The sequence below is a fragment of the Dethiosulfovibrio peptidovorans DSM 11002 genome, from assembly GCF_000172975.1.
Taxonomy (GTDB): Bacteria; Synergistota; Synergistia; order Synergistales; family Dethiosulfovibrionaceae; genus Dethiosulfovibrio; species Dethiosulfovibrio peptidovorans.
Map to the genome: position 1 here is coordinate 782,501 of NZ_ABTR02000001.1, position 461,373 is coordinate 1,243,873.

The following is a 461,373-nucleotide window of genomic DNA, read 5'->3' on the forward strand; positions in this document are numbered from 1 at the left end:
TGACCAGCGCCGAAACGGCGGCGGTCATTATAACCGGGCCTAGAAACATCAAACTCAACACGCTCCTTCCAGATAGCGAAAAAATAGAGATCTCGGTGGAAATTCTAGCAAAAAAACGGACAGGAGACTTCCCGTCTTCGGCGAGGTGGAGCGGTAGAGCGGTGGATTTGCTCTTGCAAAGGAATAGAAACGGACTATAATGTAACTTAAACGGAACATGGATCCGCCATGCGGAATCAGAATACCAAAAAAACGAGGAGATGAGACCATGATCCTGGAAAACTTCTCCCTTTCGGGGAAAACAGCCCTGGTAACCGGAGCCAGAACCGGAATCGGTCAGGGTATAGCGGTAGGTCTGGCCCAGGCGGGGGCGGACATAGTCGGTCTGGGACACAGCGCCATGCCGGAGACAAAAGAAGCGATCGAGGCCCTTGGCAGAAAGTTCACCCTCTACGAGATGGACCTGGTCGGATCGGATAGATCCGGACTCAACGGGATGGTCGACCGCATATGGGACGAGGTCGGAGGGTTGGACGTGCTCGTCAACAACGCCGGAATAATCCGCCGGGACGACCTGCTCGATTTCGGCGAGAAGGACTGGCACGACGTCATCAACATAAACCAGAACGCTCTGTTCTTCCTTTCCCAGGCCGTCGCGAGAAAAATGGTAAAAGACGGCAGAAAGGGCAAGATCGTCAACATAGCGTCGATGCTCACCTTCCAGGGAGGCATAAGGGTACCGTCCTACACCGCCAGCAAGTCGGCGGTCGCCGGGATCACCAGGGCCATGGCCAATGAGCTTTCGCCCCAGGGCATACAGGTCAACGCCATAGCTCCGGGCTACATCAGCACCAACAACACCGCGGCCCTCAGGGCCGACGAAACCAGAAACGCCGAGATACTGGGCCGGATACCGGCTGGACGGTGGGGAACACCGGAAGACCTGGCGGGAATGGCGGTCTTTCTGGCCTCCGCCGCCTCGGACTACGTCACCGGATCGATATTCCCGGTGGACGGAGGCTGGCTATCCCGCTGAGCACATGGACAACTAGGAGGACTTTAAATGGAAAAACAGGGGATCCGGGTGCTACAAAGGCTTTTCGACATACTCTCCTACCTGTCCGAACGTAACGACTACGCCGGAATAAAAGAGATATCCGAGGGAACCGGGCTATCCAGGACCACGGTACACCGCATCCTGGGAACCTGTGAGGACAACTACGTAGTTCTGAAAGACGAAATCGGTCGCTACCGCCTGGGCCCCAGAAGTCTGGAGTGGGCTAACTCCTACCAGCTCCAGACGGGACTGGCCAAGATCGCCAGGCCCCATCTAAAGGAACTCATCCAGGACCTGAAGGAGACGGTTCACCTCTTCATCTATGAAAAGGGAGAGGCCTTCTACCTTGAAAAGATGCACAGCTACAGCCCTACCGGGATGGACTCCAGAATAGGCTCGAGGCTCGAACTCTACAGCACCTCGGCTGGCAAGGCCATACTGGCGGCCCTGCCGGAGGACGAGTTCGAACTCTACATGGAGACCACCGAGTTCCAGCCCAAGACGGAGAAAACCGAGGTGGACAAGGACCGGTTCAGATCGGAGATAGCCCAGGTCAGAGCGAGAGGCTACGGGATAGACGACCAGGAAAACGACCTGGGAGTCCGATGCATAGGGTCGGCGGTAATGGATAAATCCGGATACCCCGTCGGGGCGGTCAGCCTGACCGGCCCCATATTCAGGATAACCGACGAGAAAATAGAGCCTCTGGGAAAGAGGATTCTGGCCACTGCCAGGCTCATATCCTATCAGCTGGGCTACAGCGCCAGCTGATCTACGGAAAAGAATAAGACAGGAGGAAAAACATGAAATTGGACGTCAGACACGGGGTACACCCCCAGGACTTCAAATGCTACGACACGGACCGACTGAGGAGAGACTTCCTCATAACCGACCTGTTCGTGCCCGGAGAGATCTCCATGGTCTACAGCCACGTGGACAGAATCATCACCGGAGGGGTCTGCCCCAAGAAGCCACTCAAGCTTGAGTGCGGCAAGGAGCTGGGCGTCGGCTACTTCCTGGAGAGGCGGGAACTGGGAATCATAAACGTAGGAGGGACCGGATCGGTTACGGTTGACGGACAGACCTTCGATCTCAAGCCTCTGGACGGACTCTACCTCGGTATGGGACAGAAGGACGTCACCTTCTCCAGCGACGATCCGACAAACCCGGCCCATATGTACTTCAGTAGCGCCCCGGCCCACACCAACTACCCCAACTGCTACATCGACATAGAGAAAGCCAAGAAGGTAAAGATGGGCGAGCCGGAGAAGGCCAACGTCCGCACAATCAACCAGTACATCCATCCCGAGGTCTGCACCACCTGCCAGCTCATGATGGGGCTAACCCAGCTGGAGAGCGGGAACGTGTGGAACACCATGCCCTGCCACACCCACGACCGGAGGATGGAGGTCTACTTCTACTTCGACCTTCCCGAGGACGGCCTTGCAATGCATCTCTTCGGCGAGCCATCCGAGACGAGACACATCATGGTCCGCAACGAAGAGGCGGTAATAAACCCCAGCTGGTCGATCCACAGCGCCGCCGGGACCTCGAACTACAGTTTCATCTGGAGCATGGTCGGCGAGAACCAGGAATTCACCGACATGGATCATATACCTATGGAAGAGCTGCGTTAATAGAACCGGACGTTTCACCAATACCCATTAAGGAGGATTGTGTGATGAGAAAAGCGATAACGGTGTTGTGCACAGCTATATCCCTCCGGCCAGCTGGGAACCGAGATGGATACCCTCGAGGCGGTAAAACTCGGCTCGGTCGAGGGCTTCCGGAGCGGAGGATTCGAGGAGGCAGCGCCTCTTCTGGAGATCTACTCCATGCCGTTTTTGTTCTCCGACATGGAGGAAATCCACAAGATCACCAGGGGCCCCCTCGGCGAGGAGATCGCTAAATCGGTGGAGCCGGCGGGAATGGTCATACTCGCCACCGGCGACTCCGGACTCTTCCGGCAGATAACCAACAACGTCAGACCTATCACACAACCCTCGGACCTCAAGGGCCTCAAGATGAGGACCCCGCCGATGTCCACCATAGTCAAGACCATGGAAGCTCTGGGAGCCAACGTGGTGTCCATCCCCTTCATAGAGACCTACATGGCCCTAAAGACCGGAGTGGCCGACGGCGAGGAAAACCCCCTCACCAACATAGTCTCGATGAAGTTCTACGAGGTCCAGAAATACCTCACATTGGTGAACTACCAGTATCACGCCGAGATGTTCTACGTAAACAAGGCATGGTTCGACGGACTTGACGAGAAGGACCAGAAAATCCTGAAGAACGCTGCTAAAGAGATGATGCTGGTCAGCGACAAGATCGTGGCCGAGGACGACGCCAAGTGCATGACCTTTCTGAAGGACAAGATGGAGATCAACTCCCTCACATCCGAACAGCACCAGGCCTTCGTAGAGGCGGTTCAGCCGGTCTACGAATACTACATAGACAAGGGAATGTTCACCCAGGAGATGATCGACAGAATTCGAGAGGCAGCCGCCAAATAGAGAGACAAAGACGGCATCCGGCAGGAGAATACTGTCCATCGTTCAGATAATAGTCGTCATAGCACTTCAGCTGGTTCTCCTGAAGGTCTGCATCAACTGGATCGACAAGGTCGGCGACACACTGACCCCGGGCCTCAGGATACCCAAGAAATATATCTACTTTCTATTCCCGGTCAATCTGGTACTGGTCACCGTATTCGAGGCGGCCAGGCTGGTGGAACTTCTCAGGAGCAAATCATGGGCATAACCATCCTTCTGGGCACATTCCTGGTATTCGTCATCATAGGGATTCCCCTCTGCTACTCCCTGGGGGCCTCAGCCGCGGCCTATTTCATAATCGCAAAACCGGCCTTCATGGGCATCTTCGCCCAGAGAATCTGGTCCGGATCGTGCAGCTACGTCCTCATAGCTCTGCCCCTGTTCATACTGGCGGGAGAGCTCATGAACAGCGGAGGGATAACCAGACGAATACTGAATTTCAGCCTCTATTTGGTCAGGCCCATAAGGGGAGGACTGGGTGAGGTCAACGTAATAGCCAGCATGATCTTCGGAGGGATAACCGGATCCTCCGTGGCGGACACATCCGCCATAGGATCGGTGCTCGTACCGGAGATGGAGAGGGCGAGATACCACAAGGGATTCTCCGCCGGGGTCACAGTCGCCTCCTCCACCATGGGGATGATAATTCCTCCCAGCATACCGATGCTCCTCTACGCCATGGTATCCGGCGCCTCGGTGGGATCGCTGTTCCTGGCGGGGCTAATCCCGGGAATACTGATAGGGGTAAGCCAGATGACTCTGGTCTGGATGATATCGAAAAAGAGAGGCTACCACCCGGAACCGACGCCCTTCGACCGATCCGACTTCGTGAAAACCGCCAAGGACGGGATCCTGGCCCTGCTGATGCCGGTGATAATAGTCCTATCGGTGTCCTTGGGTATAGCCACCGCCAGCGAATCCGCCGGGGTTGCGGTGCTCTACGCTGCTCTGCTGGGATTCTTCGTCTACAGAGAACTGGAAATGGGGCAGCTCAGGGAAATCCTCAAGAAGACCGTCCTAAGCTCCAGCGCAGTGATGTTCGTGGTAGGATTCTCCACCATATACGTCTGGATACTGTCGGTGGAACAGGTCCCGGCCACTGTGGGCAGCTTTCTCCTGAACCTGGACGTAGACAGAATATGGATCCTCCTGCTGCTGGACCTGGTAATACTCCTGGTGGGAACCTTCGTCGACGTGGCTCCGGCCATACTCCTGCTGTGCCCCATTCTCCTGCCCGTGATGAGGGGGATCGGAGTGGGCGAGCTTCAGTTCGGCGCCATCATGATAACCGGCCTGGCGATAGGGCTGGTAACCCCGCCGGTGGGGATGTGCCTGAACGCCTGCAACAAGATCTGCCGAATGTCAATAACCGACCCTGATGCTGGTATCCGCCAGAGTCAGGCATGTAGCTTCCACCCAGTGGGGTAAGAGAGCCTACATGAACATGGAGCATCTCAGAGAACAGATACTGGAGCAAGAAAATAATGCCATCGTAAGCTGACACAGAAAGCCTTAAAAACCGAACATAGCCCTATATGGGCCTGCTGAGTCAAATATTAATGTGCGAAACATACTGGACAGTACCCCTTCGTGCTATACTGTTACATGGAACTCTGGTTCGTCGAACGGAACAGAATCGCAAAATAAGGAGGAATGGACCTATGAAAAATTTCGTCTACGAGAGCCCTACTAAGATAATTTTCGGAAAAGGCACCGAACTACAGGTCGGACAGGAAATCGTCGAAAAAGGGGCTAAAAAAGTACTGCTCCACTACGGTGGAGGCAGTATAAAGAAAACCGGCCTCTACGACAGGGTAGTAAAATCGCTTGAGGAAGCGGGAGTATCCTTCGTTGAACTCGGTGGGGTCGTACCCAACCCCAGGCTATCTCTGGTCTATAAGGGAATAGAGCTGTGTCGGAACGAGTCGGTGGACCTTGTCCTGGCCGTCGGAGGCGGCAGTGTCATAGACTCGGCTAAGGCCATAGCCGTAGGGGTTCCATACGAAGGCGACGTATGGGACTTCTTCGACAAGGGAATCGTGCCCGAAACAGCCCTTCCGGTGGGATGTATACTTACCATCTCCGCCACGGGCAGCGAGACCAGTGCTTCGTCGGTCATAACGAAGGAGGAGGGATGGCTTAAACACGCCTTCCGTTACGACCGCATCCGTCCGACCTTCGCCATACTCAATCCGGAACTGACCATTACCCTTCCGGCATACCAGACCGCTTCCGGAGGGACCGACATAATGGCCCATCTGATGGAGAGGTACTTTACCAACGAACCCAACGTGGACCTTACGGACAGATTGATAGAGGGAACGCTTCAGACCGTGATAAAATACCTTCCCATCGCACTGAAAGATCCGGAGAACTACGACGCCAGGGCCGAGTTGATGTGGGCCGCCACCATAGCCCACAACGGCATACTGGACACTGGACGTATAGGAGACTGGGCATCTCACAGAATAGAGCACGAGATAGGCGCAATCTACGACGTGGCCCACGGAGCCGGTCTGGCGGTGGTTTTTCCCGCTTGGATGAAGGCGGTCTACAGTCACGACGTGGCCCGTTTTGTCCGCTTCTTCCACAGGGTATGGGGTCTGGAACCCGACTTCTGGAATCCGGAGAAGACCGTTCTGGACGGAATCGCCGTCATGGAGAACTATTTCAGGAGCATAGGCATGCCGGTAACCCTGGAGGAACTCGGCGTTCCGGACGACCGGCTGGAGGAAATGGCCGAGAAGAGCAACTGGAACGGCCCGGTAGGCCAGTTCGTACCGATCACCACGGAAAAGGCGTTAGAGATACTGAAACTGTGTAGAGGTCACATCTAAAACTAACGTCCGAGTCTCCTCGGAAAGGTCGTCCCGCCTCCGAGGAGCAGAGGGCGCCCGGATCGTCGATGAGATCCGGGCGCCCTCTTTATTCTTACCCGGTCGAGATTAAGGCCGGGGAGGCTTGGAACTGTACATTTTCTTGTCCGCCTCTATCATGAGATCGGAAAGGCTGGATCCTGAACCAGACTTTCTCCTGTGTATTCCAACGCTCATGAGCATGGGATAAGGGCACCGTTCCGGATTGCGGTTCACCGACTCCAGCTTCTCGTCGATCCTCCGCTTTACGCTCTCCTCGCAATGCTGTCCGTCGTCGAGGAGGATAACGGCAAACTCGTCCCCTCCGACCCTGCCGACTATATCCGATTCCCTGAAGATATCCTCCAGGGCCTGAGCCGCCTCTTTGAGGACCTTATCGCCCTCGTCGTGGCCGAAATCGTCGTTGACCCTCTTGAAACCGTCCAGATCCGCGAAGACGCAAAGGACATCCAGCCCCCTCTCGTCGGCCATCTCGATGATCCTCTGTCCCATGGTCATAAAGCCCCTTCTGTTATAAAGACCGGTAAGGGCATCGGTGGTGGCCTCCTCCTCCAGCCTCTTTCTGAGACAGACCGTCTCGGATATATCCCTTAAGGTCGCCAGCCTCACCAGATCTCCGTCCCAGTTGGATCCGACCACCCTCATGTCCACGTAGATCTCGCCCTTCGAGGTTTTTATGGATATCTCCCAGTCGCCGTCTTCGTCCACGTCGTAGGAGAAAGGATTGCCTATCATCTCCGAGCTGGAACTCTCGAAGAGCAGCTCCGCCGCGGGATTGACGTAACGGACCAACCCGGCATCGTCCACAACCACTATACCGTCTCCGGTGGTCTCCATTATGGTCTGGAAGTTGGCCTGAACCCTCTTCACGTCGTCCAGGGCACTACGATAATCTCCGGACAACTTTTGAAGCTGACTGTTCTGCATCACAGCTGCCTCGAAGGTCGACAGAAGCAGGTCGACTATCTGTATCCTGTCGGCGGTCAGCTTGTGATATTCCCCTCCGAAAAAAACCTCGACGCTCATCTGAGCCTGTCCGGACCGTCTGAGATCCAGGTTGGTCAGTATATGCTGTAGCCTGCGAAGGAGGTGCTCGTCCTGATAGGGCTTGGTAAGAAAGTTGTCCGCTCCACATTGAAGACCCTTTATGACGTCCCCCGGATCGGATAGGGAGGTCAGTATCACCACCGGGATATCCTTAAGCTCCGGATCGTCCTTGATCTTCCGGCACATCTCGTAGCCGTCCATCTCCGGCATCATGACGTCGGTTATAACCACGGTAGGCTTCACCTTGCCTGCCATCTCCAGCCCCAAAGCTCCGTTACGGGCCACTGTAACCTCGTAACCATGAGATCTGAGCAACCTCTCGAGCCTTTTCGCTTGAGTTAAACTGTCCTCGACGATCTGGATCACGGGAACAGATTCGCTAAAAGTCATGAAAATATTCATCCTTTCCTGGCACAGAGAGATAGGGCCTTCCCGATCTCCTCGGGAGACAGCACATTGTCGGCGGCGGATAGCCTGACCGCCTCTCCGGGCATACCCCATATCACCGAGCTCTCCCTGTCTTGAGCGAAAGTGATGGCTCCGTCGTCCTTAAGATCTCTGAGTTCCCGGGCTCCGTCCATCCCCATCCCGGATAAGATCACACCGGCCGAAACGGACCGCAGAGACAAAGGAATAGATCTAAACAAAACGGAGACCGACGGCCTTACTCCGTGTTCGGAAGGTCCGTCGGATAGGTGGATTTCCCTGTCGGAGACCTCCATATGACGCCCTTCCGGAGCCAGGTATACCGTTCCGGGAGACGGCCTCTCCCCGATATTCGCTACCTTTACCTTCAAGTCGGTACAACTGGATAGCCACTGGGACATCCCCTCCAGGAAACCGGAGGCTATATGCTGCACCACGAAAACCGGGGCGGGAAAATCCCCTGGCATGACCGACAGCATCCCGGCCAAAGCCTGAGGTCCTCCTGTGGAGGCCCCTACTACCACCGCCTTTATGGATTTACAATCCACCTCGCCGAATCTATCGATACGGCATGAAAGAGGTTTTCCTACGGAGGCAAGAGAGGCGTCTTTTATAGTCCTGCGAAGCTGCTCTCCGTAGTCCTCGAAACCTCCGGGCCGATGGGACGGCTTGGGCAGAACCGCCACCGCTCCGGCCTCTATGGCCCTGAAGGTCTTTTCCACATCGTCCGGCTCTAGACAGGAGCTGACCACCACCACAGGCACCGGTTTCTCCTCCATTATCCTCTTGGTAGCCTGAAAACCCTCCATCACCGGCATCTGTATATCCATGGTTACCACGTCCACAGGGTGAGAGAGGACGAAACTCAGTGCCTGCTCACCGTTTTCGCACTGACCAGCCACCTCTATATCGGGATCCTTGACCAGCAACCGGCAGATCAGCTTTCTGAGGACTATCGAATCGTCCACCACTAAGACCCTTATCATAGGAACATCTCCTTAGAGCAACCGCCTCATGACATCCAACAACTTCGTCTGGTCGAAACTGCTCTTGACTATATAGGCGTCGGCTCCCGCCTCCACCCCTCTCTCTCTGTCCTTCCGGCTGTCCAAAGAGGTCACCAGCACCACGGGGACCTCCCCTTTCGACCCATGCGACCGTATAGCCCTGGTCAGCTCGAAACCGTTCATCCCGGGCATCTCCACGTCCGAAACCACTATATCGAAAGATTCCCTTGAGAATAGATCAAAACCCTCTCTGCCGTCTACCGCAGTTTGTACCATGTATCCCGAGGCGGTCAGTATATTCTTCAGCAAGGTTCTAGAGGTTATGGAATCCTCCACGAGCAGCACAGAAGTAGGTTTCTCCTTGGGCTCGACGGTGGTCGCGACGGTGGATTTCCTCTCGGAGGCCCTCTGAATGAGGTCTTTGACCCTCAAAACAGGAGCCACCTTTCCCGACCCCATCACGGTGGCGCCGGAGACAAAGGGAACCTTTACCAGCTGAGGACCCAGTCCCTTGAGAAGGATCTCCTGCTCCCCCACGACGGCCCCTACGGCAAAGGCAAAGGACACACCTGTACCGGAGGAGACCACCACGACAGGGAAGGCCTGGTTTTTATCGTTATCGTCCTTACCGTTTCCGGAAAGATCCAAAACCGCCCCTAATCTGGCCAGAGGATAGGTCGTCCCGTCGACGTCAACAGCTTCCCTCCCCTCGAGACTCCGAACCGAATCGGATCCGACCCTGGTCACCTTCACCACCTGAGAGGTGGGGAGCACGAAGAACCTTCCCCACTCCTCCACTACAACCCCTCTGAAGGTCGCCATAGAAAGAGGAAGCTTGATTCTGAAGGAAGTTCCCTCGCCTGACTGGGACGAAAGGGATATGCTCCCTCCCAATAGCTCCACGTTCTCCCTGACTATAGACATCCCCAGTCCCCGTCCGGATACGTCGGTGATAAGCTTGCTGGTCGAAAAACCGGAACGGAATATCAGATCCAGAACCTCGCCGTCCTCCATGGACAGAACCTGATCCTGGGAAATCAGACCGGAGATCACCGCTTTTTCCGCTATCCTATCCCGGTCCAGACCTCTACCGTCGTCGGACAGCACTATCTCGATCTGACCGCCATAGGTATAGGAAAAGGAAAGAGTCAGAGAAGCCATGGGGTTCTTGTTCGAGGCGACTCTCTCGTCGTGGTTCTCTATGCCGTGATCCAGGGCGTTCCTTATCAGATGGATGAGGGGATCCTTCATGCCCTCGAGAATCCTCTTGTCCACCTCTACGTCCCCGCCGGTCATCCGGAAATCGACGTCCTTTCCCATGTTTCTGGACAGATCCCTTACCATCTTGGGGAAAGACTGGAGAAGGGTAGAGGACGGCAGCATCACCACCGCCTTGGCATCGCTCAGAAGACGATCCAGAAGCACCCTGGCCGATCTTTCGTCCATGGAGAGAGCCTTTATGGTTTTTCTTATCTCGCCCTCCACTGCGTAAAAGAACGACCTCAGGGCCTCCATGTCCTCCTGGTGCAGGGCCTTCTTGCAATCCTCCACCAAAGACAGCAGCTCCAGCCCCTCCTTTATCCTCTGGTCCATCGCTAGGTTGACCGAGATCATCTCCTCCGCCTGGAGAAGCAGCGAATCCACCTTCGACGACTTAACCCTCACTGTGTCCCCTATCGTTCCCTTCGGCTGCTCCTCCGACGGAGGCGAAGCCTTCTCCTCCGTCGGCATGGGAGAATCTATCTCTTTGGGAGAACCGCCCTTCAGATCGTCCATGGACTTGGCAAGAGCCCTGGCCTCCCGGTCGTCCCCGTCGGGATCCTCTATCAGGACGGATAGACAGTCCACTGACTTCTGAAGTAGATCGTAGTCCTTTTTTTCCAGAAAGAGGCTTCCTTCCTTGACCCTGGAGAAAACCCCCTCCATAGACTGACACAAAGACGCCACCTTGGACATCTCGACCGCGTGGGCCGCCCCCTTCAGGCTATGGGCCGCCCTGTATACCGACTCGACGACTTTTTCCCCGGGGACCTCGGATCGCTCCAGATCCAGAAGCCCCGACGTTATTGTCTGAATATGTTCCTGAGCCTCCAGGAGAAAGTCCTGCCGCAGCTCCTGAAGAAACTCCAGATCGGAGGGATTCAACTTCGACTCTCCGTATTCAAGAGACTAGACCTGGTATCGGTCGATCAGCTTCGAAAGGGTCTGCCCCATATCCCTAAGCCCCTTAGCCGAACTCTCGACATCCTTCATACCGGCCAGGTTCTGAATTCCCGCTTCCTTGACGTTCTCCATGGCTATCAGCACCTGATCCACGCCGTCGAGAAGCTCGTTGTTCGACCTGGCTATGACCGTAGCGGCCTGGGCCATCTCCCCGAAACCCTTGGTGATTTCCTGGATAGAGGCCCTGGATGGAACGGCGTCTTTTCCTCCCTCCTCCACCGCCTTGGCTCCCTGTTCCGTCGCCATCACGGCGGCATCGGTAGCCTTCTGGATATCCCTGAGGATCTTCTGAACCTCCTTGGCCGACTGCTTGGACTGCTCCGCCAGGGCTTTTATTTCCTGGGCCACCACGGCGAAACCCCTGCCTTCCTCTCCGGCCTTGGCGGCCTCCACCGCAGCGTTCACCGCCAAAAGGTTGGACTGTTCCGCCAGGTCCTCCACCGTTCCGGTGATCTCGCCGATCTCCTGGCTCTGCTCGCTCAGACGCACTATGGTCTTGGCGATGGAGTTCATCTGATCCCCTATTTTCTTCAGGCCGCTCAGTAGTTTTTCGGTGGCGTCTTTCCCCTTTTTAACCACCTCTATGCCATTTCTGGCACTCTCAGCCACGTCGGTACTCTTTTTATCGGTCAGCGCCGCGGTGGACCGAACCTCTTCCATGGTGGCGGTGGTCTCTACCACCGCAGTGGAGGTCTCCTCGGCACTGGCAGTCACCTGAGAGACAGCGGCGGATATCTGATAGGCCGAGGCCGAGAGTGAAGTGGAAACCTCCGCCATGGCCAGTATCTGCCGTCTCATATCCTCCGTGAGAGCCTGTATGGACCGGGCAAGCTCGCCGACCTCGTCCTCCCTTTCGAGAAACTCCTTCGGCACATCCTCCCGAAGGTCTCCGTTCTTAAGCCTGACGAGAAGAGCCACCCCCTCGGCGATGGGATGTGCTACGGACGAAATTATGCCGTATGCCAGCATAAATCCAAAGAACCCTCCGAGGACAACGGCGACGAGGCTGACGGTAGAGAGCTGATGGCCCAGATTCTGCTCCGAGGCCACCTCGAGGTCTATTTCCTCGTTTATATCCGAGGCCAGACCATCCAACAGCTCTCCTAGGGAATCGGAGGTGGAGATAATCGACAGCACCGCCGAGCCATACTTTTCGTAGAGGGCCTTTCTCTGATCGGAGGTATCGTTCAATATGGAGGCGATGATACGGTCGAGCTCGACATGGGCGGCCCGCCACTGTCTATATACCTCCCCCACCTTCTCCTTGGTAGCCTCGTCCACCCCTAGCCCCGCCGAAAGGGATATCAGGTCGCTCCATAGCCGGTCCATCCTGGAGAACAGATCCCTCCTCCTGCTGGCTATGCCGTTCAGCTCCCGGAGGTCCATGCCCTCTCGCACCGAAACGCTCTCCACCCTTAAGACCATCCTGTAAAACTCCAGATCCTTCAAAATCCTTATAGCAGGAATCTTGCTATCCTTTATCTCCTCCATGGTGTCGGATAGGCGGGATATGCCGTAAAACCCCAATCCACCTAGGGCAAGGGCTATGGCCACCATCGCTCCGACCCCCCAAAGAGCCTTGTCCCTTATCTTAAGTTTTCTCATAATAAAGCCCTCCTACACTACAGGTCTCCGTCTACGGACAACTTCTTATCGAAAAGTATCTTAGCCCCGTTCAACACTATAACGTCTCCGGATATCCCCGATATATAGTCCATAGCACCGGAGGAACTCGGTATGGGAGGAATCATAGAGTCGGACGGCACGGTCATGACGTCCACAGGAGATCCCACCAGAAGGCCCATCTCCATCGAGTCGAAACTCAGCACCAGGACGAAACGGTCTAAATCGACCTCGCTCGGAACGTCCAGAATAAGGGCCAGGTCGTTTACCGATATTATCCGTCCCCTCAGGTTAACCACCCCGACTATGAAGTCGGGAACTCCGGGCAACTCGGCTATATCCTTGACCGGAAAAACCTCTCCGACCCAATCGGAGGAGACACCGTAGGTCTCCCGTCCCAACCTGAAGGTTATCAGCTTGTACGACGTCTCCGTCGAGGAGGTCCCCCTTCTCGACGCCAAAACCTGAGCCCTGCTTTTGAGGACCGCTGACACGTCCCTTCTCATATCACTCACCTCGCATCACAGATCCTTCAAAGCCGCCAGCAGATCTCCCACCGTGGCACCCTCGCCGTAGGGAACGGCCTCGTCCTCCGCCATCTGCAGCAGAAGCTCCTCTACGTTTCTGATGTGCCTGGCCCTATCCCTATCGTTCGACTGGGACACCGCTATTCCCAGAAGGGCGAAATGGGCCATCACGAAAGACGGCTGGAGAAAAAGGGCCTTCCTGAGGCAATCCTTGGCGGAATCGAGCTCTCCTCTGTCCTGATATATCACCGACATCAGATAGTGGACATAGGGGTCGGTGGAGTTCTCCGATGAAAGACAGAGTTCCAGTGCCTCATCCGACATTCCCCTATCCGCCAAAGACCGAATCAGATCGCCGTCACAGGACGGGACAGCCTCGATCTCCGGCTCTATCTCCGGCTCCGTTTCCGACTCGAGATCAAACCACACATCGGAAACAGCCTCGACCTCCGGCTCGATTTCCGATACGGCCGAATCCAGAAGATAGCGCTCAGGAGGGACAGAAGGCTCCTCCTCGACCGTGAAAAAGGTCTGTTCCCCTACTCTGACCGGGTGAAAGGGAGATCCGTCCAATATGGGAGTCTCGCAGGCCGCCACGACCAGCCATCCGTCCGGTGAAAGGGCCTTCCTGAAGCTATGAAGGACCTTCTTTCTGTTGGCCTCGTCGAAATACATCATCACGTTACGGCAGAATATGACATCCATTTTGTCCTCCCGCCGCAGAGGACTCGAGGAAACCAGGTTGGCCGACTCGAAGGACACTCTGGACCTATAACGATCTTTAACCTTGAAACGGTCGTCTCCGACAATATCGAAATATCGCGATATCTCGATATCGCTCATCCCTCGAAAGGACCAGCGACCATACATACCCTGACGAGCTTTTTTCAAGCTACTTTCGTTGAGATCCGTTCCGTAAACCCTGAAACCTCCCGCCAGTCCCAAAATGGAATGATCCATTATCATGGCCAGTGTATAGGGCTCCTCTCCGGTGCTGCATCCGGCGGACCAGACGTTAATCGGCCTCTTAGCCCTGGAGGCCAGACGGGGAACGATCTCCCGACCAAAGGCATCGAGAGCCTTTCTATCCCGAAAGAAAAACGTCTCACCCACCGTTATGTGAGGCGAGATCATGTCCATAAAGGCCTTGTCCGACCTCTTCCGAATCAGACGAAAAACCTCCTCCGGTGTCTCCCCCAGTTTGCGAGAGAGCTCCCCGATCAAGGAGGCCGCCTTATCCCTAGCCTTTATTTCGTCCCACCCCATGACCAGTCCGAACCTGCGGGATAAAAGGGAAACCACCGTATCCAGATCGGGATCGGACAACCGACCGAAAGCTTCGGACATTATCGGGCGACCCTCTCTGCCAGGTCCATTATCTCCTCGGAGGACACCACCGACAGGGCAAAAATATCGTCGTCGAAGACCATGGAGGCCATCCGCTCCGACCCCGGCAGCTCGACGGGATCCTCCGAAAGGGAGACCACGTCGTCCACCCCGTCGACCCACAGGGCTACGGATTTGTCCTTCCAGGTAATCAGTATGAAACGATGGTCCAGCCCCATTTCGACCTGGGGCTCTCGATAGACACGGCGAAGATCGTAGAGAGGCACCCCTTCGCCCTCGACGTTGATCATCCCGGCCACCACCGGGTGGGGTTCGTTCAAAGGGGATACGGCCACCGCCGGAACTATTCTATCCACCTCGTGCACGGGGAGTGCCAAAACCCTGGCCCCCACGTAAAATTTCAAAAAACACCCCATATCGACACCCCCCCTAAAAAGACATAAAACTAAAATAAGTATAGCACCCAAACAGACCGAAATCGCCTAGGCAGAACCGGTTTAGCCGACACTAAAAAAAGAGGCCCCGGCTTTGCCGGGGCCTCTGTCTCTTCGTCTTTCCGTCCTCTACTTACAGGGCGAGTAGCCGCAGCTGAAACAGTACTCGCAGCCGCCTACCATCTCCATGGGAGAGCCGCACTCGGGACACTTGGGAACATCCTTTATCGTTTCTCCGCCCAGTCCGGAAAGCTTCTCCATGAGGATGGCTATACCGTCCGGGATCGAACGGACGACCCTGTCGTCGTCGCACTCGAAAAGCCAGTACTCCTTGCCGGAAATACCCCTCAAGGTGGAGATGAAATCCTCCAGCCTGCCGCCGCTGCGCAAACCTATGGAGATCACCCGGGACAGGGCCTCGGTCATGCTCTTCATCTCCGAACCGCTCTTGCCCAGAGACGCGAAGACCTCGAAGGGATCGTCGCCGTCGTAGTTTATGGTCACGTACATGCTGCCCCAGGGGGTCACGTCCTTTATCGTCTTGCCGAAAACGATGCTGCCCGGACGCTCCTTCACCTTGGAACTGAGGTGCCGCTTCTCCGGCTCGTCGGACTTCTTGGCCTCTATGGGCTGATCCGACCGGGAACCGTCGCGATATATGGTGATACCCTTGCATCCCATGCGGTAACAGTCCTCGTAGACCCGCCTGACATCGTCCACCGTCGCCTCCGATGGCAGGTTCACCGTCTTGCTGATACCGCTGTCCACCACGGCGGCGAAGATCCCGGTAACCTCCACGTGGGAATCGGTGCCTATGTCGTAGGCGGTGACGAAACGGGGGTCGGAGATCCCGCCGGTGCGGCGGAACTCGTCTTTATGCTCCGCCGTCATCAGACGGTGGAAATATTCCCTCGTCTCGTAGCCTCCGTCCCCGGTGGAGGACATCACCTTTCTGCTCCAGCTCCAGGCGAAATTGGGCTCTATACCGGGGCTGGCGTCCAGCAACATCGAAATGGACCCGGTCGGAGCCACGCTGAGACGACGGCTGTTTCTCATCCTGCCGGAGAAAAGGGCCTCCAGCACCTCTCGGACCAGCCCCATCCCGTCGCCTTTGTGAACCGAGGCGGCGCTCAAGAGGGCCTCCAGGGTGTTCACCAGAGTATAGGGAACCGTGTCGGTCCGCCTCATACGCTCCAGCAGCTCCCTGAAACCGCCCTCGTCCATCCGCTCGAGCCAACGATCCACCGCATCGGGCAACCCGGCCTCGCAGCGGAAGCTCTCCATGAGCTCCGACACCAGCCGATGCTCCGGGAAGGGATCCTTTCCCTCCTCAGACACTATCCTGACCGTGGCGGCCAGGGCTGCCGAGGCCATGGTTCCTCCCAAAGAACGGCAGAACCGGTTGAAGCTCTCCGAACCGTAGGAGATCCCGAGCATTATGGCGGCGTCGGCAAGCCCCATCAGGCCGAGCCCTACGGGACGTATCATCTTCGTGCGATCGGCGATCCGCTCCAACGGATAGGACGTGGCGTCTATAACCAGATCGAGATAGTAGACCGACCGAAACACCTGGTCCACGAAGGAATCCATGTCGAAGACCGCCTCTCCGCTGGACTCGCTGGACACGAAAGCCTCCAGGTTAACCGATCCCAGGTTGCAGCTGGTGTAATTAGGCAACGGCTGCTCGCCGCAGTTATGGACGTAAAGCCCGTTGGCGTCGAAGGCGTTTACCCCCGGCACCTGAACGTCGAAAACCGCCTCCTCCCCGCAAGGAACCAGGGAATCGAACATCGCTTTCGATATCTTTTCTTCGCCGGAATGATCGTGAAGCCTCAAAATACTTCCCTCGGAAAGCTCTCCCGCAGGAATCCAGCTCCATTCTCCATCAACATCGACCATAACCTTATGATCGGCGGTTAGTTTTAGGGAATGTCCTTCCTTGGTCTTCAGCTCGAAGACGGGCTTTACGCCTGTGGAGAAAAAGCCCTCCGTTTCGTGACCCTTGCCGTCCACCAGCAGAGTCGTCGGCCTTCCGACCAGATCCACCGCCTGCTTGGGCCCCTCGTCGGTCATAACCCAGGTATCTCCGGTAACGCACGGGTTGGTGGACTCTATGCGCCATTGGGGGGCTTTCTTCAGTATGTTGTCCACGTTGGCCCTGTCGCCGAAGAACACGCCTGGGTCCCCTCTACGCCAGGCGTTGCGACACAGCTTATTCCACAGATCGGCGGCCTTCACCGTCTTGGCGACGGAACCGTCCGCCCTGGAGCGGAGGTGAAAATCCCCTCCCTGGGCTGCCTTGGTCAGAAGCTCATCCGAGACGGAAACGGAAATGTTGAAATAGGGCAGCTTGCCGTCCTCCACCTTGGCGTCCATGAAACGCTCCACGTCGGGATGATCGTCGTAAAGCATCCCCATCAAAGCGGCCCTGCGGCGTCCTCCCTGGACCACCACGGACCCCATGGTGTTCCAGGTCTCCATGAAGGAAACCGGACCGCTGGCCTTGCCGCCGGTGCCTCCCTTTATATCCGAGCCGAACTCCCTCAGATTGCCGAAATTGCCGCCGACCCCTCCGCCGTACTTGCTTATGACGGCGGCGTCCTTTACCGAATCGAAAATCCCCTCAATGCTGTCCTCCACGGAGATAACGAAACAGGCGAAAAGCTGCTGGCTCTCCGTCTTGCCGTCTCTCACCGCCACGTAATCCGAATAGGACATATCGTCGGGCGACCGGTAGATCAGCTCCGACATGGCCGGATCCACGGTCATACCGGCACCGGCACCGAAAAGGCAGGGAGAGTTGAACAGAAAACGACGGTTCAATATATCGGAGAAAAGATTCTTCTCTAGAACCCTGATCCAGTTCAGATCGTCCTCACCCACGTATAAAGTCTCCACCGAGGCTATGACACGAGACACCCTTCGGGCGAACTCCTCGAAGGACGCCTCCTTTCGAACCTTCCCCTCCGCCCGGTCGTAGCGGCTCAGAAGATACCTCTGATCCAGCAGCCAGGCGGCGTTCTCCGACTGCCTCGGGATAAGGGGATTCTCCAACATGTTAACGTCGACGGACGGATCGAAACGGTCCCTGTAGCGCCTATCCTCTTTGGTCATGACACATCCTCCATATCCTTAATACATCATAATTAGAGTATAAAAACGAAAAATACCCCTACATATAGGGGCATAGACGACTTAGCATCCTCATTATACTTCAAAAAAGGCGAGAGGCCCGATATATTGACCGAGCCTCCCGCAAAAGAATCGCAACCACTAAAAACCGGTCGCTACGACCAACTACCTCCGGATCAAAGGCAGAGCTCCCAGCAACAGCAACAGAGCGCTCACAGGGGTAACTCCGACGGAACATCCGCCACCGCCGCCGGAAGAAGACTGAAGATCTCCCTCGGAGGTCGTGCCCCCTACCACGAAGACATTGCCCTTTGGAAAGGCGATATCGTTAGACTCGTTGTCGAACGACACCAGAAAATCTCTCCACGCCGACTCCACATCTCCGGAAATCGTAACCTCCACATCGTCTACCTGTATAATCAGTCGAGAGGCTTCTGCCTTATCGGAAACGAAAGAGACGGAAAGAAGAAAAAACGCGCAGAGCAGAAACAGAACTTTAAATATTCGGGAACAATATGATTTTGACACAAAAAAACCTCCTCGACCGCCACAGTGTCGGCAGGTTCATCGCCTGTGGATCAGTATATCACCATCTAAACCGATCTTCCTTCCTCACCCTTTACCTATCGGGGCACATATCGTAAAATCCAACTACAAAATTGAAACAATCAGCGATACCCCTGGAGCAGGAAGCCGGTGAAAAACCGGCACAGCCCCGCTACGGTAAGGCCGACGAAGAGGACACTATGCCACTGACCGAAAGGTCGGGAAGGCGTTCTCCGAGGAAGAAGCCGAGTCCGGACACTCTCCAGCCAGGTTCGAACCGTTCGTCTCTTCGAGGGAAGGGACGGCCATTTTTGTTGAGGAGGTAAAAGTATGAAAACCGTCATCCGCTCTGTATCGTCTCTACTGACGGCAATAACCCTGATCCTCCTGTCCCTCTCCCCGGGATGGGCCGACCCCATGCTTCTCTACGTCACCAGCGACTTCCACACCGGAACCTTCGGGTCGGTGGACTCCATCAAGGGAACAGTAACCGCCACGCCCAACCGGAGAGTGAACCTGAACGGCGACCCAAAGGTGTTCACCTACAGCCACGACGGCTCCCCCTACGTATGGATCGCCAACGGAAGCAGCTGGGGAACCGACCAGGACCTGGACCAAGTGTACGTATATCCCCTGGGATCCTACGACGACGCCAGCCGGATCTTCGCAGGCAACAAAGGCACCAACGTCTACGACCTGGCATCCCACAACGGCAGGGTCTACCTGGCCAACTACGCCAACCTCAGCATGTCGGTCTATCAGGGAGACGACCTCTCCAGATTAGACTCTCTATATCTGGACTTCTCAACCATACTTTCACTTCCCAAATACGTTCCGAACTACGTAGCGGGCTACTTCAACGCCATGAAAATCGTCGACGGCTATATATACGCCCTTTTCATGTGCTCCGACAGCCCCTCGGACTACTACGGCAACGACGGCCCGGGCGTACTCCTCAAAATAGATCCTCAGGACAGCTCGGTGCAGGCCTACGCCAAGGTCGGCAAAAACGCCAAGCACCTCAGCCACTATAACGGAGCCATCTACGTCACCTGCTTCGGCGGCTCCATGGGCTACGGCAACGTCGCCCCCACAAACGAAACCAGAATAGACAAAGTAGACATAACCTCCGACTCGGAGGAAATGCCGGTAACCACCTTCCTGAGCAAAGACGCCATAACTAAAGGGGTGGGCGAACACTACGCCTTCGAAAACTTCATGGTGGACGACGGAGGCACAGCCTACTTCATAGCCTACCTCAACGACGGAAGCTGGCCCTCGGTCAACAAACTCTGCAAGATCGACATGGCCAAGCCCTCCGAAATGCAGACGGTCTACACCGGCCCCTGGATGAACGCATCCGCCATGGACAGGGAGAGAGACATCATGTGGATATCCTGCCGGGGAACCGGAGAGGGAGACAGCTACATAAAGGGATTCGACCTCAAAGGCGACCAGATAGCCTCCTTCGACGGATCCGACCTGGGCAACATGCCCTACTCCCTGGCGATCGTTCCCATCTCGGCTGGAGGAACCGCACCTGCCAAGGCCTCCATACTGTCTCCCGCCGATGGAGCGACAGTCTCGGCCGACGCCGTAACCTTCAAATGGTACTCGCCCGACGGAAGCGACGGCAAGAAATACTCGATCCACCTCGGAACCGCCGCCGACGAGCTCTATCCCGTTCTGGTGAACTCGGCCAAAACCGAGATAGATCCCGGCACGGTAAACCTCCTCTCCGGCAAAACCTACAGCTGGAGAGTTGACGTAACGGCAAACGACGAAACCACCAAGGGCGACGTATTCAGCTTCAAGACCGTTTCCGAAGCCTACGTAGTATCGCCCGACATGGGAGTAGCCTTCCTGGAGGACTCCATAAGCACCGACATCGTCAGCTACGACAGGGCCGAACTGGAGCAAAAGGACATCACGATACAGGTCGCCTCGGCGGACGTTCCTCTGGCCGGATCGAACGAAACCTATTTCAGAGACGAATCTCGCAAGATAGAGATAACCCTCTCCGACGACACAGGCATCTACAGAACCCCCACCATGGAGGTATGCCTGTCGGTGGACCTGCAGACCAAGGCAGCGGACACCTACGAAGAGATCAAAGACGAAATCGCAGGAGGATCGGGAACGCTGGTCAAGGCCGTATTGACAAGAATGGCCTTCTACAAGCAAATCCAGGGAACCACCTACGACCTGGCAGCCCTGGCTAAGAAACAGGACTCGGCCGACTACGACAAATACTTCTCCGTGGAGCTGAAAGGCGGCATCCTGTCCATCACCACGAGGATAGTGCTCACCAACGCCGACGGAGGATCGAACGTCGTATCGACCAAGGAATCGGGAACCGAAAGATTCTTACTCGTCCACTGCGACAGCAAAACGGAGAGCGGGAAAACCGTCTTGATAGACCCGCTCTGGCTGGGCATAAAGGACACCTCCTCGGACGACCCCGGTAAAACCGGCGTATCCGGAGGAGGCTGCAACGCCGTCGGCTTCTCCGGCGGAACTCTGAGCCTTCTACTGCCCCTTCTGATACTGCTGAAGAAACGCTAGAAAGGTACCGCTGAAAAAGGGAGGGCGAAGACATCGCCCTCCCTTCACATAGGGAGGACCACATGAAAATCGGAAAGAAAACGAAAAGGGGAACCCTGGCCGCCCTGACCATAGCGACAGCCACAGCCATGACCGTCCCCTCCTGGGCCACGGAGACAACCGTATCTCCCGTCGTCGTCACAGCCTCAACCCTCATGGAGGACCAGGAAAAATCCGCCGGCTCCGTCACGGTCATAAAACCGGAAAAGACCAAGGGAGAGTTCAAAACCCTGCCGGACCTGCTGGAACAATCGGCGGGAATACACGTCATAGAGGCCAAGGGAAGAGGAGGCTACTCGGTAGCGTCGGTAAGGGGAAGCACCGCCGCCCAGGTAGCGGTCTACGTGGACGACATACTGGTAAACCTGGGAAGCGAATCGGCGGTGGACCTGTCGGCCATACCGGTGGAAAACGTCGAAACAGTGGAGATCTACCGGGGCTACATTCCGCCTAAATTCGGCGTAGCCGGAATGGGTGCGGTCATAAGCATAACCACGAAAAGGCCGGAAAAAGGACAGGGATCGGTAACGGCAGGGGGGGGATCCTTCGGAGAAAGACGACTCAGCGGCAACTACGCCACCCCGGTAGGAGAGGGCAAACTCTCCATGGCATTCGAGCTGGGAACCGCCGACGGAGACTTTCCCTACACGAACCGCCCCGTTCCGGGCAACCCGTCATTGAACTACGACACCTACAGGACCAACAACGGATGGGACGACAGAAGCCTTGCCCTCCGCTGGGAAAACTCCGACTGGGACCTGGGCTACTCCTACAAAAACAGAGACAGAGACATACCAATGCCGGCCCCGGGATACGACAGCACATCGACCAAAATAGCCAGAACCGACCAGACCACCACAAGGCAGGACCTTTTTCTGGGCAAAAACCAGGGAGACTGGGAATGGCGGATCTCCTATGGAACCCAGGACAAAACCTTCAGGGACCCCGACGGCGACCTCGACTCGATCGTACCGGGCAACCACCGCACCGAATACGACACGGAAAGACTGAACGCCGACCTGAACGGATCGTTCCTGGCGGGAGAAAGACACTTCTTCGAATGGGCCGCCCGATGGGGACAGGAAACCCTGGACATATCGGAAGACGAAAACTACTTTCGGATAAACAAAGACCTGAAAAAATACCACTACAGCCAGCACTCCGCCTCTGCCACCCTGCAGGACACGATAATTCTGGACGAAATGGGAAACCTCCTACTGATACCTATGGTGAGATGGAACTACCAGGACGACGAGGACCACACATCGTGGAGCCTGGGGCTGAACTGGAAACCCGGAGACGACTGGCTGATCAAGGCGACCTACGGCAGATACAACAGAGCCCCGAACATGTACGAAAAATACGGCGACGGAGTCGGCATAGCTCCCAACACCGACCTGGAATGGGAAGAGGGAACCCACTACGACCTGGGGATACACAAAACCTGGGAAGGGGAAACCTGGAGCGGCAGAACCGGCCTGACGGCCTTCGTCCTGGACACGGAAAACCTCATAGAGTTCATACAGCTCAACCAACGATACAGCATGTATCGCAACATAGGAAAGGGACACGTCGAAGGGCTTGAGCTGGAAAGCGCATTCGACTGGGGAAGATGGAGACTAAACCTGGCCTGCACCTGGATGGACGGAGAAAACCGCTCCGCCGGAGTCAAAAACGGCAAAAAGCTGAGAAACCGTCCGGAGCTGGCCTGGTTCGCCAGACTCACCCACGACCTTAGCGAAAAAACACAGATCTTCGGCGAATACACCTTCACCGGAGACAACTACTACAGCGACGACGACACGGCGATCTACGACGACCTATCCATAGTCAACGCCGGAGTGAGATACAGACTGAACGACGACAGCCTTCTGGTCTTCGGGGTGGACGACGTCTTCGACGAAGGCCCGGAACGGATGATAGTTCCCGCCCCGGGCTACTACGGCAACGAGAGGCAGCCCTGGTATCCCCTTCAGGGACGGACCTTCCACCTCTCATACTCTCTCAAATTCTGAAAAACCGACGGGGCCCTACTGAACCCCTAAAAGGGCCCCGTCCTCCTTCACCCTATACTCGCCTGTTATGTAATCGTACAGACTGTGACTGCGGAGCACCTCGTCGTGGTAGGACGACCTGCCCCTCAGGGAACGGCCGTAATCGTCCAGGGCAAGATAGAGATTCCGCCTCAGCAGCTCCGGTCTAAGCTGACCCAGTAGCTGCTCAGGCGTCTTCCAGGCGCCGGGGATGCGACCGGAATAGAAACTCCAGGAAGAAAGCAACGTAAACTCCTGGTGCCAAACGGTGGAGGTATCCTCCCCCATCCAATCGCCGAACCACATATCCGCTGGCAGATCCAGCATCATCCCTATGTTGGTGTAACTTTTATCGGGAGCCTTGACATCGGTGTTGGTATAGTAAAAACCGACGGACCGATCGTCCCAATGTCTCGTCACGTCGATTCTATAGCCCTTATCGTCGTCTATGAACTTTCCATACATACCCTTCAGATCTAGATCGTAAACTCCGTCGTGATAACCGCCTTCAAGCCACATGGCGTTAGCCCAGTCGTTCTCGCCGTTGGCGGGATCTATACCTCCGTACAGATTCACCTTGTAATCGGCCATGGACGCAAACGAATAGGGATCTCTTTCCTTAAACATCGAAAACCTGCCACCGGCCCAGAAATCTCCCATGTACCAACGAGCCCAGACGTTAGCTCCGAACCAGCTCTCGTCGAGCCAACCGACCTCGGCGAGGCCGAAAACCCCGTTGCCCATAGGATGAAGGTAGCTCAAGACACCCTTCCATATCCTGGTTTCATCGTTCGCTGACGGTTCCCACCATATGTCTATGGAATTCTCCAAAGGCTGTCTTATCTGAAGGTAGACCTCCCAACCGGAAGAGCTTCTAAGCCTGCCTATGTAATCCAGGCTCCAACGATCCATATAATCCTCGTCCAGGGTCCTGTCCAACCTGGGTTCGTAGGCCAAAGCCACTTTAACCTCAGCAGCTCCGTTCCTGCGGCTTTTACCTGGGCCGACCATGATATTCCAAGTCTCGCTTTCCTTTGTTCCCCAAAGGGACCGGGAAACCCAATAGAAATCGGCGGCGTTACCATCGTATCGATTCAGCTTTCCCATTCTGAGCAACCCCAACTGAGAACCGGACACATCCACTCTGGAGGTAGCCCTGCCTCTAACCCTGGGGACGGCGGAAAAAGTCTCGATATCCCAGGGCAGATTCCAGGAAGAGATAACCATAACCCTGGCCAATGCCTCGGCCTGAGAGGAAAATCCTATATTCTCGTAGGCCACCAAGACCCTCTTGTCCCCGACGAAAACCGCCACATCCCTCAAGCCGGAACCCTTAGTGCCTAGAATCTCCTGAAGCCTCTCGGCCATCGCCTGAAGATCCACTTCTTTCCAAGAAGGCACATCGCGATCGGGATCCTCCACTATAGGCTTGTCCCTCTCCTTTCCGAAAATAGGCTTGCTCAGATCGAAGGAATAATAAAACCCGTAACAGAGCTCCTCGCCTCTTTGATAACTGACAGTGGCGTTGATACCCCATGGAGACTTTAAAACCGCTCCGTAGTTGAAATCGGACTCCGCGGGATCGGGGTGTAGATACTTACCGGACACATAATCCTTCGTGTAGTCCAGAGGGCTATACTCCGCCTTGAACTCGAGCCAGTCCAGCGCCTGCCAGCTTACCCCACCGAAAAACCCCTCATAAGAATCGGTAGCATAACCCAGGGAAAAAGCCCACTTATCGAAGGTATAGGTTCCCACCGCATAATAGGCCTTCCGTATCTCCGTACCGGTCATATCCATAGTGCCCACCGCTATATTCGGCAACCAATCGGCCTGAGAGAAAAGCAGACACTTAAGGTCAACCGCCTTATCCTTATAGCGACCGTATCCCTCGCTTATCAGAGGCCCCGTAGCGAACCTGGTCAGACGCAGATTGTACTCCAGCCAGGGCAGGTATCCCAATGTGACGTAATAAGACCTGTAGGGCGCAAACTCGGACCATCCAACCCATCCCTTACCGTCCCCGGCCATCTCAGCCGTGGGATACTCCCAAAGCCCGGTAAAGCCGCTGTTGGAAGGACTGACGGCAAAAACGGGGCAGACGAACAAAGATAAAGATAAAAACGCCAGGGCCAAAGACAAAAACGCCCTTTTCATAGTCCACATACCTCCCATGCCCCGAACGAAAGGGGATCAGATGGAACAAGCATATCAAAAAAGCCCCCCGTTAGGGGGGCTGCGACGTCGCGTGTTTGGAAAAATTACTTCTTCAGGAAGAACAGAGGCAGACCAAGAAGCAGGGCCATAGGAGCGAAGCCCACGTTACAACCGGAGGAGGAAGAACCGGAGGAAGCAGGAGCTTCAACCTTGGCTATAACCACGTCGTTGCTCGAGAAGAACAGGTCAGGAGAGTAGATGGAAAGCTTCACAAGGTCTCCAGACTCAGCCAGACTCACAACGGGCTTACCACGCCAGTTATCCTTGCTGACAGTGTAAGTTTTCTTATCGACAGACACCTTACCGGAAGTGTGGGCTCTCAGGAAAGCCTGATAACTGGCGTTCCAATCCATTGAAAGGCCCAAAACCAGAGGATCGTCTACACTAGCGACATCAACGCTCAAGGGCAGCTTAGTAACCGGGGTAACCCTCTGACCTTCAGCAACCTTATTGTCGTCATCGATAAAGATATCGTTCGAGGTGAAACCAGGAAGGTTGGCCAGCTCGGTGGCAAGCTTCTCAGGATCAGACTCCATATCCGCAACAACAAGCTCCACTCCAACTGGCGCATCCTTCAAAACGTCCGTGCTGATAACCGTTACGTCCTCACTGGTAGGAGTCTTAACTCCCGGAGTAGTAGGATCGGTATGTCCAGCGTGACCGGTATCGACAGCCAACACCACGCCTGCCATGGACAGAACCACGGCTACGGCCAAAAGGCTTACAAGAAACTTCTTCATACAACAACACCTCCGTAAAATATGTACTTCGTATTCAGACATTAAAACGACGCGACGCTTAGAATATACCCTGTTCCGCCCTTGGTATCAAGTATTTCAACCGAAAAAAAGTAAAAAAAACGCATACATGAAAAACGGGCTACGAGACTGGTGCAATATAACATAAACGCATATAATCGACACACCGTTTTCGAACTATCTTTGGGAGGGATCACCCTGTGTCACATCACAATAAAAGCCATCGAAAAATAAAAGATCACTTTATTTCCCATCTGGCGGTACTGTTTGTAGCGACCGTCCTGACGTTACTCTCTCCATGCGCAAAAACCTACGGCGATGAAACAAGTCAGCCGGACATAGAGGGAATGCAATCCATAGCCGCTCCCAGCCTTGTAGAAAGCGACAGCGCGTATATGAAGGGACCGGATGTCGTATCGAAAGACAAAACACTAAAAGACAGACAGATAGAGCCCTTCTCAGAGAAAAACCTGTCGCAAGACCAGCAAGAACCGGAAGACTTTCTGCTTGGAGGAGAAAAAAACCGCTTCACCTCCAAGTTACCCCGCTATGGCGACAGCTTCTTCAAAACCCCTCAGTCCACCTTCGCCCCGGTCCAAAACGTTCCGGTAGGTCCGGACTACGTGGTGGGTCCTGGAGACGAAATCCGCGTCTCCGTCTGGGGCCTGGAGGAAAGACACTTCTCCGTAACTGTGGACAGAAACGGATCCATATCCCTGCCGGTGGCGGGGGTAATAGGAGCGGCAGGGCTGACCTTCGGACAGCTCCAAAACGCCGTCGAGAGAGCCTACGCCCGTTTCCTGAACGAATTCGACATAAACGTAACCATGGGCAGGCTGCACTCCATAACGGTATACGTAACGGGCAACGCCAGACGCCCCGGAGCCTACACAGTATCCTCTCTGTCAACACTGGTCAACGTACTTATGGCGTCAGGAGGCCCTTCCAGCTCGGGAACCATGAGAAACATACAGCTTAAGAGGAAAGGAAAAACCATAAGCACCTTCGATGCCTACGACCTCCTTATGAAAGGCGATAAAAGCAAAGACGCCAGGGTCATGGCGGGCGACGTCGTATTCATACCCACAGTAGGCAACCTGGCGGCCATAACCGGAGACATCCGCACCCCAGGGGTCTACGAGATGAAGGGAAAGAACATCCCTCTGGCCAAACTGATAGACATGGCCGGTGGACTCACCCAGAGGGCCTACAAAGGCCGAGTCCAGATAGAGCGCTTTCAGGACCACCAGCAGAGAATAGCCTTCGAGGGAAACATCGTGAACCTCGACGCCGACGCCCAGGGTGGAATACCCCTTCAAAACGGCGACCTCGTCCGCATATACCCTGTTCCTGTGGCCAACGTCACCATCAACCTCACAGGAGCGGTGGCACAGCCGGGAGAGTTCGCCATAGAAAAGGGAATCACCAAGCTCTCCGACGTCATTCAGAGGGCCGGGGGACTCCTCTACATGGCCTCGGACACGGCGGAGATAACCAGGGTAAAGGTAACCCAGCAGGGCCCGAAAACCGAACACATAACGGTAAACCTAAAACAGGCCATGAAAGGATCTCCGGCCGACGACATAAAGCTGGATACAAACGACTACATCTTCGTCCGAACCGTTCCGGAGTGGGACCTGTATAAAACAGTAAAAATAGAGGGAGAGGTAAGATACCCCGGAGTCTACACCATCGCAAAAGGAGAACCGCTCTCAAACGTCCTGGAAAGAGCCGGAGGCTTCACAGACAAAGCCTTCAGAAGAGGGGCCATCTTCACCAGAAAGGCGGAAAAGGAAAGACAGCAGGCCCACATAGACGAAACCATATCCAGACTGAGACAGGAACTGTCCATGGCCACGATGAACGCCGTCAACAGCGCCACGAAGTCGGACACGGCGGACGCAGCCAGGTCGCAGCTGGACATGCAGAAACAGTTCCTGGAAAACGTGCAGGGACTCAAGGCCACGGGACGAATAGTCATAGACCTGCCCAAAACCGTCGCCATGCTGAAAGGCACGCCCTACGACATAGAGATGACCGACGGAGACAGGCTCATAATACCCACCAGGCCTAACACGGTGCACGTACTTGGAATGGTCCAGAGGGCCACCAGCCTGGTCTTCCGGCCGGGACAGCCCTTCAGCACCTACGTAAAGATGGCCGGAGGCTACGCCAGCTACGCCAACTGGAAGAAAACCTACATACTGCGGGCCGACGGCAGCACCGTCCAGGCCTACAGAAAAAACAGACCTGCCATAGTGGAAGAAGGGGACGCCATAGTGGTGCCTCAGAAAATACTCAGCGGCATAGGAGCCAGACAGACAAAGGACCTCATAGAGATGATCTCTCAGATGGCCATGTCCTTCGCCGTGATAGACAACATAGTGAACGACTGACATGAAGGAGAGCAATCGAGAGATGGACGAAAACAAAACGCCCAGGCCCCAGGAATACTACGACGAAGACGAAATAGACCTGCTGGACCTGCTGCTGGTGCTGGCCAGAAGAAAATGGTTCATAATAAAGACTACCTTCATTTTCGCCGTTCTGGCGATAGCCTATGCCCTTCTGGCCACACCGATCTACAGAGCGGAAACCCAGGTAATCCCTCCTCAAAGCGGATCCGGAGCCATGGCGGCGCTGGCTCAGATGGGGGTTCCCGACTTCGCGGCGGGAATGCTTGGGGTAACCACCCCCAGCGACACCCTGGTGGCGATAGTCAAAAGCCGCCCGGTGCTGGACAAGGTAATAGACAAATTCGGCCTGATGGACAGAGAACCGGAACCGGGCCCTCTTCCGGTCGAGGCTATTAAAGAGGGAATCAATACCTTAAAGGAAAAACTCCTGCCCTCCAAGGAATCGGCCTCCGAGGAGGAGAAACCTAAATTCCGGTCCGACATAAGAAGAGGGTTGGCAAACGCAACTTCGGCCACGGCAGATACGAAAAGCGGCATAATAACCATCTCAGTCTCGGACACCTCGCCGGACCTGGCGGCAGAGATAGCCAACGAATACGTGGCTCAGCTTCAGGAACTCATGCAGAGCCTTGCCTTCAGCCAGGCCTCGCAGCAGAGGCTCTTTCTGGAAGACCAGGTAAAAGACGCCCAGTACAACCTTCTTCAGGCTGAAAGAAACCTCTCTGAATACCAAATCCGAACGGGAATACTGGACGTAGGAGAACAGACCTCGGCGGTGATGGAAGGACTTATAAAACTGAGGGCGGAGGTAACGGCAAAAGAGGTGGAGCTGAGGTCCACCCAGACCTTCGCCACGGCCAACAACCCCAAGGTAAAAAGGCTGCAATCGGAGCTGGCGAGCCTGAAAGAACAGCTGAAGCGGATGGAGGCCAGCACGGGTTCCACCATGCCATCGGACATATCAATAAAAGACCTTCCCGACGCGGGGCTGGAATACCTCCGACTGATGAGAGACATGAAGTTCAACGAAACCCTTTACGGAATGCTGCTGAAACAGTACGAAAGCGCCAGGATCTCCGAGGCCCAGGAACCCAGCGTGGTCCAGGTGCTGGCCCAAGCGGAACCGCCTGAAAGAAGATCAAAACCAAAAAGAAAACTAATAGTGGTCCTGGCAACGGTGCTCGGAGGCTTCATAGGGGTTTTCGGGGCCTTTTTGAAGGAGTTCGCAGCCAACGCCCAGTCCGATCCGGAACGCAGCGCCAAGATGACGGAGCTGAAGAAACATCTGTCTCTTTTCAAAAAAAGATAATCCCCTTCCGAGGTGTTCAAGTTGAAGAAAAAAACGCTGATAAAACTGATAGATCAATGGCATAAAATCGGCAGCAACAACAAAATTTTAACCGTATTGGACGCCTCTCTGCTATTCTTTGCGGTGTTCACGGGCTATGCTCTCAGGTTGAGCATCAAAATCCCCAGTGAATACCTGCCGGAAATGGTTTTTTCCGGCATCGCTTTCGGAATAACGATACAGATAGGGTTTTACCTGGGAAGGCTCCACCGAGTTTACTGGCCACAGGCAAGCGTCGAAGAGTTTTATCGGATGTCCTGGGCCTACGGAATATCATCGGTCGCCTTCACTCTGATGTCTCACTTCGTTCTTCCCTTCGAGGTGCCTCGAACCAGTTTGGCTATATCCATATTTCTGGGTTTCATCTTTTTGTGTATAGAAAAGGCATCCCTCAGATTCGTATACATCGGCACTCCCGAAACATCGTGCCGAACATCGGAGGGAAAGGCGTTCATCGTTGGGGCAGGACAAGCCGGCTGCCTGCTGGTAAGGGACCTTAAAAGATCCGGGTCGGGCTTCAAGCCGGTGGCCTTTTTCGACGATGACCCCGGGAAAATAGGCAAATCCATGGCGGGAATTCCCGTTTTGGACAACATAGAAAACCTGCCCAGACACATAAGGAAATACGAGGCCAACATGGTCCTTATAGCCCTGCCCTCCCTCTCGGGAGGACAGATACAGGATATACTGGCAAAAATAGAGAAAACCGGACTGGAAATCAGAGTTCTTCCGGGGCTTTACGAGCTAGCGGAAGGATCGGTTACGGTAAATAGACTCAGAAAGGTTCGAATAGAAGACCTCCTTCGGAGAGAGCCTATCAAGCTGGACCTAAAGGGAATAGGAGAGGTAATAACAGACAAAACAGTCCTCATAACCGGTGCGGGCGGATCTATAGGCAGCGAAATATGCCGCCAGGTTGCGACACACAGACCTACGGAAATAATCGCCTTGGGACACGGGGAATTTTCCATATACACACTTCTGGAAGGGCTGGAGGAAGAGGGCGTAACCGTTCCCATTCATCCTATAATCGCCGACGTTGCCGACGAAACGAAGATGTCCAAGGTGTTCGAAAAATACTCTCCGCAGGTCGTCTTTCACGCGGCGGCCCACAAGCACGTTCCACTAATGGAGTGCAACCCGGATGAGGCCATAAGGGTAAACTGCTGGGGAACCTGGACCATAGCCAGACTGGCAGGAGAAAATAAAGTCGAAAGAATGGTAATGATATCCACAGACAAGGCGGTCAACCCCACCAGTGTGATGGGAGCCACGAAACGACTTGCGGAAATGCTGATTCAGGAAGCTCAGGATAAGTTTTCCGACACGGCATATATGGCGGTCAGGTTCGGAAACGTTCTGGGAAGCAGAGGCAGCGTAATACCTAAATTCGAAAGACAGATAGAAAGAGGCGGTCCCGTTACGGTAACCCATCCCGACATGAAACGTTATTTCATGCTAATACCGGAAGCGGTAAGCCTGGTACTCCAGGCCTCGGCCCTAGGGAAAGGAAACGAGCTTTTCGTGCTGGACATGGGTGAACCGGTCAAAATCGTCGATTTGGCGGAGATGATGATAAGATCCCACGGCTACGAACCAGGCAAAGACATACCGATCAAATTTTCAGGAATAAGACCAGGAGAAAAGCTGTTCGAAGAGTTGTTCTACAACCCAAACCAAATAGACAGGACCGCTCACGAAAAAATATTTTTGTCGAAACTAGACAAAGCAGCAAGCAGCTACACTCCAAGTTTAAGCACAATAGTTTTCCAACAAAAAACAACAGATCCTATTTTGCTTCTAGAAAGCCTGGATAATATACAGGCTCAAGAAAAAACGAGGAGATTAGGATGAAAATACTCTATCTTCATCAATATTTCAACACACCAAATATGTCCGGAGGAACCAGATCCTACGAAATGGCCCGTAGGATGGTCAAGAAAGGACATGAAGTCCACATAATAACCAGCGATCGAGAAACAACGAAAGAAACCTATGGATGGCGGGAAACCTCGGAATCAGGAATAAACGTCCATTGGTATCCTGTGCCATATAATAATGAAATGTCCTATGTAAAAAGACTAAAGGCGTTCTTTTTATTTTCGATAGCTTCCGCACTTAAAGCCGTTGAGATAGGGGGAGATGTCTTATTTGCGACAAGCACCCCCTTAACAATAGCCTTACCTGGCGTATACGCCTCTAAAAGACTAAAAATCCCGATGATTTTCGAGGTAAGAGACTTATGGCCAGAGATGCCCATCGCTGTAGGAGCTTTAAAAAACCCCTTGCTAATATGTATAGCAAAGAAACTGGAGATATTCGCTTATAAAAACTCTAAATACATCGTTGCCCTTTCGCCAGGAATGAGAGATGGCATAACCAATACGGGGTATCCCATCGAAAAAGTCTCGGTAATACCAAACAGTTGCGACGTTCAACTTTTTGACGTTCCCAAATCAACAGGCAAAAATCTACGCAAAAAGACAAAATGGCTGAACGATAGACCTCTTGTAGTCTATATAGGGACTTTCGGCATAATAAACGGAGTTTCCTACATGGTAAAAATAGCCGAACAAATGCTGAAGATAAACCCTCAAATATGCTTCGTAGCCATAGGCTCAGGTAAGGAAAAAGAACAAGTTATATCTCTCTCAAAAAAGACAGGCACTTACAATAAAAACATGTTCATTCTAGACCCCGTACAGAAAACAGAGATACCGCAATGGCTCTCTGCATGCAATCTAAGCTTATCTTTATTTACTAATACAAAAGCGATGTGGAAAAACTCAGCCAACAAGTTTTTCGACACTCTAGCAGCTGGTCGTCCAATCGGGATAAACTATGGCGGCTGGCAAAATAATTTAATCTCCAAACATCGCATCGGACTCGCCTTAGACCCTAAAAACATAAAAATAGCAGCAGATCAAATAAACAAATTTATCCTTGACACACAAAGGCAAAAAGAAACGTCTGCAGAATCAAAACAATTAGGCATGGCATTGTTCGACAGAGATCTTCTTGCCGATAAATTGATATCTATAATTGAAAATCAAGCATAAAAATAAATAGAACCTAAGGAGCTGAATAGATGCACATCTGCATGATAGGAACTGGCTACGTCGGACTCGTGACGGGAACCTGCCTTGCCGAGGTAGGGCACAGCGTCTGGTGTGTCGACGTGGACGGATCCAAGATAGAACGACTTAAAAACGGAGAGATTCCCATATACGAACCGGGCCTGGAGGATATGGTCTCCCGTAACGTAAAACAGGGAAGGCTCAGATTTACCACCGACCTGAAGGAAGCCTTGGACGACAGTCCTTTCGTTTTCATCGCCGTGGGAACGCCTCCTGGAGAGGATGGCTCCGCCGACCTCCGGTACGTTTTAGATGCGGCCAGACAGATAGGATCGGCCATGGAAGACTACAAGGTCGTGGTGGTGAAATCCACCGTTCCGGTGGGAACGACGGAAAAGGCGAGGCTGTGTGTTTCGGAGGAACTAGGGATAAGGGGACGGGACGACCTCGACTTCGACGTGGCGTTTTGCCCCGAGTTCCTAAAGGAAGGCTCGGCAATAGATGACTTCATGAGCCCCGACAGGGTGGTCATAGGGACGGACAATCAGAAAACCGCCGATCTTCTGGGAGAACTGTTTTCCGCCTTCAGCTTCAGGGAAGACCGGATAATATTCATGTCCATACCATCGGCGGAGCTCACCAAATACGCGTCCAACTCCATGCTGGCCACCAGGATCAGCTTTATGAACCAGCTCGCCCGTTTTTGCGAGAAAATCGGAGCGGATATAGACCAGGTTCGCCACGGAATGGGAAGCGACGGTCGGATAGGATCGGCCTTCCTGTATCCCGGGGTGGGATACGGCGGGTCCTGCTTTCCCAAAGACGTTAAAGCCCTCATTCACTCCGGCAGAAGCCATGGAGTCCCGATGACCCTTCTGGAATCGGTGGAGGAGATAAACAAGAGCCAGAGAAAGTGGTTCTTCGATAAGATACTGAGCCACTACGGAGCGGACATATCGGGCAAGATCTTCGCCGTCTGGGGCCTCAGCTTCAAGCCCAACACGGACGACATAAGGGAGGCCCCTGCGCTGGACATAATTCCATGGCTGCTTGAAAAAGGGGCAACTGTCAGGGCCTACGATCCGGTGGGGCAGGAAAACGCCAAGGCGGCGTTGCCGAATACGGAGAACATAGTCTACTGCGACGATAACTATCAAGCTTTGGAGAACGCCGATGCCCTGATCCTGCTTACCGAATGGCTTCCATTTCGCCGTCCCGAGTTCGACAGGATGAAGGATCTGATGAGGGAGCACGTTATTTTCGACGGAAGAAACCAGTATCGACCGGACCGGATGGCGGATCTGGGTTTCGTTTATTATGGAATAGGCAGAGAATAGACAAAAACCCACCAAGGAGACATTAAATTGAAAAAAATAACCCACATAACTTCCGTCCACCCGAGAGAGGACACGCGAATTTTCATAAAAGAATGCTCTTCTCTAGCTCAAAATGGCTACAAAGTTTCTCTGGTGGTTGCCGATAACAAAGGTAATGAAAATAGGAATCGTATATCTATCGTAGATGCTGGTGCGAAAGAAAAAAGCAGATCACTAAGAATAATAAAGACCGCAAGAAAAGTTGTGGATAAAGCCATCGCAACAAAAGCTGATCTTTACCATATACATGACCCAGAACTATTGCTGTTCTCTAAAAAACTACTGAAACACGGAAAGGTTATATACGATGCACATGAGGACGTTCCGCGACAAATTCTGAGCAAGGGCTGGATTCCCCGGCCGCTACGCAGGCCTCTTTCTTTTATCACAGAGAAGGTGGAAAACCACTACGTGAAGAGGCTGAACGGAGTGGTTACGGCGACGCCGTTTATAAAGAAAAGATTTATCAAAATAAACACCCATAGCATCGACATAAATAATTACCCTAAACTAAAAGAGCTGGGAGATATTGAACACGCCTCAGAGAAAAAACGACTTATTTGCTATGTAGGTGGAATATCTACAATACGTGGAATTTTCGAGATGGTACAGGCTATGCAGTACGTAAATGGGAAGCTACTCCTCGCCGGAAGTTTTTCAAATCAAAAAGAGAGGGATTTGGTCAAGACTTTTCCCGGGTGGAGAAAAGTTATCGAACTTGGCTATTGTGACAGAAAAAAGGTAAAAAAGATACTATCTCTATCTAGAGCTGGTCTTGTAGTTTTAAGACCAACAATAAATTATATAGATGCTCTCCCTGTAAAACTATTTGAATACATGGCTTCCGAAATTCCAGTGGTGGCATCGTCCTTCCCCTTATGGATAAAGATCGTCTCCTCCTCAAAGTGTGGAATATGTGTAAATCCCTTAAATCCTAAAGAAATCGGTAAAGCCATAAACTGGATATTGGATAACCCCAAAAAAGCGGCATCCATGGGCCGGAAAGGAAGAAAGGCAACTCAGACTAATTACAACTGGGAGACAGAGAGCAAAAAACTACTGAATTTTTATAGAAATGTAGTAGCCTCTCCTACCTGTCAAAATAGGTGTCGCATGATAGACTAGTTTAGCGAGTCGAGAGAGACTCCCCTGGAGGTGCGACTATAGTGGACCCGGAAAAATGGACCACCGAGTAAGTTGCTGGGTTAAGGTCAAGAACAGGCTGCTGTATCATAGGTCTCAGAAAGAGAGGGGGACATAATGGCAGCCAAACGACAACGACGTTCACCGGAATTCAAGACCAAAGTAGCCCTGGCAGCTCTGAAGGGCGACAAGACCCTGATGCAGCTCTCCAGTGATTTTGGAGTCTCCACAGTTCAGATCGGACAGTGGAAAAAACAGTTACTACAAGGGCTCCCGGAAATCTTTCAGCGTAAGGGAAGCCCTGTAGATGTCGACGCCATAACAGCCCCTCTCTACCAGGAGATCGGTCGGCTCAAGGTAGAGCTGGACTGGCTTAAAAAAAATCAGGTGTTGACTCTTGAGGAAAAACGGGCCTGTGTGGAACCGAATCATCCTCAGATCAGTGTTCGCAGACAATGTGATCTTCTCTGTTTGAACCGTTCCAGTTTTTACTCTCCCCCGACGCTTGGGAGAGAGAGTTTAGAGAACCTGGAGATCATGGAATGTATAGATAAACAGTACACTGACGTCCCAACCTACGGTAGCAGGCGAATGACCGCCTGGCTTCAGGGTGGGGAAGCCCAACCAGGTCTGGAGTACGGATATCACGTACTGTAGACTCACCTGTGGGTTCATGTATCTCGTAGCTGTTATCGACTGGTACAGCCGCTACATCCTCTCCTGGGAGCTATCCAATACTCTTGACGCTGAATTCTGCATCGTGGCTTTGAAGAAAGCTCTGGAGATGGGCAGGCCAGAGATCTTCAATACCGACCAAGGCTGTCAGTTCACCAGCAAGGCCTTTCTGAAGCCTCTGAAGGAACGGTCCATCAACATAAGCATGGATGGTCGTGGTCGAGCTCTGGACAATATTTTCGTCGAACGGTTCTGGCGGACGCTCAAATACGAGTGGTTGTACCTGAATGAATATGAGCGAGTTGCCGATCTATCTCGAGACTTACAGAAATACCTGACATTCTATAACAGTGAGAGGCTTCACTCCTCACTGGGATACCGGACACCGCAGGAGATCTACTTCGAAGAGGAAGACCTATAGCAGTCTGACCTAAACTAATCTAGGCTAAAAAATGGTCTTGACAATGGGGTCCACCATACTTTTTGATGGTCAGATTCTCTTTCTTGTAGCAATGACTGGATGGTTAGCAAAGATAAAACACGAAACAGAACAAATAAAACCCAGAAAATCGAAGGGGTCATTAAATGACAAAGCATAGCAGTCAAAAAATATTTATTTTTACAATAATATGGACCTTTTCTCTAATGCCTTCGGCTCTTTCATGGACATGGAAGATTCGGTTTACAACAGCATCTCTTTTCTTTTTGTTTTTTATAGCCACCAAAAACTTAAAAATAAATTCGATTTCTCTTATGTTTCTTGGCGTATGCATTACCACCCCTCTTCTTTCTTTGCTGAATGAAATGTTTTTTTGGGGAGAGTCTACAGTAAATGACTTTAAAATATCGTTATTGTCAAATCTATTTTTTTTGTTTTTTTCTACGACAGCCTGCTCGTTATTGTCAAAAGATAGAGACAATAGCCTGCAATTATTTTCTATAAATAACTTTACCATTCTTGGGGTTATTCTAAGCCTGATCTCCCTTCAACAATTTTTTGACCTTTTCCACTTAAATCAAGTTTACATACCAAACTTGGCGCCTTCCGATTCAATTCATATAAAAAATTTTCTTACTTCCCCCTTTCCGAGGACAATAGGTACTGTAGCAAATCCCAATGAATTTGGTTTCCAGCTAACTCTTTGTGCATCAGCTAGCTTGTTCGGCTTTTTTAACTACATCAAGAAACCTTTTTATATGTTCTCCTTTTTATTGAGCTTCATTGCTTTGTGCTTAACAGCTTCAAGAAGTTCAATTTTAATGCTCCTGGCAATAACAACTGTATTGTATTTTTCTAGTAAAACACTTAGACTAAAATTTATCTTTATCGGAGCAATTTTAACATTAATGATTTCAATAAGCCTTTTTTTAAAGAAAGAAGGATTTGAATTCAAACACATGAATAGGATAATGGCAATTGCAAATATAAGCAAAGACAACAGCTGGAACGCAAGAAAAAATCTTTACTGGGAATTTAATATAGACTGGTTTATAAAAAGTCCTCTTCTTGGAGTTGGGCCTTTAAAAACACAATCACCACAAGCTAGCGATAACGAATGGCTATTGCTACTTAGACAAAGAGGGATCATTGGAGTTACCGCAATGTTCTTGTTTTTTACTTCTTCCATTACGACAAGAAAAAAACAATACTTATATTTCTCTTGGGGGATTCTTTTAGGAGGATCTTTATACATGATACCAGCAGCATTTATATCTTCCTCTTCTCTTTATCCAATGTGGGGCATTCTTTTTTTTACAATCGGAGGTATAAAAGTAAAAAGTTAAGATAACGTACAATATCTTTCGCACATTTACTTGAGGCAAAACTTGGCAGTAGCCCCCACCAATAGTTGTCGCATGATAGACTAGCTTAGCGAGTCGATTGAGACTCCCCTGGAGGTGCGACACATGGCTAGGTACAGCAAAGAACAAAAAGAGAATGATACCGCCGGAGAACATGTCCATACCTAAGTTATCGAAAGAGACTGGCATAACGGTGACCACCCTCTACAACTGGAGAAAAGAGCTCCGTGCGTCCGGTAAGGCAGCTCCCTGCGAAGAAGATAGACCGGACAGCTGGAGTTCCAGAGACAAATTTCTCATAGTCCACGAGACCTATACCATGAACGAGGAGGAGCTGGCCCGGTACTGCAGGGAAAAGGGCCTGTTCGTCGAACAGGTTATAAGCACTATGTGCCAGGATATATGTCGCGTCTCCTTGAGATGGTAGAGTAATAGAGTTGGAGGTGCGAGAGATGATACGGTACAGCCAGGAGTTTAAAGAATCTGCAATTCGCAAGATGTTGCCTCCGGAGAACAGGTCGATATCGGAACTGGCAGATGAAACGGGAGTAACCAAAACAACGCTCCGCAAGTGGAAAAAAGAGGCCCAAGTCGTAGGAGCAGCAGCCCCGGGTAATGAAGAGCGGATAAGTCGCTGGAACGGGGAGGATAGGCTCCAAATCGTATTGGAAACCTACGGTCTCAACGAGTCGGAGCGTAACGAATATTGTCGTGCTAAAGGCCTGTACCCGGAGGACATCGAGGCATGGCGTAACGCCTGTCTCAAGGCCACAGTAGGACAGACCAGCGGTGACGATAAGAGTCAACAAGAAGCCCGTGTGTCGAAGAAAAAGTGTCAGGACCTCGAAAAAGAACTTCGTCGCAAGGAAAAGGCCTTAGCAGAAGCGGCAGCCCTCCTGGTACTCAGAAAAAAAGCCCAGGCGATCTGGGGGGACGAAGAGGACGAATGATCAGTGCCTCGGATCGCCGTAACTGGAAGATCTACGCCGAAGAATCGGGAGAGCTGGCGTCGGAGGTGGTCACCAAAGCGGTCCTGTCGGAAAAGATCCGCCTTGCCGACAAACCGCTGATCCTGCACGCCGACAACGGAAGCCCAATGAAAAGCGCCACATTGAGGGCCACCATGGAAAAACTGGGAGTACTGTTCTCCCACAGCAGACCGAGGGTAAGCAACGATAACCCCTACAGTGAATCGATCTTCAAGACCCTGAAATACAGACCTGCCTTCCCCAGCGGAGGCTTCAAGGACATAGAGAACGCGAGAGCCTGGACCTACCGGTTCGTGTCCTGGTATAACCATACCCACCGTCACAGCGCCTTAAACTACGTGACACCGGAGCAGAGGCATAAAGGGAAAGCCCCGGAGATACTAGCGAAGAGGAAGAAAACCCTGGAAGAAGCCAAGAGAAAACACCCGGACAGATGGAGAAACAGACCGATAAGAAACTGCTCCATCGAGGAGACGGTCTATCTGAACCCGGAGAAAGAGTCCCGGGAAAAGCGCAGAGACTGAGGCATTCCAATTCGATCTTTTTGCGACTTCTCGCTTGACAGGCTCCGGGTGTCCGTCTCGTCACCTCCGATAAAAGCATGGGACTCCTGGAAACCCTGCCTCATTTCTTCCCTTAAGCTCTATGGCAACGTTGCATAGTTCACTTTTACCGCAACGTCTACAGTGCCGTCCCGAAAGGGAAGGCACGAGAAGTAAGCCCGATGCTGAAGGCGATACACAACCAGGAAGACCTGAAAGCAGCCAGAGAAAAAGCTGAAGCCGTGGTCGAAAAGCTGAAGGCCATGAAACTTCAGAAAGCCGCCAAAATCGTTCAGGAAGGGTACGAGGAAACCCTGAGCTACTTCCATTTTCCCTCGGAACACTGGACGCGGCTCAGAACCAACAATTCGCTGGAACGACTGAACCGAGAGATCCGTCGAAGGACAAAGGTCGTAGGCAACTTCCCCGACGGGGAATTGGCCCTGATGCTGGTATCCGCCAGAGTCCGGCATGTAGCTTCCACCCAGTGGGGTAAGAGAGCCTACATGAACATGGAACATCTCAGAGAACAGATACTAGAGCAAGAAGGGCACCTCTAGCAACCCCATATTTAGCGGTCTGAGCAGACAAAAAAGCCACAGACCAGAAACAGCGACAAATTAGGCTAAATCAGCGTTAAGATGATTCTCTATTGTCGCTCCGGTGACCTGAACAACTCGGCTTTTGCCGTCATTTGGGCACGACAAACATCGCCCCTGACTTCATCATCAGGAACGAGAATCGAACGATGTTATAGGCCAGGTTTCTCAGTCCTATGGTGGTTGAGGCCCTGGCTTTCCCGATAGCTCGAACGATTAGGTTACCGGCCTTCATGGCTTGGGCTCCGAATACGTGCTCCACCCGGCTTCGGACTTTGGATCTCGTTCTGTTACCCTGTTTTTCCCACCACGTGATGGGTTTGCCTCTGTATCCTTTTCGTTGGATCTTCGGTCTGTAGCCTTGTTCTTCAAGCCAGGAGATTTTCTCATGGCTCCTATAAGCTGAGTCGGCATAGACGTCCTTGCTGCTGTTACTGGGATCGATGAGTTCCTCGAATACGTTGCTGTCGTGGACCGATGCCTCGGTTACGCTGTATTTACGGATGATCTTGTTCTGAGAGTCAATCTCTATGTGGTTCTTGTAGCCGAAGGAGCTTTTGCCGTTTTTCTTCGTCCACCTGGCATCGGTGTCTTTTTGAAGTCTCTTGTTGTCGGGTCAGTCCTCCGGTGGTTCTCCGTCCTTGATCTTGCGGTTTTCATCCTGTTTGTTCCTCTGAATCGGGACCTTCACTAGATAACGTACAATATCTTTCGCACATTTACTTGAGGTAAAACTTGGCAGTAGCCCCCCACAAGGGTTATGTTTTAGGTGACCAAAGCCAAAAACATATCGTCCCGAGGGAGGGCTACCGCAAATGTACGATACCACAGATAACACCGGGAAGACAAAGGGTGAATCCAAGATCATAAGGATCGACGAACAGGAGATCCGTTCCCATCCCTAGACCGTCTGGACACCCTACCGCAGGAAGTTTCAGACCAAAGCCGGTGAGGTGCAGCTGAAGGTTCCGAAGCTCCGTAAACTGCCCTTCGAGACTGCGATCATCGAACGTTACCGTCGCCGTGAGAGCTCGGTGGAAGAGGCTCTGGTGGAGATGTATCTGGCCGGAGTCTCGGTCCGCAGGGTCGAGGACATCACCGAGGCCCTATGGGGAACCCGGATAAGTCCATCTAACGTAAGCGATCTGAACAAGAAGATTTACGGCAGAATCGACGACTGGAGAAACCGTCCTATCAAGGGTGAGCATCCCTACGTGTTTCTTGACGGTATCTGGCTCAAAAAGAGCTGGGGCGGCGAGATCCATAACGTCTCAGTACTTATAGCCATAGGGGTCAACCAGATGGGCTATAGAGAGGTTCTGGGCGTATGCGAAGGCAGCCGGGAGGATAAGGAAAGCTGGTCATCCTTCCTGAGGCATCTTAAAGAAAGAGGCCTAAAAGGGGTCCGTCTCGTCACCTCCGATAAAAGCATGGGGCTCTTGGAAACCCTACCCCATTTCTTCCCTGAAGCTCTATGGCAACGTTGTATAGTTCATTTCTACCGCAACGTCTACAGTGCCGTCCCGAAAGGGAAGGCACGAGAAGTAAGCCGCCAAGATCGTCCAGGAAGGCTACGAGGAGACCCTGAGCTACTTCCATTTTCCCTCGAAGCACTGGAAGCGGCTCAGAACCAACAATTCGCTGGAACGACTGAACCGAAAGATCCGTCGAAGGACAAAGGTCGTAGGCAACTTCCCCGACGGGGAATCGGCCCTGATGCTGGTATCCGCCAGAGTCCGGCATGTAGCTTCCACCAATAAAAACCGAACATAGCCCTATATGGGCCTGCTGACTCAAATATTAATGTGCAAAACATACTGGACAGTACCGCCAACTCCACAATCAACTATCAAAATTATAGCATCATTCGCCAATCAGATTTTGGATTATACCCTTCATGACCTTGCTTTCTTCCTCGAAACAAAGCTCTCTCGCTGCAATGTCGCTACATCTCTTAGCCCTATCTATATCCTCGACAGAAAGACTGTTAAGAGCCTTTGCCATAGACTCAACCGAAAAAGCTTCCGACACTACACCACAACCGTATTTTTTTACCAATTGGGCCATGTCAGGCGAGGGACCTATGGCTACCATAACCCTGGCCTGAATATATTCAAAAAATTTATTAGGAAGACAGTGCATTACGTTAAAACCATCAGATTCGTAATAAAAAAAACCTATGTCATATTTACTTATTGTGGGAATTATCGCATCGAAAATTACAGGCTTCATAAATCGAATTCTAGAATCATTGGAAGCCAGTTTCTTTAGCTCAGACTGATATCCAGGGCTTCCCACCAGGAAAAAATCCAAGGAGAAACGACTATCCAATAATCCCAAGATCTCGATCAGATTTTCAAGCTGACGATTCCTATTGGCCGCCCCATGGTAGACCATCTTTATGTGATCTTTATCCGTGAGCCTGACAGGCATATCCACGTAAGAAGGAGTGCTTCTATAAAGGACGGAAGAGATACCAAACTCTTCCTTAAATGCCTCCCTCAAACCTTCCGAAACGGTCACAACAACGTCGCTCCTAGCCATATAATTTCGACAAAGCTGAATACGCCTGGGCTTCTCTACAAAATTAAACCAAAAACTTTCCTCATTTTGTTTAGGATAATACTCTCTTGCATCAAAGAGGATTCGTGCATCTTTTTTAATTTTAAAAGCCAAGGGCAACAGTTCTAGGTTTTCTATAATAATCAGATCGAAAGAAGATGCGCCTAACTGGTCCTTAAGCCCTAATAATCCAAAACGGCAACTCTCAAGTAAAATTCGTAAAGACTCAAAAGGAGAAATAGATATAGCCAATCCCAATATTCGTCGATAAAGTTTAAAAAAGAAAGTATTTTTAATTCTTTTTATTTTAAAAAATTCAACCCCATCCATATCTCCAATAAAAGCAGCTAAAGACAAATCAAAGGAATCATACTCCATTAATAGTTGAGACATCCTTCTGAATCTGGCATAAAATCTAATATCACCAAGACACATGATTAAAATTTTTTTCATATTAACCCTCTATTCTTCTAATATTTTTCTGTATAAATCAATCATTTTATTAGAACAAAGGTGATCGTTGTGCCATAACATAGTAAACACACCATCATAATTTAGACAGGCTTTCTTAAGGCAGGATATATAGTCGTAGGCCTTATCGATCGGGAGATTCATATATTTTTTCGCCAAGACGGTACATTCCATGACTATCAGAGGATATTCCCATAAATCAAGGGCTTTCCTGGTCTTGAAGTCGAAAACCTGATATGGATAGCAAGTTCCACATCTAAAGCCAGAATGATCGGCAAAGGAGAGGGTGGTATCATAGTTCAATCCAGCCTCGGAGTAAGCCCTCCAAGTGGTAGGGGCCTCCCATCTCAAATAATGCTGTCGCCCTCCCCAGACTTGCTGCTCTATGCCTATCGATGATGCAGCCTCTTTTAGGACACGAACCTCTTTTTTAACCCTCTCGGGGTCTTTATAGGTCTCATAGCTACCGTGAAAACCTACGTTATGCCCCCTGTTTTTGATATGCTTCATAAGGTTCAGTATAGGGGTGTCGGTCATTTTGTAATTACCGTCAAAAGGGCTGGTGTTCAAAGGAATAAAGTAAAAATCGTCCACTATGCCATGTTGCTCTCCTATATCCATTATGAGATCAAAAGAATAGGCGGAATCCAACCGAACATCTCCCCTGAACCTCAACCTGAACCAACTCAGGCCTCTAGATAAGGCCCTTGAGACATCCCGCCTTTTTATAACATCTCCTCCCATGGATTTTATAACCCTTCCAACAGAAGAAAAAAGAACTTCAAAGGGTGAGTCTACATCGTGAGTAAGCTTTATCTGAAATTCCCTCTTTTTTCGCTCCAGACCAGGCCATAGGACCTTCAAACACCCACAGAGAATCTCTACCATCTCGTTCACTACAGGACGGTGAAGATAGCCATTTTTAAGGGCGTGAGACGCCGAAGCTGGAAAGCGATCGTGGGAGTCCCTTTCAGGGTTTACGCTTTCCTCCACTCGGGAAAGGATATAAAAAGCGGTGGTAAAAAGATCGAAGTCCAGGGTGATGATATCGCCATCTCTGGTTATAGAACATCTCTCTGAAGACCCCTTCACAGTCAAGACCGGAAGGTTTTTCTCCTCCGGTTTTGGTATAACCCCACAGAATTCCATAGGGAGACAGCGTAGTTCAAAAGCCTCCCAAGGGATAGCTTCACCGCCATTCCATGGCTCCAGGATATTTTTCACCAAGAGCGCCCTTGAATCGTCACCGCCAACCGATATACGGACATAAGGAGAGTTTAGACCCGAGACAGTCATGGATAGCCCAAGGAAGTCGTTTAAAAGCAAATCCATTACGTAAAGAGATTCGTTTATACCTGCATTGGTAGTATTAAACAAGAGACTCACAACAACACCTCCCAGAAAACCCCTTCGCCAAGCTTATTTACATAAAACGATCCCTTTGTCTCTTAATTGAATCAAGTCTTCTGCAAGGGCCTCATAATCGTAAAAAGAAATCGGGCTACCTTTAAGCATTGTCAATTTAACTGCTGAGGAGCTGAGCTTTTTTCCAAACCAAAGTTCTCTAGATTTATACTTATTATTTCTACGGTAAAAAGACTTTTTTATTTTATTGCCATTTTTATTTATCAACACGCACTCAAAGGGACCTTCGTGAACCGCAAGAGGATATCCTTCTGGGTCAATATCTTCAACCCAATGATGAAAAGTCAAAGACTTTCCCGGCATTAACCCTAAATTAATCCCCTTAGCCTTGAAAAGTCTCAACCGATCCCAGGGAGAACCCAGACCATCCGCATAAACACAGTTTTCGTGCCCTTCAAGTATCTCTTCCGCCATAGGGCCAAACCCACACATGGAGTGTCTAGGATGCAGGCTACGTATAACACCAGAGGTATTACGAAATATCTCCGGAATTATCCCCGTATAGGTCATCTCCCTTAACACATCAAAATCCCTTGGAGGAATGGAAGACATGTTCGTGGATAATCCCGGCATCAACAAGGTACCTTTAGATCCAACAAGATCAAAAAGAACCTCCATAAGCTCGGCAACCGAGCCTCCATAAGTCAGCATCCCCTCTAAAGAGCAATGGACCATCAATATATTTCCGGGAGCTATGCCGTTTTCTCTACAATGAAAATAAAGATCTTTTTTATTAAAAAAACCAAATTTTTCAATGGCTGCTGCCTTTTTTATTTTAAGAGTTCTTCGTAAAAAGGACTTCCTCTTTTTTCTCAGTTTCGACACTATTCCATAAATAATGGAAGATTTTTTTAACAGCGGACGGAGGTTATTTAGCATAAGAATATCCTCCATCAATCACCAACGTCGATCCAGTAGCCCACCGGCCACCTTCACCTACAAAAAAAGCGACCGCTTTGGCGACGTCCTCAGGTAGACCTAGTCCCAAGGGATGTTTTTTCACTATACCGTTCTCAAAAGAGCTTTCATCGGGATAGAGCCGTTTTGCCCTTTCCAGCATCGGAGTCTGGACGTATCCGGGACATATGCAATTGAAGCGTATGTTTTTGGCTGCATACTCGGCTGCCAGACTTTTAGTCAGGGAAACCAGGGCTCCTTTGGAGGCGGCATAGAGAGAGTTACCCGCTATGCCGGATAAAGCTGCCACAGATCCGATGGCGATCACTCTGGAGTCCTCTTTTTCGTGGTTCTTTTTCTTTACGAATTCCTGAGCAAGACACCAGAAGGATTTAAAGTTCAGGTCCATCAGTAGGTCCAGTTCCTCTATGGTTATGGTACGAAACGGCTGGGTGTTGTCCATTCCGGCACAGTGGATCAAACCATAGAGGGGGCCCGATTCGGAGGTTATCCGCTCGATCAGAGCCGATATTTCCTTCAGTTTCAGGAGGTCGAAGGGGTATATTTGATGTCCCTCTCCGTGCAGAGTTTCCCTTATTTTTTCCAGTTTGGACTCGTCTCTGGCGACGAGGATACAGGAGGCGCCGAGTTTCGATACTTCCACCGCGGTGGCTGCTCCTATTCCGGAGGATCCACCTGTTATCAGGATTCTCTTTCCCTCTAGTTTCATGGCGTAGGGGGTTATTCTTTCTCCGTCATGAAGGCCAGTATGTCGGAGACGGTTTTAACGTCCACCAGCTGTTCGGCGGTGAGCCTTACGTCGAATAGACGGTCCAGCATGGCGATGATCGCTATGGTTCCCATCGAGTCCCATTCGTCCAGGTTTTCAAGTATGGTCTCCGGTCTCAGTTCTTCGTCGGTATCCAGGGCTTCCGCTATGAGTTTTATTTTGTCTTTGAGGTCCATTTTCGTTTCTCCTTCCAGTTGTCCGTTTTAGGGTTACAGTTGAAGTATTGTGGCTCCCCAGGAGTATCCTACCCCAAAACCGGCGATGAGGATTTTCTCCCCTTTTTTTATACGGCCTTTTTCCATGGCCCGTTTTATCGCTATAGGTATGGTCGGACTGACTGTGTTTCCCGTTTCCTCCACGTCTATGACGAATTTTTCCTCCGGGATGGATAGTTTGTCTCTCAGGCTTTCCAGTATAAAACGGTTGGCCTGGTGGAATACGAAGTGGTCTACGTCTTCCTGTTTCAGGCCGTTTTTCTCCAGCACTCGATGGATCATGTCAGGGACGGTTCTCAGGGTAAAGGAGAAAATTTCCGGTCCGTTCATGTAGAGGTTGTCTTGGGATCGAATGTTGCCGCTTTCGTCCGTCTGCTCTTTTGCCGTTTCCTCCGATCTGGGAATGGCCATTCCCCCGGACGGAACTATGAGGTTTTTGTAACCGCTTCCATCGGTCCCCAAGACGAAGTCGCCTATGTTCGGCAGATCTTCTCGGGATATAAGGACGGCAGCCGCTCCGTCTCCGAATATGGTCCTGGTGCTTCTGTCCATTGGATGGATGTGCTTGGTGTATGCTTCGGAGGTTATCAAGAGGACGTTTTCGGCTATTCCTCCCGATAGGAGTCCTTTGGCAAGAGATAAACCGTATACGAAACCGGAGCATCCCAGATTGAAGTCCAAGGCCCCCGACGTGGTTGGTAATCCCAACCTATCCTGAACTATACAGGCAGTGGAAGGAAGATAGTAGTCCGGACTCTGGGTGCAGAGAAGAAGAAAGTTCACTGTGGATCTGTCTATTCCGTTTTCCTCGAAAAGTCCTTCTGCGGCTTTCACCGCCATGTCGGATACGAGCATGTCTCCCGATATGGAACGGGAGGAGATGCCGGTTTTACGGAGGATCTTCTTTGCCGTCCATTTGGGATCGGAGTAAGCTTTTTCTAGGTCTGCGTTGTCAAGAAGGATTTCGGGGCAAAAGCAAGAAAAAATCATGATTGACCTCCAGAATCTACTTTTTAATATTATACAAATTAAGAACTTAAAAACTCGACGCGGCTCTTACTTCTATATATATCCTGACACATAGTGATACTTAACTTATAAACAGCAAGCTATTTAGCACCTATAGCACCTTGCATACTGAGGAACAGATTTTTTATTGTCCTAGATATACCCAAAAGCTAGCTCCTATCATAATCAATACCATAAGATACACAAACGGCTGACCTAGATTTTTTCTCCAAAGCAGACTGCCTATCACGCTCTTAAGGACCATGAAGATAATATAGGATATCGCCGTGGCTACGGAGGCTCCCATTGCCCCGTAGAGTGGAACGAGGATCCAGTTACCTATTAGGTTGGATAAAGCCGCGACGCCGGAGGCCAGAAGGTGAAACTCCGATCGCCTTGAGAAACCTATCCCTATTCCGGTAACCTCGGACAGAAGATACATGATGGGCACGAACATCAGAAAAGGGACTAGGTCGGATGCTGCACGATATTCTGGCCCGAGCAAAAGGACTATTAAGTTTCTGGCTATAGTTAGAGAGATGGCCAATACCGTCAGTGATAAGGCGAGATATTTTGCCACTTTATCAAACCTATCTACGGAAACACCCGATTCGAACCATCTGTAGGACACAGGAGCCCAAAAGGTAGAAAAAGCCATATTCACTATGCTGAGGACACCTACGATCTTGAACCCGGCACTATATACACCCAGATCCTGAAACGTGCCCCAGTGCCTTAAGGCGATCTTGTCCATGCCGTTTAAAACCCACATCATTATGGATGCCGGAACTAGAGGAAGACCGAACCGTAAAAGAGGCTTCAGAGCAGCCCCGTTGAAAACACTCCTCCAGGGAGAAAACCAATAATTTCTAGAAAGGAAAATCCCCGCGGCAGAGGATAACGCGATGGACAAGACGGAGGCAGATATCAGGGTTATGTACCCTCGAGAGAACAACTTCAAAAAGATCAGAGTAAACCCTAACCGCAGGGCCTGTCTAAAAATGAGGATAGAGGAATAGGTCCAAGCCCTTTCCTGCATTCTTATGACCAGACTCGCAAACCTGTCAAAAACCGAGAAGATAAAGCCGAGACAGAGCAAGGAGGAACCTAAAAGAGTGGGACTTCCCCAGAGCAAGGTAGAAAAATAGGAGTAACCAAGCATAAAAACGGTGGAAAAGAGAGAAACCAACACCAGAGGAATCGCTATACACCTTCGAAAAAGCGATGTTTTATCTTGAGAACAGGAATATTCACGAACGAATGCCTGGTCGAGCCCCGCATAGGAAATCAGGCCCCCCAGGGACATAACCACCGTGTACATGGACATCCGCCCGAACTCCTCCGGTGCCACCATCCACGTCGTGATAGGGACAATTATAAAAGAGAGCAACGCAGATATAGCAGGCCCAACTAAAAAACCAGCAAACACGAAAATTGTTTTTTTCAAAGGCAAGTAGACACCCCTAGATAAAATCAAACTTTGGTAACTATTCAGTCGCCCCATCCAGGAAGAGAATCTGACCATCTATAGCCATAGACATGGCCTCGAAGATGTTGATCGAGTTCTTCTTCGCCATAATGAGAAATGACATTATTTTGGCATAGTTGTCAGCCCCTTCCAGGGTTCGGAAGCAGCCCAATATTTTAAGCTTCGCTTTGAAGTTGCGGATATTTCGTTCAAAACTGCTTTCTTCAACTAATCTAGCTATTCTTAATTATTTCATATTTTAACTAACACCAGCCCGTTAATTAAACCTAAAAACATAAAAAATAGGCTTTAATAAATAACCGAAATTACAATACATCTTTACCACGCTAACATTGTTTGAGGATATATTGCTTTTTAGATGGCTCAAATTACTAAAAAGAGTAATTGGAGCTGACATAAACGAGAGTGGGGCAATCGGATCATTTATATCTCCAAAAACACCTCCTAATAATAAATCAGCGTTATCTCCAATTTTTCTTGCGACACCAAATCCTACTGTTTCGTTTGAGACAGAGAATTCGTAGGGTACTATGTTCTCGTCAAAAAAGATGTCCGATATCCAGTTTTTGTATCTAATAGCGGATAAACTCATTCCATTCGCTCCCCACATAGGATCAAGACAAACTCTATCAGTGGAGAACATTCCAGGGGTAATTCTATCTTGCAAGGTCAATAAATTTTCTTGCTTTTTTTCTATTGGCTTAACGCCTGTAAGCTGAAGGAAACCTTTAATGTCATTAGGGAACTGGTAGCCAGATAATTTTAGAGAAACTTTTATCTGACACTCTAAAAATCTTGCCCCTAACTCCTCTAAGCTGTGAACTAGTTCTAGATTGCCAACAGGCACTTTTATGTAAACTAGTCTATCGTCGGAACAGATGTCCTTTATTCTTGCCAGAGAATTTTGTTTATCTGAAACATCGTCCTTGCCCATTTCTATCTCTATTGTTTCAATTCCTAGATTTCTCTTCTCCCAGACAGCATCTATTATTTTCAACTAATATCTCCTCCCTAAACTTGTCGAATAGAGCGATAAAGTTCGACACAAACCCGTTCAAAAGGTATTCCTGGAGACATTGGCAACCTAAGAGCTTTTCCTGATATCTGATCGGAGAGCGGCAATTCGCTAGGGACCGATTTACTGAACTTTCTCCCAGCTTCGGCGGAATCCAGCGGTATGTAGTGAAACACCGAATGGATGCCCTGTTCCCTCAGTCGATCCATAAGGCTGTTTCGGGCTTCCTGGTTTTCAAGAACTATATAATAAATATGTCCGTTATGCTGGCATTCATCGGGTATGGTTGGCCGTTTTAGTTTGCCCTTTGCTTCTAGGATTTCAAGTTCCGAGTGATAAGTGTTCCATATATAGATCCTTTTAGAGATAATATCCTCTGCATCCTCTAACTGAGCCCAGAGAAAAGCTGCAGTCATCTCGTTTATAAGGTACGAAGACCCCAGGTCTACCCAGGTGTATTTGTCTATTTCGCCACGGAAGAATTTGCTCCTATCGGTTCCCTTTTCCATCACTATTTCCGCTCTTTCGATGAAGGCGGGGTCGTTTATAAGCAAGGCTCCCCCTTCTCCGCAGTGGATGTTTTTGGTCTCGTGAAAGCTCAAGGCTCCCATCTGGCCTATCGATCCAAGTGGGCGATTTTTATAGGAAGCCAGAATTCCCTGAGCGGCGTCCTCTAAAACCAGAAGTCCGTGTCTTTCGGCGATCTCTAAGATAACGTCCATCTCGCAACCAACCCCTGCATAGTGGACCGGAGCTATGGCCTTTGTCCTCGGAGTTATGGCCGACTCAATTAGAGTCTCGTCTATGTTCAGTGTATCAGGGCGAATGTCAACGAACACCGGAGTTGCTCCCCTCAGGACCACGGCGTTGGCGGTGGAGCTAAAGGTGAATGAGGGCATGATAACCTCATCCCCAGGGCCTATGTCAGCCAGAATCATCATCATCTCTAGAGCAGCAGTTCCAGAGGGGGTCAGAATGGCCTTAAGGCAGCCGGTCTTTTCCTCCAGCCATTTCGCACATTTTTTGGAGAAAGTTCCGTTGCCCGCAAAGCGTTCGCTTTCTATTACCTGTTGGATGTAACCCAGTTCTTTACCGGTAGTGTAGGGCTTGTTGAATGGTATAGTCAATTGGAATCACTCCTTTCCCGCTGTGTCTTTCAGGTAGCGTCCGTAGGATGTCTTGGATAACAGGTCGGCTCTCTCCAGCAACTGTGCCCTACCTATCCATCCGTTAAGGTACGAGATCTCCTCAAGACAGGCTATCTGGTATCCCTGGCGTTGCTGGACAGTCTGGACGAACTGGGCCGCGTCTATGAGACTTTCATGGGTTCCAGTGTCGAGCCAAGCGAAGCCTCTGCCCAGAACCTCTACCCTGAGATCTCCCCTTTTCAGATACTCCCTGTTGACGTCGGTTATCTCTAGTTCTCCCCTTGCGCTGGGCTTTATGCTCTTGGCTATGGAAATGACGTCGTTGTCGTAGAAGTAAAGCCCTGTCACCGCTAGGTTGCTTTTAGGGTTTGCAGGTTTTTCCTCCAGGGAGGTTACGTTTCGACTCTCATCGAAGGCGACAACGCCATATCTCTCAGGGTCTTTGACCTGATAACCAAAGACAACCGCCCCATTTTCGATGGCGGCAGCCTCTTTAAGTTTAGGGGAGAATCCCTGTCCGTAGAATATGTTGTCTCCTAAAATGAGACACACCGAATCGTCTCCTATAAAATCCTCTCCAAGGATAAAAGCCTGTGCAAGGCCGTCTGGAGATGGCTGAGCTACGTAGGAAAAGGATACTCCAAACTGAGATCCGTCCCCTAGAAGCCTTTTGAAGGCCTCCTGTTCGTGGGGCGTTGTGATAATCAGGATCTCCCTTATCCCTGCGAGCATAAGGACGCTTATGGGATAGTAAATCATCGGTTTGTCGTATATAGGGAGCAGTTGCTTGGATACGGCCTGGGTTATGGGGAAAAGCCTGGTTCCGCTTCCTCCTGCCAGCACTATGCCTTTCATTTTTCATCCCCCAATCCCAGCCGTTCCATCCTGTAGGAGCCGTCGGTGACCCTGTTAACCCAGTCCTGGTTGTTCAGATACCAGTTGACGGTTTTCTCCATGCCGGTGTTGAAGGTCTCCTCCGGGGTCCAGCCCAGCTGCTCTTTTATCTTGGAGGCGTCTATGGCGTACCGTTTATCGTGGCCGGGCCTGTCCTTTACGAAGGTTATCTGATCCCTGTAGCTTCCGTCGGCTTTGGGTCTTTTTGAGTCCAGGAGGTCGCACAGGGTGTGGACTATCTGTAGGTTGGTCCTTTCGCTGTTGCCGCCCACGTTGTAGGTCTCCCCCGGAATGCCTTTTCCCATGGCGGCGGCCAGGGCTTTGCAGTGGTCCATGACGTAGAGCCAGTCCCTGATGTTTGAGCCGTCTCCGTATATAGGCAGGTCCTTTCCCGCCAGGGCGTTGTGGATCACCAGGGGGATGAGCTTTTCCGGAAACTGGTAGGGGCCATAGTTGTTTGAGCAATTGGTTGTGACGGTAGGCAGGCCGTAGGTGTGGTGGTAGGCCCTGACCAAGTGATCCGACGATGCCTTGGACGCCGAGTAAGGCGAGTTAGGGGCATAGGCGGTGGTCTCGGTGAATAGGCCGCTGTCCCCTAAGGAGCCATAGACCTCGTCGGTAGAGACGTGGAGGAACCTAAAGGCCCCTTTATCCTCTGTAGAGAGTCCGTTCCAGTAGGCCCGTACCGCTTCCAGCAGGACGAAAGTTCCCATCACGTTGGTCTTTATGAACTCCGCCGGTCCATCGATAGAACGGTCCACGTGGCTTTCAGCCGCCAGGTTGAATATGCCATGAATCCCTCTGTCGGTGAGGATATGGGATACCAGAGGACCATCGCCTATGTCGCCTTTTATGAAAAAGTAGTTATCCTTGCCCTCAAGATCCGCAAGAGAATACAGGTTTCCTGCGTAGGTCAGAAAATCTAGCACCGTTACGTTATGTCCCTGTTCCACCAGCAGGTGGACCAGGTTACTTCCTATAAATCCGGCTCCGCCTGTGATTAGGTAGTTCATCAGATCACCTCATGCACTCGTAGTAGATCTTCTCCCATAGTTCTCGAGATTTTTGGGTGGAAAAATTCTTAAAAACACAGTCTCTATTCGAGACAGCCGTTTTTGCTGAAAAAATAAAATCCGAAGGTAGACACTCTCGTAGTATTTTTTTTGTGTCGTATACTTTAAAGCCCATAGAGGAATAGTCCTTGTAGGTTGTCGTATCTGACCTAACAAAAACTTTTGCACCTAAAGAAAGGGCAAGATTTAAATTACCCAGTCCCTGTTGTCTCTTGTGGTTTAAAATTAGACAGTCTACAGAGGAAAGTTCCCTGACATAGTTGTCATAACTCATAAAATCAGTTAAGGGCCTAAAGCTATCTCCCCACATCTCTTTTCCTACCCTGATAACGTTAGTGGCATAGTCTTGGTCACCGTAAGACAAAGGACAAAGGATCTCAAAGTCTGAGCCAAGATGTCCTTTTATGGCTCTAAAAACCTCCAAATGATTATTGCTAGGATCGGCAGAGTTGCCAATTTGGATCTTAATTTTTTTTCTGCCATCACCGCGATTTTTCAAAGCAAGATCTATGTCAAAAGGGATGCTCTCATCCAAAGTAGGATAAACAAACCGATTAAAAACAAGCTTTTTATTGTACAACTTACGAGCAATGGAAACATCACCCTCAAGAGCAGTATGAACGTGTTTAAAACGTATCAAACCAACTTTCTTGATAAAAAAACCGATTTTTTTTCTAAGGGTAAAGGGTGGCAAAATACTAGAATATAAATCCCCGCCCCAAATAATCCAGTGAAAAGTTACACCACGCCTTGCAAAAAAACAGATTGATATCATATTATCTATCGAATGAAAAAAAACATGGTCATACTTGTTCACAACATCAAGCAACTTAAATAACCTTTCCGATCTAGACCGCGGTTTTTTTTTAAACAGACAGGGAATATCGGAAAAATTATTTTTATAATCATACAATACAAAAAAATTCCCTGCATAGTCCTTTGTTAATTTAAAGAAATATTGAGAATATGTGGAATCAGGCAAAACATGTAGAATTTTCTTAGCCATAAGCCCTCTCCAACACCTCTACGGTTTTCCTCCCCTCTCTGGCCGTCACGAAGCCGTAGGATTTGCCCGTTCCGTCCAGCATTCCCGGAAGGTCTCTGTACAGGACGTAATGTCCCCCTCCGTAGACGCTCTTGGGGTCGTAGCTTACCGAGTCAAGCTGGTCGTCCATTTTATGGGGTGCGTCGAAGTCCCAGATCTCCACCTTGTTCATGGCGACTCCGCCTATTTTTGCGGTACCTCTGTCTCCCATTATGGTGATACTTCCCTCCAGGTTTCTGGGGTAGGTCAGCACCGATACGTTTATGTTTCCTATGGCTCCGTTTCTGAACTTGAGGCCGACCGTTATGGTGTCCTCCGCCTCTATACGTCTGCCTAAGGTGGAAGAGAAGGAGTGCACCTGTTCCACCGCCCCGCCCATCCACTGGACCATGTCCACATAATGGGCGGCCTGGTTGGCGAGGCATCCTCCGTCAAATTCCCAGGTTCCCCGCCAGGGGGCCATGTCGTAGTAGTCCTGTGGCCTTGTCCAGAGGACGTTGGAGGTTATCATATGAATTCGGCCGAACCGCCCGGCCTCAAGGGCCTGACGAAGCAGCACTATGGTGGGGTTTAGCCGGTTCTGCTTCACCTCCATGTAGAGCACCTTGGCTCTGTCGCAGGCCTCTATGGCCCGATCCACCTTTTCGAGGCTCGTGCCGAGAGGCTTTTCGGACAGTACGTTTACCCCTGCCTTTGCGGCTGTTATGGCGTGGTCCGGGTGCATTCCCGAAGGGGTGCAGAGGGCGATCATGTCTATGCTTTCGTTTTCAAGCATTTTTTCGTAGTCGGTGTAGGCGGTACAGCCGGTCTTGGCGGCGGTTGCGGCGGCCCTTTCCTCCAGTATGTCGCAGCAGGCCACGAGCTTCAGGTCATTTACCTTTTCTATGGCGGCTACGTGGCTGGCGCTTATCCTGCCGCAGCCCAGTATGGCTATGTTGTGCATTTTCTCTCCTCCCAAGCTACAGCAGATAGGCGTTTTCAAGCTCCGACGGATCCAGTCCAAGAGCCGGTGCCAGAACGTTTTTGGTGTCGAAGACGAGGCTGGAGTTGTCCGCCACCAGCTTGTAGTCTACCTTGTGTTTGTGGGCGGTGGTTATGACCACGGCGTCGTATTCCTTCAGGCTTTTTTCCGTGACGTCGACGGAACTCACCTTTTCGCCTTTCCAGTCGACCTCGGGGCAGTAGGGGTCGTGATAGCTCACCACCGCTCCTTTGCTCTCCAGCTGCTTCCACACCTTGAGGGACGGAGATTCCCTGAGGTCGTCTATGTCGCCTTTATAGGCCACTCCCAGCAGAAGTACTCTGCTGCCTCTGAGGGGTTTGGATCTGTCGTTGAGCAGGTCCATGAGTCTTTCGACTACGTGGTCCGGCATGGAGTCGTTTATCTCTCCTGCCAGCTCTATGAGTCTGGTATGGTAGTCGTATTCCCTGGCCTTGTAGGTGAGGTAGAAGGGGTCCAGAGGGATGCAGTGCCCGCCTATTCCAGGGCCGGGATAGAAGGGAACGAAGCCGAAGGGCTTTGTGGAGGCGGCTTTTATGACGTCCCAGACGTTTATTCCCATTTTGTGGCAGAGTATGGCCATTTCGTTTGCCAGGGCGCAGTTTACGATGCGGAAGGTGTTTTCCAGTATTTTGGTGGCCTCCGCCTCTTTGGGGCTGGATACGACGAAAACCGGGGCGTCCAGCACCGATTCGTACAGGGTTTTGGCTATTTCGGTGCACTGGGCTGTGCAGCCTCCAACCACCTTGGGGGTGTTGTGGGTTTTGTATGTCGCGTTGCCCGGGTCCACCCGCTCGGGGCTGAAGGCCAGGTAGATGTCTGTTCCCACCTTAAGGCCCGACGCCTCCAGGAGGGGCTTAAGTATTTCCTCGGTTGTTCCGGGGTAGGTGGTGGATTCCAGCACCACCAGCATGTCTTTATGCAGCCTTTTCGCAACCTCTTTCGTGGAGGCCTCGACGTAGGAGAGGTCCGGCTGTTTGAATTTGTCCAGAGGAGTGGGGACGCATATGGCGACGACGTCGCAGTTTTTAAGGCCGTCGAAGTCGATGGTGGCCTTTATGAGGCCTTTGGAGACGAAGTCGGAGAGCTCTTCCGGAACTATGTCGCCTATGTAGTTTTCACCTCTGTTGATCTTGTCGCATTTGTCCTGCTGAACGTCGAAGCCGAGGACGGAGAAGCCCGCCTTGGCTTTTTCCACGGCCAGGGGAAGGCCTACGTAGCCCAGGCCTATTACTCCGATTTTCGCCGTTTTGTCTTTTATTCTGTCGATCAATGCCATGGTTGGGTCGGTCTCCTTTATCCTTCGTAATATGTCTGGTTTTCTATGAGCTGATCTTCCGGTACCGGTTTCATTTCTTTGGCGGGGCATCCTGCTACCACCGTTTCGGATGGAACGTTTTTGGTGACCACCGCTCCAGCAGCGACGAGGGCATCTTTGCCTATTTCCACTCCGGGAAGCAAGGTGGCGTTGGCCCCTATTCTGGCCCCTTTTCGGAGGACCGGTCCGGCGAAGTGTTTTTTACGCTCTTCGGTGCGGCCCAGGTAGTTGTCGTTGGAGAAGGCCACGCAGGGGGCTACGAAGCAGTAGTCCTCCACGGTGCTCATGGCGGTTATGTAGGCGTTGCTCTCTATTTTGCATCTTTTGCCGATGGTGGTCTTGTTCTCCACTGTGGCGCCTCTGCCGATTATGGTGAGTTCGCCGATGGTTACATCCTCTCGGACGGTGGCACAGTCGCCGAAGAAGACGGAATTTCCAATTTCGGCCCCTCGGTAGATCACGCAGCAGGCCCCTACCGTTACAGATTTGCCGAGTACCAGAGGGGGAAGTTCCACGGCCTCTCCGGTCGTAGCGGAGAGGCCCGCCTTGGCGGGGCATTTGCCCAGTATGGCTCCGTCCAGGATGATGGAGCCGTCGCCTATATGAACGCCGGATCTTATGACCACGTTGTGGCCGATCCGGACGTTTTCACCTATACGAACGTCTTTCTCTATAACCACGTTCTGCCCGATCGTGGAGCTTTCGGGGCAAGGGCTGTCTATCATGGGGTGGCTCCTTTCAGTACATTTTCGATATGCCTTCTAAGCTCGACCAATGCTGGTTTAAAGTAAAAGGTGCAGTGCTTGGCTACATTATCCGGCTCCACACTATGCAACATTTCAGGGCCATCGTGTTTTTTTGAAAAACTGCCTCCATGTATTTTTATGATTTCGGCAATTTTATCGCTAAGTTTGGGGTCACAGAAGGTTTTTCCTGAGTCCTCTTTACGGACTCCAAACTGCTCTATGTTATCTACGGAATATATTAAAGAAATAACTTCACGCCTGAGCTGGTTTGCCAGCTCAGGATATTGCTTTCCAAAGCCCTTTTCCCAGTCGGACACAAACCAAGCCTCTATCTCCGGCGAAGCAAAAAGGGGTAAAAAGGGAATTTCTGAATCTAAGATCCGAGAGATTTCCTTTTGTCGCTCGTTTTTCCATCTTATCCGGTTAGAAGCTTCGTCATTCCCGTAGCGGAAACGGCAATCTGCATCGTCCACGAGAACCACGGCAGATACTGTACTATACGCCTTTTTGTATTTATCCAACCTTTTTAGCATCTCTCCGTTTAAGTCATCTCCACTGATTCCGGAAACTTTTCTGAGTTTCGGACCTGGTTTAAGTTTTGCCGGAAAGGCACGAATCCAGCTCACGGAGGAGGAAGAGGTTATTTTTTCGAGAAAGTTCTGGATAGCTCCTAGTTCGGTATATCCGTCCGAGCAAAAATAGGCTATTTCCATCTGGTTCAAAACGGCCATCCTCCTAGCATTGGCTCGCCCACTCTGTAAAGATCCCCAAGCTCCCATCCTTCCTCGAAAAACGACTCCAAATCCGCAGGTTCGACCGATTTAAAAGCGTACTTTCCAGATGTTTCGCCCTTTACGAATATCTTGAGGTCTTTAGAGCCATCTCGAAAGGCCTCGGTAAATCCGTCCAGAAGGTCCGGCGAATGGGTGCTGACGAAGATCTGCCTGGAGACACTTCCTGCTTTCAGGATTTTTCCGGCCAGTCCTCCCAGCCAAGCGGGGTGCAGGTTAAGCTCAGGCTCATCCAGGCTTAGTGCGTCCATTTTAAGGGGAGAGGTCAGCAAAAAAAGGTGGACCAGGAGTTTTTTTGTGCCATCGGAAAGCTCGTTAAGCGAAAAGACACTTCCATTTATGGTGCAGTACAGCTGGACTGTTCCGTCGCTTCTTTCGTCGAAGGAGAACCCCCTCAAACCTTTTATGAAAACGGAGGCGTTCTCGGAAAGATCGTTTAGGTATTCTTCGTTTTTCTGCTTTAGGGAAAAGAGGACTCTGGCGAAATTAGATCCGTCGAAGAGCAGATATCTGTCCTCGTCCTCCATTTTTGAAGCAAACCGCATCAGGTCCAGACGAATATCGGTACTCGAGTATGAACGAAAGACACCTAAAGATTCCCTGGCTTTTTCAAGACCATCGCTGAAGACAGGATAGAGTTCGTTTCTGAAACCGCTGTTTTTGAGCAGCTCTTCGTCCTGTCTGAAGACGCTCTCCGCTCTTTCCAACGCCATAGGAGGAAACTCTTTTTTTCCACTTCTTTTGACGGAGAAACGACCTGTCTCTGGACTTTCTCGTTTGAAGAAGCAAAACGGTTGATCGTATCCTTCATTAGCATTTTCATACATGAGACTCTCTCTGGATATGTAAAAGCCGTGGGGTATGTCCAGTTTTTGACCTGCTTCAAAAGACATGTCGTAGACCAACGGATTATTCCAGTTCGGGGCATCCAGGGTATATTTTATCTTTACCGATCTTGACGATTGAGCCCTGTTGGGTATTTCATCCCAACCGTTGCTATCGATAAAATCCAAAAAGGCGGTACGTTTAGGAGCGATGTCTTTGCTCACCATTCGAGGGAGGAAATGGACGGCCTCAATCAGGGTTGTTTTGCCACAGTTGTTGGGCCCCAGAAACAGATTCACCTCACCAAACTCCATCTCTTCGTCCAAAAGGACTCTGAAATTTTGCACACAAAATTTCTTAAGCATAAGACCACCTCGATCTATATGATGCTATTCAAAAACAGATTTCAGTTTCAAGACTATCTTTTCCGCCGCGTGTCCGTCGCCGTAGGGGGTGGGCGGTGTCGTTCCGTCGGTTTGGGAGATGGAGAGTCCTTTTTTTACTATGTCCTCGGAGTTAGGCTCCGCCAGGAGGTTCCAGCCGCAGTCGGTAAGCTCTCTCCAGCCGGTGTCGGGCATTATAACCAGGGCCCTTTTTCCGGCAAAGACGGCTTCTTTCTGGAATCCGCCGCTGTCGGTAACGGCGAAGACGCAGTTTTCCGCCAACCCCATGAGCTGAAAGTATCCTACGGGAGGAACGATCTTGATGCCGTCCATCAGGCCGGAGAGGCCGAACTCCTCTATCCTCTTCGACGTTCTGGGATGGGCGGGGAAGACTATCTCCAGATCGAGGGTCTTTCCCAGCTCGGAGAGGCCCTTTAGGATCTCGCCGAGCTTTCGTTCGTCGTCCACGTTGAAGTCCCTGTGAAGGGTCACCAGCACGAAGCGATTCGGCTTCAGGCCCAGTTTTTCCGTGATGGCCCCGTCGAAACTGGAACGCATCATGAGAAAAAGGTCGTACATAACGTCTCCTACGTTGTGAACGCCCTGGGTTACTCCCTCTTTCGCCAGGTTGTCTGCCGCTGTTCGAGAGCAGGTGAAGAGATATCTGGACAGATGGTCCGTGACGACCCTGTTTATCTCCTCCGGCATGTCCTTGGGGTTTTGCCTTATGCCCGCCTCTACGTGGGCCACGGGGATTTTCAGCTTGGAGGCGGCCAGGGCTCCGGCCACGGTGGTGTTGGTGTCGCCGTAGACAAGGACCATGTTGGGCCGTTCTTTCAGCAACACCGCCTCGAAGCGCTCGAGGGCGCGGGCCGTCATGGCTCCGTGGGATCCGCTGCCTATGTCCATGGAATGATCCGGATTTTTTATGGATAGCTGATCGAAGAAGGCTCCGGACATGGAGGCGTCGTAGTGCTGCCCCGAGTGGACCAACACGTGATCCCAGGCGGAAAGACGGCGCACCTCTTTGTATATCATGGCCTCTTTGACGAACTGGGGCCGGGCTCCTACGAGGGAGATTACCTTGGGCAATTCGAGTCCTCCTTCAAACTTTATCCCTATATGAGTCAAAATACTACTCGAAACGGCTTCTATCAAGCTCAAGATCCGAGTTTTTCCAACGAAAAGGTCACAGTGGGTTTATATTATCATGCTAGGTAGGTATATCACACCATGGAATTTTTAGAGAACAAAAAAGACCCGGCCTTTCGGCCGGGTCTTCATCTTTTGAGGATGTCGGAGTGGGTGCCGGTTCTGATCAGTGAAATGGTTTGTTGGTCGACTTTATATATCAGGATCCAATCGGGTTCTATGTGAAGCGAGCGATGGCTGTCCCAGTTTCCTAGCATAGGATGATCATTGTATTGTTCGGGAAGTTCCTTCCCTGAGACTAGGATTTGGAGTGCCTTCTTCAGCTTGTCCGTGTCTTTGCCCCGTTTTACCTGTAGTTTTACGTCCCGTTTGAACTGACTTGATCGTTTCAGCTTTGGCATCAGATACCGAGATCTTCATACAGGTCGTCTAGAGACTGAAACTTTTCTCCTTCTCCGGAAGCAATCTCGGCCATAGCCTGCCTGGTTTTGGCGTTGGGGATCTCTACCGGAAATGGAAGTCGTCCGCTCGTTCCGATCTGTACCAGCGTCATCCTGACGGCGTCGGATATGGATAGCCCCATCTGAGAGAGGGCTTCCGATGCTTTCTGTTTGGTTTCGCTGTCTATGCGAACTCTGATAGAACTATCACAGGCGGTCATATTTATCGCCTCCTTGTAGCCACATTGTATCAACGTATCGGGAAATGATCAATTGCTAGAGCTGATCCGTCAGAGCCGGAGCCTGTCAAGCGAGATGTCGCAAAAAGATCGAATTGGACTAACTCAGTCTCTGCGCTTTTCCCGGGGCTCTTTCTCCGGGTTCAGATAGACCGTCTCCTCGATGGAGCAGTTTCTTATCGGTCTGTTTCTCCATCTGTCCGGGTGTTTTCTTTTGGCTTCTTCCAGGGTTTTCTTCCTCTTCGCCAGTATCTCCGGGGCTTTTCCTTTATGCCTCTGCTCCGGCGTCACGTAGTTTAAGGCGCTGTGACGGTGGGTATGGTTGTACCAGGACACGAACCGGTAGGTCCAGGCTCTCGCATCCTCTATGTCCTTGAAGCCTCCACTGGGGAAGGCAGGTCTGTATTTCAGGGTCTTGAAGATCGATTCACTGTAGGGGTTATCGTTGCTTACCCTCGGTCTGCTGTGGGAGAACAGTACTCCCAGTTTTTCCATGGTGGCCCTCAATGTGGCGCTTTTCATGGGGCTTCCGTTGTCGGCGTGCAGGATCAGCGGTTTATCGGCAAGGCGGATCTTTTCCGACAGGACCGCCTTGGTGACCACCTCCGACGCCAGTTCTCCTGATTCTTCGTCGTAGATCTCCCAGCCGACTATCTTTCTGCTGTAGAGGTCTATTATGAGGTACAGGTAGTAGAACAGGCCCTTGGCCGGTCCGCAGATGTAAGGGCACCTCTAGCAACCCCATATTTAGCGGTCTAAGCAGACAAAAAAGCCACAGACCAGAAACAGCGACAAATTAGGCTAAATCAGCGTTAAGATGATTCTCTATTGTCGCTCCGGTGACCTGAACAACTCGGCTTTTACCGTCATTTGGGCACGGCAGATATCGCCCCTGACTTCATCATCAGGAACGAGAATCGAACGATGTTATAGGCCAGGTTTCTCAGTCCTATAGCGGTTGAAGCTCTGGCTTTCCCGATAGTTCGAACTATCAGGTTGCCGGCCTTCATGGTTTGGGCTCCAAAGACGTGCTCCACTCGGCTTCGGACTTTGGATCTTGTTCTGTTACCCTGTTTTTCCCACCACGTGATGGGTTTGCCTCTGTATCCTTTTCGTTGGATCTTCGGTCTGTAGCCTTGTTCCTCAAGCCAAGAGATTTTCTCATGGCTTCTATAAGCTGAGTCGGCATAGACGTCTTTGCTGCTGTTACTGGGATCGATGAGTTCCTCGAATACATTGCTGTCGTGGACCGATGCCTCGGTTACGCTGTATTTACGGATGATCTTGTTCTGAGAGTCGATCTCTATGTGGTTCTTGTAGCCGAAGGAGCTTTTGCCGTTTTTCTTCGTCCACCTGGCATCGGTGTCTTTTTGAGATCTCTTGTTGTCGGGCCAGTCTTCCGGTGGTTCTCCATCCTTGATCTTGCGGTTTTCATCCCGTTTGTTCCTCTGGATCGGGACCTTCACTATGGAGGCATCCACTATCTGCCCTTTTTTTGCCTCGAAGCCGCTTTTACGGATGTGACCGTCAAAAAGATCGAACAGAGGCTTCATCAGTTCCGCCTTGGTCAGCTGCTCCCGAAAAAGCCATATAGTCTTGGCATCAGGGACTTTGGCTTCCAGGGAGAGGCCGAGAAAACGTCTGAAGGAAAGCCTGTCCCTTACCTGAAACTCCATTGCGTCGTCCGACAGGTTGTACAGTGCCTGAAGCACCAGGATCTTGAACATGAGAAGAGGAGGGAAGGGCTTTCTTCCTCCCAGAGAATCCTTCTGTCTGAGCCCTTCGCGGAAGTCCTTCAACGGCTGCTCGAAGATGGACCAGTCCACCGCTTTCTCTATTCGTACCAGTGGATCGTTCACCTTTTCAAGGCTATCGTAGGCTATTTCTTCCGCAAAGAGGCTCCGCTGTTTCAAGGGGATCCCATCCCTTCTCGAGAATTTTTGGTTACAACCGGTATTTTAACATCCCAGCCTAAACAGGGGTTTTTCTCCCTGCCAGTTAGGGGAGTTTTTAGAGATGCCCGTAAGTTATATCCCAGGACCACAGCTGGTTAGGACCGTCGGCTTTATGGGTTGTTATAGGTTTTTTTACCGGAGCCGCCGTTCTGCCTCTATGGTTGATCTGTCTGTGTTTCCTGAGTATCCTGTAGAATGTCGATTCAGAGGCGATGTATATGCCTTTTTCCAGTAGATCGTTCACTATCTGGGCTGGCGGTGCGCTGGCGTATTCCGGGCTGTTGGCTATCTCTAGTACCTTTCGTTCTTCCTCTTGCGATAGCTTCTGAGGCGTCTTTCTGGGAGCGTGAGGTCTTTGGTCCTCTTTTACCTGGCCCTCTTTGCACCATCTCTGGAAGGTTCTCTCAGTGATGCCGACCTCTCTACAGGCTTTAGCCTGGGTAGCTCCGCTCGATACGGCTTCTTCGATCAGTTCTACTGCTTTACGGCGATCCGAGGCACCGATCAGTCGTCCTCGTTTTCCCCCCAGATCGCCTGGACTTTTTTTCTCAATACCAGCAGGGCAGCCGCTTCAGCCAGGGCTTTGTCCTTACGTCTGAGCTCCTGTGCCAGCTTCTTGTGATCCTTCTTTACCTGGCTTACCTCATGCATAAGCTCCCTGACCTTGAGGCTCTGGCCATCGTTTGCCTCCTCGCAGGAGTTTCGCCAGCTTATAACCTGTTCGACGTACAGTCCTTTTTCCCTGCAGTACCGGGCCAGCTCCTCCTCGTTCATGGTGTAGGTCTCGTGGACTATGAGGAACTTGTCTCTGGAACTCCAGCTATCCGGTCTATCTTCGTCGCAGGGAGCTGCTTTGCCGGACGCACGGAGCTCTTTTCTCCAGTTGTAGAGGGTTGTCACCGTTATGCCAGTCTCTTTCGATAATTTAGGTATGGACATGTTCTCCGGCGGCATCATTCTCTTTTTGATTGCCTCTTTTTGTTCTTTGCTGTACCTCGCCATGTGTCGCACCTCCAGGGAGCCTCTCTCGACTCGCTAAACTAGTCTATCATGCGACACCTATTTTGGCAGGTAGGGGTATGTAATCGTTGTAGTTACAGACCTGTATTGGAAATTCACTTCCTGTTTTAGGCGATACATAGGGGCTTTTGATTCGATGCTGGATATATCCTGCGATGGTTTTTCTCGGCACAGCTTTCTGTATATCGGATAGATTTTCGTCTCCTTGGTTGACGATTCCCCCGAGGAAAGTCAGAGAAGAGTTAGACTGAGGGCACAGGTCTATCACGAGTACCTTTTTAGCCCGATGGTTTTTAGCGTATTCCGAGGCTAGCTGGAATGTCAGGTAGCTTTTTCCAACCCCACCTTTGTTGTTCCACACAGCATATACGATCATAACGCAATTCCCCCTCCTGTTTTAAGGAAATTGTAGCAGGGAAAGCCTCTTTACTGTTAATAGACCTGAAAGCCGGTAGAACAAAAAGGACCCGGCCTTTCGGCCGGGTCTTTGGGGGTTACAGCAGGTCTTTCAGAAAATCCTCCAGCTTTTTTCTCAGCTTTCTGACCATGACGCTGACGTTCTGCTGGGAGCATCCCAGGTCTTTCGCTATTTCCTTTTGCCTCAGGCCTCGAAGAAGGCCTTCAACCAGCAGAAATTCCTGGGGATCTATGGGTATTCCCGCAAGCAGAAGCTTGGGGTCTTGGGGTTGTATAGTGGGTTTGGATCCTCCGGCTCGTAGCCGGTCTCGGCCATTTCCTCGAAGCTGCCGTGGTCGGCCTGACGACGGAGCTTTTTCGCGGCGTCTCTTACCCTGCCGGGGAGCATGTTGGACAGGTAGAGGGGCAGAGGTTGTTCGTCCGGACACTGTATTATGAGCTCCAGAGCGTGACAGGCGGCCTCGCCCAGGAGTTCCTCGAAGTCGGCGCCCCGCCCGGCATAGCGTTTCGCCAGGGTTTTTATGAGGGGCAGGAATCGAAGCACCAGTTCCTCCAGATCGAGTATGTCGTCGGTTCCGTCGCAGGGGCAGTCCCCTCCGATGATTTTGCTTTCGTCTATGGGTTTTATGGTTTTCTTTTTTTCCTGGTGCATCTTATATAAACCTCCTTCGGTTTTATACAGCTAGATGGACGAATCCCCTGTCTCGATAAGGCAGGATCGACTCGAAGCCTTCTTCTCTCGCTACGGCGCAGAAGAGTTCCTGACGGTTTCTCGAGACCACCACGTCCGCCGCCGCACCTTTCATGTGTCGGCTGCGAGGCACTCCTCCGACCTCGGAGTTATGCCTTGGGCATCTGTAGCCGCTGGTTATCCTCAGTGGACCCCAGCGGCCCCGGAGGGCCTCCAACCGGCTCAGAAGCTCCGGTTGGAGACGCACCGTGAGGCAGCAGGGACACTGAAACTCTCGAAGCGAGAAGTGGGGCGCTATTCGGATGTCGTTGTCATCCACGGCGACCTTCCTCGACTATGGCCAGTTTCAGTTCCTGTATGGCCTGGCTGAGCCCTTCCAGCCTGCTTTCCATGCGGATCAGCAGGTAGGCTGCCACCGCTATGGAGAAGCCGTTCTGGGCTATGCCGGCCAGTAAGTCTTCCATTTATCTCTATCCTCCTCGCTACTGGGTTATGATCTCCTCCACGGTGCGGTCGATAAGCTCGGCCTCTACTATGGTGGTTACCGCCGGAAGAACCGCTCCGTTGTCTATGACGGACTGCATGGCCGTCCTGACCTCGGTTTCCGTGAGGGTTTCCTTGGCGTGCTTCAGGGAGATGCTCTTTTTTGTTCCGTCCGATCTCCCGAAGGTCATCTTAACGGTTTTCATTTTTTCACCTCCTCTCCTGTGCGCTTAAGGTCCGAACGGTCCGGTTAGTCCGAGACTATGTCGGTGTCGATTTTGTGGACTTCCACGACCGGGACGTCCAGAAGGGTTCCCATGGCGGCAGCCACGGCGTCCAGCTGGTCGGCGGTCATGGCGGGGTTGGCCCTGGAGATGGACAGACTCCCGAGCTTGGGAGCGCCGTCCGCCGAGGTTCCCACCTGGCAGCGAAGCACTACTCTGCTGCTTGACGGTACGAAGGATGCCATTCGAGCACCTCCTTTCTTCTTGGGGTCTATTATGTAAAGTGGGCTCGAGAGGGGTTTTATACAAACAGATTCATAAACGACTTTCTCCAGGGCGTTTACTCTATCCTTGATTATAGTAAATCGAGCAAAATTTAACAAGATCTTGATTATAAATAGTTTATAATCAATAATGGGGAGTAGCAATACAAAAAAAGCAGTCTTGACTTTGTCTGAAAAGTCAAGACTGCTCCATTAATGAATCTAATCGTTCGGTCTGGCTATCATTCCGAGGTTTTTTTCGTTTCCTCTGACCTTAGCATTTCCACAAAGTTGACGGGGGGGAGGATCAAGGTGCTATCGGTATTCGCCATCAATGTGATCTGAGAGATTATAGATCTTACGTATGGGAACAGAATCGCAGCGGCGTTTGTTTCTATAAGCTTGTTTTTTAGATCTAGACCGACGCTGTCGTCCACTTGAAAAAAGCCTGAAACGGTAACACCGACGGAAAAAGGATAATTATTTTCTCTTGGTTTTTCAAATACATCGACGGAGATCGATAGAGAAAAACTATTTTCGCTTATGCTTTTCATCTCACGGTTTAAGCTTAAATCTAGAGGAATCATCCCTTCTATTTTTTCATAGTTTGGATTCCTCTCAAAGCAAGCCCGTTCAAGCTTATAATCCGTAAATTTAAGAACACAACCGGTCGAAATCGTCATTTTACGAAGCAAGAGCAATCTGATCGCATCCGTCGACCAAGGTTCCTTTGAGGGAAAAGGACGTGTCCGACAGTGCATATTTCAGGGAAGTTCCATGAAGAGGGACATCGCTATCCGGATTTTTCCAGATAACCGATTCGATCTTATCTATTAGTACATCGAAAAGTTCCCAGTCTCCATCGGAGGATTCAACCTCTACGGTGTAAAAAGAGCCCCCCGAACCTACATGGACAACGGTTCCTTCAGTACCGTCCCTCAGCTTAACCATGTCAAGCTCATCTATTTTTGCATACATGTATCGTCACCAACCTTAAAGTACTGCCTATTTTTTGCCAAGCTGTTAGCACCTTAGCTACTCGACCGTTTTCTCCCTCAATTTCGAGTATCAATTCATAACGCAAAGATCCATCCGGAGTACGACCCTTTTCCGTTAGTCTGTCTACATTTTGCAACACGGCAGCCTTTATTTTTTCTATCAGCTTATCTCCATTAGACGAATTAAAGCCTAATACCGATTCGAAAACAAAAGCCTTATGTTTCCCCGAAGGGTGCTGCTCGTTCAGAGCATACCTGAAAATCTTAGCCTCAGGTATCTCTATGGTCAGATTATTTAAACTAGCCAAAACGCCTCCCCCTCAGGAGATCTCCACCGTCTCTATATTCTAGATCCTATTACCCACCGCCGATCCCGTCAAGAGAGGTCAGACAACTCGATCTGTCTCGGTGATCCTATGCTCGTCGTTCCTCCAGCTGACCAGCGTAGTGGCAGGCTACCCAGCGGCCGGGTTCCATCTGACGAAGTTCCGGGGTCTCCACTGTGCACCGTTCCTGGCGAAAGCGGCATCGTCCGGCGAAGCGGCATCCCGCCGGGGGCTCTATGGGGCTGGGAACGTCTCCCTCCAGGAGGATTCTGTCTCTGTCGACGTCGACCTTGGCTATCGGTATGGCCGAGAGCAGGGCCTGAGTGTAGGGATGGAGGGGGTTCTTGAATATGGATCTGTAGTCGGTGAGCTCCACCATCGACCCGAGGTACATGACGGCGATTCTGTCAGAGACGTGTTTGACCACCGAGAGGTCGTGGGATATGAAGAGATAGGTCAGTCCCAGCTCTTTCTGGAGGTTTTTCATCAGGTTGAGTATCTGTGCCTGGATGCACACGTCCAGAGCGGAGACCGGCTCGTCCTGAACTATGAATTCCGGGTTCAGAGCGAGGGCCCTGGCTATGCCCACCCTCTGGCGCCGCCCTCCGTCGAGCTCGTGGGGGTAGGCGTTGGTGAGTCTGGTGGCCAGTCCGACTATGTCCATGAGCTCCCTGATTCTGGCGGGTCGCTCGGTTTTTCCGGTGTAGCGGTTGTTGACCTCCAGGGGCTCGGATATGAGCTCCGAGACGGTCATTCTGGGGTTGAGGCAGGAGTACGGGTCCTGAAAGACCATCTGCATCTTGGTCCTGAGGTTGGCCAGCCTTTTTCCCGAGGCGGAGAGAACGTCTTCTCCGTCCATGAGGACCTGTCCCGCCGTGGCCTCCAGCAGCCTTATGAGGACCCGGCCGGTGGTGGATTTACCGCAGCCCGACTCTCCCACCAGGCCCAGGGTTTCGCCTTTGTCTATGTGAAAGCTGAGGTCGTCCACGGCGTGGAGCATCCCTCTTTTGGTTTTGAAGTATTTCTTGAGGTTGTTTACCTCTATGAGTTTGTTTCCTACTGCGACCATGACGGGCCCTCCTCAGTCTTTCTGGTGCAGGAAACAGGCCACGAAGTGGCCCGGCCTGGCCTCGGTCCAGCGGGGACGCTCGGTGCGGCACCGCTCCATGGCATGGGTGCACCGGGGGTGGAAGGGGCATCCCGACGGAAGGTTCGTGGGGTCCGGTGTCAGTCCCGGTATGACCTTGAGGAATTCCTCGTCGTCGTCCACGTCCGGTATGGAGTTGAACAGTCCCACCGTGTAGGGGTGAAGAGGCTCGGTGTAGAGAGGCCTCTTCTCGGCGTATTCCACCACCGAACCAGCGTACATTATGGCGACCTTTTCGCATATGTCGGCGACCACCCCCAGGTCATGGGTTATCATGATTAGGGCGGTGTTGAATTTGCGCTTGAGGTCTTTCATGAGCTCCAGCACCTGGGCCTGGATGGTTACGTCCAGGGCGGTGGTGGGCTCGTCCGCTATCAGCAGAGCCGGGTTGCAGGCCAGGGCTATGGCTATGACGACCCTCTGTTTCATGCCCCCGGAGAACTGATGGGGATATTCGTGGGCCCTTTCGGAACGGATTCCGACGACCTCGAGCATTTCCACAGCTATCTTGAGGGCCTCTTTCTTGCTGACGTCGTTGTGGAGCAGCACCATTTCGGCTATCTGTTCGTCCACCGTTATTACCGGGTTGAGGGAGGTCATCGGGTCCTGGAAGATCATGGCGATCTTTCCTCCCCTGACGGAGCGCATTTCCTCTTCTGAGGCCTTGAGCAGGTCTTTTCCCTGAAAGATTATCTTTCCGTCGGTTATCTTTCCAGGCGGTTCGGAGATGAGGCCCATTATGGAGAGGGCGGTGGTGGTTTTTCCCGCTCCGGTCTCTCCGACGAAGCCCAGGGATTCGCCCGGGGCCAGCTTCAGTTGCAGGTCCTCCACAGCCCGGACGATTCCGTCCTCGGTGGTGTAGCGAACCGAGAGGCCCTGTATGTCCAGCAGCATTTTATCGTTCATTTCCGGTCCCCCGTTCTAGTTCTTCAGCTTGGGGTCCAGGGCGTCTCTTAGTCCGTCGCCCAGGAAGTTGAGAGCCAGTATGGTTATCATGATCGCCAGTCCGGGGAACATGGTCATGTAGGCATGATCCCGGATGTATTCCCGTCCGCCGGAGAGCATGGCTCCCCATTCGGGGATGGGAGGCTGTATGCCCAGGCCGATGAAGCTGAGCCCAGCGGCAGTGAGTATGGCGAAGGCGACCCCCAGGGTGCCCTGTACTATGATGGGGGCCATGCAGTTGGGCAGTATGTGTCTGAAGATTATCTTGAGATCCTTGGCTCCCACCGATCTGGCCGCCTCTATGAATTCCTGCTCTCTTATGGAGAGCACCGAGGCCCGGACCAGTCTGGCGTACTGAGGCACGGAGGATATGCCGACGGCTATCATGAGGTTGAAGAGTCCCGGTCCCAGCGAGGCCGCCACGGATATGGCCAACAGGAGCTGGGGAACGGAGAACAGGACGTCCATGAACCTCATTATTACGTTGTCTATCCATCCTCCGTAGTATCCGGCTAGGGCTCCCAGGAAGCCTCCGATCAGTATGGAGAAGCTGACCGCGACGAATCCCACCTGTAGGGAGATTCGGCTTCCGTAGACTATGCGGCTGAAGATGTCTCGGCCGAATTCGTCCGTTCCGAACCAGTGGGTCGCCGATGGGCTCTCGAAGGCCGCCATGAGGTCCTGTTCCTCGTAGGTGTAGGGGGCTATGAAGTCGGCGAAGATGGCGGTGAAGGCCAGCACTATTACCACGAACAGGCCGATCATTGCCAATCTGTTCTTTTTGAGCCTTCGGAATACCTCGGCCCAGGGGTTTTTTCTCTTGGTCTCTTTGATTACGGTTTCGCTCATTACGGGTTCGCTCATTCCGATGCACCTCCTAGGAGACGTACTGGGCCTTGATTCTCGGGTCCAGCCAGGCGTAGACGAGGTCCACCAGGAGGTTGACCACACAGAAGGCCACGGCAATGAAGAGGACGCCGCCCTGTACCACAGGGAAGTCCCTCATCTTGATGGATTCGACCATAAGCCTTCCGACTCCAGGGATGGAGAAGATCAGCTCTGTGAGGACGGCCCCACCCAGAAGAATGCCGAACTGTATTCCGCTTATGGTTACGACAGGTATGAGGGCGTTACCCAGGGCGTGTTTCCAGATGACCACTCTTTCCCTCTGTCCCTTGGCTCTGACGGTGCGGATGTAGTCCTGCCTTATGACCTCGAGCATGCTGGATCGGGTCATCCTGGTGATGATGGCCACGGACTGGGCTCCCAGGGTCAGGGCCGGTAGGATCATGGTGGAGACGCTGTCGAAGCCCGACGGGGGAACCCATCCGAGCCTGACGGAGAAGAGCAGTATGAGCAGTATTCCCAGCCAGAAGACCGGCATGGATATGCCGATCATGGCGAAGACGGTGACTACGTTGTCGAACAGGGAGTACTGCTTTATGGCCGACACTATGCCGCAGGGTATTCCCACTATCATGGCTATGACCATGGCCATGGCGGAGAGTTTCAGGGTTACGGGGAAGGCGGCCCAGATTTCCTGGACCACCGGCCTCTTGGTGATGTAGGACCGGCCTATGTCTCCGTGGACGACCGCTTTATAGACGTAGCGTCCGAACTGTACGAAGAAGGGGTCGTTCAGACCCATCTCCTGTCTCAGCTCGTCCACCGATTCCTGCGGGGCCTGCTCTCCCAGGACCATCCTTGCCGGGTCTCCCGGGGTTATGTAGAGCATGGAGAAGACTATAAAGGTCACCCCTATGAGCACCGGAACGAGCATGAGTACCCGTTTGAAGATATATTTGAACATTCCGTTACCTCCCAATGCAGAATGGAAAGCAGGAGCACGGACGAGCCATGCTCCTGCGTCGGGTGCTTAGGTGCTTGAGGTCTTCAGGCTATTTGCCGTCGAAGGTCACCTTGCTGAGATCGTGGAAGCCGAAGGGGCTGACGGTGAATCCCTTGACGTAGTCCTGGGTCCCGATGATCTGCTCGTCGTTGTACAGGAACACCCAGGGTCCCTTGTTCCTGAGGGCGTCCTGAATGTCGTAGTAGATCTGCTGGCGCTCCGGGCCGTCGGGGGTGACTCTGCCCTTTTCGAGAAGGGCGTCTACCTCATCGTCGCCGAAGAAGGTGAAGTTGTTGTTGCCCTTCATGGACGAGTGGAAGGGAGCGAAGACCGCCATGTCCGGGTCGGGAGTCTGGCAGGTCCAGCCAACGATGAACATGTCGTGCTTCTTCTGGGTGAGTCCCTCAAGATAGGCGCCCCACTCGAGAACCTGGATGTCCACATCGACGCCGATTTTCTTGAGCTGGTTCTGGGCGATGGTGGCTATGTCGATTCTGGCCTTCTTATCGTTGGTCCAGATGGAGGCCTTGAAGCCATCGGGATACCCCGCCTCGGCGAGGAGGGCCTTGGCCTTCTCCACGTCGTAGGGCATGGGCTTGAGGTCCGGGTTGGCGTATTTTACGTTGGGAGCGATGGGGCCGACCGCAGTGGCTCCGACTCCTCTGAGGACCGCCTTGATGATCTGGGGTGTGGGCAGAGCCATGGTGATGGCCTGACGGACCCTGACGTCGTCGAAGGGGGCCTTCTCGCAGTTGAAGCCGAGATAGGTGGTGGAGTTGTCGATGAGCCTGAGAAGCTTGAGCTCCTTGTTGGCCTCCACCCTGCTGACGTCGTTGGTGGTTATCTGATAGGCGATGTCGACGTTGCCGCTCTCGAGCTCGATGGTGCGGTTGGTCCCCTCCGGGATGGCCCTGATTATGAGGGTCTTATAGGCCGGTTTGTCGCCGAAGTAGTCCTCGAAGCGCTCCATGACCATCTTGTCGCCGCGGTTCCACTCGACAAGCTTGAAGGGACCGGTGCCCACCGGGTTCATGCCGTAGTTGTCTCCCGCCTCGGTGACTGCCTTCTCGTTGAGGATAGCTCCTCCGCCCATGTGGGTCATGGAGGGCAGGAAGGCGGCGAAGGGGAACAGGGTCTTGACCTCGACGGTGTAGTCGTCCAGGGCCACTATGCTGTCCGGGTCGATGGCTCCGACGATGTGCTTGACGGCACCGCTGGAGGGCGACAGGGATCTCTTGAGGCTGAAGACAACGTCGGAGGCCTTGAGCTCCTCGCCGTTGTGGAATTTGACGCCCTTACGCAGATAGAACCTGTAGGTAAGGTCGTCCACCTGCTCGAATTTCTCGGCCAGGTCTCCTACCACTTCGTCCTTGTCGTTGAGCTTTACCAGACGGTTGTAGATGTGGAGCATGGCTCCTGAGGAGGCCACGTCGTTGGTCCCGAATGGATCCAGGGTCTTGGCGTCGTAGACGTTGGCCACCGTCAAGGTGTCCGGGTCTTTCTTTTCCCTGGCGATGGCGGGATTTCCCGCCAGTAGTCCGGCGGAAAGAGCGGCTGCGCAGAATGCCGCGCAGAGTTTGATGCCTTTTGCTTTCATTGTATTCCCTCCCGTATTCAAATTGGTATCCGTTTTAACGCACCCTGCTGACACTTTATAGGGCCTGCTTGAATTCGTCAACTGTTCTTTATTTACCTCTACAGTGCCGACTCTCCATTCACGAGAACCAATTCGGGGGCGTTCCTTACGTCGAAGGGGTCGCCGCCCCAGAGAACCAGGTCGGCGTCCTTGCCCGGCTCGATGGAGCCCATTCTGTCGTCCACCTCCAGGTGTCTGGCCGGAGCTATGGTGAGGGCTTCCAGGGCCGTCTCGGCGTCCAGTCCGGCCCTTATGGCAAGTGCCGCTGCGACGGGGAGGGTCTCTATGGGGATTACCGGATGGTCCGTTATGAGGCAGAAGGATACACCCGCCTTTTTGAGGGCCAGAAGGGTTTCCCAGCCCTTGTTTTTGACCTCTTCCTTGGTCTTGCTGGTGGCGGTTGGTCCGACCGCTGCCCGGACTTTTTTCTCCGCCAGGTAGTCCGCTATGAACTGTCCCTCGGTGCAGTGCTCTATGGTATAGCGAAGGTCGAATTCGTCGCAGATTCTTATGGCGGTGCAGATATCGTCGGCCCTATGGCTGTGGATTCTCATGGGCACGGTGCGGTTCAATACGGGAAGGAAGTGCTCCATTCCCTGGTCGACGGAGAAGTGTTCCCCTTTTTCCTCCGCCCGTTTCTTTTTGTCCCTGTAGTCGAAGGCGTCCTGTATGGCTTTTCTCATACAGGCGGCGTTACCCATTCTGGTGGAAGGGAAACGTCCCTTGCCTCCCTGCCAGTTGACCGGGTTTTCGCCCAGGGCGGCCTTCATTCCCGAGTGGGCCCGGACGACCATTTTGTCCACTATGTGCCCCACCGGTTTCAGGATGGTCCCGATTCCTCCTATTATGTTGGCGCTGCCCGGGAGTATCTGCATGCAGGTGATCCCTGCGGACAGGGCGTTGCGGAAGGCTTCGTCGGACGGGTTGATTCCGTCGATTGCCCGCACCGACGGTGTGACCGCCCCGGTGTCTTCGTTGACTGCGTTCATCGCCCCGGGAACGGCCTCCTCGCATATTCCCGCATGGACGTGGGCGTCGATGAAGCCCGGGGTGAGTATCTTGCCGGTTCCGTCGATGACCTCGGCCCCCTCCGGCACCGCTCCCCCGGCCTGGACGGAGACGATTTTGCCGCCGTCGACGACTACCGTCGCGTTTTCCACGATTCCACCTGTAACGGTCCAAGCCTGGACCTTCGTTATCGCTTTCAACTGTGATCCCCTCCTGTTTTTGGATACCTTGCCTAGGAGACCATTGTATAACAGATGGTATGAACTTACATCGCCTGTAAGGTTTTCACCAGCTTGAACAGCACCAGATTGACCGGGGCGGACAGCCCCAGTTTTTCCGCCTCGGCGACCACCGCCCCGTTTATGGCGTCTATCTCTGTTCGCCGCCGGTTCATGACGTCCTGAAGCATGGAGGAACGGTTCTCCGCCGTGGACCGGCACACCTCTTCGACGTGTCTTGCCGGATCGGGATCGTTCAGCACGATGCCCTTTCGCCGGACCACCTCGAGGACCTCTTCCACCGCCATCCTCATGAGCTCCTTCGTGTCGGGAAAGTCTAGCAGGCGACCGTTTCTAAGGCCGGTTATCGCGGTGAGGGCGTTTATGCCGACGTTCACGATGAGTTTTCCCCATATGAGACCCATGACGTTTTCGGAGATCTGAACGGAGAACCCCGCCTTTTCTAGGATTGCTGCCAGATCTTCCAAAAAGGGATCGGTCTTCCCCGAGAGGTTTCCGATCACTGTGAGGCCCTCTCCTGCGTGTTTTATCGATCCCGGGCCGAGAAGGGTGGATCCGTGGGCGGTGGTGCCTGCGATAAGGCGGTCGGGACCTACTATGTCGCTCAGGGCCTCCACGTTTCCCAGGCCGTTTTGCAGCGTCAGGACCCTGGTGCTATCCCCCACCAATCGGAGGGCTCCCTCCATGGCGGTTTTGGTGAGGGTGGCCTTGACGAACACCACCACCAGATCGACCTGCCCCGCCCGGTTTGGATCGGTGACGGCCTTTATGCCCTTTACTATCCGCTTTCCTCCTATACCTTCGATACTGAGTCCGTCGGAGTTTATGCCTTCGACGTGTTCTTTCCAGACGTCTACGATGGTTACGTCGAATCCAGCCTCGGCGAGTCTGCCGCCATAGAGGCAACCCATGGCTCCCGATCCGAGTATGGCTATCTTCATGGCTTCGGCCTCCTGGCTCAGAGGATGAGACCGTCCAGGTCTTCCCGGGTTATCCCTCCGAACGCGTGTTCCTTCGCCGGGAAGGCTCCGGACTTTATCTCGTCTCTGTATTTCTCCAGTCCCTCCACTATCTGATCGCCGATGTTGGCGTACCTTTTTACGAATTTGGGGACGAATTTGTCGAACATTCCCAGCATGTCGTGATATACCAAAACCTGTCCGTCAGTGTGGGCTCCAGCCCCTATTCCTATGGTCGGTATGGAGACCGCCTGGGTGATGGCCCTTCCCAGCTCTTCCGGAACGCACTCCACCACTATGGAGAAGGCTCCGGCCGCCTCCAGGGCCTTGGCGTCGTTCACTATTTTTTGAGCGGCTTCGAGGCTTTTGCCCTGGACCTTGAAGCCTCCGAGAAGAGAGGAGGTCTGAGGGGTGAGCCCTATATGGCCCTGTACGGGGATTCCCGCCTCGACTATGGCTCCGACTATGTCCGGACGGCCGCCCTCCAGTTTGATCGCGTCGCAACCTCCCTCTTTCATGAGACGGTTGGCGTTGTGAATGGCCTGCTCACGGCTTTCGTTGTAGGATCCGAAGACCATGTCCCCCACTATCATCGGGGTAGGGGCTCCCTTGACGACCGGCTTTATGTGGGCGATCATCTCGTCGGTGGTCAGGGGTACGGTTCCCTCGTTGCCCAGAACGGTCATGGACAGCGAGTCTCCCACCAGAATTATCTCTATGCCCGCCTTTTCGACGAAGCAGGCCTGGGGATAGTCGTAGGCGGTTACCATGGAGATTTTCTCTTCCTTTTGCTTCATTTCCCGCAGTTTCTGGATCGTTACCTTAGTCATGTCGTTCCCCCCCGTTTGTCTTTTAAAGAATGGATCACGAAAAAAGAGAGCCCGAGGGCTCTCTTTGAGTATAAGGCTAAATCCTTCCGTCATGCGGAAACTCGTCTAACAAGAAGGCGATTCAGGCTACGAAATAGGAGGTTCTTTTCGGGTTTATCTATTTCCTGACGAACAGGGCCAACATGGGAAGGCCGAGGAGGAGGGCCGCCGGAGCGAAGCCTACGGAGCATCCGCCGCCGCTCCCGAAGAGAGACCGTTCTTCCTCCGCGGTGGAGCTGTAGGAGTTGCTCACCCCGGTTACGACCGGGTAGGTTTCGGGGGTCTTCTCCTCCCAGCCGGAGGGCATGTCGAAGGTGACGGTGTATTCACCGGGATCGAGAGAGAGGCTCCGTCCCGAGGCATACCAAGTCGTTCCTCCGTCTACGCTCCAGCGAGCTCCGGCGTCGGCGGCATCTTTAGGGGTTATGGTTATCGTCAAGGACCCCTTCGCGGTGGTCCCCGTGACGGTTCCCAGCGCCTTCAGACACACGTTGGCGGTATCGTTAACCGACGTCATGTCCTCCCAGTATGTTCCGTTCGAGGAGAAGTAACTCTGGCCTGCCCTGGTGGAGGCCTTATCCGAGTACCCCTTCACAAGGCTCTCTGAAGCTATGGGATAGTCGTATCCAGGCGTTTTGACCTTGACCACGACGGAGAACTTGGTTCCGGCCTTTACCGAGACGGCGGAGGACAGGGGAACGGTATGATAACCCGGCTCCGGGAGGGTTCCAGTTTGGGACGATATGGCCGCGGTTCCCGTCGTCGGGCCACCGGTGACGCCGGTGTAGACAGATATCTCGTAGGTGTTGCCCACACCTCCGACGTAGAGGGAGACCGCCTTTATGTCGGTGTCCACCGTGGCGGTGAATACGTTGGCCATCCATGCGGTGTTGTCGACCATGCCGGCAGGTGAGTAGGAATCACACCATCCGAAGGGGTCGTACTGGTATACCCTGTCGTACCTGGCAGGATCGCCTCCTACGTAGGCGGCACCGGTGTCCAGTACTGCGTCCTCGTAAGACAGGTAGAAGTAGCCTCCGTCGCCCCAGCTGGAGCCCCATGAGTTTTTCACTATCCAGGCTCCGTCGGAGGACGGCTGGTTGGCCGGATTGAAGTTGGTCCTGGAGTAGCTGTCGTCCCAGCCGACCACCGTGACGGCGTGATTGGCCGACCCCACTGAAAGCCCGTCGGGGTTGCCAGAGGGGATATAGGACGCGTAGGTGGAGGGGTTATAGTAGGAAGAGTCGTCCCAGTTTCCACCCTGAGGGTCTCCGGCGTACATTCCCACCGACACGGCCCCGTGGTCCATGAGGGCGGTCTTTATGTTCTCCACGCTGGCCTTCTGATATCTGGTTGAACTGTCGTAATAGAAGTAGTAGACGTCCCTGAGAGCCCTGGACACGGGAGCGTCGGAGCTGGGGGCGGTCGAACCGTAGGGTGCGTCCGCCTCGTTTACCGCTCCGGTTCCACGGGCCAGCAGGGCTATGGCTCTGAAGTCGTCTCCGCCGTTGTCCATAATGCCGGGGAAGTCGGAGGCGGTGTAGTTTCCGAATCCCACCAGCTCGGAGGACTGATCGACGTAGCCGTAATAGGCTATGAACTGCTCGGCGTAGTCCGGACTGACTACCCCGGCCTTTAGGGCGATGGACTCCATGGAGGCCATGGCGCTGAAGGTCCAGCAGGCTCCGTAGGGGCTCTGGTCTCTAACAGGGGAGACCAGACCAAGTGTTCTAAGGTCGTAGCTTACCGGAAAGGACGGAGCGGTTTTTCCGTCCGACCGAAGCACCGATACCCCGGCCAGGTGGCTGAGGTCTACCGGAGAGGGTATACGCCCTCCTAACACAGCTCCGGAACCGGCTCCATCGTTGTTTTTCTGGTGTATGCGCTCCATGTAACTTTCGAAAGCGGGATTCAACGGAGCCATTTCGGCCCATCCCGCCGCCGCGACCAACGTTACGATCACGGCACACAGAAGGATCTTTCCCCAATTCTTCATGTATCCACTCCCTTTTCTCGTTCTCTTCGAATAACTCTCGTCACCTTAAAGACGAAGGGCCTCCGACATCGGAAGAGGCCCTCCTTCCTCATTTAACAACGACACCTAGGAAAGTGTCAAGAAAAATACGACATCTCGCCTGGTCACCACGGTTCATTTACCATATCGACCTCTAATTCTTCGAGGCAAGGAACGTCGGTAGACTTGGCTTCGGCGATCGATACGCAAAGCGATAATTATAAAACGCTCGTCCTCTATATCACAGATTACACGTATATCTCCGATTCGATACCGCCAGTAACCTCTAAAATTACCCGTCAAGGCCCGTCCCCGATCACGAGGGGTCTCCAATGTGAGGAGTTCGTCCAGATAGCTCCCTACTCGTTTACGATCTTCATTAGATAGGGCTTCAAGTTCCTTTCGCGCTTTTGACGAGAGCTCAATCGTCCAGGCCAAGACGGGACCTCACGTCCTCCCATCTATGGGTCTTAAAGTTATCTGCCGCCCAATCTTTATATCCCGCTTCGGCGGCCTCTATGTCTTCAAGATCCTCCAGGTACTGGATCAATCCTTCCCGGACGTAAAAACTTTTGCTTCTGCCTTCACGGGCCGCCCGTTCGGAAAGCATACGGTTTAACTCTTCATCGAGCTTTACGGTGATCACGCTTTTCATCTACGACACCTCCAAGTCATCCGTGGTATTACCTATACTACCACGGCGATATATCCTTGAATAGGCTCGTCACCAGGTAGCCACGGTTCCGTCCGCTCTGGGCTCTGTGGCTCCCACCAGGCTACCTTTGTCGGTTTTCAGTATTATCTGTCCTCTGCCGAAAGAGTCCGGTTCGAGGACCACCGTTATGTGGTGACCCATCCGGGAGAGGGCCCTAGCCATGTCGGACGGGAAGGATTGCTCCACCGAGACGTCCAGCCCGCCGGTCCACTGCCATCTGGGGGCGTCAAGAGCCTCCTGAGGGTTCATCCCCCTCCGGACCAGGTTGGTTACGACCTGAAGGTGCCCCTGAGGCTGCATGTAGCCTCCCATTACACCGAAGGGCCCCAGGGGTTCGCCGCCCTTCGTGAGAAAGCCGGGAATTATGGTGTGGTAGGGCCTTTTTCCCGGCATGATCTCGTTGGGATGGCCCGGCTCCATCGAGAAGCCCAGCCCCCTGTTGTTTAGGGCTATTCCCGTTCCGGGGACGACGACGCCGGAACCGAAGCCGGTGTAGTTGCTCTGTATCATGGAGACCATGTTGCCGAAACCGTCGGCCGTCGCCAGGTAGACGGTGCCGCCCGAGTGGGGATCGCCGGGCTCGGGCCGAGCGGCCCTGTCTCCCAGCAGGCGACGCCGTTCGGCAAGATAGCCGTCGGATAGCAGACGATCCACCGGGACATCCGCCATGTGGGGGTCGCATATGTAGCGGTGTCCGTCAGCGAAGGCCAGCTTCAGGGCCTCTATGGAGCGGTGGACCGACTCGGGCGAGTTAGGATCGGAGGATTCCAGGCCCTCCAGTATCCCCAGGGCCATCAGGGCGACCATGCCCTGGCCGTTCGGCGGCAGTTCCCATACGGTAAGGCCTCCGTAGTCCACGGAAAGGGGCTCCACCCATTCGGGAGAGTATCCCTCCAGGTCCTCGGAGGCGAGGAGACCGCCTGTTTCGGAGGCGAAGGTCACGATTTTATCGGCCAGCTCGCCTCGGTAAAGGTCTCTGCCGTCTGAACTGGCTATCAGCTCCAAGGTTCTGCCGTGGTGCACCAGACGGACGATATCTCCCGGCTCGGGGGTTTTTCCGTCGAACACGAAGGTATCTTTCCACGGCGAAAGGGCGGGGTCGCCGGAGGTTCCGTATTTTTCCAGGGCCAATCTCCAGTTTTTCGACACTGTGGGAGGCACGGCCACGCCCTGTTTCGCCAGATCCACCGCCGGGGCCAGAACCTCCGATAGGGGCAGACGGCCCATCCTCTTGGACATGGCCGCCCAGGTTGCGACGGCTCCGGGAACACATACGGGAAGCCACCCCATAGAGGGCAACCGGGAAAGTCCCTTCCTATTTAATAGGTCTCTCGTCAGGGCCCTGGGGGAAGGTCCGCTGCCGTTTATGCCGTAGAGCCTTCCGTCTTTGCATATTATGGCGAAGGCGTCGCTGCCCAGGCCGTTGCTGGTGGGCTCCACCACCGTCAAGGCCGCAGCTGTGGCGATTGCCGCGTCGACTGCGTTTCCCCCTTTTTTGAGTGTATCCAGACCGGCCTGGGCGGCCTGAGGGTGGGAGGTAGCCACCATTCCACGGGAACCATAGACCAGAGCCCGTCTGGACGGATATCTGTAGCGCTGAGGATCGAAAGTCTTCATTCCTTATCTCCCTCCTTGTCTCAATCTCCGACTTCATCTTTCATTATACGATGGAGGCAGAATATCGATAGGAAATCGTAAGGTTTTTGTCTTACAATAGCCCAAAGGGGTGATGGACATGAACAAGGGTTACCTTTCGTCGGTGACGTTGAAAAACCTGACCGCCTTCTCCTCCGTCACGGGACGTTTTTCGCCGGGACTGAACGTGCTGGTGGGAGAGGGAGGTTCGGGTAAGTCTCACATGATGAAGTTTCTCTACGGAGCCTGCGAGGCTTCGCTGGGCCAGAGGAGTTTTCCCGAGAAACTGACCAGGCTGTTCATGCCCCTGGGCGGACGTATCGGACGTCTGGTGCGGCGGGGAGAGGAGCTCTCCTCCGGTGCCATAGAGATCAGGAAGACGAGAGACGGCGGAGAGGACCACATTCTATGTTCCTTCGACGATAGCACGGATAGCCCCGGCGAGGTGGAGATGGTGGGAGAGAGGGAGTGGCTGGCCCACCCCCTCGAGAGCGTTTTTCTGCCCGTTAAGGAGATGCTGGTCCACGCTCCGAACTTCACGGCGCTTCATCGGGCGGGACGGCTGGCCTTCGACGATACCTATGCCGACGTAATAGAGAGGGCGATGGCCCAACCGGCCGCACCTCTGGACGAGGATATGGCGGAGCTGGCCCTGGATCTGGAGCGGCGTATAGGCGGCCAGGTGGTGGAGAGAGAGGGAGGCTTTTTCCTTCAGTCCGAATACGACGACCTGGAGTTCCCCCTGATGGCGGAGGGGCTCAGAAAGCTCGGCGTTCTCTGGAGGCTGATACGAAACGGAACCCTTACGGGAGGGAGCGTCCTCTTCTGGGACGAGCCGGAGGCGAACGTAAATCCGTCAGCCATAGGGCCGATGATGGAGGTCGTCCTGGCGATACAGAGAAGGGGGGTCCAGGTTTTTCTGGCCACCCACGATTACGTGGTGCTCAAGGAGCTGGACCTCAGGTCGAAGGAGGAAGACGACGTCCGTTTCCACGCCCTGTTCCGAAACGGCAGGGGGATAGACATTTCCTCCACGGAGGATTATCCGTCGCTTCACCCCAACGTAATCTCCCAGGTATTCATGGACCTCTACCACAGGGACGCCACCAGGGCCCTTCTGGAATCGGAGGGGGGAGAAAGTTGAGCTGGACCAGGGAGAAGGAGCTGTTCCTAAACCTCTCGGCGGCGGAGAGCTGGATAAAGCTGGACGAGCCGGGAGAGGCCCGTCCCATAGGAATGGCTCTGGTGGACTTCGTCATAGTGGAAAGGGAACGGACCATAATGGTGGAGGTGAAGGATCCGTCGGACCAGGGTGCCCCGGAGAGGGAGAGGCATTCCTTCGTGAGACGACTTTCGGGAGACGAGTATCTGGCGGGAAGGCTGATCCCCAAGGCCAGGGACAGCTACTGCTACCTGCACCTCATGGGACTGGATGATAAGCCCATCCTTTTCGTGCTTCTTCTGGGTCTGGAGAGGACCCCTGTGGAGGCGGCCCAGCTTCTGGCCACCAAGGAGAGGATCCTCTCCAAGCTGAGATGGGAATCCGACCGGCCCTGGAGCCATCCCTACGTGAAGGACTGCGCCGTTGTGACGGTGGACGGCTGGAGGCGCTATCTGCCGAAATACCCCATAAAGAGGTGCGCCCCTAGAGGACGATGACCCCGTAGGCCACGGCGGCCAGTATCAAGAGGGGGTCGGGTATCCTGCGCAGGCGGGTCTGTAGCCACAGGAAGAGGCAGAAGAGCCAGACACACTGCAACCCCGACGATATAGCCGATTGTCCCGGGAAGGAGGCTACGGTATGAAAGGTGGTCTCCATAAAGGAGATGAAGACCGACAGGAATATGGCCATGAGAACGGGAAGGATAAACTTGGTCATGGCCTTCATACCCGGAGATCTCTTTATCCTGTCGAGACAGGAGAAGGCGACCAGCGAGTTCGTGACCGCCGGGAGCACCATGGCGACCACCAGGATGGCCCCTCCCGCCGACGCCCAAAGCCAAAGGGGACCGGAATAGGCTGTTCCCGAATCGGCCACCCTCCGCACCATGTCCCAGCCGGAGACGGCGGAGAGCTTGGATATTATGGGAGACGGCAGGGCGTTTACTATAGCTATGTATTGCATGAGTCTTTCCTTGGTGTAGAGGAATATCTGAGACGACGGCCCGGCCAGAAGCCCTATGGCAAGTGGGATGAACACCGGCCCGCCTCCGAAGGTCATGAGTCCGGTAAAGGTCATCCCGGCCAGCAGTGCCAGATAGGCGGAGGATCGAAGAAGGGGACAGAACATCACCAACGGCACGCAGACCGCCAGAACCACCGCCCAGATCCGCCCGAGGTCTCCTAGAACCGGACGTAGCCCAGCCTCGCCGGTCGAGTCTGGAAGCCCGTTTTCCGCAGGGGTGGTCCAAAGCCCGACGGCCCCGGCTACCAGAAGCCCCAGCACCACCGACCATTCCAGGTAATCCGGAACGGTCATGCTCAACGTCGAAACGAGGTCGCTGTGGACGAAAAGCAGAGTCGCAACCGGCACCACCATGATGTAGCAGAACCACCTGGGCCAGGGAGCAGCCGAGGTGATCGCCAGGGAGATCATGGCCAATATGACGAAGCCGTTGTCCACCCCCAGGTAGAGAAGAGCCAGACATACCAGAGAGAACAGCACCGTCCTGACGGGACCTATGGCCTCCGACCCCTGACGGTAGAACTTGAGCATCAGCCGACAGAGCATGGCCGACACCAGGGGGAACACGGCCACGGTGCTCCTCTTCAGGAGCAACATCTTGTCGGCGCTCTCCCCCACGGCGGAGAAGATCCAGGATATGAGGACCACAACCAGCACAGCCATGGGGACCACCAGAGCGGAGACGGCCGCAAGCATTCCGCCGATCCCCGCCGCCCTGTAGCCTATGACCGCCGACATCTGAGGGGCCGCCGGCCCCGGCAGGGTGTTCGACAACGCCAGTACGTCGTTGAAGGTGCCGTCGTCCACCCAGCCGTATCTATCGACAGCCTCTTTATGTATTGCCGGGGCTATGGCGGCCCCTCCTCCGAATCCCAGAAAACCGGCCCTCAGAAAAGCCGCAAAAACCTTGAATAACAAAAACCTCGCCTCCTCGTTCGTCGATTATTCGTCTGTGACCCCGTGAAACACCGAGTATAGCACCGGCACGACTATGAGGGTCAGGAAGGTGCCGACGAAGAGGAGGCTCGTTAAAGGGCCGCGGCGGCTCCGGCCTTTATGGCCTTCGCCATGGTCTCCAGCGATTCGTCCGAGGCGGTCACTCCTATGCCGTAGACCACCGCCCTGGAGAGGATTCCCTCTGTGACCGCCATATCCTCCGGAAGATACTCGGGAGCGTCTATGCCCCGGGCCCTCGTCCTTTCGGCCCAGTCCCTCAGGGAATCCCAATGCCTGGCGTAGTGCCAGGTGTTGCCCGAGAGGATACCGCACCCCACTCCGGCCTCGCCGGAGGCGGCCTGGAATCTCTTCGCCGACTCTCCGTCCGGAAGGATGTAGACCAGCTGAGTGGCTATCTCACCATCCTGGTCCGCGAAGGACCGACGGACAAGGCCGGGGATGTCTCCCACCGATTTCAGGACTTTGGCCTTGTTCTCCCTGAGGGCCTTTACGGCCCCCGGCATTTTGTCCACCTGGACTAATCCGATGGCACCCTGGATCTCGCTCATCCTGAAGTTCATTCCCAGACCGCTTTTGCGCTCGGCGCCGCGATCGATCGATTTGTCGTGGACGTGACCGTGGTCGTGGGCGTATTCCATTGTCCGGTAAAGCTCCTCGTCGTCCGTGACCACGAGTCCTCCCTCTCCCACGGTGAGAAGCTTGTAGGGATCGAGGCTGTAGGGCCCCCAGGCTCCGATAGTTCCGACGTATCTGCCCTTGTAGGTGGCCCCCATGGCCTGGCACGAGTCCTCCAGGAGGGTCAGGCCGTGGGCGGAACATATTTTCGCTATTGGGTCCATGTCCGCCGCGGAGCCGAACATGTGGACCGGCATCACAGCCTTGGTCCTGTCGTCTATGAGGGGCTCGACAGACCGGGGATCCATGTTCAGGCTTTCATCCACGTCGGCGAAGACAGGCACGGCGCCGCACTCGGTTATGGCCTCCACCGTGGCTATGAAGGTGAAGGGAGAGGTGATTATCCGGTCTCCCGGCTCTATTCCCATGGCCTTGAGTCCGACGTAAAGGGCGGCAGTTCCACTGCTGACCGCGAGGCAGAAGCGGGATCCGACCATTTCGGCCACGGCGTTCTCGAACTCCTCAACCCTGTATATGCCGTCACGGCAGTCGTTGAAGGAGTAGCGATGGACCATCTTTCTGCCGATGACGTCCGCTACCGCGTCTATTTCTCTGTGATCGAAAAGCTCGAAACCGGGCATTTAAAAGGCCTCCTCGTAGATAGATATGACTTGCTCCAGAGTTATGTCCCTGGGGTTGTTCTCCATAGGTCTGGCGACGGCCATGGCCCTTTTCGCCATGTCTTCGAAGTTCTCCGGGGCTATGCCGACCTCCAGCTCTCTCAGGTTCGTCGGCAGATCCAGGTCGTGGACCAGCTCGTCCAGCCTATCGGCACAGTCGACGGCCCTGTCGAAGAGCCCCTCCGAGTAGTTAGTTCCGCCCAGGAGTTCCGCGGCCCTGGCGAATTTCTCCGGCGCCGCCATGGCGTTGAAACGAACCACATAGGGAAGGAGCAGTGCGTTGGAAAGACCGTGCCCCACCCCGAAGACCGCGCCCAGAGGGTAGGCCATGGAGTGGCAGGCGGTGACTCCGGCGTTGGCCAGGGCGACCCCTCCGAAGAGAGCGGCAAGCATCATCTCGCTCCTGGCCTCGATATCGTTCCCATTCAAGGCTGCGACCCTGAGGTATCTGCCGATCCTGGCTATTGCAGCCTCGGCCATCGTATCGCTGAAGGGAGATGCCTGGCGGCTGGTGTAGGCCTCCAGGGCGTGGGCCAGGGCGTCCATGCCGGTCTCGGTTGTGACCTTTTTGGGCATGGATAGGGTGAGCTCCGGGTCCAACAGACTACAGTCCGGATATAGGTAGTCCGAGTTTATTCCGCCCTTGACTCCGTCGCTCTTGCGAATCAACACGGCGGTAAAGGTGACCTCCGAACCGGTTCCGGCGGTTGTCGGTATGGTTATCTTGGGGATGCCGGGCTTCTCGACCAGACCCAGTCCCTGATAGGCCCCGGCGGAGCCCTCGTTGGTGGCCAGGACGCTGACCGCCTTGGCAACGTCCATAGAGCTTCCTCCTCCCAGCCCCACGACGAGGTCGCATCCTGTGGCCTTGAGCCGGTCCGCCGCCAGGTCTACCGTCTCCACCGACGGCTCGGGCTCCACTTGGGAGAACGTCTCTACGGAAAGGCCCGCCTCCTCCAGATAGGAGGTTATACGTTCAGCCGTTCCTATGGAGACCATGGTCTCGTCGGTCACCAACATGACCTTGGAGGCTCCTAGAGCCTTCGCCTTTTCTCCTACCGTAGCCGACACTCCGGCACCGAAGGAGATCCTTCCAGCCATGAACATATCGAAATTCATTCGTCCTCTACCTCCTGAAGATATCTCTCTAGGGACTTTACGTCCTCCATGGTGTCTATCTCTATAGTGTCCCTGTAGGTCTCCACGCACCTGATGGGGTATCCCCTCTCGAGGACCCGGAGCATCTCCAGGCTCTCTGAGCGCTCCAGTTCGGTCTGATCCCAGCTGGAAAAACGCAACAGAAAGTCTCTCCTATATGCGTAGGGCCCTATGTGCTTATAGCAGGCAGCCTCTCCTACTCTGCGGTACGGTATAGGGGAACGACTGAAATATAGGGCGTTTCCCCTTTTATCGAAGACCATCTTCACTATGTCGGGCGAGTCGATCTCCTCGGGCCGCTCTATCCTCTTGGCCAGCACGGCGAGGGGCACCGAGGGATCGCTCTTAAGGGCTTCCATCAGGGGATCCACCATCTCCGGACCGACCAGGGGGTCGTCTCCCTGGATGTTCAGCACGTATCTGGACTCTATTCGCTCCGCCACGTAGGCCACCCGATCCCCTCCGGATGGAAGGTCCTTCGGAGTCATCATGGCCTCTCCTCCCCAGTCCTCGACGACCGAGGCGATCCTATCGTCGTCGGTGGCCACCAGGGTCCTGTCCACGCCACGGCACCTCAGAGCGTTGCGAAGCACCCTGATCACCAGAGGGACCCCTCCTATTTCCATCAAGGGCTTGGCCGGAAGCCTCGTGCTGCCGTACCGAGCGGGTATCACCGCCAGGGTCTCGATCAAGTCTTTCACCTCCATCTTTTTTCCTTTCACGTAGAAGTATCACAGACTAGGGGCGATAGTGGCACGAATAAAACGTTTGAGATGGGTTACAATGACTCGGTAGGGAGAGAAATTACGTTGAAGAAGGAGCGAGGATTATGATAGAGAAAGTCGACCTGAATAATTTTGGCCCTCTGAAACACCTGCATTGGCCCGATCTAGGAAAGATAAACCTGGTCATAGGCGAAAACGGCAGGGGGAAGACCTTCCTCTTGAAGGCCCTTTACAGCGCCGTCCGCTCCATAGAGATGTCCGGACGAGGCGACGACAGACAGTCCTCACTGGCGGATCTGCTTGCCCGCAAACTACACTGGACGTTTCAGGCCGAAAAGATCGGCGATCTGGTGACGAAGGGAAGCGACGAAAAACTTCGGATGAGAGCCGTCATAGACGGGGACGAGCTGGAATATTCCTTCGGCAAGGACACCACCAAACAGATAACTAAGATAGGCTGGGAAGGCTCCTTCAGAAAGGACAATTCAATATTCATCCCGGCGAAGGAGCTCCTGTCCATCCATCACGTCGTTCTCAGGTCTAGAGAGGTAGACCAGGTTTTCGGTTTCGACGATACCTATTTCGATCTGGCCAAGGTCCTCTCGATAAAACCGACTAGGGGAAAAAACTTCACCGAATTCGCCCAATCTAGAGAAAACCTGAAAGGTCTATTGGGGGGACGGGTTGAATACGACGACGAGGCTCGACGCTGGTCGTTCAAGGTCGGCAACGAGAAGTTCGCCATAGGAACGACAGCGGAGGGGATAAAAAAGATAGCCATTTTGGACACCCTTTTGGGAAATCGTTATCTCTCTCCAGGATCGGTGGTCTTCATAGACGAGGTTGAGGCCGCCCTGCATCCTAAAGCCATATCTGATTTCTTGGATATCTTGGCCGTTTTGGCCGATCGAGGTATTCAGTTTTTTCTCGCAACCCATTCGTACTTCGTGCTTAAAAAGGCACTTCTGATGAGTAGAAAGAAGGAGATGTCGATTCCGGTCATGTCCATATCCGAATCCGACTGTAGCTCGGCAAACCTAATCGATGGCATGCCGGACAACCCGATAGTGAACGAATCCATCCAGCTGTATCAGGAACAGGTGGAAATGAGCCTATCATGACCGCCTCCAACGACACCCTGACGATAGAGGAATCGGGCATATCGTTTGGGCCTTTCGATCCGAAGCTCGTTTACCCGATAGAGAATAGCACCCTCTACGAGAAGACAAACCAAAAAACGGGAAAGTCCAAATAGCGGAGTTCATACTGCTTAAGGACGTGGATAAGTCGACATCGAAAGCCAGATTTATGTGGATGGTGGAGCCTAAATCCTCAAGCCCCGCCCCGAAGGACAAGACATCAAAAAGACTGGAAAACCCTTTTGAGGTTTACATGGAGAAGGTGACGAGTAAACTCAGCAATACCCTCCAGCTTTTGATCTCCGGGGCAATAGGACGGCACGGAGAAAGCTACGACGCCCCCTCTTTCTTTAAGAGACAGGATTACGGGGCGATAGAGATCAAGATAGTTTTAGTCATCAAAGACCATCCTCTGGAATGGCTCGAGCCCATCAGCGACAGTTTAAAGAAAAAACTAGCCCCTTTCACCCGGATATGGCGGGTAAAGAGTGAGAACGTGGTCGTCATCAACGAAGAGATGGCTAAAAAATTCGGTCTAGCGAGCTGAGTTCCTTAAGATTAAACTAAACAGGACGGTTACCCATTATTTGAGTAGCCGTCCTGGTATAACAACACTCTACATACAGTTCGGTATATGGCGGTTAGAGTCCCAAAATCAGAACGTCAGTTTCTTGAACTTCTCTATCTGTTCCTTTATGGCTACCTCGGTGGGCAGTCGCTCCATGCTGCTGGCTCCGTAGAAACCGTTGATGCCGGTGCATTTTTCTAGAACGTACTGGGCGTCGTCGGGCATGGCTATAGGACCTCCGTGACAAAGCACGATGACGTCCTCACGGACCTCTCTGGCGGCTGCGGCCCACTGGTCGATCAGCCCTACACAGTCGTCCAGGGTCTTGGAGGTCTTTGCGCCTATGGATCCCTTGGTGGTCAACCCCATGTGACAGACTATTATGTCCGCCCCGGCCTCGGTCATAGCCGCGGCGTCCTCGGCGCTGAACACGTAGGGAGTGGTCAGGAAGCCCGCCTGAGAGGCCTTACGGATAGCCTCCACCTCCAAGGCGTAGCCCATGCCGGTCTCCTCCAGGTTCTGGCGGAAGACGCCGTCTATGAGTCCTACGGTCGGAAAGTTCTGTACCCCTACGAACCCCAGCTCCTCCAGCTCACGGAAGAACATATCCCATATGACGAAGGGATCGGTGCCGTTGATGCCGGCCAAGACCGGGGTGGATCGAACCACCGGGAGAACCTCGTAGGCCATCTCCTTGACTATCTCGTTGGCGTTGCCGTAGGCCATGAGCCCCGCCAGGGAGCCTCGACCCGCCATGCGGTATCGTCCGGAGTTGTATATGACTATGAGGTCGATTCCTCCGGCCTCCTCCCACTTGGCGGAGATCCCCGTTCCAGCGCCACCTCCCACTATGGGCTTGCCCTCGGCGATCATGTTACGGAAATTTCTGATGAGCTCTTCCCTTTTCTCGACAAGTTTCACCGTAAAACCTCCTCTTTATTCGGATATTTCCCTAAAGTTATCCACAAGTGCCTGGGCGAACTCCCTGTCGTTGACGTGATAGGGAAGCCTCAGGAGTTTTTTGGCCTCGGTCTGGACGAAGGTATCCTCCAAGGCGGAGAAAAGCGCCTCATCCGCCTCCGGATCGTAGAAGGGCATTCCCGGGGCGTCTATCATGGAGACTCCCTTCTCTGGTAATAGGAAGCGGACCGGCCCGGTTAGGCGGTTGAGCTTTTCGCCTATCCATCTTCCCATGGTCCGGTTTTCCTCATCGGTTGTCCGCATCAAGGTTACCTGAGGATTGTGGACGTACAGGTTGCGCTCCGAGTATCTCTCCGGAACGGTGTCCATAGGACCGAAGTTGACCATGTCCTGGGCCCCTACGGAACCGACGTAGGGTATGCCGGTCCTTATGAAGGCACCCAGGCGATCCTCTCCGGCGGAGAGGACTCCTCCCATGAGGTGGTCGCATATCTCCGTCAAGGTGACGTCTATAACCGAGGTCATCATTCCCGAGTCGACCAGCTTCTCGAGCGACATGCCGCCCGTTCCGGTTGCGTGGAAGACCATGCATTCGTATTCGTCGCCTATTATCTCCCTTATGGTCTCGACGCAGGGGGTGGTGACCCCGAACATGGACAGCCCCAAGAGCGGTCTCTCTCCGGCGACCTCCGGAATAGGCCGAGTCATCATCCCCGCCAGGCCGTGAGCCGCGTTGCCTATGACCCTTCGGGAGATCGAGTTCAGACCTGCTATGTCGGTTACGGAATATACCATGCAGATGTCGTTGGGACCCACGTAGGGAGACACATCTCCCGATCCCATGGTGGAGACCATCATCCTGGGAGTTCCTATGGGCAGTACCCTCATACCCTGGGTGACCAGGGAGGTATTGCCGCTTCCTCCCATTCCCAACACCCCTCCGACGTCGTCCCGACTGAGCAGAAATCTTTCCAGAGCGACTCCCATGGCGGACACGGTTTTACCCCGATCGGTAGGATCTGCGAGAAAATCCGCTCCCTCCGGATGGAACGACGCTACCTCCCGATTCGTGATATCCACCGGAAAAGCGTGTTCCATGCTGCCGACGTCCACTAGAACGGTCTCGATTCCGGCCTGGTCTATCAACCTCCGGCCATAGTCAAGTTCGGCGAACTTGGTGTCGCAGGTACCGATGATGAAGGCTTTCTTCAATCTCTATCCCTCCTTCTACACATAGGAAACATGGCTGAATAAACGCAATGGACCTTTATATTCCACTATCATGATACCACCAAACCCGCCGGGGTCGTCCGAGGTAAACCATGACATTTCTTTACGGACCGAGAGTTCCTTTACGAGTATTATATGAGTCGAATACGGACAAGAGGAGATGATCCCTTCATGATCGATAGAGTGACCGGATATCTGATCGCCGCTCTGGCGACGGTGACGATAGCGACGGGGGCCGCATCGGCGGAGGCCAGGATACTTACGCTGGAGGACTGTCTCAAGATGGCCTCCACCCACCCGGATCTCATTTCCGCGGAGGGCGACCTGGACGCAGCCAGAGCCAGGGTATCCGGCTCCGGCTCCAGCTGGAGAACCACCATATCGGCCTCGGACCAGTACAGCCGCTCCGAGGGAGACGACGGAGGCCACTCCGGCTCGGTGGGGCTGACCCAGCGTATATTCGACTCAGGTCAGACCAGGCTCTCGGTACAGGCCAGCAGGGAGGGAATGATGTCCACCGAGGCCGACGGCATCTCCACCCTTCAGGGACTCAGATATTCCATAGTCGAGGCCTACTGCGACCTGCTGGACTCTCTGGAGGCCCGGTCGATCGCCGAGGAGATAGTCAAGCAGGACGTCAAGCATCTGGAGATAGCCAAGGGGTTCTACGACGTCGGGGAAAAGGCCCTGATAGACGTCACCCAGGCCAGGGTCAACCTGAGCAAGGCTCAGCTCGACCTGGTAAAGGCCCAACACGCCGTGGAGCTGGCTAGGCATCAGCTGAACCACTCGATGGGCCGTCCGGACATGGAGCCATACGAGATAGCGGACCTTGCTCCGGAACGCCGTCCGGTGGAGACCCTAGCCGAGGCCATATCGACGGCCATGGCGGAACATCCGGACCTCAAGTCCTACGGCCACTCTGTGGCCAAGGCCAAAAGCTCTCTGAAGCTGGCCGCCAGAGGGCTGTCCCCCACGATAAGCGCGACCGGAGGCTTTTCCTGGAACGGAGACGCTCCCTTCGAGGACGGGGAATGGTCCGTAAGCGTCAAGGGGACCGTTCCCATATCGGACGGAGGCCAGACCGCGGCGGATACCGACGAGGCCAGAGGAAACCTCAAGTCCGCCAAGGCGAAGGCAGAGTCGGAGCGTCAGAAGGTGGAGCTGGCTGTTAGAAAGGCCTGGCTGGCACTGGACGAGGCGGACCAGAGCGTGATGGTGGCAAAAGAGACGGTGAAACAGGCCGAGGCCAACCTGAAGCTGGCCAACGGACGGTACGAGGTGGGAGAGGGAAGCCCAACCGAGGTGGCCGATGCAGTGACGACCTACGGAGAGGCGAGGCTCTCCCTCTCTCAATCCAGATACGACAGGGAGACAGCTCTGGCCGCTCTGAAACAGGCCATGGGAAGGATGTAGGATCATGAAGAAGCTATTTGCACTGATTCTGATCGCGACGATCGGAGCGGGGATCTGGTGGTATCGGGGCGACGGAGAAAAGCAGAGGATTTCCTACAGGACCGAGTCGCTTCGAAGGGGCGACATGGTGAAGACGGTGTCCGCCACCGGGACGCTGGAGGCGATAAACACCGTTCTGGTCGGAAGCCAGGTGTCGGGCAACCTCTCGGAGGTGCTGGTGGACTACAACGACGAGGTGACCAAGGGACAGCTCCTGGCCAGGATAGACCCCACTCTGTTTCAGGCGAACGTGGACAAGGCAGAAGCGGCGCTTCTGACCGCCCAGGCCGACCTGGCCGAGGGCAAAGCCTCTCTGGCACACGCAAACAGGGCCCTGGCGAGAAAGAAAGAGCTGGTAGGGCGGAACCTTATAGCCAAGGTGGATCTGGACGACGCGGAGCTCTCGGTTGCGACGGCCAGGGCCACTCTGAGGGCTCTGGAGGGCAAGGTAGCCCAGGCCAGGGCGGCACTGAGCAGTTCAGAGATAGATCTGGCCCACACGGAGATAGTGTCCCCCATAAACGGGGTGGTGACTGCCAAGGAGGTGGACGAGGGACAGACGGTGGCGGCCAGTTTGTCCGCCCCGGAACTCTTCACCATAGCGGAGGACCTGAGACGCATGAGGGTCGAGGCCGACATAGACGAGGCCGACATCGGATCGGTGAAGGAAGGTCAGGACGTCTCCTTCACCGTGGACGCCTACCCAAACAGAACCTTCTCCGGCAAGGTGGACAGGATAAGGCTGGCTCCTACGGAGACGGACAACGTCGTCACCTACACGGTGGAGATAGGGGTCTCCAACGACGACCTGTCCCTCTACCCCGGCATGACGGCGGAGGTGGCGGTGGTGACGGACCGTCGAGAGGACGTGCTCATGGCCCCGTCCGCCGCCCTCAGGGTGGATATACCAACACAGGAAGGAGAGCCCCACGGCGGATCCCTCAACGGCAACGGGATCCTATTCACACTGTCCGGCGACAGTCCCGTTCCCATACCGGTGAAGACCGGTCTGGCCGAGAACAGATGGGTTCAGGTTTCCGGAGAGGTGTCCGAGGAGACCCAGGTGGTGGTCGAGGTATCCTCCGACGGATCGTCGGAGAAGAAGGGGGGCGGACTCTTTGGACCAAGCCCTGGTAGACGTCCGTGATCTGCGGAAAAGCTACGTCCTTGGAAGCCAGGAGGTCCACGCCCTTCAGGGGGTCAGCTTCGAGATAGACCGGGGCGAGTTCGCCGCCATAATGGGGCCCTCCGGCTCGGGAAAGTCCACCATGATGAACATGCTGGGATGTCTGGACGTGCCCACATCAGGAAGCTACGTTCTGGACGGCAGGGACGTTGCGGAGATGAAGCCGGACGAGCTGGCTCACGTCAGGCGTGACTCCATAGGCTTCGTCTTCCAGGGCTTCAACCTGCTCTCACGAACCAGCGCCCTGGAGAATGTGGAGCTGCCCATGGTCTACGCCGGGGTGTCCCCTTCGGAACGCCACAGGAGGGCCGCCGAGTCGCTGGACCTGGTGGGACTGGGAGACAGGATGGATCACATGCCGCACCAGATGTCCGGAGGACAGCAGCAGAGGGTGGCCATAGCCAGGGCCCTGGTAAACCGGGCTCCTCTGATACTGGCCGACGAGCCCACGGGGAACCTGGACAGCGCCAACAGCGAGGAGATAATGAGGCTTTTCAGGACCCTCAACGACGAGCAGGGGATCACGGTAATACTGATAACCCACGAGCCCGACATGGCGGTGTTCGCTAGGAGGGTGATAACCTTCAGAGACGGCAGACTCGTCGAGGACAGGAGGCAGGAATCGTGATATCCCCTATCCAGACCGCCCATATAGCCACCAAGGCCCTGTGGGCCAACAAGATGAGGTCAGCCCTGACCGTGCTGGGCATAGTGATAGGCGTGGTGGCGGTGATCATAATGTTCGCCGTAGGGACGGGGGCCAGGGAGGAGATATCGGCAAAGATGAACTCCCTGGGGAGCAACATGCTCTTCATACGACCCGACGTGTTCCGTACCGGAGGGGTTCGGTCCGGCTCGGTCCAGACGCTGAACGTCAAGGACGCCGAGGCGATAGGGATCGAGTGTCCCTCTGTGACGGCGGTGGCCCCTGTGGTGAACTTCTCCGCCCAGGTGGTACAGGGCAACACGAACTGGTCCACCAGGATAACCGGGACCACCGGTCCGTTCCTCACGGTCAAGGACTGGGAGATCGAGGACGGACGGAACTTCACCTCCACCGAGGAGAGAGGGGCCGCCAAGGTGTGCCTTCTCGGAGAGACCGTGGCGGACGAGCTTTTCGGTTCGGCTGACCCCATAGGTGCGTCGGTCCGAATAGGGAAGGTTCCCTTCAATGTGATAGGCCTGCTGAAGAGCAAGGGAGAGTCCATGATGGGAGACGAGGACGACATAGTCCTGGTTCCCTTCACCACCGCCAGGAAGAGGCTGTCCCCCTCCAGGACACCCGGTCGGGTGGGGTCGATATTCGTGAAATCGTCCTCTCCCGAAAGGCTCAACGCCGCCCAGAATGAGATAGAGGCGCTGCTCCGGCAGAGGCACAGGATAAAGGAGGGCGAAGAGGACGATTTCAGGGTGCAGAACGTCACTCAGATGGTCGAGGCTACCAAGTCCGCCACGGGTGTTATGACCATGCTATTAACCGCTGTGGCGTCTGTCTCTCTTTTGGTGGGAGGCATAGGTATAATGAATATAATGCTGGTCTCCGTCACCGAGAGGACCAGGGAGGTAGGCATACGGATGGCGGTAGGAGCCACCGCCACGGACATAAGGATCCAGTTCATGACGGAGGCGCTGCTTCTGTCTCTGATAGGCGGTCTGGTAGGGGTTGCCCTGGGCTGGGGAGGGGCCCTCTCCATAACCAAGGTCACCGGCTGGAACACCTCCGTGCCGGTCTTCGCGGTGGTTCTGGCTGTAGGGGTGTCCGCCGCGACGGGGATGTTCTTCGGCTACTACCCGGCGGCCAAGGCAGCAAGGCTGAACCCCATAGACGCTCTGAGACACGAATAAAACCAGCTCCGTAGAAAAGGAAGGGAGGTCCATGTCATGACGCTCGACCGAGATGAAAAAGACGGCGATACCGCCCATGGAAAAATCGCCGTCGGCCAGGTATGGACCAAAAGCCTGATCTCCGTCTCGAAAATTCCCGGCGTGGACTTCACGGTGAACCCCTACGTGGGATGCCCCCACAAATGTATATACTGCTACGCCGAGTTCATAAAGCAGCACACCGACCACACCGAGGATTGGGGCGACTTCGTGGACCTCAAGAGGTGTCACGCCAGGCTCCCCTACAAGAAGATGCAGGGAAAGACCGTGGTGATGTGTTCCTCCACCGACGGCTACAACCCGCTGGAACTTCGCTTCGAGGCCACCAGAGAGATACTGGAGGACATGGTCTTCAGCCAGTGCGATTTCGACCTTATGATACTGACCAAGGGATACGCGGTGGTCCGAGACATAGATCTGCTTTTGAAGCTGAAGGCCAAGGTGGGAATCTCGATGAACTCTCTGGACGAATCGTTCAGAGTTAAGGCGGAGCCCAGGGCCTCCTCGGTAAGGAAAAGACTGGAGGCCCTCAGGCTGCTGAGAGAGGCGGGGCTCGAGACCTGGATCTTCATGTCCCCCATCTTTCCGGGAATAACCGACTTCAGGGCGGTGATCGATGCGACCAGACCCTGGACCTGCGAGTACGGTTTCGAGAACCTGAAGTTGAACGGCCCCTTCAGGCCCAGGGTGCTGGAGATGATACGGAGGGAATATCCCGAACTGATCCCGCTGTATCGCCGAATCTTCGTGGAAAAAGACTACGGCTACTGGGACGAGCTCTCATGGGAGATCCGCTCCCACTGCAGAAAACTGGGACTCAGGTTCGGGGTGTATTTCTGAAAACCATAAAACACATCGGATTTTTTCGTCAGTAAAACGACCTACACGGCGCACTCCCAGTCCTGCGCCTTCTCCTGGGCCTCCCACAATTCGCTGTAGAGACCACCCTTTTTGAGCAGATCGTCGTGTTTTCCCGTCTCAACTATCCTGCCGTCCTTCAACACCACTATTCTGTCGGCGTTTCGGATCGTCTTGAGATGATGGGCTATTACCACCACCGTCTTGCTGGCGGTCAGGTTGTCTATAGCCCTCTGTATCTTGACCTCGTTTATCGGGTCCAGGCCGCTTGTCATCTCGTCCAGAATCACCAGAGGAGCGTCCCTGAGCAGTGCCCGGGCTATGGAGATCCTCTGTCTCTGTCCACCGGAGAGACCCACTCCGTTCTCCCCCACCGGGGTATCGTAGCCCTTGGGCAGTCCAGCTATGAAGTCGTGTATCATGGCCTTCTTGGCGGCCTCTACGACTTCCTCCCTAGAGGCGTTTCTTCTGCCTATCCGGATGTTCTCGAAGATGGTGTCCTCGAAGAGAATCACGTTCTGCATCACGACGCTGACGTTGGACAGAAAGTCGTCGTAGTCGATTTCCCTTATGTCCACTCCTCCCGCCAGTATCCGACCCTTCCTCACGTCCCAGAACCGGAGGATGAGGTTGGCGATGGTGCTCTTACCCCCTCCGGACGGACCTACCAGGGCGATCAGAGAGTTGCCCTCCACGTCCAGGTCCACGTTCTTTAACTCGAAGTCCTCCTTGCCGTAGGAAAAGTCGACATTTTGAAAACGAAGGTCCATGCCGACGGGGCTTTTTCTACGGGATGCCGGTTTTATGGTGGGAGCGTTCAGCACCTTGGAGATTCTGCCGTAACTGTCCTTTCCCTTTATGAAATTGATCCAGTAGTTCTCAAGCTCCGCAAAGGGCCGGTAGAACTCTCGGCTGAGGACGACGAACAGGATGTAGTCGAAGACCTCCGCCTTGCCTCCGAAGACCAGCAGGGCCCCCACCGTCACCATAACGCCGTAGGACAGGTCCAAAAAGAGAAAATATCTGCCCATATATCCTGCAACCGATCGGGATATGGCTTTGCTGCTTTCGCCGAATTTCAACATGCTATTTCCGAGCTTCTTCTCGAAGGACGAGCTTGCACCGAAGGCCTTAACCAGAGGGATCCCCTTGGTGTACTCGACGAAGAGACTGACCATGTCGGCCAGGTCGTTCTGGGTCTCTTTCTGCAATCTGCCGCTGGACTCGATACCGGAATACATCACGAACAAAGCGACGGGGATCAGTGACACCATGGCCAACCCCATTCTCCAGTCCACGTAGAAGAGTCCGCCTCCCACGATCGCCGCTACGACGATGCTGCTGACCGTCTTGGACCAGAAGTGGACCACCACCGGCTGAAGGTTCCCCACGTCTTTCTGGATAACCGTGTTAAGCTCTCCTATTCTTTCATCTGTGTAGAACCCAAGATAGATCCTCTTCATGGTGCGGATGAGCCTCTCCCTGACTGTCGCGACCGTGTCGAAACCGGCCTGATGCTGGGCTATCTCCGCCACCAGGTTGGCGACTCCCTTGGCCACGAACAACCCGACGAGCTCGAAGGCGAAACGCCACAAATCCAAGGGCATTCCCATGCCTACCTGTCTGAGTCCGTCCAGGGCTGCCATGGTTATCCCCACGTTTAAAAGGGATCCCACTGTGAAGGACGCCATGGCCAGCGACATACACAGTTTAGACTCCCCGGTCAGATCCTTTATCAAAGCCGCTAACATGCCTTCGCCTCCTCTTTCAATCTCCACCGATCAGCATCGATCCGGGAGTCGAACATCTCCCGGTAGAGACGGCTGGTCTTCAGCAGATCGTCGTGGGAGCCTCTGCACTCCACTCTGCCGTCCTCCATCACAACTATCGAATCGGCGTTCCTGATGGCCTTCAGGTTATGGGCTATTACTATGACCGTTTTCTCCTTCGTCAGGCTGTCCAAGGCCATCTGAATAAGGTGTTCGTTGTAAGGATCTATGGCGGCGGTGGCCTCGTCCAGGATGACGATGGGGGTGTCCTTCAATATCATTCTGGCGATGGAAATCCTCTGCTTCTCCCCGCCGGACAGCCTGGATCCTCCCTCTGCTAAATAGAAAAGTAATCACATAAGGAATACCCCCTTGTCGTAGAGTCAGAGGGGGTATTCACCGCAGAAATCAGGAACGAACTTTTTCTCTCACCCATTTACTGGAGATATCGCAGAGGTAGGGGACCATCTCGGCAAGCCAATCGGGAACTTCTTCCAGATGCCTTTTCAGAGGAAGCAGATCATCGGCAAAGATAGGCTCGGCTCCCTCTACCGCCGTGCCCTGTTGAGCTCCTACAACGCCTTTGGAGGAAAACTCTATGCTGTTATTCCTTCGTTCTTCGTGTTTGCCGAAGTTCAACCGCTTTTCCAGAAGTTTTTCGTGCAGAGGAGCGTCGAAGGTGGCCTCCATGGACACCCATTCATCCGAAAGTCGAACCTCCGGATAGGTGTGCAGGAAGCTATCGGGCCACAGTTTATAGGCTCCCGGATGAAGAAGATCCTCCAAGGCCTCCTTCCGAACCTCCATGAAGTGCAGTCTGGATGGGATACCCGCGGCTTTCGCCATATCCTTCAGGAGAACCGCCTTGTTCATGCAGGAACCACGACCCATCGTAAGGACCTCATCGGAGGACACCAGCATTCCGGACATCATGTCGAAGACTATCTCGTCTCTCACGAAAAGATATATTTTTTCCATCTTCTCGATGTCCGTAGAGCAATCCTTCACCAAATTCTCCGTTATAGTAGTTACCTTGTTCAAGATAAAAACCCCTTTCTTTAGCTGCTATATTTGATCGTTTCGAACCGCCTTCGTGCCGACAAGAACTCTGATCAGCCCGAGGAGTCGGGCGAAAACGCTTTTTTCCGGATAGAGGACCCTGTACATGGCGGGAATCACGAAGAGGGTCAGTGCGGTCGAGGCACACAGACCGGATATCATGGCCCAGGCCATGGGAGGCCAGAGGTTGGACGAGGAGAAGGCCAGAGGGAACAGCCCGGCCGCGGTGGTTCCGCTGGTCAGCAGTATGGGACGGATCCGTTCCTCCACCGCCTTCGTGAGAGCTTCATGAACCGAAAGACCTTTTTTACGCCGAAGCTCCACCACGTCCAACAGCACTATGGCGTTGTTCACCACTATTCCGGCCAGGGCTATCACCCCAAGCAGGGACATCAGGCCGAAGGGTTCCCCGGACAACAGAAGCCCCGGTATGACCCCCAAAGACGCCAGCGGGATAGTTGCCAGGACCATGCCGACCTTGCGGAACGAGCGGAACCCCGCCAGAAGTATGCCTACGAGGACTATCAGTCCGAAAGGAGCGGCCAGGCTGAAGGAGCCCTGAGCCTCTCCGGAGGCCTCCGCCTCACCTCCTATCTCGAAACGGACTCCTTCGGGGAGATCCGTCTCAGAAAGAATCGGCAGCAGCCGAGTCATTACGTCGCTGTAGACGTAACCGTCTTCCAGATTGGACTGAACCGCCACGTATCGTTCCCTGTTCCTTCGGGATATAGCCGAGGGATGCCAGGCGATTTCAGTGGGAGCCACGGTCTGAAGAGGAACACCGGTGGAAGAATCCATCAAGACCGAGGAGACACGATCGGCACCGAAAAACACCCCCTTCTCGGAGCGTAGGACTATAGGCACCGGCTCCTCTTCCTGGCGATATTCACCGGCGGGCAGTCCCAGCGTCCGCCCCGAAAGAACCTGAGCCACCTGATCCCTGTACAGGCCGTAGCGAAACGCCGCCCCGGAGGAAACGTCGAACTCCAAAGACGGGTTTCCGTTTCCCAACGTATGCCTCAAGTCCACCATTCCAGGGATCCGTTTCATCGCCTCCATGACCCTCTCCGCTCCGAATCTCAGGTCTTTAAGGGAGTTTCCGTACAGCCGGATCTCCACCGGAGCGTCCACAGGGGTTCCCAAAACCAGTTCCTGGACCACCGAGTTCACCTGAGGAATTTCCTCTCCCAGGTAGGAGCGTATCTCACCTACGACCGAGTGGTTTTGCGACTGAGACGTCGTGAAAAGTATCATCTGGGCCCTGTGTGGATTTCTGGGGGCCGGTACGATGTTGGCGTAGAATCTGGGAGCCCCTCTGCCTATGAAAGAGGCCACCCGTGAGACCGACGGGACCTCGTTTTTCAGATGTCGTTCCACCTTCCCCACTATGCCGTCTATGGCGTGGATGTCCGCACCTTCCGGAAGAAACAGGTCTACCATGACCACGTTGCGGTCGGCGCCGGGGAAGAAATTCTTGCGGACGTGCTTGCCGTAACCTCCGACTACCAGCAAAAGGGAGAGACTCATCAACAGGATCAGTACGGCGTGCTTGGAGGAGAAAGCCCCTATGGCCCTGCCGAGATTGAACCGTCCACCGTAGTCGGCCGTGTTTCCTCGGCTTTTTCTGAAGGCCAGTGCCGCCAGAGTAGGGGTGACGATCATCGCCGCCAGCAGACTCAGGAAAAGGGTCAGGGTAACGACCTGAGGAATGGCTCGAAGAAACTCGGCGGCCTGACCGTGAGCCATCCAGAGAGGAAGAAATGCCGCGACGGTCGTTCCAGTAGCGGCGAGAAGCGGCGATCCCAGCTCTCTTACAGAATCCACCGCCGCGTCCATTCCGCCGCTGCCGTTTTTCATCCTCACCTCAACGCTCTCGGCCATAACTATGGCGTTATCCACCAACATGCCAAGGGCTATCACGAAGGCGGCTATGGAGATCTGGTTCAGCACCCCTCCGCAGAGTGCGTAGAAACCCAGAGAGGAGAGGACTATCAGTGGAATCACCGAGCTGACCACCATTCCCATTCGAAACCCGACGGAGAAGCACAGTATCCCTCCGACCAGGACCATGCTCATCAAAAGGGAGTTGGACAGACCCTTGAGCCTCAGATCGACGTAGTGAGGCTGAAAGGACACCTCCTCTATCTCCAGGGGAGAAAGTTTTTCCCTCATCCTCTCCAGGATTTTTCTTACGTCCTTGCCGAACTCGATGGAGTTGACCGGCGTAACCGGAACTATACCCAGACCTACCGCCGGATTACCCATATATCTCATACGATCCCGAGCGGGCTCGGAGGGACCGTGTATGACCTTGGCTATGGTTTTCAGAGGAACGGTTTCTCCCGACGGAAGTCTGACCGGGGTGTCCTCTATCTCGACGATGCTCTTGAACTCCGTATGGGCCTGAAGTGCGGCGCTCTTTTCTCCCATTACCAGGCTTCCTCCCGGCATGGTCCTGTTCTGCATGGACAGAGCCTGACGAAGATTCCGAGGGCTCAGCCCCATACGTTCGGCTGTGGAGTCGTCGTAGGCCACGGTTATCTGTTCACCCGGATCGGCGATCCTCAGCACCCGAGACACCGACGGAAGCCTCAGAAGCTCCTTTTCCAGGGCTATGGCGCCGTTTCGAAGCTCGAGTAGATCGGACGTTCCGCCTATAGCCACCACGATGGACTCGTAATCCATCATGCGGTCGTCCAGAACCAGACCGGTAACCTCCGACGGAAGATCGGGCCTGGCCTTTTCCATAGCCCGACGGACCTCGTCCCAGGCGGCGATGCTGTCCATCACTTCGTCGTGAAGGTGAATGAGAAAAAGAGCGCTGCCCCGACGGGCGGTCACCTTGACCCTCTTTACCTCCTTCACCTGAGAAAGCCGACGTTCCAGCGGGATCACCACCAGTCGTTCCACCGACTCGGCATCGGCCCCGGGAAAGACCGCCTGGATCATGCCGGCCCTGTAGGAGAGAGGAGGATCCTCTTCTCTCGGCATGGAGACCCAGGCCAAAACCCCCAACAAGGCGGCCCCCAGAAACAGGCTGTAGACGACCTTGCGCTGCCGTAGAATCCTTACGATCCATTCCATAGCCGAACCGCCACGATATCGCCGTCGGAGAGAAAGGCGTGTCCGCCTATTATCACGAGCTCTCCTTCTTTCATGTCGCCCTCTACCGTCACCGAATCACCTATCGCCTCCTCGGGCCGAACCGGAACCCTTACGGCGACTCCGTCTCTGACCACGAAGACCGAGTTGCTCTCGCCGTCTCCGTTGCATACGGCCGCCACAGGAACGAGGAAACGCCCTTTAACCGGTAGCTCGAAGATCGCCTCGGCTGTCATGCCCGAACGAAGCCATTCCACCTGAGAGAGCCCTATCTTCACCGGAAAGAGGACCCCTTTCTGGTCGTCTCCCAAAGCATCTCCCACTGAAAGGACCTTTCCGGAGATCTCCTTCTCGCCGAGCATCGGGAAATTGATCTTTAGGGTTACCCCCTTTTTCACCGAGCCCAACATGGTCTCTGGAACGGATATCTGTAACTCGACGTCTCTATTTGCCAGCTCGACTACCGGGGTTCCCGGAGTCAGATATTCTCCCGGCTCGGAACAGACCCTTGTCACCACTCCGTCGAAGGGGGCTCGGATATGGGTCTCCTTCAGCTTTCTCTCCGCCTCCTTCAACTGGCTTTTCAGGACCTCGCAGTTGGCCCGGAGCCTGCTAACCGAGGTGCTCTGTCTCTCCATATTCTGGGTGGAGACGACTTTTTCCCGATATAGCCCACTGGTCCTCTCGAGATCGGCCTCTCCCTGATTCAAAGCGGCCATCCCCTCGGAAAGAGCCGCCTTTTTCATCGCCACTAGATGGGAATACTCGCTCGAGTCGATCCTGGCGATCTCCTCTTTGGAACGAACGGCGTCTCCCACCTCGACCGATCGGCTATCGAGCCTTCCGGACACGAGAGGAGCTATGACCGCCTGCTTCAGAGAGCGGGTGACCCCGAAAAAACGCACCTCCCTGAACGGCGGAGCCGCCTCGATCGATATAGCCATGACAGAAACGGCCTTCGTGCCTTCCTTTCCCTCCGCCGAGAGGGTCTCCAGGGCATTTCCGTTCTTATACAGGACGAAGAGACCCCCTATCCACAGGCAGAAACCGCATGCGACACCGAACTTTCTCAGCAGGGAGCCGACGACGGACCGCCTTTTTTCATCAGAAGAAATCCTCCTGAAAAACATGTTCATCACCTCCGATGGTGCGTATCAAAAGCTCTCTAAGGGCCTCGGAGGCCCTTTTACGGGCCTCTTCACCCTCCCATTGGTCGACGCTGTGCTCAAGCTCCGCCACCAAAAGGACCAGATAGGTGGCGGTCTCTCTGGGCCGGGATATATTCATCTGGCCCGCCTCAACTCCCTCCTCTACCAGCGAGGTAATCAGAGGAAGAAAAAGCTCTATCGCGTCATCCTTCAACTTGTCGTGTATCTTTCGATGGATCACGTCGTGCAGGTCCATCCGAAACTCTTGGCCTTCGTGAATGGTCAGAAGGTATTTGACTATCCTAAACAGACGTTCCTGAGGAGAAAGCTCCTTCATCGCAGCTATTTCCCTTGATCCGGACAGCATCTCCTCCTGTACATCCTCCCCTAGATAGCGAAGGATATCCTCTTTCGACGAGAAATAAAGGTAGAAGGTTCCATGGGATACCCCGGCCCTATCGGTCATGTCGTCTATGGTGGTGCCGTCGAAACCCTTTTCCCCGAAGAGCTCCCAGGCTGCCTTGACGATCTCCCTCCTGCGTCTAGTCTTTTTGTCCTCTTTCTTCCCCTGCATGATGTCTCACTCCCAAAAAGTATTATTCATCAAACTCTCGAGCCGAATTATGACTGACTGTCAGTCATATGTCAAACACAAAAAAAGAGATCCACCGAATTTAATTCGGCAAACCTCTATTTTTGCCTCGCTATATGATACATTTGGAAACTCTCGTCCGAGCGTTTTAAAGGTGTCCTATAGCCACTTTTTCCTCCTGAAGTAGGCCACCATCCCGGCTCCGACGGCTATCATAACGATCCAGACCACCGGATAGGAAAAACGCCAGTCCAGCTCTGGCATGTACTTGAAGTTCATGCCGTAGACCCCGGCTATGAAGGTAAGGGGAATGAATATGGTGGCTATCACCGTCAGTACCTTCATTACCTCGTTCATCCTGTTACTGACGCTGGATAGATATGTATCGTGCATTCCGGTCAGAAGCTCCCGGGAGGACTCGACCATGTCTATAACCTGGATCGTGTGGTCGTAGAGATCCCGAAGAAACGCGTCGAGGTCGTTTCCAAAAAACGATGCATCCGATTTCTGGAGTTTTCCCACCGCCTCCCTGAGAGGCCAGACCGCCTTTCTGAGGGTCATGACGTCTCTCTTGAGTTCGTGTATCCTCTGGAGATCGTCGGACCTGGGGTCGCTAAGCAGCCTGTCGTCCATGTCCTCTATGACATCTCCGATACGCTCCACCGAAAGGAAGTAATGGTCCACCACCGCGTCCATAAGGGCGTAGGCCAGGTAGTCCGATCCGTTGCCCCTCAACCTCCCCCTGGAGGCCCTCAGCCTCTCCCGAACCGGCTCGAACACGTCTCCCTCTTTTTCCTGAAAGGAGAGTACATATCCCTCTCCTAGGATCAGGCTGACGTGCTCGACGTCCACCGAGTTGGTCTCGTCGTTGTAGTTCATCATCTTCATAACCAGAAAAAGGTAGTCGGGAAAAACCTCTGCCTTGGGCCTCTGAGACGTGTTCATCAAGTCCTCTATCGTCAGAGGATGAAGGCCGAACCTTTTGCCCAGAGCATCCATCACCTTCAGGTCGTGAATGCCGTCCACGTTGATCCATGTGACCCCTTCCGATCGGTATGGCCTATGAACATCGTCGAGGGAGAGGGCACCCTTCTCGACCAGATCTCCCCTATCGTAACTGATCGATCCTATTCGGACGGCCTCGGACCTGGATTCTCCGATGAAGACCGGAGTTCCCGGAACGGTTCCTCTTTTGGAGCTCTGACGGGCAGACCACTTTTTTCTCTTTCTTTTATTCATCGTTCATTCCCCCCTAGATCATTTTATGTTATCCGGCACTTGTGCAATATACCCCATGGTGGTATATTGCCTCCAGATATTCTGGAAGGAGAGTGGTCTTGGTGGAGAAGATCGTTATTTTAGGAGGAGGCCCGGCTGGTATAACCGCCTCCAAGATGTTGAGGAAGAACAAGCCGGATTGGGACGTCACCATGGTGAGGCCCGAGCCCTCCAGCCTGATCTATTGCGCCATTCCCTACGTGGTCGAGGGGCTTTTGGAGGCCGACGGGGTGTGCAAGTCGGACGACATAGTCACAGAGACCGGGACCAAGCTGATAAAGGACAGTGCCACCGAGGTGGATTTCGACAAGAAGACGGTGAAGGTCTCCTCCGGCGACGAACTGCCCTACGACAAGCTTCTCATCGCCCTGGGAGCCAGGCCGGTTATGCCCCCTCTGGAGGGAATGGCAGGGGCTAAAAACACCTTTCCCGTAAAGACCGAGGAGGATCTAAGGGCCATACTGAAGGCAATAACCCCCGGCTCTCGGAAGGCTTTAGTTATAGGGGCCGGAAACATCGGCATAGAGATGGCCCAGGCCCTCAAAAAGAGGGGGCTGGACACCTACATGGTGGAGATGGCGAAGCACGTTCTTCCCGCCATGATGGACGGAGATATGGTCTCGGAGGTCGAGGCAGGGCTGAGGGATAAGGGAATAGATCTGATCACCGGAGTGGGGGTAGATTCCCTCGAGAGAAGAGGCGAGGTCGTATCCAAGGCCGTTTTGTCCGACGAAAGGGAGATCGTTCTCAACGACGAAGGGGAGGACGATCTGATCATAGTCTCCGTAGGAGTAAGGCCCGAGGTGGACATATTGAAGGGAACGGAGATCCCCATAGGGCCTATGGGGATACTGGTCAACGAGAGGATGGAGACAGGAGTTCCCGACGTATGGGCCGCCGGGGACGTGTGTCAGTATCGATCCTTCCTGGACGAGGAGATCATCGGAGGCAAGCTGGCGACCAACGCTGTTCCCATGGCCAAGGTGGCGGCCAGAAACATGATGGGAACGAACTGGACCTACGACGGCTTCGTCAACGGAGCAGCCACCGTCGTCGATCCCCTGAGAATCGGAGGAGTGGGCTTTTCCGAGGAGACCTGCGTAAAGAAGGGGATGAAGGTGGTTACGGGAAAGGGTAAGACCACCACCAGGTTCCCCATGATGCCCGGAGCCACCGAGGTGACGGTGAAGTTGATATTCACCGAGGAGGGCAAACTGGTGGGGGGCCAGGTTGTCGGAGGCGAGGCGGTAGCGGAGAGGATCGACACTCTGACCATGGCAATAAAGGCCGGTTTCTCCGTGAAGGATCTGATGTCTTTCGACTACTGCTCCCAGCCCTGGCAGACCTTTTTCCCAGCCTCCAACGCCATAGTGGCGGCGGCAGAGGACGGATGGAGCAAGCTTTAAAGGCACCTCTAAAAACTAACATCCGAGTCACCTCGTAGAGGTCGTCCCGCCTGCGCCCTGTCTCGCCCGAGCGTCTTTTCGACCTGCCTGTTTCGTACGGACCGCCTCGGAGGGCACGTCCTGTGCCCCCTCGGCTTGGGGCGACGTCCTGTCGCCCCATTCGTACTACACGACGGCAGGTCGAAAAGACGGGCTCGAACGGGCTCCGTCGGAACGACCTCTACGAGGATCAGCGTTTTTAGATATGCCCTTAAAGCAAGACCTTGGTGACGTAGGAACTGGTACTGGCGGCCAGAACCCCTCCGTAGGACAGGTCGAACTCAATCACGTCGCCTATCTTCAGGTCCCTCTCGCCGTCGGTCACGTCAAGTATCATGTGGTCGCTGCTGGCTCCGAGGATATCGGTCTTCTTGTCCCTCGGAGAGATGGCGTCGAGCCTCATGTCCTGCTGACCCACCGCGACGATGGCCCTCTTTCTGAGACCTCTGTCCTCGAAGACCGGCTCGTGACCGAAGGCGTCCAGTCCCTTTTTACCTATGGGGATCGATGGCTTGGTCTTGAGCTCTATGACCTCGGCGGCGAAGGTGAAGACGTCGCTGTGTAGCCCGGGAATCACGGTGCAGTCGGCGGTCTCCTTGCCTATGGTCATGGACTCGCCCAGGCGGAGCATGTTGATCCTCTCCGGGATGCCCCCTGAGAGAAGCAGTCTTATGGAGGACGAGTTTCCTCCGGAGACTATGTCGAGATGGATTCCGCATTCGGACTCTATGGAGTCGGCGACCGAGACAAGCTGTCCCAGGTTTTCCGGACTGGGAAGCACCGCTCCGTAGCAGCTGAGGTTGGTCCCGATTCCCTTCAGGATCAGCCCCGGCATGGACGCTATTTCCCGGGCGGTATCCACAGCCCTGTCGGGCCAAACCCCTTCCCGGAGGTCTCCTACATCCACCATGAGCAGCACCTGGTGTTCCTTTTTCATAGCCACTGCGGCCTTCGACAGGGCCCGGCAGGTGTCCACCTCGGAGACGAAGCTCATGTCGGCGAGCTCTACCGTCTCTCGGGCCTGGGAGATCATGGGAAGCCGGAGGAGTATCTTTGGTATGTCGATATCCCTCATCTTGGCCAGGTTCTCCAGACGACTGTCGGCGATCCAGTCGACTCCCGACTCTGCCTGGACCGAGGCTATCTCAGGCATTCCGCAGTACACCTTGCTGACCGCGGCGACCTTGATCCCCCGATCGTGGCACTCCTTGGCGAGCTTCGAGGTGTTCTCCTTAAGCTTCTCCCTGTCCACTATAAGCGCGGGATATCTCATTACCTTTCCCTCCTCGGTTCAGTCTTTCTCGTCCCAGTGCAGGCTCGAAAGCATGAGCTTCAGGGCGTCCTCGGGATAGCGTTTTGACAGCACTCCCAGGGATGCCATTATGTAGTCGTTGTCCACCAGTATCTTAGCGTCCGATTTGGGGAACAACTCCAGTCCCTTGCCGTGGGTGGTGGCGGTGGAGAGTATCTTTCTGTGCTGAGGGAGTCTGGTGAGGGCCCCTCCCGTTCCTATGACGTATTTTACCGCGGTGAGGTCCTTGCCCTCGGCGATGGTCCTCTTGCCGGAGGCACCGTAGAGCTGGCGAAGCCTTCCGGCGTGTCTCTCCATGGCGGTCAACATGGCTTCCTGAGCCAGCCTCTCGACGAACACCTTGGCCCGATCCGTGTCCGGTATGGCCTTGGCGCTCTCCAGGAGTTCGTCCAGGTCGGGGAAGTCCTTGATCAGCTCGTCTCGACCCATGGTCTCGACTATGTGTCTCATGTTGACGTAGACTCCCAGGTCTCCCTCGACGGTCCTCTTGGCCTCGGGCTCGGGGCTCACCAGAAGCCGGGAGATCTCCTCGCTTCCCTCTGTGACCGAGTGGACGTCGGTGGTGGCTCCGCCGACGTCGAAGATGACCAGGTCGCCTATGGCTTCCTTGAGCACCTTGGCGGCCTCCATGACCGCCCCGGGGGTCGGCAGGATGGGGCCGTCTATCATGTCTCGAACGGTGGTCATTCCGGGAGCGTGGATGATGTGCTCCTCGAAGACCTGCTGAATGACCGCTCTGGTGGGCTCGACGTTGAGCTGGTCGACCCTGGGATAGACGTTCTCCACCACGTAGAGTCTGATTCCCTTTTCCTCGGCGATCTCTTTTACCTCTTCCTGGTTTTCGACGTTTCCAGCGTATATGACCGGGATCTCCAGTCCGAGCTCCGCTACCAGCTCGAAATTATGAAGCGCCGTGTCCCTTTCGCCGTAGTCGACCCCTCCGGCCACAAGTATTATGTTGGGCTTTATCTCGGAGATCTTTTTCAGGTCGGTACGACGCATCTTTCCCGCCGTGACGTGCTTGAGTATACCTCCCGCACCGAGGGCCGCCTCCTTGGCGGCTCTCACCGTCATGTCGTAGACCAGGCCGTGGACGCTCATTCTGAGACCCCCGGCGGCGCTGGAGGTGGCAAGCATCTCGTCCCAGGATAGATCTTCGATCCCCAGATTGGATTTCAGGTCTTCTACGGCGCCTCTCAGGCCGACGGTGACATCGCCTTCCAGTACCGACGTGTAGGACTGTCCCTGCCCGATGAAACTGGGGCAGGGACCGCCGATACCGTCGAAGGCGTTGACCACCGTGGTGGTGCTCCCTATTTCCGCGACCAACACGGCTACTTTCATCTTTTTAGTCCACCTGTCCTCTACGGTACTTGATAAGGAAGCTGGCTACGTCGATGCCCTTGGATCCCCGGCCGAAACCGGCGTCCATTCCGGCGTCCTTGGCTATCTCGTTGGTAACCTGGGTTCCGCCGCAGGCCAGTATCACCTTATCCCGGATGCCCTTCTCCACGCAGAGCTCGTGAAGCTTGCGCATGTTCTTGATGTGAACGTCGTCGTGGGTGATTATGGTCGAGGCCAGTATGGCGTCGGCGTTGGTCTCTATGGCGGCGTCCACCAGTTTCTCCACCGGACAGGAGGTGCCGAGGTAGAGGTACTTTATGCCGTATCCCTCGATTCCACCGTGTTTTATGTCCAGGGTTTCCTTCAGTCCGACCGAGTGCTCGTCCTGACCGACCGTGGCGGCTACGACGAAGATCGGGTTCTCGGCTATGTCCGCCCGGATCTCCTCCTCCGACAGGGTCTCCTCCTTCTCGGGGATGACCAGTTCGTTTATGTCTATGTCGAACTTGACCTTGCCCTTGAACTCGACATAGGTTCCCTCGGAGGGGTGCATGGCCAATTTATGGACGACCGTGACGTCCTCCAGGCCCATCTTCTCGCCGCACTTTATGGCAGCGAACTCGGCGGTGCGCTCGTCCACCGGCAGGAAGAGGTTGACGGCGATTATTCCATCCGCCCTCCACTCGACCTCGGGCTTGATGAGGTTGGTCTCGTAGTATTTCTCCAGATCGGCGAGACGGACGTTGACGTTGTCGTGTTCGTCCAGCTCGTCTATGAAGATTATCTTGGAGGGATCCTCGAAGGTGTCTCCCCCTATGGCGGCGGAGGCCTTGCCGTCGAACTCCTCGGGGATGCAGTTGTAGCCGTAGTGAACCGACACTGGGGCGAAGTAGTCAGGATCGCGCTGGAAGAGCATTCCCGCTCCGACTCCGCCGTCGGCCTGGCGGGCTATTCCGTCGCCGTTACGCTCGGGATAATAGCCGCTGTCGACGAAGAAGCCGTCCTCGACAGCCTTGAAGTAGCCTCCGACCTCCAGGATCTCCTCCATGAAGAGGACCGCCCTCTCTTTCAGCTCACGGACGACGTCGCCCAGAGGTCCCTCTCTGTCGAGCTTGACCATCTCTCTGAATCCGTCGAGACCGTTGAGGGCGTGTCTGGCCGTGTTGACCCCCGCCACGTTGTTGTAATGCCACGGCACGTTACGGCCTTCGTCGGGGGTTATGGTGGACTGGATGTCGGCGCTGGTGAGCCTGGAGATGACCAGGTTCAGAGTGTGGGTGACAGAGGCCTCCCTGAGGTCCGACTCCATGTACTTGGTGTTCTGCTGGGCTCTCATCTTGTAGTCGCTGAAAAAGTCCCTGAGAGCCACGGCATAGGGCAGGTCGAGCCTCATGCAGGGGGCCGGAGGAGCGGTCGGAGGAACGGTGGAGAGAGCGATATTCTCCGGTTTCAGCCCCACCTTACGGGAGAAGATGCTGTTTATGGCATGCTGCACCATGAGTTCCGGACGGACCTTCCAGGCCTTCATGGCGGTGGCGTTGGCGTTGTGGGCTCCGTCGATCTGGAGGATGTCCGCCCAGGCCATAATCTTCTTGGCCTCGCAGGCGTCCACGAAGCTCCTGACCATGTTGACGTTTCTGTAGAGGATGTTGTATTGGGGATCCTGATGGGCTCCGTTGACCCCTTCCTCGGCGAACATGACGGCTATGTCAGGTCCCGCGACGCCGGAGATATAGGAGTGGAAGTTTATGAGACGCCCCACCTCTTCCTCGACTGCGTCGAGGGCCTTTCTGGTGGCTCTAACCTGCTTCCTGGTAACGGCTATTCCGCCGATACCCTGGGTGGTTCCCTCTATGAGGGAGTCTATGTGAGACTGTCCGGCGGTACGGATGACCATGAGGTGGTCCGCTCCGTGCCAGGCGGCCATACGCATCCTGCGGATGTCGTCCTCGAAACGACCGGAAGCGATCTCCGTGGTGATGACGCAGTCCGGCTGGGGGTCGATGTAGCCGAATCCCCGGCTGCCGGGAAGAGGGATCGAGTTCTTGAGTCCCTCGGAGGTCTCATGATACTCGAAATCTCCCACGGTACGGGGCTCGTTTCTGCCCTCTCTCCAGTGCCATCCACGACGCTTCGGTCTGTAATTCTCCAGGTCCTTGAGGATTTCCTTTACGTCCAGCCTCTTGTTGGGATCGAGATTCATGGTCATGGTCCTATCCCCTTTCCTCGAAGAGGGTTTCCGCTTCGTCCCAGTGCTTACCCTCTGCCAGAGCCAATCCAGCCTCTCTCGGCGACACTCCGAGCTTCTTGGATAGACGCCAGACCACGTTGCCCGCTCCCTTGGGCATGAGCCCCTTGGCTATGACTCCCTCGACTATGGGTTTTGCCTCCAGGCTGGAGAAACCCATCCTGAGGAGGATACTACGCTCAACCGCAGGGGTGGTGTGGGTCCTTCCCATCTCCAACATGGGATCGACCATCTTCTCGGCCAGCTCCCAAAAACGGGCCTTAAGTTCTTCTTCGGTCAGGTTCGCCAGGTGTTTACGCCTGGTCTCAAAATCATCGGTTCTTTTCATGTTTTCTCTTTCCCCCCATACTACGAAATAGAAATACCAAAACGGGCCACGGGGCTCCGTCGAGACTCCCGTGGCCCATGTCATCAAAGATCGGTCAGAACGGAACGGACGAAGCCCTCGTCGGTTTTGGTCTCGACGGCCAGGAACGAGACGTCCTCGGCCGATACCTCGCCGGTAACTCCGCACTTAACGACGGAGTTGCGGATGTAGGATCTGCGGGCCTTCTCCAGGTCGAACTCCCTGAGCTTGATGGAGCCGGGGTCGTCGGGGAAGACTATGTTCTTGCCCGGAACCTCGCTGTCGGGATCGCCGAAGAGTACCTCCACGCCGTTTTGCTTGGCGAAGCTTATCTGAGGCATAGGGTGCTTGCCCGCTCCGGTGTACTCGGTCTCCTGGACCACGATGGTCTGATCCATGTCCATCTCCTGGGCCAACACGAAGGCGGCGGTCAGGGACGTGTTGCCTGCCGGTCCCCTCTCCAGCCCTTCCAGCACGGCTAGAGCCTCGGTCATGTAGAAGACCTCGCCCTGCTTGACCAGCAGATAGCGGTCCATATAGCGCAGAGGACGGGCGGCGTTTCTCGGCACATCCGCCCGATCGGGCCATGTGGCGAAGGGTATGCCGAAGCCGGTGTGGCCGGTGGTGAAGGACTTGCGGTTGAAGTCGTGATCCGAGGCCATGTGAAGCCCGGAGAGATCCACCGAAGCACCGATTATCCTGGTCCCCTCCGACTTGGCCTTGATCAGCCCTCTGGCCGTTCCGGTAAGGTTGCCGCCTCCGGCGTTGGTGACAACCACGGCGTCGGGATCGGAACCTATTCTGTCCCTGAACTGCTGGGCTATCTCGTATCCCAGGGTCTCCACTCCGGCTATCCCGAAGGGAGTATAGAGGGATGCGTTGAAGTAGCCCGTCTCCTCCAGAAGACAGAGAAAGGTATAGAACAGCTCGGGACCTACCGTGAGCTGGACGACCTCGGCACCGTATGCCTCGCAGGCCCTCTGCTTCTCCAGTATCTCCGGCTGACCTATCATCCTACTATCATAACATTCCTGAATTATTATGCATTCCAGACCATGCATGGCGGCCTGAGAGGCCACGGCGGCTCCGTAGTTGCCGCTGGTGGCGGCTATGACGCCCTTGTAGCCGTGCTTCTTGGCGTGATAAACGGCGGTGGCGGCCCTGCGGGCCTTGAAACTGCCGGAGGGGTTAGCCGCCTCGTCCTTGACGAAGATCCTGGCTCCCTTGCCCTTCGGGGCGTATTTCCTCGCCAGGGCCGTGATGTTCTTCATCTCCAGCAGAGGAGTGTTCCCGACACCCGTCTCTCCCTGAATATCCTGGATCTCTTCGAGGGAGTAACCGGCCTCCTTCATCATCCTTTCGTAGTCGAAGGAGATGCCGCCGCTCTCGAAGCCGGTATAGTCTATGCCGATGGCCTTCTTCATTATTTCGTTCTTGCGGCCCATTACGGCCTCATAGGACATGTCAAGGGTCATCTCGCCACCTCCCCCTTCATGAGCTTCTTGAGCTGGACGTCCACCTTGAGGAACTCGGGAACGAAGTCGCCGAAGTCGTGGACGTAGCGGGGATCGATGGCGCAGAGCTCTCCCGTTACCTTCCTGCCGGTCATGGTCTCGACGGTTATATCGTCTCCGATCTTGCCGTCGGACTGGGCGAATCCCTTCACCCAGAGCAGAAGAGGGGTCTTCTTCGTGTCGTCCGGCACCTGAGGCGCCCTACCTTCGGGGGTCAGGACCGTCTGGCGGACCTGGACCCAGTCTCCTTTTCTTGCCTGTTCCATGGTTGCCTTCACTCCTTCCGAACTTAGCGAGGAGTAGCTAATCCTCCTCGATCATGGCCCTGACGTCGCCCATTATTGCTCTGGGCACCGGCAGGTCCAGCATGGTCTTGAGACCCGGACGGGAGTTGATGACGTGAGGGATCATGTTGACGCACATAGCGATGGTGCCAATTCCACCAGGGATCTCCGGCTTGTTGGCCATGTTGACGTCCGGGGTGCCCTTTATGATGACGTAGTCTCCGGTGTCGACTCCGCCGAGCTGGGGCTCTATCTGCTGGGGGTGATCCATCTCTATTTTGACCTCGCCGTCGACAGTTCCGAAGCCCTTCATGGAACATCCGGCCACGTCTCCGGCCTTGGCGAAGCCGTAGGGAGACTTGCGGTCCACATGGGTGACGATTGGCTCCATGGTCTGGGAGAACTTCTCGACCTTCCAGCCGATGGCGTCGGCGATCATGTTGATCGATTCGGAGAAACCGACGTGTCCGGCCAGCTCGCCGTTGGCGCTCTTGGTACGGAACTCGTCCTCAGTGATGCCTATGCCCTGTTCCTCCATAACGGCCGGACCGAAGGGGGACAGGCTGTTGACCCTGCGGGCTATGATGTGGTCGACCGATTCGCAGGCACCGGTGAAGAGGACGACCAGCAGGTCCATCATCAGGCCGGGGTTGATGCCGGTGCCGAGGACGGTGACTCCGTTGGCCTTGGCCAGCTTGTCTATTTCTGCGGCCAGCTCCGGCTCCTGAGCCTTGGGATAGGCCATCTCCTCGGCGCTGGAGACCACGTTGATCTTCCTCTCGACGACGAACTTTATCTTGTCGAAGGCACCCTTGACGAAGGAATCGGTGCAGAGAAGCACCACATCGGCGGCTCCGGGAACGATGACGTCCTCGGCGGCTCCGATAAGGACGTCGGGGCGGTCCCCTCTGGGCATATCGAGGAAATCGTACATGCTCTTGCCCAACTTGGCACCGCGGCCTACGACGCCGACTATCTCGAATCCGGTCTTCTTGAGCATCATCTCCGCCATACCTCTGCCCATCGCACCAAGACCCCAAATGATTACCTTAACGTTCTCCTTACGCATCTCGTGAACCTCCCCTGAAAATTGTGTCCCCATCGCAGCGACGATCCGCTGTCTCCATAGACCATGGCCTCAACTTAAAACCCTAAAAATGAACTTTAGATCAAAAAAAGTACAATCTCTAGGCACAACATACACCGAATTATCGAAACTGTCCAGCCCCTTAAAAAAGGTCTATTCAAAGTTTTTTTCCAGACCTTCAGCCTTCCCCGATCCCTTGCCCCATGGGAGCTCGAAAAAAAACGATCTCTGTCATTTCACAATAATGGGTCTATTGTGCTATTATGAATATACGTCGCGAAACTAGGCTTTTCCGGGCCGGCCTATCTCCGAATCTCCGAGAGATAAGCGAAACCCCTAGAGAAGATGAGGTCATGTTTCACACTACGGCGAAGGTCCCGGAAAAAACCTACCGTCTGGAGGTGTTAATCTCGAGAGACAGAACGACAAAAGATCCATAAAAGACGCTAAGAACGCTTTTGAAAAGGGGAAAGGAAAGGGTATCTCTATATATCGAAAGGAGGCATTACATTCAAATGAATGCATCTGAAGGCCGAAGACCCAGCTTTATGGAGGCGGCGGTACTGCTGATCATCTGCGCCGGTCTCATAAGCTACGGGGTTCTGAAACTGGGGGCGGACGCCCATATTCCCATCATACTGTCCGCCGTACTGGTGTCGCTCTGGGGCGCTTTCGTTCTCAAGTTTCCCTGGCAGTCCATAGAGGAAGGCATCATTCAGGGAATAACCATGGCCCTGCAGGCCATTTTGATACTTATGATGGTAGGTCTGGTCATAGGCTCCTGGATACAGAGCGGAGTCGTTCCCAGCCTGATCTACTACGGGCTTGATATTCTATCTCCCAAGATATTCCTTCTCGCCACCCTGGTTATCTGTGCCGTGGTCGCCCTGGCCACCGGTACGTCCTGGGGCACCTCCGGAACCGTCGGCATAGCCCTCATGGGGGTCGGAGCCGGACTGGGCATACCGGCACCGGTTACCGCCGGTATCATCATCTCCGGAGCCTACTTCGGAGACAAGATGTCCCCTCTGTCCGACACGACCAACCTGGCTCCCGCCGTCGCAGGGACCGACCTCTTCACCCACATAAGGGCCATGATCTGGACCACCGGCCCGACCTTCCTCATAGTGGCAGCCATAACCATCTTCCTGGGCAACAAATATTCCGGCGGAACCCTGGACATAAGCAAGATCCAGGCCATCCAGGCAGTCATGGCCGGAGAGTTCCACATAAGCCTGATGGGACTGGTTCCGCCTCTTATCGTCATAGGTCTCGCTGTAGCTAAGATCCCCGCTCTGCCGGGACTTTTCGCCGGAATCCTCTTCGCCTGCGGTATGTCCCTCTTCCAGGGATTCGGCTTCGGCGACGTAATAGGAGCCCTTCACTACGGCTACGAGGCCACAGTTTCCGGCCAGATAGCGGCGGCGGAGACAATCGACGCCGTATCCCAGCTCATGGCCCAGGGCAGCATCACCGGGGTAAGCCCCGAACTGGCCAAGGACGCAGGGGTTATGCTGTCCGACCTGCTCACCAGAGGCGGCCTGGATTCCATGATGTGGACCATCTCTCTAATACTCTCCGCCCTTTCCTTCGGCGGTATCATGGAACGCTGCGGCTTCCTCGAGGTCCTTCTCCAGACCATCCTCAAGGGCGTCAAGAGCGTCGGCGGAATGGTTACCTCGGTTCTGGCCTCCTGCTTCATCTGCAACCTGTTCCTTGGAGACCAGTATCTCTCCATAGTCATGCCAGGACGTATGTTCAAAAACGCATTCGAAGAAAAGGGACTCCACGCTAAAATGCTCTCCAGGACGTTGGAGGACGCCGGTACTCTGACATCGGTCCTCATTCCGTGGAACACCTGCGGGGCCTACAACGCTTCCGTCCTTGGAGTTCCCACGCTGGAGTACCTTCCCTACGCCTTCATGAACTACCTCAACCCCATCGTGGCCATAGTCATGACCTACCTGAACATCGGGGTTTTCTGGCAGGAAGGCAAGGAGCCCAAGAAGGCCTGATCTATGCCGGAAAGGGATAGCTCAGAGGTGTTCTGCCTGTCCAAATCCGGATACTATCCGGGCTGGATGAAGAAGTCCGCCTTCGCAACGGGATTGCTGCTGACGTCGGCGGGGCTCTGGAGGCTTTTCGGTCCCTCCGCCGGCGGCTTCGGCAGGATCTACCCTTACGTCTTCGTCGGGCTGGGACTGGTGTACTTCTCCGGCACGACCAAGAGGATCTACCTTTCCGAGGAGGGGGTGATCCGGGAGACCGGAAGCTTTCTGTCCAAGGGGAAGCAGGTTTTGCCCTGGAACAGGGTGGTCCACGTGACCTTGGTCACCAGGAAAAAGCAGTTCATGGCCTTCTTCGAGAAGGCTGGGGAGATAAAGGGGCTCAAGGTGCTCTTCGACATAGACCAGGAGCCTCAGGTAAGGGCCATCCTCAAGAACAGCTGTCCCAGAACGAAGATAAACACGATAACTCAATGATAAAAGCACCCCGGACCAATGTCCGGGGTGCTTTTATACGTCTCTTTTAGAATTTCACCGTTTTACGAAGGGAAAGACCGATCCTCCGTGAGGTATGACGTAGGCAGATCCTCCTTCGGGATGGAGCCTTGAGACCTCGGCCATGGCCTCCTCGACGGAGTTCACGGCGATTATCCCCGACCCCTCCAGGTCCGACCGTCTCAGCTCGGACACCAGAACGATGTTCGCCTTCAGGGCCTGATCGGCCAGCAGATAGCCCACGTAGCGAGGTATGGAGAACCTCTCTCTGAGCACCTTTTCCCTCGCCACCTGGTCGGGATAGCCGGTCAGTATCTCGAAGCACTCGTCGCTGCCCGATCCCTCGTCGCACATGGCCAGGACCACCAAGGTGCCCCCGTCTCTGACGGCCTCTATGGAGTTGAACACCGTCTTGGACGACTGATACAGGACCATGTCCTTTGGATATCCTCCGGCCGATGCCACCACCACGTCGGCCTTTCGATTCACCGTCACGCCGTTCAGGTCGTTCACCAGCTCGGTGCCTTTCAGATGTGCGGACCTCCACTGTCCCGACACGGCGGCGGCGATCCTTCCGTTTCCTCCCATTACCACGTTGAAGACGAAATCAGGATTCACCATGGAACAGGCCTCGTCCATGTCCAGGTGGAGGGGGTTGTCCTCCATGAAGGCGCAGCGGCATCTCATGTCCCTGCCCGTCTCGGGAGCCGATTTCAGCGCCAGAACGTGGTTGGCCTGTATGGCTTCGTATGAGGCCACCCCGGGAAGTATGGACTTTCTGCCCCCTCCCCATCCGGCCATGACGTGGTAGGTGACGGCACCGGTCAGAATCAATCTGTCGCACTCCGTAACCATGCGGTTGACCTCTACAGGGGTTCCTCTTGAGGTGGTCCCCAGAGAAACCAGCGAGTCTACGTCCCTGCAATCGTGGTCCACCACCTGAAAGCGGTCCGCCAGGTCTCCCAGAAGCAATCCGTGTTCCTCCGGCGTCTGGGATCTGTGGGTTCCGGTCGCGGAGATAAACTTTACGTCCTCCTCCTTAACCCCTCCCGCCAGTATCTCGTCCACCAGAAAGGGAAGGTAGACCGACATCCTCTGCCAGGCCCTTGTGACGTCGGAGACCACCACGCAGACGGTCTCGCCCGGAGAGAGCAGGTCCCTCAACCTGGGCGAGTCTATTGGATTTTCAAGGCCATCCAGGATGATTTCCTCCTCGGATACATCCCGAGGCGTCGGAGGTTCCAGCACCGATTCGAGTTTCAGATTTTCCGGAAGGCCCAGGGGAAGCTCCCCTTTTCCGTAGGCGAGAGTGAACTCCAAACTCATTTTAGTTCCTCCAATTGAGTCAGGCCGAACTCGTCGGAATAGCGCCTGAGCATGTCCTCCGTGGCCCGATCCAGCTCTATTCCCTCTCGGACGGCCCTCTCTCTGGCCTCTCTCTCCTTCTCGCCGTGGATGAATATCCTGTCGTGGCCGTCGGCCTTCTCGCTGCGCCGGACCGATTCCAATATGGAGGATACGCTGTCTTTTATGGCCGACTCGTCTCCGAAGACATCCAGCCTGGTGGCGGCGAAATAGTGGGTTATACCGCTTCCGCTACCGGGTTCCTGGAACGTCTCGGGGCTCCACCGTCCCAGAGATAGAGCGGAACATAGAAGCTCGACCATCAGCCCGAGCCCGTACCCCTTATGGCCTCCCAGCTCCTCGCCCTCTCCTCCTAAAAAGAGATGCCCTCCCAGAGATGATTCGCTCTTGAAGAGGTCCTCTATGTGGGACGCGTCGTCCGTGACGCTGCCGGTCTCGTCGACCACCCATCCCAGAGGCATGGGCTTTTTCCTCCTGTCGTAGACCTCCACCTTGCCGTGGGCCACCACCGGTGTCGCCATGTCGAGGAGAAACATCTCCTCTCCCGATCCAGGGATGGCCACCGCTATGGGGTTGGTTCCCAGCAAACGCTCCTTGCCGAAGGTCACTATGCAGCATTTCCTGGTGTTGGTCATGGCCACTGCCATACAGCCCCGCTTTGCCGCCCGTTCCGCCCAAAGCCCGGCCATTCCGTAGTGGTTCGAGTCGCGGACCACGCAGGAACAGGTTCCTATCTCCAGCGCCTTGTCCACGCAGCGGTCCATGGAGAAAGCCGCCACGGAGGGACCTATGCCGGATTTGCCGTCGACCACCAGGGAGACCGGCGTCTCGCGGACCACCTGAGGCTCCCTGTCGGTGAAGGCGAATCCCCCCTCCAGGTTTTTCCTGTAGAAGGCCAGCCTGGCCACCCCGTGGGACGGGACGGCCCTAGCGTCCGCCTCCACAAGCACCTCGGCGGTTATTCGGGCCTGAGATTCGGTATAACCCAGCCCTTTTTCAAGTATGTCCATAACATGTCTAGTCAGTCCGTCGTACGAAACTATCACTGTCGTATCTCCTTTCCTATGCCCTGTCTTCTCCGATTATCCTTCCGGCGGGCCGTCTGTCGATCAGTGCTACCAGCAGGAACACCGCTATGCACACCGGCCACTCCAGGTATATCACGTGGGAGACCACGTGGGTAGCGGGAAAGAAGGTCCATCCGGCCCATACGATCAGAGATGCCAGTATAGTCCAGAAGCCCGACCCCCTGCGGCACAGGGAGGGAATGAAGAGATCGGCAAGGATCAGAAGGGTGAAGGACGCCGTGACAGCCAGTGCGGAGGTAAGGGTCTTGAGGATGCCCACCACGGAGAGGGCCAGAAAAAAGGTCAGCACGCTGACGATCACAACGCAGATCCGGGAGAGAAATACCTCCCGTTCGGGATCAAGCTCCTTCTTCTGAAAGAAAAGGGGCTTCACCAGGTCCTCCAGGGTGAGGGTGGCGCTTCCCAGCAGAAGGCCTACCGCTGTGGATATGTCGGCGGCCCAGAGACCGGCCAGAAGCAATCCTCCTATGGCGGGGCTTATGGAGGTCACAAGGGCGGGCAGAGCCATGGCGGAGTTCTCCAGTCCGGGAAACTTGGCGGCTGCCATGACGCCGAAGAGGGCGCAGAGAAAGCCCACCGGAAGGATTATTATTCCTCCGAGGATGAAGCCGTTTCTGGCAGACCTGCCGTCTCTGGCGGCGAAGGCGATCTGGTTTATGGCCTGCACCGAGAACGCCTGGGTTATCATGACCGCCATCCAGGCACACACCATGGCGGTTCCCATGCCGGAGGTCCAGTCCAACCAGATATCCGAGGGAGGAAGCTCGGCCATTATGGGGCCGAAACCTCCAAAGGTTCCGGAGGCGCTGACCAGAGCGGCGATTATCCCTCCGTAGATGACCACCACGTTTATGACGTTGACCAGACCTCCAGCCAGATATCCGCCTATGAGGGTGACCCCGATGAAGATGGCGGCGGTGGCCATCATTCCGGTCTGGAAGGTGAATATGTCCGGAAGCAGAGCAGTGAGGACCGCTCCTCCCGCCACGTACTGAAGGGAGGTTATGACCATCTGGATGACCAGCTGGGCCACAGCTCCGAGAACCCTAGCTCCGGGGCCGAACATACGCCCCATCATCTCAGGCACGGTACGGACGTTCATCTTGCGGAAAAAACCCGCCGCCACGAGGCCTACGACGATTCCCGCCACACCCCAGGCGGCGTTGTACCAGCCGGCGGACAGGCCTTTGGTGTAGGCGTTTTGGGCCACTCCGACGGTGGAGGCCCCTCCGATGGCGAGACCGGCCAGCATGGCGGCCACCACGACGGGAGGCAGGTTGCGTCCGGCCAGGAGATACCCCATGGCCCCTTCGATATGGCTCCGTCTCTGTATCTGAAGGGCCTTGAGAGACACCCCGAAGAGAAGCGCTATGTAAGCTATCAAGATAATAAGTTGAACGTTCATTTTCGACATCCTTTCGCCGCTTTCAGGCTTCCCTCTAGGGTTCCACCCGTCCTCTTCCACCAAACGCCTTTTTTCTATATCCCCTCTCCTCTCTGTCGCTTCGCAGTTGTGCTGAAATAAAACAGGAAGCATAAAAAAAGGGACCGATCCCAGAATGGGACCGGTCCCGGAGATTCCAACGACGTCTAGACGTCGGTCCTCCCGAGAGGTCCCACGCATCTAAAGTAATAGCCGTACCAAAAAAGGCGATTGTTCGATACAGACGTCGAAATCATGGTTTTTCCTTTCCGCGGCTCGCAGCCGCAAAAAACGGTTGAGATGATATATACCACCTATCGGGGGGTTTTGTCAACGATAAAAAACATAACCCTCCGGTGGAAAGCTCTCCGATACTATCTTTCACCCATTTAGTAACACGATGAGGCTTTTTTGAGGCAAAAAACGCCAAATCGTGCTACCATACCCTAGTTAGCTAAAGCAAACAAAGGAGAGCGATAAAAGATGAAAAACGTAATAGAGGTATCGAACCTCTGTCATAGTTATGGATCCCGTTGGATATACAGAGGGCTCGATGTATCGATTTCCCCCGGCAAGGTCTACGGACTTCTTGGTAAAAACGGGGTCGGCAAGACCACCCTCATAAAGATCCTCATGGGATTTCTCCGTCCATCCTCGGGAAGATGTACCGTATTCGGCGAGGACTCCCACGACCTGAAACCGGCCACCAGAGCCAGGATAGGGCTTCTTTTCGAGGGACATCTGGCCTACGATTTTATGACCATATCCCAGATAGAGAGATTCTACGCACCTCATTATCCCCTATGGGACAAATCGAGATACTACGATCTGGTCGACCTGCTGGGGCTAAAGCCTAATCACAGAATAGGCGATATGTCCTGCGGCCAGAGGTCCCAGGTGGTCCTTGGTCTGATAATGGCCCAGCAGCCGGAACTGCTGATACTGGACGACTATTCCATGGGACTCGACGCCGGATACAGAAGGCTTTTTCTGGACTATATGTCCGAATATCTGAGAGGGACGGGACGGACGGTGTTCCTCACGTCCCACGTGATACAGGACATGGAGGGTTTCGTGGACCAGGTGATCTTTCTCGAGAGAGGCGGAGCCGTCAGGTCCACCTCGATAGAATCGTTCAAGGAGACCTTCCGATGTTACGAGCTTCCCAGAGACGAAGGATCCAGAGCACCCGAACCGAGAGGTCCGGTGAAGAACGTCGAGACCCACGGTGATCGGTGGGAGCTATTCGGATTCGCCGGTCCGGAGGAGATGGAGACGGGGCTCGACGCCCAGGGAGTGGACCCCTTCGGCCTGACTCCCCGGGATATGACCTTGGAAGACGCTTTCATAGGCTATACCGGGAGGTATTGATATGCTTCGATCGATAATATACAAGGAGCTTCTGAAGACCTGGAGAGGTTGGACGGCCCTGATGTTTCTGAATATGGCCGTCATTGCCTATATAGCCGCCGAGACCCGTAGTATGTTCGTGATGGACCATCCCGAAATAGTCTGGTACAGAGTGATGTATTTAGGATCCGTCCACTTCGGGAGCCTAAGATCCATTCCCCTTTTAACGGGAGCTCTCCTCGGAGCGGCCCAGTTTCTGCCGGAGATGAGAGACGAGAGGTTCCGGCTGTCCCTTCACCTTCCGGTGGAGCTTCACAAGGTCGTAACCGCACACGTGGCATTCGGGTTGTTCGCCCTCGGAGCCATCCTGCTGACCGACATGGGAATACTGGCTGTCCTGACAGCCAGCTACTTTCCCCTAGAGGCCGTTACGATGTCTCTCTGGACCGCCGCCCCCTGGTGCCTGGCCGGTTTCGTGGCCTACCTCGGGACGGCCCTGGCTTTGCTGGAACCAAAGTACCATTTGAAAGCGGCCCTTATAGCTGTGGCGATAGCCCTTTCGGAACTGTACATGTATAGGCCCTCTCCGGGGTCCTATCGAACGATTCTATCGACACTGGCCCTGTTCTCCGCGTTACTCGTTCCGGGAGTTCTTCTTTCGGCCTACAGATTCCGCTTCAGGAGGCTTTCTTGATGAGAAGGATATCCGCCGCGTCTCTGATCCTCCTCATAATCTCGGTCTCGTCCATATATCTTCCCATGGGGTACAGAAAGCTCTTCATACCGGATACGGAGAAGACCCATCTGCTCTTCAGCCCCATGACTAAGAATTTCGTCTACCGGGAGCAGCTGATAGGGGATATACCTGAGGAGGTGAGGTCTAAAGCGGACGATCACCATTCGGAGATCGCCTACGGAGACCAGGACGGCAACTACTACGGCAGGCTCGATTTCGAGAGGATGCTGCCTTTCATATATTCGAAGAACATGGATATGCTGGGGCTTCTGCCGATAGAGATAGACAGCCGATCTTTCGACATCGAGGAGATAAAGAGGGGCAGACAGGTGATGGAGATGACCCCGGAGAAACTTCGGAAACACAGCACCAGGCCGTCGGTGTGGCCCCTTCTGGAGACAGACTCGGGACAGGCGAGACTTGTCCTTCCCGACGACGTTTTCAGGATGACCGACGACAGGATGGAGTTCGTCAACGCCGACAGCAACCAGGTGGACCGGGAGCTTACGGAGAAATTCACCCGGGCACTGCTGAAGGAGGGATTCTCCTTCCCCGCCCGTTCCGTAAATTCCAGGGTGACGGTGCTGAAACCATTCGACGACGGCGTGTTCATAGTGGACCACGACTACGACGTGTTTCACGTCAAGAGGATGAAGGGAGAGCCTTTCGTCAGGAAAACCTCTATCGACCGGGACATAAAGACGAGGTACGTTCTCGTCTCGGAAAACCTGAGGAAGGTATATCACGGCCTCCTCATAGGGCAAGACGGCCGAGCCTGGCTGCTGGGATTCGACGATTACGAGACCATCCCCCTTCCGCTAGAGGGCTACAACCCGGACGAGATGGACTTGAAGATACTGACCGACCCTCTTTACGTGACCGCCACCTGGTCCGACGAGACGACCATACACGGCCTGGCGATGGATCGCTCCTACCGGCCCGTGGCTTCCTTCGACCATACCATGTCCAGGGCAGCGGACACGAGGGCGAAGAAGATCTACAGAGCCCTCTTTCCCTTTTCCTTAGACCTCGGACACAGACGGAGAGGAAATATGGAGATATCCTTCCGACTTGGAGATAGGACTGCCGTAGTAGGGATAGTTGCAGCTCTGACGGCGCTTCTTACCGTCGGTTCGTCGATCCGGAAGAGACGTCCCAAACCCTACGAGATCATCTTGGTGGCCCTGACCGGCCTGTACGGCCTGATAGCGGTCTTTCTGGTGGACCCGGAGAGATAGGACCGGAAATACTTGATCGATTGGAAGCCCCCGAGGAAAAACATCCTCGGGGGCTTCCAATCTTCTTTTATCGGCGAAAGCAATTATTACTCGAGCCTTTTTATACCGAAATCGCTCGGAGAAAACTTCGCCCCTCCAGCATCGTAAAGAAGCCAAGCGCTGACGGATTTATTCTGCTCTATGTACCTTTCGGCCTCTTCTCCCGTAAGTCCCAACTTCACACCTCCCATATTCTTCGCCAACTCGTCGAAACGAGGATCCTCGTACGCTTTTTCAAAAGCATCACGCAAAATTTTGACTCTGTCTTCCGGCGTACCTTTTCTGACGAAAGCGCCAAAAAAAGCACCCCATGGAAGATAGTTCCTATAATCATCGTAGAATTCGGTAACGGCAGGAACAGACTCCACGCTGGGAAGTCTCTTGGAGGAGATAACGGCCAAACCTTTCAAAGACCCTGACTTGATAAAGCTCTCTCCTGCGAGCAAGCCGACCACGACCGCATCTATGTGCCCTCCCATCAAAGCCGTTATACAGGGACCCTCCCCATCGAAACGAACTTTATTGAACGATTTTATCCCATGAATTTTCTCTATCATGGTGTTCGCAACGAAAGGCAATCCTCCAGGACCGGTAGAGCCCATCTTTATGCTCTTGCCGGAGAGGGCGGCATCTATGAAGTCCTCATAGCTCTGATATGGGGACTCCTGTCCCACCAGGACCACCCCGACATTTGCCATCATCAATAAAACGGGATCGAACTGATCGTAATCTATTTTCGACAATCCCGTCACCTTATAAAGATTGGGGTTTTCCGCTCCATAAAGGATACTGTATCCGTCGGCACGTTGATTAGCGACAAACGTAGTCGCCACGGCTCCGGTAGCTCCAGTACGATTTTGAAGAATGATCTTTTTATTCAGGTATTCCTCCGCTATGGGGGAAATAGCGCGGGCTACGTTGTCCATAGCGCCCCCGGCACCCCACATTATGTAGCCATGGAGGTTCTTTTCCGGGTAGGCGGACAAACCGACCCGAGCGTTCACGACCAAAAACAAAAACGCTAAGAAAATCCTTTTCTTCATAGGGAAACCTCCTCCGATTACTCAGAAAATATTACCTGTACTCGATGTCCGGAATAAAAACCGGACATCGAGTAATTAAATCATTTTTATTTTTTAGCTGACTCGCTAGCCTTAATTATGGAGTCGACAACACCGTCTCCCACGTTCTTACGGATCATGTTCTCGACCGTAGCGGCTGCCTTCTTCAGCTCCGCCTTGAGCTCGGCGTTCGGGGTCTCGACGTTCATGCCAACCTTCTCGAGAGAGGCCAGCATCTCGTCGTTCTTGGACTTGGCCAGGTCGAAGAGAAAGTCGGAGGCCTCTTTCATGCTCTCGTCGATGATGGCCTTGTAGTCGTCGGGCATGCCGTCGTAAATATCCTTGTTCATCGTGATGCTGAGAATGAACGCTATATGATTGGTGTTCGTAAGATATTTCTGCACTTCGTAGAACTTGCTGGCCCATATCACCTCATAGGGATTTTCCTGAGCGTCCACCAATCTCTGCTGAAGAGCCACGTAAAGCTCGGCGAAGTTGAGAGGGGTGGGATTGGCCCCGAGAGCCTTCCAGAAGGCCATGTGATACTCGTTTTCCATGGTCCGTATCTTGAGTCCCTTGAAATCGTCTATTTTTTTCAGCGCCTTGCTGCTGGTGGTCTCTCTGTAATAGATGGGTTCGAACAGGAGCAGTTTGAGTCCGGCCTTCTCGTACCATTCATCCAACTCGGCCCTGAAGGGACCGGTGAAGGTCTTTCTGGCCACGTCCAGATCGTCGAACAACATGGGGATATCGAAGACGGCCAGCTCGGGAATGAAGGCAACCTGGGGTGCGGTGGTCTGGGAAACCATGGAGATATCGCCGAATTGACAGCCTTCCAGGATTTCTCTGTCTCCACCAAGCTGATTGTCCAGATAGATATTAACGGTGATATTGCCTCCGGACTTGGCCTCGATCAGCTCTTTTATCTTCTCAGTAGCCAAAGCCCTAGGAGTTCCCCCGGTGGAAGGATAGGCTCCTGCCAATTGAAGGGTATATTTTTTCGCCGCCATGCTCTCGTCGACAAATCCGAAAAAAAACGTAAGAACCGCAACCAAACCCAGGAACACGAAACCGCGTTTACCGTTGATCATTTATTGCCCCTCCTTTGTTTTCGTCGATCATGAAAATATGCCCATAAACCTTCAGAACAAAACGATACAAAACGATACTCTAAAAAGACTTCTTCTCCCACCTCCAAACTATTTCAGCCTTGCGGCAACCATTATCCGAGCAGGATGAGGCTGAGCTGAGGAATGTAGGTTATCAACATAAGGGCGACTATGAAGGCCAGTATGAACGGTATGGCCTTTATTCCGACCTTCATGACCTGCTCTTTTATCAGAGGAGCGGCCACAAAGAGATCAACCCCGAAGGGGGGCGTCGCCATACCTATAGCCAAGGTAACCACCATGATGATGCCCAGATGTATCGGACTGACTCCCAGAGCGACAGCGGAGGTAAGCATCATGGGAGCCAGTATGGCTATGGCCGGTCCGACATCCATAAACATACCCAGGATTAGTAATATTACGTTGAGTGCGAAAAGGAATATGTACTTATTTCCGGCGAAGTTTGTAAGCACGAAGTCCCTCAGCACCACAGGAGCCTGCAACAAGGCCAGTACGCGACCAAAGACTATCGCCAGAGAAAGAAGGACCACTATAGGAGCGTAGGACTTGACGGTATCGGTCAATATATCTCCGAGAGAGCCAAAAGTCAGACTTCTGTATATGAAGATGCAAACGATAAGGGCATAGAACACCGAGACAGCAGCCGCTTCCGTCGGGGTGACGATGCCTCCGTAGATACCTCCAAGTATGATCACCGGAGCCAGAAGAGCCCAAAAGCTCTCCTTGAAAAGCACCCATAGACCGCACGATCTGAGGCTCCTGACCTTAAGGGATATTTTTTCCCTGTCCTCGCCGTGGATCTTAGCGTAGATGTAAGCATATACCATAAGGCTTAATCCTATTAAAATACCCGGGATTATCCCGGCGATGAATAGACTGCCGATGGACACCCCGGTAACGACACCGTAGGTGACAAAGGGGATACTTGGAGGAATTATGACTCCCAGGCTACCGGCTGTCGCTATGAGAGCGGCACTGTAGACCTTGTCGTATCCCAGGGAAGTCAGAAACGGGATGGCCATTCCCCCTACAGCCGCAGTAGTCGCAACGCCGGAACCCGAGATGGCCCCGTAGAAAAGACAGGTGACGATGGCGGTCATGGGAATCCCCGCCGGGAAATCCCCTATGAAATATGCGAAGAAGTTGAACAGTCTCTCGGAGATTTTTCCTTTGGTCATTATATTTCCGGAGAGTATGAAAAGTGGAATGGCAAGCATGGGAGTGCTGTCGAGGGCGCTGACCACGCTGCGAACTACGTACTGTACGTTGGCGGTGAAGGCCGAGTCCAGCAGGGAGGGAAGAATGGTGGAGAAGCCGAGGGCCACCGCTATGGGTATCCCCAGGATAAGGCCCCCTAGAAGGATGAGAATCATGGATAAAATCATGTCTAAAGCTCCGCCTTTCCGCTCGAATCCTTAAAATCGGCTCTGAGACGCTGAACCGCTCTGAAGGTGGCGAGGAAAAAACCCAAGATGGCGGCCAGATAGATCCATCCCATGTGGACCTTGAGAGCCGGGCTGGTCTGACTGCTCCTCATCACCCTCTGGACCGCCGGCACGGCAGATATGGACAGGTAGCCGAAGAAAGCCACCACGGTCAGATTTCCCAGATTGGTCATCAGGTTTCTGAGAGGTCTGGGAAGGGCCTCTATCAGGGTATCGACTCTCAGTATGTTTCTCTCTTTGATGCTGTAACCGATGCTTATCAGGGCGGACCATATGAAGGCGTAACGAGAGGCCTCCTCAGCCCAGGAAAGCGAATTATTGAACACGTATCTCATGATCACCTGTAGCATCATGACACCGGCGATCACAACCAGGAGCCCGCTCAAAACGTACTCCTCCAGGTGATCGTTAAGCCATCGGATTATCTTCACCTACATCACCTCCGCTGGGGAATCGATCGACGATAGTGACGATCGTCCCGGAAAAGACGCTTCGCCAAAATGACCGCCGCCAAATCACGCTATCTTCAGAGTTGCACAGACTTTCCCTCTTCATCGGAAAGATAGGCTCCATAGATCACTTCCGTTACTTGTTTGGCCAAATCGAAGTCGGAGAGAGGTTTTCTTCCAGTTGACACACATTCCATAAAATCCTGGAATTGACCGACATAACCTCTCAGGATACCTTCCGCTACAAATGGATTCTGCCAACCAACTTTGGAAGGCAACAGTTCGGATATATAGACATCCTCAAGTCCATCTTCGTCCAACATGTAGCTCGCGAGGTTATTAGAAGGGGTTATCTTGCAATCCAAAACCGCATCGTTAGAGTAAACTTCGATGTAATTTTTGGTTCCACCAAGCATGACATCCCCTGCAATAATCAGAGCCTTTGTACCGTCGGTAAATGTAATTATCAACGATGCGAAGTCTTCGACGTCTTCCGGCCTCACGTCGATGTGTCTGTGTTCATAGTCGCTAAGAGAGGGGGTCATCCTAGCAGTATCGCATATTACGCTTTTAACGCCTATCTTTTCGCCCCTAGCCTGGGCTTGCTCTCGCTTAAGCCATAAGATACCTCCAATAGGGTGACAACCGACACGAATCAGAGATCCTCCACCTGTTTTGTTCCATAAACCAGCAACCGGCGACGTCGATCCCTTTAGGCTCTCCTCTCCCTTCATAAACAGTATCTTGCTTTTCTTCGCACGTATTATCTCGGCAGCTTTCAACACATTCGGAGAATAGATATAGTTCTCGGCATACATGAAGAGGTTATTGCTAGACTTAACCGTTTCCTCGATTTCTGCAAGTTCCTTTCGAACTTCCCGAAACATCACGGATTTGGGTACGGTATCACCTACGGAGGAAACGGCTCCTTCTTTTCCGAAATAGCCGGTTAGAGGTTTTTCGCATATTACGTGCTTCCCCGCTCTCAATATCTCCGAAACCATGGAAGAGTGCAAAAAAGGAGGCGTACATATATGAACGACATCTATCTCCTTGTCATCCAAAATTCGTCTGTAATCGTCATAGTAGCTTCGGAAACCATATGTATCAGCGACCTTCCGAGCTTTTTCAATGTCGATATCGGCTATAGCTCTCATATCGATAGAACATCCAGCCACCTGAGCCACATACTTACAGTGAAGATGAGATGCAAACCCGCTCCCTATTATCCCGATAGATATCTTCTTCATAAAATCACCCCAAATTATCTATCTCTAAAAACCAGAGACCCTAAGCATGGAGCTGTCTCCGGGATGACCGACGTATTCCTCCACCTTCCGTGCCACGGTCAACACCTTATCCAGATCGAAACCGGTGCGGACACCCATGGTCTCCAGCATATTGACCACGTCCTCGGTGGCGACGTTTCCGGAGGCTCCCGGGGCAAAGGGACAGCCCCCCAGACCGGCGAAGGATGCGTCGAAATGGGACACACCTGCGGTCATCGCAGCGTAGATGTTGGCCAGCGCCATACCCCTGGTGTTGTGGGGATGGAGCGTCCAGGTAACGTCGGGATAACGGCGGATCAGGTCGGTCATGTATTCGTAGACCTGGCCGGGATGGGCCATTCCGGTGGTGTCGGACATGGATATCTCCCTTATCCCCAGGTCCAGATAGGCGTCCACTATGGGGTATATCTCCTCCAGAGGTATGATCCCCTCGTCGGTGTATCCGAAGGCGGTGGAGATGGCTCCGCTGAGCTCCCTCCCTCTGTCGGAACAGAAGGCGGCGCATTTTCCGAAACCGGTTATGACCTCTTCCGGCGTGGCGTTGCTGTTTTGCCTCGAGTGGGTTCGACTGGCCGAGACGCTCACCTTGACCTTGGTAACCCCGGCCTCGCAGGCCCTCTCGACTCCCTTGAAGTTGAGGGCCAGACCTCTGTACTCGACTCCGTCGATCTTCCTGAGCCTTTTGACTACCTCGTCGGTATCGGCCATGGAGGGAACCGCCTTGGGATGGACGAAGGACCCGACCTCGATGCTCTTGGCCCCGGCGTCGATTATTCCCTCTATCAGGGCCAGCTTGTTCTCCACGGACAGAAGGGTGCTCTCGTTCTGAAGTCCGTCCCTGGGGCCTACCTCGCAGATGACGACCTCGCGGGGAAGAGATGGAGAGGACATGGCTATCCCTCTTTTCTGGTCAGATGCTCCAACATGGTCTTGGTCATGATCTCCACGTCGGGCTCCTTTCCACCGGTCCAGCGGCGGAAGGCCTCCGCGCCCTGCCAGATGGTCATCCAGTATCCCATCAGGGTCCTGGCTCCTTTGGCCTCGGCTTCACGGAGCATCTTTGTATCGTGAGGAACGTAGACGAGATCGCACACCATGTGACGGCTTTCCAGATAGGAGGTGTCGAAGACCGTGGCGTCGGTGTTGGGGGCCATCCCGACGGAAGTTCCGTTTATGACCAGCTCGTTTTCCTTGAGAAGGTTCGGTATATCCCCCGCCTCGGTGGACTGCACCTTACAGACCCCGACCCGATAGGAGTTCAGGTCGCTGGCCAGCTTCTGAATTTTCTCGTATCCCGACGCTCTTCCCCAAAGGGTTATGGAGCTGATCCCGGCAGCGCAAAGGGCGAAGGCAACTCCTCTAGCGGCTCCTCCGGCTCCGAAGAGAAGGCAGTGTTTGCCGGTGGGATCGTATCTTCCCTGTTCCTTCAGCCCGTGGACGAATCCGACTCCGTCGGTGTTGGATCCACATAGCTTGCCGTCCTTCCAATAGACGGTGTTGACGGCGTTACAGAGAGAGGCGATCTCGTCCAGCTCGTCAAGGTATTTTATTATCTCCTGCTTGAGAGGCATGGTGACGTTGAGCCCCTTGAAACGCATGGCTCCCAGCGCCGGAACAACCTTTGGAAGTTCCTCCGCGGTCACCTCGTAGGGGGTGTACACTGCGTTCATTCCCAGGGATTTGAAGTTGGAATTGTGCATGGCCGGAGAAAGCGATTTTCTTACCGGGCTACCCAGAAGGCCGAAGAACTCCGTGTCGGCCCAGAAAGTCTTTTCTTTAAGCATGATAGCAACACCCTTCTTTAGTTATATTTTATACAAAATCAATCTAACAACGACACCTCTTGAGCCGACATCGTTTTCTTACAACGCCAATTTCTCCACCAAGAAGTCTGGGATATCACCAGGTAGACGATACAAAGGGTGAGAAATAGAGAGAGAGGATTTCTGACGAAATCCATGAAAAAAGGAAGGAGTTCTTCTCCCACGGATTGCATCGCCCTTCTGTAATTCGAGTCCAGCAAAGGGCCTAGAATTATCCCCAGCACCATAGGCGCCGTACTGTAATCGTAGGCTCTCATGAAATATCCCAAAACACCGAAACCTATCATCCAAAAAACGTCAACCAGACTGTTCTGTATGGAATAGGTCCCTATTATCGACAGGATAACCACCACCGGTAGAATTATCCTTTTGGGTACCTCTATGATTTTGCTGAACATCTTGACGCTCATAAGTCCTATTACGAGTAGAGCTATGTTTCCCATCAAGAGCAGCGATATTATCGTCCAAAATATGTCCGGATTTTCTATCATGAGCATCGGTCCAGGCTTCAAACCGTGAATGAAAAGAGCTCCTATTATGATGGCGGTGACGGCATCACCGGGTATTCCCAAGGTCAACATAGGAATGAAAGCCCCGCCGATAGCCCCCTTGTTCGCCGATTCAGGGGCGATTACCCCCTCTATAGCTCCTTCTCCAAAAGGACATTCAGGATTTTTAACCGATCGCTTGGCCTGATCGTAGGCAAGCAACGCTGCCACGTCCCCACCCGTTCCCGGAAGAGCCCCTATCCAGACCCCTAACAGACCGGATCTTAGAGCAAGAGGAAGGTGTTTAAAGAAAGTCTTGAGATCAGGGACAATTTTATCGAGCCTCTGCTTTACCGCCGTCTTATGAGGGTCTCTCAGCTGAAACAAGACCTCCGAAACTCCGAAAAGGCCTATCATGGCCGTGACGAAATTGATACCTGCCATCAGGTAAACGTTGCCAAACGTATATCTCAGTTCGCCGGTAGAGGGATCCATCCCTACCATACTGAGAAGAACCCCAACTGCCCCGGCCAGAACCCCTTTGACCGGATCACCGCTGCCGATGCTTCCGATAAGAAGAAGCCCCATTAGAGCCAACAGGAAGTAGTCTCTGGGAGCCACTTTCAAGGCGAAGCTTGCTACCAAGGGGGCTGCCACCGCAAGAATGGCGATACCCAAAAGGCCTCCGAATATAGACACCGTGGTCACCAATCCGATAGTTCGGCCCGCCTCGCCCTTCTTGGCCAGAGGGTGTCCGTCGAAGCCTGCCGCTATCGCCGCTGGTGCCCCGGGAATATTTAGGAGAATAGACGTAATGGCTCCTCCGTAGACACCGCCGACGAAAACTCCGCATATCAACGCCAATGCGCTGTTAAGCTGCCAGGGGAAGGTAAAGGAAATCAGAAGGGCGCTGGCCATTGTGACGGACAGACCGGGGACAGCCCCGACCCACACTCCCGCCATCACGCCTATCCAGACCAGGGCTATCATCTGCGGATTCAGAAAAGGCGCTATAAAACCGTGCAGTTGTTCCATTTGTTTCTCTCCTTCTCTAAGTCAGTTAAACGACGACAGGTCGAGGCCGCTAAGGCAACATAACCTGAAAAACATACTTGAACACTCCTACCAGAACGACCACGGTCCCCAACGATATAGCGGAGCAAAGACCTATCTTTTTCCAATGGTGCAGATACAGTAGGGAAAGAAAAAGAAACAGAAATGATGCCAGTGGGAAATGCAATATCGGAAGAAAAAACGAATAAAGAGCCAACAACACAAGAACGAAAAGTATCTCCCGGGTGAACAGGAAGGAGAAGAGATTACCAGCATTCACACCCTTCCCCTGTTTTCTAGATCCCTTCCAAAGTTCGATGGTCCCCATCAGCATTATCACCGAGGAAGCTATCTTGGGAGCTACCGAAGGAGAAGAATACTTACCGCTGGTCATATCCAAGGCGAAATAGAATCCGAGAGCCCCGAAAAGGATAAACAAAAAGGCGAAACCTATCTCTCCGGGTCTTCTTTCGTTTGAATTGGACTGTTCCTGCATGGAATTTAAAAACTCCTTTCCGATGTAGCTGTCCCCTCGAAAAAAGGAGACAGCTACGCTACATAATCGATTAAATTATGGCTTCGGTATACCCAGTTCGGCGGGAGACACCTTTGTAACTCCGGCCTCCTCCAAAAGCCAGGTAACGTTAGACTGATTTTTTTTGAGGAATTTATCCGCTTCCTCGCCGGAAAGGGCAAGTTGGATCCCGTTAAGCCTCTTGATGAACTCTACGAATGCAGGATCTTTAACAGCCTTCATATAAGCCGCTTTCAACTCGTCCACTATGGGCTGAGGGGTTCCCTTTTTGACGAAAGCGCCGTAGAAGTGACCTATCGGCAGATATTTGGAGAACTCGGGATAGATCTCGGTTATAGCAGGGACATCCGGTAACTGCTCTACCCTCTCGTCGTTTATGACCGCAAGAGCACGAAGCTTTCCGGTCTTTATAAGATCCACCGTGCCCGCTCCCATCATGCTGATAGGCATGGCCTCGACGTGACCGCCGAGCAACGCCGCCATTCCGGAACCGTCGCCGTCGAATCCGACCAGGTTGAACTCGACGTCCTTCATAGCTCTAAGCATGGAGGCTATGACGAATGGAATCCCGCCGGTACCGGTGGAAGCCATCTTTATCTTTCCCTCGTTTTCCTTGGCCGCTTCGATAAGATCCTGAAGGGTCTGATACGGAGTATTGGGGTTGACGCATATGACATCCACACCGAAGACCATAAGACAGAGGGTATCGAAGTCGTTGTAATCGTATTTGCCCAATCCCAATACCTTGTAAAGCGCCGGACCTTCCGCATTGTAGAGAATGGAATAGCCATCCGCCGGCATATTGGCCACCAGGGTCGTAGCCAAAGCTCCGGCCGCCCCCGGTTTGTTCTGAAGTATGATCTTTCCACCTATGATCTTCTCCACTAGAGGCGTCAGAGCTCTGGAAGCGTTGTCCGTACCTCCACCGGCACCCCAAGAGATATATCCGTTGATGTTCTTATCCGGGTAATCGGCAAAAGCTGGTGCAACCAAGAACACCCCAAGGCTGCAAAAAACCGTCATAAGCGCAAGCAAACGTCTCATGATTAATGTCCTCCGATTCATTTTCATATTCTCTTACTGAAAAGGATACGCATAATGCTATCAACAGGAAAAAGTTACGTCTTACCTCACTTTGCCGTTTTACTGCGGTTTCTTTTTCGAGGGATCGAAGAACTCCCCGAAGAGTATCGCTTCGTCGGGCTGGTCCTTCATTATGGGACGAGCCACCCAGGTACTCTGCATATAGTGCTTCAGTGAGATGTTTTCCGACACCATGTTGCCGCCCCATACGCCGCATCCCATACTGGAGGTCATGGGCATGCCGTTCTCGGCACTGCCGGCGTTGGCCTTGGACTGAGGCTGACGGACCATTATGCGGGTGACGGGAGCCCTCAGGGCAAGACGGTCGATATGGTCGTCGTCGTGGCTGTAGATCCCGCAGGAATGGCCTCTGCCTCCGACCTTGTAGATCTCGTCCATCATCTTCAGGGCGTTCTCGAACTCGCCTTCGTAACGATGCAATGTCAGCAGGGTGGTAAGCTTCTCTCCGGAGAACTTATGCTCCTTGCCGATTCCGTCGCCGACGACCATTATGAACTTGCGGTCCTCCGGGATCTCGAAACCGGCGGCCTTGGCCAGCTTCTGAGGAGCCACGGCGACGGTCGCTACTATGCGGTGGCCTTCCTCGTCCCACATGGCCTTCTTCAGCATCTCCCTCTGCTCGTCGGTGGCCAGATAGCCCCCTTCTTTCTTCAGGGCCTCTACCATGGCGTCGTATATCCCGCCGTAGATAACCAGGTTCCCGTCGGCGGAACATCCGGAGCCGAAATCGGATGTCTTGCTGATCCTGGTGTTCCTGGCGGCTATCTCGACGTCGGTTGTCTCGTCGAAGATCATGGTGGCGTTTCCGGCGCCGGAACAGTAGGCTGGCTTGCCCGAGCTGTGGGCAGCCTTGGTCATGGCGGGGCCTCCCGTAGCCATTATAAGATCCCCCATGGTCATGATCTTGTTCACCATGGCCATGTTGGGAGACTCGACGCACTGGAGGAAGTCCTCCGGCTCGCCTATGGCCTTGAGGGCCTCTCTCATCAGACGGACGACCTCGAAGGTGGTTTTCTTGGTTCTGGGATGGGGCGAGAATATGACCACATCTCTGGCCTTGAGAGCGTAGATTGCGGTAACGATAGGGGTGAGCTCCGGATTCGTCATGGGGATGAGGGACACTATCAATCCCGCCGGTTTAGCGTAGCGGGCCAGTCCCTTCTCGGGGTTGAACTCCACCATTCCAACGCTCTTCTGTCTCAGAGCGTCCCTTAGAACTCCTAGGATCTTGTGTCTCTTGCCGTAACGTCCGTTCCAGTCTCCCGCTCCGCTCTCCTCGACTCCCATCTTGCCGAGTCTGTCGAAGTTCTCCGGATTTCCCGCTGCCCAGGCGACGGCGCGGCACATGCGGTCGACCCTCTCCTGATCGTAGTTCTCTATAATTCCCTGGACCCGGCGGGCCTTCTCTACAAGTTTCTCCAGCACCTCGAGCTGTTCCGGAGTTATCTCTTTACTAGCCATAACAAATCTCTCCTTGCAATAGTAAATTTTTAATCTATAAAATTCCGTTTTCGACCATGTAGTCCTTGGCAGTAGACAGACAGCGCTTGGCGTGTTCCATCGATCCCCAGCTTCCCTCTCTCTTAAGATGGGGTAGCTCTATGGACAGGACCACGTCGTCCGGAAGACGGCGGACTATGTCGGCTATGTCGATGGCACCTTCGCCCACGTAGTAGCGTTCATCCCTTCCGGTGTGTATCAGGCTTTCCTTGTCGTCCCAGTCGGGGATCTCCGCCGGGCCGTCGCAGATATGGGCCATGTGGAATAGCTCCTTAGGGCAGTCGTCCAGCTCCGCCGGGTCCACCCTGGACCTGTACAGATGAAGGGTGTCTACCATGATCCCGGCGTTGTCCCTCTTGACCGTGTCTAGGACCTCTCTGGTCTCCTTAAGGGTGCGGATCGACGCCCAGGTGACGAACTCCAAATTCACCGTGATGCCGTATTGCTTGGCCAGATCGCACAGAGTGGCGAACTGATCCAGATAGAAGTCTTTTTTGTCGGTCCATATGCTGCTTATGACGTTCTTTACTCCCAGCTCCGCCGCGGCCTCGAAGGGGCCCTCGTAGTTTCGGACGTCAACTCCGTCGGCTATCTTGGCCAGCTCGATATCGTTTATGACCACCCCGGTCTCGTCCATAGCCCTGCGGGTCAGGTCGAACATCTCCCTGTTTCTGTAGATGTCGTAGTCGTTCTCGCCCTTGACCCCCATGGTTATGGACCTTATCCCGACGCAGTCGTAACCCAGGGTGTGGGCGTTGTAGATCATCTCGGGTGGAGCCCATCCGAGAACGGTAAGCTGAGCCAGAGAATACCTGTGTGCCATCTTCTTTTTTGCCTCCTCGACTAACGGTAAAGTAGATCGAAGGCCCCGCGCATCCGCTCCACCGGGATCTGTCCCGGGGCGGACTCGGCGCTTCCGACCGCGAATGTGAGGTCCGATCCGTAAAGCCCTCCAGCCAGACGGCTGACCTGTCCCAGAGCTCCCATGGACATGGTTATCAGGGGAACGTCGGGGAAGTCCCTGCGAACAGCCAGGGTGGCCTCGAACACCTTCAGAACGTCCTCCTCCGATCTCGGCATCAGTGCCACCTTGGCGACGTCGGCGCCGAAACGGATCTGGGTAGCCAACTGAGAGTAGATGAAGGAGAGAGAGGGGGTCCGGTCGAAGTCGTGATAGGAGACTATAAGTCCTATTCCCGCCTTCTCCGCCAGGGCCTTGACCTCCGAGAGCTTCTCGTAGCCGTAGGTGAGTTCCTTGTCCACCAGCTCGACCAGCCTCTCCGAGATCGCCCCTCTGTATATGCTGTCCTTGGCCGACTCGGACACCTCCTTGATACCGCCCTCCCAGTGTCCGCGACAGGTGAGGATGATGGGAAGATCTCCCACGGCGGAGCGTACCTTGCGAAGTAGGTCCATCGACGAGTCAAGATCCTCGACCACGTCCCAGGCGTCTATTCGCAGCTCTATGATGTCCGGGTTTATGGAGGAAAGGTTCTCCACCTCCGCCATGACGTCCTCCCCGGTCGAGCCGACCAGGGGGACGCATACCAGGGGAACCTCTCCGCCCAACAGGGCGTTTCGGACCTTCAAGGGCTTTCCGGGAAGAGGACGGACCATCATTCCCACACCCTTCCGGGTTTGCTGCCGCCTCTCTTGACGTAGATATCGTTTATATTCCAACATCCGGCTGTGACCACCGGGGCGTTCTCCATGCTGACGTCAATGAGATAGGGCTTGTTGGATGCCAGGGCCCTCTCCAGGGCGGGCTTGAAGTCCTCGGCAGACTCGACCTTCTCGCCCTCTACGCCGTAGGCTCTGGCTATGGCGGCGAAGTCGGGAGAGTAGGGCTCGCCTTCTCTGGTGAAAAGGGTTCCGAACTGGTGCTCGTAGTGCTGATATTCCAGTCCAGCTATGGTTCCGAAGGCGCAGTTGTTCATGACCACCCATACCACGGCTATGTTCTTCTCCGCAGCTGTGGCCAGAGGCGAAACGTTGGTCCCCATTCCTCCGTCGCCGATGAGAGCGACCACCTTCTTGTCCGGACAGGCCACCTTGACCCCCAAAGCGGCGGAGGGACCGTATCCCATGGTGCATAGCCCGCCGGGAGCCACGAAGGTTCCCGCCTCGTATATGGGGAACTGCTGGCCGACTCCGTTTTTGTTCCAGCCGACGTCGGCTACCACATAGCCGTCTTTGGGAAGGGCCTCACGAAGGTCTGCCAGGATTCTCTCCGGCCTCATGGGGAACTGTCCGGAGGTCTGAGCCTCCATCAGAGACGCCCGGTAGGCGTTCTTGGACTCGGAGATCGACTCGGCCAGTCCCGGTCTCTTCACTCCATCGGGATATATCCTCCTGGCTGCGTCGAGAATGGCTTCGAGGGCCTTCTTGGCGTCGCAGATGGCGCCTATCTCGGTCTTGTAGTTGCGTCCGATCTCTTCCTGGTTTATATCTATGTGGACGAGTTTCGTCGGAGGGATGTTGAATGTCTCGTCTCTGTACCAGGAGCTGCAATCGGCCTCGGAAAGGCGGGTACCGACCGCCATCATGACGTCGGCCTTCATCGCCATGGAGTTGTTGAACTCGGTTCCCCAGAAGCCGGTCATACCTACCGCCATGGGGTGATCGTCCGAGATGGATCCCTTGCCCATAAGGGTGTAGAGTACGGGAACGGTAAGATGCTCCGCCAGCTCGGTTAGGGCCCTTGAGGCCCCGCTGGATATTACCCCTCCGCCGGGGTAGAGTATGGGGTTCTTGGCTTCGCCCAACATGCGGGCTATCCTCTCGGCGTCGGAGACGTCCATCCCCGGCTTGGGCAGCTCGGGCATGTTGTCGTAGCGACGCTGGAAGAACTTAACGTCCAGCTCCATGGAGAAGATATCCATAGGTATCGACACCAGCACCGGACCGGGACGGCCTGTGACGGCAAGGCGGAAGGCCTTGTCCATTATCTCCGGCAGGAGCTCGGGGCGGTCGACCCTCCAGGCCCTCTTGACGAAGGGCTTGTATATTTCGAACTGGGTCGCGTCGCCGTGCATATTCACTTCCTGATGGGGATGACGACCGTAGTAGCTGCTGGGGACGTCTCCCGCTATGACGACCATGGGAATGGAGTTCAGCCCGGCCTCGGCCACCCCGGTGGTGGCGTTGGTCAGTCCAGGCCCGAGATGGGTCATGAGGACTCCCGGAACTCCCTTATTCTTGCCCCTGGAGTAACCGTCGGCGGCGTGGGCCGCTATCTGCTCGTGCCGAACCGAGATGTACTCGATCCGCTCGCTCTCCCTGAAAGCGTCCAGGAGACCTATGACCGTGTGGCCGCACAGGCCGAAGACCTTCTCCACCCCTCGGGACTCAAGAAAACGAACTAATTGAAAAGCTACCAAATCTCTGTTCAATGGGATCTCCTCCTGAACTTTGGTTACTTGCCGTACTTCCCGAACTAGAACCTCGTCGGGAAAATCGTGCGAAAGGGCTTTACATAGACTGAGATTCGCCCTAAAATCCCACCACATGGCAATAGATACTGCTCAATGGAATATACTTGAAACATACATCAGTCTTTTCTCCATGTCAAGGAATTCGCGCACTTTTTCAAAAGCTATCCGCTTGATCTTTCCGAAATCGACGTTTAGGATCGTAACGTTCCGGACAAAACGAGGCTAAGCACAGGAAAGAGCGGGATAAAGGTCATATGGGAGGGGTTTATCATAAAAGAAGGCAACGAAAAATCCGTAAGGGTTCTGGACAGGGCGATATCCATTCTGGACTGCTTCACCCTTGACGACACCCATTTAACGTTAAAGGAACTCTCGGAGAGGGTCGATCTCTCCACCAGCACCGTCTCCAGATTGCTCAATTCACTGGTCGCCCTTAAACTTCTCCATAGGAACGACAGGGATAAGTCCTACTGCCTGGGGCCGAAGCTCTACCATTACGGTTTTCTGGCCAAGGACAACATATCGGTGGTGAAACATGCCTACCCTCTGATGAAACGGATAAGGGACAAGACCAAGGAGGCTGTTACCCTCTACGTCCTGGAAAACGACTACAGGGTATGTTACGAACACGTGGAAAGCCTGCTATTCATGTCATGCGTGGTTAGGGTCGGAGACCGCTTCCCCCTCTGGGCCGGTGCCGGAGGAAAGTGCATCCTGGCCTATTCGGACGAAACCTATGTTCTGAATGAGATAGAGAAGGCCTACCCCATAACGGGAGCGACCATAACGGACCGGGAATCGTTTCTGTCGGAGCTGGCGTCCATAAGGGAAAGGGGTTACGCTATAAGCCACGGAGAGAGAGAGGAAGGGGTCATCTCCGTGGCGGTTCCAATATTCGAGCCACCCCACAGGATATTCGGCTGCCTTTCCGTGGCGGCCCCAACAGTAAGGTTGGACGAGAAAGCCATAGAGGAGCTCATTCCGGAGCTCAAGGACATCTGCTCCAGGATATCCATGAACCTGGGCATATAGAATAGTCAAAAAGCGGAGGTCTCGTGATTTCATGAATCGTATCACCGACAAGAAGCACCTGATCCTGGCGGCCCTGCTGTTATTTCTTGGCTTCGTCGCCACCAGCGTCGCCAACTACACCGTATCTCTGTACTCATTGAGAAAGGAGATCGTCAACAACGACCTTCCCTTGACGGGAGATACTGTCTACTCGGAGATACGAAGAGACCTCCTGATACCCGTATTCATATCCTCCTCCATGGCCCACGACACCTTCGTGAGGGACTGGGTGCTGGACGGAGAGAGAGATCCCTACAGGATGACCCGCTACCTAAAGGAGATACAGATCAAGTTCGACGCCATAACCGCCTTTTTCGTCTCCAATAAAACGGAGATCTATTATCATGCCGACGGAATACTGAAGAGGGTATCTCCCGACGCAGAGAGAGACGTGTGGTTCTACAGGGTCAAGAAGATGGGGAACCCCTACGAGATAAACGTCGACATAGACATGGCCAACGACGACACCATGACGATATTCATAAACTACAAGGTCTTCGACTACGACGGCAATTTCATCGGAGCCACGGGAATAGGCCTGACGGTCAACGCTGTGACCAAGCTGATAGCCCAGTACAGAGAGAGGTACGACCGGGAGATCTACTTCACCGATGGAGAGGGGACCATAACCCTACGTGCTTCGGACGACGGAACCGACGGCAGAAAGACCCTGTTCGACCGTCTGGAGAGGAACGAAATGGCCAGGGAGATCCTGTCCAGAAGGGAAGACGTTCCCATCTCCAGGACCTTCGATCGGAAGGGGCACACCATTCACCTGGACAGCCGCTACATCCCCGAGTTCGACTGGTATCTGTTCGTAGAGCAGAACGAAGACGACGTAACGAAAGCAATAAGGCACACCCTGGCCATAAACATCTTGGTAGGAGGGCTCATAACCCTCGTCGTAACCTCCCTGGTCGCCCTGATAGTCAGAAACTACGAGCGGAGGGTCGAGAGGCTGGCCTCGGTGGACGAGCTGACCGGCATGTGGAACCGCCGGGCATTCGACCTGGCTTTCGCTCATCTTCTGGAAAAATTCGAAGGCCAGTGTTCCGTGACCATGATGGACATAGACCACTTCAAACACGTCAACGACACCTACGGTCACCTGATGGGAGACAGGGTTCTGGGACACGTGTGCGACGTGGTGACTAAAGCCATAGGGCCGGACGATGTCTGCGGACGTTGGGGCGGAGAGGAATTCATCGTCCTTCTCAAGGGCAGAAAAAAGGGAGACGCCGTCAAGACCGCGGAGAAGATCCGCCGGGCCGTCGAGGCGTCCCCCTACGAGGACGGAGACGTTGTCTTACCGATCACGGTCAGCCTGGGAGTGGCGGAGCACCACCCCGGAGAGTCCAGAGAGACCACCATCGCCAGGGCGGATCAGGCTCTCTACAGGGCCAAGGAATCGGGACGGAACAGGACGGAGTCGGCCTAGGCCTCTCCGTGGTGGAGCCTGTGCATGTCCCTCACTATGAGTGACAGGTTGTGGGCGTGATCCCCTATCCTCTCGAAATTGCTGAGAATATCTATGAAGACCACTCCGGCGGAGGGGGAGCAGGTTCCCTCGTTCAGACGGTGTATGTGGCTCTTGCGGAGCCTCTGCTCCATCTCGTCGATCTCCTCCTCCAGGACCTCGGCCACCTCGTTGGCCTTGGCCAGGTCCTCCTTCTCTATGGCCTCCAGGCTGAGGGAGAGGGAGCGTCTCACCAGATCGTACATCTGCTCGAACTCGGCCATTCCAGTCTCGGAGAAGAACAGTTTGTGCTCTCTCTTGTACTCGTACATCTCGATGAGATTCTGTGCGTGGTCGCCTATCCTCTCTATATCCCCCAGGCCGTTGACGTAGGAGGACAGCACCTGGGACAGGTCGCTGGAGACGTGATGCTCCCAGAGCTCCGAGGCGTAGTTGGCGATCCTGTGGGTCATCTCGTTGACTATCTTCTCCGTCTGGTTGACCTGGTCTATCATCTTGGGATCGTCCTCCACGAAGGCCTTGTGGACGTCTCCCAGCATATCCAGGGCGATGTGTCCGAGCCGAAGGACTTCCTTTCGGACCGCGTCGGCCGCGGCAGCGGGAGCGGCGGATATGAGCTTAGAGTCCAGATAGAGCGGGCCCGATTCCATCTCCTTGGCGTCGGAGGGTATTATCCTCTTTATCAGGGCCACGAAGGGCGTGGTGAAGGGCAGGAATATCAGTGTGTTGGTGACGTTGAAAAGGGTGTGGGCGTTGGCTATCTGCCTTGCTATATCGTGGGAGGTGGACAGCACCACGTGCTTGAATAGAGGCATGGCGGCCAGGAAGATACACACCCCCAGCAGGTTGAACAGCACGTGAGACGCCGCCGCCTGTTTGGCCGAGCGGCTGGCGCCGAAGGATGCCAAGATGGCAGTTATGGTGGTTCCCAGATTGTCCCCCATAAGTATGGGAATCGCCGAATCCAGGGGAAGCAGACCCTGAACCGCCATTGCGATTGTCAGGCCGACGGTGGCGGAGCTGGACTGTACCAGCATGGTAAGCCCGGTACCGGCCAATATGCCGAGAAACGGGTTGTGTCCGAAGGCCAGAAATATGTCCTGACGGCCACGGAGAAATTTCATAGAGTCCTCCATGGTAGTCATGCCGAGAAAGAGCAGGCCGAACCCCACCAGACCGTTCCCCAGATACTTCTGCCTCTTGCTCTTTCCGAAAACCGCCAGAATCATACCGACTCCCACTATGGGAAGGGCGTAGTCCTTTATCTTGAAGGCTATGAGCTGGGCCGTAACGGTGGTGCCTACGTTGGCCCCCATTATCACCCCGACCGCCTGCTTCAAGGTCATCAGACCGGCCTGAACGAAGCTGACCGCCATGACGGTGGTTCCACTGCTGCTCTGGATAAGGACCGTCACCAAAGCTCCTATTATGACACCCTTGACAGGAGTGCTAGTCAAGGAGGCTATAAGCTGTCTGAGTCTGTCGCCCGCCAGATCCTGAAGGGCGTCGCTCATCAGCTTTATGCCGTAGAGAAACAGTCCTATTCCTCCCAGAATCTGGAAAAAATTCGCCGTACTCACGTCTACCAATCCCCCGATTGAAATAATTACGACACAAAAAAACCCAGCATATTCTAAGGGAAAATCCCCTAAAGCGATACAAAAAAACTCGGTTTAGCTATTTTCGAGATATAATGGCTCTCCGTGAGGCAAAGAGAAAGGCACCACGGATCAAAGGAGCTGACAAAAGATGAAAAAATACGACTTCGACGAAATCATAGAACGACGGGGCACCGACTGCGAGAAATGGGACGGCCTCGAGGACACCTTCGGCAGCAGGGATCTCACCCCTCTTTGGGTTGCGGACATGGACTTCAAGGCCCCTTCGGAGATAATAGACGCCCTCAGAGACCGGGTGGAACACGGCATATTCGGCTACACCCGCTATCCCGACAGCTGGTACGACGCCTTCAGAGACTGGGTCGGCAAGAGACACGGCTGGGAGATAGAGAAAGACTGGATAACCCATTCTCCCGGAATCGTCACCGCCATGGGCCTTTCCCTGATGGCCTTCACCGAGCCGGGCGACAAGGTCGTTATCCAGCCCCCAGTGTACCATCACTTCGAGGAGGAAATACGGCTCAACGCCAGGACCCCCCTGACCAGTCCGCTTAAATACGAAAACGGCCGCTTCACCATGGATCTGGAGGACCTGGAGAAGAAGCTCGACGGGGCGAGGATGATGATCCTGTGCAACCCCCACAATCCGGCGGGCAGGGTCTGGACCGAGGAGGAGCTCAGAGCAGTGGCGGATCTCTGCGTCGAACACGACGTCGTGCTTGTGAGCGACGAGATCCACTGCGACGTGATCTACAAAGGCCATGTCCACCGTCCGATAGCTACCGTCTCCCCTGAGATAAAGGAAAAATGCGCCGTCTTCATGGCTCCCAGCAAAACCTTCAACATAGCGGGCTTCAAGGCCTCGGCCGTGGTCATCCCGAACGAGAAGCTGAGGGAGAAGTTCAACTCGGTACTGGATTCGGTCCACGTCGGGGGCGGATCCTGCATGTCCATACCGGCCTTCGAGGCGGCCTACAGACACGGCGGTCCCTGGCTGGACGAACTGCTCGACTACCTGGAGGGCAGCCTGGACATGATAGAGGAATTCCTCACCAGGGAGATCCCCTCCGTCAAGCTGGTGCGTCCCGAGGGAACCTACGTGCCTCTGGTGGACTTCAGAGCCCTGAGCATGTCTCCGGAGGAGCTGCACGAGTTTCTCATTAACGCCGGGGTGGCCATGAACAGCGGGGCCATGTTCGGCAAGGGGGGAGAGGGCTTCGCCAGGTTGAATATCGCCACTCCGAGGTCCATACTGCAAGAGGGGCTGAAAAAGATAGCCTCGGCAGTTAGGTCGTTGAGCTAGAAGGAATCCGATCGATAAGGGGAAAGGGGAGTCGGGCGGTGACCAGCCACACCATAGTGATTTGCATGGGCAGTTCCTGCTTCTCCAGAGGAAATCAAGAAAACCTCCAGGAGATAAAGACCTTTCTGAAGGACAACGACCTGGAAGACCAGGTCCTGCTGAAGGGCAGCAGATGCGAGGGAGAATGCCTTAAAGGCCCCAACATAACCGTGGACGGAAGGCTTTTCAACGGGGTTAAGAGGGAAAATATCCTTTCCATCCTGGAGGAGACCCTTCTAGGAGGATCTAAACCATGACCCCTGTAGCCGCGGATCCCAAAACTTTCCCCATATACACGGTCAAAAACGACTGCCAGGACTGCTACAAGTGCGTCCGGGCCTGTCCGGTAAAGGCAATAAAGATCGAGAACGGACACGCCCAGGAGATATCGGACCACTGCGTCCTCTGCGGAAGATGCGTCGAGATATGCCCGGTAGGGGCGAAGAGGATAAGGGACGACAGGCCAGAGGCGGAGAGGCTTCTGAGATCGGGAAAACCGGTGTACGTTTCCATAGCTCCATCCTGGGTGGGCGAGTTTCCCGACGTGTCTCCGGGAAAGATGATCCGTGCCCTGAAGGCCCTGGGTTTCGCAGAGATCGGGGAGACCGCCCTGGGAGCCCAGGAAGTGACGGCCTCTCTGGCGGAGTTTCTCAGGGACGCCGGACCGGGGTTGTATCTGTCCACCGCCTGCCCCAGCGCGGTGGAGTACGTCAGACGGTATCTTCCCCACCTTACAAAATGCCTCACCCCGGTGCTGTCGCCCCTTCTGGCCCACTGCAAGCTGATCCGGCAGGCCGCCGGACCGGACGCCCCTATAGTGTTCTTCGGTCCCTGTATAGCCAAGAAGGTCGAGGCCGACGGTCACGGCGACATTCTGGCCTGCTCCCTGACGTTCAAGGACCTGAGGTCCTGGCTGGAGGAGAAGGGCATAGACCTGGATCGCATCGAGGACGGGCCGGAGGAATTCTTCCCGATCAAGGCCGACGAGGGGACCCACTATCCTATAGAGGGCGGAATGATAGAGACCATAAAGGCATCGGGAGAGTTTCCCGATGTCCGTTTCCTGACCATATCCGGGATGAACTCCCTTCAGAGGGCTCTGGACAAGGTAGATCCCAGGGGCTTTTCCGTTCCGGTTTTCATGGAGTGTCTGGCCTGTCCGGGAGGGTGCATCAACGGCCCGGGCTCTCAGAAAAGCCATTCCAGCCTGTCTAGATGGATGAACGTCAAGGACTTCGCCGGACCTCTGGAGAAGGCCCCTACCCGCATGGTCTCGGTGCCGGTGGACGAGCCCTACCTACCTCAGGGATCGGACGAGGGAAACGTGACGGAGGAACAGATAAAGCTGGCCCTCAGGATGATAGGCAAGACCTCCGAGGAGGACGAGCTGAACTGCGGCGGCTGCGGTTACGACACCTGCCGTGCCATGGCGAAGGCCCTGGTGCTGGGACGGGCGGAGGTCACCATGTGCGTTTCCTACATGAGGAAGAAGGCCCAGAAGAAGGCCAACGCCCTCCTCAGGAGCATGCCCTCCGGCGTCGTCATAGTTGACCACGATCTGAGCATAGTGGAGTGCAACGAGAGGTTCGCCAACCTGATGGGCCCCGAGACGGAAAGCCTTTACGACCTTTCCGACGGCCTCAAGGGAGCGAGACTGGCCCGGATAGCCCCGGCCTTCGCCCATCTGGTCGAGGGAGTGCTGGACACCGACGAGGACGTCCACTACGACCATTTCAGGGCCGGGGAAAAACTCTTCGAGATAACGGTATTCTCCATAGAGCCTCATCTGACGGTGGGAGCGGTGATACTGGACGTCACCCGCCGAGAGATACGAAGAGACCAGATAGCCCACAGGGCCAACGAGGTCATAAGGAAGAACCTGGCGACCGTGCAGGAGATAGCCTGCCGCCTGGGAGAGCACATGGCGGACACCGAGATACTTCTCAGGGACATCGCCGAGGGTTACGGATCGGAGAGCGACCCGGACCCTAAATCCAGGGGGCGAACCTCTTGAACGGGCCTCTCTTTCTGGAGGTGGACGTGGCACAGAGGGCCAAGGAGGGGCAGTGTATCTGCGGAGACTCCTTTCTAAGCCACCGCATGGCCGATAAAAACCGGGTGCTATCGGTGCTCTCGGACGGACTGGGCAGCGGGGTGAAGGCAAACATACTTTCCTCCATGACGGCCACTATGGCCCTCCGCTTCGCCGCCAGCGACATGGACTTCCTCCACTCGGCGGAGATAATGATGGAGGCCCTTCCGATCTGCCAGGTCAGGAAGATAAGCTACGCCACCTTCACCGTGGTGGACAGCGTCCTGAAGGGATGGACCAGGATGATAGAGATGGACAACCCGTCCTCCATAGTGATCCGGGACGGCGAGGTCCTTCCCCTGTCGTACCGGGAGGTCGAGTCTCCGAGGTGGAACGACAGGAAGATAAGGATGTCCGAGATACTGACCAAGCCGGAGGACCGCATAATAATCATGTCCGACGGCATAACCCAGTCCGGAATGGGCACCTACTCCCACCCCCTGGGCTGGGGAGAGGAGGGGTGTCGCTCCTTCGTGCTGAAGACGGTAAGGCGAAGACCGGACATATCCGCCGGAGATCTGGCGGTCAGAGTCATGGAGGAGGCCATCTCCAAGGAGCCGTCCAGGAGAAGCGGCGACGACATGACCTGCGCCGTGATGTACTTTCGAAGGCCCAGAAATCTCATCCTGCTTACGGGGCCTCCCTTCTCGAAGGACAGAGACGGAGAGTACGCCGCCGCGTTGAAGGATTTCGAGGGAACCAAGGTGATATGCGGCGGAACCACGGCGGAGATAGTGGGCCGCAGGCTGGGCAAGTCCATAGAGACCGACCTCGAGAGCTGGTCCCCCGGAGTTCCGCCCCGGTCCTCCATGGAGGGAGTGGACCTCATAACCGAGGGAATACTCACACTGACCGAGGCCAAGAAGATACTGGAGAGCCAGAGAGGCCTGAGGGAAACCAACCCCGCGGCCGAACTAGCCAGGCTGCTGCTGGACAACGACGTAATAAACTTCGTGGTGGGAACCAGGATAAACGAAGCCCACCAGGATCCCACCCTGCCGGTGGAGATAGAGATAAGACGCAACATAGTAAAGGCCATGGCGACGGTGCTGGAGGAGAAACACCTCAAGGAGGTCTCCATAAGATACTTTTGACGAAACCCGTTTTCTGAACTGAAAAAAAGAACGAATTGAAGACTGGAGGGCTCTTTTTCGAAAGAGCCCTCTTAACTTTCTGAAATATTAGCCTTCGGAGCTTTGTTTCACCCCTTGGATCTGGTACAATATTTTATGTGAAACTCTGAAGTATCTTTATCATCAGAAAGGGGAGAGAGTAAACTTGAGGAAATTATTTGTTCTCTGTATGGCCGTCGCTCTTTGCTGCACAATGGCAGCCGGAGCCATGGCGGAGGAAACAGTCAAGATAGGGTATCTGGCAGCTCTGACCGGCGACTGGGCAGCATACGGTCAGACCGAGAAGAACACGGCGCAGTTGGCCGTAGACGAGATCAACGCCAAGGGCGGTATCGACGGCAGGAAGGTCGAGCTGGTCGTCTACGATTTCAGAGGTCGTCAGGAAGACGCGGTCAACGCGGTCCGTCGTCTTCTCGAGGAAGACAAGGTATCGGCCATAGTCGGAGCCAACGCCAGCGGCATAAACATAGCCACGGCGGCTCTGGTCAACAGGGCCGAGGTTCCCCAGATCGGCACCGTCTCCACCAACCCGATGGTAACTGTCGACAGAAAGGGCAAGGTTCGCCCCTACAGCTTCAGAATATGCTTCACCGACCCCTACCAGGGCAAGCTCATAGCCTGGTTCGCCGCCAAGGAACTCGGCAAGACCAAGGCCGCGGTGCTCTACGACATAGCCAGCGACTACGCCCAGGGACTTCGGGAGTTCTTCATAAAGAGCTTCGAGGAGTACGGAGGAGAGACCGTCGCTGACGAGGCATTCAAGGGCGCTCAGGACGTGGACTTCCGGGCCCAGCTCACAAAGATCCGCGAGGCCGGAGCCGACGTACTCGTCCTTCCCAACATGGGCAAGGAGATGGCCCTCATAATGAAGCAGGCCAGAGAGCTCGGCATGGACGACCTGGTATTCGTCGGCGGCGACGGCTACGCCGAGTTCATGTGGGAGATCGCCGGCAAGTCGATGGAGAACTCCTACTGGATCAACCACGTCTCCCCCAGCGACCCCAACATGGCCAAGTTCTTCGAGGACTACGAGGCCAAGTACAACGACGAGTGCAAAGAGTTCGTCAACGGCATCCTCGGATACGACGCCATGTATTGGCTCTTCGACGCCATCGACAGAGCCGACTCGACCGATTCGGTGAAGATAGCCCAGGCCCTGGCCGATACCAAGGACCTACAGCTTCACCATGCCACCATCACTATGGACGAGTTCCACAACCCCCTCAACAAGGACGGCATAGTCCTGATAGCCAAGGACGGCAAGGGACAGTTCTTCAAGAAGATCAAGCCCGAATAAAAACGGCGAAATAAGCTTATCCCGAGGCGGGTGTGCCGGGAGCACACCCGCTTTTTCATAAAGACCTCACGAGAGGAGGCTGGGAATGTGGCAACGCTGATACAACAGATAATCAACGGTCTTTCCCTGGGCTCCATCTACGCCCTCATAGCCGTCGGCTATTCTCTGGTTTATTCCATACTTATGTTTTCCAACTTCGCCCACGGCGGTTTTCTTATCATAGGTGGCTATCTCTGTTATTTCGCCCTGAACTCGGCGGGGTTCAACATCTGGGTAGCCGGATTCGGAGCCCTAATAGGAGCGGGGTTCGCCGCCGTAGCGACCGAGAGACTGACCTATAAACCCATAAGGGAGAGGACCTCGGTCACCCTTTATCTTCTTATAGCCTCGATGGGCATGAACATAGTCATCGAAAACATATTCGTAATAGTAGCGGGAGGACGGTTCAGAGCCCTGCCGCCTGTCATACCGACGACTCCGGTTCACCTCTTCGGAAACGCCACCACCAGCGCACTGGACCTGATATCGCTGGTGACGGCATTCGTCTTTCTGGGGGGGCTTCAGCTCTTCCTCACCAAGACGAAGTGGGGACTGGCGATCAGGGCGGCGGCCTGCGACCTAAGGGTAGCGGGATTGATGGGGGTCAACACCAGCAAGCTGATCTCCATAGTGTTCTTCGTCGCCGGGCTTCTGGCGGCTGTGGGAGGAATATTCCTCTCCGTCCGCTACACTCTGTACCCCCAGCTGGGAATGATCACCATAAAGGCCTTCGTGGCGGCGGTCATAGGCGGTCTTGGATCCCTTCCCGGAGCCGTCGTCGGCAGCCTGATCCTGGGGCTTTCGGAGATGCTCACGGCTGGTTTTCTGTCCAGTCAGCTCAGAGACCTAGTGGTATTCTCGCTGCTTGTCATAACCCTCATAGTCCGTCCGACCGGCCTCTTCGGCAAAGACGTCAAGGAGAAGGTGTAGCCATGTCAGCGTATGCCGAAGGTATTTTCATACTGTTGCTCATAAACGCCATAGCGGCCATGGGAGTGTCGCTCCTCACGGGGTTCACCGGGATATTCACCCTCGGTCACGCGGCCTACCTGGCCCTGGGCTCCTACACAACCGCCATACTCACGCTGGACTACGGCATCGCCTGGCTACCGGCAGTCCTGGCCGGTGGAATAGTCGCCATGGTAGTGGGCTATCTCATAGGACTTCCCACCTTGAAGCTCATGGGAGACTACTACGCCATAGCCTCCATAGGTCTGGCGGAATCCATAAGGCTCATACTGGAAAACTGGCAGAGCCTGACCAACGGAGCCAGAGGTCTGGCCGGAATAGACACCTTCACCACACTGCCTGTGGCGCTGTCGTTTTTCATAGTGATGGCGATAGTGGCGTTCTGTCTTATAAACGGACGGTTCGGCCGATCCCTCAAGGCCTGTCGGGACGACCACGTCGCAGCGGCTCTTCTCGGATTCGACGTGGCCAAGATAAGGGTAGCCAGCCTGTCCATATCGGCCCTCTACTGTGGCCTGGCCGGAGGGCTCTACGCCGGGTTCATATCCTTCATACAGCCCATGATGTTCGACATGCTCAAGTCCACCGAGATGACCGCCGTGGTGGTCTTCGGAGGTCTGGGCTCCATGAGCGGCTGTATCCTGGGAACGACGGTCATAACCATGGTCACCGAGCTGTTCCGACCTATCTCTCAGTACAGGATGCTAATCTACGGTCTGGTTCTGGTTCTGGTTATGGTCCTCCGTCCCGAAGGAATGATGGGACAGCACGAGATAGGAGGCCTTTTGAAACGACTTTTCAGGAGAGGCGGTGATCGCTCATGACCGCCATACTCGAACTGGACAACCTCAATAAGTTCTTCGGAGGCGTACACGCCGTCAGGGACGTGTCGTTCTCCCTGGAAAAAGGGGAGCTGGCCGGGCTCATAGGCCCCAACGGCGCGGGAAAGACCACCATATTCAACCTGATAACCGGCGTCTATCCCCTTGATTCGGGACATATCGTCTCGAACGGCAAGGAGATCAACGGGCTGAGAACCTGCGACGCGGTCGGACTGGGAATAGCCAGGACATTCCAGAACCTGAGGCTCTTCAAGGGCTCCACAGTGCTGGAAAACGTCATGACCGCCGGACAGAGACACCACCGCTACTCCTTCCTCGAAGCAGCCACCCATCTGGGGCGGTGGAAGAAGACGGAAAAGACCATTCGGGACGAGGCCATGGAATACCTGGAAAAGGTAAACCTGGCCAAAGACGCCGACAGGATGGCCGGAACCCTTCCATACGGGCACCAGAGAAGGCTGGAGATAGCCAGAGCACTGGCCCTCAGACCCGAGCTTCTTCTGCTGGACGAACCCGCGGCGGGAATGAACCCGGAGGAGGTCCAGGCCCTGAACGGCCTTATAGTCGGAATACACAAGGAGTTCGACCTCACCATACTGGTCATAGAGCACCACATGGAGCTGGTGATGGAGATATGTCCTCACGTGGTCTGTCTGAACTTCGGTGCCGTCATAGCAGAGGGACCGCCGGAGGAGATACAGGGCAACCCGGAGGTCCTCAAGGCCTATCTCGGCGAGGAGGTGGAATGATGGACGGCAAGAAACCGCTTCTCTCGGTCAGAGGACTGGAGGTAAGCTATGGAGCCATAAAGGCGCTGCTAGGAGTGGACCTGGACGTTTACGAGGGAGAGATCGTCTCTGTCATAGGGGCCAACGGCGCCGGAAAATCCACCTTGATGAACGCCATTATGGGCGACGTGGCCAGACAGGCCGGAGAGGTATCCCTGGATGGCAAGCCTCTCTCCAGCAAAAGCTTTCAGGTTGTTCACCAGGGAGTGTCCCTCTCTCCGGAGGGACGAAAGGTATTCGCACCCCTGACGGTTGAGGAAAACCTCATGATGGGCGCCTTTCCCAGACAGGACAGACTGGAGATACACCGAACCCTGGCCCATGTCTTCGAGCTATTCCCCAGGCTGGAGGAAAGACGGCAACAGTACGCTGGAACCCTCTCCGGCGGGGAACAGCAGATGCTGGCCATAGGAAGGGCCCTCATGTCGACCCCAAGGGTGCTCCTGCTGGACGAACCGTCACTGGGACTGGCTCCCATAGTGATAAAGGACATTTTCAAGGAACTCAAGACGATAAACGAGGGTGGCATGACCATCCTGTTGGTGGAACAGAACGCCAGACAGGCTCTCATGCTGTCCCACAGGGCCTACGTCCTTCAGACCGGAAGGGTAATCATGGAGGGACCGTCGAAGGAACTCCTGGCCAATCCAGAGGTCGAGGCCGCCTACTTGGGAACGGGTCATCACTGAAACCAGCATAAAAATCGATAAGCGCTATAAAAAGAGCCGAAAACCTCACATGCATGGGGTTTTCGGCTCTTTTCGCTCAAAAAAAATTTTTTCACGATCCCTCCGACCTATCTTGTCGCACCTAATGGGTACAGTAGTGTAGACGACAACCTATTAAAGGAGGGAAGAACGTGAATCGTACAGCTCAATTTCTCGATCCTTCCATCAAGAAAAATATAATCAAGGAACTATCCGAACTCTCCCGAGATATGGACTCCACGAAGGGTCCGCTCAGTGGCGTCATAAAATCTAAGATAGACCACAAGATAGAGTACTTCCGCAAATGGATGTCCGGAGACATTCCGTCGGACTCGGGGCAAATATTGATGGAGACAGAGACCATGGAGCTACTGGTCGAGATAGCCATCAGGAACTGCCGCTCCAACCTTTCGGAGACGAGCTCGGATAGGATAAGAGAACGTTGCAGCAGGATATCCAGAACCGTGAGGCGTATAGCCGGGCAGACCCCTTAAAGATGGGTAAAAGCACATCTTCCGCCAGAGCCGTGAGGCTGAACAACATAATGAGACAGCTTCTCTTCCACAGAGAGGTCGACGGAGATGCGTTGATGGAGGCCTCCTGCGCAAACACAAGGAGAACATTCGAGAGGGATCTTCAGTTCCTGCGAACCGAACACTGTGCAAACATAGTCTACGACCCTTGGAAAAAAAGTTACCGCTTAGAGAACAGGGGATCGTTCGTGCCGACCTTCCCGGTAAGCGAAAGGGAGGTGATGGGACTCATGGCGGGCATCAGGATGGCCGCTCATGTCCTTCCCTATCTGAAGGACGAGATGACGTCACTATGGAGCAGGATCAAGGCAGTTCTCCCAGAGGAACTGGCCCAGAAGGGAGAGGCTATAGGAGAGGCATCCGTATTGGCCCTACCGATAACTTCGCTGGACCCGAGAATCTTCGAGAGTCTCGTCGAGTCCATCAGGACCAAAAGAACGGTCAGACTGGTCTGCTCCACCGTCGAGACCGGCGATCTGATCGTATCGCCCTGGGAACTTTTCTTTCAGGGCGACTACTGGTACCTGTGGGGCAGCCACGACGACCGTCCCGAGGGATATACCTACCCCCTCCACGAGATAAAATCCCTGATCGTATGGGATAGGGATAATTACGCCACTCCTCCCGACGAAGGTATTTTATGTTCCGCTTGCTGGACCGGCCCTCCCGGAACGAGTCAACACGAGGTGAGCATACTGGTTCTGCCACCACTTTCCTCTGTGGTCAACGCCACGCTGTGGCACCCTACACAGAGGATAACCCGCCTGTCCAGAGACGCGGTTCTTCTAGAAGCCACTGTCGGGTCCAACGCCCTGGAGACGGTTGCCCGATGGATAATGGCGAGAGCCCCCCTGGCGGTACCGCAATCGCCGGAAAAGTTGGTGGACAAGGTGGAGAGAATGCTATGCGGTTTGAGGCGAAATATGGACAGAGACTACCAAGATCTCACCGATCTGGGGGAGGCGGGAGACTGATCCTCCGTAAAAGGCTAAAATAGTAACATATATGCTTGAACACAGAACGGAAAGGACCTTATCGATGCCCAAAGAGATCGGATCAAACAGGATAAAAAGGCTGAACTCCATAATGGAGAAACTCTGCTCCCGCACGGTACTCCCGGGAAAGGAGATCAGGGGAACCGCCGAGTCGGTCTCCGCCAGAACCCTACAGAGAGACCTCAGATATCTCAGAAACGAGTTCGGAGCCAACATCCTATACGATCCGTCCTCCGACTCGTACAGCCTAAAGAACAGAGGAACCTTCGTGCTCCAGATACGGCTGAGGGAATCCCAGATAGAGGGACTGGCGGCCGGTATCAAGATGGCCTCCCATTTCCTTCCCCATATGGAAGAGGACCTGAAGGACCTCTGGGCCAAGATGGCATCCATATTGCCTCCAGACCTAGTCCGAAAGGGCGAGGCTCTCGGCCTAGCCTCGGTAGTCTCCACCCCGGTGTCGTCCATGGATCCCAGAACCTTCCACCTTCTGATAAAGGCGATACAGGAGGAAAAACCGGTCCGCTTTTCCTATCGATCGCCCTACGACGATAACCCCGACGACAGAGACAGATTCGTATCTCCCTGGGGAGTCTTCTTTCAGGCCCACGCCTGGTACCTATGGGGAAGCCACCCCAAACTGCCCCAAGGGGCGACATACCGCATATCCCGAATAGACAGGGCCCTCCTCTGGCCCAACACCGATTACGAAAGCCCTCCGGAAAATCAGGGTCTTTCCGACTACGCGTCCTCATGCTGGTACGCCTACAGAGGCGGAGAAGAGGTGGACGTTAAGCTCAGGATAGACCCGCCACTCTCCCGGGTCATACCGGAGACATCCTGGCATCCCAGCCAAACCTTCGAGGAAAGAGACGACGGCTCCTCCACCATGACGGTCAGAATCCACGAAAACGCCCTGGGATCGGTGGCAAGGTGGGTCCTGGCCAGCGCGCCCTTCGTGACCGTCGAAAGCCCCTTAAAACTGGCGGATCAGGTGGAAAAGCTGCTTAACCGATTACAGGAAAAAACGACAACAAAAGTATTGCAAGACTAACTTTTTGAGAGTAGAATCGGGGCATCTCGTGGAAAGACGGTGATTGACATGGGAAAGGAGCTGCTGCTCGACTCTCTTGCCTTCGGCCTCTTCGTGGTGTGTCCCAGGATGGCCGGAATGATGCACGTCATATCGGGGCAGGAAAGCCTGTCGATGATGAAGACCGTACTGGTCGGGACGCTGTTTTCCGTGCCTCTGTTGATGCTGATGGTTTTGGTGTTCGGCAAGTTCGGAGTCTGGGGAGCTCTGGCGGTGTGCGTTCTGACCGATCTGGGAGCCGCTCTGGTGATGGGATCGGTGAGCCCCAGGGCCGGGGTTGAGACGGCCGTGATAGCCCTGTTCGTCATATTGGGAGTTAAGGTGGCACCGCTTATCTCAAGGGCTTTTTTCTGACATCGAGTTAAAAGGCGGGCCCGGAATCGGGGAAACACCTCGATTCCGGGCCCGCCTATTTGCTACGCCCAACCGGTTTCTAGAGTACGGCGGCTCCGAGTACCCGATATATATCCTCTATGCTTGAATCCTTTTTGAACTCGTAGGTAAGAGGTATGTCCTGCCCTCTGACCCAGATCTTGAGCTCCGCGTCCAGATCGAAATGGCCGGCGCTCTCCTTGGAGAAACAGACTATGCTGCCGTATGGAACGGTCAGATAGGATACCTTTTTCCCGGTCATACCCTGTTTATCCATAACTATGAGCCTCTTGTCGGTGAAAACGAACATGTCCCTGACCAGCTTGTAAGCCGCCTGAACGTCCTCGCCCTCGATCAACATGGATGCGAACTCTTCCCGAACCTTTTCCAGATCGGTCTCGGCAGCGTGCCCCATCAACCCTCTTATAAGTCCCATGAGCGTCCTCCTCGAATAAAAACGATATAGGCCTTCTTATTCAGCCTTTACTACTCCAACATCATAAGCGATTATAGAACATCTGGAAGGGAGGTAACTCAATTGGACGTAAGCTTCTACGAAAGACCCTGTTTTGCCGTAGCCAGAGAGCTTCTGGGATCCCTACTTGTGAGCTCAGCGGGAGGGGAATCGACGATCGGGAAAATAGTGGAGGTGGAGCCTTACGTCGGGGCCTACGACAGAGCATCCCACGCCTGGCCCATGAAGAGGACCCCCCGCACCGAGGCCATGTTCGGTCCCGGAGGGAGGGCCTATATATTCTTCGTCTACGGCATGCACCATCAGCTGTGCGCCGTGACAGGGCCGGAGGGAACGCCGGACGCTGTGCTGATAAGGGCTCTGGAACCCATCGAGGGGATCGACGTCATGACCCGTCGGAGAAATCAGCCCATGAAAAGGCTCTGCGACGGCCCAGGGAAGCTGTGCTCCGCTCTGGCGGTCACCTCCGAGCTGTACGGAATCGACCTGACCGACCCCTCGTCGCCCCTCACGATAATGAAGGGAAATCCGATCGGAGACGACCGGATCCTGGCGGCCCCCAGGGTCGGTGTGGCCTACGCCGGACCATATGCCACGGTTCCGTGGAGGATGTATCTTAAGGACTGCCCTTGGGTCAGCGTGAAGGACCGCTCCGCCGTGCCCTACCAGTCGCTTCCGAAAAACACCTTCGGACCTAGGTAAAAATTTAAAAGTCGAATTCGATATATGATCCTTACTACTAGGTCGAAAAGAAGAAAAATGATATCCTTCTCTCTAGAAAAAGGAGATGGTTGCCATGTTGATCAACTTGACCCTAAACAATTTCAGACGTTACGAAAAGGCTCATTTTTGTTTTCACCCCAAGATGACCATTCTTGTAGGGGAGAACGGAAAAGGAAAGACGACCATCCTGGATGCTATAGCCGTCATGTTAGGGACCTACTTTCAGGGCTCAAAAATAAAAACCGGCCAAAGTACCGTTAAAAAAGACGACGCCCGCCTGTTGTCCGTAGAGCTCGGTGGGCAGTTCAACCTTGAACCACAGGACGACGTGTTTATACAGGCCCGGTCGACGATCCGGAACGAAACCATAGATTGGATCAGAGAAATGGGAGACAGAGGGGGAAAAGCCAAGGATATCGTCTCCATAGGAACTCAAGACCGAAAAAAAGCGGTTAAGGGGGAGCCCATCGATCTGCCTCTTTATCTGTATTACGGCTCAGGGCGTCTATGGGATATACACAGGAACGTGAAGACGGGAAAACCTGGATCTCGATTGGACGCTTACAGATTCTGCCTCGATCCCAAGTCGGATCAGAAGGCCTTCGAAGAATGGTTCAAGAAACTGACGCTGGCGGAGCTTCAGAAAAAAAACAGCTTCAAAGGCCTCCAGACCGTTCGAAACACCGTTCTCCGGTGTATTCCTAATTCCAGCGATTTCTACCACGACGTAGAAAGAGACGAGCTTATCATCGTGACAGACGAGGGCCCCATGCCTTTCGATCATCTTTCCGACGGTTACCGTAACATGGTGGCGATGGTGGCAGACATAGCCCATCGAGCCTCCAGGCTTAACCCCCACCTAGAGGAAAAAGCCGCCACAAGGACGAAAGGCATCGTGTTGATCGACGAGATAGACCTGCACCTACATCCCAAGTGGCAGAGGCGGGTCGTATCCGACCTTCAGGAAGCGTTCCCGGAGATTCAGTTCATAGCCACCACCCATTCGCCGTTTATAATACAGTCCCTTGAGCCAGGACAGGTCATAGATTTGGAAGCAACCGAAGAAAAAGCAGAAAGAACCTGCGACACCGGGGAACAGGCCTCACCTGGCACGACCGCTCCATACTCCAACAGGTCTATAGAGGACATAGTCGAGGATATAATGGGGGTCGACATTCCTCAAAGAAGCGAGAGATATCAGAAGATGTACGATGTTGCAAAAGAATACTATAAAACATTACGAGAGGCCCGAGACGCCGATGAAACAAGGAAAAAAGAGCTTAAAGAAAAGCTCGATCGCCTAGCAGCCCCGTTCAGCGAAAACGTGGCCTACTACGCCTTTCTGGAAGCGGAACGGATAGCCGCCGGAGTCACATCCGAAGAGGAAAAACGGGAAGACAAAAAATGCGACCGGTAGTTAGAGGAAAGCGTCCAAAAGAAAAGGGCAAACCTATCGAGTTAAAAAAGTATGGCTATGCCAGAGGACACCTAATACAGAGGATCGGAGAATACTGCTCATACTGCGAGACAAAATTAAACACCTCTCTGGCTGTAGAACACGTCTTGCCCAAAAAAGCGACGGAGACATCCGAAGAGGAAGGTAAAAGGCGGGAGCTTGATTGGGATAACCTCTTGCTCGCCTGCACCAACTGCAACTCGACGAAATCGAATCAGGAAGTTTCTAGAGAGAAATGTCTCTGGCCTGACCGAGACAACACCTTCATGGCGATTGAATACTCTGAAGGCGGTTTGGTATCTCCCAACCAAGACATGCCATTGAACATAATTGAAAAAGCGGAAAAGCTAATTCAACTGGTAGGACTGGATAAAACCCCGTCGGATGAACCTATATACAGGTGGGAGGCTTCTGATCGTAGATGGCTCCACAGAAAAGAAACTTGGGATATGGCGACAAGAAAAAGAGATCAGTTAAAGAAAATCGAACCAAGCAATGACGAAACATTTAGGAACATAATCGTCGACTTAGCTAAATCAAATGGACGCTGGAGCATTTGGATGACGGTATTTCAGAACGACGAGGACATGTGTCGACGATTGATCGACGGTTTTAACGGTACGTGTAAGGGCTGTTTCGACGATAACATGAAGCCTATACACCGAGAAGGCGGACTATGCTGACCGACCCGACAGGTAGAATCATCCATCGGGCCGGTCTTTTAAAAATCACCCCTCAGGACTGAACCCTATTCCCCATTCGGAGGCCTTCAGGTCATCCTCCAGGGTCCATACCCGGCGGTGAAGCTCCGCCAGGGCGGCGGGATCCTTGAGAAGCTCCATCTTATCCCCGGAGCCAAGGGAGCCTGGGCCCTCGGCGATGGCCCTATCCACCAGGGGAAGCCTATCGGGCCTTATCCTCTTTCCCTCATGGCCACAGGACTCAAGCAGTGAAACATGGAGGCCGTGAACCCTGGGATCGGTGACGGCCCTGAGAAAACCCTGCCTTTCCGACAGCGAAAACGGACTGTAGGGAGGCCTGTCTCCGTCGAGATGGTCCTTCACCTCCGCCAGCTCTCGGGGAAGCCGAATCTCCTCGGGGATCACCAAAAGACCTAATCGTCTGAGAGATCTGCCGACCGAGACCCTGCTGGTGAAGACGGAGAGTGGGACCGAAAAGGCCAGAGACAGGACTATAGGGGAAATCCAGGGGAAAAACGACGGATTGACCAGATACAGCAGCCCTCCCCAAACGATCCCTAGAAGGGTCGACCACCAGTGGACCGACGCCGCATCGACCCAGGCGGTTCCTCGATCGTCCCTGGACTGGGTTCCCCATCCGACGTCCTTTCCCAGCAGGGTTCCGATCACGAATAGGCTGTGGTGGATCATCCTTATGGGAGCCAACAGGGTGGACAGCAGAACCTCTACCAATATTCCACCGGCGAGCTTGCCTCTTCCTCCGAAGGAAGAGGCTCCGGGATCCTTCAACAGCACCAACGAAAAGCTGAGCAGCTTCGGCAGAAACAGAAGCACCGCCGTCGAACCCAGCAGAGCCAGGGCCCAATGGGGATGCCAGACCGGCCACTGGGGAAATAGGGTCTTGGTCTCCAGGAAATAGCTTGGCTCCAGTACGACCTCCGCCAGAGCCTGCACCGAGCTTATGAGGAGAAAGATCAGCCACAACAGGGCGGATCCGTAGGACAGAACCCCGTTCAGAAACAGGGCCCTGTGGGTCGGGAAAAACCCCGGGGTCCCTCCCTTCGAGGGAAGCACCGAGGCCATGGTGCGACAGGCCGCCGCGGTCGGGAACAGTATAAGGGCCAGCAGAAGGGCCCTCCTCCATGCGGCACTACGATACCAGAGGCTCTGCGAAAACTTCTTAATCGACATCGGCCTACCTCCTCAGACCGAACAGATCGTCCCACCAGGACCTGAGAGCCCTGACGATGGCGGTCTTCCAGGGAACCAGGTCCATCTCCTCCGAGACCATCACGGCCCTGTTCAGAGGAGGAACCGACGCCCTGGGTATCGATTTTTCCGTACCGATCGATTCCTTCCTCTCTTCCAAGACATCCCAAAGGGATTCCATGGCCTCCTTCGGAGAGGACGAACCGCTTCGAGATAGCCCCTCCAGTGCCAGATCCAGTCCTATCTCCGCTGGAACGTCCAGGGATCCGGCATAGAGCAGCGTTCTGTCCCTGGTCATTCGACGAAGCTCCTCGGATCTAAGGACGCCACTCATAGGTCCAGGTCTCCGTGAGGGGGTCGGTCAGGTTCTCCCCTTTTTTAAGTAAGGCGGACAGCTCTATGACGGGGCGGTTTCCCATCGAGGGGAACAGCGCCCTGAGGGACTCGTCGACGCCGGAGGTAACCCTGAAGGAGAGTCTCCAGCCCCCTGTCACGTCGTTTTTCACGAGCTGCTTGTCCACTAGTTTGGCTCCCTCCCCGACGTAGACTATGCTGGACAGAGGTCCGTCCTCGGGAACATCGTCCAGGAGCCCTCCCTCGAAATCCACCACGAAGCGAACCGTCTTTGGGTCCCCTCCGTCGGCCATCCTGGTGGCTGCCACGCGTCCCAGGGGATGGACCGCCTCTCCGGGAGCCATCCAGCCCATGCGATAGGAGAAGGAGAGTTTTTTCGGATAGGTCGGGACCTCTCCCTCGGGTGCTTTCATCTTGTCCGGTATCCAGTAGGCCACCACGTTATCGTGAATCTCGCTGTTCGTGGGGATCTCCACCAGCTCGACCCGACCCTTTCCCCACCCCTCGGCAGGCTCTATCCACAGAGACGGACGTCTCTCGTATCGGGCCTCCAGGTCCTGGTAATGGTCGAAATCTGCGTCTCTCTGGATCAGTCCGAATCCGACGGGATCGGCCATCTCGACGGAGGACAGTGAGAGCCGTCTCGGGTTGGACAGTGGACGCCAGAGCCACTTGCCCTCCGAGTCACAAGTCAGCAGGCCGTCCGAATCGTGGACCTCGGGACGGAAGTCGCCGGGCCGTCCGTTGTCGTTTTCGCCGTACAGGAACATGCTGGTAAGGGGCGCTATCCCCAGCTTTGCCACGTCCCTACGGAGAAACAGATCGCATGAAACGTCCAGCTCGGTGATTTCTCCGGGATCTATCACGAAACGATAGGCTCCGGTCATTCCGGGACTGTCCAAAAGGGCGTAGACGGTCATAACGTCGTCGCTAGCCTTCGGCCTGTCCAGCCAGAACTCCCTGAAATAGGGAAACTCCTCACCGGACTGCAACGCCGTGTCCACAGCCAGTCCTCGAGCGGAGAGCCCGTACTGAACTCCTTTCGCCACCGCCCTGAAATAACTGGCGCCGAGGAAAACCGCCACCTCGTCCTTGTAGTCGTCTTTGTTGAGATGGTGATGGACCCTGAAGCCTGCGAAATCCATGGAGACCGCCGCAACCCTATCGGCCAGGGAGCTGTCGCCGTATTCGAACATATCGGAGGAGAAGGCCACAGGCTCGACCCTTCCCCCGTCCACCACGTTCACCCTGACAAAACGGTTGTAGAACAACCCCGGGTGAAAGAACTGGACCTCGAAAGGCAGATTATCCCCTCTCCAGAGGGACTCTTCCAGTCTAAAGCGGGTCTTTCTCCAATCGTCGTAGCTGAGATCCAGCAGAAAACCCGGCACGACCCCTTCTGGATCCTCAAAATCCGAGGAGGCCAGTTCCTCCGCCATATCCCTCAATACACGGAAGGAGAAGACGTCGCCGGACAGGTCGCCCGACGTCGTCTCCTCCGCTATAGCCGGCCCAGAGACCGACAGACAGGCCGCCCCTAAAAGGACCGACAATATGAGCCCACGGAAAAACTTGAGTCTTTCGATAAAATTCAAATGAGACTCCCCCTAATCTTAAAGGATGGCCTACATAGTACATCGACACATCCCGCAAGGACAAGGGTATTATTTCCTATATAGGTAAAACTACTGACTGCCTTAAGACCTACTCAGCGGCCTATAAGCACGGCCAATGGCAGAAGCAGGAATGCCCAGCCCGGCTCCATTCCCGCCACGGAGCAGCCTCCGTCTGAACCGGAAACCGTCTCGGTGGTAATTTTGGACGTTTCGGACCAATCGGTCCAGCCGGATTTCTCGAAGAGAGGACGAACCCTTATGTAGTAGTCCGTTCCGTAGGTCAGTTTACCTTTAGGTACGGAGAGGGACGCCGTCTCGGACAGTTTTTTGGACTTTGTCGAAATCGAAAGACCTTCGTCTTCCTGAAGATCGCTATCGAACACTATCTCCTTGAAGCCGTCGTCTTTGGCTATCTGCCAACGTATTTTTTTCAGGGTGTCTCCGGCAGGCACCGGTATCACTACCTTGAGGACTGGAGAAAGAGCGTCCCCCGATACTTCGTCGGAGGATACTGGAAAAGGTTTAATGGGCTCGGAAAAGGTCGTCAGCTCGAAGGATCCCATATCGACCCCTTCTCCCTGAGGTCTGGGCACCCCTCTCTGATCGACCGACGGCACCGAAACGGAAATGCTTTCCCAGCTCTTGCCCGACCACACCGAGTCTCCCGACAGGAAGTCGCAGGAAAGTATCTCTCCCACTCTCCAACCTCCGTCCAGGGCGGCCCCTTCTCTGGAGATGGAACAGGTCATGGAGAAACCTCCGTTATCTCCGATCTCTCCGAGAGATGGATCGGAGACTTTTATGTCGGAGGATACTACGTTTATCCCTCCCCGAACGTCTCCGGATCGAACGACCGAACAGTAGATAGCCGAAGACGAATCTCCGTCGTTGAAGATCTCCCCCCCACGGTTACCCCAGAACACGGAGTTGAGGACCACCGGATTGCTTCCCTGTCCAAGGGCACAGGACGTGCTGCTGGAACAGCTGGTGCTGTACATTCCGCCGCCGTTCTTGCTGGCGAAGTTGTCCTTCAAGGTGCAGTTGACGAGAAAAGGATCGCTGTTCACCCTGTTGTATATGGCTCCGCCGTTTTTCGCCCCGTTTTCCACGAAGGTACAGTTGACCACTACGGGGCTGCTCTTGGCGTTGTACAGGGCTCCACCGGATCCTTTATCGTCGTCGTCGATGTCGGCACTGACCGTATTGCCCAAGAATGTCGTGTCGGTCAGGATCAGATCGCTTCCGGTGTTGTATATCGCTCCTCCCTCCACCACAGAGGAATTGTCTCTGAAAAGGCAGGAGACTATCATCCCTTCGTTCCCGACGCTCTCGTTTCTGAGGGCTCCGGCGTTATGGGAGGTTCTGTTGCCTTCGAACACGCACCGCTCGATCCTAGGGGTGCAGCGTTGATTGTAGACCGCGCCCCCACCGGCTCCGGCCTCGTTACGACGGAAGCTACAGCCTATCAAAGTGGGATTTCCCCTTCCGTTGTAGACCGCCCCTCCGTTACCGACGCATTCCTTGGGTACGGAAGACCCCGCTCCGGTCCGGTTATCCTCGAAAGTACAGGATACGATCTTGGGATCGCTCAGGATGTTGGCCATTGCGCCGCCGTTCGTCCTGATGCCGGCTCGGTTCCAGGAAAAAAGAGAGTCGTTTATCTCGGGGGCCCCTTTCTGGTTGAGCATGGCTCCTCCCATTCCGGCGGCCCTGTTTCCCCGGAAAGTACAGTTGGAGACCTTGACGCTGGAACTGACGTTGACCATGCCTCCGCCGTTTCTCCCGTCCCCTCCGGTGATCACAAAACCGTCGAGGACGGCCGTCTCGACGTTTTTAGTGGTAACCACGGCGATACTGTTGATACCAATTACGGCATCGGCACTCACCGTAACGCCCCGGTCGTCGCTTATATCGTCCAGATACAGATCTCCTGTGAGGATGGTCGGATTTTCACGGTAGTTTCTCTCGTCGAGACTGTCCTCCACCCCGGAAAACCCTCCGTACAGGGAGACCCCTTCCGGTATGACAAAGCTCGCGCCCCTGTCGGCCGAAGCCTCTTCCGAGTCCAGCGAAGGACGGTAGATCCCCTCGGCCACGAAAAAAACGTCTCCCGAAGAGGCCTCGCCGACCTTGACTCCGAACTGAGCTTCGTTGAAGGCACCGTCCCAGGAGGCTCCGTCTCCTCCGGAGAGGTTGTCTTTATCCACCATGAAAACCGCCCCGTCGGCAGACTGGAAACCGATCAGAGGCAACACAACGGCAAAAACACAGATATATCTTCCGAAAAAGCCTTTAAAACGACGAAACAAAGCGTTCACTCCTTAATTCATCCCGAAAAAAAGGGACCCGAAAGGATCCCTCGTAATTTCCATCATTCAGTTACAGGAAATGGACTACTTCGCCATAGGTTCGATCTTATTGGAGGGATCTTTCTGCCAGTCGATTATGCCTCCCTTGTAGTTCTTCACCGACTGGTAGCCCATCTCGACCATCTTCTTGGCCATGGCACCGCTTCTCTTGCCGCTGTTGCAGTAGGTTATCACGGTGACATCCTTCGTAAGCCCCATGGAATCGAGCTGAGCCTGGGTCATCGAGTCGAATTCTTTGTCGAAAACGTCGATGGCTCCGGGAATATGGCCTCCCTTTATGCCTTTTTTGGGAGATTCACCGTTGAAAACCTCCGGAGATCTCACGTCCACCAGAACGAATCCCGGCTTGCCGACATGCTCCTTGACATAGGCCTGATCGACTATCCCCACCGAAGCAGCAAAGGCCACAGAGGCGCAGAGAACCGCGAAGGCGCACATAGCGACATACTTCAGATTTCTCACAAAAACACTCCCTAACGTTATGTTATTTATTACTTTAAGGATTGTATCCTTCGTCCACTATCCCGTCAAGGATCAGTCGGGGTCCGCCTCCAGTGGATGCCTTCTGATATAGCCGTCCGCATAGGGAACGAAGATCGATATTATGGCGAATATAGCCAACATATACTGGTACCAGCACGACGATATGAGGGACAGGGGGTTCGTTCCGCTCCCCATAAGCGAGGCGGCTATCAATATCTGGGCCCCATAGGGCAGAAGCCCCTGAAAGACGCAGGAGAATATGTCGAGCAGCGAGGCGGTGCGTCTCGGGTCCACGCCGTATTTCAGGCTGAGCTTTTTCGAAAGCTCCCCGTTGATGAGGATAGACACTGTATTGTTGGCAGTGGCTATGTTAGTCAGGGAGACCATACCCGCTATGCCGAGCTCCGCGGTCTTTCGATTCCCTATCACCTGGCTGACCTTGCCGAGTATCCAGTCTATTCCTCCCCCCCGTTCGACCATCCTGGCCAGACCGCCCATGAGCATCGACAACAGGAAGATGTCCATCATGCCGGTAAAGCCTCCGTAGATGGCCTGAGAGTATCCCAACATGGAGAAGGTGTGGTTCCACAGACCTATGGCCCCGGAGAAGAGGATCCCTCCGGTCAGGACGACGAAGACGTTCATGCCACCCAGGGCCGAGACCAGAACGAAGATGTAGGGAAGAACCTTGACGAAATCGTAGCTGTATTCCCCGGCTGGCACTACCGTCTCGGGAGATCCGTATATGACCAGCAGCACTATGGTGACAATCGCCGCCGGAATGGCTATGGCGGCGTTTACGTTGAACTTGTCCTTCATACGAACTCGCTGGGTCCTTGTAGCGGCGATGGTGGTGTCCGATATTATGGAGAGATTATCTCCGAACATACACCCGCCTATTACGGCTCCAACCGCAAGGATCACGTTGAGACCTCCGGCCTGGGCTATCCCGACCCCGATGGGGGTCATGGCCACCACTGTCCCGACGGAGGTCCCGGTTGCCGTAGCTATGAAGGCCGATATGACGAACAATCCCGCCGAGGCGTACTTGGGCGACAGAACCGCCATGCCCATATCCACAACCGCGTCGACCCCTCCGATCTCCCTGGATACAGTGGTGAAGGCTCCGGCCAAAAGGTAGATCAGGCACATTATGACTATGTTGGAATCCCCGCATCCCTTGACGAGCATGTCGAACTTCTCGTCCACGGTTCCCTTAACGATAAAAAAGGCCGCAACTATCCCGATTATCACCGCCACAGGCGACGGCAGCTGATAGAAGGCCTTGTCCACTCCCTTGGCGGTCAGTATGACTCCCGTGGCAAGATAGACGAACACGAACACCAACAGGGGCAGAAACGCCAGACCTCTGCCCGATTCCTTCTTTTCCGACATCATTCCACCGATCCTCCTAATCCTCTAACAGCTCGGGACGAATCGGCAACCGGCCATATTCGCGTCCTGCGTCCATTATCGCCTTGATATTCTCCATGGGAGTACCCTTGGGGATCTGACAACCGGTGCAGAGGATGAATCCCTTGGGGGAATCCCAGGCCTTCCTTATGCACTCCCTAGCGGACCGGAACACGTCGGCAACAGTCCCGTTGGCCACAATGTCGACTGGAGGGATGTTGCCGGTAATAACGACTCTGTCTCCCATCACGTTCTTGGCGTCCTCCAGGTCCTCCACGTTATCTATGGAGAAGTTACCTATACCGGCCTCGACGCAGTCCTCCCATAGAGCCCGGCTCTTCCCGCAGATATGCATGGTTGGCCTGCCTCCGGTGCAATCGGCCACGTGGGTCACGTTGCGCTTCATGTAGGGCAGGGAGAAACTCCTGAACTGCTTGGGGCTTATGACGCTGGTGGAGGACACGGGATCGCAGAACCCCACCCCCAATCCCAGCTGGGCCACCGCCTCTATGTAGCGATCGTTCGACTCGGTTATTACCTCCATCACCTGATGCACCTTCTCGGGGGCCCTGACCATCCACTTGAGCAGATTCTCCGTCCCCACTACTGAAGCGGCCACGCTGAAGGGCCCTGTCATGGAAGCCCCTATGTCGGCCACGTCCCCCAGGGTATCCTTTATGATCTCCAGGGCCTTGAGCAACAGAGGAAGCTTGCCGTCCCTACGGGGATCCGCCGGCTCGAGACGATCCACGTCGTCGAAATCCTTCACCACAGGCTCCAGCAGATAGCTGATGTTGTCCTCCGGATAGCCTATTCTGGACCCCATGGCCTCCGCCATTCCTCTCAAGGTTGTGGATATGCCTATGCTGTCGTGGTGCAGATAGTCGAACAGAGCTATCTCCAGCTCGGCCATCTTCTCCGCCGAATGATAATACTCTTTGGTGGTCACTCCTATGAACTCCGATTTTGTAACCCCCATGTCGGGAACCACCGGGATGCGGTCCATAGACTCTCCCTTGGAGAACGCCGTCATCCGCTCCTTCGGGGTCATTTCATCCTTGAACACGAAAATTCACTCTTTTTCCCATAAAACTATCCCCTTTAGATATTATCTTTATTACTTGAAGTAAGTTTACTGTGTACGATAAAAGCTGTCAAATGACAAATTCATACAAAAAGCGGAGGCAGATCCTCAGGGATCTGCCTCCGCTTTTTATGTCTAATTTTTTACGTTCTAACTCTCGAAAACTCCCTTTACCGCTACCTCTCCGTCTTCCATCATCACCCGGCCTCGAGAGACCACGTGACGAATGGAGAGATCCGGGGTCAACACCACGAGATCCGAGTCGTAACCCCGTTCCAGACGGCCCTTTCCTCTCAGCCCAAGGCCGTCTGCCACGTTGGAGGTGACCATGGCTACAACGGTCTCCAGAGGGGCCAGACCGGCGTCCACCGCCGACTTCATCCGTTCCATAAGGGATCTGGGAGAGCCCATCGCCATTCCGATCAGCCTCTTACGATCGTCGAATTTAGGTAGGCTTCCGTTTCCGTCGGAGCTGAGGGTTACCGAGGAGAGATCGGCGCCGGCCCTCAAAAAGGCCTCTATGGCGCCAAGAGCCCGATCGTCCGCGGTTATGTCCGCCCTGCCGCCGCAGAGAACAAGGTCCACCGCCTCCTTAAGGAGATCGTCCGTCCGACCCACGTGGGTGGGGACAAAGTGACCCGGCGGCACCTCCAGCCCTCGAAGGGCCTCCCTGACCGGGCCGAGCCCGGAGCTCTCCGAACCCATATGGACGCAGACCACCCCGAACTTGCCGGACAGCATCCCCGCCGTCCTGACGTCCGACACCAGTCGCCTGATCTCCTGGACCGAGGGGTGGGAGCAACGGTGATCCGACAGGGCCATCTTGACCCCGATCACCTTGTCTATAAGGACCATGTCCCTCATGATCGATCCGGTCATGGCGGGGGAGGGTATACGATATGAGCCGGTGTATATCCACGTGCTCAATCCCTCTGCCTCTAGCCCTCTGGCCTTAGCCAGAAGCTCCTCCAGAGAGCGGGACACCCCGTCGGTACCGAGCAGTCCGACCGCTCCTGTGACCCCGGCCTCCAAAAATGACGAAAGCTCGGCAGGAGGGGTTCTGAACTCCGGGCCTCCCTCTCCTCCAGCGCCGTTGAAGTGATTATGCTGATCTATGAACCCCGGAACCACCTTGCATCCCCCGGCATCCAGAACCTTGAGGTCTGGAAAGACGGACCTCAAGGTTAATTCATCCATAGATGGTTCAACCGATTCGATCCTTCCCCCTAGGGATAGAAAATCCACCGTCTTCGTCTTGGTTGAAACCGGGAAAAACGACGTGCCTCCCTTTATTAAAAGTGGACTCACCTTACAAAAACGGTTCAAGCCCATCGACCCCTTCCCTTCTCTTTATGGATACTAACTACGTACACTTTATTTGTATCCATAAAAGATAATAAACCTCAGAGATCGAGCTGTCAACTACGGAACAAAGATGTACAATACGGTAAACGTCGCATATAGGGAGGTATATTCATGGACAGTTTATACGTTGGGGCCGCCAGAGACCTGATCACGGCCTGCATAGATCTCCAGAAGTTGAACAAATACATCAGAGACCACGAAGGGATGCCTCCGGCTTTTTTCATGGCGATACCGGGAGAGTCGGCGCCTCTCATGACCAGCCTGGCTGTGGACGACAACGACAAGATATCACTGTCCCTCGGCAGGGGGTATCACGATCTGGACGAGGAGTTCAGCAGGGATCCACAGGGGGTATCGGCCTTTTTCTTCACCTGCACCATCGGGACGAAGGACTCCCTGTCCGATCAGGCCCTGGAGTGGTACGACTCGATAGAATACGAACCGGACGGGATCCTGTACCCCGAGCCGCTGGTCTACGACGATTTTTTCGACAGCGTAAGGTGTCCCGAGGCGGGAGAGATTATCTGCTTTCTATACGCGATAAAGGCTGTAATAGAGCTCTGTAAGAAGGGGACCATCATGACAGAGGACTTCAGGGAGAGAAGGCCCACCGTCTTCGTGTCGGGCCATCCCTCCTGTCCCCTCATAGGGATAGGAGAGGAGTTGTTCCATCGGGATACCTTCGCAGAGGTGGAGGCCCTTCCGTCCATGGACCGGTCGATCAGGGAGCTGCCGGTTATCGATACCGGCTGGACCGTGGGAGCCAAGAAACTGGGAAGAGAAGATAGAGGCGGGCAGACCTTCATGGTCGTCGAGCTGGAGGGAGAGACCACCTCTGGAAAAAAGATACCTGTGAACGGAGGCGGCCTCATATCCCTATGGAAGACCCTGGAGACCCTCTTCTCGACGGGAGCCATGGGGAAGCCGGGCATACCGGCCAGGCTAAGGATATGCCACCCCGGCCTGGCCCCCATGGCGAAGACCTTCATAGGAGACATGGTGGAGGTGACCCAGGCGGACCCCACCGATTCCATGGCGGTTCTTTTGAATCTCGAGTGAGGAAAAAGACGAAGGGAGCCCGTTTCCGGGCTCCCTTCGCGGTTCATCCGATATGGATCACCTGCCCGCCATGATGGCGGCCACGTCCTCCTCCACCGTTCCGATTCCCCTTATGCCGAAGTTGTCCACCAGCACCTTGGCGACGTTGGGCGAGAGGAAGGCGGGAAGAGTCGGGCCGAGGCGGATATCCTTGACCCCTAAAAAGAGCAGGGCCAGAAGTACGGCCACGGCCTTCTGTTCGTACCAGGCGATATCGTAGGAGATGGGCAGCTCGTTGATATCCTCCAGGCCGAAAGCCTCCTTCAGCTTGAGAGCGATAACGGCCAACGAGTAGGAATCGTTGCACTGACCGGCGTCTAGCACCCTGGGAATGCCGCCTATATCTCCCAGGTTCAGCTTATTATAGCGATACTTGGCGCATCCCGCCGTCAGTATAACGGCGTCTTTGGGAAGGGCCTCGGCGACCTCCTTGTAGTAGTCTCTCGTCTTGTGACGACCGTCGCATCCGGCCATTACGACGAAGCGCTTGATAGCGCCGCTCTTCACGGCTTCCACGATCTTGTCCGCCAGAGCCATCACCTGATCGTGGGCGAACCCTCCGACGATCTTTCCCGTCTCCAGCTCTGTCGGGGCCGGACAGGATTTGGCCTTCTCTATCACGGCGGAGAAGTCCTTGGGCTTTCCGTCCTCCCTGTCGGGGATGTGGACCACCCCGGGATAACCGGTCATGCCGGTGGTGAATAGCCTGTCCTTGTAGGTGTTCTTCGACTTCAGAGGCACAAGGCAGTTGGTGGTCATCAGTATGGCTCCGTTGAAAGCCTCGAACTCGTCGTTCTGAAGCCACCAGGAGTTGCCGTAGTTCCCCACGAAATGGTCGTACTTCTTGAAGGCCGGGTAGTAGTGGGCCGGAAGCATCTCCCCGTGGGTGTAGACATCCACGCCGGTTCCCTCGGTCTGCTTGAGCAGGTCCTCCATGTCTCTCAGGTCGTGGCCGCTGATAAGTATGGCCGTATTGTTCCGAACCCCCAGCTCTACCTCGGTGATCTCCGGCTTGCCGTAGGTCTCGGTGTTGGCCTTGTCCAGAAGGGCCATGGTCTGTACAGCGAAATCGCCGGCCTTCATGACCATGGCGACCATCTCGTCCACAGACAGGTCCTTCGTGGTGGAGTCCAGGGCCTCCATGAAGAAGCCGTAGATCTTCGGATCCTCGTAGCCCAGCACGGCGGCGTGGTCTCCGTAGGCGGCTATCCCCTTAAGGCCTATGACCAGAAGCTCCCTGAGGGAACGAACGTCCTCGTTCTCCGTCGCCAGCACCCCCACAGAGAGGGCCTTGTCGGCGTACTCGGATATGGAGCCGTCCCAGATGGCGCAGTCCGGAACGGAACCGTCGAAGCTTCGCCCTTCCTTCTCTTTATAGGCGGCCTCGAAACGAGCTCTTAGATCGTCCCTTCTCTTGATACCCTCGCCTATGAGCTCGACGAAGCGGTCGTCGTCCCAGTTGGCGTTGGTTATGGTGGCGAAGAGTCCCTGGGCTATGAAGAGCCCGTCGGATTTATCCAAAACCCCCAGATTTTCGGCTTTCTTCCCCCAGACGGCTATCCCCTTTAAGACGTATATCAGAAGATCCTGTAGGTTGGCGGTGGATTCGGGCTTTCCGCAGACCCCCCTGACGGTGCAACCCGAGTTCTTGGCGGTCTCCTGACACTGGAAACAGAACATGGACATTCTTTCATCTCCCCCTCTGTGTAAGGTTATAATAAGCACGGGGAAACTTATCCCCGCACATCACGCTTATCATAATGGACTATGAAAAAACATATATCCTTGACCGACGTCAAGAAAACGAGGGGGGATTCGCCAGGTGACCATGGAAAAGGCGATGGAGAGGATTCCCGGATTCAACGGACTTTCCCGGGATGAGACCGAAAAGATACTCTCGATCTCCATACTCAAGAAGGCGAGAAAAAAGGAGATAATCTTCTCCGACGGGGAGGTCGGAGAGGGGTTCTTCGCCGTGCTCAGAGGCAGGGTGAGGGTCTACAAGATGTCCGAGGAGGGGCGAGAGGTGATACTCCACGTCTGCGGCCCGGGGGACCACTTCGGCCAGGTGTCCATGTTCGCCGGAAAAAACTATCCCGCCTGGGCCCAGGCCATGTCCGACTCGAAGCTGCTGCTCTTTCCTAGGAGGGCCTTTCTGGATCTGTTGTCCAGAGAGCCTCAGATAGCCATGTCTATGATGTCCGGCCTTTCCTCCAAGATGAGAGAGCTTACGCTACAGGTGGAGAGTCTGGCCCTCAAGGAGGTCCCGGGGCGACTGGCGTCGTATCTCATCATGCTGGCTGAGGAGAAAAAATCTCCCGGAAGCCTGCATCTGGACATTCCGAAATGGCAACTGGCCTCCGTTCTGGGGACTACCCCGGAGACCCTATCTCGGATATTCTCCGACATGACCGATCGAGGGCTGATAGATCTGGACAGGAGGGACGTCACGCTTCTGGACCACACCGCCCTGAAGGAACTGGCGGAACACGGCAGATTCTACGACGTCAGGACCCCAAAAAAATAGGAGACGGCCCGAAAGGACCGCCTCCTGACCTGTGAGAGAGAAAATCCCAGTTAAACCGGAATCTTAACGTGGCTATTTCTCCTCTATGGAATCGATCATACCCTCCATCTGAGGGTGATCCCCTATCATCACCAACATGATGTACTCGGAGTCGTCGCCACAGAGCACGGCGTTGCACTCGACACCACTGGGATTCTGGAAGCCGAACATGTACACGTCACCATCCTCTTCCGGTTCGGTGGCGTTGAGTTGCTGGGCATAGGCATATGCGAGGTCTTTTATCGCCGTCCCGTCGTTGTCCTCTACAGTCACGGTAAGAGCGGCGGACTTATCGTTCGCCATAATCGTGACGGTGCTTCCGTCCTGAGATACCCTCCATCCGTCGGGAACTTCAATGGAAAAACGGGGATATTCGACAGTAGCGGCAAAGGCACTCAGTGAAAGGGCAAGAACGAGCACCAGCAAAAGCAGAAAACATCTCTTCTTCATAGTAAAGAAAACCTCCTCGATTACGGCGACGGCGCCGTTTTTTCACACGATAAAATTCTACATTCCGGACGGCATGGTCGTCCATAACCCGAGGTCGAGGTTTTAAAGAGAGACGAAATTTTTTTTCGAAAAACGCAACTCCATCGACGACACCCCCGAAAGGAGAGCTCCACCTGTGACGAGAGACCGTCTATTCTCACCCCCTAAATACGGAACTCAAACCATATACAGAAAACGAATGGGAGCTTTTCTCGACAAAAATATTATACAAAATAAAAGATGGGTCTACATTGAGGCCCCATCGGGATTCGGAAAGACCGTATCCATCTCCCGATGGATCAGCCCCCTCAGGAACAAGCTGGCATGGATAAACCTCTCCATCGACGACGACGTTCCGGAACGTTTCGTTCACAAGCTGGTGAAGGCCATGGCCTTCGCTCAGAAGTCCAACAGAAAACTCGCCAAGGCCGCCGAATCGACAGGTCCACCTCGGGAGGTGCTGTACCGATCCGTCTCGTCCCTTTTAGACAACGACAAGAACTACGTCGTGGTCGTAGACGACTTTCAACACATATCCGACAACGAAACCCTGGAGATATTATCAGAGCTGGCGATAAATCCATCCTTTCGATTTACTTTATGCATACTCAGCAGAAAAGGCCCCCCGAAGGAGCTGTCCCCCTCGATACTGAACGGCAATATGGCACTGATGACGGAGGAATACCTCGTCATGGACGAAGAGGAGATATCCTCCATGATGACCAAGCACCATATGAGCCGGAGAAAATCGGAAGAGGTCATATCCGAGACGAAGGGGTGGCCGGTAGCGGTAAACTCCTATCTGATGGGAGACGAAGGCGACTGGAGCCTTCTGGACGACTATCTCGACTCCCGGGTGTGGGACAGATGGCCCGAGGAGGTCAGGGAATTCATGGTAAGGGCAGCACCCTGTCCCAGGCTGGACGAGGATATATGCCGCAGCCTGAACGGATCGAGAAACTACGAGCCCCTTCTGAAACACATCCGCAGCAGCGACGCCTTCCTGGAAAACTCGGAGGACGGCGGATACAGCATATTCCCCCCCTTCAGGGAGTACCTGCTCAGAAGGATGAACTCCCAGCTGAGTAAAGACAGGATCGACGAGATACATCGGTATCTTGGCAGAATATTCTTCGACGAAGGGGACTACCTGGTAGCGGCGGATCTATACGTGAGGTGCCTCTGCCTCTCCGGACTGTCCGACTGCTGCACGGCCATGACGAAATACAGAAAGGAGATCTCGGTCCACAGCAGATTCCGTTTCTTCAAGGAGAGAGTGTTAGGACGGATCAAGTTCACCGAAGACGAGGGACTGCCTCTTCTGGCCCAATCGGCCTTCATGTACTACCTGGACGGCAACGCCGAAAGGTTCACCGAGATCATGGACATGCTGTACAAGAGGGCGGAGAGATGCGGAGACGGCCCCTTCGCGTCCTTTCTGACATTGCTGAAGGTCCTGGACTTCAGGATACCTCTGAATCTCTACCTTGAGAGGGTGATAGACGGCAAGGAGACTCCCACGTCGTCCATATGCTTCGGAAAATCCCCGTCTCCCGGAACTTTCACCGCCAATATGCCCTTGATGCACAGATCCCTCAGGGAGAGGTCCGACCTGGCTCTGTCGATGGAGGAGCTTCACAAAACAATGGCTAGATACAGGGAACCTCTGAAGAAATTTCTGGGACAAGATCACATCATACTTCGGGAATGTCAATTCGCCGGGGTACTGTATGAACAAAACCACCTAGAGGAAGCCTACCATCATGCGGTGGAGGCTCAAACCGTTGTAATGAAGGTAAACTGCCGTCGTGACGTCCGTTTCTGCTCCGACATGATACTGATCCACATTCTAAAGGCCATGGGACGAAGAGACGAGGCGTCAATGATAGCTTGCGAGATGGAGAGACAGATCAACCGCGACAGAGCCAACGACCTGATCCCCAACCTCAAAGCCTGGAGATTCCGGGAAAGGATGGTCTCAGGAGACGGAACGGCTGCGGAGGAGTGGCTGATATCCTACGGAGAAAACCCTATTTTACAGCCGGACCTATACGACATCTACCGACACTTCACCACCGAGAGGGCTCTTATTGCATCGGGAAAACCTGCTTTAGCCGTCCTGTTCGGGGAAAAACTTCTCCGTCTAAGCCAAGACTTCAATAGACCTATGGACGAGCTTGAATCCTACATCCTCCTCTCCACGGCCTACTGGAGCACCGACGACAGAACACGGTCCTACGAATACATCGAAAAAGCTCTGGCCCTGGCCGAACCTTACGGCTACGTGAGGATGTTTCTCGACGAGGCCCTGTCGATAAAGCCGATGATGGTCTCGTTTCTCAGGAGGACGAAATCCGACGGCAGGCGGATATCCGGCTTCGCCTCCGAGGTGGCCCTGGCCGTCACCGGAACTAGTTACGAAGACGTTGTCCCGAGCCTCGAAGAGACCTCTTTGAGCGAGAGGCAGATGAGGATTCTGGCCCTGCTCAAGGGTAACGGCAGCTACAGGGATATAGCGGAGGATCTAGGCATAGCCCACTCCACCGCCAAATACCACGTGACCAGACTCTACCGTTTTCTGGGAGTCTCGAACGGGGCGGAAGCCCTGAGAAAAGCCCGCTCCATGGGGATAATATGAAGGGAGGAACAGCGAGGATGTTGAAAGTATCGGCGAAAGACGCGATATACATTTTCGAGCCGGAGATGAGCCCGGCGGCATCGGTCAAACCGGGGGAGGTCTTCAAGGTGGAGACCAGCGACTGTTTCTGCGGCCAGATAAAGTCGGAGGGAACCCTCTGCTCCGAGATAGACTTCGACCGCATAAACCCGGCGACCGGCCCGATAACCATAGAGGAAGCCGAGCCTGGAGACACACTGGCGGTGGAGATAATAAGAATGGATCTGGCGGACCACGGCGTGGCCGTTACCGTTCCGGGAGAGGGACTGCTGGGAGATTCGGTGGAGCGTCCGTCCACAAAGATCATCCCCATAAGAGACGGTAAGTGCCTCTTCGCCGGCCTGTCTCTTCCGGTGAAACCGATGATAGGTGTTATAGGGGTGGCCCCGGAGGAGGGGGCCTTCCCAACCGGAACTCCCTGGAGTCACGGAGGAAACATGGACACGAAGGACATCGGTCCGGGAGCGACCCTCTACCTTCCGGTCCGCCGTCCCGGAGCCCTTCTGGCCATGGGAGACTGCCACGCCGTCATGGGAGACGGCGAGGTGTGCTGCTCCGGATGCGAGGTAGCCGCCACCATAACCCTGAGGACCTCTCTCATAAAGGGAAGCTCACGAAAATGGCCGATTCTTGAGACCTCCGAGGGATTATCCGTCATAGTATCCGGAGAGAACCTGGATTCGGCCCTGTCGGAGGCCACCTCCGAGGCGGTGGACATGCTTAAAGCGGGGCTGGGACTCTCCTGGGAGGACGCCTACGTTCTATCCAGCCTGGCCATGGACCTGAGGATATCCCAGCTGGTGGACCCGAAAAAGACGGTCCGAGGGGTCATACCCAAAGGGATATTAACGACATCCAAGTTGTTCAAACGATGAGTCTCGGTCACTCCTTGCTTCCGGGGCCGAGGAACCTGTCCAGCAACAGGGCGGTGTAGAGATTGAGGCAGGTACGAAAATTCCTCAGATCGTGGCCCGAATAGACCTTTATCTTGTCCAACCTGTATATGACGGTATTCCTGTGCAGGTGAAGCTCCTTCGCTGTGTTGACCAGTGAGAAGCCGCTCTCGCACCACGATCGAATCGTATCCTTGAGCTCGTTCCAGTCCGGCTCCTCCCGGAGGGTCCTCAGGCTGGACAGCACGAACCGGTTTCTCACCGATGGGGCGACGGTGGATATCATCTCCTCCAGCCGATAGTCGTCTATACAGTAGACCCCGGGCCCTTGCATGAACTTCTTCCCCAGGGTCAAGGCCCTCCAGGACTCCTTATAGGAAGCGGCCAAATCGGCAATCCCCAGGGCGGGAGACCCTATTCCCACGGCGGCGTTTAGCCCCTCGTCGGTTATCCTGCCCAGAAGGTCCTCGGTCTTCTCCCTGGTTACCGTGACGGCATTTGACGGTGCCGGATAGGACTCGGCAGGCCGAACCCCGTGGAGCACCACGAAACGGTTGTTGCTCTCCATGGTGGATATATCCTTTGGACCGTTGAAGATCCTCCTTATCTCCAGGAGGATCTTTCTCTTTACGCCCTGTATCACTGTCTCGGGCTTCTCCCCCTCCCGGTTGACGTAATCCCTCCTCACTGACAGGGCGAACCGTCCGAACTGATACAGATCCACCGCCACGGGAACGTATATCCATGTCCTGTCGTATCTGAACTCCGAGGCCCTGGCGAGGAGGATGGTCTCGTTGCTGACCCCCGGGACGAAGGTGGACAGGTCCTGGATGAAATCCTGAAGTATATGCTCCCTGTTGGCCGCGTGCTCGAAGAACTCCCTCTCCTTAAGAAGTATCTCTATCTGTTTTTTCACTATCAACGCGAAGGGACGGACCTTATCGGCGTCTCCGGTTATGGCCATAGACCCCACCACGGAACCGGACATTGAGCTTATGGGATAGGTAACCCCCGGCAGGGTTCCCTTGAGCCCCCTGGCCTCGTCCTCTGAGGTGGAGCTGCCCCTCCTCTCGGCTATGACCGCCAGAGAGGCCTCGTGAAGTTCTCCGACCCTGTTCTCGTCGCTTGCTCCCACTATCACCCCGTCGGTATCGGTGATTATGACGTTGTAGCCTATGACGTCCGATGTGGACCTGGCTATCTCCATGGCGTGCCGCCTCAAAGTTGAGTCAGACCAATTAGGACGAGACTTTATGACCATTTTTTATGAAAACCCCCTCTTTGTATGAATAGCACAAATCACCACCTCTATTGAGCCACAAATCATGTTTTTTTTCAACGATGATTGTACAGACAATTGGGATTAGACTTTAGCTGTGAGACGAGGGATCTTTCTAAGATCGATATAAATACATTGAGGAGGTTTGTCATGAGGCTTGAACTGCACAGGGCCGAGGTCCGGGACCTGCGATGGGGCACCCCCACCAGGTTGGAGAATCACGTCCTCTACGTGGACAAAGAGGAAGCCGTCGCTGCCATAAGCGACGACGATCGCATAGAGAGCTGGGAGATCGACCTGGCCAGACCGGGCGAGTCGGTTCGGATAATCCCGGTTAAGGACGTAATAGAGCCCCGGGTCAAACTGGAGGGAGGAAGCGGATTCTTCCCGGGAGTACTGGGCCCCAACGAGACGGCCGGGGACGGCAAGACCCTGGTCCTCAGCGGAGCGGCAGTGGTGTCCGCCGGGCCGATAATGGCCTTCCAGGAGGGCTTTATCGACATGACCGGGCCCGGAGCGGAGCACACACCGTTCTCCAAGACCTTCAACGTGGTCGTAAACGCCCATCCCGTAGAGGACCTCGAGAAGCACCAGTACGAGGAGGCATTGAGGCTCGCAGGACTTAAGGTAGGCCTTTATCTGGCTGAGTGCTGCAAGGACGCCGATATCGACAAGGTGGAGGTCTTCGAGAGAGGAACCGTGGCGGAGGAGGCACTCAAGTATCCCGACCTTCCCAAGGTGGCCCATCTCTGTATGTGCATCACCCAGGGGCTCCTTCACGACACCTATCTTTACGGAGTGGACATGAAGAACATACTTCCCACGCTGGTCCATCCGAACGAGATAATCGACGGAGCCATGGTATCGGGGAACTGCGTGTCCGCCTGCGACAAGAACACCAGCTGGCATCACGTCAACGACCCGGTCATAAAGGAACTCTACGCCCTTCACGGCAAGGAGATCAACTTCCTCGGAATGATTCCCACGCTGGAATCCACCGTGCTGGCCGGCAAGGAGAAGACATCTTCCTTCAACGCCAAACTGGCCCACGAGCTCGGGGCCGACGGGGTCATAATCACAGAGGAAGGCTACGGCAACCCCGACACGGACATCTGTATGAACGTCAAGAAATGCGAGGCCCTGGGAATCAAGACTGTGGTCATAGCGGACGAGGCCTCCGGGACCGACGGATCCGGACAGGGGCTGGCCGACGCCACTCCGGAGCTCACCGCCTTCGTTTCCGCCGGAAACGTCAACGAGATGGTGGAGGTTCCCGCCATGGACAAGGTGATAGGCTACCCCGAGTCGATAGCCCACATGTCCGGAGGAGCCGACGACAGCCTCAGGGAGGACGGTTCTATGTACGTCGAGCTTCAGTCGATAATAGGGTCAACCTGCGAGATCGGTACGAACCGTACCGGCTCGGAGTGGGTTTAGGCTGGGAGGATAGAGCTATGACCTTCAGGATAGTCCACTATATAAACCAGTTTTACGCGGGAATCGGAGGAGAGGAAAAGGCCCACGTCGTGCCGGAGTCCAGGCCGGGAGTCATCGGTCCGGGACTGGCTCTTAACGGCGCCCTCGGATCGGAAGCCGAGGTGGTAGGCACGGTTATATGCGGCGACAGCTACTACGGAGAGCACATGGACGAGGCCAGGGAAACTGTGCTGAAGATGATAGAGGCCTTCGAACCCGACGGTGTGGTGGCAGGGCCGGGATTCTTCGCCGGAAGATACGGGGTGGCCTGCGGCGACGTGTGCGCCTCCGTGGAGGAAAAGCTTAAGATACCCACGGTGACGGCTCTCTACCACGAGAACCCCGGAGCGGAGATGTACGCTTCGAAGACCTATATCGTCCGGGCCTCCGACAGCGCCAGAGGAATGAAGGACGCTGTAAAGACCATGAGCTCTCTGCTTCTCAAGAGGTTGAAGGGCGATGCCATGGGATCCGCCATGGAAGAGGGATATCTGTCCAGAGGGGTCAGAAAGGTGTTCTTCCACGAGAAGACCGGCGCGAAAAGAGCGGTGGAGATGCTGCTCAAGAAGATGGACGGCCAGCCCTTCCAGACCGAGTACGAGATGCCGGTGTTCAAAAAGATTCCGCCGTCGGCTCCCATAGAGGACCTCTCCAAGGCGACCATCGCCATAATAACCTCCGGAGGCATAGTGCCCAAGGGCAACCCGGACAAGATCAGGGTGTCCTCCGCCGAGAGCTACGGCATATACGACATAAGTTCACTGAACGATCTGACTCCGGACAACTACGAGTCCATCCACGGCGGCTACGATACCACCTGGGCCAACGAGAACCCCGACGTGGTGCTTCCTCTGGACGTCATGAGGGAGTTTGAGAAAGAGGGAGTTATAGGCAAGCTTCACGAATACGCCTACTGCACCACCGGAACAGGCACCGCCGTGGGACACGCCGAACGATTCGGTCAGGAGATAGGCGCAAAGCTGAGGGAAAGCGGCGTGGACGGAGTTATACTCACGTCCACCTGAGGATCCTGCACTCGATGCGGCGCATCGATGTCCAGGGAAATAGAGAAAGCGGCGGGTATACCGGTGGTCCAGATGGCTACGATCGTTCCGATAATGCTGACCGTCGGAGCTAACAGAATTGTTCCCGGGGTGGCCATTCCCCATCCCATAGGAGATCCCGAGCAGGGCCCCGAGGGAGACATAAAGGTAAGGAGAAAGCTCATTAACAAAGCGCTCGAGGCTCTGACCACCGAAGTTTCCGAACAGACGGTTTTCAAAGCCTGAGGAGGTGACGGACTTGATCGTCGTCACCAACAACGAGAAAACCAGAGATTCCCTCCCTATGGCGCAATGGGTTGACGGAACCGCCCTCGACGTCCTCGACGAGGTGGAGTCGATGCTCCGAACGGGGTACGGTCTGGTGAGCGCCCCTCTTTCGGCCAACAACAGGCTGAACCGCTCTCCCTACCGTTCTATCATCCTTGGAAAACAGGGAACCTGGTCCGGAGACGACCTGGAACTGGTCGACAAGGCCAGAGCCTTCCTCAAGAGCCAGAGGATCGTTCAAGACAGCTCAGCCGACGTAGATTATCGTTGGATCGACGCCGATCTGGCAAAGACGGCCTGGGACGAAGGTATGAAGCTGGGCCTCCAACGAAGAGATCCGAAGGGGGCTCCCCATGAATAACGACGACTACAGCGTAAAGACGGTGATAACCTTCGGAGGAGCCTTCATAGCGTTTCTCATAGGATCGGGGTTCGCCACCGGACAGGAGGTGCTCCAGTACTTCACGTCCTACGGTTACAGGGGAATAGCCGGGGCGGTCCTGACGTTGATACTGCTGCTGTTCGTAGGGGTGAGCTTCATCACCGTGGGACAGGAGGAGAAGTTCGAGAAGAGCAGCGATATCTTCAGGTATTACTGCGGAAATACCCTAGGAGGATTCTTCGACTATTTCGCCACGGTCTTCATATACCTCTCCTTCGTGGTCATGATAGCCGGAGCGGGAGCCACGGTCGAGCAGCATTTCGGCCTTCCCGTTTACGTAGGAGGCGTCCTCATGGCCCTTATGGCCGGGTTCACCGTCTCCTTCGGGCTTGGCAGGATAGTGGACGTGATAGGCAGAATCGGCCCCACCATAGTGGTAATATCCATAGGGCTCGGACTGGCTTCCATATTCGGCAACTTCGACGGTATAGCCCAAGGTCAGGAGGCGCTCCCGACCATGAATATCATGAAGGCGTCCTCCAACTGGATATTCGCAGCCGGATCCTACGTTGGCTTCTGCATGCTCTGGCTGGCGTCCTTCCTGGCGGCCATGGGAGCCACGGCCAAGAGCAAAAAAGAGGCGGCCTACGGGGCCGGTCTGGGGGCCATAGGGTTCTCCCTTGCCGTCATAGTGGTGGCCCTGGGGCTGCTGGCCTACGTGAAGGACGTCGCCGCGAGCCAGATACCTATGCTGATACTGGCGGAGAAGGTCCACCCCATGCTGGCGAACGGCTTCTCTCTGATAATAGTGGCGGGAATATACACCACGGCCGTTCCGCTTCTGTGGTCCGTCTCCTCCAGGATAGCCGAGGACAAGAGCCCCCGGTTCAGGACGGCGACGATTATACTGGCCGTAGCGGGGCTGGTGGTCGGGATATACCTTCCCTTCGCCAGGCTGGTCAACATAGTCTACGTTATAAACGGCTATGTAGGCATACTCCTTCTGGGGATAATGGTATTGAAGAGCTTCAGACAACGTGTCGCTAAAGCATAAAACGTGTCGCTAAAGCGTAAAGTAAAGAGAGCGCGGATAGATGAGTAGGGGAGCCTTCTGGCTCCCCTACTTCCTTTTAGACCATCTTCTCCGGACAGACTCCCCATGGTGGATATAACCGGCTTGCCCATGGAGAAGATCAAAGACATCTCGGAGAACAGGGAAAAGTACGCCGCCGAACTGGAGAACTAGTTAGTTCGTGCTATGTATTGTTTTTTTCACACAATAGACGTATGATATAGGTAAACAAAAGGAGGTAGGCATATGGCTGGAAATACCACAAATATCAGCATCCGTATGGATTCCGACCTAAAGGCTCAGGCAGAGATTCTCTTCGGAGAGATGGGGATGAATATGACAACTGCTTTCAACATCTTCGTTCGCCAGTCGCTCCGTGAGGGCAGGATTCCTTTTGAAATCTCTGTAAACAATATAAACAGGGAAACCATGGCTGCGATGTTAGAGGCTGAGATTATCGCCAAAGACCCCTCAATCAAGGGCTACACCGATTTAGACAAGCTTTTTGCCGATCTCAGAAAATGAGAAAGACAAAACTAACTGTAAAACCGACCTCTCAGTTCAGAAAGGACTACAAACTAGCCTTTAAACGTGGGCTAAAGATAGAGCTCATAGAAGACGTCATCTCCATTCTGGCTATGGCTGAGGAGCTCCCCCCAAAAAACAGGGATCACGCTCTTTCCGGAAATTGGACAGGGCATCGAGAGTGTCATATTCAGCCTGATTGGTTACTGATATATCGTGTGGAAGCATCGGTCCTGGTGTTGACCCTTACCCGGACAGGAACACATGCGGATCTTTTCGGGAAATAAAGCACCCTGTGGGACGGAAAATCCCTCAGGGTGCTTGTGTTAAAAAGGGCAATACCACAAAGGTTCCGAAGCCTTCGTCGAGGAAGAGCGAGTCCACTTATACCATCTTCTCCAGACGTACCAGCTTGTCGAACTCCTCTCCGGACAGACTCCTCATGGCTACCGCCGCCTCTTTCGTTGTTGCTGCTCTGACTTCGGTTCACGTAATCGTTCGGGTGGATCGAAAACCTGGAATCGTCGGATGCTATCCCGGCTATTTTTTACAAGTCCTAAATCAAAGGTGCGGAGTCTCTTTCTCTTGTGAGATCCTTGACCGTTAAACCGTATAGTGCTAATTTTATAAAAAAATAACCGCAGGGAAGGTTCTCTCAGTGATGGACTAGGGAGGGAAATACCCGAAAACGGACGCAAAAACGCGGTGCGTCTACGGCCTTATCCGGACGAAAGCGCTTGACAGTCGGCTCCTGCCTAAATATATTAGAGAATATTTTAATTTTGGAGGACTGCGCCCAGCATCCTCATTACCGTCTCTGTCGTGGCAAGAAAACCAATTACCCATGAGGAGCTTGAGAAATGGTCGAAGTCTGGCGGAGCAGCGGACAAAAGAAGAAAAGGACGAAGCTGAATGAGCAGTAAGAACGAAAATAACAATTCAGTCGACTTGGATATTGGGACCCTCTCCGGACATCTATGGGAGACGGCCAATATCCTGCGTGGTCCAGTAGACGCGGCCGATTTCAAGACTTACATCTTCCCACTGCTGTTCTTCAAGCGGCTCTCCGATGTCTATGACGAAGAGTATACCGTGGCGCTGGAAGAATCAGACGGCGACGTGGAATTTGCCCAGTTCCCCGAGAACCACCGTTTCCAGGTTCCGGAGGGCTGCCACTGGAAAGATGTCCGGGCCAAGAGCGCCAATATCGGCCATGCGCTCCAGAAGGCGATGCGTTGTATCGAGCAGGCCAATCCGGACACCCTGCACGGCATCTTCGGTGATGCCCAGTGGACCAACAAAGACCGCCTTTCGGACGCGCTGCTTAAGGACCTGATCGAACACTTCTCGTCGCTCAACCTGGGCAACGAGCACTGTAAGGCGGACATTCTCGGCCAGGCCTATGAATATCTGATCAAGAAATTTGCCGACCTGACCAACAAGAAGGCTGGTGAATTCTATACCCCACGCTCCGTGGTCGCGTTGATGGTGCGCATCCTTGCGCCCAAAGCCGGGGAAACCATACCGGCCGCGCCCAGAACGAGCTGCTGCCGAAACACGTGGACAACATCCATCGCTGGTACGAGGGATATCAGGATGTGGAAGGAATCTGCCGGGTGGTCACTCTCGACGAGATCCGCGAGAACGATTTCAACCTGAACATCCCCCGCTACGTGGAACCGGTGATCGAGGAAGAATCCATGACCATCGATCAGGCCATCGCCAATCTCAAAGAATCGCTGCAGGCGGCGTATGCGGCCGAGGATCGGTTGAAGGCGTTGCTCGAAAAAGAAGGGTTAATGGCATGACTAACACATCAACCAGAGTCGAACGTGCGCAGAAACCACGCAAATGCCCCGAATGCGGGCTCAAGATTTTCCGGAGGCAGGTGCAATGATTTCCCAATCCCAACTCGAATCCTACCTCTGGGGTGCGGCTACCTTACTGCGCGGCTATATCGACGCCGGGGACTACAAGCAGTTCATCTTCCCGCTGCTGTTCTACAAACGCCTGTGCGACGTCTATGACGAGGAGCTGGCCGATGCGCTGAAGGAATCCGGCGGCGATCAGGAATACGCCGCGCTTCCCGAACAGCACCGCTTTCATATTCCGGAGGACGCTCACTGGAAGGCCACCCGCACCAAGGTCAAGAACGTCGGTAAGGCCATTCAGGATGCACTGCGGGCTATCGAAACAGCCAATCCCGACACCCTGTACGGGGTCTTCGGCGACGCTCAGTGGACCAACAAGGACCGCCTGCCGGACCACATGCTGCGCGAGCTCATAGAGCACTTCAGTTCGCAGACGCTTTCGCTCTCTAACTGCCCGGAAGATGAGCTGGGCGTGGGCTACGAGTTTCTGATCAAAAAGTTCGCCGACGATTCCGGCCACACCGCTGCGGAATTCTATACCAACCGCACCGTGGTTCATCTGATGACCGAGATACTCGAACCCAAACCGGGTGAATCGATCTATGACCCCACCTGCGGTTCGGCGGGCATGCTGCTCTCCGCCGTAGCTCACCTGAAGCGACAGAATAAGGAGTGGCGGAACCTGCGACTGTTCGGCCAGGAGCGCAACCTGCTCACCTCCGCCATCGGCCGGATGAACCTGTTCCTGCACGGCGTTGAGGACTTCCGTATCGTCCGGGGCGATACCCTGGGTAACCCCGCCTTTGTCGAAGGCGACCGGCTCATGCAGTTCGATGTGGTCCTGGCCAATCCGCCGTACTCCATCAAACAGTGGGACCGCGATGCATGGTCCGCCGATCCGTGGGGCCGAAGCCTCTACGGCACCCCGCCCCAGGGCCGCGCCGACTATGCCTTCTGGCAACACATCATCAAAAGCATGAAGGCCAAGAGCGGCCGCTGCGCCATCCTGTTTCCGCATGGTGTCCTCTTCCGCAATGAAGAACTGGCCATGCGCGAGAAGTTGGTCGCCCACGACGTGGTGGAGTGTGTGCTGGGCCTCGGCCCCAACCTCTTTTACAACTCACCCATGGAAGCCTGCGTCGTTATCTGTCGGATGAACAAGCCTAAAGAGCGCAGGAACAAGGTGCTCTTCATCAACGCGGTGAACGAGGTGACACGCGAGCGGGCGCAGAGCTTCCTCACTAACGACCACATCCAGCGCATTGTCGCCGCCTACAAGGCTTTCGGTGACGAGGACGGCTTTGCCCGGGTGGTCTGCAATGACGAGGTGCGGGAGAAAGGCAGCAACCTAAGCATCCCACTCTACGTTCGATCGGATAACGGAAACGGCAATAGCAACGGAGCAGCCGAAACGGTCAGCCTCAAGCAGGCCATTTCGAACTGGCAGCAAAGCTCGATGGAATTGCGGGAGTCGATGGACGACCTTTTTGAGGTTCTTGAGCAACGGACAGACCATTCTCGTGGCGGCACGAGAATGGTTCAGGATCAATTCCCTGACGCCTGGAATTTGATTGGGGCCTCCGGTGGAAAAGAGCCACGATCATGAAAGCGGAGAAAGGAATGAGCGAACTGAACAATCCAGGTCCGGACTATGCGCACCTCCTTGCCGAGGTGAAAGAGCGCATCCGCTCCGCCCAATACGAAGCCTTAAAGGCGGTCAACAAGGAGCTGGTCGGCCTGTACTGGGATATCGGGCGGATGATCGTGGAACGGCAGGATGTTGAAGGCTGGGGCAAGGCGGTGGTGGAACGCCTGTCCGCCGACTTGCGGCAAGAATTTCCCGGCGTGGGTGGCTTTTCGGTTCAGAATCTCTGGTATATGCGCCAGTTCTATTTGGAGTATCACGAGAGTGAAAGACTCCAACCACTGGTTGGAGAAATTGCCTGGACGCATAACCTTGCTATTATGAGCAAATGCAAAGACCCGCTGGAGCGGGAATTCTATCTGCGCATGACCCGTAAATTCGGTTGGTCTAAAAACGTACTCATTCATCAGATCGCCAACCAGAGCTATGAAAAATCCCTGCTCGGCCAAGCCAATTTCGATCAGACGCTTACACCGAAACTTCGCGCCCAGGCCAAGTTGGCGGTAAAAGACGAATACACCTTCGATTTTCTGGAGCTGGGTGAGGAATACAGCGAGCGGGAGCTGGAACGGGCGCTCATCACCCGGATCGAGGATTTTCTGCGGGCCATGGGCGGCATGTTCGCCTTCATGGGTAGTCAGTACCGGTTGGAGATTGACGGTGAAGAGTTCTTTATCGACCTGCTGCTGTTTCATCGGCGGTTGCGCTGCATGGTGGCCGTTGAGCTGAAGATCGGCAAATTCAGGCCGGAGTTCGTCGGCAAGATGCAGTTTTACCTGACAGCGCTGGACCGACAGGTCCGCCAAGAGGATGAGAACTCCTCCATCGGCATCATCCTGTGCAAGGAGAAGAGTCGCACCATTGTCGAGTACGCCCTGCACGACGCCCGCAAGCCCATCGGCGTGGCAACCTACGAAATCACCAAGACTCTGCCCAGGGAACTGAGAGGGCAATTGCCCCAGCCGGAAGAGATCGCAGCCTTGCTTGAGAGGATTGACGAATGAGTGCACACCCTCCTTTTGATCCGGGTACAGTCGAGGCCATTTCCAAAGTGCTTGGAGAGGCCGGATCAGGGACAGACATCAGTCGATATTTCCAGACGAACTGTCTGCTTGATGAGTCTGGGGAATCCACCAAGTGGCGGCGGATTAATGCGGTATTTCTGGAAAGCCAGGCCACGACAAAAAGCGCCAACCAGATTCTTGCTTTTATCAGATCCTACCTTGTCCCAACGCGCTTCGTCGGAAAACGAGATGAGTTCGAACACCATCGTAGCGAACTGAACGCCGTGTTAATTCTGCATGGCCTCGAATACGGAAAGGACGGCCAATTCAGATACACAACTCAAGCCAGAACCCTTGATGAAGCAGAGGCACGAGCTCAGGGTGTTCGCAATAAGTTGGCACCCCGCAATACTCATCCTGAAGTGTAACTATTCAGTCGCTCCAGCCAGGAAGAGAACCTGACCATCGAGAGCCATAGACATGGCCTCGAATATATTGATCGAGTGCTTCTTCGCCGTAATGAGGAACGACATTATTTTGGCATAGTCACTAGCCCCTTCCGAGGTTCGGAAGCAGCCCGATATTTTAAGCTTCGCTTTGAAGTTGCGAATGTTTCGCTCAGCCTCGTTATTGTCGAAGGGGATCGCAAAGTCCCTGGCATAGAGCAGGATCTCCTCCTTATGGTCCCTAAATCTCTCCAGGAGGTTCCTGGCCTTGCCTTTTTTGGGCCTGCCTCTTGTCCCCTTTCCAGTAGGTAGAGGGTTTTGAGCCAGACCGGAGGCAAGTAAGTCATCGAAGGGCTTGTCGATCCTGTAGCGACAGCAATAAGGTGAAAAACGGTCCTTACCGGCCGCGATAAACTCCTTCTTTTTGTGCTGGGCCCATACCAGGAGCTTTTTTAGGTCTGAGGCCCATTCCTGTCCGGTGTTTTCGTGGATGGCCCTTAGCTCCCGAATGAGGTGAGCGTTGCAATAGACGTGGTTCACGTCAAATCTCTCGTAGGGACGCCAGAAATCATGGACAGCTATCCCCCTGAAACAGGGAAGTATCCCGGAGGCGACCATTCCATCGTAGCCTCGTTTCTTCTCGACGGAGATATAGGCGTAGTTGCGGTTACAGGCCACATGAGCCCAGCGGAGTCCTTTATCTACATTACGGCGAAGAAGAACTCGATCAATATATTCGAGGCTATGTCTATGGCTCTCGATGGTCAGATTCTCTTCCTGGCTGGGGCGACTGAATAGTTACGATATTTGCTTGGCAAATACAGAATGACGAAACAGAAAAACTTCCTGGGTATCTTCGAGTAATCGGGGTCAAGGATGTCGCTCAGGCGGCGGGGATCTTGTAAAAGGGGAATAAACACGCAAAAAGGACCAGAGCGCCCGGCTCCGGTCCTTTGTTTGGATAACGCACAATATCTTTCGCACATTTACTTGAGGTAAAACTTGGCAGTAGCCCCCCACAAGGGTTACGTTTTAGGTGACAAAGCCAAAAACATATCGTCCCGAGGGAGGGCTACCGCAAATGTACGATACCACAGATAACACCGGGCGATCATCGAACGTTACCGTCGCCGTGAGAGCTCGGTGGAAGAGGCCCTGATGGAGATTTCTCTGGCCGGAGTCTCGGCCCGCAGGGTCGAGGACAGTACCCCCCTACTTCCTTTTAGACCATCTTCTCCGGACGTACCAGCTTGTCGAACTCCTCACCGGACAGGCTACCCATGGCTACCGCCGCCTCTTTCAGTGTAATTCCCTCGGAGTGGGCCTTCTTGGCTATGGACGCCGCCCCGTCGTAGCCCAGCACCGGTGCCAGAGCTGTGACCAGCATCAGAGACCTGTCCCTTACCTGGGATATCCGCTCCTCGTCGGCCTCCAGACCTGCCAGACAACGGTCCGTGAAGGATTCCATGACGTCGCTCAAAAGGCCTATTGAGTTGAGCACCGCCTCGATGGTCACGGGCATGAAGACGTTCAGCTGGAAGTTGCCCTGGCTGGCGGCCACTCCGACGGTGGTGTCGTTTCCCATGACCCTCACCGCCACCATGGTGACAGCCTCCGCCTGGGTGGGGTTGACCTTGCCTGGCATGATGGAGCTTCCTGGTTCGTTCGCCGGTATGATAAGCTCTCCCAGCCCGCACCGGGGCCCGGACGCTAGCCACCTGACGTCGTTGGCTATCTTCATGAGGTCCGCCGCCAGGGCCTTGAGGACGCCGTGGAAGGCCACCAGTTCGTCCTTGCTGGTCAGGGAGTGGAACTTGTCCGGAGCGGTGCTGAAATCGACTCCCGTGAGCTCCCCTATCTCCTGGGCGACCTTTCTTCCGAAGTCCTCCGGGGCGTTCAGGCCCGTGCCGACCGCCGTACCTCCCAGGGCCAGATCCTTGAGATATTCCACCGAGGTGATCACCATGGACTGACACCTCTCCATCATGCGGACCCAGCCGCCTATCTCCTGTCCCAAGGTCAGAGGGGTGGCGTCCTGGAGGTGGGTTCTGCCTATCTTGACCAGGTCTCTGTAACGGTCGCTCTTCTCCCTCAGGACCTTCGTGATCCTATCCAGTGCGGGAAGGAGTCTTCTTTCCACAGCCAGTACCGTCGCCACGTGCATGGCGGTGGGAAAGACGTCGTTGCTGCTCTGGCTTCGGTTCACGTGGTCGTTCGGGTGGATCGAAAGCCTGGAATCGTCGGACGCTATTCTGGCTATCACCTCGTTGACGTTCATGTTCGTCTGGGTGCCGCTCCCGGTCTGCCAGAGAGACAGGGGGAACTGATCGGAAAAGTCCTCCGACAGTATCCTATCGGCCGCCTTGGCTATGGCTCGTCCTCTGTCCTCGTCCAAAACCTCAAGCTCCACGTTGACCACTGCTGCGGCCCTCTTTACTAGGACCAAAGCCTCTATTACCTCCTGAGGCATCTTCTCTCTGCCTATGGGAAAGTTGTTCAGGCTCCTCTGGGTCTGAGCCCCCCACAGGGCCTCCTCGGGAACCTGGACCTCCCCTAGGGAGTCTCTCTCTGTTCTGGTCTTCATTCTCCATCACTTCCTAATATTTATTTTTACCGTTTTGAACCTTCAATTTTTCCCTGAAAAAACTAAGTCGATACGTAAGTTGATATAATGGGGGAAAGGGGAAAGGGGTTAGTAGAATGGCAGGAGACGTTTTGGTCCGTTTCGGGGTGGCGGTTCCGGAAGGACTACTGAGGGATTTCGACCGCCAGATAGAGCGAAAGGGAGTTCCCAACCGCTCGGAGGCCATAAGACAGCTGATCCGGGACTCCATCTCGGACACCCGCTGGACCGAGGGGAAGGGCACCGTCTACGGATCTGTGACCATCTCCTACAACCACCATACCAGGGAGGCCTGTTCGACCCTGACCGACATACAGCACGATTTCGGCGACGTCATAATATGCACCAGCCACGTCCACGCCGATCACGACCACTGCGTGGAGGTCATAATGGTCAAGGGACAGGCGTCCAGGGTGAAGGCCCTCATAGAGGAGCTGTCGGGGGTAAGGGCGATAAACAACCTGTCGCCGGTCATAGCCTCCATACTTTAAAGAGGTCGTCGGGAGTTCCCGACGACCTCCGACTTTAACCTTTTAGGGCCACTACCTCTATCTCGACCATTCCGTCCAGAGGAAGTTTGGCTACCTGGAAGGCGCTCCTGGCGGGACACTCTCCCACGAAGAAGGACTTGTACACCTCGTTCATGGCGGCGAAGTTCTTCATGTCGCTGAGGAACACCGTGGTCTTAACGACCTTGTCCATGGAGCTTCCGGCCTTCTCGAGGATGGCCTTGACGTTCTCCAGGGCCTGTTTGGTCTGCTCCTCGATCGTATCGGGAAATGCCTTGGTTGCAGGATCCATCCCGAGCTGCCCGGAGGTGTAGACGAACTGCTCCGTCTCTATTCCCTGGCTGTAGGGACCTATGGCCGCAGGGGCCTTATCGGTGGCTATCGCTTTTCTCAACTTACATCCCTCCTGTTTTTTATGGTTCCCTTCAATTATAACCAGCATCGTCGAAGACAACCACCCGGTTTCGCCCGTCTTTTTTGGCCCTGTAGAGGGCCTCGTCGGCCATGTTGGAGAGGTTTTCAAGGGACGCCCTTCCGTTCCACAGGGCCAGTCCGAAGCTGGCCGTCACTCCCTGAAAGCCGTCTCCCAGTGCATCGCATATCCTCTTTCTCAGGTCCTCGGCCACTATCAGGGATTTATCCAGGTCCTGCTCCAGGGCCACCATGAACTCGTCGCCGCCCCAGCGCCCGAACAGATCTCCCATCCTCAGACGGCCCGACACCGCCTCGCTGGCCAGCACCAGGGCCCGATCTCCCTCCAGGTGACCTCTGGCGTCGTTCAAATCTTTAAATCGATCGAGATCGAACATTATGAGGCAGAGGGGAAGCCTTTTCCGGTCCATCTTCTCCTGAAGGAGAAACTCGAACCTCTGGCGGTTCAGTATACCGGTGAGTTTGTCTATGGAGGCCATCTTCTCCAGTTTTTTGGTGAGCTCCAACCTCTCCTCCTCTATCCTCTTCCGTCTGTCCACGTCCATGATCGTGCCTATCATCCTTAGAGGGGATCCGTCGGACCTTCGATCCACCACCCGGCCTCTCTCCAAAACCCATCGCCATCTTCCGTCGCCTCGGTCCATCCTGTACTCGACACGGTACTCGTCGCCTCTATCCAGGTGTCCCGTAAGGGCCTTATTTATGTCGTCCCGATCGTCCCCATGGGCCATCTCTCTCCAGGCCCGATAGGGGAATCGTTCCTCGACGTCGCCGCTTCCGCCCCATGAACTGCCGCTGACGTACATGGTCATGGTGGGTACGTCGAGCTCCCACAGACCGTCTTCGTTGGCCTCCATGGCGAGACGCAGCCTCTCCTCGCTGCGTCTGAGAGCCCTCTCCGTCTCGACTCTGGAGGTCGTGTCCCTGACGACCATAACGACGATGGACCGTCCTTCCAGCTCAGTTATCCTGACGCTTATCTCCACCGGAAAGGGACCGGAGGGACCTTTGTGGACGGCCTGGAACAGCCCGCCCTCCTTGGGGCTGGAGTTTATCCTTCGGAGGAAGGCGGTGAGCTCTTCGTCGTCCATGAGGTCGTCCATACGGGAGTTGAGCATCCTCTCCTCCGACAGGCCGTACATGCCAAGAGCCGCCATGTTGGCCTCCAGTATGGATCTGTCCCATCGGGATGCCATTATTATGGCGTCTCGGGAGGATGTAAAGAGTATAGAGTACCTTCCGGCGGTTATGGGCCCCACGGGAAAGGAGCGGTGGTCCGACTGGGTCCTGTCCGGTATGGAGTGGTGCAGATGCTCCTGGATCCATCGGCCCTCGATCTTCCGGAAGACAACGGTCCTCCTGGTCTCGTATCTTATGGGCTCCCCCTTGACGTTGACACCGTAGACGGCCTGAAAGAAGAGCCAGCCGGCGTCCCCTCTGGCCTTGACGGTGACGAAACCGTCTATCAGCCTGAGTTCGTCCAGCTCGCCGAAATCACGGGAGAAGCCCTCCCTTATGGCTTCGGAACTTCGGCTGATCTCGTCCCTGCCCGTGCCTACGGATAAAACGTCCGGGGCCATCCACTTCATTATTCCCTCTATGTCGCCTCCGTCGTAGGATGCCATCCACTCCTGGAAGGCCTCGTATATCTCCAGCTCCTCCGGAGTGGGGGTTTCGTTGAGCAGTTTCAACGCGGAATGCCCCCTCCCGTCTTTTTCTTTCTATTTATTGTCCTCTGCCTACTATGATAAGATACGGAAGACATTACAACAACTAGGAGGGGCGATCAACATGACGAAGAGTTTAAAGGCCATAGCTCTGGCCACAGCGCTGATCACCGTATCGGCGTCTTCCGCCCTGGCGGAGGACCTGGGAGACAGGCTCTTTCGGATGTTCCTGGGCGAACTCGATCCACAAAGGGCTCAGATGATACTGAGTGAACCTCCGGAGGAATCCGGATTGGTCAAACACGTCTACATGGACATGGAGGGGGCCGATATAGGAGGAGTCCGGATAGACCGGATAACGATTGAGGGAATGGACGTTGCCTTCACCTCCCCCGATACATGGGGCACAGAGAGCGCCGACGTAACCTCCATACTGGCGACCAACGCCGTGGCGGTGATAAAGGAGGAGGACATAAACTCACACCTGAAAAGCAAGGAGTTCGGCGACGACGAAAAATGGAACAACCTCGCCCTGGATTTCTCTCCCGGTAGGGTCTACGCTAAGGGTTACTATCTGGCGGATCTCGTACTTTTGAGGTTAAACATATTGATAGAGATAGACGGAACCTTCAAGGTAAAAGAGGGCAAGCAGATATGGCTCGACGACTACACCCTGAAGGTCAATCGGGCCAAGGTTCCCGAGGGGCTGACCGACAGGGCCATGGCCAAGATACAGCCCATACTGGATCTGGGTAAGTTCATGTTCCCGCTGAAGCTCTCCGGAATAGAGCTCGATGAGGACCGGGCGGTGGTGAAGAGCGTCTCCGAGCCCAGGTCCTTCGAGGGGATGGTCTATGAATACGATGCCGAAACCGTTTCGAGAGATCTGTGACATAGAGGAGCGGCGGTGTTAAAATGCCCTCCATCCGTATAACGAAAGGGGGCAGATCGTCCCATGACGACCGCCGGAAAAGCTCTATCCTCCAAGACTAAAGTAGCCCTTCTATCCACAGGGCATCTGGTGAACGACGTACACACGGCGTTTCTCGACACCTTCTTGCCCTATCTGGTCAAGAATCTGGGTCTGTCCTACGCCCAGGCCGGTATACTGACGTCCCTATCAGGGGTGATCCACACGGTTTTTCAGCCGATAATGGGTCACGTGGCGGACAGACACACCAGGCCCTGGCCCATAATGTTCGGTCCCATAGCGGCGGCTCTGGGGGCATCCATGATACCTCTTTCGACCTCGTACGCCATGGCTCTGACCATGGTGACTTTGTGGGGGATAGGGGCTGCCACCTTCCACCCTCAGGGACAGGGCTCTCTGGGATACGTGGCCCCTCCGTCGGAGCTGGCCTTCGCCATTTCCCTCTTCGGGCTGGGAGGCATGTCCGGAGGTACCATCAGCTCAATCTATGCCATAGCCCTCTATCGTTACTTTCCCCACTGGGCGATGCCTGTAATAGCGGTTATTCCACCTCTGATACTGGCGGCAGTGTACTACAAAACCATGCCTAAGATAAGGGACAGATCTCCCGAGGAAGACAGCGACGACATCGGTATGATAAAAAACCTATCCTCCGTGTTTAAACGGATATACCCAATATGGGCCGTGACCATCCTGAGAGAATGTTCCCAAAAGGGAGTCCGTTTTCTCCTTCCCCTTCTGATAGTGTCGGAGGGAGGCTCGATCACCAAGGTGGGGACTTTTCTATTCTTCCTGTCCCTTACCGCGTCGATACTGCCTCTGATAGCGGCGAGGATAGCCATGGAGGTCGGAAACGTAAAAATCGTCAAGATAATAATCCCTCTGGCCTCCACCTTTTTGGTGATAGGATGGGCTACAGAGGGCTTTCTGTCCCTGGCTATGATAGTTATAGGAGGAGCGTCCATAACGGCCTGCAATCCCGCCACAGACGCCATGGCTCAGGAGCTGGCTCCCGACAAAAGAAGCACCGCCAGCTCTCTCATGATGGGCTTCTCCTTCGGACTGGCAGGAGTGGCCATGGCCCCTCTGGGATGGTTCACCGACGCTGCGGGACTCCGAGCCGCCCTGGGTATCGTGGCATTTCTGCCCTTTCTGTCCCTTCCGGTGATGTACCTGTTGTGGCCAAAAAAGGGACTTATCCGATAGGATAGGAGAGAAGGAGGTTTCGATATGTCTCTTATGGAGATAATAGGACCGGTCATGATAGGGCCGTCCTCGAGCCACACCGCCGGGGCGGCCAAACTTGGAAACGTGGCCAGAAGATTATGGGGCGGAGACATAAAGGAGGCCACCCTTTACCTCAGAGGCAGCTTCGCCGCTACCTACTGGGGACACGGCACAGACAGGGCCCTGGTAGGGGGGCTTATGGGATGGCACCCCGACGACGACAGAATACCCAGAGCCTTCGAGATAGCATCTGAATCGGGCATGATCTACCATTTCAAGGAGGAATTCGTGGACGGAGCCCACCCCAACTCGGTCCGTTTCGTCCTCTCCGACGGAGATAGGACCATGGAGATGGTGGGGGCCTCCATAGGTGGAGGCTCGGTGAGGATACAGGAGATAGACGGGTTTCCGGTGGACATAGACGGAGAGCTTCCGACCCTGGTGATATTCCACAGGGACAAGCCGGGGGTGATGGCGTCCATAACGTCCGAGCTATTCAGGATGAAGCTGAACATAGCCCAGATGACCCTCAAGAGAAAGGCACGGGGAAAGGACGCCATGGTGTTCATAGAGATGGACGGAGCCCTGGACGAGGAATCCCTGAAGAGCCTGGAGGGTTTTCACCACGCCTACACCAGGATGTTCCTGCTTCCCCCTGCCAGAGAGGAGATCGAATAATGAGGTCCTTCGGCGAGATGCTGGCCTACATGGAGGAAAACGGGGTTAACCTTCTGGAGGCCATACTGGAGAACGAGGCGGCGGAGCTCGAGTGTTCCACCGAACATGTGCTCCAGGGAATGGCGGACAGGCTGAAAACCATGAGACGGTCCATGGACGACGGCGCCAGAAAGGAGATGCACCCCAAGATAGTAGAGCTCGACGCCCCCAAGATGAGACGCTACCGCATGGAGAGAGATCCACTGTCGGGATCCATATCGGCCAGAGCTTCGGAGATAGCCCTGTCCATAAGCACCTGTAACTCCTCCATGGGCAGGGTGGTGGCGGCCCCTACAGCTGGAAGCTGCGGAATGCTCCCGGGAGTTCTTTTCTCCTGGGAGGAGCATCGAAACCCCGAGGGAGACCTTCTATCCGAGGGACTGACCGTGGCGGCCTTCATAGGTCAGATAATAGCCGAGAGGGCCACTCTGGCCGGGGCCGATGGAGGCTGTCAGGCCGAGTGCGGTGCCGCAGGGGCCATGGCTGCCGGAGCCCTGGTCTGGATGGAGGGAGGATCGGCGGACCAGGTATTCCAGGCCGTCGCTCTGACTCTGAAATCCATACTGGGGCTGGTATGCGATCCTGTGGCGGGGCTGGTGGAGGTCCCCTGCATAAAGAGAAACGGCATGCTCGTGTCTCTGGCCTTCATAGCGGCCGACATGGCTCTGGCGGGAATCAGGTCGGTGATACCGGCCGACGAGGTAGTGGACTCCCTCTACGAGGTCGGGCGATCCCTGCCTCCCAGCCTGAGAGAGACCGGCAGAGGCGGGGTGGCAGCCACATCTACAGGAAAGGCCATAACGGCAAAACTTAGAGAATCCGCGCCCTCCCTGGAGGGATGATGAGGAAAGGATGGTTCCATGACCTACAGAGATTGGTTCCCAAGCGGAAAAGGCGACTGGTTCGGACAGGGTGACGGAGGAGGGGAAGGCGAAGGCGGAAACAGGCCTCCCAAGTTCAAATTTCCTCTGAACAAAACCCTTACGATAACCCTGGTAATCCTGGGCCTCGGTCTGTTTTTGGTACAGGCCTCGGCGGGACTTCTGACCGATTACTACTGGTATCAGGCCCGAGGACTGACCTCGGTGTTCTGGATGAGGATACTGCCCCAATGGGCCCTATTCGGGGTGGCCTTCGTCCTCTCGTTTATAGCTCTGTCCGGATCTCTGAGGCTCGCCAAAAAGAGGGCCGCCGATATTTCCCTTCCGGACGAGATAGCACGGATGCTTCCCCTGAGGGCCCCCTTCGCCGGACTGATAATACTGGCGGCGGCGGTGCTGCTCGCCCTGATGTCGGCAAACGGCGTGAGGGACCAATGGGAGGTGGCGTTGAAGTTCATCAACGGAACCCCCTTCGGCACCTCGGACCCCATCTTCGGGAAGGACGTCGGCTTCTACGTCTTCACTCTGCCGTTTCTGAGACTGTTCCAGACCTGGCTGATGCAGCTGCTGTTCCTCTGTCTCGCAGGGGCGGCGGCCATATACGTCCTAACCCTCCTTCCCAAGATACAGCTTGAGCGGCGGGCCGACGTACCAAAGCCGGTAAGGGCCCATCTACTGATACTTGCGGCAATGATGGCCCTTAACTGGTCCTTCGGATATTGGCTGGAGAGGTTCAATCTGCTCTACTCGCCCAGAGGGGTGGCTTTCGGTGCCAGCTACACCGACATACACGCCGACCTGCTGGCCCTCAACGTCATGACCGCCCTGTCCGCCATAGTGGCGGTTCTTTTGGTCATAGGAATAGCCAGGAAAACCTGGAAATTCTCGGCGGCTGTGGTCGGAACCCTTTTCGTGGCCGGGTTCGTCCTGAGAGGCGTATACCCGAACATAATACAGAAATACGTGGTCGTTCCCAACGAGTTCACCAAGGAAAAACCCTACATAGAGAACAACATAAAGGCCACCAACGAGGCCTACGACCTGAACGACCTCACCATAATGGAGGTGGAACCGGGAGAAAGGGTAACCGAAAAAAACCTGGAGGCAGACCCAGACACACTGAGAAACGTACGTCTATGGGAGTACAGCCCTCTTCTCAGAAGCTACAAACAGCTTCAGGAGATAAGGAGCTACTACGACTTCCTCAACGCCGACATAGACCGCTACTCGGTTGACGGCCGAATAAGACAGGTGATGATAGCCGCCAGGGAGATCAACCTGAGGGAACTTCAAAACCCGACCTGGACAAACACCAAGCTGGAGTTCACCCACGGCTACGGAATCGTCATGAACCCGGTCAACGAGGTCAGCGTAAGCGGCCAGCCCATATTGTGGGTGAAGGACCTTCCTCCGGCGATGTCCATCCCCCTGTCCATAGATAGACCTCAGATATATTACGGGGAGACTCCGGAGAATTACGCCTTCGTCAACACCACGGTAGAGGAGTTCGACTATCCTATGGGAAACGCCAACGCCAGGACCGTATATAGCGGTCTGGGAGGGGTGCCTATGGGATCGATGTGGAGAAGGCTCATCTACGCCCTCGATTTCAACGATTCGAAGATAATATTCTCCAACGTCTTCACACCGGACAGCAAGATTATGTACAAGAGAAACATCCAGGGAAGGCTGAGAGAGGTGGCTCCGTTCCTGATGTACGACGGAGATCCCTATATGGCGGTTATAGACGGCAGGCTTCTCTGGATACAGGACTGCTACACCGCCACAGCGGACTATCCCTACTCCGAACCGGTACTGATAGGAACCGGAAGAGGGCGGTCCAGGATCAACTACATAAGAAACAGCGTCAAGGCCACTGTGGACGCCTACGACGGCACCATGACCTTCTACGTGATGAACGAGAACGACCCCCTTATAGATACCTGGAGAAAGATATTCCCCGACCTCTTCACCGACGGATCGAAGATGCCAGCGGAGGTAAAAGAACACATCAGGTACCCCAAGGGGCTCTTCTCAATACAGAGCGAGATATACAGGACATACCACATGAAAAACCCCAACACCTTCTACAACAAGGAGGACGTCTGGGAGACCATGAGGGACGGCGACGACAGGACGACGATGGACTCGTATTACCTAATGATGAAACTTGCGGGAGAGCAGGAGACCGAGTTCGCTATAATATCCCCCTTCATGCCTGTGGGGAAGAATAACCTCATAGCCTGGCTGGCAGGAAGGTCCGACGGAGATAACTACGGGGAGCTCTTGGTCTACAAGTTCCCGAAACAGAAGTTGATCTACGGACCGACCCAGGTAAACGCCCTGGTGGACCAGACCCCGGAGATATCGGCTCAGCTCTCCCTCTGGACCCAGAGGGGATCGGACGTCATAAGGGGTAACATGCTGGTCATACCGATAGACAACTCTCTTCTCTACGTCCAGCCACTGTACCTGAAGGCAGATAGGGGAGACCTGCCGGAACTCAAAAGGGTAATAGTCTCCACCGGCGGCAGAGTCGCTTGGGCAGAGGACTTCGGAACAGCCCTGTCCAAGCTGCTGGGACTCTCCGCCCCGCCCGAGATGATTCCATCCCTCAAAACTGAGACGGGAGTGGGTATGGACATACACCAACTGGCCGAAAGGGCCCAGGAAGCCTGGGAGGAATCCCAGAAGGCCCTTCAAGGAGGGGACTGGTCGTCCTACGGAGATTGGATGAAAGAGCTTGAAAAGGCCATAAGGCAGATGACCGACATGGCCGATACAGCCGAGTAGAAACGGTAAAGGATATTTTAGGCAAATAACTTTCGGCAGCCCCTTGAGAAAAAGTTCGAAAGAGGGTATGCTGTTCGAGGTAGATCAAGTTTTTCTCCATACCAACAACCTCCAGACCGACGACGGCGGACCATATGGTCCGCCGTCGTCGGTCTGTTTTTTAGAGATGCCCTCTAGGCTTTCGATACCGCTTCCGCCATGTTGGCCCCCAACTTATGAGCCTCCTCCAGGTCCTTACGATCGGGACGGCTCAATACCTCCACCTCCGGCTCCACCTTGGTCCAGCAGCTCTGCTCGGCGAAGGCCCTCATAGGCTTCATCGCGGCACCCTTGCTCCAGGTATAGGAGCCGCATATTCCTACGAAACGGCCGGATACCTTTTTGCCCTCCACTATGTCCATGAAGTGTTTTATCTTAGGGAACACACCTCCGTTGTAGCTGCACCCCACGAGGATCAACCCCCTGCACCGCCACAGATCCCTGACCAGCTCGGAAAGATCCGACGTGGCCGAGTTTTTGACCATAACGTCGGTGATGCCTCCGGAGTGAACTCCCTCGGCCACCGCCTCGGCAAGCCGGGCGGTGTTGCCGTACATGGATCCGTAGACCACCAACACCGCCCGGTCCGTCTCGTTCCGGGCCATTTTTTCGTAGAAGTCTATTATATAGTCCGGGTCTTTCCTGTAGACCGGTCCATGAGAGGGACACACTATGGCTATATCCAGCTTCATGTCCCTTATCTTGTTCAGTGCCTTCATCACGAAGGACGAGTATTTGCCCACTATGTTGGCGTAGTAGCGATAGGTTTCGTCCCTGTAGGAGTCGAGCTCCAACTGGTCGTCGAACACCCCTCCGTCCAGAGCTCCGAAGCTGCCGAAGGCGTCGCAGGAGAAAAGAGCCTTGGTGGATGTATCGTAGCTCACCATGGTTTCCGGCCAGTGGACCATGGGGATGAGGGCGAAGGTCAGCTTATGGTCTCCCAGGTCCAGAACGTCTCCGTCCTTCACCTCCAGGAAGTTGGGCAGAGGCCCGTAGAACTGGGTCAAGAACTTCAGGGTCTTGTCGTTTCCGACCACAGTTATGTCCGGGAAAGCCTGGACCATGACCTCCACCGCCCCGGAGTGGTCCGGTTCAACGTGGTTGACTATCATGTAGTCTACTGTCCTGTCCGGACCGAGGATTGCCTTGAGATTCTCCACGTACTGAGGATAGAAATCGGCCTTGACCCCGTCGATGACCGCCACCTTCTCGTCCGCCACCATGTAGGAGTTATAGGATATCCCCCGATTTAGAGGCCATAGGGCCTCGAAAAGATCGGTGGTCCTGTCGTTGACCCCAACCCACCAGGTTTTATCGGCTATCTGAACAGGTCCCTTCATTCCGCATCGCCTCCTTTATTTTTTAATCAACTCTCGACGGGCCTGAGTCCGCCGTTCCTCTCGACCGTGAATTTCCCGACCATGGACTGAAGGTCCTCCATCGACTCGGCCAGAGACTCGGCTTCCTCGGCCACCCTCTCCGCCGCCTTGGTGGTCCTTTCCGTGGCGTCCTGAATGGAGTTCATCGACTCGACCGATTCCATGGTGGAGTCTGTGACCGACTGTATGGCGGAGGTCATCTCCTCGCTGGAGGCGGCCTGTTCCTCCGCTACCGCCGCAAGGTTCTGTATGGCCTCGTTGACGTTCTTCATCTGGGACATGGCCTTCTGAAGCTGTTCCTCGGCGTCCTTGGCCTCCTTCACAGCCTCGGACAGAATAGAACCGGTGTTCTCCGTGGCCGAGATGGACCTCTTGGAGGTCTCCTGAAGTCCTTCTATGAGGTCGCCTATCTCCTTGGCAGACGCTCCGGATTCTTCCGCCAGCTTACGGACCTCCTCCGCTACGACCGCGAATCCCCTTCCGGCGTCTCCGGCCCGGGCGGCCTCTATGGCGGCGTTGAGGGCAAGCAGGTTCGTCTGGTCCGCTATGCCGGTGATGGTGGCCACGAATCCCGATATGGACTCGACCGCCTCGGCAAGCTCTCTGATGTTATCTATGCTGCGGGAGGACTGATCTCCGGCCTTCTCCATCCTGTCTATGGTGTGAAGCACCTTCTTCACGGCGTTTTCAGTCTCGGATATGCCCTTCTCCGAGGCCTCGGCCCCGCTGGAGGCGTCCTGTGCGGACTGCTGGGCCCCGGAGGCCACCTCCTCGACCGAGGCGTTGCTCTCCTGAAGAGCCGCCGAGTTACCCTCGGCTATGGTGAGCATCCTCTCCAGGGAGGTATTTACCTCCTCCATGGAGGAGGTGACCTGCTGTATCATGGAGGACATAGACTCGGATCGCTGGGTCGTGGCCTCTGTCTGGTCCACCACGTTCTTGATCGTGCCCCTCATGCTCTCTGCCATGCCGGCCATGGCGTGAGCCAGCTGGACCACCTCGTCTCGACCCTTTATTATTATATCCTCCCTGCGGAAGGTTAGGTCTCCGTCCTCGATCCTTTTGGCCACACCGAGCATCCTCTTGAGAGGAGCGGTGATGCTCCTGGAGAGGAGGATCGTCAAGGTCACGGCCAGTACCAATATTACCAAAGAGGATATACCTACCGCCGAGGCGAGTCCCTTTAGGTTCGCCAACGCCTCGGAAACGGGGACGGAGGCGGCCACCACCAGGCCGTTGGACAGTGTATCGAAGGCAGTCAACCTTTTTGCTCCTCCGAAAAAGGTGGTGGTTACACCTATTTTCTCATCCATAATGGTCCTATAGGTCGAAGCAATCTCGCCCTGATCCACGTCGGCCATGACAGGCCCGTCTATGGTCAAGGTAGGATGGGAGACAAAACATCCTTCGTCGTCTATCATGTAGACGTAACCGGTCTCCAGAACCTTCATGCTCTTCAGGGCGTTATCGATGAAGGAGAAATCCAGAGACATCCCTATGACTGCGACCTTCTTGCCGTTCATCTCGACGGCCATATCGTAGTCGATCCTCTTCTCTCCGTTCTCGTCCACGTAGACCTCGGACCAGACGGGGTTGTCGGATCCTATAGCGGAACGGAACCATTTGGTTTTTTCGTCGGAGGGGTTCTTAAGATCCTCTAACGTGAAGTTCTGATCCATCACGGGCTGGAGAACGCCGTCTTTTTTGGTAAACCACACTTTCTGGACCGACGTAAGGTCCGGAAATACCTCGGGGTTGAACACTATGTAGATGTCCCTGACCTCGTCTATCTGCTCGGCCAGACGCCCCACGAAAGAGGTGTTCTGAGAGGCGAACTGATAGAAATAGATCTCCCCGCTCATGGAGGCCAGATCGACGTTGAAGGTCGAGAGGATGGCCGCCTTAAGGGCCAGAAGCTCGCCGTTGAACTCGTTGAACTTGCCCTCTATGAACTCGCCGTTTTTCAAGACTACCTCCTGACAGTAGTCCTCCGAGGAGCTCACCAGTGCCACCTTGCTTCTCCAATAAGACAGACCTGCCACAAGGGACGTCGTTCCCAACAGCAGGACCACCACGAACACGGTGATCTTGGTCCCTATAGTTTTGAAACCCATAATTCGATCTCCCTCCGTAAAACTCAGTTTGGATCCAGTGTAACACATAGGATTACTGCCTTGTATATTCCGTCTACCTAAGGAAACCTCTAAAAACTCATGTTCGAGTTTCCTCTTAGATATCGTTTCGGCGAAGCCCGTTCGAGCCCGTATTCCCGACCTGCCGTCGTGTAGTACGGATGGGGCGACAGGACGTCGCCCCAAGCCGAGGGGGCACAGGACGTGCCCTCCAAGGCGGTCCGTACGAAACAGGCAGGTCGGGAATACGTTTGGGCGAGACAGGGCGGAGCCGAAACGACCTCTACGAGAATTGGCATTTTTAGATATGCCCTATTTGATTCCATCCAGTTTCGTCATGTATAATTTTGAAAGATAACGACAACTATCAACTATGCGGCACGATCTCGGGGTGGTAACAGAATGGACAAAAAGATTAAAAGGAGCTTATCGATGCTGTTTATAGCGGCGTCGATAGTGGTCGTAGTCCTATCCCTGTTGAAGCTCGAGCTTCAGGGAGAGTTCTTGGAAGTAGACATATCCGATAGCTTCGCACGGCCCGCCTCCGCATTAGAGGACACAAGGGCAGAAACCCCGTCCATCCCGGGCTCAAATATACTCAGAGAATCCGCCACAGCCTGTCGGACCATAGCGCTGTCCGCCGCCGAGGAATCTACGGCTCTGGCATCCTATATAGTCTCTCAGAACAGTAGGATTTCCCCTTCCGTGGCTATGGAGGAGGCCGTAGCCTTCCTCAGATACAGCAGCCTTTACGGTGTGCCTCTGGATATAGCGGTAGCGGTGGCAAACACGGAGAGCCATTTCAAGCCTCAGGCCAAGAGCTCCCACGGTTCCCTGGGAGTTATGCAGGTTACCTGGAGGGTACACAAAGACCTGCTATCGCCCTACGGATTCAACTCCGCCGACGACCTCCACGATCCATCCCTTGGAATAAAGGCGGGGTGTATACTGTTGTCCAGATATATCCAGTCAAACAGCGATCTCAAGACCGCCCTGGGAAGATATTACGGCGGCTCTCCCGAGGTATACTGGAGAAGGATATCCAGAAACCTCCGCAGGTACAGAAAGTTCGAGGAAAACCGCCGAAAATAGACCGTATCACTCCATCCAGAACAGATCGATAACCGAATCATCCGGCCTCTTCGACCATAGACTGACCAGGACGAAGGCTACCAGACCTACTAGCAATGTCGGTATTATGACGTTCATGCCCATGAAGTTTTTCATGGTGGAGGCCATCGTTATGTAGGTAAATACCCCTGTAACCATCGAGGCCAGAGCTCCCTTTCCGTTAGCCCTTTTCCAGTAGAGTCCCAAAACCAGAGGCCACAGAAAGGCTGCCTGCATTCCCCCGAAGGCGAAGATATTTATCCACACTATAAGCTCAGGAGGCCTGAAAGCCGCCAGCAAGACCACCGTTCCTATCATGGCAGTGGCAGCAAGGCTCATTATGCGGACCTTTTTTATTCCTCTTTCGGAGCTCACCGATTCGGGAGAGACGTAGTTCACGTATATGTCCTTCACTATGGTGGCAGAGGCCAGTATAAGCTGGGAGTCTATCGTCGACATGACTCCCGCCAGAGGTCCTGCCAGGAATATCCCAGCCACCACAGGAGGCAGTACCTTCAGAGACAATATAGGCATTATAGTATCTCCAACCTCTATCCCCGGCACCACGGCCCGACCGAGGGCCCCGCAGAGGTGCATACCCAGCATTACGAAGGCCAAGACGAAGGTCCCTATCACCATGGCCCCGTGCATGGATCTCGAATCCCTGTAGCCCATACATCTTACGGCAGTGTGAGGCAGACCGACCACTCCGAGACAGACCAGAACCCAAAAGGAAAGTATGAAGGGCTTGGATATGAATCCATCCGGCCCGTGAGGGGTTATAAGATCAGGATTTATGTCCCTTAAAGTAGCTACGACGTTCTCCATTCCTCCCCCCATGGAGACTATGCCGAAGAGCAAAGCCGTGGTTCCTACTATCATGACCACTCCCTGGAGAGCGTCGGTCAATGCCACCGCCCTAAAGCCACCAACCGTTGTATATGCTATTACCGTAACGGCAAATATAGCCAGTCCTGTGTTGTAGGACAGACCGGTCATTCCCTGGAAGAGCCTGGCCCCCCCTATGAACTGGGCGGTCATGGCCGCCACGAAAAAAGCCAGCAAACTGACCGATCCTGCTATAACCACAGCTGGGCTCTCGTATCTGGCCCTGAAAACGTCGTTGACCGTGACAGCCCCTATTCTCCTGGCGACTATGGCGAACTTTTTTCCCAGAACTCCAAGGGTCAGCCAGGCTGTAGGGACCTGGATCATGGCTAAAAGCACCCAGCCGAGACCCATTTTATAGGCAACTCCCGGACCTCCTATGAAACTGCTTGCACTGGTATAGGTAGCCACCAACGTCATGGCCAGGACGAAGCCTCCCATTCCACGGCTCCCTATAAAATACTCTTCCATAAAATTATCCGATCTCGACAGCCTCTTGTTGCAGTAGACCGCCATAACGTATATGCCTATTAAATAGAGGGCCACAGGGACGATCACGGAGACGTTAATCCCTTCCATCGTCTTCCTCCTTCGGAGATAGACTGACTTCCTTGAACAGGAGGTTAACCATGGCCCAGGCTATGAAGCAGAATAGAAAGGGCCCTAAAACACAGCTGAAGAAAAACCACCCTGGAAGCCCCATAAAATAATGGTAGTTTTCCGGCCCGGAATCGGTGCCGTGATAGGCAAAACCATACCACCACATGAAATAAAGAGCGGTGAGGACCAGCGAACAGATAGCCTCGAAACGAGCCGTCTTGAACCTTCTATCCTCATGTTTCCCGGGAAACATATCTATTTACCCCCTATTATCCAAAAAGGATCGTCCGGATCTTTGATCCTGTAGATTTTTCCCTTTACACGGTCCCAGCAATACGGTCCGTTGGATCTAGGGGTTCCCCAGTTATCGAGAAACTGCATTTCCTCGGACAGTGCCCTATCGAAGGATATATATCCCCTTACAGGCGACGCCGTGGGAAGATGTCCCCAGGTCCTTAAAGGACTCCAGTCGCCTACGAGGCCGATGGAGAAAGCTATTTCCTCTATAACAGGGGCCATCTCCTCCGGTGGGTTTACTATGTAGAGATATCTCCCTCTGGGAGAGGACGCCATGGACTCCAGAAGCAGTCCGGCCAGTCCCATACCGTCTTCCATATGGGGCAAACAGGTCAGAGCCACGTAAAATCCGTCCAGCGCCATCAATACACGAGGGATCTCCCGGGGCATAACGAACCCTGAGACTTCCTCCCATCTCGAAGGATCTCCATCAGGAAAAACCCTGTCTATTATCGCCATTGCCGCAGAGCATCGGCTTCTTTCGTCTCCGGTCCACAGCATCCTCCAAAGACCGAGTTCATCCATATCTGGAGCCTCCGATACAAGCCTAGCCCTGAGAGGTCCGGCACTCTCCATAGCGGAGTTTCTGAAAAGCATGGACTCCACCATCTTGTCGAACCTATCTCCGTAATCTCCCTCGTAAGAGAAGGATATAGACGACATAGACATAAAAAACAATACAAAAACGGAGAAAACAAAACGAATCATTATTTTATTCCTCCTTTTTAGGAAAACGCTTCATGTATGTGGCCATAAGTCTTGCCAGAGCCTCTGCCACGTCCTCCCTGTCTATTTTGTCGGACGTGTAGTTCAGGCATGCCTTCACCGATCTCTCCGATGGGATAACCCTGGCCGGCTCCGGCTCGGGGATCTCCCTCTTGGCCTCTATCCTGGCCACCACGGCCCTAACAGACTTGACCCCAAGATGCCATCTTTTCTCCACGGAGGAGGCCACAGTACCTGCCTTCATCGATATCATCTTGGCCACCCCGGGGCTCTCGCAGGCCACCACCAAGGTTCCCCTGTCCAGACTTACCGGGCGACTTTTACGGCCGAGGACGGTGCCCACTATGGAGGACCACTCTTTATCCACCTCCGATATTGACAGGGCAGTGGACAGCCCCGGAGGAAGTCTGCCGGAGAGCAGCCCCCTCAGGAGCTCGGGACGGGATCTACGCCGCGCCATCTCTCCGTCTCCTGACTGACAGTGCCAGAGACAGAAGCTGCAGGTCCGTAGGGGTTACCCCGGATATACGTCTGGCCTGTCCCAGTGTCTTAGGACGGATCCTCTCGAGCTTTTCCAGGCTCTCGGCCAACAGGCCCTTCATCGATCTGTAGTCGAAATCGTCAGGAATGGTCAACGCCTCCATCCTCTCGAACTTCTTCACCGATCTCTCCTGTCTCGCCACGTAACCGGCGTACTTGATCTCAACCTCCACCCTCCGACGTATATGACCCTCTAGATCCTCTCCGGAGGGTATATATCGAGACAGAAAGTCGTAATCGACGCCGGGGCGTCTCAAAAGTTCCGCTCCCGTAAGAGACCTGTCCATAGGGGCTTCCCCTATGGAGGCGAGATCGGAGTTTACGTCATCCGACGGCTTTATCCTCGTGGATCCCAGTCTTTTTATCTCTCGATCCGTGTTTCGCCACCGTTCCACCAGTATCTCCCATCTGCCGTCGTCCAGGAGGCCTAGTTTTCTACCTATGCCGGAGAGCCTTCTGTCTGCGTTGTCGTGTCTCATAAGCAGTCTGTGCTCGCAGCGGCTGGTCAACATACGATAAGGCTCCCTGGTACCTTTGGTGACAAGATCGTCTATCAGGACCCCTATATAGGCCTCGTGGCGACCCAATACTAAATAGGGCTCTCCTCTTAGTCGTAGAACGGCGTTTATACCGGCCATAAGGCCCTGAGCAGCGGCCTCCTCGTAGCCGGAGGTACCGTTTATCTGTCCGGCGCAGAAGAGACCCTTTATAGCCTTGGTCTCCAGCCAAGGGGTGAGCTGGGTCGGGTCCATGTAATCGTATTCAATGGCGTATCCGGCCCTCATTATCCTGGCTTCCCTGCATCCCGGGAGAGTCCTGGTCATCTCTATCTGGACGTCGTAGGGCAGGCTGGTGGAGAAGTTCTGAAGGTATATCTCCTTGGATCCTCTGGCGACCGGCTCGAAAAATACGGTGTGACTGTCCTTATCGGGAAACTGCATCACCTTGGACTCTATGGACGGACAGTATCTAGGTCCGGTTCCAGTGATAGTGCCGGAGCTCACAGGCGACCTGTCCAGGTTTTCCGTTATTATCCTGTGAGTGTCCAGGTTGGTCTTTCCTACGCCGCAGGTTATATGGCGATATACCTCCGGTTTATCCCACAGGTCCATGGACTGAGGCTCCTCCTCGCCCTCCTGGATCTGAAGTTCGCTCCAGTCTATGGAATCCGAGTGGACCCTGGGAGTGGTGCCGGTCTTGAGCCTTCCCATGCGGAATCCCAGCTTCAAGAGGTTCTCGCCCAGTCCGTGGGCCGGAATCTGTCCCAGAGGTCCGGAGGAGAAGTTAACATTACCTATGTGGACCCTCCCGTCCAGATATGTCCCGGTGGTCAGTATTACCGATCTGGCGTGGTATGAGAGACCGTACAGTGTCTCAACTCCCTTGACCCGGTCCCCCTCGACTATCAGACCGACCACAGTGTCCTGGTGCAATTCCAGACCGGGACAGTGTTCGAGGACTTCGCGATAGTGCCAGTGGTAGTCGTGGAGATCGCATTGGGCCCTGAGGGCTCTTACGGCAGGTCCCTTGGAGGTGTTGAGCCATCTCATCATCAAGGCGGAGCGATCCGTCGCCCTGGCCTGTTCTCCTCCAAGAGCGGAGATCTCCCTGACCAGATGTCCCTTAGCCGGTCCACCTATGGAGGGATTGCAGGGCATCAGGGCTATGTTGTCCAGATACAGGTTCAAAAGAAGAGTGTCGTGACCCATTCTGGCGGCTACCAAGGCGGCCTCGCATCCGGCGTGGCCCGCTCCTACAACTATCACGTCGTATACTTTATTCGTCATGGTTTGACCGATCCGTCCTCCTCGAAGAGATAGGTCAGGGTGGTGGTGTGACCAGAGACGGATCTCCCGTCGCAAGCCAGGACTATCCTGGCTCCATCGACGGTCCAGGTCTGGGTCTCTCCTCCTCCGTGGGAGACAACCTCCCTCTCGTAGCCGTATTTAGAACGAAGTTTGAGGGTAAGATCCGAGTAGTTGCCCAACATGGAGCCTCCGACGTCCCCGCTAGCAACGTCGTCTTTATTCAGGAAAGAGAAACGAAAGGTAGTCATCTTTCCTCCCTTGAAATATACCTGGACCATACAGGGCCTGCCGAAGAAATCTCCTCTGTAGAGGATCTCCCTGGCTCGACCGAAGTCGAGAGACGACTGGTCCAGAATCAGAGAACATCCCCTGTCGGACAAAGCAGACGATACCGTATCGAAGCCCGATCCCGCCGGAATTCCCCAAACCGACTCAACGGCGCAAAGGGCCGGCGTCGCTAAAGTAAGTGTGAGTATCGTCGCTGCCAGAGCCTTTATATATCCCAATCTCATTAATTTTCATTCCTCCCGTCTGGTTATACGTCCTTCTCTAACGGTCCATAGGGATCCGGGCCAACGAATCAGGTCGTCCTCCGCGGTGGCTGCGAATATCTGCCATCCCGAGGAGACCAGGGTCTCGACCGTTATCTCCCTGCCGGATTGATCCAGCTCCGAGGCCACCTCGTCCAGCAAAAGGATAGGGGACCGCCGCAGCTTTCTCTCCACCGCCCATCCCGCCGCCATCACCATCGCAAGGGATGTCCGTCTTCTCTGGCCTCTGCTGAACCTGGAGGATGCCTCCATCCCGGATGCGTCTATGGTCAGATCGTCCCTGTGAGGCCCCACCAGAGGCCTTCCCGAGCCGATCTCGGCCCGTCTTCTGGATCGGACCCCCTCGATGTATCCTATGGGATTATTCCCTGCGAGACCGATTCCTCCTCTGGAGAGAGCCAGCTCTATCGGTCCCGGAAGAAGGTCGGAGAAGCTCTCCAGTCCCATTGTCACGGCCAGAGATGCCTTTTCCCTACAGGTCCATATCCACTCCGCCATAGGAGCCATTACCGAGTCGATAAGCTCGGTGCTTCTTCCCTCGGACAGAAGGGCCCTCTTGTGTCTGACCGCCCGTCTGTACTCGGTCAGTTTCAGTGCGTAGACCGGGTAGAGAAGTGCGCAGAGGACGTCCAGAAACCTCCTCCTGACCGACGGTCCACCTTCGATGAGGGCCAGATCTCCGGGCAGAAAGGCCAGAGCGGGAACCCTGAACCTTATTGAGGCGCAGTTGCTTCTCTTTCCGTCGCATTTCATGGCGCACCGGGACGTGACCGAGGACTGAATCAGGACATTATCCTCGCCCTCGAAAGTCCCCTCCAGGAATCCCCTGGACTCGTCGGAATTCCAGTTCACCAGGGGCGATTTCCTTAGAGACTTGAACGGTCCCCATCCTGTGAGTATGTGAAGGCTCTCGAGAATATTGGTCTTGCCCGCTCCGTTTGGACCTATTAGAAGGTTTAGCTTTCTATCCCACTTTATCCTTCCGGTCTCAAGGTTTCTGAAGTTTCTGGTTCCGCTCTCGGAGAAGAACACGATGTTCTATAGGTCGTCTCCGCCGTCGTCCAGACCATCCAGGTCGGCGCTCTTGAGTTTTATGGGCATAAGCATGTAGAGAAAATCGCTTTCGTTGGGCCTGAGCATCATCATCTGTCCCTCCTGGCCGTTGAAGGAAAGGGAGACCTTGTCACCGTGGAAGGCCTTCAGTCCGTCTATGAGAAACCCTACGTTGAAGGCTACCTTGAGAGACTCACCCTTTATTATTCCATCCACTATTTCGGTGGCCTCGCCTATCTCCGGAGCCCTTCCGGATAGTTTCAGGTCTCCTCCTGGGGAAAGTATCAGTACCACCATCCGGCTGTGGTCCCTGACCACCACGTCGACCCTCTCCAGGGCCGATATGAACTGAGATCTATCCACGTCGAGTGTCGTGGTTGTGTTGGGGCTCAGTATCCTCTCGTAGTTAGGAAAGGACGAATCCACTCTTCTCACCGAGAATTCCAGCGAGTCCAATTGGAAATAACCGAGAGCTCCGTCCACCGATACGTTCACCTGAAGGTCCTCCCCTAGTCCGGAGAGTATCCTCAGAAATTCCCTCACCGATGTCAGAGGCAGCAACATATCCTGTTCTGGATTTTCCTTGTCTACGTAGGCCTTTGAGAGGGATAGCCTTCTGCCGTCGGTGGATACACAGTGGCATTCTCCGGATTTGACCTGAAGAAGCTCCGCTCCAAGATATTTTGGAAATTCCTCTCCCATGCTTCCGGCTATTCCTCCTTCGTCCAGAATCCTGTGAAGTTCGTCTTTTGCCAGAACGCAAAATTGAGATGCCCCCTCTGGAGAGGGAAGTGGTGGAAAGTCGTCGGCGGGATAGGTGGTGAAACGGTATCTATTTCTACCGGAGAGGAGGATTCCCGTACCTCTCTCCGCTACCTCTACGGTAAATATGGAGGTAGGGGACTTCTTGAAAAGCTCCCCGACTACCTTTATAGGAAGGACCGCCTTCCCCGGTTCGTCTATCGTTACTCCCTCTGATTTGACCTTTACGGAAGTCTTAAGATCTGTTGCCTGTAGAGTTACTTTTCCGTCTTCAGCAGTACATAGTATTCCGGATAACACGCTCAGTGTGCTTTTCTGTGCCGCTACTCTTTCAGCTACGTTCCAGCTCTTCATGAAGGCGGTTTTATCTATAGTGAGCTTCATCGTGGATAGTCCTCCCTCTGTGTTCTTCTATGGTCTTTATTATTTAGTTATAAGTAGTCGTCGTAGTATGGGCTGTGTATATGTGGATATCCCTCTTGACCCCTTGTCATCGTGAGTTATCCACCGTGGATAAGTATGTGTCGGACCGGAGGATCGTTATTCACACTATCCACAAGAATTTTGTGAATAAGTGAAAAGGCATAGTTATCCACATCGAGACCCTCGGTGATTTCACAGCTTAGACTCAACGTTATCCACAATTCCTTTCACCCTGGCATTGTCCAGAAGAAGCTGTTCTATCTTCTTCTGAGCGTGGAGAACCGTCGTATGGTCCTTTTTGTTGAAGGCCGACCCTATCTGTTGAAGACTGCTCTCGGTGTGTTTTCTGCATATGAACATGGCTATCTGCCTTGCCAGGGCTATCTCGGAGGTTCTCTTGCTGCTGGTGAGATCCTCCACGGTGAAGGAACATTCCTCCGCTACTATCTGCTGTATAAGGTCTATGCTGACCGGACCTTTGGAGGTGTGCCTCACTATGTCCTTGAGCCATTCCGAGGTGTTTTCCACCGTGACCGGCTCGCTGTTGAGCTCCGCACAGGCTATAACCCTGTTGAGGGCCCCCTCCAGCTCCCTTATGTTGCTCGGTACGTTCTGGGCCAGGTAGTTTATGACGTCCTCCGGCATGGGGTAGTTCCTGAACTCTGCCTTCTTCGTGAGTATGGCTATTCTGGTCTCGTAGTCTGGAGACTGTATGTCAGTCACCAATCCCCATTCGAAACGGCTCACCAATCTGTCCTCTATGGATTTTATGTCCTTGGGAGGCCTGTCCGAGCTCAGTACGATCTGTTTCTTTCCGTCGTGGAGGCTGTTGAAGGTGTGGAAAAACTCCTCCTGGGTGCTTTCCTTTCCGGCGAGAAACTGTATATCGTCTATGAGCAGGAGGTCCATGGTCCTGTATCTGGCCCTGAACTCGGCAGTTCGGTTGTTCTTTATGCTCGTTATGAGCTCATTGGTGAACTTTTCCGAGCTGACATACCCTACCTTGAGGTTTCTGTCGTTCTGTAGGGCATGATGTCCTATAGCGTGCATAAGATGGGTCTTCCCCAGTCCAACCCCTCCCCATATAAACAGGGGGTTGTAGGCTGCTCCAGGGCTTTCAGCCACGGCCAGACTTGCGGCGTGAGCCAGCCTGTTGGATTTACCCACGACGAAGGAGGAAAAAAGGTAGTTCGGGTTTAGTCCGCTGACCTTTCCCTGGGATTCGGGCTTTATGGTCCTCTCTGCCCTCTCCTGTTCTTTTCTGTTATCTCCGGTCCCTACGTTCAGCTTCAGTCCCTTTCCGTAACCTAGATCCTTCATTGTGTCTTCCAGTATTTTCTGGAAACGGTTCTGGATTTGCACCTTTATAAAATCGTTGGCTACGTCCAGTAAGATAACCTCGTCCTCCATGGATAGGGGAACGCAGGTCTTCAACCACACGTCTACCGTTCCGTCCGGAAGTTTAGGCGTAGATGCCGCCACGATGTCTTGCCATAGTTTTTCCACGTCTTTCACAAAATTCACCTCTGAAGGGTTATATTTTCGTCCACAAAAGTTATCCACATATCCACAGTTATCCTACAACAGCCTGTGAAAAAAGAGAAGTGGCTGTTTCAGTGACGTTACAGATTGTGGATAGTTATCCACTCAATTTGACCAAGCCTCCAGATCCGCATTTCATGGGGCTTCGTGGGTTATCCACAGGTTATCCACTAAAGTGGATAACCTGTGCCGGTGAATCTAAGGGATAAGCACCCTATGATACAACAGTACCGGGGTTTCATGTGCATAGTGGATGGCCGAGAAAGTCTCTTTACAGGTACTCTTTTTTGTGAATAATGTATAGTAATACTTATTATGAGAAGAGGTATCGTTATGTCCGTATATGTGAATAACGCGGCTACAAGCTGGCCGAAACCGGAATGCGTTCCCAAGGCCGTTTTCGATTTCATGACAGGTAGAGGGGCCAACCTTGCTAGAGGGGCTGCGGCGAAGAGGGATGTGGATACACTTGATATGGTAATGGAGTGCAGGGAAGCCCTGGCGGATCTGTTTTGTGGATATCGTGACTGCGATCCCAGATACGTCACCTTCACCTCCAACGTAACCGAATCGTTGAACGTCGTCCTGAAGGGATATCTGCGTCCGGGGATGACCGTGGCCACTACATCGATGGAGCATAACGCTGTGATCCGTCCTCTAAGGGCCCTGGAGAAAAAAGGGATTAATTTAGAGATAATTAAATGTGATGATCGAGGAAGGCTGGATCCAAGGTCTCTGGAACTGTTGATTGAAAGCAAGACCATAGATATGGTGGTTATAGCTCATGGAAGCAATTTATGTGGGGTTATCCAGGACGTGAAGTCGGTGGGGAAAATATGCAAAGATAAAGGCGTTCCCTTCGTCCTCGATACGGCCCAGACCGCCGGAGTTATCCACATATCGGCGTCCGATCTGGGGCTTTCCGCCCTGTGTTTCACCGGCCATAAGGGACTGATGGGACCTCAGGGAATAGGTGGCATAGTCTGGGAACCCTCCTTCGCAGAAAAATGCTCTCCCTTCGTGGAGGGAGGCACAGGAAGCTTTTCCGACGAGGAGTATCAGCCAACGAGGATGCCCGATAAATTCGAGGCGGGAACCCCAAACCTACCTGCCATAGCCGGGCTTCTGGCCGCCGTTAGGTGGATAGAGGAGACGGGAATCGAGACTATCCACAGCAGGGAAAAGGAGCTCGGAGAGAGGCTTCTCAAGGGACTTATCCACATGAAGGGAATAGAGTTTCACGGTCCTTCCGATATGGAAAACAGGCTTCCTGTGTTCGCAGTCAACTTCGATTGTGTGGACAACGGTACCCTGGCGGGAGAACTGGCAGATATGGGGATAGAGACCAGACCTGGGCTCCACTGCGCTCCTCTCGCCCATAAGACATTGGGCAGTTTTCCACAGGGAGCCCTGAGGTTGAGCGTCGGCTATTTCAACACCGAGGAGGATGTGGATTCCACCCTGAACCAGCTGAGCCGACTGGTGGATAGATGAGTGAGGTATAGGCGATTATGACGGTAAACCCGGTGGATATCCACCGGGTTTGCTTTTTCCTCACTCCTACTATAAAGTGACATACGTTGTGCGAGAGGTTGTTCTATAAAACGTTTGTCTTGGAGGCCGTCATGAAAGTAGTGATAGTAGGAGCCGGAAACGTAGGCTATTCCATAGCGAGAAGCCTATCGCTGGAGGGGCACGACATAGTGGTCGTGGAAAGAGATCTCGAGGTCGGATCCAAGGTGGAGAACGAGCTGGACGTGTCGGTGGTTATAGGCAACGGATCCCGTCCGCCTGTGTTGGAGCAGGCTGGTATAAAGTCGGGATGCGACGTAGATTTTCTCGTGGCCTGCACCGACAGGGACGAGGTCAATATAATGGCCTGCTGGGTGGGCAAGAGATGCGGTGTCAAGAGGGTCATCTCCAGGGCCAGAGGGATGGAGTATACCGATACACCTCAGTGGGCCACTTTCCTCGGCATAGATGTCATGAACTCTCCGGAAAGGTCCGTCGCCAGGGACATAGACGATCTTCTGGCGGTCAGCGCCGCGGTGCACGCCACGGAGTTGTTCGACGGAAAGGCCGGGTCCTATGCCTTCAGGGTCGGATCCGACTCTCCCATAGTTGGAATGACCCTAAGCGAAGTGGGGCAGGAATACCCCAATCTGTCGGCGGTGATGGTTTACGTCGAGAGGGGAAACAAGGGATTCGTACCCTCCGGTGACTGGGTGGCAATGGAGGGTGATCTGTGTTTCATGGTCTCCTTCAAGGACAGGGTTTTTCACCTTCAGGAGCTGTTTCATCCCTCCAGCGGCAAGGGCCTTCGCAGGGTGATGATAGTAGGAGGAGGAAAGTTGGGAGCTCATCTGGCCAGGAGGCTGGTCAGGAGATATCCCGGCATAGACGTAAAGATACTGGACAAGAACAGGGAGAAGTGCGACAAACTGGCGGAGGAGATGCCCAGGGTGACGGTCCTTTTCGGAGACGGAACGGACGAGAGACTGCTTCTCCACGAGGGGATAGAGGATATCGACGGATTCGTCGCCACCACCGACTCGGACGAGCTCAACATGATACTGACCGTTCTGGCCGACAGGATGAAGGCCAGAAAGACCGTGGCGGTGGTGCACAAGGAACTCTACTCAAGGTTGGCCGAGGATATGCCTATCGACTCGGTGGTGAATCCCAACGAATCGCTGGCTTCCTTGATACTCCGTCACGTAAGATATCCGGAGACGGCGGGATCTTTGTCCCTTATAGATAGAATAGGGGCGGAGATGCTGGAGGTTACCATTCCGAAGGACAGCCCAGTGGTGGGTAAAAAGCTCATGGACGTAGGGCTTCCAAAGGGAGTTCTCTTCGCCATGGTCAACCGGAAGGGAAATATCATACTTCCCAGAGGGGACATGGTCATAAAAGGGGAGGATACCGTATCCATCTTTGCCACAGGAGACCTTCTGCCCAGGGCTCTCAGGATTCTGGGGATACAGAAATGAGATTTCGTCTGGTATCCAGGGTGCTGGGGCTGCTCTGTGCCATAGTGTCCCTCTCCATGACTTGGCCTCTCTACTGGAGTCTGAAGGACGGTTCCAACGATATCAGGGCGTTTCTTGCCGCCATAGCTGTAGGATTTATATCGGGAGCGGCCCTCTACCTGGCGGGAAGAGGAGAGGACTACCAGGAGCTGGGAATAAGGGAGGCCTTCGCGGTGGTCACCCTTTCCTGGGTTTTGGCCTCGGCCATAGGGGCCTTGCCTTTCTACCTTGCCGGGTCGGTTGAGACCTACACGGACGGTTTCTTCGAGGCCATGTCCGGTTTTTCCACCACGGGAGCGTCCATTTTGACCGACATACAGTCAAATCCAAGAGGGATCTTGTTTTGGCGCAGTCTGACCCATTGGCTGGGTGGAATGGGGATCATAGTTTTGAGTCTGGCCATCCTTCCCTTCATAGGGGTAGGGGGAATGCAGCTCTTCAAGGCAGAGGTTCCCGGTCCCACCCCGGAGAAGCTCACCCCCAGGGTTCAACAGACGGCCGTGCTTCTCTGGGGGGTCTACGTCCTTCTGTCCGGCGCCGAGGTGCTGGCCCTGGCGTTCGGCGGAATGGACCTGTTCGAGTCTCTGACCCACACGTTCGGGACCATGGCTACTGGAGGATTTTCCCCTCTCAACGGCAGCATAGGACAGTATGGAAAGCCCTATTTCGACTGGGTCATAACGGTTTTCATGTTTCTTGCCGGTGCCAACTTCACCTTGCATTACATGGCTCTTAGAGGAAAGCCCCTCAGCCTGTGGAGGGACGAGGAATTTCGGTTCTACACCAAGGTTATTCTGTTCTCAACCGTTACGATAACCCTCTCTCTCCTGGTCTTCGGGGGATACTCCTCGGCGGAGAAGGCCTTGAGGGACGCGGCCTTTCAGGTGGTCAGCATAGTAACCACAACCGGTTACGCCACGGCGGACTTCGATTTATGGCCTCAATACTGTCGTTTTCTTCTGCTCCTTCTGATGTTCGTAGGGGGCTGTGCCGGTTCCACCGGAGGTGGAATGAAGAACGTCAGGATAATGGTCATTCTGCGGAGGGTGGGCATGGAGATAAGGAGACTTCTCCATCCCAGACAGGTGATAAAGATCAGGCTCAACGGGACGGTACTCAGAGACGATGTCATAACCTCGGTGACCGCTTTCTTTATCCTCTATATCGTGCTCTTCGCTCTGGCGACCCTGGCCATGGCCGCCATGGGGTTGGATCTTACGGCAGCTATATCCAGCGTCGCCGCCACACTGGGCAACATCGGTCCCGGTCTGGGAATGGTAGGTCCTACCCAGAATTATCACTGGGTCTGCGCTCCTGGCAAATGGCTTCTCTCTCTCTGTATGTTGCTGGGCAGGCTAGAGATATTCACTGTAGTGATGCTATTTTTCCCCGGTACTTGGAAGAGATAGACCGGCACTACACGACGGCAATTTCGGAAATGCGGGCCCGAACGGGCTTCGTCGAAACGAGATCTCCGACATAAAAACGAAGGAGGAACCCCAGTTTTGGGGTTCCTCCTTCGTTATGTTTCCCGGGAAACATAACGGTTTTTAGGAAACTACAGGCTGTTGAGCCCCATACCTGATACGATTGAAATATCGTTCTGCCTTCCCCAGTACAGGCTCGACGCTACTCAATAGAGACTCTGGCGTGTGCTGGGGCTTTTTTTACACTCCTAGTCTCTCCCTGAGGGCCTCCTGGAGGGTACTGGAAAAATTAATTTTATTCTCTATGGCCATCTCATTAAGCCAGGCCGGTATCGTTACGTTCTTGCTTACGGATTTTTTTGTCTCCTCTTTACGAAGGATATCCATCCGCACATCGATTAGAACGGCAACTTCGTCTTCTTCTGGTTGTAGCTTGTTGACCGGAGAGGGGGTTGGAATGGAGTCGTTATCATCTTCCATGCAGAGCAAATGACCTCCTAAAGCGTCTTTTGCGCTGGCGATAGCGTCAGCGTAGTCCTTACCGAAAGTATTACAGCCTGGAAGGTCTGGAAAGCGGACACAGACATACTTACCGTCTTCAGAGAGCAGCGCTGGATATATGCGAACATCCTTTTTCATAAGAAATCGTCTCCTTTCTGAGGAGGGGTTACTTGAGCCCCGCCTGTTTCATGATGCTATTGAATGTCTTGGGTGAAACGTCCTTTTGGGGATGCTTTACAGTTGTCTTCCCCGGCTTTGTCGGATGCTTGAAATGATGGTGGCTACCGACTGTCTTGATCCAGTACCAGCCGTTATTTTCAAGAATCTTGATTATTTCGCTGGACATCATCACTTTTCCCCCTGACATCGTTATTATAATGCGCATTATTATGCTCGTCAATTTTTTAGGTTATTGGAGGCGACCGCCGGGAGCGGGTGGAGGTGACGCAGGACCAGGTGGTAGAAGAGTTAGCCCTAATAGCCTTCGGTAATCCCCATGACGTCATGGAATGGGGACCTGGTGGTGTGCATTTACGTTCTAGTTTCGAGCTGACGTTCGACCAAGCGGCAATAGTGGCTGAGGTTGCAGAGACGACAATCCAGACCGGAGGATCTCTGAGGCTGATCCTCGTAGAGGTCTAAAAGACTGGCTCGAACGGGCTTCGTCGAAACGAGATCTCCGACATAAAAACGAAGGAGGAGACCAGATTCGGGTCCCCTCCTTCGTTTTTATGTTTCCCGGGAAACATCCCGGTTTTTAGAAAACTACAGGCTGTTGAGCCCCATCTCCGATACCGATCTGGCTGCACCTATGCAACCGTTTCTCTTAGCTGTCTCCAGCCAATGTTCCGCCTTATCCTTTTGCCCCATTTTGGCATAGAGAGAGGCTAGACTCATCTGAGCGGTGGCGTTGCCCTGATAGGCCGATAGGCTCAGCCACTTGAGTGCCTGGTCCCTGTCGGCGGTAACCAGATAACCGGCGGCATAGGCCTCTCCAAGCACCCTCTGAGCCTCCGAATCGCCCTGTTTCGCAAGTTTGTGGATCGACTGAAATTCCTGGGAGTCAACGGCGCCTACCCAACCAGGGGCTATAACACAGAGAGAGAACAACGCGAATATCAAAAACACAGCCTTGAACATATTCACAGAAAACACCTCTTTTGGAGACGTATTTAGGATCTTTTACAGCTCGGATTATACATCTCCTTTCGGCGAATGCAATAGAGAGAGAAAAAGAAAGATAAGTGAAACTCGTTTTGTTTGATTTTATGTTTTTCTGTTGTTCAACCCTATACCGTCTCGGCGTTTAAGCTCCTCCCGGACCGCCTCGGTTAGAGCCATGGAAGCCTGATCGGTTCGGCCGGATATTTCGTCCAGAAGGTAGAGCAGGTCGGTTGATCCGATCCTTTTGAGGGAAATCCCCTCGTGGTCGTGTGTCATTGCGTCGAGACCTCCTTTCCTGGAAAATGATCTCGAAAGGACGTGATATCCATGGATATGCTTAAAGTGATGCTGTCTCGCAGGAGCGTCAGGACTTTCGACAGGGATAAGCCGGTCGAAAGCTGGAAGAAGGATGCGGTGATAGCCGCAGCAACCTCGGCACCCAGCGCGAAAAATTTGAGACCCGTCAGGTTTCTGGTGCTGGACGACAGAGAGATACTGGACGATCTCGGAAACGTCCTGTCTCAGGGTAAACCCTTCAAGGAGTGCGATTTCGCCGTGGCGGTCTGTGCCGATCTGTCCGATTATCCCGATGGAAGCCTGGGATGGCTGGAGGACTGCTCCGCAGCCCTGGAGAATATGCTGATAGAGGCCACCTCGCTCGATCTCGCTTCCTTTTGGTTCGGGGTCTATAGGAGAGATCCCAAGGAAGGGCAGGTCCGGTCGGTTCTAGAGGTTCCCTCCCACGTGGAGGTCCAGGGAATAGGGGTCTTCGGCTACGGTGCCGAGTCCGTTCCGGCCAGGGAGGGAGTCGACAGCTCCGTGGTCAGATACGGCAGATGGGGAGACTTCAAGGCCTGATTTTTGTAAGATATAGGGTGACGAAGATATTGATCTTATTTGACCAAGGCTATCTATAAAATGCCGCTCCTCGAAGAGGTCGTTTCGGCTCCGCCCTGTCTCGCCCGAACGTATTCCCGACCTGCCTGTTTCGTACGGGCCGCCTCGGAGGGCACTTCCTGTGCCCCCTCGGCTTGGGGCGACGTCCTGTCGTCCCATCCGTACTACACGACGGTAGGTCGGGAATACGGGCTCGAACGGCCTCCGCCGAAACGACCTCTTCTAGAAAACTCGGAAGTGCGTTTTTAGAGGTGTCCTAAAAAAGGATGGGAGGACCTCAAAGGCTCTCCCATCCCTCTATTATCCCTCTGAGTCTGAGGTCCTCCATGGTCTCTTCCGCCCTATCCAGCAGGGAGATGGGGATTTCCACCTTTACAGAGACCTTCTCCCCGAAGGACGGCGCAACGTTTTCTTCCGGTATTCCTAGAACTGTCAGATGGTGGAGACAGTCTCCGTAGCCTTCGTAACCGACGGTGAAACTTAGAGGTGCTGTGACGGTCCTCTCCTCTCTAGGGCAGACCTCCAGAACTCCCTGGGCGGAGGCGGAGTAGGCGTCTATCAGCCCTCTGACCCCCAGTTTCACCCCTCCGAAATATCTTGTCACCACTATGGCCAAATCGTAGAGGTCTGCCTTTATTATAGTTCCCAGTATGGGACGTCCAGCCGATCCGGAGGGCTCGCCGTCGTCGGAGCAATGTTCCGTCGTTTCGGGAAAGCCGACTCTATAGGCCCAGCAGTTATGTCTCGCGTCGGAGTACCTCTTCGATATAGACTCTATGGCCCCCTTGGCTTCCTCCACCGTCTTGGCCGGCACCGCCGTAGCTATGAACTCCGATCTCCTCTCCTTCAGGGAGAACCGTCCTTCTTCTATTATCCTGACGTATCGATCCTCTAGTCGGGCCATGCTTCTTTGAATATCCTGTAGGTCTCCTCCAATGATTGGGGGACCACCCTTACGTCTCCCATCACAGGCATGAAGTTGGTGTCCCCGTTCCATCTCGGAACCACGTGCATATGTACGTGGTCGGCGACACCCGCACCGGCAACCTTGCCTATGTTTATGCCGAGATTGAAGCCCTCGGGGTTCATGGTTCTCTTTATCACGTCCATGGAGATGGAGGTCAGATGGTGCATCTCGGCCACCTCCTTAGGATCCAGGGATCCGTATTCGGCTGTATGTCTGTATGGAACTACCATTAAATGCCCGGAGTTATATGGGTATCTGTTAAGTATGACGAAGCAGCTTTCCCCTCTAAAGAGGATGAGGTTTTCCTCGTCGTCTTTCTGTGCTGGAAAAACGCAGAATATACATCCGGAGGGTTTTTCTCCACTCTGGATATAGGCGGCACGCCATGGTGCGAATATCTTCTTCATGGTTAATCCTCCTGATGGCTAAAAGGCAGTTCTAAAAAATTTACGCTCCTATTTTTAAGTAGAGCTAGCCTTTTTTTTCGCCTCTCTTGTTAAGTACGTCTTTTACGCCGTAAACCCCGTGGAGGATGCCGATAATGGTTCCCCCGATCGTGCAGGCGGATAAAGTCCAATCTGGGTATCCCTGTCTCATTAGATATCTTCCTAAATAGAGCCCCATGAGCACGTATCCTCCGAACAACAACGCCAGAGATACTATTTTACCGAAGACGACCAGGTCGCTTAGGTCTATTTTCTGTCCCATGGAGAACCCCCCTTTTTATTTCCCGGGAAATAATCGGTCGCTTTCTCGGGATAGTATCTCGCCTATTCGCTCGATCTGGACTTTGTTCAGTCCCGATAGAATGAGCTTCATTTTATTGCCTCGTCCGGTCATGGACACCCCGACGTCGTAGGGGGATAGGTCGTCTCCCCAAGAAGGGGTCCTTTTTTTTCTCTTCTCCTGGGGAATTTCCTCGGTAGACTCGGCGATCTTTCTTTCCAGTTCTCGAACGGTCCAGCCTTTTTCCGCCGCGGCCTTCCCCATCTTTATCGTCGACTCAATTGTATCAAGGGATAGAAGAGCTCTCCCGTGCCTCTCCGATAGGGCCCCTTCCGATATCAGCCCTAAAACCTCCGTAGGTAGCTTCAACAGTCTGAGTTTGTTCGCCACCGCCGGACGGCTCCAACCGACCTTCTCCGCCAGATTGTCCTGAGACAGTGAGAAACGGTCCATCAGTTCCTTGAGGGACATGGCTACCTCGACCGGTGACAGATCCTCTCTCTGTACGTTCTCCACCAGGGAGACCTCCAGTATGGCTCCGTCGTCTCCGTCGAACAGGTGAACCGGCACGTCCTTGATCCCGGCCTCTCTCGCGGCCCTCCATCGTCTTTCTCCTGCGACTATCATGTATCCGCCGTCTTTTTTCGTGACCAGCAGGGGTTGAAGGATGCCGTGTACCTTTATGGAGGCAGCCAGTTCCCTTATCCCTTCTTCGTCGAAGTCCTTCCTCGGTTGATCCGGGTTGGGTTTGAGTTCCTTGACAGGGAGGGTCTTGGGTATCGAAGGGGTCACGTCCTTTGGGAGTAGAGCGTCCAGTCCCTTGCCTAAAGATCTTCTTTGAGCCATCGGCCTTCCACCTCTCTTGCCAGATCCCTGTAGGCCAGGGCTCCTTTGCAGTTTTCCTGATAGTAGCTTATGGGCTTGCCGTAACTGGGCGCCTCCGACAGTGTGACGTTTCGGGGTATCAGGGTCTCGAAAGCGGCATCGCCGAATCCCTCTCTTACCTCCGTTACGACGTCGTTGGCCAACCTGGTCCTGCTGTCGAACATGGTAAGCACGACCCCGTCCATGTTGAGGTTTGGGTTCAGGTACTGTCTTACCAGGTCCACAGTCCTGGCCAGCTGGCCGACTCCCTCCAGGGCGTAGTACTCGCACTGAATGGGGATCAGTAGTCGTTTCGCCGCCACCAGGGCGTTGACCGTCAGAAGCCCCAAGGACGGTGGACAGTCCACTATGGCTATGTCGTAAAGGTCCTCCACCGTGGATAAAGCCCCCTTCAGCCTGGACTCCCTGCTTATGGCGGAAGAAAGCTCTACCTCCGCTCCGGCCAGGTTTATGTTGGCTGGAACCAGGGAGACCCCTTCCCATGGGGTCTCCACGACGACGTCCTGTATGTCGGAGCCGTCGATCAGTATGTCGTAGAGGCTTTTGGGAGAGCTCTCCCTGTCGTGCCCCAGTCCGCTGGAGCAGTTGCCCTGGGGGTCGGTGTCCACCACCAGTACCCTGTGTCCCAGCCTTCCCAACTCCGCCGATAGATTGACGCAGCAGGTGGTCTTTCCTACTCCGCCTTTCTGGTTCGTTACGGCTATGGTTATCATTTTTTCGCCTCCCACCAGGGTTTTTTCTCCGCCTTGCCCGGCCGTCTGGGGTAGACCTCCGGACAGTGGGATCTCTTTGGGAATGCCAGGAGGAAACCCTGACGTTCTCCGTTTACGTAGTCGAATATCCTTGGGTAGTCCAATCCCAGAAGATCCCACTGGCCCTTTATCTTGGCCAGTTCCTCCCGGTATCCCGGACCTTTTATGGACAGAGCCGTACCCCCTACCTTCACGAGGGGAGACAGGTACTCGGCCACTATACCGGCCTCGCTGACCCCTCTGGCCGCCGCCAGGTCGTAGATCTCCCTTTCCTCCAGGGCCAGCTGTTCAGATCGTCCCCATATGACCGAGACGTTCTCTACCTCCAACTCGGATACTATCGACTCCAGAGCTCCGGTTTTCTTGCTCTGGCTGTCCAGAAGGGTTATCTCCAGGTCGGGGCGGCATATGGCCCAGGCGAGCCCCGGAAGGCCGCCTCCCGTGCCCACGTCTACTAGCCTGCCGGAATGGGGCAGGAGCTCCAGAGCGTAAAGGGAGTCTCTGACGTGGTCCTTCCAGATGGTATCCTCGTCCTTCGGTCCGGTTAGCCGGACCTTGTCGGAGGACCATCGAGCCAGGATTTCCGAATAGGTCCTGAGTTTCGTCTCGATCCTCTCGTCCAGAGGGGGAATCTCCACCGTTACGTGAACCTGATCCGACGTGCCGTAATTCATAGCTCCGCCCTCTTTTCCAGTATTCTCCTGAAGGCCCAGCCGGCGAAACCCAGTCCGGTAGACTGTCTGTAGAAACACACCACGTCTATTCTCTTCATCTCCAATCCTTCTATAGATAGGGACACCAGGTCCCCTCTTTTCAGGTCCTCCGCAACTGTGCCGTGGTTTATGAATGCGACTCCCACACCGGCCTTGACGAAGGCCCTGGCCACGTCCCTGCTGTTGACGAAGGTCCCCCTGTGTTGGCCCACCCTCTGTTCCATCAGATACTCCTGCACGAAGGGACAGAGGGAGCAGTCCTTCTCGTAGAGTATAAGCTGTTCCTCGTTCAGGTGGGAGGGGGTCACCGACGGTAGAGCCGCGAGGGGGTGGTCTTTCGAAGCCACCAGGACAATGTGGTCCTCTCCTATTGTGAAAGTCTTCAGGTCCTTGTCGTTGAAGGTCCTGGCGTTTCCCTCCAGTATGGCTATCTCTATATCTCCCCTTCGGAGCATATCCTGGATGTCCGGGTCGTTTCCGGTCTGTATCGTCATGGCCACGTCGGGATGCTCGTTTCTGAACGCCGCTACCAGAGAGGGGAGGACCATCGTCCCCACGTAGGTGGAAACCCCGAGCTCCAGTTTACCGTATCTCATGGCCTGCATCTCCCTGAATTTTCCCGGGATGGAATCGGACCTTTGGAGGACGTCCAGCGCCAGTGTGTAGAGCGCGTTCCCCTCGGGGGTGAGGGACAGGCTCCTCCCCCTCCTGTTGAAAAGGATGACGTCGTACTCTTTTTCCAGAGTCGCGATATGCTGGCTTACCGAGGGCTGAGATAGGTATAGCCTTTCGGCGGTCCTGGTGAAGGATCCTTCCTCCACCAGTGTGCAGAAGGTCCTAAGTTGATGTAGCGACATTGCCGTCCCTCCTCAGATGGTAATAGGTTCTTCCTATAATAATACTCCAATCTCGATCGGAACGGTTTATATATAGGACAACCTGATAGATTGGATTATTTTTTCTTTATTGATACTGATAACGCTCGGTGTATGCTGTAACAGGAGGTGATGTCCATGGACGAAGCCAGACGGGACGATCTTGTCCAACTCTGTCAGGGACTGGTTAGATATCCCAGTCCATCGGGAGAGGAAGGAGAGATCGCCGCCTTTTTGCGGTCCGTCATGGTATCCCTGGGTTACGACTCCGTCCATGTCGACGGTTACGGCAGCCTGATAGGCACGGTGGACTTCGGTTCGCCCGGTCCCACCTTGCTTTTAGAGGCCCAGATGGACCATGCCGAATCGGGAGACCCGGGAGAATGGCGCCATTATCCCTTCGGAGGCCGGGTCGAATCGGGCCGGATCTACGGTCGGGGTGCCACCGATCAGAAGGGCATCTTGGCCGCCATGGTGCTGGCACTGGCCTGGCTGAAGCAGGATAGGAGAGAGTCCCTCTGCGGCAGAGCCGTCATGGCCGCCATGGTCCACCAGGAGAGTTTCGAGAGGGCCGCATCCAAACTGGTAGCCGATAGGGTGAGCCCCGACGGGGTAGTGTCCGGAGAGCCGTCGGACCTGACGGTGGAACGGGGACAGAGGGGAAGGGCCTCCATAGCGGTCGATACCTTCGGCCGTATGGAACACAGCTCCATGGGGGACAATAGCTCGGCTGACATGATGGTCCGACTCGTCTCCCGGCTGAAGGAGGACTACGTGCCAAAGGTGGATCCCTTCTTCGGAGAGGCGACCTTGACTCTAACTAGCCTTCACTCCTATCCGGTGGACGTAAGGACTACCATGCCAGTCCGTTGCCGAGCCACCTTCGACAGGAGGATCCTTCCCGGCGAGACGGCCGAGTCCGTGATGAGAGACATAAAGGCGTCCATTTCCTCCGCCGTGAGGGATATTCCGGGCCTGGAGGCTCGGGCCTTCCTGGACGGAGGCGACGGGCACTGCTACACCGGGGCGATGATAAGCTCCGAGGGATTCGCTCCGGCCTGGGAGATCGAGGAGGAGCATCCCTTCGTAGGACTGGTCCTGGAGGGCGTCGCCGAGGCGGGGTTGGAACCGATTCTCTCGAACAGATCCGGCTTCGGCACGAACGGATGTATATATGGAGGAGAAATGTCGGTTCCCACGGTGGTCTTCGGCCCCTCAAGGAGGGAGCTCGCCCACGTAGTGGACGAATACATAGAGGTGGATCAACTGGCCCTCGGCTGTAAATGCTACGGCTCCATAGCCGAGAAGTTTCTTGCTCGAAAGGAGGAGATCCCAGGTGGGGAAGGCAGTAAAGCTTGAGTGCGCCATCTGTGGAAAGACCTACGACCCCGATCCGGAGTTCACCACCTGTCCCGACTGCGGCATAGACGGGACCATGCACGTTCTCTACGATTACGAGGAAATCGGGGAGACCATGACCGCAGAGTCTCTGGCGAGGGATCCGAACAGGTCCCTGTGGCGCTACCTCCCACTGCTTCCGGTTTCGGACGTCGACGCCGTTCCGGCACTTCAGGTGGGATGGACCCCCCTATACGATTCCAAGGCCCTGGCCGAGAGATACGGCGTAGGTCGCCTTCTGGTCAAGGACGACGGAAGAAACCCTACGGCGTCCTACAAGGACAGGGCAAGCGCCGTCGCAACCGCCATGGCGAAGGAGCTCGGAAGAGACGTGGTGGCCTGCGCCTCCACCGGCAACGCCGCCAGCTCTCTGTCGGGATTTGCGGCTGTCTCCGGGCTGAAAAGCGTGATCTTCGTTCCGGAGGCCGCACCTGAGGCCAAGGTAACCCAGCTTCTGGTCTACGGATCCCGGGTGTTCTCCGTCAGGGGAGACTACGAGGAGACGGTCAACCTGGCCATAGAGGCCATAGATTCGGAGGGCTGGTACAACAGAAATTGCGCCATTAACCCCTATCTGGTGGAGGGAAAGAAGACCTGCGCCATGGAGATAGCCGAGCAGATGGGCTGGAAAGTTCCGGACAGGGTTATAACCTCCGTCGGAGACGGCTGCATAATAAGCAGCCTCTACAAGGGATTCCTGGACCTCAAGAGGATCGGCCTGATAGACCGGATTCCCGCCATAACAGGCGTCCAGGCAGAGGGAGCCTGTCCCGTCCACGATGCCGTACGGTCCGGAGCGGACAGGGTGACCTTTGGTCCCGCTGATACCGTGGCGGACAGCATATCGGTGGGAGCTCCCAGAAACTGGGCCAAGGCGCTGAACGCCGTGAGATCCAGCGGAGGGACCACCGTGACAGTGTCGGACCAGGAGATACTGGAGGCCATGACGGAACTGGCCCGGGCTACAGGAGTCTTCGGAGAGCCGGCCGGTGTGACGTCCTTCGCCGGATTCAAAAAGATGTCGAACCAGGGAACGCTGGGATCGGACGAGGTTGTGGCAATAGTGGTGACGGGAAACGGACTAAAGGACGCGGCTTCGGCCAGAAAAGCGGTGGAGGCACCTACATCGGTGGATCCGTCGATGGAATCGCTCCTGAAGGTGCTGAAACGGTAGAGACGGAATTCAATAAATTTTGTTTTGTAATATAAAAATATATAAATACGAGGAGAGTGTGTCTAAAAATGTCGTATAACATAATAGACCTCACCGTAAACGAGAAACAGCTCGAAAGCGCCGTCGAAAGGGCCAGGGAAAAGGAAATCGTAATTCCCACCTTTGCCGAGATGAAGGATCCCTCGAAGATTCCTGCCAAGATAAAGGAAAAGCTGGGCTCGGTGGGACTCTGGGACGTCGACCCTCTGAACCTGTTCCGAATAACCTGGAAGAACGAGCCGGTCAAGGACGGCGGACTGTACGACGGGGTCAACTTCGTCGAGCTTCCCGAATCACTCACCGGGGTCAAAGCCAGGATCTTCGCCCTGGTGGGAAAGTGGTTCCCCACCGGAGCCCACAAGGTAGGGGCGACCTTCGGCTGTCTCGCCCCCAGGCTCGTGACGGGACAGTTCGACCCTGTGAATCAGAGGGCGGTGTGGCCCTCCACCGGAAACTACTGCCGCGGCGGAGCCTACAACGCCCAGCTTCTGGGATGCGAGTCCATAGCCATTCTTCCCGAGGGGATGAGCCGCGAGCGTTTCGAGTGGCTCAAGAAGGTGGCCGGTGAGGTCATAGCCACTCCCGGGTCGGAGAGCAACGTCAAGGAAATCTTCGACAAAACCTGGGAGCTCAGGAAGACCAGGGACGATGTGGTCATCTTCAACCAGTTCGACGAGATGGGCAACCCCCTCTGGCACTACGTCGTCACCGGAAACGCCATAGAGGAGATGCTGGAGCAGGTGATGGGCAAGGACGACCGCTACTTCGGCTGCGCCTTCACCACCGGATCCGCCGGGACCATAGCCTGTGGCGACTACATGAAGGAGCTTTTCCCTGCGAGCAAGATTGCCGCCTCCGAGGCCCTTCAGTGTCCCACCCTTCTCTGGAACGGATGGGGAGCCCACAGGATAGAGGGCATAGGGGACAAGCATGTGCCCTGGGTCCACAACGTTAAGAACACCGACATGATAATCGACGTGGACGACGAGGACTCCATGGCCTGGATCCGGCTTTTCAACGAGCCAGCCGGAAAGGACTACCTTAAGAAAAAGGGAGTGCCGGAGGATCTGGTGGATTCCCTCGACCTGGTGGGGATCTCCGGAGCGGCCAACATAATATCCTGCATCAAAATGGCCAAGTATTACGAGCTGACAGAGAAGGACGTTCTTGTGACGGTCCTCACCGACTCGATGGAGCTGTACAACTCCCGTCTGGCCGAGATGGAGGAAGAGTTCGGCCCTTACGGCGAGATAGACGCCGCGGTGGATTTCCACCAGCACATCAAAGGTCTCTCGGTGGACTACATGCAGGAACTTTCCTACAGGGACAGAAAGAGGGTCCACGACCTCAAGTACTACACCTGGGTGGAACAGCAGGGCAAGTCCATGGAGGAGCTGGACGCTCAGTGGTACGATGCCGAGAACTACTGGGGCGAGATCCACGGCATGGCGGACAAGATAGACGAGAAGATCAGAGAGTTCAACGACAAGACCGGATTGCTGAAATAAAGTCAGCTTAGATCAAGGTCCTGGCCCCCTCTTGAGGACCTCGAGAGGGGGCCTTTTGTAAGTTATTTCCGAGTAAGCCGGTCTTCCGAGAGGTAGGTCCGCCTAGGCCCTGTCTCGCCCAAGCGTATTCTCGACCTGCCTGTTCCGAACGGACCGCCTCCGAGGGCACGTCCTGTGCCCCCTCGGCTTGGGGCGACGTCCTGTCGCCCCATCCGTCCTACACGACGGCAGGTCGAGAATACGGGCTCGAATGGGCCAAGGCGAACCTACCTCTCGGAGGAAGCTTGAGCACGAATTTTTTATGGAAGGGTGATTCATCCTGTTCGACCTCCTTATAACCGGAGCCTCCATAGTGGACGGCAGCGGAAGAGATCTCTTCGTCGCCGATCTGGCCGTTAAAGACGGCCTCGTCGCGGACATAGGTTCAAACCTCGGACCGGCGGAGGACACGATCGACCTCGCAGGTAAAACCCTGGTCCCGGGGTTCGTTGACGTACACGGGCATTCGGAGCTGAAGGCCATGACCGATCCCGACGTGTCTCCGAAGCTGCTTCAGGGCTACACCTCCGAACTTGCTGGAAACTGTGGAGTGGGCGTGGCCCCTGTCAGAGAGGAGGAGAAGACCTCTCTGACCCAGGAGGTGGCTGGGATACTGGGCAGAGGTCCCGAAGTCTGGAACTGGAACTCCTTCCCCGAGCTGCTGGACCGGATGGAATCGGGAGCCTACGGGGTCGACCTGGGCCTTCTGGTGCCTCACGGGCCTCTGAGGAGCTACGTCATGGGGAAGAGGCGTTCGAGCCTGGCATCGGAAAGGGACATAGTGGAGATGACCGCCATCCTTCGGGAGGCTATGGACGCCGGTGCCTTCGGCCTGTCCACCGGGTTATTCTACGATCCCTGTTGCTATGCCGACTCGAAGGAGCTGACCGCCCTCTTCGAGACGGTCGCCAGCAGAGGCGGCGTGGTGTCGGTCCACCAGAGAAACGAGGGGGATCGGATACTTGAGTCCCTGGAGGAGATCCTAGCTCCTGCCGAATCCTCCGGGGTAAGACTTCAGATCTCCCATCTGAAGGTGGGAGGAGAGAGAAACCGTCATAAGCTGGATAGGGTTTTAGAGACCATAGAGAGATATGCCGAGAGAGGTTGCGACGTCGCCTTCGACCAGTACCCTTATTCGGCCGGATCCACCTCCCTCTACAGTCTGCTGCCTCCCTCGTATCTCGCCCTTGGATTTAACGAGGTCAAGCGACGTCTTGGTGATAAAGTAGAGAGAGGAAATATCCGAGGACAGATGGAAGAGCCAGGGGATTGGGACGGCGTCTACTCCATGCTGGGCTGGGACAGGATAATCCTGACCGGTGCCGATCTGGAGGAGAACAGAGTCTTTCTAGGTCGGACCCTGAGGGAGATAGGCGACATGAGGGGACAGGATCCCTTCGATTCCTACTTCGACCTGATCTCTAAGGAGGGAAAGGCGTTGACCATGGTTGACTTTATCACCGACGAGGATTCGGTGGAGAGGATTATGGTCCATCCCCTTCAGTGCTTTGGAACGGACGGCCTCTATTCCGGCTGCCCTCATCCCAGGACCTTCGGAAGTTCCTACCGTGTTCTGGATCGTTACGTGAAGGACAAAAAGCTCTTGACCCTTCCGGAGGCGATCCGAAAGCTTTCGTCCCTTCCGGCCGAGAGGGCCGGCTTCGACGATAGAGGACTCCTGTCGGTCGGCTTCAGGGCCGACATGGTCGAGCTGGACCTGGACGGTCTGGAGGATCGGGCGGACTACGGTTCCCCATCTCTAACAGGTCGGGGGATTCCGTCCGTCTGGGTTAGAGGGCGACCGGCCGTGAGAGATGGCGAGGTGGTCTCCCGGGAGGGACGTCTCGTTAGGAGGTGACGCATTCGGAAACTGGAGGGAGATATTTGAGATAAGAGCAGCCCAAGGCCCGAACGGGCTACTCCGTTCGGAGCAAAGGATAGGAGAAAAGGATAGGAGAAAAGGAGGCGTATTGAGATATGAAGCGTAGAGTGACGATTATAGCCCTGGCGTTGGTGGTGGCGCTGTGTTCCTCCGCCCTGGCGGGACCGAAGGTCCTTAAACTGGCCCATCTTAACCCTCAGCAGCCCTTCGAGAACGCCACTGGAGCCATGGCGGCTGTGTTCAAGAGCATGGTCGAGGCCGGAACCAACGGCTCGGTTCAGGTGAAGATATTTCCAGCGGGACAGCTTGGCAACGAGAGAGAGACGATGGAGCAGGTCAAGGTCGGAGTGGTCCAGAGCTACATAGCCTCCGCCGGGGGAATGGCTCCTTTCTATCCCCTTTACGGCGTCCTGGACATTCCCTTCGCCGTTCCCAACTACGCGGTGGCCTGGAAGGTCTTCGACGGCCCCTTCGGCGAATACCTCAAGGAGGATATCAAAAAGGTAACCGGCTTCAAGGTCCTAGGTTTCGGCGAGGCGGGAGGATTCTTCCAGCTCTCCAATAGCGTTCGTCCCATAAAGACCGTGGAGGACATGAAGGGCCTCAAGATGCGCACCATGACCCTTCCCACCCATCAGAATCTCATGAAGACCTACGGGGCCGCCGCGACCCCCATAGCTTGGGCCGAGGTCTACACGGCGCTCCAGACCGGGGTAGCCGACGGACAGCATAACCCCCTTCCCATCGTTCTTCTCGGGAAGCTATACGAGGTTCAGAAGTACCTCACCCTCACCAACCATATATACAGCACCTACTGTTGGATCATGAACGACGAGTTCTGGGACGGCCTCAGCGACCAAGAGAAGGAGGTAGTCAACTCCTCCGCGATAACTGCCATAGTGGCGGGACGAGGCCTCAACAGGATCATCGAGGGATCCGACAGAGGACTTCCCACCATCATAGAGAAGGGCATGGAGGTCAACACCCCGACTCCGGAGGCTATGGAGAAATTCCGCGAGATGGGCAAGGACTCGGCAATGGTGTTCATAAAGGAGAACTTCGGCGATAAGGGCGTGGAGATAGCGGATCTCTATCTCGAGGCCATAGACGACGCAGTGGACGAGCTGGAAGACGATTAGTCTTTCCGGACAGGTCCATGACGAAGGATAGAAAAAGCGCGGGCCGGGGAGTATTCTCCCTGGCCGAGCGCCTCGGAAACGGTCTGGAGAGGTTCCTGGAGGTCCCGGTACTGATACTGTCGATCGTCATGACCGCATCGGTGCTCGCCGGGGTCTTCTTCCGATACGTCCTTCGATCCCCACTGGGATGGAGCGAGGAGCTCTCCCGTTACGTGATGATATGGATGGCCCTGCTGTCGGTGGCCCTTTGCATATGGAGGCAGGAGCACGTTGGAGTGACTATGTTCATAAAAAAACTTCCCCGGCTTCTGGCCAAGACCCTGGTCTTCGCCTCCAACGGACTGGTCATGTTCTTCCTTTACATACTTTTGACCTATGGGCTCAAGATGGCCGAGAGGGGCAAGTCCCAGATAGCCACCGGACTGGGGACCACCATGGAATGGTGGCTTATGGCTGTACCAGTCAGCGCCGGTATATGCATGGTGATGCTTGCCTGCAAGATGGTGTTGGACGTCAGACGGAGGGATCTGGACGAGATTCTGATGTCGGAGGAGCTGGTGGACGCGGTCAAGAGAGAGGAAGGACTGGACTTTTAGCAGTGAACGGGGGGATTTTATATGACCGGATTCCTTAGCGCCTCCTTCGCCATACTGATAGCGGTGGGGATGCCCATAGGGTTCGTCCTGGGAGTGGCGGGACTTCTCGGTATGGTCAAGATGGGCGGTGGAGCCGTCTTGAACCTGGTGCCTCAGAGGTACTTCGCAGGGGTGGACATGTTCACCCTGATGGCTATGCCTTTCTTCATTCTGGCGGGAGAGATCATGAACAAGACCGGCATCACCCAGAGGCTGGTCAAGTTCAGCAACATACTGGTAGGACATCTCCAGGGAGGACTGGCCCACGCCAACATAGTGGCTTCCATATTCTTCGCGGGGATAACCGGAGCGGCGGTCAGCGACACCGCCGCCATAGGATCCATGCTGATACCGGCCATGGTGGACGAGGGATACGACAAGGATTTCTCGGCGGCCATAACCGCCGCGTCCTCCATAATCGGACCAACCATACCGCCGTCGAACATAATGGTTATCTACGGGGCCTTCATGCAGGTCTCCATAGCGGGGCTTTTCATGACCGGCCTAGTCCCGGGACTGATACTCGGGATAGCCCTGATGATAATGACAGCCAGGATATCCAAGAAGAGAGGATACCCGGTTGGAGAGAGGAGAGCCACGGTAAAAGAGATACTGGTGGGCTTTAAGGATGCAATAGTGGCCCTCCTGATGCCTCTGATAATACTGGGGGGGATACTTTCCGGCATGTTCACCCCCACCGAGGCGGCCGCCGTGGCGGTGGCCTACGCCATGGTGCTCGGCTTCTTCGTCTACAGAAACCTCAGCTTGAGGGACATGGTTCCCCTGTTTCTCAAGATGGCCAGGACCACCGGGGTGGTCTTTCTGGTCATAGCCGCCGCGTCCATCCTGGGGTGGGTGCTCACCATAGAGCAGATCCCGGAGAAGGTCGCCACCTTTATGTTGAGCATAAGCGACAATCGCTACGTCATCATGGGGTTCATTCTGATCATGCTACTGGTGGTGGGTATGTTCATGGACATAGCGGCGGCTCTCATCATACTGGGTCCCATTCTTCACCCTCTGGCGGTGCAGCTGGGATATCATCCGCTTCACTTCGGAATCATCATGGTCCTGGCTCTCAACATAGCCCTGATGACCCCGCCGGTGGGAGCCTGTCTGTTCGTGGCCTGCGGCATAAGCAAGCTTACCCTGGAGCAGATAAGCCGGGAGATACTTCCCTTCATACTGGTGGAGCTGGCGGTCCTTTTGCTTATAACCTTCGTTCCGGCCATTCCTCTGGCCCTTCCGAGAGCCATGGGGCTCTTAGGTCGGTGAACGGGAAGATCCCTTACATAACATAAAAAATCGAAAGCGAGGCGTTATTTCGTGAAGATCCCTTTTGATCAGGTGATGGCGAAGGCGGAGGAGTACAAGGACGATATGACCCGTTTCCTCAGGGACATGATAGCCCTGCCCAGCGAGAGCTGCGGCGAGGAAGCCGTCATAAAGAGGATCAAGGAGGAGATGGAGAAGGTAGGTTTCGACAGGGTGGAGATAGATCCCATGGGCAACGTCCTGGGATATCTTGGACGGGGCAAGCATCTGATCGCCATGGACGCCCACATAGACACGGTCGGCATAGGGGAGATAAAGAACTGGAAGTTCGACCCCTACGATGGGATGGAGGAAGGCGACGTTATAGGAGGCCGAGGAGCCAGCGATCAGGAGGGCGGAATGGCCGCCATGGTCTACGCCGGAAAGATAATAAAGGACCTGGGACTCGAGGACGACTACACCCTTCTCGTCACAGGGACGGTCCAGGAGGAGGACTGCGACGGCCTCTGCTGGCAGTACATAATAGAGGAGGACGGAATACGTCCCGAGTTCGTCGTCAGCACAGAGCCCACCGACTGCCGAATCTACCGGGGCCAGAGGGGAAGGATGGAGATAAAGGTCGAGACCGGCGGCATAAGCTGTCACGGCTCCGCCCCGGAGAGAGGGGAGAACGCCATATACAAGATGGCCCCTATCGTCATGGAGCTTCGGGCCCTCCACGAGAACCTGAAGGACGACGACTTCCTGGGCAAGGGCAGCCTGACCATATCCCAGATATTCCACAAATCCCCGTCCCGGTGCGCCGTGGCGGACGGATGCACCATATCCATAGATCGCCGTCTGACCTGGGGCGAGACCTGGGAGGGAGCCCTACAGGAGGTCAGAAACCTTCCTGCCGTAAAGGAGGCCGAGGCGGAGGTGTCTCTCTACACCTACGAAAGACCTTCCTGGACCGGCCTGGTATACCCGACCGACTGCTACTTCCCCGCCTGGAAGCTGGAGGAGGAGCACCCGGCCTGCAGGACCCTGGTGGACGGCTACAGAAGGTTGTTCGACCGGGAGCCCGTCGTGGACAAATGGACCTTCTCCACCAACGGCGTCTCCATAATGGGCCGCCACGGCATACCGGTCATAGGCTTCGGACCCGGCAAGGAAGAGGAAGCTCACGCCCCCAACGAAAAGACCTGGAAAAGCCACCTGGTGACCTGCGCCGCCATGTACGCCGTCATCCCGGGAATCTACGTGGACGAACACTGCGATTAAAACGAAAGGGGAACTTTACGGATGAACACGATATTTAGAGGCAAGGACTTCATCACACTGGAGGAGTGGACCAAGGAGGAGATAGACACCCTCCTGGAGGTATCCAAGGACCTGAAAAAAGACTTCGCCATGGGCAAGACGACCCCCTATCTGCCCTACCAGACCGTCTTTCTCATGTTCTTCGAGCAGTCCACCAGGACCAGGAACTCCATGGAAGCGGGGATAACCCAGCTCGGAGGACACGCCCATTTCCTGGACACCAGCACCATGCAGGTCTCACACGGAGAGGTGGCCAAGGACACAGCCGTCATCCTATCCCGTATGGGCCACGCCATAGCCTGCCGCAACTGCTTCTGGGGAATAGGAAACGCCTATCTAAGGGACATGGCAAAATATTCCTCCGTGCCTATCCTCAACCTTCAGGACGATCTGTTCCACCCCATGCAGGGACTGGCGGACCTTATGACCATACAGGAGAAGAGAGGCGGCGACGTCAGGAACCTCAAGGTTTCCATCATCTGGGCCTACGCAACCACCCACAAGAAGCCCATCTCCGTGCCTCTGACCCAGAGTTTGTTGTTCCCCCGGTACGGCATGGACGTCACCTTGGCCTATCCCGAGGGCTATGAACTTCCCGACTGGGTCGTCGAGCAGGCCAAGAAGCACGCCGAAAGCACCGGCGGCTCCTTCAGGATAACCCACGACCAGGAGGATGCCTATAAGGACGCCGACGTGGTCTTCCCCAAGAACTGGGGCTCCTGGTTCAAGAACCCCAGCACCGAGGTGGTCGACGCCGGTCTGGAGGCCAACAAGGGCTGGAAGTGCACCGAGGAGCGTTTCGCCCTGACGAACAAGGACTGTCTCTACATGCACGCCCTTCCGGCGGACCGGCAGAACGAGGTGGACGCCTCGGTCATAGACGGCCCCAACTCGGCCATCTACGACGAGGCGGAGAACCGCCTTCACACGGCCAAATCGGTCATGGCTCTCACCATGGGAGGAAGAGGCCGCCAGTAGACTCTTCGGATTTCGACGCAGTTCCCCGGGGGAGACGGATTTCATCCGCCTCCCTTCGGGCTTTTCCGAGGGAAGGGAGGTGTCGCCCGAGGTCGGATCGAGAGCAGCACCATCTAGAGCGTGAAGTAGACCATTATCGAACAGTAAAAGGAGGGAGATCCATGAGATTCACCGAAAAATGCGCCCTATTCTTCATGGCTGTCTGTATAGCCATCGCCGCGATAGCCCCGGCAATGGCGGAGGCCAAGGCCCCGAAAGATCACAAAATAGTCCTGATACTGCCGGGACCCATAAACGACCAGAGCTGGAACGCCACCAACTACGCCGGACTGGTGGCCTGCAACGAAGAGCTCGGAACGGCCATGGAATACGTCGAGAACGTTCAGGCCAGCGACTACGAGTCCACCTTCAGAAACTACGCCGAGAGAGGCTACGACCTCATAATGGCAGCCGGAACCCAGTTCGACGAGGCGGCCAACAGGGTGGCTGCCAAATACCCCGACAGCGTCTTCTGCGTCGTGAACGGCCTCGTATCCAAGGGACCGAACGTCCGCCCCGTTCTGCCCAAGGAATACGAGGCCAGCTACCTGGCCGGGATAATAGCCGGTTTCACCACCGAGACAGGCAAGGTCGGAATGGTCGGAGGCTTCCCGAACAAACTGATGGTCCGTCTGATGAACACCTACGAGTACGGCGTCCGCATCGGATCTCCCGAGGCCAAGGCCAACAGGGCCTACTCCAATTCCTGGAGCGACGTCGCTCTGGGCAAGCAGATGGCCACATCCATGATAGACAAGGGAGCGGACGTCCTCTTCTTCTACGCCAACCAGGTGGGCCTCGGAGCCATCCAGGCCGCCAAGGAAAAGGGAGTCAAGTTCGTAGGCTTCGCCAGCAACCAGAACGACATAGCCAAGGGCACCGTCGTGGCCAGCGTCTACTTCGACTTCGCCGACATGTATAAATGGACCCTGGAGAAGTTCATGGACGGAACCCTGGCCCCCGAGGTAAACCAGGCGGGTGTCGCCGAGGGCATAGTCAAGGTGGCCTACTCGGACCAGGTTCCAGACGAGGTAAGGGCTCAGGTAGAGAAGGCAGAGAAGGCCATAAGCTCCGGGAACCTCCTCTATTTCGCCTCCGAGTTCCCCGAGTCGCTGAAATAGTATAAAGACGCCGGGCGGAGATCGCTCTTCGCCCGGCATTTCAGGTGGAGGAGGTGTCCGCGATGCCCGCGGTCGAGCTCAGGGGAATAACGAAATACTTTCCCGGCACGGTGGCGAACGACGGCGTGGACCTTAAGGTCCCGGCGGGAAAGGTCGTCGCCCTGTTAGGGGAAAACGGAGCTGGAAAGACCACCTTGATGAGGATTCTCTACGGAATGTACCGTCCCGACGGCGGGGAGATAGCCGTGGATGGCCAGGTGGTCCATATAGAGTCCCCTCAGGACGCCATGGCCCTGGGGATAGGCATGATCCACCAGCACTTCAGTCTTGTGCCGGTCCACACCGTGGCGGAGAACGTGGTGTTGGGGCTGGGATCTCCCATGTCGGGACTGGACCTCGGCAGGGTATCCCGGGAGCTGGAGGAACTGGGAGGGAAATACGGCCTGGAGGTTGAGCCGGACGCACTGGTGAGACAGCTTCCGGTCGGAATGCAGCAGAGGGTGGAAATAGTGAAGGCCCTTTATCGAAAGGCGAAAATACTGATCATGGACGAGCCCACGGCTGTGCTGACTCCTCAGGAGACCGAGCACCTCTTCGGTTTCGTCAGGGAGTTCACCTCCATGGGAAACTCGGTGATCTTCATAACTCATAAACTCGGAGAGGTCATGGCCATAGCCGACTCGGTCACTGTCATGAGGGACGGAAAACTGGTCGGAACGGTCTCTCCCTCCGATTCCACCGAGATGGACCTGGCCAGGATGATGGTCGGGCGGGATCTGGAACTCCTCTCCGGCGACAGAGACGAGACCACCGGCGGTCCCCTCCTGGAGGTTCGCGAACTGGCGGTGAAGGACGACCGGGGGGCCGCGGCCCTGGACGGCCTGTCCCTGACCGTCAGAGAGGGAGAGATCTTCGGAATAGCAGGGGTCAGCGGAAACGGACAGCAGGAGCTGGCCGAGACCATCTGCGGCCTCAGAGAGGCAGTCTCGGGAAAGATCGTCCTCGATGGTCTGGACGTTACCGGTCTCCCTGCCTCCCGGATGATAGACCTGGGGGTCGGATACATCCCGGCGGACAGACACAGAGACGGACTGGTGCTGGACATGACGGTGGAGGAAAACCTGATGCTCAAGGGAAGCTCCTCCTCCGATCTGTCACGAAACGGGGTCCTCCGGCTGGACCGAATATCCGAGATGGCCGGGGAGATGATCCGGCGGTTCTCCGTAAAGACCCCCTCTTCCGCCACCAAAGCCAAGGCCCTCTCCGGAGGAAACCAGCAGAAGGTGGTCATAGCCAGGGAGATAGAGGTCGGATCCCGGCTTCTCGTGGCGGTTCAGCCCACAAGGGGACTGGACCTCGGAGCGACAGAATACGTCCACTCCACCCTCATGGAGGAGAGGGCCAAGGGAAAGGCCATACTGCTTCTCTCGACGGAGCTCTCCGAGGTGATCAAGCTCTCGGACCGCATAGGGGTCATATATCGGGGCAGGCTTCTGGATATATTCGACAGAGGCCGCTTCGACGTGGACCGTATCGGCCTTCTGATGGCAGGCATAGAGGAGGTGCGCCATGGCTGATATGAAGTCCACCGAGAGAAAGGGAGCCGGAGCGGTTTTGTGGCCTCTCTTCTCCGTGTTCATGGGTCTTGCTGCCAGCGGCTTAATGATGACCCTTCTTGGGGCGGATCCGATAGAGGTCTACCGCAGGATCTTCGCCATGGCCTTTCGAGACGGATACAACGTGGCGGACATATTCGCCAAGGCCACCCCTCTCATACTCACGGGGCTGGCCTTCGGATTCGCCTTCAGGGCCAATCTCTTCAACATAGGGGCTCAGGGACAGTTCTATCTGGGCTGCGTCGCCTCGGTATGGTGCGCTCTCAGGCTGGGACACCTGTCTTCGTGGCTGGTGCTGCCTCTGTGCGTGCTTCTGGCGGCGGCGGCCGGAGGCGCCTGGGCCTCTCTGGTGGGATTCGCCAAGGCCAGATTCAACTCCAGCGAATTTCTCATAAGCATGATGTCCACCTATGTCGCTCTGGCTCTGATGAACTTTCTCCTCCGAGGTCCCCTGAGGGAGGCCAAGGGAGAGTATCCCCAGACCGACGTCATATCCGAGGGAAGCTGGATACCCCAGCTGATCCCTCATACCAGACTTCACTGGGGATTCGTCCTGGCCCTGCTAGCGGCGGCCCTCGCCTGGTTCCTGCTGTGGAGGACCTCTCTGGGCTACAGAATAAGGGCGGTCGGAATGAACAGAGACGCGGCCCGTTACGCCGGAATGGACTCGGGAAAGATCTTCGTTATAGTCTTCGCCGTGAGCGGAGCCTTCGCCGGTCTGGCCGGATTCACCGAGGTCAACGGCATACAGCACATGCTGGTGCAGGGATTCAGCCCCATGGTGGGAGCGGAGGGAATAGGCATAGCCATACTGGGAAACGCCCATCCCCTGGGCATCGTGCTGGCTGCGATACTCTTCGGAGCCCTTCAGGTAGGGGGAAACCTGGCTGTTCAGACCTCCGGGGTCCCTGCCAGTATCGTAGGGATAATGGAGGGATTCGTCATGCTCTTCGTCATACTCTCCTACGCTCTCCAGATAAGGCTGGCCTCCGCCAGGAGCAAGAGAAAGGCCAGAGAGGAAGGTGACCGCCGATGATTACCGGACTGCTGGCCGGAGCCCTCCAGATGAGCACCCCCCTGATGATGGGGGCCCTGGCGGAGGTCTACGCCGAGAGGACCGGGGTCATGATAATCGCCATAGAGGGGATCTTCCTCCTGGGAGCCTGGGGAGGCTTCGTGGCCGCATATTCGACCGGAAGCATGGTCCTCGGTCTGCTTGCCGCCATGGCCATAGGAATGGCCACGGCCCTGGTCTACGGGATCTTCACGGTAAAGCTGAAACAACATCAGATAGTAACGGGCACGGCGATAAACATCTTCGCCGCCGGACTGGGCATATTCCTCTACAGAGTCTTCTTCGGAGTTCCCCTTCTTCCCCTGACGGTGGATCCCCTCGAGAGGATAGCCGTACCGGGGCTGTCGTCCATACCGGTTATAGGAGAGGCTCTGTTCCATCAAAACGTTCTCACCTATCTGGCCTGGGCTCTCATCCCCGTCGGCTATTGGATACTCTATAAAACCCAGCTCGGGCTGATACTGCGTTCAACCGGTGAAAACCCCGAGGCAGTGGACGCCGCCGGAATAAAGGTGGAGACGGTACGTCTCGGCGCGGTCCTGGCCGCAGGCGCATTGGACGGCCTGGCAGGGGCGTTCTACTCGCTGGGATTTCTGGGCATGTACACCAACGACATAATCGGCGGTCGAGGATGGATAGCCTTTGCCATATGTTTCCTGGGAAACTGGAACCCCATGGGGGTCCTGGTGGGAGCTCTGGTGTTCGGACTTGCCGACGCCATGGCCATCCAGCTTCAGACCTCAGGCGTAACCCTCGTTCCGAACGAGTTTCTAATAGCCATGCCCTACATACTGACCATAGTGGCCACGGTAGCCAGAAAACGGTTCAACGTCCCCACAACATTGGGGGTTCCCTACGAGAAGGAGCGGCGGTAGTAAAAATCGAAAAAAACATAAACTCGATCTCCCACGGAGGTGATTTTTAGTGTATGATCTAGTGGTGCGAAACGGCAGGATGGTTACCCCGGAAGGGCTATCCTACTGCGATTTAGCGGTGGATGAAGGTGTAATCGTCGCCGTTGGTTCTAAACTAAAGGGCAGAAAAGAACTGAACGCCGACGGTCTTTTGGTTTTACCGGGAGTGGTGGACGCCCACGTCCATATGGCTCTTCCGGTAAGGGGAGACCGGTCCAGCGACGATTTTCTGTCCGGCAGCATGGCGGCGGCGGCGGGGGGAGTTACCTCCATGGTCGACTTCACCGTTGGAAGCCCCCGGACCGATCTGGTTCAGGATATAGACGCCAGGCTGGAGACGGCGGAGCCGTCGGTGATAGACTACGGCTTCCACTGCGAGATGGTCGGATGGACCTCCGGCAGGGAAAACGAGATACCCTCGGCGGTCGAAAAAGGCGTTACCAGCTTCAAGTTCTTCACCGCCTACGGCGACTCGGGACGCCGGTCCGACAGCGGAGCTCTCTATCGCTGTTTCTCCAAAATAGCCGAGACCGGAGCCGTGGCGGTGGTCCACGCCGAGGACGACGACCTCATAAGATCCCTGACTGCCGAGCTGTCCGACGACGAAAAATCGTCCATGACGGCCCTGAGCAGGACCAGACCGGACATCTGCGAGGGGGCTGCCATAGATCAGGTGGCATTCTACGGCGAGGTGACGGGAGCCTCGGTCCACGTGGTACACGTCAGCTCCGCTCTGGGGGCCTCCAGAATAGAGGCGGCCCGAATGAGAGGGCTCGACATCACTGCCGAGACCTGTCCCCAGTATCTCTACCTCACCGACCAGGTCTACCGGAGAGAAGACGGCCATCTCTACTCGGCCAGTCCGGCCCTGAGAGGCGAGGACGACGGCGAATACCTCTGGGGTTGTCTGGGATACGGCGCTCTGGACTTCGTCGCCACCGATCACTGTCCCTTCACGTCGGAGCAGAAGGCCTGGAAGGGCTCCTTCTCCGACCTCCCCTACGGGCTTCCCGGGGTGGAGACGTCACTTCCCCTGATCTACTCGGGAGGGGTGGCGACGGGGCGGATCCCTCTGGAGACGCTTCCGGTCATCATGTCCCAGGCTCCGGCGGAGAGATACGGATTGAAGAGCAAGGGTAGGCTGGCTCCCGGTTACGACGGCGATCTGGTTCTGTTCGACCCAGAGGCCCGGTGGACGGCGAGGGCCGAGGATCTGCACATGAAGGTGGACTTCTCCCCCTACGAGGGGATGGAGATACAGGGTCGGGTGATTACCACCGTGGCCCGGGGAGAGATTATCTACTCGGAAGGGCGGCATCTCTGCGAGCCCGGACGGGGTAAATACCTCTTCCGAAATACGAGAGACTAATTTGAACGGGAGGATATAACATGAGTAAAAGAGTTGTCGTGGCGTTGGGCGGAAACGCGATCCTTCAGAGAGGGCAGAAGGGAACGGAAGCGGATCAGAGGGAGAACGTCCGCAAGACGGTGGCACAGATAGTCAAGATGATAGAGGCGGGCTACGAGGTAGTGCTGACCCACGGCAACGGACCTCAGGTCGGAGCCATACTGATCCAGAACGAGGCGGGCAGGGGCAGCGTGCCGGCCATGCCGATGGACGTGTGCGGAGCCGAGAGCCAGGGGTTCATAGGCTACATGTTCGTCCAGGAGTTCAAGAAGGCCCTGATTGCTCACGGCCTGGATAAAGAGCCGGTCTGCATAGTGACCCAGGTGGAGGTGTCCTCGGAGGATCCCGCCTTCGCGAACCCGACCAAGCCGGTGGGTCCCTTCTACGACGAGGCCACGGCCAAAGCCCGTATCGAATCCTCCGGCGAGAGCTGGATAGAGGACGCCGGAAGAGGATGGAGAAGGGTGGTTCCCTCGCCGAAGCCCATCAACATAGTGGAGCGCAAAGCAATCAGGGAGCTTGCCGACAACGGCTACGTCGTGGTGGCCTCCGGCGGAGGCGGCATTCCCGTGGTGAAGAGCTCCGATGGGGGCTACGGCGGAGTCGAGGCGGTCATAGACAAGGACTTGGCCGGAGAGCTTCTCGCCCAGCAGGTGGACGCGGACCTCTTCATGATCCTGACCGACGTACCCAAGGTGGCCCTTCGTTACGGAACCCCCGATGAGGAATGGCTGGGCAAGGTGACCATAGACGAGATGAAGGTCTACCAGTCTGAGGGACACTTCAAGGCCGGATCGATGGGCCCCAAGGTATCCGCCGCCATGGCCTTCGTGATGAACGGAGGATCCCGAGCGGTGATAGCCAGCCTGGACCAGGCCCTGGAGGCTCTGGAAGGCACCGAGGGAACCCAGATAGTCAAGAACTGATCTAAGCCGAACATAAAATAGAATCTCAACATAGAGGCCGACGTCCTGCAGGACGTCGGCCTCTATGTGTTTCGAAGGTATCCCGATCGGTGTGACGACCAGGGGAGCGTTCAGCCTCGAAATATAGATCAATAAAGATCAGCTTCTATGTACTCTAACGATGGATTTAAGCCCTAAAAAGAGGAGGCCCGGTCGGGCCTCCTCTGTCTTTCAGCGTATCGGTATATCCGAGCTCAGCCACTTAAGGATCGCCTCCGCCAGGGCTATCCTCTTGTCGTGAAACGAGTGGGAGGTGGTCATCACCACGTCCTTTGCCGTGGTCACTCCCGCCTTTCTAAGCGCCGTCATCAGGGGGTTGTGGTGTATCTCCAGGTGAGACACGTCGTCTCTGGATCCGGCTATGGTCAGCAGTTTTTTGCCCTTGAGGCGATGTGCCAGGTCTCTTAGATCCCAATCCTTGGCTTTCTCCTTTATCTCGTCCAGAAGAGATTCCGGGCTGGTTCCCTTGAGCGGCCTGGTGCAGTTTATGAACATCTCGTAGATGTCCTTTGCGTACCTTTCGTCCCTGTTCTCCCGTTGCCTTTCCTTCGCCACCGCTCCCAGGTTGTAGGTAGCTATGGCTATTATCCTGTCGACCTCGGCCATCGCCGCCCCGGTCATCAGGGCGGCGAATCCTCCCATGCTATGGCCGATCAGGACGAACTTGGAGGGATCTATCATGTATCTTTCCCTGTTGATTGGATCCATGAGATATTCTACCGCAGCCCTGGAGTCCTCCAGGACGTGTTCGAAGGAAAAATTTCCCTCGCTGCCCCACGAACCTCTGTAGTGAAACACGACCGAGTTGAAGCCGCCTCTCCTGAGGATCTGCGCCAGGTCCACGTTCTGCTCGCTTCCGGGGAATCCGTGCAGTATCAAAGCCGTGGGATGGGGACCTCTTCCCTGAGGAGTGTACATTATTCCGTACAGGTCGCTTCCGTGGCTGGGTATGGTCAGGTCCAGCAGATCGGCCGGATATCTGAGGTCGGGAAATTCAGGATCTTTACAGATGCAGTTGAAACTCATACTCTCTCTCCTTTGCGCCCCCTCTAACGTCAAACCACTCCCTTGGGCAGGTCGAACTCTCTCAGCATGGACTGGAATTCTTCCTCCATTCCCTCGTGAATGTGGTAGACGTGGTCGTCCGTGGGGAAACGGCCTTTCTTTACGTCCTGGACGTATTCCTTGAAGGCGGCTATTTCCACCTCGGCTACGTTGGCGTATTTCTTGACGAACTTGGGAGTGAAGGCCTGGAACAGCCCCAGCATGTCGCCGCAGATTATGAGCTGTCCGTCGCAGGGAGCTCCGGCACCTATGGAGTAGACGGGTATCTCCAGTTTTTTGGCTATGAACTCGGTGAGCTCCGGCGGAACCGCCTCCAGCAGAAGGGCGTAGGCTCCGGCGTCCTGTACCGCGATGGCGTCTTTTATAAGCTCTCTGGCGCTTTCCGGGTCCCTTCCCTGGGCCTTGAAGCCGCCGAGCTGTCCGGAGCTCTGAGGCGTCAGCCCTATATGGCCGCATACGAGAATGCCCGCGTCGGTTATGGCCTTGATCCTGGAGCAGACCCTGCGGCCTCCCTCCAGCTTGACGCAGTCCATATCGGCCTCCTTCAGGAACCGTATGGCGTTGATCACGGCGTCCTCATCGGATACCTGGTATGAACCGAAGGGCATATCTCCCATGCACCACAGGTCGGGGGCTCCCCGGCGGACCGCCCGGCAATGTATCAGGCATTCCTCCATGGTGACGGGAACGGTGCCGTCGTAGCCTAGCAACACCATACCCATGGAATCTCCAACCAGGATCATGTCCATCCCGGCCTGCTGGGCGAAGGAAGCGGTAGGGAAATCGTAGGCGGTTATCCAGGTCGCCTTTTCTCCCTCTCTCTTCATTTTCACAAAGTCCAATCGGGTCTTCTTCTTAGCCATGTCGGTTCCTCCTCACGTTTCCAAATTACCTACTAGGGGTAACAGGAATATATGCCTTTCGCTTAATTCGGTCAACTGCGAAAAAAGGCTCTTTGCCGACAAAATAGGTATCCGAACGGAGCGATCGCCTTTTTCATCCGTGGTTGGCAGATGAATCCGGTAGTATGATAGGAGATGGCGGTTTAGATGGCTGCCTAAAACTGTATGAGAGGTGATCCACGATGATCGAAGTTGCGGTTTTTCTGACGGACGGTTTCGAGGAGACCGAGGCCCTCACGACGGTGGACATACTGCGAAGGGGAGATGTGGACGTGACCACGACGTCCCTGACAGGATGCATGACCGTCAAGGGCAAGCACGGCGTGCCGGTCACGGCGGACGCCCTTTTCGACGATGTGGTGGACCGTCCCTTCGATATGCTGGTGGTTCCTGGCGGAACCGTGGCTTATACGGAGCACCAGGGACTGCTGGATCTGGTGGTCCGTTATGATTCGGAGGGCAAAAAGCTGGCCGCCATATGCGCGGCTCCGGCGGTGTTCGGCAAGGCGGGAATTCTCAAAGGACGAAGGGCCGTGTGCTACCCTGGCATGGAGTCATGGCTCACCGACGCCACGATAGGTTCCGACATGGTCGAGACCGACGGTCACATAACCACCGCCAAGGGCCCTGCCGTGACCCCGTTTTTCGCACTGAGGCTCCTGGAGATCCTGAGGGGAAAGGAAGTTGCCGACGAGGTTGCGAAGGCCTTTTTGATTCCGTTGGTGCGGTGAGAGTTTATCCACCTCGGCACACCATGGAAGACAGCTCTCTGGAGATGCCGGAACACACAAAAATACGGAGATCCTTTACGGTTTTTTTGAGGGGAGTGTTGCTCCCCAGGAGGATCCCAGACAGGGATTTCTCGGCCTATAACGATCTGCTGGAGGTGGATACCATGCTTGCGGAAAAGGTAAGAGATTGGACAAAGGCCTGGGAAAAAGAGGGGCTTAGAAAAGGAATACACAGAGGTCGCAGAGAGGGAATGGAAAAGGGCAGACAGGAAGGGTTACGGAAAGCTCTTGCTCGTACAGCAATGAGGATGATCGAAAAGGGCATGGATCTCGAAACCATCAGTGAATTGACCGGTCTGGACATCGATAAAGTAAGAGACATGAGCCAAAACCCCGATAGGTACAGAGCCGAAACGGACGGATAATTTTATGGTGAAGAAATAGGAGGCCCGATCGGGCCTCCTATTTCTTCTGCATTGTCCGATCCGAAGTAGATCTTCCGCGGTGTGGGATATCTCAGAGACGAGTGGATAACGTACAATATCTTTCGTGCATTTGCTTGAGGTGAAACTTGGCGGTAGTCCTCGAGAGTATGAGCGTTTTTAGAGGCTCCCTATAGTCAAGTTCTCACCTTTTAAGATTGGGATCTTGCGTCAAAAAACGTTGCGTGGTAAAATCGCCACATTGAATTGAGAGGAGGCGTCTTATGACAGAGAAAGACAGGACAGCGGCTATCTTCAAGGCGTTGAGCCATCCTCTGAGGCTTGAGGTTGTCCGAAGGTTGGGGCATGGCGAGGAATGTGCCTGTAAGATAGCCCAGTGGTTCGACTCGGACAGGACCACCGTCAGCAAACACCTGGCGGTACTTAAAGACGCCGGAGTACTGAAAGACCGAAAGGAAGGCCAGTGGATACTCTATTCCGTGGCCCTCTGCTGCGTATTGGACATGATAGAGTGCATCGATTCGGGGCAATGTGGACCTATTTCTTGACAGGAGGTAATTATAATGACCGTTAAAATTCAGATACTGGGAACAGGCTGTGCAAAGTGCAAAAAGCTGGCGGAAGAGGCCACAAAGGAACTGGGATTGGAGTACTCCATGGAGAAGGTAACCGATATCGCCGATATCCTGGAGTTCGGGGTGACGGGAACCCCGGGATTGGTCGTCAACGATAAAGTTGTCTCTGTAGGCAAAATTCCCTCCCTTGAGGCGACAAAGAACCTTATATCCAAAGCCCTGTAACAAAATTCAGGCCCCTTTAGGGGCCTTTATAAGGACAAATAGCGTGGCTTTTTTGTCACATAATCGACTAAAAGTTCTGGAAAGAAGGGTTGTTGTTGAACGATAAAAGCAAATTTACATGGATTTTAGCGGTCTTTGCCCTGGCCTACTGGCTTCCCATAGAATCTCCAGGGGTCCGTTCCGGAGCGGTGGAGGCACTGGCGATGCTCCACGAGTACGCCCAGGAGCATGTGCTGCTTTGCTTGGTGCCAGCGTTTTTCATAGCGGGAGCCATTTCTGTTTTTGTCAGCCAGCAGGCTGTCATGAAATATCTCGGGGCCCAGGCTAAAAAATGGGTGGCCTACTCGGTTGCGGCGGTATCCGGGACGATACTGGCGGTGTGTTCCTGCACGGTTCTTCCCCTTTTTGCGGGAATCTACAAAAGAGGGGCAGGACTTGGGCCCGCCACGGCGTTTCTATACTCCGGCCCTGCCATAAACGTACTGTCCATCATCCTCACAGCCAGGGTCTTGGGCTTCAAGCTGGGACTGGCGAGAGCCTTAGGGGCGGTCGTGTTCTCGGTGCTAATCGGAATATGTATGGCCTTTATATTCCGTGGCGAGGAGGAGGAAAGGCAGAAGGGCTTCGCCCAGCTTCCCGACGACGGGTCCGAGAGGGCTCTGTGGAAGACCGTCTGGCACATGGCGAGCATGGTGGTATTTTTGGTCTTCGCCAACTGGGCCGCTCCCAAGGTTCCAGGAGGGGTATGGGAAAGCATATACTCGGTTAAATGGTACGTAGCTGCCGCTGCGTTCCTGTCGACACTGGGGTCGACCTTTCTGTGGTTCAAAAAGGACGATAGACAGGAATGGATGGACTCCACCTTCGGCTACTCTCTTCAGGTGTTGCCCCTATTGTTTGGGGGAGTGTTGGTGGCGGGGTTCCTGCTTGGACGGCCAGGACACGAGGCACTTATACCGAGCCAGTGGGTCGCTTCTCTGGTCGGCGGCAACTCCATCGGGGCTAACTTTTTCGCCGCAATATCCGGGGCCTTTATGTACTTCGCCACCCTCACCGAGGTCCCCATACTCCAGGGACTTCTGGGCTCGGGAATGGGACAGGGCCCCGCTCTCGCCCTTCTCCTGGCAGGACCGGCCCTATCACTGCCGAATATGCTGGTCATAAGAAGCGTCATAGGGACAAAAAAGACCGTCGTCTACGTCAGTTTGGTGGTGGTGATGTCCACAGTAATAGGGATCTTATTCGGCTACGTAGCCTAAAAACACCGATAACGGAGGGATGAAGAGATGAGAGATAAACCGACTATACTTTTCCTCTGTACAGGTAACTCCTGTAGGAGCCAGATGGCCGAGGGCTGGACCGACCACATATGGGGAAATCGATTCCAGCCCCTATCGGCGGGATCCGCCCCCCACGGTCTGGACCCTAGGGCAATTGCGGTGATGGCCGAGGCTGGGGTGGATATATCGGGATACAGATCAAAGAGTGTCACCGAGTTTTTCGACTCCCCGATCGACCTGGTGATAACGGTGTGCGACAAAGCCAAAGGAACCTGTCCGGTGTTTCCGGGGAACACAAAGACTATCCACTCTGGCTTTGAGGATCCTCCAACTCTAGCCAGGAAGACCGAGGACGAAGAAGAGGCGTTGGACTTCTACCGAAAGGTCAGAGACGAGATAAAGGCCTTCGTTGAAGGGTTACCGGAAATAGCGGATAATATTTAAGGAGGGTAAAGAGAATGGAAGACTGGAAAAAAGCACCTCAGGATACGGTTGTATGCGAGAGCTGCAACATGACGAAAAGGGACGTGGTTAAGGCCTTGGCCTCCGGAGCGGAGACGGTGGAGGACGTCATAGCGGCGGCCTCCGGTCAGAGCGACCGGTGCGACTGCAAGGAGGACGTTCAGGCCATAATAGACGCCTATCTGCCATCCATCAAATCGATGAAATCAGGTTGTTGCTGTAAAGGAGACTGTTGCTAGTTTAGCCCCCATCCCGTTGGAGAGAGGAGAGAGAAGATGGCAAAAGGGATATCGATTTTCGAGAGGTACCTAACCCTATGGGTGGGACTGTGCATCTTGGGAGGGATAGCCTTAGGAAAGGTCGCCCCCAACCTGGCGTCGACCCTAGACGGAATGGCGATCACGGTAAACGGGGCACCGGTGGTGTCCATCCCTATAGCCATATGCCTATTCGCCATGATGTACCCTATCATGGTAAAAATAGATTTTAACGAGGTCATAAAGGCCGGAAAGAGCGTCAAACCAGTGGGGCTGACACTGTTCATAAACTGGGGCATAAAGCCTTTTTCCATGTACGGAATAGCCCTGTTCTTTCTGGGTTTTGCCTTTAAGGGTTTTATCGGTCCCGATGCCATGGACCTGGTGAAGATGCCCTTCGGACTCGATCTAGCAGTAGGCTCCTCTCACGGGGCGGGGACGGTGGTAATGTCGGAGGGGATAAAGATGCTCCAGATCCCCCTATGGAGGAGCTACCTGGCGGGGACAATTCTGTTGGGGATAGCCCCATGTACCGCTATGGTGTTGGTATGGGGGTTTCTCTCCAAGGGCAACGATGGTCTGACCCTGGTCATGGTGGCCATAAACTCACTGACCATGTTGGTGTTATACGGAGTTTTGGGGGGGGTCCTTCTGGGAGTGGGAAGGCTTCCGGTTCCCTGGCAGGCGCTGCTCCTCTCTATAGGGATTTACGTCGCCCTGCCCCTTCTGGCGGGATACTTTTCCAGAAAGTGGATATTGACGACCAAAGGCAAGATGTGGTTTGAGGAAAAATTCCTCCACGTTCTGACGCCGATCACCATCGTGGCCCTGCTTGCGACTCTGGTTTTGCTGTTCTCCTTCAAGGGAAAGGTTATCGTACAAAATCCCATGACTATACTGTGGATCGCTATTCCCCTGTTCATCCAGACGATCCTCATCTTCGCCTTGGGATACGCCGCGGCGAAATTTATGGGGCTGTCCTATAGGGACGCCGCTCCTGCGGCTATGATAGGGGCCTCCAACCACTTTGAGGTAGCAATCGCCACAGCGACTATGCTCTTCGGCCTGTCCTCCGGGGCGGCTCTGGCTACGGTGGTGGGGGTTCTGATAGAGGTTCCGGTAATGCTCATGCTGGTCCGGTTCTGTCTCAGAACCCAGCACTGGTTTAAAAAGTAAAAGCGATATTCCGCAAAGAGGGGACGGAGGACAGTTTTTTCTTCGCCCCCTCTTTGTATGGTTCTCATTATTTTATCGAGCAGCCAAAGACATCAAGCAAAGGATGATCAAATCGAATGGATCACAACACCAGACTGTATATATCGGACAAAAAACATTGATCAAAGTTATGGCGATAGTCATCATCATGTTGCTGATGGGCCTACAGGTCATGGATATTTTTAATTTTCTGCCCTCGACGCACCTACTGTCAAAAAACACGAAGACAGGGTATATCGGGGCCTTTCTGGCAGGAGTTTTAGGAGGGCTCTTTTCCTCTCCCTGTGCTACGCCTGTTTTGGTTGTCCTGTTGAGTATCGTAGCTGGAAGCGGGGATATCGGACATGGCGTCATGCTTTTGCTGCTATATTCACTGGGGCACAGTATCTTAGTTCTTGCCGCAGGGACATCGGTAGGATTCGCATCTAAACTCATGGCAAGCAAAAAATACGGTGTATTCAGCTCTGCTTTGAAATACTGTCTGGGCATAGGTGCTTTGCTGATATCATTTGCCCTGTTTTACATGGGTTTTTAAAATCTACATTTCGCCAGTATGTTGACGTACTTTAAGCGAAGGGATCCTAACTCGGGTCCCTTCGTTTATTTCATTCAAGGCTTTATACTTATAAAAAGACTTGATATAAATAGCGGATGGGGGGGGCTGTCTTGGTTTTTCGTCTGTTGAGCGTTTTTATTTTGGTTTTATGTCTTTTGGTGCAGCCTGGTCCTTCTTTAGCGGCGGAAGGGCTGCCTCTGCCGAGTCTGGCGGAGTTGGAGACGATGGTTAGCCAGGGTCCAGAGGTCCTTGCCGCCCTGCACTCCCTCGCCAGGGACGAACATCTGGAGAGGTCCGTTCTCCAGGAGATGGGGCCGAAACTATTCGCCGGGGTCAACTATGGCTACAGCCACGAACCGGCCTCGGAGACGTCGGAGGAGAAGATCTCCTACGGAAAGCTGACCTTCAGGGCCGGAGTTACATTTCCCATTCTCGGGACCTGGAACAAGGAGAAGATAGGTCTGCTACAGGCTAAGCTTCGTTCTATGGAGGGTCGTATCTCCGCCGAGAGGGTCACGGAGGTTAACGTGACGGCCCTTAGAAAGGCCTATATAGTTCTATGGGGCGAGATCGGCAAGAGGAAGCTCATGGATGCCTTTCTGGCAAATAGGGAGAAAGTAGAGGCTGCCCTGACAGACAGGACCCAGGACGGTCTATTGTTGGAATCGGACAGGTTGGAGTTCTCCTCCGCCTACGATTTGGTCTTGAGGGATCGTATAGCCTCTCGAAGGACCCAGGCTCAGGCGGTTCAGTTCATAAGGGAGGCCACCGGCCGTTCCTGGACCGTGGGAGACGAGGTCATGAAGCCTACCCTGCCGGATTGGGACGGGAATGGTTTCGGAGAGCTTCTGTCGGTGAAGCATCTGGCCGGAGTTCGCTACCAGGAGGAAAGGGAACAACTCTATCGAAGGATTCTAGGTCTGTCGGAAAGGTTGGGCAGAGAGGGATCGGTCGAGGTAGGGATTACTACCGGACGGGATTTCCCCGGGGCAACCGGAGCGGGGGCCTATATAGGGGTAAACCTGTTGGAGCCTTTCGGAAGTTTGAGCTCCGAAGAGGACGAGACCTTTCTGGCCGCCAGCGCCGATCTTGAACGCCGCCGGGCGGAGGACCTTCTGGACCGCATAAGGCTGGACGGAGAGCTTATAGACTCCCAGTATCTTCTGGAGTACGCCCTAGGATCGGTTCGCTTCGGGGTCACTAGGGCCAGAGGGGCGGCCGAGGCGGTCAGACAGAACGGTCTCAGACACGGCCGTATCGCCGGCGACACCTTGGAGGCCCTCCAGAGAAGCCGTTACGATTATCTGAGATCCGCATTGGACCTCATGGACGCCCAGCTTCTGGCGTTGCAGGCACTGGTGGAGATGGGACGGTTCGTTCCCTCCGCCCCGGAGGAGAGGGCCTATCCCCTGAGGCTGTTCGAGGAAAACAGTTATATTCTGGACCCCTCCTGGCTGGGCGACGGTCCTAAAACGATCGAAAGCAGGCCTGTCCCGAGACCGGTCGAGATCACCCCGAAGGCCGATGCGGCTAAAAAGCCCTCGGCGTCGGTCTATGTATGGAAGGCCGAACCTCTTTTGAACAGTGGTACCAGAGGCTCCGAGCTCGATCGTCTGATAGAAGAGGGATTCGACAGGGTGCTTCTTTCCTTCAATTCAGGCGAGGTCAGGGCTTTGAAGAAAAGCGAAAGGGCCAGAGCTTCCCTCAGAGCCTTGCTCAGGGCTTCCGATAGCAGGGGAGTGAGGATGGACCTTCTGTTGGGGGACCCGAGCTGGATACTTCCGGAGCACAGGGTCGAGCTGGCAAATCTGGTGAGGTTTTTCGCACCCTTCGAGTTCGACGGACTCCATCTCGACTTGGAGCCCGACTCCATACCGGGAGCGGCGAGCAGACGGATAGAGCTGGCCGGAGAGCTGATCAGGACCCTGGAGTTGATAGACGGCGTTACCGATCTGCCCATATCCCTGTCGGTACATCCCAGGTATCTCGAGGGAGATCTACGGTCGTTTTTCGGTCCTAAGTTGGCGAAGCTGAACCCGGAGGAGGTGGCGGTGATGCTCTATTCCACCGATGCCGAACTGGTGGCCCGGAGGTTCGGAGCCATATTGAGAGCAAACGGAGATCTCCACATCTCTCTGGCCCAGAGCATAGAGAAGGTTCTCTCGACGAAGGAAAGCTACGGCTCTCTGGGCAGGTCCGCCATGTGGAGCCGACTTTCCTACTACGACGAGCGTTTCGATCGCTCGAATTTCCGGGGATTCATCGTCCAGGCGTGGCTGGACTATAAGGAGGCGGTACGATGAAGGTCACCTTTTCTCCCAAGAAGAGCAAGGATCCCAACAGAGAGGGGGATATAAAGGTAGAATACGCTCCGGCCAGAAGGGCCTTTCCCCGCTGGCGTTGGTACTTCGTGGTTTTGCTGGTGTCCTCTCCGCTTCTGTTTTTCTTCTTCAGGGTCGGGTTGGGCTTTCTCTGGGCCTCCTCTCCGGGAGTCGTCTTCATGGAGAAGGTGTCGGTCAACTGCCCCAGACCGGGATTGGTGACGGAGCTGCCGGTTCTGAGAGGGCAGGAGATCTCGTCGGGCGATCTCATCGCCAAAGTTGTCGAACCGATGTTGGAGGCCCGTAAGGCTCCTCTTATAGCGGAGAGACGGGCCATATTGGCCCAGGTTCCTCAGTTGGCTCAGGAAGGTTCTTTAAAGAAGAGCCTGGCTCTGGCTGGAAAGGTGCTCGACGGAGAGAGGGATGTTCTGAGACAGGTGCAGTGGCTTTTTGAAAGAGGGGCAGCCACCAGGGCGGAGCTGAACGAGGCCCGGGGCAAGGTGGTTAGGGCCGAGGGAGATGTCATAAGGGCTCAGGCAGATCTGGAGGTGGCCTCCGCGACGGTCGACATCCCCCAAAACGCCGTTAGGCTGGCCCAGATAGAGGCGGAGCTTGGAGCCATGGAGGAGAGCCAGGGCGAACTGACGATCCTGTCTCCTATACCGGGTGTGGTCCTGGATCTTTACGCCGAGGAAGGGCAGACGGTGGCTCAGGGGGCTCCCGTAGCCACTTTAGGTGATCCCGACTCCGTGTCGGTGGTTGCTTTCGTCGATCCAAGATATCTCAGCATGATAGACCTGGAATCTCCGGCGAGGGTAAGGTTTCCCGGAGGTACCGTCATGGAGGCCGATCCCGAAGGCAGACCGGTCATCGCCGGGCCTCTGCCCTCCGCTTTGGCCGAGCCGTTTTCCGAGGGTAAGCAGACCGTTCAGGTCTATCTTAAGACCGATTCTCCCATACCCTTGAATCTGATGGTGGAGGGACTCCCGGTGAAGATTCACTGGGGATTCCACTTCCCCTGGAGGTGAACCTTATGGACAGACCTAAATTGATCCGTCTGGTGTCAGATGGGACAGGGGTTCTGGTCTCGTCTGACCTACTGGTCGAGATATATGATCCCGACAGAGTTTCCTCCGTTCTTTTGGACGGTAACTACGGAGGCCTTATTCTAGATATGGATCTAGAGGAGTCGGTTCTGGTGTCGATACTGACGGAGGTTCGAAAGGCCCCCTCCATCTGTTGGCTTCCGGTGCTGTGTTCCTCCGCGCTTGACGGAGATCTGGTCTACCTGACCGACGGGGTAGTTACCTCGACGGAGGAAGCTGCCGTAACCAGTGCAGAGGTTCGGAAGAGAGTCGCCGAGATAGATCTCGACGCCCTGAGCCAAGGCAGGGAGTACAGATTAATGGGATATCTCTACGGCAGAACCTCCGACATATGGCCGGTTCTTCGACCGACTTCGCACGATCTGTACGTCTATCCCGCCGCCGATTTCCTCAGCGGAGAGGGAGATTCGGCTCGTTGGCTCAGGAACATGAGGGAGCGAGGACTTGTCGGTAACGGCACATTGGTGGACAGGATCAGAAGGTGTCCCAGCTGCGAGGGGCCTCGGCTCAACTACGTCGACGTATGTCCCGGCTGCGGCAGCATCGACATAGCGGCCAAGGAGTTCACCCACTGCTTTACCTGCGGAAGAGTGGCCCCTACGGAGGAGTTTCTCCGTGGACATACCCTTCAATGTCCCTTTTGCAGCACCATGTTGAGACATCTGGGCTCGGACTACGACCACCCTCTGGAGAGCTTCGTCTGCAACGATTGCGGGCTTCGGTTCATAGAGGCCGATGTGGTGGTGGACTGCCTCGACTGTCGAACCAGGTCCAAGCCGGAGGATCTGCTGATAGACTCCATCCATAGCTATCGTCTGACCGAGAAGGGGCGCTCCGCCGCCAAGGTCGGCTCCATCGACGATGTCTACGCCCTGTTGGACCGGCTGAACTACGTGGTACCGGCCTACTTCGACCAGTTTCTGGACTGGCTGATAATGCTCAATCGCCGCTACCCTGACGAGGTTTTCTCTTTGCTGGGAATCCGCTTCTTCAATATAGTGGAGATGTCCGAGATCCTCGGAAGGCAGAGAACGGCTCAGCTCATGGACTCTCTGGCCGGAAGGCTCAGACAGCTTATAAGGGGGACCGACGTCTCCACCAGGAACGGAACGGGGATACTCTGGCTCCTGCTTCCCAGGACCGACAGAGAGGGAGCCTCGATTTTGGAGGAACGGATTTTGGCCTTGGCGAACGAGGTAGTGGTGGAGGGGGTCCCCAAGCCTCGTTTTTGCTCCTCTCTTTTCTCCGTATCGGAGGATCTGCTCGAGAGGGACACGGCGGCCCTCGTCCTCGCCAGGTTGTCCGGAGATCTGGAGGGAAGCTGATTTGAACGTCCCGGAGCCCCTTTTCAGGGCGGTATCTCTTTTCCTGGACGCCCCTCTTTCGCCGGAGACATGGCAGGTTCTCCTCAAGTTCATCCCCTTCGTGCTTTTTCTGGAGATGCCGGTCTATATAATGATAATCCTCGGGGTGCTGAAACATTGTCTCGAACGAATGTACCAGCTTCCCTGGCGGAGCGACTATTATCCGTCGGTGTCCTGTCTCGTGACATGCTACAGCGAGGGAGATGCGGTTAAACATACCATAAGGTCTCTGGCTCGTCAGATATACCCGGGCAGGATTCAGATAATACCCATAGTGGACGGAGCGGCGTTGAACGGGGAGACGTTCAGGGCGGCCAAGTCGATGGAGTCGGCTGTGGCTAGGTTGTCCAACCGATCCCTTCAGGTGGTCCCCAAGTGGCAAAGAGGCGGCAGGGTCTCCGCTCTCAACACCGGGATGAACTTCGCCGACGGAGAAATCGTAATGGCCCTCGACGGCGATACCTCCTTCGACAACGATATGGTGGAGCGGGCCACCAGACACTTCGAGGACCGGTCGGTTGGGTGCGTGTCCGGTTGTCTCAGGGTCCGAAACGCTCGGAGCGGCCTGGTGACGAGGCTTCAGGCAATAGAGTACTTCCTATCGATACAGGCGGCCAAGACGGGACTGAGCGCTCTCGGCGTGGTGAACAATATCTCCGGCGCCTTCGGAGTGTTTCGCAGATCCGTGTTGGATCTCATAGGTGGCTGGGACGCCGGTACCGCCGAGGATCTGGACCTGACTCTCAGGGTGAAGAATTATTTCGGTCGTTACGACGGTTTCAGGATCATATTCGACCCGGAGGCCATGGGTTTCACCGACGTGCCCGATACTTTCAGGGATTTTTTCAAGCAGAGGTTGAGGTGGGACGGAGACCTGTCGTTTCTGTATTTCAGAAAACACTGGAGGAGCTTTTCTCCCAAGCTGGTGGGGTGGAAGAACTTTCTCGCCCTTCTCTGGACGGGACTGCTCTTTCAGGTGGTGATGCCCCTTCTGATAGTCTGTTACACAGCCTATCTTTTCGTGGCTTATCCTCTGTCCTTCGCCGTGTGGATAACCGTTTTGGTATACCTCTTCTACCTGGCTGTGACGGCAGTGATGTTCCTCCTCTTCGTCCTTCTGCTGTCGGAGAGACCGAAAGAGGATCTGGCGACGATGCCCTGGATAGTGCTAAGCCCCCTTTTCGCCTTCGCCTGTAGGGTATACGGTGCTTTCGCCACCCTGTGGGAGCTTTTGGGAAGAGGGCACAGGGACACCAACATGGCCCCATGGTGGGTTACCAAAAAGAGCAAATTCTAGAGGATGAACGGCTATGCCGTTTCGGAAAGGACATAGTATAAATGAGCGAACTGGACATCATACAACCCAGACTGGCGGTGCTTATAGACGCCGACAACGCCAGGCCGTCGATCACCGAGCCTCTGCTGGCGGAGGTAGCCAAGTACGGAGTTGCGAGCGTCAAGCGCATCTACGGCGACTGGACCACCCCTAATCTCGGAGGTTGGAAGACCGTGCTTCTGGAGCACTCGATCCAGCCGATACAGCAGTTTCGCTACACCGTGGGGAAGAACGCCACCGACAGCGCTATGATAATAGACGCCATGGACCTGCTCTTCACCAACCGTTTCGACGGATTCTGTCTCGTGTCCAGCGACAGCGACTTCACCAGGCTGGCCGCCAGGATAAGGGAGGCGGGATTGATGGTCTACGGTTTCGGCGAGAAGAAGACCCCGAAGCCCTTCGTGTCGGCCTGCGACAAGTTTATCTACACCGAGGTCATATCGGTGAACAAGGAGGACTCCCCCTCGGCGATAAAGAGAAAGACCACCGACGAACTCAAGGGAGACACCCAGCTGGTCAACCTGTTGAGATCGGCCCTCGAGGCGGCGTCGGACGACACGGGATGGGCCCAGTTGGGAACGGTGGGTAGCAACATAGCCAAACAGTCTCCCGAGTTCGACCCCAGAAACTACGGCTACGGCAAGCTGGGAGAGCTGGCCTTCGCCATAGGCATATTCGACGTGGACGAGAGGGTCCAGAGCGACGGCCATTCTCGGGTGATATACATCAGAAACAAGCCCAAGAGCAGAAAGGTCGCCCGTAGAACCACCAACGGAAATGGCAACGGAGGCAACGGTAGAAAGACCAGGAAAAAGACCCAGTAAAGTTTGAGTGAGGAGGAACCGCATATGAAGTTCGTCGCGTTCGAATCTGAAGAAGTTACGGGGATCGGGGTCATGACGGCAGACGAATGTGCCGTTTTGGACATTAGGTCCGCTCTGCCCGATCGGGACTATCGGGACATGCAGGATTTCATAGAGAGGTCCTCCGAGGGGGATATAGAGGTTCTTAGAAAGGCCATCGAGTCTCCGGAACGTTTCGGGCCTCTATCTCTGGATAAGGTTCGGGTGCTCCCTCCCATAGCCAGGCCGATCCACGACGTGCTCTGCGTCGGGGTCAACTACAGGGATCACCTGGAGGAGACCAAGGGAGAGATGAAGGACTTCGCCGAACCCTCCGCCCCTGTCTTCTTCACCAAGAGGGCGATCCGAATCATAGGGGATGGCGAGCCAATAGAGGCCCGTCTCGACCTGGACGATCAGCTGGACTACGAGGTCGAGCTGGCCGTCATAATAGGCAAGGCCGGTGTGGATATACCGGCGGAGAAGGTCGAGGAGCACGTCTTCGGTTATTCCGTGCTCGACGACCTCTCCTCCCGCAGGCTTCAGAAAAGACACGTCCAGTGGTTCCGGGGCAAGAGCCTGGATACCTACACCGCCATGGGGCCGGTCATTCTTCATAAATCGGCCCTGCCCTTTCCCGTGAAGGTGGACGTCAGAAGCTACGTCAACGACGAGCTTCGCCAGAGCTCCAACACCGCCATGTTCATCCACGACATACCGACCCTGGTTTCGGAGATCTCCGCCGGGATGACCCTGGAGCCGGGGGACATAATAGCCACAGGCACCCCGGCGGGGGTAGGAATGGGTTTCTCCCCTCAGAGGTTCATGAAGAGAGGGGATACGGTGGTCTGCGAGATCCCTCCAATAGGACGGCTGGTCAACAGGGTAGAGTGACCTGAAGGCCCTTCAGATGGTCCATCCCTTTATCAGGGTGTCGATGGCCTTCTGTATGTCCAGCTCGTTCTCCGGGTCCAGAGATGCCGTAGCCTCGTCCAGCACCAGAATCGGCGAGTTCTTCAATATGGCCCTGCCAGAACTGGGGGATCAGATTGGCCGCGGTGGATTTTCCCGACCTGGACGGTCCTACCAGAGCCGTGACCGCTCTCTCTGGCAGAGAAGGACAGCTCGCTCAGGGCATCTACCCTGGTGGATTCGTACTCCGCGATCCGTAGGAGAAGGATACGTTCTCAAATGCTACGTCGTGTCCCTCATGTATCCGTGAAACTCCCACCATACGTGAACCGTTCCGCACACCATCGCCGTGATCGAGAGGGGCGACACGTCGTCCCTCTCCAGCCTTCCCCAGTTGGCCATGCGGACCATCCTGGGGTTGTCCCTGTAGAAGGAGAAGGCTACCTCTATCATGTCCGAGATGAACTCCGGCCCCGCCCCGACGGGAACCGGCTTGGGTTGAAGCTTATCCCTCCATTGATCGACTATCCCGTCTTTGACAGCCTCGTACAGTCCCTCCTTGTTCTGAAAGTAAAACAGTATCAACGGCCCGGAGGCCCCGCTTTTTCCTCTCTCATAGTTAGAAAGACCTCACTTGCTTGTCGATCGGTAAGTTAGTTAATATAAACAAAAATGTCAAGGGGCAAAGAGGGCCGTTCCCGCTCAAATGGCTGTACGAGATCTCTCGTTGAGGATATAATCTCTATTCGGTTGTGTAATTTTATCGGGGTCAGAATAAGATGGGCTATTGGATAGGGTGTATCGGAAGAAATAAAAAAATGAATTTTTCGAGGTGGTTGTCTGTGAGAAGGTTTCTTAGCAGGTCGTTTCTTTTAAGGGTCTTTCTGCCGGTGGTCCTGATAGCCGGGGTCGTGGCTTTCAAGCCGTCCAGAGATTGGATAAAACAGGTATTCTTGATGTTTCAGCTTCTGGACGTGAACCTTATTCGGGGATATATACTGTCGTTCGGCATTTGGGCTCCTGTTATGTCCTTTTTTCTCATGGTGTTTCAGTCGGTTATAGCTCCGCTTCCGGCGTTTCTGATAACCTTCGCCAACGCCGGGCTTTTCGGTTGGTGGAAGGGAGCTATCCTGTCCTGGTCGAGCGCCATGGCCGGTGCGGCTCTATGTTTCTTCATAGCCAGATGGTATGGCAGAGGCCCGGTTGAGCGTCTCACCTCCAAGGCGGGACTCGAAGGGGTAGACCGCTTCTTCGAACGCTACGGCAACTACGCCGTTTTCGTGGCGAGGCTCCTTCCCTTCGTGTCCTTCGATATCGTAAGCTACGGGGCCGGACTGACCTCCATGAAGTTCTGGCCGTTTTTCCTGGCCACCGGGTTAGGGCAGCTGCCGGCCACCGTAGTCTACTCTTATGTGGGAGGGATGTTGACCGAGGGGACGAGACGTTTCGTCCTGGCCCTTTCCCTGCTTTTCGTCTTGACCGCTTTGGCCTCTCTGTGGAAAAAAATCTATAGGGATCGCAGGGACTCGGAAGGTTGCGTCGATCTACCCTCAGGGGATCGATAGACGTTATTTCTCTATCGGCATGTCCTCGTTTCCGCCCCACTCGTAGATGGATCCCTCGTAGTTTCTCACCCGCTCAAAGCCGACGGCTCTGAGAACCGAGGTAACGTACCCCGATCTTATGCCCATCGTTCAGTAAACGGTGAAGGAATCCTGCGGAGTCAGTCCGAATCTATCTTTCATGATGGATTTTATTTCCTCCGCCGATTTGGGGCTGCCGTCTTTGTTCAGTATGTCCAGCCACAGCATCCACTCGGATCCGGCTATGTGGCCGCCTCTTGGTTCTCCGGCGTTGGTGCTGCCGTCGAACTCCTTTTTGGTTCTAGTATCGATGATGAGTTCCTTTCCCAAGGAGCTATACACCTGATCCATAGTGGTGTACCAGGATGGATCGTATTCGTGAAGGGTGAGTGCCCCTTCGTTCGAGGGGGAAGGTTTCGCCACCTTTCTCGTCAGGTCGTATCCCAGCGAACGATAGAGGGGCAGTCCACCGTAGAGTAGTTTCACGTTCTTCATTCCGGCCATCTTCAATTGCCAGAAGTTGCGTCCGTCCGCTCCGGGGCCCTTGAACATGTCGGAATACAAAACCACTATGGAATCGTCGTTCACTCCCAGTTCTCTCAGTTTTTTCTCTAGACGATCTATTGGAAGGGAGGTTCCCCAACCGGGGTCGCCAGGTCTTCCTACCGTTTTTGAGAGGAAGTGAAAACCGATGTTTACCGCTCCCGGAATGTGTCCCTTCCGGTAGACCTTGGGATTGTTTCCGTCCAACAGGACCAGCCTGGGGTCGCCTAACATCGAATGGAGCTTCTGCGGCGTGATGAAGTACTCGGGGTGGACGAATCCGGAAAGATCCGGCTCTCCGCCCCAAGCGGTCGCCGAGATGGTCAGCATGCATAACGCGAACCACACTCGGAGAAGAGTTTGCTTCATTTAAGTAACTCCTTTCATATGAAGGTGCTATCATCATGCGATCCCTACGAAAAGGGATTATACACATTATAACCTGCGGTGACCAGGGTTGCCGTGTGGATAGAAGGAGGTCGAGAGTTGAAATTGAACGAGGCCGCTTGCCCGGAATTACGGGTTTTCGCCGATAAATGTGTCGATTGCGGAATGTGTCTGAAGGGATGTATTATGTCCGACCAGCTGGAGGAGGGACCGGGGAAAGTAGTCTCCCATTTTCTTAAAAACGGCGTGATCGAGGACGACTGGCCCTTCCGTTGTTCCCTTTGCGGCTACTGTTCCAGTGTCTGTCCCGTAGGAGCGGATCTCAGGTCCGTCATGACCGCCCTCAGAAAAAAGGCCTGCGTAAAGCCGTCCTTAAAAATGAAAAAACTTTTTTTCGGAGTACTCGTGTTCCAGTTTATGGCGGCCTGGAAACATATGGGGACCCCTCCGGTCTTTCCGAAGGGTAAGGGAAATAGGTTGTTTTTCCCGGGGTGTGCCTTGGCGTCCTCCGATCCGGAGCTGGTGCTGATGACCTGGAGAGAGCTCCGTTCCCTGGATTCCGACATGGGAGTTATGGTCGGTTGCTGTGGAACTCCCGCCGCGTCTCTCGGGCGAGACGACGTTGCCGGAAGGATAAGGGATGGGCTGGCTAAAACCCTTAGATCCTGTGGGGTCGAGGAGATCGTGGTGGCCTGTCCGAACTGTCTGAAGGCCCTGTCGAGCCTTCCCGTGAAGGTGTCGTCCATATGGGGTTACCTGGGGGGTAACGCCTCTCTGTCCGGATCTCTACATGCCGAGTTAGAGGAGGCCATGTTCCACTCTCCCTGTCCTCTCAGGGACGACGAAAGGGAGTTGACCGAGGTCGAGAGGCTGGCGGAAGCGGTATGCCCGTCGATACGCACCGATCCCTACGGTTCGGAAGGCGGACTTTGCTGTGGGGCGGGGGGAATGGTTCCCATCGTTCATCCCGAGGTCTTATCGTCCTGGTCCGAGAGGATTTCCCGCTACAGACGTAACGGGGAGACGGTGGTCTGCTGCTGTCAGAGCTGCGTGGACTCTTTAGGGGGAGGAAGCTCCGGCGTAGTGCATCTCCTGAGGTTGCTGCTGGGAGGTGCTTCGCCGCCTCCTCCTACGGGATTGGCTAGATGGGCCAACCGCAGGAAACTGAGAAGGGCGATATTCGACGACGCAAAATGATTTTTTAATTTTCATGGATTATTTTTTATCGGAGGGGTTCTGAATGACTTGGAAAATAGCGTCTAAAACAGGGGAAATACTGAAAAAGGGCTCGGACGGCTCGGGAATCGATAGGGACGAGGCTCTTTATCTGATGGCTCTTCCCTTGAGATCCAAGGATACCTATGCCTTGATGGAAGCGGCCGATACCCTTTCCAGGGATACCTTCGGCAACAAGGGGGAGAATCACTTTCACATAGGTCTGAACGTGGCTCCCTGTCCTCTCAATTGCAGTTTCTGCTCTCTGACCGTGAAGGCCGGAATCTTCAAGGAATCTATAGATTTCTCCGACGATCAGATTCTTGAGTGGGCGAGACACGGTGAATCCCGCAAAGCCGATTCATTGAATCTCATGACCACCGGGAGCTTTCCCATGGAACGGCTCCTCCACGTAGGCAGGCTCCTTCGGGACAACGTCGACGTTCCCCTGGTGGCCAACACCAGAGACATAACCCACGAGGAGGGAGAGGCCCTTCTGGAGGCCGGTTTCGTAGGGGCGTATCACGCGGTGCGGCTAGGTGAGGGCAGAGATACCCCTCTAAAAAGGGATAAGAGAATCGAGACTATCAAGGTCCTCAAAGACGTGGGGCTGAGATGGATGAACTGCGTAGAGCCTGTGGGACCGGAGCACGAGGCGGAGGAGATAGTCGATCTTATGTTTCTGGCGAGAAAATACGAGGCCACCTACAGCGGAGTAATGAGGAGGGTCAACTTCCCCGGTTCTCCCATGGAAAAATACGGCATGATAACCGAGAGGGAGATGTCCAGGATGGTGGCGGTGTCCCGTCTGGTGATGGGAACCGTGCCGAAGGCCCACTGCACCCACGAGCCCAACTCCCTTTCTCTGATAGCAGGGGGCAATCTCCTCTTTCCCGAGGTGGGGTCCAGCCCCAGAGACGGGGAGGCCGACACGGGCAAGGGAAGGGGAAACACCGTCGAGAACTGCGCTCGTATCCACATGGAGACCGGATGGGATCCGACCAGAAAATCGAACTGTTTCGCCTAAAGAGCATATCTAAAAACGCTACTCCTCGGAGAGGCCGTTTCGTCGTAGCCCGTTCGAGCTCGTATTTCCGAATCTGCCGTCGTGTAGTACCGATGGGGCGACAGGACGTCGCCCCAAGCCGAGGGGGCACAGGACGTGCCCTCCGAGGCGGTCGGTGCGAAACAGGCAGATCGGAAATACGTTTGGGCGAGACAGGGCGGAGACGAAACGGCCTCTCCGAGGAAACTCGGACGTGAGTTTTTGAGATACCGAAAGGACGTGTCGAGATGAGGAAGCTAGTTTTTTCGATTCTTCTGTTTCTCTGTTTCGCGGCTGCCTCTTCCGCGAAGGAGGCCGTAAGGGTCGGGACCTGGAAAACCGCTCAGACCATACAGCCTTTTTTCTACGGCGATTACGCCTCCGAAGACGTGGAGGTCCTCTCCTTCACCAATCCGGCCGATCAGAAGACGGCTCTTCTGGCGGGAAGTCTCGGCATGTGCGGCACCACCATCGCTCACGCCATACACTCCGCCTCCATGGGGCAGCCGGTCGTTTTGGTAGCATCTCTCTGCAACAGGTGCTCCGCCCTGGTTGTAGGAAAGGACGGCCCCATAGAGAAGATCTCCCAGCTCAGAGGTAAAAGGATAGGTTACGTCCCCGGGACGATGCACGAGATACTGTTGCGAGAGGCCCTGACCCGTAACGGCCTGTCCCCGGAGAAGGACGTCAGCCTGGTCAGGATAGACTTCTTCGACATGGGAACCGCCCTAGCCCGAGGAAGTATAGACGCTTTTCTGTCCGGAGAGCCCTTCCCCACCCTCGCCGTGGCCGATGGATACGGCCGTGTACTGTCCTATCCCTATTACGACGACAGCGTGGGGACCATAAACGCCGGGATGTTGGTCACGGAGAGGCTCATAGAGGAAGATCCCGACATGGTGATGGACCTGGTGAGGGCTCATGTCAGGGCCACCGAGTTTTTAAGGTCCAATCCCGACGTATGGCTGAAAAAAACGGTCTCCTTCGGAACGAAAAAGGAGATACTGGAGAAGGCTTCGGCCAACATAGAACTTGCCTGGGACATGGACGACGCCTTCGTGAAGAGGGTCAAGGCACTCGGCGCCAGGATGGAGGAGCTTCACGTAATAGACCGCCAGCCCGACTACGAAAGGCTTTTCGACCTCTCCTTCGTTCGCAGGGTCAAGGAGGAGATGGGGTTTTGACCAAAAGATCCCGGGCCTCTGCTTTTCTGCCCTGGATCGTTCCGACGTGCCTTCTGGGTGCCTGGTTCTGGGTATGCCGCACCGGAATAGTCCCGACTTATCTGCTGCCCGACCCGATGGACATAGGAAGATCCGCTTGGGTCTACCTGTTCGGCGAGGTCGGATCCGCCCCATACGCCGGGAGATTCGTAGCCGATCTATCGGCCAGCACCGGGAGGGTCGCCATGGGATTCGTCGCCGCGGTCGTCTTCGGTATACCTATGGGTGTGGTCTCCGGCAGGGTCCCGATCGTCAGGAGCCTGTTGGGAACCACCGTAAACGGACTCCGCTCCGTGCCGGGAATAAGCTGGCTGCCTCTGGCCATGGTGTGGTTCGGCGTGGGCATGAAGACCACCGTCTTCCTGGTGGCCTTGGCTTCGTTTTTCCCCGTGTACGTCAACACCGCCATAGGGGCAGGAAATGTCGATTTCATACTTTATCAGGTCGGTGCCACCATGGGGGTCGGCAGGATAAGGGGCGTTTTCGACATACTGCTGCCCGCCGCCATGCCCCAGATAATGAGCGGCCTCAGGTTGGGGCTTGGAACCTCCTGGGCGTATCTGGTTTTGGGGGAGCTGACCGGAGTTCCCTTCGGTCTGGGTGCCCTCATAATGGACGCCAGGATGATGGGAAGGATAGACATGATAATAGTCGGCATAGTGGTCATAGCCGCTATGGGAAGGCTGAGCGATCTGTTGCTGTCGTCGGCCATGAGATTTTTCTTTCGCTCGGCCCGGAGGATGGCGTGAGCCGTCTGAAAGGGACGGGGCCGGCCGCTCTGTCGGTTCGAGGGATCTCCAAGACCTTTCTGGAAAAGGACGGCGAACTAGAGGTTCTCTCGGACGTGTCGTTCGATATAGAAAAAGGCGAGCTGGTCTGCGTTTTGGGGCCGAGCGGTTGCGGAAAGAGTACTTTGCTGAAGATAGTGGCGGGTCTTGAATCCCCCGACCGGGGAGACGTGTCTGTGGAGGGCCGGACTGTCTCGGGGCCGGGACGGGACAGATGCGTGGTCTTTCAGGAAGACGCCCTCTTTCCCTGGCTTACAGTGGCGGAGAACGTGGCCTTCGGGGCGAAGGGAAGGATGGCCAAGTCGGAGCTGAGGTCCGAGGTGAAGCGGCATCTCGAGATGACCGGACTGTCTCGTTTCGCCGACTATCTTCCGAGAGAGATATCCGGTGGCATGAAGCAGAGGGTCGCTCTGGCCAGGGTCCTGATACTGAAGCCCAAGGTCCTGCTGATGGACGAGCCCTTCGGTGCCTTGGACGCCCAGACCAGGGAGGCCATGCAGGATTTGCTTCTCTCTCTTATAGAGGACCATTCCTACACCGTGATGTTCATAACCCACGACGTGGGCGAGGCTGCCGCCATAGCCGATCGGGTGATCGTGATGGATAGATCTCCGGGCAGGATCAAGGCATTCTTGTCCACCGATGGTCTCGATCCCACGGAGGTTCGAGCCGAGTTGAGGTCGATCATGAAGGCTCGATGACGGTGGGAACGCCGATGTATCACGAGTCGATTTCGCAGAGGTGATTTCGTTGGACCGAGTTATAGCTTTCGTCAAATGGCCCGAGCCGGGAAAGGCCAAGACCAGGTTGATACCTGCTTTAGGAGCCAATGGCGCGTCGGATCTTCACCGTCGGATGGCGGAGAGGACCCTGTCTTCCATAAGGCGTGGAGCGAGGATGGCCAGATGTTCCTCGGAAATCAGGTCCACCGGTTCGGATCCCGAACGCTTTCGCAGGTGGCTAGGCGAAGATCTTTCCGTCAGAGACCAGGGGGGCGGCGATCTGGGAATCAGGATGGAACTTTCGCTCCTGGACGCCCTCGAGGAAGGCGTGAAAAAGGTGCTGATCGTGGGAACCGACTGTCCCGACATGGATCCGTCTTTTATACCCAGGGTCATGAGGCTGCTCGACGATTATCCCGTAGTGATGGGGCCAGCTTCCGACGGGGGATATTACTGTCTCGGCATAGACCTCGGATCTACCGGAAAGAGGGCTTGTGCCCTGTTTCGTGGGATTCCCTGGAGTTCCGAAAGGACGGGCCGAGCTACGTTGTCGAAGGCCCGTTCCCTGGGGCTCGAGGTTGCCAGTCTTCCGATCTTGAGCGACGTCGACAGGCCGGAGGACCTGGCTGTGTGGAGGCGGGCCCGTAGAAAGATCTCGGTGGTAATACCGACTCTGAACGAAAAAGGCTCTGTCTCCCGTGCGATACGTTCCGCCCTGGGAGCTATGGACGTGGAGGTCATAGTCTCCGACGGAGGCAGCACCGACGGCACGGTGGAAGCGGCCGAGCTGTGTGGCGCGAGGGTGGTTCGGTCTTCCCGGGGCAGGGCTGCTCAGATGAATGTTGGAGCTGAAGCCGCCTCGGGAGATATCCTGTTGTTTCTTCATGGCGACAGCGTTCTGCCCTGGGGATACGGCGGATCGGTCCGTAAGGTTTTGAGCGACGAAAAAGTGTCTTTAGGCGCCTTTTCTCTTCGTATAGGTCTGGGCGGCGAGTTGAAAGATCCCGAGTTCCGCTCCTCGATGGCGACTATTTCCTTCTGGGCCAACGTCAGGTCCCGGTGGCTGTCTCTGCCCTATGGAGACCAGGGCTTTTTTCTATGCAGATCGGTCTTTTTCGACCTGGGGGGCTTTCCCGAGATGCCCCTGTTGGAGGATGTATCGCTGGTGAGGTCCGCCTCGAGGGTCGGGAAGGTGACGACCCTTCCGGCAGTGGTCCTTACCTCCGCCCGCCGCTGGAAAAGGCTGGGTGCGGCCAGGACCTCCTTGCGCAATTTCATGATAATGCTTGCTTGGGGAATGGGAATCTCTCCGTCAAGGTTGGCGGCCTGGTATAGGGCCGGAAGTTCCATAAAAGGGGGTTCGTAACGATGAAGGGTAACTCCAAGGTGAGGCTTGCTATCGTAATCGGAGGGCTGTTGACCCTGTTCGTGGTCTTTCGGATGTGCGGCATAGACAAAAGCTGGTTTACCGAGGAACACCTTCGTTCGTTCGGGCCGATGGCTCCGGCGGTGTTCACCGCCATGTTCGCCGTGGCGGTGATTCTGGCCGTTCCCGGTGGCCCTATAACGATCCTGGCTGGTAGCCTTTTCGGCGTGTTTCACGGAACCGTCGTGGTCTCCGCAGGGTCTACACTGGGAGCGGCGGCAGCCTTTCTGATAGCCCGATACGCGGCCAGGGATCAGGTCTCCCGATGGCTGGCCCGAAATCCTAGATTCGTGAAGCTGGACGATATGATTCGAGAGAAGGGTTTTTTCGTCATTGCGATAGTGAGGCTCATCCCTCTCTTTCCCTTCAACCTGGTGAACTACGGGATGGGGCTGACCTCGGTCTCTTTCGGATATTACGTGCTGATGTCGTGGCTGTGCATGCTCCCTGGGACGGTCCTCTACGTGGCCGGAGGGGACGTCTTCAAGAAGGCTCTGATGGAGGGGTGCGTACCCTGGCGAACCGTCAGCCTCTGCGTGGTGATACTGATATGCCTGACTGTGGGTTATCTAGGCCTCAGAGGTTCGCTGAGCGAAAAGAGGGGAGAATAACGGAAGAAGGCGGCCGGATCTCCCGGCCGCCTTCTTGGCATGTGTCTTATTTTTTCAGAGTGGCTATTTCCGAGCTTCCCGTCTTGAATCTCTTCAGCTCTTCATCTATGGACCGAGCCAGTCTTGCCAGTCTCTCCGCCTCATGGGCCACTCCGTCGGATGCCTTAGCGGTCTCGACGGTGGAGGACTTGATGGATTCCACCTTCTGGGCCATCTCCACGGTGGATTTGGACGCCTGATCGACGGCTCCGGCCATCTCGTTGGACGATGCCGCCTGTTCCTCCGAGGTGGCGGCGATGTTCTGCATGGCCACGTTTACCCTCTTTATGCTCTCCAGAGTCTCGTCCAGTCCCTTTCTGGCCTCGGAGGCTTTTGCGACGGTGTCCTTCATCACCTCGGCTGTCTCCTTGGTCACCGATATTGACTCGCCGGTCTGTTTCTGAAGATCACCTATAAGGATGTCTATCTTTCCAGCGGCTTTGGCCGATTCCTCCGCCAGCTTTCGGACCTCCTCTGCCACCACGGCGAAACCCCTTCCTGCCTCTCCCGCTCTGGCTGCCTCTATGGCGGCGTTCAGGGCCAGGAGGTTGGTCTGATCCGCTATGGAGTTTATGGTCTCTATGAAGCTCGTTATCTGATGGACCGACTCGCCCAGGGCGTTCATTCTGGCTATGGTGTCGTCGGACTTACGTCCAACAGACTCGACTCCCTCTATGACTACCTCTACCAGCCCAGCCGCCTTCTCCGACGTCTCAGTGGCCGACTCGGTCGCCTCGGTTCCCTCCGTTGCCGATTCCGCCGCCAAATGGGCGCTTGAGGATACCTCCTCGACTCCTGCGTTGGTCTCCTCAAGCGAGGCGGCGTTCGTCTCGGCCAGAACGGCTATCTCCTCTACAGCCCGCTTCGCCTCGTCCATGGAGGCGTTGGCCTGTTCGCTTATGGCGGCCAGTCCGGAGGAGCTTTGGTTTATGCTGTCCGCCTCGGAGGTTATGTTGCCTATGGTCTCCCGGATGTTCTCCACCATGTCCGCCAGGGCCGCTATCATGTTCCCCAGCTCGTCCCTGGCGTCGTAGCCTATGGATCGGAGGTCCACCGTGAGATCCCGTTCCTTCATCAGTCCAGCCATGTCGGACACCTTCTTGAGAGGCGAGGCTATGCCCCTGTAGGTGAAGATCACCACGGCCAAGGTCAGTATCAGGGCTATCACGGATATTACGCTCAAAGGCAGGGTCAGAGAGTGTACCAAAGCCGCTATGGCGCTGACCGGGTAGAGTATCGCCAGAGACACCCCCCATTTCGTCGGGGTGTAGAACGCAGTGTGGCTTCCGTTCAGGTTTACCTCCATGAAGCCCGATTTGCCGTCAGTCATCCTTTTGCCCAGTTCCGCCATGTCCGCCTCGGTTTTTTCCGAGAGCTTTCTGGTCATGACGTCCTCCTCGATCGGTCCCGCTATGACCATCCCTTCGGTGCTGAGCAGGATTCCCTTGCCCTGTCCCAGTATGGTCAGTTTTTTGGTGAACTCGACCAGGTGACCTATGCCGACGTCGGCTCCGACGCAACCTACCAGCTTTCCGTCAGAGTCGTAAACCAGCTTGCTGAGCGATATGACCGGTTTCTTGGTGGTAACGTCGATGTAGGGCTCGGTCAGGGCCACCTTGCCTTTGCCGAGCTCGGCCGCCGCTACGTACCAGCTTCTCTTTCTGGCGTCGAAGCCCTCCGGTGGCACCAGCCTGTGACTAGTGGCGAAGTCTCCGTTGCTTGCAAAGCCGAAGTAGATGTCCTGGAAGCCCCATTTCTTGTTGACCTGAAGGGACTCGACCATCAGATCCTGCATCTGGACGAACTCCCTCTTGTTCTCTCTCCAGGCCTGATCGACGGCCAACACTGTGTTGTCGATTATACCGGCCAGCATGTCGAAGTGCTGGCTCACGGTCTCGGCCGCCCCCTTTACCGTCTCCGTCCCGGTCTCCATGACCTGGTTTTCCAGAATATCGTTGCCTTTCAAGAAGGTGGCGATCCCTATCCCCGACAGGGTCAGTACGAGAATCGTAAGCAACACGGCGAATCTGCGACCTATAGTCATATAAACGGACCTCCTGGGAAAAGATATCGTAACTTTCCCTTATTATACCCCTATGGCATCGAGTTAGTGCCCCCGATAACTAGGATGGCCTATCTTGATCTCCGAGGAGGTCACCCTGCGGAGGAAGTCCGGTTCGTGAGAGGCTACCAGATAACCTGATAACCTCCGGTTGGCCTGTGGCTCCGTGGCTGTCGATTGCTCCGGAGCTCCCTCTCGGGCGATTTCCTCGTGGGCCACGTGTTCCATGCCTGCGTTTATGGTAACTTTTGCGGACAGGACTCCCTTCGGTATGGTTATTGAAAAGGCTCCGTTCTCGTCTGTCTTGCCCTGTCCGATCTCCTCGCCGTTCAGTGTCAGCACTCCCACCGTCATGAGGGCCGTCAGAATAACCCCTCCTGCGCTGCACAGAAACCCCCTCAGCAGCAGAGCCCATTTTTCTCTGGATACGAAGAGTACCCTGATCAGCCCTGGAAAGGCCATGTCCATAACGTTGACTCCCAACACCGCCGGGTGGCTTTTTGCAACGGTTTGGTGAAAACGTGCCACAGCTATGGACAAAGAAAATAAAGAGATTATACTGTTTCGTAAGAGAAACAGGGGAGCTCCTGAGTCTGGGGCTGAGAGTACGGGGGAACCCGTAGACCCTTCGAACCTGAGCGTGTGATCACGCTGTCGTCTCGTTCGACGATACCGGATAATGCCGGCGCAGGAAGAAGAGTAATAGGATATCTCATCTCAGACGTCCACGTCGCCTCCCCTAGCTTGGGAGGCGACGTCTTTTTTCCCTGTCTTTCCGAAAAAATCACTAAAAAGGAGAGGGTATCATGGAATTGGACGAGAGGGTTATTTCCAAGGCCATCGTAAGCCGTTTTTTCGAGAGGCTTACAGATCATCTGGAAAACGACGTGGTCATAGTGGGAGGTGGCCCGGCCGGATTGGTGGCGGGGTACGTCTTGGCTGACGCGGGGGTAAAGGTATCCCTCTTCGACAGGCGGTTAAGCCTGGGGGGAGGCATGTGGGGCGGCGGCATGCTTTTCAACGAGATAGTAGTGCAGTCCGAAGGTGCGAGGATACTGGACGATCTGGGGGTCTCCCTCAGGGAGTTCGAACCGGGATACTACACCGCCGGGTCTGTGGAGGCCGTCTCCACCCTGATCTCCTCGGCCGTCAGGGCCGGGGTCACAGTGTTCAACGGTATGGTTGCGGAGGACGTGGTGATGAGAGAGGATCGGGTTATAGGGTTGGTGATCAACTGGTCCACCGTCGAGACATCCGGCCTTCTGGTCGATCCATTGGCTGTTAGAAGCGATTTCATCATAGACGCCACGGGACACGACTCCAACGTGACCTCTACCGTGGAGAAAAAGGTGCCGGGAAGGCTACTGACGGAAACCGGCAAGGTGGAGGGAGAGAAGTCTCTTTGGTGCGAGAGGGCGGAAAAACTGACCGTGGATAACACAAAAGAGGTCTACCCTGGTCTGTTCGTCGCGGGAATGAGCGCCAACGCCGTTTTTGGAGGTCCCCGAATGGGACCGATCTTCGGGGGAATGCTTCTTTCCGGCGAAAAGGCTGCTAAGGAGATCCTCCTCAGATTGAACGGTAAAAGGGTCTCCTGATTCCAAATTCGAACGGCCTTTCTCGGATTCTCCCGGGGAGGCCGTTTTTTCGTCGTTCCTGTGGTATTATCCCTTGGGTGATCGATTTAGCGAAACGTCCCTTGACCTCGTCGTCGATTTAGCGCGAAAAAGGGGTCGGGTCTCGAATAAACTCAAGGAGGTAGTGATATGTCGTCTCAAAGCAACAACGCCGCAAGTAATCCGAAGAAAAGGAAGCTGTCGGTACCACACGTCTACGTGCTGCTGGTCTCTCTGACCATATTGGCGGCGGTGGGTAGCTGGATCCTTCCGGCTGGGGAGTTCACCAGGGAGATGAACGAGACCATCAACAGGACCGTCGTCGTTCCCGGGTCGTTCAAGGAGATAGCCTCCACCCCGGTAGGTCCTTTTCAGACCTTCATAGCCATACAGAAAGGGCTGGTCGACGCCGCCGAGGTGTTCTTCTTCGTCTTTCTGGCCTATGCTTCTTGGTTCGTCGTTCTGGAGACCAAGGCTCTAAACGCCTTCATCGGGTGGATGCTTCGTCTATTCAAGGGCAAAAGCGACTGTATACTAGTGGCTTTCGTCTACATATTCGGCATGGCGGCCTCCGTGTTCGGCATGTTCGAGGAGACCTTCGGCTTTCTTCCCCTTTTCGTAGGAATGTCCATAGCCATGGGATACGACGCCATCGTCGGATTGGCCACCATCGGCATGGCGGTGGGGATAGGCTACACAGCGGCGGTGATGAACCCCTTTACAGTCATTTTGGCACAGAACTTCGCAGGTATACCTCTGCTGTCCGGATGGGCCTTCCGTCTGGTCACATGGTTCGTCATGGAGACCTTGGCCTGCTGGTGGATACTCCGTTACGCCAGGAGGATCAAGAAAGACCCCGCTAAAAGCTACATGGTCGGCATAGATATGGGGGATCTACAGCTGGATCACGACGAACTGGTAAACACCCCCTTCACCGCCAGGACCAGGGCCGTCTGCGGCGTCGTGGTCGCGTCGATCGTCGCATTGGTCTGGGGGGTGACCCAGAAGGGGTGGTACTTCAACGAGCTGGCCGGACTCTTCATAGTTATGGGGATCCTTTCCGGCCTCATAGGCGGCTTCAACCCGAACAGGCTGGCCGACGTCTACGTCAAGGGACTCAGGGACATAGTTTTCGGATGTATGATAATCGGCCTGTCAAGGGGAGTGCTGGTGGTCATGAGAGAGGGACACATCGTGGACACGGTGGTTTACTATCTCTCCCTTCCCCTTCAGGATCTGCCTCGCTGGCTGGCCGCCGAGGGGATGCTGGCGGTTCAGAACGTTATAAACTTCCTGATCCCATCCGGAAGCGGCCAGGCTGTGGTCACCATGCCAATAATGGCTCCCCTCTCGGACGTCCTGGGGATCAGCCGTCAGGTGGCGGTTCTGGCCTTCCAGTTCGGCGACGGGCTTTCCAATCTGCTCTGGCCGACGGCGCTTATCCCGATTATGTGCGCTATAGCCCACGTTCCGCTGGAGAAGTGGTATCGCTTTTTCCTGCCCTTCTTCCTGATAGCCGTGGTCTTTCAGGGCTTTTTCATAGCCGCCGCCGTGGCTCTGGGGGTATGATGCTGTGTCTTTAATGGACTATGGGCAGGTCTGCTCGAGGCTGGACGAAGGAGTAGAGAGGTTTCTAGGCGAAGCCGTGGCTCTATCGGACTGGATGGCAGCCAATCCGGAGCTTTCCGGAGAGGAGTTCGAGGCTACCGATAGGATAGTTGCCCTTCTGTCTCGAGAGGGCTTCTCGGTGGAGCGACCTTACGGCGGGTTGCCCACGGCGTTCAAGGCCTCCAGAGGAGACGAGGACGGTCCGAAGGTGGCGATAATGGTCGAGTGCGATGCCCTTCCCAGTCTGGGGCACGGCTGTGGCCACTGCGTCCACGGATCCATGTCGGTCCTGGCCGGTCTGGCTCTGTCGGAGATCGTGGAATCTCTGGGAGGAGCGGTGCACGTTGTGGGAACCCCGGCGGAGGAGACCGACGGTGCCAAGTGCTCCATGTCCGAGGCCGGATTGTTCGACGGCTACGATCTGGCTCTCATGATCCACTCCTCCGGAGGGATGAACACCACCGCCTTTCGTTCACTGGCGATGGACGGATACCGTTTCACCTTTACGGGAAAAGCCTCTCACGCCGCAGGGGCTCCCTGGGAGGGTAAAAACGCCCTCAACGGGGTTCAGCTCATGTTCCACGCGGTGGATATGCTCAGGCAACACACCATACCGGAAGCCAGAATACACGGAGTGGTCGACGACGGAGGAAAGGCGCCGAACATAGTTCCGGACAGGGCCGTCTGTCGTTTCGAGTTCAGGGCTCCGGAGCGGGGTTATCTCGACGGTTTGACCTCCCGTTGTATGGATTGCGCCAGAGGGGCCGCTCTGGCCACGGGAACGGAGGTTTCCTGGGAAACGTTCGAGTCCAGCTTCGACGACATGATTCCCAATCCTCCGGGAGAGGCCATGATAGGAGAGATATACGACGAGCTTGGCGTTTCCTTCGATCCTCCTGCGGCTCCTACCGGATCCACCGACGTCGGCAACGTTTCCCGCAGGTGTCCTACACTCCAACCTTTGCTCGCCATAACGCCGGAGCGGTATGCCCTCCATACGGTGGATTTCGCCGACTCGGTGACAAAGCCCGAGGCACACCAAGCTCTAGCCCTGGGAGCCAGAGTAATAGGAAGAGCGGTTGTGAAAACCCTTCTGGACAGAGATCTAGCGAGCGCCATGAAGGGTATCGTTCCTGGAAGATGCGTATAGAAAAACAGAGACCCCGACCATGAACGGTCGGGGTCTCTGTTTCAGAATTTTTTCAGACGGAGACCATCTCGAAGAGCTCATCTACGTAGATTGTGGGCTCTTATCAGCAGTCGTGGCCTGGGATCCAGGAAGATATTTCGCCCGTTAGATTTTTTTCCTCGGTCGTCGGCTTTATATTACGTTGCTGGTCATCCTGAGGCACTAGGCCGGCAGTTCTTTCTCTGATATCCTTTCATAAAGCCGATCGATGAATTCGGAGGATGATGTAATGAATACGAAAAAAATAAATCTCAAGAAGTGGCCCTTGTTGGTCCTTTCGAGTCTGGTTCTGCTGCTGACCGTAGGGGCCGCGGATGCAAAGGTCTCCAGGACGGCGATGGAGAGGGCCTGGGCTAGGCTGTCCAAGACCACCGGTTTCGAGGCCTCTCTCCAGCTTGAGGACAAGGACGAGACCAACGCCTATATAACCATTGAGGACGGCAAGTACAAAATAGTGGTGTTCCAGGGGTTGTTGGATGTCATGGATACGGAGGATCAGATCGCCGGAATTATCGCCCACGAGATCGGTCACGGAATGCACGGTCACCTGGAATCCGCTCAGAAACGAAACGCCGGTATAGGTCTGCTGTCCGTTCTATTGAGCGAGCTTCTGGACAGCGACACGGGAGACATTGCCATAGGCATCGGAGCCACTCTGGCGGTTCAGGGGTACAGCAGAGAGCAGGAGGTGGAGGCCGACGACGCCGGAGTGGAATACTCGTACAAGGCGGGATACTCGGCCTGGTCACTTTACAATGCCATAAAAAGGATGGCCGACGATGGATTGGTGACCTCTCCCAGCGGTTTCAACTCCCATCCTCCTACGGAGCGAAGGATGGCCAGACTTGCCGCTCAGGCCAGACGCTGGGAGGAAAGCGGCATCGTAAAAAAGGAAGTCAACCTGCCGGAGGTCTCGATTCCCCGTCCGAAATCCATTCCGGTGGAGGGAGTCGATCCCGATCGATCCGATCAGAGCGACGTTATCTCGACCTATCCTATAGACGGGGGAAAGAAAGATGTGTTGGGGATAATACACAGAGAAGGGTATGCAAAGTATTCCTCCGGTAAATATGAAGAAGCGTTTAGCACCTTTGCAAAAGGGTTGGATTTTTATAGCGGAAATTATCTGGCCGCCCTATGGGCAGCTAGATCGGCCTATAAAGCGGGAGACGGAGCGGAGGCCAGACGATGGATAGAGAGGGCTCTTTCCATAAACGGGAGATACGAACCGGCATTGAAGCTTCGGGACGAACTTTAAAAATGATTTTTTAGCCCTTGATAAGGGCAGAAAGGTAGTGTGTTCATGAAGAAGTTTGTATGTCTGTTAGCTGTGGTTATCCTGTGTGTGTCGGCCTGTTCCGTCGCTTTTGCCGATTCGACGACTTTGGTGGAGAAGATGTCGCTGCAAGACCTCAACGGGTTCTTGTCCGAGGAGGGATTTCGTCCGGAGATCAAAAACAACGGAAATTGTGAGTTCAAGCTGAAGGGCCTTATCGTTCAGATGTTTCTCTACGACGATGGAACCTCCGTGCAATTTCACTGTGGCTGGAGCAACACGAACGTAACCATGGAGGATGTCAATAAATGGAATATGGAGTGGCGTCTGGCCAAGGCATATCTGGACGTCGATGGAGATCCCCATCTGGAGCTGGACATGGACCTGGACGGAGGAATCACGGTGCAGCGACTCAGAAACTTCATGCAGAACTGCTCGTTTTTTCTCGATAAATTCGTGTCAAGGATGAACTGAACCAAGACGGGGCGGGGGTGAACACCCCCGCAGAACCTGGTCAACGAGCTGCTCAAGAAGGAAATGGTTCGACAGGAGGACAATCCGAGACACGGCACATCCTATCTTATAACGTGCACCGAGGCGGGGAAATTAGCCTTCGACAAAGCCAGATACGAGGAGGACCGCCTCATAGATGAGGTCCTGGGCCTTGCCGACGAGGATCGTGTTGAAAAATCCATGGAATTGTTGAAAGAGGTTCGAACGGCGTTGGAGGGGAATAAACGCTAGCCCTAAAAGCGCGGTTGCCCCGTCTAGGGGGCTACCGCGCTTTTCATCTTTATTCGAGTTGTCCTAATTTAAACCGGTCAAGACGGCCCCTACAACTACCAGAGAGGCCAGGACGAACAAAATAGCCTGGAACTTGATCTGAAACCTGGCCCAGGTTCCCCAATCGATCCTGGCGGCACCTAAGCAGGCTATGAGACAGCCCGAGGTTGGAACTATCAGGTTGGTGAAGCCGTCGCCGAGCTGGAAGGCCAACACCGCAACCTGTCTGGTGACTCCGGCCAGATCCGCCAGAGGGGCCATGAGAGGCATGGTCAAGGCTGCCTGGCCCGAACCGGAGACGACGAAAAAGTTGAATACGGATTGGAAAAGATACATAAGCCATCCCGATACCGCCGTGTTGAACGAGCTTATGGCGTTTCCGGCCGAGTTCAGTATGGTGTTTAGAACCGTCGGATCCGTCGGTGTATCTCCTCCCAGAACTAGGACTATCCCCTTTGCCATGCCCACGACCATGGCGGCCCCCAGAAGGTCCTTGGCTCCCTCTCTGAAGCTGACCGCGATATCGTTGACCCCCATGTCGTTAAGTTTGAACAGAACCCCTATAATCCCCGAGACCAGTCCGACCACGAAAAACTGTGTGGCTATCTCCGGAATATAGTAGCCGTTGGTCATGACTCCCCATATCACCCAGGCTATTCCGGCGAAAAGAGCCAGCACCACCAGCATATGTCCCAGGCCGAAATGGCTCTCGACCTCCTTGCCTTTTTCCACGTTTTCCCGGAAATACGAGTCTGTCTCGTAGCAGAGAGACGACGTCGGATCTGCCTTGACCTTCTCTGCGTACCTCATGGTGTAGAATATTCCCACCAGGGTGAAGCCTGCCCACATGGCCATGCGGAACCCCGCTCCGGAGAGCACCGGAATACCGGAGATTCCCTGGGCTATGGCGACGCTGAAGGGATTCATCCAGGAGGTGGCAAAGCCTATCTGGGTGGCAACGTAGGTTATCATCACAGCGGTAATGGCGTCGTATCCAAGAGCCACGCAGACGGGAGCCAGTATCAGGACGAAAGGAATCGCTTCTTCTCCCATACCGAAGATGGCTCCTCCCAGAGAGAAAAGGACGAACATGACCGGGATGATCGCCCTCTCCATGCCCTTGAACTTGCTCAAGACATGGAGAATTCCGGCCTCGACCGCTCCGGTCCTTATTATTATTCCGAAAGCTCCACCTATGACCAGGATAAAGGCCATCACACCGACGGCAGATCCCCACTTGCTTCCGGAGACGAACCCCTCGAACACGTAGTTGAGAAGGCCTACCTCTCCGTAGGGCTCGAAAACGGCCACCCCTTTCTTTACCGGGTTACCCTGTTCGTCTCTCTGAAGCTCGAAGCTGTCGGCGACCAGAACCTCTCTCGTTTTGGTCGCTCCGTCCATCTCGTAGGTTATCTCCTGGGTCTTGTAGGTTCCCACCGGGACGGTGTAGGTAAGAACCGCGGCGAGAAGGACTACGAAAAAGATGATGACATAAGTATCCGGCAACCTCATGGTCTTGCATGAAGGGTCTTTCTTGGACGACATATACTGCTCAACTCCTGTCATTTAAAGATGCCCCTTTTGAATGCGGGGCTTGTCTCTTTGAACATTGATACGATATTGACATTATGTCGACATAATGTACCATATGGGTACAACATATCACAGTAGCCGTCTCGTTGTCCACCCCAAGGACGAGGAAGGAGTGAAATGTATGATTTGGCCATCCGCCAGCGACGGGGAATTCTCTCCGTCTTCCCAGGCAGTGTTGGACTATATCTTGGATCGGATAGAGGACCTGAGGCTCATGCCGGGAGAACCGATTTACGAAACCGCCCTGGCGTCGGAACTGAAAATGGGGCGAACCGGGATCAGGCAAGCCCTGACCTTCCTGGTGGGAACCGGTTTTCTGGAGAGCGAATCGGGGAAGAGAGGATATCGTATTCCCGCTCTTTCCGCCCAGGATATGGAGGACGTCTTCTTCATGAGAGCATTGCTGGAGGGAGAGGCGGCGTCTCTGGCGGCCCGTAAAGCCACCCTGGACGACGTGGCCTATCTGAGGGGACTCAACGAAAAGGAGGAGTCCTTCGCTCTGTCGGACCTCCCGAGAGAGTATCGAACGATAAACCTGGAATTTCACTGTTCAATAGTGAAGATAGCCGGCAACAGCTATCTCGAGAGGGCCTTCCACCCTATATTCTGGCGCTCTCGTCTCTACATAATGTATGTAGGCAGCTTTCAGCCTCTCAAGGCTCCGGCAGACAGCGGACAGACAAACACCCCGATGGAACACAGGAAAATAATCGAGGCCATAGAGAACAGGGATCAGGAAAAAGCCAGATCCTCCGCCCTCGATCATATCAGGGATACCAGGGCTTTCAGGCTTTCCCTGGACGGTGACAGGGCGGCCAGGGTTCTCTCAGGCAGGATACGAGCAGAGGAGATCGATTAGTTGTTTATTCTCATAAAAAACGTTGAACTGTATTGCCCCAACAGGCTGGGCGTAGGCGACATTCTGATGGCTGGAGGCAAGGTCGTCTGGGTGGGAAACTCCTTTCCCGGAAGAGATCTGCCCAATATGGACGTGATCGACGGAACCGGCAAGATAGCGGTTCCCGGATTCGTGGACGGTCACGTTCATATAGCCGGAGGGGGTGGAGAAGGGGGGTTCTCATCCAGAACTCCCGAGGCGGCTCTTTCTGATCTGACAGAGGCCGGGGTGACCTCGGTCATAGGGGTTTTGGGAACCGACTCCACCTGTAGATATCCCGGAGAGCTTCTCGCCAAGGCCAGATCCCTGAGGGAAGAGGGAATCTCCGCCTGGGCTCTGACCGGATCCTACGAGATTCCGGTAAAAACTCTCATGGGCTCGGTTAAGGACGATCTGATATTGGTAGACCTGTTCGTAGGGGTAGGGGAGGTAGCCATCTCTGATCACCGTTCGTCTCAGCCTACCTTCGAGGAGCTCTCCAAATTGGCTGCCTCGGCCCATGTGGGCGAAATGATAGGAGGCAAGTCGGGGGTCATAAACGTCCATATGGGAGACGGTCCGGCATTGCTATCCCCCATAAGGAAGGTGGTGGAGACCACCGAGCTGGGGCTGGGGCAGTTCCTTCCGACCCACGTCAACAGAAACCCCGAGCTTTTCGAGGACGCCATAGACTACGGACTTTCCGGAGGTCAGGTGGACCTCACGACCAGCACCACTCCCCGATTTCTTGAGGAGGGCGAGGTCAAGTGCAGCCAAGGGCTCAAGAGGCTGCTGGATTCGGGGGTTCCGGCGGAGCGGATAAGCTTCAGTTCCGACGGTCAGGGAAGCCTTCCCTTTTTCGACTCCGACGGGACATTCACTGGCCTGTCCATCGGGACGTCAAGATCGCTCCTGCCCGAGGTCAGGGACTCGGTGCTACAGGAGGGCATACCTCTCGAGACAGCCGTTCAGGTGATAACCTCCAGTCCCGCCTCGATCTACCGACTGCCCGGCAAGGGAAGAATAGCCGAGGGGAACGACGGAGACATCGTCCTGTTGAACCGGGAGGATCTCTCGGTGGACTCGGTGTTCGCCATGGGACGGAAGATGGTCCAGGCCGGAAAGGCCGTAGTCAAGGGGAAGTTCGAGAGGTAATTCGATAAGAAAGCGAATAAAACGAGGATCGCTCTTTATGGCGATCCTCGTTTTGTTTGGAATGAGGCCAGCTAGGCCTCTCTATCGATTTTTTGCTGTAGAATGAAATAAGCACGATTGCAGGTGATGTCTCATAGAAACGAGGTTCTTTAGATGATAAAAAGTATATCGATAAAGAAATTTAAGAGTCTAGTCGATATGGAGCTTGAGTTGAGCGACTTTACATGTCTGATTGGTGTGAATGGATCGGGAAAATCCACGGTGCTTCAGGCCATCGATTTTATCGGCCAGATGATGAGGGGCAAACTCTCCGATTGGGCGGAATCACGACGTTGGAAGTGGAAAGACGTTCCTTCGCTGTACTAAAGAGTCGGTGAAGAGCGATAGCGGTGACGTTCTCATGGAGGTTAAGGACGGTCATTATCGAATAGGGGCTGGCTCACTTCGCCGCATCGAATTTGATTATCAGGGGTCGATCCTCTCTCAGCTAAAAGACTCCTCCTTGGATGAACAGCCCGACCTCTTGGAGCTTAAAAGACTTATAGGATCGATCAAGTCCATGGACCTGCTTTCGCCTCCTCAGATGCGCGAAAGGGCCCGATCTGTGGAGGAGGTCGGGCCTGGAGGAGAGGGCCTATCGGCCTTTATCGACGGTATGACCGATAAAGAGAGAAGGGAGCTCATTGACTCCCTGCGGGAGGTCAATCCTCATCTACGGGATATAGAGACAAAATCCCTGCGTAGCGGCTGGAAGGAGTTGAAGTTTAAGGAGAAGTACGAGGAAGAGCTAGTTACAGAGGCCCATCACATGAACGATGGAACCCTTCGTTTAGCCACTATCTTCGCCCTTTTAGCCCGAGGTGACAGGATACTTCTGTTCGACGAGATTGAAAACGGTATAAACCCAGAGGTGATGGAAAGGCTAGTGCAGCGGATGGTAGAGTCTCATCGTCAGGTTATAGTGACAACCCACAGCCCGATGATATTGAATTATCTGAGCGATGAGGTTGCCGAACGCTCGGTGATACTGCTTTATAAAAATCGTGATGGATACACCAAATCGACCCGCTTTTTCGATCTTCCCGATGTGAAGAAAAAGCTCACCTTGCTCGGTCCTGGCGAGGTCTTTCTGGATTCGGACTTAAGAGAGCCGATGGAAATTCAGGAGAGCTAGGTGGATGTTATTCCTTCTGAGCGGGGAGGGACCAAGCGATATGGGAAGCTGTTCCTCCGGCGAGAATTTTTGTAACCTGGAAAACGGAGATTTTAGGCCGGGGCCTATGGCTTTCTTTGTGGATAAACTGGCTGATATTATCCTGAATTACTCTCCCGTAGAGACCTATATTATGGCCTACGTCTCCGTGCTGGTTACTCTGTGCTGTCCAGGAGGGACAGCGCTATCGTGATTGTGCTAGATTTGAGGAGCTTTCGGGCAACGATTCGAGCGAGAAGGGAGCGCCTAAAAAGGTTTTGCGGGAAGCTTTAGGTGAAGAGGGCACGTCGGAACTTTTGAATGATCTGATCCGAAACGGGACGATAGACCCCATTCGAATAGACATGCCGAGTTTCAACGCCTTCAAGGAAGATCTTGAGGAAGCGATCAGGATTGCGATGAAAGAGTAACTTACTATCACAACGTCTACAGTGCCGTTCCGAAATAGAAGGCAAGGGAAGTGATCCTGATGCTCAAGGCAAAGTCTATCTTGGCACATAGTGGTTGTGAAGAAACCTGATAAAAAAGCGGATAAAACGAGGATCGCCTTTTTAAGGCGATCCTCGTTGTGTTTGTGGCCGCTCTATCGAGGGAGACTATGCCGAGGGAGCCAGTTTCTCGTTTTTCATCTTCTTTTTCTTTGCGTTGCCGTCGGAATCGTAAAACAGTCCGCGTAGCATCAAAGCCAAGGCGCCGTCTCCCATGATGTTGCAGGCCGTGCCGAAGCTGTCCTGCAAGGCGAAAATCCCCAGCAACAGGCCGACTCCGTCGGCGTCGAATCCCAGCACCGATTGGACTATGGCCAGCGACGCCATGACCGTTCCGCCCGGAACTCCGGGGGCGCCTACGGCGAAGATGCCGAAAAGCAATATAAACAGGGTCAATGTCTCGGGAGTCGGCATTGTCCCGTACAGCATCTTGGATATGGTCATGCAGAAAAAAGTCTCGGTGAGCACGGATCCGCAAAGATGGACGGTGCTTCCCAGAGGAATGGCGAAGTCCGTCACCTCCTGGGGCAGAACCTTGGATTTCCTGGCGCAGGACAAAGTCACGGGCAGGGTCGCAGCGCTGGACATGGTCCCTACGGCGGTCAGATATACCGGCCCGTAATGTTTGATGACCTCCCAGGGGTTTTTGCGAGAGACCATTCCCGACAAGGCGTAGAGAAAGAACAGCCATATGAAATGTCCGAGAAGGACTATGAGTATAACCTTGAAAAAGACGGGGAATTGCTGGGTAAGCCTTCCGGTATAGGCCATCTGGGCGAAAGTGGCGGCGACGAAAAAGGGAAGCAGCGGTATTACGATTTTCTTGACGATGGATAGAACCATCGATTGAAATTCGTAGAGAATCTTTTCGATGTTTTTAGCGTCGCCCCATATTGTAGCCACTCCGGTAAGTATGGCAAGGACAAGTGCGGTCATTACTGGCATTATGGGGGGTATGTCTATCGAGAAAATAGCCTTGGGCAGAACCTTGAGCCCCTCTATCTGGGTGGGGATGTCCAGATGGGGAATTATGGAATATCCGGCTATGGCCGCGAAAGTCGCCGCTCCCACGGCGGATAGATACGCCATGGTCAACATGGTGCCCAACATGGCGCTGGCTTTTTCCTTAAGGGAGGTTATGGCGGGAGCTATGAATCCGAAGATGACCAGAGGGATGGTAAAGAAGATTATCTGTGCCAACAGCCCTCTGATTGCTACCACGGTTCTCATCGTTTTTTCTCCCGCATGTAGGCCGAAAAAAGCCCCAATACCTATAGCGGCCATAAGGACCACTATGAGAGTTACACCGCCGTTTTTCTTCACCTGTCGCACGCTCCTTTTGGAGAAATATATGTGTCGATTTTTTATAAGACACATGGTTTGCAATCAATAATTATAATGTTTATTTTTTTATGGTCAAGGTCTGATTGCTATGGACTTGTTCCCTAATCGAAAAACAGGTCGTCAGAGGGCGATCGATGTCCCCTGGCGGCCTGTTTTTAGTTAGTCGAGTCGGAATTTAGAGATTTCTCGAGAGCCTCGTTTGGCTCCGGTGGATTTTCTATTTTTTATTAACGTCCTTCCGCCGATCAGTCCCCAAAGCGGTACCAAATACAGATAGCAGGCAGCCAGAATGCTCGTCGTCGGTGCGGATATGTACACCAGAGGCACCGCCGCCGCAGTGGTCCAGGGAATCAGAGGGGCGGTCAGGACCGCTGTGTCCTCCAGGTTCAGGGCGAATTGCTCTCGGTCGATGTTCAGGCCCCGGCATATCTGATGTGTAAGCATTATGGTCAAGGTCTGATTGCAGGCTATGACTCCGCAGACGACCGAGCCCAGAAGCATGGCGCCGAAGGGAGATGTCCTGTCGGCCAGGTCGTTGACCTGTCTCTTCAGCGAGTTCAACAGGCCGGTTTTCTCGAAGATTCCGGCGTAGGAGGAGGAGATGGAGACTATGGCCACCACTCTGACCATCGACAAAATCCCTCCACCGTCCATGAGAGCGGCAAGCTGAGTATCGGTCGCCCTATAGCCGTAGACCACGAGCCCGGGAAGGGATGAAAATTCCCGGGCTTGATACATAACGTAGATCGCGGCGGCGCAGAGGACGCTGGCTCCGATGGTGTATCTGACGTTGATCCGAAAAAACGACATTATCAGTATGATTACGGCAGGAAGCAGCGGTATCCAGCCGAGTTTGAAGCTTTTCTCGAAGACGGTCTGTATGGCTTTATCCGTAACAGGCTGGTGGGGCAGGAGGAAACCTGCTACGGCATAGATCAGACAGGTTATCAGGAAGGGAACCGCCGCCGATCTCATCATGACGCCGATGTTTCTGTACAGGTTCGTCGAGGTGATACCTGCGACGAGCAAGGCGCTCGTGGATACCGGCGAGCATCTGTCGCCGAAGTAGATTCCCGATAAAATCGCTCCTCCGGCGATCGCAGGGCTTATCCCCATGGAAAGGGCCATGGTCATGCATATGACTCCCATGGTTGCGGCTGCTCCGAAGGCGGTTCCGGTCAGAAACGATACCAGGCAGTTGAGCAGAAAGGTCATCAGTACCATAAGAGAGGGCTTCACCAGTCTGGAGGAGTAGCTGACTATGGCCGGGATGGTGCCGGAAGCTCGCCACAGGGCCGTCAGTACCCCGATCAGGAGAAGGATCATGACGACGTTTCTGACGGTATAGAGCCCCTCGAGGGACATCTTAAGGATAGATCTCGTCGAATAACCTCTGAGCCGTGCGTGAACGAAGAATATGCAGTATCCCGCCGAAAGAGCCAGTAGAATGGATATGTCCAGTGCGATGCAGGTCGTAAGGGCTATAATGAAGAGCAACAGGGTTATAATGTCCATGTTAAGACCGCCGATTCTGTAGGGTTTGTCCGTTGAGCTTCAGCTAGCTTAGCACAGTAAAAGAGGAGTGTTTGTCTATGTCCAAGGAAATCCTGAAAATAGAGACGGAAACGTCGGAGCAGCTCTACAACTACGTAAACGCCAAACTTCTCGGCTTGATCTGCGAGGAGCCCGATCCCCTGGCAAATCTGGCCAACGCCGCGGCGTTGCTCTATCTGCTTCTGGACGATCTGAACTGGGCGGGGTTTTATCTGATGAGAGAAAAGGAAAACGCCCTGGTCCTGGGGCCATTTCAGGGCAAACCGGCCTGTACCCGCATTCCTTTGGACAAAGGCGTCTGCGGTGCGGCAGCCCGAACCGGAGAAATTCATATCGTGCCGGACGTGGAGCTTTTTCCCGGGCATATCGCCTGCGACGGGGCATCCGCCTCGGAGATCGTCCTTCCTCTGATGAGGGAAGGCCGGGTATTGGGGGTTCTGGATTTGGACAGTCCTCTCCGGAAACGTTTTTCATCGGAGGACGGTGAAGGGCTTTTAAAATTCGTGGAGACTCTGCATAAGTACGTGGCCTGGGACGATCTTTTTTGATGTGAGGGCTACCGATGTTCGTGTAAAGAGAGGAGCGGTGGATATATGGGGTTTTTGTCACTGTGGCAGTTTTGGGCCGTTCTGGCGATCGTGCTTCTCATAGGAGAGATAGCCTCTCCCGGGTTCGTGCTAGGATGCTTCGCTCTGGCCTGTCTTCCTTCTTTGGCGTTGGGGCTGATATGGCCGTCCCTAACGGGGGCGTCTCTTGACGGTCGTCTGGCGTTGGCGGTCTTTGCTCTGTCATCTTTGGCCGGACTGTGGCTGATCCGTCCGTCGGTGGTGCGCCATCTCTACGGGGTCAAGGAACGAAAGTCGGATGTGGACGGCATGGTCGGCTCTCTGGGGGTGGTAGTCAAGGCCATCCCGTCCGGAGAGACCGGCGGAGGATACGTAAAGCTCAGAGGATCCCAGTGGTGGGCCTTCCACGTGGACGGACGTTCCGTTCCCGAGGGGACGGAGGTGGAGGTCGTCCAGGTTTCCGGGGCCAAGGTGATGGTGCGGGAGTCCGGTAGGGCTTCCGGAGGAGACTAACGGAGGTGACCTTTGGTATGCAGGAGATAATATGGATGATTCAGGATTCCATGGACTTTGCGGTTTTGGTTTTCTTCGCCTTTTTCGCGGTGGTGATCCTCCTATCGGGGATAAAGATAGTTCCTCAGGCCCACAGGGTCGTGGTGGAGCGTCTCGGTAAGTTTCATCGTGTCCTTTCGCCGGGGGTCAACTTCATCTTTCCCGTGCTGGATCGTCCCAAGGCGACGGAGTGGGTTTTCAGAAAGGGCTTACGCAAGACCTCCAGTCTGGACATGAGGGAGCAGATTCTGGACTTTCCAAAGCAGAACATAATCTCTCGGGACAACGTGGTAATGGAGATCAACGCCATGCTTTACTTTCAGATCAGCGACCCCTTCAAGGCCATCTACGAGATAGCTAACCTGCCTATGGCCCTGGAGAAGCTTACCCAGACCTCTCTCAGAAGCGTAATGGGCGAGATGGAGCTGGACGAGATTTTCAGTAAAAGGTCCGAGATAAACGAGAGCCTTAGGAGCACTCTTGACGAGGCCAGCGATGTCTGGGGAGTGAAGGTTACCAGGGTTGAGATCCAGGATGTAAATCCTCCCGAGTCGGTACAGACAGCCATGCAGCGCCAGATGGAGGCGGAGAGAACCAGGCGGGCCGTGGTAACCGAGGCCAACGGACAGAGGGACGCCGAGGTGAACCGTGCTGAGGGAAAGAAACGGGCTATCGAGCTTGAGGCCGAGGGCATGGCCAACGCCAGGATAAGACTTGCCGAGGCCGAGGCCGAGGCCCTGTCCAAGATCTCCGAGGCCCTGACTGCCCATGCCAGAAGCAAGGATCCGACATCCTATCTGGTTGCTCTGAAATATCTGGAGTCCCTGAAGGAGATGTCCGCCGGAGACAAGACCAAAATGGTCTACCTGCCTTACGAGGCGTCGTCCATACTGAGCTCCGTGGGGGCTATGAAGGAGCTGTTCAAGGAGCGCCCTTAATACGTCGTTCAAAAGATTCCCCTTGACACCCTCTCGTTCGGAGTATAAACTACCCAACAATCACGAATCGACTGGAGCGGTTATTATGAAACGAATTCTCTCAGGACAAAACTGGTGGTGGCAGACCTACTAGTCTGCCGCCATTGCCCATAGATAGCATCACTTTTTAACGAGAGGCATTGGAGGCGGATCCCCTAAGGGGATTCACTTTTGATGCCTCTCGCCGTCTTTTCAGCCAGAAGAAGGGGAGAGGCCCGCAGGGGACCTCTCCCCTTTTTATGTTTTTTCATCGAAACGAAGGAGGTAGGGTATGAGCGCTTTTACGGAAGTCCCGAGTAGAGACGTCACGTCTGTCGACCTTTTCAGGTCCATGGCTAAAGAACACGACATGGTGCCGGTGATCTGGCGAGGTTCCGCCGACGGAGTCGATCCGGCCGACCTTTTTCAGGGGCTGAATCGGTCGGACCTTGGGGCTTTTCTGCTTGAGAGCGGCGGTTCCGGGCGTTACTCCTTCGTGGGGGTCGAGCCCGAGAGGGTCTTCTCCGTTGCCGACGGCGGCGAGTCCCTCCGGGCCGAGCTTGATTCCTACCTCCACGTAAGAAGGCCGAAGCTGGAGGGGCTTCCACCCTTCACCGGAGGGGTGGCGGGGTATTTCGGCTACGGCATGGCCGAGGCCTGGGAGCCCCTGTTTCACGGAACGGACCGCCGCCTGAGGAAAGAGGACACGGCGAGGGCCGTTCTCATGGGTTTTACCTCGGTTGTGGCAGTGGACCACGAGACCGACGAACTCTTTCTGATCCGAAACGTACGCATCCCTTCCGGGGCCTCGGAAAAAGAGGTCGAAGATCTGTACCGGTCGGCGGTCGAGTTTCTGGAAGATCTTGCGAAGACGATCGATACCGTCGTTCCGGCGGAACTCCCGACCGGTCCGGCAAAGGTGGGCCCGATAGAGGCCGAGATGGACCGTAAAAACTTTCTGGAGATGGTGGAGAAAGGCAAGGAGCACATAGTGGCCGGAGACGTCTGTCAGGTGGTGCTGTCGCAGGCCTTCTCCGCCGAGACGGACCTCTCCTCCGACGAAATATATCGGGCGCTCCGTGAGGGAAATCCGTCGCCCTATCTTTTCAGGATGGAGTTTCCCGGACTGGAGCTGATAGGTTCCTCTCCGGAGGTACACGTGAAGCTGGAGAGGGGAAGGGCCCTTATCCGACCTCTGGCCGGGACCAGAAAGAGGGGCTCCTCGGAGGAACGGGACCTTGAGCTGGAAAAGGAACTTCGCACCGACGAGAAGGAGAGGGCCGAACACGTCATGTTGGTGGACCTTGCTAGAAACGATCTGGGGCGGACCTGCTCCTTCGACTCCGTGGAGGTTACCGAGCTTCTGGGGGTGGAGCGGTATTCCCAGGTGATGCACCTGGTATCGCAGGTGGAGGGTCGTATAAGACACGACGAGAGCGCCCTGGATCTGCTGGAGACGTCCTTTCCCGCCGGTACCGTTTCCGGCGCCCCGAAGATAAGGGCCATGGAGATCATAGAGGATCTCGAGCCATCCCCAAGGGGGCCCTACGCCGGAGCGGTGGGATACGTCGGTTTCGACGGCGACATGGATACCTGCATAGCCATAAGGACGATGAGCAGACGGGGCAACAGGATAACGGTCCAGGCCGGGGCGGGAATAGTCTACGACTCGGTTCCCGAGATGGAGTACATGGAGACGGAGAACAAGGCCAGGGCCCTGTTCAAGGCGCTGGAGAGAGCGGCGGAAAAGAGGTCGAAGAGATGATCTTGATGATAGACAACTACGATTCCTTTACCTGGAACCTGGTCCAGATGCTTTCGTCCTTCGACCGGGTGGAGGTGGTCCGAAACTACGGGCCAACCGTGAATGACCTGAAGGCCATGGCGCCGGACCGGCTAGTGATCTCTCCCGGTCCCGGAACGCCTTCGGAGGCGGGGATATCCAAGGACGCCATAGCGGCCTTTGCCGGAAAGATCCCGGTTCTGGGCGTATGTCTGGGCCATCAGGCCATGGCCGAGGTATTCGGAGGATCGGTGGTCCGGGCGGACGTTCCCTGTCACGGAAAGGTGTCGCCGGTGTTTCACCGGGGGGAGGGGATCTTCGAGCAGCTTCCGTCGCCCTTCGGCGCCACCAGATACCACTCTCTGGTCGTCGAGGAGATTTCTCTTCCGCCGGAGATGCGGGTAACCGCCAGGACCGCGGACGGCATGATCATGGCGATGGAACACGAGAGGCACTTGCTTTACGGAGTCCAGTTCCATCCCGAGGCGGTGCTTACCGAGGCGGGAAGGCTGTTGTTGAAGAATTTCTGCGGACTGACGTCCGGCAAAAACGAGAGGAGATGCGACCGCTATGTTGAGAACTGCGCTTGAGACCTTGCTTCGCAGGGAGAACCTGACGAAAGAGGCTATGGAAGAAGCCATGGACGGCATCATGGACGGCAGGGCGCCGGAGGCTCAGGTCGCCGCCTTTCTCACCGGGCTGAGGGCCAAGGGCGAGACGGTGGAGGAGATCTCCGCCGCCGCCAAGGTCATGAGGGGCAAGGCCAGGGCGGTTTCCGTTTCGAGGGCGCCACTTCTGGACATAGTGGGAACCGGTGGGGACTGCACCGGAACCTTCAACATATCCACAGCCGCCGCCATAGTGGCCGCCTCCGCCGGTGTGGCCGTGGCAAAACACGGCAACAGGTCCGTGTCCAGCAGATGCGGCAGCGCCGACGTCCTGGAGGCCTTGGGAGTTCCCTTTTTATCCTCTCCCGGCTCGGTGGCGGACTGCATCGACAGGACCGGTTTCGGCTTTTTATTCGCTCCGAACTTCCACAGCGCCATGAAAAACGTGGCCCCTATCAGAAAGGCCATGGGGGTGAGGACCATATTCAACGTCCTCGGTCCCCTCACCAATCCGGCCATGCCAGACCGGGAGGTCATGGGGGTCTTCTCGCCGGAGCTGGTGACTCCCATGGCGGAGGTCCTGGGCTCCTTGGGGATGAAGAGGGCCATGGTGGTCCACGGCCACGGCGGAATGGACGAGCTGTCCCTCTCCGGATCAAACAGGGCCTGTCTTTTCGACGACGGCGAGCTTATCGAGATGGAGATAACCCCCGAGTCGGTGGGGCTCTCCTCCGCCCCGATCGGTTTCGCCGTCGGAGGAGACGCCCAGGTCAACCGGGAAATAGTCCTCTCGATACTGAAGGGAAAGGAGGGGCCGAAAAAAGACGTCGTCCTCCTGAACTCCGGAGCGGCCCTTTTCGTGGCAGGTCGGGTGGAGTCGATCGCCGCGGGGGTCTCCATGGCGAAAGAGGTGATCGACTCGGGCCTGGCGGGGAAAAAGCTCGAGGAGATCGCCGAGACCGCCCGCTCTCTGGAGGGAGCGGCGTGATACTGGACCGCATAGTCGCCAGGAAGGCGGAGGAGGTGGCGGCCCTGACCGCTCCCAGAAAATCCCTCTTCGAGGCCCTGACGGTTTCGGGAATGTCCGTTATAGGGGAGATAAAAAGAGGATCCCCCAGCAAGGGGGCCTTCGCCCCGGACGCCGATCTTCCGGCAAAGGTGGAGGCCTACGAGAGGGGCGGAGTCGCCGCACTGTCCATACTGACCGACAGGGACTTCTTTCTGGGAGGCGAGGATGTGCTGTGCTCCCTCCGCTCCGGGACGGAGCTGCCCATACTTCGGAAGGATTTTCTTATCCATCCGGTTCAACTGGAACAGAGCCGCCTCATAGGGGCCGACGCCGTGCTGCTCATAGCGGCCATACTTCCCGGAGACGGGCTGAAGAATATGATATCCCATACGGCGAAACTCGGCATGGAGCCTCTGGTGGAGGTCCACGACGAAAAAGAACTGCATAGAGCACTGGAGGCCGACGCGAAAATAGTGGGCATCAACAACAGGGATCTGAGGGACTTCTCCGTGGACCTCTCCGTCTCGGAGCGGCTTATCGGAGAGATGACCCGCCTCGGTGCCAGAGACGGCCGTGTAGTCGTTGCCGAGAGCGGCATAGGCTCCGGCGAGGATACGAAAAGGCTGAAGGCCGCCGGGGTGGACGCCGTTCTGGTGGGAGAGGCGCTTATGCGGTCCGACGATCCGGCCTCGATTGTCGCCGAGCTGAGGGGAGCGCCGTGAAGATCAAGATATGCGGCCTGACCCGCAGGGAAGACGTGGAGACGGCCCTTTCCCTGGGGGTGGATGCCCTGGGATTCATACTGGCGGACAGCCCTAGAAAAGTTTCCCTGGAGGACGTGTCGAGTCTCGTCGAAGGGCTGCCTCCCTTTTCGTCTACCGTCGCGGTGGTGGCGAACCCGTCCGATTCGGATCTGAGAGAGATAGTCTCCAGCCGCCTTTTCGACTGCGTTCAGTTTCACGGTTCCGAGAGCCCCGAGATCGTGGCTTCGGTGCCGATCAGGACGATCAAGGCCTTCGGCATAGCCTCGAAAGAGGACCTGGACGAGGCCCTGTCCTACGGCGGGGGGGACTGGCTTCTGCTGGACGGCAGGGTCGGCCGGGCCACCGGAGGAACAGGCCGTCCCTTCGACTGGAAGATACTTCGAGGCAGGCAAATAGGCCGACCATGGATACTGGCGGGAGGACTCGGGCCGGACAATCTGGAAAAGGCGGTCTGGACGACAACACCTCCGGCGGTGGATCTGAACAGCGCCCTGGAGACTGCCCCGGGAATAAAGGACGGAAATAGGATGGCTCGGGCGGTCGAGATCGTCAGGGGCCTTGAGGGAGAGGAGCTGTAATCATGAATAAAAAAGGATATTTCGGCCCATACGGCGGTCGCTACGTGCCGGAGACGCTTTTTCCGGCCCTGGAGGAACTGGACCGAGCCTATCAGGAGGTGCGGACCGACGGCGATTTTCAGGAGGAGCTTAAGTTACTGCTGAACAAATACAGCGGTCGCCCCACGCCTCTGTACTACGCCGAGAGGCTTTCCGACGCCCTGGGCGCAAAAATCTACCTCAAGAGGGAGGACCTGAACCACACGGGAGCCCACAAGATAAACAACGCCCTGGGCCAGGCACTCATAGCCCGCCGCCTGGGCAAGAAGCGGATAATAGCCGAGACCGGAGCGGGACAGCACGGTGTCGCCAGCGCCACCGCCGCCGCCAGATTCGGCATGGAATGCACCGTCTTCATGGGCGAGCTGGACATAGAGAGACAGAGGATGAACGTTGACCGAATGAGGCTACTCGGCGCCGAGGTGGTCCCGGTATCCTCGGGAAACAAGACCCTGAAGGACGCCACCAACGAGGCCATACGCCATTGGGTCGCCCACGTGGAGGACTGCCACTACATCATAGGCTCGGTCGTCGGCCCCCATCCTTATCCGTCCATGGTCCGAGATTTCCAGAGGATCATAGGCGACGAGACCAAAGAGCAGATCATGGCCGACGAGGGACGTCTGCCCGACGTCGTCGTGGCCTGCGTGGGCGGGGGAAGCAACGCCATGGGAATCTTCTATCCCTTCGTGGAGGACGATTCGGTCCGCATGATAGGGGTCGAGGCGGCGGGACACGGGGTAGAGACTGGAGAGCACGCCGTCACACTGTCGGAGGGCCGGGTCGGCGTCCTCCACGGCAGCAGATCCTATCTGCTCCAGACCGACGACGGACAGGTCATAGAGCCCTACTCCCTATCGGCGGGGCTGGACTACCCCGGAGTGGGGCCCCAGCACAGCTTCTTCAAGGACAGCGGTAGGGTGGAGTACGTCTCCGTCACCGACGACCAGGCCGTGGCGGCATACGGCGAACTCTGTTCCCTGGAGGGGATAATACCGGCCCTGGAGAGCTCCCACGCTCTGGCCCAGGTCTCGGTTATGGCTCCGGAGCTGGACGAGGACACCATAGTGGTGGTGAACCTGTCCGGCCGGGGCGACAAGGACATGGACTCGGTGAGGCCGTTTCTTCTGAAGGAGGACGATCGGATATGAGAGACCTTAAGGTGATTTTCGACGGGGGAACCGCTCTGATTCCCTTCGTGATGGCGGGAGACCCGGACCTGGAGACCACCGTCAGCCTGGTGGAGGCCATGGTTGAAGCCGGTGCCGACGCGGTTGAACTGGGCATGCCCTTTTCCGATCCGCTGGCGGACGGCCCGGTGATACAGGAGGCGGGGCAGAGGGCTTTGGCCTGTGGCACCACCCTGGAATCGGTGGTGAAAACCGCCGGAGAGATAGCCGGAAAGGTAGCTGTTCCGATCATACTGATGGGATACTTCAATCCGATCATGTCCTACGGAGTGGACCGTTTCGCCTCAGACCTGGCAGACGCCGGTGTGGCGGCGGTGATAGTTCCCGACCTGCCATTCGACGAGGGAGACGAACTTCACCAGGCCCTTAAAAGTCGCGGCGTGACCCCTATACTCATGGTCTCCCCCAACATAGCCGACGACAGGTTGGCCGAGATAGGCAACAGGGCCGAGGGGTTCGTCTACTGCGTGTCCCTATTGGGGGTGACGGGTCAGGGAAGCCTTCACGAGGGAATGGAGGGCTATATCGAAAGGGTGAGGCGTAACGTATCGGTGCCTCTGGCGCTGGGGTTCGGAATAGACGGTCCGGAGAGGGCCGCACAGGTAGCCCCTCTGGTGGACGGCGTTGTGGTAGGAAGCGCCGTGGTGAAGGCGGTTCACCGCTCCGGCGGAGGCCCAAAGGGAGTGGCCTGCGGAGCGAAACTGATAGGTGAGATAGCCTCGGCTATTGGGTAGACCTTTGTTCAACAAGAGCATAATTAAGCTCGATATTTTTAACTGATTCTGGCACAAAAAACGACTTTTTGTCGATAGAATTGCTGATATCGATTAAATAAACGACGCTATATTTTTTTGAGATGTGTTTGACGTGCAAGAGGTGGGGACTATGCTAAATGGCAGAAGCCCTACCTCTTGGTTTGTTTTGTGCAACAGTGATATCATCATAATCGGTTAAGCGGACAGCTATCTATAATCGTGTCTGATCGACGGCGTGGGGCTAATAAAACGGGAAAGAGGTGGGATTATGAATGACGATATAATCCTCTATAATACCCCGGAAGGAAATAAGAAAATCGGCGTTTTGTTTCACGACGAAAATTTCTGGCTGACACAGAAAGCGTTGGCTGAACTGTTCAATGTAAAGATACCGGCTATCAGCAAGCATCTAAAAAATATCTTTGTCTCCGGTGAACTGAACGAGGAAGCAGTTGTTTCCATTTTGGAAACAACTGCCGCCGACGGTAAGAACTACAGCACAAAATATTATAATCTTGACGCCATTATCGCCGTAGGATACCGGGTCAGCAGCTATGAGGCCACCCAGTTTCGTATCTGGGCGACCAAAACCCTGAAGGAATTCACCATCAAGGGCACTCAAGGTTGAAGGCCGAGCAGGAATACGACGTATATAGAGAGAGACAGGACCGGGAGTTCGTATCGGACTTCGATCGGGAAATAAAGCGCATTCGAGATGCACAAGAAAGAGACGACAACCTATAGCTAATAGATGGGAAAGAGGGAGAAATATGGCGGAAAAAAAGACGAACGGCGCCAACCTTGGCTTTGAGAATCAGTTGTGGGCCGCTGCCGACAAGCTTCGGGGACATATGGACGCTTCGGAGTATAAACACGTGGTTCTGGGTTTGATCTTTCTCAAATACATCTCCGATGCCTTCCAGAGCAAGTACGCCGAGTTGGAGGCCATGAAGGAAACCGACTACACTGACCCGGAGGACCGGGACGAATACGCGGCGGCCAACATCTTCTGGGTTCCCCAAGAGGCCCGCTGGAAAAGGCTACAGAACAGCGCTAAGCAACCGACCATAGGAAAGGTAGTAGACGACGCTATGGTGGCTATAGAGAAGGAAAACCCGACCCTCAAGGGAGTTCTTCCCAAAGACTACTCACGTCCTTCGCTGGATAAATACCGTCTAGGGGAGCTAATCGACATAATCGGCAAGATAGGGCTTGGAGACGATGAATCCCGATCAAAAGACGTTCTCGGCAGAGTATACGAGTATTTCCTCGGTCGTTTCGCCGCAGCCGAGGGCAAAGGTGGCGGGGAATTTTACACCCCTCGATGTGTGGTTAAACTGCTTGTCGGGATGATAGAGCCCTACAAGGGAAGGGTGTACGACCCGTGCTGTGGCTCCGGCGGCATGTTCGTTCAAAGCGAGCGTTTCGTCGAAGAGCGAGGCGGTCGCCTGGGCGACATCGCCATATACGGTCAGGAATCGTAACTATTCAGTCCCCCTGCTGATTTAGGAGCTAAATCCGCAGGGGGACTGAATAGTTACCTTTTATCTGGTGTGGGGGTCCCGCTTGGTTGAATCAACATATCTTTCGTGTTCTTCCTCATAAAAAAATCGAAAAGCACTTTATCTTTTACCTTCTAAAATCTATGCGCTCCTTGCTTGCTGAAATTGCGAGAAATAAACAGACTACGGGGCTCGGGCACTTTACTGGACGAGATATGAAGCAAATCTTGGTTGTACAGCCACCTGAAGACATTCTTGCTATGTTTAATAATTCTGTGGGGTCTATTTTTGATCGATGGTATGAAAATTTTTTTGAGTCAAAATATCTCGCCTCCCTTCGAGATACCCTGCTTCCCAAGCTTATCTCCGGAGAACTGCGAGTCCCCGATGCGGAGAGGTTTGTCGAAGAGGCCGGGTTATGACCATCGACGTCGTAAGGGGGAAAGACGATGAATAAAACCTCGGAAAACGCCTTAGAGCAGACCACACTGGAATGGTTTTCCTCGTTAGGTTGGAAAACCGCATTCGGGCCGGACATCGGTCCCGATGGTCCAGCCTGTGAGCGCCGGGGTTACGATCAGGTCGTCCTTGTCGGAAGGCTTCAGGCCGCCCTTGAGAACATCAACCCTCACCTCTCCGCCGACGCCGTCGAGGAGGCGGTCAGGAAAATCACTCTAACCGAATCTCCCAGCCTGATCGAGAATAACCGTCGTTTCCATCGTATGCTCACCGATGGGGTGGACGTGTCCTATATGCAGGACGGTATCGAGGTTCACGATAAGGTATGGCTTCTCGATCTCGAGGATCTGGAGGACAACGACTGGCTAGCGGTCGACCAGTTTACCGTCGTCGAGGATCGCAGAAACCGACGGCCCGATGTGGTTATTTTCGTGAATGGCTTGCCTCTTAGCGTCATCGAGCTCAAAAACCCTGCGGACGAGAAGGCCACCATCCGTCATGCCTTCAACCAGCTCCAGACCTATAAAAAGGATATCCCGAGCCTGTTTATCTACAACGAAATGCTTATCATATCCGATGGGTTGGAGGCCCGAAGCGGAACTCTCTCCAGCGGGTGGGACCGGTTCACTCCGTGGCGCACCGTAGACGGCGAAGATGTCGCTCCTCGAGGTTCTCTGGAGCTTCTATCGTCAAAAAAACGGCGGCCTATCACCAGTTTCATGCGGTGAATAAAGCGGTCAAATGCACTCTGTCAGCCTGCGGTATCGATGGTAATCCCAACCTGCTGTACGCTCGCTTCCCGGAACACGACGCCAATAACCCTTTTAAACTGCGTGGGCTCAGGGTATCCTCCGGTTCTGGATCCGCTCATTTCGGCGGTCGCCGTATCGGGGTGATCTGGCATACCCAGGGAAGCGGCAAGAGCCTTTTGATGGCCTTTTTCGCCGGTAAAATCATTCGCCACCCTGACATGGAAAACCCCACGTTGCTGGTGATAACCGACCGGAACGACCTGGACGATCAGCTCTTCGGCACCTTTTCGTCCTGCCGTGACCTTTTGCGGCAGACACCGGCTCAGGCCGAGAGTCGGGAGCATCTTCAGGAGCTTCTTCAGGTTTCCTCCGGTGGGGTTGTCTTTGCCACGATCCAGAAGTTTTTGCCCGGAGGAAAGGGGCAGCGATACCCTGAGCTATCCAGTCGCCGGAATATCGTGGTTATCGCCGACGAGGCTCATCGCAGTCAGTACGACTTCATCGATGGATTTGCACGGCACATGCATGACGCTCTACCTAACGCTTCTTTCATCGGGTTTACCGGCACCCCTATCGAACGAGGTGACCGTAGCACTCCGGCGGTCTTCGGCGACTACATCGATAAATACGACATTTTGAGGGCGGTGGAGGATGGCGCAACCGTACCTATCTTCTATGAGAGCAGGCTCGCGAAGATAGAACTGAGAGAAGAGGAAAAACCGACTATAGATCCGGAGTTTGAGGAGATCACCGAGGGAGAGGAAGAGTCCTACAAACAAAAGCTCCGCACCAAGTGGGCCGCCCTCGAGGCGATGGTAGGGACGGAAAAGCGAATCGCACTTGTCGCTGAGGATTTGGTAGGCCATTTTGATGCCAGGCTTCAGGTTTTGGACGGCAAGGCTATGGTGGTCTGTATGAGTCGCCGAATTTGTGTGGAGATGTACGATGCTATCGTAAAGCTTCGCCCCGATTGGCACAGCGAGGACGACGATAAAGGCGTAGTCAAGATCGTCATGTCCGGTTCCGCATCGGATTGCGCCGAATGGCAGCCCCATATTCGGAGTAAAATTCAGCGCGAGGCTCTGGCAAAGAGATTCAAGGATCCGTGCGATCCTATGAAAGTGGCTATAGTTCGGGATATGTGGCTGACGGGCTTTGACTGCCCCTCCCTGCATACCATGTACGTCGACAAGCCGATGCGAGGGCACGGCCTTATGCAGGCCATAGCACGGGTCAACCGGGTGTTCAAGGATAAACCCGGTGGTCTGATCGTCGACTATATCGGTTTTGTGGAGCAGTTGAAACAAGCCCTGGTCGACTACACCGAAGCGGGCGGGCGAGGTAAGGCGGCCATCGATCAGGAAGAAGCCGTCCGAGTGATGTTGGAGAAATTCGATGTCGTTTCGTCCATGTATTACGGCTTCGACTACACCTCTTTCCTCGGGGCGGAACCGGCAAGGCGTATCGCCGGTATCGCCGCCGCCATGGAGCACGTCCTTCAGCTGGATGACGGCAAAAAACGTTATCTGGCGGAGGTTAGCGCTCTCTCCAAGGCTTTTGCTCTCGCCGTGCCCCATGATGAAGCCCTTAAAATTCGTGACGACGTCGGGTTTTTCCAGGAGGTCCGATCCGGGCTGGCGAAAGCGACGGTGGAGGGCGAAGGAAAGAGCCCGGAGGAGATGGACACCGCTATTCGCCAGTTGATATCTAGGGCTGTTACGTCTAACGAGGTTATCGATATTTTCGATTCCGTCGGGCTGAAAAAACCGGATATCTCGATTCTCTCCGATGATTTCCTTCAGGAGGTTCGGGAACTTCCTCACCGGAATCTGGCTGTGGAGCTGCTTAGAAAACTCCTGAACGACGAGATAAGGGCAAGGTCCCGTAAAAACGTCGTCCAGGGGCGGTCCTTTGCGGAGATGTTGGAGAAGGCCATTCGAAAATATCAGAATCGAGCTATCGAGGCCGCACAGGTGATAGAGGAACTCATCAATTTGGCCAAGGATATGAGAGAGGCCCTGCGTCGTGGCGAAAGTCTGAACATGACCGACGATGAAGTCGCCTTCTACGATGCCCTTGAGGTAAACGACAGTGCAGTGAAGGTTATGGGGGATGACACGTTGAAGGCTATCGCCCATGAGTTGGTCGAGGCGGTTAGACGAAGCGTAAGCATAGACTGGGCTGTCAGAGAAAATGCCCGTGCCCAGATACGGGTTATCGTAAAAAGGATCCTGCGGAAATATAAATATCCGCCGGACAAACAGGAAAAAGCGACCCAGACCGTTCTAGAACAGGCGGAAGTCCTCTGCAAAGAGTGGGCTACTGCATAAGATAGAACTTATGAAGAGCCTTAAGGTGATCTTCCACCGAGCTCTCACGGCGACGGTAACGTTCGATGATCGCAGTCTCGAAGGGCAGTTTACGGAGCTTCGGAACCTTCAGCTGCACCTCACCGGCTTTGGTCTGAAGCTTCCTGCTGTAATAGCCGGCACGGGTGTCCAGACGGTCCGGGGTACGTTCGTAACGACCGGCCTGGCAGATTGCGTCCGCCTCGGCATCCAGCAACGAGTTCAGGGTATCCTCTACGGTTCCCTTTACTATCCGATCCAGATGGGAGCGAATCTCCTGTTCGTCGATCCTTATGATCTTGGAATCACCCTTTGTCTTCCCGGTGTTATCTGTGGTATCGTACATTTGCGGTAGCCCTCCCTCGGGACAATATGTTTTTGGCTTTGTCACCTAAAACATAACCCTTGTGGGGGCTACTGCCAAGTTTTACCTCAAGTAAATGTGCGAAAGATATTGTACGTTATCCAACCATACATCGTGAAGGCTAGGCAGCGCTTTTTTGGGCCCTTTTGAAAGTCTAAGCCGGATCAGGCCGTCCAGCACCGTTGAGATCATTTCTCTGGTATGGTCCATGGCCGGGATCTCCGGCGGCTTTTCCCCCAAGGCCATAGAGCGAAGCACCCCGGGCAGGCTCTCCGCCAGATGTTCCATGGCCCTCTCCCCTTCCTCCGACAGGACGGGGATCCAGATCGCTTCCCAGGTCGAGTCACGCTGGATCAGCGACGGAAGGTAGCTTTCCTGGGCTATGAGGTTTCCCACCAGCCGAAAGAGCCTGAGTCCCCAGTGAAGGGACCGGCCCAGGATGAGCCCAGTTCCCGGAGGAACCTCCAGCGAGTCCCGTTGGAAAAGGTCCTGGAGGTCCTGGGTTTTCAGGGGCAGTACGGAGAGGGAAAATGGAGCCAGAATGGTCTTCTTTCGCCGGTCCGGCTCGTCCCCCAGAAGTGGCGACGATGGAACAGGGACTGACCCTCTTGCTGGAAGCCATAAGGTCCGTTTTACGGCGGTCATTCGTCTAGAGGGCTGAAACAGCTCCCCCTGGACGAGGTGTTTCCGTAGGGTTGGGTCGGGGGATTGAGGTTTTTCCCTGGGTTCCTCTCTCCATAGATAGAAGGTCCGTTCACCGAAAGAAAGGTGGATTGCCCTCATAGAGATCAGCTCCGAACGTCTGGGATGTGGATCAGAGACATTGTAGCATCGGGGCCCAGTGTGAGGGAAAGGTGCGTTGCCAAGGGTCTCGTAGTAGTTACCTGCCCCGGAGTCATAGCACTCCGGGGCCTTTTTCTTTCAGAAACGCCAGGAAACGATCGGCCCATTCGGGGTCGTACTGGGTTCCGGAACAGCGGCGTATCTCCTCAATTGCCTCCTCGTGGGTCATGGACTTTCCGTAGTATTTGTGGGTCATGGCCTCGTAGGAGTCCACCAGGTTCATGATTCTGCTTTCCAGAGGAATACCCTTTCCCGACACGGGGTCTTTCCTGAAGGGATAGCCGGTTCCGTCCCATCTCTGGTGGTGGTGCAGTATGGCGTCGGCCAGGTCCGAGAGGGTGGGGGCGGCTATTGCGATCCGGTAGCCTATCTCAGGGTGGCTTCGAACCTCTTTCCTCTCCTCATCGGTTAGAGGGCCTTTCTTGCCAAGTATCTTCGGGTCCACCCCTACCAGGCCGATATCGTGTATTTCGGCAAGACGGATCATCCTCTTGCGGAAGATCTCGTCCACCTCGTCTATGGTGGGAACGAAGGCCGCCATTATTGAGCGGCACCTTTTCATGTGTCCCACCTTGCGACCCTCTCTGGAGGAAATCATCCTCAGGAAGAAGGTCAGTATGGCGTCCCTGGCGTCGTCCCTCTGGGTTTCCTTCCGTGCGTACATTCTCTCGTCGGCGTCCTTGATTATCTCCTCTATCGATCTTCTCGATGCCTCTCCTGTAGCTATGCCCCAGGCCATTTGAAGAGGAATGTCTCCGTTCGAGTCGGCCTGTTCCAGCCTTGCTTTCAGTTCTGCTCCGATGTCCCTCTTTTCCGAGCTGTTAGGCACAAGCAGGGCAAATTCGTCTCCTCCCAGCCTGGCTACGGTGTCTCCCGGTTGGGATACGTCCTTTAACACCGTTGCGGCCTTGTTTATAAGCTTGTCTCCCCACTCGTGTCCCAGGGCGTCGTTAACCAGCTTTAGTCCGTTGACGTCGCACATCGCCACTGTTATCGGGTCTTGATCTCCACGCCCCAGTCGGGAGACTTCCTCCTCGAAGTACCGTCTGTTGTGGAGCCCCGTCAGTGAATCCCTTACGCTCATCTCCCTGACTTCTTGGATGGATTTGCAAACCTTTTCTTTGAGGTCTTCCACGCTTTTCCAGATTCGCTTTATTTCCAGTGGCATGCCCGATGGGGGGGTGGGGGTCGGAGCGTAGTCTGCCTCCGAGGCCGAGAAGAGTTGCTTTTGCAGTTCGTCTATGGCTTTTGTGATGCTGTGAGACAGAAGCAGGAAGAAAAATATTCCTACTATTGTTGAGGAGATCAGTATCTTGAGGTGTGTTTTAACTATGCGACTTGATCCGGCCTTGATCTCGTCCATGTTTAATGCTGCCCCTATGAAAAGATTCCCGTAGGCAAGGGGCGCTATTTTTAGCATTTGTTTTTTACCGTTTTCCGAGATGTTATCGATCAACAGCCCCTCTTCGTTTTTTACCTCATCTGGGGAAAAACAAGGGGTTGCCTCCGAAAAATTCTCTCCTAAGGGTATTCCGTTATGGTCGAAGAGCCGGAAATACCCTCCTTTTCCGAAGCTGTGATTTTGTATCAAATTTATAAGATTGGAGAGTCTTACGGAGCCCAGTATGACTCCTTCGAATGCTCCGTCTATGATTAGGGGAACGGAGAATCCGATGAATTGAACCGCTTTTTTGTCTTTGGCCTGGATGACCGAGGTTATATGGGGAACTCCTTCCTTTCCCAGAGTGAAGTATTTCCGGTCCAATACGTTGAATTGTCTCTCGGAGATATCTCCGACCTCGCTGTCCAAGACGGGGTTGCCGTTTCTATCGATATAGAGCAGTCTGGCCAGATCAGTTCTGCCGTGTGCCATGGCATGGAGATCTTGCGCCATGGCATGGAGGTCGAGAGATTGGACGGAGTGGAGTTTCGATACGGCCTTTATGTCCTCCATTATGCTCAGGTCGAACCAGCGGGCGATATAGTTCGTCTGGAGGTCCAGAGCGTTGTCCAAAGTCGTTAGGGCCAGGTCGGTCTCTCTGTCGCTTTCGTTTCTTACGAAGATTAAAATCGGCAAGGCAGTCACCAATATGAGGATGGCCAATATCGCTACGAAGGTGCTTCTTGCGCTTTTGGATGCGATGAACATAGGATCCCTCCTGAGAGCTCCTTTTTTCTCTGAAAATAGATTTTTCTCAGTTTATTTTATACCTATTACTCTCTTGGAACCACGATGTCGGAGGGATAGGAACCCAGCACCCTCATGGATAAACAGGATTTTCTCATGGCTTCCAGGGCGTCGGATATCTCCGGATCGGAGGAGTTGCCCATCATGTCCAGAAAGAACAGGTATTCGAAGGGGTTGCCCTGCATGGGGCGGGACTGTATGGCAGTCAGGTTAACCCCTGCCGTACGGAGAGGGTCCAGCGCTCCCAGGAGGGATCCCGGTCTGTGAGGTACGGAGAAGAGTATGGAGGTTTTATCCCCCTCGGATCTGGTTGAACCCTTGGGGCCTACTACCCAGAACCTGGTCCTGTTGTGGGATCTGTCCTGTATGTCCCTGGCAAGTATATTTATTCGGTTTGCCTCCGCCGCCTTGGCGCTGCACACCGCTGCCGTTCCCGGTTCGGAAGAGGCTATGGCGGCTCCGTGGCTGGTGGTACCCACCGGTTCCTTTTTCGCTCCCGGTAGCTTTTCCTCCAGCCAGAGTCTGCACTGGGCCAGGGCCTGGGGGTGGGAGACCACCCGTTTTATCTCCGAGAGAGGCGAGGTCGAGGCAAGGACGTGTCTTATAGGAAGGCTAACCTCCTGTATCACAGTCATTTCCGGTCCTGTCTCGGAGAATCCGTCCAGGGTCGCGTAGACGGTCCCCTCCACGGTGTTCTCCACCGGCACGAGCCCGAGAGAGGCCCTGCTGGTCTCGACGGCCCTGAACACCTCTCTGGGACCGGTCACGAACAGGGGGTCGATCGAGGATCCCAGGGCTCTTTCCATGGCCTGTTGGGAATAGGACCCCTCGGGGCCCATACAGGCCACGGTAGGTCTGACCTGGACCGATCGACAGAGGGATATTATCTCTTTGTGTATGGTGGACAGGGATTCTCGATCCAGGTCGGGGTTCATCTCGCTGAAACGGCGTATGATCCGTTCCTCCCTGACCGGGTCGTAGATAGGGCCGTCTCCCTTGGCTCTACCTATCTCTTTTGCAGTCTCCACCCGTCTCGCCAGCAGCTTTGCGATGTCTTTGTCCAGCTCGTCTATGGTCGTTCTGAGTTCTTTCAGTCTGTCGTTCAACTCGATCACCTGTTCTTTCCGGAGTTTTCAGCACCTACGAGATCTACTTATCGATCTCGCCGGAGCTCTTCAAAGCCCATCGGGCCGTCATAGGGCCTATGAATTCGTGTATTACCGTGCAGCCTATGATGACGTTTATCAGAGTGTCCGCGAAGGGGGCCATCTCGGGGATCCTCTTGAGGGTCAACGCCAGACCGATCACTATGCCGCCCAGGGGGATTAGCCCTCCTATCACGTATCGGCAGGTTCTACCGTCCACCCCTGTGAGGTCGCCCCCTCCGTAGATTCCCGCCGCCTTGCCCAGCACCCTTAAGAGCACGACCGCCGGAATGAAGGCCAGGGAAGACAGAAGCGACGGCATGTCGAGGGTCATTCCGCTCACGCAGAAGAAGATGAGGAACACCGGCTCCTCCAGAGTGGACTGTACGAAGTCGAAGATCTCGTCGGAGCGATCGTTGGCGTTAACCACCCAGATTCCCATGACCATGGTGGCCAGAAGCTCGTCGGCCTTCAGCGCCTCCGCGACGCCGAAGCAGGCCATAAGCCCTCCTACGAGCACTATGGTGAGCCCTCCGCCTCCCTCGCCGTCCAGGGCCTTGGAGCTCATTCGATCGACCATTATGCCGAAGACGCATCCCACGGCAGCGGAGAGGACGATCGTCCAGACCGGAGAGAGCAGCACCGAGAAGAGGGAAAGTTCTCCTCCTCCCATTATCGTTCTGGCCAGAGCCAGAGCCAGACCGAAGTTTATTATGCCGAAACCGTCGTCGAAGGCGGATACGCCCAATATGGTCGAGGTAACAGGTCCCTTCGCTCCATACTGGTGGGCTACCGCTATCGTCGCCGCCGGGTCGGTAGGGGAGACCAATCCTCCCATCAAAATGGAGAAGGCCAGCACCGCCGGGGTTCCGGAGATGCCGAAATGGGATCCTAAGAGCACGCAAAAGGGGATCATACCGAGTATCACCGCCAGAAAGGCCCCTTCGGCCTCCAGAATCGTCATTGCCACGATGCTTTTGCCGAGGGAGCGTATTTTATCTATAGCCAGGGATCCCCCGATCTCGAAGGTTATGACGCACAGTAGCACGTTTACCATCGTGTTCGTTCCCGCTATGGCACTTTGGGGAACCAGGCCGAAGACGGTGGGGTTCAGTATCAATCCTGCGGCGAGATAGCCAGTTATCTTGGGAAGCCCGGCCTTCACCGCCAGGTGTCCCAGAAAATAGCCGAAGAAGATCACCAGTCCCATGCCGAGCAAGGGATCCTGCATAAAGGGAAAGTTCATATAGCCATCCTCCGTTTTAGTGGTTTTGCCGACCATTCTACATCATGGAAGGACGATGGTGACGATCGGACCTTCAGGGTGTAGGATATCGGAGTATCTTTATCAACAAGAGAGGGGTCTTTATCTTGAAGTTCGATACAGCGGCTGTCGTAAGCTATTCTCCCACCGGGACGACCACAAGAGTTATGAAGGAGATCGTGGAGGGTATGGGATCGAAGCTTTCCTTTTTGGATGCTACATTGCCGGAGGCGAGAGAGACGGCCATCCTTCCCGAGGGAGACGTTCTGTTGGTAGGGATGCCTGTCTATTCCGGCAGGATCGCCAAAGAGGGACGGGCTTTGCTGGAGAAACTCCGGGGAGACGGACGGCCCGCCGTAGCCGTGGTGGTCTACGGCAATAGGCACTACGACGATGCGCTGTTGGAGCTTGGGGATCTCCTGAAGGAGAAGGAGTTCAAGGTGGTTGTCGGAGCGGCCTTCATCGGCGAGCATTCCTTCGCCGACGAAAAGTATCCTACAGCCATAGGCAGGCCGGACGGCTACGACATGCCTGTGATACGGTCTTTCGGGGCCAAGATGGCCAAGATGCTTGGCGCTGTCGATTCGGTCTCCGAGCTGCCCGAGGCGGATCTGCCTGGGAAGAGGCCCTACAAAGTTCCCTCCACCATGCCGGAGGGGTCTCCCGTAACCGATGTAGAGATGTGCGTTCACTGTGGAAAATGCGCCGCGGTATGTCCCGTAGGGGCGGTGGATTCGAAGGATCCCAACGTAACCGACGGCGTGGCCTGCACTTTCTGCTGCGCCTGCGTGAAGGCCTGTCCTACCGGTGCTAGGGTGCTGAAGCTGGAGCCCGTGGCCTCTTTGGGAAAGAAGATGTGGGACAACTTCTCCTCCCGTCGGGAGCCCGAGTTTTTTCTGCCGATGTCCCTGGATGCAAAGCGGTGAGGGATTCTTGAATGACGAGTTTAACCGTCGTAGCCTTTCTTATTTTAATCGTGGCTATCACCATGACTATGGTAGGCAAGGGTGGAGGTAATTTTTATGTCGTGATTTTGGCTATCGCAGGTATCCATATGGGCATCTCTAAAAACTCCCCTAACTGGCAGGGAGAAAAACCCCTGTTTAGGCTGGGATGTTAAAATACCGGTTGTAACCAAAAATTCTCGAGAAGGGATGGGATCCCCTTGAAACAGCGGAGCCTCTTTGCGGAAGAAATAGCCTACGATAGCCTTGAAAAGGTGAACGATCCACTGGTACGAATAGAGAAAGCGGTGGACTGGTCCATCTTCGAGCAGCCGTTGAAGGACTTCCGCGAAGGGCTCAGACAGAAGGATTCTCTGGGAGGAAGAAAGCCCTTCCCTCCTCTTCTCATGTTCAAGATCCTGGTGCTTCAGGCACTGTACAACCTGTCGGACGACGCAATGGAGTTTCAGGTAAGGGACAGGCTTTCCTTCAGACGTTTTCTCGGCCTCTCCCTGGAAGCCAAAGTCCCTGATGCCAAGACTATATGGCTTTTTCGGGAGCAGCTGACCAAGGCGGAACTGATGAAGCCTCTGTTCGATCTTTTTGACGGTCACATCCGTAAAAGCGGCTTCGAGGCAAAAAAAGGGCAGATAGTGGATGCCTCCATAGTGAAGGTCCCGATCCAGAGGAACAAACGGGATGAAAACCGCAAGATCAAGGATGGAGAACCACCGGAAGACTGGCCCGACAACAAGAGATCTCAAAAAGACACCGATGCCAGGTGGACGAAGAAAAACGGCAAAAGCTCCTTCGGCTACAAGAACCACATAGAGATCGACTCTCAGAACAAGATCATCCGTAAATACAGCGTAACCGAGGCATCGGTCCACGACAGCAATGTATTCGAGGAACTCATCGATCCCAGTAACAGCAGCAAAGACGTCTATGCCGACTCAGCTTATAGAAGCCATGAGAAAATCTCTTGGCTTGAGGAACAAGGCTACAGACCGAAGATCCAACGAAAAGGATACAGAGGCAAACCCATCACGTGGTGGGAAAAACAGGGTAACAGAACAAGATCCAAAGTCCGAAGCCGAGTGGAGCACGTCTTTGGAGCCCAAACCATGAAGGCCGGCAACCTGATAGTTCGAACTATCGGGAAAGCCAGAGCTTCAACCGCTATAGGACTGAGAAACCTGGCCTATAACATCGTTCGATTCTCGTTCCTGATGATGAAGTCAGGGGCGATATCTGCCGTGCCCAAATGACGGTAAAAGCCGAGTTGTTCAGGTCACCGGAGCGACAATAGAGAATCATCTTAACGCTGATTTAGCCTAATTTGTCGCTGTTTCTGGTCTGTGGCTTTTTTGTCTGCTCAGACCGCTAAATATGGGGTTGCTAGAGGTGCCCATATGCATGAAGCTGCGACGACGGCCCAGTTTATCCTATTTTTCGCGTCGATGGCTGCGATGATCGTGTTCCAAAAAAATAAATCGGTCTCGTGGGTGTTAGCCGTTTTAGTAGGTGTCGTTACCGCACTTTCCGCTCTTGGAGGAGGATACTTTTCACATCTATTCAGCGGTTTTACATTGAAAATAGTGTTTTCTTTGCTGTTGATGATCGCCGGAATCGTCATGCTTCTCCCCGTTGCCGAGCGTCGAGCCTCCACCGAGGTCAGACGTTTGGGGGTTATTCGTATTCGATCTGGGGCGGGGTTGGAAACGTATAACGTGAATATGTGGATCGCACTGCCTGTAGCCATTTTGACCGGTTTCGGATCCGGAATGGTCGGTGTGTCAGGTGGCTCTTTTCTGGTCCCTCTGATGGTTTTTGCCTGTGGGGTCCCTATGCACACAGCGGTAGGGACTGCGTCTATCTTAATAGCGATAACTGCTTTTATGGGTTTTGCCGGCCATGCTGCTCAAGGTGATTTTAACGCATCTTGGGCCATCCCTCTGGCGGTAGTCACCGCTTTTGGGGGGATTCTTGGCGGAAGAATGGCATTGAGTGCGAAGCCTAAACATCTTAAAAAGCTTTTTGCCTACACGAATTGGCTTGCCGCTTTGTTCATGATCGTCAATGCGCTTCACACGAGAGGATTTATATAGTTTTGATCGAACCAGCAGAGGGTGTATAATTTACGTAATATTCTAAGGGGGAGGCGATACGTTTGCAGTTAAAACCGTTGTCGTTTATCGCTGTTTTTCTCACGTTCCTGCTGGTTTTGGTCGGTTCGGCTTTCGGCTGTACCAGGGTGACCTACGTCGGTCCGGAGGACACGATCATAACCGGTCGTACTATGGATTGGGGGAGCGATATAGGGAGTAACCTTTGGGTTTTTCCTCGCGGTATGGAGAGAGACGGCGCTGCCGGACCGAACTCAGTCAAGTGGAGTTCTCTCTACGGCAGCGTGGTGGCCTCCGCCTTCGACGCCGCTACTGTTGATGGAATGAACGAAAAAGGCTTGGTGGTTAATTTGCTTTATCTGGTGGAGTCGCAGTATCCCAAGCCGAAAAAGGGCGACCCCAGGTCTCCTATCTCGATAGCCGCCTGGGCTCAGTATGTTCTGGATAGGTTCGCCACGGTGAAAGAGGCGGTGAAGGCTCTGAGCCAGGAACCTTTTTACGTGGTTCCCACCATGACCCCGGACGGACATACCGGACACGCCCATCTTGCCATATCGGATCTTTCCGGCGACTCGGCCATTTTCGAGTATCTGGAGGGGAAGCTCGTGATCCACCACGGCAAAGAGTATCAGGTCATGACCAACTCGCCTTCCTTCGATAAACAGTTGGCACTCTGCGCCTACTGGCAGGAGATCGGCGGCTTGACCATGCTTCCCGGGACCAATCGCGCATCCGATCGATTCGTCAGGGCCGCCTTCTACATCGATGCCATACCCAAAACGTCAGACATAAGGACCGCTTTGGCGGGGGTGCTCGGGGTTATCAGAAACGCGTCGGTACCTTTGGGAATATCCACCCCCGACAAGCCCAACATCTCCTCGACTTTGTGGCGTACTCTGGCGGATCATAAAAACAGAAGGTACTACTTCGACGGGGTGCTCAGCCCGAGCCTGTTCTGGGTTGACCTGGATAAGTTGGACTTGGCGGAGGGGGCTCCGGTCCTTCATCTGCCCCTGAAGGACGTCGCACTGGGAGGCGAGGCCTCCGGTAATTTTGAAACTTCGACGCCCTTCGAGTTTTTAGAAGCGCAGCCATGATAAATATGCGGGAATCTCGATCTTATGTCGAGATTCCCGTTTTTTTCTTGAAATACTTAAGCTCCGATCTTTTCCTCTGACGTTCCTCTTGTTCCGTTTACTTCGAGTTCTCTGTCGTCTAAATCCCGATCATGTTTTTTACGTCCTGTGCCGGAGGGGTTCCGAAAAGTCGTTTGTACTCCCGGCTGAACTGTGAGGGACTTTCGTATCCCACCTGAAACGCCGCCGTCGCTGCGTCCAGACGTTCGGTAAGCATCAACCGTCTCGCCTCGTTCAGCCGGAGCCTCTTCTGGAACTGGAGAGGGCTCATGGCCGTTACGGATCGAAAATGGTGATGAAAGGTGGATTGGCTCATGCCCGATCGAGAGGCCAGTTCGTCCATCTTGATCTGATCCGCGAAGTTTCTCCTTAGCCACTCTATCGTGCTGGCTATGCTGTGGCTGTGGTTTCCCGCCGTGACTATCCGTCTCAATTTGGGGCCCTGTTCACCGACAAGAAGCCGGTAGAATATCTCCCGTTTGATCATCAGGCCCAGCACCGGTAGATCCTCCGGTGATTTAAGCAAGTTCACCAATCGAAGAAAAGCCTCCAGCATGTTCGGAGTTGCCTCGCTGGCCTCAAGTACCTGGGCTACTACCGGAAGATCCACCGAGGTTATCAAAAAATATCTGTCGTCGTATATATAGCTTTCCTCTCCCAGAAAGATCCGCTTTCTCCCCTGGGCTATCAGGCATATGCTGGAGTCCATCGTATAGCTCAACGGCTCGGTAGGGGAGTTCCCCCTTATGAGAACCAGTCCTGCGATCTCCGTTTCCAGTCGAGGCCGTGTCCTGGTTCGCCTGTCGATCTCCATGGCTAAAGCCCTCTGTATAGTATCTATCCGATCATCGCAAGATCTCGCCGTATCGCTCATCCTTATTTTGTCCTCCCGTTTTCCCGAGTTCTTTCCGTCAAGATGGAACGCTCCGACCGAGAAATCAAGCTTTTCTCCGCCTTATCGCAGGATCAGGCAAGGAACGGACAGTATCTGTATATCGCCTATCTTTACCCCGGGTGTATAAATCCTTTTTAGAGATGAGACGGATATCACGACGGATCGCCGTTTTGGGCATGGCATATCGTGAGACAGTAGAGGCTTTTAATAGTAAATGGAGGTAGACGCAGATAAGGAGGGCCTGAATATGAACGAGATAGAGGATCTGTTTCCCAGAGGCGGGGAGAACGCCGCTTACGCCAAGTATTTTCTCGGAAAGAGTTATCTGAACATGCTTTCACTGGAGGGCGTGGTCATAGGGAACGTAACCTTCGAGCCCGGTTGCCGCAATAACTGGCACGTCCATCACGCCAAGTCCGGTGGAGGACAGATACTGCTGTGTACCGCCGGTTATGGCTGGTATCAGGAGTGGGGAAAGCCCGCCAGAAAGCTGGCGCCCGGCGACGTGGTGAACATACCGGCAGGCGTCAAGCACTGGCACGGAGCAGCCAAGGACAGCTGGTTCGCCCATGTAGCGGTCGAGGTGCCGGGGGAGGACTGTTCCAACGAATGGCTGGAGATCGTGGACGACGAGCAGTACGAAAAACTGGCCTAAAGGGAGGTACGGCAATATGGGCAAGGTGACCGCGGGAAAAGAAATGCTGGGGGATTTCGCCCCTCAGTTTGCGGGATTCAACGACGACGTGCTTTTCGGAGAGGTGTGGTCCAGGGAGGACAAGCTGGCCCCCAGGGAGAGGAGCATCGTCACCGTGTCGGCTCTTCTGTCCAGCGGAATTTTGGACAGTTCCCTCAAGTTTCACATCCAGAAGGCGAAGGACAATGGTGTGACGAAAGAGGAGATGGTTAAGGATATGGGCCGATACGATGTTGTCCTTATAGGGTTCCCTATCTGGTGGTATGTAGCGCCGAGGATAATACAGACCTTTTTGGAGAGCTACGATTTTTCCGGTAAGAAAATCTCGCTTTTCGCGACCTCCGGGATGAGCGGGATGGGAGATACGCAGGAGATTCTTCGTTTGTCCTGTCCCGGTGCGGCCACTTGGGGTGCCGGAAGAAGATTTAGTGAGTCTGCCTCGGAGAGCGAGATCAATCGATGGGTAGGCAAGTCGAGTTTCTAAACAAAGGGGGGGATTGCGATGAATAAAATGGCGTTTGTTTTAGTAGAGCTTTTGATGGTGTTTAGCCTTGCGACTTGCGGCAGCGCCTCGTCGTCCAGCCCTTCAACGTCGGAAAACCCTGCCACCGTAGACTCCGCCGCCTCCGGTCTGAGAGAGAGCGGCGAGCTCTTGAGAAAAGCCGCAGGAAACGGAAACTGGCTGGAGGGAAGACGTTTCTCCTCCGGGGTGAAAGAAGAAGAGATCCAGCCCTGGATTGAAGGATTGGGCTTGTAGAAAGATTGCTTTGCGAGGTGTTTCGCTATGATTTTTGAAGAGACTTACAGTTTATCCAACGGAGTGAAGATACCCAAACTGGGGTTGGGAACCTGGTTTATCCCCGACGATCAGGCCGCGGAGGCAGTCAGGCAGGCCGTCGAGCTGGGATATCGCCACATGGACACGGCTCAGGCCTACGAGAACGAGGCAGGTGTAGCAGCTGGTGTGAAGAGCTGCGGGATAGAGAGGGAGAAGCTCTTCGTCACCAGCAAGGTGGCCGCCGAGCATAAGACCTATGAGACCGCGGCTTCGTCCATCGACGAGACCCTTTCCAGGATGGGGTTGGATTATCTGGACATGATGATAATACACAGTCCTCAGCCTTGGAACGAGTTTCGAGACGAAAAACGGTATTACGAGGAGAACAAGGCCGTCTGGCGGGCTTTGGAGGACGGCTATCGAGCCGGCAAGCTGAAGGCTATCGGAGTCTCCAACTTCCTCGTCGACGATCTGGAGAGCCTGCTGGCGGATTGCACCGTGAAGCCCATGGTCAATCAGATATTGGCCCACATCGGCAATACCCCCGAGGAACTGATGGCTTTCTGTGAAAAGAACGATATTTTGGTGGAGGCCTACGCTCCTATCGCTCACGGGGTTGCGCTTTGGAACCGGGAGCTGGTGGCGATAGCGGAAAAATACGGTATCACCGTTCCCCAGCTTTGCATCAAATACGTGTTGCAGCTGGGCACTTTCGCTCTTCCCAAGACGGCGACCCCAGCTCACATGGTGGACAACGCCAAGCTGGATTTTACCGTCACCGACGAGGATATAGGAATCCTGAAGAGGCTCTCCGACATGAAAGATTACGGAGAGTTCAGCTTCTTCCCTGTGTTCAGCGGCAAGTAACGACCTAGAATTTACCTGACGAACCTGGATTTATTCATCCAGCTAGTATTTCGAGGTTAAGGGAACGGTCGGAGGAGGTCCTCGGCTCTTGGCGGATCGGAGATTTCCTCCTTTTTGTGGACCGATAACCCTATCCCTTAACGTCTAACGTCGGCTACTAGGGCTATTTCCCCTTGATCGGTAAGGTAACCACCATCTTGGTTCCCCTCCTGCCTTCCCCGTCCTCAATGGATATCCTTCCTCCGTGGTAGTCCGTTACGTTCTTGGCTATGGCCAGGCCGAGGCCGCTTCCCATGGCCCTCTCCCCGTGATATCTGTAGAAACGGCGGAAGACCCTCTCCCTCTCCTGGTTTGGGATGCCCGGCCCCTCATCCTCTATCTCCAGGATAAGTGTCTGGCCTTCGCCTCTGACCTTCACCGTAACGGAGCTTTCTCGAGGCGAGTATTTGAGGGAGTTGTCGATCAGGCTGGATATCATCGTCTTGAGCCCGTATCGGTTTCCCCTCACTGTCACAGGTCTTATGGGTTCCAAGAGACGAAGGGATATGCGTTTCATCTCGAATGACGGCCCGTATTCCGAGAGCACCGCCCTCAAGACGTGCATGATGTCTACGTCTTCGGTCTCCTTGCCTAAGGTCTCCTCCGTCCTGGAGATGGACAGGAGCTGATTGACCATGGCCGTCGCCCGGCCGATGCCCTTTTTCATCTTTTTAAGCATGCGTCCCATCTCGGCCTCTTCAGGGACCTCCAATGTGTTCTGGATCTGCAGGTCCACGGCTGTGAGAGGGGTCCTCAGCTCGTGGGCGGCGTCGGCGATGAAGCGCTTCTGTCTCCTGATGGAGTCATCCAGTCTGGCCAGAAGGGCGTTCAGCTCCACGACCAGGGGCATGATCTCCTCCGGCACCTCCGTCTCGTTCACCGGATCCAGCCTGGACGCCTTTCTACTGCGTATGCTGTCGCAGAGCTCTTTCAGAGGCTTGAAGCTTTTGTTCACTACCAGATATATCCATAAGGCCAGCACCGCCGCCAGGGATAGCAGGGATCCGGCGGTTTCCATGGCGATCATGATCACCGTCTGCCGTCGCTTGGAGATGGGCTGTGAGACCTGGATGTCCCTGCCCTTTCGGGACAGGACGTAGACCCTCCAGCCTTCCCCTTCTCCTGAGACGTGGGAGAATCCGGTCTTACCCACGGCCTCGACCTCGGCGGAAGGGTCTGTGCTGTAGATCAGTCGGCCTGATTTATCCCTGATCTGTATGACCGACGATATGGTCTCCTCCTCGAACCCGCTGGATGTGTCCAATTCCTTCGGTCGACCGTTAAGATGGGCGGCCAGGGCCGTCTGTTCCATCTGATAGTCCATGATCTCGTAGATCTCCTCCCTTATGGCCAGGAAGAGAATCACCATGACCGCCGAGGAGCACAGTACGGTGCCGAGCACGAGTCCCCATAGGAGGGACCTCTTTATGGATTTCATCGTTTTTTATCCATGAGGTATCCGAATCCACGAACGTTCTTTACGATGTCCGTCCCCAGCTTTTCCCTCAGGTTGTGTATGTGCACCTGTATGGCGTTGCTCTCCACGTCCTTTTCCCATCCGTAGAGGGAGGCCTCCAGTCTTTCTCTGGACAGGACGATCCCTACGTTCTCCACGAAGGTCGTCAGCAGCACGTACTCGCTGTGGGAGAGGCGGACCTCCCGGCCGTCCTTTGACACCCTTTTCGTAGCCGGGTCTATCTCCAGATCTGCGATCCGTATCGTCGGTGAGCTATCCCCTCTGACCCGTCTGGCGAGAGCCCTTATCCTGGCGGAAAGCTCCTCCAGCTCGAAGGGCTTGACCATGTAATCGTCGGCCCCGTTGTCCAGTCCGTTTATTCGGTTCGGCACTGTGTCCCAGGCCGTGAGTATGATGACGGGGAGCCTGTTCCCCCCGTCCCTCATCTTCTGAAGCAGCTCCAGCCCCGATCCGTCGGGAAGGCCCAGGTCCAGGATCATCATGGAGAAGTTCTCCAGGTCCAGGGCCGTTGCAGCCGACTCCATGTCCCGGACCCAGTCGACGGTGTAGCCTCTTCTGGAGAGTCCCTCCTGTATCTCCTCCCCTATCATGCCGTCGTCCTCTACGATCAGGATTCGAATTTTCATCACCCCTCATGAGTCGGAGGGCATCGTCTCCTTAAAGGCGATTCCCTTCATCAGAAAATAGAACGCTATCGTGTAGCACGCACCGGATACGACCTGGGAGAGCGTCCCATTTAGCCCAATCAATCTGACGGCGGCGATCAGCACCGCCAGGTTTAAGGCGTAGGCTGCGGCGAAGGAGCCCAGAAACAGGACGATCTCTCTTCCCAGATTGCCTCGGCTTCTGAAGTTCCCGTATTTGTTCAGTATAAAGGATACCGCCAGTCCAATCCCGTATCCTGCTCCGTTCCCGATCACGTAGTCGACGTCGAAGAAGTCCGTTAGAAGAAATATCACCGAGAAGCAGATCGCCGTGTTTGTCACCCCGATGATGCAGTATCTCAGAAAGTGGGTTCCCCTCAACGCCATGATCTCATAGCCGTTCCCCGAATAGGGGACGATTTTGTCACGATCGGGGGCAGCATGCGGTAACGATGGAATATGAGTACCAGATCCGTCAGTGACCTCAGCTTGCCCGCTAAATCCATCTTCGATCCCGGTATCTCCCTCCACGATCTGAGGGGAACCTCGCAGATCAATTTCTTCGTTCTCTCCCTGCCGTAAAGTCGGAGCACCCTGGCAAAGATCTCAACGTCGAATCCCCATGAACTGATGAATGGATCCTGGAAGATTCTTTCCGCTAGGGACCTTTCGAACAGTTTTGCCCCGCACTGGGTTTCCCTAAAGCCCAGCCCTAGCACCAGGGATGCGAGAGCCGCGAAGACTCGGCCCTCAAGGTCTCTGAGGACGCTTCTCTCAATGGACGCCCCCATTCGCCTGATTCTGGATCCGCTGGCGACCGCGAATGAATCGTTTTCCCTCAGGATGTGGCGGAAGGAATCTATCTCGTCCAGCGGGGTAGCCAGATCGGCGTCCCAGAACCCCACATATCTTGCCGTTGCCGTGCGTTTCAAGGTGAAGTTTATGCCGGAACGGACTGCCTCGGCCTTTCCCGAGTTCCTATTAAGGTGCAAAGCCGTCGTCTGACGGGGAAAACCCGAGCGCATCGGTTCCAGCCTCGCCCATGTGTTGTCCTGGCTGCCGTCGTCCACGAAGCAGAATCCGGTGTCCTCGTGGGACCTGAGGTATTTCCGGAAGGCGTCCAGGTTCAGACGTCGTCCTTCGTTGAAGCATGGGACTATTATCCAGGTTCCTATTCCGTTTTTCATCTTATATCGCTCCCCCTTGAGAGTCGAGCGTCGGGCCTTTCGGAGAATCGCCGGTTGGACAAAAGGACCTTCCCCACAGGCATTTGCAGCGAATAGACCGAAGGGGCCAGGAGGGACCTGAGCTTGGACAGATCGTCGCATTCGGCCACTAGAAAGACCTTTTTTTGTTTTCGCCACAGAGCCCGGAGTCCTTCGTCGTCTAAGAACCACGACCTGTCCTTTTCATGGGCATCACCGAAATCCATATCCTGAGAGTGGGATGTGAGGACGACCCTCTGGCCGAGATAGAACGGCAGTCCCTGGTCGAACCCGCCGTATTGAACTACCGAGTCTCCCTGCGATCTGTAGCGGCCGATGAATTCGGCCACGGTCCTGGAACTGTGGTTCGAGGCGTACACTGAGCCCAGCCCCACGGAACAGACGCCGTTGAGAAGCCCCACTATGCCTAGGACCACGACGACCTTCTCCATGTTCCCCGGCGGATTCGACAAGTAGACCACGGCCAGGGACCCTCCCCAGAGGATTAATGCATCGGGAAAGGACCATCTGGCGATGCTCCAGAAGGGGTACTCTCCGTAGAAGAACGGGAGCGCTGCCAGGGCTATGCCATAGACCAGAAGGAGCGACACGGTGAAGATGGTTGCAAGAGAGTTCTTCCCCTCGTGGTTCTCTCGGATGCGCGAGTCTATTTCCCTGCCGATGACGACCGAGAGGGGCGGAAAGGCTGGTAGGATATAAGGAATGAGCTTCGACCCGGAGAGAGAGAAGAACAGAACTGTGAAGGCCGCCCAGATCCACATAAAAGCCTCTCCTTTCCTTTCCTTCAGAGATTCTATGACCTTTCCCGCGTCGAAAAGGGAGAGCATGGACCGTAGAAGGAAACCGGTCCAGGGGAGAAGGCCGATCAGCACGATTGGCAGAAAGAACCAGATCGGTTCGTATCTGTTGTCCGCCGTGGTCAGGTAGCGGATAAAATGCTGCCTGATAAAGAAGTAGTCGAAGAAATCGGGATTCCTTTCGCATACGGCTAAAAACCACGGCAGGGAGATAGCCAGCGACGCTCCGGACCACCTCAGGGAAAACATGCGGCCGAGCGCCCGTCGGTCGACTGTGACGATAGCCCAGATCACAGCCGTACCGACAGGAATCACTACGCCTATAAGGCCCTTCGCAAGTATGCCGGCAGCCATGCTGACGTAAAAGGCGGGAAGCCATCGTCGGTTCCCTCTTTGAACCATGTAGAATCCAGCCATAGACGCGGTGACGCAGGACGTCAGGACCATGTCGGTTATGACCACGTGTGCCAAGGCGAAGAATAGAAGCGAGGAGCCCAGCACGATGGACGATATGTAGCCGGTCCTTTTCCCCCAGGTCGCCGAGGCCACTAGATACACGAGCCATATCGTGATGATTCCGCATATTGCCGGACCGAGACGTGCCGCCAGCTCGTTTTGGCCGAAAAGGCGGAACAGCATGGCGGTCAGCCAATAGGAGAGAGGCGGCTTGTCGAAGAATTTCGTGAAGTTGAGGTGAGGCGTCACGAAGTCGCCTGTAGCCAGCATCTCCCTGGCTACCTCGGCGTATCGTCCCTCGTCGGGATCCAGCAGTCCGTTCCAGTTCAAGGTTAGAAAGTAGACCACCGGGATACACAGCAGGGTCGTGATCAGGATCTTCGCGATCCTCTTTTCTCTTGCATCGTCGATCATATTGTCCTCCAGATTTTATTTGTCCGTTCTCTTTTGGCATCTGCCTCGGGGCGGTGGCCCCGTTAGAGGAAAACTATAGGACGAAAAACTTAAGAGAACCTTATGGGCTAGATCGGTGGTCTCTCTACAGGTGCCTTTTCCCCCGTCTGGCTAATTTGCCCCTTGACATTTCCCGATAACCCCGTAAAATGCATCGACAATACAGCACGATAAAATTATCCGACGACGAAAGGAGGGATACCCGTGACGGAACGAGCTAAGAACCAGCCGATAGTCTCCATCTCCATCGATAGTTCTTACTCCTATAGCTTTACCGACGGCCAGTGGCGCTATTACGCCAGTGGTCTCAGCTCGCATGGAAATCCGTCATCGGGACCTGCTGCCGTCGGGTAGACCCTCCACAGGAGGGATATCGCAATAAAGGTAGCCTTAAAGGGCCGGAATCCGGATTTTTCATCCGGGCTCCGGCCTTTTTTTATTCGATTTTTTTAATTATCTGACGGGAGGTCACGAATATGATAGTCGTCCAAATGAACGAACGGAGTTCAAGTCTAGATATAGCCAGGGTCTGCGACCATCAGGAGCGCAGGGGAATGCAGATAAGGGTGGTGCCGGGACGCAGGGGTAGCACCATAGTCTGCGAGGGACATTCCGAGACTGACCTGGAGCTTAAAAAACTTCCCTCCGTGAAGGCGGTTTCGCGGACGAACTGTCCCTACCCTCTGGCGAGCCTGGAGGTGTCGGGGCCTCAGGGCCCGGTCGAGGTAGGTCGAGGGCTCTCCATCGGCGGAGGTTCCGTGGCGGTCATGGCAGGGCCATGTTCGGTGGAGAGCCGGGAGCAGCTTCTCGAGACGGCCAGGGGAGTGGCGTCCTCCGGGGCCTCTGTGCTCAGGGGAGGGGCCTTCAAGCCCCGGTCGAACCCCTATTCCTTCCAGGGACTGGGCAGCCAGGGAATAGACCTCCTCCTGGAGGCCAGGGAGGATACCGGGCTTCCCATAGTCACGGAGGTCATGTCGCCGGAGGACGTTGAGTGGCTGGCCCCTCAGGTGGACATCCTCCAGGTGGGAACCAGGAGCATGCAGAACTTCCCCTTGCTCAAGGCGTTGGGACGGGTGGACACTCCGGTACTCCTCAAGAGAGGGATGGCCTCCACCGTGGACGAATGGCTTCAGGCGGCGGAGTACATACTGGCCGGAGGAAACTCCCGGGTGATCCTGTGCGAGAGGGGAATAAGAAGCTTCGACAAGAGCACCAGAAACACTCTGGATCTGAGCATAGTACCTCTGGTCAAATCCCTGACCCATCTTCCCGTGGTGGTGGACCCGAGCCACGCCACCGGCAAGAGGCACCTGGTGGCTCCCATGAGCTTGGCGGCCCTGGCGGCAGGAGCTGACGGCCTCATAGTGGAGGTTCACTCTCGGCCTGAGGAGGCCCTCTGCGACGGCCCCCAGTCGCTGGACCTTCCTGCCTTCGACGGGCTGATGAACCGGATCTCCCGACTTATGGATGCTTTGGAACCGGAGGAATCAGAATGGGGCTTGAAGGTCGCCATGTAGGGATCGTCGGACTGGGGCTTATGGGGGGCTCCCTAGCCGGGAGGCTAACGTCCTGGGGACGGTGCGCCTCGGTTGCCGCCTGGGATCGAGACCCCTCAGCCCTGGACCTGGGGGAATCAATGGGGCTCTTCACCTACAGAGCCCCCTCGTTGGAGAGGCTGACGGCAAGGTCTCAGGTCCTTGTTCTGGCGGTTCCGGTGGAGCTCATGGTTCCCGTCTCTCTTTCGGCGGTTCCCTTCGGCGACGGACTGGAGGCGGTGATGGACCTCTCCAGCGTGAGGGGATACCTTCACCGGACCCTCGGGCGTATATGGGGCAAAAGGCATCTGGGCTTTCACCCAATGGCCGGCAAGGAGACCGGAGGGGTGGAAAACGCCTCGCCGGACCTCGTAGAGGGGGCCACGATCGCCCTCGTTTCGGGATCCGACGTCGAAGAGAAGGCGGTGTCCCTGGCGGAGGAGATGGCGGCGATCCTCGGGGCTTCGACCCTATGCATGGATCCGGACGAACACGACGAGACGGTTGCCTGGATTAGCCATCTTCCCATGGTTCTGGCTTCGGCACTGGCTCTCGGAGCTGGAGAGGCAATGGAGAGGCTTCCCGGGATCTCGAAGATGGCTGCGGGAGGCTTCAGGGACACCTCCCGGGTGGCGTCCGGACCTTCCTGGCTGACGGCCTCGGTCCTGGAACACAACGAAAAACTGGTGCCGGCTATTCGCCGGACCGTGAAGATTCTGGAGGCCTTTATCGACGCATCTCCCGAGGAAGCTCTTCGAGGGGCGGCTCGAGCGGCCCGATACAGGGAAGCCGTTTTGGCTGGCCCGTCTAAGGAGGAAAAGAGATGACTAGATCCATAAACGGCAGAATTGAGGTGCCTGGAGATAAATCAATCTCCCACAGGGTAGGTATCCTCGGAGCTCTGTCCAGCCGGGGAATAGAGGTTACCAACTTCTCTTCCGGAGCGGACTGCGCCAGCACTCTGGACTGCGTGGAGAAGCTTGGCTGCTCGGTTGAGCGACATGGAGACAGGGTTAAGGTCGCCAGAGGAGAGGGCATAGCCGAGGCGTCCCGTACGCTGGACGCCGGGAACTCCGGCACCACGGCCAGATTGCTCTGCGGACTGTTGGCCGGGGTGCCAGGTACCTTCTCGGTGCTTACCGGAGACGACAGTCTGCAGCGCCGTCCCATGAGCAGAATCGTAGATCCCCTCAGGGTTCTGGGGGCCAGAATAGACGGCCGAGACGGAGGCAAGAGGCTTCCCCTCTCCATAAGGGGAACCAGACTGACCGGAGGCCAGTACGTTCTGCCGATGGCGAGCGCCCAAGTCAAGAGCGCCCTGTTGCTGGCGGGACTCTCAGCCCAGGGCAGCGTGACGGTCGTGGAGCCCCTGCCGACCAGGGACCATACGGAGATAATGCTGGAGCATCTGGGGGTTCCCATAAGGAGGGACGGGGACTCGGTCACGGTATATCCTTTCGACGACCTTCCCGGAGGATCCTGGAGGGTACCGGGAGACTTCTCCTCAGCGGCCTTCTGGATCGTAGCGGCTGCGATATGCTCCGACTCGTCGGTCCGGCTCTCCGGAGTGGGATTGAACCCCACCAGGACAGGGCTGTTGGAGGTCCTTAGGTCCATGGGGCTGGACTGCTCTGTGGAGAACGAGAGCGCCCAAGGAGGCGAGCCGGTCGGGGACCTGATCGTCAGAAGCTCCTCCCTTCGTTCCGTATCGGTAGGGTCCGACATGGTTCCGTCCATGGTCGACGAGCTGCCATTGCTGGCAGTGGCAGCCACACAGGCGGAGGGAACCACCGAGATAAGAGGGGCGGGAGAGCTCAGGGTAAAGGAGTGCGACCGCATCGCCGCAGTGGCCGAGGGATTGAGGGCTATGGGAGCGGATATAACCGAGCACGACGATGGCTGGACCATCCCGGGATCCCAGAAGCTCCGTGGTGCCAGGGTGGACAGCAGAGGGGACCACCGTATAGCCATGGCCATGGCGGTGGCTGGACTGGCGGCTGACGGGCCTGTGGAGATACTTGGCTCCGACTGCGTCTCCATCTCCTACCCCGAGTTCTTCTCTCAGCTGGAGGAACTCTCCGACGACCTCGTTCCGACGAGAGGCTGACCGGGACCATGGCTATCCGTTTTCTCACAGGAGGCGAATCCCACGGAAGAGGGCTCGTCACTATCGTCGAGGGACTTCCGGCCGGACTGGAGCTACCCAAGGACCTGCTGGAGTCCGAGCTGGCCCGAAGGCGGAGAGGATGGGGAAGAGGCCCCAGAATGGCCCTGGAAAGGGATCGTCTGGAGGTGTGGGGCGGCCTGAGAGACGGCGTGACCACCGGGGCGCCTCTGTCGATCTGTCTGGAGAACACCGAGTGGGAGTCTTGGAGAGGAGCTCTGGATCCCCATGACGTGGATCCGGAGAAGGCGGAGAAGAAGCGAATCGACTGTCCCAGACCGGGCCACTCGGACCTGGTCGGAGGTATCAAATACGGACACTCGGACATGAGGAACGTGCTGGAGCGCTCCAGCGCCAGATCCACCGCCGCCTTGACCCTGGCCGGGACCGTAGCCCGGGCTCTTCTCGAGAGGCTTGGGATAACCGTCAGGGGAGCGGTCACCTCCATAGGAGGGGTCGCCATAGAGGATCCTCTGTCGGAGGAAGAGTGGACCAGAGCCGAGACTTCCGATCTCGGCTGCCCTAGAGAGGCGGACGAGAAAGCCCTGATATCCCGGATCTCCAAGGCTAAGGAAGAGGGCGACTCTTTAGGAGGAACCTTTCTGGTGTCTCTTCGCGGTATGCCCGTAGGGGTCGGGTCCTACGTGGAGTGGGATCGACGTCTGGACGGTAAGCTGGCCGGGGCGGTTATGTCCATACCGGCCATAAAGGGAGTGGAGATAGGCGGAGGGTTCAACCTCGCGGCACTTCCCGGCAGCCTGGTTCACGACGAGATCTCGATGGAGGACGGAAAGATAGTCCGTCTATCGAACAGAGCCGGCGGCCTCGAGGGGGGTATGACCAACGGCCAGGACGTTTTGGTGCGGGCGGCGATGAAGCCCATCCCCACCATGAGAAAGCCTCTGAGGTCGGTGGATCTGGCCAGAGGTGAGAATACCATGGCCCACTTCGAGAGGAGCGACAGCTGCGCGGTTCCCGCCGCCTGCGTCGTGGGAGAGGCCATGGTGGCCTGGGTGGCCGCCTCTGCCCTCACGGAAAGGTTCGGAGGAGACGTTATGGAGGACCTGGAGCGTAGGGTCTCGGAACTTCGTCTGGAGACAGGGAGGGATCGTCGTGGGTAGAGGAGAGCTGGTTTTTCTCGGAGGGTTCATGGGATCCGGAAAGACCTCGGTGGGCCAGAGGCTGGCCGAGGCAGTGGGACTTCCCTTCGTGGATCTGGACAAGGCCATAGAGCTTAGGGCCGGGGCCTCCGTGGCGGAGATATTCGCCTCTCAGGGGGAGGAAGGCTTCCGCAGGCTCGAGGCCCAGTCGCTTAGAGAGATATCGGACCTCGAACGGTGCATAGTCGCCCTGGGCGGCGGTGCCCTGAAGGATCCGAAGGGTCGGGAGCTCATCCGCAAAAAAGGCAGACTTGTGATACTGGACGCTTCGGCGGATACGGTAAAAAACAGGGTGGCGGCCCAGCCGGGACAGAGGCCTCTTCTGAAGATGGAGAACCTTGAGGATCTCTGGGAGAAAAGGCGTCCCCTTTACAGCGACGGCGACCTGAGAGTTGAGACGGATCATCTTAACGTCTCTCAGGTGGCGGAGGCGATCCGGGAGGGGTTATCCCTTCCATTGAAGGGCGACTGCGATCAGAGGATCCTCGGGGACGAGAGGACCGGCCTGGTGGTGGTAGGCCAGGGAGTGCTGTCGAAACTTCCGGAGCTTCTCGGCCGGACCGATACCTATGTGGTGGCCGACTCCATGACAGGACCTCTCTTCGAGCCGGTGGTAGGCCAGACAAGGGGGCGTTCGGTGCTTCCCAGAGGCGAGGACGCCAAGACCATGGAGGTGGTGGAAGGACTGTACGACGACTTTCTCTCCGTTGGTATGGACCGGGGCGACGTGGTGTTGGCCCTGGGCGGCGGCTGTGTGGGAGACGTGGCCGGATTCGCCGCCGCTACCTGGATGAGGGGAATAGAGCTTGTCCAGTGTCCCACCACCCTTTTGGCCCAGGTGGACAGCTCCATAGGAGGCAAGGTCGGGGTGAACCTGCCTCAGGGAAAGAACCTCGTCGGAGCCTTCCATCGTCCGAAAATAGTCCTTTCCGACGTGAACTGTCTTACCTCCCTTTCCTGGAAGGACTACCGCCAGGGACTGGGAGAGGTGGTCAAGTACGGTCTCGGAGAGGATCCCGAGCTTTTCGATCTTCTGGAGAGAAACGTCGGAGGCCTTCTGCGCCGCGATCCCGGTTTGCTGGTGGAGGTTGTGGCCCGGTGTGTCTCCATAAAACTCGACCTGGTTTCTCGGGACGAAAGGGAGCACGATGTCAGGACCAGACTCAACCTGGGACACACGGTGGCCCACGGTCTGGAGGCTGCCTCGGGATATCGCGACTGGAGCCACGGAGACGCAGTGGCCGTCGGAATGGTCGTGGCGACCGAGCTCTCCTGTCGATTGGGAGAGTGCGACAGGCACAGATTGGACAGGCTTAACCGGCTTCTGACGGATCTGAGGTTACCTCGCCGTCCCGATCGACCCTGGCCCGACCTGGAGCGCCATATCGCCAGAGACAAGAAGTTCAGAAAAGGCAGCCCCAGGCTGGTGCTTCCCAGAAGCGACGAGGTCTCCTTCGTATGGGAGGGCCCCATCGAAGAGCTGAGAAGAGCCTACGAAGAGGTCTACAGATCCTAGGTCTTCTGGCAAACTTACCGCCTCCGTTGTATCATGATGGCCTTGCATATACAGGCAGTCATCGAAGGAAGTGGTTTTTATGATAGCAGATAGATACGACGCTTTTTTTCTCGACCTTGACGGGGTCGTCTATGTGGGAGATCGTCAGACCAACGGCGCCGCCTCGGCTCTGGACAGGCTCCGTTCCATGGGCAAGGACATTCGGTTTCTCACCAATAACCCCACCGACGGAAGCGAGATAGTTCGTCGATTGAAGGAGTTGGGGATAGAGGCAAAGGAGGAAGAGGTGGTCACCTCCGGTACCGCCACCGCCCGAGTGCTGGCCGACAGGGGCATCGGCCCTGTGTGGGTGCTGGGCCACGGTGGACTGAGAAAGGCCATGACCGACGCGAAACTCTCCCTTGCGGAGGCCCCGCCATGCGAGGCGGTCGTGGTGGGATGGGACGACGACGTCACCTTGGGACAGATCCGGCGGGCCGCTCTGGCGATCCGACAGGGGGCTCTCTTCGTCGCCACCAATGAGGACCCCACCTATCCCAGTTCGGAAGGCATTCTTTCCGGCGTTGGGGTTGTGGTGGACGCACTCATTGCCGGAAGCGGAACCAGACCCCTCTCGGTGGGCAAACCTTGGACCGCCATGTTCGAGCAGGCTAGGAGGACCCTGGCTCCGGGAAAACGTGCCGTAATGATCGGTGATACCCCTTACGTGGACGTCCTGGGAGCTCACAGGGCCGGTATAGACGCCATACTAATGGGATCCGCCGAGACCTATCCCGGCAAGTTGGACTTTAGAAATCCGGACGGACGGATAGACAAATTAGGCGATCTGTTCGACGACGCGATCTCCATGGGAGTCTGGGACTCTCCCACCTACCCTTGGCCCGAGTCGGTTGAGCCGGGAGTGGCCGGGGTGGTCCTGGACGAATCGGGCAGAGTCCTTCTGATGCGTCGCTCCGATAACGGACGATGGGGCATCCCCTCGGGGCACGTCGAGCCCGGCGAGACCGTGCAGACCGCCGTGGTCAGGGAGATCCGTGAGGAGACGGGACTGGAGGTGGAGGTCGAGGAGCTGATAGGCCTCTACTCCGATCCGGTGTCGCAGGTGATAACTTATCCGGACAGTCGCATTTGCCATTTCGTGACCAGCTGTTTCCTCTGCCGAGTAATGGGTGGCTCTCTGATCACCTCCGGCCCCGAGACGCTGGACGCCGGTTTCTTCGATCCTCATGATTTGCCGGAGCCTCTGATGTCCATGCACCCCAGATGGCTTGCCGACGCGCTGGCCCCTTCCGGAAGACCTTTCGTGAGATAGCCGTAGAGGTCTACATCTTTAAATTGGGAGATAGTAAAAATGACGGATTTTGTTAGACTTGATGACCTCAAACAAAAACTTGATTCCTATCGTCCGCGTGGAACGGGCCGCTCGTGTGCATGCTGATTTCGTGAAAATCCATCCTTTCGTGGGCAACGGCAGGACATCGAGGCTGCTCATGAACCTGGAGTTGATGAAAAGCGGCTTTCCACCGGTTGTCCTACCTGGCCTTTTTCAGTACGGTTCTACTTCAGGCCGTTGTAGATGATAACAAGTATGGCCGCGGGGGCCACCACCCTGAGGATCCAGGTCCAGGGGAAGAGCAGGGCGAAGAGGCGGCTGCCGTCGTTGGTGACCTCTTTTTTCATCCTGTCCCCTACTACCCATCCTGCGAACAGACAGATCAGTATGCCGCAGGTAGTGAGTAGCAGGTTGTTGCAGAGCCAGTCCAGGCCGTCCAGAAAGCCCATGCCGAGAGAGAGGGAGTAGAAGGCCTGTCCCAGGGCGTCTATGACGGTTGCTCCCGTGACCTTGGAGAAGTCCGGCTTGAGATAGAAGGCCATTCCCTCCGCGGCTCCGGAAGGCTACTATCAAGCCGAGCCATCCGACGATAGGCCAGGCTCCGCCCTTGAGCTTGCGAAAGGCCCCGACGGAGTTTCTCTTGGACGCCCTGCCTATGGCGAACTCGGCCAGCATGACCGAGGCGCCGATGCAGAACACCATGGCGAGGTAGATTATGAGAAAGGCCGCTCCTCCGTTTTTACCCGTTACGTAGGGAAAACGCCATATGTTTCCCAATCCCACCGCTGATCCTGCCGCGGCGAGCATGAATCCCATTCGGCTTCCCCATTGCTCTCTTTCGGTTCCATTGCCGTTTCCACTCAATTGTAAAACCTCCTAGGTGATGTAGTGATATCCAAGACGAATGGTCCTTACGGAAGACCTGCGTTTATAGATGTGCCGATAAAAAAAGGCCGGGATCTCGTAAGATCCCGGCCTGAAGTGCGGTCAGCTTTTGTTTAAACGCCGACGGAAGCTCCAGGATAGGACCTGCAGCTAATAACTAGGCTCATGACTATGGTCGCCGATGCGACTTTAAAATCGGTAAAACGGTTCAAAGCAAGTCCTCCTCTCTTTTGGGCGTCTTGGATTATGGGGTATTGTAGACACTAAAGCGAAGTTTGGCAAGAGGGAGTTTTATCCTCTTGGATGCCATGCTAGCCTCTTTCTCTCAGATATTCCTCCAAGATCTCACAGCATTTGGAAAAGTCCTTACGTCCCAGGCCGATTCGGAAGTGGTTTTCGTCGACCCCGAACACCGATCCTGGCAGGACCATGAGGCTTTTCTTCTCCACGACGTGGGTGAAAAAATCCTCTGCCGGGAAGTCTCCGTTCAGCACTGGAAAGCCTATGGATCCGGCCATCGGAGGAATCCAGCGGAACAGGTCCTCGTGTTTACCGAAGAACTCCGCCGCGGTTACGCCGTTTTCCGCCACTATCTTTCTGCAACGTTCCATCAGATCGTCGGCACATCTCAGGGCCATGATGGACAGGAGTTCCGACGGGGCGGAGCCGCATATCGTGGTGTAGTCTCTCAGGCAGGTCACCTTTTCCATCAGGTCGTGGTCGGTGCAGGCAAGCCACCCCATCCTCAGCCCCGGCAGTCCGTACGACTTGGAAAGTCCCGAAAGGCTTACGGCCTTGGGGTATATCTCCGCCGCTGATGGCAGCCGAAGCCCCGCGGTCGGTTCCAGCCCCCGATACATCTCGTCGGAGAAGACCCATATTCCCCTCTCTTCCGCCAGGCTCAGTATCCTTCGGAACTCCTCCTTCGTGGGCTGGAATCCCGTGGGGTTATGGGGAAAGTTGACAACCAGCAGCTTGGTCTCCGGTTTAAAAAGCGACTCCAGGCGCTTCAGGTCCAGTTTCCAGCGGTTCTCCTCCAGCACGATGGGCCATTCGGACACTGTGCATCCTATCGACCTTGGAATCTCAAGCAGCGACTGATATATAGGCGACAGGGCTATCACGTGGTCTCCCTGTTCCAGAAGGGCGTTCATCGCCAGAAATATGCCCTCCTCCGGAACCAGAGTTATCAGGTTCTCCGGACCGATCCCGTCATAGCGATCGGCGATTCCAGCCAGCAGGTCCGGATGCCCCTTGGGCTCGGTGTAGTTGAGGCGCAGATCTTTCCAGGCCTCCATCGTCTCGTCGCCCCCGAGGGCCATCAGTTCGGCGACGGTCATGCTCTCGCAGTCCGAGGCGCTCATTATATGTTTCGCCGAGAATTCGTACCTGGCGAAATACCGCTCCAGCTTGAACGAGCGTATCTTCAAATGAATCAGCTCCTTGTCGTTTCAAGATTCTTAGATCACTTTAGCCGTTGAATAGGGGAGACGCAAGTGAAATCGAAGAGCGATGGTGTATCATCGATGACTCTGGACGTCGACGGTTTTTTCGACAGGTTCTTCGGTCCTGAGGGCAACGATACGGACCACTCTTTCGTAGCGGTCGAAAAAGGAGCGCCTGTCGGGCTGATATTGGGTGGTGTCAGGCGATTCGACGGATATCGAAACATGAGGTGCGGTACTCTATGCGTTCCTCCCGAGATTCGGGGAACCGGGATCAGTGGACGTCTTTTCGAGCTTTTTCTGGAGAACGCGATGGAGATAGGGTGCGAACGTCTCAGCCTGGAGGTCCTGGCGGACAACGAAAGAGCCATCAGGTTTTACGAGAGGCGAGGCTACGAGAGGAAGAACAAGCTGCTTTACTTCGGCAGGTCGACGGGAAATATGATTGATAGTCCTTCTCGTCCCCCCGTCGGCGTCGATGTGGTGGAGACGGATGTCTCGATCGCGAGGGAATGTCGAGAGGGTATTCCCTCGGTCCATATCAACTGGCAGAACGAGGCGGATTATTTTTGTTCCGATAGGACCTCCCGGTGTTTCACCGCATACGAAGGGGGCGAGATGATCGGTGCGACGGTGATATCAGGCTCGGGAAAGGTCTATTTCCTCTGGGTGTCGGATTCTTGCAGGAGGGAGGGAATAGGACGGAATCTCCTCTACCGTGGGGTCGATGCGGTCCGCCCGGAAAAGCTGAGCATCAGTATGCCAGATAACATAGATATCCGTCCTTTCCTAGATGAAACGGGCTTCGTCAAGGAGTCGGTAGAACAGTACGAGATGTTCAGGATGGTTTAGCAGGGAGAGGCGACGGGGAGCGAAGAATTTCTTCTGATTTTCCTAGCATTGTTATTTGTCTTGACATGAGAAAAAACAGATGTATTATCAGAATAGTGCCATCGGCTTTTCAGCGATAAAGATTTTGGGGGAGAGGTTTATCTGAAGAGATGGAGTCGTCGACCCCCATAATAAAAACGCAGGAGATCCTTGGTTTAAAGTATTATGTTATGAGTCGGGTCGATAAAGCCCGTGGATTGAAGCAAAGTCTTATGTTATGCGTATTGTGTCGATTACCTCTTAAAACGCCCTGTTGGGTTTGAAGAGGTAATCGACGAAAAGAACTCTTTCATAGACGAAGGGACTGATGTCCATGGTTTTAAAGGATCGTCTTGTCAGATACTTGGCTCACGTCAGAGGCGGAGATGGATGGGAACAGCCGCTAATGGACCATTTGAGAAATGTCGGAAGGTTGAGCGAGAGCTTTGCAGGGAAAATTGGATTAGGCGATGCGGGAAAGATGATCGGTCTTCTCCATGACTTAGGTAAATACAGTAGCTCATTCCAGAACTACCTGCTTTCGTCCTCGGGAAAGATTAATCCCGACAGCGAGGAATATATGGATCCCTTCTCCAAAAAAGGCAAGATAGATCACTCTACGGCTGGGGCCAAGTTTATATGGGAAAAGCTCCGAGGGGTAGGTAAATGCGGACAGGGAGAGGTCTGCGCTCAGATTATGGCTCTGTGTATCGCCTCCCATCACAGTGGCATGATCGACTGTCTTTCAAAGGACGATAAGCTGGTTTTCTGGGACAGAATGGACAAACCCGACGAAGGTACTCGCTACTCTGAGTGTTTGTCGGCAATGGAGAATGATCTGAAGACCCTTTTGAACGAGAGTCTCGATGACTCTAAAGTAAATTCGATGGTGAACAGTTTTTTTAGTTATCTGAACAAAACCGCCAGGTTTTCTACCGGCGAAAAATATGGTTTTTCCACAATTGGGGCCTTCAACCTGGGAATGACAGCCAGATTTCTCCTCAGTTGTCTGGTGGATGCCGACAGAATCGACAGCGCCGAGTTCGAGGATCCCAGTAGAAAAAAAGAACGTCTGAGACGACGTGATTTCGACTGGCAAACGGGAATAGACCGATTGGAGAGAGTCCTGGATTCCTATAAGCAGGATAGCCAGGTCAACGAGATAAGGCGTCGGATATCCGACGAGTGCCTCAAAAGGGCCGATGATCCCCAAGGAATATATACCCTATCAGTACCCACCGGCGGAGGGAAGACACTGCTCAGTCTAAGATACGCCATGCGACATGCCTTACATCATGATCTACATCGAATCATATACGTAGTTCCTTTCACATCCATCATAGAGCAGAACGCCCAGGAAGTTCGATCGATTCTCGAGGGAGAAGGCGACGCCTTTCCCTGGGTGTTGGAACATCATTCCAATATAGAACCGGAAAGACAGACCTGGAGTTACAAGCTGGCGGCGGAAAACTGGGATTGCCCAGTGGTGTTTACCACTATGGTCCAGTTTCTTGAGACCCTCTTCAGAGGAGGTAATAGCAGGGTTCGACGTATGCATATGTTGGCGAAGAGCATACTAGTGTTCGATGAAATACAGTCTTTGCCCATAAAGTGTACCCATTTATTTTGCAACGCCCTTAATTTTCTGGTGGAACAGGCTGGGAGCACTGCGGTTCTCTGCACGGCTACTCAGCCTACCTTGGATAGGCTCTCCTCTCTAGGGAATCCGGGGTTGGCGGAAAAAGGAGAGCTTCATATGGCCGAAAACAGCGAGCTCGTATCGGATAAAACCTCTCTTTTCGACGATCTTAGGAGAGTCAGCATCAGGAATCTATCTAGGCCCGGGGGCTGGAGCAAAGAGGAGATCGGAGATCTAGCACTGAAAAGGCTGGAAGATTTTGGCAATTGTCTGGTCGTGGTCAATACGAAGACCTGGGCGAAGAGGCTTTTCGAGTATTGCTCCTCAGAGACGGAAGCGGAGGTGACATTCCATCTCAGCACCGGTCAGTGTCCGGCCCATCGTAAAGAATGTTTATCCGTGATACGCAAGAGGTTGATCGAGGGGAAAAGGGTTTTGTGTATAAGCACCCAGCTTATAGAGGCAGGGGTGGACGTGGATTTCGGGGCGGTAATACGTTTTATAGCGGGATTGGATTCCATAGCGCAGGCCGCAGGCCGTTGCAACCGACACGGTGAGTTACGCGATTTCGAGGGAGTTCCAATGATGGGAGACGTCTCTATTGTAAATCCGTCAGAGGAAAAAATTTCCACCCTCAAAGATATTCTCATCGGTCAGGAAAAGACCAAACGGATTTTAAGTGAGTACAAGGAAGAACATAAACATGAGCTTAAGACATGTGAGGCTACGGATTACAGTGGACTATTGGATCCGATCACTCTATACAGGTACTTCGATTATTTCTTTTTCGAACGGACTGACGAGATGGGCTACAACTTCAGCGGTAAAGGTGGTCGGGACGATAACCTGTTGAATCTGCTCTCTTTGAACGATAGAAGTGGTTTGGCCGAGTTCAATGTTAATAGAAAAAACACTGGTAAGGCCCCTCTGTTGTTGCAGTCGTTTAAGTACGCAGGAGAAATTTTTAGAGCTATAGATGCCCCGACCAATTCTGTTATATGTCCTTACGGCGAAGGCGAGAAGTTGATCTCGAAGCTGTGTTCTTTGTCGATAGGATTCGAGTTTGAAGAATACGGAGCTCTTTTAAGGAGGGCTCAGCAATATAGCGTAAACGTGTTTCCAAACGTGTGGAAAAGGCTCTGTAACGCGGGAGCCGTTCACGAAATTCAAGAAGGAGAGGGAGTGTTCTACCTTGATAAAACCTTCTACAACTCCGATTTTGGTCTTTGCCTCGAGCAGGACGCCCCTATGGAGCCGTTGATATCATGAGATATGACATGCCTAAAAACAGTCTCAGCTTTTTGTTGTGGGGAAGATATGCTATGTTCACCGACCCTATAACGAGGATAGGTGGAGAAAAGTGCTCGTATCATATCCCCACTTACGAGGCTCTGAAGGGAGTCCTCAAGTCGATATATTGGAAGCCAACGATAATTTGGTATGTCGATAAGGTTAGGGTGATGAGCTCTTTTCGCACTCAGACAAAGGGTACCAAGCCTCTTAAGTGGGGTGGTGGAAACGATTTGTCCATATATACCTTTCTACATGAAGTTTCGTACCAGGTAGTGGCCCATTTCGAGTGGAACGAACACAGACCTGAACTGGCCGGTGACCGTATAGACGGAAAGCATTACAACATAGCTAAGCGATCTCTGGATCGAGGGGGTAGGCAGGATGTCTTTCTAGGGACCAGAGATTGCCAGGGGTACGTGGAGCCATGTGTTTTCGGCGAAGGGCCGGGAGATTATGACGATCTGGACGAACTGGCCTTTGGTCTGATGTTCCATGGTTTCGACTACCCCGACGAGACGGGAGAGGAGAAGCTGTACAGTCGTTTCTGGTATCCGGTTATGGAGAAAGGAATAGTGACCTTCCCCCGTCCGGAGAACTGCCCGGTGAAGAGATATATCCGTCCTATGGAGCCAAAGTCTTTCTCTGAGGGGAATAATTTCCGGAACGTGGATGAAGAGGAGCATTGCCATGAGCTGGATGGGTAAACTTTACGATACCTATGAAAGAGCTATGGAATTGAACCTCCCCCAAGAGGAAAAGCCGATCCCGGAGGGACACGTAGTTCAAAATGCTCACATAAACATAGTCCTAGATAGCGAGGGGAATTTCAAGCGAGCCAGCGTGATCGGGAAAGTCCCGGTGGTCCTACCGGCGACTGAAAAATCCGCTGGTAGAACCAGTGGAGAGGCCCCCCATCCTTTGGCTGACAAACTGCAATATGTGGCAGGTGACTATGCTGAACTTGGAGGTAAAAAACCCTCGTATTTTGATGGATATCTGGAGCAGCTTAAAAATTGGCGTGATTTTTTAAAGGATCATAAGGATATCGCATTTTCAAAGGTTAACGCAGTGTATAGTTACGTTGGTAAAGGATGTGTAATAGACGATCTCGTGAAAGAAAGCGTGGTCTGGCTGGATTCGAAGGGAAAGCTGGCCTGTAGTACAGATCAACTTTCCGATGAGGATCAAAAGAAGGCTTCTTTATTGAGGTTTTTGCCTAAAGAGAAGGGAGAATTCGAACAAGGAAGTGCCTTAGTGTGTTGGACCGTAGAGATCTCCCATGATCTCCAATCCAACACATGGAAAGATTTAGAGATTCAGCGAGCCTGGAGGGATTATTTATTGTCCCAGGAAACGATTAAGGGCTTGTGCTATGTGACAGGAAAAGATGTTGCCATAGCCCTAAATCATCCGGCGAGGCTTCGTAATTCCGGAGACAAAGCAAAACTCATATCGAGCAACGATAAGGACGGTTTTACGTTTCGAGGAAAGTTTTTCGATAGTAAAAAAACTATCGAGAAAGAGGGCTATCAGGCAGCCAACGTAGGGAGTTCTGTCTCTCAAAGGGCCCACAGCGCTCTCCGCTGGCTCATAGATAGGCAGGGTTTCAAGAATGGAGATCAGATTGTTATTGCCTGGGCAATTAGCGGAAAAAAAGTTCCACCTCCGATGGAGTCTCTGCCGGAGTTTGATTTCGATGATCTAGGAGAAGGGGCATGCGAGACCTCCGATGTGGACATAAGGGACATGAGTCCTGATCTGTCCTCCGATCTTGGGCAGGGGTTTGCCAGAAAGCTGACTCTCTATATGAATGGTTATAGAAGTTCTCTTTCTCCCGACGAGTCTGTGGTCATAATGTCCATCGATTCGGCCACGCCTGGAAGAATGGGCATCACATACTACAGAGAGTGCTTTGCCCATGAATATGTGGATAGAGTCGCCCAATGGCATTCTGACTTCGCCTGGCTTCAGAGAAAGGGCGATGGAGGAACTGGAAGAGGCAAATATGAGGATTGGGAGGAATTCGCCCCAGCTCCTCCTCTTATAGTCGGTTGTTCATACGACGAGTCTTTGAAGGGGAACACGAAGTTCAAGGGATTCACCTACGAGAGGATTTTGCCAGCGATAGTGGAGTCCAGAAATATCCCCTACGACATAGTCGCTTCATCAGTTCGAAAAGCATGTGCTCCTAGGCGAGCCTCTAAAAAAGGTGGAGCTGATTACAAGGAGTGGGAGAAAACTTTAGGTGTCGCCTGTGCCCTTTACAGGGGCTTTTTCAGGCGACATGAGAATACAGACAAAAGGAGGTATTACCCCGTGGGATTGGATGTTGAGAACAGATCGAGAAGTTACCTTTTCGGGCGACTTCTTGCGATCGCCGATGGAATAGAGAGTTTTGCTCTTATCAAGTCCAATGAGACCAGACCAACATCAGCAGAAAGGTTAATGCAGCGTTTTGCCAGTCATCCCTGTTCGACCTGGAGGACCATAGAACTCTCCCTTCAACCCTATATGCAGAGGCTTTTGCGTAGCGGTCATGGCGGATTTATAACCAACAGGAAAAGGGATCTCGACTCGGTGATGGAGCTTTTCGACGGTGCGGATTTCTCCAGCGATGCCCCTCTGGAAGGGGAGTTTCTGCTGGGTTTTCATTGTCAAAGGCTGGAATTGCTTAGAAAAAAAGATAAATCGGCTACCGATAATAGCGAGGGAGGGAACAAGTAATGAGCTTGAGCAAGAAAATTGATTTTGCCTTGGTATTCTCTGTCGATAGAGCCAATCCTAACGGTGATCCTCTTAACGGCAATCGCCCCAGAATTGACTACGAAGGATACGGAGAGGTTTCCGATGTGTGTCTCAAACGAAAGATACGAGATCGCTTGGTGGAGGATGGATATTCTATATTCGTGCAGTCGGATCAGAAAAAGATAGATGGCATGCCTAGTTTGAGGAAGCGTGCGGAGTCGGCGGATTTCGGTTTAGGCAAGGAGGCTTTTGATTCCAAAAAGACGAAGGCAGAGGATTTTGTTAAAAAAGCCTGTGGAAAATGGTTAGACGTGAGGACGTTTGGACAGCTTTTCGCTTTTGGGAACGATAACAAAGGAGGAGTGTCCATCCCTATACGTGGTCCTATGACGATTCAGTCTGCCTTTTCCGTAGAGCCTGTCTCTGTTGCAAGTATACAGATCACAAAAAGTGTAAGCGGAGATGGGGATGGCTCGAAAAGAGGCTCCGATACGATGGGGATGAAACATCGGGTCGATCATGGAATATACGTGACCTACGGTGCGATCAGCCCTCAGTTGGCGGAGAGAACTGGCTTCAGCGATGAGGATGCCGAAGTGATAAAAAGAGTTCTTCCCAAGATTTTCGAGGGTGACGCCTCTTCCGCTAGGCCAGAGGGATCTATGTCTGTCATAAAAGTTCTCTGGTGGGAGCATTCTTCAAAGATGGGAAGCTTTTCCTCAGCAAAAGTGCACGGAACCTTGACGGTGAACCCCGATGGGTCCTATGAAGTAGATTCTTTAGAGGGTATTTCTCTTGAGGAGATAGACGGTTTTTAACGAATCGCGAACTATAAGCGAGCAATGTCGGGAGTTTGGCTGAATTGGTTTGATCTCCCGTAGCTGTCTGTATAAATGTAAAGTTGAGTTGAAAAAGAGGTTCGCGATTCAGAGTTTGCAGTGGTCGGAAGCTTTTTTGCAGAGATTTTAAAGGTCGATAGGCTGAAGTGCTTGGAGATTCGCAAAAAAAGCTCAGTAATCCTGGCGATACGAACGATTGAGAAGGACGCTGTCGCTCCCTCACGGGAGCGTGGATTGAAACCCTTTGGGATATCCATGGTAAGGATGGGGTCCCCGTCGCTCCCTCACGGGAGCGTGGATTGAAACCCCTCCTCGGGTATGCTACAGGCCCCCGATTTTCGTCGCTCCCTCACGGGAGCGTGGATTGAAACCTTAAGGAGGCAAGACCCCATGAATAACACGGCAGTCGCTCCCTCACGGGAGCGTGGATTGAAACTCGAGCTCAAGCGGCTAAGTCTTGGCGATCTCATGTCGCTCCCTCACGGGAGCGTGGATTGAAACTTTAATACATAAACCCTCTCAAGATTTCCGGGTAGGTCGCTCCCTCACGGGAGCGTGGATTGAAACCGAAGATACGCGCGGCATCGGCGGCGTCCATGCCCGAGTCGCTCCCTCACGGGAGCGTGGATTGAAACCGTCTGGACATTCGGGCTGTATCCCCCGTACCCTGAGTCGCTCCCTCACGGGAGCGTGGATTGAAACCCCGCTTAGCAGGAGCTTCCCAGTTATCGTCTTGGTCGCTCCCTCACGGGAGCGTGGATTGAAACCTGATGGCAGCCGAAGCCCCGCGGTCGGTTCCAGGTCGCTCCCTCACGGGAGCGTGGATTGAAACTCCGACGCCGCCCTGGAACACTCGAACTCGAAGGTCGCTCCCTCACGGGAGCGTGGATTGAAACCACTCAGGCAGTCCGCCAAACGGACACCGAGAGTGTCGCTCCCTCACGGGAGCGTGGATTGAAACTGCGGTTGCACATGATAGGGGGTTACGAGGATGCGGGTCGCTCCCTCACGGGAGCGTGGATTGAAACCTCTCTGTGGAGGAAGATAGACAGGTCCAGCGCGGGTCGCTCCCTCACGGGAGCGTGGATTGAAACGCCGGAGATGGGGCCACCCTATCGTGGTCACATCGTCGCTCCCTCACGGGAGCGTGGATTGAAACCCTCGAAAAAGCTGGCCACAAACGACGTGGCCGCGTCGCTCCCTCACGGGAGCGTGGATTGAAACCCTCGAAAAAGCTGGCCACAAACGACGTGGCCGCGTCGCTCCCTCACGGGAGCGTGGATTGAAACTTTAAGTGAGAGAGGAAGTCCGAGGCCGCCGCCCGGTCGCTCCCTCACGGGAGCGTGGATTGAAACGCTCCCTCAGGCGAGGGATGAGGCGAAAAAAATAGTCGCTCCCTCACGGGAGCGTGGATTGAAACTTATTACGAGAGTTCCAATGTCCTTGCTGCCTCACGTCGCTCCCTCACGGGAGCGTGGATTGAAACTCTATCACTTGCCCTTGCCCAGGGATAACTTCTAGTCGCTCCCTCACGGGAGCGTGGATTGAAACTGATGGCTACAGAGAGGATTTTCGGTCTGTCATGAGTCGCTCCCTCACGGGAGCGTGGATTGAAACCTTCCGTGGCAAAAAACACCGCTGGATTATAACGTCGCTCCCTCACGGGAGCGTGGATTGAAACACCTGGTACGCAGAAGAGCTGTCTGTACAGACTGGTCGCTCCCTCACGGGAGCGTGGATTGAAACATCGATAAGTCCTGCTCGCTTTCCTGCAACCGACAGTCGCTCCCTCACGGGAGCGTGGATTGAAACCCCAGCCTCAGCCAACGCCTCAGCCCCTGGGCTCAAGTCGCTCCCTCACGGGAGCGTGGATTGAAACCCGTAGTCGCTGATAGATGCAGGGATCTGATATGGTCGCTCCCTCACGGGAGCGTGGATTGAAACCCGTAAGAAAAGCTTTTAAGCGCATCGCCCCAGGAGTCGCTCCCTCACGGGAGCGTGGATTGAAACATCGTTACAACACGACAGCAAGCGAAGTGATAATGTCGCTCCCTCACGGGAGCGTGGATTGAAACTGGTCGAGAGATAAGAGAAAGAAGGAAGGCATTAGGTCGCTCCCTCACGGGAGCGTGGATTGAAACTCTGATTCTCTCAGGAAGAAAGCAACTCTTATCGTGTCGCTCCCTCACGGGAGCGTGGATTGAAACAATAGTTGGCTTGCTCTAGCGTCAGCGACACCTCGTCGCTCCCTCACGGGAGCGTGGATTGAAACAGGACCTCGTACACGTTGTCCGGGGTCATGACTCGTCGCTCCCTCACGGGAGCGTGGGGTAAGACACAGATCAAAATAATGGTTAGAAACAAAAAATAGAGGAGGTGATCTCTTGTTTTCCGAGGAAGAGCTCCTTCCAATCTCAGGATTGCAGCATCTAGCTTTTTGCGAACGTCAATGTGCTTTGATTCACTTGGAGCGAGTATGGGAGGAAAACATCTTTACTTCTGAAGGACGGATTCTACATGAAAAGGCTCATACGGAAGAAGTTGAGATCAGAGATGGAATTCGAATTGCTAGATCGTTGCCTTTAAAATCTCTTTCATATGGTTTGGTTGGGATTGCAGATGTGGTGGAATTTCATCCGACCTGTTCTAGAGAGGGGGTACTCTTATCGGGATTGGCTGGTAGGTGGTTCCCCTATTCTGTGGAATATAAGAGAGGGCGTAGAAAAAAGGGCCCCAGCGATAAGATACAGCTTTGCTCACAGGCGTTGTGTCTGGAGGAGATGTTGAATGTGGATATTCCAGAGGGAGCTCTTTTTTACGGTAAAAGTAGAAGGAGACTTGTTGTCTTAATCGATAAAAAGTTACGGAATCTTACGCTGAGTTTTATTAAAAAATTTAGAGATCTCCTTGCTGAAGGAATAACTCCTAAAGGGGATTACGAACCTAAATGTGATAGTTGCTCATTGAAAGAAATTTGTCTGCCTCAAATTAGAAACTCCGCTTTAAGTCTCTCTCGGTACTTAAATTCGTTTTTTGAGGAGGATGACTGTTGAAAAAGCTATTGAATACTCTTTTTGTAATGACTCAAGGGGCATACCTAGCTAAAAAGGGAGAGACCGTTGTCGTCAAAGTCGAAAGGGAGGAACGTCTTCGACTCCCTATTCACAATCTTGAGGGTATCTGTTGTTTTGGAAACGTTTCCTGCAGTCCTTTTCTCATGGGTCTTTGCGGAGAGCGAGGTGTAGGTTTATCGTTCTTCTCCGAGAGTGGTCGGTTTATGGCTCGTTCGATCGGTGCGATTTCCGGTAATGTTCTACTAAGGAAGGCTCAGTATCGGCTTTCGGAAGATGGTGACAACTCAGCAAAATTAGCGAGAAATATGATAGTAGCCAAGATAGCTAACTGTCGCACCTCCATAAGGAGAGGTGTAAGAGATGCCCATGTTCTAGATAATAGGACCCTGGAGACGTGTTCCGATAGGTTGACAGTTATTTTAGCGGAGTTGAAAAAAACGATGGATTTAGCTTCTCTTAGAGGAAAAGAAGGGGAGGCTGCTAGGGCATATTTTTCCGCCTTTGGCAATTTGATAACCTCTCAAGCTGAGGATTTCTCCTTCCATGGCAGAAACCGCAGGCCTCCGCAGGATAACGTGAACGCGTTGTTGTCATTTGTATATACATTGTTGTGTCACGATGTCTCAAACGCTCTTGAAGGTGTGGGCTTGGATCCGCAGGTGGGTTTTCTGCACAGAGATAGACCAGGGAGAGCGAGTCTTGCTTTGGATTTGATGGAGGAACTGCGTCCCCTTATTGCAGATCGTCTTGTTCTCTCGCTCATAAATAGAAGGCAGGTTTCTCCTAGCGGTTTTATCGTTAGAGAAAGCGGCGGAGTGATAATGGACGAACAGACTCGGAAAAAAGTTTTAGGTGCATATCAAAAGAGGAAACAGGATGAATTTCGCCATCCTTTTCTGGATGAAAAGATCTCGCTGGGGCTTTTGCCTTACTGTCAGTCGCTCCTGTTGGCTCGTTTTTTGAGAGGAGATCTGCCGGAATATCCGCCGTTGAGATGGCGGTAGCCACCGAAGGGAGTTTTTGTCGTGATGGTATTGGTCACCTATGATGTTAATACCGTATCCGTTGCCGGTCAGAGAAGGCTGCGTCATGTTGCTAAATTATGCGAAAACTATGGACAAAGGGTGCAGAATTCGGTTTTCGAGTGTCTGGTAGATCCAACTCAGTGGGTTCAACTTAAAAATGGTTTGGTGAAGTTGATAGATGATGAGAAAGATAGTTTGCGGTTTTATTTCTTAGGGGCTAATTGGAGAAGGCGAGTAGAGCATATCGGAACGAGGCCCGGCTATGATCCGGAGGGCTCTCTCATAGTCTGATCTTGCCGTGTGTCGAGAGGGAATATTTTGACTACTGATCGAGATGAATAGTATAATGATAAAAGTAAAAAATATACTTTAGGAGGGATCGCTTTGGCGTATCTGAAAAAGTTAGTGCTCTCGGTTTTATTCGTATGTCTTACGGCCGGTAGTGTTTTTGCCGTCGGAGTGGACGACATCCGCTTCATGACAGAGGAGTATCCTCCTTTCAACATGAAAGGAGACGACGGAGTCGCTACCGGAATAGCTGTGGACGTTTTGGTCGAGATGTTCAAGAGGGTGGGTTCTTCCAAGACCGCCAAGGACGTGGAGGTGCTGCCTTGGGCCAGGGGCTATAAGGAAATTCAGTCGACCCCGAATACCAGCCTTTTCTGTATGACTCGCTCTGAGGAAAGAGAGCCGTTATTCAAGTGGGTTGGTCCGATCGCTTCCACCAGGGTTGTAGCGACCGCCTTAAAAAGCAAGGGTATAACCGTCGGGACCGTCGCCGATCTGGCCGATCTCTCCGCTGGGGTTATAAAGGACGATATAGGTGACCAGTTGGCGGAAAAAGCGGGAATCAAAAAGATAGATAGAACTGCCAACAACGACCAGAACATAAAAAAGCTTAACTCCGGCAGGGTGGACATCTGGATTTACGAGGAGAACGTGGCTCTTTGGCAGCTCAAGGACATGGGGTTCGATCCGGCCGATTATGAAACCGTATATGTTTTGGAGGCCGGACGTCTGGACTACGCCTTCCACAAGGACACCGACCAGGCCCTTATAGATCAACTTCAGAAGGTGCTGGACGAGATGAAGGCCGACGGATCCTATCAGGCGATAGTGGACAAATATCTGCGCTGATCCCCTGAAATAAGGACCGAGTTCCGGCTATGATCCAAAGGGATCCCTCATCGTCCGATGTAGTTGTGTCTCGAGAGGGAATGTTTTGACTATGTATCGTAATCGATAGTATAACAATTAAGTGGCAAATATCCTTAAGGAGGGATCGCTTTGGCGTATCTGAAAAAGTTCGTGCTCTCGGTTTTATTCGTGTGTCTTGCGGCCGGCAGCGTTTTCGCAGTCGGAGTGGACGATATTCGTTTCATGACCGAGGAACTGCCGCCATACAACATGAAGGGCGACGATGGAGTCGCTACCGGAATAGCTGTGGATGTCCTGGCAGAGATATTCAAGAGGGAGGGTTCTTCCAAAACCGCCAAGGATGTGGAGGTGTTGCCCTGGGCCAGAGGCTACAAGGAGGTTCAATCGACCCCTAACACCTGTCTTTTCAGCATGACCTATACCGACGAGAGAAAACCCATGTTCAAGTGGGTGGGTCCTCTGGCAGCTTCCAGGACGGCGGTCGTCGCCCTCAGGAGCAAGGGCATAAAAGTCGGCTCCGAGGCCGATCTTGCCGATCTTTCCGCCGGGGTCATAAAGGAGGACATAGGCGATATCCTGGCCCGTAAGGTCGGAATGACCAAGGTGGAGATAGCGGCCAACAACCTTCAGAACGTCAAGAAACTGAACTCTGGTCGAATCGATGTTTGGGTCTACGAGGAAAGCGTCGCTCAGTGGCAACTCAAGGATATGGGGTTCGATCCGGCGGACTACGAGACAGTCTTCGCCTTGAGCGAGAGCCACCTTTACTACGCCTTCCACAAGGACACAGACCAAACCCTTATAGACCGACTTCAGAAGGTGCTGGACGAAATGAAGGCTGACGGATCCTACCAGGCGATATTGGACAAATATTTACGTTGATCTCCTGACATACGAGCAGAGGGGGTTCGATACGACCCCCTCGTTTTTTATGGGAGACCGTTATAAAATGGTAGCACTTGCAAGTCAATTGATTTTCGAGTATAATGACAAGGATACAAAACTGAAAGGAGTGGTTTTTTGTATTTAGAAGAAACTTCCAAACTGCCTCGCAAAGTCGTTGAAAATCTGGACGGAGACATCGGTAACCTGAAGGTTTATCTGGTTCAGGACTACAACGTCAACCTGTTGAAGAGAATGGTGAACTTCGGCCTCGGCATATTCGGAGATTTGGGTATGGACGAGTGGGGATTGGTGCCTCAGATACGTCATGGAAACGTCTTCGTCCTCAAGGAAGAGGACAAAAAGAGAATAATAGGCCTCGCCATCCTGATGAGGGACTGGGAGGATCAGGAGAAGTGCTACCTTTTCGACTACGCCATATCCGAGGATCTTCAGGGTCAGGGATTGGGCTATTATTTCCTCAAGGCTATAGTGAGGAACCTCAGAGACCAGGATTTCACCAAGATGGGCCTGACGGTAGACACGGAAAACGATCCTGCCATAAAGCTGTACAAGGACAAAATGGGTTTCGAGATAGTCGGAGAGAACAAGGACGAGTATGGAGAGGGCCATCACCGTTACATCATGGAGCTGCCCTTCGATAAGGTAAAATAACCGAATAGGTAAACTACGTTTCGTCCTGTTTGGACGTTGCGATTTAAAACTTGGTTTGTCAAAACAAGTGTAAAACGTAGGGGCGATTCGTGAATCGCCCCTACGTCTAATTTATCCTTTCCCCTTCTCGTAAGGCGGTACTGTCCAGTATGTTTCGCACATTAATATTTGACTCAGCAGGCCCATATAGGGCTATGTTCGGTTTTTAAGGCTTTCTGTGTCAGCTTACGATGGCATTATTTTCTTGCTCCAGTATCTGTTCTCTGAGATGCTCCATGTTCATGTAGGCTCTCTTACCCCACTGGGTGGAAGCTACATGCCTGACTCTGGCGGATACCAGCATCAGGGCCGATTCCCCGTCGGGGAAGTTGCCCACGACCTTTGTCCTTCGACGAATCTCTCGGTTCAGTCGTTCCAGAGAATTGTTGGTTCTGAGCCGCTTCCAGTGTTCCGAGGGAAAATGGAAGTAGCTCAGGGTCTCCTCGTAGCCTTCCTGGACGATCTTGGCGGCTTTCTGAAGTTTCATGGCCTTCAGCTTTTCGACCACGGCTTCAGCTTTTTCTCTGGCTGCTTTCAGGTCTTCCTGGTTGTGTATCGCCTTCAGCATCAGGCTTACTTCTCGTGCCTTCCCCTTCGGGACGGCACTGTAGACGTTGCGGTAGAAATGAACTATGCAACGTTGCCACAGAGCTTCAGGGAAGAAATGGGGTAGGGTTTCCAAGAGCCCCATGCTTTTATCGGAGGTGACGAGACGGACCCCTTTCAGGCCTCTTTCTTTAAGATGCCTCAGGAAGGAGGACCAGCTTTCCTTGTCCTCTCGGCTGCCTTCGCATACGCCCAGAACCTCTCTATAGCCCATCTGGTTGACCCCTATGGCTATAAGTATCGAGACGTTATGGACCTCGCCTCCCCAGCTCTTTTTGAGCCAGATACCGTCAAGAAACACGTAGGGATGCTCACCCCTGATAGGACGGTTTCTCCACTCGTCGATTCTGCCGTAGATCTTCTTGTTTAGATCGCTTACGGTAGATGGGCTTATCCGGGTTCCCCAGAGGGCCTCGGTGATGTCCTCGACCCTGCGGACCGAGACTCCGGCCAGGTACATCTCCACCAGGGCCTCTTCCACCGAGCTTTCACGGCGACGGTAACGTTCGATGATCGCAGTCTCGAAGGGGAGTTTACGGAGCTTCGGAACCTTCAGCTGCACCTCACCGGCTTTGGTCTGAAGCTTCCTGCTGTAATAGCCGGCACGGGTGTCCAGACGGTCCGGGGTACGTTCGTAACGACCGGCCTGGCAGATTGCGTCCGCCTCGGCATCCAGCAACGAGTTCAGGGTATCCTCTACGGTTCCCTTCACTATCCGATCCAGATGGGAACGGATCTCCTGTTCGTCGATCCTTATGATCTTGGAATCACCCTTTGTCTTCCCGGTGTTATCTGTGGTATCGTACATTTGCGGTAGCCCTCCCTCGGGACAATATGTTTTTGGCTTTGTCACCTAAAACATAACCCTTGTGGGGGCTACTGCCAAGTTTTACCTCAAGTAAATGTGCGAAAGATATTGTACGTTATCCGTAAGGCCAGCCCATCATTCCGCCTTCGAGAATGGCCACCTTGTGGAATCCCTTGGATCGGAGTACCGTTAGAGCATCCCAACCCCGGAGAGAGATCTTGCAGAAGGCGATAATCTCCTTGTCTTTAGGAAGTTCTTCCACTCGAGTCCAGAGGGCTCCCAGAGGAATGTGCACCTGGTTTTCGTAAGGCAGCTTGCCCTGAAGCTTGATCTCTCCTTCGGTCCGCACGTCCAGAAGCACGCAATCTTCTCCTCTGTCCATTTTTGCCGCCAGTTCCCGGGGAGAATAGGAGGTCATGAGTCCCTCCATTTTGTTCCGCAGCACGTTGGCGGTTTGGGTCATGGGGTCGAGGGCCGTGGCATAGGGGGGAGCATAGGCAAAATCCGTATCCGCCAGGTCATCCACCGTAAGCCCTCCGGTAACGGCGGTAACCAGACCGTCAAGCCGCTTGTCCACCGCTCCGGGGCCGAAGATCTGCCCTCCCAGGAGGCGTTTGGTATTTTTGTCCGCCACGAGCTTGATTACCATCCAGGCCGCTCCTGGCATGAAGTGCGGTTTGTCCGGAGCCGTAACCGTCACTGAAATGGGGTCGAACCCTTCCTTGCGGGCCTGGTGCTCGTTAAAACCGGTACGCCCCACGGTGTACTCGAAAAACTTCATGATCGCCGTACCGAGAACGCCCTTGAAGGTGCTTCCGCGCCCCAAAATGTTATCTGCGATCACCCGACCTTCCCGGTTAGCGGAGGATCCCATGGGCTGACGAACGCCCTTTCCCGTAAGAATATGGCGAACTTCTACACAATCCCCTCCGGCATAAATGTTGGGATCACTGGTACGCATATATTCGTCTACCGCCACGCCGCCCGAGGAACCGATGTCGAGCCCCGTTTCCTCGGCTAGGTGAATGTTTGGACGCACTCCGATGGCGAGGAGCACCATGTCGGCGGGAATGGTCCGCTGATCTGTCTTTACCCCGGTGAGCACCGAATCCTGCCCGAGGATTTCCAGGACCTTTTCGTTACCGTAGAAGTGTACACCCTTGGCCTTGAGTTCTCTCAGGAGGCGAGAGCCGAATTCTTCATCCAGCATGTTCGGCAAGGGCCAGGAGAGGAGATCTACTACGGAAACTTCGATATCTCGGGCCACCAGGGCCTCCACCACCTCCATGCCGATAAGCCCCGCTCCCACCACTACGGCGCGTTTCACGTTGCCGTTATCGATGGCGGCACGCATGGCCAAGGCATCGCTCAAGGTCCAGAGGGTAAAAACCGTACCGAGCTCGATCCCCGGAAGATCGGGCTTGATGGGAGATCCACCGGTAGCGATGACTAGATCGTCATAGGGGAAGCGCTTTTCCACGGCCAGCTCGAGATCCACCGCCACGACTTCTTTCTTTTCCCGGTCGATACAGGTAGCCATGTGCCGGGTAAGCACGTCTATTTTTTTGACGTTGAGGAAATAACTTTCATCCCGCACCACTCCCACGGGAGTGCACATGAGCTCCTTGTATTCCTTTACGATTCCCTCGATGTAGTAGGGAAGACCGCACCCTGCATAGCTGAGATAGGGTCCCTTTTCCAAAATAAGAATTTCCGCCTCCGGATCCAGCCGCCTGAGACGGGCCGCAGTCTTTCCTCCGCAGGCTACGCCACCGATAACGACAATTTTCTTGCTCACACGCTCTCACTCCTATCGATATCTGAAATTGGATGTACCTCGGTATCTATTGCTCGTATACCATACAGGGTATAGTGTGCGTCTTTTTTCGCTTTTGCGCAACCCGAAAATAGTTTTTATCGAAAAGGGGCTGCTTTTTCTTTTCGGAAAAATGGGACAGATCGTAAAGATGTTCAAAAAAAGTTCCTAAGGCACCGTAGGCCCGGAGAACCTTTTTTCGAACCCCTCTTTGAGCTTGCTGAAATCCAGGGCCTCCCGGGTACACCCTGAGGTGTTATCCTTGGGATAAAAGTAAAGCACCAGCCATTTTCCAGCGTAATCTCCCAGAGATACTTGCTCTCCTCGAGAATCCGGAAGCGAAATTTCCGGAGCCTTCGTTCCTTCTTCTACCATGTCCTCTTCTTTCCATGCGGTGTACAGCAACCCTAGCCCAACTAGAGATCCACCACCACGACTTTTTTCTTTTCCTGGCTGGAGTGATTGAATAGTTATCACGAATAAGTATAGATTATTCAGGTTGCTCGGCGGTTGCGTAGTCCGGCTTTTGGAACTATATTATCACCGTGATTTTGGAGAGAAGCACCTCGAAGGAGTGGGTACATTGGTTTCAATTATACGCAAACCGAAGGAAATGTCGGCTTTCGTCCTGGAACGCCGCAGGGCGGGGCAGTCCGTCGGCCTGGTCCCCACCATGGGGTATCTGCACGACGGCCATATGTCGCTGGTGAAGAAGAGCATGATAGAGAACGACGTCACGGTTGTCTCCCTTTTCGTAAACCCGATACAGTTCTGTCCCGGAGAGGATCTGGAGAGCTATCCCAGAGACGAGGAGAAGGACCTAGCCCTACTGGCCGCAGCGGGGGCCGACGTGCTTTTCGCCCCCAGAGCGGAGGATATGTATCTTCCGGGACACTCGGTCTATGTGGACGAGACTGCCTTGAGCCTCCCTCTGTGCGGAGGGTCCCGGCCGGGCCACTTTAAAGGAGTCTGCACCGTGGTGCTGAAGCTTTTCAACATAGTCCGTCCCGACAGGGCTTATTTCGGCATGAAGGATTACCAGCAGCTTCAGGTGCTTCGCAGGATGGTCCGTGATCTGAACGTTCCGGTGGACATAAGGCCCTGCCCTCTGATAAGAGAGGATGACGGTCTGGCCCTCAGCAGCAGAAACGCCTATCTGTCGGAAGAAGAGCGGAGATCCGCCCTGGCCCTGTCTCGGTCTCTGGCGAAGGCGAAGGAGGCTTTCGAGGGGGGAGAACGCTCGGCATCGGTTCTGAGGGGGCTGGTCCGGTCGGTACTGTCCGAGGAAGAGGCCCTCGAGCCTGAATACGTCGAGGTGAGGGACGCCTACGAGCTGTCCGAGGTGGAATCGATCTGCGATCCCGCCGTGATCGCTCTCGCCGTAAGGGTCGGTCGAACCAGGTTGATAGATAACGTCGTGTTGGGAGGGTGATAGAGTGTTTTTACAGATGTTGAAGTGCAAGCTCCACGGAGCGATAGTGACCGAGGCCAACCTGGAGTACCAGGGGAGCATATCCATAGACAGGGACTTCATAGACCAGGCGGGTTTCCTGATCGGAGAGAAGGTCCTGGTGGCGGACATGGCCTCGGGCAACCGTTTCGAGACCTACGTCATAGAGGCCCCCAGGGGAAGCGGCGAGATCTGCCTGAACGGGGCGGCTGCACGGCTGGGCACTGTGGGGGACCGGGTCATAGTGATGGCCTGGTGCCTAATGGACGTCAAGGAGGCGGCTTCTCACAGGGCCAAGGTCGTCAAGATCGGTCCGGACGGAGCCGTCGAGAAGGTCTTCGATATGGACAGAGGGGACGGGAACGAGCTCTAGACGATCTTTATTCCCAGTCTTACTGCCAGATCCACCGCCTGTAGAGCGCTCACCTTAGCTCCTCGGAGCTCCGAGAAGGTGTCGGAGAAGGCTATCCCGTCTATGTTACAGTCCGAGAGGTCCAGGTTTTTAAGGGCCGTCTTGAAGAAGCTGACCCCGGAGAAGTTCACCTTGGACAGGGCGACCTTTTTGAATCTGACCTCTGAAAAGAAGGCGTCTTTGAAGTCGCACTCCTTCACGGTGCAGTTTTCCCAGAAAGTCTCCACGTAGTTGGAGTAGCTGAAGATACCTCCGGTCAGGGATAGTTCCTTGAAGGAGCTTCTGTCGAAAGAGCTGCCCAGGGCCTTGCAGTCTGTTAGTCTGGCGTTTTTCCAATAGCTTCTGCCCAGTTTGCAGTTGGATAGGTCGCAGTTTTTGAGCTCCACATCGTAGAGGCCGATGTTCTCCATGTCGCAGCCCGAGAGGGTGCAGTTGGTCAGACGGACCGACTCTATACGCAGCCCCGAGAGATTCAGATCCTCCAGACATTCCCCCTCAAAGGTTGCCTCTCCTATGTAGTCGTCCGTCTCTCTAGCCCGTTCTATGGCTTGTGCCAGCATATTAAGACCTCCCGTCTGAATTTCGAAATTAAGTTTACTGTAATTTAAAGGTGTCCGCAAGGCTTTTTCAGCCGTGCGGACACCTTTATCTATGTGATCGTAATCCCTATGGCTTGTGACCTGGCTTAAGGTGTAGAATGACGGAGATTATCGAACGTTAGAGTCTTCGGTCTTTGGGGAGGGGTGAATATGGACGGAGATAGTTCGGTCCGGTCGGGATCGGCCATAGTGCTCCTGGCCGCTGTGTTCTGGGGCACCACCGGAACCCTTCAGGCCCTGGCTCCCGAGGGGGCGTCTCCTCTGGTCGTAGGTGTCCTCAGGATGACCCTGGGAGGGTTGTTTTTGGCGGCTTTCGTGCTTTTCAGATATGGATCCGATGCTCTTACCGGAAGATGGCCCTGGAAAACCCTTTTAATGGCGTCCTCCAGCATGGCGGTGTACCAGCTGTTCTTTTTTTCCGCCGTCCTGAGAACCGGGGTTGCAGTGGGCACCATGGTCACCATAGGCAGTTCCCCCATATTGGCCGGACTTCTGGCCAGGGCGGTTCTGAGAGAGCCTCTGACCCCCAGATGGGCCGTGGCGACGGTGTCGGCCATAGGGGGATGCGTCCTGCTGTCCCTCGGCGACGGAGCGGTCCGGGTGGACATAGTAGGCGTGTTTCTGGCGGTCGGGGCCGGGGCGTCCTACGGATTCATAGGGTTGGGGATGAAACAGCTTCAGAGGACCAGAAATCCTCTAGCGGTCATAGCCGCCGCCATGTTGGGAGGGGCCGTTCTGGGCTCTCCTCTGTTTTTGTTCCATCCGCTTGCTTGGCTCGCCACGGTTCGGGGGGCTTCGGTGGCCTTGGCCCTCGGCTTGGTCGGAACGGCGATCCCCTACGGTATGTTCTCCGTGGCATTAACCATGATACCCATCTCGACGGCCTGTACCCTGACCCTCATGGAGCCCTTGACCGCCTCTTTGCTGGGAGTCTTTCTATTGGGCGAGATCCTGGGGGTCAGATCTTTTGCGGGGATAGCCCTCATTTTCACCGGGATAATGATACTGTCTCTGCCGGACGGTATGTCGAGAAAAAAGGAGGAGAGATCTTGAGCGAGATAGATATGGCGGCGCTTATTCCCTACGTTTTCATCACGACCTTCACCCCTGGTCCGAACAACGTCAGCTCCGCCGCCATGGCGGCGAAGTTCGGACTGAGGAGAACCTGGAGCTATACGTTGGGAATCGCCTCCGGGGTTTTTTTGTTGATGATCCTGGGAGGGTCTCTTTCCGGTTTCCTGATGGAGTTGGTCCCCAAGCTCGAGGGGACCATGAAGTGGATCGGAGCAGCCTACATAGTCTGGCTGGCCTGGGGACTGGTTCGGGAGGTCCCCCACGAGGGCGGCTCCTCCGGGGGTGAGGGAGGTTTCTTCAAGGGGATGGCCCTTCAGTGCGTCAACGTCAAGGTGATGATATACTGCCTGACCCTGTACTCGGTGTTTCTAAGGCCTCTGTTGGCCAGGCCTCTGCCTGTGCTGATGTCCGCCCTCTTTCTGGCTGTGGTCTGTTTTTCCTCGGTGGTCCTTTGGGCCCTGTTCGGAGTCGGGATAGAGAGCTTTCTCGGAAGTCCCGGCAGGCGCAGGGCCCTTAACTATTTTTTCGCGGCCATGTTGGTCATGACCGCTCTTCAGGTGGCCGAGTTGATATGAACGTCCGGTCTGGCGATGTGCCGAACCTCGTCGCAGAACCAGTCGTAGATGGTCTCCTTGGGGGTCTTTATGCCTCTGAGGGCCTCTACGCTGGTTCCCAGCAGGAAAATAGGGCGGCTTGGCTCTATGAGGTCCATCGCCGACGGCTTGAGCCCCGACTCCAGCCTGTTTAGCTGCTCGTCGTCGTCGGTCACCAGAAGCACCATAGTCCAGTTTTCCTGGTCCTCCGTGTCGATGTCGGCCCATCCGGGAATATATATCCGTCTCTGTCCCAGCATGAACAGCTCTATCTGCCCCAGTCCTGTCACGGCGGCCTTTAGGTCGTCGGGGTCCTTCACCCTCAGGCAGAAGAGTCGGTCCGTGTTCTGAAGCCTGAATCTGTCTTCCGGTGCGGTCTCCGTCGTCCTGTAGTGGTCGAAGTCGTATCCGCTTCTTAACATAAGGTCCACCGTCAGGTTGCCCGTAGGGGCTCCGGTTCTCTCTACCCAGTCGGCTAATCCTCTTTCCCCCGGAATGGGCTCTTCTCTGGCGGAAACTCCCCAGAAGGGAAAGGTGTCCATAAGATCCTTCACCGAGGGATGTTCGGGCCATAGATAGCGGAATCTGCCGTTCTCCTCGGTGAATAGCTCCTCCCCTTTCAGGTAGGGTACGACGGGGAACTTCTCCGCTATGGTAAACTCCTTCAGCCCCCACCGCCCCAGGAAAGCCTTCTCCAAAAGCAGATTGAGCCTGTTTCTCCAAAGAGCCGTGGCAGGGTCGGTGTCGGCCATGGGTTTCAGCGGTATTCCCATCTCGGAGGCTAACTTGTCCCTCTCGGCCAGCCCCTCTTCGGTAAGTATCATTCCGCCTCCTGCCGGTCTGAAGAGTCCTTGGTCCGCTAAAGTCTCCAGGTTGTCCGGCTCGTTGCCTGCGAGAAGGACAGTCTCTTCGTCCCAGCAGATGGCTTCCCCTTCGAACAGAAGAGTCAGGTGGGTCATGGCGTAAGATCTCCTTCCTGGTGGGCTGTATCTCCTCTTTCGATTATATATTCCCTTTATTATAAACACAAAGGAGGGGCCTTTTGGCCCCTCCTTTAGGTGTCTTGTTTTTAGTCGTCTTAGTCCGCTTCGGCGGCGCAGCACTTTCTGTACATATAGAGAGCCAGCACCATGAAAAGAGCCAGTCCGCCGATTCCGCTAGCCGAGAGAGGCCCGCCGACGGCGATCTTGTCCGCCACTCCGACGTAGGCCAGGAAGGCGGCCAGAAGACCCACCAAAGCGTCTCCTGCGACGAAGCCCGAGCTGATTAGCATCCCCGTCTCCAGGGCGGGCTTGTGTTTCTCGTGTCCCTTGGGGAACTTCTTCATTACTGCCTCTCTGATGAGGGATCCGAAGAAGATCGGCACGGAGAGATGGACAGGAAGATACAGGCCGATGCCGAAGGGGAGAACCGGGATCTGGACCAGCCTGGCGCAGAGTCCCAAAGCCGCTCCGATCCAAACCAGGGACCAGGGCAGGTCTCCCTGGAATATCCCCTGGACGACCATGGCCATCAGCCCTGCCTGAGGAGCCGGGAGCTCCTTGGAGCCGAAGCCGTAGGTACTGTCCAGCATTATCAGGACGAGCCCTATCACCAGCGCGGCGGCGACGGTTCCGATCATCTCCCCGATCTGCTGATATTTGGGGGTAGCTCCGACGAGGAATCCGGTCTTGAGGTCCTGAGACATATCTCCGGCGCAGGCCAGGGCGATGCAGACCACCGATCCCGCCGTGAGGCTAGCAAGTATTCCCTCTATGCCGGAGATCCCACCGAGTTTGACCAGAATGGCCGTTAACAGAAGAGTTGCTATGGTCATTCCGGACACCGGGTTGTTGGAGCTTCCGACCAGACCGACGATCCGGCTGGAGACCGTCACGAAGAAGAAGCCGAAGACGACCACCGCTATGGCGGACACGATTCTGGCGATGGTGTTGTCTATGGGAAGCACGAAGAGCATGGATACGGCTACAAGAAGGGATCCCCATGTCACGATCTTTCCGGGGAGGTCTTGCTGAGTCCTTCTCTCCGGCGTTCCGTCGTCGTTCTTGGAGCGTTTCATAATGGCCTTGAAGCTGCTGATGATAGTGGGAAGTGCCTCCACGAAACTGAGAAGCCCTCCGAAGGCCACCGCTCCGGCTCCGACGTAGCGGATGTACTTGTTCCATATTCCCCACACTCCGAGCTCCGACACGGCCGTAGCAGCCGGGAAGATGGCATCAGTCGAGTGTCTTCCGAAGAACTCTATTAGGGGGATGACTCCCAGCCAGGCGACCACGCCTCCTACGAGCATTATGGTGGCTATTCTGCGACCGACGATGAAGCCAACTCCCATGAGGGACGGGAATATGTCGGCGCCTATGTGTGCTCCGGTGAAGCCCTTGATGCCCCACTCGATCTCCTCGGGGAAGATCTTCATTCCCGCTTGGGCGAAACGATATACTCCTGCCAAGCCTAGGGATGCGAACAAGGTCTTGGCCGGGGCTCCTCCAACCTCCCCCGCCACTAGGACCTCGGCGCAGGCCGCACCCTCGGGGTAGGGGATGTTCCCATGTTCCTTTACGATCAGGAAGCGCCGCAGGGGGATCATGAATAGCAGCCCCAGAAGCCCTCCCAGGGCGGACATCAGGGTTACGGTGATCAGCTTGGGGGGCACCAGCTGAGGGTTGGTCCGGGCCAGTATGTAGAGGGCCGGCACTGTGAAGATAACCCCCGCCGCCAGAGACTCGCCGGAGGACGCTATGGTCTGGACGATGTTGTTCTCCAGGATGGTCCCCTTCTTGAGGATTCCCCTCATTATACCCATCGATATTACCGCCGCCGGTATGGACGCCGAGACTGTCATACCGACCTTGAGACCCAGATAGGCGTTGGCCGCTCCCAGGACGATGGAAAGGATAAAGCCGAGAGAGATGGCCCTGAAGGTCAGTTCCGGGATCTTCTTATCCGACGATACATAGGGCGGATATTGATCCCCGTCCATCACCTCGTAGGCCTCTTCGGGTAGCCTGCGAATAGGCTCTTTCTTCGTTTCTTCCGAAGTACTCAAAAAAATTCCTCCTTTAATAATTAAGACTGTTGATCAAAGTCAAAACTATCTTCTTACTGGTATAATAAGCAGTCAAGGTTTTGTGTTCTATTGTCGGGATATGTAAACTTTGATTCGTCTTTGTCTGTCTTTTGGCTATTTTGCGTCGGCGTCGATTGGGCATATAATGAAGCGCAATCCGAATATAATTTTTAATTTTCGAAACAAAGAGGGGTTGTCGTGAAGAAGTTTACGGTGTCGGCTGTGTTTGTCGTTTTCCTGTTGACCTTGCTGACCGTTTCGTCCGCTACTGGCTGTACGACTATGCTGATTAGCAAGGGGGCGACGGAGGACGGGTCGGTCGTGGTGTCTCACTCGGACGATAACGATCTCATGGATCAGAGGATCATCTACGTTCCGGCCATGGATCACGAGGAGGGGGCGGTACGATCGATATATTGCTCCGGGGCTGCTATGGGGGAGTTCCCCGAGTATCGTTGTTTCCTATATCCTCGGATGGTCACAGATGATAGGGGTCCTGCCTATATGGGAGAAGAGCCATCTATCGCCCTCGGGACCATTCCTCAGGTTCCCCATACCTACGCCTATTTCGACGGCAACTACGGCATAATGAACGAGCATCAGCTGATGTTCGGCGAGTGTACCGACGGGGCCAAGATCACGGCCAAGCCCGAGCCGGGTAAGAGGATCTTCTACTCATCCGAGCTCTCTCGGGTGGCGCTGGAAAGGTGTCGTACCGCCAGAGAGGCCATAGCCCTCATGGGATCTCTCATAGAGGAATACGGCTACTACGGAACCGGCGAGACCCTTCCCGTGGCCGACACGGAAGAGGGATGGATAATGGAGATAGCCCCGTCTCCCGAGGGAACCGGCGGGCTGTGGGTTGCCAAGAGAGTGCCGGACGGAGAGATGTTCGTCGGTGCCAACGAGTTTCGCATCCGAGAGGTGGACCGGGACGATCCGGACATGATGGTGGGGAAGGAGCTCTTTCCCGTGGCAAAGAAGCATGGCTGGTGGAAGCCCTCCGACGGGCCTCTGGACTGGCTCAGGACCGTTAGCCTTGGGGAGTACAACCATCCGTACTACTCCCTGCGTCGGGTCTGGCGGGCCTTCTCCCTGGCCGCTCCCTCCCTGGGGCTGTCTCCCTGGGTAGAGGACGGATACACGAAGGCCTATCCTTTCTCGATCAAGCCGGATGAAAAACTGTCGGTCCGTGACGTCATGGCCATACATCGAGACCGTTACGAGGGCACCGAGTTCGACCTGACCAAGGGAGTGGCGGCGGGTCCTTTTGGATATCCCGACCGCTTCTACGGACCATACGACGGCAAGGGCGATGTGGGAGACCCGAAACGCAAGCTCGACGGAGCCTGGGAGCGTCCTATCTCTGTGACCTACTGCGGCTATGCCTTCGTAAACCAGGCCAGGGGGTGGCTCCCCGATCCTATAGGAGGGATAATGTGGCTAGGGCTGGACAAACCGGCAGATACGGTGTTCATGCCTTTCTTCGTAGGTGTGGAGTCTCTTCCGGATTCGGTGGCAAACTGCGACACTTCGCTGTTCAGCAGAGACAGTGCCTGGTGGGCCTTCAACTTCGTCTCCAACTGGGCGGGACTCAGATACGACGCCATCCACGGCGACATAGTCTCCCGCCGTAAGGCTCTGGAGAGCGGTTTCCTCGAAAAGCTCAAAGAGATCGAAAAAGAGGCGATGGAGATAAATCGAAAGAATCCGGAGGAATTGGCCGATTTTCTGACCTCTTTCTGCGACGAAAACGCCGGTCGGACCGTGGACGGCTGGTGGGATTTCTCCGAAGAGCTTATAGTGAAGTACGACGACGGGTTCATAAACGTGGGCCAGATGGGAACCCAGGCGGGCTATCCCATGGAGTGGCTGAAGACCACCTCGTGGCCCGAAGGACCTACGGAGTACGGGAAGCGTTGATCTGACGATAGGGAAAGGGTGGTTCGGATGGAGAGAGTGGATATGCCCATAACCGGCATATGTTCTTTCGGCAAATATCCCATCTGCGGGGATGCGGATGGGATCGAGGCGGATATGGCGGTGCTTGGCGTGCCTTACGATCTGGGCGTTGGCTTTCTCAGCGGTACCAGGCTGGGCCCGAGAAGGATAAGGGAGGCCTCGACCCAGTACGCCAGGGGTTCCAGAGGGTTCTACGATCCCGAGCTGGACGAGGTCTTTCTGGGCGATCCCTGGAAGATAGTGGACTGCGGCGACGCCGATATGGTCCAGGGCGATATGGAGGGCTCTCTCGCCAACGTGGAGGACTCGGTCAGGAGGATCCTCCGCAGGAAGGCCACCCCTGTGGTGCTCGGAGGCGACCATTCCATATCGATACCGGTCGGTCGCGCCCTTAGCGAGCTGGGCGGCACGGTAGGGGTGATACAGCTGGACGCCCACTTGGATTGGTCCATGGCTCCCGGAGGTCAGAGATTCGGCAACGGCAGCCCTATGAGGCGTATGTCCGAGATGGACCACATAGGCCCCATGACTCAGATAGGACTGAGAGGTGTCGGAAGCAGCCGGAAAGAGGATTTCGACGACGCCAGAGAGTACGGCAGCAGGCTGGTGACCGCGTCGGAGGTCCGAAGGATCGGCCCCGAGGCGGTGGTGGATGCCATCCCCGAGGCAGACCGCTACTACGTTACGGTGGATATCGACGTTTTCGACATCTCCCTGGTAACAGGCACCGGTTCCCCCATGCCGGCGGGGCTATACTATCAAGAGGTGGCAGCCATTCTGAGGGGCATAGCCAGGAGATTCGACGTGGCCTGTCTCGATCTGGTTGAGGTGGCACCTCAGTACGACCCGTCCGGTGCCACCTGCCGCATCGCCGCTATGACCCTGTTGGAATTCATGGGGCACATATTGAAGAGACGGGAAGGGTAAATTTAGTTTATCTACGGAGGTATTCATGAATATAAAAATAGGATCCGACGTTTTCGAGAGGTTTAAGGGGTACCGCAGAGCGGTGGTCCTGGTGAAGGGAGCGGACAACAGGGGAGAGGACGATAGCCTGACGGCGAAGCTCAGATCCGCCGAGGCGGACGTAAGGGAGAGGTCCGATCTGGCCGACTACAAGGAGATCCCCCGTATAGCCTCGTGGCGCGAGGTCTTCCGATCCATGGGCATCAACCCGAACAAGTATCCCCCCTCGGTTGCCAACCTGATAAAGAGGACCGGCAAGGGAACCGATCTTCCCTTCGTGAACAAGCTGGTGTGCATCTTCAACGTCATAAGCCTGAGGTATATGGTTCCCTGCGGAGGTGACGACCTCTCGGTGGTTACCGGAGATCTTCGGCTGGACGTGGCGTCCGGAACGGAGGATTACGTTCCCCTGGGCAAGCCTGACGTTCTGGAGCATCCGGACGAAGGGGAGATAATCTACTTCGACGACGGCAACCGAGACGTCTTCTGCCGCGCCTGGTGCTGGAAGAACGGGGACAGAAGCAAGATAACCGAGACGACTACCGACGTGGCCATAAACGTGGAGGGGATGCCTCCCGTCTCTTTGGAGGATCTGAAAGCGATAGGGGACGAGTTGGCCGAGATGGTCCGGGAACACTGCGGAGGCGACGTCTCGGTCCACATACTGGACGACGAGGACGACAGCCTTGAGATATAGTTTACCGGCGGTTCTCACGGCGGTCTGTCTGCTTATGGGAACTCCTCTGTTTGCCGAGACCGTGGCGGAGTATCGCTCCAGAGAGTATCCCGATATGGACGAAATGGCTTCGGTGGTTTTGGACTCTTTGGGGACGATCTCCACATGGGAGAAACTTTTCGTAGACCGTCTCTCTACCTTGACTCGGGAAAGTCAGAAAGAGTACGCTACCAAATTGGCACTGGATGGTAGGATTACCCAGGACGATCTGGCTCGACTTCCGGTCGGTATAACCCTGCCCGAAGATCCGGCGGAGATACTGGCTCTTCTTACCGAGCACGCCAGGGCGGATTACTGGCCCGGGTTTTACAGACGGCACAGACTGACGGTCCACATGAAGCTCCATCATTGGATGGATACGGCTGAGCGGAGATACGACGATCCGGAGTTCTGCAAAAAACTGATAGATATATTCTTCAAGATGGTGGACGGCGAGTACGATGGCCCCATGGAACTGGAATATCATCCGACCAGCAGAGACCTTCATAAAGCGGCGGATTGATCTGAGAATTTAGGTGAAATGTAGAAAAGGGAGTGTCCTGAGTTTTCAGGGGCTCCTTTTTTATTTTTTTGCGATATTGATCCTTGATTTTAAGGTTCTTGGTGGTATGGTGTTTTAGGGTGGCTCAGAGGTGAAGTCTATGGCTTTTATCGACGACGAGCTGTTTTCTTACTGGGGAAAATTCGAGGGGGATCGATGGCATCCCTTGATCTATCACTGTTTAGACGTGGCGGTGGTGGCTCTCCGCTGGCTAAACAATACGGCGTTAGATGGGACGGCCGTCGATACGATCATCGAAACGCCTCGGAGGCTGATTCGTCGAATGTCTTTAAGTTCGAGACGGTCGTTCCTGTGGCCTTTCGGATAGCCGGTCAGAGCCCGGAGGATCCGGAAGGAGAGGTCCGTAGAGCCTGTCGCGACGTATTCCGTCAGACGAAGATCCTTAGGCGAGAGCCTGTGGATTATTGTGGTCTTTTGCTAAGCCGTTATACCCCTCAAGATGTGTCGAAAAATACCTTATAAGGGGTTTTTCGCAGAAGAAAAAGAGGGTTCCCCACACACGTGGGGATGAACCGTCCAGATTCAACGGCGGATTTCGATCGATTATGAGTTCCCCACGCACGTGGGGATGAACCGTAAAGGGGTCTCGTTATAAATGGAGCCCGACAGACGTGTGATCTGTCGGGCTCCTGTGTCGACTATGGGCGTGGACGTGGCGCGGAGTCGATTTTCAGCGTCTCCTTTATCGCGTTCTGAAGGAGGCTGGAATAGTTGATTTTCGCCTCGTCCGCCTTGGCTTTGAGCCACATAGGAATGGTGGTGGCCTCCTTTCACATCGACCAGTCTCCATCCGTCTTTTGCTGTATCTATATTGTACACGTGCATTTATACGTGTTAAACATGGGGCAGGTAGTAAATAACAAAACGGAGGAGGTCTCCACACACGTGAAGACTACGGTGTCAGGTCAGGGAGGAAAGATGTACTCACTTCTGGCAAGGACTACGTTTTTTTAATCGATCCAGATTAGAGGTTTTTTCCTGTTTTTTGGCTATATCCCTCGACCCTTTGTGAGATGTACTCTCAATGTATACGTATATAAGGAGGTCATCTCATGCACGTATTCGGTCCCGTGCCGTCTAGAAGGTTGGGGCGCAGCCTGGGGGTCAACCACATCCCCCCGAAGGTATGCAGCTATGCCTGCCGCTACTGTCAGTTGGGAAGCACCTTGAATATGTCCGTCGAGCGTCGGAACTTTTTCGATCCCTCGGCCATAGCGGCGGAGGTGGAGGCCAAGCTGGAGGATCTTAAAAAATCTGGAGATCCGGTAGACTACCTGGCCTTCGTCCCCGACGGCGAACCTACCCTGGATCTGGGAATAGGAACGCTGGCCGAGAAGATAAAGGCCTTCGGGATTCCCATAGCGGTGATATCCAACGCGTCTCTGATAGGAGATCCTGAGGTCCAAGAGGCGCTTCTGTTGTTCGACTGGGTCTCTCTCAAGGTGGACGGAGCCACCGAAGAAGTCTGGAAATTCGTCGACAGGCCCCATAAAAAACTCTCCTTCGACTCCATCCTGAAAGGGGTCGGGGATTTTGCCTCCTCCTACGAAGGCCATCTGGAGACCGAGACCATGCTTATAGCCGGAGGGAACGACGGCGACGAACAGCTCGAGGCCCTGGCGTCCTTTTTGGAGCCGGTTTCCCCTGCGGTGTGCCGACTTTCGTCTCCGACCCGTCCTCCCGCATGTCCAGACGTAGCCTGCGTCGACGAGGAAAGGCTGGCCGTAGCGACCGCCACCTTCCAGTCACACGGTTTGAATCCCATGATACTCAACGCCTACGAGGGCGACGATTTCACCAGAACTGGGGACGTCCGTGACGCCCTGCTGTCCATACTGTCGGTTCACCCGATGAAAGAGGCGGCTGTGGCCCGTTTCCTAGAGCAGGAGGGCGACGATCCTGATCTGGTGGAGCAGATGGTGGTGGACGGAGACGTGGTCAAGACCGACTGGAGAGGCGACGTCTTCTACGCCAGAAACCTCCGCAACGCCAAGGACAGGGAGAAATACTGATGTCCAAGTTCTCCCGCTCCACCATGGAGAGGTCGGTCTACGGGCCTCTCTCACGACAGATCGGCGATCCCTCCGTTTTGTTGGGAAGCCTTTTCGGAGAGGATGTGGCTTTGGTGGACACCGGAAGCGGTCTTGTGGCCTCCCACGTGGATCCCATAGTCGGAGCCTCCGAGGGTCTCGGTCGTCTGGCGGTTCACGTCGCCTGCAACGACATCGCCGCCGGAGGCATCCGTCCCAGATGGGCCCAGCTGCTGGTGCTGGTTCCGGACAAGGGCGACGAGGATATACTTAAAGACATAATGGAGGACGCGGTGAAGGCGGCCCAGGAAATCTCCGTCACCATAGTGGGAGGCCATAGCGGTTACACCTCGGCCCTCTCCCGTCCTCTGGCGGCCGTGACCGCCTTCGGTTCCGCCGAGCCGGGACAGATGGTGTCCACCGGAGGCGCCTCCGAGGGAGATATTGTATGCGTCACCCGCGGGGTAGGGCTTGAAGGCACAGCCATACTGGCCTGGGATTACCCAGAGGAGTGTCGCTCGAAAGAGCTTCCCGAGGGGGACATCGCCGAGGCCCGATCTCTGGCCGATAAGCTTTCCGTCGTGGAGGAGGCCCTCAAACTGGCCTCTTTGGGGGCCACGGCCATGCACGATCCCACCAGAGGGGGCGTTCTCGAGGCTATGTGCGAGATGGCCCAGGGAGCCGGTATGTCCTTTAGGATCGACGGCGACGCTTTACCGATATCGGAGACGGTCGACCGTTTCTCCAGGGCCTTCGACTTCGATCCCATGAGGATGATCTCCTCTGGGGCATTGGTGGTTACCCTGCCAGGCGAAGCGGTGGAACGGGCCGGTGCGGAGCTGGGATCCATCGCACCTCTTTATCCTGTGGGAGTGGTGGAGAGAGGTACGGGGGTGACGATAACGTCATCTTCGGGAGATCTGTTTTACGAAGGTCCCGAGCCCGACTTCGACGAACTGGCCAGGCTTCAGGCCTATCTCTCCTGTGAGAAACGGCAAAAGCTGGTACACTGAGAAGGTACCCCGAAAGGACGGGGATAGGAACGGCGGTCCTCGTGCCGCTGCGGCCTTTGAAGGGGGAGATTCGTCAGATCATGGATTACGATTACCGAGAGAAGAAGTCCGTTTTGATCTTGAACGCCAAGCTGAAGGTGGGGGTGGCCCTCACGGTTGCCGCTCATCTGGGCACTTCCATGGGGTTCCACGGAGAGGAACACATGGGAAGGGAATGGCTTTCCGATAAATCGGGAGTGAGGCATCGCGGTTTACCCCGCTATCCTCTGATGGTGTTCAAGGCCAAGGTTGCCCAGTTGAGGGAAGCTTTGAACAAGGCCCGGGAGACTCCGGAGCTTCTCGTCATAGACTGCCCCTCCATTTTGCTGGATACGGCTGGAGATGACGAGCTGGCTACGGCCCTGGAGGAGATGAACGAACAGGACATCGACTACATGGGAATATTGATCCACGGTTCCAGAGACGTGGTCGACAGCATAACCGGCAAACTTAGACCTTGGTGGTAGCTTCGTGAGGCGGTTAATAAAGAGGCCGGATTCCTCTGGGAATCCGGCCTCTTCGCCTTTTTAGCCGCTTTAACTACTTTACGTCCAGAGCTCTCTGGGATCTCAGGCGGAAGTGGGCCACCGCCTTCTCCATGTCGTCGCTCAGGGAGACCAGTTCCTCCGCCGAACGAGCCATCATCTCCAGAGCCTGGCTCTCTTCCTCCATACCGTGGGTGATGGATTTTAAAGCTTCCGCTATGTTTTTAGTGTTGGTCGATATGTGCTCCACTCCGGAGGCCATCTCCTGAGTGCTGGCCGACTGTTCCTCCGCTGCCGCCGCTATGGACTGGACATTCTCGGTTATACCGTTCATCCTCACGACCACCTGGGTGAAGACTTCCTTGGTCTCGTCGGTTCGCTTGACCAGTTCGTCTATCAGGGTGGCCGATCTTTCCTGGTCCGACGCGGCCGTCTTGGTTCTGTTGATTATCTCCTGGATGAGGGTGCCTACGTTCTGGGCCGCCTTGTTGCTTTCCTCCGCCAGCTTTCTAACCTCCTCGGCGACCACGGCGAATCCTCTGCCGTGTTCTCCCGCCCTAGCCGCTTCTATCGCGGCGTTAAGGGCCAGAAGGTTCGTCTGGTCCGCTATGGTGGTGATCGTCGTCACGAACTGGCCGATGGAGTCCACCGAGTCGTCCAGGCTCTTTATGGCGTCTCCGACCTTGGCTCCGGCGGAAGAGACATCGTCTATTACTGACACCATAGCCTCTAGGGCCTGAGTGCCCTTCTCCGCCTCGTGGGATGTGTTCTCCGCAGCCTCGCCGGCTTCCACAGCGTTCTGGGCTCCCGACTGGGCTCCCTCTGCTACCTCCGATATGCTGGCGTTGGTCTGTTCCACCGCGGAGGCGGTGTTTTGGGCCATCTCGTTGCCTCTGACCGTCTGCTCCAGGATCTGATCGGAGGTGGCGTTGGCTTCCTCGACGGCGGCGTTGACATCCTGGGCTCTGTCGAGAACGGTCCTTGCGCTCTCGTTGACCACCGACAACGCAGACGATATCTCGGACGTCATGGTGTCCACGGCCTGCCTTAGCTGTTTGAGCTCCTTTATACTGGAGCGGTCCTCTATCGTTACGTCGAGGTCGCCCTTTGCTATCTTGTCCATGGCCTGTACGGCCTTCTCCACAGGGGTGGCTATGGATCTGGCTATGAAGAACGATACCACCGCTATCGCCAGGATCAACCCTAATGAGATCAGGGCTATGACGTTTCTCATGTAGATCACCGGGGCCGTGAATTCGTCCAGATAGGCCGACGTGAAAATCAGCCATCCGGTGTACTCCGAAGGTGCGTAGGCCGCCAGTTTGTCCTTGCCCTCGAAAGGGTATCTGGCTACGCCGCTAGCTCCACCAAGCCCTTTTTTTACGATATCCACCAGGGCTTGCGGAATCAGCTTGCTTTCTACAGTTACGTCCAATGTTCCCTGGAACTCCTCATTGGGGTGCAGGACCATGAGTCCATCCTTGTCTAAAACGAAGATGTATCCCGTCTTCCCCCATGTAAATCCATTGACGGTATTTTGCAACGATTTCAACGGTATTCTGCCACAGAGAACCTGAGATGGGCTCGAGCTACCCTCGGCGAAAATGGGAGTGGCTACGACTACGACCATATCACCGGTCTTTTTGGACTTTAAAGGTTTGCTGATCGACGTTTCGCCGGTGGAGAGAGTGTTTCGGACGTAGTCTCTAGTGCTCAGGTCCAGGACGGTGCCGTCCTTATAGTGTGCCTGCCCGTCCTTGTCTACCACCCAAATCTCCTGTATCCCCGTGACCTCTACGTCGATCTCTTCGATGAGCTGCTTCTGTTTATCCCAGTTCAGAGATCTCATGGCAGAGCTAGATGACAGAAGGGCTACCGCGTTTACCTCTGCCTCTACGTAGTTGTCCACGATCTTGCCTATCGAGCTGGTCAGAGCTATTCCCTCTTTTTTCGCCGCGGTGGTCAGAGCCGTTCCGGATCTCTGAATGGCCAGTATCCCCAGGGTTCCAAGACCTATGAGCCCCGTAAGGACGAACATCGCTATGAGTCTCCCCTTAAGTGTGTTCATGTTGATCTCCCCTCCTGATTATGGAACAATCCACCCTATTTATAATTATATAGGTCAAGAGAGGAAACGGTCTAGAGAGGTATTCGGATTATTATGTATGGGTATTTCGCATCGACTAGCTAGGTTTTCCTGCTATCCTAGCGTAGCCGCGCTGATCAGCAGGTTTTTACCTTGGTTTTTGTATTTTTGAACATCAAAAAAGACCTCGTTCTGTCAAACGAGGTCTTAGATTGCTTTCGTCTGTTATCTGCTCAGGTAGCGGGCCAGCAGAGGCACCACCATGAGTACCAGGGTTATCCTGCTGACGTGGAAGAGCAATGCAAGCGGTGCGTTGGCATCGCTCTCGGTCGCTGCCAGTCCCAATCCGGAGAGCCCTCCCGGGGAGGATGCGAAAAGGGAGGTCAGTATGTCCATGCCGAAAAATCGAGATAGAGCAAGTGCCACCAATACGCCGAAACCTAACATCACCACCGAGTAGCCCATAGCCACCGGTATCATGCCCGGAAGGCTCTTGACCGAGCTTACGTCGGAGTTGAAGACTATGGCTCCGGCCACTAGAAGCTGGGATATCGCGCTGAGCCATCTGGAGCTTTCCATGTCGGGAGCGAAGGCTATCTTGACCGCCAGCCCGGCGATCATCCCTCCGACCATTATTCCCGACGGCATCCGGCAGAGATGGCCTATCAAGCCCCCCAAGGCTACGGCCCCCCATACCATGAAAACGTGGTTCATATCGGCGAACCCTCCTAGGTGAAAAACAGGGGAGGGGGCTCCCGTTTCAGAGGCCCCCTCGTGAAGTACGGTATTTCTCTAGTTCTGATGTGCGTTCTGTCGAATAGTCCTGTATTTCTGAAGGATCTCTTTCCTCCAGAGCACGCAGGCCGACAGTATGAGATAGGCTACTACGAAATTGAAAGCCGACAAAGCGCCCCCTCCTTCCATGTAACATCGTCATCGCTTCAGACCAGTATAGAGCTACAAGTCTTGAAGGGCAAGGCTTACGGATCAAGAGGACAAGCCATGTAAAATAAGATGTTTTTTATTCTGTTAAGCGCCTTAAAAACATCTTGTTTTATTTGGTAGAATATTTAACTATATCAAAACTACAGGTTTGATTAGGTCCTTGGGTTTGTCTTTCATCAAATAGAGGGCCTCTTCAATGTGATCAAATCCCTCGAAGGTGTGGGTGACTAGTGGTGCAAGATCTAGTTTGCCGATGGAGACTAGGCGAGACAGTCTTTCCATCCTAAGTCGACCACCAGGCATAAGACCGCCGTTGATTGATTTATGTCCCATCCCAACGCCCCACTCTAAGCGGGGAATCTCGATAGTGTCTCCTGATCCCAGGTAGTTAACGTTGCCGATCTTTCCTCCTGGTCTGAGAGCTTTTATTGCTTCGGAAAAAGTATCGACTGTGCCTCCAGCTATAATTACTTTATCTACGCCTACTCCCTTGGTTAGTGCGAGAGCTTGTTCGCTTATAGAACCTTCTTTGTAGTTGATTAATTCAGTTGCCCCGTAAAATTTTGCAGCTTCTGTGCATTTAGGGCGTGTGCCTACGGCGTAGATATGAGCAGCGCCTTTCATGTTGGCTCCTGCTACGGCCATTAGACCCACTGGCCCTATCCCGATAACCAAAACGTTGTCTCCATATTGGATATCGGCTAGTTCTGCTCCGTGGAACCCTGTTGGGACCATATCTGAGAGCATTGGGGCAAGCTTTAAGTCCATACCCTTTGGAAGGTGTGCTAAATTTCCGTCAGCGTCGTTAACATGAAAGAAGTCGCTAAATAATCCGTCTTTCGTATTAGAGAACTTCCAGCCCTGAAGTATGCCATGTGAGTGCATAGCATATCCCCCTTGGGCCTCGAGAGAGTTCCAGTCTGGAGTTATCGCAGGTACAATAACCTTATCCCCTGGTTTGAAATCTTTGACAAGTTCGCCGACTTCTACTACTTCGGCTATCCCTTCGTGACCAAGGATCATGTTATGTCGTTCGCCGACCGCTCCTTCCCAGACTGTATGAACATCCGATGTACACGGCGATATTGCCAAAGGTCGGCAAATAGCGTCCATAGGACCACATGTTGCTTTTTCTTTCTCAATCCAGCCTACTTCACCTATTTTTAACATAGCGAAACCCTTCATAGTATTCCTCCTTGGTTGTGTAGGTTATATTGATTTTAAATATTTAATATAACCTGGGCCATTGTTGCTCCGCTCTCTTTCGGAATTTTATGATACCACATCTTGCCTTTGGCTTGGTGAAAAATTTATCTTTTAACTCTGCTAAAATAGCACCATGGTGGTTTTGAATGTCAAGTTGAGTGTGTGCTTTTTGATTAGTCATGGTAAGCTTGGAATTCCGAAGGTAACATTATTCATGTTTTTGGACCTCGACTAATTTGATGAAAGATGCGTCTATCAAGTGGTTATGTATAAGGCCACCTTCGCCATGGCCTCTAGTTTCGATATCTCCAGCGATTCCTCGTTGGTGTGGGCCCTCTGATATCCCAGGCCGAGGTTCACCGACGGCAGCCCTCCGTAGTTGAGCACGTTGGCGTCGCTGCCTCCTCCTGTAGAGGTGATCTTTGGTATCAGTCGGGCCGCTCTGACCGCCTCTACCGCCTTTACGACCACGGGGGCATCGGCCGGAAGGGAGTAGCCCGGGTATTTCTCCTCCACCTTCTCCTCCAGAGTGGCCCCGTATTCCGCGATAGCCCGTTTCATGGTCGTCCTCATTTCCAGAACCTGCCTCTTCAGCTTGTCCTCCTTGAGGGACCTGGCCTCCGCTTTGGCCTCCACTCTGTCGCAGACCACGTTGATGGCATGGCCTCCCTTGATCATCCCTACGTTGGCGGTGGTCTCCTCGTCTATGCGACCGATTCTTAGGGAGGCTATCCCTCTGGATGCCGCCTGTATGGCGTTGATGCCCTTTTCCGGAGCCACCCCGGCGTGGGCCGCCAGTCCTATTATCGTCCAGGTTATCGAGGTGGCGAAGGGGGCGGTGGTTATTATCGATCCCGGCTCGGTAGAGCTGTCGAAGACGAAGGCCATGGAGGATTTAAGCTTCGAGAGATCCAACGCCTTGGATCCTAAAAGCCCCACCTCTTCCGACACGGTGAAGATAACCTCAATTCCCGGATGGTCGGCTCCGTCTTTGCTAGATGCTTCGATGGCCTCTAGAATTGCCGCGATTCCTGCTCTGTCGTCCGCTCCCAGGATGGTCGTGCCGTCGGAGTAGACCATCCCGTTTCTTACTATGGGTCTGGTGGGGTGGGAGAGCGGCACCGTGTCCATATGGGCCGTCAGGGCTATCCAGTCCGTCCTTCCTTCGGAGGGATCCAATCGTGCCACTATATTTCCCTGTTCGCCTCCGGTTTTATCGGCGCCGTCGTCCACCGACACATCTAAACCCAGGTTTTTAAGTCGCCGAATAAGCGTCTTCGCTATGGCCCCCTCCCGCCCCGAAGGAGCGGTTATGCGGGCCAACTCGATGAAGCTCTTAAGGAGCCTGTCTTTATCGATCATATCGGGTCCTCCCTTTCCGGTAGTTTTCCCCTCTTCTCGCTCGATAGGCGGCTTCAAGGACAGATTACCCCAAGGATAGCCAGGTTGAAAGGGTATAATGTATTATATTTGCTGGAGGTGATCTTCCTTGAGAGGCCGATCGTCGCTCGTCCTGTCTATGTTTCTGATATTATCCGCCTTTTCCTCGGAAGGTGCGATCCTTCGGGGTCGGGTCGTATCGGTTTTGGATGGGGATACCTTCGACGTTATGTGCGGTCGACGAAAGCTGAGGGTTCGCTGTCTTTTGATGGATACTCCCGAGCTTCATCACCCCGTCAGAGGGATCGAGGAGTTCGGTCTAGAGGCCATGAAGGCCGCGGAGTCCATGATTTTCGGAAAGTCGGTCGTTCTGGATACCGCCGGAGTGGACCGTTACGGAAGGACCTTGGCCCACCTGTGGTATCGCGACGGCAAAGAGGACCGGGACCGGCTCCTAGCTGAGGAGCTATGTCGTCTCGGTTTGGCTCAACCTCTTCTGATGGGAGACGATCTGACCTATTCCGACAGGGTCGAGCTGGCCTTGGATGAGGCCTGCTCGGAAGGCAACGGATTCTGGAGAGTTGCGCGTTCCAGGCTTTTTTCGCCTGGACAGATAAAATCGGAATTGACCTCCTTGAGGGGGCACTTCGTCGATGTCAGGTTGAGGGTTTCTCGAATTTACGACGGCCCTTCCCTTTGGAGGATATATTCCTCGGAGAGGGGATTCTCCGTCGCCGTGAGAAAAGAGGTTTTTCGAGGCATCTTGCCCGGTTACCTTTCTGAAGGGGTGGAGATAAGGGTGGTGGGAAAGGTTATGGCCGGTTATCATGGTGCGGAGATCTCGATCGGATCGGCCGTCCAGATCTCTCCTTCTCGCCATATATAGTGGATAACATCTTTTCCAACGCTAATCCACGGGGGTTTTCACCGGTTATCCACAGGGTTATCCACTGTATCCACAAAAATTGGGGGTAGAAAGATGAAAAAAAGGGTATATTTCTCCCTTTTAGCAGGGATTATGCTTCTGGCGATATTGGCGTTCCGATGGGGTGGGGCCAAGGTCGTCGATCTGATAGATAGGGGAATCCAAGACGGGGTCGCCTCGATGGGAGGGGCCTCCATGTCGATAGGATTTATCGACGGGAACCCCTTCAGTGGTTACCGTATTACCTCTCTTCGGCTTATGGACCGATCGGGGGTCACGGTTGCGACGGTCCGATCTGTTACCGGTAAGCCGGATCTCAAGGCCCTGTTGAGTGGCAGAATCAGGTTGGCCTCCCTTGAGGTTGAGGGCGTTAGGGTCGAGGAGATGCTGCTTCCCGATCTCGTTTCCGAAACCGAGAGCGGCGGCGGGGAGGTCCCTCTGGAGATAGGTCTGGTGACGGTGTCGGACTGCGGTCCCCTCTACGGTGGGGGATGGAGTTTGACCGAGCTGAGAGCCGTCGGCGACGGGATGTCCTGGAGCGGATACGTCCGGGGATCATGGCGTGAGGAGCCCCTGGACGGTGATTTCGAGTTCGACCTATCCGAGGGAGTGAGGATTCCGGCCGCGTCTATTCGCGGGGTCGGGGGGTCCCTTTCCTTTTCCGGCAGCTTATCTCCCGGGCTGGACGGTTCGGGCAGCCTGGAAGACCTCTCTATGGAGCGTTTAGGGGCGATACTGCCATCTCTCGAAGGAGCCGGCGTCAAAGGCAGGGCGAATCTACGGTATCGCCTTTTCGGGACGTTCTCGTCTCCCGTTTTGTCCGGCGACCTTCACTTCTCTGAAGGCGGTCTGGGAGAGCTGCCTCTGCCCGACGTTATGGGCGACGTGAGCTTCTCCGGCGGGGAGCTGTCTCTGTCCTCCTGTCGAATCGAGCTGGGAGAGGGAACCCTCTCGGGAGATATCTCGGTGGGGCTGATCTCAGAGGACCACCCTATCCAGGTCGATCTGGTGGCGACCGACGTCGATTTATCCTCCTTCTCCGGGGAGCTTCGGGATAAGGCGGTTTCGTTGGACGTAGGCTTTCTATCCATCGCCCTGAAGGGCCCTGCCGCGTCGCCTGTGGGCGAGATGAGCTTTCGGAAGGTCAGGGCCTTGAAAGGCGGCGGAGGCCTGACCGATATGTCGGGAAAAGTAACCATAAGGGAAGACGGAGGACTCGACGTTCTGGTCCGGTCGCCTTTGGCCGGAGGAAAGTTATCGGTGAAGGGGGCGGTCGACCTGGACGGCGGATCGGTGGATCTGTCGGCCTTGGCCGACAACGTGGACCTCTCGGAGTTGTCGTCCCTGACGGGGAATCGCCTTCCCGACGTGGAAGGAAAGATCGGGGCGGATATAAAGGTGTCCGGTCCGCTGGGAGCCCCATCGGCGGAGGGAAGACTTTTCTCCGATAAACTCGCTGTCTTCGGTGGTTCTCTGGGACGGACCGAGGGCAGCTTTCGATACGATAAGGGCCTTTTGAGAATCATCTCCCTCTCGTCGGAGATAGGTTCCGGCAAGGTCACAGGAGGAGGCACGGTGGACCTCGAAAAGGGACCGTCCGTCCGTCTCGACGGAAAGCTTTCAGGTATCGCCGGGGCGTCGCTGGAAAAGGCTTTCCCCGCCGCCGGAGGGAATATGCCCGAAGGTGTCTTGGATGGCAGCTGGTCCTATCGATCCAAAGGGAGCGGAGGGCTTTTTAGCATGGACCTCAGGTCCGGCAAACTGACCTTCGTCGAGGTGTTTCCCCTCGTGGGGTTCGAGGCCAAGGTATCTCTCGAGGGCGAGAGGCTGAAGATCGATAAGGTGGAAGCCGGGCTCTACGGAGGAAGACTTTCCCTGTCCGGGGCTGCCCCCCTGGCGGTAGGGGATATGGCGATCAAGGGATCCCTGTCCGGTCTGGACGGCTCGGTCCTCTTCGGAGCTATGGGTGGCCTGGAGGCTGCGGGCAAGATCGACGGCGAATTCTCCCTGTCCGGCTCCTACTCGTCTCCCAGGTTGGATTTCTCCGCCCGGACTGACAGGCTGGACCTGGAGAGCCTTCCCGTGGAGAAGCTGTCTCTGTCGTTGAAGAGCGGCAAGGATCGGATCGATGCCTCTCTCAAGGGACTGATGGGTGGTTCCCCCCTCAAGGGCGGCGGATGGATTAGGCTGCCCTCGGGAAAGGATGCCGGTGCTCTCGACCTGGAGGCCTCGGTGAGGGGACTGGACATAAGGAGCATAATGCCGGAGGACATCGAGATGGGAGGGACCCTTTTCGGGAAGATTCACCTCTTAGGCCCTCTTAACAGGCCTAAACTGTACGCACAGGGGAAGGCCCCCAGGCTTCAGGTGGGTAACATGGCCTTCGCCAGTGTCGACCTCGGAGGATTTCTGGGCAGGGACGACGACCTCTCCTTCCAGGCTTCCAGCCTCTTCGGAGACCGGCGGGTACAGGCATCCTGCGACGTGAAGCCTTACGACTCGGGCTGGGGGTTGGAGTTCGAAGCTTCCGGAGGCGACGTACTTCTGTCATCTCTGGCGCCGAACCTTGAGGGAGTTGTGGACGGCCGAGTGGACCTTAATATGTCTGGTTCCTGGAAAGACGGAAGGATCTCAGCCTCGGGCAATGCCTCGTCTCGGGAGCTGTCGACCCATGGGATCAAGATCCGGTCGGTTTCTCTGCCTCTGAAGGTAGATGGCCCCTCCCTAAGGGTATCCGGCGGAAAGGCTGAGATGTACGGGGGCAGAGGAGACGTGGATCTATCGGTGGATCTTACTAGAAATTCCTGGAAGGGCAAGGTCGATGTGAAGGGTATCGACGTGAAGCCTCTTCTGGAGGACGGGGCCGATCTTCCCGGGACCATCTCGGGCGACGCCGACCTGAAGCTGGATCTATCCGGTGTCGCAGGGAGAGCCTTTCTCTTCAACGTCACCGGCTTTCTCAGGGGGAGGTCGGTGGAGCTTATCGACTTCTCCGTGTTGAAGTCGGTCACCAAGGGAGCTCCTCTCAGGATCAAGGACCTGGCGGCAAGCTTCAACATAGACGGCCAGGAGCTGTACATACTTCCGGGAAGCAGAGCTTCCGCCTGGCCCGGTGACGATTTCTATCGATACCTCGACGTCAGCGGATCGGCCTGGAGGAGCGAGTCCGACTCTAAGGGGGGCAAAAGGGAATCTCTGGACCTGAGCTGCTCCGGAGAGGTTAACCTGAAGGCTCTCAACGCCCTTCTCGGAGCCATGAGAAGCCTCCTGGAGGCAACCATAGAGAACATCAAGGATCCCCGATCACTGGCTACGGACCTTCTGGCGGGAATAGTCGGGGGATACTCTGCCAAAGACTTCAGAGAAATAAGTCTCCATGTGGGAGGGAGCTGGAATTCTCCGGTAATATCGGACCTCAAGATCGGGGATAAAGGCGGTATCGGAGGGCTCGGAACCGGCCTGCCGACCAACGGAAAGGGCAGCGAGACGAAGATAAGGATACAGATCGACATACCTACCGGAGAGGGCGGAGGAGAGGAGACCGACGCCGGAGATCAGATGAAGCAGCAGATCCTGGAGAACCTGCTCAAACAGGTTATAGGCGACCAGGAGGATCCCACGGAGTGATCGATTTAAATAAAAAGTCGGAGGGACCCTGAATTCAGGGTCCCTCCGACTTTTTATTTATATTTGTTGTTGCGCTTTATTTCTTATCCGCCGACGCTTTCTTGAGTTCGGGGAGAAGAATCTCGACCTTGTAGGTCTTCTTCAGCTTATCCACGTACTCCGACAGGGTGTCCCTCTGCTTTTGCTGAAGAAGCTGCTGGCGGATTCCGTCTTTCACCTCGTCGAAGGGCTGTTCGGAGGCGTCCTTATGGTCGGTCACCTTTATTATGTGGTAGCCGAACTGGGTTTTGACCGGATCGCTGATGTCTCCGATCTTGGTTGCGAAGGCGGCCTTCTCGAACTCAGGAACCATCTGTCCCTCGGTGAAGAAGCCCAGGTCTCCGCCTCTGGATTTGGAGGGGCAGTCCGAGTCCCTCTTGGCGGCGTCCTCGAAGCTGACTTTGCCGGCCAGGATATCCTTACGGATCTTGGTTGCCTCTTTTTTGGCCTTTTTCCACAGATCGTTTCCGGCGTCTTTGGAAACCTGTATCAGTATGTGGCTGGCTTTTACCGATTCGGGAACCTCGAAGGCAGCCTTGTGGTCGTCGTAAAACTTCTTGACCTCCTCGTCTGATACCTTGGCGCCGGAGAGGACCTTCTCCATAGCCATTCCGGCCAGGACTCTCTTTTCCAGCTCGGCCATGGTCTCTTTGTACTTCTCCGTCTCGGTCAGTTTGTTATCCTTCCCCCATAGGTAGAAGAGCACCGAGTCGGCCATGTCCTCCACCAGTGCCCTCTTGCCCTCGGGGGTGCCGAAGTAGGCTGCCTGGCTGGGCTGAGCTCCTGCCATCACCTCGTCGAAATCCGCCTGGGTGACCGTCTCGGGTCCTACCTTGGCGAGGATTTCGTCTTTTTTCTCGTCCGCCGCGAAAGCCGCACCGCTGAGGGCGACCGTCAGTGTCAAAGCCAGTACGATGTTCTTTTTCTTCACATTCGTTACCTCCAAGAAAAAATATTTGCGTTCAGTAAACGTTTATACCAGAAAAGAGGGCCTTGATCCATAGGCACATCTACGGAAAGGGAGCCTCCAAGCTTGACTGTCCTCTCCTGTGGCTGTTATTCTGCCATGGGAGGTGGTCCTATTGATTCAGGTCGTTTCACTCTCTTGGGAGGAATTCAAGAGAGCTTTCGCTCACATCTTCAGGGAGGTTGACCATTTTCTGAAGGGGCTTACCGAGCATACCCTTTCCGCCAGGTGCCCCGAGTGGTGTCTACGGATAGACCACGATCGAGGCTGGATAATCTTCGACTACATGGGAAGAAAACCTCCGGAGAACCTGACCAGGCCCAAGGGGCCCCATCTTTTCAAGATAGAGGGATGCCCTTACCTGTAGACCGCATTATTCGAAGCTCCCGGGAACAACCTCGGGAGCTTTCTTATTGTCCGGTTCCCCTAGAGGTTTGACACCGTAACTCCACTTGGGTATTCTCAGGATAGAACATTTTAGAAAGCGGTGACGGCATGGCCATAACTGAGCGTATAGAGGATTATCTGGAGACCGTTCTGGAGATAGAGCTGGAGGGCTCGGTTCCTTCAGTAACAGAGCTTGCATCCCGTCTGGGAGTCCGAAAGGCCACGGTGGTCGTGGCTGTCCGCAAGATGGTCGACATAGGGCTTCTGGACCACCAGAGATACGGAAAGATCGAGCTCACCAGGAAGGGCAGGGAGAAGGCCCTGGAGACCTACAGAAGACACCAGCACATGACCTTTCTCTTCTCCGAGATTTTGGGGGTGGAGGATCCTATCGCGGAGGAGATGGCCTGTGCCGCCGAGCACTGTCTCGACTCTACCACCGAACGGCGTCTTGCCGCCTTTGTCGATTTCTGCTGTCGCTCCAAAGCCGAGGGGCGAGGTTGGATAGCGGCTATGGAGAAATTCGTCGCCTCGCCGGAACATCTCTCTATTCCCCTCACGATGCTTCTGCCGAGACAGAGGGCCAAGGTCCTTCGTATAACCGCCTCGGGCCCCAAGAGGACCGCCCTCAGGGATAGGAGGTTTCTGCCCGGAGAGGAGATAAAGAGGCTGGACGACGGCAGGGGAAAGGACGTCGAGGTCCGTCTGGGAGATCGAACCGAGGTCCTCGGAAGCCTGGATGCCCTGGCCATTTGGGTGATTCCGTCGGAGGACGGCGATGAATGAACTTTCCGCTTTAAACGTCACCAAGAGTTTCGGCCCCTTCACAGCGGTGGACGATCTGTCTCTGACGGTCAAGGGAGGGACGATCCACGCAGTCGTCGGAGAGAACGGCGCAGGTAAATCCACCTTGATGAAGTGTCTCTACGGTATCTACCGACCCGACGGGGGAAGCTTCCGGATGGACGGCAAGCCTCTGTCCATAGGTTCCCCCAGGGACGCCATGGGATACGGCATAGGTATGGTGCATCAGCACTTCATGCTGGTGCCGTCCATGTCCGTCTGCCGTAACGTAGTTCTGGGCGACGAGCCTAAAAGAGGGATCGCCTTCGACCTGGACGGAGCCCGTACCAGGGTGGGAGAGCTGATCGACCGATACGAACTGGACATATCTCCGGACGTGCCGGTAGGACACCTCCCGGTGGGCCGACAGCAGCAGGTGGAGATACTCAAGCTCCTCTATCGTCGTGCGGAGATACTCGTATTCGACGAGCCGACGGCGGTTTTGTCTCCTAAGGAAGTCGACGGACTCTTCGAGACGATTCGAGGCTTCCGCGAGGAGGGACGGACCGTAATCTTCATAGCCCACAACCTGGGCGAGGTCCTTGAGATCTCCGACACCGTCTCCGTGATGAGAAAGGGACGGCTGATAGACACCAAACCAGCCTCAAAGCTGGACAGGTCTTCCCTGGCCGAACTCATGGTAGGTCGCTCCATAGACATGCCATCGGTATCTGAAGCTCCCAGGCTCTCTCCCGATCCGATTCTGGAGCTCAAGTCCGTCTCCGTCTCAGGTGACCCGCGGCCCCTCCTCGAAGACGTCTCCCTCGAGGTCTTCGGAGGGGAGATACTTGGGATAGCCGGTATCACCGGAAACGGCCAGAGCGAGCTAGAGGAGGTTTTGTCCGGGCTCAGAGGCTGCGAAGGCACGGTCGTCATAGATGGCCTAGACGTCTCGAAGCTGGACTCTCTGGGCAGACGGAGCCTCGGACTGGCCTATATACCGGAGGATCGGATACGGACCGGACTGGCCTCCCTGGCGGACCTGGTCGATAACACCCTCATGGGCTACCAGTACGATCCCCGGTTCGGAAAGGGGATATTCAGAAACTACGGTGCCTCGGTGGTCCACGCCGACTCGGTGATGGAGCGCTACGGTGTTGCAGCCGCCCACAGAGGAGTACAGGCTGGGACTCTGTCGGGAGGCAACATGCAGCGTCTCGTCATGGGCAGGGAACTGGAGCACGACCCCAAGGTCCTCTTGGTATCCCAGCCGACGAGAGGGGTCGATATCGGCGGAGCCGAGGAAATCCACCGTCACATACTGGACCTTCGCTCCAAGGGCAGCGCTGTTTTGCTCATATCATCCGACCTGGACGAGGTCCTCTCCCTGAGCGACAGGGTGGCGGTCATGTTCAGAGGCAGGATCGTCTCAGTCCTGTCTTCCACGGAGGCCACCAGGGACAAAGTGGGAAGGATCATGCTGGAGGGAAGGGAGGACGTCGATCTTGTCTGACGTGAAAAACAGATGGATTCAGGAACACAGGGACGGCCTGATCGTACTGGGCTCCTTCGTAGCCAGCGTGTTGTTCGGAGGGGTGATAATAGCTCTCTACGGGGCTAACCCCATGGAGGCCTACGGAGAGATGATAAACGGCGCCCTGGGCGACTCGGACGCCATGTTGGGCACTCTGGCCAAATGGGTGCCCCTGCTATTGGCCACCTTCGCCATATCCGCGGCCTTCAACGGCGGAATGTGGAACATAGGAGCGGAAGGGCAACTCTACGTAGGCGCCTTCTCCGCCACGTGGATCGGCCTGACCTTCCCCGCACTGCCGGGTGCGGTTCTGATGCCGTTGGCCCTTATGGCCGGACTCGGGGGAGCCGCCTTCTGGGCCTGGATCCCGGCCAAGCTCAACCTGGACCACGGGCTCAACATAGTGGTACTGACCATAATGCTTAACTCCCTGGGCACCCTTGCGACCCAGGCCCTTACAGTCGGACCCTACGCTGGTCATCAGGTGGCGGCGGGAGCCACCGACAAGATCCCCGAGGCCATGCGCTTCGCCAAACTGACCGACTTCAGCAACCTCAACACCGGAATATTCATAGCTTTGGTAGCCGTGATATTGGTGACTATCGCCATGCTGTTCACCATCAGGGGCTACGATTGGAAGATGTGCCGCCTGAACGGTCGTTTCGCTAAATACGGAGGAATCGACGTCAGAAAGGTCAAGATGTCCGCCATGCTCCTGTCCGGAGCCCTGGCGGGACTTGCCGGAACCCTTCTGGTGATGGGCGAGCAGTACCGTTTTCGGACCGCCATATCGCCGGGTTACACCTGGACGGGAATGATACTCGCCATGATGGTGGCCTATCATCCTGTGGGGGGGATACTGGCCTCGGCGGTCTACGCTGTGATGGAGTCCGGAGCCCTCCAGATGGAGCTCATGACCGACGTCCCGGTGGAGGTCGTCCAGATAGTCATGTGTCTGGGAGTGCTGTTCGTCACAGCAGGATTCGCCGTGGCCAATCGAATGGCCAGCAGGCTCAGGGAGGACTGATCCATGACGGAATTCTTTCAGGCGGCGGTTCGCATGGGAACCCCCCTTCTCCTTATGGCCCTCGGCGGAACCTGGACCCTCCAGACCGGTATACTCAATATAGGCCAGGAGGGAGGTCTCATACTGGCGTCTTTCTTCGCGGTGCTGGGAAACCACCTCTTCGGAAGCTGGATCGTGGGGATAGTTTTCGCCGTAGCGGTGGCACTCGTCTACAACATGATCTTCGCCTTTTTCTCCGTTAGCCTGCGCTCCAACATATGGGTCATAGGAATGGCCCTCAACATAATGGGATCGGCCCTGTCGATCCTCTTCCTGAAAAGCTTCTTCGGCGTTAAGGGAAGTTTCAGAAGTCCGAACATGGTCAGAATACCGGATGTGGAGCTCTCCTTCCTGCCTAGCTGGCTGGACGGGTTTTCACTGATCGTCTGGGTGGCGGTTGCCGTATTGGCGGTAGTTGCCTATATGGATTCCAGGACTGTCCTGGGAATGAGGCTCAAGGCAGCCGGAGAGAATGAGGAGGCCCTCGACGCCGCCGGAGTTCCTGTATGGCGTCTACGTTACGGCGTGCTGGTGGTTAACTCGGTTATGGTGGGATTGGCCGGCGCCTTCCTTTCCACGTCCTATCTGCTCTCCTTCGTCCGGGGAATGAGCGCCGACAGAGGCTGGATGGCCGTGGCGGCGGTGATCTTCGGAGACGGACATCTGGGCTGGACGGTCTTCGCCGTTATAATCTTCGGGGTGGCCCAGGCAGGGGGATTCCAGCTCCAGGCCATGGGAGTGCCGAGCCATCTGGCTCTCATGCTGCCCTACGTTCTGGTCATAATAGCACTGGTGACCCGGGGGATCGGAAAAGGCCGATCTTCCTGATCAATAACATATAGGAGGAATAGAATAATGCGTAAAGTGACGGTACTACTGCTATGCCTCTCCATGTTGCTCGGTCTCGCCGGGGCTTCCCTGGCGGCGGACAAACTCTCCGTTGCCCTCATAATAGAGGGTCAGCTGGGAGACGCCTCCTTCTACGACAGCGCCAGCCGCGGTTTCGACAAGGCCAAGGCGGAGCTGGGCATAGTGGGCAAGGTCATAGAGTGCAACTACGACCCGGCCAACTACGTGCCCTATATGGCGACCGCCGCCAAGAAATTCGATCTGGTTCTGTCTGTCGGATTCGGGATGATGGACGCCATTGCCGAAGTGGCCCCCAAGTTCCCCGAGACCGACTTCGCCCAGTTCGACACCACAGGCGACATAGCCCACGTAACCTTCATCGACTTCAAACAGAGCGAGGGCAGCTTCCTGGCCGGAGCTCTTGCTGCCATGATGACCACCAGAGAGGGCGACCCCAGGGTCAACCCCGAGGCCACCATAGGAGTCGTCTGTGGCGAGGATATACCGGTCATGTACAGCTTCATCGCCGGATACGAGCAGGGCGCCAAGACGGTAAACCCGGACATAAAGATCCTCAGGGGCTTCGTCGGCCGTTGGGACGACCCTGCCGGTGGCAAGGAGATGACCCTGAACCAGCATAAAAACGGCGCCGACGTCGTCTACCAGGTCGCCGGAGGCACGGGCGAGGGCATCATAGCCGCCGCCAAGGAGGGCGGATTCTACGCCATCGGTGTGGACTCCCCTCAGGAACATCTGGCCCCCGAGGCGGTACTGACCTCCATGCTCAAGAGGCTGGACGTGGTGGTCTACGACCTCATCAAGGCCAAGCAGGAGGGAACCTTCCAGAGAGGAACGATCCTCCGCTACGGACTGAAAGAGGGCGGAGTGGGCCTTTCCTGGTCCGACAGCGCCCTTAAACTCGTTCCCGCCGACGTGAAGGCCCGTCTGGACGAGCTGACCGAGGAGGTCGCATCGGGAGAGATAGAGGTCGCCGAGACCACGAAGTAGCCGTTTTTAGCTTTATTTAAATATCCGGGGTCCTGCTTGCGTTAGAGTGCAGGGCCCCGGTTTTACTTTGTCCTCTTTGAAGATCGATATAGAATCGTTACGTTAAGCTGCAGGTGGTACAATGCTTTAAACTACAAAAGTAAGGGGGGTCTCTTTCGTGAGTGGACAGGCAGAGAGCAAGGGGTTGTCCGTAGGTGTTCAGGTAGTGGTGGTGGTCGGTGTCATTATAGCCGTCCTGCTTGCGGTGGTAGTAGGAGTGGCGTCCGTCAGGGCCGGAAGGATGTTGGAGAGGACCATCGACGATGGAGGTCTGGGCTTCGTCGAAAGCCTCCAGACCGGAGTGGCCCAGGAGATAGAGAGCCTGAGGATCAGTAACCGATCCTACGTCAACATAGTGGTCCAGAGACTGGCCGGCAAGAGAGTCTTCGACAATCAGGAAACTATCCCTATCGGCGATCGTCAGGTTCCTAAGATCTTCATCATGGACGAAGGACTACAGCAGATAACCGGAGACGAGATGTTGGTCCAGGAATGGCAGAACGCCATGGGAAGCCAGTTTTCCGTCCTGCAGGTAGTGGACGAAGGCCTGGTCCGCGTCGCCACTACCCTCAAGGACTCCGATGGCAACATCCTATGGGGAAAATTCTACGATAAGGCCTCTCCTCTGTACAAAGCCACAGTGGAGAACAAAGGAGATTACGAGGACATCGTGGAGATAGACGGGATACCTCATCTGGCCTGCTACAAGGCGGTGACCGACGCCGACGGCGACGTCAGGATGGTAGTCTTCTCCGGAACCTCCCTTCAGACCGTCGAATGGCGCGTGGCCTACTCCAGCCTCGGAGAGGGCAGCTACGGAATAATCTTCGATACGGACGGCAAAGTAGTAGTCCATCCCAAGGTGGAGAGGGGAGCCTCCATGGCGGAGAGCTGTCCTCCCCTCTGGAGCGCCTGTGAATCGGCGGGGCTATTCGACACGACGGACCCCGTGAGTGTCGAATACGACTTCAACGGTCGTCTATCCAGGGGATACGTGCAGAAAATAGAGGGAACCGACTGGTACGCCATGATGGTGGTCAACGCCGACCTTGCCATGGCTCCGATCGGAGCCATGAAGAGGGGGCTCCTGCTCTGGACCCTTCCTCTGGCTTTGGTCGGTCTTGCCCTTCTGGCCTTCGCCGTCATGAAGCTGGTGTCTCCCCTCAAGGAGGTCGTCACCGTGGCGGACCGCATAGCCCAGGGAGACCTTTCCATGGAGATAAGGGGAGACTCGTCCAACCGCAACGAGATAAAGAAAGTGATGGCCGCTTTCGGCCGCATCCTTGAGGAATACCGGACCCTTGTGCAGAAGGTAGAGGACATGAACCGCCGGATAGCCGAGGGATCCAAGGCCATGAACGAAATATCCCGAGACGTCCACGAATCGCTGACCTCGGTGGACGAAGCCTCCAAAGCCGTCGCCGAGATGGTGGACTCCATAGCGGCCTCCGCCGAGGAGACCAACGCCGGAGTGGAGGAAGTATCCTCCGGAGTGGCCAGCTCCACCCAGGTGGTTACCGAGCTGAGCGAACAGGCCAGCGTGGTATCGGAGAACGCCGAGGAGGGACGCAGGTCGGTCGAGGCGGTGACGGACGGAACCGGCAAGGCCGGAGAGGTCAGCGGTCGAGTAGAGGAAGCCGTGGCGGAGCTTGGCAAATCGGTCGAGGGAATAAGCGGCTTCGTCAACACTATAGCCACCATAGCGGACCAGACCAACCTATTGGCTCTGAACGCCGCCATAGAGGCGGCCAGGGCCGGAGACGCCGGTCGAGGCTTCGCGGTTGTGGCGGAGGAAGTCAGGAAACTGGCGGAGGAAAGCAACGAAGCCGCCTCGAACATCCGCAAGGTCATAGAGGAAGTCCAGAAGGACATGTCCGTAGCTGCGAAGGACACCAGGGAAGCCGGAACAGTAATGGGCGATCTGCTGGAGCGTTCCAGACAGGCGGCGGCCAAGATATCGGAGGTGACGGGAGGAGTCGCCTCCATGGCGGAGGGAATCCAGTCCATAGCGGCCGCCTCTGAGGAACAGGCCGCCAGCACCCAGGAGATAGCCCGGGCCATAGACACTATAGCCTCGATGCTCAACGGAGGCCGTGACTCCGCCAAGGACACCGAGAGGGCCGCCAAGGAGATGGCCTCTCGCATGGAAAACCTTCAGATGATAAGAGAGGACCAGCATAACCAGCTCGTCGAGCTGCGGGAGCTGACCTCCATATATCGCCTGAAGCCCTCGGACGGAACCCCTCCGGCGATAGAGGGATAGACCCACGGAGGGTATGTCGTTTGCCTGTTTTTGAATACCGTGGTATGATTTTAGCATGTAGATGCTTAAGTTTGATTCGTCGAAGGAGGTGTCTCCATGGGTAAGGTTCTCGTTCAGGCAAAAATAGACGACGGAATTAAAAACGAAGCGGTAGAGATATTCCAGACGTTGGGAATCGACACGGCAAGCGCTATAAGGATGTTTTTCCATAGCGTCGTCAACGAGGGAGGATTACCTTTCGACTTGAAGGTGAAAGACCCCTTTTACTCTCCTGCTAATATGGAGCGTTTGAGGAAGTCTATCGCATCGTTGGAGGCAGGGAAGGGCTCTTCCCACGAATTGGCGGGTACGGAAGATGATAAAGACCTGGTCTGAAAGGCGATCTTGCTGGTTGGTGGAGTCGCAGGATAAATCGTTTCGACAGAATCGTCTACAGGATAAACGGTGGTGCTATAGAGATAGCACAGTGCAGATCCCATTACGGTTCTAAGGATAGCGCTATAAACTGGAGTCCCGATAAAAACGCAAGTTAGACGAAAGAGAGAGGCCCGGCCGGGCCTCTCTCTTTATTTGGGAGCGAAGGTCGATTCTTCTCGAAGAGCCTCGAAAAGCTCTCTCTCTCGATCTGTCAGCTTCTCCGGAATCACGATCTCGATCTTCACGTAAAGATCTCCGTTTCCGCTGCCCCTGAGGGGAAGTCCCTTTCCCTTAAGTCTTAGTCTCCTGCCGGACTGGGTTCCCGGAGGCAGCTTTATCTTCACCGGTCCGTCCAGGGTGGAAACGGCTAGAGCGTCCATCCCCAAGGCTGCGTCCCAGGGGGTTACCTTGACCGTAGTCGTCAGATCGTGTCCTCTTACCTCGAACCTGGGATCCTCGATCAACTTGACCGTGATATGCAGATCCCCTCTGGGGCCCCCTCCGGACTGTCCCCCCTGGCCTTTAAGGGTCAACTTGCTGCCGTCGGCGATTCCTCTCGGAAGATTCACCTCCAATGTCCTTCGTCCTCTCGGCCCCTGCAAGGTCATCTTCCTCTTTATGGGAGCTTTTGCCGCGTCGGAAAGGGGAATCTCCAGGGTCACTGACTGATCCTGTCCTCTGGATGGGGCTCCTCCTCCGAAAAACATATCGTCTTCCATGGACATACCGTCCATTCCCATCCCGCCCATGTTGCCGAAGATGGTCTTGAAGAAATCGCTGAAGCCCCCCATATCCCCGCCGAAATCCATGTGAACCCTTCCGCCCCCGGGGCCGTAGCTTCCGTATCCCCCGCCGGGAGGGGCGAAATCCTGGCCGTTCTGCCAGTTGGGGCCAAGCTCGTCGTACAGCTTTCTCTTCTTGGGATCCCGAAGCACCTCGTAGGCCTCGTTGATCTCTTTATATCTCTTCTCTCCCTCGGCGCTCTTGTTCACGTCGGGGTGATACTTCTTGGCCAGCTTCCTGTATGCTCGCTTTATCTCCGATTCCTGAGCGTTTCTGGAAACGCCCAGAATCTCGTAGTAGTCCTTGTATTGTACCGACATGGGACGGCCTCCCTTATCTCATGTTTGACATATCTTGACCTTGGAGATTATACAGTGATATGCCCCCTTTGTGAACCCCTGACCTTAAATCCCACTAGAAAGCTTGTGTTTTGTCTCCCTATGGCATATACTCTCTTCGTAGGGGAAAAGGTCTTTTTTTATGGCGACGTCCGTCGCGATATCGCCATTTATATGGAGGAGGAATGGGGAATGAATTCGACGACACTGTTGGAGGTCAACGACCTTCACGTGGAGGTCGAGGGCCGGGAGGTCCTGAAGGGCGTGTCCCTGAAGATCGGCGAGGGCGAAGTCCACGCCGTCTTCGGACCGAACGGTTCTGGCAAGACGACCCTTCTAGGAAGCGTCATGGGGCTCGGTAAATACCGTGTCACTAAAGGGACGATTCTGTTCGGAGGAACCGACATCACCGGTATGTCCGTGGACGAAAGGGCCCGCCTCGGCGTGGGGATGTCGTTCCAGAGGCCTCCGACCATAAACGGCGTAAAGCTCAGATCGCTGCTCGAGATATGCGACGGAGGCGACTCCGCCGAGATAGAGGCCCTTTCGGAAAAACTGAACGTAACTCCTTTTCTGGACCGAGAGGTCAACGCCGGACTGTCCGGCGGCGAGCTCAAGAGGGTGGAGTTGCTTCAGTTGCTACTTCAGAAGCCCGAGCTGGTATTTCTGGACGAGCCCGAGTCCGGCGTTGACCTGGAGAATATGGCCCTCATAGGGCGGGCCTCCGCGTCGGTGCTTGGAAGGGAGAGGCCCATGTCCGCCTGCGACGGCTGTCCCGGAATATCCTGTAGGGTGGACATCTCCCTGAAGGAGATGAAAGAGCTTCGCTACAAGGCGGGGCTTATCATAACCCACACGGGCCACATAATGGACTATGTCAACGTGGACAAAGGCCACGTCATGATGGACGGACGGATAGTCTGCTCCGGAAACGCCGGGGATATCCTGGCGGAGATCCGTCGAAGCGGATACTCCGAGTGCTTCCGCTGTCTCGTAAAGGAAGGGGTGCGGAGCTGATGGACATAGATAGAAAGGCCTACGGACACAGGGCTCCCGAGAGGCCCGAGCTGTCCAGACTGGCAGACCTTCCCGAGGAGGACAAAGCCACACTGGTCCGAAGCGGAATAGACCCGGACGCCCAGGTCTCCGGCAGCTTCATGCTGACCGACAGCTCCACCGTTCACTGCGACTGCTCCGATCCCAACGTCGAGGTGCTTCCTATGCAGACCGCCATGGATCTTCACGACGGTCTGAAGGAATACAGCTGGAAGCTCATGGAAAAGGAATCGGACCAGGTCGACGGAGGCTATTTCATAAGGTCCAGGCCGGGAGCCACCGTCACATATCCGCTCCAAACCTGTCTCTACCTGGCGGAGGATCGATCCGCCCAGGACGTCCACAACATAGTGATAGCCGAGGAGGGATCCACCCTCAACATACTGAGCGGCTGCGCCTCCGCTCCGGGGGTGCGGTCCGGTCTACACGTGGGGATATCGGAGATCTACGTCAAAAAGGGAGCGACCCTGTCGTTCACCATGGTCCACAACTGGGCGGAGGAAATGGCGGTCCGTCCCAAGACCAAGATAATGGTGGAGGAAGGGGGTACCTTCATCTCCAACTACATATGCCTGAAGCCGGCCAAGGACCTGGTAATGTACCCTACCGCTACCCTTAACGGCCAGGGGGCCGTGGCCACCTTCAACAGTGTCTTTCTGTCCACTCCGGGATCCACCATAGACTCGGGGTCTCGGGTGATATTGAAGGCCCCCGACACCAGGGCCGAGGTCGTCTCCAGAGCCGTCTCCATGGGGGGAAAGATATACGCCAGGGGGCATCTGGTGGGAGAGGTGCCGGGGGTGAAGGCCCATCTGGAGTGCGACGGCCTCATCCTCTCCGATAGCGGACTTATCCACGCCATTCCCGAGCTTGAGGCCCGCTGCAACGACCTGGAGATGTCCCACGAGGCGGCGGTGGGAAAGATAGCCCAGGAGGAGATAGAGTATCTCATGGCCCGGGGGGTCTCTGAGGAGGACGCTCGGTCGCTCATAATAAAGGGATTCCTGTCGCTGGACATAATGGGCTTGCCCGACGAGCTCAAGAGAGACATGGAGGAAACCATCCAGAAGGCCGGATCGGAAGGAGCCATGTAACATCCGAAAGGACGGAGGTATAGCCATGACGAGTCATTTGCTCAAGGTACCGGATATGTCCTGCGCCCACTGCGAGGCCAGGATAACCGCCATACTGGAAGAAATGAAAATTCCCAGTTTCTCGGTAAACCTGTCGGAAAAGACCGTCACGGTCGAGACAGACGACCTTAAAAGGGTGATAGATGCCCTCGACGACGGCGGCTACGAGGCCGAGGAGATCTAGCGGGGGAAACCCCGCTTTTTTTATCCCATGAAATACGGACGGTTTCTATGGGTCTCGTTTCTCGGAGGGATCGCCAGAGGCGTAGGCTTCGCCCTGGGCCTGACCGTGGTGGCGGCGGCCCTTCTTTGGGGACTGGTCGGGTTTCTCAATACAGTGGTGGACTGGAACCTGCCCTTCGTCGGTAAATACGTGGCCCAGTTTCTGCAGGTGGTAAACGATCAGATGCATCTGCTTCAAAACGGCGTCAGATAGGGCGACTGTGAAAGGATGAGAGCATGGGAGAGGAGAAAAAGAGCGTATCGCTCACAGTGACTGGGATGACCTGTGCATCCTGTTCCAGAATAGTGGAGAAAAGACTTTCGAAGATCGACGGAGTCGCCTTCGCTGCGGTCAACCTGGGCACCGAGACGGCCTTCGTCGTATTGGAAAAGGACGTGCCGCTTCAGACCCTGGAGGAGGCCGTGACCAAGGCGGGATACGGCATCTCTTGGGAGAGACCGGCGGATCTGGAGAGCAGGCGTTACTTCGAGGCCAGACGAAACCTTATCCTCGCCTGGGTCGTCACAGGCCCCCTGATGGCCCTGATGATACCCCACATGGCGGGCTATCACGTCTTTGGTTATCACTGGATGGAGATAGCCGGAGGTGCTCTGGTGATATTCGGTGCCGGATGGCGTTCTCTCAGAGGGGCCTGGATAGCCCTCAGCCACGGACACGGCAACATGGACGTGCTGGTCTGTCTCGGAGCTCTGGCGGCGTGGTCCACGGCCATACTGGCCCAGTCCGGCGTCGCCGTATCGTCCTTCGGGGCGGTGGGGGCCATGATAGTTGCCCTTCACGTAACGGGACGGTTCATAGAGTCTCACCTAAGGGACAGGGCCTCCAAGGAGATCAGGGCCCTTGTGGGAATACAGGCCCGGGAGGCCAGAGTGGTCCGAGACGACGGAGAGGTCACCGTTCCGATAGAGGCGGTGTCGTCCGGGATGGTCCTGTCGGTTCGGCCGGGAGAGAGGATACCATCCGACGGAGTCGTGCTATCCGGCCGCTCCGCCGTGGACGAGTCCATGATAACAGGGGAGCCCATTCCGGTATCCAAGGAAGAGGGGCACGAGGTCACTGGGGGGTCCGTCGCTGTGACGGGGTCTTTGAAAATAGAGGTTACCCGCACCGGAGAGGACACGTTTTTGTCCAGAATGATAGCCCTCATAGAGGAGGCCCAGGGAGCCAAGATACCCATACAGGCCTTCGCAGACAGGATGACCGGGGCCTTCGTGCCGGTGGTGGCCTTCTTGGCACTGGCATCCGGTCTGTTCTGGTATCTCGGGGTGGACCGTTTCGGATGGATACTGGACCAGGCATCCCGCTGGATACCCTGGGTCGTCTCCGCAAGAGATCCCCTCTCGGTAGGGCTCTTCGCCTTCGTCACCACCATAGTGATAGCCTGTCCCTGCGCCCTTGGGCTGGCTACCCCCATGGCCCTCATAACCGGAACCGGCGCCGCCTCCAGAAAGGGCATAGTGATAGGCAACGCCGAGGCCATACAGACCGCCGGAGACGTAACGGTGGTGGTGCTGGACAAGACCGGCACCCTGACGGAGGGGCACCCCGAGGTGACTCGGATATCTCTGGATCCCCGATCTCTGGCCGTGGCGGTGGCCATGGAGTCGGCGTCCAACCACCCTCTTGCCAAGGCCATAGCCGCTCTGGATGCCGACCCCATAGACATGGAATCGGTGGAGGAGATAGCCGGAGAGGGACTGACCGCCGTAGTGGACGGCGAGACCTGGACCCTGGGACGACCGAAGTCCATGGAAAACTACGAGGAGATGACCCAGGCGGGCCGGACCGTGGTGGAGGTCCGAAAGGATGGCGAGGTCATGGGATTTCTGGCCCTGGAGGACCCCATCAGGCCGGAGTCGGCCGACGCAGTGTCTGAGCTTAAAAAACTGGGCATAAGGCCGGTGATGGCCACCGGAGACAACCGAGGCGCCGCCGAGCTGGTGGCGGACGCCGTCGGAATAGACCGATCGGATGTCCATGCCGGTATTAAACCGGAGGACAAACTGGCCATAATCCGATCAGAGCAGAGCAAGGGCGGCAAGGTCCTGATGGTGGGAGATGGCATGAACGACGCCGCGGCCCTCAAGGGCGCCGACGTCGGGGTCGCGGTAGGATCCGGTACCGACTTGGCCATAGATAGCGCCGACATGGTTATAGTCTCCGGCGGAGCGGAACGCATCGCCCAGGGAATAGCCCTTTCCAGAAAGACCTTCTCCGTCATAAGGCAGAACCTGTTTTGGGCTTTTGGCTACAACCTGTTGGCCCTTCCCCTGGCCATGGCGGGATTGCTTCATCCGGTGGTGGCCGAGGTCGCTATGACATTCAGCTCCATATCGGTGATACTCAACTCCATGAGAGTCGGTCGTTGACAATCATACCCCCTTAGGGTATATTTGAGGCGAACTAGAGAGGGGGTCGTTCCATCGTGAGCGGAAAGTCCATTCGCTGGATATCGGCTTTTGTTTATGGTACCGTTATGGTAATAGGGTGGTGGTATCCCGTGGTCGCCCTCGCCGTTTTTCTCCTGATGGGGTTGGCCCTTTTGGCGGGGAAACGCAGGAAGTGGTGCGGTTCCTACTGTCCGAGAGGAAGCTTTCTCGACCTAGTGATGAAGAGGATATCGCCTAAGAAACCCATCCCCAGGTGGATGACGGGAAAGAGAATATGGTATATATCGATAGCGGTATTCCTGTGTATGTTCGGTTTTCAGGTGGTCGCCAGCGGATTGCTTGAGAGTTTTTCCTGGAAATTGATGGGAAAAGTAGCCTACAGGATGTGTTTCGTCACCTCCATGGTGGCGTTGCCTTTGGCGTTATGGAGAAACCATCGGGCCTGGTGTTCGATCTGTCCGGTTGGCAACTTGTTAAGACGTTAGTTATCGCATATTTTTTCAGCCGAAAAAGGAGGAGTCGTCATGACCGTAAAAGTTTACTCGACCCAGAGCTGTATCTGGTGCAAGAGAGTCAAGGAATATCTTACCGAGAAGGGCGTGGATTTCGAGCCTATAGACGTAGGAGCCGATAGAGAGGCTGCGAAGCAGATGGTCGCCAAGACCGGTCAGATGGGGGTTCCCGTCATAGATGTGGACGGTCGCTTTATCGTAGGCTTCGACAAGGCGGCGTTGGACGAAGCCCTGGGGCTTTAGGTTAATCCGACAGTATATGTTTTTCGGCGGAGATCTGCTCTCCGCCGATTTTTTTATCTTTTGCTCGACCCGGAGTTTTTATACGGAGAGTCTCTCGTGATAACATATAAAGATAAACGAGAGAGGAGCGAGAGCGCTTGAACTTGAAGAAAACCTTGGCGATGGTAGTCGGTTTAACGTTGTTGGTCGTGGCGATCTTTTTCGCCACGGAGCTTTACGATCACCGATCCATCTTGGGGACGGCGTTTTACAGGGAGAGGATATCTCTTCCCGATGGGTGTCGTTTTATAGTGATACTCTCGGAGGAAAATGAGGGAACCAGGATCCCCGTGGCGTCGGTATCTCGAAAACTGGAGGGCGAACAGGTCCCTCTTCCCTTCGAGCTGCTTTACAGGGAAAAGACGATATCGGAAGGAGCGGTCTACTCGCTTTCCGCCAGAATAGAGAGCGGGACGGGAGAACTGTTGTTCCTTACTGAAGATCCGGTTCCCATGCCGAAAGACGACGAGCCTGTCGAGATAATGTTGATATCGGTGAGATGAAGAAACCGCCCTGCGATTTATCGCAGGGCGGTTTCTTCACCGGTTCTGTCTTCTATTGTCTCTAGCCGTTGCGTTTCCTCGAGTCGAATCTGGCGCCGCATTTTCCGGGGGTGGAGTCCTTCCTCATCTGGAACCTCTCTTTGCCCATGTTCTCGATCATCTGAAGTCGGAGCTCAACCTTTTTCTCCGCCAGGGCGGCCAGGTCCTCTGCCGATGCGTTGCCTGTCATTACCGAGTGGATTTCGTCCCTGAGGGCGTCCATTGCCTTCCGGTTGTCGGCTCTGGCCTTTTCAACGGCTTCGTTCCTGCCGGATCTGCCGGGCCTTCTCCCTCTGTCGTCGTGCCCTCTACGGAAGGGGCCTTCCTGGTGCCTTTTGTCCGCCAGCTTTTTCTGATCCTCGTCGAGAAGACCGTAGAGGTCGCGATGAAGCTCCATCCTCTTGATCTCCAGGGCCACCATGTCCTTCTTCATCTCGGCGACCTTGCCCTCGTCTATAGTTCTCCCCGCCGACAGGTCGTAGCGATAGTCCCTCAGGGCCCAGGCTGTTTTCCTAGCGAGTTCCGAGTTATCGTCGAACCACTTGCGCTCTATCTCTCCCATTTCGAGTTTCTGCTTCGCCGACAGGCTCAGATCGTCGCCCCAGCGGTTCATTCCCTGGCCGAAACCCATCATCGTCTGTCCGTCGTGATGCGTCCTATTACCTCGGTCCTGTCCTCTGCATCCGTCCCAAGCCTCGGCGCTCGCAGACATCGAACCGATCGTAACCGCCGCTACCGCCGCCAAAATAGCCAGTGTTCTCTTTCCCTTTTTCATCTCTGAATTCCTCCTCTTGTCGATATAAGCTTCCCGTTCGGGGCTCTCTCTTTCGCTGTGACCCCATTCTAGCCCGGGGCAGGTCAAGGTGCCTTATAGGAACGGTAAAGGAATGTAAGGGAGGTAGCCGCATCGGTAAAAAAAGGGGACCCCCTGCCATTTGGGGGTGGCAGGGGGGATGGGGAAAGAGTTTGCATCCCTATGGGGATGTCTCAGGAAGGGTCTTATTGATCGGGGACCATGGTCCCCTTTTCGATGTAGTTCAGGTGCCAGCCCAGGGCGGAAGCCAGATCGTGAGGTTCGTGTCCTCCCTTGGCCTCGCCGCTGTTTAGGTTCTCCTCTCACGAAAAAAAGAGACGCCCCCTGAAGGACGTCTCTGAATCGCAACGAAATAAAACCGATCGGCCGATGAGCCGACGGGTTCTCGCCGATTACCCCGAGTCCTCGCAGGGTGGATGGGTCACGTGTTCAGGCCGGTATCCTGGCTTCCCTCATCCATCGCCGAGCCTTCCCGGAGAAACTCTCCAGTGGCGTTTTAGACGACGTCGGGTATACAGTGGCGGGTCCGCGCCGGATTCTCACCGGTCTTCCCTGTCACCTGAACTCGATCGATTATGAAGGTCATTATATACTTTTTTTTGACGAGGTCAACCCCCGGCGAGAAAATCGTAAAGAATGGTAAGGGAGCTCCCTACTTCGTGTTTCAGCGCGATATAATAAATTATTGGAGAGTATCGTGAAAAACTGTGATTCGAGGGAGGTTTTTCCTTATGGATAAAATTTTAGTCGTAGACGACGATAGGGAGCTGGGCGAGCTCCTGGCGGAGTATCTCGGAGGAGAGGGCTTTCAGGTAAGCCTCAGCTACGACGGTAAAAACGGGGCCCTGGAGGCCGCCGCAGGAAAGCACGATCTGGTCGTGTTGGACGTCATGCTGCCAGGTCAGAGCGGTTTCGAGGCCCTGAAAGAGATCAGGAGGACGTCGTCCATCCCGGTGATCATGCTGACCGCCAAGGGAGACGAGGTGGACCGGGTCTTGGGGCTGGAGATGGGAGCCGACGACTATCTTCCCAAGCCATTCAGTCCCAGGGAGCTTTTGGCCAGGGTTCGGGCGGTCATGAGGAGGCGAAACGGTCCGTCCGATCCGGAGCGGCTGACGGTGGACGATCTGGAGATGTTCGTCCGTTCCAGACAGGTGATGTTGGACGGCATCATAGTGGATCTGACCTCCATGGAGTTTCGGCTGTTGGAGGTGTTGCTCCGCTCGGCCGGTCAGGTTGTGTCCAGAGACGAGCTGTTTCGTAAGGTGCTCGAGAGATCGGCGGCTCCTTTCGATCGCAGCCTGGATATGCACGTCAGCAATCTCAGAAAGAAGCTCGGACCCCACGAGGACGGAACGGACCGAATAAGGACCGTCCGGGGCGAGGGCTATCTCTATACTCTTCCGGTGAACTGAGATGTCCTGGCTGAGGTCCGCCACTCTGTTCAGAAAGATCTTTTTAGGTTTTTTGCTGGCGATCGCAGCGGCGTCGGTGCTTCACGTTGCGGTTACGGGGCTTGTCGTCCGGTTGGGTCTTCTAGATCTGTCTCTGGAGGCCAAGCTCAGAAAGGAGCTGAATAGGGAGGCTCCGTCTCTCGTGGCTCTTTACGAAGAGAGAGGGGCCGACGCCCTGAAGGACGAGCTCGGTCGTTTGAGGGAGGAGAGGCGGCTGTTGTTCGTCATTCTGGACGATAGAGGAGCTCCTCTGGCGGGTATGGTCCCTTCCCGAGGAGAGAGGATGATGCCCGACATCAGGCGTCATCACGGTCTCTCTGGCCCCCCCCGCACCTCCTGGATGAAGGATCTTCCCGCCGCCACCGAACCGGTAGTCTCTTCCGGCGGCGCGACATACGTGGTCACTCTGTTCGCCCTTCCCGGAGCCCTTCCTCCCAAGGATGGCTTCTACCTCTCTCTGGTCCTATACTTCGCCGTTTTGATGGCGGTGGGAGGGGCGGTGAGCTACTTTCTCGCTCGACATATATGCTATCCGGTAGAGGCTTTGAGCAGGGCCTCTCTGGCTCTGGCTTCGGGGGATCTGTCCGTAAGGGCCGAGAGGGAGGGGCCCTTCGGCGACGATGAGATAGGTCAGCTGGCCAGAAATTTCGATTCCATGGCCGATCACGTCGAGAGAAACATCACAGGTCAGAGCAGGCTCCTCGGGGACATTTCCCACGAGCTTAGGTCTCCTCTTACTAGGCTGAACCTGTCGCTGGAGCTGCTTCGAAACAGGCTTCCCGAGGACCTGGACGGCCTTATGGACAGGATAGAGCGGGAGTCGGAGAGGATGAACCGCATGATCGGCGATCTTCTCGGGCTCGCCAGGGAGGAGTCTCGCTTCGGAGGGGAGCGGAGGGAGTCGGTTTCCCTGATGGATCTCCTGTCCTCCGTGGCGAAGGACGGCCGTTTCGAGGCGCATGCCTCCGAGAAGGACGTTGTTTTAGGGGACGTTCCGGACGTTGCCGTATCGGTCGACAGAGGGGCCATGGAAAGCGCCCTGGAGAACATCGTGAGAAACGGAGTCAGGTACACCGCCCCCGGCACGGTGGTGGAGCTGAGGGCCGAATACGAACCTGAAGAGGAGCTTCCCCTCTCGATAATAGCGGAGGATCGCGGGCCCGGCGTGGCGGAGGAAAATCTGGAGGCCATATTCAGGCCCTTCTTCCGAGAAGGTGAGGCCAGGGACAGGGCTTCCGGCGGAGTGGGACTCGGCTTGGCCATAGCCCGTCGGGCTGTGGAGAGGCACGGAGGAATCGTGGAGGCGGCCAACAGGGACGGAGGTGGTCTGTCTGTCAGGATCAGACTTCCCCTGGGATTCGGCTAGCCTCCCAGAAGAGGGCTTATCCTTTTGTAGAGCCAGAAGGTCGATATGGATACGACGGTCCCCTTCAGAAGGTTGAAGGGGACTATTCCGTATATCACCAGAGACGGAACGTCCTCTATCGCAGGGATTGCCGCACCGGCCATGGATATGATCGTGTCGATCGGGACGAACTTGGAGTACAGGGGAATCAATACCGTGCCGTTTAGGATCGCCGCCGTGGCTGTCATGGTAGCCACCCCCGCCGCCATGCCTACCAGGGCCCCGGTTTTCGTCTTGTTCGCCCGATAGATAAGTCCCGCCGGGAGGACCAGAGCCGACCCCATGACGAAGTTGGCCATCTCCCCGACTCCTGCCGAGGAGGACGCCGCGCAGTGCAGCAGGTTCTTCACCGCCTCTATGGCGACGCCGTTGCCTGGGCCCCAGGCGAAGGCTCCTATCAGTGCCGGAACGTCGGACAGGTCCATCTTCAGAAACGACGGAAAAAGAGGCATCACCGTGTCTACATACATGAGCACGGTGGCCAGCCCGGAAAGCAGGGCACCCCACACCATCTTGCGGACGTTCTCGTTTCCCCTCGCTCGTTCCATACCGATCATTCCCTTCCTTTATCTCTATCTCGAATGTCAGGCCGTCGTCCTAACGGCCGGGTAACCACGTATGATATCCTATTTTCGTTTCGGTCGCCACGAAATTTGGGCGATATGGGTGCATAAGTTATAATTAGGAACGGATCCTGGAGGAGGTTTAACAATGGCTCGTGATTCGTCCGACACTCTGCATCAGGTTATGGAGAAGATCCGAAAGGACCTTGCGGACAGCATGGTCACCGTGTCGGATTTTCGAAAGGACGAAGACGACCGGTTGAGCGTCATAAGATCCGAGTTGACTAAGACCCGTTCTGAGCTGGAACAGGTGATATCCGAGATGGACGAGATGACGTCTCTATATTTCGCCGCCAGGAGCGAACTGTCCCAGTCTGTCAGAGGCGGCACCGAGATGGAGCAGAGGAGGGCCTACGAGAAGGCGGAGGAGTACCTGTTTCGTAAGGCCGCCCTGGCCGAGAGGGAGAAAGGCCTTAGGCAGCTTCGAGATTATCTCGAGAGGGACGAACGCAGGGTGGCCTCCAGGGTAGAGAAAAGCGACTCCGCCGTAGGAAGACTTAGGGTCGCTCTCAACGTCGTCAGCGACAGGATCGAGACCATAGAGATAAACGAGGAGAAGGGCGGGGCCAGGCGGTTGGCTCAGGCCTATTCTCTGGTGGAGAGGGAAAGCATGAGTCTGGCCCGGGAGCTTCATGACGGCCCGGCCCAGAAGTTCTCCGGTGCCCTGATGTCCATGGATTTCGTGAGGCGCCTTCTTCGAAAGGACCAGGTGGAGAGGGCCTCAGAGGAACTGGACAAGGTAAGGGAGCAGATGGTGGAGACGATGGACGAGATAAGGTCGTTTCTGCATCTTCTCTATCCCAGAGACCTGGAGGACGGTCTGATGGTCGCCCTGGACAGATGGGTCGAGGCCACGTCCAGCCGCTACGGTGTGTCGGTCAATCTCAAGACTATGGGGCCGGTGGAGGAGATCCCCGGGGGTATGGCACCCCATCTCTACAAGATCGTTCGTCAGGCGGTGGGCAACGCCGTTACCAAAGGGGAGCCTAAGAGGGTTACTGTGTTGTTCTCCGTGAGGGGCGATTTGCTGTTCGTCAAGATAATGGACGATGGCTTCGGCTTCGATGTAGAGACCGCCAGGGAGGAGGCCAAGGAGAGGGGCTCTTACGGGATAGTCTCCATGGAGGAGAGGTCCAGAATACTCGGAGGGGATTTAAACGTCGACAGCGTCCCGGGGCAAGGGACGATAGTCTCTTTAAAGGTGCCGATAAGGAGTGATAGCTGATGGAAAAAACCATCCGTGTCCTGGTGGTGGACGATCACGCCATATTCAGGACCGGCGTGATAAACACCCTTTCCCTGGAGGACGATATAGAGGTGGTCGGAGAGGCCGGTGACGGGCTGGAGGCGCTGGAGTTCATGAAAAAGGTGGACTTCGACGTCGCCTTGGTGGACGTGACCATGCCGAGGATGGGCGGGGTGGAGCTGGTGAGCAAAATGGAGGAGACCGGGATGGCCCGATCGGTGATAGCCCTGACTGCCTTGGAGGACGACCGGGATATGGTGTTTCTGTCCAAAGCGGGGGTCAAAGGCTTCGTCCTGAAGACCTCCGGCTTCGACGAGCTGATCTCCGCCATAAGGACGGTATCCGGAGGGGACAACTACGTCGATTCCCGGGCCGCCGGTAAGCTTCTGAACTGTTTCTCTGAGGACACCTCTCGGGAGAGGGGTATGTCCAGACTTTCCGAAAGGGAGCTGGAGGTGCTCTACTGGCTGGCTCAGGGACTGAACGGCCAGGAAATAGCGGAACGGCTGTCGCTGTCGGACAAGACGGTGAAGAACCACATAAGCCATATCCTGGCCAAGCTGAAGGTATCCGACAGGACCCAGGCAGTGGCTTGGGCCTGGCGGTCCGGTCTGGCTTCGAAGGATCCATCGTTTTTCAAAGACTGAGACTTCCATATCTTATCCGTATCTACGGGGAGCCCTTTTCGGGGCTCTCCGTTTGTTTTGAAAAAACAACAAAAAGGGCTACAATGGGGCCGAACATAAGGACGATTGAGGAGGGATCGATTATGGCGGTTTCGTTGTTCCGGAAGGCGAAGGGTTTCGTGACCCGTTCAGTTTTGGATCGGGCCATCGAAAAGGTTCGAAAGGGAGAGATGGGCGATCTAGCCGATATGTTGGAGTCCATAGGAAGATTGGCCCCGGCCCGATATCACAGGGAGGCCCTGGGCAGGATGGCTAAGATGGTCCGTTCCGAGGATCCGTCGGTAGCCTTCCTGGTTCGGGCCGTTCGGGAGCTGTCGCCGCTGGCTCTGGAGAAGATGATCCGAAACCTGATAGTCAACTTCATGGTGCTGGGCCGAGGAGTCAGGGAGGAGAAGGAGGCCGAACTGGACGTCCATCTGCCAAACTTCATGGTGATAAGCCCTACTATGAAGTGCAACCTTCACTGCACCGGATGTTATGCCGGAGAGTACGACAGAGAGGGAGAGCTGACCTTCGAGGAGCTGGACGACCTTCTGATGCAGGGGAAGGAGCTCGGGATGTATTTCTACACCCTCTCGGGAGGGGAGGTCCTGCTTTATCCCCGTATATTCGATCTGTGGAAAAAGCACGACGACTGCTACTTCCAGTTCTACACCAACGGCACCCTGCTGGACGACGGTACGGTGGATAGTCTGGCCGCTCTGGGGAACGTGGCTCCCATGGTGTCGGTGGAGGGAACGGAGGAGCAGACAGATGCCAGAAGGGGAAAGGGAACCTACCGCAAGGTTCTGGAGGCCTTCTCCAGGATGAGGGAGCGGGGGATGCTCTTCGGCTTCAGCGCCACCTGCACGTCCCTGAACTCGGATTATCTGGCTAGCGACGAGTTCATCGGCTCCATGGTGGAGCGGGGCTGTATGGTGGGGTGGTTCTTTCAATACGTTCCCGTAGGGGTGAGCCCCGATCTTACCTACATGGCCAGTCCCGAACAGAGGGCCGTTCTTCACGATAGCGTCTCTCGCTGGCGTTCCAGCGGGGAGTACCCCATATTCACCGGTGATTTTTGGAACGACGGCCCCTACGTGGACGGGTGCATGGCGGGAGGCAGCCGCTACTGGCACGTCATCTCCGACGGCAGGGTCGAGCCCTGCGTGTTCGTACCCTTCGCGGTGGACAGCATAAGGGAGAAGAGCCTGGTGGATATCGCGAGGAGCCCGTTCTTCTCGGCCATAAGGTCTGCCCAGCCCTACGATGGCGACGACGACCTTCTGTGTCCCTGCATGATACTGGACCATCCCCACGTTCTGAGGGAACTGATAGATCGTTTCGACGCAAAACCCTGTCATCCCGGGCTGGAGAGGATGCTGTCCGGCTCTGTGGCGGAGGGGTTGGACGATTACGGAAAGGCGATAAGATCCTTATACCGCCCCCTATGGGAGGGGTGCGAGAGGGAGAGATACCGTAAAAGGGTCTCCATGGAGGAATGAGAGAGGAAGGGTTGCTGGTCCTGGACGAAGACGGAAGGTCTGTCTGGCTCTATGGCACCGTCTATATGTTCCCGGACCAGTCCCCGTCTCTACCTTTCGGAGAGCTCCAGCAGTACTAGCTCCGGTCGGGAGCTCGTCCTTATCGGCGGGCCCCAGACCCCGACTCCGCAGGACACGTAGGCCCATGTCTCTCCGTATCGTTTCAGCCCCCAGTCCAGGTCGAACAGGGCGGATGTGACGAACTGGAAGGGGAAGGTCTGGCCGTGGTGGGTGTGTCCCGACAGAACCAGCGACGCCCCGGCCTCTCTCGATTCCTCTATGGACGACGGGGTGTGGTCCAGGACGATCGTAGGCAGGTCGTCGTCGGGGATCAGTGAGGCCAGCGGTGCCCTGGGTCGTCCCATTCTGGCGGACTGCACGTCCTCCCGGCCGATTATCCAAAGCCGGTGATCCAGCTGATTTCGGTCGTCCATCAGCACCGTTATGCCGTTGCTCTCCATTATGGTCCTGGCACCGTCTATGCCGAGGTAGTACTCGTGGTTGCCCGGACAGGCGTATGTTCCCATAGGGGCCTTCAGCTCCGCCAGTCCCGCGGCGGCTTTCTCCAGGGCGGGGCCGTCCGAGCCGTCCAATATGTCGCCTGCCATCAGAATTACGTCCGGCGACAGCTCTCGGACCGAGTCGGTCACCCGTTTCAGCCAGGTCCGGGAGGTCTCCGAGTCCACGTGGAGGTCGGTCAGGAGGACCGCCCTGATCGGAGGGCCCGATAGTTCCGGTATCTCGAGCTTCAGATGTCTCACGGCGGGAAAACGGGCGTTGACAGCTCCGGCCGTCACCATCAGGATCGAGGCGGCGGTCCAGACGAGGAATATTCTTCCGTTCGCCCTGGGGCCCGGGCTCTTGCCGAGGAGACAGGTTATCAGGCGGAACAGGTCCCATATCAGGGCCGGTATGACGAGAGCGGGAAGCAGCGCCATCCAGATCTCGCCTATCTGGACGAGACCGTGCCGAGCGGCCTCGGGAATTACTCCCGAGGCCGCTCTACCTATTGGCAGGGCGAGAGCTCCCAGGGCGGCCAGCCCAAGGACCGTCCTTCTGAGCGGATTGGACGAAATCGTGCTGGTCCATCTCAGAGCCCCGTAGGAGCTGAGCCCGAGGTAGACCGTAATGAAAACCGCTATAAACCATCTCATGATCTAGGTCATGGAGTCTATGGTCTCTCTCACCTTGTCGACGTCGGGGCTGCGACGGTGGAGAGGGGTGTCGTCCTTTTCGTAGATCCCCAGAGAGTCCTCGAAGGTGGGACGTCCCTCCTCGCGGTAGAGGATCCCCAGGGGGAATCGCTCCGTCTCCATCGCCAGAGACAGGGCCGCCGATCTGTTCGAGCTGTCGTGTTCGTCTTCCAGCCTGTAGGTGTGGTCCTTGAACCACTTGAAGGTGTTTGTTTTATTGAAGGAAACGCAGGGCTGGAATATGTCCACCAGGGCGTAGCCTCTGTGTTCTATGGCTGCCTTCATCATCTCCGCAGTGTGGTCCACGTCGCCGGAGAAGGCCCGAGCCACGAAGGTGGCTCCCTGCACTATCGCAAGGGCCAGAGGGTTGACTGGCTCGCTGGATACCCCCCTGGTCTGAACCGGCGTCACCATCCCCTTGGGAGAGGTCGGAGAGGCCTGTCCCTTCGTCAGTCCGTACACCATGTTGTTATAGACGAAGTTGGCTATGTCGGGATTTCTCCTCACCGTGTGGAGGAAGTGGTTTCCCCCCTCGCCGTACATGTCGCCGTCGCCTCCCACCGCCACCACGGTCAGCTTGGGATTGGCTGCCTTTACCCCTGTGGCGTGGCTCAGGGCCCTGCCGTGGAGGCCGTTTAGGAAGTTGCACTTCATGAAGTGGGGGGTCTTGGCCGCTTGGCCTATTCCGGACACCACCACCACGTCCTCCGGGGCCATGTCCATGTCGGCCAGGGCCTTCTTGAGGGCCTCCAGTATCTTGAAGTCCCCGCATCCGGGGCACCAGGCCAGATCGGCTTCGGGGAGGTCGAATATTCTGGGATCGGTCATCTTAATGACACCTCCTAACCGAGTATTTCGGAGAGGCCCATTCGGACCTGCTCCACCGAGAACTGAAGGCCGCAGTAGTTCCTGAGGTGTCCCTGGGCGGAACGTCCCGTAACCGATTTGATCAGGTTCTCCAGCTGGCCGTCGTGATTGCCCTCCACGAATATCAGCTCGTCGGCCCTCTCCACCGCGGCAGCGACGTCCTCCGCCACGGGCCAGATCTGCCGGACCCTCATGAGGGCGGTATCGGGAAGTTTCAGATCTCTCAGGGCCTCCGAGACTATCGGTCCCGTCGAGCCCCAGCATAGGACGAGCCTGGTCCAGTTTTCCGGGCCCCGGATGTCGGCGGGGACGAAGTCTTCTTTCAGGAGTTCCCCTTTTCTGAAACGTTTGTCCGACATCCTAACCCTCAGGTCGAAATCCTCGAAGACGTGGCCTTCCTCGTCGTGTTCGTGGCTGTCGCACCCAACGATTCCTTTGCCCAGTCCCGGTACGCTCCTGGGGGATACCCCGTTCGGGACGTCCTCGTATCTTCTGTATCCCGGCCCAGAGGTCACAAGGCACTTGTCCGGCTTCGCTGCGATCAGGTCGTCGGGGTCGACGTCTCTGAAGGTGTTGAGAAGGTACTGGTCGGTCATCACTACTGACTGTACCTGATACCGGTGGGCTATCTCGAAGGCTCTGGCCGTCAGGCTATAGGCCTCCTCTATGGTTCCCGGTGCCAGCACCAGCCTGGGGAACTCGCCGTGTCCCGCGTGGACGGCGAGGTTCAGGTCTCCCTGTTCGGTCCTGGTGGCCATTCCCGTGGCGGGGCCGGGTCTCTGGGCCAGGTGCACCACCAGGGGGGTCTCCGCCACCCCGGCCAGGCTGAAGCCCTCGTACATCAGGGAAAACCCTCCCCCTGAGGTTGTCACCATAGGGCTCGCCCCGGCGTAGGACGCTCCTACCGCCATGTTCACGGCGGATATCTCGTCCTCCACCTGCTCCACCGCCAGGCCGAAGTCGGAGGCGTTTTGGGCTGCGAAGGCAAGGACGCCCGTGGCGGGCGACATGGGATAGGCGGTCACGAAGTCGCATCCCCCGGCTATGGCCCCAAGCGAGACGGCCTGTACGCCGTTCATTACCCTTCTGCTGGAGGTGTCGTCCTTTTTAGGAGGGGCCAGATCGGGGAATTTATCCGCTATACTTCTACCCAGCTCCAGCCCTTTTCCGCAGGCGGAGCGGTTTTCGTCCACTACCTTGTCTCCCTTTTTGCCGAATCGGGAGAGGAAGTACTCCTCCGCCTGGTCGGTCGAGGCGTCCACAATTCCCAGGACAAGCCCGGCGGCGATGACGTTGGCATAGACGGCTCCTCCCGCCTCTTTGGCCATCTCTCCGAGGGGAACATCGAAAAAGGCGCCGTCCGTTTTTTCGAATTCCTCTCCTACGGACGATCGGTCCGCCGCTATCACGGTGTTTTGGGTTATTCTGCGCCTTATGTTCTCCCTCACTCCGGGGCTGAGCACGACGAGCAGGTCTATTTCGTCCACCATCCCGTCCACCGGGGTCGAGGATATCCTTATCTCCGTCGAGTTGTTGCCTCCTCTGACCCGGGACATGTACTCCCTGGTGGCGAAGACGTGGTATCCCGATCTCTTGAGGACCTTGGCCAGTATGTCCTCCACGGTCTGAACTCCGTATCCGGCTCCGCCGCAGATGACGACGGAGAGGTCTTTTCCGGAAGCCATTCCCATTCCCCCTTTCGTTTGGGACCGGTTCGAAGGTCCCTTTCATATGATCCTACCACAAGGTCCCTTGTGCGTCGTCACCACGGAGGGTATCATTAAGCTTTATCCTGTAGAAAGACCCTGTGGGGGGTGTCTGTGGAATGAGAGGTTTTCTTACCATACTTCCGGTGGTTTTGGTCATGGCGGCGGGATGGGGGCTGAAGAGGCTCGATAGGATGGACCAGAGGGGAGCGGACCAGATCAACTCGGTCCTGTTTTGGCTGATAATGCCCGCCATTTTGCTGGAGGCGGGGATGGACATAGACGTTTCGGTCTTTTCAGACTGGGGCTATATATCGGTGCTGTACGGCGCCTTCGCGGTGGTGGTACTGTCGGTCTTCGCAGTGGTGTCCCGTTTGGGGCTGCCGAAAGAGAGGGCTGCCGTGTCCGTGCTGGGGGCTGTGAGGAGCAACGTCGTGTTCGTCGGGCTGCCTCTGGTATCGACTCTCATGGGAGATGTGGGAGTCAGCGCCCTGACGATCTATCTGTCCATAGGCATGATCTTCTACAACACCTTCCCCATCGCCTGCGCTCAGATGGCGATGGAGGGCCGTTTTTCCCCGGCGTCGGTCAATCAGGCCCTTGTCAAGGCCTTGCGAACCCCTCTCATCCTGGCCGGTTTCACCGGGATAATGCTGTCGGTCACAGGGATAAAAGATACCTTTCCCCAGTGGTTCTTCGAGGGGCTGGAGCTTCTGACCGACTGCGGCAGCGGCATGGCGCTGCTGGTCATAGGGGCGTCGCTTCGTCTGGAGAAGCTGGCCGCCGGTCTGGCCCGTTCCTGGGGCGATCTTCTGGTTAAGCTGGTGCTGTTTCCCGCAGCGATGTACGTCGGTTTCCATCTTTTGCCTCCCAGAGACCCGCTGTTGGCCAGGACCACCGTGCTGATAGCCTCTCTGTCTCCGGCCTTCAACACCTATATCCTGGCCAACGGCATGGGTCTCGATTCGGACTACGCCGCCGAGTACGTGGCGACCGCTACTGTGGTGGGCATAGTAACCACGGCGGTATGGATAGAGATACTGTTTTAGCTCAACAGGTCCAATTTGAGATGATGTCGATGATGACCGAGTCGACGTCCTTCATTCCCTTTACGTTCAGGGCCACCGCATTTTCGACCGTCTTGGCTATGTCGGAGGGGTCCACCACGCCCTGGGCGCCCTTGAGATGGTTACCTCCGAGGACGGTCATGGCTGCCAGGTATGCCTCGGCGGCTCCGGTGGACACCTTGAGGGCGCAGGTCTCCTTGGCTCCGTCGCAGACCATCCCCACCAGGTTTCCCAGGACGATCTCCATTGCCTTTATGGAGAGCTCCACCGATCCGCCCAGGAGCCTGACTATTCCCGATGCAGCTCCCGCCCCGGCCGCGACGGCGCAGCCGCATACGGGGCTCAGCCGTCCCATACGGCTCTTTATGTAGCTAGTGCTGAGGTGGCTGAAGGCTATTGCCTCCGCCGTTTCCCTCCGGCTCTTTCCGTGAAAGTCGGCTGCCACGTACACGGGGAGGATCGCGGTTATACCGTGATTGCCGCTTCCGGCGCTGCTCATTACGGGGAGGGAGGCGCCGTCCATTCTGGCGTCGGCCGCCGCCGCCGCGTAGCTCCTTATCCTGGCAGCCAGGTCTCGGTCGAAGAAGTCTCCCGCCATGGACCTGACCGTACTTCCCAGGTTGAGTCCTACGTCGTGGGCAAGGCCGTAGTCGGCTATCTTCAGGTTCATGTCCACCCCGGCCATGACGGTATCCACGTCCTCGTCGTCCAGCTTTTCGGCCAGCTTCACCAGCTCCCGGTAGTCCATTTCCGCCACCTGGGAGGATACGGAGCGGGCCTTCGAGGCGGAGGAGTTCCCTTTTTCCTTTTTGAAGATCGTCTCTCCGTCTTTCTCCACCGAGACTATCCCAGTGTGGCTGTCCTCTATGACGCAGGTCGATTCGTGTCTCTCTCCGGAGACGACCGCCCTGACGTAGACTCCGTGTCTGGCCATGTCGGCCTCCAGGGAGACCCGATTTTCCGACACCATCGTCTTCGCCGATCGGATGTCCTCTTCGGTGAGGTCCTTCAACACCTCCAGGCCGTAGTCCGATCTGCCGCAGACGACCGCCAGAGCCGCCGCTATCACGTTACCCCTCAGACCTCCGGTTCCGGGGATCCCCACAGCCACCCCGTTCTTGAATATGCTGTCGCTGACCGTGACGGACACCGACTCCACCGGGGCTCTCAAGGCCTCGGTCGCCCGGGCCACGGCCAAGGCCACGGCTCCGGGCTCGGTACACCCTAATGCAGGTTTTACCTCTTGACGCAGAAACTCCTTGATAGTGAACATCTTTTTTTCCTCCCCGTAAGACTATGGTTTTTTCCTTTTCCACCCTATAGTATAGACCGATCTAACGATTATCGCTCTCATCTTATTGTCGGTATCCAAATACAGGAAAATAATTGCATCCATTCTTTAGCTGTAACTGATGATATAATCCGGTTGAGCCCTTCGTCTACGGTCTGACTTGAGGAAAAACTGCCTAAAAACTGTCAATTACGGTTATGGACTATGGATCTCGAGTATCGCGAGGGATGGGCTAAAAGACAACTTATAGGAGGGATTTGACGATGAAACGCAGTGCTTTTTCGGTTTTTGCCTTGGCGGGGCTTCTGATGATCGCCACGGCGTCCGTAGCGATCGCCCAGGATACCCTTACGGTGGCTATGGCTCAGGACGCCAAGACGCTCGATCCTCATGGATCCAACGACCTGGCCTCCAACACCGTGATGAACCAGATCTATCAGAATCTTCTCGTGCTCGATTCCGAGGGCAAGTTGGTTCCCCAGCTGGCGGAGAGCTACGAGCAGCTCGACGGCAAGACCTACCGGTTCAAGCTGAGAAAGGGTGTGCTGTTTCACAACGGCGAGGAGCTCAAGGCTTCCGACGTGGTCTACTCCTTTAAACGGGCCATCTCTCCCAAGGGATCGGCGGTCAGCACCTATGCGTCGGCCATAGACCCCGAGGGATTCGAGACCCCCGACGACTACACTGTGATCATACGCACCAAGGAGGAGAACACTCCCTTCGTGGCGTCCCTGTCTCACGTGGGATTCGGCTGCATCATAAACGAGAAGGCCACGGAGGAGGCTGGCGACGACTACGGTCAGCATCCGGTGGGTACCGGTCCCTATCGTTTCGTGAGCTGGGCCAAGGGAGATCGGATCGTACTGGAGAGGTTCGATAAATTCTCCGGTCCCGCTCCTGCGGCGGAGACAATGGTGATTCGCCCCATAACCGAGGCGACCACCAGGACCATCGAGCTGGAGACCGGAGCGGTGGACATCGCCCTGGACATAACCCCTAACGATATGAAGAGGGTGGAGGAGAACGACGACCTCCGGCTTCTCCGCAAGGTCGGCAACATGACCAGCTACATCGGGATCAACACCGCCAAGGCTCCCTTCGACGATATCAGGGTTCGCAGGGCCATAAGCCTGGCGATAGATGCGGAGGGAATCTGCGACGTGGTCTTCCAGGGGGTCGGCAGCCTTCCCAAGAGCCCCATGTCTCCCGGAGTGATGTATTACGACGACGGTCAGAAAGCTCAGGGCTACGACGTGGAGGCGGCCAAGAAGCTCCTCGAGGAGGCCGGAGCCACTGGGATGAAGATACAGATCTGGACCAGCGATAGGAAGGACAGAGTCGACACCGCCACCTTTGCCCAGGCGATGCTTCTCGAGGTCGGAATAGAGGCGGAGATAAAGGTCCTCGAGTGGGGAGCTTTCCTGGAGGGACTCAAGGCGGGGCAGCACGATCTCTTCGTCCTCGGCTGGATCCCCTCGGTTCCCGATCCCTCATTCGCGCTTGACGCCTGCTTCACCACCGGCTCGGTGTGGAACTTCTCCAGGGTTTCCGACCCCTCAATCGACGAACTGCTCAAGAAGGGCAAGACGATCCCCAACGGGGAGGAGCGTGCGTCGGTCTACGGCGAGCTTCAGTCCAAGATCAACGAGTACCTTCCCTGGGTCTACATCCAGAACAACGAGTTCCTTATAGGAACGGGAAAATCGGTCAAGGATTTCGAGCCCTCGTCCAACGGGGTGCATCACCTCTACGAGGTCGCCTTTGAGGAGTAAATAGCTACGATTCGGGACCTGCCGGAGGCTCAGCCGTCGGCAGGTCCTCTTAGAGAGGGGTTAAGGGATGATCAAATACGTGGCGAGAAGGGTGTTGGCCCTGGTTCCTGTCCTTTTCGGGGTGGCCTTCATTGTTTTCACTTTACTCTATATAACTCCGGGCGATCCGGCCAAGCTGGCCTTGGGACAGCAGGCCACGGACGAGGCTCTTCAGGAGTTCAGGGATCGTAACGGTCTGGACGATCCCTTTCTGGTGCAGTTCGGGCGGTATATATCGAACGCGGTGTTCCGGGGAGATATCGGCCGTTCCTACGTTACGAAGAGGCCGGTCAGCTCGGAGATAATGGATACCTTCAAGGTGACTCTCAGGCTGGCGGTGTTCTCCATGGCTATATCCATCGTGCTGGGCATCCCCTTCGGCATCATATCCGCTATAAAACAGTATTCCATATTCGATTCGATCACGATGGTCCTGGCTCTGGTGGGCATATCCATGCCGGTGTTCTGGCTGGGGCTGCTGTTGATACTGCTTTTCTCCGTCCATCTGGGATGGTTCCCCTCGTCCGGGATGGGGTCCTTCGCCGCCATGGTGTTGCCCTCTCTGTCCCTGTCGGCCCAGGGGGTGGCCATAATCACCAGGATGACCCGTTCCAGCATGCTCGAGGTGGTCCGCCAGGACTACATAAGGACAGCTCGGGCCAAGGGACAGAAGGAGTCTGTGGTCATATGGCGTCACGCCCTGCCCAACGCCCTCATTCCTGTGGTCACGGTGATAGGCATACACTTCGGCTATCTGCTGGGTGGAGCGGTTCTTACCGAGTCGGTCTTCTCGATTCCCGGGGTGGGGCGGCTGATGGTGGAGGCCATAAAGATGAGAGATTACCCTATAGTCCAGGGGGGGGTCCTCTACATAGCCATAGCCTACAGTCTGGTCAATCTCCTGGTGGATCTCGTCTACGGCTGGATCGACCCCAGGATAAAGGCCCAGTATCGTTAGGAGGGACCGTCTATGAATTCGAGAAAAAAGGGCAAGGGCGGAGACGTTTTCCTTCGACTCAGGAGAAACAGGCTGGCCATGATAGGCCTGGCCATAGTGGTGATACTGATACTGGTGGCGGTTTTTGCCGATTTCATAGCTCCCTACGGCTACGCCAAGCAGAATATCCGTGAGACCCTTCAGTCTCCGTCCATGAAGCACCTGTGCGGAACCGATCAGTTCGGCAGGGATATATTCAGCCGGATAATCTACGGAAGCCGGATCTCCCTGAAGGTGGGCTTCATAGCCGTCTCCATCGCCATGGTGACAGGAGGGCTGTTGGGGGCCATCTCGGGATATTACGGCGGTAAACTGGACAACCTGATAATGAGGGTGATGGACGTGCTCCTATCGATCCCCCAGATACTCTTGGCCATCGCCATAGCGGCGTCTCTCGGCCCGGGCTTGTTCAATCTCATGATAGCGGTGGGAATATCGTCCATACCGGGCTACGCCAGGATAGTCCGAGGCTCGGTCCTCTCCATAAGAAATCAGGAGTTCGTAGAGGCCGCCAGGGCCATGGGGTCCGGGGATCTCAGGATAATACTGAGGCACATACTGCCCAACTGTATGGCCCCTGTAATAGTCCAGGCCACCCTGGGGGTCGCCTTCGCCATTCTCACCGCCGCGGGGCTGAGCTTCATAGGTCTGGGCATACAGCCTCCCTCCCCCGAGTGGGGCGCCATGCTTTCCGGAGGACGGGTCTATATAAGGGACCACTCCTATATGACCTTCTTTCCCGGTCTGGCCATCATGATAACCATATTGGCGCTCAATTTCTTGGGCGACGGCCTCCGGGACGCCCTTGATCCCAAGCTGAAGAGGTAGGGGGAGATGGATATGAACCAGGAGCTTTTGCTCGACATAAAGGGGCTGACCGTCCGCTACCACACCGACAGCGGAGTGGTCCAGGCGGTCGATAAGCTCGATCTGAAGCTGGCCCCGGGCGAGTCGCTGGGCTTTGTGGGGGAGACCGGCGCAGGAAAGACCACCACGGCCCTGTCGGTGATGCAGCTGATACAGAGCCCTCCGGGGGAGATAGTGGAGGGGGCTATCTCCTTTCAGGGAAGGGATATGCTGTCTCTGAGCGAGTCGGAGAAGAGGATCGTCCGAGGCGGCAGGATAGCCATGATATTCCAGGATCCCATGACGTCTCTGAACCCGGTTATGCCGGTGGATCGTCAGATAATGGAGATGGTCCAACTTCACGGCGACATGGACGAGAAGAGGGCTCACGAAAGGGCCCTGGAGATGTTGGAGCTGGTCGGTATCCGTCCGGAGAGGGCGGGAGACTATCCCCATCAGTTTTCCGGAGGCATGAGGCAGAGGGTCGTCATAGCTATAGCCTTGGCCTGCGATCCGGCTCTTCTGATAGCCGACGAGCCCACTACCGCCCTGGACGTCACCATACAGGCCCAGGTGCTGGAGCTGATGAAGGACCTGAAGAGGAAGTTCAACACGGCCCTGATGCTGATAACCCACGACCTCGGCGTTGTCGCCGAGATCTGCGACAAGGTCGCCATAATGTACGCCGGGTCCGTGGTGGAGTACGGCGACACCGACTCCCTCTACGAACACAGGATGCATCCCTACACGGAGGGACTTTTCAACTCTATTCCGGACGTGGACGCCCCCCGTTCTCGGTTGCAGGTCATACAGGGACTTACCCCGGATCCTACCGACCTGCCCAGGGGATGCCGGTTCCACCCCCGTTGTTCCTACGCCCTGCCGTCCTGTTCGGAGGCTCGGCCGAAGATGGTGGAGTGGCGTCCCGGCCATTTCGTGGCCTGTCCCGTCCGTTGCGGCGGCCTGTCCTGAGGAGGTCTGACAGATGGTAAAAGAGAAAGAGGCCCTGATAGAGGTCGAGGGTCTGACCAAGTATTTCGATACCCCTCGGGGAAAGCTTCACGCGGTGGACGGACTTGGATTTTCCATAGCCTCGGGAGAGACCCTGGGACTGGTGGGAGAGTCGGGATGTGGCAAGTCCACCACAGGGAGGGTCCTGATAAGGCTTCTGGAGGCCACGGGAGGCGAGGTCCTTTATCGGGGGGAGGACGTGCTTTCCGCCGGAGGATCCAGGATGAAGGCCTTGAGAAGACAGATGCAGATAGTGTTTCAGGATCCCTATTCGTCGCTGAACCCTCGGATGACAGTGTCGGAGCTCATTGCCGAGCCTCTGGTGGTCAACGGAGCCGGGATGGGCGGCAGGGCCAGGAGGGCCAGGGTGTCCGAGCTGATGGACACAGTGGGCCTGGCGGAGAGGCTGACCGATTCCTATCCCCACGAGCTGGACGGAGGTAGACGTCAGAGGATAGGCATAGCCCGAGCCCTGGCGCTGGAGCCGGAGTTCATAGTTCTGGACGAGCCGGTGTCGGCGCTGGACGTGTGTATCCAGGCCCAGATACTGAACCTGTTGGACGATCTTCAGAGGGAGGCGGGATATACCTATCTGTTCATCTCTCACGATCTGTCGGTGGTCAAGCACGTGTCGGATCGCATAGCCGTCATGTATCTGGGCAAGATGGTGGAGCTCACCGACTCGGAGAGGGTTTTCTCCAATCCGCTTCACCCCTACACCAGAGCGCTGCTGTCGGCCATACCGATAGCCAAGAGGGGCGTCGAGAGAAACAGGATAATTCTGGAGGGAGACGTCCCCAGTCCGATCGATCCTCCCGAGGGCTGTCGCTTCTCCGGAAGGTGTCCCTACCGCAGGGACCTCTGCACAGAGGCTACCCCGGAGCTGAGGGAGATATCGCCGGGACATTCGGTGGCCTGTCATTTCGCTGGAGAGCTGGATTTCGAGGAGGCGGCGTCTTGAGGGGGGATCTCCTTAACCGAGCAGTTGAGCTTAGCCCCTGGATGGTGGAGCTCCGCAGGGATTTTCACCGTTTTCCCGAGCTGGCCTTTCAGGAGTTCAGGACCTCCGCCAAGGTGGCCGAGATCCTGAAGTCGCTGGACATTCCCTTCGAGACCGGCATGGCCGAGACGGGTGTGGTAGCCAGGCTCGGAGGGGCCGGACCCTCTGTGGCTCTGAGGGCGGATATGGACGCTCTTCCCCTGACAGAGTGCGAGGGCCGGGAGTACCGATCCACCGTGGAGGGAGTGATGCACGCCTGCGGTCACGACGCCCACACTGCTATTCTACTCGGGGTGGCCAGACTGCTGTCTGGGATGGAGCTTCCCGGTCCGATCGTCCTGATCTTCCAACCCGCCGAGGAGGTCGCAGGAGGCGGGGCGGCGGTGGTCCGTTCCGGGGTTTTGGAGCGAAACGAGGTGAAGGCCGTCTTCGGCCTTCACGTCACCGTTCCCATGGAGGTAGGGACCATAGGGGTGAACAGGGAGAAGTGCTGCGCCTCCGTGGACAACTTCCAGGCGGTGATCCGGGGAAAGAAGGCTCACGGAGCCTATCCCCATCTGGGAAGGGACGCCGTGGTGATGGCAGGTCAGGCATTGGTACAACTTCAGTCGCTGGTCTCCAGGGAGATTGATCCTCTGGAGGGTGCGGTGGTGACCGTCGGATCGGTCCACGGGGGAACGGCGCCCAACATAATAGCCGACGAGGTGGTCATGGAGGGAACGGTCCGTTCCTATCTTCCGGAGCAGAGAGGATATCTGACCGACCGGGTGAAGGAGATAACGACCTCCGTCGCCTCCGCCGGAGGAGGTTCGGCGGAGGTTACGGTGAGGCGGGGGTCCCCCGCCGTGGTCAACGATCCCGCCATGGCGGAGATGGTGCTGTCCGTCGGGAGGGATTTCCTGGGGTTCGATTCCGCCGCTTTTCTGGATTGCCCCACCATGGGTGGAGAGGATTTCTCCTATCTTTCCGAGGCCGTGCCGGGGGCCTTCTTTCGTCTCGGGTCGGGCAACGAAGAGAGGGGCATCGTTCATCCCGCCCACACCTCCGATTTCGACGTGGACGAGGGGTGCCTGCCCGTGGGAGCCGCCATGATGGCGGAACTGGCGCTGAGGTGGCACGAGGAAGGCCGGGGCCGTGGATAGCGGTGCTTCAGGACCGTTCTCCTGGTCCGTAGGGGTCCCTCTGGGCACCAACCGCCTGTATCTGAAAAAGGCCGCCGTATTTTCCGCGGTCCTCATGGCCTGCGTCGTCGGGGTGACCCTGGCGACACAGGCCTTTTTTGGATCGTCCCTCAAGCTGGAACATTTCGTGGCTGCGCTGGATCTGGGGTTGAGGTCCGTCGGCCTGGTCGCCTTGCCGTGGGCTCTGGTGGTCTTCGGGGTCCTGGACAACAGGCTCCTGATGAGATACAGGATAGGCCCGGAGGGGGTTCGCTGCGATACCGTCAGGATAAAAAGGGGCGACTGGCGGTCCCATCGCATGTCCTTCCATCCTTTCGAGGCCCCCGATTCCTGTCGGGAGATGAGGAGTTCGTCCAGGCTGATAAACTGGTCCGATCTGTCCTCCGCGAAGGGGCTGGAGGACATGAACACGGTGGTTTTGAGAAGAGGCGGCTGGACCGTAGCCTGTCTGTTCTGTCCCGACCGGGACACCTACCTCAAGGTGCTGGGGTACTCGAAAGGACACCTCTAAAAACGCCGGTCCTCGGAGAGGTCGTTCCGACTCCGCCCTGTCTCGCCCAAACGTATTTCCGACCGGCCTGTTTCGTACGAATCGCCTCGGAGGGCACGTCCTGTGCCCCCTCGGCTTGGGGCGACGTCCTGTCGCCCCATCCGTACTACACGACGGCCGGTCGGAAATACGGGCTCGAACGGGCTCCGTCGGAACGACCTCTCCGAGGAGACTTTGACGTGATTTTAGATATGTCTCAAGGAGTGTCCTGAAGTGTTAGAATCGTGGCATGACAGGGCTTCGAGAAGAAGCTTCAGAAAGGGGATCTTAGCATGATAGGAGATCTGTTGGTCCGGGGCGGAACGGTCTGGACCGTGACGGACGGCGTAAAGGATAACTGTGACGTCCTGGTTTCTAAGGGGCGGATCGCTCGAGTCTCTCCGGACATAGACGCTCCCGAAGGGGCCGATGTACTGGAGGCCCGGGGCAGAATAGTCACTCCCGGACTGATAGACTGCCACTGCCATCTTGGCCTGTGGAAGGAGGGATATCCGCTGGAGGAGGCGGGCGGCAACGAGAAGACCGACTCCCTTACCCCTCACCTTAGGGCCCTGGACGGATTCGATCCGGAGGACACGTCCTTTCTGGACGCCAGAAGGGCGGGCATAACCACCGTGCAGATCCTTCCGGGCAGCGCCAACGTGGTGGGAGGGGTCGGGACGGTCCTGAAGACCTGGGGTGGTTACGCCGACGAGATGGTGAGGCTTCATCCGTCGGGTATGAAGGCCGCCTTCGGCGAGAACCCCAAGAACCTTCACAAAGACAGAGGCGGTATGCCCACCACCAGGATGGCTGTAGCTGCCATGCTCCGATCCGCACTGGTCGACGGGCTGAACTACGGCAGGAAGCTGGATAAGGATCCCGATTTTCCGAGGGATCTCCGCCTCGAGGGATTGCTGTCGGTGATTCGAAGGGAGGTCCCCCTCAGGATCCATGCCCACAGGGCGGACGATATAATGTCCGCCGTCAGGGTGGCCGAGGAGTTCGACCTGGACTATTCCATAGAGCACTGCACCGAGGGACACAAGGTGGCCTCGGTCCTCGGAGAGAAGAGGGTGATGGCGGCCTTCGGACCCTTCATGATATTCAAGTCGAAGCTCGAACTTAAGGACTGCGCCGCATCCAACGTGGTCTCCCTTCATAGGGCGGGGGCCCATGTCTCCCTAATAACCGACTATCCCATGATTCCGGTCAGCTGCCTGATGGTACAGGCCGCACAGATCGTCAGAGAGGGACTGTCCAAAGAGGAGGTCTTCCGTTTCGTGACTATGAATCCGGCTGAGCATATCGGTCTGGCCGACGAGCTGGGGTCCATAGAGGAGGGCAAGATAGGCGACCTGGTGATGTGGGACGGCGATCCCTTCGACGGAACCCGTTCCCCCGACGTAACCATCATAGACGGAGAGGTCGTGTTCCGGAAAGATGGCCGCTAAGAGCAGATCCCGTCAGGCCGTCGATGCTTCCTGGGTCGGCCTTACGGTGGACTGTGTTCTCACGGTAGGCAAGATATCGGCCGGAATTCTGGGAAACAGCGCCGCCATGGTCGCAGACGGAGCCCATTCCCTTTCCGACGTGGTCACCGACGTCGTGGCCATACTGGGCTTTCGGATGGTGGCGCAGCCGGCGGACTCGTCCCATCGCTACGGCCACGGCAAGTTCGAGACCCTGTGTTCCGCCTTCGTAGGGGTGGCCCTGATAGGGGCCGGACTGGGGATCCTGTGGGGCGCCGGTTGCCGCATCGCCGAGGCCTTCGACGGGGTGATGCCGGAGGCCCCGGGCGAGATAGCCCTATGGGCGGCTGGGCTTTCTGTGATCGTGAAGGAGATACTGTATCGGTACACCGTGGCGGTAGCCCTGCGTCTGGACAGCCCGGCCCTGAAGGCCAACGCCTGGCATCACAGGTCCGACGCCCTGTCGTCCGTGGGAGCCTTCCTCGGAATAGGCGGTGCCATGGCCCTTGGAGGATGGGGAAGGCTCCTGGATCCCGTGGCAGGTGTGGCGGTTAGCCTGATAGTCGTCAAGGTGGGGCTCTCCATAGCCTACGACGCGATCAACGAGCTGACCGAGGCCGCCCTTCCGGAGGATGTCTCCCGGGATATCGTGCTCTGCGGAGAGTCCGTCCCGGGAGTCAGAGACCTCCACCGCCTCAGGACCAGGAGGGTCGGAGCCGTCGTAGCCATGGATTTTCACCTGTTGGTGGATCCTGATATAACGATCAGAGAGGGCCACGACATCGCCACTGCGGTGGAGGACGCCATAAGGGAGAGAATGGGCCGGGACACGATGATATCGGTCCACGTGGAACCCGACGACGGTTAGGATCATCGATTGTAGCCCTATCTCTTGACGATGGAAACCCGACACCTCTTTATGACGTGGTCCGGCAGGGCGGCAATCCTGGCGGCGTCGGCCTCGCTGACCACTATGTCCACGTTCTGAGGGATCTTTACCCTGAGGGGTTTGATCGTTATCGGACTGTCCGAGACCCTGGGCTGTCCCTTGGCCCAGTTCATATTGCTCTGATAGTCGCAGAGCCCCGAGGCCAGAAAGCGCTCCATGTCCACCAGGTCGAATCCGTACACCTCCTTGTCCGACGGCGACAGTATCCTGAATGTCACGGAGGGGATCAAAGGCAGGTTTCGGCAGTCCAGCACCAGACCGGTCCCTCCGCTTCTGACCTTGGGGCGGGGCTGGGGCTTGGGGGCCTTCTTCTGTCTCTTCTCCTCCGCCGCCTTCTCCTGTATCACCGGCAGGGCTGCGGTCCGTATCTCCTTCAGAGAGACCCTTCCCGTAACGGTGTATATCTCGCCGTCCCATTCCGAGTCGGTGACCGCAACGTTCTTTATGAACCCTGTCACGGAGGATACGACCCTGTCGTCGGCCATGAAGTTCTCCATGGTGGTCTCGGAACTTATCCTGACTCCCTTCACGAACTCGAGCATGTTTCTCTGAAGGTCCACAACCGCGCCCCTCTTGGCGAGGAGCTTGCCCTGGGCCGACCCTTCCTTGCCGGTAGGGGCCACGGCCTGTCCGATGGCCTCCACGTAGTCTCCGCTCCAGTCAAGCGTCGCGTTTTGCCCCTGTTGAACTATCGGTTCCTGTGCCGCCGCTGCCGACGCTATGGCGGCTAGGACCATGGCGACCAGCATAACTTTTCTGATCATGACAGATACCTCCCTTTTTCTTATCGTTCTCGATTTTCTCCGATGCCTCTCATTATAAGTGTAGACTCGTCTGAAGATAGAGGCAAGTATGTCTTTTTCTCCTTGCCCTTTTTTCGCTCTGTGATATGCTGAAAGAAAACCGTTTTTTCCACGGGAGGTGGTTTCATGGCCAGAACATGGGAACGTCCGTTTTCGGTGATCCTGGTCGCCTTTATCCTCTCTCTGACGTGCACCTCCTTCGTCCATGCGGCCCTTCCCAAAAACGGGAGGGTCGCCGTGGTCTTAAGGGGAAGTGGAGGACTGGGAAAGGCCGATCTTACCGCGGCTGGAGCGGCGGTGATAAGGGAGCTGGTCCGTCGAGGGTACCCTGTGGTGGACAAGGACCGTCTGGAGGCGCTGGAGCACAGCGAGGCGGCGAGGCTGGCCCTGGAGGGAGACGTGGAGGCCATCATGGCTCTGGCGAGAAAGTACGGGGTCAGCTATTACGTCAGAGGTACTGCCGAGGGACATAAGCCTGTGTTGAACGAGTTCGGCCTGTACACCGGCACGGTAACCATATCACTACAGGCCTATAGGGCCAGGGACGGCAAATATCTCTTCTCCGACAGCATAGTGGGAAAGGAGGTCGGCTATACCGCTCAGGAGGCGTCCTCCAAGGCGCTCATAGCGGCTTCCGGAAGGATGGCCGCCGCTCTCGGAGACGGAGAGCCTGTCACGGAGGTCAAGCCGGAGGTAAGGGGAAAACGTTTTTCCCTTTTCGTCTCGGGATTGGCAGGCCTGGTGGATGCCGAGTCGTTCAGACAGGATCTGGAAAAGATCCCCGGAGTGCTATCGGCCTCCCTGGGATCGGGGATCGGGACGGCGGCCTTCACGGTGGAGTACGCCGGAGACGTCGGATCTCTGGCGGACGGATTGGTATCGTCATTTCAAGGACTGGTGGTGGATTCCAAGACCCCCGGTTCCCTGAGGTTGCGTTTCGAGTGAGGAACAGGAGGGATTCCAATGAGCAGAATATCTGTCTTGGCTTTGGCCGTAGCGTCGTTTTTTTCCCTGGCAGTCTCGGCTTTCGGAGAGGTCCAGCTTTTCGTCACCAAGAACACCGTCAGGCTGTACGATCCTGGTCTGGAAGAGCACTCGGTGTTGAACGATTTTTCCGTGGCGGGCTGGAAGACCCACAACGATCTAGCGGTAGTCTGGAGCGATAGGGAGGTTCTGGCCTACGATATAAAGACCCATCAGTGGATACCGCTGGACGGTTTTTCCGCTACCTCCTCCCTCCTGACCGACGGTTTCGCGGTGGTCTGGCAATCAAGAGGCGTCGCGGTGTTCGACTCGTCCAAGCCAGGCTGGGTGGTCGGTCCGCCTACCCAGAACTCCATCAGGACCGCCCTTTTGTCGAGAAAGATGGCCTTGGCTATGACGAGCAATGAGTTCATGGTCTACGACTCGGTGCTGGGCAACTGGCAGACCGCCGCCATGGACAACGCCGAGGCCGTCTTCGACGGAACTCTCGGCGACAACCTGGCGGTATGCTGGGATTCGCAGGAGGTATGCGTCTACGACATGACCATGCACCGTTGGGATGTCCGACCGATTCAGGGAGTCCAGGTCGCTGTGGTCCTGGATAGGGAGGTTCGGGTCGTAACGGCCTATAAGATCCATACCTACGATGCCATGAAGCATCGTTGGTTCGAGAGGGACCGCTAGAGTATGAGGTTTTTCCTCCATATCGTCTCGGTAGCCGTTGCGGTTGGACTGTTGTTCGGAACGGCTGCCTTTTCCGCCCCTATGACAGTGGCGATAGGGGATTTCAACGCGAGGGGAGCCAGCTACTCCGTAGGTCAATCAGTGGTGGAGATGCTTTACTCCAGACTGGCCGGTAACAGGGCCTTTCGATTGGTTGAGAGGGGCCAGCTTGATCAGGTGGCCAGGCAGCAGAGAATAACCATGTCCGGAATGGTGAGCCAGGAGAGCGCGGTCGAGATCGGTCGAATCGTAGGGGCCAAGTACTACGTACAGGGGGCCGTGAGCCACTTTGGGGTGCTTACCATATTGACGGCCAGGCTGATGGACGTCGAGCGCCGAACGGTCGTGGCGGCCTATCAATCCATGACCGACGAGGGAGAAAAGGGCGTAAACCTGGCGGTTCGCACCCTCGCCGCCGACGTGTTGTCCTCCCTTACGGGACCGGCCCCTACCGGAAGCGCTATGGACGACTACAGGAGCTATCTGTACGAGGCGATGGCTTTCTACAACCAGGGGGATTACGGTCGATCCATAAGGTACTGGGACAAGATGGTGGAGATGAGTCCCAAGAATCCGACGCTGCGTTTTATAGTGGCGGCGATGTACTACAGCCGGGAGAGATTTAGAGACGCAGAACTGTCGGCTAAGGAGGCGGTGGTTTTCGATCCCGGTTTCGCCGAGGCCTGGTTGTTGGCGGGGAAGAGCCTCTTCATGAGGGGAAAAGACTACGAGGCCACCGATTATCTGGAGAAGGCGGTAGACCTCCGGCCGGAATTGGCCGAGCCCTATTTTCTCATAGGTCAGGCCTACAAGAACAGAGGCCGCTTGGAGGATGCCATGGAGTATTTTTCCCTCGCCATAAGCAAGGACCCGGGTTACCAGGGGGCCTACGTCGCCATGGGGCAGATGTTGCTCGAGGCGGCCCAGCTGGACCTGGCCCGCAAGGTCTTGGCCAGGGCGGTGGAGCTGGACGGTACCGATCCAGGAGCCCGTTTCCTACTGGGGACTGCCATGGCTCTTGACGGAGACGACGAGGGAGCCCGAGGCCAGTTGGAGACTCTGAGGGTTCTGGATCGGGGGTTGGCGGAAAAGTTGGAGGAACTTTTGAGATGAGTGGGTATGGAGAGGGGAGATCATTATGAAGAGGCTTTTTTCGGTAGTTTTGATCCTGTTATCGGTGCTGTTCGTTGCAGGTTGCGCCTTCGGCTGAAGCGGAGGAGGAGGCTCCTCCGGTGGAGGAGAGGGCGGGTCCTCCCGTTCGTCCGTTGCTACGAAGAAAGTCATGGCGGCTGCGGTGCAGTACCTCGAGGACGGCGACTGCGGCCGTTTCATGGCTGTCGCGAAGAGGGACCTTGACGGTATGGACGAGGCCGAGAAGGGAGGCGTGATGTACCTCATGTGCCGCTGTTACTTCAAGGACGGCGACTACGATAAGGGCAAGGCCCTCATAATGGACATACTGAAGACCCGTTACGATGCGGTGACCGATCTGTTAGGAGACAGGGAGAAGGTCCGTACCCTGGCCGCCGCCCTTTTCGCCGGAGAGGCCGGCAAGAGGGGAAAGGCCGAGGACGTTAAGGAGGTTCAGGCGGCCGTGGATAAAGATTCCACACTGGATCGTCTGTTGGTGAGGGATTCCGAGGGAACCCTGGTCAGCAGGACCAAGCTTTCCTACGTCCTGCGGTTTCACGAGGCCCAGGCCTACAAGAACAGCGACAGGGCCGAGCAGGCACTGTCCATACTCAAGGAACTTTCGTTCTCCTCCGGCAAGATCATGGTCGACGGGAAGATCGAGGGTCTCAGGGAGGCGGTGGACAGTATGACCGCCGAGATCACCGCCACCGCGATGGTCTGGTTTAAGAGGCTCTTCGTCTAGTGAGATGGAGAGCTACGGCGGCGGCCTTTATAGCGGCCGTCGCCATAACGTCTCCCGCTTTTGCCGAGTTCGCCATGGCGGTGGCGGATTTCGACACGAACGGGGTTCCTTTCCATCTCGGAGCCGCCGTCAGCGACATTGTGAGAAACGAGCTTTCCACCTTGCCGGAGATAACCATGGTGGTGGTGGATCGAAACCACATCGTCAAGGCAGCGGGGGAACAGAAGATAGGCATGTCCGGCCTGGTGGCCCCGGAAACGGCGGCGAAGGTAGGCAGGATCGTCGGTGCCAGGTACGTCCTTGTGGGGTCGGTCAACTCGCTCGGAGGGGAGATATCGCTGGATTCCAGACTGGTGGATGTCGAGTCCGGCGAGGTTATAGAGAGCTTTTCCGCCTCCTCCGACGCAGGTCAGGAAGGCCTGCCAGAGGCGGCTTCTTATCTGGCCGAGGATATAAAGATCGTCCTGACCGGCTCTTGACCGGTTAAGCCCTATTTTAGAGGGAGGTGGTTTTAATGAAAAGGTGCCTTTTGCCCTTTGTATTGTTCGCCCTGATTTTAGTGGTTGCCCCGGCCCTCGAGGCGGTGACAATAACCACGTCCGGCGGGGGCGGTGCCTCCGTCAGCCGTCCAGCCACTGGGGGTGGCGCCGCTCCCAAGGCGTCCGATAAGGGTACGAATGGTCCCGCTTTGCTGGACCTTCCGGCGGCGGAGAAGAACCGTCTGGCCGATGCAGCCGAGCTGGCAAGGCTAACCGGTCTTCAGGCCAAGGATGCCCTCAATCAGCTCGTCGATCTTGATGGACGGAACGTCTCGGGGGCGGAGATTCGAGCCAAACTCATCTATGCCCAGGAGTGCATGGAGTCCATGGAGAAGGCGGGCAAGAAGCTGGAGGATTCGGCTAAGCTCGTCATGATGACCTGGGAGGGCCGCTTCGGGCCGGAGGATCGTTTGGCCGCCATGGAGGAGTTTCTGGGAGCGATGCCCGCTCTGGCATGGCAGGGAGTTTCGCCTCAGGGAATGGTGAACCAGGAGTTGGGAAAAATAGGCAGAGGAATGGAGCAGGCCTTCAGCGACGCTATGAGTAAGCTCCAGGCTGGAGGTCGGGCCATAAGCAACTTCGCCTCTAAGGTGGGAGGGGCTATCAAGAGCGGCGTCGGCAAGGTCACCGGAGCCGTCGGCTACGCCCATCACCAGATAGGCAAAGTGGTGGGGCAGAAGAACTGGGCTACTATAATGGCCGGAACTAAGTTCACCGCTACGATCGTAGGAGTAGGGGTAGGTCTAGTTGTGGCCGCTCCAGCGACAACCGCCGGAGCTCTCGGTGCTGTAGCGATCTACACGGTAGGCAACGTAGGAGCGGCGGTCTCCTTCGCCAACGATATGGCGACGATAAAAGGCGGCTCCGGAGCGTCGGGACTCGACCAGGGACTGACCAGGATAAACCAGGGGACCGCCGTCATAGGCATAGTCACCTCCGGGAGCGGTCCCGAGGTCGTGGTGAACGTCATAGGCGTTACAGGCAACGAGATTATAGGGACAACCGACATAGGCCATATGACCCCGGAGGAACTCGCCGGTTATCTGGATGAAGACGAGAGAAAGGATTTTCTAGAACAGCTAGGCGCCAAGCCGACCTATCACGAGCCCACCGATACAGGAGGGGGCGGAGGTGAAGGTGAAGGCGGAGGTAGCGGTGGAGGTGGTGGAGATTGCGGTCGCCACTGACCTTTATAAAGCGGGAGGGGTCAATATCCTTCCGCTTATCCTTTGACTAGACGGATATCCATGTTTTTTTACGTGGGTATCTCTCCTTGCGGATATTCGGGTATTCAGGTATTCTTTTTCCGAAATAGTGGGAGGAGATCCGATGAACGGTATCTTTCAGGTTTCGGAGGCGATCTCCCTGGCCCTTCACGGTATGGGTATCCTCGCTCTGGCGGGAAAGCGTATGAGGATAAGGGAGATGGCCAAGGCGGTCGAGGCGTCCGAAGCCCATATGGCGAAGGTCTTTCAGAGGCTGGTAAGGGCTGGTTTGGTCGGGTCTGTCCGCGGTCCCGCCGGAGGGTTCGAGTTATTGAAAAAGCCTTCGGAGATATCGCTATACGTCGTCTATCGTGCCATAGAGGGGGATCTAAGGCCTAAAAGTTGTGTCCTGGGGCTCAGCAGATGTCCCTTCAGGGAATGTATGTTCGGGGACTTCCCCAACAGGGTCTACGAGGAGTTCACCGATCACCTGAAATCCAGGAGCCTGGGGGAGCTGGTTGGATTTGAAGACGAAACGTCCGGGAGGGGTTGGATAGATGGAAGCCAAGGTAATGCGCAGGATAATAACCATAGACAAGGATAAGTGCGACGGCTGCGGGCTTTGCGCCGAGGCCTGCCATGAGGGAGCCATAAGGATGATCGACGGCAAGGCCGAACTGGTCAGCGAGAGCTACTGCGACGGCCTTGGAGACTGCATAGGCGAGTGCCCCAGAGGGGCGATAACCTTCGAGGAGCGAGAGGCCTCTCCCTACGACGAGGAGGCAGTCGAGAGGAATGTGGCCTCGACCTGTTCCTCCGGATGCCCGGGGACGATGGCTCGATCCATGGGGGGAGATGCCGCCGATATAAAAGAGCACCCTCTCGGAAACTCGGAGGGAGCGGTAAGGAGGGAATCGGCCCTACGAAACTGGCCGGTGCAGCTCAAGTTGGTACCGGAGAACGCGCCCTACCTGTCTGGTTCCCATCTGGTGATAGCCGCCGATTGTAGCGCTCTGGCCCATCCTGACTTTCACCGTTCCTTTCTGGGGGACGGGAAGGTATGCCTCATGGGCTGTCCCAAGCTGGATGACGCCGGGGCGTACAGGGACAAGCTCGCCAGGATCATGGCGGCCCATAGTCCCAAGGCCGTGACGGTTATCCATATGGAGGTTCCATGCTGCGGCGGCATGGTGAGGCTGGTCGAGTCGGCCATAGAGGAGGCCAAGGCGGACCTGGACTACACAAGGATCAAGATCGCCATAGAGGGAGGAGAGCTGGAGCGGGAGAGCACCCGCTACAGATTCTCCCGTTGACGGAAGGAGGAAATCCCTATGTCGTACGAAAGCTACGGAGGAGATAAAGGTCCTTTTCGCATGGAGGATCTGGTCAAGGTTCAGGACGGTTCGGTGGTGAGCCGAACCGTGATAGATAGACCGGAGGGGACCGTGACGGCCTTTGCTTTCGACGGAGGGCAGGCTCTCAGCGAGCACTCCGCTCCCTACGATGCCTTGGTGCAGATGATCCAGGGAGCGATGGAGATAAAGGTCGGAGGCGTTCCCCACAGTGTGAAGGCAGGGGAATGGCTTATGATGCCGGCCGACGTTCCCCACTCGGTGGAAGCGATGGAGCCGTCGATAATGGTGTTGACGATGGTCAGAGGATGAAGCGATTCCCCTTAAAGGGTTTCTTGACATGCGGTTCCCATAGGGTATAATTTCGGATCGTACAATCGAACTCTTATCGAGAGAGGCGGAGGGACTGGCCCGATGAAGCCCGGCAACCTGCCCGTAAGGGCATGAGGTGCCAACACCAGCGACCGACAGGTCGAGTGATAAGAGGAAGGACACCTAAGGACTAAGGCGGGACCCTTCCTCTACGGACGGGTCCCGTTTTTTTCGGCCCGGAATACTATACCCTGTGGAGGTATCATTGCATGAGCGAAAAACTTTTAATCTCTTCCGAGTCAGTCACCGAAGGCCATCCCGACAAGGTGGCGGACCAGATATCTGACGGAATACTGGACGCTATCCTTTCGGAGGATCCCATGGGGAGGGTCGCCTGCGAGACCCTGGTGACCACCGGTCTGGTCCAGGTGGCAGGAGAGATAACCACCAGCACCTACGTGGACATTCCCAGGATAGCCAGGGAGATAGTTAAGGAGATAGGCTATACCAGGGCCAAGTACGGTTTCGACGGCGAGACCTGTGCAGTTTTGACCGCCATAGACGAACAGTCCGCCGATATAGCCATGGGAGTGGACAGGGCCCTGGAGCTTCGCGAGGGAGACATGACGGAGGAGCAGATCAACGGCATAGGAGCCGGAGATCAGGGCATGATGATAGGCTACGCCAGCGACGAGACCGACGAGTTCCTGCCCATGCCCTTCGCCCTGGCTCAAAGGTTATCCAGAAGGCTCTCCAAGGTGAGGAAGGACGGCACCATCGACTACCTCCGTCCCGACGGCAAGACCCAGGTCACACTGGAATACGACGGGGACAGGGCGGTGAGGGTGGACACAGTCGTTGTGTCGGCCCAGCATAGCCCGGACGTCTCCCTCAGGGATATCCGAGAGGATCTCACCGAGAAGGTCATAGATCCGATCCTTCCCAGAGAACTCCTCAAGGGAGATATGCGCATCCTGGTCAACCCGACGGGGCGTTTCGTCAAGGGCGGCCCCATGGCCGACTCGGGACTGACTGGACGTAAGATCATCGTGGATACCTACGGCGGCATGGTGCCCCACGGCGGAGGGGCTTTCTCCGGAAAGGACCCGACCAAGGTGGATCGCTCCGGAGCCTACATGGCCAGGTACGCAGCCAAGAACGTCGTAGCGGCCGGATTGGCCTCCAAGTGCCAGATACAGGTGGCCTATGCCATAGGGGTGGCCCATCCTGTGTCGATTTTCGTGGAGACCTTCGGTACCGGAAAGGTCTCGAACGACATCCTGGTGTCTTTGGTTCGAAAGTATTTCGACTTCCGTCCCGCCGCCATGATAAGGGACCTGGAGCTCAGAAAGCCTCAGTACCGTCGACTGGCCGCCTACGGCCATATGGGGCGTATCGATCTTACCCCCGTTCCCGCCTGGGAGAGGCTGGATCGGGCGGCGGCCCTCAAGACCGACGCCGGGGTTCAGTAAAAAATGTCAGAAGGAGCCGGGGGCGATCCCGGCTCCTTCTCTATCTATCCAAGAAACGCCAGCAGCAGCCCTCCTGCCAGTACCGAGCCTATCTGTCCCGACACGTTGGCCCCTACCGCCTGCATCAGTATGAAGTTGCCCTTCTGAGATTCCGCCGCCATCTGCTGAACCGTTCTGGCCGACATTGGGAAGGCCGAGATCCCGGCGGCGCCGATCATGGGGTTTATTTTGTCTTTCAGGAAGAGGTTCAGCCCCTTAGCGGAGAGCACTCCCACCGCTGTATCCAGCACGAAGGCCAGGAAGCCCATGGCCAGTATCAGCAGGGTCTGAGGCTGTATGAACCTCTCTCCCGTCATGGATGCCGATATCCCCAGTCCCAGAAGGATAGTGACTATGTTCGCCAGCTCGTTCTGGGCCCCCTTGGCCAGGCGGTCGACCACGCCGCTCTCTCTCAGCAGGTTTCCGAACATCAGAAAGCCGATCAATGCCGCCGAGGGAGGGGCTATCATCCCAGCCACGATGGTTACCGCTATGGGAAAGATTATCTTCTTCGCTTTCGAAACTTTCTTTGCCGAGTACGTCATGGGAAGCCGTCTCTCCTCCTCGCTGGTGAGGAGCTTTATAACCGGAGGCTGTATCACCGGCACCATGGCCATGTAGGAATAGGCTGCCACCGAGATGGGCCCCAGCAGATGGGGCGCGAATCGGGCGGATACGTATATTGAAGTGGGGCCGTCGGCGGCCCCGATTATCCCTATGGAAGCGGCCTCCTTGAGGTCGAAGCCTATGAGGAGGGCCAGTCCCATGGTGAGGAAGATGCCCGCCTGGGCGCTCAATCCGAAGAGGAAGGTCACGGGGTTCTGAAACAGCGGGGTGAAGTCTATCATGGCCCCTACGGCTATGAATATCAGTAAAGGGAACAGCTCGGTGGCTATGCCCATGTCGAAGAGCAGGCTGAGGGCGCCGTGCTGTATCTGCCCTCCCGCTACGTGGGTGATGGCGGAGGAAAGAGGTATGTTCACCAATATGGTGCCGAACCCCATGGGAAGCAGCAGGTTGGGCTCGTACTTTTTGACCACGGCGAGATAGATCAGTATAAGTCCTACTGCCATCATGATGGCCTGTTGCGGTGTGAACTGGCTCAATGATTGAAAGATGGTTTCCATATCGTAGCCTCCCGTTTTTTACCTTGATTATATAACAGGACGGCCCGAAGGGATCCGTTCAAGTATACAGGGGAGAGTTTCTTGACCCGATGGAACATTCTTACTATACTAAGATCGGTTTGAATACCATTATTCATGAGGCGCCGATGGAAAATCGGCAAGGGGAAAGAATATCCTAAAGGAGGTTGTGTAATGCGCAAATTTTTAACAGCGTTAATGGTCGTCGGCGTTTTGGTAATGTCCGTGGCGGGTGCCGCATCCGCCAAGACCTTCGTTTCTCTGGCGACCGGTGGAACCGGTGGAACCTATTACCCCGTTGGGGGTGGACTGGCCGACCTTATCTCTCGCCATCTGCCGGACGTGCAAATGACGGGAGAGACGGGCAATGCGTCTGTGGCCAACCTTAATCTCATCGGAACCCACGAGATAGAGATGGCCTTCGTTCAGAACGACGTGGCCTATTGGGCCTATAACGGAGAGCGTATGTTCAAGACTCCTTACAAGAACATCCGTCTCGTGGCCTCCCTCTATCCCGAGCACATCCAGTGCATAACCCTCAAAGGCTCCGGTGTCAAGGACATAATGGATATCAAGGGCAAGAGGGTCTCCGTGGGAGCCCCCGGTTCGGGAGTCCAGGGTGACGTCTCCGCCATTCTTCAGGTGGCCGGAATCAAGTATGCCGACATGAACACCGATTTCCTCGATTTCAACAACACCACCCAGCGCTTCAAGGACGGACAGCTGGACGTCGGTTTCGTGACAGCCGGTTATCCCACCTCGTCCATCATGGACCTGGCCACTCTCCACGACATCGATCTCGTCTCTTTCAGCGACGAGTTCATGGCGGAGCTGACCGAAACCTTTAGCTATTTCGTCAAGAGCTCCATTCCCGCCGGCACCTATAACGGCGTTGACCACGATACCCCCACCCCCGCCGTCATGGCCATGTGGGTCTGCGATGCCGATCTTCCCGAGGATCTTATCTACAGGATCACCAAGACCTTCTGGGAGAATGTCGAGGAGATGCATAAGGTCCACTCCAAGTGCAAGCTCTTTACCCTCGATACCGCCACCGCCGGCGCCTCCGTTCCGGTCCATCCCGGAGCTGCCAAGTTCTACAAGGAAGCGGGAATTCCCGTTCCGGATCTCAAGTAACATATCTCGATCCATAATTCGTCGATAGAGAAGGCGGGGCCCGTAGCTACGGGCCCCGCCTTTTTATGGGCATCTCTAAAAACTACGTCCGGGTCTCCTCGTAGAGGTCGTCCCGCCTGCGCCCTGTCTCGCCCGAGCGTCTTTTCGACCTGCCTGTTTCGTACGGACCGCCTCGGAGGGCACGTCCTGTGCCCCTCGGCTTGGGGCGACGTCCTGTCGCCCCATTCGTACTACACGACAGCAGGTCGAAAAGACGGGCTCGAACGGGCTCTGTCGGAACGATCTCTACGAGGATCAACGTTTTTAGAGATGCCCTTAAATGTCTTCCGTCGTCTTTATCGCCAGTCGTAGGTATCGGGACGTCTGTTTTGAAGGCATGGCACCGAGTGTCTCAGTGATTCAAGTCTGTCCAGGTCCACCTCGGCCAGGACCAGCCCCTCTCCTGAGGCGCGGCATGCCGTGACGGTTCCCCAGGGATCCACCACCATCGATTTGCCGTGGGCCCTGTACCGAGGCTTCGATCCGACCTGTCCAGGGGCCACTACGTAGCACAGGTTCTCTATGGCTCTGGCTCGAAGAAGGGGGTCCCAATGTTCCTTGCCGGTGTCGGAGGTGAAACAGGCCGGCACCACCAGTACCTGTGCCCCCCTCAGGGCCAGTATCCTGTACAGTTCGGGGAATCTAAGGTCGTAACATATGGACATGCCGATGTTGCCCAGGGGGGTCTCTGCTATTACGATCTCGTTTCCCGAAGCGTAGCTAGCCGACTCCCTGACGGAGGGTCCGTCATGGACGTTTACGTCGAAGAGGTGTATCTTTCGATACTTAGCCGTGACCTCTCCTTCCGGGGAGATGAGAACCGACGTGTTATAGCATTTTTCATTACCCTCGATCCTCTCCAGGAGGCTTCCGCTGTGGACCCATATTCCGGCTTCCCGTGCTGCCTTGGAGAGCCTGTCGGTGGATGGACCGGGGACCGGCTCGGCTCCCGCTTCCTTTTCGATACCCGACGAGGGCAGCAAGGTGGACGTTTCAGGGAAGACGACGAGGGATGCGCCACGTTTCCCCGCCTCTTCGATCATCGTCTCCATATGTATAAGGTTGATCTCTTTTTCCGGTCCGCTATCCATCTGGGCCGCCGCGACTGTATAGCGTCTCATCTCTCAGATCGCCTCCTTCTCGACAATTGTAAGCCATGATGGCCTGGATTCAAAGCGGATTCATATTGACATCGGCATCGTACAGTGGTATCTTGCCTGCCGTTCCGGGAAATATCGTTTAAAGTCGGTCGAATCGACGATCAAGATTTTCGATTTTTGCCGTGCCGCGACCTCTTAGGCCCTCCGGCAGAAACTACATTTATCGGGAGGTAAGAAAAATGCCGGAAAGACATTCGAGAAGAGTGGAAAGAGGACCTAGGCCCTATCTCAAGGCCGAGCTCAGCACCCAGGAAATGAGGCTCAAGCAGATGGGGGCGAAGATAGAGGTTATAAACTCCTTTCTGTGCTACATAAGGTTCGAGGTCGACGGGGTTAAGGTAAAGTATGTCTACAATTTGAACAGGAAAGGACAGTTTTTTCTGGAGAGGGTCACTCCCTATCCTCAGCCAGCTGGTACCTTCGATTCGGAGAAGGACGTGGTCGAGTCCATAAGGAACGACATAGCCCAGATAAAGCAGCTGGCTCGGTCCAGTCACTTTAAAGAGCTGATCGATATGAACTCGGATCTTCGTTTTCTAGCCCGGCGTCTGGACTCGATCTGTCTCTACTACGACGTCAAGCCGGAGGACATTGCCACCATAAGGGATTCTCTGGAGCACCTTCACGGTGTGTTCGACGCCATAAGAGGTCACAGCGATAGGGTCTACTTCGACACAGAGCCCTTCTGTCTGGATCGGGAAGGGGAAGTTCCTCCAGATCGCGAGGATGATTGAGATGACCTTCGATTTCCATATCGTCGTCGCCGTGACGGTCTTCCTGGTCACCTACGGTCTTATAGTGGCGGAGAAGATGAACCGCATCTCCGTGGCCCTGGCGGGGGCGTCGGCGATGCTCTTGATGAGGGCTATCTCACAGGAGGAGGCCATAGCCTCGGTGGATTTCAACACCATAACCCTGTTGGTGGGAATGATGCTGATAGTCACAGTGACCAAGAGGACCGGTGTATTTCAGTACGTGGCCATAAAAGCGGCACAGATAGCCAAGGGCGACCCATGGAGAATAATGGTTCTGTTCGTGCTGCTTACCGCCGTCTCGTCCGCCTTTCTGGACAACGTGACCACCGTTCTGCTTGTAGCTCCGGTGACCATGGTCATATGCGATGTCCTGGAGTTGAATCCGATTTACTTCTTGATGCCGGAGATACTGGCCTCCAATGTCGGAGGCACCGCCACCCTGATAGGAGACCCGCCCAACATAATGATAGGCGGGGCCACTGACCTGGGTTTTCTGGATTTCATGGAGAACCTGGCCCCTCCGGCTTTGATAATTCTGGCGGTGGTGCTGGTCTTCTGCCGTTTCGTCTACGGCCGCCATCTGACGGTCAAGGAGGAGGCCAAGGCGGAGATAATGTCGATGAATCCGGACCTGGAGATATCGGACCACCGTCTTCTGGTCAAATGTCTGGCCGTTCTGGGACTGGTCATGGCGGGGTTCGTCTTCCATCAGATGCTGGGCTACGAGTCCGCTACGGTGGCCATGGCGGGAGCCGCTATATTGATGGTGATAGCCGACGTCAACCCGGAGGACCTGCTCCTGGAGGTCGAGTGGGGGACCATCTTTTTCTTCGTGGGGCTCTTCATCCTAGTGGGTACTCTGGAGGGACTGGGTGTCATAGAATTTCTGGCCGGAGAGGTGGTCAAACTCACCTCGGGAGATCTCATGTTGACAACCTTCATGGTTCTGTGGGTGTCGGCCTTCGCATCTGCTTTCATAGACAACATTCCCTTCGTGGCGACCATGATACCTCTCATAAAGAGTATCGGAACCCTTACCGCCATGAACGTGACCCCGCTCTGGTGGGCTCTGGCCCTCGGGGCCTGTCTGGGAGGCAACGGCAGCCTGGTCGGAGCCAGCGCCAACGTCATAGTGGCGGGAATGGTTTCCAGGACGGAACATCCGATAACATTCGGAGGTTTTTTGCGGGTCGGGTTCCCGGTTATGTTGATCTCCATGACGGTGTGTACCATTTATCTCTGGGTCGTCTATCTCTAATCTTTTTCTTGCCTTCTGTAACGGTTCCTTTTATTATGTAAAAATCCTTCGGGGAAATATTCAAGACGTCCGATCGTTTTACAGGAGGCGCCGATGAAACGAGATGATACCTTAAATTTAAGGACCACCTTGAGAAGAGGCTTGGTCTTCCTGGCCTTGATCATCTTGGCATACGTGGTCGTATCTCTTTACGACGCCAAGGTGGAGGTCATGAGAGAGGTGGATCGCCAGCTCGAGCTGGCCGCTCTGGCCCTTCCGTCCATGTTGGCTCCCGACTTTCATGATAGAGCTACCACTCCCTACTCCATCTCCAAGGAGGAGGAGCTCCGAAATCGTAGAGTTTTCGGGGATTATGTCTACAGGACCGGTTTCGCCTGGGTCTATACTTTGATAGAGGATGGAGGGCGGTTTTTTTTCTCCGCTCCTACCGTGACGGAGGAGGAGGCGGCAGAGAGGGCCAGGTGGTATTACTATCCCTATCCGGAGGCTCCTGTGGAGTTTCAAAAAGCTTACGAATCGGAGAAGCCGGTCTGGGTTACCTATACCGACAGATGGGGAACTTTCCGATCGGTTGCCTATCCCATGAGGTCCGAGGGGGGCAGGAAGTATCTAGCCTGTGCCGATATGGATATAGGTTCCATGTGGCATTCCATCTTCAGGAGAGGGCTCACCAGTCTCGCCGTGTCGGCTTTTTTCGTGCTGATGTCTCTGCCGTTTCTGCTGGCCTATCGTCGCCACTCCAACGCACTTGCCGAAAGGGTCGCCGAGCTTGAGGAAAAGGGTTCCGACCTGGAGGCCCGTCTGACCGACAAGGCCGAAAGACTGAACGAGGCCATGGAACGGATCGCCAATCTTTCGGTCACGGACTCTCTGACCGGCCTTTACGATCGATCCCACGGTATGGCCATGTTGGATGGGATGTGTGATTCCGGAGGATGGCTGTTTCTGCTTGATCTGGACGATTTTAGCAGGATAAACGACGTCTTGGGCTATCAAGGTGGAGACGAGGTCCTCGCTCGTATAGGGGAGACTATCAGGGGCGCTCTGAGGGAGGGGGAGCTGGCCGCCCGCCGCGGAGGGGACGAGTTTCTCTTTCTAGTGCCTCCCATGAGCGAACGCGACGCATCCGACAGGGTTGAGGATCTTCGAAAATTGCTCGTCGCTCTAGGGCACAGATACGGATGGCCTATCTCGGTATCGGTGGGATCAGCCAAGATAACCCGAGGGGTTTCGCCCAGGTTGCTGTTGAACGAAGCGGAGAGCAAGATCGACGGTGGGAGGAGATCCCGGTCGTAGAGATTTGCTTTGGTTTTCGGGAGGACGCAAGTGAAGGTGCTATCAAGCCTCCACTTTCGTCCTCCTGATGCTATGATGGAGCGGGATTTATGTAAGAGGACTGGAGGTGTCTTCATGAGGGAAAGGATAGTCTATCCCGATGGGTTGAGACCCAAGGAGGGCAACCGTTCCGACGGGATAGATAGGTACGATCTGTTGGTCGTGGGGGCGGGTTCAGCCGGTTTGACCGCAGCCGTCGAGGGGGCCCGGATGGGAGCCAGGGTTGCTTTGATCGAGAGTTCCCTCCTGGGAGGGGAAAGACTACATTCTGGATGCGTCCCCTCCAAGACGTTCGTGGCTTCGGGCCGTCGGATCCAAGACGTTAAAGACTCTTCCGAATTGGGAGTGTCCGTAGGAGATGTGTCGATCGATTTTCATTCTGTCAAGAAGCGTATGTCCGATCTGAGGGCCCTGTTGGGAGGGAAGGACTCGGCTCTGAGGCTGTTGAGCGAGGGAGTCGACGTGTTTCCCGGCAGGGCCGTCTTCGATTCTCCTCGTTCCGTGACGGTGGAGGATCGTAAGCTCGAGTTCACCAGGGCAATAATCGCTACGGGATCCGTTCCGATGATACCATCTATACCGGGGCTGAATGAGGTCGACTATCTTACGGACGAGACCGTCTTCGATCTCGAGGAGCTTCCGAGGTCCATGGTCGTCCTGGGAGGCGGAGCCATGGGATGCGAGCTGGCCCAGGCCTTTCGGCGTCTGGGATCCTCGGTGACCCTGATCCAGGATCGTCGCTGTCTGCTTCCCTATGGAGAGCCGGAGGCGTCCGGGATGGTCCGTCGTGCCCTGGAAGAGGACGGCGTGGACCTCCGTCTGGGAGTGGATGTGCTGTCGGTCGCAGAAGAGGGAGGAGAGCCGGTACTTAGATGTACCTCCGGAGACGGCGAGTTTCAGGTTCGAGGGGAACAACTACTCCTGGCGACAGGTAGGGTCCCTCGACTGGATGGACTAGGTCTTGAGAATGCCGGAATCGAGTGGCGAGACGGCATAAAGGTCGATAGATATCTCAGGACCGAGAACCAAAGGGTTTTCTGTGCCGGAGACGTATGTCTGACTCCCTGCTCCACCCACGGGGCGATACTGTCGGCCAAGATCGCCCTGAAGAACGCTTTCCTTCCGGTGAAGAGGACCTACGACCCTTCGGGCATGACCCATTGCGTCTACACCACCCCTGAGGTCGCCTATATCGGGGTAACCCTCGATCAGGCTCTGGCGGAGGGCAAAAAGGTCAGCGAGATAAAGGTGAACCTGGAGGACATGGATCGCTCCAGGATCGACGGCGCTACCGAGGGGTTCCTTAAGGTAGTGGTAAACCGAAGGGGGCGTATACTTGGGGGCACCCTCGTAGCCCCCAGGGCGGGTGACATGATATCGGAGCTGGCCCTGGCGATGCATGAAGGGATCAAGTTAGGCGACCTCTCCTGGGTTCCCCATCCCTATCCCACCGAGGCGGCCGTTTTCCGAAGGGCTGCGGATATCTGGCGAGGAAGGACCATGACCCCTCTGAAACGGTCGATACTTCAGATCTGGATGGTCCTGCTGTCGAAGGTCAAGGACAGGGCCCAGAGAGAGGAGCTCAAGGAGGCCAAGAGGCAAGTTTCAAAGGCTGACCAGCAGCCTGAGCTGACGGAACTGGAGGCACCCTCCGATAAATTGGAGGAGTCAAACGAAAAATTGGACTGAAATAAAGATAGGGGCGACCTAGGTCGCCCCTATCTTTTGCGTAGTAACTTGAATCAGACGTCCTTCTTCCAGCTGCCGAAACCCCGCCCCAGAACCTCCGTGGCGTCGGCGAGACGCAAGAACGCCTTCGGGTCGGTCTTCTGAAGGTATTGTTTGAGCAGCATGGCCTGTCTGGCGGTCAGAAGGGTCATGAGTATGTCTCTCGGCGAATCGGAGAAGCCTCCTCTGCCTATGAACACCGTGACCCCTCTTCCCAGCTCCTGGGTTATGAAATGACGCACCCGGTCCGGGTCGCTGCAGACGATAAGGGCTTCTTTCCTCAGCCCGAAGGATCTCATTGAGCCTCCCATCACGGTGGTGTTTATGTAGGACAGCACCACGCCGTACACCACGTTCTCGAAGCTGACCGCCATCAGGAACAGAGCTATCACCAGCATGTTGGCTATCATGGTGAACTGACTGACCTCCATGCCCGTTTTTCTGCGGACCGCCATGGATATTATATCGGTCCCTCCAAGGGATCCTCCGGCGGTGAATATCATGGCGTAGGAAGCTCCCTGTAGAAGTCCGGCGACCACTATCAGGAGGAACCTGTCGTCTATCACCGGCACAGGTAGGGAGGTTTCCGCCACCTTCAGAAAGGCGGTGAAGATCACGGTTCCGTATATGCTCCAAAGGGTGAATCTCCGAGGGAGGACCTTCCACCCGTATATGAAAAGAAGCGCGTTGAGCCCCCATATCGGTATCGCCAGAGGAATTCCCCACATATAGTTGAGCAGCAAAGCTATGCCGTTGACTCCCGTTCCGGGAAGCTTGGCGGGAATTACGAAAAGCTGTATGGCTACGGCGTAGATCATAGCCCCCAGGGTTATGGCCACCAGGGATCTGCCCTCTTCCCTTATGAATCTCCTCGTCTCGGCAAGCATTCCCTTAAGGGTCCTGTTATGTCTCAATAACCTTCCTCCTCTATCTATTTTACCGTTGCGTCTCGAGTTTAGCACAAGCTATGATAGGGACAAGCTATTTTTATAAGGTCCGGTAAAATGTTATTATGAAGGTGTATTTTTATTTTTGGGAACATAGAATCTAGATCCAGGAGGTGGAGCATGATCAAGTACGTCTACGACTTTTCCGAAGGTTCGTCCGACATGAAGGCTCTTCTAGGAGGGAAAGGGGCCAACCTGGCCCAGATGGTCAAGGAGGGGCTGGCCGTTCCGCCCGGTTTCACCGTTACCACCGAGGCCTGTCTTCGTTATCTGGAGGAGGGAAGGGAGTTCGTTCAGTCTCTTTGGATCGACGTCGAGACCGCTCTGGAGAGGCTGGAGAGCCAGACAGGCAGGACTTTCGGCTCCGGCCCCGAGCCGCTTCTCGTGTCCGTTCGGTCCGGAGCCCCGATCTCTATGCCTGGCATGATGGATACGATCTTGAACCTGGGGCTGAACGACGATACCAGATCCGCCTTGGCCGAGATGGTGGGAGACGACCGCTTTGCCTGGGACAGCTACAGGCGTTTCATCCAGATGTTCGGGAACGTGGTCAAGGGGGTTCCCTCCGAGCGGTTCGAGTCGATCTTGGAGGAGGTCCGAAGGAACAAGGGAGTTGCCTTAGATCACCAGCTCGACGCGGAGGCCCTGGCCTCGTTGGTTAAACGTTATCTCTCCCTCTACGAGGAGGTTACTGGAGAGACCTTCCCCTCCGATCCCTGGATCCAGCTGAGGGAGGCGGTAGAGGCGGTATTCGACAGCTGGAACACCGCTAGGGCGAAGACCTACAGGAAAATTCACGGTATAGACGATTCCATGGGGACCGCCGTCAACGTCGTGGCAATGGTGTATGGAAATCTGGGCGGCGACAGCGGAACCGGTGTCTGTTTCAGTCGTAATCCAGCCGACGGAGAGAAAAAGCTCTACGGGGAGTTCCTGGTCAACGCTCAGGGAGAGGACGTTGTCGCCGGGATAAGAACCCCTCAGCCGATCGGGGAATTGACCAGGGTGATGCCGGAGATCTTCGAGGAGCTGAAGGCGACGGCGGACCGTCTGGAGAGACGCTTCAAGGATATGCAGGACATAGAGTTCACCGTCGAACGAGGAAAGCTGTACATATTGCAGACCAGGACGGGAAAGAGGTCTGCCGAGGCCGCAGTCAGAATCGCCGTCGAGATGGAAAAAGAGGGGTTAATCGATAGGAACGAGGCACTCGGCAGGATATCTCCCGAACAGGTGGAGAGGCTTCTCCACAGTCAGATCGATCCGAACTGCGTTCCCGATGTAATCTCCCGAGGGCTTCCCGCCTCTCCGGGGGCTGCTGTGGGGCGTATAGTCTTCGATCCCGACGAGGCGGTGGCTATGGCCGAGAAGGGGGAGTCGGTGGTGTTGGTGAGGCCGGAGACCACTCCGGACGATATACACGGCCTCTACGCCGCCAAGGGTATACTGACCTCCCGGGGAGGAATGACCAGTCACGCCGCCGTGGTGGCTCGTGGACTAGGCAAGCCCTGCGTCAGCGGGGCGGAAGATGTCTCGATCGATCTAGAGGGAGGGCGTCTTCTGACCGAGGATAGGGAGTTCGTAAAGGGCGACTTCATCACGGTCGACGGTTCCACCGGAAGGGTCATAGCGGGAGAGGTTCCTCTCTCTTTGCCGTCCATATCCGACGAGCTTAATACGGTGCTCGATTGGGCCGACGAGGCGGCGGACCTTCAGGTATGGGCCAACGGAGATACTCCGGAGGACGCTAAAAGGGCTCGATCCTTCGGGGCCAAGGGAATAGGTCTCTGTCGAACCGAGCATATGTTCATGGCGGAGGACCGTTTTCCCGTGATGCAGAGGATGGTCGTGGCCGAGTCTCTGGAGGAGAGGCAGGAGGCCCTGGACGACCTTCGTGCTATGCAGGTGGAGGATTTTGTCGGCATTTTCCGAGAGATGGACGGCCTTCCAGTCATAGTCCGGCTGCTCGATCCGCCTCTTCACGAATTTCTGCCCAAGATACCGGAGCTGGATAAAAGGATAGTCGAGGCCGATTCCGCCGGGTATGACACGTCTAAACTTCGAAAGATGAAGAGTCGGGCGGAGTCCCTTCGAGAGGTGAATCCCATGCTGGGATTCCGGGGATGCCGGTTGGGCATAGTCTATCCCGAGATCTACGGAATGCAGATTCGGGCGATATTCGACGCCATGTCCTCTCTCCCCGACGTGAACCTCAAGGTGGAGATAATGATGCCTTTGGTCCAGACCAAGGGAGAGATGGCGTTGCTGAGGGAAATGGTCGACTCCATAGCGTCCGAGTATCCTCAGGCCTCTCTAAGTTATCTGGTAGGCACCATGATCGAGCTTCCCAGGGCGGCTCTTCGGGCTGCCGAGCTGGCGGAGGACGCCGAGTTCTTCAGTTTTGGGACCAACGACCTGACCCAGACCTGTCTGGGGCTCTCCAGGGACGACGTGGAGTCCAAGTTCATGAAGGAATACGTCGACAAGGGGATCTTCCCTATCAGCCCCTTTCACGTTCTGGACAGAGACGGAGTGGGGGAGCTCATGGCGATCGCTTTCGAGAGAGGCAGGAAGGCCAGGCCGGATATTTCCATAGGCATCTGTGGTGAACACGGAGGGGATCCTAAGAGCGTTGCTTTCTGTCATAGTCTCGGATTGAACTACGTCAGCTGTTCGCCCTTCAGGGTCCCGGTGGCCAGGATGGCAGCGGGTTGGGCCGCCCTGGGCCTGATAGAGTGATTTGCCCGGGACGAATTTTTATCTTGCCCCTTTACAACCGTCGAAGGCTTTGATATACTTTCCGACGCAACGATAGAGCGGGGTCGTAGCTCAGCTGGTTAGAGTGCCGGCCTGTCACGCCGGAGGTCGCGAGTTCAAGTCTCGTCGGCCCCGCCATATACGTTGTACAGAAGCGGAAGTAGCTCAGGGGTAGAGCACAACCTTGCCAAGGTTGGGGTCGCGGGTTCAAATCCCGTCTTCCGCTCCATAAGACCGCATCGCGGGGTGGAGCAGTTGGTAGCTCGTCGGGCTCATAACCCGAAGGTCGCAGGTTCAAGTCCTGCCCCCGCAACCAAGATCATCCTTAGGGCCCTCTTCTAGAGGGCCCTTTTTACGTTTCCCTAAGAAGCCACATGGTCTAAAATGGTGGAAGATAACGATGAATATCGTCCGGAATGGAGGGACCCCTTATGGCCGTAAACAGACCGTATGTAATGTACAAGCTCCTCAAGGTCAAGATAGACATGGGACATGGAGGTTCGGAGGGCCGAATTTTGGCCTACGTCCTCTTCGACAATAAGGGGATACGTCTCTGTCACGGTCGCCTGACCGAACCGGACGAGGAGGGGATGCCTCACGGAATAAAGTCCAAGTGGAGGGAGTTCTGCTCTTTCGTGGACGAAATAAGGTCGGGTGACTTAGAGGAAGAGGAGGACGAGACGGAAGAAGCTAGAGGTGAGAACCAGGAAATACCGTCAGAGGATCTGGAGTTCTCCGTAATGATGAAAGAACTCCGCAAGTCTCTGGACGAAGCGGGGGTCTATGACCTCAGCGAGGGGAATCTGGTCAAGATAAGATACGTCGAGAAGATATTCCACAAGGTTGCAGGACTTATTTACACCGGAGATCGCTTCGTCTTTCTCAAGATAGAGACCCTCTCTCATCTGGAAGGAGAGGAACTTATGTCCGCCTTCCCCGAGGAGAGGGCGGAAAACGAGCCTTGGCGCCCCGGTTCTTCCGGCGGTTCTTCCGGCGGGGACGGCAAGAACCTTCCCAAGGCGGTCTTTTCCTGCTCGGTAATGCTGGACCCCGTGGCTGGGGTGGCCGCCTCGGAACTGAAGCCGGGTCAGAGCGTTTGGCTCGATATACCCGAAGAAAGCCTCCTATACTCCATCGCCAAGTTTCAGCAGGGACCTTCCTTTCAGGGGCAGATCGTCGGAGAGGTTATGTCGGTAGAGCAGAGCGATACGGAGCGTATCATGATACTCTTCAAACTATCCGACGAACTCAGGGCAGTTTCTATCGTACAACAAAGCCTCAAGGTCAAGAGGGCTGCGGATAAAGAGGTCGAGAGGGCTTTTTCCTTTCCCGAGATCACCAAGGAGCAGGGACTGGCCTTGGTGGGAGTGGCCTTTTTTATGGTCGTATTATTGCTATTGTTGATCTTGCGATGATGTATAATTTATCGGAGCAACGACTAGCTTTTACGGGAGGTGACCCCTGGTGGCTGATTCGAGGGGCTACGGCATATATCGTATATTGAAGGGTAGAATAGATGTCGGGCACGGAGGAGAGAGCGGACGAATTTTCTTTTACGCCCTTTACGGTAAGGGTAAAGTCAAGATATGTCATGCCAAAGAGGTTAGTAACGACGGAGAGGAGCCGCCGAAGGGCGGTATAAAGGCCGGATGGAAGGATTTTTCCGCTTTCGTGGATGGCGGATGCCCCGATCCATCTCTGTCTTCCGGGATCGGCGCGCTTTTTCAGGATTCTGGGGTCGACGACGTCAAGGAGGAAAATCTGGCAAAGCTTCGGTATATCGAGAAGATGTTCGGAACCTGGGCTGCCCAGATTCGTGGGGAGGAGTGTGCCGCTTTCGTCAAGGTCGAGGGCATGACCACCAGCGAGGCCGATGAGCTGCTGTCTCGTTTCCCCGAAGAGGAAGAGGATGAGGATCAAGGGGACAACGCCCCTGAGGCGGCTGCTTCCCTGGGGGATACGCCCATACAGAGAAAGCTGCCCAAGCTGATCTTCACCTGCTTCACCCGTCTGGACCCGGTGAACGGCGTGGCTGCCTCAGATGTCTCCCCGGGAGATCTGGTGACCATAACCATTCCGGAGGACAGCCCTCTTTTCGGAACTATGAAGGGACAGAACGAGTCCTTCGACGGTTCACTGAGCGTTCCTCTGTCGTCGGTGGAAGAGTCCGACTCGGACAGGCTGTTGCTGGAGTTCGAGCTGGGAGACGGTGTTATGGCCGTCGCCATGACACAGAAGAGCCTTCGCATCAAGGCGGTAAGGGTCGAGGAGGAGAAGTCGCTCTTCGCCGTCGGGTCTCCCGCTTTCATCGCTCTCGTAGGAGGGTGCTGCGCCGCCCTGTTGGCTCTGATCGCCTATATACTGTCCTGAGAGGACACGAGACATCTTTTTTTCGAGCACCTACGGACCTCTCGGAACAGCAGAATGGAGAGTCCTCCGGATATCACCTCGGAGATAGGTATCGCCATGAATACTCCCTTTAGTCCGGCTATGTGGGAGAGTATATATATCGCCGGGACCACCAGAACGATCCTCCTGAGCAGGTCCAGGAGGAAGGCGTCTCTTCCTCTGGACAGCGCCTGGTAGGATCCTGAAAGGACGACCTGAAATCCCCCCAGGGGCATCCCCAAGGCTACGTAGGGGGCCGCTGCGACCGCTATTTCAAGGGTCTCGCCGGAACAAAAAGGCGACAGGGTCGCAAGCGGGAAAGCCCATAGGGGAAGGGCTCCCGCCAGACATACGGCGGTGGCCCAGAGGGCCGATAGATCCATGGTCCGCAGTACCCGGCATTGGTCTCCCGAACCGGTGTTGTGGCTTATCAGGGGCATCATGCCCTGCACCAGTCCGTACAGAGGCATGGTCACGAAGGTGGATATCCTGTTCAATATCCCCATGGCCGCTAAGGCGGGGTCGCCTCCCATGGATAGTAGGACCCTGTTTAATACAACCGCCGTTATGCTGGCCGATCCCTGTCTGACGAAGGCCGAAGACCCTACCGATACTATGGAGCTCACCACCGATCTTCTCAGCTTCAGATCTCTCGGCCTTATATTGATCGAGCTTTTTCCTCCAAGGTATAAAGCCATCCACGACGCCGACCCTGCCTGAGCGATCACGGTGGCCCAGGCGGCACCTGAGACGCCGAGGTCGAAATATCTTATCAGTATGGGGTCAAGCACCAGGTTGGTGGCGGCCGATATGGCCAGGGTCTTCATGGCCATGACTGCCTCTCCCTCCGCTCTGGCTATGCCGTTGGCCATTATGGAGAAGGCGAGCATGGGGCTGCCAAGAAGGACTATGACGCCGTAGTCCTTTGCCAGGGGAAGGGTCAGTTCGCTGGCTCCCAGGAATGAAAGAGTGGGGGAGATGAAGGCGAGGGACAATGCTACGATAAAAGCGGAGCCGAGGGAGATCAGCATCGTCATGGTGCCGAGGATCTCCTCGGCTCCTTTTTCGTTCTCCGCTCCAAGTTCCGTGGCGATCAGGGACGATCCGCCTATTCCGATTCCCTGGGCCAGTGCTATTATGACGAGCTGCATGGGGAAGACCACCGCCAAGGCCGCGACCGCGTGGTGTCCCACCCATAGAGAGAGGAAAAAGGTGTCCGCCAGGTTGTAGGCGGTCTGTAGCACCAGCCCGGCTATCGACGGCAGCGACAACGACAGCAGCGCCTGCCCTATAGGGGCGTTGCCGAGAAGCTCCCTTTTTCGCTGGAATGTCAATCCGCCAGAGGGCGACCTCTCAGAGGGCCGTCCCCTTGGATATGTTTCACGTAATCCCAGAACGATCGGACCATGGCGTTGGTCCCTATGTGAAGTGTTGAGAAGTGACCCTTCATCCAGCATAGCTGGCGGTTAAGTGCCTGAAGGGGGGCGTCTCTGTCCTCGGCCAGACGCCATAGAGCGGCTATCAGCCCTGTGCGGTCCGCTCCGGCGTAACAGTGTATGAGTATCGGTTTGGGGGCGTTTCTCATGAACTCCAGTATGCGGTCTAGCTCCTGGACCGGGATCTTCCTTATCGCGGAAAGGTCGAAGTCGGCGTGGACTATGCCTTTGGACAGGGAGAATTCCTTTTCTCTGCGGTACCATCGTCTTCCCGCTTGAGGTCCTCTTAGGTTCACTATGCTCTTGATGCTGTGGGTCTCGACGTAGCGGGATAGCCGATCGAGGTTGAGCTGGGCCGATCGGTAAAGAACCCCCTTGGAGACGGTATGGAAATTGACCGCTCTGAGGTATAGTAGGGTAACGAAGGCTGTGAGCAACTCGTTCAATCTGGCTTTCTTCATCGACTCTCTCTGGCTCCTCTGATGGGATGGGTCTTACAGCACAATAATAACCTAGGATGCCGAAATAAGACAACTCGACTCGGCACGAAAATATGTCTCGGAGGTGACGATCCGCAATGAGAAGGGATCTGATGGTTCTTTATCTGTTTCTGTTGGTTTTTTCGTCGTCCGTAGCTTTCGGAGCGGATGACTTCACGGTTCGTAGCTTTACGCCTCGAGGGGAGGTCTCGGGAAAACCGGATATCAAGGTTGTCTTTTCCTCCCCCGTAGTTCCAGACACTTTACTTGGGAAGATACTGCCGGCGGACCAGGTTCCTCTCGACTTTTCACCGTCTCTGTCTGGCAGGGCCGTATGGGACGATCCCCAGACCTTGCTATTTACCCCGGATACCCCCCTCTCTCGGGCTACCTTCTACAGGGCCACGGTCGAGCCGGTCAGAGACCTGTCCGGGCGGTTGCTGGCCGGAACCCAGACCTTTTCCTTCAACACCCCTCCTCTCAGGCTCCTGTCGGCGAGACAGGTGTCCATAACGCCTTACGGGGAGATGTCAGTGGAGCTTCGGTTTTCAATGCCGGTGCCTCCCAAGAGGCTTCTCGGCTTTCTCTCCGGGAGGTCAGACGGTAAGTCCGTAAGGCTCCGTCCTCAGGGAGAGGTGCCCTCGGACAGGATAACCGTAGCGTCCGAAAGGATATCCGGTGACAGCCTTACTGTGGTGGTCGAGAAGGGGCTTACCTCCGACGAGGGGCCTCTCGGACTTGAGAAGACCGAAAAGGTCACCTTGAAACCCTCGTCGTTCGTAAAGATAACGGGAACCTATACCGAGACGGAGACGGTCGACAGAGGCAAGATAGTGATCTATACCTCCAGGCCGGTGGATCCCGGAGACGTAAAGGGATACGTCTCCGTCTCTCCCGAGAGGTCCTTCCGGGTGGAGTCGACCTACGGCGGTTTCGCCTTGGTAGGAGAGTTTCCCCCGAGAGAGAGGATAGTCCTGTCACTTAAAAAGGGCTTGGGAGGTGGGGACGGACTCGTGGCCGACGAGAGGCGGACCTTCATCATGCCCGACGTGCCCCGGTCGATCCGTTTTCCCGTCGCCGGGACATTTCTGACACCGTTTGACGATCCCAGGGTAGCCGTGGAGACGGTGAACGTCGACAGGTTGAGGCTTCGGGGATGGAAGCTCTACCCAAACAACGTGCCGGTCGCCATGGGGGTCCTGGACGGAGGGTCGGAGCTTTCCACTTCTCTGACGAGACGCCTGGAGGACTGGGAGCTCCCGATCGATAACAGGGTTAACGAGACTATACGAGGCGCGGTGGATCTGGAGGCCTATCTCGGTCAGTCCAGGGGGGTCTTCATGCTGGAGGCCTCCGACGAGGACTCCGGATGGACCAGGGCCAGACAGCTGGTTACACTGACGGATCTCGGCCTTTCCGCCAGGGTCTACGACGACGGCCTGATGGTATGGCTCGACAGGCTGTCCACGGGCAAACCGGTTGAGGGGGCGGAGATATCGGTATACTCCTCCAGCAACCAGCTTTTGGCGGAGGGAGTCACGGATGGAGACGGGATCTGGTCCGCCGTCCGCGACGGCGACTGGGATCCTCAGCTTCTCCCGTCGGTGGTGGTGGCCCGGCTTGACGAGGACCTGACCTTTCTGTCCCTGTCGGGCAACCTGTTCGCAGACAACGGTCTGGACGTGTCCGGCGCCCCCTGGAACGAGACCTACGAGGGACAATGTTTGCTGCCCCGTGGGATATTCCGTCCGGGCGAGTCGGTTCAGATTACCTCGGTGGTTAGAGGCCCCAGGATGTCCATACCGGGGCGTTTCCCTCTGATGTGGCGATTGGTCGATTCCCTGGGATACGAGATGTTCCGTGGCAGGGCCGAGCTGTCCTCCTCCGGAACCGCCACGGGTTCCTTCGATCTGCCAGACGCAGCTCCCTCGGGAAAGTACCGCTTCGAGCTGTTCGTGCCGGGCGATGAAGGATCTCCCCTCGCCGACGCTTCTTTCCTGGTGGAGGACTTCACCCCTCCCAAGATAGAGCTTGGGTTGAACGTTCCGGAGGGACCTCTTTCCTCCGGCGGAACCATGGACCTGTCCTTCCGGGCCGACTATCTCTTCGGAGCGCCAGCGGGCGGTCTTTCCTGGGAGGCGAAGGCCTTCTCCAGGGAATCGGTCTACCGTTCCGAGAGGTTCCCCGACTTCTCCTTCGGCGACGGCGAGATCTCCTACGAGGGCAGAGAGATCTACCTCGGAGGCGGCGATCTGGACGGTTCCGGAGAGGGGCGCCTTTCCTGGACCGTTCCGGACGACTGGAGAACCCCTCCCATGATAGATCTGGCTGTGAGCCTAAACGTTATGGAGGCAGGCGGCCGCTGGGTTACCCGGACGGAGGTCGTCCCATGCGCCTTGAACCCGATGCAGATAGGGGTTAGATTCCCCGAGGGCGACATTCTGCCTGACGAGCCGGTCCAGCTGAAAATAGCGGCCGTGACCCCTAAGGACGATCCGATCCGTTCCGGCGAGATATCCTGGACCCTTTTCTCCCTGGCGGATCGCCCGGTTCTCGTGCGGGACGACGGCAGGACCAGGATGAGATGGGAGGAGGAGAGGTCGGAGGTGGCCTCCGGGAAGGCCGAGTTAAAGGACGGTCTGGCCGATCTCACAGTGGTACCGGAAGGGGAAGGACGCTATCTGCTGACTTTCTCCGGAAAGGGAGGTTCCACCGGATCGGTCAGATTCGACGCCTGGACCCCATGGGGAGGGGCGTCCAGAAAGGCGGTGCTTCCCGGGAAGGTCGAGCTGACCTTGGATAAAGAGAGCTATAGCTTCGGAGACAAGGCCGTCCTCACCTACAGCGCTCCCTTCACCGGAACGGGGCTGTTTACCTTCGAGGCCGAGGGGATTATAGAGCGGAAGATCGTAGACGTGTCCGAGCCGGAGGGGCGGATCGAGTTCGTTCCGTCCTCCGAGGCATGGCCGAACGGCTGGTGCACCTTCCAGGTAGTGCGTCCCGTCTCCGATAAGGACGAATGGGGATCCCACAGGGCTCTCGGGGTCGTGCCGGTAAAGATGGACCTCGGCTACAGGGCCTCCGTGTCTCTGGACGTGCCGGAAAAGGCGGAACCGGGCGGGACCCTGAATCTGTCCGTCGAGGTAAGAGACGGCGAAGGGAAGCCCCTATCGGGAGATCTCTGGATAGCCCTGGTGGACAAGGGTATATTGGGGCTGACCGGCCACGAGACCCCCGATCCATGGGAGGCTTTCACCGCCAGAAGAGCTCTGGCGTCCAGGGCCTCGGACCTTTACGACGAGCTGATGCCCATAGAGTCGAGGGAGACTCCTCTGCTTCATCCCGCCGGAGGTGACGGCGCCGAGGCCAGGGCCGCCTTCGGGGTAAATCTGTCTCCCGTCAGGGCCAGGGGATTCAGGGTCCTCTCGATGGTGAAGATCATGGCCTCCGAGGGGGGGAAGACCGATCTGTCCTTCGACCTTCCGGAGTTCTCCGGCGGGGCCAGGGTCATGGCGGTATTCTCAGGCTCCTCGGTGGGGTCGGCCAATTCTGACCTGTCCATATCCCGCCCGATCACCGTCGATCCGACCGTTCCGGATGCATTGGCTCCGGGAGACCTTTTATTGGTGCCGGTGCAGATCATATCGACGGCGAAGGAGGACCTGAAGCTTCGCATGGAGATGAAAGCGGAGGGATCTTTGTCTTTGGAGGAAGCGTTCTCCGACGATCTGGTCCTTCCTGCTGGGGAGAGCTCGGTGATCTACCTGAAGGTTCGCGGTTCCGATCGGGCCGGAACTGGCTCTCTATCGGTACGGCTTCTCGGAGACGGAATGGACTTCTCCGTCCGGAGGGACACGGTGGTTCGACCTCCCATGCCCAGGATAACCATTTCCGGAAGCGAGGCCCTGGATAAGGGCGTTTTCGAGATGCCGGAGAAGGGCAGATGGTTCCCCGGAACCCTGAGGGCCTCTCTGTATCTCTCCGGTGCGCCTAACGCCGACCTGATGCCTCTGATCCAGTTTTTGGACCGCTATCCCTACGGGTGCCTGGAGCAGACCGTGTCGGCCCTGTGGCCGTCGGTGACCCTCGGGGACATGGCCGACAGGGTGGGACGGTCTATCTCCGTGCCGGACAGGATCGCTCGACTGCAGACTATGCAGCTCTACGACGGAAGTTTTTCCTACTGGCCGGAGGGCGATGTGGACCTGTGGGGAAGCCTCTATGCCGCCCATCTGCTGGCCTTGATGGCCGAGGACGAGGTACCCCTGTCGATGATGCAAAGGACCGAGGGATATCTACGGTCGGTTCTCTCCGAGAGCTCCGAGTCGGCCTTCGACCTCTCCCGAAAGGCCTATGCCGCCTATGTGATGTCCCTTTCCGGTCAGCCCCCTCTGGGGTGGATGGCCTGGCTCTCGGAGAGGATAGGAGAGATGGATTCGGCCGGAAGGTACCTTCTTGCAGGCGCCTACGGTCTGGCGGGAAAGAGGGACTTGGGACTCAAACTGCTAGGAGGGGCGGACCTGTCCGGTTCCGATCGTTACGGTTCCGCCGTCAGGGATATGGCACTTCGGCTTCTGGCCATGGAGGAGCTGGCACCCGGTTCGTCCGACGAGGCGTTTTTGGCCGCACAGCTCTCCAAGGCGGTAGAGGCCGGCGACCTCTCGACCCACGAGGCCGGTCTGGCGGTCCTCACCTTGGGCCGTTTTGCCCGGAAGAGCGACGTCAAGCCATTCTTCGCCGAGGTTACCGGTAGCGGCGACGCCTTCAAGATGGCCGCCGGAGACGAGCTGGCCCTTTCCTCCGATTCCTTCGTATCCTGGAGGGTGGATAACGCCGGACCGGGACGGCTGTTTTGCGGTTGGAGCCTTTCCGGCGTGCCTCTCGATCCGGTGGAGCCCTTCGACAGGGGGATTTCGGTACGTCGAATATTGAAGAACGCCGACGGAGAACCGATCGACGGGAACGAGCCCCTCTCGTTAGGAGACGAGGTGGTCCTTTCCATAGAGATAACTCCCACGGGAACGGTGAAGGACCTGGTCGTAGTGGACATGCTTCCCGGATGTCTGGAGGTGTGGAAGACACCCTCGGGGTTCATCTCCGGAGGTTCCGCTGTGAGGCGAGACGTGCGATTCGATCGGGTGCTGTTCTTCCCCTCGTCGGTGGAGAAGACCTTGAAGCTGGAATATCGTTGCCGCGTCACAGCCAGAGGGGATTTCCTGTGGCCTCCAGTCTACGCGGAGGGAATGTACGATTCCTCCATCAGGAGCGTGAGCGGCGGAGGCCGTCTCTTGGTCCGATAGGCCGTCATGAAAAGAAAATATCTGTTGTGCGCGATTCCGGGGCTGCCCTTAGCGGCGGCCCTGGCCGTTTGGATCGCCTCTTTCTCCGTAAGCCCGGTTACCGTTCGGGAGGTGGCCTCTCTGGATCGGTCTCCCCGGGTTGCCGATCGGGACGGAGAGGTTTTGTGGGTGGGACTCACCTCGGAGGACAAACTCTGTCTGCCACTCTCTCTGGACGAGATGGGGAGGTGGTTGCCGTTGGTCTTGATAGAGGTGGAGGACCGACGTTTTCGAAAACACCACGGAGTGGACTGGCTCGGTCTGGTTCGGGCCGCGGTCCAGAATGTCCGAAGCGGCGGCATCGTCTCGGGAGGTTCCACGATAACCAGCCAGCTGATAAGGATGGCAAGGCCCAGGGAAAGGACCTTTTCCGCCAAGGCCAGGGAGTTCCTCCAGGCCATCGACCTGGAGCGTAGGCTATCCAAGGACGGGATACTGGAGATGTATCTGAATCGGGCTCCTTTTGGAGGAGTCCTTCAAGGAGCCGGGGCCGCCTCTCTCGGATGGTGGGGAAAATCTCCGAAGGACCTCTCCCTGGCAGAGGCCGCCGTCTTGGTGGCCATGTTGAAGGGCCCCACCAGATACCGCCCCGACCTCCATCCCGAGAGGCTTCGAACCAGGAGAGACCGTATACTGAGGGATCTGGGCAAGAGAGGGGTCGTCTCGGAAGAGGCGGTTATTCTGGCCATGGAGGAACCCCTGCCCGGGAATATCTCCATTCCTGATCGGGATTTCCTGTTCGTGTCGAAGGTGTTGGAGGAGTCCCCCGAAGGGGGCCGGTCCACCCTGGATCGAAAGGTTCAGCTTCTCCTGGAGGAAGCTATATCATCGGCCTTGAGGGGGATGTCCAGGAAGGTGACCGCGGCGGCGGCCCTGGTCGACAACCGAGACGGTTCCGTCAGAGGCTACGTGGGGAACGGTCGGTTCGACCAGGACAGATCCTGGAGCTGGGTGGACTGTTGCGATTCTCCCCGTTCTCCCGGGTCCACCCTGAAGCCCTTCGTCTACGCCATGGCCTTTGAGGGGGGGCAGCTGTCTCCGTCGTCCTTGATGGCGGATACCCCTCTGTCCTTGTCCGGCAGGGCGCCCAGAAACTTCGATCTTCGCTATCGTGGCCCGGTCTCCGCCTCCGACGCCTTGGCGGACTCGCTGAACGTTCCGGCAGTGAGGGTCCTCAGGTCCGTCGGGGCGGAGCGTTTCCTCCATCGTCTCAGGACGTTGGGATTCTCCCTTTTGAGGGAGGACGGCGATCACTACGGCGACTCTTTGATTCTCGGAGGATGCGAGGTTACCTTGCTGGAACTTCTGAGGGCTTTCTCGACCCTGGCGACCTGTCGAAGCCGTCCTCTGTCCTTTCTGGAGGGGACGGGAGGGGCTCGATGGGAGGATTGTCCTTTTTCCGACGAGAGCTCCTTCCTAGTGGGGGAAATACTCCGGGATTCGGACAGACTCTCCCCTTATCTGAGATCCCTCCTGTCCGGTAAGGCGGAGATAGCCTTCAAGACCGGGACCTCCTACGGATTCAGGGATGCCTGGGCTGTAGCCTGGAACGAGAGTTGGACCCTCGCAGTGTGGTTCGGAGATCCCGAGGGCACGCCTCATCCCGAGCTGGTGGGCCTTTCCGCCTCTGTCCCGGTCGTCGTAGAGGTGATGTCCAGGTTGGGAGGGACCATGCCCCTCCCTCCAGCGGGGGTGTCCAGGCGGACCGTCTGTTCTCTCTCCGGGCTGCCTCTCAACTCGGCCTGTCCATCCGGAGAGGAGGCCTGGTATATCCCGGGTGTCTCGCCGGAAAGCCCCTGCGACATGCACCGCTGGACCGGCGGAAAATCGGTCACGGTTCTCCCTCCGGAGCTGGCGGCCTGGGGAAGGGCTAGGGAGACCTCCTTGACCATCGTCTCTCCTCTGGACGGGGCGGAGTATCTCATGCCCCCTCTGGGAGAGCCTCCGAGGATCCCCCTTTCCTGCGAGGGGGCGTCGGGAAAGGTCTCCTGGTTCGTCGACGGGCTTCACCTGGGAACGGTCCCGGAGGGAAGAAGACTTTTCTGGTCTATCTCGGAGGGGCGGCACAGGATATCGGCGGTGGACGAAAAGGGCAGGAGCGACAGGGCGGTCGTGAAGGTAACACCCTGGGGTAGATAGAGTATATCCTACGAAAATACTTGACTTTATTCTCTCCAAAGGGCATAATTTCAGAGGAGGTCAAGAGACCTACAGCATTGAGACGAAGGAGGTTCTAGATATGAAGTTCGGAGAACTGCTTCAGAGCGGGGACTGGAAGGGCGAGAAACACGTACCGGTGATCGAGGCTCCCGAAAAAGTTAAGGCGGGAGAGTCTTTCGACGTTGCCTTGAGCGTAGGCAAAGAGATAGCTCATCCCAACACGACGGAACATCACATCTGCTGGATAAAGCTTTCCTTCAAGCCCGAAGGGGATAAGTTTGGCTACGAGGTGGCCAAGGTCGATTTCGATGGTCACGGGGCCTCCGTGAAGGGAGCCAACGAGGGGCCGGTATTCACCGATCCCTACGGAGTGGTGAGGTTGAACCTGAAGACCTCGGGAACCCTCATAGCCACTTCCTACTGCAACATTCACGGTTTCTGGGAGTCCTCTCAGGATATCGTAGCGGAGTAAAACAAACCTTTGTCCATGAGAAAAGGAGGCCTCAGGCCTCCTTTTTTTCGTCCATATCGTTTCCGACCGAGGGAACAGGGGGCAGGTCGCTTCCGAAGGGAAGACGGGGCATGTCTTCCTTGCCTATGGCGAAGTCCTTGTCCCGTTCCATCTCGTCCAGTACCTCTCTGGCCTCGGCACTTCCGCCCTCCATGGCCATGGTAAGCCATGTCTTGGCGGCTTTAACGTCCCTGGAGACGGCGTTTCCCCTCTCGTAGAGGCATCCCAGATAGAACTGTGCGTCCCTGTAGCCTTCCTTGGCCGCTCTGGAGAACCAGTGGAAGGCCGAGCTCTCGTCGGGAGAGAGATAGGGACCTCCGTAGAGATACAGGACCGCCAGGTTGTACTGGGCCGGTACGTACCCCTGTTCAGCCGAGAGGGAGAACCATCTCAGAGCTGCCGGGTCGGACTGAGGAAGCCCCTCTCCGGTTATGTAGCGGATACCCAATTCGCACTGGGCCGGGGCGTATCCCCCCTGGGCCGCTCTCTCCATCCACATGATCGCCGACGATCTAAGCTCTTCGTCCTTTGAGTTCCAGAGGCACAGTCCCAGGTTGTACTGGGCCTGGAGGTTTCCCTGTTTCGCCGATTCACAGAACCAGCTCATGGCGGCGTTATGGCTCTTTACCAGCCCGTCCCCTTTCAGGTACATGGCTCCCAATGTGAACTGGGCCTTGTCGGATCCCTGCTCGGCGGCTTTTCTTATCCACTTCACCGCTTCCATCTTGTCCGGAGCCACCAGCTTCCCCTCGTCGTAGGCCAATCCCAGCCTCAACATGGCCCGCCTATCTCCTATGGATGCGGCCTGGTAAAGTCTGTAGAGGGCCGAGATCTCTCTGACAGGTCCTCCGTAATCTCCGGCGAAGAGACATCCCAGAGAGTAGGGGGCATCCCAGCTTCCGGCCTCTATAGCCTTTTCGAGCAGCTCTACCGCCCTTTCTCTGTTCCGTTCGACCCCTTTGCCCTTTTGATAGAGCAGGGCCAGATTGTAAAGGGCGTAGGGCTCCCCCTGTTTTGCGGCCTTGCCCAGCCAGGCCGCGGCGGCGGAGGGCACGAGAGCCACTCCGTCTCCCCGTTCGTATTGGACTCCCAGATTACACTGAGCTCCCGGATGACCCTGGAGAGCTGCCTTTCTGAACCATCTGGCCGCCTCTGCTGTGTCCCTGGGAACCGCCTCTCCCCGGGAGTAGAGCAGTCCCAGGTTGTACTGGGCCGATGGATAGCCTGCCTCTCCGGAGGCTATTAAATGTTCCATGGCCTCCTTTTCGTCTCTAGGAACTCCGGCTCCACGAAGATACATCAGCCCCAGGGCGCATTGTGACTCGGCGTTCCCTCGGTTCGAGGCTTTTCGGAACAGTTCCGCCGCCTTCGAGAGGTCTCTGGGAATTTCATCGCCCTCTCTGTACAGTGTTCCAAGGGAATACTGGGCCTCCGGGAGCCCCAGCTCGGCCGCTTTTTTCAGCCATAGGAGCGATTTTCCCAGGTCCTTAGGCAGAGAGGAGCCTTTCCTGTAGATAACAGACAGGTTGTACTGAGCCTCCGGTATACCCTGTTCCGCCGCCCTCCTGTACCACAGGGCCGACAAGGTTGGGTCCTTCTCGACCCCTATGCCCCTTTCGTAAAGGGTGGCGAGGGCGTACTGGGCCGGTCCGTGTCCCTGTCTAGCCGCCAGTCCAAACCAGTTCGCGGCTTCCTTGAAGGAACCTCCCTGTTGGCGACACAGCTGACCCAGGAGATACTGGGCCTCCGGGTTACCCCTGTCGGAAGCCATCTTGAGCCAGTCTTTGGCCTCCTCCTCTCTTCCGTTTCGGAGGAGGAACGCTCCGTAGGATAGCTGGGAATCGTCGTATCCCTCTTTAGCCGCTTTTTCGAGCCATTTATCCGCTTCTTCGACAAGTTTGGGATCGTCGCTTTTTCCAAGGAGGATACCCAGATCGTGCTGAGCGTAGATATGGCCTCCCTCTGCCGCCTTTCTCAGGAGCTCGACGGCCTTGCCCTCGTCTTTCTCGATTCCTCTGCCGAGGGAGAGAAGCCTACCGAGGTTATAGCATCCCGATATGTTTCCCTGTTCTGCTGCCATGGCGAACCACTTGGCTCCGTCTTCGTAGCGGGGCTCTCCCTCGTCGGGATTCATCGCCATCATCCCCAGGGCTATCTGGGCTGTCTGGTGTCCCTGGGAGGCCGCCTTCTCGAGCCAGTAGGTCGCCTTATAGCTGTCCTTGGGCGTTCCCTCTCCGTCTCGGAACATCAGACCGAGGTTGTATTGTCCGTCGGCCGATCCGCCCTTTGCAGCCTCTTTGTACCACTTCATGGCCTTGCCCTTGTCCTGGGAGACTCCGTTTCCCTGGTCGTAGAGGTATCCCAGAGTACACTGAGCCAGAGGATCCCCTTTTTCCGCCTCCGGGAGGAGGTGGGTATAGGCGTCCTTGTATCTTTTCTCCGAATAGGCCTTTACGGCCTGTCTCATGTCGGCTTTCGCCGGACCCGCGGAGAGGAGCATGGACAGAGAGAAGGAAAGGAGGATAGCTTGTTTTATCCTCTTAGAGGAAAGTCTCATATTCCGTCCCTCAGTCCATCGATGCCAGGTATTCTAGGAATTCCCTGATATCCTTCCCGCTCGTCCAGGGCACGTTGAAATTCTTGGCGTCCCTGAGCGAGTTATCCCTTCTTCCTAGCACTATACAGCTGAAGTCGTTGTTGTTGAAGGCTATGTCCAGCTTGTAGCGGGTGGTGAAATCATCGTCCATGACGAGGATCTTACCGTCCGGGGTCAGACAGGGCCTGAGCCCTTTCTCCTGGAAAATCCTTTCTATTCTGTTGGATAGTACGTCGGCGATATTTTCCATGGATCGTCATTCCTTTTCTTGGCGTCTTGAGCTCCAGCTCCTTGGGTCTAAAGTCCTTAGAGCATGAGCCTCTAGCAGTGTTTTGTCCATCCAAGTATAACAGAACAGATCCCTTTGGATATGAAAAAGGCCTTCGATCTGCCAATCGAAGGCCACGCGAGTGGGGTGAGGAAAGTCCGTCTTTAGCGGATGCCCTCGAAAGGACCGCGATAGCGAACCGAGTTTACCTCGAATTTCGCCGCGAACCGTCGCTCCTGGGGTATGGGGTCGCAGAGGGTGTAGCCTACGAAGGGGCCCTTGAATTCCTCGGCGACGTAGAAGGTTGCGCTGTTTCTCATCGTAGTTGTGGTCATGATCGACACTCCTTTTCTAGATTTGATTTTCATGTCTCTCGTTTTTCTTCTCTACTGTGCGTCGGATATAAAAAAGAGCGGGGTCCTCTAAAAGGGCCCCGCTCTCGGCAAATCGTCGTCACATAACGACAACGGCACCGGGAGGAGACCCGCAGCCGATAATTAGGACGACTATCATGACGACTATGGATATGTTAAAACTTCTTCCTACCATCTCGGGTTCCTCCTCTCCGATCGTTGTCTGAAAAGTTTAAGTTATTTTATCTCCGGTTCTGTGGGCTGTCAAGTGGCTAACGGAAAAATATAGGGCATCTGTAAAAACTCACGTCCGAGTTTCCTCGGAGAGGTCGTTTCGGCTCCGCCCTGTCTCGCTCGAACATATTCCCGACCTGCCTGTTTCGTACGGACTGCCTCGGAGGGCACGTCCTGTGCCCCCTCGGCTTGGGGCGACGTCCTGTCGCCCCATCTGTACTACACGACGGCAGATTCGGAAATATGGGCTCGAATGGGCTCTGCCGAAACGGCCTCTCCGAGGAGTGACGTTTTTAGAGATGCCCTATTAGGAACAGTTGCGATTTTCTATCTTACCCTCTCGATGATATACTCTCGTTAAGGATAAACGAGGTTTCCTAAAATGGCGTTCGTGAGCTTTTGATTTTGATATGGAGGATTGAGCATGATTACTTTGGTCGGTATGGATAGCGAGAGTATAAAGGCTCGAAAGGGCAGAGTGATGCTCGTGGGAGTCTGTCTCTTTCTGTTGGGGGCCCTGGCTGTGTCCATGCCCTTCATGGCTTCGCTGGCGGTGGAGACGTTGGTGGGATGGCTCATGGTCTCCGCCGGTGTCGTCCAGGCCGTCAGCGGGTATAGGGAGAGACGGCAGGGCCGTAGCGGAGCAGGGGATTTCCTGTGGGCTCTGTTGGCCGCTATGACAGGGATAATACTTTTGGCCAAGCCCCTGAGCGGCGTGGTTACCCTGACCATGATCCTGAGCGTCTACTTTGTCCTCGAGGGAGTCTTCAAGGTCTTCACCGCCCTTAAGCTCAGAGGGCTCGTAGGATGGGGCTGGCTCTTGGTCAGCGGTGTCCTGTCGCTCTTCCTGGCGGGGCTGATCTGGCATAATCTTTTCGCCGCGGCCTGGGGAGTCGGGCTTCTGGTCGGCATAAACCTGCTCTTCACCGGGGCGACCTTGTTCGCCCTCGGATTGAGACTTGGAAAGGAGTCATCGTAGCATGAGACTTCTGACCAGAAGCGACTTCGACGGCCTGATGTGTGCCGTGCTTTTGAAGGAAATGGGGGTTATGGACGAGAGAAAGTTCGTCCATCCCAAGGACATACAGGACGGACTGGTGGAGGCCGACGAGAACGACGTTCTGGCCAACGTTCCCTATCTTCCGGGATGCGGTCTGTGGTTCGATCATCACGCTTCCGAGGTGGAGAGGGAGGAGATGTTCCGCCACCACTGGGAGGGGGCCTGCGATCCGGGTGCCAAGAGCTGCGCCAGGGTCATCTTTGACTATTACGGCGGAGCGGAGGGGCCGCTTGCCAGGCTTAGCTATCTGGTGGACGTGGCGGACAAGGCGGATTCGGCGGACTTCTCCAGGGAAGAGATACTGAATCCGGAGGGGTGGGTCCTTTTGTCCTTCGTCATGGATCCCAGGACCGGCCTGGGCCGTTTCAGAGACTACAGAATATCGAATTACCAGCTTATGGACGACTTGGTCGAATATCTGAGAAACCACGACATAGACGAGATACTGGCCCTGGAGGACGTCAGAGAGAGGGTCGTCCGCTACAGGAGACATCAGCCTCTTTTCAGGGAGATGCTCACCAAAAAGAGCAAAGCCGAGGGAGACGCCATAGTCATAGATTTCGTCGGTAACGACGAGGCCTACGTCGGCAATCGTCATATAGAGTACGCCCTTTACCCCGATCAGAACATCTCCGTCCGGATCTTTGACGGCAAGAACGCCGAATTCTGCGTGATATCGGTGGGACACTCCATCTTGAACAGGACTTCCTCAGTGGACGTGGGAAAACTGATGCTCCGTTTCGGAGGGGGAGGTCACTTCAGGGTGGGTACCTGTCAGATCCCCTACGAGGATCGCCACAGGGTTCTGGAGGAGATTCTCGAGGAGATCAACGACGGTAGTTCCACTTAAAGACATCTCTAAAAACTCACGTCCGAGTTTTCTCGGGGAGGTCGTTTCGGCTCCGCCCTGTCTCGCCCGAACGTATTTTCGACCTGCCTGTTTCGTACGGACCGCCTCGGAGGGCACGTCCTGTGCCCCCTCGGCTTGGGGCGACGTCCTGTCGCTCCATTCGTACTACACGACGGCAGGTCGAAAATACGGGCTCGAATGGGCTCCTCCGAAACGACCTCCCCGAGGAGTGGCGTTTTTAGAGACGTCCTTAGAAAGATTCGTAAATGTTTCGTCAAGGGAGACGGCTGAAAAGCCGCCTCCCTTTTTACTTTGCCGTCATCTTGTCGTTACATCCCCGAAATCCTGGTCCTGTAACCTTTGAATGGAGGTGGTATCGGTGTCGGGAGCGACTATATTGGAGATATTTCTGTCTTGCGCTTTGGAGGAATTTCTCCGTCGAAACGGGGTGAAGACGGTGTTTCAGCCTGTGGTGGATTTTTTCGGTGCCAAAATATGGGGCTACGAGGCCCTTTCCAGGGGCGTTCCCCCGAGTTCGACCACGTGGTGGTCCTGGACGGGGCGAAACCGGTGGGACTGATAACTAGAAACGACTTTGCCGCCAAGATGGGTGGGGCCTACGGTTTCCATCTCTTCCAGAGCCGGCCTATAGAGGAGGTGGCGAAGAGGAACTTTCTGTCGGTGAGTCATAGTTGTTCGGTCCGTCTTCTGTCCCGGCTGGCCATGGAGAGGTGTCCCGAGGATATCTACGATCCCGTGGCAGTGGTGGACGCCAGAGGCGGCTATCTCGGTACGGTCACAATGAAGCAGGTGATAGCCCGTTCCGCCGAGATAGAGGTCCGTCAGGCCCTGACCTGCAATCCTTTGAGCGGCCTTCCCGGGAACCAGGACATACAGCGCTGGATATCCTGCGCCCAGCAGGGGGGAGGGGCCTTCTCTCTGATCTACGCCGACCTGGATCGCTTCAAGGAGTACAACGATACCTACGGATTCGTCGAGGGGGACGAGCTGATAAAGCTCACGGCCTCGGTTCTTCAGGAGGGGCTTATAGAGCTGGGATGCCGGGCCATGGTGGGGCACGTGGGAGGCGACGATTTTGTCGCAGTGATATCAGGGCCTTTGCCGGAGGACTATCTCGACGCCATCTGCAGGGAGTTCGATCGCCGCATCTCTGAAGCACATGGCCAAACGACGCACCTCCGAAGGGTAGGTTTTCCGATATGTCCCTGAGAAAAAGGCTGGTCTTTCTGGTGATAGCCATATGCGTCGCCATGGCCGGTCTGTCTCTGCTCTCCTCAAGAGGGGCCAGGGCGACCGTATCGGACCTTCTGGACGGAGGGCAGAACAGGGAGAGCAGGAGCTCCGCCGCGGCGGTGGCCAACTGGCTGAGGTCCATGGAGAACGTCCTGACCACCGGGAGCAGAAACCTGTCCTTCATGATAGAGGACTTAGGGCTTCTTCCCGGAACCGCCGGGAACTACATGAGAAACCTGACTGAGACCTCTCTTCCCATGGGGCTTTCCGACATCTACCTGGCCCTTCCCAGCGGTCGTTTCATGGACGGGAACATGTGGTTCCCCGAGGAGGACGATTACGATCCCAGGGCGGAGGGGTGGTATAGGAGAGCCGAGGAAGAGGGAGCCATGGTGCTCTCGTCCCCCTGGATCTCCCCCAGATCGGAGGAACCGGTAATGACACTGTCTCTGCCGGTCTACTCTCTGTACCAGGAGGGGCGGCTGCTGGGGGTGATGGGAGCGGATATTCCCGTGTCCTCCTTCGTCTCGGAGATAGTCTCTCTCTCCTCCGATGGGGTGGTTATACTGACGGCGCCGGACGGAGGGGTCTTGGCGGACAACCTTGACGACGGCGAAAGAGAGTCCATGGCGGCGGTATTCGACGCGATCGAGGAGGGAAGTTTGGACGAGGTCCCGGTCAGGACCGTGGACCTCGCAGACAGCCGCTACAGAGTGCTCACCTTCCCTCTTCCCAAGGGACTCTTTCTCTCTCTGGCCTCGGACGAGGCCTCTCTGCTGGCTCCTCTCAGGAGAATCGAGAGAGGTCAGACGGCTCTGGTGGCCATAGCGTTCGTCCTGGTGTCTCTGGTCATGTGGCTGTTCTGTCGAAGCTTTATGAGTCGCATCGCCAGGCTCACTTCCGTGGCCGAGGCGGCCATAGGAGGGGATCTCACCGTCTGTTGCGCCATGGCCGGACGGGACGAGCTGGCCCGGGTCGGCATGGCCATGGACGGTCTGGTGGACTTTCAGAGGACGGTGCTCCAGACTCTGAGGGACGGAAACGGCAGCATCCTGTCCAGCTCTTCCGGGCTGGGACAGGTGGCGGGCAGAATAGAGAACGTCTCTGCCGGGTTGCAGGAGGCCAGCTCTATATTGACCGAGGCCATGAACGAGAGCATCGAGGCGGTCAAGGCCGCCGAGGAAGGGGCTGCCTCTGTCACCGAGGGAGCTCACCATGTAGCTTCTTTGGTGGAGGAGGCAAAGAGAAGCTCGGACAGGACTCTGGGAGAGGTTCGAAAGGCCACGGAGCTGGCCCGCCAAAACGGCGGAGGCATGGCCTCCCTGGCCGAGGATTTCGCCTCCGTGTCGTCCGTGGCGGGGAGGCTGAGAGAGGGAGCCTCCGGCATAGAGTCCTTCGTCACCACCATAGGGAACATAGCGGAGCAGACCAACCTGCTGGCACTGAACGCGGCCATAGAGGCGGCCCGGGCCGGAGAGTCCGGCAGAGGCTTCGCCGTGGTCGCCCGTGAGGTCAGAGATCTCTCCGAGGAGAGTCGAGCCGCTGTGGCCAGGATAAGAGCTCTTTCCGATTCGGTCGTCTCCGACGTCACGGAGTTGGGAGGGATAGCCTCCGAGGGCGACGAGGCGGTTAAGGCGAACCAAAGCAGGTCGGAGAATCTCTATCTGGCGTTGGAGGCCATAGAGGCGGAGGCGGTGGACGTAAGCGAGAAGGCCGCAGGAGTGCTGGAACGGTCGGAGAACCAGACGAGACACAACGGCGAGGTCTCCGCCATGCTGTCCAGTCTCTCCGAGATGGCCGCCAAGGCTGCTCTGAGAGCGGGAGAGCTGGAGGATTCAGTGACGTCCCTCCTGGACGGAGTGGCGGGGCTCGGCAGGGAAAACCGAACCCTCATCGAACTGGCGGGACGACAGGAGGCCCTTATAGACCGTCATCGACTCTAGTGGCGACGAATATTTCGAACCTTGAGTCTTTTAGTTCCCCCTTGTCGTATAAGGGTAACCGTGGTATCGTTTCAGCCAACAACGAAATAAGCTGTTTATCCAGAGTCGGGGGAGAGAGTCAGCTCGCAGATCCCGCACCAACCTGCTTTATGGCAAGGTGGTCCTGCTGACATCGATGAGGAGCGACGGTCCTTTAAAAGGCCTTCCCATCGGGAAGGCCTTTTTTCATGGACCGTAAAATATCCTTGAGGAGGCGTTTTCACCATGAAGAGAATCGCGTTTTTGGCGGCTTCGGTCCTGATAGCCGGGCTGATTCTGTCCGGTCCGGCCGTTGCAGGGACCTTGGTAGTAGGGGCTACTCCGCTACCGCACTCGGAGCTTCTGGAGCTGGTGAGGGGAGATCTCGCCGAAAAGGGCGTGGATCTGAAAATAGTTGAGTTCACCGATTACGTCAGGCCCAACATGGCCTTGGACGAAGGATCGTTGGACGCCAATTTCTTCCAGCATCTGCCCTATCTAGAGGGTTTCGCCAGGGATCACCGCCTGGACCTAGTCTCCGCCGGATCTATACACGTGGAGCCCCTTGGTCTCTACTCGGGAAAGCATGGCTCTCTAAACGACCTTCCCGACGGGGCCGTCATAGCTATCCCCAGCGACAGCGTCAATGGAGGCCGCGCTCTGCTTCTGCTTCAGTCCGAGGGATTGATCTCCCTCTCCGATTCCGCCGGGCTGGAGGCCACCGAGTTCGACGTGGAGGATAACCCCAAGAATCTCCGTTTTCGTCCCATCGAATCGGCTCAGCTCCCTCGGGTTCTTCCCGACGTGGACGGGGCGGTCATAAACGGAAACTACGCCATGGAGGCTGGTCTTAAGCCTACCGAGGACGCTCTCTTGCTGGAGGGAGCCGATTCTCCCTATGCCAATATAGTGGCAGTAAGGGCCGGCGACTCGGACAGAGAGGACGTGAAGGCACTGGTGGAGGCTCTCCAGAGCGACAAGGTACGGGATTTCATACTCGAAAACTACGGAGGAGGGGTCGTCCCCGCCTTCGGGCCGGGCAGGTAAGCCGGTGAAGAGGAGGGTGGAGTCGGTCTAGATCGACTCCACCCTCCTCTTCCACGATATCGAGTCCCCTTTGCCCATGTCCATCCGCCTTCCCGCCTTTATCAACGTCTCGGATATGGAGTCAAGCTCCGGCAGATGGTCCAGTTTCAGGGCGGTCTTGCCCGGATAGAGCCTGTAGTGATCTCGATAGCGAGGCGGAGTTATGTTGGGCATGAGGACGTTAGCCCCGGCGGCAAGCATGGCCTCTCGTCCCCCGGGAGACAGAGAACCGGCGGCGGTTGTGGCCGGTATGTTGGCGTCGGGCAGCATCAGCCTGAGCATGGCGGTGAGCCTGACCGTCTCCTCCATGGATCCGGACGGACAGTGGGCCAAGGGGGTCTCTGGGTTGGCTATGAAGGGCCCTATTCCCACCATGTCCAGGTCGAGGTCCCTGCACAGGGCCAGATTCCCCTGGCTTATCTTCTCGGTCTCGCCGGGCAGTCCCACCATGAAGCCCGAGCCCAGCTCGATACCGGCCTCCCTCAGGTCGATCAGGGCCTTTAGGCGTTCCGAGAGGGAAACCCCGTCCCTGAGCCGTCTGTGGAGCTCGCCGTCGCAGGTCTCGAACCGCAGAAGATAGCGGTCCGTTCCGGCGGAGGCGAGGGCTCGATAGTCCTCTCTCTCCATGATGCCGCAGCTCAGCGTTACAGCCGCCTCCGGAGCCCGTCCTTTTATGACCTCCACGGTGCGGCAGAGCCTCGAGGCCGACCATGCCGGGTCCTCTCCTCCCTGAAGCACGAAGGTCCTTATCCCGGTCTGGTATCCCAGATCCACCGAGGCTAAGATCTCCTCCTCGTCCAGGCTGTACCGACGAACCCGGCGGTTGTCCCTTCGAAGGCCGCAGTAGAGGCAGTTCTGGCGGCATCGGTTGGTGAACTCCAGCAGCCCGCGGATCCACACTCCGTCGCCGTATCGGTTCTTCCTGACGAGGTCGGCCTGATCGATCAGGGGCGTTCCGCTCGCTCTTCTCAGCACGACGCGCCTCTGTAGAGAGCGTGCTCCACCGGGAAGGGTTCGAGGGCTCTCGGGAGGAGTCCGTTGCCCCAGGCGAGGAACAGGCCGTAGTTCGTCCCCGGTACGTTGGCCTCCTTCAGCAACGATATCCGCCTCATCATGTCTCTTCTGGTGACCATACAGCCGGCGCAGTTGATCACGAAATCGTAACCGCTAAGCTCCCGAGGGGAGGGGATGTCCTGCTTTAGCTCGAAGTATACGTCGGGGCGGACCTTCTTTCTGAACAGTTTCGGTATCTTCACTGTCCCTATGTCGTCGTTCATCCTGTGATGTCTGCAGGCCTCCAGCACCAGGATCCTGCCTCCCGAAGGTATCTCGTCCAGTCTGGCCAGTCCCTCCACGAAGAAACCCAGGTCTCCCTTTTTTCTGGCGAAAATTATTGAGAACGACGTGAGCAGTTGGTCGCTCGGAAGGGTGGATCCGACCTCGGCGAATGCCTGACTGTCCGTCACAACCAGTGCGGGGCGGTGCTTGAGTCCCAAGTAGCAATCGTTCAGTCTCCTCTCCGTGCAGATCGCCATGGTGCAGTCCTTGTCCAGAATATCCCTTATCGTCTCCACCTGAGGCAGTATCATTCTGGCCTTCGGAGCGGATTCGTCTATAGGGGTGACCAGCAGCACGGTCTCTCCCGCCTGTACCAGACCCTCCAACGGGGTTATCTCCCTCTCTACATGGTCGGAAAAGCGTTGGAGAGCCCTGTCCAGGTCCTCCAGTCCGAATCCCGATCGGTTGTCCACGGCTATCCTCCTGAAGCCAGATGCGAAATGCCGCTTTTCGTCGCATACGCCGGAGTCGGCGAAGGTAAGCACCGTCAGACAGGGCAGGTTCCGACGTCTCAATTTCTCGACCGCGGTCTCCTCTTTCGCCGTAGGGGGAATGTCTCCCCTGGTTACGAACAGGACTATGTCCGCCGTCTCCAGTTTGCGCTCGCTTCTCTCGACCCTCATGGATCCGAGCTCGTCGTCGAAGTCGTCGAATCCGGCGGTGTCGACCACCGAAACCGGGCCCAGAGGCCCCATCTCCATGGCGTGGATCACAGGATCGGTGGTGGTGCCCGGCCGGTCCGACACTATGGATGCCGAGGTGCGAAGCAGGTTGTTGGTCAGGGAAGATTTGCCGCTGTTTCTAAGTCCGTAGATCACCAGGGTCAGCCTTTCCGCCTTGGGGGTGGTCAGCATGGGAGCCCTCCTCTCACAGATAGCGACGGATATTTTCCCGGTCTTTCCTCTTTTTCGGCCTCGGCCTGTCGTCGGGCCATCCGACGGTCAACATGACGTCCAGCCGCGAGGTCTTCGGAAGCCCGAGGGCCGCTCTGACCGCCATTTCGTTGAACCAGCCTATCCAGCAGGTTCCGAGTCCCAGCTCCGCTGCCTTGAGGGTCAGGTGGTCCACCGCTATGGCTACGTCCATGGTCTCGTACCTTACGTTCCGGACCATTCCGGCGAGCCACGGGGCGGTCTTTTCCCGCTTCAGCGTCTCCACCGCCACTATGACCGGGGCTTCCTGGACGAAACGGTTCAACCCCCTGCCGTATATCCCCGAGTTCATGGCGTCTGCAACCGCATTTTTAGCCTTCTCCGATCGACATACGTGGAAAAACCAGGGCTGGGAGTTGCAGGCGCTGGGAGCCATTCGGGCCGCGTCCAGACAGGTCTCGAGGATTTCCTCGGAAACGGGGTCGGGGCTGTATTTTCTGACGCTCCGTCTTCTAATAATCAGGCTGTCAATCATGGTCCTTCGGTTCCTCTCCGAGCCACCGGGAGATGGCCGCCTTTACCGATCTCGACATCTCGAAGGAGAAGGGGGCGCCGTTTTTTCGAAGGTACATTTTCTGCGCTCCGTTTTCCGCAGGGGCGCCGATCTTCGTTATGGACCACAGTCGTCTGTGGTCTTCCATGATATCGAAGACTTTTTCGTCCGCCTTTCGATAGACGTCTCTGTGGACGACGATCTCCATCGGAAGTCGCCCTCTTCGTGGAGGCCGTTCTCCGTCGGGATAGTGACCGTAACATACCAGAGCGATCGGAAAGGTCCATCTGGGAAGCTCGAAGATGTCCCTGTGTCTCTCGTAGTTTTCCATGATATCGCCTATATAGCACGATCCTATACCCAGGCTTTCGGCCGCTATTACCGAGTTCTGTGCGGCTATCAGGGCGTCGCAGCAGCCGAGCATCAGGTCCGATTCCTCGGGCTCCCGCCAGGTCAGTCCGTGTTCGTCGCACATTTTCGGCACCCCTCCGTGGACGAAGAAATCGTGCCATCTCTGCTGATCGGCCAGAAAAAGCAGCACCAGAGGGGCCTTGGCTATGAAGGACTGACCGTCGCAGGTCTCGACCAGACTTTCCTTGACTGCTTGATCGGTTATCTCGATTATGGAGTAGAGCATCATGTTTCCCGCCGTTGGAGCCGCCATAGCCGCCGATAATATGGAGAGGCGTTCCTCCTCGGAGATCGGACGATCCGCATAACGGCGCAACGACGTTCTGGTTTGCAGCGTTTTTTCCGTGGCGTTCAATTTAAACCCTCCTTATAATTAACGAACAAGCGCATGTTCAAAATACGCGTCAATTCACCTGCGAGGGGATCAATCTTTTTCTGTACCTGGCCAAAAGCCACATGGTCAACGATGCGGAGGCTATGTCGGCGGTAGGGTAAACCAGGAATACGCCCAACAACCCCAGATAGGGAGGCAGTATCAGGGCAAGGGGGATCAGGAGGAGAACCTGTCGACTCAGGGACAGCACCATGGACGGTCTGGAGAAGCCCAGCGACTGAAAGGTGGCTGTCCCTATTATCTGAAAGCCCACGACGAAGTACATCGATATAGCCACCCTGATGAAGCTTTTAGTGGTGTCTATCAGGGCGGGAGAGTCGGTGAACACCCTCACCAGAGGTCCCGGTACCGTCAGAAGCAGGGCCGAGGTGCCTAGGGATATTATCGAAGCCGATATCAGAGCCAGTTCCACAGCTTTCTTGGCCCTCATGTTGTCTCCCGCTCCGTAGGCGTACCCGACTATGGGCTGAAGGCCCTGGGCTATGCCGAAGATGGGCATTATGCTCAGGCTCAGCATTTTCTGAACGATGCCCTGAGCAGCCATGGCGTCGGTGCCTCCGTAGAAGCTGAGGCGGTTGAGAATGAGAACTCCCGCTACAGACTGGGCAGATAGCCTGGCGAACTCGGACCCCCCGACTGTCATGATCTCTTTCAGTATGGACCATCGAGGTCTCAAATTGGAGATGTGCAGCCTTACAGAGCTTCTGCCGGGAACCAGATAGTGGGCTACGGCCCATAAGAAGGTCACTCCCTGAGCTATGACCGTGGCGACGGCAGCTCCCGTCACCCCCATTTTCAATACGAAGATGAATATGGGGTCCAGAGCGATGTTCGTGACCGCCGAGAGGATCAGTGACATCATGGCGACCTTGGCGCTGCCCTCGGACCTTATCACGCAGTTCATCGTCATCCCACAGACCAGCAGGGAGGACCCAAGAAATATGGCCCCCAGGTAGTCTCGAATCAACGGAGCCAGCTCCGACGGAGCGCCGGTCAAGGCCACCAGGGTCGGCATAGAAAGTCTTCCTGCAGCGGAGACGAAGAGCCCCGCCACCAGTGCCATGAAGAAGGCGTTCCCCAGGGCGACCTCCGCTCGTTCGCTGTCTCCGGCTCCGAGGGAGCGGGAGACCAACGATGCGGCTCCGACCCCGACCATCATGGCCAGGGCGTGGACTATGAACTGTATCGGAAAGGCCGAAGCGATGGCTCCCAGGCCCAAAGGGCCTACCCCTCTTCCCACGAATATGGTGTCCACCACGTTATAGGACGCCATCACCAGCATTCCCGTCATGGCGGGTATGGACAGCTTGGTCAGGAGTCTCCCGACCGGCTCTTTTCCTAAAAACTCGGTCCTGTCCTTCATCGCAGAACCCTCCTCTTATCTTAATGTCCCGGGTATTATACACGTTTTTCCCCTTGATCCTCTTGACATTCCTTTACTTTTTGTGGCTCTAATATATAAAGAAGCGGGCTTATCTCCGTTCCACGGTTCTGAAGAGACCTCGATGTGTTACCATATGGTAAAGGTTCGATCCTTATTAGGAAGTCTTAATAGATTGGAAGAGGTGTTGCGAGTGGGGTTCAAGCGGAGTCTACAGCTCAAGATAGTGGCGATGGTACTGACGGTGGTGCTCGTGGTGTTCGCCGGAATGATCGGGACCATCTCCTACATGAATCGCAGGGAAAGTATGGAGCAGGCCAGGGATCTGGCCATGAGCCGTTCGACCGAGTTCGCCAATCAGATGAAACTCCGGTTGGACTCGGGGCTGGAGGTGGCTCGGACTCTGGGGCACGTGTTGGAGGGGCTGGTTCGCACCGACGAGGGCAACCGGGAGATGGTTAACAGCATCCTCTCCGAGACCCTGAAGGCCAATCCCGATTTCTTCGGACTATGGACCTGCTGGGAGCCGGACGCATTCGACGGCCAGGATTACGCCTACGCCTACATAGAGGGACACGACGAGACCGGCCGCTTCATTCCCTACTGGTTTAAGGACGGAGGCGAGGTGAAGCTGGTCCCTCTTGAGGGATACGATACCCCCGGAGAGGGAGATTTCTACCTGGTGCCGATGGAGAGAGGAAGGGAGACCATTTTGGAACCCTTCCAGTACGACACGGGAGACCGAACCGTGACCTTGACCAGTCTCGTAGTTCCTATAGAGATAGACGGGACCAAGGTAGGAGCGGTCGGAGTAGATATTTCTGTAGACTCTTTGAACGGTATCAACGACGAGGCCAAACTCTACGATACCGGCTTCGGGCGGCTTATGTCCGCCAAGGGGGTCGTAGTGGCCCATCCGGATCACGACAGGATAGGAAAGCCCATAGGCGAGACGGTAGGGGATAGGGGAGCATACTTTCTGAAAAAAATCGCTTCCGGCGATAGCTGGTTCGACGAGGCATGGTCTGTCTCATTGAACGACATGGTCTATAAGGCATTCGCCCCGGTGATCGTAGGAGATACCGGAACGCCCTGGAGCTTCGGGGCCGTCATAGAGAAGGGCGAGGTCATGGAGGCCTCCGATCGGATGCTCTATTTTACGTTGGTGATAGCGGCGGCGGGGCTCGTCTTGGTGGTCGGAGCCGTATGGCTGGTGGCGGGAAGAATCGTTCGTCCCCTCAGAAAAATCTCGGAGATGGCCGCTAGAGCTCAAGAGGGCGACCTCACCATGACCAGGGAGGACTTCGGAGTCGACTCCGAGGACGAGATCGGAACCGTCGTGGACGGCCTCTCCGCCATGGTGGCCTCCCAGGCCGAATCGGTGGCCCAGATCGACATGGCGGCCAAGGCGGTGTCCCGTATATCGAAGGAGCTTCTGGAACTGTCCGGCAGGACCAACTCGTCGGTGGAGACGGTTGAGACCGGGCTGGCTCAGAC

Annotated in this window: 433 protein-coding genes, 3 tRNA genes, 10 pseudogenes, 1 CRISPR repeat array and 4 riboswitches (2 of these 451 only partly in view); of the genes and pseudogenes, 254 read left to right on the forward strand and 192 right to left on the reverse strand. The window is 55.5% G+C overall.

Annotation, left to right across the window (positions count from 1 at the left end; translation table 11 throughout):
- On the reverse strand, window positions 1-58 hold the 5' portion of the coding sequence (locus tag DPEP_RS03835) for a hypothetical protein (RefSeq protein ID WP_156775067.1). It extends 353 nt beyond the left edge of the window; only the first 58 of its 411 coding nucleotides appear in the window; its start codon is at window positions 56-58; the stop codon falls past the left edge of the window.
- Window positions 59-268: 210 nt separating this feature from the next.
- Between DPEP_RS03835 and kduD the strand changes: the two genes are divergently transcribed.
- From kduD to DPEP_RS03865, 8 genes and pseudogenes are all read left to right on the forward strand, one after another.
- On the forward strand, window positions 269-1,036 hold the full coding sequence (gene kduD, locus DPEP_RS03840) for a 2-dehydro-3-deoxy-D-gluconate 5-dehydrogenase KduD (protein WP_005659755.1): 768 nt from the start codon (window positions 269-271) through the stop codon (window positions 1,034-1,036).
- 27 nt (window positions 1,037-1,063) lie between these two features.
- Entirely contained in the window at window positions 1,064-1,828 is a 765-nt protein-coding gene (locus DPEP_RS03845) for an IclR family transcriptional regulator (RefSeq protein ID WP_005659756.1), read from the forward strand.
- A gap of 32 nt (window positions 1,829-1,860) precedes the next feature.
- A complete protein-coding gene (kduI, locus tag DPEP_RS03850; RefSeq protein ID WP_005659758.1) occupies window positions 1,861-2,694 on the forward strand; it encodes a 5-dehydro-4-deoxy-D-glucuronate isomerase in 834 nt (277 codons plus the stop codon).
- An 81-nt stretch (window positions 2,695-2,775) separates the two neighbouring features.
- Window positions 2,776-3,573: pseudogene (locus DPEP_RS03855) on the forward strand (TRAP transporter substrate-binding protein); the annotation flags it as partial.
- A 28-nt stretch (window positions 3,574-3,601) separates the two neighbouring features.
- The gene (locus tag DPEP_RS13720; protein WP_083797614.1) at window positions 3,602-3,820 is read left to right on the forward strand and encodes a TRAP transporter small permease subunit; all 219 of its coding nucleotides are present in this window, start codon (window positions 3,602-3,604) and stop codon (window positions 3,818-3,820) included.
- Window positions 3,811-5,040 (forward strand): TRAP transporter large permease, encoded by a 1,230-nt coding sequence (locus DPEP_RS03860; RefSeq protein ID WP_005659761.1) that lies wholly within the window; start codon window positions 3,811-3,813, stop codon window positions 5,038-5,040. Before DPEP_RS13720 ends, DPEP_RS03860 begins: the two co-directional genes overlap by 10 nt.
- A pseudogene (locus DPEP_RS13725) lies at window positions 4,988-5,113 on the forward strand (IS256 family transposase); the annotation flags it as partial. The gene DPEP_RS03860 and the pseudogene DPEP_RS13725, both read left to right, overlap by 53 nt.
- A 160-nt stretch (window positions 5,114-5,273) precedes the next feature.
- Window positions 5,274-6,449: an iron-containing alcohol dehydrogenase gene (locus DPEP_RS03865; protein ID WP_005659762.1), complete on the forward strand. Its 1,176-nt coding sequence runs from the start codon at window positions 5,274-5,276 to the stop codon at window positions 6,447-6,449.
- Between the two features lie 108 nt (window positions 6,450-6,557).
- Here DPEP_RS03865 and DPEP_RS03870 read toward each other — a convergent pair whose 3' ends face one another.
- From DPEP_RS03870 to DPEP_RS03910, 9 genes are all read right to left on the reverse strand, one after another.
- Window positions 6,558-7,925 carry a diguanylate cyclase gene (locus tag DPEP_RS03870; protein ID WP_040382994.1) on the reverse strand — a complete coding sequence of 456 codons (1,368 nt, stop codon included), beginning with the start codon at window positions 7,923-7,925 and terminating at the stop codon, window positions 6,558-6,560.
- An 8-nt stretch (window positions 7,926-7,933) separates the two neighbouring features.
- Window positions 7,934-8,947, reverse strand: a complete 1,014-nt coding sequence (gene cheB / locus DPEP_RS03875; protein ID WP_005659767.1) for a chemotaxis-specific protein-glutamate methyltransferase CheB — start codon at window positions 8,945-8,947, stop codon at window positions 7,934-7,936.
- 12 nt (window positions 8,948-8,959) lie between these two features.
- A complete protein-coding gene (locus tag DPEP_RS03880) occupies window positions 8,960-11,113 on the reverse strand; it encodes a hybrid sensor histidine kinase/response regulator (protein ID WP_005659769.1) in 2,154 nt (717 codons plus the stop codon).
- 24 nt (window positions 11,114-11,137) lie between these two features.
- Entirely contained in the window at window positions 11,138-12,796 is a 1,659-nt protein-coding gene (locus DPEP_RS12670; protein WP_005659771.1) for a methyl-accepting chemotaxis protein, read from the reverse strand.
- Window positions 12,797-12,813: 17 nt separating this feature from the next.
- Window positions 12,814-13,320 (reverse strand): chemotaxis protein CheW, encoded by a 507-nt coding sequence (locus DPEP_RS03890; RefSeq protein WP_005659772.1) that lies wholly within the window; start codon window positions 13,318-13,320, stop codon window positions 12,814-12,816.
- A 15-nt stretch (window positions 13,321-13,335) separates the two neighbouring features.
- Window positions 13,336-14,688, reverse strand: a complete 1,353-nt coding sequence (locus DPEP_RS03895; RefSeq protein ID WP_005659774.1) for a CheR family methyltransferase — start codon at window positions 14,686-14,688, stop codon at window positions 13,336-13,338.
- Window positions 14,688-15,092 carry a chemotaxis protein CheW gene (locus tag DPEP_RS03900; protein WP_198003026.1) on the reverse strand — a complete coding sequence of 135 codons (405 nt, stop codon included), beginning with the start codon at window positions 15,090-15,092 and terminating at the stop codon, window positions 14,688-14,690. Before DPEP_RS03900 ends, DPEP_RS03895 begins: the two co-directional genes overlap by 1 nt.
- Window positions 15,093-15,251: 159 nt before the next feature.
- Window positions 15,252-18,236, reverse strand: coding sequence for an intein-containing adenosylcobalamin-dependent ribonucleoside-diphosphate reductase (locus DPEP_RS12675; protein WP_005659777.1), 2,985 nt, complete (start codon window positions 18,234-18,236; stop codon window positions 15,252-15,254).
- Window positions 18,237-18,419: 183 nt separating this feature from the next.
- A complete protein-coding gene (locus DPEP_RS03910) occupies window positions 18,420-18,782 on the reverse strand; it encodes a hypothetical protein (RefSeq protein WP_005659778.1) in 363 nt (120 codons plus the stop codon).
- Window positions 18,783-18,918: 136 nt separating this feature from the next.
- Window positions 18,919-19,081, forward strand: a riboswitch (cobalamin riboswitch).
- A 49-nt stretch (window positions 19,082-19,130) separates the two neighbouring features.
- Here DPEP_RS03910 and DPEP_RS03915 point away from each other — a divergent pair.
- Window positions 19,131-21,365, forward strand: coding sequence for a Synerg-CTERM sorting domain-containing protein (locus DPEP_RS03915; protein ID WP_005659780.1), 2,235 nt, complete (start codon window positions 19,131-19,133; stop codon window positions 21,363-21,365).
- A gap of 62 nt (window positions 21,366-21,427) precedes the next feature.
- The gene (locus DPEP_RS03920; RefSeq protein ID WP_005659781.1) at window positions 21,428-23,419 is read left to right on the forward strand and encodes a TonB-dependent receptor plug domain-containing protein; all 1,992 of its coding nucleotides are present in this window, start codon (window positions 21,428-21,430) and stop codon (window positions 23,417-23,419) included.
- Window positions 23,420-23,434: 15 nt separating this feature from the next.
- Here DPEP_RS03920 and DPEP_RS03925 read toward each other — a convergent pair whose 3' ends face one another.
- Window positions 23,435-25,594 (reverse strand): YjbH domain-containing protein, encoded by a 2,160-nt coding sequence (locus DPEP_RS03925; RefSeq protein ID WP_005659783.1) that lies wholly within the window; start codon window positions 25,592-25,594, stop codon window positions 23,435-23,437.
- A gap of 104 nt (window positions 25,595-25,698) precedes the next feature.
- A complete protein-coding gene (locus DPEP_RS03930) occupies window positions 25,699-26,394 on the reverse strand; it encodes a Synerg-CTERM sorting domain-containing protein (protein WP_005659785.1) in 696 nt (231 codons plus the stop codon).
- 218 nt (window positions 26,395-26,612) lie between these two features.
- Between DPEP_RS03930 and DPEP_RS03935 the strand changes: the two genes are divergently transcribed.
- From DPEP_RS03935 to DPEP_RS13000, 7 genes and pseudogenes are all read left to right on the forward strand, one after another.
- A complete protein-coding gene (locus DPEP_RS03935) occupies window positions 26,613-28,808 on the forward strand; it encodes an SLBB domain-containing protein (RefSeq protein ID WP_005659787.1) in 2,196 nt (731 codons plus the stop codon).
- A 22-nt stretch (window positions 28,809-28,830) separates the two neighbouring features.
- Complete coding sequence (locus DPEP_RS03940; RefSeq protein ID WP_005659788.1) at window positions 28,831-30,138, forward strand: GumC family protein; 1,308 nt, start codon at window positions 28,831-28,833, stop codon at window positions 30,136-30,138.
- Window positions 30,139-30,150: 12 nt separating this feature from the next.
- The gene (locus tag DPEP_RS03945; RefSeq protein WP_420805893.1) at window positions 30,151-32,031 is read left to right on the forward strand and encodes a polysaccharide biosynthesis protein; all 1,881 of its coding nucleotides are present in this window, start codon (window positions 30,151-30,153) and stop codon (window positions 32,029-32,031) included.
- On the forward strand, window positions 32,028-33,236 hold the full coding sequence (locus DPEP_RS03950; protein WP_005659790.1) for a glycosyltransferase family 4 protein: 1,209 nt from the start codon (window positions 32,028-32,030) through the stop codon (window positions 33,234-33,236). The genes DPEP_RS03945 and DPEP_RS03950 overlap by 4 nt, the downstream gene beginning before the upstream one ends.
- Window positions 33,237-33,265: 29 nt before the next feature.
- The gene (locus tag DPEP_RS03955; protein WP_005659791.1) at window positions 33,266-34,591 is read left to right on the forward strand and encodes a UDP-glucose dehydrogenase family protein; all 1,326 of its coding nucleotides are present in this window, start codon (window positions 33,266-33,268) and stop codon (window positions 34,589-34,591) included.
- A gap of 27 nt (window positions 34,592-34,618) precedes the next feature.
- Complete coding sequence (locus DPEP_RS03960) at window positions 34,619-35,755, forward strand: glycosyltransferase (protein WP_005659792.1); 1,137 nt, start codon at window positions 34,619-34,621, stop codon at window positions 35,753-35,755.
- 135 nt (window positions 35,756-35,890) lie between these two features.
- Window positions 35,891-36,869 (forward strand): annotated as a pseudogene (locus tag DPEP_RS13000) (IS3 family transposase).
- 181 nt (window positions 36,870-37,050) lie between these two features.
- Here the strand turns inward: DPEP_RS13000 and DPEP_RS13370 are convergent.
- Window positions 37,051-37,404, reverse strand: coding sequence for a hypothetical protein (locus DPEP_RS13370; protein ID WP_040382377.1), 354 nt, complete (start codon window positions 37,402-37,404; stop codon window positions 37,051-37,053).
- Between the two features lie 256 nt (window positions 37,405-37,660).
- On the opposite strand from DPEP_RS13370, the gene DPEP_RS13375 reads away from it, so the two are divergent.
- The 5 genes and pseudogenes from DPEP_RS13375 to DPEP_RS13015 form a co-directional block, all read left to right on the forward strand.
- Complete coding sequence (locus tag DPEP_RS13375; protein ID WP_198003027.1) at window positions 37,661-38,233, forward strand: O-antigen ligase family protein; 573 nt, start codon at window positions 37,661-37,663, stop codon at window positions 38,231-38,233.
- A gap of 172 nt (window positions 38,234-38,405) precedes the next feature.
- Entirely contained in the window at window positions 38,406-38,678 is a 273-nt protein-coding gene (locus DPEP_RS03985) for a hypothetical protein (RefSeq protein WP_156775069.1), read from the forward strand.
- A gap of 25 nt (window positions 38,679-38,703) precedes the next feature.
- Window positions 38,704-39,201, forward strand: a complete 498-nt coding sequence (locus tag DPEP_RS13210; RefSeq protein WP_005659802.1) for a transposase — start codon at window positions 38,704-38,706, stop codon at window positions 39,199-39,201.
- Window positions 39,198-39,764, forward strand: coding sequence for an IS3 family transposase (locus tag DPEP_RS13215; protein WP_005659803.1), 567 nt, complete (start codon window positions 39,198-39,200; stop codon window positions 39,762-39,764). Before DPEP_RS13210 ends, DPEP_RS13215 begins: the two co-directional genes overlap by 4 nt.
- Window positions 39,765-39,811: 47 nt before the next feature.
- Window positions 39,812-40,342, forward strand: a pseudogene (locus tag DPEP_RS13015) (transposase); the annotation flags it as partial.
- Between the two features lie 130 nt (window positions 40,343-40,472).
- Here the strand turns inward: DPEP_RS13015 and DPEP_RS04005 are convergent.
- Window positions 40,473-40,961: pseudogene (locus tag DPEP_RS04005) on the reverse strand (transposase); the annotation flags it as partial.
- Window positions 40,962-41,301: 340 nt separating this feature from the next.
- Here DPEP_RS04005 and DPEP_RS04010 point away from each other — a divergent pair.
- Window positions 41,302-42,136 (forward strand): annotated as a pseudogene (locus DPEP_RS04010) (IS256 family transposase); the annotation flags it as partial.
- Between the two features lie 108 nt (window positions 42,137-42,244).
- Here the strand turns inward: DPEP_RS04010 and DPEP_RS04015 are convergent.
- The 46 genes from DPEP_RS04015 to DPEP_RS04225 all read right to left on the reverse strand — a co-directional run bounded on the left by DPEP_RS04015 (window position 42,245) and on the right by DPEP_RS04225 (window position 80,682).
- Entirely contained in the window at window positions 42,245-43,396 is a 1,152-nt protein-coding gene (locus DPEP_RS04015) for a glycosyltransferase family protein (protein WP_005659807.1), read from the reverse strand.
- A gap of 9 nt (window positions 43,397-43,405) precedes the next feature.
- Window positions 43,406-44,800, reverse strand: coding sequence for a polysaccharide deacetylase family protein (locus tag DPEP_RS04020; RefSeq protein WP_005659808.1), 1,395 nt, complete (start codon window positions 44,798-44,800; stop codon window positions 43,406-43,408).
- Between the two features lie 33 nt (window positions 44,801-44,833).
- Window positions 44,834-45,733: an AAC(3) family N-acetyltransferase gene (locus DPEP_RS04025; protein ID WP_083797511.1), complete on the reverse strand. Its 900-nt coding sequence runs from the start codon at window positions 45,731-45,733 to the stop codon at window positions 44,834-44,836.
- Window positions 45,708-46,466: an SDR family NAD(P)-dependent oxidoreductase gene (locus DPEP_RS04030; protein WP_005659811.1), complete on the reverse strand. Its 759-nt coding sequence runs from the start codon at window positions 46,464-46,466 to the stop codon at window positions 45,708-45,710. The genes DPEP_RS04025 and DPEP_RS04030 overlap by 26 nt, the downstream gene beginning before the upstream one ends.
- Before the next feature lie 11 nt (window positions 46,467-46,477).
- The gene (locus DPEP_RS04035) at window positions 46,478-46,702 is read right to left on the reverse strand and encodes an acyl carrier protein (RefSeq protein WP_005659813.1); all 225 of its coding nucleotides are present in this window, start codon (window positions 46,700-46,702) and stop codon (window positions 46,478-46,480) included.
- 33 nt (window positions 46,703-46,735) lie between these two features.
- Window positions 46,736-47,731 (reverse strand): ketoacyl-ACP synthase III, encoded by a 996-nt coding sequence (locus tag DPEP_RS04040; protein WP_005659815.1) that lies wholly within the window; start codon window positions 47,729-47,731, stop codon window positions 46,736-46,738.
- Window positions 47,732-47,894: 163 nt separating this feature from the next.
- Window positions 47,895-49,274, reverse strand: coding sequence for an oligosaccharide flippase family protein (locus DPEP_RS04045; RefSeq protein WP_083797512.1), 1,380 nt, complete (start codon window positions 49,272-49,274; stop codon window positions 47,895-47,897).
- 220 nt (window positions 49,275-49,494) lie between these two features.
- On the reverse strand, window positions 49,495-50,235 hold the full coding sequence (locus DPEP_RS04050) for a hypothetical protein (RefSeq protein WP_005659819.1): 741 nt from the start codon (window positions 50,233-50,235) through the stop codon (window positions 49,495-49,497).
- A 14-nt stretch (window positions 50,236-50,249) separates the two neighbouring features.
- A complete protein-coding gene (gene rffA, locus DPEP_RS04055) occupies window positions 50,250-51,380 on the reverse strand; it encodes a dTDP-4-amino-4,6-dideoxygalactose transaminase (protein WP_005659821.1) in 1,131 nt (376 codons plus the stop codon).
- A gap of 6 nt (window positions 51,381-51,386) precedes the next feature.
- Window positions 51,387-52,256: a glucose-1-phosphate thymidylyltransferase RfbA gene (gene rfbA, locus DPEP_RS04060; RefSeq protein WP_005659824.1), complete on the reverse strand. Its 870-nt coding sequence runs from the start codon at window positions 52,254-52,256 to the stop codon at window positions 51,387-51,389.
- Window positions 52,253-53,308, reverse strand: coding sequence for a dTDP-glucose 4,6-dehydratase (rfbB, locus tag DPEP_RS04065; RefSeq protein WP_005659826.1), 1,056 nt, complete (start codon window positions 53,306-53,308; stop codon window positions 52,253-52,255). Before rfbB ends, rfbA begins: the two co-directional genes overlap by 4 nt.
- Before the next feature lie 4 nt (window positions 53,309-53,312).
- Window positions 53,313-54,374, reverse strand: coding sequence for a TDP-N-acetylfucosamine:lipid II N-acetylfucosaminyltransferase family protein (locus tag DPEP_RS04070; protein WP_005659827.1), 1,062 nt, complete (start codon window positions 54,372-54,374; stop codon window positions 53,313-53,315).
- The gene (locus DPEP_RS04075; RefSeq protein ID WP_005659829.1) at window positions 54,367-55,356 is read right to left on the reverse strand and encodes a Gfo/Idh/MocA family protein; all 990 of its coding nucleotides are present in this window, start codon (window positions 55,354-55,356) and stop codon (window positions 54,367-54,369) included. The genes DPEP_RS04070 and DPEP_RS04075 overlap by 8 nt, the downstream gene beginning before the upstream one ends.
- 16 nt (window positions 55,357-55,372) lie before the next feature.
- Entirely contained in the window at window positions 55,373-56,692 is a 1,320-nt protein-coding gene (locus tag DPEP_RS04080; protein WP_005659831.1) for a nucleotide sugar dehydrogenase, read from the reverse strand.
- Between the two features lie 17 nt (window positions 56,693-56,709).
- The gene (locus DPEP_RS04085) at window positions 56,710-57,456 is read right to left on the reverse strand and encodes an acyltransferase (RefSeq protein WP_005659833.1); all 747 of its coding nucleotides are present in this window, start codon (window positions 57,454-57,456) and stop codon (window positions 56,710-56,712) included.
- The gene (locus DPEP_RS04090) at window positions 57,453-58,199 is read right to left on the reverse strand and encodes a DUF4276 family protein (RefSeq protein ID WP_005659835.1); all 747 of its coding nucleotides are present in this window, start codon (window positions 58,197-58,199) and stop codon (window positions 57,453-57,455) included. The genes DPEP_RS04085 and DPEP_RS04090 overlap by 4 nt, the downstream gene beginning before the upstream one ends.
- Window positions 58,196-59,458 carry an AAA family ATPase gene (locus DPEP_RS04095; RefSeq protein WP_005659837.1) on the reverse strand — a complete coding sequence of 421 codons (1,263 nt, stop codon included), beginning with the start codon at window positions 59,456-59,458 and terminating at the stop codon, window positions 58,196-58,198. Before DPEP_RS04095 ends, DPEP_RS04090 begins: the two co-directional genes overlap by 4 nt.
- A 24-nt stretch (window positions 59,459-59,482) precedes the next feature.
- A complete protein-coding gene (wecB, locus tag DPEP_RS04100; protein ID WP_005659839.1) occupies window positions 59,483-60,568 on the reverse strand; it encodes a non-hydrolyzing UDP-N-acetylglucosamine 2-epimerase in 1,086 nt (361 codons plus the stop codon).
- Between the two features lie 188 nt (window positions 60,569-60,756).
- Entirely contained in the window at window positions 60,757-61,029 is a 273-nt protein-coding gene (locus DPEP_RS13730) for a type II toxin-antitoxin system RelE/ParE family toxin (RefSeq protein WP_005659840.1), read from the reverse strand.
- On the reverse strand, window positions 61,029-61,289 hold the full coding sequence (locus DPEP_RS04110; RefSeq protein WP_005659842.1) for a type II toxin-antitoxin system RelB/DinJ family antitoxin: 261 nt from the start codon (window positions 61,287-61,289) through the stop codon (window positions 61,029-61,031). The genes DPEP_RS13730 and DPEP_RS04110 overlap by 1 nt, the downstream gene beginning before the upstream one ends.
- A gap of 123 nt (window positions 61,290-61,412) precedes the next feature.
- On the reverse strand, window positions 61,413-62,027 hold the full coding sequence (locus DPEP_RS04115) for an integrase core domain-containing protein (RefSeq protein WP_083797513.1): 615 nt from the start codon (window positions 62,025-62,027) through the stop codon (window positions 61,413-61,415).
- Between the two features lie 146 nt (window positions 62,028-62,173).
- Window positions 62,174-63,220 carry an IS5 family transposase gene (locus DPEP_RS04120; RefSeq protein WP_005658687.1) on the reverse strand — a complete coding sequence of 349 codons (1,047 nt, stop codon included), beginning with the start codon at window positions 63,218-63,220 and terminating at the stop codon, window positions 62,174-62,176.
- A 97-nt stretch (window positions 63,221-63,317) separates the two neighbouring features.
- Window positions 63,318-63,815 carry a helix-turn-helix domain-containing protein gene (locus tag DPEP_RS13020; protein WP_083797514.1) on the reverse strand — a complete coding sequence of 166 codons (498 nt, stop codon included), beginning with the start codon at window positions 63,813-63,815 and terminating at the stop codon, window positions 63,318-63,320.
- Window positions 63,767-64,264, reverse strand: coding sequence for a transposase (locus tag DPEP_RS04130; protein WP_005658478.1), 498 nt, complete (start codon window positions 64,262-64,264; stop codon window positions 63,767-63,769). Before DPEP_RS04130 ends, DPEP_RS13020 begins: the two co-directional genes overlap by 49 nt.
- A 46-nt stretch (window positions 64,265-64,310) precedes the next feature.
- A complete protein-coding gene (locus DPEP_RS04135) occupies window positions 64,311-64,658 on the reverse strand; it encodes a ParA family protein (RefSeq protein WP_005659847.1) in 348 nt (115 codons plus the stop codon).
- A gap of 118 nt (window positions 64,659-64,776) precedes the next feature.
- Window positions 64,777-64,974, reverse strand: a complete 198-nt coding sequence (locus DPEP_RS13735; RefSeq protein WP_420805908.1) for a helix-turn-helix transcriptional regulator — start codon at window positions 64,972-64,974, stop codon at window positions 64,777-64,779.
- Window positions 64,929-65,351, reverse strand: a complete 423-nt coding sequence (locus DPEP_RS13535) for a sigma factor (RefSeq protein WP_005659849.1) — start codon at window positions 65,349-65,351, stop codon at window positions 64,929-64,931. Before DPEP_RS13535 ends, DPEP_RS13735 begins: the two co-directional genes overlap by 46 nt.
- Before the next feature lie 22 nt (window positions 65,352-65,373).
- Window positions 65,374-65,709 (reverse strand): D-Ala-D-Ala carboxypeptidase family metallohydrolase, encoded by a 336-nt coding sequence (locus DPEP_RS04145; RefSeq protein ID WP_005659851.1) that lies wholly within the window; start codon window positions 65,707-65,709, stop codon window positions 65,374-65,376.
- Window positions 65,702-65,854, reverse strand: a complete 153-nt coding sequence (locus DPEP_RS13030; protein WP_005659853.1) for a YvrJ family protein — start codon at window positions 65,852-65,854, stop codon at window positions 65,702-65,704. The genes DPEP_RS04145 and DPEP_RS13030 overlap by 8 nt, the downstream gene beginning before the upstream one ends.
- 18 nt (window positions 65,855-65,872) lie before the next feature.
- Window positions 65,873-66,079 carry a DUF2922 domain-containing protein gene (locus DPEP_RS04150; RefSeq protein WP_005659855.1) on the reverse strand — a complete coding sequence of 69 codons (207 nt, stop codon included), beginning with the start codon at window positions 66,077-66,079 and terminating at the stop codon, window positions 65,873-65,875.
- A gap of 44 nt (window positions 66,080-66,123) precedes the next feature.
- Window positions 66,124-66,342: a DUF1659 domain-containing protein gene (locus DPEP_RS04155; protein ID WP_005659857.1), complete on the reverse strand. Its 219-nt coding sequence runs from the start codon at window positions 66,340-66,342 to the stop codon at window positions 66,124-66,126.
- Window positions 66,343-66,602: 260 nt separating this feature from the next.
- Complete coding sequence (locus DPEP_RS12690) at window positions 66,603-67,043, reverse strand: protein-export chaperone SecB (RefSeq protein ID WP_198003031.1); 441 nt, start codon at window positions 67,041-67,043, stop codon at window positions 66,603-66,605.
- 1 nt (window position 67,044) lies between these two features.
- Complete coding sequence (locus DPEP_RS13380) at window positions 67,045-67,338, reverse strand: hypothetical protein (RefSeq protein ID WP_005659860.1); 294 nt, start codon at window positions 67,336-67,338, stop codon at window positions 67,045-67,047.
- Window positions 67,319-67,666: a DUF6883 domain-containing protein gene (locus tag DPEP_RS04170; RefSeq protein ID WP_005659862.1), complete on the reverse strand. Its 348-nt coding sequence runs from the start codon at window positions 67,664-67,666 to the stop codon at window positions 67,319-67,321. Before DPEP_RS04170 ends, DPEP_RS13380 begins: the two co-directional genes overlap by 20 nt.
- Window positions 67,667-67,772: 106 nt before the next feature.
- On the reverse strand, window positions 67,773-68,753 hold the full coding sequence (locus DPEP_RS04175) for an ABC transporter ATP-binding protein (RefSeq protein WP_005659863.1): 981 nt from the start codon (window positions 68,751-68,753) through the stop codon (window positions 67,773-67,775).
- Between the two features lie 12 nt (window positions 68,754-68,765).
- Window positions 68,766-69,737 carry an ABC transporter ATP-binding protein gene (locus tag DPEP_RS04180; protein ID WP_005659865.1) on the reverse strand — a complete coding sequence of 324 codons (972 nt, stop codon included), beginning with the start codon at window positions 69,735-69,737 and terminating at the stop codon, window positions 68,766-68,768.
- Window positions 69,738-69,752: 15 nt separating this feature from the next.
- On the reverse strand, window positions 69,753-70,625 hold the full coding sequence (gene nikC / locus DPEP_RS04185; RefSeq protein WP_040383019.1) for a nickel transporter permease: 873 nt from the start codon (window positions 70,623-70,625) through the stop codon (window positions 69,753-69,755).
- A 28-nt stretch (window positions 70,626-70,653) separates the two neighbouring features.
- Window positions 70,654-71,586: a nickel ABC transporter permease gene (gene nikB / locus DPEP_RS04190; protein WP_005659868.1), complete on the reverse strand. Its 933-nt coding sequence runs from the start codon at window positions 71,584-71,586 to the stop codon at window positions 70,654-70,656.
- Between the two features lie 88 nt (window positions 71,587-71,674).
- On the reverse strand, window positions 71,675-73,222 hold the full coding sequence (locus tag DPEP_RS04195) for an ABC transporter substrate-binding protein (protein ID WP_005659870.1): 1,548 nt from the start codon (window positions 73,220-73,222) through the stop codon (window positions 71,675-71,677).
- A gap of 98 nt (window positions 73,223-73,320) precedes the next feature.
- Window positions 73,321-74,469, reverse strand: a complete 1,149-nt coding sequence (locus DPEP_RS04200) for an amidohydrolase (RefSeq protein WP_005659872.1) — start codon at window positions 74,467-74,469, stop codon at window positions 73,321-73,323.
- Between the two features lie 65 nt (window positions 74,470-74,534).
- Window positions 74,535-75,449, reverse strand: coding sequence for a ketopantoate reductase family protein (locus DPEP_RS04205; RefSeq protein WP_005659874.1), 915 nt, complete (start codon window positions 75,447-75,449; stop codon window positions 74,535-74,537).
- Window positions 75,450-75,466: 17 nt separating this feature from the next.
- Entirely contained in the window at window positions 75,467-76,297 is an 831-nt protein-coding gene (gene panB, locus DPEP_RS04210; protein ID WP_005659877.1) for a 3-methyl-2-oxobutanoate hydroxymethyltransferase, read from the reverse strand.
- A 157-nt stretch (window positions 76,298-76,454) separates the two neighbouring features.
- The gene (locus DPEP_RS04215) at window positions 76,455-78,332 is read right to left on the reverse strand and encodes a C1 family peptidase (protein WP_005659879.1); all 1,878 of its coding nucleotides are present in this window, start codon (window positions 78,330-78,332) and stop codon (window positions 76,455-76,457) included.
- A 153-nt stretch (window positions 78,333-78,485) separates the two neighbouring features.
- Window positions 78,486-78,788, reverse strand: a complete 303-nt coding sequence (locus DPEP_RS13035) for a type II toxin-antitoxin system RelE family toxin (RefSeq protein ID WP_083797517.1) — start codon at window positions 78,786-78,788, stop codon at window positions 78,486-78,488.
- Window positions 78,772-79,005 (reverse strand): type II toxin-antitoxin system RelB family antitoxin, encoded by a 234-nt coding sequence (relB, locus tag DPEP_RS04220; RefSeq protein WP_005659881.1) that lies wholly within the window; start codon window positions 79,003-79,005, stop codon window positions 78,772-78,774. Before relB ends, DPEP_RS13035 begins: the two co-directional genes overlap by 17 nt.
- 69 nt (window positions 79,006-79,074) lie before the next feature.
- On the reverse strand, window positions 79,075-80,682 hold the full coding sequence (locus tag DPEP_RS04225; protein ID WP_005659883.1) for a gamma-glutamyltransferase family protein: 1,608 nt from the start codon (window positions 80,680-80,682) through the stop codon (window positions 79,075-79,077).
- 118 nt (window positions 80,683-80,800) lie between these two features.
- Here DPEP_RS04225 and DPEP_RS04230 point away from each other — a divergent pair, with 118 nt between their 5' ends.
- Both DPEP_RS04230 and DPEP_RS04235 read left to right on the forward strand, forming a co-directional pair.
- Entirely contained in the window at window positions 80,801-81,844 is a 1,044-nt protein-coding gene (locus DPEP_RS04230) for an AAA family ATPase (RefSeq protein WP_005659885.1), read from the forward strand.
- The gene (locus tag DPEP_RS04235; RefSeq protein ID WP_005659887.1) at window positions 81,841-82,359 is read left to right on the forward strand and encodes a hypothetical protein; all 519 of its coding nucleotides are present in this window, start codon (window positions 81,841-81,843) and stop codon (window positions 82,357-82,359) included. Before DPEP_RS04230 ends, DPEP_RS04235 begins: the two co-directional genes overlap by 4 nt.
- Here the strand turns inward: DPEP_RS04235 and DPEP_RS12695 are convergent.
- The 4 genes from DPEP_RS12695 to kdsB form a co-directional block, all read right to left on the reverse strand.
- On the reverse strand, window positions 82,346-83,803 hold the full coding sequence (locus DPEP_RS12695; RefSeq protein WP_005659889.1) for a chromate transporter: 1,458 nt from the start codon (window positions 83,801-83,803) through the stop codon (window positions 82,346-82,348). The genes DPEP_RS04235 and DPEP_RS12695 overlap by 14 nt on opposite strands.
- A gap of 110 nt (window positions 83,804-83,913) precedes the next feature.
- Entirely contained in the window at window positions 83,914-85,098 is a 1,185-nt protein-coding gene (locus DPEP_RS04245; protein WP_005659891.1) for a DegT/DnrJ/EryC1/StrS family aminotransferase, read from the reverse strand.
- Entirely contained in the window at window positions 85,099-86,256 is a 1,158-nt protein-coding gene (locus DPEP_RS04250; RefSeq protein WP_005659893.1) for an iron-containing alcohol dehydrogenase, read from the reverse strand.
- Window positions 86,253-86,987: a 3-deoxy-manno-octulosonate cytidylyltransferase gene (gene kdsB / locus DPEP_RS04255; RefSeq protein ID WP_005659894.1), complete on the reverse strand. Its 735-nt coding sequence runs from the start codon at window positions 86,985-86,987 to the stop codon at window positions 86,253-86,255. The genes DPEP_RS04250 and kdsB overlap by 4 nt, the downstream gene beginning before the upstream one ends.
- Window positions 86,988-87,124: 137 nt before the next feature.
- On the opposite strand from kdsB, the gene DPEP_RS04260 reads away from it, so the two are divergent.
- Both DPEP_RS04260 and DPEP_RS04265 read left to right on the forward strand, forming a co-directional pair.
- Window positions 87,125-88,141, forward strand: a complete 1,017-nt coding sequence (locus DPEP_RS04260; RefSeq protein WP_005659896.1) for an ATP-binding protein — start codon at window positions 87,125-87,127, stop codon at window positions 88,139-88,141.
- A gap of 280 nt (window positions 88,142-88,421) precedes the next feature.
- Complete coding sequence (locus DPEP_RS04265; RefSeq protein WP_156775071.1) at window positions 88,422-88,706, forward strand: hypothetical protein; 285 nt, start codon at window positions 88,422-88,424, stop codon at window positions 88,704-88,706.
- Between the two features lie 108 nt (window positions 88,707-88,814).
- Here DPEP_RS04265 and DPEP_RS04270 read toward each other — a convergent pair whose 3' ends face one another.
- Both DPEP_RS04270 and DPEP_RS04275 read right to left on the reverse strand, forming a co-directional pair.
- The gene (locus tag DPEP_RS04270) at window positions 88,815-89,648 is read right to left on the reverse strand and encodes a phosphoenolpyruvate hydrolase family protein (protein WP_005659902.1); all 834 of its coding nucleotides are present in this window, start codon (window positions 89,646-89,648) and stop codon (window positions 88,815-88,817) included.
- A 15-nt stretch (window positions 89,649-89,663) separates the two neighbouring features.
- Window positions 89,664-90,860: a Tm-1-like ATP-binding domain-containing protein gene (locus DPEP_RS04275; protein WP_005659904.1), complete on the reverse strand. Its 1,197-nt coding sequence runs from the start codon at window positions 90,858-90,860 to the stop codon at window positions 89,664-89,666.
- 189 nt (window positions 90,861-91,049) lie between these two features.
- On the opposite strand from DPEP_RS04275, the gene DPEP_RS04280 reads away from it, so the two are divergent.
- The 5 genes from DPEP_RS04280 to DPEP_RS04300 are packed head-to-tail and all read left to right on the forward strand — an operon-like array spanning window position 91,050 to window position 96,243.
- Window positions 91,050-92,294, forward strand: a complete 1,245-nt coding sequence (locus tag DPEP_RS04280) for a TolC family protein (protein WP_005659905.1) — start codon at window positions 91,050-91,052, stop codon at window positions 92,292-92,294.
- A 4-nt stretch (window positions 92,295-92,298) separates the two neighbouring features.
- Complete coding sequence (locus DPEP_RS13040) at window positions 92,299-93,480, forward strand: efflux RND transporter periplasmic adaptor subunit (RefSeq protein WP_005659907.1); 1,182 nt, start codon at window positions 92,299-92,301, stop codon at window positions 93,478-93,480.
- Entirely contained in the window at window positions 93,452-94,147 is a 696-nt protein-coding gene (locus DPEP_RS04290; RefSeq protein ID WP_005659909.1) for an ABC transporter ATP-binding protein, read from the forward strand. Before DPEP_RS13040 ends, DPEP_RS04290 begins: the two co-directional genes overlap by 29 nt.
- The gene (locus DPEP_RS04295) at window positions 94,144-95,364 is read left to right on the forward strand and encodes an ABC transporter permease (RefSeq protein WP_005659910.1); all 1,221 of its coding nucleotides are present in this window, start codon (window positions 94,144-94,146) and stop codon (window positions 95,362-95,364) included. Before DPEP_RS04290 ends, DPEP_RS04295 begins: the two co-directional genes overlap by 4 nt.
- Window positions 95,365-95,400: 36 nt before the next feature.
- A complete protein-coding gene (locus DPEP_RS04300; protein WP_005659912.1) occupies window positions 95,401-96,243 on the forward strand; it encodes a radical SAM protein in 843 nt (280 codons plus the stop codon).
- A 41-nt stretch (window positions 96,244-96,284) separates the two neighbouring features.
- On the opposite strand, the gene DPEP_RS04305 is transcribed toward DPEP_RS04300, so the two are convergent.
- From DPEP_RS04305 to corA, 7 genes are all read right to left on the reverse strand, one after another.
- A complete protein-coding gene (locus DPEP_RS04305) occupies window positions 96,285-98,012 on the reverse strand; it encodes an ABC transporter ATP-binding protein (RefSeq protein ID WP_005659914.1) in 1,728 nt (575 codons plus the stop codon).
- Window positions 98,006-98,350: an ATP-binding cassette domain-containing protein gene (locus DPEP_RS04310; RefSeq protein ID WP_083797520.1), complete on the reverse strand. Its 345-nt coding sequence runs from the start codon at window positions 98,348-98,350 to the stop codon at window positions 98,006-98,008. Before DPEP_RS04310 ends, DPEP_RS04305 begins: the two co-directional genes overlap by 7 nt.
- An 88-nt stretch (window positions 98,351-98,438) precedes the next feature.
- Window positions 98,439-99,071 carry a transglutaminase-like domain-containing protein gene (locus DPEP_RS04315; RefSeq protein WP_005659918.1) on the reverse strand — a complete coding sequence of 211 codons (633 nt, stop codon included), beginning with the start codon at window positions 99,069-99,071 and terminating at the stop codon, window positions 98,439-98,441.
- A 24-nt stretch (window positions 99,072-99,095) separates the two neighbouring features.
- The gene (locus tag DPEP_RS04320; protein ID WP_005659919.1) at window positions 99,096-102,173 is read right to left on the reverse strand and encodes an efflux RND transporter permease subunit; all 3,078 of its coding nucleotides are present in this window, start codon (window positions 102,171-102,173) and stop codon (window positions 99,096-99,098) included.
- Entirely contained in the window at window positions 102,158-103,321 is a 1,164-nt protein-coding gene (locus DPEP_RS04325) for an efflux RND transporter periplasmic adaptor subunit (RefSeq protein ID WP_005659921.1), read from the reverse strand. Before DPEP_RS04325 ends, DPEP_RS04320 begins: the two co-directional genes overlap by 16 nt.
- A complete protein-coding gene (locus DPEP_RS04330; protein ID WP_005659922.1) occupies window positions 103,296-103,913 on the reverse strand; it encodes a TetR/AcrR family transcriptional regulator in 618 nt (205 codons plus the stop codon). Before DPEP_RS04330 ends, DPEP_RS04325 begins: the two co-directional genes overlap by 26 nt.
- Window positions 103,914-104,090: 177 nt before the next feature.
- Window positions 104,091-105,170: a magnesium/cobalt transporter CorA gene (gene corA / locus DPEP_RS04335; protein WP_005659924.1), complete on the reverse strand. Its 1,080-nt coding sequence runs from the start codon at window positions 105,168-105,170 to the stop codon at window positions 104,091-104,093.
- Between the two features lie 101 nt (window positions 105,171-105,271).
- Here corA and DPEP_RS04340 point away from each other — a divergent pair, with 101 nt between their 5' ends.
- Entirely contained in the window at window positions 105,272-106,615 is a 1,344-nt protein-coding gene (locus DPEP_RS04340) for an NAD(P)/FAD-dependent oxidoreductase (RefSeq protein ID WP_198003032.1), read from the forward strand.
- A 250-nt stretch (window positions 106,616-106,865) separates the two neighbouring features.
- On the opposite strand, the gene DPEP_RS04345 is transcribed toward DPEP_RS04340, so the two are convergent.
- The 7 genes from DPEP_RS04345 to ord all read right to left on the reverse strand — a co-directional run bounded on the left by DPEP_RS04345 (window position 106,866) and on the right by ord (window position 114,771).
- Window positions 106,866-107,927: an alanine/ornithine racemase family PLP-dependent enzyme gene (locus DPEP_RS04345; protein ID WP_005659928.1), complete on the reverse strand. Its 1,062-nt coding sequence runs from the start codon at window positions 107,925-107,927 to the stop codon at window positions 106,866-106,868.
- 18 nt (window positions 107,928-107,945) lie between these two features.
- The gene (locus DPEP_RS04350; RefSeq protein WP_005659929.1) at window positions 107,946-109,310 is read right to left on the reverse strand and encodes a GlmL-related ornithine degradation protein; all 1,365 of its coding nucleotides are present in this window, start codon (window positions 109,308-109,310) and stop codon (window positions 107,946-107,948) included.
- Window positions 109,311-109,314: 4 nt separating this feature from the next.
- Window positions 109,315-111,519, reverse strand: coding sequence for a D-ornithine 4,5-aminomutase subunit OraE (gene oraE / locus DPEP_RS04355; RefSeq protein ID WP_198003033.1), 2,205 nt, complete (start codon window positions 111,517-111,519; stop codon window positions 109,315-109,317).
- 4 nt (window positions 111,520-111,523) lie between these two features.
- Window positions 111,524-111,886, reverse strand: a complete 363-nt coding sequence (locus DPEP_RS04360) for an ornithine aminomutase subunit alpha (RefSeq protein ID WP_040383030.1) — start codon at window positions 111,884-111,886, stop codon at window positions 111,524-111,526.
- A gap of 83 nt (window positions 111,887-111,969) precedes the next feature.
- Window positions 111,970-113,379: a 2-amino-4-oxopentanoate thiolase subunit OrtB gene (ortB, locus tag DPEP_RS04365; RefSeq protein WP_005659932.1), complete on the reverse strand. Its 1,410-nt coding sequence runs from the start codon at window positions 113,377-113,379 to the stop codon at window positions 111,970-111,972.
- Window positions 113,376-113,684 carry a 2-amino-4-oxopentanoate thiolase subunit OrtA gene (ortA, locus tag DPEP_RS04370; RefSeq protein ID WP_005659934.1) on the reverse strand — a complete coding sequence of 103 codons (309 nt, stop codon included), beginning with the start codon at window positions 113,682-113,684 and terminating at the stop codon, window positions 113,376-113,378. The genes ortB and ortA overlap by 4 nt, the downstream gene beginning before the upstream one ends.
- Before the next feature lie 37 nt (window positions 113,685-113,721).
- Complete coding sequence (gene ord, locus DPEP_RS04375; RefSeq protein WP_005659935.1) at window positions 113,722-114,771, reverse strand: 2,4-diaminopentanoate dehydrogenase; 1,050 nt, start codon at window positions 114,769-114,771, stop codon at window positions 113,722-113,724.
- Between the two features lie 533 nt (window positions 114,772-115,304).
- On the opposite strand from ord, the gene nhaC reads away from it, so the two are divergent.
- Both nhaC and DPEP_RS12705 read left to right on the forward strand, forming a co-directional pair.
- Complete coding sequence (gene nhaC, locus DPEP_RS04380) at window positions 115,305-116,804, forward strand: Na+/H+ antiporter NhaC (protein WP_005659937.1); 1,500 nt, start codon at window positions 115,305-115,307, stop codon at window positions 116,802-116,804.
- Between the two features lie 3 nt (window positions 116,805-116,807).
- The gene (locus DPEP_RS12705; RefSeq protein ID WP_005659938.1) at window positions 116,808-117,272 is read left to right on the forward strand and encodes a hypothetical protein; all 465 of its coding nucleotides are present in this window, start codon (window positions 116,808-116,810) and stop codon (window positions 117,270-117,272) included.
- A 54-nt stretch (window positions 117,273-117,326) separates the two neighbouring features.
- Here the strand turns inward: DPEP_RS12705 and DPEP_RS04390 are convergent, their stop codons facing one another.
- Genes DPEP_RS04390 through DPEP_RS04400 form a run of 3 tightly spaced genes read right to left on the reverse strand, consistent with a single transcriptional unit; the run spans window position 117,327 to window position 121,127 of the window.
- A complete protein-coding gene (locus tag DPEP_RS04390) occupies window positions 117,327-118,616 on the reverse strand; it encodes a nickel-dependent lactate racemase family protein (RefSeq protein ID WP_005659940.1) in 1,290 nt (429 codons plus the stop codon).
- On the reverse strand, window positions 118,613-119,701 hold the full coding sequence (locus DPEP_RS04395; protein ID WP_005659942.1) for an Ldh family oxidoreductase: 1,089 nt from the start codon (window positions 119,699-119,701) through the stop codon (window positions 118,613-118,615). The genes DPEP_RS04390 and DPEP_RS04395 overlap by 4 nt, the downstream gene beginning before the upstream one ends.
- Window positions 119,702-119,717: 16 nt before the next feature.
- Window positions 119,718-121,127: a sodium:solute symporter family protein gene (locus DPEP_RS04400; protein WP_241760460.1), complete on the reverse strand. Its 1,410-nt coding sequence runs from the start codon at window positions 121,125-121,127 to the stop codon at window positions 119,718-119,720.
- 522 nt (window positions 121,128-121,649) lie between these two features.
- Here DPEP_RS04400 and DPEP_RS04405 point away from each other — a divergent pair.
- Genes DPEP_RS04405 through DPEP_RS04415 form a run of 3 tightly spaced genes read left to right on the forward strand, consistent with a single transcriptional unit; the run spans window position 121,650 to window position 124,490 of the window.
- A complete protein-coding gene (locus DPEP_RS04405) occupies window positions 121,650-122,537 on the forward strand; it encodes an ABC transporter ATP-binding protein (protein ID WP_005659945.1) in 888 nt (295 codons plus the stop codon).
- A 1-nt stretch (window position 122,538) separates the two neighbouring features.
- Window positions 122,539-123,210, forward strand: coding sequence for a hypothetical protein (locus DPEP_RS04410; RefSeq protein WP_005659947.1), 672 nt, complete (start codon window positions 122,539-122,541; stop codon window positions 123,208-123,210).
- Window positions 123,210-124,490, forward strand: coding sequence for a DUF4857 domain-containing protein (locus tag DPEP_RS04415; protein ID WP_005659949.1), 1,281 nt, complete (start codon window positions 123,210-123,212; stop codon window positions 124,488-124,490). The genes DPEP_RS04410 and DPEP_RS04415 overlap by 1 nt, the downstream gene beginning before the upstream one ends.
- 86 nt (window positions 124,491-124,576) lie before the next feature.
- On the opposite strand, the gene DPEP_RS04420 is transcribed toward DPEP_RS04415, so the two are convergent.
- From DPEP_RS04420 to DPEP_RS04485, 14 genes are all read right to left on the reverse strand, one after another.
- The gene (locus DPEP_RS04420; RefSeq protein ID WP_005659950.1) at window positions 124,577-125,572 is read right to left on the reverse strand and encodes a Bug family tripartite tricarboxylate transporter substrate binding protein; all 996 of its coding nucleotides are present in this window, start codon (window positions 125,570-125,572) and stop codon (window positions 124,577-124,579) included.
- An 86-nt stretch (window positions 125,573-125,658) separates the two neighbouring features.
- Window positions 125,659-126,681: a TRAP transporter substrate-binding protein gene (locus DPEP_RS04425; RefSeq protein WP_005659952.1), complete on the reverse strand. Its 1,023-nt coding sequence runs from the start codon at window positions 126,679-126,681 to the stop codon at window positions 125,659-125,661.
- Between the two features lie 131 nt (window positions 126,682-126,812).
- Window positions 126,813-128,105: a TRAP transporter large permease gene (locus tag DPEP_RS04430; RefSeq protein ID WP_005659953.1), complete on the reverse strand. Its 1,293-nt coding sequence runs from the start codon at window positions 128,103-128,105 to the stop codon at window positions 126,813-126,815.
- Between the two features lie 2 nt (window positions 128,106-128,107).
- Window positions 128,108-128,596 carry a TRAP transporter small permease gene (locus tag DPEP_RS04435; RefSeq protein ID WP_005659955.1) on the reverse strand — a complete coding sequence of 163 codons (489 nt, stop codon included), beginning with the start codon at window positions 128,594-128,596 and terminating at the stop codon, window positions 128,108-128,110.
- Between the two features lie 95 nt (window positions 128,597-128,691).
- Window positions 128,692-129,864: a Gfo/Idh/MocA family protein gene (locus DPEP_RS04440; RefSeq protein WP_005659956.1), complete on the reverse strand. Its 1,173-nt coding sequence runs from the start codon at window positions 129,862-129,864 to the stop codon at window positions 128,692-128,694.
- 24 nt (window positions 129,865-129,888) lie between these two features.
- Complete coding sequence (locus DPEP_RS04445; protein ID WP_005659958.1) at window positions 129,889-130,794, reverse strand: hydroxymethylglutaryl-CoA lyase; 906 nt, start codon at window positions 130,792-130,794, stop codon at window positions 129,889-129,891.
- Window positions 130,795-130,796: 2 nt separating this feature from the next.
- Window positions 130,797-131,687, reverse strand: a complete 891-nt coding sequence (locus tag DPEP_RS04450) for a shikimate dehydrogenase (protein WP_005659960.1) — start codon at window positions 131,685-131,687, stop codon at window positions 130,797-130,799.
- A gap of 38 nt (window positions 131,688-131,725) precedes the next feature.
- Window positions 131,726-133,249: a tripartite tricarboxylate transporter permease gene (locus tag DPEP_RS04455; protein ID WP_005659962.1), complete on the reverse strand. Its 1,524-nt coding sequence runs from the start codon at window positions 133,247-133,249 to the stop codon at window positions 131,726-131,728.
- A 49-nt stretch (window positions 133,250-133,298) separates the two neighbouring features.
- The gene (locus DPEP_RS04460; RefSeq protein ID WP_005659964.1) at window positions 133,299-133,763 is read right to left on the reverse strand and encodes a tripartite tricarboxylate transporter TctB family protein; all 465 of its coding nucleotides are present in this window, start codon (window positions 133,761-133,763) and stop codon (window positions 133,299-133,301) included.
- A gap of 75 nt (window positions 133,764-133,838) precedes the next feature.
- A complete protein-coding gene (locus DPEP_RS04465) occupies window positions 133,839-134,846 on the reverse strand; it encodes a Bug family tripartite tricarboxylate transporter substrate binding protein (RefSeq protein WP_005659965.1) in 1,008 nt (335 codons plus the stop codon).
- Window positions 134,847-134,945: 99 nt separating this feature from the next.
- Window positions 134,946-136,367 carry an aldehyde dehydrogenase family protein gene (locus tag DPEP_RS04470; RefSeq protein ID WP_005659967.1) on the reverse strand — a complete coding sequence of 474 codons (1,422 nt, stop codon included), beginning with the start codon at window positions 136,365-136,367 and terminating at the stop codon, window positions 134,946-134,948.
- Window positions 136,368-136,401: 34 nt separating this feature from the next.
- Complete coding sequence (locus DPEP_RS04475; RefSeq protein ID WP_005659969.1) at window positions 136,402-137,229, reverse strand: sugar phosphate isomerase/epimerase family protein; 828 nt, start codon at window positions 137,227-137,229, stop codon at window positions 136,402-136,404.
- Window positions 137,230-137,249: 20 nt separating this feature from the next.
- Window positions 137,250-138,026, reverse strand: coding sequence for a type I 3-dehydroquinate dehydratase (gene aroD, locus DPEP_RS04480; protein WP_005659971.1), 777 nt, complete (start codon window positions 138,024-138,026; stop codon window positions 137,250-137,252).
- Entirely contained in the window at window positions 138,023-139,798 is a 1,776-nt protein-coding gene (locus DPEP_RS04485) for a thiamine pyrophosphate-binding protein (protein WP_005659972.1), read from the reverse strand. Before DPEP_RS04485 ends, aroD begins: the two co-directional genes overlap by 4 nt.
- A 345-nt stretch (window positions 139,799-140,143) precedes the next feature.
- Here DPEP_RS04485 and DPEP_RS04490 point away from each other — a divergent pair, with 345 nt between their 5' ends.
- Both DPEP_RS04490 and DPEP_RS04495 read left to right on the forward strand, forming a co-directional pair.
- On the forward strand, window positions 140,144-140,872 hold the full coding sequence (locus DPEP_RS04490) for an IclR family transcriptional regulator domain-containing protein (protein WP_338033400.1): 729 nt from the start codon (window positions 140,144-140,146) through the stop codon (window positions 140,870-140,872).
- A 31-nt stretch (window positions 140,873-140,903) separates the two neighbouring features.
- Complete coding sequence (locus DPEP_RS04495) at window positions 140,904-142,349, forward strand: sensor domain-containing diguanylate cyclase (protein WP_005659975.1); 1,446 nt, start codon at window positions 140,904-140,906, stop codon at window positions 142,347-142,349.
- Here the strand turns inward: DPEP_RS04495 and DPEP_RS04500 are convergent.
- The gene (locus tag DPEP_RS04500; RefSeq protein ID WP_005659977.1) at window positions 142,346-143,968 is read right to left on the reverse strand and encodes a Na/Pi cotransporter family protein; all 1,623 of its coding nucleotides are present in this window, start codon (window positions 143,966-143,968) and stop codon (window positions 142,346-142,348) included. The genes DPEP_RS04495 and DPEP_RS04500 overlap by 4 nt on opposite strands.
- Before the next feature lie 169 nt (window positions 143,969-144,137).
- On the opposite strand from DPEP_RS04500, the gene DPEP_RS04505 reads away from it, so the two are divergent.
- The 13 genes from DPEP_RS04505 (at window position 144,138) to DPEP_RS04565 (ending at window position 156,191) form a co-directional block, all read left to right on the forward strand.
- Complete coding sequence (locus tag DPEP_RS04505) at window positions 144,138-145,310, forward strand: MalY/PatB family protein (protein ID WP_005659979.1); 1,173 nt, start codon at window positions 144,138-144,140, stop codon at window positions 145,308-145,310.
- Between the two features lie 38 nt (window positions 145,311-145,348).
- A complete protein-coding gene (locus DPEP_RS04510; protein ID WP_005659981.1) occupies window positions 145,349-145,606 on the forward strand; it encodes a (2Fe-2S) ferredoxin domain-containing protein in 258 nt (85 codons plus the stop codon).
- On the forward strand, window positions 145,603-147,363 hold the full coding sequence (locus tag DPEP_RS04515) for a [Fe-Fe] hydrogenase large subunit C-terminal domain-containing protein (protein ID WP_005659983.1): 1,761 nt from the start codon (window positions 145,603-145,605) through the stop codon (window positions 147,361-147,363). The genes DPEP_RS04510 and DPEP_RS04515 overlap by 4 nt, the downstream gene beginning before the upstream one ends.
- Window positions 147,360-148,535 carry a SpoIIE family protein phosphatase gene (locus DPEP_RS04520; protein WP_005659985.1) on the forward strand — a complete coding sequence of 392 codons (1,176 nt, stop codon included), beginning with the start codon at window positions 147,360-147,362 and terminating at the stop codon, window positions 148,533-148,535. The genes DPEP_RS04515 and DPEP_RS04520 overlap by 4 nt, the downstream gene beginning before the upstream one ends.
- 184 nt (window positions 148,536-148,719) lie before the next feature.
- The gene (locus DPEP_RS04525) at window positions 148,720-149,871 is read left to right on the forward strand and encodes an ABC transporter substrate-binding protein (protein WP_005659987.1); all 1,152 of its coding nucleotides are present in this window, start codon (window positions 148,720-148,722) and stop codon (window positions 149,869-149,871) included.
- An 87-nt stretch (window positions 149,872-149,958) separates the two neighbouring features.
- Window positions 149,959-150,840, forward strand: a complete 882-nt coding sequence (locus tag DPEP_RS04530; protein ID WP_005659989.1) for a branched-chain amino acid ABC transporter permease — start codon at window positions 149,959-149,961, stop codon at window positions 150,838-150,840.
- A 2-nt stretch (window positions 150,841-150,842) separates the two neighbouring features.
- A complete protein-coding gene (locus tag DPEP_RS04535; protein WP_005659991.1) occupies window positions 150,843-151,703 on the forward strand; it encodes a branched-chain amino acid ABC transporter permease in 861 nt (286 codons plus the stop codon).
- Complete coding sequence (locus DPEP_RS04540) at window positions 151,700-152,470, forward strand: ABC transporter ATP-binding protein (protein WP_005659993.1); 771 nt, start codon at window positions 151,700-151,702, stop codon at window positions 152,468-152,470. The genes DPEP_RS04535 and DPEP_RS04540 overlap by 4 nt, the downstream gene beginning before the upstream one ends.
- Window positions 152,467-153,198: an ABC transporter ATP-binding protein gene (locus DPEP_RS04545; protein ID WP_040382398.1), complete on the forward strand. Its 732-nt coding sequence runs from the start codon at window positions 152,467-152,469 to the stop codon at window positions 153,196-153,198. The genes DPEP_RS04540 and DPEP_RS04545 overlap by 4 nt, the downstream gene beginning before the upstream one ends.
- A 170-nt stretch (window positions 153,199-153,368) precedes the next feature.
- Complete coding sequence (locus DPEP_RS04550) at window positions 153,369-153,710, forward strand: hypothetical protein (protein WP_005659997.1); 342 nt, start codon at window positions 153,369-153,371, stop codon at window positions 153,708-153,710.
- 2 nt (window positions 153,711-153,712) lie between these two features.
- A complete protein-coding gene (locus DPEP_RS04555; RefSeq protein ID WP_040382401.1) occupies window positions 153,713-154,723 on the forward strand; it encodes a helix-turn-helix transcriptional regulator in 1,011 nt (336 codons plus the stop codon).
- Between the two features lie 64 nt (window positions 154,724-154,787).
- A complete protein-coding gene (locus DPEP_RS04560; protein WP_005660001.1) occupies window positions 154,788-155,798 on the forward strand; it encodes a helix-turn-helix transcriptional regulator in 1,011 nt (336 codons plus the stop codon).
- A 48-nt stretch (window positions 155,799-155,846) separates the two neighbouring features.
- Window positions 155,847-156,191: a hypothetical protein gene (locus DPEP_RS04565; protein WP_005660003.1), complete on the forward strand. Its 345-nt coding sequence runs from the start codon at window positions 155,847-155,849 to the stop codon at window positions 156,189-156,191.
- Between the two features lie 79 nt (window positions 156,192-156,270).
- Here the strand turns inward: DPEP_RS04565 and DPEP_RS04570 are convergent, their stop codons facing one another.
- Window positions 156,271-156,645, reverse strand: coding sequence for a PH domain-containing protein (locus tag DPEP_RS04570; protein ID WP_005660005.1), 375 nt, complete (start codon window positions 156,643-156,645; stop codon window positions 156,271-156,273).
- A gap of 102 nt (window positions 156,646-156,747) precedes the next feature.
- Between DPEP_RS04570 and DPEP_RS04575 the strand changes: the two genes are divergently transcribed.
- The 3 genes from DPEP_RS04575 to DPEP_RS04585 all read left to right on the forward strand — a co-directional run bounded on the left by DPEP_RS04575 (window position 156,748) and on the right by DPEP_RS04585 (window position 159,546).
- Entirely contained in the window at window positions 156,748-157,386 is a 639-nt protein-coding gene (locus tag DPEP_RS04575) for a DNA-3-methyladenine glycosylase (protein WP_005660008.1), read from the forward strand.
- Between the two features lie 94 nt (window positions 157,387-157,480).
- The gene (locus DPEP_RS04580; protein WP_005660010.1) at window positions 157,481-158,824 is read left to right on the forward strand and encodes an AAA family ATPase; all 1,344 of its coding nucleotides are present in this window, start codon (window positions 157,481-157,483) and stop codon (window positions 158,822-158,824) included.
- Window positions 158,812-159,546, forward strand: coding sequence for an HNH endonuclease (locus tag DPEP_RS04585; RefSeq protein WP_005660013.1), 735 nt, complete (start codon window positions 158,812-158,814; stop codon window positions 159,544-159,546). The genes DPEP_RS04580 and DPEP_RS04585 overlap by 13 nt, the downstream gene beginning before the upstream one ends.
- Window positions 159,547-159,591: 45 nt before the next feature.
- Here the strand turns inward: DPEP_RS04585 and DPEP_RS04590 are convergent, their stop codons facing one another.
- From DPEP_RS04590 to iadA (DPEP_RS04625), 8 genes are all read right to left on the reverse strand, one after another.
- On the reverse strand, window positions 159,592-160,755 hold the full coding sequence (locus DPEP_RS04590; RefSeq protein WP_005660015.1) for a glycosyltransferase family protein: 1,164 nt from the start codon (window positions 160,753-160,755) through the stop codon (window positions 159,592-159,594).
- Between the two features lie 4 nt (window positions 160,756-160,759).
- Window positions 160,760-161,107, reverse strand: coding sequence for a hypothetical protein (locus DPEP_RS04595; protein WP_040382405.1), 348 nt, complete (start codon window positions 161,105-161,107; stop codon window positions 160,760-160,762).
- Window positions 161,091-162,722: an OpgD/OpgG family glucan biosynthesis protein gene (locus tag DPEP_RS04600; RefSeq protein WP_005660018.1), complete on the reverse strand. Its 1,632-nt coding sequence runs from the start codon at window positions 162,720-162,722 to the stop codon at window positions 161,091-161,093. Before DPEP_RS04600 ends, DPEP_RS04595 begins: the two co-directional genes overlap by 17 nt.
- Window positions 162,723-162,835: 113 nt before the next feature.
- The gene (locus DPEP_RS04605; protein ID WP_005660020.1) at window positions 162,836-165,052 is read right to left on the reverse strand and encodes a choice-of-anchor Q domain-containing protein; all 2,217 of its coding nucleotides are present in this window, start codon (window positions 165,050-165,052) and stop codon (window positions 162,836-162,838) included.
- A gap of 84 nt (window positions 165,053-165,136) precedes the next feature.
- Window positions 165,137-165,574, reverse strand: coding sequence for a sulfurtransferase (locus tag DPEP_RS04610; RefSeq protein ID WP_005660022.1), 438 nt, complete (start codon window positions 165,572-165,574; stop codon window positions 165,137-165,139).
- Between the two features lie 72 nt (window positions 165,575-165,646).
- Window positions 165,647-166,993 (reverse strand): Na+/H+ antiporter NhaC family protein, encoded by a 1,347-nt coding sequence (locus DPEP_RS04615; RefSeq protein WP_005660024.1) that lies wholly within the window; start codon window positions 166,991-166,993, stop codon window positions 165,647-165,649.
- A gap of 13 nt (window positions 166,994-167,006) precedes the next feature.
- Complete coding sequence (locus DPEP_RS04620; RefSeq protein WP_040382406.1) at window positions 167,007-168,074, reverse strand: methylcobamide--CoM methyltransferase; 1,068 nt, start codon at window positions 168,072-168,074, stop codon at window positions 167,007-167,009.
- A gap of 168 nt (window positions 168,075-168,242) precedes the next feature.
- Window positions 168,243-169,400 carry a beta-aspartyl-peptidase gene (gene iadA, locus DPEP_RS04625; protein WP_198003035.1) on the reverse strand — a complete coding sequence of 386 codons (1,158 nt, stop codon included), beginning with the start codon at window positions 169,398-169,400 and terminating at the stop codon, window positions 168,243-168,245.
- A gap of 168 nt (window positions 169,401-169,568) precedes the next feature.
- Between iadA (DPEP_RS04625) and DPEP_RS04630 the strand changes: the two genes are divergently transcribed.
- On the forward strand, window positions 169,569-170,516 hold the full coding sequence (locus DPEP_RS04630; protein WP_005660030.1) for a hypothetical protein: 948 nt from the start codon (window positions 169,569-169,571) through the stop codon (window positions 170,514-170,516).
- Between the two features lie 57 nt (window positions 170,517-170,573).
- On the opposite strand, the gene hcp is transcribed toward DPEP_RS04630, so the two are convergent.
- Window positions 170,574-172,241: a hydroxylamine reductase gene (gene hcp / locus DPEP_RS04635; protein ID WP_005660031.1), complete on the reverse strand. Its 1,668-nt coding sequence runs from the start codon at window positions 172,239-172,241 to the stop codon at window positions 170,574-170,576.
- Between the two features lie 142 nt (window positions 172,242-172,383).
- Here hcp and DPEP_RS04640 point away from each other — a divergent pair, with 142 nt between their 5' ends.
- The gene (locus DPEP_RS04640) at window positions 172,384-173,082 is read left to right on the forward strand and encodes a Crp/Fnr family transcriptional regulator (RefSeq protein ID WP_040383042.1); all 699 of its coding nucleotides are present in this window, start codon (window positions 172,384-172,386) and stop codon (window positions 173,080-173,082) included.
- A gap of 72 nt (window positions 173,083-173,154) precedes the next feature.
- Here DPEP_RS04640 and DPEP_RS04645 read toward each other — a convergent pair whose 3' ends face one another.
- Window positions 173,155-173,571 (reverse strand): hypothetical protein, encoded by a 417-nt coding sequence (locus DPEP_RS04645; protein WP_005660033.1) that lies wholly within the window; start codon window positions 173,569-173,571, stop codon window positions 173,155-173,157.
- A gap of 175 nt (window positions 173,572-173,746) precedes the next feature.
- Here DPEP_RS04645 and DPEP_RS04650 point away from each other — a divergent pair, with 175 nt between their 5' ends.
- Window positions 173,747-176,248, forward strand: a complete 2,502-nt coding sequence (locus tag DPEP_RS04650) for a winged helix-turn-helix domain-containing protein (protein WP_005660034.1) — start codon at window positions 173,747-173,749, stop codon at window positions 176,246-176,248.
- A 17-nt stretch (window positions 176,249-176,265) separates the two neighbouring features.
- Window positions 176,266-177,162 (forward strand): acetamidase/formamidase family protein, encoded by an 897-nt coding sequence (locus DPEP_RS04655; protein ID WP_005660035.1) that lies wholly within the window; start codon window positions 176,266-176,268, stop codon window positions 177,160-177,162.
- Between the two features lie 7 nt (window positions 177,163-177,169).
- On the opposite strand, the gene DPEP_RS04660 is transcribed toward DPEP_RS04655, so the two are convergent.
- Window positions 177,170-178,387 carry a CdaR family transcriptional regulator gene (locus tag DPEP_RS04660; RefSeq protein WP_005660036.1) on the reverse strand — a complete coding sequence of 406 codons (1,218 nt, stop codon included), beginning with the start codon at window positions 178,385-178,387 and terminating at the stop codon, window positions 177,170-177,172.
- A gap of 222 nt (window positions 178,388-178,609) precedes the next feature.
- Here DPEP_RS04660 and DPEP_RS04665 point away from each other — a divergent pair, with 222 nt between their 5' ends.
- From DPEP_RS04665 to DPEP_RS04715, 11 genes are all read left to right on the forward strand, one after another.
- Window positions 178,610-179,896 carry a glycine/sarcosine/betaine reductase component B subunit gene (locus DPEP_RS04665; protein ID WP_005660037.1) on the forward strand — a complete coding sequence of 429 codons (1,287 nt, stop codon included), beginning with the start codon at window positions 178,610-178,612 and terminating at the stop codon, window positions 179,894-179,896.
- Window positions 179,897-179,913: 17 nt separating this feature from the next.
- Window positions 179,914-181,224 carry a glycine/betaine/sarcosine/D-proline family reductase selenoprotein B gene (locus DPEP_RS04670; protein WP_083797526.1) on the forward strand — a complete coding sequence of 437 codons (1,311 nt, stop codon included), beginning with the start codon at window positions 179,914-179,916 and terminating at the stop codon, window positions 181,222-181,224.
- 13 nt (window positions 181,225-181,237) lie between these two features.
- Window positions 181,238-181,627: a GrdX family protein gene (locus tag DPEP_RS04680; RefSeq protein ID WP_005660040.1), complete on the forward strand. Its 390-nt coding sequence runs from the start codon at window positions 181,238-181,240 to the stop codon at window positions 181,625-181,627.
- Window positions 181,620-182,702 carry a YkvI family membrane protein gene (locus tag DPEP_RS04685; protein ID WP_005660041.1) on the forward strand — a complete coding sequence of 361 codons (1,083 nt, stop codon included), beginning with the start codon at window positions 181,620-181,622 and terminating at the stop codon, window positions 182,700-182,702. The genes DPEP_RS04680 and DPEP_RS04685 overlap by 8 nt, the downstream gene beginning before the upstream one ends.
- 264 nt (window positions 182,703-182,966) lie before the next feature.
- Window positions 182,967-183,245: a type II toxin-antitoxin system RelB/DinJ family antitoxin gene (locus DPEP_RS04690; protein ID WP_005660042.1), complete on the forward strand. Its 279-nt coding sequence runs from the start codon at window positions 182,967-182,969 to the stop codon at window positions 183,243-183,245.
- Window positions 183,242-183,532 carry a type II toxin-antitoxin system YafQ family toxin gene (locus DPEP_RS04695; protein WP_005660043.1) on the forward strand — a complete coding sequence of 97 codons (291 nt, stop codon included), beginning with the start codon at window positions 183,242-183,244 and terminating at the stop codon, window positions 183,530-183,532. Before DPEP_RS04690 ends, DPEP_RS04695 begins: the two co-directional genes overlap by 4 nt.
- A 625-nt stretch (window positions 183,533-184,157) precedes the next feature.
- A complete protein-coding gene (locus tag DPEP_RS04700) occupies window positions 184,158-184,904 on the forward strand; it encodes a type I restriction-modification system subunit M N-terminal domain-containing protein (RefSeq protein ID WP_005660044.1) in 747 nt (248 codons plus the stop codon).
- A complete protein-coding gene (locus DPEP_RS13545; RefSeq protein ID WP_241760461.1) occupies window positions 184,805-185,053 on the forward strand; it encodes an N-6 DNA methylase in 249 nt (82 codons plus the stop codon). Before DPEP_RS04700 ends, DPEP_RS13545 begins: the two co-directional genes overlap by 100 nt.
- Before the next feature lie 85 nt (window positions 185,054-185,138).
- Entirely contained in the window at window positions 185,139-186,722 is a 1,584-nt protein-coding gene (locus DPEP_RS12715) for a type I restriction-modification system subunit M (RefSeq protein ID WP_005660048.1), read from the forward strand.
- Window positions 186,719-187,765 carry a PDDEXK nuclease domain-containing protein gene (locus DPEP_RS04710; protein ID WP_005660050.1) on the forward strand — a complete coding sequence of 349 codons (1,047 nt, stop codon included), beginning with the start codon at window positions 186,719-186,721 and terminating at the stop codon, window positions 187,763-187,765. The genes DPEP_RS12715 and DPEP_RS04710 overlap by 4 nt, the downstream gene beginning before the upstream one ends.
- Window positions 187,762-188,193, forward strand: coding sequence for a hypothetical protein (locus DPEP_RS04715; RefSeq protein ID WP_040383051.1), 432 nt, complete (start codon window positions 187,762-187,764; stop codon window positions 188,191-188,193). Before DPEP_RS04710 ends, DPEP_RS04715 begins: the two co-directional genes overlap by 4 nt.
- Here DPEP_RS04715 and DPEP_RS04720 read toward each other — a convergent pair whose 3' ends face one another.
- Entirely contained in the window at window positions 188,194-188,889 is a 696-nt protein-coding gene (locus DPEP_RS04720; protein ID WP_005660052.1) for an IS66 family transposase, read from the reverse strand. It abuts the gene before it with no gap.
- 429 nt (window positions 188,890-189,318) lie between these two features.
- On the opposite strand from DPEP_RS04720, the pseudogene DPEP_RS13740 reads away from it, so the two are divergent.
- A pseudogene (locus tag DPEP_RS13740) lies at window positions 189,319-189,429 on the forward strand (transposase); the annotation flags it as partial.
- 4 nt (window positions 189,430-189,433) lie between these two features.
- On the opposite strand, the gene fumC reads toward DPEP_RS13740, so the two are convergent.
- Window positions 189,434-190,795: a class II fumarate hydratase gene (gene fumC / locus DPEP_RS04725; protein ID WP_005660053.1), complete on the reverse strand. Its 1,362-nt coding sequence runs from the start codon at window positions 190,793-190,795 to the stop codon at window positions 189,434-189,436.
- Window positions 190,796-190,911: 116 nt separating this feature from the next.
- On the opposite strand from fumC, the gene nikR reads away from it, so the two are divergent.
- Entirely contained in the window at window positions 190,912-191,325 is a 414-nt protein-coding gene (gene nikR, locus DPEP_RS04730) for a nickel-responsive transcriptional regulator NikR (RefSeq protein ID WP_040382409.1), read from the forward strand.
- A 34-nt stretch (window positions 191,326-191,359) separates the two neighbouring features.
- Here the strand turns inward: nikR and DPEP_RS04735 are convergent, their stop codons facing one another.
- Together DPEP_RS04735 and DPEP_RS04740 are read right to left on the reverse strand one after the other, a co-directional pair.
- Window positions 191,360-191,737, reverse strand: coding sequence for a RidA family protein (locus DPEP_RS04735; RefSeq protein WP_005660056.1), 378 nt, complete (start codon window positions 191,735-191,737; stop codon window positions 191,360-191,362).
- Between the two features lie 31 nt (window positions 191,738-191,768).
- Window positions 191,769-193,466, reverse strand: a complete 1,698-nt coding sequence (locus tag DPEP_RS04740; RefSeq protein WP_005660058.1) for a diguanylate cyclase — start codon at window positions 193,464-193,466, stop codon at window positions 191,769-191,771.
- Window positions 193,467-193,566: 100 nt separating this feature from the next.
- Here DPEP_RS04740 and DPEP_RS04745 point away from each other — a divergent pair, with 100 nt between their 5' ends.
- The 5 genes from DPEP_RS04745 (at window position 193,567) to DPEP_RS04765 (ending at window position 199,991) form a co-directional block, all read left to right on the forward strand.
- On the forward strand, window positions 193,567-194,334 hold the full coding sequence (locus tag DPEP_RS04745) for an LmeA family phospholipid-binding protein (protein ID WP_005660060.1): 768 nt from the start codon (window positions 193,567-193,569) through the stop codon (window positions 194,332-194,334).
- A 63-nt stretch (window positions 194,335-194,397) separates the two neighbouring features.
- Window positions 194,398-195,579 carry an MFS transporter gene (locus DPEP_RS04750; protein WP_005660062.1) on the forward strand — a complete coding sequence of 394 codons (1,182 nt, stop codon included), beginning with the start codon at window positions 194,398-194,400 and terminating at the stop codon, window positions 195,577-195,579.
- A 24-nt stretch (window positions 195,580-195,603) separates the two neighbouring features.
- The gene (gene sdaAB, locus DPEP_RS04755; RefSeq protein ID WP_005660064.1) at window positions 195,604-196,278 is read left to right on the forward strand and encodes an L-serine ammonia-lyase, iron-sulfur-dependent subunit beta; all 675 of its coding nucleotides are present in this window, start codon (window positions 195,604-195,606) and stop codon (window positions 196,276-196,278) included.
- Window positions 196,278-197,159 carry an L-serine ammonia-lyase, iron-sulfur-dependent, subunit alpha gene (gene sdaAA / locus DPEP_RS04760; protein WP_005660065.1) on the forward strand — a complete coding sequence of 294 codons (882 nt, stop codon included), beginning with the start codon at window positions 196,278-196,280 and terminating at the stop codon, window positions 197,157-197,159. Before sdaAB ends, sdaAA begins: the two co-directional genes overlap by 1 nt.
- 18 nt (window positions 197,160-197,177) lie before the next feature.
- A complete protein-coding gene (locus tag DPEP_RS04765; protein ID WP_005660066.1) occupies window positions 197,178-199,991 on the forward strand; it encodes a UPF0182 family membrane protein in 2,814 nt (937 codons plus the stop codon).
- 173 nt (window positions 199,992-200,164) lie between these two features.
- Here the strand turns inward: DPEP_RS04765 and DPEP_RS04770 are convergent, their stop codons facing one another.
- Together DPEP_RS04770 and DPEP_RS12720 are read right to left on the reverse strand one after the other, a co-directional pair.
- Complete coding sequence (locus DPEP_RS04770; protein WP_005660067.1) at window positions 200,165-201,370, reverse strand: FprA family A-type flavoprotein; 1,206 nt, start codon at window positions 201,368-201,370, stop codon at window positions 200,165-200,167.
- Between the two features lie 26 nt (window positions 201,371-201,396).
- Window positions 201,397-203,523, reverse strand: a complete 2,127-nt coding sequence (locus DPEP_RS12720) for a methyl-accepting chemotaxis protein (protein ID WP_005660068.1) — start codon at window positions 203,521-203,523, stop codon at window positions 201,397-201,399.
- A gap of 450 nt (window positions 203,524-203,973) precedes the next feature.
- Between DPEP_RS12720 and DPEP_RS12725 the strand changes: the two genes are divergently transcribed.
- Window positions 203,974-204,633, forward strand: a complete 660-nt coding sequence (locus tag DPEP_RS12725; protein WP_005660069.1) for a transglycosylase SLT domain-containing protein — start codon at window positions 203,974-203,976, stop codon at window positions 204,631-204,633.
- Window positions 204,634-204,639: 6 nt separating this feature from the next.
- On the opposite strand, the gene panF is transcribed toward DPEP_RS12725, so the two are convergent.
- From panF to dnaA, 9 genes are all read right to left on the reverse strand, one after another.
- Window positions 204,640-206,118, reverse strand: coding sequence for a sodium/pantothenate symporter (panF, locus tag DPEP_RS04785; RefSeq protein WP_005660071.1), 1,479 nt, complete (start codon window positions 206,116-206,118; stop codon window positions 204,640-204,642).
- Entirely contained in the window at window positions 206,105-206,392 is a 288-nt protein-coding gene (locus DPEP_RS04790) for a YhdT family protein (RefSeq protein WP_005660072.1), read from the reverse strand. Before DPEP_RS04790 ends, panF begins: the two co-directional genes overlap by 14 nt.
- Before the next feature lie 2 nt (window positions 206,393-206,394).
- Window positions 206,395-207,144 (reverse strand): hypothetical protein, encoded by a 750-nt coding sequence (locus DPEP_RS04795; protein ID WP_005660073.1) that lies wholly within the window; start codon window positions 207,142-207,144, stop codon window positions 206,395-206,397.
- Window positions 207,145-207,148: 4 nt separating this feature from the next.
- On the reverse strand, window positions 207,149-207,622 hold the full coding sequence (locus DPEP_RS04800; RefSeq protein ID WP_005660074.1) for a DciA family protein: 474 nt from the start codon (window positions 207,620-207,622) through the stop codon (window positions 207,149-207,151).
- Complete coding sequence (gene mnmG, locus DPEP_RS04805; RefSeq protein ID WP_005660075.1) at window positions 207,609-209,489, reverse strand: tRNA uridine-5-carboxymethylaminomethyl(34) synthesis enzyme MnmG; 1,881 nt, start codon at window positions 209,487-209,489, stop codon at window positions 207,609-207,611. Before mnmG ends, DPEP_RS04800 begins: the two co-directional genes overlap by 14 nt.
- On the reverse strand, window positions 209,486-210,022 hold the full coding sequence (locus DPEP_RS04810) for a hypothetical protein (RefSeq protein WP_005660077.1): 537 nt from the start codon (window positions 210,020-210,022) through the stop codon (window positions 209,486-209,488). Before DPEP_RS04810 ends, mnmG begins: the two co-directional genes overlap by 4 nt.
- Before the next feature lie 6 nt (window positions 210,023-210,028).
- Entirely contained in the window at window positions 210,029-211,093 is a 1,065-nt protein-coding gene (recF, locus tag DPEP_RS04815; protein WP_005660078.1) for a DNA replication/repair protein RecF, read from the reverse strand.
- Window positions 211,094-211,099: 6 nt separating this feature from the next.
- Window positions 211,100-212,260 (reverse strand): DNA polymerase III subunit beta, encoded by a 1,161-nt coding sequence (gene dnaN / locus DPEP_RS04820; RefSeq protein ID WP_005660079.1) that lies wholly within the window; start codon window positions 212,258-212,260, stop codon window positions 211,100-211,102.
- A gap of 231 nt (window positions 212,261-212,491) precedes the next feature.
- Window positions 212,492-213,814, reverse strand: coding sequence for a chromosomal replication initiator protein DnaA (gene dnaA / locus DPEP_RS04825; protein ID WP_005660080.1), 1,323 nt, complete (start codon window positions 213,812-213,814; stop codon window positions 212,492-212,494).
- Between the two features lie 360 nt (window positions 213,815-214,174).
- On the opposite strand from dnaA, the gene DPEP_RS04830 reads away from it, so the two are divergent.
- The 3 genes from DPEP_RS04830 to DPEP_RS04840 all read left to right on the forward strand — a co-directional run bounded on the left by DPEP_RS04830 (window position 214,175) and on the right by DPEP_RS04840 (window position 218,282).
- Window positions 214,175-215,335 (forward strand): aminotransferase class V-fold PLP-dependent enzyme, encoded by a 1,161-nt coding sequence (locus DPEP_RS04830; RefSeq protein ID WP_005660081.1) that lies wholly within the window; start codon window positions 214,175-214,177, stop codon window positions 215,333-215,335.
- A 131-nt stretch (window positions 215,336-215,466) separates the two neighbouring features.
- The gene (gene trkA, locus DPEP_RS04835) at window positions 215,467-216,834 is read left to right on the forward strand and encodes a Trk system potassium transporter TrkA (RefSeq protein WP_005660082.1); all 1,368 of its coding nucleotides are present in this window, start codon (window positions 215,467-215,469) and stop codon (window positions 216,832-216,834) included.
- Window positions 216,831-218,282, forward strand: a complete 1,452-nt coding sequence (locus DPEP_RS04840; protein WP_005660083.1) for a TrkH family potassium uptake protein — start codon at window positions 216,831-216,833, stop codon at window positions 218,280-218,282. The genes trkA and DPEP_RS04840 overlap by 4 nt, the downstream gene beginning before the upstream one ends.
- 258 nt (window positions 218,283-218,540) lie before the next feature.
- On the opposite strand, the gene DPEP_RS04845 is transcribed toward DPEP_RS04840, so the two are convergent.
- Window positions 218,541-218,939 (reverse strand): type II toxin-antitoxin system HicB family antitoxin, encoded by a 399-nt coding sequence (locus DPEP_RS04845; RefSeq protein WP_005660084.1) that lies wholly within the window; start codon window positions 218,937-218,939, stop codon window positions 218,541-218,543.
- A gap of 28 nt (window positions 218,940-218,967) precedes the next feature.
- Window positions 218,968-219,186 carry a type II toxin-antitoxin system HicA family toxin gene (locus DPEP_RS04850; protein ID WP_338033401.1) on the reverse strand — a complete coding sequence of 73 codons (219 nt, stop codon included), beginning with the start codon at window positions 219,184-219,186 and terminating at the stop codon, window positions 218,968-218,970.
- Window positions 219,187-219,242: 56 nt separating this feature from the next.
- Between DPEP_RS04850 and DPEP_RS04855 the strand changes: the two genes are divergently transcribed.
- The gene (locus tag DPEP_RS04855) at window positions 219,243-219,443 is read left to right on the forward strand and encodes a hypothetical protein (protein WP_005660087.1); all 201 of its coding nucleotides are present in this window, start codon (window positions 219,243-219,245) and stop codon (window positions 219,441-219,443) included.
- 123 nt (window positions 219,444-219,566) lie between these two features.
- On the opposite strand, the gene DPEP_RS04860 is transcribed toward DPEP_RS04855, so the two are convergent.
- On the reverse strand, window positions 219,567-219,947 hold the full coding sequence (locus DPEP_RS04860; RefSeq protein WP_005660088.1) for a tetratricopeptide repeat protein: 381 nt from the start codon (window positions 219,945-219,947) through the stop codon (window positions 219,567-219,569).
- A 120-nt stretch (window positions 219,948-220,067) separates the two neighbouring features.
- Entirely contained in the window at window positions 220,068-220,241 is a 174-nt protein-coding gene (locus DPEP_RS13230; protein WP_005660089.1) for a hypothetical protein, read from the reverse strand.
- Window positions 220,242-220,292: 51 nt separating this feature from the next.
- Here DPEP_RS13230 and DPEP_RS04865 point away from each other — a divergent pair, with 51 nt between their 5' ends.
- The gene (locus DPEP_RS04865) at window positions 220,293-220,823 is read left to right on the forward strand and encodes a nitroreductase family protein (RefSeq protein ID WP_005660090.1); all 531 of its coding nucleotides are present in this window, start codon (window positions 220,293-220,295) and stop codon (window positions 220,821-220,823) included.
- 316 nt (window positions 220,824-221,139) lie between these two features.
- Here DPEP_RS04865 and DPEP_RS04870 read toward each other — a convergent pair whose 3' ends face one another.
- The 7 genes from DPEP_RS04870 to DPEP_RS04900 form a co-directional block, all read right to left on the reverse strand.
- The gene (locus DPEP_RS04870) at window positions 221,140-221,766 is read right to left on the reverse strand and encodes an IMPACT family protein (protein WP_005660092.1); all 627 of its coding nucleotides are present in this window, start codon (window positions 221,764-221,766) and stop codon (window positions 221,140-221,142) included.
- Entirely contained in the window at window positions 221,754-222,236 is a 483-nt protein-coding gene (locus tag DPEP_RS04875) for an HIT family protein (protein WP_005660093.1), read from the reverse strand. Before DPEP_RS04875 ends, DPEP_RS04870 begins: the two co-directional genes overlap by 13 nt.
- Before the next feature lie 64 nt (window positions 222,237-222,300).
- On the reverse strand, window positions 222,301-222,537 hold the full coding sequence (locus DPEP_RS04880) for a hypothetical protein (RefSeq protein ID WP_005660094.1): 237 nt from the start codon (window positions 222,535-222,537) through the stop codon (window positions 222,301-222,303).
- A 15-nt stretch (window positions 222,538-222,552) separates the two neighbouring features.
- Window positions 222,553-223,401: a ParB/RepB/Spo0J family partition protein gene (locus tag DPEP_RS04885; RefSeq protein WP_005660098.1), complete on the reverse strand. Its 849-nt coding sequence runs from the start codon at window positions 223,399-223,401 to the stop codon at window positions 222,553-222,555.
- Window positions 223,380-224,153: a ParA family protein gene (locus DPEP_RS04890; protein ID WP_005660100.1), complete on the reverse strand. Its 774-nt coding sequence runs from the start codon at window positions 224,151-224,153 to the stop codon at window positions 223,380-223,382. Before DPEP_RS04890 ends, DPEP_RS04885 begins: the two co-directional genes overlap by 22 nt.
- Window positions 224,150-224,866 (reverse strand): 16S rRNA (guanine(527)-N(7))-methyltransferase RsmG, encoded by a 717-nt coding sequence (gene rsmG / locus DPEP_RS04895; protein ID WP_005660102.1) that lies wholly within the window; start codon window positions 224,864-224,866, stop codon window positions 224,150-224,152. The genes DPEP_RS04890 and rsmG overlap by 4 nt, the downstream gene beginning before the upstream one ends.
- Window positions 224,863-225,762: a LysR family transcriptional regulator gene (locus DPEP_RS04900; protein WP_005660104.1), complete on the reverse strand. Its 900-nt coding sequence runs from the start codon at window positions 225,760-225,762 to the stop codon at window positions 224,863-224,865. Before DPEP_RS04900 ends, rsmG begins: the two co-directional genes overlap by 4 nt.
- A gap of 156 nt (window positions 225,763-225,918) precedes the next feature.
- Here DPEP_RS04900 and DPEP_RS04905 point away from each other — a divergent pair, with 156 nt between their 5' ends.
- The 15 genes from DPEP_RS04905 to arcC all read left to right on the forward strand — a co-directional run bounded on the left by DPEP_RS04905 (window position 225,919) and on the right by arcC (window position 244,248).
- A complete protein-coding gene (locus DPEP_RS04905) occupies window positions 225,919-227,139 on the forward strand; it encodes a M20/M25/M40 family metallo-hydrolase (protein WP_005660106.1) in 1,221 nt (406 codons plus the stop codon).
- Window positions 227,117-228,352, forward strand: coding sequence for a threonine synthase (gene thrC / locus DPEP_RS04910; protein ID WP_005660108.1), 1,236 nt, complete (start codon window positions 227,117-227,119; stop codon window positions 228,350-228,352). The genes DPEP_RS04905 and thrC overlap by 23 nt, the downstream gene beginning before the upstream one ends.
- Window positions 228,353-228,420: 68 nt before the next feature.
- Window positions 228,421-229,899, forward strand: a complete 1,479-nt coding sequence (locus DPEP_RS04915) for a pyridoxal-phosphate dependent enzyme (protein WP_005660109.1) — start codon at window positions 228,421-228,423, stop codon at window positions 229,897-229,899.
- Between the two features lie 352 nt (window positions 229,900-230,251).
- Complete coding sequence (locus DPEP_RS04920) at window positions 230,252-231,796, forward strand: N-acyl-D-amino-acid deacylase family protein (protein WP_005660111.1); 1,545 nt, start codon at window positions 230,252-230,254, stop codon at window positions 231,794-231,796.
- 119 nt (window positions 231,797-231,915) lie between these two features.
- Window positions 231,916-232,959 (forward strand): TRAP transporter substrate-binding protein, encoded by a 1,044-nt coding sequence (locus tag DPEP_RS04925; RefSeq protein WP_005660113.1) that lies wholly within the window; start codon window positions 231,916-231,918, stop codon window positions 232,957-232,959.
- A gap of 17 nt (window positions 232,960-232,976) precedes the next feature.
- A complete protein-coding gene (locus DPEP_RS04930) occupies window positions 232,977-233,555 on the forward strand; it encodes a TRAP transporter small permease (protein WP_005660114.1) in 579 nt (192 codons plus the stop codon).
- 21 nt (window positions 233,556-233,576) lie between these two features.
- A complete protein-coding gene (locus tag DPEP_RS04935; RefSeq protein ID WP_005660115.1) occupies window positions 233,577-234,869 on the forward strand; it encodes a TRAP transporter large permease in 1,293 nt (430 codons plus the stop codon).
- Window positions 234,870-234,920: 51 nt separating this feature from the next.
- A complete protein-coding gene (locus tag DPEP_RS04940) occupies window positions 234,921-236,132 on the forward strand; it encodes a YgeY family selenium metabolism-linked hydrolase (RefSeq protein ID WP_005660116.1) in 1,212 nt (403 codons plus the stop codon).
- Between the two features lie 21 nt (window positions 236,133-236,153).
- Complete coding sequence (locus DPEP_RS04945; protein ID WP_005660117.1) at window positions 236,154-237,149, forward strand: ornithine carbamoyltransferase; 996 nt, start codon at window positions 236,154-236,156, stop codon at window positions 237,147-237,149.
- Window positions 237,150-237,310: 161 nt separating this feature from the next.
- The gene (locus tag DPEP_RS04950) at window positions 237,311-238,309 is read left to right on the forward strand and encodes a BMP family protein (protein WP_005660118.1); all 999 of its coding nucleotides are present in this window, start codon (window positions 237,311-237,313) and stop codon (window positions 238,307-238,309) included.
- A 62-nt stretch (window positions 238,310-238,371) separates the two neighbouring features.
- Window positions 238,372-239,886: an ABC transporter ATP-binding protein gene (locus tag DPEP_RS04955; protein WP_005660119.1), complete on the forward strand. Its 1,515-nt coding sequence runs from the start codon at window positions 238,372-238,374 to the stop codon at window positions 239,884-239,886.
- Window positions 239,879-240,961: an ABC transporter permease gene (locus tag DPEP_RS04960; protein WP_005660121.1), complete on the forward strand. Its 1,083-nt coding sequence runs from the start codon at window positions 239,879-239,881 to the stop codon at window positions 240,959-240,961. Before DPEP_RS04955 ends, DPEP_RS04960 begins: the two co-directional genes overlap by 8 nt.
- Window positions 240,958-241,875 carry an ABC transporter permease gene (locus DPEP_RS04965; protein ID WP_005660123.1) on the forward strand — a complete coding sequence of 306 codons (918 nt, stop codon included), beginning with the start codon at window positions 240,958-240,960 and terminating at the stop codon, window positions 241,873-241,875. Before DPEP_RS04960 ends, DPEP_RS04965 begins: the two co-directional genes overlap by 4 nt.
- A 49-nt stretch (window positions 241,876-241,924) precedes the next feature.
- Window positions 241,925-243,283 (forward strand): dihydroorotase, encoded by a 1,359-nt coding sequence (locus tag DPEP_RS04970; protein ID WP_005660125.1) that lies wholly within the window; start codon window positions 241,925-241,927, stop codon window positions 243,281-243,283.
- A gap of 20 nt (window positions 243,284-243,303) precedes the next feature.
- Entirely contained in the window at window positions 243,304-244,248 is a 945-nt protein-coding gene (arcC, locus tag DPEP_RS04975; protein ID WP_005660127.1) for a carbamate kinase, read from the forward strand.
- Window positions 244,249-244,458: 210 nt separating this feature from the next.
- On the opposite strand, the gene DPEP_RS04980 is transcribed toward arcC, so the two are convergent.
- Window positions 244,459-245,313, reverse strand: a complete 855-nt coding sequence (locus tag DPEP_RS04980) for an alpha/beta hydrolase family protein (protein WP_005660129.1) — start codon at window positions 245,311-245,313, stop codon at window positions 244,459-244,461.
- A 29-nt stretch (window positions 245,314-245,342) separates the two neighbouring features.
- Window positions 245,343-246,215, reverse strand: coding sequence for a 3-methyl-2-oxobutanoate hydroxymethyltransferase (gene panB, locus DPEP_RS04985; protein WP_005660131.1), 873 nt, complete (start codon window positions 246,213-246,215; stop codon window positions 245,343-245,345).
- A 221-nt stretch (window positions 246,216-246,436) separates the two neighbouring features.
- Here panB (DPEP_RS04985) and DPEP_RS04990 point away from each other — a divergent pair, with 221 nt between their 5' ends.
- From DPEP_RS04990 to DPEP_RS13640, 16 genes are all read left to right on the forward strand, one after another.
- On the forward strand, window positions 246,437-246,985 hold the full coding sequence (locus tag DPEP_RS04990; RefSeq protein WP_005660133.1) for a DJ-1 family glyoxalase III: 549 nt from the start codon (window positions 246,437-246,439) through the stop codon (window positions 246,983-246,985).
- 23 nt (window positions 246,986-247,008) lie between these two features.
- A complete protein-coding gene (locus tag DPEP_RS13385) occupies window positions 247,009-247,410 on the forward strand; it encodes an RpnC/YadD family protein (protein ID WP_198003038.1) in 402 nt (133 codons plus the stop codon).
- Between the two features lie 281 nt (window positions 247,411-247,691).
- The gene (locus DPEP_RS05000; RefSeq protein ID WP_005660137.1) at window positions 247,692-247,976 is read left to right on the forward strand and encodes an ArsR/SmtB family transcription factor; all 285 of its coding nucleotides are present in this window, start codon (window positions 247,692-247,694) and stop codon (window positions 247,974-247,976) included.
- 15 nt (window positions 247,977-247,991) lie between these two features.
- Window positions 247,992-248,228, forward strand: a complete 237-nt coding sequence (locus DPEP_RS05005; protein ID WP_005660138.1) for a thioredoxin family protein — start codon at window positions 247,992-247,994, stop codon at window positions 248,226-248,228.
- A 95-nt stretch (window positions 248,229-248,323) separates the two neighbouring features.
- Window positions 248,324-249,487, forward strand: coding sequence for a permease (locus DPEP_RS05010; protein WP_005660139.1), 1,164 nt, complete (start codon window positions 248,324-248,326; stop codon window positions 249,485-249,487).
- A gap of 27 nt (window positions 249,488-249,514) precedes the next feature.
- Entirely contained in the window at window positions 249,515-249,952 is a 438-nt protein-coding gene (locus DPEP_RS05015; RefSeq protein ID WP_005660140.1) for an arsenate reductase ArsC, read from the forward strand.
- A gap of 14 nt (window positions 249,953-249,966) precedes the next feature.
- Complete coding sequence (locus DPEP_RS05020) at window positions 249,967-250,209, forward strand: hypothetical protein (RefSeq protein ID WP_005660141.1); 243 nt, start codon at window positions 249,967-249,969, stop codon at window positions 250,207-250,209.
- A gap of 36 nt (window positions 250,210-250,245) precedes the next feature.
- Window positions 250,246-251,403: an ACR3 family arsenite efflux transporter gene (arsB, locus tag DPEP_RS05025; protein WP_005660142.1), complete on the forward strand. Its 1,158-nt coding sequence runs from the start codon at window positions 250,246-250,248 to the stop codon at window positions 251,401-251,403.
- Between the two features lie 103 nt (window positions 251,404-251,506).
- Window positions 251,507-251,977, forward strand: a complete 471-nt coding sequence (locus DPEP_RS05030; RefSeq protein WP_050771300.1) for a cytochrome c biogenesis CcdA family protein — start codon at window positions 251,507-251,509, stop codon at window positions 251,975-251,977.
- A 146-nt stretch (window positions 251,978-252,123) separates the two neighbouring features.
- The gene (locus DPEP_RS05035; RefSeq protein ID WP_198003039.1) at window positions 252,124-254,301 is read left to right on the forward strand and encodes a TolC family protein; all 2,178 of its coding nucleotides are present in this window, start codon (window positions 252,124-252,126) and stop codon (window positions 254,299-254,301) included.
- Window positions 254,298-255,347, forward strand: coding sequence for an HlyD family secretion protein (locus DPEP_RS12730; RefSeq protein ID WP_005660148.1), 1,050 nt, complete (start codon window positions 254,298-254,300; stop codon window positions 255,345-255,347). The genes DPEP_RS05035 and DPEP_RS12730 overlap by 4 nt, the downstream gene beginning before the upstream one ends.
- Before the next feature lie 5 nt (window positions 255,348-255,352).
- Entirely contained in the window at window positions 255,353-256,750 is a 1,398-nt protein-coding gene (locus tag DPEP_RS05045; protein WP_005660150.1) for a TackOD1 domain-containing metal-binding protein, read from the forward strand.
- Between the two features lies 1 nt (window position 256,751).
- Window positions 256,752-258,086, forward strand: coding sequence for a glycosyltransferase family 2 protein (locus DPEP_RS05050; RefSeq protein ID WP_005660152.1), 1,335 nt, complete (start codon window positions 256,752-256,754; stop codon window positions 258,084-258,086).
- A gap of 41 nt (window positions 258,087-258,127) precedes the next feature.
- Complete coding sequence (locus DPEP_RS05055; protein ID WP_005660154.1) at window positions 258,128-258,952, forward strand: NYN domain-containing protein; 825 nt, start codon at window positions 258,128-258,130, stop codon at window positions 258,950-258,952.
- Window positions 258,953-258,976: 24 nt separating this feature from the next.
- Window positions 258,977-259,864 (forward strand): fumarylacetoacetate hydrolase family protein, encoded by an 888-nt coding sequence (locus DPEP_RS05060; RefSeq protein ID WP_005660156.1) that lies wholly within the window; start codon window positions 258,977-258,979, stop codon window positions 259,862-259,864.
- Between the two features lie 155 nt (window positions 259,865-260,019).
- Window positions 260,020-260,142 (forward strand): hypothetical protein, encoded by a 123-nt coding sequence (locus DPEP_RS13640; RefSeq protein WP_274531987.1) that lies wholly within the window; start codon window positions 260,020-260,022, stop codon window positions 260,140-260,142.
- 22 nt (window positions 260,143-260,164) lie between these two features.
- On the opposite strand, the gene DPEP_RS05065 is transcribed toward DPEP_RS13640, so the two are convergent.
- Window positions 260,165-260,467 carry a TetR/AcrR family transcriptional regulator gene (locus tag DPEP_RS05065; protein ID WP_005660158.1) on the reverse strand — a complete coding sequence of 101 codons (303 nt, stop codon included), beginning with the start codon at window positions 260,465-260,467 and terminating at the stop codon, window positions 260,165-260,167.
- A gap of 257 nt (window positions 260,468-260,724) precedes the next feature.
- On the opposite strand from DPEP_RS05065, the gene DPEP_RS05070 reads away from it, so the two are divergent.
- On the forward strand, window positions 260,725-261,447 hold the full coding sequence (locus DPEP_RS05070; protein WP_005660160.1) for a TVP38/TMEM64 family protein: 723 nt from the start codon (window positions 260,725-260,727) through the stop codon (window positions 261,445-261,447).
- Window positions 261,448-261,450: 3 nt separating this feature from the next.
- On the opposite strand, the gene DPEP_RS13645 is transcribed toward DPEP_RS05070, so the two are convergent.
- Both DPEP_RS13645 and DPEP_RS05075 read right to left on the reverse strand, forming a co-directional pair.
- On the reverse strand, window positions 261,451-261,573 hold the full coding sequence (locus tag DPEP_RS13645; RefSeq protein ID WP_255700374.1) for a hypothetical protein: 123 nt from the start codon (window positions 261,571-261,573) through the stop codon (window positions 261,451-261,453).
- 3 nt (window positions 261,574-261,576) lie between these two features.
- On the reverse strand, window positions 261,577-262,377 hold the full coding sequence (locus DPEP_RS05075) for a sulfurtransferase (RefSeq protein ID WP_005660161.1): 801 nt from the start codon (window positions 262,375-262,377) through the stop codon (window positions 261,577-261,579).
- Window positions 262,378-262,494: 117 nt separating this feature from the next.
- On the opposite strand from DPEP_RS05075, the gene DPEP_RS05080 reads away from it, so the two are divergent.
- The 7 genes from DPEP_RS05080 (at window position 262,495) to DPEP_RS05110 (ending at window position 269,425) form a co-directional block, all read left to right on the forward strand.
- Window positions 262,495-263,592, forward strand: coding sequence for a heterodisulfide reductase-related iron-sulfur binding cluster (locus DPEP_RS05080; protein ID WP_005660163.1), 1,098 nt, complete (start codon window positions 262,495-262,497; stop codon window positions 263,590-263,592).
- Between the two features lie 43 nt (window positions 263,593-263,635).
- Window positions 263,636-264,637, forward strand: a complete 1,002-nt coding sequence (locus DPEP_RS05085; protein ID WP_005660165.1) for a biotin synthase BioB — start codon at window positions 263,636-263,638, stop codon at window positions 264,635-264,637.
- Between the two features lie 266 nt (window positions 264,638-264,903).
- Window positions 264,904-265,839, forward strand: coding sequence for an ABC transporter substrate-binding protein (locus DPEP_RS05090; RefSeq protein ID WP_005660167.1), 936 nt, complete (start codon window positions 264,904-264,906; stop codon window positions 265,837-265,839).
- Window positions 265,836-266,627: an ABC transporter permease gene (locus DPEP_RS05095; RefSeq protein ID WP_005660169.1), complete on the forward strand. Its 792-nt coding sequence runs from the start codon at window positions 265,836-265,838 to the stop codon at window positions 266,625-266,627. The genes DPEP_RS05090 and DPEP_RS05095 overlap by 4 nt, the downstream gene beginning before the upstream one ends.
- Window positions 266,624-267,367, forward strand: coding sequence for an ABC transporter ATP-binding protein (locus tag DPEP_RS05100; protein WP_005660170.1), 744 nt, complete (start codon window positions 266,624-266,626; stop codon window positions 267,365-267,367). Before DPEP_RS05095 ends, DPEP_RS05100 begins: the two co-directional genes overlap by 4 nt.
- Window positions 267,368-267,416: 49 nt before the next feature.
- Complete coding sequence (locus DPEP_RS12735; RefSeq protein WP_005660173.1) at window positions 267,417-268,754, forward strand: TIGR04283 family arsenosugar biosynthesis glycosyltransferase; 1,338 nt, start codon at window positions 267,417-267,419, stop codon at window positions 268,752-268,754.
- 2 nt (window positions 268,755-268,756) lie between these two features.
- A complete protein-coding gene (locus DPEP_RS05110) occupies window positions 268,757-269,425 on the forward strand; it encodes a TVP38/TMEM64 family protein (RefSeq protein ID WP_005660175.1) in 669 nt (222 codons plus the stop codon).
- A 46-nt stretch (window positions 269,426-269,471) separates the two neighbouring features.
- On the opposite strand, the gene DPEP_RS05115 is transcribed toward DPEP_RS05110, so the two are convergent.
- Window positions 269,472-271,508 (reverse strand): methyl-accepting chemotaxis protein, encoded by a 2,037-nt coding sequence (locus DPEP_RS05115; RefSeq protein WP_005660176.1) that lies wholly within the window; start codon window positions 271,506-271,508, stop codon window positions 269,472-269,474.
- 63 nt (window positions 271,509-271,571) lie between these two features.
- Window positions 271,572-272,054 carry an energy-coupling factor ABC transporter permease gene (locus DPEP_RS13240; protein ID WP_198003040.1) on the reverse strand — a complete coding sequence of 161 codons (483 nt, stop codon included), beginning with the start codon at window positions 272,052-272,054 and terminating at the stop codon, window positions 271,572-271,574.
- 278 nt (window positions 272,055-272,332) lie between these two features.
- On the opposite strand from DPEP_RS13240, the gene DPEP_RS05125 reads away from it, so the two are divergent.
- The 6 genes from DPEP_RS05125 (at window position 272,333) to DPEP_RS12750 (ending at window position 277,959) form a co-directional block, all read left to right on the forward strand.
- Window positions 272,333-273,124 (forward strand): sulfide-dependent adenosine diphosphate thiazole synthase, encoded by a 792-nt coding sequence (locus tag DPEP_RS05125; RefSeq protein ID WP_005660180.1) that lies wholly within the window; start codon window positions 272,333-272,335, stop codon window positions 273,122-273,124.
- Window positions 273,125-273,292: 168 nt separating this feature from the next.
- Window positions 273,293-274,711 (forward strand): YfcC family protein, encoded by a 1,419-nt coding sequence (locus DPEP_RS05130; RefSeq protein WP_005660182.1) that lies wholly within the window; start codon window positions 273,293-273,295, stop codon window positions 274,709-274,711.
- A gap of 13 nt (window positions 274,712-274,724) precedes the next feature.
- Window positions 274,725-275,900, forward strand: a complete 1,176-nt coding sequence (locus tag DPEP_RS05135; protein ID WP_040383087.1) for an amidohydrolase — start codon at window positions 274,725-274,727, stop codon at window positions 275,898-275,900.
- Between the two features lie 268 nt (window positions 275,901-276,168).
- Window positions 276,169-277,197, forward strand: a complete 1,029-nt coding sequence (locus tag DPEP_RS12740) for a M48 family metalloprotease (protein ID WP_005660186.1) — start codon at window positions 276,169-276,171, stop codon at window positions 277,195-277,197.
- Between the two features lie 45 nt (window positions 277,198-277,242).
- Window positions 277,243-277,689, forward strand: coding sequence for a YbjN domain-containing protein (locus DPEP_RS12745; protein WP_005660188.1), 447 nt, complete (start codon window positions 277,243-277,245; stop codon window positions 277,687-277,689).
- Window positions 277,690-277,752: 63 nt separating this feature from the next.
- Complete coding sequence (locus DPEP_RS12750; RefSeq protein ID WP_005660190.1) at window positions 277,753-277,959, forward strand: hypothetical protein; 207 nt, start codon at window positions 277,753-277,755, stop codon at window positions 277,957-277,959.
- Between the two features lie 63 nt (window positions 277,960-278,022).
- Here DPEP_RS12750 and yfcC read toward each other — a convergent pair whose 3' ends face one another.
- Window positions 278,023-279,543: a putative basic amino acid antiporter YfcC gene (yfcC, locus tag DPEP_RS05150; RefSeq protein WP_005660192.1), complete on the reverse strand. Its 1,521-nt coding sequence runs from the start codon at window positions 279,541-279,543 to the stop codon at window positions 278,023-278,025.
- Between the two features lie 169 nt (window positions 279,544-279,712).
- Here yfcC and DPEP_RS05155 point away from each other — a divergent pair, with 169 nt between their 5' ends.
- The 5 genes from DPEP_RS05155 to DPEP_RS05170 all read left to right on the forward strand — a co-directional run bounded on the left by DPEP_RS05155 (window position 279,713) and on the right by DPEP_RS05170 (window position 283,029).
- Window positions 279,713-280,450: a GntR family transcriptional regulator gene (locus DPEP_RS05155; protein WP_005660195.1), complete on the forward strand. Its 738-nt coding sequence runs from the start codon at window positions 279,713-279,715 to the stop codon at window positions 280,448-280,450.
- Window positions 280,451-281,623, forward strand: coding sequence for a beta-aspartyl-peptidase (gene iadA / locus DPEP_RS05160; RefSeq protein WP_005660196.1), 1,173 nt, complete (start codon window positions 280,451-280,453; stop codon window positions 281,621-281,623).
- 153 nt (window positions 281,624-281,776) lie between these two features.
- A complete protein-coding gene (locus DPEP_RS13390) occupies window positions 281,777-281,989 on the forward strand; it encodes an AAA family ATPase (protein WP_005660198.1) in 213 nt (70 codons plus the stop codon).
- A 7-nt stretch (window positions 281,990-281,996) separates the two neighbouring features.
- On the forward strand, window positions 281,997-282,797 hold the full coding sequence (locus DPEP_RS05165; protein WP_005660199.1) for an AAA family ATPase: 801 nt from the start codon (window positions 281,997-281,999) through the stop codon (window positions 282,795-282,797).
- Window positions 282,798-282,801: 4 nt separating this feature from the next.
- Window positions 282,802-283,029: a hypothetical protein gene (locus DPEP_RS05170; RefSeq protein ID WP_005660200.1), complete on the forward strand. Its 228-nt coding sequence runs from the start codon at window positions 282,802-282,804 to the stop codon at window positions 283,027-283,029.
- Between the two features lie 403 nt (window positions 283,030-283,432).
- Here the strand turns inward: DPEP_RS05170 and DPEP_RS05175 are convergent, their stop codons facing one another.
- Complete coding sequence (locus DPEP_RS05175) at window positions 283,433-284,647, reverse strand: dicarboxylate/amino acid:cation symporter (protein ID WP_005660202.1); 1,215 nt, start codon at window positions 284,645-284,647, stop codon at window positions 283,433-283,435.
- Window positions 284,648-284,827: 180 nt separating this feature from the next.
- Window positions 284,828-286,183 (reverse strand): Na+/H+ antiporter NhaC family protein, encoded by a 1,356-nt coding sequence (locus tag DPEP_RS05180; RefSeq protein ID WP_005660203.1) that lies wholly within the window; start codon window positions 286,181-286,183, stop codon window positions 284,828-284,830.
- Window positions 286,184-286,260: 77 nt separating this feature from the next.
- Here DPEP_RS05180 and DPEP_RS05185 point away from each other — a divergent pair, with 77 nt between their 5' ends.
- From DPEP_RS05185 to DPEP_RS05250, 15 genes are all read left to right on the forward strand, one after another.
- Window positions 286,261-286,770 (forward strand): GAF domain-containing protein, encoded by a 510-nt coding sequence (locus DPEP_RS05185; protein ID WP_005660205.1) that lies wholly within the window; start codon window positions 286,261-286,263, stop codon window positions 286,768-286,770.
- Window positions 286,771-286,815: 45 nt separating this feature from the next.
- A complete protein-coding gene (locus DPEP_RS05190; protein WP_005660208.1) occupies window positions 286,816-287,301 on the forward strand; it encodes an NfeD family protein in 486 nt (161 codons plus the stop codon).
- A gap of 17 nt (window positions 287,302-287,318) precedes the next feature.
- Window positions 287,319-288,278: an SPFH domain-containing protein gene (locus tag DPEP_RS05195; RefSeq protein ID WP_005660209.1), complete on the forward strand. Its 960-nt coding sequence runs from the start codon at window positions 287,319-287,321 to the stop codon at window positions 288,276-288,278.
- A 310-nt stretch (window positions 288,279-288,588) separates the two neighbouring features.
- Complete coding sequence (locus DPEP_RS05200; RefSeq protein ID WP_005660210.1) at window positions 288,589-290,061, forward strand: anthranilate synthase component I; 1,473 nt, start codon at window positions 288,589-288,591, stop codon at window positions 290,059-290,061.
- A complete protein-coding gene (locus tag DPEP_RS05205) occupies window positions 290,058-290,669 on the forward strand; it encodes an anthranilate synthase component II (RefSeq protein ID WP_005660211.1) in 612 nt (203 codons plus the stop codon). The genes DPEP_RS05200 and DPEP_RS05205 overlap by 4 nt, the downstream gene beginning before the upstream one ends.
- Window positions 290,650-291,675 carry an anthranilate phosphoribosyltransferase gene (gene trpD, locus DPEP_RS05210; protein ID WP_005660212.1) on the forward strand — a complete coding sequence of 342 codons (1,026 nt, stop codon included), beginning with the start codon at window positions 290,650-290,652 and terminating at the stop codon, window positions 291,673-291,675. Before DPEP_RS05205 ends, trpD begins: the two co-directional genes overlap by 20 nt.
- Window positions 291,672-292,418 carry an indole-3-glycerol phosphate synthase TrpC gene (gene trpC, locus DPEP_RS05215; RefSeq protein ID WP_005660213.1) on the forward strand — a complete coding sequence of 249 codons (747 nt, stop codon included), beginning with the start codon at window positions 291,672-291,674 and terminating at the stop codon, window positions 292,416-292,418. Before trpD ends, trpC begins: the two co-directional genes overlap by 4 nt.
- On the forward strand, window positions 292,415-293,038 hold the full coding sequence (locus DPEP_RS05220; RefSeq protein WP_005660214.1) for a phosphoribosylanthranilate isomerase: 624 nt from the start codon (window positions 292,415-292,417) through the stop codon (window positions 293,036-293,038). The genes trpC and DPEP_RS05220 overlap by 4 nt, the downstream gene beginning before the upstream one ends.
- Window positions 293,039-293,040: 2 nt before the next feature.
- The gene (gene trpB, locus DPEP_RS05225) at window positions 293,041-294,228 is read left to right on the forward strand and encodes a tryptophan synthase subunit beta (protein WP_005660215.1); all 1,188 of its coding nucleotides are present in this window, start codon (window positions 293,041-293,043) and stop codon (window positions 294,226-294,228) included.
- The gene (trpA, locus tag DPEP_RS05230) at window positions 294,225-295,001 is read left to right on the forward strand and encodes a tryptophan synthase subunit alpha (RefSeq protein WP_005660216.1); all 777 of its coding nucleotides are present in this window, start codon (window positions 294,225-294,227) and stop codon (window positions 294,999-295,001) included. Before trpB ends, trpA begins: the two co-directional genes overlap by 4 nt.
- Before the next feature lie 289 nt (window positions 295,002-295,290).
- Complete coding sequence (locus tag DPEP_RS05235; RefSeq protein ID WP_005660217.1) at window positions 295,291-295,650, forward strand: virulence RhuM family protein; 360 nt, start codon at window positions 295,291-295,293, stop codon at window positions 295,648-295,650.
- Window positions 295,651-295,792: 142 nt separating this feature from the next.
- The gene (locus DPEP_RS05240; RefSeq protein WP_005660218.1) at window positions 295,793-296,506 is read left to right on the forward strand and encodes a type I restriction-modification system subunit M; all 714 of its coding nucleotides are present in this window, start codon (window positions 295,793-295,795) and stop codon (window positions 296,504-296,506) included.
- Between the two features lie 86 nt (window positions 296,507-296,592).
- Complete coding sequence (locus DPEP_RS05245; protein ID WP_050771302.1) at window positions 296,593-296,946, forward strand: restriction endonuclease subunit S domain-containing protein; 354 nt, start codon at window positions 296,593-296,595, stop codon at window positions 296,944-296,946.
- A 27-nt stretch (window positions 296,947-296,973) separates the two neighbouring features.
- A complete protein-coding gene (locus DPEP_RS13395; RefSeq protein ID WP_005660219.1) occupies window positions 296,974-297,711 on the forward strand; it encodes a type I restriction endonuclease in 738 nt (245 codons plus the stop codon).
- Window positions 297,708-300,065, forward strand: a complete 2,358-nt coding sequence (locus DPEP_RS05250; RefSeq protein WP_005660220.1) for a type I restriction endonuclease subunit R — start codon at window positions 297,708-297,710, stop codon at window positions 300,063-300,065. Before DPEP_RS13395 ends, DPEP_RS05250 begins: the two co-directional genes overlap by 4 nt.
- A 10-nt stretch (window positions 300,066-300,075) precedes the next feature.
- Here DPEP_RS05250 and DPEP_RS05255 read toward each other — a convergent pair.
- The 5 genes and pseudogenes from DPEP_RS05255 to DPEP_RS05275 form a co-directional block, all read right to left on the reverse strand.
- A pseudogene (locus DPEP_RS05255) lies at window positions 300,076-300,429 on the reverse strand (transposase); the annotation flags it as partial.
- 81 nt (window positions 300,430-300,510) lie between these two features.
- A complete protein-coding gene (locus tag DPEP_RS05260; RefSeq protein ID WP_198003041.1) occupies window positions 300,511-301,092 on the reverse strand; it encodes a hypothetical protein in 582 nt (193 codons plus the stop codon).
- A 250-nt stretch (window positions 301,093-301,342) separates the two neighbouring features.
- Complete coding sequence (locus DPEP_RS12760) at window positions 301,343-303,439, reverse strand: diguanylate cyclase domain-containing protein (protein ID WP_005660224.1); 2,097 nt, start codon at window positions 303,437-303,439, stop codon at window positions 301,343-301,345.
- A gap of 65 nt (window positions 303,440-303,504) precedes the next feature.
- Window positions 303,505-304,593, reverse strand: coding sequence for a prephenate dehydratase (gene pheA / locus DPEP_RS05270; RefSeq protein WP_241760463.1), 1,089 nt, complete (start codon window positions 304,591-304,593; stop codon window positions 303,505-303,507).
- A gap of 34 nt (window positions 304,594-304,627) precedes the next feature.
- Window positions 304,628-305,869: a cation:proton antiporter gene (locus DPEP_RS05275; protein WP_005660227.1), complete on the reverse strand. Its 1,242-nt coding sequence runs from the start codon at window positions 305,867-305,869 to the stop codon at window positions 304,628-304,630.
- Between the two features lie 125 nt (window positions 305,870-305,994).
- On the opposite strand from DPEP_RS05275, the gene DPEP_RS05280 reads away from it, so the two are divergent.
- The 5 genes from DPEP_RS05280 to DPEP_RS05300 all read left to right on the forward strand — a co-directional run bounded on the left by DPEP_RS05280 (window position 305,995) and on the right by DPEP_RS05300 (window position 310,054).
- Window positions 305,995-306,813, forward strand: coding sequence for a 4Fe-4S binding protein (locus DPEP_RS05280; RefSeq protein ID WP_005660229.1), 819 nt, complete (start codon window positions 305,995-305,997; stop codon window positions 306,811-306,813).
- 11 nt (window positions 306,814-306,824) lie between these two features.
- Window positions 306,825-307,007 carry a hypothetical protein gene (locus tag DPEP_RS13400; protein ID WP_005660230.1) on the forward strand — a complete coding sequence of 61 codons (183 nt, stop codon included), beginning with the start codon at window positions 306,825-306,827 and terminating at the stop codon, window positions 307,005-307,007.
- Between the two features lie 45 nt (window positions 307,008-307,052).
- A complete protein-coding gene (locus tag DPEP_RS05290) occupies window positions 307,053-308,099 on the forward strand; it encodes an IS5 family transposase (protein ID WP_005658687.1) in 1,047 nt (348 codons plus the stop codon).
- A gap of 144 nt (window positions 308,100-308,243) precedes the next feature.
- The gene (locus DPEP_RS05295; protein WP_005660232.1) at window positions 308,244-308,939 is read left to right on the forward strand and encodes a sulfite exporter TauE/SafE family protein; all 696 of its coding nucleotides are present in this window, start codon (window positions 308,244-308,246) and stop codon (window positions 308,937-308,939) included.
- A gap of 62 nt (window positions 308,940-309,001) precedes the next feature.
- Window positions 309,002-310,054, forward strand: a complete 1,053-nt coding sequence (locus DPEP_RS05300) for a linear amide C-N hydrolase (RefSeq protein WP_005660234.1) — start codon at window positions 309,002-309,004, stop codon at window positions 310,052-310,054.
- A 118-nt stretch (window positions 310,055-310,172) separates the two neighbouring features.
- Here DPEP_RS05300 and DPEP_RS05305 read toward each other — a convergent pair whose 3' ends face one another.
- Entirely contained in the window at window positions 310,173-310,967 is a 795-nt protein-coding gene (locus DPEP_RS05305; RefSeq protein WP_005660235.1) for an AraC family transcriptional regulator, read from the reverse strand.
- Between the two features lie 268 nt (window positions 310,968-311,235).
- On the opposite strand from DPEP_RS05305, the gene DPEP_RS05310 reads away from it, so the two are divergent.
- The 4 genes from DPEP_RS05310 to DPEP_RS05330 all read left to right on the forward strand — a co-directional run bounded on the left by DPEP_RS05310 (window position 311,236) and on the right by DPEP_RS05330 (window position 313,327).
- Complete coding sequence (locus tag DPEP_RS05310) at window positions 311,236-311,643, forward strand: cupin domain-containing protein (RefSeq protein WP_005660237.1); 408 nt, start codon at window positions 311,236-311,238, stop codon at window positions 311,641-311,643.
- Window positions 311,644-311,659: 16 nt separating this feature from the next.
- Window positions 311,660-312,166 (forward strand): flavodoxin, encoded by a 507-nt coding sequence (locus tag DPEP_RS13550; protein WP_005660238.1) that lies wholly within the window; start codon window positions 311,660-311,662, stop codon window positions 312,164-312,166.
- An 18-nt stretch (window positions 312,167-312,184) separates the two neighbouring features.
- Window positions 312,185-312,439: an NADPH-dependent FMN reductase family protein gene (locus DPEP_RS05325; RefSeq protein ID WP_005660240.1), complete on the forward strand. Its 255-nt coding sequence runs from the start codon at window positions 312,185-312,187 to the stop codon at window positions 312,437-312,439.
- Between the two features lie 63 nt (window positions 312,440-312,502).
- Complete coding sequence (locus DPEP_RS05330; protein ID WP_198003042.1) at window positions 312,503-313,327, forward strand: aldo/keto reductase; 825 nt, start codon at window positions 312,503-312,505, stop codon at window positions 313,325-313,327.
- Between the two features lie 163 nt (window positions 313,328-313,490).
- Here the strand turns inward: DPEP_RS05330 and DPEP_RS05335 are convergent, their stop codons facing one another.
- Genes DPEP_RS05335 through DPEP_RS12765 form a run of 5 tightly spaced genes read right to left on the reverse strand, consistent with a single transcriptional unit; the run spans window position 313,491 to window position 318,380 of the window.
- Complete coding sequence (locus DPEP_RS05335) at window positions 313,491-314,804, reverse strand: sensor histidine kinase (protein ID WP_005660244.1); 1,314 nt, start codon at window positions 314,802-314,804, stop codon at window positions 313,491-313,493.
- Window positions 314,801-315,469, reverse strand: a complete 669-nt coding sequence (locus DPEP_RS05340) for a response regulator (protein WP_005660247.1) — start codon at window positions 315,467-315,469, stop codon at window positions 314,801-314,803. The genes DPEP_RS05335 and DPEP_RS05340 overlap by 4 nt, the downstream gene beginning before the upstream one ends.
- A 6-nt stretch (window positions 315,470-315,475) precedes the next feature.
- Entirely contained in the window at window positions 315,476-315,874 is a 399-nt protein-coding gene (locus tag DPEP_RS05345; RefSeq protein WP_083797534.1) for a GtrA family protein, read from the reverse strand.
- The gene (locus tag DPEP_RS05350; protein WP_005660251.1) at window positions 315,865-316,674 is read right to left on the reverse strand and encodes a glycosyltransferase; all 810 of its coding nucleotides are present in this window, start codon (window positions 316,672-316,674) and stop codon (window positions 315,865-315,867) included. Before DPEP_RS05350 ends, DPEP_RS05345 begins: the two co-directional genes overlap by 10 nt.
- Window positions 316,671-318,380, reverse strand: a complete 1,710-nt coding sequence (locus tag DPEP_RS12765) for a glycosyltransferase family 39 protein (protein ID WP_005660253.1) — start codon at window positions 318,378-318,380, stop codon at window positions 316,671-316,673. Before DPEP_RS12765 ends, DPEP_RS05350 begins: the two co-directional genes overlap by 4 nt.
- Before the next feature lie 243 nt (window positions 318,381-318,623).
- Here DPEP_RS12765 and DPEP_RS13245 point away from each other — a divergent pair, with 243 nt between their 5' ends.
- The 8 genes from DPEP_RS13245 to DPEP_RS13745 all read left to right on the forward strand — a co-directional run bounded on the left by DPEP_RS13245 (window position 318,624) and on the right by DPEP_RS13745 (window position 326,374).
- On the forward strand, window positions 318,624-318,773 hold the full coding sequence (locus DPEP_RS13245; RefSeq protein WP_156775076.1) for a hypothetical protein: 150 nt from the start codon (window positions 318,624-318,626) through the stop codon (window positions 318,771-318,773).
- 122 nt (window positions 318,774-318,895) lie between these two features.
- Complete coding sequence (aroF, locus tag DPEP_RS05360; RefSeq protein ID WP_005660255.1) at window positions 318,896-319,936, forward strand: 3-deoxy-7-phosphoheptulonate synthase; 1,041 nt, start codon at window positions 318,896-318,898, stop codon at window positions 319,934-319,936.
- Window positions 319,912-320,781 carry a prephenate dehydrogenase gene (locus tag DPEP_RS05365; protein ID WP_005660257.1) on the forward strand — a complete coding sequence of 290 codons (870 nt, stop codon included), beginning with the start codon at window positions 319,912-319,914 and terminating at the stop codon, window positions 320,779-320,781. The genes aroF and DPEP_RS05365 overlap by 25 nt, the downstream gene beginning before the upstream one ends.
- Complete coding sequence (gene aroA / locus DPEP_RS05370) at window positions 320,778-322,061, forward strand: 3-phosphoshikimate 1-carboxyvinyltransferase (RefSeq protein ID WP_005660259.1); 1,284 nt, start codon at window positions 320,778-320,780, stop codon at window positions 322,059-322,061. Before DPEP_RS05365 ends, aroA begins: the two co-directional genes overlap by 4 nt.
- Window positions 322,062-322,069: 8 nt before the next feature.
- Entirely contained in the window at window positions 322,070-323,239 is a 1,170-nt protein-coding gene (gene aroC, locus DPEP_RS05375; RefSeq protein ID WP_005660261.1) for a chorismate synthase, read from the forward strand.
- The gene (gene aroB / locus DPEP_RS05380; RefSeq protein WP_005660263.1) at window positions 323,232-324,794 is read left to right on the forward strand and encodes a 3-dehydroquinate synthase; all 1,563 of its coding nucleotides are present in this window, start codon (window positions 323,232-323,234) and stop codon (window positions 324,792-324,794) included. Before aroC ends, aroB begins: the two co-directional genes overlap by 8 nt.
- A 79-nt stretch (window positions 324,795-324,873) precedes the next feature.
- Window positions 324,874-326,106, forward strand: a complete 1,233-nt coding sequence (locus tag DPEP_RS05385) for an HAD-IIA family hydrolase (RefSeq protein ID WP_005660265.1) — start codon at window positions 324,874-324,876, stop codon at window positions 326,104-326,106.
- A 61-nt stretch (window positions 326,107-326,167) separates the two neighbouring features.
- The gene (locus DPEP_RS13745) at window positions 326,168-326,374 is read left to right on the forward strand and encodes a Fic family protein (RefSeq protein WP_420805899.1); all 207 of its coding nucleotides are present in this window, start codon (window positions 326,168-326,170) and stop codon (window positions 326,372-326,374) included.
- Here DPEP_RS13745 and DPEP_RS13750 read toward each other — a convergent pair.
- From DPEP_RS13750 to DPEP_RS05395, 3 genes and pseudogenes are all read right to left on the reverse strand, one after another.
- Window positions 326,352-326,669 (reverse strand): hypothetical protein, encoded by a 318-nt coding sequence (locus tag DPEP_RS13750; RefSeq protein ID WP_005660267.1) that lies wholly within the window; start codon window positions 326,667-326,669, stop codon window positions 326,352-326,354. The genes DPEP_RS13745 and DPEP_RS13750 overlap by 23 nt on opposite strands.
- Window positions 326,670-326,685: 16 nt before the next feature.
- Window positions 326,686-326,943 (reverse strand): annotated as a pseudogene (locus tag DPEP_RS13755) (sodium-dependent transporter); the annotation flags it as partial.
- 380 nt (window positions 326,944-327,323) lie between these two features.
- Window positions 327,324-328,442, reverse strand: a complete 1,119-nt coding sequence (locus DPEP_RS05395; RefSeq protein ID WP_005660272.1) for an aminotransferase class I/II-fold pyridoxal phosphate-dependent enzyme — start codon at window positions 328,440-328,442, stop codon at window positions 327,324-327,326.
- A gap of 66 nt (window positions 328,443-328,508) precedes the next feature.
- Here DPEP_RS05395 and DPEP_RS05400 point away from each other — a divergent pair, with 66 nt between their 5' ends.
- The 11 genes from DPEP_RS05400 to DPEP_RS05450 all read left to right on the forward strand — a co-directional run bounded on the left by DPEP_RS05400 (window position 328,509) and on the right by DPEP_RS05450 (window position 342,657).
- Complete coding sequence (locus DPEP_RS05400; RefSeq protein WP_005660274.1) at window positions 328,509-329,309, forward strand: GNAT family N-acetyltransferase; 801 nt, start codon at window positions 328,509-328,511, stop codon at window positions 329,307-329,309.
- Window positions 329,310-329,661: 352 nt separating this feature from the next.
- Window positions 329,662-332,235, forward strand: coding sequence for a CRISPR-associated endonuclease Cas3'' (locus DPEP_RS05405; protein ID WP_156775168.1), 2,574 nt, complete (start codon window positions 329,662-329,664; stop codon window positions 332,233-332,235).
- An 8-nt stretch (window positions 332,236-332,243) separates the two neighbouring features.
- On the forward strand, window positions 332,244-332,963 hold the full coding sequence (gene cas5c, locus DPEP_RS05410; RefSeq protein ID WP_040383122.1) for a type I-C CRISPR-associated protein Cas5c: 720 nt from the start codon (window positions 332,244-332,246) through the stop codon (window positions 332,961-332,963).
- Complete coding sequence (gene cas8c / locus DPEP_RS05415) at window positions 332,947-334,983, forward strand: type I-C CRISPR-associated protein Cas8c/Csd1 (protein WP_005660279.1); 2,037 nt, start codon at window positions 332,947-332,949, stop codon at window positions 334,981-334,983. Before cas5c ends, cas8c begins: the two co-directional genes overlap by 17 nt.
- Window positions 334,983-335,822 carry a type I-C CRISPR-associated protein Cas7/Csd2 gene (gene cas7c / locus DPEP_RS05420; RefSeq protein WP_005660281.1) on the forward strand — a complete coding sequence of 280 codons (840 nt, stop codon included), beginning with the start codon at window positions 334,983-334,985 and terminating at the stop codon, window positions 335,820-335,822. The genes cas8c and cas7c overlap by 1 nt, the downstream gene beginning before the upstream one ends.
- A 231-nt stretch (window positions 335,823-336,053) precedes the next feature.
- A CRISPR array of direct repeats spans window positions 336,054-338,180; the repeat unit is 31 nt; unit sequence GTCGCTCCCTCACGGGAGCGTGGATTGAAAC.
- Between the two features lie 47 nt (window positions 338,181-338,227).
- The gene (cas4, locus tag DPEP_RS05425; protein ID WP_005660283.1) at window positions 338,228-338,896 is read left to right on the forward strand and encodes a CRISPR-associated protein Cas4; all 669 of its coding nucleotides are present in this window, start codon (window positions 338,228-338,230) and stop codon (window positions 338,894-338,896) included.
- Window positions 338,893-339,921 (forward strand): type I-C CRISPR-associated endonuclease Cas1c, encoded by a 1,029-nt coding sequence (gene cas1c, locus DPEP_RS05430; protein WP_005660284.1) that lies wholly within the window; start codon window positions 338,893-338,895, stop codon window positions 339,919-339,921. Before cas4 ends, cas1c begins: the two co-directional genes overlap by 4 nt.
- Window positions 339,922-339,945: 24 nt before the next feature.
- Window positions 339,946-340,233, forward strand: a complete 288-nt coding sequence (gene cas2 / locus DPEP_RS05435) for a CRISPR-associated endonuclease Cas2 (protein WP_338033402.1) — start codon at window positions 339,946-339,948, stop codon at window positions 340,231-340,233.
- A gap of 93 nt (window positions 340,234-340,326) precedes the next feature.
- Window positions 340,327-341,079: a substrate-binding periplasmic protein gene (locus tag DPEP_RS05440; protein WP_005660286.1), complete on the forward strand. Its 753-nt coding sequence runs from the start codon at window positions 340,327-340,329 to the stop codon at window positions 341,077-341,079.
- Between the two features lie 150 nt (window positions 341,080-341,229).
- Window positions 341,230-341,982 (forward strand): substrate-binding periplasmic protein, encoded by a 753-nt coding sequence (locus DPEP_RS05445; protein ID WP_005660288.1) that lies wholly within the window; start codon window positions 341,230-341,232, stop codon window positions 341,980-341,982.
- Between the two features lie 138 nt (window positions 341,983-342,120).
- The gene (locus tag DPEP_RS05450) at window positions 342,121-342,657 is read left to right on the forward strand and encodes a GNAT family N-acetyltransferase (RefSeq protein WP_005660290.1); all 537 of its coding nucleotides are present in this window, start codon (window positions 342,121-342,123) and stop codon (window positions 342,655-342,657) included.
- 220 nt (window positions 342,658-342,877) lie between these two features.
- Here the strand turns inward: DPEP_RS05450 and DPEP_RS05455 are convergent, their stop codons facing one another.
- From DPEP_RS05455 to DPEP_RS05465, 3 genes are all read right to left on the reverse strand, one after another.
- Complete coding sequence (locus tag DPEP_RS05455) at window positions 342,878-344,110, reverse strand: IS256 family transposase (protein WP_005660293.1); 1,233 nt, start codon at window positions 344,108-344,110, stop codon at window positions 342,878-342,880.
- Window positions 344,111-344,225: 115 nt separating this feature from the next.
- Window positions 344,226-345,908, reverse strand: coding sequence for an FAD-dependent oxidoreductase (locus DPEP_RS05460; RefSeq protein ID WP_005660294.1), 1,683 nt, complete (start codon window positions 345,906-345,908; stop codon window positions 344,226-344,228).
- Between the two features lie 186 nt (window positions 345,909-346,094).
- Window positions 346,095-346,403, reverse strand: coding sequence for a peroxiredoxin (locus DPEP_RS05465; protein ID WP_198003044.1), 309 nt, complete (start codon window positions 346,401-346,403; stop codon window positions 346,095-346,097).
- Between the two features lie 97 nt (window positions 346,404-346,500).
- Between DPEP_RS05465 and panC the strand changes: the two genes are divergently transcribed.
- The gene (gene panC, locus DPEP_RS05470) at window positions 346,501-347,358 is read left to right on the forward strand and encodes a pantoate--beta-alanine ligase (protein WP_476696060.1); all 858 of its coding nucleotides are present in this window, start codon (window positions 346,501-346,503) and stop codon (window positions 347,356-347,358) included.
- A 4-nt stretch (window positions 347,359-347,362) separates the two neighbouring features.
- Complete coding sequence (panD, locus tag DPEP_RS05475) at window positions 347,363-347,749, forward strand: aspartate 1-decarboxylase (protein WP_005660296.1); 387 nt, start codon at window positions 347,363-347,365, stop codon at window positions 347,747-347,749.
- On the opposite strand, the gene DPEP_RS05480 is transcribed toward panD, so the two are convergent.
- Window positions 347,746-348,348, reverse strand: a complete 603-nt coding sequence (locus DPEP_RS05480; RefSeq protein WP_005660297.1) for a pentapeptide repeat-containing protein — start codon at window positions 348,346-348,348, stop codon at window positions 347,746-347,748. The two genes, panD and DPEP_RS05480, sit on opposite strands and share 4 nt — an antisense overlap.
- Window positions 348,349-348,537: 189 nt before the next feature.
- On the opposite strand from DPEP_RS05480, the gene DPEP_RS05485 reads away from it, so the two are divergent.
- Window positions 348,538-349,440, forward strand: coding sequence for a DMT family transporter (locus DPEP_RS05485; protein ID WP_005660298.1), 903 nt, complete (start codon window positions 348,538-348,540; stop codon window positions 349,438-349,440).
- Window positions 349,437-350,036: a LysE family translocator gene (locus tag DPEP_RS05490; protein WP_005660300.1), complete on the forward strand. Its 600-nt coding sequence runs from the start codon at window positions 349,437-349,439 to the stop codon at window positions 350,034-350,036. The genes DPEP_RS05485 and DPEP_RS05490 overlap by 4 nt, the downstream gene beginning before the upstream one ends.
- Here the strand turns inward: DPEP_RS05490 and DPEP_RS05495 are convergent.
- Together DPEP_RS05495 and DPEP_RS05500 are read right to left on the reverse strand one after the other, a co-directional pair.
- A complete protein-coding gene (locus DPEP_RS05495; RefSeq protein ID WP_005660302.1) occupies window positions 350,015-351,013 on the reverse strand; it encodes a hypothetical protein in 999 nt (332 codons plus the stop codon). The two genes, DPEP_RS05490 and DPEP_RS05495, sit on opposite strands and share 22 nt — an antisense overlap.
- Before the next feature lie 119 nt (window positions 351,014-351,132).
- Complete coding sequence (locus tag DPEP_RS05500) at window positions 351,133-353,100, reverse strand: OPT family oligopeptide transporter (protein WP_005660304.1); 1,968 nt, start codon at window positions 353,098-353,100, stop codon at window positions 351,133-351,135.
- A 219-nt stretch (window positions 353,101-353,319) separates the two neighbouring features.
- Here DPEP_RS05500 and DPEP_RS05505 point away from each other — a divergent pair, with 219 nt between their 5' ends.
- The 8 genes from DPEP_RS05505 (at window position 353,320) to DPEP_RS05545 (ending at window position 360,896) form a co-directional block, all read left to right on the forward strand.
- Window positions 353,320-355,044 (forward strand): dipeptidase, encoded by a 1,725-nt coding sequence (locus tag DPEP_RS05505; RefSeq protein WP_005660306.1) that lies wholly within the window; start codon window positions 353,320-353,322, stop codon window positions 355,042-355,044.
- 27 nt (window positions 355,045-355,071) lie between these two features.
- Window positions 355,072-356,010, forward strand: coding sequence for an agmatinase (locus tag DPEP_RS05510; RefSeq protein WP_040382424.1), 939 nt, complete (start codon window positions 355,072-355,074; stop codon window positions 356,008-356,010).
- A 25-nt stretch (window positions 356,011-356,035) separates the two neighbouring features.
- Window positions 356,036-356,746: a B3/B4 domain-containing protein gene (locus DPEP_RS05515; protein WP_005660310.1), complete on the forward strand. Its 711-nt coding sequence runs from the start codon at window positions 356,036-356,038 to the stop codon at window positions 356,744-356,746.
- Window positions 356,736-357,287, forward strand: a complete 552-nt coding sequence (locus DPEP_RS05520) for a hypothetical protein (protein ID WP_005660312.1) — start codon at window positions 356,736-356,738, stop codon at window positions 357,285-357,287. The genes DPEP_RS05515 and DPEP_RS05520 overlap by 11 nt, the downstream gene beginning before the upstream one ends.
- A gap of 139 nt (window positions 357,288-357,426) precedes the next feature.
- The gene (locus tag DPEP_RS13760; protein ID WP_040382426.1) at window positions 357,427-357,654 is read left to right on the forward strand and encodes an HD domain-containing protein; all 228 of its coding nucleotides are present in this window, start codon (window positions 357,427-357,429) and stop codon (window positions 357,652-357,654) included.
- Window positions 357,655-358,399: 745 nt separating this feature from the next.
- Window positions 358,400-359,359: a radical SAM protein gene (locus DPEP_RS05535; RefSeq protein WP_005660317.1), complete on the forward strand. Its 960-nt coding sequence runs from the start codon at window positions 358,400-358,402 to the stop codon at window positions 359,357-359,359.
- Window positions 359,359-360,390, forward strand: coding sequence for an AIR synthase-related protein (locus DPEP_RS05540; protein ID WP_005660319.1), 1,032 nt, complete (start codon window positions 359,359-359,361; stop codon window positions 360,388-360,390). The genes DPEP_RS05535 and DPEP_RS05540 overlap by 1 nt, the downstream gene beginning before the upstream one ends.
- Before the next feature lie 80 nt (window positions 360,391-360,470).
- Entirely contained in the window at window positions 360,471-360,896 is a 426-nt protein-coding gene (locus DPEP_RS05545) for a DUF2000 domain-containing protein (protein WP_040382428.1), read from the forward strand.
- A gap of 73 nt (window positions 360,897-360,969) precedes the next feature.
- Here DPEP_RS05545 and DPEP_RS05550 read toward each other — a convergent pair whose 3' ends face one another.
- From DPEP_RS05550 to DPEP_RS05565, 4 genes and pseudogenes are all read right to left on the reverse strand, one after another.
- Window positions 360,970-362,982: a methyl-accepting chemotaxis protein gene (locus DPEP_RS05550; protein WP_005660323.1), complete on the reverse strand. Its 2,013-nt coding sequence runs from the start codon at window positions 362,980-362,982 to the stop codon at window positions 360,970-360,972.
- A 243-nt stretch (window positions 362,983-363,225) separates the two neighbouring features.
- Window positions 363,226-363,717 (reverse strand): annotated as a pseudogene (locus DPEP_RS05555) (AbrB family transcriptional regulator); the annotation flags it as partial.
- 357 nt (window positions 363,718-364,074) lie between these two features.
- Window positions 364,075-365,130: an NAD(P)-dependent alcohol dehydrogenase gene (locus DPEP_RS05560; RefSeq protein WP_005660328.1), complete on the reverse strand. Its 1,056-nt coding sequence runs from the start codon at window positions 365,128-365,130 to the stop codon at window positions 364,075-364,077.
- 276 nt (window positions 365,131-365,406) lie between these two features.
- Window positions 365,407-366,513: a M20/M25/M40 family metallo-hydrolase gene (locus tag DPEP_RS05565; protein ID WP_005660329.1), complete on the reverse strand. Its 1,107-nt coding sequence runs from the start codon at window positions 366,511-366,513 to the stop codon at window positions 365,407-365,409.
- A 127-nt stretch (window positions 366,514-366,640) separates the two neighbouring features.
- Between DPEP_RS05565 and DPEP_RS12770 the strand changes: the two genes are divergently transcribed.
- Both DPEP_RS12770 and DPEP_RS05575 read left to right on the forward strand, forming a co-directional pair.
- Window positions 366,641-367,417 carry a thermonuclease family protein gene (locus DPEP_RS12770; RefSeq protein WP_005660331.1) on the forward strand — a complete coding sequence of 259 codons (777 nt, stop codon included), beginning with the start codon at window positions 366,641-366,643 and terminating at the stop codon, window positions 367,415-367,417.
- Window positions 367,418-367,510: 93 nt separating this feature from the next.
- Entirely contained in the window at window positions 367,511-371,083 is a 3,573-nt protein-coding gene (locus DPEP_RS05575; protein WP_005660332.1) for a translocation/assembly module TamB domain-containing protein, read from the forward strand.
- A gap of 76 nt (window positions 371,084-371,159) precedes the next feature.
- Here the strand turns inward: DPEP_RS05575 and DPEP_RS13560 are convergent, their stop codons facing one another.
- Window positions 371,160-372,053: a peptidylprolyl isomerase gene (locus DPEP_RS13560; protein WP_005660334.1), complete on the reverse strand. Its 894-nt coding sequence runs from the start codon at window positions 372,051-372,053 to the stop codon at window positions 371,160-371,162.
- 151 nt (window positions 372,054-372,204) lie between these two features.
- Here DPEP_RS13560 and DPEP_RS05585 point away from each other — a divergent pair, with 151 nt between their 5' ends.
- The 9 genes from DPEP_RS05585 (at window position 372,205) to DPEP_RS13060 (ending at window position 380,551) form a co-directional block, all read left to right on the forward strand.
- Complete coding sequence (locus DPEP_RS05585; protein ID WP_005660335.1) at window positions 372,205-372,456, forward strand: hypothetical protein; 252 nt, start codon at window positions 372,205-372,207, stop codon at window positions 372,454-372,456.
- Window positions 372,457-372,584: 128 nt separating this feature from the next.
- A complete protein-coding gene (locus tag DPEP_RS05590) occupies window positions 372,585-373,262 on the forward strand; it encodes a metal-dependent transcriptional regulator (protein WP_005660336.1) in 678 nt (225 codons plus the stop codon).
- Window positions 373,255-374,772 (forward strand): ABC transporter ATP-binding protein, encoded by a 1,518-nt coding sequence (locus DPEP_RS05595; protein WP_005660338.1) that lies wholly within the window; start codon window positions 373,255-373,257, stop codon window positions 374,770-374,772. The genes DPEP_RS05590 and DPEP_RS05595 overlap by 8 nt, the downstream gene beginning before the upstream one ends.
- Before the next feature lies 1 nt (window position 374,773).
- Window positions 374,774-375,820, forward strand: coding sequence for an ABC transporter permease (locus tag DPEP_RS05600; RefSeq protein WP_241760500.1), 1,047 nt, complete (start codon window positions 374,774-374,776; stop codon window positions 375,818-375,820).
- A gap of 3 nt (window positions 375,821-375,823) precedes the next feature.
- The gene (locus tag DPEP_RS05605; RefSeq protein ID WP_005660342.1) at window positions 375,824-376,687 is read left to right on the forward strand and encodes an ABC transporter permease; all 864 of its coding nucleotides are present in this window, start codon (window positions 375,824-375,826) and stop codon (window positions 376,685-376,687) included.
- A 27-nt stretch (window positions 376,688-376,714) separates the two neighbouring features.
- Window positions 376,715-377,716: a BMP family lipoprotein gene (locus DPEP_RS05610; protein ID WP_005660343.1), complete on the forward strand. Its 1,002-nt coding sequence runs from the start codon at window positions 376,715-376,717 to the stop codon at window positions 377,714-377,716.
- A 157-nt stretch (window positions 377,717-377,873) separates the two neighbouring features.
- The gene (locus DPEP_RS05615; RefSeq protein WP_005660345.1) at window positions 377,874-380,018 is read left to right on the forward strand and encodes a methyl-accepting chemotaxis protein; all 2,145 of its coding nucleotides are present in this window, start codon (window positions 377,874-377,876) and stop codon (window positions 380,016-380,018) included.
- A 96-nt stretch (window positions 380,019-380,114) separates the two neighbouring features.
- The gene (locus DPEP_RS05620; protein ID WP_005660346.1) at window positions 380,115-380,393 is read left to right on the forward strand and encodes a type II toxin-antitoxin system RelB/DinJ family antitoxin; all 279 of its coding nucleotides are present in this window, start codon (window positions 380,115-380,117) and stop codon (window positions 380,391-380,393) included.
- Window positions 380,394-380,425: 32 nt separating this feature from the next.
- Window positions 380,426-380,551: a type II toxin-antitoxin system YoeB family toxin gene (locus DPEP_RS13060; RefSeq protein ID WP_241760501.1), complete on the forward strand. Its 126-nt coding sequence runs from the start codon at window positions 380,426-380,428 to the stop codon at window positions 380,549-380,551.
- Window positions 380,552-380,584: 33 nt separating this feature from the next.
- Here DPEP_RS13060 and DPEP_RS05625 read toward each other — a convergent pair whose 3' ends face one another.
- Entirely contained in the window at window positions 380,585-381,538 is a 954-nt protein-coding gene (locus tag DPEP_RS05625) for a DnaJ C-terminal domain-containing protein (RefSeq protein ID WP_005660347.1), read from the reverse strand.
- Window positions 381,539-381,748: 210 nt separating this feature from the next.
- Between DPEP_RS05625 and DPEP_RS05630 the strand changes: the two genes are divergently transcribed.
- From DPEP_RS05630 to DPEP_RS12775, 8 genes are all read left to right on the forward strand, one after another.
- On the forward strand, window positions 381,749-382,573 hold the full coding sequence (locus tag DPEP_RS05630) for an ABC transporter ATP-binding protein (RefSeq protein ID WP_005660348.1): 825 nt from the start codon (window positions 381,749-381,751) through the stop codon (window positions 382,571-382,573).
- On the forward strand, window positions 382,573-383,706 hold the full coding sequence (locus DPEP_RS05635) for a SufB/SufD family protein (RefSeq protein ID WP_005660350.1): 1,134 nt from the start codon (window positions 382,573-382,575) through the stop codon (window positions 383,704-383,706). Before DPEP_RS05630 ends, DPEP_RS05635 begins: the two co-directional genes overlap by 1 nt.
- A 25-nt stretch (window positions 383,707-383,731) precedes the next feature.
- Window positions 383,732-383,929, forward strand: coding sequence for a heavy-metal-associated domain-containing protein (locus DPEP_RS05640; RefSeq protein WP_005660352.1), 198 nt, complete (start codon window positions 383,732-383,734; stop codon window positions 383,927-383,929).
- A gap of 27 nt (window positions 383,930-383,956) precedes the next feature.
- Entirely contained in the window at window positions 383,957-384,181 is a 225-nt protein-coding gene (locus tag DPEP_RS05645) for a DUF5665 domain-containing protein (RefSeq protein ID WP_005660354.1), read from the forward strand.
- Window positions 384,182-384,204: 23 nt separating this feature from the next.
- Entirely contained in the window at window positions 384,205-386,358 is a 2,154-nt protein-coding gene (locus DPEP_RS05650) for a heavy metal translocating P-type ATPase (RefSeq protein WP_005660356.1), read from the forward strand.
- A 56-nt stretch (window positions 386,359-386,414) separates the two neighbouring features.
- Window positions 386,415-386,864 (forward strand): 4Fe-4S binding protein, encoded by a 450-nt coding sequence (locus DPEP_RS05655; protein ID WP_005660357.1) that lies wholly within the window; start codon window positions 386,415-386,417, stop codon window positions 386,862-386,864.
- A gap of 39 nt (window positions 386,865-386,903) precedes the next feature.
- Window positions 386,904-387,134: a glutaredoxin domain-containing protein gene (locus DPEP_RS05660; RefSeq protein ID WP_005660358.1), complete on the forward strand. Its 231-nt coding sequence runs from the start codon at window positions 386,904-386,906 to the stop codon at window positions 387,132-387,134.
- A gap of 137 nt (window positions 387,135-387,271) precedes the next feature.
- A complete protein-coding gene (locus tag DPEP_RS12775; protein WP_005660360.1) occupies window positions 387,272-387,676 on the forward strand; it encodes a YbaY family lipoprotein in 405 nt (134 codons plus the stop codon).
- Window positions 387,677-387,737: 61 nt separating this feature from the next.
- On the opposite strand, the gene DPEP_RS05670 is transcribed toward DPEP_RS12775, so the two are convergent.
- Window positions 387,738-388,490: a Spy/CpxP family protein refolding chaperone gene (locus tag DPEP_RS05670; RefSeq protein ID WP_005660362.1), complete on the reverse strand. Its 753-nt coding sequence runs from the start codon at window positions 388,488-388,490 to the stop codon at window positions 387,738-387,740.
- 454 nt (window positions 388,491-388,944) lie between these two features.
- Window positions 388,945-389,107: riboswitch (cobalamin riboswitch) on the reverse strand.
- Window positions 389,108-389,260: 153 nt separating this feature from the next.
- On the opposite strand from DPEP_RS05670, the gene DPEP_RS05675 reads away from it, so the two are divergent.
- Window positions 389,261-389,944: a response regulator transcription factor gene (locus tag DPEP_RS05675; protein ID WP_005660363.1), complete on the forward strand. Its 684-nt coding sequence runs from the start codon at window positions 389,261-389,263 to the stop codon at window positions 389,942-389,944.
- Between the two features lies 1 nt (window position 389,945).
- The gene (locus DPEP_RS12780) at window positions 389,946-391,349 is read left to right on the forward strand and encodes an ATP-binding protein (RefSeq protein ID WP_005660364.1); all 1,404 of its coding nucleotides are present in this window, start codon (window positions 389,946-389,948) and stop codon (window positions 391,347-391,349) included.
- Here the strand turns inward: DPEP_RS12780 and DPEP_RS05685 are convergent.
- Entirely contained in the window at window positions 391,346-391,936 is a 591-nt protein-coding gene (locus tag DPEP_RS05685) for an ECF transporter S component (RefSeq protein WP_040382430.1), read from the reverse strand. The genes DPEP_RS12780 and DPEP_RS05685 overlap by 4 nt on opposite strands.
- Before the next feature lie 163 nt (window positions 391,937-392,099).
- Here DPEP_RS05685 and DPEP_RS05690 point away from each other — a divergent pair, with 163 nt between their 5' ends.
- The 3 genes from DPEP_RS05690 (at window position 392,100) to DPEP_RS05700 (ending at window position 395,427) form a co-directional block, all read left to right on the forward strand.
- The gene (locus DPEP_RS05690) at window positions 392,100-393,236 is read left to right on the forward strand and encodes a sensor histidine kinase (protein ID WP_005660368.1); all 1,137 of its coding nucleotides are present in this window, start codon (window positions 392,100-392,102) and stop codon (window positions 393,234-393,236) included.
- Complete coding sequence (locus tag DPEP_RS05695) at window positions 393,236-393,904, forward strand: response regulator transcription factor (RefSeq protein WP_005660370.1); 669 nt, start codon at window positions 393,236-393,238, stop codon at window positions 393,902-393,904. The genes DPEP_RS05690 and DPEP_RS05695 overlap by 1 nt, the downstream gene beginning before the upstream one ends.
- A 122-nt stretch (window positions 393,905-394,026) precedes the next feature.
- On the forward strand, window positions 394,027-395,427 hold the full coding sequence (locus DPEP_RS05700; RefSeq protein ID WP_005660371.1) for a radical SAM/SPASM domain-containing protein: 1,401 nt from the start codon (window positions 394,027-394,029) through the stop codon (window positions 395,425-395,427).
- 89 nt (window positions 395,428-395,516) lie between these two features.
- Here the strand turns inward: DPEP_RS05700 and DPEP_RS05705 are convergent, their stop codons facing one another.
- The 3 genes from DPEP_RS05705 to DPEP_RS05715 are packed head-to-tail and all read right to left on the reverse strand — an operon-like array spanning window position 395,517 to window position 399,211.
- Window positions 395,517-396,620, reverse strand: a complete 1,104-nt coding sequence (locus DPEP_RS05705; RefSeq protein ID WP_005660372.1) for a metallophosphoesterase — start codon at window positions 396,618-396,620, stop codon at window positions 395,517-395,519.
- A 3-nt stretch (window positions 396,621-396,623) separates the two neighbouring features.
- The gene (locus DPEP_RS05710) at window positions 396,624-397,487 is read right to left on the reverse strand and encodes a thiamine pyrophosphate-dependent enzyme (protein ID WP_005660373.1); all 864 of its coding nucleotides are present in this window, start codon (window positions 397,485-397,487) and stop codon (window positions 396,624-396,626) included.
- A gap of 14 nt (window positions 397,488-397,501) precedes the next feature.
- Complete coding sequence (locus DPEP_RS05715; protein WP_005660374.1) at window positions 397,502-399,211, reverse strand: 2-oxoacid:acceptor oxidoreductase subunit alpha; 1,710 nt, start codon at window positions 399,209-399,211, stop codon at window positions 397,502-397,504.
- Between the two features lie 140 nt (window positions 399,212-399,351).
- Between DPEP_RS05715 and DPEP_RS05720 the strand changes: the two genes are divergently transcribed.
- On the forward strand, window positions 399,352-400,281 hold the full coding sequence (locus DPEP_RS05720; RefSeq protein WP_005660375.1) for an AEC family transporter: 930 nt from the start codon (window positions 399,352-399,354) through the stop codon (window positions 400,279-400,281).
- A gap of 1 nt (window position 400,282) precedes the next feature.
- Here DPEP_RS05720 and DPEP_RS05725 read toward each other — a convergent pair whose 3' ends face one another.
- Window positions 400,283-401,572 (reverse strand): L-cysteine desulfidase family protein, encoded by a 1,290-nt coding sequence (locus DPEP_RS05725; protein WP_005660376.1) that lies wholly within the window; start codon window positions 401,570-401,572, stop codon window positions 400,283-400,285.
- Window positions 401,573-401,853: 281 nt separating this feature from the next.
- Here DPEP_RS05725 and DPEP_RS05730 point away from each other — a divergent pair, with 281 nt between their 5' ends.
- The 9 genes from DPEP_RS05730 to DPEP_RS05770 all read left to right on the forward strand — a co-directional run bounded on the left by DPEP_RS05730 (window position 401,854) and on the right by DPEP_RS05770 (window position 411,305).
- Window positions 401,854-403,362, forward strand: a complete 1,509-nt coding sequence (locus DPEP_RS05730; protein ID WP_005660377.1) for an ABC transporter substrate-binding protein — start codon at window positions 401,854-401,856, stop codon at window positions 403,360-403,362.
- A 67-nt stretch (window positions 403,363-403,429) separates the two neighbouring features.
- Window positions 403,430-404,359 (forward strand): nickel ABC transporter permease, encoded by a 930-nt coding sequence (gene nikB / locus DPEP_RS05735; RefSeq protein ID WP_005660379.1) that lies wholly within the window; start codon window positions 403,430-403,432, stop codon window positions 404,357-404,359.
- A 12-nt stretch (window positions 404,360-404,371) separates the two neighbouring features.
- A complete protein-coding gene (locus tag DPEP_RS05740) occupies window positions 404,372-405,226 on the forward strand; it encodes an ABC transporter permease (protein ID WP_005660380.1) in 855 nt (284 codons plus the stop codon).
- Between the two features lie 12 nt (window positions 405,227-405,238).
- Window positions 405,239-406,216 carry an ABC transporter ATP-binding protein gene (locus tag DPEP_RS05745; protein WP_005660381.1) on the forward strand — a complete coding sequence of 326 codons (978 nt, stop codon included), beginning with the start codon at window positions 405,239-405,241 and terminating at the stop codon, window positions 406,214-406,216.
- A 13-nt stretch (window positions 406,217-406,229) separates the two neighbouring features.
- Entirely contained in the window at window positions 406,230-407,216 is a 987-nt protein-coding gene (locus tag DPEP_RS05750; protein WP_005660382.1) for an ABC transporter ATP-binding protein, read from the forward strand.
- On the forward strand, window positions 407,213-408,397 hold the full coding sequence (locus DPEP_RS05755) for a M20 metallopeptidase family protein (RefSeq protein WP_005660383.1): 1,185 nt from the start codon (window positions 407,213-407,215) through the stop codon (window positions 408,395-408,397). Before DPEP_RS05750 ends, DPEP_RS05755 begins: the two co-directional genes overlap by 4 nt.
- Window positions 408,390-408,947 carry a hypothetical protein gene (locus tag DPEP_RS05760; RefSeq protein ID WP_005660384.1) on the forward strand — a complete coding sequence of 186 codons (558 nt, stop codon included), beginning with the start codon at window positions 408,390-408,392 and terminating at the stop codon, window positions 408,945-408,947. Before DPEP_RS05755 ends, DPEP_RS05760 begins: the two co-directional genes overlap by 8 nt.
- Window positions 408,948-409,258: 311 nt before the next feature.
- A complete protein-coding gene (locus tag DPEP_RS05765; RefSeq protein WP_040382433.1) occupies window positions 409,259-410,419 on the forward strand; it encodes an amidohydrolase in 1,161 nt (386 codons plus the stop codon).
- Window positions 410,409-411,305: a cation diffusion facilitator family transporter gene (locus DPEP_RS05770; protein ID WP_005660386.1), complete on the forward strand. Its 897-nt coding sequence runs from the start codon at window positions 410,409-410,411 to the stop codon at window positions 411,303-411,305. Before DPEP_RS05765 ends, DPEP_RS05770 begins: the two co-directional genes overlap by 11 nt.
- Before the next feature lie 17 nt (window positions 411,306-411,322).
- Here the strand turns inward: DPEP_RS05770 and DPEP_RS12785 are convergent, their stop codons facing one another.
- Entirely contained in the window at window positions 411,323-412,150 is an 828-nt protein-coding gene (locus tag DPEP_RS12785; protein WP_005660387.1) for a hypothetical protein, read from the reverse strand.
- A 165-nt stretch (window positions 412,151-412,315) separates the two neighbouring features.
- Between DPEP_RS12785 and DPEP_RS05780 the strand changes: the two genes are divergently transcribed.
- The 10 genes from DPEP_RS05780 (at window position 412,316) to metK (ending at window position 420,652) form a co-directional block, all read left to right on the forward strand.
- Window positions 412,316-413,134, forward strand: a complete 819-nt coding sequence (locus tag DPEP_RS05780; protein ID WP_005660389.1) for a hypothetical protein — start codon at window positions 412,316-412,318, stop codon at window positions 413,132-413,134.
- Window positions 413,135-413,152: 18 nt separating this feature from the next.
- The gene (locus DPEP_RS05785) at window positions 413,153-413,857 is read left to right on the forward strand and encodes a hypothetical protein (protein ID WP_005660391.1); all 705 of its coding nucleotides are present in this window, start codon (window positions 413,153-413,155) and stop codon (window positions 413,855-413,857) included.
- 3 nt (window positions 413,858-413,860) lie between these two features.
- Window positions 413,861-415,009: a tetratricopeptide repeat protein gene (locus DPEP_RS05790; protein WP_005660393.1), complete on the forward strand. Its 1,149-nt coding sequence runs from the start codon at window positions 413,861-413,863 to the stop codon at window positions 415,007-415,009.
- Window positions 415,010-415,178: 169 nt separating this feature from the next.
- The gene (locus tag DPEP_RS05795) at window positions 415,179-415,772 is read left to right on the forward strand and encodes a hypothetical protein (RefSeq protein WP_040382436.1); all 594 of its coding nucleotides are present in this window, start codon (window positions 415,179-415,181) and stop codon (window positions 415,770-415,772) included.
- The gene (locus DPEP_RS05800; protein ID WP_005660397.1) at window positions 415,772-416,251 is read left to right on the forward strand and encodes a CsgG/HfaB family protein; all 480 of its coding nucleotides are present in this window, start codon (window positions 415,772-415,774) and stop codon (window positions 416,249-416,251) included. Before DPEP_RS05795 ends, DPEP_RS05800 begins: the two co-directional genes overlap by 1 nt.
- A gap of 35 nt (window positions 416,252-416,286) precedes the next feature.
- Window positions 416,287-417,498, forward strand: a complete 1,212-nt coding sequence (locus tag DPEP_RS05805; protein WP_005660398.1) for a hypothetical protein — start codon at window positions 416,287-416,289, stop codon at window positions 417,496-417,498.
- 142 nt (window positions 417,499-417,640) lie between these two features.
- A complete protein-coding gene (locus DPEP_RS05810) occupies window positions 417,641-418,120 on the forward strand; it encodes an RrF2 family transcriptional regulator (RefSeq protein WP_005660402.1) in 480 nt (159 codons plus the stop codon).
- On the forward strand, window positions 418,074-418,829 hold the full coding sequence (locus DPEP_RS05815) for a 4Fe-4S binding protein (protein WP_005660405.1): 756 nt from the start codon (window positions 418,074-418,076) through the stop codon (window positions 418,827-418,829). Before DPEP_RS05810 ends, DPEP_RS05815 begins: the two co-directional genes overlap by 47 nt.
- A gap of 18 nt (window positions 418,830-418,847) precedes the next feature.
- Window positions 418,848-419,180 carry a cupin domain-containing protein gene (locus DPEP_RS05820; RefSeq protein WP_005660407.1) on the forward strand — a complete coding sequence of 111 codons (333 nt, stop codon included), beginning with the start codon at window positions 418,848-418,850 and terminating at the stop codon, window positions 419,178-419,180.
- Window positions 419,181-419,250: 70 nt separating this feature from the next.
- A riboswitch (SAM riboswitch) is annotated at window positions 419,251-419,354 on the forward strand.
- A 95-nt stretch (window positions 419,355-419,449) separates the two neighbouring features.
- Window positions 419,450-420,652, forward strand: coding sequence for a methionine adenosyltransferase (gene metK / locus DPEP_RS05825; RefSeq protein WP_005660409.1), 1,203 nt, complete (start codon window positions 419,450-419,452; stop codon window positions 420,650-420,652).
- A 44-nt stretch (window positions 420,653-420,696) separates the two neighbouring features.
- Here metK and DPEP_RS05830 read toward each other — a convergent pair whose 3' ends face one another.
- Entirely contained in the window at window positions 420,697-421,818 is a 1,122-nt protein-coding gene (locus DPEP_RS05830; protein ID WP_005660411.1) for a sodium ion-translocating decarboxylase subunit beta, read from the reverse strand.
- Between the two features lie 192 nt (window positions 421,819-422,010).
- On the opposite strand from DPEP_RS05830, the gene DPEP_RS05835 reads away from it, so the two are divergent.
- Complete coding sequence (locus DPEP_RS05835; RefSeq protein ID WP_005660413.1) at window positions 422,011-422,973, forward strand: TAXI family TRAP transporter solute-binding subunit; 963 nt, start codon at window positions 422,011-422,013, stop codon at window positions 422,971-422,973.
- A 335-nt stretch (window positions 422,974-423,308) separates the two neighbouring features.
- On the opposite strand, the gene DPEP_RS05840 is transcribed toward DPEP_RS05835, so the two are convergent.
- Complete coding sequence (locus tag DPEP_RS05840; RefSeq protein ID WP_005660415.1) at window positions 423,309-424,133, reverse strand: carbon-nitrogen hydrolase family protein; 825 nt, start codon at window positions 424,131-424,133, stop codon at window positions 423,309-423,311.
- Window positions 424,134-424,351: 218 nt separating this feature from the next.
- Here DPEP_RS05840 and DPEP_RS05845 point away from each other — a divergent pair, with 218 nt between their 5' ends.
- From DPEP_RS05845 to DPEP_RS05865, 4 genes are all read left to right on the forward strand, one after another.
- Window positions 424,352-424,906: a hypothetical protein gene (locus DPEP_RS05845; protein WP_005660417.1), complete on the forward strand. Its 555-nt coding sequence runs from the start codon at window positions 424,352-424,354 to the stop codon at window positions 424,904-424,906.
- Window positions 424,899-426,185, forward strand: a complete 1,287-nt coding sequence (locus DPEP_RS05850; RefSeq protein WP_156775078.1) for an ArsB/NhaD family transporter — start codon at window positions 424,899-424,901, stop codon at window positions 426,183-426,185. Before DPEP_RS05845 ends, DPEP_RS05850 begins: the two co-directional genes overlap by 8 nt.
- A 93-nt stretch (window positions 426,186-426,278) precedes the next feature.
- Window positions 426,279-427,481 (forward strand): GGDEF domain-containing protein, encoded by a 1,203-nt coding sequence (locus tag DPEP_RS12790; RefSeq protein ID WP_005660420.1) that lies wholly within the window; start codon window positions 426,279-426,281, stop codon window positions 427,479-427,481.
- A gap of 114 nt (window positions 427,482-427,595) precedes the next feature.
- Complete coding sequence (locus DPEP_RS05865) at window positions 427,596-429,209, forward strand: dihydrolipoyl dehydrogenase family protein (RefSeq protein WP_005660422.1); 1,614 nt, start codon at window positions 427,596-427,598, stop codon at window positions 429,207-429,209.
- 53 nt (window positions 429,210-429,262) lie between these two features.
- On the opposite strand, the gene DPEP_RS05870 is transcribed toward DPEP_RS05865, so the two are convergent.
- The gene (locus tag DPEP_RS05870) at window positions 429,263-430,162 is read right to left on the reverse strand and encodes a YitT family protein (protein ID WP_005660424.1); all 900 of its coding nucleotides are present in this window, start codon (window positions 430,160-430,162) and stop codon (window positions 429,263-429,265) included.
- A 153-nt stretch (window positions 430,163-430,315) separates the two neighbouring features.
- On the opposite strand from DPEP_RS05870, the gene ppdK reads away from it, so the two are divergent.
- From ppdK to DPEP_RS05900, 6 genes are all read left to right on the forward strand, one after another.
- Window positions 430,316-432,934, forward strand: coding sequence for a pyruvate, phosphate dikinase (gene ppdK / locus DPEP_RS05875; RefSeq protein WP_005660426.1), 2,619 nt, complete (start codon window positions 430,316-430,318; stop codon window positions 432,932-432,934).
- A 79-nt stretch (window positions 432,935-433,013) separates the two neighbouring features.
- Window positions 433,014-433,090, forward strand: a tRNA-Asp gene (locus tag DPEP_RS05880).
- A gap of 16 nt (window positions 433,091-433,106) precedes the next feature.
- A tRNA-Gly gene (locus DPEP_RS05885) sits at window positions 433,107-433,181 on the forward strand.
- Between the two features lie 11 nt (window positions 433,182-433,192).
- A tRNA-Met gene (locus DPEP_RS05890) sits at window positions 433,193-433,268 on the forward strand.
- A gap of 115 nt (window positions 433,269-433,383) precedes the next feature.
- Window positions 433,384-434,367 carry a hypothetical protein gene (locus tag DPEP_RS05895; RefSeq protein WP_005660428.1) on the forward strand — a complete coding sequence of 328 codons (984 nt, stop codon included), beginning with the start codon at window positions 433,384-433,386 and terminating at the stop codon, window positions 434,365-434,367.
- 49 nt (window positions 434,368-434,416) lie between these two features.
- Window positions 434,417-435,322 carry a hypothetical protein gene (locus tag DPEP_RS05900; RefSeq protein ID WP_005660430.1) on the forward strand — a complete coding sequence of 302 codons (906 nt, stop codon included), beginning with the start codon at window positions 434,417-434,419 and terminating at the stop codon, window positions 435,320-435,322.
- Here DPEP_RS05900 and DPEP_RS05905 read toward each other — a convergent pair.
- Both DPEP_RS05905 and DPEP_RS05910 read right to left on the reverse strand, forming a co-directional pair.
- Window positions 435,307-436,674, reverse strand: a complete 1,368-nt coding sequence (locus DPEP_RS05905) for an MATE family efflux transporter (RefSeq protein ID WP_005660431.1) — start codon at window positions 436,672-436,674, stop codon at window positions 435,307-435,309. The two genes, DPEP_RS05900 and DPEP_RS05905, sit on opposite strands and share 16 nt — an antisense overlap.
- Window positions 436,671-437,237, reverse strand: coding sequence for a tyrosine-protein phosphatase (locus DPEP_RS05910; protein WP_005660433.1), 567 nt, complete (start codon window positions 437,235-437,237; stop codon window positions 436,671-436,673). The genes DPEP_RS05905 and DPEP_RS05910 overlap by 4 nt, the downstream gene beginning before the upstream one ends.
- Before the next feature lie 116 nt (window positions 437,238-437,353).
- Between DPEP_RS05910 and DPEP_RS05915 the strand changes: the two genes are divergently transcribed.
- The 3 genes from DPEP_RS05915 to DPEP_RS05925 all read left to right on the forward strand — a co-directional run bounded on the left by DPEP_RS05915 (window position 437,354) and on the right by DPEP_RS05925 (window position 445,226).
- Window positions 437,354-442,555, forward strand: coding sequence for an Ig-like domain-containing alpha-2-macroglobulin family protein (locus DPEP_RS05915; protein ID WP_040382439.1), 5,202 nt, complete (start codon window positions 437,354-437,356; stop codon window positions 442,553-442,555).
- A 6-nt stretch (window positions 442,556-442,561) separates the two neighbouring features.
- Complete coding sequence (gene pbpC, locus DPEP_RS05920; protein ID WP_005660437.1) at window positions 442,562-444,733, forward strand: penicillin-binding protein 1C; 2,172 nt, start codon at window positions 442,562-442,564, stop codon at window positions 444,731-444,733.
- A 100-nt stretch (window positions 444,734-444,833) separates the two neighbouring features.
- Window positions 444,834-445,226 carry a class II SORL domain-containing protein gene (locus DPEP_RS05925; protein ID WP_005660439.1) on the forward strand — a complete coding sequence of 131 codons (393 nt, stop codon included), beginning with the start codon at window positions 444,834-444,836 and terminating at the stop codon, window positions 445,224-445,226.
- Window positions 445,227-445,257: 31 nt separating this feature from the next.
- On the opposite strand, the gene DPEP_RS05930 is transcribed toward DPEP_RS05925, so the two are convergent.
- The 3 genes from DPEP_RS05930 to DPEP_RS13255 form a co-directional block, all read right to left on the reverse strand.
- Complete coding sequence (locus DPEP_RS05930; protein ID WP_005660442.1) at window positions 445,258-447,822, reverse strand: SEL1-like repeat protein; 2,565 nt, start codon at window positions 447,820-447,822, stop codon at window positions 445,258-445,260.
- A gap of 10 nt (window positions 447,823-447,832) precedes the next feature.
- Window positions 447,833-448,111, reverse strand: a complete 279-nt coding sequence (locus DPEP_RS05935; RefSeq protein ID WP_005660445.1) for a hypothetical protein — start codon at window positions 448,109-448,111, stop codon at window positions 447,833-447,835.
- A gap of 182 nt (window positions 448,112-448,293) precedes the next feature.
- Complete coding sequence (locus DPEP_RS13255; RefSeq protein ID WP_005660447.1) at window positions 448,294-448,464, reverse strand: hypothetical protein; 171 nt, start codon at window positions 448,462-448,464, stop codon at window positions 448,294-448,296.
- A gap of 676 nt (window positions 448,465-449,140) precedes the next feature.
- On the opposite strand from DPEP_RS13255, the gene DPEP_RS05940 reads away from it, so the two are divergent.
- The 6 genes from DPEP_RS05940 (at window position 449,141) to DPEP_RS05965 (ending at window position 454,888) form a co-directional block, all read left to right on the forward strand.
- Window positions 449,141-449,695: an HdeD family acid-resistance protein gene (locus DPEP_RS05940; RefSeq protein WP_005660450.1), complete on the forward strand. Its 555-nt coding sequence runs from the start codon at window positions 449,141-449,143 to the stop codon at window positions 449,693-449,695.
- A gap of 1 nt (window position 449,696) precedes the next feature.
- Window positions 449,697-450,626, forward strand: coding sequence for a DHH family phosphoesterase (locus DPEP_RS05945; protein ID WP_005660453.1), 930 nt, complete (start codon window positions 449,697-449,699; stop codon window positions 450,624-450,626).
- Window positions 450,627-451,005: 379 nt separating this feature from the next.
- Complete coding sequence (locus tag DPEP_RS13260) at window positions 451,006-451,206, forward strand: hypothetical protein (protein ID WP_005660455.1); 201 nt, start codon at window positions 451,006-451,008, stop codon at window positions 451,204-451,206.
- Window positions 451,197-451,856 (forward strand): GGDEF domain-containing protein, encoded by a 660-nt coding sequence (locus DPEP_RS05955; protein ID WP_050771303.1) that lies wholly within the window; start codon window positions 451,197-451,199, stop codon window positions 451,854-451,856. Before DPEP_RS13260 ends, DPEP_RS05955 begins: the two co-directional genes overlap by 10 nt.
- Window positions 451,847-453,823: a methyl-accepting chemotaxis protein gene (locus DPEP_RS05960; protein ID WP_005660458.1), complete on the forward strand. Its 1,977-nt coding sequence runs from the start codon at window positions 451,847-451,849 to the stop codon at window positions 453,821-453,823. Before DPEP_RS05955 ends, DPEP_RS05960 begins: the two co-directional genes overlap by 10 nt.
- A gap of 92 nt (window positions 453,824-453,915) precedes the next feature.
- Window positions 453,916-454,005, forward strand: a riboswitch (SAM riboswitch).
- An 82-nt stretch (window positions 454,006-454,087) separates the two neighbouring features.
- Entirely contained in the window at window positions 454,088-454,888 is an 801-nt protein-coding gene (locus DPEP_RS05965; RefSeq protein WP_005660459.1) for a MetQ/NlpA family ABC transporter substrate-binding protein, read from the forward strand.
- A gap of 27 nt (window positions 454,889-454,915) precedes the next feature.
- Here DPEP_RS05965 and hydE read toward each other — a convergent pair whose 3' ends face one another.
- The 5 genes from hydE to DPEP_RS05990 are packed head-to-tail and all read right to left on the reverse strand — an operon-like array spanning window position 454,916 to window position 459,858.
- Window positions 454,916-455,902: a [FeFe] hydrogenase H-cluster radical SAM maturase HydE gene (gene hydE / locus DPEP_RS05970; protein WP_005660462.1), complete on the reverse strand. Its 987-nt coding sequence runs from the start codon at window positions 455,900-455,902 to the stop codon at window positions 454,916-454,918.
- Window positions 455,896-457,119: a [FeFe] hydrogenase H-cluster maturation GTPase HydF gene (gene hydF, locus DPEP_RS05975; protein WP_005660464.1), complete on the reverse strand. Its 1,224-nt coding sequence runs from the start codon at window positions 457,117-457,119 to the stop codon at window positions 455,896-455,898. The genes hydE and hydF overlap by 7 nt, the downstream gene beginning before the upstream one ends.
- A 13-nt stretch (window positions 457,120-457,132) precedes the next feature.
- Complete coding sequence (locus tag DPEP_RS05980; RefSeq protein WP_005660465.1) at window positions 457,133-457,672, reverse strand: nitroreductase family protein; 540 nt, start codon at window positions 457,670-457,672, stop codon at window positions 457,133-457,135.
- Entirely contained in the window at window positions 457,665-458,456 is a 792-nt protein-coding gene (locus tag DPEP_RS05985; protein ID WP_005660467.1) for a nitroreductase family protein, read from the reverse strand. The genes DPEP_RS05980 and DPEP_RS05985 overlap by 8 nt, the downstream gene beginning before the upstream one ends.
- Before the next feature lie 49 nt (window positions 458,457-458,505).
- Complete coding sequence (locus DPEP_RS05990; protein ID WP_005660469.1) at window positions 458,506-459,858, reverse strand: MATE family efflux transporter; 1,353 nt, start codon at window positions 459,856-459,858, stop codon at window positions 458,506-458,508.
- 211 nt (window positions 459,859-460,069) lie between these two features.
- On the opposite strand from DPEP_RS05990, the gene DPEP_RS05995 reads away from it, so the two are divergent.
- Window positions 460,070-461,373, forward strand: the 5' portion of a protein-coding gene (locus DPEP_RS05995) for a methyl-accepting chemotaxis protein (protein ID WP_040382441.1). 838 nt of this gene lie beyond the right edge of the window; only the first 1,304 of its 2,142 coding nucleotides appear in the window; the start codon lies at window positions 460,070-460,072; the stop codon falls past the right edge of the window.

Excerpts from the sequence above, each read along its gene's own strand:
- DPEP_RS05125 (WP_005660180.1), top strand. The coding sequence starts at position 272,333 with ATGGAATTGGACGAGAGGGTTATTTCCAAGGCCATCGTAAGCCGTTTT.
- DPEP_RS05305 (WP_005660235.1), bottom strand. The coding sequence starts at position 310,967 with ATGAGCGATACGGCGAGATCTTGCGATGATCGGATAGATACTATACAG.
- DPEP_RS04175 (WP_005659863.1), bottom strand. The coding sequence starts at position 68,753 with ATGGTCGCAGTAGGAAACAAACTCATAGAGGTAAACAACCTCAAGAAA.
- DPEP_RS04460 (WP_005659964.1), bottom strand. The coding sequence starts at position 133,763 with ATGCAGGAACAGTCCAATTCAAACGAAAGAAGACCCGGAGAGATAGGT.
- DPEP_RS05660 (WP_005660358.1), top strand. The coding sequence starts at position 386,904 with ATGACCGTAAAAGTTTACTCGACCCAGAGCTGTATCTGGTGCAAGAGA.
- trpD (WP_005660212.1), top strand. The coding sequence starts at position 290,650 with ATGTTGAGAACTGCGCTTGAGACCTTGCTTCGCAGGGAGAACCTGACG.
- DPEP_RS04085 (WP_005659833.1), bottom strand. The coding sequence starts at position 57,456 with ATGATAGACAGCCCTTGCCCCGAAAGCTCCACGATCGGGCAGAACGTG.
- DPEP_RS05845 (WP_005660417.1), top strand. The coding sequence starts at position 424,352 with ATGCCGGAAAGACATTCGAGAAGAGTGGAAAGAGGACCTAGGCCCTAT.
- DPEP_RS05850 (WP_156775078.1), top strand. The coding sequence starts at position 424,899 with ATGATTGAGATGACCTTCGATTTCCATATCGTCGTCGCCGTGACGGTC.
- ord (WP_005659935.1), bottom strand. The coding sequence starts at position 114,771 with ATGCGTAAGGAGAACGTTAAGGTAATCATTTGGGGTCTTGGTGCGATG.
- DPEP_RS05240 (WP_005660218.1), top strand. The coding sequence starts at position 295,793 with ATGGCGGAAAAAAAGACGAACGGCGCCAACCTTGGCTTTGAGAATCAG.
- DPEP_RS05295 (WP_005660232.1), top strand. The coding sequence starts at position 308,244 with ATGCATGAAGCTGCGACGACGGCCCAGTTTATCCTATTTTTCGCGTCG.
- DPEP_RS03915 (WP_005659780.1), top strand. The coding sequence starts at position 19,131 with ATGAAAACCGTCATCCGCTCTGTATCGTCTCTACTGACGGCAATAACC.
- DPEP_RS04955 (WP_005660119.1), top strand. The coding sequence starts at position 238,372 with ATGCCCGCGGTCGAGCTCAGGGGAATAACGAAATACTTTCCCGGCACG.
- DPEP_RS04350 (WP_005659929.1), bottom strand. The coding sequence starts at position 109,310 with ATGAAAGTAGCCGTGTTGGTCGCGGAAATAGGGAGCACCACCACGGTG.
- DPEP_RS04885 (WP_005660098.1), bottom strand. The coding sequence starts at position 223,401 with ATGGCTCAAAGAAGATCTTTAGGCAAGGGACTGGACGCTCTACTCCCA.
- arcC (WP_005660127.1), top strand. The coding sequence starts at position 243,304 with ATGAGTAAAAGAGTTGTCGTGGCGTTGGGCGGAAACGCGATCCTTCAG.
- DPEP_RS05015 (WP_005660140.1), top strand. The coding sequence starts at position 249,515 with ATGAGAGATAAACCGACTATACTTTTCCTCTGTACAGGTAACTCCTGT.
- DPEP_RS05865 (WP_005660422.1), top strand. The coding sequence starts at position 427,596 with ATGAGGGAAAGGATAGTCTATCCCGATGGGTTGAGACCCAAGGAGGGC.
- DPEP_RS05820 (WP_005660407.1), top strand. The coding sequence starts at position 418,848 with ATGTCGTACGAAAGCTACGGAGGAGATAAAGGTCCTTTTCGCATGGAG.
- DPEP_RS04840 (WP_005660083.1), top strand. The coding sequence starts at position 216,831 with ATGAGATTTCGTCTGGTATCCAGGGTGCTGGGGCTGCTCTGTGCCATA.
- DPEP_RS04800 (WP_005660074.1), bottom strand. The coding sequence starts at position 207,622 with ATGGCGCGGCGTAGATCCCGTCCCGAGCTCCTGAGGGGGCTGCTCTCC.
- DPEP_RS04440 (WP_005659956.1), bottom strand. The coding sequence starts at position 129,864 with ATGAAGAAGATATCTATCGGGATAATAGGGAGCGGGTTTGCATCTCAT.
- DPEP_RS04845 (WP_005660084.1), bottom strand. The coding sequence starts at position 218,939 with ATGAAAAAGGATGTTCGCATATATCCAGCGCTGCTCTCTGAAGACGGT.
- DPEP_RS04260 (WP_005659896.1), top strand. The coding sequence starts at position 87,125 with ATGATAGAGAAAGTCGACCTGAATAATTTTGGCCCTCTGAAACACCTG.
- DPEP_RS04905 (WP_005660106.1), top strand. The coding sequence starts at position 225,919 with ATGGACGAAGCCAGACGGGACGATCTTGTCCAACTCTGTCAGGGACTG.
- DPEP_RS12670 (WP_005659771.1), bottom strand. The coding sequence starts at position 12,796 with ATGAGAAAACTTAAGATAAGGGACAAGGCTCTTTGGGGGGTCGGAGCG.
- panB (WP_005659877.1), bottom strand. The coding sequence starts at position 76,297 with ATGACTAAGGTAACGATCCAGAAACTGCGGGAAATGAAGCAAAAGGAA.
- DPEP_RS05795 (WP_040382436.1), top strand. The coding sequence starts at position 415,179 with ATGGCGGCTGCGGTGCAGTACCTCGAGGACGGCGACTGCGGCCGTTTC.
- DPEP_RS04305 (WP_005659914.1), bottom strand. The coding sequence starts at position 98,012 with ATGTTAGCGGCTTTGATAAAGGATCTGACCGGGGAGTCTAAACTGTGT.
- DPEP_RS05110 (WP_005660175.1), top strand. The coding sequence starts at position 268,757 with ATGAAGGGTAACTCCAAGGTGAGGCTTGCTATCGTAATCGGAGGGCTG.
- DPEP_RS12725 (WP_005660069.1), top strand. The coding sequence starts at position 203,974 with ATGCTGTTTATAGCGGCGTCGATAGTGGTCGTAGTCCTATCCCTGTTG.
- DPEP_RS05720 (WP_005660375.1), top strand. The coding sequence starts at position 399,352 with ATGAGAGGTTTTCTTACCATACTTCCGGTGGTTTTGGTCATGGCGGCG.
- DPEP_RS05605 (WP_005660342.1), top strand. The coding sequence starts at position 375,824 with ATGACGGAATTCTTTCAGGCGGCGGTTCGCATGGGAACCCCCCTTCTC.
- DPEP_RS13535 (WP_005659849.1), bottom strand. The coding sequence starts at position 65,351 with ATGCACCAGGAAAAAAAGAAAACCATAAAACCCATAGACGAAAGCAAA.
- DPEP_RS04075 (WP_005659829.1), bottom strand. The coding sequence starts at position 55,356 with ATGCACAACATAGCCATACTGGGCTGCGGCAGGATAAGCGCCAGCCAC.
- DPEP_RS13380 (WP_005659860.1), bottom strand. The coding sequence starts at position 67,338 with ATGTATGCAAAAATAGATGAGCTTGACATGGTTAAGCTGAGGGACGGT.
- DPEP_RS05990 (WP_005660469.1), bottom strand. The coding sequence starts at position 459,858 with ATGAAGGACAGGACCGAGTTTTTAGGAAAAGAGCCGGTCGGGAGACTC.
- DPEP_RS05550 (WP_005660323.1), bottom strand. The coding sequence starts at position 362,982 with ATGAACACACTTAAGGGGAGACTCATAGCGATGTTCGTCCTTACGGGG.
- DPEP_RS12760 (WP_005660224.1), bottom strand. The coding sequence starts at position 303,439 with ATGTTCATCGCATCCAAAAGCGCAAGAAGCACCTTCGTAGCGATATTG.
- aroD (WP_005659971.1), bottom strand. The coding sequence starts at position 138,026 with ATGATGGTCCGTCCTCTTCCCGGAAAGCCCTTGAAGGTCCGAAACGCC.
- DPEP_RS05780 (WP_005660389.1), top strand. The coding sequence starts at position 412,316 with ATGGCCAGAACATGGGAACGTCCGTTTTCGGTGATCCTGGTCGCCTTT.
- DPEP_RS04665 (WP_005660037.1), top strand. The coding sequence starts at position 178,610 with ATGAGGCTTGAACTGCACAGGGCCGAGGTCCGGGACCTGCGATGGGGC.
- arsB (WP_005660142.1), top strand. The coding sequence starts at position 250,246 with ATGGCAAAAGGGATATCGATTTTCGAGAGGTACCTAACCCTATGGGTG.
- DPEP_RS05180 (WP_005660203.1), bottom strand. The coding sequence starts at position 286,183 with ATGGACATTATAACCCTGTTGCTCTTCATTATAGCCCTTACGACCTGC.
- DPEP_RS04015 (WP_005659807.1), bottom strand. The coding sequence starts at position 43,396 with ATGAAAAAAATTTTAATCATGTGTCTTGGTGATATTAGATTTTATGCC.
- DPEP_RS05260 (WP_198003041.1), bottom strand. The coding sequence starts at position 301,092 with ATGACCGCCGTAAAACGGACCTTATGGCTTCCAGCAAGAGGGTCAGTC.
- nhaC (WP_005659937.1), top strand. The coding sequence starts at position 115,305 with ATGAATGCATCTGAAGGCCGAAGACCCAGCTTTATGGAGGCGGCGGTA.
- DPEP_RS12745 (WP_005660188.1), top strand. The coding sequence starts at position 277,243 with ATGAAGAAGTTTGTATGTCTGTTAGCTGTGGTTATCCTGTGTGTGTCG.
- DPEP_RS05960 (WP_005660458.1), top strand. The coding sequence starts at position 451,847 with ATGTCCCTGAGAAAAAGGCTGGTCTTTCTGGTGATAGCCATATGCGTC.
- DPEP_RS04700 (WP_005660044.1), top strand. The coding sequence starts at position 184,158 with ATGAGCAGTAAGAACGAAAATAACAATTCAGTCGACTTGGATATTGGG.
- DPEP_RS04495 (WP_005659975.1), top strand. The coding sequence starts at position 140,904 with ATGAATCGTATCACCGACAAGAAGCACCTGATCCTGGCGGCCCTGCTG.
- DPEP_RS04960 (WP_005660121.1), top strand. The coding sequence starts at position 239,879 with ATGGCTGATATGAAGTCCACCGAGAGAAAGGGAGCCGGAGCGGTTTTG.
- DPEP_RS05575 (WP_005660332.1), top strand. The coding sequence starts at position 367,511 with ATGAAAAAAAGGGTATATTTCTCCCTTTTAGCAGGGATTATGCTTCTG.
- DPEP_RS12785 (WP_005660387.1), bottom strand. The coding sequence starts at position 412,150 with ATGATCAGAAAAGTTATGCTGGTCGCCATGGTCCTAGCCGCCATAGCG.
- DPEP_RS05840 (WP_005660415.1), bottom strand. The coding sequence starts at position 424,133 with ATGAGACGCTATACAGTCGCGGCGGCCCAGATGGATAGCGGACCGGAA.
- relB (WP_005659881.1), bottom strand. The coding sequence starts at position 79,005 with ATGAAAAGCGTGATCACCGTAAAGCTCGATGAAGAGTTAAACCGTATG.
- cas7c (WP_005660281.1), top strand. The coding sequence starts at position 334,983 with ATGAGCTTGAGCAAGAAAATTGATTTTGCCTTGGTATTCTCTGTCGAT.
- DPEP_RS04750 (WP_005660062.1), top strand. The coding sequence starts at position 194,398 with ATGACGACCGCCGGAAAAGCTCTATCCTCCAAGACTAAAGTAGCCCTT.
- fumC (WP_005660053.1), bottom strand. The coding sequence starts at position 190,795 with ATGAAGACCAGAACAGAGAGAGACTCCCTAGGGGAGGTCCAGGTTCCC.
- DPEP_RS04880 (WP_005660094.1), bottom strand. The coding sequence starts at position 222,537 with ATGGGACAGAAAATAGACCTAAGCGACCTGGTCGTCTTCGGTAAAATA.
- DPEP_RS03860 (WP_005659761.1), top strand. The coding sequence starts at position 3,811 with ATGGGCATAACCATCCTTCTGGGCACATTCCTGGTATTCGTCATCATA.
- DPEP_RS05170 (WP_005660200.1), top strand. The coding sequence starts at position 282,802 with ATGTTATTCCTTCTGAGCGGGGAGGGACCAAGCGATATGGGAAGCTGT.
- DPEP_RS05200 (WP_005660210.1), top strand. The coding sequence starts at position 288,589 with ATGAGCGCTTTTACGGAAGTCCCGAGTAGAGACGTCACGTCTGTCGAC.
- DPEP_RS05485 (WP_005660298.1), top strand. The coding sequence starts at position 348,538 with ATGGACGGAGATAGTTCGGTCCGGTCGGGATCGGCCATAGTGCTCCTG.
- DPEP_RS04390 (WP_005659940.1), bottom strand. The coding sequence starts at position 118,616 with ATGAGTTTGGAGTTCACTCTCGCCTACGGAAAAGGGGAGCTTCCCCTG.
- DPEP_RS03865 (WP_005659762.1), top strand. The coding sequence starts at position 5,274 with ATGAAAAATTTCGTCTACGAGAGCCCTACTAAGATAATTTTCGGAAAA.
- DPEP_RS05910 (WP_005660433.1), bottom strand. The coding sequence starts at position 437,237 with ATGAAGAAAGCCAGATTGAACGAGTTGCTCACAGCCTTCGTTACCCTA.
- DPEP_RS05075 (WP_005660161.1), bottom strand. The coding sequence starts at position 262,377 with ATGAAGCAAACTCTTCTCCGAGTGTGGTTCGCGTTATGCATGCTGACC.
- mnmG (WP_005660075.1), bottom strand. The coding sequence starts at position 209,489 with ATGACGAATAAAGTATACGACGTGATAGTTGTAGGAGCGGGCCACGCC.
- dnaN (WP_005660079.1), bottom strand. The coding sequence starts at position 212,260 with ATGAAGCTCACTATAGATAAAACCGCCTTCATGAAGAGCTGGAACGTA.
- nikB (WP_005659868.1), bottom strand. The coding sequence starts at position 71,586 with ATGTTCAAATATATCTTCAAACGGGTACTCATGCTCGTTCCGGTGCTC.
- DPEP_RS05810 (WP_005660402.1), top strand. The coding sequence starts at position 417,641 with ATGAACGGTATCTTTCAGGTTTCGGAGGCGATCTCCCTGGCCCTTCAC.
- DPEP_RS04180 (WP_005659865.1), bottom strand. The coding sequence starts at position 69,737 with ATGAACGATAAAATGCTGCTGGACATACAGGGCCTCTCGGTTCGCTAC.
- DPEP_RS05205 (WP_005660211.1), top strand. The coding sequence starts at position 290,058 with ATGATCTTGATGATAGACAACTACGATTCCTTTACCTGGAACCTGGTC.
- DPEP_RS04590 (WP_005660015.1), bottom strand. The coding sequence starts at position 160,755 with ATGTCGATTAAGAAGTTTTCGCAGAGCCTCTGGTATCGTAGTGCCGCA.
- DPEP_RS03985 (WP_156775069.1), top strand. The coding sequence starts at position 38,406 with ATGTCCATACCTAAGTTATCGAAAGAGACTGGCATAACGGTGACCACC.
- DPEP_RS05495 (WP_005660302.1), bottom strand. The coding sequence starts at position 351,013 with ATGACCCACCTGACTCTTCTGTTCGAAGGGGAAGCCATCTGCTGGGAC.
- DPEP_RS04560 (WP_005660001.1), top strand. The coding sequence starts at position 154,788 with ATGCCCAAAGAGATCGGATCAAACAGGATAAAAAGGCTGAACTCCATA.
- DPEP_RS13230 (WP_005660089.1), bottom strand. The coding sequence starts at position 220,241 with ATGACACACGACCACGAGGGGATTTCCCTCAAAAGGATCGGATCAACC.
- DPEP_RS05535 (WP_005660317.1), top strand. The coding sequence starts at position 358,400 with ATGCACGTATTCGGTCCCGTGCCGTCTAGAAGGTTGGGGCGCAGCCTG.
- DPEP_RS05750 (WP_005660382.1), top strand. The coding sequence starts at position 406,230 with ATGGTAAAAGAGAAAGAGGCCCTGATAGAGGTCGAGGGTCTGACCAAG.
- DPEP_RS04135 (WP_005659847.1), bottom strand. The coding sequence starts at position 64,658 with ATGATCGTATATGCTGTGTGGAACAACAAAGGTGGGGTTGGAAAAAGC.
- DPEP_RS05515 (WP_005660310.1), top strand. The coding sequence starts at position 356,036 with ATGAATATAAAAATAGGATCCGACGTTTTCGAGAGGTTTAAGGGGTAC.
- trpA (WP_005660216.1), top strand. The coding sequence starts at position 294,225 with ATGAGAGACCTTAAGGTGATTTTCGACGGGGGAACCGCTCTGATTCCC.
- DPEP_RS12690 (WP_198003031.1), bottom strand. The coding sequence starts at position 67,043 with ATGACGATTTCGACCGGTTGTGTTCTTAAATTTACGGATTATAAGCTT.
- DPEP_RS04915 (WP_005660109.1), top strand. The coding sequence starts at position 228,421 with ATGTCGTATAACATAATAGACCTCACCGTAAACGAGAAACAGCTCGAA.
- DPEP_RS04230 (WP_005659885.1), top strand. The coding sequence starts at position 80,801 with ATGAACAAGGGTTACCTTTCGTCGGTGACGTTGAAAAACCTGACCGCC.
- DPEP_RS05365 (WP_005660257.1), top strand. The coding sequence starts at position 319,912 with ATGGGGCTTGAAGGTCGCCATGTAGGGATCGTCGGACTGGGGCTTATG.
- DPEP_RS12705 (WP_005659938.1), top strand. The coding sequence starts at position 116,808 with ATGCCGGAAAGGGATAGCTCAGAGGTGTTCTGCCTGTCCAAATCCGGA.
- DPEP_RS05565 (WP_005660329.1), bottom strand. The coding sequence starts at position 366,513 with ATGATCGATAAAGACAGGCTCCTTAAGAGCTTCATCGAGTTGGCCCGC.
- DPEP_RS04040 (WP_005659815.1), bottom strand. The coding sequence starts at position 47,731 with ATGATTTTTTCTTGCTTTTGCCCCGAAATCCTTCTTGACAACGCAGAC.
- DPEP_RS04690 (WP_005660042.1), top strand. The coding sequence starts at position 182,967 with ATGGCTGGAAATACCACAAATATCAGCATCCGTATGGATTCCGACCTA.
- DPEP_RS04150 (WP_005659855.1), bottom strand. The coding sequence starts at position 66,079 with ATGAAAACCGTTAAGATGACCTTCGGGAGATCGGACGGAACAAAAAAG.
- DPEP_RS04640 (WP_040383042.1), top strand. The coding sequence starts at position 172,384 with ATGGAAAAGGCGATGGAGAGGATTCCCGGATTCAACGGACTTTCCCGG.
- ppdK (WP_005660426.1), top strand. The coding sequence starts at position 430,316 with ATGATCAAGTACGTCTACGACTTTTCCGAAGGTTCGTCCGACATGAAG.
- DPEP_RS03845 (WP_005659756.1), top strand. The coding sequence starts at position 1,064 with ATGGAAAAACAGGGGATCCGGGTGCTACAAAGGCTTTTCGACATACTC.
- cas8c (WP_005660279.1), top strand. The coding sequence starts at position 332,947 with ATGAGCTGGATGGGTAAACTTTACGATACCTATGAAAGAGCTATGGAA.
- DPEP_RS05055 (WP_005660154.1), top strand. The coding sequence starts at position 258,128 with ATGAGCGAACTGGACATCATACAACCCAGACTGGCGGTGCTTATAGAC.
- DPEP_RS05510 (WP_040382424.1), top strand. The coding sequence starts at position 355,072 with ATGGAGAGAGTGGATATGCCCATAACCGGCATATGTTCTTTCGGCAAA.
- DPEP_RS05765 (WP_040382433.1), top strand. The coding sequence starts at position 409,259 with ATGATAGGAGATCTGTTGGTCCGGGGCGGAACGGTCTGGACCGTGACG.
- DPEP_RS04645 (WP_005660033.1), bottom strand. The coding sequence starts at position 173,571 with ATGAAGAAGAGATGTTTTCTGCTTTTGCTGGTGCTCGTTCTTGCCCTT.
- DPEP_RS04930 (WP_005660114.1), top strand. The coding sequence starts at position 232,977 with ATGACGAAGGATAGAAAAAGCGCGGGCCGGGGAGTATTCTCCCTGGCC.
- DPEP_RS05695 (WP_005660370.1), top strand. The coding sequence starts at position 393,236 with ATGGAAAAAACCATCCGTGTCCTGGTGGTGGACGATCACGCCATATTC.
- DPEP_RS05345 (WP_083797534.1), bottom strand. The coding sequence starts at position 315,874 with ATGGCGTTGAGGGGAACCCACTTTCTGAGATACTGCATCATCGGGGTG.
- DPEP_RS05480 (WP_005660297.1), bottom strand. The coding sequence starts at position 348,348 with ATGCTGGCACAAGCCATAGAACGGGCTAGAGAGACGGACGACTACATA.
- rfbA (WP_005659824.1), bottom strand. The coding sequence starts at position 52,256 with ATGAAAGGCATAGTGCTGGCAGGAGGAAGCGGAACCAGGCTTTTCCCC.
- DPEP_RS04455 (WP_005659962.1), bottom strand. The coding sequence starts at position 133,249 with ATGGAACAACTGCACGGTTTTATAGCGCCTTTTCTGAATCCGCAGATG.
- DPEP_RS05790 (WP_005660393.1), top strand. The coding sequence starts at position 413,861 with ATGAGGTTTTTCCTCCATATCGTCTCGGTAGCCGTTGCGGTTGGACTG.
- DPEP_RS04080 (WP_005659831.1), bottom strand. The coding sequence starts at position 56,692 with ATGGCATTGATCGACAGAATAAAAGACAAAACGGCGAAAATCGGAGTA.
- trkA (WP_005660082.1), top strand. The coding sequence starts at position 215,467 with ATGAAAGTAGTGATAGTAGGAGCCGGAAACGTAGGCTATTCCATAGCG.
- DPEP_RS05715 (WP_005660374.1), bottom strand. The coding sequence starts at position 399,211 with ATGGCTTCCGGAAAAGACCTCTCCGTCGTCATCTGCGGCGGAGCCGGA.
- DPEP_RS05115 (WP_005660176.1), bottom strand. The coding sequence starts at position 271,508 with ATGACTATAGGTCGCAGATTCGCCGTGTTGCTTACGATTCTCGTACTG.
- DPEP_RS05045 (WP_005660150.1), top strand. The coding sequence starts at position 255,353 with ATGGACAGACCTAAATTGATCCGTCTGGTGTCAGATGGGACAGGGGTT.
- DPEP_RS05675 (WP_005660363.1), top strand. The coding sequence starts at position 389,261 with ATGGATAAAATTTTAGTCGTAGACGACGATAGGGAGCTGGGCGAGCTC.
- DPEP_RS04410 (WP_005659947.1), top strand. The coding sequence starts at position 122,539 with ATGCTTCGATCGATAATATACAAGGAGCTTCTGAAGACCTGGAGAGGT.
- DPEP_RS04630 (WP_005660030.1), top strand. The coding sequence starts at position 169,569 with ATGGACAGTTTATACGTTGGGGCCGCCAGAGACCTGATCACGGCCTGC.
- panB (WP_005660131.1), bottom strand. The coding sequence starts at position 246,215 with ATGGCTAAGAAGAAGACCCGATTGGACTTTGTGAAAATGAAGAGAGAG.
- DPEP_RS05130 (WP_005660182.1), top strand. The coding sequence starts at position 273,293 with ATGTCGTCTCAAAGCAACAACGCCGCAAGTAATCCGAAGAAAAGGAAG.
- kduI (WP_005659758.1), top strand. The coding sequence starts at position 1,861 with ATGAAATTGGACGTCAGACACGGGGTACACCCCCAGGACTTCAAATGC.
- DPEP_RS13760 (WP_040382426.1), top strand. The coding sequence starts at position 357,427 with ATGGCTTTTATCGACGACGAGCTGTTTTCTTACTGGGGAAAATTCGAG.
- DPEP_RS05785 (WP_005660391.1), top strand. The coding sequence starts at position 413,153 with ATGAGCAGAATATCTGTCTTGGCTTTGGCCGTAGCGTCGTTTTTTTCC.
- DPEP_RS04030 (WP_005659811.1), bottom strand. The coding sequence starts at position 46,466 with ATGAAACTAGAGGGAAAGAGAATCCTGATAACAGGTGGATCCTCCGGA.
- DPEP_RS12740 (WP_005660186.1), top strand. The coding sequence starts at position 276,169 with ATGAATACGAAAAAAATAAATCTCAAGAAGTGGCCCTTGTTGGTCCTT.
- DPEP_RS05085 (WP_005660165.1), top strand. The coding sequence starts at position 263,636 with ATGACTTGGAAAATAGCGTCTAAAACAGGGGAAATACTGAAAAAGGGC.
- ortA (WP_005659934.1), bottom strand. The coding sequence starts at position 113,684 with ATGGAACAGGCAAGAAAAGGAGACTGGGTCCAGGTCCGCCAGACGGTC.
- DPEP_RS05700 (WP_005660371.1), top strand. The coding sequence starts at position 394,027 with ATGGCGGTTTCGTTGTTCCGGAAGGCGAAGGGTTTCGTGACCCGTTCA.
- DPEP_RS04965 (WP_005660123.1), top strand. The coding sequence starts at position 240,958 with ATGATTACCGGACTGCTGGCCGGAGCCCTCCAGATGAGCACCCCCCTG.
- DPEP_RS04325 (WP_005659921.1), bottom strand. The coding sequence starts at position 103,321 with ATGTTTTTCAGGAGGATTTCTTCTGATGAAAAAAGGCGGTCCGTCGTC.
- sdaAA (WP_005660065.1), top strand. The coding sequence starts at position 196,278 with ATGAGGTCCTTCGGCGAGATGCTGGCCTACATGGAGGAAAACGGGGTT.
- DPEP_RS04850 (WP_338033401.1), bottom strand. The coding sequence starts at position 219,186 with ATGCGCATTATAATAACGATGTCAGGGGGAAAAGTGATGATGTCCAGC.
- DPEP_RS05020 (WP_005660141.1), top strand. The coding sequence starts at position 249,967 with ATGGAAGACTGGAAAAAAGCACCTCAGGATACGGTTGTATGCGAGAGC.
- DPEP_RS04990 (WP_005660133.1), top strand. The coding sequence starts at position 246,437 with ATGATCGAAGTTGCGGTTTTTCTGACGGACGGTTTCGAGGAGACCGAG.
- DPEP_RS03940 (WP_005659788.1), top strand. The coding sequence starts at position 28,831 with ATGGACGAAAACAAAACGCCCAGGCCCCAGGAATACTACGACGAAGAC.
- DPEP_RS05455 (WP_005660293.1), bottom strand. The coding sequence starts at position 344,110 with ATGTACGATACCACAGATAACACCGGGAAGACAAAGGGTGATTCCAAG.
- cas2 (WP_338033402.1), top strand. The coding sequence starts at position 339,946 with ATGGTATTGGTCACCTATGATGTTAATACCGTATCCGTTGCCGGTCAG.
- DPEP_RS12765 (WP_005660253.1), bottom strand. The coding sequence starts at position 318,380 with ATGATCGACGATGCAAGAGAAAAGAGGATCGCGAAGATCCTGATCACG.
- nikB (WP_005660379.1), top strand. The coding sequence starts at position 403,430 with ATGATCAAATACGTGGCGAGAAGGGTGTTGGCCCTGGTTCCTGTCCTT.
- oraE (WP_198003033.1), bottom strand. The coding sequence starts at position 111,519 with ATGACCATGAATCTCGATCCCAACAAGAGGCTGGACGTAAAGGAAATC.
- DPEP_RS04925 (WP_005660113.1), top strand. The coding sequence starts at position 231,916 with ATGAAGCGTAGAGTGACGATTATAGCCCTGGCGTTGGTGGTGGCGCTG.
- DPEP_RS05620 (WP_005660346.1), top strand. The coding sequence starts at position 380,115 with ATGGGTAAGGTTCTCGTTCAGGCAAAAATAGACGACGGAATTAAAAAC.
- DPEP_RS04360 (WP_040383030.1), bottom strand. The coding sequence starts at position 111,886 with ATGAAAAGAACCGATGATTTTGAGACCAGGCGTAAACACCTGGCGAAC.
- DPEP_RS05965 (WP_005660459.1), top strand. The coding sequence starts at position 454,088 with ATGAAGAGAATCGCGTTTTTGGCGGCTTCGGTCCTGATAGCCGGGCTG.
- DPEP_RS04250 (WP_005659893.1), bottom strand. The coding sequence starts at position 86,256 with ATGAATTTCGATATGTTCATGGCTGGAAGGATCTCCTTCGGTGCCGGA.
- DPEP_RS04345 (WP_005659928.1), bottom strand. The coding sequence starts at position 107,927 with ATGAGATATCCCGCGCTTATAGTGGACAGGGAGAAGCTTAAGGAGAAC.
- DPEP_RS05945 (WP_005660453.1), top strand. The coding sequence starts at position 449,697 with ATGAGACTTCTGACCAGAAGCGACTTCGACGGCCTGATGTGTGCCGTG.
- DPEP_RS13385 (WP_198003038.1), top strand. The coding sequence starts at position 247,009 with ATGGAAGACAGCTCTCTGGAGATGCCGGAACACACAAAAATACGGAGA.
- corA (WP_005659924.1), bottom strand. The coding sequence starts at position 105,170 with ATGAATAAAAGAAAGAGAAAAAAGTGGTCTGCCCGTCAGAGCTCCAAA.
- DPEP_RS04540 (WP_005659993.1), top strand. The coding sequence starts at position 151,700 with ATGACCGCCATACTCGAACTGGACAACCTCAATAAGTTCTTCGGAGGC.
- DPEP_RS03950 (WP_005659790.1), top strand. The coding sequence starts at position 32,028 with ATGAAAATACTCTATCTTCATCAATATTTCAACACACCAAATATGTCC.
- DPEP_RS03930 (WP_005659785.1), bottom strand. The coding sequence starts at position 26,394 with ATGAAGAAGTTTCTTGTAAGCCTTTTGGCCGTAGCCGTGGTTCTGTCC.
- DPEP_RS05730 (WP_005660377.1), top strand. The coding sequence starts at position 401,854 with ATGAAACGCAGTGCTTTTTCGGTTTTTGCCTTGGCGGGGCTTCTGATG.
- aroF (WP_005660255.1), top strand. The coding sequence starts at position 318,896 with ATGATAGTCGTCCAAATGAACGAACGGAGTTCAAGTCTAGATATAGCC.
- pbpC (WP_005660437.1), top strand. The coding sequence starts at position 442,562 with ATGAAAAGAAAATATCTGTTGTGCGCGATTCCGGGGCTGCCCTTAGCG.
- DPEP_RS04195 (WP_005659870.1), bottom strand. The coding sequence starts at position 73,222 with ATGAAAGCAAAAGGCATCAAACTCTGCGCGGCATTCTGCGCAGCCGCT.
- DPEP_RS05405 (WP_156775168.1), top strand. The coding sequence starts at position 329,662 with ATGGTTTTAAAGGATCGTCTTGTCAGATACTTGGCTCACGTCAGAGGC.
- hydF (WP_005660464.1), bottom strand. The coding sequence starts at position 457,119 with ATGCTGACCACCCCCAAGGCGGAAAGGCTGACCCTGGTGATCTACGGA.
- DPEP_RS04595 (WP_040382405.1), bottom strand. The coding sequence starts at position 161,107 with ATGAGTGGCGTCCTTAGATCCGAGGAGCTTCGTCGAATGACCAGGGAC.
- DPEP_RS05805 (WP_005660398.1), top strand. The coding sequence starts at position 416,287 with ATGAAAAGGTGCCTTTTGCCCTTTGTATTGTTCGCCCTGATTTTAGTG.
- DPEP_RS04215 (WP_005659879.1), bottom strand. The coding sequence starts at position 78,332 with ATGAAGAATTGGGGAAAGATCCTTCTGTGTGCCGTGATCGTAACGTTG.
- DPEP_RS05830 (WP_005660411.1), bottom strand. The coding sequence starts at position 421,818 with ATGGAAACCATCTTTCAATCATTGAGCCAGTTCACACCGCAACAGGCC.
- ortB (WP_005659932.1), bottom strand. The coding sequence starts at position 113,379 with ATGACCCTTGACATGTCCTATGAGGCCGTAATGGGCCGCAAGAACGAA.
- DPEP_RS12730 (WP_005660148.1), top strand. The coding sequence starts at position 254,298 with ATGAAGGTCACCTTTTCTCCCAAGAAGAGCAAGGATCCCAACAGAGAG.
- DPEP_RS12715 (WP_005660048.1), top strand. The coding sequence starts at position 185,139 with ATGATTTCCCAATCCCAACTCGAATCCTACCTCTGGGGTGCGGCTACC.
- panF (WP_005660071.1), bottom strand. The coding sequence starts at position 206,118 with ATGGAAGGGATTAACGTCTCCGTGATCGTCCCTGTGGCCCTCTATTTA.
- DPEP_RS04580 (WP_005660010.1), top strand. The coding sequence starts at position 157,481 with ATGTTGATCAACTTGACCCTAAACAATTTCAGACGTTACGAAAAGGCT.
- nikR (WP_040382409.1), top strand. The coding sequence starts at position 190,912 with ATGGCAGGAGACGTTTTGGTCCGTTTCGGGGTGGCGGTTCCGGAAGGA.
- DPEP_RS03955 (WP_005659791.1), top strand. The coding sequence starts at position 33,266 with ATGCACATCTGCATGATAGGAACTGGCTACGTCGGACTCGTGACGGGA.
- DPEP_RS05650 (WP_005660356.1), top strand. The coding sequence starts at position 384,205 with ATGGGAGAGGAGAAAAAGAGCGTATCGCTCACAGTGACTGGGATGACC.
- DPEP_RS04445 (WP_005659958.1), bottom strand. The coding sequence starts at position 130,794 with ATGTCCTCTCCATCTCTTCCCCGCGAGGTCGTCATCTGCGAGGTAGGC.
- DPEP_RS04695 (WP_005660043.1), top strand. The coding sequence starts at position 183,242 with ATGAGAAAGACAAAACTAACTGTAAAACCGACCTCTCAGTTCAGAAAG.
- DPEP_RS13030 (WP_005659853.1), bottom strand. The coding sequence starts at position 65,854 with ATGGAAGACTTACTGGCCGGCATAGCCCAGAACGGCTTCTCCATAGCG.
- DPEP_RS04025 (WP_083797511.1), bottom strand. The coding sequence starts at position 45,733 with ATGGAGGATATTCTTATGCTAAATAACCTCCGTCCGCTGTTAAAAAAA.
- rsmG (WP_005660102.1), bottom strand. The coding sequence starts at position 224,866 with ATGAATTACGGCACGTCGGATCAGGTTCACGTAACGGTGGAGATTCCC.
- DPEP_RS05155 (WP_005660195.1), top strand. The coding sequence starts at position 279,713 with ATGATTTGGCCATCCGCCAGCGACGGGGAATTCTCTCCGTCTTCCCAG.
- DPEP_RS05610 (WP_005660343.1), top strand. The coding sequence starts at position 376,715 with ATGCGTAAAGTGACGGTACTACTGCTATGCCTCTCCATGTTGCTCGGT.
- DPEP_RS04320 (WP_005659919.1), bottom strand. The coding sequence starts at position 102,173 with ATGGAATGGATCGTAAGGATTCTACGGCAGCGCAAGGTCGTCTACAGC.
- DPEP_RS04900 (WP_005660104.1), bottom strand. The coding sequence starts at position 225,762 with ATGTCGCTACATCAACTTAGGACCTTCTGCACACTGGTGGAGGAAGGA.
- DPEP_RS04245 (WP_005659891.1), bottom strand. The coding sequence starts at position 85,098 with ATGCCCGGTTTCGAGCTTTTCGATCACAGAGAAATAGACGCGGTAGCG.
- DPEP_RS04935 (WP_005660115.1), top strand. The coding sequence starts at position 233,577 with ATGACCGGATTCCTTAGCGCCTCCTTCGCCATACTGATAGCGGTGGGG.
- DPEP_RS13550 (WP_005660238.1), top strand. The coding sequence starts at position 311,660 with ATGGGCAAGGTGACCGCGGGAAAAGAAATGCTGGGGGATTTCGCCCCT.
- DPEP_RS04035 (WP_005659813.1), bottom strand. The coding sequence starts at position 46,702 with ATGGACCTCAAAGACAAAATAAAACTCATAGCGGAAGCCCTGGATACC.
- DPEP_RS05980 (WP_005660465.1), bottom strand. The coding sequence starts at position 457,672 with ATGATTGACAGCCTGATTATTAGAAGACGGAGCGTCAGAAAATACAGC.
- DPEP_RS05030 (WP_050771300.1), top strand. The coding sequence starts at position 251,507 with ATGATCAAATCGAATGGATCACAACACCAGACTGTATATATCGGACAA.
- DPEP_RS05815 (WP_005660405.1), top strand. The coding sequence starts at position 418,074 with ATGGAAGCCAAGGTAATGCGCAGGATAATAACCATAGACAAGGATAAG.
- DPEP_RS04715 (WP_040383051.1), top strand. The coding sequence starts at position 187,762 with ATGAGTGCACACCCTCCTTTTGATCCGGGTACAGTCGAGGCCATTTCC.
- DPEP_RS05925 (WP_005660439.1), top strand. The coding sequence starts at position 444,834 with ATGAAGTTCGGAGAACTGCTTCAGAGCGGGGACTGGAAGGGCGAGAAA.
- DPEP_RS04535 (WP_005659991.1), top strand. The coding sequence starts at position 150,843 with ATGTCAGCGTATGCCGAAGGTATTTTCATACTGTTGCTCATAAACGCC.
- DPEP_RS05195 (WP_005660209.1), top strand. The coding sequence starts at position 287,319 with ATGCAGGAGATAATATGGATGATTCAGGATTCCATGGACTTTGCGGTT.
- DPEP_RS03895 (WP_005659774.1), bottom strand. The coding sequence starts at position 14,688 with ATGTCCGAAGCTTTCGGTCGGTTGTCCGATCCCGATCTGGATACGGTG.
- DPEP_RS13745 (WP_420805899.1), top strand. The coding sequence starts at position 326,168 with ATGACCTCAAACAAAAACTTGATTCCTATCGTCCGCGTGGAACGGGCC.
- cas5c (WP_040383122.1), top strand. The coding sequence starts at position 332,244 with ATGCCTAAAAACAGTCTCAGCTTTTTGTTGTGGGGAAGATATGCTATG.
- DPEP_RS05725 (WP_005660376.1), bottom strand. The coding sequence starts at position 401,572 with ATGTTCACTATCAAGGAGTTTCTGCGTCAAGAGGTAAAACCTGCATTA.
- DPEP_RS05690 (WP_005660368.1), top strand. The coding sequence starts at position 392,100 with ATGGCTCGTGATTCGTCCGACACTCTGCATCAGGTTATGGAGAAGATC.
- DPEP_RS04765 (WP_005660066.1), top strand. The coding sequence starts at position 197,178 with ATGACCTACAGAGATTGGTTCCCAAGCGGAAAAGGCGACTGGTTCGGA.
- DPEP_RS05090 (WP_005660167.1), top strand. The coding sequence starts at position 264,904 with ATGAGGAAGCTAGTTTTTTCGATTCTTCTGTTTCTCTGTTTCGCGGCT.
- DPEP_RS05740 (WP_005660380.1), top strand. The coding sequence starts at position 404,372 with ATGAATTCGAGAAAAAAGGGCAAGGGCGGAGACGTTTTCCTTCGACTC.
- DPEP_RS04890 (WP_005660100.1), bottom strand. The coding sequence starts at position 224,153 with ATGATAACCATAGCCGTAACGAACCAGAAAGGCGGAGTAGGAAAGACC.
- DPEP_RS13370 (WP_040382377.1), bottom strand. The coding sequence starts at position 37,404 with ATGGTAAAGTTATTTATAGAAAATAATTGCAGGCTATTGTCTCTATCT.
- DPEP_RS04980 (WP_005660129.1), bottom strand. The coding sequence starts at position 245,313 with ATGAGTTTCAACTGCATCTGTAAAGATCCTGAATTTCCCGACCTCAGA.
- DPEP_RS05005 (WP_005660138.1), top strand. The coding sequence starts at position 247,992 with ATGACCGTTAAAATTCAGATACTGGGAACAGGCTGTGCAAAGTGCAAA.
- DPEP_RS13395 (WP_005660219.1), top strand. The coding sequence starts at position 296,974 with ATGAATAAAACCTCGGAAAACGCCTTAGAGCAGACCACACTGGAATGG.
- DPEP_RS13210 (WP_005659802.1), top strand. The coding sequence starts at position 38,704 with ATGATACGGTACAGCCAGGAGTTTAAAGAATCTGCAATTCGCAAGATG.
- DPEP_RS12790 (WP_005660420.1), top strand. The coding sequence starts at position 426,279 with ATGAAACGAGATGATACCTTAAATTTAAGGACCACCTTGAGAAGAGGC.
- DPEP_RS04110 (WP_005659842.1), bottom strand. The coding sequence starts at position 61,289 with ATGACCGCCTGTGATAGTTCTATCAGAGTTCGCATAGACAGCGAAACC.
- DPEP_RS04865 (WP_005660090.1), top strand. The coding sequence starts at position 220,293 with ATGGATATGCTTAAAGTGATGCTGTCTCGCAGGAGCGTCAGGACTTTC.
- DPEP_RS04130 (WP_005658478.1), bottom strand. The coding sequence starts at position 64,264 with ATGGCGAGGTACAGCAAAGAACAAAAAGAGGCAATCAAAAAGAGAATG.
- DPEP_RS04710 (WP_005660050.1), top strand. The coding sequence starts at position 186,719 with ATGAAAGCGGAGAAAGGAATGAGCGAACTGAACAATCCAGGTCCGGAC.
- DPEP_RS05275 (WP_005660227.1), bottom strand. The coding sequence starts at position 305,869 with ATGAACTTTCCCTTTATGCAGGATCCCTTGCTCGGCATGGGACTGGTG.
- DPEP_RS05235 (WP_005660217.1), top strand. The coding sequence starts at position 295,291 with ATGAATGACGATATAATCCTCTATAATACCCCGGAAGGAAATAAGAAA.
- DPEP_RS12720 (WP_005660068.1), bottom strand. The coding sequence starts at position 203,523 with ATGGGTTTCAAAACTATAGGGACCAAGATCACCGTGTTCGTGGTGGTC.
- DPEP_RS04475 (WP_005659969.1), bottom strand. The coding sequence starts at position 137,229 with ATGGCACACAGGTATTCTCTGGCTCAGCTTACCGTTCTCGGATGGGCT.
- DPEP_RS05710 (WP_005660373.1), bottom strand. The coding sequence starts at position 397,487 with ATGACCGATCCCAGAATATTCGACCTCCCCGAAGCCGATCTGGCCTGG.
- DPEP_RS05940 (WP_005660450.1), top strand. The coding sequence starts at position 449,141 with ATGATTACTTTGGTCGGTATGGATAGCGAGAGTATAAAGGCTCGAAAG.
- DPEP_RS12780 (WP_005660364.1), top strand. The coding sequence starts at position 389,946 with ATGTCCTGGCTGAGGTCCGCCACTCTGTTCAGAAAGATCTTTTTAGGT.
- DPEP_RS05385 (WP_005660265.1), top strand. The coding sequence starts at position 324,874 with ATGATAGCAGATAGATACGACGCTTTTTTTCTCGACCTTGACGGGGTC.
- DPEP_RS04615 (WP_005660024.1), bottom strand. The coding sequence starts at position 166,993 with ATGATGTCGGAAAAGAAGGAATCGGGCAGAGGTCTGGCGTTTCTGCCC.
- DPEP_RS03870 (WP_040382994.1), bottom strand. The coding sequence starts at position 7,925 with ATGACTTTTAGCGAATCTGTTCCCGTGATCCAGATCGTCGAGGACAGT.
- DPEP_RS04415 (WP_005659949.1), top strand. The coding sequence starts at position 123,210 with ATGAGAAGGATATCCGCCGCGTCTCTGATCCTCCTCATAATCTCGGTC.
- DPEP_RS04045 (WP_083797512.1), bottom strand. The coding sequence starts at position 49,274 with ATGGTCAGATTCTCTTCCTGGATGGGGCGACTGAATAGTTACCAAAGT.
- DPEP_RS12675 (WP_005659777.1), bottom strand. The coding sequence starts at position 18,236 with ATGACCAAAGAGGATAGGCGCTACAGGGACCGTTTCGATCCGTCCGTC.
- DPEP_RS05340 (WP_005660247.1), bottom strand. The coding sequence starts at position 315,469 with ATGAAAATTCGAATCCTGATCGTAGAGGACGACGGCATGATAGGGGAG.
- DPEP_RS04945 (WP_005660117.1), top strand. The coding sequence starts at position 236,154 with ATGAACACGATATTTAGAGGCAAGGACTTCATCACACTGGAGGAGTGG.
- rfbB (WP_005659826.1), bottom strand. The coding sequence starts at position 53,308 with ATGAACTACCTAATCACAGGCGGAGCCGGATTTATAGGAAGTAACCTG.
- DPEP_RS04515 (WP_005659983.1), top strand. The coding sequence starts at position 145,603 with ATGACCCCTGTAGCCGCGGATCCCAAAACTTTCCCCATATACACGGTC.
- DPEP_RS13255 (WP_005660447.1), bottom strand. The coding sequence starts at position 448,464 with ATGACCACAACTACGATGAGAAACAGCGCAACCTTCTACGTCGCCGAG.
- DPEP_RS03890 (WP_005659772.1), bottom strand. The coding sequence starts at position 13,320 with ATGAGAAGGGACGTGTCAGCGGTCCTCAAAAGCAGGGCTCAGGTTTTG.
- DPEP_RS05190 (WP_005660208.1), top strand. The coding sequence starts at position 286,816 with ATGGGGTTTTTGTCACTGTGGCAGTTTTGGGCCGTTCTGGCGATCGTG.
- DPEP_RS05595 (WP_005660338.1), top strand. The coding sequence starts at position 373,255 with ATGAATGAACTTTCCGCTTTAAACGTCACCAAGAGTTTCGGCCCCTTC.
- DPEP_RS05325 (WP_005660240.1), top strand. The coding sequence starts at position 312,185 with ATGAATAAAATGGCGTTTGTTTTAGTAGAGCTTTTGATGGTGTTTAGC.
- DPEP_RS05745 (WP_005660381.1), top strand. The coding sequence starts at position 405,239 with ATGAACCAGGAGCTTTTGCTCGACATAAAGGGGCTGACCGTCCGCTAC.
- DPEP_RS13400 (WP_005660230.1), top strand. The coding sequence starts at position 306,825 with ATGACGAGTTTAACCGTCGTAGCCTTTCTTATTTTAATCGTGGCTATC.
- DPEP_RS04205 (WP_005659874.1), bottom strand. The coding sequence starts at position 75,449 with ATGAAGATAGCCATACTCGGATCGGGAGCCATGGGTTGCCTCTATGGC.
- DPEP_RS05545 (WP_040382428.1), top strand. The coding sequence starts at position 360,471 with ATGGATTACGATTACCGAGAGAAGAAGTCCGTTTTGATCTTGAACGCC.
- DPEP_RS05705 (WP_005660372.1), bottom strand. The coding sequence starts at position 396,620 with ATGAGATGGTTTATAGCGGTTTTCATTACGGTCTACCTCGGGCTCAGC.
- yfcC (WP_005660192.1), bottom strand. The coding sequence starts at position 279,543 with ATGTCGTCCAAGAAAGACCCTTCATGCAAGACCATGAGGTTGCCGGAT.
- hcp (WP_005660031.1), bottom strand. The coding sequence starts at position 172,241 with ATGTCCATGTTCTGTTTCCAGTGTCAGGAGACCGCCAAGAACTCGGGT.
- DPEP_RS04790 (WP_005660072.1), bottom strand. The coding sequence starts at position 206,392 with ATGTTTCCCGGGAAACATGAGGATAGAAGGTTCAAGACGGCTCGTTTC.
- DPEP_RS04280 (WP_005659905.1), top strand. The coding sequence starts at position 91,050 with ATGATCGATAGAGTGACCGGATATCTGATCGCCGCTCTGGCGACGGTG.
- DPEP_RS03925 (WP_005659783.1), bottom strand. The coding sequence starts at position 25,594 with ATGAAAAGGGCGTTTTTGTCTTTGGCCCTGGCGTTTTTATCTTTATCT.
- kduD (WP_005659755.1), top strand. The coding sequence starts at position 269 with ATGATCCTGGAAAACTTCTCCCTTTCGGGGAAAACAGCCCTGGTAACC.
- DPEP_RS04565 (WP_005660003.1), top strand. The coding sequence starts at position 155,847 with ATGGGAAAGGAGCTGCTGCTCGACTCTCTTGCCTTCGGCCTCTTCGTG.
- DPEP_RS04470 (WP_005659967.1), bottom strand. The coding sequence starts at position 136,367 with ATGGCTAGTAAAGAGATAACTCCGGAACAGCTCGAGGTGCTGGAGAAA.
- DPEP_RS04405 (WP_005659945.1), top strand. The coding sequence starts at position 121,650 with ATGAAAAACGTAATAGAGGTATCGAACCTCTGTCATAGTTATGGATCC.
- metK (WP_005660409.1), top strand. The coding sequence starts at position 419,450 with ATGAGCGAAAAACTTTTAATCTCTTCCGAGTCAGTCACCGAAGGCCAT.
- trpB (WP_005660215.1), top strand. The coding sequence starts at position 293,041 with ATGAATAAAAAAGGATATTTCGGCCCATACGGCGGTCGCTACGTGCCG.
- DPEP_RS05670 (WP_005660362.1), bottom strand. The coding sequence starts at position 388,490 with ATGAAAAAGGGAAAGAGAACACTGGCTATTTTGGCGGCGGTAGCGGCG.
- DPEP_RS04655 (WP_005660035.1), top strand. The coding sequence starts at position 176,266 with ATGTTGAAAGTATCGGCGAAAGACGCGATATACATTTTCGAGCCGGAG.
- cheB (WP_005659767.1), bottom strand. The coding sequence starts at position 8,947 with ATGATAAGGGTCTTAGTGGTGGACGATTCGATAGTCCTCAGAAAGCTG.
- DPEP_RS05635 (WP_005660350.1), top strand. The coding sequence starts at position 382,573 with ATGGACATAGATAGAAAGGCCTACGGACACAGGGCTCCCGAGAGGCCC.
- DPEP_RS05770 (WP_005660386.1), top strand. The coding sequence starts at position 410,409 with ATGGCCGCTAAGAGCAGATCCCGTCAGGCCGTCGATGCTTCCTGGGTC.
- aroC (WP_005660261.1), top strand. The coding sequence starts at position 322,070 with ATGGCTATCCGTTTTCTCACAGGAGGCGAATCCCACGGAAGAGGGCTC.
- DPEP_RS04870 (WP_005660092.1), bottom strand. The coding sequence starts at position 221,766 with ATGGCCCGACTAGAGGATCGATACGTCAGGATAATAGAAGAAGGACGG.
- DPEP_RS13040 (WP_005659907.1), top strand. The coding sequence starts at position 92,299 with ATGAAGAAGCTATTTGCACTGATTCTGATCGCGACGATCGGAGCGGGG.
- DPEP_RS04745 (WP_005660060.1), top strand. The coding sequence starts at position 193,567 with ATGACGAAGAGTTTAAAGGCCATAGCTCTGGCCACAGCGCTGATCACC.
- DPEP_RS04770 (WP_005660067.1), bottom strand. The coding sequence starts at position 201,370 with ATGAAGGGACCTGTTCAGATAGCCGATAAAACCTGGTGGGTTGGGGTC.
- DPEP_RS04155 (WP_005659857.1), bottom strand. The coding sequence starts at position 66,342 with ATGGCATCCTTCGTACCGTCAAGCAGCAGAGTAGTGCTTCGCTGCCAG.
- DPEP_RS04685 (WP_005660041.1), top strand. The coding sequence starts at position 181,620 with ATGAATAACGACGACTACAGCGTAAAGACGGTGATAACCTTCGGAGGA.
- DPEP_RS04095 (WP_005659837.1), bottom strand. The coding sequence starts at position 59,458 with ATGCTTAAGAAATTTTGTGTGCAAAATTTCAGAGTCCTTTTGGACGAA.
- DPEP_RS04330 (WP_005659922.1), bottom strand. The coding sequence starts at position 103,913 with ATGCAGGGGAAGAAAGAGGACAAAAAGACTAGACGCAGGAGGGAGATC.
- DPEP_RS04425 (WP_005659952.1), bottom strand. The coding sequence starts at position 126,681 with ATGATCAACGGTAAACGCGGTTTCGTGTTCCTGGGTTTGGTTGCGGTT.
- DPEP_RS04225 (WP_005659883.1), bottom strand. The coding sequence starts at position 80,682 with ATGAAGACTTTCGATCCTCAGCGCTACAGATATCCGTCCAGACGGGCT.
- aroA (WP_005660259.1), top strand. The coding sequence starts at position 320,778 with ATGACTAGATCCATAAACGGCAGAATTGAGGTGCCTGGAGATAAATCA.
- DPEP_RS04795 (WP_005660073.1), bottom strand. The coding sequence starts at position 207,144 with ATGATTCGTTTTGTTTTCTCCGTTTTTGTATTGTTTTTTATGTCTATG.
- DPEP_RS05135 (WP_040383087.1), top strand. The coding sequence starts at position 274,725 with ATGGACTATGGGCAGGTCTGCTCGAGGCTGGACGAAGGAGTAGAGAGG.
- DPEP_RS04570 (WP_005660005.1), bottom strand. The coding sequence starts at position 156,645 with ATGGGACTTATAAGAGGGTTGATGGGGCACGCTGCCGAGACCGATCTG.
- DPEP_RS05540 (WP_005660319.1), top strand. The coding sequence starts at position 359,359 with ATGTCCAAGTTCTCCCGCTCCACCATGGAGAGGTCGGTCTACGGGCCT.
- DPEP_RS03920 (WP_005659781.1), top strand. The coding sequence starts at position 21,428 with ATGAAAATCGGAAAGAAAACGAAAAGGGGAACCCTGGCCGCCCTGACC.
- DPEP_RS13645 (WP_255700374.1), bottom strand. The coding sequence starts at position 261,573 with ATGGGCATAAGATCGGGGTACGTTACCTCGGTTCTCAGAGCCGTCGGC.
- DPEP_RS04545 (WP_040382398.1), top strand. The coding sequence starts at position 152,467 with ATGATGGACGGCAAGAAACCGCTTCTCTCGGTCAGAGGACTGGAGGTA.
- DPEP_RS04585 (WP_005660013.1), top strand. The coding sequence starts at position 158,812 with ATGCGACCGGTAGTTAGAGGAAAGCGTCCAAAAGAAAAGGGCAAACCT.
- DPEP_RS04070 (WP_005659827.1), bottom strand. The coding sequence starts at position 54,374 with ATGGCTAAGAAAATTCTACATGTTTTGCCTGATTCCACATATTCTCAA.
- DPEP_RS13730 (WP_005659840.1), bottom strand. The coding sequence starts at position 61,029 with ATGCCAAAGCTGAAACGATCAAGTCAGTTCAAACGGGACGTAAAACTA.
- DPEP_RS05310 (WP_005660237.1), top strand. The coding sequence starts at position 311,236 with ATGAACGAGATAGAGGATCTGTTTCCCAGAGGCGGGGAGAACGCCGCT.
- DPEP_RS05185 (WP_005660205.1), top strand. The coding sequence starts at position 286,261 with ATGTCCAAGGAAATCCTGAAAATAGAGACGGAAACGTCGGAGCAGCTC.
- DPEP_RS05645 (WP_005660354.1), top strand. The coding sequence starts at position 383,957 with ATGAAATACGGACGGTTTCTATGGGTCTCGTTTCTCGGAGGGATCGCC.
- DPEP_RS04950 (WP_005660118.1), top strand. The coding sequence starts at position 237,311 with ATGAGATTCACCGAAAAATGCGCCCTATTCTTCATGGCTGTCTGTATA.
- DPEP_RS05060 (WP_005660156.1), top strand. The coding sequence starts at position 258,977 with ATGAAGTTCGTCGCGTTCGAATCTGAAGAAGTTACGGGGATCGGGGTC.
- nikC (WP_040383019.1), bottom strand. The coding sequence starts at position 70,625 with ATGAGCGAAACCGTAATCAAAGAGACCAAGAGAAAAAACCCCTGGGCC.
- DPEP_RS12750 (WP_005660190.1), top strand. The coding sequence starts at position 277,753 with ATGGTTCGACAGGAGGACAATCCGAGACACGGCACATCCTATCTTATA.
- sdaAB (WP_005660064.1), top strand. The coding sequence starts at position 195,604 with ATGTCTCTTATGGAGATAATAGGACCGGTCATGATAGGGCCGTCCTCG.
- DPEP_RS04450 (WP_005659960.1), bottom strand. The coding sequence starts at position 131,687 with ATGCTTAAAGAAAAGACTTTCTGGGCCGACACGGAGTTCTTCGGCCTT.
- DPEP_RS13390 (WP_005660198.1), top strand. The coding sequence starts at position 281,777 with ATGATAAAAAGTATATCGATAAAGAAATTTAAGAGTCTAGTCGATATG.
- DPEP_RS05640 (WP_005660352.1), top strand. The coding sequence starts at position 383,732 with ATGACGAGTCATTTGCTCAAGGTACCGGATATGTCCTGCGCCCACTGC.
- DPEP_RS13215 (WP_005659803.1), top strand. The coding sequence starts at position 39,198 with ATGATCAGTGCCTCGGATCGCCGTAACTGGAAGATCTACGCCGAAGAA.
- DPEP_RS05930 (WP_005660442.1), bottom strand. The coding sequence starts at position 447,822 with ATGAGACTTTCCTCTAAGAGGATAAAACAAGCTATCCTCCTTTCCTTC.
- DPEP_RS04830 (WP_005660081.1), top strand. The coding sequence starts at position 214,175 with ATGTCCGTATATGTGAATAACGCGGCTACAAGCTGGCCGAAACCGGAA.
- DPEP_RS13750 (WP_005660267.1), bottom strand. The coding sequence starts at position 326,669 with ATGGCCTTCTATCTCAAGCCGGACTTCTCCAAGGTCACGGGAGCAACC.
- DPEP_RS04555 (WP_040382401.1), top strand. The coding sequence starts at position 153,713 with ATGGGTAAAAGCACATCTTCCGCCAGAGCCGTGAGGCTGAACAACATA.
- DPEP_RS04660 (WP_005660036.1), bottom strand. The coding sequence starts at position 178,387 with ATGGAGATAGCCAGGTCCACATCGGACGTCATAGGCTACAACGTCATA.
- DPEP_RS05935 (WP_005660445.1), bottom strand. The coding sequence starts at position 448,111 with ATGGAAAATATCGCCGACGTACTATCCAACAGAATAGAAAGGATTTTC.
- DPEP_RS04505 (WP_005659979.1), top strand. The coding sequence starts at position 144,138 with ATGAAAAAATACGACTTCGACGAAATCATAGAACGACGGGGCACCGAC.
- DPEP_RS05685 (WP_040382430.1), bottom strand. The coding sequence starts at position 391,936 with ATGGAACGAGCGAGGGGAAACGAGAACGTCCGCAAGATGGTGTGGGGT.
- DPEP_RS05625 (WP_005660347.1), bottom strand. The coding sequence starts at position 381,538 with ATGTCGGTACAATACAAGGACTACTACGAGATTCTGGGCGTTTCCAGA.
- DPEP_RS05335 (WP_005660244.1), bottom strand. The coding sequence starts at position 314,804 with ATGAAATCCATAAAGAGGTCCCTCCTATGGGGACTCGTGCTCGGCACC.
- DPEP_RS05630 (WP_005660348.1), top strand. The coding sequence starts at position 381,749 with ATGAATTCGACGACACTGTTGGAGGTCAACGACCTTCACGTGGAGGTC.
- DPEP_RS04430 (WP_005659953.1), bottom strand. The coding sequence starts at position 128,105 with ATGATTTTATCCATGATTCTCATCCTTCTAGGGGGCCTTATCCTGGGG.
- DPEP_RS05590 (WP_005660336.1), top strand. The coding sequence starts at position 372,585 with ATGGCCATAACTGAGCGTATAGAGGATTATCTGGAGACCGTTCTGGAG.
- DPEP_RS04465 (WP_005659965.1), bottom strand. The coding sequence starts at position 134,846 with ATGAGACGTTTGCTTGCGCTTATGACGGTTTTTTGCAGCCTTGGGGTG.
- DPEP_RS05000 (WP_005660137.1), top strand. The coding sequence starts at position 247,692 with ATGACAGAGAAAGACAGGACAGCGGCTATCTTCAAGGCGTTGAGCCAT.
- DPEP_RS05350 (WP_005660251.1), bottom strand. The coding sequence starts at position 316,674 with ATGAAAAACGGAATAGGAACCTGGATAATAGTCCCATGCTTCAACGAA.
- DPEP_RS04300 (WP_005659912.1), top strand. The coding sequence starts at position 95,401 with ATGACGCTCGACCGAGATGAAAAAGACGGCGATACCGCCCATGGAAAA.
- DPEP_RS04875 (WP_005660093.1), bottom strand. The coding sequence starts at position 222,236 with ATGAAGAAGATATTCGCACCATGGCGTGCCGCCTATATCCAGAGTGGA.
- DPEP_RS04420 (WP_005659950.1), bottom strand. The coding sequence starts at position 125,572 with ATGAAGAAAAGGATTTTCTTAGCGTTTTTGTTTTTGGTCGTGAACGCT.
- DPEP_RS05895 (WP_005660428.1), top strand. The coding sequence starts at position 433,384 with ATGGCCGTAAACAGACCGTATGTAATGTACAAGCTCCTCAAGGTCAAG.
- DPEP_RS04810 (WP_005660077.1), bottom strand. The coding sequence starts at position 210,022 with ATGAGATTGGGATATATAAAGGCTCTGGCAGCGACGATACTCACACTT.
- DPEP_RS05915 (WP_040382439.1), top strand. The coding sequence starts at position 437,354 with ATGAGAAGGGATCTGATGGTTCTTTATCTGTTTCTGTTGGTTTTTTCG.
- DPEP_RS05835 (WP_005660413.1), top strand. The coding sequence starts at position 422,011 with ATGCGCAAATTTTTAACAGCGTTAATGGTCGTCGGCGTTTTGGTAATG.
- DPEP_RS05560 (WP_005660328.1), bottom strand. The coding sequence starts at position 365,130 with ATGAAGGGTTTCGCTATGTTAAAAATAGGTGAAGTAGGCTGGATTGAG.